Source organism: Candidatus Limnocylindrales bacterium (genome assembly GCA_035571835.1).
GTDB lineage: Bacteria > Desulfobacterota > Binatia > UBA1149 > CAITLU01 > DATNBU01.
The window spans coordinates 1-416,107 of sequence record DATNBU010000029.1; the positions used below are offsets into that span (position 1 = coordinate 1).

A 416,107-nucleotide genomic window follows, 5' to 3' on the forward strand; every position below is an offset into this window, starting at 1 on the left:
GACACGAGGCTGCCGGCCGCCGAGCCGCGTCCCGGCCCGACAGGGATCCCCTGCTCCTTCGCCCAGTTGATGAAGTCGGCCACGATCAGGAAGTAGCCGGCGAACTTCATCTGCTGGATCATCGCGATCTCGGATTCGAGCCGCTCGCGGTAGCGTTCGACGTCGATCTCGCGGCCGGCGGCCTTCGCCGCGGCGAGGCGGTCGTCGAGACCGCGCCGCGCGTCCTCGGCCAGCACCTCGTCGAGACTGCGGCCGGCCGGCACCTGGTAGACCGGGAACTTGTTGTCGCCGAAGCGCATGTCGAGGTTGCAGCGTTCGGCCAGCCGCACCGTCTCGTCCACGGCTTCGGGCGCGTGCGGGAAGGCCGCCAGCATCTCGTCGTGGCCTTTGACGTAGAGCTGGTCGGTGCCGAACTTCCAGCGGTCCTCGTCGATCAGGCGTTTGCCGGTCTGCACGCACAGCAGCACCTCGTGCGCGACGTGATCGTCGTGCTCGAGGTAGTGGCAGTCGTTGGTCGCGACGAGAGGGATGCCCATCTCCTTCGACCACGGAATCAGCACCTCGTTGACCTTGCGCTGCTCGGCGAGATGGTTGTCCTGGATCTCGAGGTAGTAGCGGTCGCCGAACAGCGTCGAATACTCTTCGATGGCCGCGCGCGCCTTGTCGAGGCGGTCGGCCGTGATCGCGGTGGCGACCTCTCCCGCAAGGCAGCCCGAAAGGCAGATCAGCCCTTCGTTCCACTCGCGCAGGATCTCCTTGTCGATGCGCGGCTTGTAGTAGAAACCGTCCTTGTAGCTCTGCGAGACCAGCCGAGACAGGTTCGCGTATCCCTTCGCGTTCATCGCGAGCAGGATGAGGTGGTTGTTGCCGGCGCGCTCGTAGTCGGCGGCAGCCACCGCCGCGCGCTCGAGCCGGCTTCGGGGCGCCACGTAGACCTCGCAGCCGATGATCGGCTTCAGGTCTTCCTTGCGAGCGGCCTTGTAGAAGTCGACCGCGCCGAACATGTTGCCGTGGTCGGTCATCGCGACCGACTTGAGGCCCATCTTCTTGAGCTTCGGCATCAGCCGGCTGATCTTGTTCGCGCCGTCGAGAAGGCTGTACTGGGTGTGAAGGTGGAGGTGGGCGAAGCCCTTCTGCACCGTAATCCCGTCCTCACAGTCCGCGCCGTGCACGTGTCCCGCTGCCGGCTTGCCCACCGTCACTCCCATTCGACCGTCGCGGGAGGCTTGGTCGAGATGTCGTAGACCACGCGGTTCACGCCGCGAACCTCGTTCGCTATCCGCGACGCCGTACGCGCGAGCACATCTGGCGGAAAGCGGAACCAGTCGGCCGTCATGCCGTCTTCGCTGACGATGGCGCGTAGCGCGATGACCTTGTCGTAGGTGCGATAGTCGCCCTGCACGCCGACCGTCCGCACCGGAAGCAGCACGGCAAACGCCTGCCAGATCTCGGAGTAAAGATCCGCACTGCGGATCTCCTCGATGAAGATCGTGTCGGCGCCGCGAAGGATCGTCAGGAACTCGCGCGTGATGGGACCGAGGACGCGTACGGCAAGCCCGGGTCCGGGGAACGGATGACGCCACAGCCAGTCGTGCGGCAGGCCGAGCACCGCGCCGAGCGCACGCACTTCGTCCTTGAACAATTCGCGCAGCGGTTCGACCAGCTGCATGTGAAGCCGCTCCGGAAGCCCGCCGACGTTGTGGTGACTCTTGATGACCGCCGACGGCCCCTTGACCGACTCCGACTCGATGACGTCCGGATAGAGCGTCCCCTGTCCGAGAAACGTCGCGCGCGCGCGGCCGGGCCGCGGCTTGAGCGCCGCGTCCTGGAACACGTCGACGAACACGCCGCCGATCGTCTTGCGCTTCTTCTCCGGATCTTCGATTCCGGCGAGCGCATCGAGGAAGCGGTCGGCCGCATCGACGAACACGAAGTCGTCTCCGAAGCGTGGACCCAGCATCGCGCAGACCTGCTCGGCTTCGCCTTCGCGAAGCAGTCCGTTGTCGACGAACACGCAGGTCAGCTGCCCCGGCACTGCGCGCTCGATCAGCGCCGCAGTCACGGTGGAATCGACGCCGCCGCTGATGCCGCAGACGACCTGCTGGTCGCCGACGAGCTTGCGGATCCGCGCCACGGCCGCATCGATGTAGTTCTCCATCGTCCAGTCGGCGGCAAGTCCGCAGATGCGGAACAGGAAGTTCTCGAGGATCTCGCGGCCGCGCCGGCTATGGACGACTTCGGGATGGAACTGCACGGCCCAGCGCCGCTTCGAAGGGCAGCGAATCGCAGCGAACGGAGAGTTCCGGGTGTGCGCGATCGACTCCCAGCCGTTCGGCAGCTTCTCCAGCCGATCGCCGTGGCTCATCCACACCGACGTGCTTCCACCCTTGTCGAAGCCGGCCAGCAGGTCGTCGTCGTTGTCGATGACGACGTCGGCCTGCCCGTACTCACGATGCGCGGAGCGAAGCGTGACGCCGCCGTCGGCAAGGCCGAGGATGCCCATGCCGTAGCAGATGCCGAGCATCGGCACGCCGAGCTCGAAAATCTCCGGCGACGGCGACGGTGCGCCTTCGTCGTAGACGCTCGCCGGTCCGCCCGACAGGATCACCGCCGCCGGCGCCATCGCGCGGATGCTCTCGGCAGGAAAGTTGAATGGATGGATTTCGCAGTACACCTTCGCCTCACGCACGCGGCGCGCGATGAGCTGGGTGTACTGGCTGCCGAAGTCGAGGATCAGGACGGTCTGCAAGACACTATTCCTCGGGTTTGCCGGAGGCAGGAGACGTTTCGAACAATTCGAGAATGAATGCGACGAGGGCGATCGAAGCCGAAAGTACCAGCACGACGAACATCAGCGCAAAGGGCCCGAGATATGGCGCGAGGTGCTGCGCGGTGTCGGGGTCCGGAACGCTGGATGCCACTTTCGCAAATGAGATGAGCGCCAGAAGCGCGATCAGTACGCTGGCGCACTGCACAGCAAAGTACGGGACGCGCCCCACCCATTCCTTCCAGATCGCGGTCATCAGGTAGACCGCGAGTCGCAAGGGCGCCATCGCAAGCAGCCCGGCGACCAAGGCGGCCGGAAGCGGCGCATCATGGGCAGTCGCCATGCCCAACGGGAAACAGACGTACGACACGGCGTTTAACAGATCGATTCCTTTCGGCTTTGGCCGCTCGAAAGTCGTTGTCGTCGATAATTCCAATAAGGACTATTCTCTCTGATAATTCGGCGGTTCCTTGGTCATCACTACATCGTGCACGTGGCTCTCGCTGAGGCCCGCGGGCGACACGCGCATGAAGCGCGCCTTGTTGCGAAGATCGTCGAGGCTCTCGGCGCCGATGTAACCCATTCCGGCCTTCAGGCCGCCGACGAGCTGGTGGATCGTCGCGCCAGATGCGCCTTTGAACGGCGTGCGGCCTTCGATGCCTTCGGGCACCAGCTTGATGTCTTCGGTTTCCTGCTGCGCGTAGCGGTCCTTGCTCTGGCCGCCGCGCATCGCTTCGAGCGAGCCCATGCCGCGGTACACCTTGTACGTGCGGCCCTGGTAGAGAACCGTCTCACCGGGGCTTTCCTCGGTGCCGGCGAGAAGACTGCCGATCATGCATGCCGATGCACCGGCCGCGAGCGCCTTGGTAATGTCGCCGCTGAAGCGGATGCCGCCGTCGGCGATCACCGGTACGCCGGCCTTGCTGGCCGCGGCACACGCGTCGACGACCGCGGTCAGCTGCGGGATGCCGACACCGGAGATGATCCGCGTCGTGCAGATCGATCCGACGCCCATGCCGACCTTGACGCCGTCGGCGCCCGCATCGATCAGCGCCTGCGAGCCTTCGGTGGTTGCGACGTTGCCGCCGATCACCTGGAGGTCGGGAAACGTCCTTTTGATCTCCGCGACGGTCTCGAGAACGTTCTTCGAATGTCCGTGCGCGGTGTCGACCGCGACCACATCGACTCCGGCATCGACGAGCGCCTGCACGCGCGCAACGCGATCGATGCCGACACCGACCGCGGCGCCGCAGAGCAGGCGTCCGTGGACGTCCTTGCTCGCGCTCGGGAACTCGATGGACTTCTGGATGTCCTTGACCGTAATCAGGCCGACGAGCTTGCCGCTGTCGTCGACCACGAGCAGCTTCTCGATGCGGTTGCGGTGAAGCTTGGCGGTCGCGTCTTCGAGTGTGATGTCGGCGCGCGTGGTCACGAGCTTCTCGCTCGTCATCAGCTCGGAGACCTTGCGCTGGAGGTTCTTCTCGAAACGCACGTCGCGATTCGTGAGGATGCCGACGAGCCGCCCGCTGGTCGTGACCGGCAGGCCCGAGATCGAGTGCCGCGACATCAGCTCGAGCGCGAGCGACAGCGGCACGTCGGGCTCGACCGTCAGCGGATCGCGGACCATCCAGCTCTCGCTCTTCTTTACGCGGGCGACTTCGGCGGCCTGGTCGTCCGGGGAAAGATTGCGGTGGATGAATCCAATCCCGCCGACGCGCGCCATCGAGATCGCCATGCGCGACTCGGTTACCGTGTCCATTGCGGCGCTGATCAGTGGGATGCGAAGAGAAATCTGCCGGGTCAGCCTGGTGCTGACGTCGGCGTTGGCCGGCAGGATCGAGGATTCACCCGGTACGAGCAGGACGTCGTCGAAGGTGAGAGCCTCGCGAAGGTTGTCCAAGGCTTCCATCTTTGCCTTGTATCGACCGACCTTTTACGTTGCAAGAATTCCCCGCGGGATGTGCACATCCCATACGGACTCCGTCGCATGATCCGCAGCTATCTCCAGACGACCCCCCGCATCGATCCGACCGCATGGATCGCGCCGTCGGCCGACGTCGTCGGCGACGTCGAGATCGGCCCCGGCTCGTCGGTCTGGTACGGCACGGTCGTGCGCGGCGACGTGTTCCCGATCCGCATCGGCGCGCGCACCAACATCCAGGATCATTCGGTGCTGCACGTGACCCACGAGCGCTATGCGACCGTGCTCCACGACGACATCACGATCGGTCATCGCGTGGTGCTCCACGGCTGCACCATCGAAAGCGGCGCGCTCGTCGGCATCGGCGCGATCGTTCTCGACCAGGCCGTAATTGGCGCCGGTTCGCTCGTCGGTGCGGGTGCGCTCGTCACTCCGGGTACGAAGGTTCCGCCGGGGATGGTCGTGATGGGATCGCCGGCGAAAGTCATCCGCGAGGTGACCGACAAGGAGCGCGCGTGGATGGAAGAGGCGGCGCGCAACTATGTCGGGTACGCGCGCAATCATTCGGCGAGCGATTGACCGATGCCGCTCGCCGCCGCCGTCGATTTCCAGCTGCCTCCTGCCTTCCATTTCGCGGCAACCTTCGTTTTCGCACTGACCGGTGCGCTGGCCGCGTGTCGCCGGCACTACGACGTCGTCGGAGTCTTCGTTCTCGCGTTCGTTGCCGGAGTCGGCGGCTCGCTGCTTCGCGACGGGCTGTTCCTCGGGGTGGAGCCGCCGCTCGTGCTGCGCGACTGGCAGTACATACCCGTCATTCTGCTGGCGAGCATCGCCGGAGCGACGCTGTACGAGCGCATCGACCGCTTCCAGTTCGTATTCGGCCTTCTCGATGCGGCCGGGCTCGCGGCCTATTCGGTGATCGGCACGCAGATGGCGCTTTCGCTTTCGCTGCCGGTGCCGGCTGCCGTCCTCGTCGGAACGGTCAACGCCGTCGGTGGAGGCCTTCTGCGCGACCTGCTCGCACAGGAAGAGCCGATTCTGTTTCAGCCGAGCCAGTTCTACGCACTGGTTGCGGCATCTGGTGCGATGGCTTTCGCTGCGCTGCGCTCTTTTACGTCGCTGCCCGGTGGTGTTGCAGGGATACTGGCGGCGCTATGGATCTTCGCGCTGCGCGTCGCGGCGATCCGCTACGACTGGAGAACGGTGCCGGTGCGCCGGCCGGATGAGCTCCGGTAGTAACGCCAGCAGTGCAGCAGGCTTTCAGTGCGGGCTTTGCTCCACGGAGTCGACGGTCACTTCAATCTCACCCGTTGCGCTCTCCGGCGGGCCGGCGCAACGGAACGACCAGCTCGCGCGCCGCGCGCCATTGACGAGCTGTTTCGGATAACGATCGAACAGCTGCTGCCAGTGCTCGCAGTCCGCTTTTGTCACGTGGATCGAGCTCGACGAACGAAGCGTCGTCGTGCGTGGGGAGCCATCGCCCGACGCGGGCAGATGGAAGAAAAGGTTACTCCGCAACGCAGGCTCGTCCTGGTTTCGTGAGCAGAAAATACCGCCGGACCCCGGATTTATCTTGTCGCTATCGTAGAAGCTCGAACCTCCGGTGTGGGAAAGGAACCGGCACGTCTCTTCCGATTCCGCCCTTTCGGGATCGAAAAAGGAGAGCTGCTCGAGCTTTCCCGGATCGAACGAGGCTTCGTGCATGCGAGCGATGTGCTCTCCGTCCGGACGATCGCCCTCGACCTGAAGGCGAAACGACTGGCTCGGAATGGTAACCTTTACCCGAGCCGACTCGAGCGGGAACGTGTCATTTCCCGCTCGCGTGATGTTGAGCACGTGACCGTCGAGCGACACCACATTCACGCTGATTCGGAACAGCGAATCACCGGTGAGCGCGAACTCGAACATTTCCTGCTTGCCCGTCTCGAGCGGTCCCGTGTACTCGGTCTCGGCCGACGGTCGCACCGGCCAGAGGTGGTGGAACCCAAGCTCCGTATCTCCCTTGACGACGAGTTGAACGTTCTCGCCGGCTGGGCATTGCAGATGAATCGTCCACCGACCGGGAGCGCCTCTCTTGAAAAGAAGACGGTCCGAACGCGCGGTGGTCAGTGCTTCGACGGGAGCGACCACCGCACCTCGCCCGTCGCGGACGACGACGCGTGGCCGCTCGTGCGAGCCCGACACGTTTACCGAAAGCGGAGAAACCGTCGAGTCGACCGCGAATTCGAAGTCGGCGCTGCCGTCGGTGGCGAGCCCTTCGGCCGAAAACAACAGCTCGTACTTTTGGTCCTCTACGGCAGCTTGCGTCAGCCTTGCGGCCAGAGCCGGGTCGGTACTCGGGTCCAGGTGTACGACGGTCGCATTCGTTGCCCGAGCGAAGGCTTCAAGGCCATTGTGTCCGGAAAGCCCCTCGTCGCTGAGCCCGTGCTTCTCAACGCTAGCCGGTGCGCCGGACTCGCCGGCCAAAGCCGAGCTCGCACGCGAATCGACGATCACGAGCGCTGCAAATAGAGCAACACGACAGATGCGAGTTTTCACTTGTCCGTCCGCCGGGAGGCGGCCTCTTCCTTCAGGCCAGCATGTGTGAATAAGCTCCGATGAAGCAACCTTCCGGAAAATGCCGATGCGCAGCGCTGCACATGATCTTGCGACACACAGGACAGCTTTCGCTGCGCCGTGCATCCGCCTGGTTAGGGCCTGCGCGGCGATTGCCGCCCTGGCCTCGACCTCGAGTTGCGGAAGATTCGCGTTGTCCGGTCCGGACAGGCCTCTGGATGTCGAGTGTTCGGTTCCCGGCGTCTCGATCATGAGCGCACGCTCCGGGGTCGACCTGGCTCTCGAGCGCGTGGGAAAAGTGCTGGTGGAACGAAGCCAGCCTTTCGGTCTCGCACTCATATCGATGCCGGGATGCAAGCTGGAAACCATCCTTGCGCCAGGGGTGGCGCAGCGGCCCTCGTCGATCCTGTCGGTCAATGCGCGCGGAGACCTGCTTTACGACAACGGCACGCACACCAATTCGCTGGTCGTCAAGCAGGCGGGAAAAGATCCGGTCAACCTGCAGAAGCCCACGGACATCGGGAAAGACTGGTGGCAGCCGGTACTCTCGGACGACGGCGCGCTGGTGTGGAAAGCGCGGCAGCCGACGGTCCGCCTGGTCATTCGCGATCTCGAAAACGGGTCGGAGCGTACAGTCCCTCTTGATGCGGTGCCGTCGGATTACGAGCCGATCGCCGCGAACGTCGAGCAGGACGAGTTCGTGCTTGGCAAATACCCGCCTTTTCATGTCCTGGTGATCGATGGTCACGGTGCGACGCGATGGGCTCCGAAGACAAGGATGGGCGTACAGGCTACTGCCGACGCCATGTTCTTCCGCCGCGTGGGAGACGGCTGGGCAGCGTGGGACTTGAACGGCGATTCACGGCTCGAATGGTCCACGCCAAAAGGCAGCGGACAGCGCGAGTTCTCCAGGTCGAGCATCGAATCGCTTTCGATCGATCCCGCGCAGGAACACATCGCCGTCAGCCTGTCCGCGAACACGCGCCTGAACATCGACGAGGCGATCATCATCCTGCGAATCCGTGACGGGAAAGAGCTGTTCCATCGCAAGCTGCCGAAGTTCAGCCGCGTGGAGCTTGCCTACCTCGACAATTCGCACCTCGCGATGAATGCCAACGGCGCGGTCGACGTCGTGCGCCTTCCGCCGCCGTTTGCCGCGCTCGACCCGTCTGATCCGTACGGCGCGAACGCGCCGTAGCGGCGACTTTACGTGTCCCGCCGTGATTTCACGCCGCGCCGGTCCCTGCCGGTCTTTTCCTTCGGCGCCTCGCCGCGGTCGCGATTGCTGTGCGAGTCGCGCCGCACGTAGCGGAAGCGCAAAGGTGTTCCACCGAAGTCGTGCATCTCGCGGAAGCAGCGCTCGATGAAGCGCTGATATTCCTCCGGCAGCTCCATGCGGTTCGTGAAGATGCTGATGGTCGGCGGCCGTGTGCCGGTCTGCGTTCCGTAGAACAGCTTCGCACGGCCACGCCCCATGATCGGAGGCTCGCGGCGCCGCGCAGCCTCTTCGAGCGCGCGGTTCACGTCGGAGGTCGACAGCTTGCGATTGTGCGACGCGAACGCGTGGTCGACGAGGTCGAACGCCGCGTCGATGCCGAGCTTGTTGCGCACGGAAATGCGTCCGACCGGCACCGGCGACAAGGTCGGATAGATGTCGTGGATGTTGGCTTCGAGCCGCCCGAGCTGCGACGCGTTCGCGAGGTCGATCTTGTTGATCAGCAACACGAGCGCGCGGCCTTCGTCCCACGCGCGACGCGCGATGCGCGCATCCTGGTCGGTGACGCCTTCTTCCGGCTCGATGAGCAGCACGACGACATCGGCGCGATCGATCGCGTCGAGCGCACGGCGCACGCTGATCCGCTCGACGCCTTCGTCGACGCGCGACGGGCGGCGCATGCCGGCGGTGTCGAGAAGCACGTAGCGGCGGCCGCCGCGCTCGATCTCGGTATCGATCACGTCGCGCGTCGTGCCCGGACGGTTGTCGACTAGCGAGATCATCTCTCCGGCCAGCAGGTTGAGCAGCGAGGACTTGCCGACGTTCGGCCGTCCAACGAGCGCGACGCGGCACGGACGGTCAGCAGCGTCGTCGACGTCTTCGACTTCCTCAGGCTCGGCCTCGGCGTCGTCGTCCTCACGCACTTCCGCCGGCCCGCGGCTTTCGAGCACGCGGTCTGCGCACTCTTCGATCGCCGCGCGAAGGTCTCCCATGCCGGAGCCGTGCTCGGCGGAAATCGTCATCGGCGCATCGATTCCGAGCGCGCAGAACTCGAGCGCGGCCTCTTCGGTCGCCCTGCCCTCGCATTTGTTGGCGACGTAGATCGCTTCGAGGCCGCTCTGGTTGACGAGCTCGACGGTGTCGCGGTCGAGCGGGCTCAGGCCGGTGCGCGCATCGAACAGCACGATCAGCACGTCGCTTGCGGCAATCGCGCGCACCGTGTGCTCGTGCACGCGGTCCGCGAGCGCAATCTCGGCCTCGCCGCCGAGTCCGCCGGTATCGACGAGATCGATCGGCGCGCCGTCCCAGTCGAGCTGCTCGATGATCGGATCACGCGTGATGCCGGGCTGGTCGAGCGTGATCGCGCGGCGGCGGCCGAGCAGGCGGTTGAACAGCGTCGACTTGCCGACGTTCGGCCGGCCGACGATCGCAACGCGCACGCGTCCGCGCCCGTCTCCGAGGTTGGGATGAATGACCCGGCGATTCTTCACAGGCCGATCTCCGCAAGGAAGCGCGGATCGTCCTGCCAGCCCGGTTTCACCTTGACGAACAGCTCGAGGAAGACCTTGCGGTCGAGCAGCTCCTCGATGTTCTGGCGTGCGGCGATGCCGACGCTCTTGATGCGAGCGCCGCCCTTGCCGATGATCATGCGCTTGGTCGAATCGCTGTCGGTAAAGATCGTCGCCGAGATCGACGTATGCTTGGGGCCGTCGCGGAACACGTCGACGACGACCGCGATCCGGTACGGCAGCTCGGCATCGAGCTGCAGGAACAGCTGCTCGCGCACGAGCTCGCCGACGAGGTAGCGCTCGCTCTGATCGGTAAACAGCTCGGGGTCGTACATCCACGGCCCGGCCGGCATGCGCGCGGCCAGATGCTCGACCAGCACGTCGACGCCCTCGCCGGTTCGCGCGCTGACCGGATAGATCTCGCACCCGCTCACGATCTTTGAAATCTCGGCAATCAACGGAAGCACCGAACCTTTGGCGACCGCGTCGCATTTGTTGATCGCAATGAGAGTTTTTCCTTCCACCAGACCGGGCGTCTCGTTGCGGTCGATCGAGCGCACGCCGCGCGCGGCGTCGACGATCCAGCAGACGACGTCGGCCTCGCGCACGCCCTGGCGCGCTTCGGCGTTCATCCGGTCGTGCATCAGCCCGCGCGTCGGATGGATGCCGGGTGTATCGCAGAAAACGATCTGCACGTCGCCGCGCGTCTCGACGCCGAGAAGCCGGCGCCGCGTCGTCTGCGGCTTGGGCGTCGCGATGCTGAGCGGCCGGCCGAGAATGCGGTTGAGCAGCGTCGACTTGCCGACGTTGGGCGCGCCGGCGATCGCGACGTAGCCGCAGCGCTGGTTCGGCTGCGGAGGCATCTGCGGAGCGTCTGTCACCAGGGCGCTCCGCCGAAAGTGGCGCGAAGCGTCTCTTCAAGCATCGGTCTTGTCCTCGAGCGGCTCGTCCGCCACGTTCTTTTTCGCTCTCTTCGTCGAGCGTGTACGTTTTCGCGGGTGCGGCGATGGCGGCACCGCCGGGTTCTCCGGTTCATCCGGTGACACCAGCACGCCGGCTTCGATTCTGGCCAGCAGCACGCGCACCGCCTCTTCTGCCGCCATCTGCTCGGCGCTCTTGCGGTTGGCTCCTTCGCCGTGCGCGATGGTCTCGCCGCCGATGCGGATCGCGACCTCGAAATGCTTGGCGTGATCCGGGCCGCTCGTCGAAACCAGCGCGTAGCTCGGCGTGCAGTGGAAGCGTTCCTGCGTGAGCTCCTGGAGCTCGGTCTTCCAGTCGCCGCCGATCGGGTTCGCGGCAGCGATCTCTTCGGAGAACGTCGACTCGATCAGCGCGCGCGCGGCATCGTAGCCACCGTCGAGGAACACGGCCGCCACTACCGCTTCGTACGTGTCCGCGAGGATGTTGGCTTTCTTGCCGCCGCCGCTTCGCGCTTCGCCGCGGCCGAGCCGGATCCAGCGCCCGAGATCGAGCCTTGCCGCAGCGGTCGACAGGCCCTTGGCGCTGACGATGCTCGCGCGCATGCGCGTAAGGTCACCTTCGGCGCGCGCCGGATAGCGGCGCAGCAGGAACTCCGAAACCGCAAGGTCGAGGACCGCGTCGCCGAGGAACTCGAGCGTCTGGTTGCTCTCGAGAGCGCCTTCGGTCGCCGCCGAGCTGTGGACCAGAGCCTTTTCGAGCAGCGTCCGGTCGCGGAACGGATAGCGGATCAGAGTCTCGAGCGCATCGAGATCAGCGGGTTCGATGTCGTTGTTTTTCTGCGCTTTCACAGAATCCTGCCATGCATCGCGGCGCCGGCATCGCCGCCGATGGCTGCCGGCGCTTCGGATTCGACGCGGACCCTGCGAATGCTGCCGCGCAGATCGGCCGCGTCCGACGCACATGCGACCGGAACGTAGTGCTCGCTGTATCCCGTCCAGCGTCCGGTTGCGGGATCACGCGCGCCTTCGAACAGAACGTCGACTTCACGCCCGACGAAGCGCCGGCGGAAGCGCGCGCGCAGCTCGGCGTCGAGCTCGCGCATCCTCGTCGCGCGTCCGTGGACGAGCGCATCCGGCAGCGCATGCCACCGTTTGGCGGCCGACGTCGACGTGCGCTGCGAATACGGAAACACGTGCAGGTACGACAGCGCGAGATCGTCGGCTCTCCTCCAGGTCTCGTCGAACTCCGCTTCGCTTTCTTCCGGAAAGCCGGTCAGCAGATCCGTCCCGATCGCGAGATCGTCGCCGAGGCGCGCACGCGCGCGGTCGATCGCCGAGACGGCATCCGCCGCCGAATAGCGGCGCCGCATGCGCGTGAGCACACCGTCGTCGAGCGACTGCAGCGGCACGTGCACGTGCGGACAGAACTGTGTCCGGTCCGAGAGCACATCGAGAAGCCTCGGAGTGAGCTCGGGAGGATCGATCGAGCTTACGCGCACGCGCACCGCCGGCCGGCGCTCGGCGATGCACTCGAGCAGCCACGCAAGATCGCAAGGCGGATCGAGATCGGCGCCATATCCGCCGAGATGCACGCCGGTCAGAACGACTTCGCGAAAACCGCGCGCCGCCAGCCGCTCGATCTCGTCGAGAACGTCGCGCGCCGGAACGCTGCGGCTCCTGCCGCGGGCCACCGGCACGACGCAGAACGTGCAGAACAGGTCGCAGCCTTCCTGCACCTTGACGAATGCGCGGCTGCGGCCCGGAAAGCTCGCGATGCCGAGCGTCGCGACGGTATCCGCGCGCCGCAGATCGGAGACCGCGGAGCGCGAGGCAAGCTCGCCGGCGACCGCCTTCAGCAGATCGTCGACGCGTCCGAGGCCGACCACGTAGTCGACGCTGTCCAGCTTCGAGACGGCCTCGGGGCTGACCTGGGCATAACAGCCGGTCATGATCACGCGTGCCGCCGGATTGTTGCGCCGCGCGCGGCGGCACAGCGCGCGCGAGTCGCGGTCGGCGCGATCGGTCACCGTGCAGGAGTTGACCACGTAGGCATCGGCAACGTCGTCAAAATCGACGCGCTGCCAGCCCATCGCAGCGATGCGCTGCTCGATCACGGCGGTATCGTAGCGATTGACCTTGCAGCCGAGAGTGGTGATCGCAACGCGCATGCTGCCGGCCGTCATCCGATCGGTCCGGCGCAGCCGGGCGCTATCGGCGCCTCGTCTGCTTCGGCGCGCGCTGGCTCGCGACAGACACCGTCCGTGAGCGCAATCGATTCGCGGATCCAGCCGCCGCCGATCACTTCGTCGCCGCGATAGAAGACCGCGGCCTGGCCGGGCGTGACGGCTTCCTGCGCTTCGTCGAAGCGCAGCTCGATCGAAGCCGTCGCAGTTGCCGGAGCCGTTGTGGAAGCGATTGCCGCGGCGATCGACGAAGCATCCGAGCGCACGAGCGTCGACTCGACGCCGCGATGCCGGTAGCGGATCCGCACCGTCATCTTCGCGCCGACCGGTTCGGCTTCGCCCGACGTCCACACGACTCCGTCGGCGACGAGCCCCTGCCGCAGCAGATTCGGGCGCGTCGTGACGCGCACCGTAGCCGACGCGGCGTCCACCGATTCCACGTACAGCGGCTCGTCGTGCGCAATGCCGAGCCCGCGGCGCTGGCCGACGGTGTAACGATGAATGCCGTCGTGCGCGCCCACCACAGCGCCGCTCGCATCGACGATGCTGCCTGCACGGATGCGGCCCGGTGCAGCCTTCTCGACGAACTCGGCATAGCGGCCGTCGGGCACGAAGCAGATCTCCTGGCTGTCGGGCTTGCCGGCCGTCGCGATGCCGCTGCGCGCCGCGAATTCGCGCACTTCGTTCTTGGTCATTTCGCCGACCGGAAACAGCGTGTGCGCGAGCTCCTGCTGGCCGAGCTCGAACAGGAAGTACGACTGGTCCTTTGCGCCGTCGCGGCCGGTGCGCAGCCGGTAGCGTGCGCCGTCGAAGTCGCGCCGCGCGTAATGCCCCGTCGCGACCCACGACGCGCCGAGCTCGGCGGCGCGCCGGCGCAGCGCCGAGAACTTGATCGAGCGGTTGCACAGGATGCACGGGCTCGGCGTGCGGCCCGCGAGGTACTCCTCGACGAACGGCCGGATTACGTCGCGCGCGAACGCTTCGCGCATGTCGAAGACGAAATGCGGCACGCCGAGCGCATCGGCAACGCGCGCCGCGTCCTGGAAATCCTCGAGGCTGCAGCAGCCTTTGGAAACTCCGTCCTTGCGCTCTTCGGCGAGGCGGAGCGAGATTCCGACGACCTCGTAGCCGTCGAGCGCGAGCATGGCTGCCGCGACCGAGCTGTCGACGCCGCCGCTCATCGCGACCACGATGCGGGCGCCGCGCGGCGGCATCGCGCCGGACGCGAGTGTCGAAGCGGCGCCGCTCATGCAGCTTCTCTCGCGCGTGCGACCACGGCAACGATTGCGTCCGTCAGCGCGTCGGCGTCCTCACTGCGCGTCTTCCATCCCGAAGACAGCCGCAGCACGCCGCCGTGCCAGCGCGAATCGAGGCCGAGCGCACGCATCACGTGCGACGGCTCGGTCGAGCCGGCAGCGCAGGCCGAACCGGCTGACACGCAGAAACCGGCAAGGTCGAGCGCCGCGATCAGCGTGTCGGCGGCAAGATCGCCGACAGCGATCGTCAGCGTATTGGGGAGCCCGCTCTCCGGCGTGATGCGAAGGATGTCCGGCATCGCCGACGCGAGCCGGCTCCAGATCCGTTCGCGCAGCGTGCGAAGCCGGTCGCCATCGGATGCGCGAGTCTCGAGGGCGGCGCGCGCGGCGGCGCCCATCGCGGCAATCCCCGGAACGTTCGGCGTGCCGGCGCGCAGCGACCATTCCTGCGGACCGCCGGTCAGCAGCGGACGCAGCACGCGCCGCAGCCGTTCCGAAATAAACAGCGCGCCGATTCCCGGCGGCGCGCCGAACTTGTGACCCGACATCGACAGCGCATCGATGCGGTCGTCGAATCGGATCGGCAGGCGGCCGGCGGCCTGCGCCGCGTCGAGGTGCACGAACGCGTGCGGCGGACATGCGCGCACGAGCGCATCCACGTCGAGGATCGCACCGGTCTCGCCGTTGGCAAGGCCGAGGCAGACGAGAAATGCGCCGCCGGATTCCGTAAGTGCGGCAAGCGGCGAGAAATCGATCGACGAGTCCGGCCGCACGTCGAGCCGCACCACCGGCTGGCCCTGGCGCTCGAGGTCCTCGGCGGTCGCGATCACCGAATGATGCTCCACGCGCGAGATCACGATCGGCGCGAGCGGATTGGCGGCGGCGAACGCACGCAGCACGGTGTTGTTGGACTCGGTGGCACCGGACGTAAATACGACGTCGCGCGAGACCGCGCCGTCGGCCAGCGCCGCAACGTCGCGGCGGGCGTCCTCGAGCGCAATTCGCGCGCGGCGCCCGAGCACGTGCATGCTCGACGGATTGCCGCCGCCGCCGTCGATCCACGCGCGCAGCGCTTCGGCCGCCTCCGGCCGGAGGAGGCTGCTCGCGTTGTAGTCGAAGTATCCGTGCATGAGCCGACCCGGGCGCCGTCAGTCCTTGCGCCGAATCGAGCTCGACGCGGCCGCCGACTTGCGGCGCGAAGCCGCGCGCTCTTCCTGACTCAGCAGGAAGTAGACGAAGCTGTCGACGAGCGCCTGCCAGCTGGCCTCGACGACGTTGTGGGAAACGCCGACGGTCCCCCAGCGACGCGTACCGTCGCCGGATTCGATCAGCACGCGCACGCGGCTTTCGGTGCCGTTGGTGCCGTCGAGCACGCGCACCTTGTAGTCGTGCAGATGGATCTTCTCGATGCCGGGATAGAACTTGGTGAGCGCCTTTCGCAGCGCGAGGTCGAGGGCATTGACGGGCCCGTTGCCCTCCGCCGCCGTGTGCTCGACGGCCCCGTCCGGCCCTTCGAGCATCACCGTTGCCTCGCAGCGCGTATGGCCGTCTTCCGAGCGCTTCTCGTCGGTGACGCGAAAGCCGAGCAGCCGGAAGAAGCGCTGGAACGGGTCGAGGTTGCGGCGCATCAGCAGCTCGAACGACGCGTCGGCGCCTTCGAACTGGAAACCGCTGTATTCGAGCTCCTTCAGATGCGACAGCAGCGAGGCGAGCTCGTCGTGACGGCCGGCGACGTCGATGCCGAACTGCTCGGCTTTGTGCATGACGTTGCTGCGTCCAGACAGGTCCGACACCAGCACGCGCTGCTCGTTGCCGACGACGGTCGGGTCGATGTGCTCGTACGTGACCGCGTTCTTGCGCACGGCCGCCACGTGAAGGCCGCCCTTGTGCGCGAACGCCGAGCGGCCGACGTACGGCAGGCGCCGTTCGAGCTCCACGTTGGCGAGCTCGGCGCAGAACCGCGAAACCTCGGTCACCCTGGCCAGTTGCTGCGGCGAGACGCAGCGGTAGCCCATCTTGATCTGCAGGTTCGGAACGACCGTGCACAGGTTCGCGTTGCCGCAGCGCTCGCCGAATCCGTTGATCGTTCCCTGCACCTGCGACGCTCCGGCCTCGATCGATGCCAGCGAGTTCGCAACCGCGAGCCCCGAATCATTGTGGCAGTGGATTCCGATCGGGACGCCGAGCGCGCCCACTTCGCGCGTTGCGGCAGCGACGTCGCGCGGCAGCGAGCCGCCGCGCGTGTCGCACAGGCACAGCAGGTCGACGCCGGCGTCGACGGCAGCCTCGAGGCACTGCATCGCGTAGTCGTGGTTGGCGGCGTAGCCGTCGAAGAAATGCTCGGCGTCGAGGATGACGCGGTCGGTCCGTTCTTTCAGGTAGGCGATCGACTTCGAGATCAGCTCTAGGTTCTCGTCGAGCTCGATGCGAAGGTCCTCGTGGACGTGCAGATCCCAGGTCTTGGCGACGATCGTGACGACCGGCGTTTCGGCGGCGAGCAGCGCCTTCATGTTCGCGTCGTCGGCCGGATCGGTGCCCGGACGGATCGTCGAGCCGAACGCCGCGATCTTCGCTCGCGAAAGCTTGACGCCGCGGATCAGCTCGAAGAACGCGGCGTCGCGCGGGTTGGAGCCCGGCCACCCGCCTTCGATCACGGAGACGCCGAACTCATCGAGCTTGCGGGCAACGGCGACCTTGTCGTCGACGGTGTAGCTGACGCCCTCGCCCTGGGTGCCGTCGCGAAGCGTGGTGTCGTAGATCTCGATGATGCGGTCGCCGGTCGGCTCCTGACCGACGGACGACGGCATCGGCGCACCGGCGGGCGCATGCCTCGCACCAAGGCGATCTCCGGCCACCGCCCGAGGACGGCTCGTTGGACGCTTACCGCTCAAGTCACGCGATCTCCTGAAGGGCCTTGGCGTCGGGGCCGAGGAAGGCGGCGTGGAGGGCGCGGACGGCGGCGTCGATCTGGGCGTTGTCGACGACCACCGAGATCTTGATCTCCGACGTCGAGATCATGCGGATGTTGATCTTCTCGCGTGCGAGCACTTCGAACATGCGCGCGGCGACGCCGGCATGATTGCGCATGCCGAGCCCGACCACCGAAACCTTGCCGAGGCCCGAATGCGTGTTCACTCCGCGCGCGCCGATCTTCGCGGCGACTTTTTCGGCAACGGCGCGCGTGGCCGATGCGTCGGCTTCGGCAACCGTGAACGTCACGTCCGTATGCCCGTCGGTGCCGACGTTCTGCACGATCATGTCGATGACGACCGACGCCTCCGCCAGCGGCACGAAGATCGACGCCGCGAGCCCCGGCGAATCCGGCACGCCTTCGACCGTGACCTGCGCCTGGTCGCGTTCGAATGCGACACCGGAGACGAGAATCTCTTCCATGCTTCCTTCCTCAGGGACCACCCAGGTTCCCTCCACATCGTTGAAGCTCGAGCGCACGTGCACCGGAACCTGGTAACGCTTGGCAAACTCGACCGAACGGATCTGCAGAACTTTGGCGCCGAGGCTCGCCAGCTCGAGCATCTCGTCGTACGAAATCCGCTCGAGCTTGCGCGCGTCGTTGCAGACGCGCGGGTCGGTCGTGTAGACGCCGTCCACGTCGGTCAGAATCTCGCAGACATCGGCGTGAATGGCAGCCGCAATTGCGACGCCCGTCGTGTCGGAGCCCCCGCGGCCGAGGGTCGTGATGTTGGCGTCGTCGTCGACGCCCTGGAACCCGGCGACGACCGCGACGCAGTTCTCGGCAAATGCCCGTTCGATGCGCGACACGTCGATCGAGCGGATGCGCGCGCGTCCGAACGACGAATCGGTCTGGATGCGCACCTGGTGGCCGAGCAGCGAGATCGCCGGCACGCCGAGGTCGTTCAGCGCCATCGCGAGCATCGCGCACGAGACCTGCTCGCCGGTCGACACCATCGAATCGAGCTCGCGCGCATTGGGTGCAGGCGATACGGCCCGGCCCAGGGCCAGCAGCCGGTTGGTCTCGCCGGACATGGCCGAGGCCACAACGGCGATCTCGTGGCCCTCGTCGTAGCTGCGCTTGATGCGCCGGGCGACCGAACGGATGCGGTCGGCGTCGGCAACCGACGTGCCGCCGTATTTCTGGACGATGCGGATCCTTTTCGACATTCCGTTCGACATTCCGGGCCTTCGGCGAGGCGCCTGGGCTACTTGATCAGTTGGTGAGGGAATCAGCCGGAGAAGCGGCGCCACGCCGCATCCAGTCCGGGACCCCTGAAATCCAGGTGAATCGACCTAACATCGCCGGATTCGACGACGAGTTCAACGCTGACCAGACGCTCCGGCTCGGCCCCGTGCGCCCTTGCGTAGTACGGCCACCATTCGACGAGCGTGACTGCGTCGCTCGCGAGCGCTGCATCGAGGCCGATACTCTCGAATGCGAGCTCGGCCATCTCAGGGGGAACATCCGCAAAGCGGTAGAGGTCTGCGTGAATGAACGGAATACGGCCTTCGCTGTAGTCGACCAGATAGACGAACGTGGGGCTCGCAACATCGACCGGGTTGACGCCGAGCCCCGAGGCGACCCCGCGCGCAAAGACCGTCTTGCCGGCTCCGAGAGGTCCCGTGAGCGCGATCGCAGTGCCCGGCGGAAGCTCGGCGGCGAGGCGCCGGCCGACGCCTTCGGTCTGGCCCTCGCTTGCCGAAGAGACGGTGGCCCGGCGGGCGGTCATGGGCTTGGCGTGTTCGCTCATCGCGGTTCTACCGCCGGCACTAGCGCGGCATCCGGGAGGCGAGCTCGAACGGCACGCGGTCGGCGAGCTCGCTCGCCAGAAAACCCGGGCCTGTCGTGCTCTCCAGATGATCGCCGGCGGCGCCGTGCACATGGACCGCAAGGCACGCGCGCTCGAACGGATCGAGCCAGTCGCGGGCCGCTGCGCCCGCCGTCGGTGAGGCCGCTTCGGCTTCGGTGCGGCGCGCGGCCAGCGCTCCGCACACGCCCGACAGCACGTCACCCATCCCTGCGCATGCCATGCCCGGGTTGCCGGACAGGTTGAACGCGATGCGCGCATTGTCGCAGACGATCGTAGCCGCGCCTTTGAGAACGACGATGACTCCCAGCTCTTTCGCAAGGCTGCGCGCCGTGACGTCGCGCGCTTGTTGAACGTCGGCCGACGACATTCCGGTGAGCCGGCCCATCTCGCCGGGATGCGGCGTGAGCACAGCCGCCGGCGCGCCGGCTGCAATGCGTGCGGCGAACACTCCGTCGCGACGCGCCTTGCTCCAGCCGGCAACGATCGTGAGCGCATCCGCATCGAGAATCAGCGGAACTGGAAGACTCGCGAGCCTTTCGACGGCCGCACTGGCGCCGGCCCCGGTGCCGAGGCCCGGACCGATGACGATCGCATCGGCGGCGGCCGCCGCAGCCGTCAGCACGTCGATGCCGGCGCAGTCGATCTGCCCGGCGTCATCGGCCGCGACCATGGTTGTCATTGCCTCCGGCAGCACTTGCGAGACAGCAGCCTGCACCTCGGCCACGGACGCGACCGTGACGAGACCCGCACCGGCGCGGAGCGCGCCGCGCGCGGCCAGCACTGCGGCTCCGGTCTTGCCGAGGCTGCCGGCGACGATCAGCACGTGGCCGCGCGTGCCCTTGTGCGACCGGCGCGCGAGCCTCGGCCAGCAGCCCGCGGTCGTCGCATCGTCGATCACAGTTGCCGACATTTCGAGCCCCGCCGCGGAAGGCGGAAGCAACCCGATCTCGGCGACGCTGACCCGACCGGCATAGTCGGGGCCTTCGGCGAGGAAGAGCCCCAGCTTCGCGGCGCCGAGCGCGAGCGTTGCGCGGGCCCGCACGGCAATCCCGAGCGGACGTCCCTTGTTGCTGCATAGTCCCGATGGAATGTCTGCAGAAATCACAGGGATCGAGCTTTCGTTGATGCAGTGGATGAGATCTGCGTCGGCGCCTTCGACAGGGCGCGTGAGGCCCGTTCCGTAGAGCGCATCCAGGATCAGCTCGAAGCCGGACGCACTGCCCGCTCGCATCAGATCGACGGCGTCCTGGCGGCCTATGCACTGGCCGCCGGCCCGGTTCCATGCGGCCAGATTCGTCACGGCGTCCGGGCTGCTCGGCCCCGCGCCGAGCGCAACGCGGCAGTTCCACCCGGCTGCCTGCAGGAGGCGCGCGACCACGAACCCGTCCCCTCCGTTGTTGCCGGGGCCGGCAAGGATCAGCAGACCGCGCTGCCTGCCGCGTGACGAAGCCGAAGACGACAGGCCGCAGTCGCGAGCCTCGGCGACGAACTTCGCGAGCGCCGCGCCCGCAGCCTCCATCAGATTCAGCGACGGCGTGCCCGCAGCGATGGTGCGCGCGTCGAGCTCGCGCACCGCCTCGCGTCCGAGCACCCACGCCGACGCCGCGTCGAGATTCACCGTCGCTCCCCGGTGCGCGCCTGCCGGCAGGCCTCGAGCATTTCGCGCGTCGCCTCCTCGATGCCGACGAAGATCGAGCGCGCGACGATCGAGTGGCCGATGTTTAGCTCCTCGATTTCGGGAAGAGCCGCGATCGGTGCGACGTTCTCCAGCGTGAGGCCGTGTCCGGCGTTCACGCGGAGCCCGCGCGCCGCGGCGAGCGTCGCTCCGTCGCGAATGGTCGCAAGCTCGCGTGCAAGGTCCGACCCTGCCGCATTCGCATACGAGCCGGTGTGCAGCTCGACGAACTTTGCGCCGACGCTGGCCGCGGCCGCGATCTCGTTCGTATGCGGCTCGATGAACAGGCTGACGACGATTCCCGCGTCGGTGAGACGGCCGACGATCGGCTCGAGCAGCCGCTCGCGTCCGGCAACCGCAAGGCCGCCTTCGGTCGTCAGCTCCTCGCGCTTCTCGGGCACCAGGCAGACATCCGCGGGCCGGACCGCGCATGCGAAGTCGACCATCGCGTCCGACGCGGCCATCTCGAGGTTGACCTTGCTCGCGACGATGCCGACGAGCCGCCGCACGTCGTGCTCCTGGATGTGCCGCCGGTCTTCGCGAAGATGCACAGTGATGCCGGTCGCACCGCCGCGCTCGGCGGCCAGCGCGGCTTCGACGGGATCAGGATAATCGACGCCGCGCACCTGGCGGATGGTCGCGACGTGATCGATGTTCACGCCGAGGCGCAGCGGGTGCATCAGCCGAGCGCCGCCTCGATCGCAGCAGCGATGCGCTGCGCGTGGCGTTCGACCGCGCCTTCCTCTTCACCCTCGACCATGACGCGCGCGAGCGGCTCGGTGCCCGAGAATCGCACGACGACGCGGCCTCGCCCGCCGAGCGCCTCTTCGGCCTCGGCGATCGCACCGACGACCGCGGGGATCGATTCGAGCGATCGGCGCTCGCGAACCTTGAGGCTGACGAGCCGCTGCGGGAACGAACGCAGCAGGCTGCGACCTTCGGAAAGCGTTTTTCCGGTGAGCTTCATGCACGTCAGCACCGACAGCGCAGTGACCATGCCGTCGCCGGTCGTCGCGTGGTCGAGGCAGATGATGTGGCCCGATTTCTCGCCGCCGAGCCGGAAACCTCCGGCAATCATGCGCTCGACGACGTAGCGGTCGCCGACCGGAGTGCGCTCGAGCGTGATCCCGCGCTCGCGCAGCGCCACTTCGAGGCCGAAGTTCGACATGACGGTCGCGACCACCGTCCCGCCGGCAAGCTCGCCGCGCGCCTGCATCGCAAGCCCGAGGATCGCGAGCACGTGATCGCCGTCGACCTCGTCTCCGCGCTCGTCGACCATGATGCAGCGGTCGGCGTCGCCGTCGAGCGCGATGCCGACGTCGGCCTTCTCGGCACGCACGCGGTCGCAAAGCCCGCCCACGTGAAGCGCGCCGACACCGTCGTTGATGTTGTGGCCGTCGGGCGACACGCCCATCGCGATCACGTCGGCGCCGAGCTCGGACAGGACCGTCGGTGCGATCTTGTAGGCCGCGCCGTGCGCGCAATCGACGACCACGCGAAGCCCCTCGAGCGTCAGCTCGCGCGGCAGCACGTTTTTCAGGAATACGTTGTAGCGGCCGTCGGCGTCGTCGATGCGGAACGCTTTTCCGATACCACGTCCCGTCGGACGGATGCGGTCGAGGCTGTCGCCGAATACGAGCTTTTCGATGGCGCATTCGGCCGCGTCGGCGAGCTTGAAGCCGTCGGGTCCGAAGAACTTGATGCCGTTGTCGTGGAACGGGTTGTGCGACGCGGAGATCGCAACCCCGGCGTCGGCGCGAAAGCTGCGCGTCAGGAACGCGATGCCCGGAGTCGGCATCGGACCGACCAGAAGCACGTCCACGCCCATCGACGTGATGCCGGCCGCGAGCGCGGTCTCGAGCATGTAGCCCGAAAGCCGGGTGTCCTTGCCGATGACGATCTTGTGACGGCGCTGGCCGGACGTCAGGAAATGCTGGCCGACCGCACGGCCGAGACGGAGCACGGTCTCCGGCGTCATCGGCTCTTCGTTGGCGACGCCGCGGATGCCGTCGGTGCCGAACAGGCGGCGAGATTCGGGATCGCGACGCGAGCCGCCGTTCTCGGGATCGCGGTGCGTATCGCCGCTATGGGCGTCGCGACGCGCGCTGCCGCTCTGGGCGTCGCGGCGCACCGGCGCCTGCGGGCCGGCGTCGTCCGCTGCGATCGTTCTTGTCATTCGATTGTCGTCGCCGCTCGGCGCGTCAGACGCCCGCGGGCAGCGCCGCTCCACAGCCGTTCAGGATTTCGTCGAGCTCCGGTCCGTCGAGGGTTTCGCGTTCGAGAAGGGCCGCCGCCATGCGGTGGAGCGACTCGATGTTGGCCGTCAGGATCGCTTCCGCACGCCGGTACGCGTTGGTCAGGAGGCTCTTCACCTCGATGTCGACGAGCCGCGCCGTGTCTTCGGAGTACTCGCGCTGATGATGCAGATCGAGGCCGAGGAACGGCTCGTCGCCGGAGCGCTTGAGCATCACCGGACCGAGCGATTCGCTCATGCCCCACTCGCAGATCATCTTGTGCGCGAGCTGGGTGGCGCGCTCGATGTCGTTGCCGGCGCCCGTGGTGATTTCCTTCAGCACGAGCTGCTCGGCGACGCGTCCTCCATAGAGGATCGCGAGCGTGTTCAGCAGGTACGTGCGGTTGAACGAATGGCGGTCTTCCTCGGGCAGCTGCTGGGTAAGGCCGAGCGCCATGCCGCGCGGAATGATCGTGACCTTGTGGACCGGATCGGTGCCCGGAAGCATGCGCGCGACGAGCGCATGGCCCGACTCGTGGTACGCGGTATTGCGCTTCTCGTCGTCCGACAGCACGAGGCTGCGGCGCTCGCTGCCCATCAGAACCTTGTCCTTGGCGGCTTCGAAGTTGTGCTGCGAGACCGTGTCGCGGCCTTCGCGCGCAGCGGTCAGCGCCGCTTCGTTGACGAGGTTTTCGAGATCGGCGCCGGCAAAACCCGGCGTGCCGCGCGCGACGGCCTCGAGATCCACGTCGGTCGCGAGCGGAACCTTGCGGGTATGCACTTTGAGGATGCCGGTGCGGCCGCGAACATCGGGACGCGGCACCACCACGCGGCGGTCGAAGCGGCCCGGACGCAGCAGCGCGGGATCGAGAACGTCCGGCCGGTTGGACGCGGCCATCAGGATCACGCCTTCGTTCGACTCGAAGCCGTCCATCTCGACCAGCAGCTGATTGAGCGTCTGCTCGCGCTCGTCGTGACCGCCGCCGAGGCCGGCGCCGCGATGACGGCCGACCGCGTCGATCTCGTCGATGAACACGATGCACGGGGCGTTCTTCTTTCCCTGCACGAACAGGTCGCGCACGCGCGACGCACCGACGCCGACGAACATCTCGACGAAGTCCGAGCCGGAGATCGAGAAGAACGGAACGCCGGCTTCGCCGGCCACGGCGCGTGCGAGCAGCGTCTTTCCGGTTCCCGGCGCGCCGACGAGCAGCACACCCTTCGGAATGCGCCCGCCGAGACGCGTGAACTTTTTCGGATCGCGAAGGAACGCGATGATCTCTTCGAGCTCGTCCTTGGCTTCGTCGATGCCCGCGACGTCACTGAACGTAACCTTGTTGGCGTGTTCGCTGAGCAGCTTGGCCTTGCTCTTGCCGAAGCTCATCGCCTTGCCGCCGCCGACCTGCATCTGGCGCATGAAGAAGATCCACACGCCGACCAGCAGCAGCATCGGGAACCACTGCACCATCATCTCGATGTACCACGGGTCCTGCGCTTCGGGACGGACGGTGAACGGGATCTGCTTGTCGAGGATGTGCTGGGCAGCGTCGTGACCCGGAGGCGCGTACGTGCGGAAATCCTTCTCGCCCTCGAGCTTTCCGCGCAGCGTGTCGCCCTGCATCGTGACGGCCTCGACGGCGCCTTCGTCGACCTTCTTGATGAAATCGCTGTAGCTGAGCTCCTGGTCCCTCACCTGCTGGGCCTGGAACATATTGAAGAGGAGCACGACCATCAGGCCGAGCACGAGCCAGAGTGCGAGGTTTCTGGAGAACTGATTCATTGGTGACGGCTTGCCAGCATCCCTTGTCGCCGCTTCGGCCGGTACTTACCGGAACAGGGGCAACGCTGCGGATTATCTTGCGAAAATTATATTTGGCGCGAAACCTAACACGGCCATGGAAAGGCGGCAACACAGCATCAGCCTGCCTCTTCCGCTTCTTCGTCCCGACGTTGCTCGTGCGATTCGCCGGACCGTAACGCATCGTCACTCAACACGGGGCTGTCAATGAAGGATTCCACGCGCGGAAGCCTGCCGCCGGCACCGCGGAGCGCGAGCCTTCCGCGAGCGCGCGTGAGGCGCGCGCCGGCAACGTCGATTCCTCCCTCCGTGCTCCGGCTCTCGTCGAGCCAGCTCTCGATGACCGCGATCTCGCGGCTGGTCGGCGCCCGTTCCCCCTGCTCGGCGAGCCACCTGCGCAGCACGCGCGCGCGAAGCGCCGGATGCGCGCCGGCAAGCGCGGCCGCATCGAGCTCGACACCGGCCGGCCCGCGGCGCGATGCGAACGCGATGAGCCGCCCGGCTTCGATCTCGAGGTAGTCCTCGTCGGCGCGCCAGCGCGGCGCAACGTCGAGAAGATGCTCGAGCGCTCCCTGACCGAACGCGCGCAGCATCGCCGGAAACACCTGCGAGCGCAGCCGGCCGCGTGCATAGCGGTCCGACGTGTTCGACGGATCCTCGAACCACGCGAGGCCGCGCGCGCGCAGGACGTCTCGCAGGTCCTCGCGGCCTAGAGCGAGAAGCGGCCGCACGAATGGCGGACGGATCTCCCGCATGCCCGACAGTCCGCCGAGGCCCGCGCCGCGCAGAAAGCGGAACACGATCGTCTCGATCTGATCCTCCCTGGTGTGACCGAGGAGAATGAACCGGCATCCGCTCGCTCGCGCGATTTCCTCCAGCGCCAGATGACGCCGGCGGCGCAGCGTGTCTTCGTCGCCGTTTCCGGGATCGATCGCTGCCGGATGAAAGATCGCGCCGCAGAGCGCAGCGGCCGCACGGACGGCCTCGATCTCGCCCCCCGCTTCGGCGCGCATGCCGTGATCGATCGATGCCACATGGAGCGCAAGATCGAGCTTCGGCGCCAACAGTGCGACGATTTCGAGCAGTGCCATCGAATCGCTGCCGCCGGAGACCGCGACGACCACCGGCTCGTTGCGGATGCCGGCGCGTACGAGGGTTTCCCCGGCGCGGCGAACGCAGCGATGGACATTCATAGGCAGCCTGGTCGAGTCGGTCGTCATCGGTTTGCGAAAGAGTCGATGGCAAGCGGGACTGTCTTTTGACAGCATCCGGCCTGCCATGACTGCTATGCACCGCTTTGCCCGGTCTTTCGAGTCGCGCGTCGCTGCCACGGCCGTGTCCGTCGCAGTCGCGGCGGCGCTGCTGGTCGGACCCGCGGCTGTGACGGCCTTCGCGACCGATGACGCGCCCGTCCCTGCGAAGGGCGAAACCGTTCCCCGGCATGCCGCCGGCGGCTGGCCGACTTCGGTAACCGGCGACGACAAGAAGCCCGGGCGCACCCCCGAGCAGCAGGCGGCGCTCGACGAGGTCGCCGGCGAGCTCAAGCGCCTCGCCAACCAGTACGGCCCGGACAGCGTCATCCTGCAGTCCAAGCTGCTCATCCGTTCGATGTCGGCGGGCGCCATCGGACCGACCGAAGTGCGCGTTGCCGGTCCGTCGAGCGGCGAAGCGGGCCCCGGACACCTCGAAATCGATGTCGAAACCGGCCTGGTCTTCGATGAGAAAACCACGACGGCCGAATCGCGCCTCGATACCGTATGGAAGGACGTGGCGTTGCCGGTCCTCGACGAGATGCGCTCGTTCAACATTGCCCCGGGCTCGCTCGAGCTCGTGTTCCTGTTCGACGTACAGAACGTCGCTGCGGGCGAAGTGCCGACCGTGTCGGAAGAATCGCGCCACGAGGCGTTCCGCGTGCGGCTCGCTCGCGAGCTCCTCGAGGACCTCATCGCCGACAGGATTGTTGGTGACGCGACGCGTGAGAAGGCCGTGTTCACACCGGCCATCCCGGTGGCACGCACAGCGTCCTCCGGGCGCAGGTGAACCAGCAACTATTTGTCTTGACTCGTCACCCGCCCCGTAGGTAGCTAGCGGACGTATCCACTTAGACCGTTCAGTCCACGAGGGAGGACCCACATGAAGAATTTTCTAGCGGGCACCGCGGCCGCCGCGGCAGCCCTGGCTTTTGCCACCGGCGCGATGGCGACGACCGTCGGACCGCCGTACATCGAGGCGCACACGGCGCCGATCATTACTGCACCAGCGCCGGGAGCTGCCGAATGCCAGACGGCAATCGCGAAGAACTCCCAGAAGTACATCAAGTCGCTGACCAAAATCCGCACCAAGTGCCTCGCGGCGAGCGTGGAGGATGGGGCGATCAATGCGTGTCCCAACGCCGACGACGACGAGAAAGCACAGAAGGCCGCGATCAAGGCTTCCGAAAAGATCGCGGAGGCGTGCGCGACCTCGACCGGGCTCGGCAACTCGTACAGCGGCGCTAGCGGAGCGAACATCGCGAGTTGCACGCTCGGACAGAACCACGCGACAACCGAGATCTACATCGCCGAAACGAACGGCGAGAACGCCGGCCCGAGTGCCGTCGACTGCCAGGTTTCGATCGACAAGGCAGCAGGCAAGCTGCTCGCAAATCTCGTCAAAAACTCCGACAAGTGCATCGAGGATCATCTGAAGGCCGGCGACAGCACGGATCTCGGTACCAAGTGCGTCGGTTCGAGCACGACGCTCGTGATCACGCGGCCCACCGACGAGAAAACCGACGGCCAGTTCAACAAAAACATCCTCAAGGCGTGGGACTCGATCGTATCCACGTGCGAGACGCTGTCGGCCGACGAGATCAGCGGCCTGTTCGGCTGCCCCGGCGCGACGACGTTCGACAACCTCCACGAGTGCGTCGAGGCAACGGCAATCAACGCACTGCACGAGGTCGTCAACCAGCAGTACTCGGAGACCGGCGAGATCATCACCGGAACGATCCAGGCTGCCGTCACCGCGGCGAGCTCGGGCGACAAGCTGCTCGTTCCGGGTGGCGTCAACTATGCCGAAGGCGTCGTGATTCCGGGCGGAACGTGCTCGGTCTCTCTCGGCTCATGCCCCGGCGACAAGAAGTGCAGCGCGGTTTCCCAGCATCCCGGAACGGCGTGCGCAGAAGACGAAGACTGTTACGGCACGTGCGACGTCGCATCCGACAATCCGGGCGCCGATTGCACGGTCAACGCCGACTGCCCGAATGGCGCGTGCCAGGTCGGCACCTGCGTCGATTCATGCACGGGCGGCGGCGGCGACGTCTGCCAGTCCCCCGCCGACAACGTGTCGATCGTCGGCTGCGGCGCGGCCACCGATGACCGTCCGCGCGTCATTCCTCCGGCGGTCGCTCCGCCGAATCGCGGCTTCCTCGCGGCCGGCGTCGACGGCCTGCACTTCGAGGGACTCGAGGTCACCGGCTGGGCCAACGACGGCATCTTCGTCAGCGGCGCCAACGGCGTCAGCTTCCGCGACATCTACGGAGACGGCGACAACCTCTCCACGGCAAACGTCGATGCGGTCAGCACGTATGCGATCTTCCCGGTGCAGAGCACGAACGTAGTCGTCGAAGGCTCCGAGGTCGTCAACGTTCGCGACGCCGGCATCTACGTCGGCCAGTCGCAGGGCGTCATCATGCGCCACAACCTCGTCCACGACTGCGTGTCGGGCATGGAGCTCGAAAACAGCAAGGACGGAATCGTGTACGGCAACGTCACGCACGACAACACCGGCGGACTGCTCGTGTTCAAGCTGCCTGGACCCGAACATCAGGTCAGCGGCGGGCACAACGTGTTCGACAACCTCATCTACGAGAACAACGTGCGCAACTTCGCGATTCCGGGCACCACGGTTTCGGCCGTTCCGACCGGAACCGGGATGATGGTCATCTCGGAGGACGACTCCGTCTTCGCGAACAACTACGTCACGCTCAACGACTCGTACGGGATACTGATCATCGACCAGGTGACGATCAACGCACTGGCCGGAAACCAGTTCGATCCGCCGAGCTATGATCAGGACACTTCGAACCTGCAGTTCCTGAACAACCTCACGCCCGGAGGAGCCAACAAGAAAAATGGCAGCCATCCGTGGGGAAACTGCGCCGGCGGCGCGGATGACGGCGACGTCTGCGATACCGATTCGGAGTGCGACACGAACACCTGCACCGATACTCCGTTCTCCGGTAACTGGACGTATGCGATCAGCACCGGCGCCAATGGAACGTGCTGGGATCCGTATCCGACGGCTCCCGCGAGCGTTCTCGGCCCGCCGGACTTCCCGGTCTGTCCGTAACACCGGAGCGACGGAGGACTCGTGAACATGTCAGGCTTTTCGAGTCCTGTGCTTTGCGCGCTGCGGAGAGGGCTTCTCGCCCTCTCCGCAGCGGCCCTCGTGTCGGCAGGACTGCTCGCAGTGCCGGCCGTCGTGACGGCAGCAACTCCGCTGCCGAGCACGCGCGAGGATTTCCGGCTGCCCGGCACGCAGCCGATGACGATCACCGATAATCTCGAAGTGCCTTCGAACTGCACCGGCTGTCACGCAAGCTACGGTGCGCCGGAGGTTGAACCTTATGCGAACTGGCAGGGCTCGATGATGGCCCAGTCCGGTCGCGATCCGATCACGTATGCCGCGATGGCGATCGCGAACCAGGATGCGCCGCACGCCGGCGAGATGTGCATCCGCTGCCACATGCCCAAAGGCTGGCTCGAAGGCCGGTCGGTACCCGAGGACGCGACCGCAACCACGGCCGACGACCGCCAGGGCGTGCAGTGCAACCTCTGTCATCGCCTGGTCGATCCGTCCGGCGCGCCCGGCGCGCCCGCGGAAGACGCGGCGATCCTTGCGGCTCTTGCGACGCCGGTGACCACACACGGCGGCGCGCAGATGGTCGTCGACCCGGAAAATCGCCTGCGCGGTCCGTTCGACATCATCGCCGACCTCGGCAGCAACCCGCACGCGCCTACGCGCGAGACGCTGGTGTCTCCGTTCCACGAGACATCCGACATCTGCGGCACGTGCCACAACGTGCTCAACCCGGTGTTCCAGCGGAATCTCTCGGGTGACTATGAAGTCAGCGCGTTCGACGCCCCGGGCGACCCTGCCCTCGCGTTCCCGGAGCAGCAGACCTACTCCGAATGGGAGAACAGCGCGTATGCGAACGGCGGCGTCGAAGCGCCCCAGTTCGCGGGCAACGGAAACGGCGTCGGCGGCGACAACACCGTGTCCACGTGCCAGAGCTGCCACATGCCGGCCGTCTACGGCAAGGATGCGAGCAGCGGCATCATCCGCACCGATCTGCCGCTTCACGAGATGGCCGGTGCGAATACCTTCACTCCGACCATCATTCCGATGCATCCGGTCTTCGGCGCGGAAGTGAACGCGGATCTGCTTGCCAATGGCATCGTCAAGGCCGAGCGCATGCTGCGCCGCGCGGCGACGGTCACCGCTTCGATCAGCGCGGGGATGCTGCACGTGCGCGTCACCAACGAGAGCGGCCACAAGCTTCCGACCGGCTATCCGGACGGACGCCGCATGTGGCTTCACGTGCGCGCGCTCGATGCCGATCGCAACGTGCTGTTCGAGTCGGGCCGTTACGTGTTCTCCGATGCGACGCTTTCCGGTTACGGCGCGGCGCCGCTCGACGACGACTTCGATCCGTACCTGCAGGTCTGGGAGACGCGCCAGGGCATCAGCTCCGACGTCGCGCTGCTGACCGGCCAGCCCGCCGGAGAAAGCTTCCACCTCGCGCTCAACAACGTGCGCGAGTTCGACAACCGCATTCCGCCGCGCGGGTTCACGAATGCGGCGTTCGAAACGATCGACGCCGAGCCGGTCGGCCAGGCATACGCCGACGGCGAGTACTGGGACGACGTGGATTATCCGGTCGGAGCGTCGGCCGTGCGCGCGGAGGTCACCCTGTACTACCAGACGACGTCGAAGGAGTACGTCGAGTTCCTGCGCGACGAAAACTTCACGACCGCCGCCGGACCTCTATTGTTCGACCTGTGGACGGCGGCCGACATGGGGCCGCCGGTCGAAATGGCGGTCGTCAACGTCGAGCCTGACGAGAAGGTCCTCGCAGGCTGCCGCAAGAACATCGACAAGCTGCAGGCGAAGTACTTCAAGACGTATCTGTCCGAATGGAGCGACTGCTACGCCGCCGAAGCCGCGAGCCTCGCTTGCCACGACGAGGACCTCAATGCGGCGATCGAAAGTGCCGCAGGCAACGTGCACGACCGTCTCGGCGGCTCGCTCGACAAGCGCTGCGCGGCCGCCAACCTGACGCCGGGAAGCCTCGGCCTCGGCAACTACTGCCCCGCGCCGTGCGCGAGCATCCTGCTGTTCGACATGAACGACGTCGGCGACTGCGCGATCTGCCTTTCGGAGAAAGTCGCGGCGGCGACGCTCGAAGCGGCGTACGGCACCACGCCGCCCACGCTGCCCGGCTCGGTCCCGCTCGGTCCGCCCAAGGATTGCCAGCTCGCCATCGGCAGCGCGGCCACGAAGCTGGCCTCGTCGTGGGCGCAGACCCTGCTCAAGTGCGAGGGAGCCAACGTCAGCGGCAAGAACGATCCGCCGCTCGACTGCTCGCTCAGCAGCAAGATCGCCAAGTCGCAGGAATCCGCCGCGTCGCGCATCGACGCATGCACGGCGTACACCGGCATCGAGGGCTGCGCCGAGGGAGCCCCGGACAACGCAGCCGTCTACCAGTGCGTCGAAGACGCGATCGGCGCGGTGGTGACCTCGTATCCGGAGCTCGCGTACCCATGAGCACGATCGTGGAAAGCCAGGGAGTGAGGACACGCATGAGGAATTCGCAGCCTCTGGCAGCGGCACTCCGCGTCGTCGTGGCGGGACTGATCGTGGCGCTGACCGCGTCCGCCGGTCACGCGCGGCCCGCGTATTTCGAACAGTTCAAGGAATTCTACTCGATTCCCGACGGCAGCAATCTCGATGCATGCGGTGTGTGCCATTTCCGCTGGTACGGCACCGGCGCGCGCAACCCGTTCGGATCGACCGTCGAGCAGCAGCTCTATCTCGGCAAGACCGTCATGCAGTCGCTGATGGACGTCGAGGGGATGGACCCGGACGGCGACGGCTACACGAGCGGCGACGAAATCATCACCTTCATGACGCTGCCCGGCTACAACTGCGCGAACTATACGGACGCGATCGACCCGCCCCTCGGCTACGACACGTACATCACGCCGGGCGTTGCGACCTGTCACGAGCCGCTCGACATCCGCGTGAGCCCGACGAGTGTCGGCATGATCCTCTACAACGGCCAGACGCGGACCTCGTCGGTGACGGTGTTCAACAACGGCAGCGATGATCCGCTGAACATCACTTCGTATGCTCTGCTGCCCGGAGCGCCGGCTTCGCTCTCGGTCAGCGGTCCGGCCACTCCGCTTTCGATTCCTGTCGGCCAGAGCATCACACTCGACATCACGTTCTCGCCAGCAACGGACACGTTCTCCTCGACCGCGCTGCGCATCTCTTCGAACGATCCGGACGAGGCTCAGTACGACCTTCCGGTCACGGTGTTTGCCGGAGACAATCCTACGGCCAGCAATGAAGAACGTGCCCCGTGCTTCGCCGCCATCACCAAGGCCATGTCGAAGTATGCCAAGTCGCACCTTCGCATCTGGAATCAGTGTTACCTCGAGGAGCTTGCGGGCCGCGCGTGCGATGGCGGAGACCGCGACCTCAAGCTCGCCCGCGCCGTCGAGAAGTTCGAAACCGCGGTCGGCGGGAGCAAGGACGAAGCGTGCGCCGGCGCAGGCCTGACCGGAACGACGCTCGGATTCCCGTCGTCGTGCGGCGAAGGATGCGAAAGCATCTCGACGACCACGATCAGCGGCGTCGCCCAGTGCCTCGAATGTGAGCAGGATCTTGCGATGAAGGGCATGCTCGCCGACGGGATCGGAACCACTCCGCCGGATCTTCCCTCCAACGTGATCTCTGACGCGGAAGCCTACTCGTGCCAGCAGCGCATCGTGCGCTCGATGCAGAAGACGATGCTCAAGATGTATTCGGCGCTCACCGAGTGCGAGCTCGACGAGGTCGTCATGGGCAGCGAAGGCGGCACCTGCCAGACCGACATCGCAGCGGAGCTCGCCGAGCTGCGCGAGCCGCTCGATGCGACGCTCGACAAATGCACGAGCACGACCGGCCTGCTCGGCTGCCGCTTCGACGACATGCCCGATGCGCAATGCCTCGGCCTGTCCGCCGAAGACCTCGCCGCCGCCCTGACCAACACGACCTTCGGGCTGTACGAATAAAAATAAATGGGGACAGGTACAATTTCGTAACTCTGCGAAATTGCACGGTCCCCGTTTTTTCGGCTCCGGTCGGCCCTGTTCTCGCGAAATCCGCGGAGCTCCTCAGCTCAGGCCGACTCCCAGCATCCTTCCGATTCCCCACGTCGCCGCTCCGGCGCACATCCCGATGGCGAGCATGCGAATCCCGCCGGTGATCGCGCCCCGGCCCGAAAACAGGCTCAGCGTCGCGCCGATCCCGAACAGCGCAACGGCCGATGCGGCGATCGAAATGCGTAGCGCGCTCGCGACGTGACCCGCCACGAATGGCAGAAACGGCAGCAGCGGCAGCAGCGCGCCGCACGAGAACGCAACGAACGACGCCATCGCCGCTCCGATCGGTGAGCCGAGATCGTCCGGATTCAGGCCGAGCTCCTCGCGCGCGAGCGCGTCGAGCGCCGTCTGCGGATCCTTGATCAGCACGTGTGCGAGCTCGCGCGCCTTGTCGACCGGCACGCCGCGCGCACCGTAGATCAGCGCGAGCTCTTCGGCTTCCTCTTCCGGATACATCTCGAGCTCGTCGCGCTCCTGGCCGATCTGGTACTCGAACAGCTCGCGCTGCGACCGGACCGAGACGTACTCGCCGGCCGCCATCGAAAACGCCCCGGCAAGAAGCCCCGCGGTGCCCGCGAGCACGACCGCGCTCGAATCGGGCGCCGCTCCGGACACGCCGAGGATCAGGCACGCGTTGGAAACGAGCCCGTCGTTGACGCCAAAGACGGCCGCTCGAAGATTTCCGCCGGCGAGGCTCTGGTGACGCCCGCCGACCTCCGAGACGTTCTTCGGCATCACGTGCCCGTTGATCAGCAGGTGACGATCGTAGACGGAAAGGCCGCGCACCTTGACGGCCGCGAGCAGCGGCCGGCAGCGCTTCGGCCCGAGCAGACGAACGAGAATCGCAACGAGCTTGAGCCGGGGTGTCGGACGAAACGACGGCGGCCCGTCCGACGCCGGAATGTCGCGCGCGATGATCTCCGCCTGGTCGTCGGAGGCCTTGGCGAGCGCGCGAAACAGCGTCGCGTGGTTCAGGTCGGGCTCGGCGTCGGCGACGATGCGATAGACCCAGCTCGACGCCTTCTCTTCGCGCCACCGTTCGAGAGCAGTCTCGTTCACGCTGTCCTTCTCAGCCTACGGGCCACTCGCGGGCCGTGGCGATTTCCGAGGACGATCTCCACGGCCCATTCCGGCCCGGGGCGTGAGAAAGATCAATTCGTATTGCGCTCGAGGAACGACAGCAGCGGCGCGTAGACCTGGTTGTGCACCGGATCGTCCGCGGCAGCGACGATGTCGATGTGCGCGTAGCCCTCCGAGATGTACGCCTCGAAGCCTCCGTCGATGTCGCCGTAGGTCGGCGTGATGGGGTCGCTCAGCGCCACGCGCGCCGCTCCGGTGCAGCTCGGCGCCGTGCAGGTGCCGATGCTCTCGGCAAAACCGAGGAACGCGCCGGGCGTGTTCGAGATGCCGTTGCTGCCGCCGAAGCAGATCACCGGGATGTCGATGTCGGCGCCTTCGGTCAGGTTCTCGATGTCGGGCCGCCCGCGCCCGATCGACAGTGCGCTCGAGTCGAGCCCGCCGGTAAAGCCGTCCTCGACGAACACGCGCAGCTCGCTCGTCACGCCGAGACCGGCCGACGGGAAATACCAGTCGCCGATGTTGCGATCGCCCGTGCGGACCATCGTCAGCACGTTCTCCATCGGCGTGATCTCTTTTTCCTGTCCGTTCAGCTCGAACGTACCGGTCGCCGCGCCGTGATCGGGAACGGCAGCCGCAGGCATGGACAGCTCGATGCCCTTCCAGTAACGATACGGATCATCGAACGGTGCACCGGCCAGGTAGTAGGCGCCGAGATCGTTGTTCACGCCGTTATCCGAAAAGCCCATCGACGCCATGAACGAAACCTCCGGCGAGTAGTCGTCGTCGAGGAAGAATCCGACGGCCGCCTCCGCGCTGCCTTTGGGCAGCAGCGCAAGAAGCGAAAGGCCCGGAACGGCCTGGATCGGCGTCTGCGTGCCGTACTTTTTCTGCGCAACCGAAAGCGAATCGGGATGACGCCGTGCCTGCACGACGACCGAATCGCCGACCGCATGGATCTGCGGCGAGATGACTCCGCCGGCGAATGCATCGACCGGCACGATGCACTTGTTGGTGGCCGCGCCGGCGGCGAGCGTCACGCTGTTGCAGTCCGAGTTGGTGGCGCACGGCGTGCCTTCCCAGCAGCGCGGCGCGCCGTCCTTGATCGCGTGGTAGAGCCCGCCGTCGGCCTTGGCGATGACCATGTCGAGCGAGTCGGACGACGGTGTTCCGGTCGGCAGCGAATCGCCGCCGCCTTCGAACAGCACCAGGCCGGCGACTTTGCTGTAGCCCGGAACCACCGCCACGCCGGGATCGAGGTCGGTCGCCGCGTAGCGCGCACTGAACAGCGTGCCGAGCGAATGGCCGCCGAGGAAGACCGTCGGCGAGCCGGATACGGCGTGCGCTGCATCGACGACCGCGTCGATGTCGTGGATGAACATGTTGTACGTGAAGTTCGCGATGAACGGGATGTCGCTGCCCTCGTGGAATACCGCGCGACGCGTGATGCGAGGGTCGAGCGCGAGTCCGAGCTCACCGCCGAAATACCAGTTGATGCCGAGATCCGGGTCGTCCTCGCTGTCGGCGAGCGCGCCGCCGAGATCGTCCTCGAGCTGGTCGGTGCGCCGGTCGAACGCCCACACTTCGAGCACGATGTTACCCGCCGCCGCCGCTTTGGCCACCATCGTCTCGGCCACGATCTTCAGCGAATGCGTGCCGCCTGCGAAGCCCGGAACGAGCACGAGAATCGCGTCGGGATCGCCGGCGCCCGGCGCGTGGTAGCGAACGTACGATGCGTGATTGAGGTCCGGCGTCGTCGTGCCGAACTGGATCGCAACCGAGCTGCCCGGATCGACGGCGTTCGGAAGCGTCCCGTCCGGCGTGTGCGCGGGGTGCGCAGCGCTCGGGATCAGCACGCTCTCGTGTACGGTCGGGCCGACCTGGCACGTGTTGGTGCACGTGTCGTTGGTATCACCGTTGCCGTCGTCGCAGACCTCGCCGTCCTCGACGACGTTGTTGCCGCAGACCGGCGTACAGAAATTGCCGCGCGTGAAGACGTCGTAACCGCTGTCCTCGCCGAGCTCACACGTGCGCGGTACGGCCTCGTCGATCGACAGGAACAGCGGCGGCAACGCCGCGTCGCGCGCGCAATCGACGACGTCGGCGACCGTGGTCGCCGACGAGCACCCGAGCTCGAAGTTCAGGTCGGCCTTCATATCGGCGGCCGTAACCGATGCGCACGCCGCTGCAGCCTTGCTGGCGAGGTCGGTCGCGGCGAGGGCCGTCACCTTCTTGTCGGCTTTCGCACACGAGGTCGAGGCATCTTCGAAACAGGCCGGCGGCTGGCTCTCGTTGGTGCGCAGCCTGTCTTCGTGAAGCTGGCACTGGAGCAGGTCTGCGACGCAGGCGGAGAGATCTTTCGGCGTCTTCGAGACCGTCTTCTCCAGTATCTTTGCAAGGCCCGCCTGGCAGTCGGCAAGCAGCGCCGGGTCGCCCGCGGACGGTGCGACCGGGGCGCGGACATCGAGGCACTCGACGTCGTGCGCGCGCGTCGCAAGCAGCCCCGCCGCATTCAACAGCTCGTAGGTGCGCGGTCGCAGCATTTCGGTGATGTCGTTGGAGCGGCAGCGCGTGCGTGCGAGCAGGCAGTCATACGCGCCCGCCTCCGTCTCGACGACGCCGCATTCGGCGAGCAGGCGCCGCTGTCCGAGACCGACCGATGTGCGGTAGTCCGTCTCGGCAAGACCCGAGCAGCTCTTGCCCAGCTTTTCGACCGCGATCGTTTCGGCGTCGTCGGCCTTATCGAGCAGCTTGTTGCAGGTCGCGATCGCATCGACCGAGCAGGTCGCAAAGTTCCCGCTCCCAAGCTCGTCGTCAAGCTTGCACGCGAGCAGTGCATCCGAGCATTTTCCAAGAGCGGACGTACGCTTCTTCAACAGTACGCTCGAGTTTTTCAGGAACGCCTGGGCACAATCGTGGAACACCACCGGGGCGATCAACGCACCGGCGTTGCGAACGTCCGCGGCGAGCAGCGCCACAGCGGCCAGGAAAACCAATGCGGAAGTGGTCGCGCGCGTGCGCGACGAAAGGCAGGCAGATGCAAACATGGGGCCCCTCCTCCGGAGTCCGTAACCGCCGTTGGAACGGCGGACGACTTAGAGTGCGACTTTCCCGTGACCGCCGGCTGTAGTCAACGCAGATCGATCGCCATGGCCGTTGCTTCGCCTCCGCCGATGCACAGTGACGCAACGCCCCGTGAAAGACCCCGCGATCGCAGGGCCGCAATCAGCGTGACGAGGATGCGCGCGCCCGAGGCTCCGATCGGATGGCCGAGCGCGCACGCTCCGCCGTGGACGTTGACGCGCTCCGGATCGAGACCGTGCTCGCGCACGGACGCCATGGCGACTACGGCGAAGGCTTCGTTGATCTCGTAGAGATCGACGTCGGAGGCTTTCCAGCCGGACGCGGACAGGACTTTCGTGATCGCATGGACCGGCGCGGTCGTGAACCAGCCGGGCTCCTGCGCGTGCGTCGCGTGCGAGACGATGCGGGCGAGCGGCTCGATACCGCGGCGCGCGGCCTCGCTTTCGCGCATCAGCACGAGTGCGGCGGCGCCGTCGGAGATCGATGACGAGTTGGCCGCAGTGACCGTTCCGTCTTTTCGGAACGCAGGGCGCAGAGTCGGGATCCGCGACGGATCGGCCGAAAACGGCTGCTCGTCGCGGTCGATGCGGCGCTCGCCGCTGCGGTCGCGGACGGTGACCGGCGCGATCTCCCATGCGAACGATCCGTCTTCGTTCGCGCGCTTTGCGCGCTCGAGCGAACGGATCGCCCACGCGTCCTGCTCGTCGCGCGAGAACGCGAACTTCGTCGCGCAGTCTTCGGCGAACGTTCCCATCAATCGGCCCTTGTCGTATGCGTCTTCGAGACCGTCGAAGAACATGTGATCGACGAGCACGCCGTTTCCCATGCGCTGTCCGCTGCGGACCTTCGGCAGAAGGTACGGAGCGCTGCTCATCGACTCCATTCCGCCGGCGACGGCGACGCGGGCGCTGCCGGCGAGCAGCAGGTCGTGCGCGAGCATCGCGGCTTTCATGCCGGAGCCGCACATCTTGTTGACGGTGGTGGCGCCGGTGCCGAGCGGCAGACCTGCGCCAAGCGACGCCTGCCGGGCCGGGGCCTGCCCCTGGCCTGCGGGGAGCACACATCCCATCAGGACTTCGTCGATTTCCGCGGCCGGAACGCGCGATCGCTCGACCGCCGCAGCAATCGCAGTCGCGCCGAGCTCCGTCGCCGCCACGCCCTGAAACACGCCCTGAAAAGACCCGAGCGCAGTCCGCGCCCCCGACACAATGACAACCGGATCGTCAACCATGCCGGATCATTAATAGGGACAGGTACATTTAAAAAACACGTGACAAATCAAGGCGGCGAAATCGGGGACAGACACCGATTTCGGGAAATCGGTGTCTGTCCTCGATTTCCGAGCCGGCGTGCAAATTCGCGATCACAACGAAGACGCACAGTTACGAAATTGTACCTGTCCCCATTTTTTGCGGCAGCAGGCGCCACGAGATGGCGTACAGGACGCCGACGAGCACGAGCAGGCTTCGCAGGCCGATCAGGAAGCTGACCGACTGCAGCAGCGCGCCGGCGAGCGAGCCGAGCAGGTTCGCGCCGAGCGCTTTGTCTTTGCCGTCGGCCGCGGTGAACGAGCGCGCGAAGATGAGCCCGCTGAACAGCATCGGCAGCGTCGTCAGCACGCCGACCAGCACGGCCTTGGTGAGGTACGGAAGGAACGCGAACACCGCAAGGTCGACGAACCAGAGCCCGCCGATCGTCGCGAGCAGTACGACATAGATTGCAGCCGTCGGTATGCGCAGCAGGCGCGGCGCGAGCGCGTTGGCGAGCAGTACCATGACGAGCACCGCCGAGATGATCACGGCGTTGACGTCCCACGTGTTCCCGAGCACCACCGACGCCTTGCTGATGTTCTGCACTTCGAGCAGCAGGAACGCGGCGCCCATGGCCGCAAAATGCCCGTCCGCCCTGCTCCACCGCATCGGATTGAGACCTTCCTCGATGCCGAACGCGACGCGGAGATAGACGACGAGCAGAGCGGCCAGCCCCGCAAGCAGCAGATGCAGCGGCGGAAGCGTCGGCGCCGCAAGGTACAGATACGGCCAGTCGTCGGTCGCCGGACGCACCGTTCCGGTCAGTCCGAGCGGAGCGTCGGCCTTCCACTTCGCAATTGCCGCCGACAGGCGCGGATTGGCGGCGAGCTGATGCGCTACGGATGCCCGATCGCCGGCAACGAACAGCACGCCGCCCCAGCCGTACGGCCCGTACGGGATGCGGAATGCTTCGGGCGCGGCTCCGAACGTATGCGTCAGCGTATTCGCGATGCGGTCGCGCAGGAACGGCTTGAACGCCTCGAACGACAGCACCACGATTCCGCCCGGCGCGAGCAGCGAGCGCACGCGGTCGATGCTCTCCTGCGTGTAGACGTAGTGGTCGAGCCGCGCGTTGGTCATCGATGTGGTCGTGTGCGAGTCGAGCAGGCCGAAGACGATCACGTCGAAGCGTTCGTCGGTCGTCGCGAAGTACGCACGCGCGTCGTCGTTGACCACGGTAACGCGCGGATCGTCGTACGGCTTCTCCGGATGCAGCCGCCGTCCGAAGTCGAGGATTGCCGGATCGATCTCGACGGCGGTCACCGAACGCGCTCCGCCTCGAAGCGCACCCGCCACGTCGTTGCCCGAGCCGGCGCCGACCACCAGCACGCGATCGGGCTTCGGATGCAGCAGCGTCGGGATGTCGTACTGCGACAGCCCGGCGTCCGCGGGCGGAAACAGCTCCGGGTGCGCGGCGACATAATCGGGCGCCAGGTTGTACATGCCCTGGTAGCCGACGTTGTTGACGCGGATCTCCCACGTCTGCATCCCGCGGTGCTCGGGAGGCGGCTCCTCGAGGACGAGCTTCTGGTACGGCGACCACAGCGTCTCGGCCGCGGTATCGAAGTGCGACGCAACGGCGGGAGCGATGGCGATGACGGCAAGCAGGCCGACGTCGGCAAGCCGCACATGCCGCAGCAGCGGAAGCATCAGCACCGCGAGGATCACGAACCAGACCCACGGCGGCTGCGACGCGACCGACACCGCGACGAACAGCAGCGTTCCGACGAGGCTACCGGCGACGTTGACCGAGTACGCGACGAGCGGTCGTCCGGCCTCGTCCATCTCGCGACCGAGCCAGCGGCCCATCGGGACGAAGACTTCGATCAGCACCGCCAGCATCACGAGCGTCAGCAGGAGCGCGGCGCCGACGACCAACGGGATCAGGGCCTTGTGCTCGGTCTCGATCGGGCTCCAGATGTTGACGTCGGCCACCAGCGAGAACGAGTCACTGATGTGGGCAAACGCCTCGCGGGTCCACGGGATGAGCAGGGCCAGGACGAGCATTGCCAGCGCGCCGAGCATCCGCGTTACGCTGGCGCCCTTACGCGAGGAGAAAAGGCCGGCGCCGAGGCCGAGGAAGCAGACGACGAGAACCGTGTTCTGGAGGTAGGCGAAGATCCGCACCTCGGTGCCGATCCAGCGGATCAGCAGGAGCTCGAGGTACAGGCCGAGCACGCTCAGCCAGAAGATCGTCGGAAGCGAGCCTCCGAGCCCGACTGGCCGGTCCTGCATCGGCGGATCCTATCAAGCCGGCGACACTCGCGCACGAAATAGGGACAGGTACATTTAATTTTCCGCTGCAGAATCAGGCGCCGCAGGGAGCGCCCATTGAAGCCGAGTGTGCGGAGCTGCATGACCATGCCCACGGCTTCTCTGTTCTCGCGGACAAAGACAGCGTTCGCGGATACCGATCGTTGACGACCCACCGTCAGGCCAGCTGTTTTTGCAGCGAAATTTTAAATGTACCTGTCCCCTTTTTATTTCACGCGGATCGACGCGGTGTTGGAGTAGGCGGAGACTTTGCCTGTCGCCGTGCTGAATGCCTGTACGCGATAGACATAACCGCCCTTGGGCGCGCTCTGCGAGAACGTCTGCGCGCCCGCGGCCGTGGTCGCGACGCGTGTGTACGGATCGCGGGTGGATGCGGCGCGCTCGACGTAAAAGCCCGACTCGTTCGTCGAGTTGTCCTTCCATTTGAGCGTGACGACGCTGCCGGCGACGCTCGCGGTCAGGCCCGACGGCGCCGCCAGCACGCTCGGATCCGGGCTGACCGTGATCGCAACGCCCGCGGAGCCCGTGGCGCCGAGGTTGTCGGTCACCGTGAGGGTCGCCGTGTAGCTGCCCGCCGCGGTGTACGTGTGCGACGGAGTCGCTCCGCTGCCGGTCTGGCCGTCGCCGAAGGTCCACGCATACGACGCGATCGTGCCGTCGCTGTCGCTCGAAGCCGCGCCGCTCAGCGCCACCGTCAGCGGCGCGGTTCCCGACGTCGGAGTTGCCGACGCGACCGCCGCCGGCGCCGCGTTCGCCGTTCCGGACTTCGCGAGCACGAACAAGGTCACGCTCTGCGCCGGCACGGACGTCGAAAGCGCGCCCGATGTCAGGCTGACGCTCGCCGGTCCGCTGATCGATCCCGCGGCGAGGCGCCAGTACTGCGCCGTCGGCTGCGCGGTGAAGTTCGCCAGACTGATCGTGACCGGCGTCGAGCCGGACAGATACTTGGAGACGACCATGACGGTCAGCGCGCCGTCGCTCGCACGCTCGGCGGCGAACACCGAAAGATTGTCGGCGTTGGCGCTCGACGTCGCCGCCACGCTGGTGTCGCCGAAGCTGCCGCGGCTGCCGTCGTAGTTGCGATACATCTTGATCGCCTTGAACGCCGGCGTGGTCGCGGCCGGAGTCGTCCAGCGTGCGGCCGCATCGAGGCCTTCGCGCCCGAAGATGCCGAGAATGTCGGCCTGCGCGGTCGCGCCGTTCATGTGGCCTTCGGCGCCCCAGTTGTACTCGGTGATCGCGGTCTCGGTTCCGGGGTAATACGCGGCGACCCAGTTCTTGATGCGCGGGATCAGCATGACCTTGTCGGCGATCCACGATTCGTCGGTGTAGCTCGGATCCCACAGCGAGCGCGTCGAGCGGTTGCGGCGAAGCTGCATCGTCGTCGAGGTATCGGTGCCGAACTCGCCGCTCTGCGGGTAATAGTGCACGCTGAAGACGTCGAGCAGGCGCTTTCCGGCTGCCGCCTGCGCCTGCCGCATCTGGTCGAGGTACCACGGAAGGTAGTCCATGTTCCCGTGCGACGACCGGTCGGGATACGGCTGCTGCCAGTTGTGCGTCGCGCCGTAGAGCTGATCGAGGCCGCTGTAGAAGTATCCTCCCCAGCCCCACTCTTCCGGACCGACGATCTTCGCGGCAGCGTCGTTGTTCTTGATCATCGTCGCGTATGCGACCGTCTTGCTCCTCAGTGCATCCATCGACTCGCCGGCCGGATGCACATCGCGATGGGTCGAGTGCCAGATGCTCGGCTCGTTATCGAGGATGTAGTAGCGAAGTCCGCTCGCCTGCGCGCTGCCCCACGTCGAGACGAGGTGCTGCACCCAGCCCTGCTCCAGCGTCGTGCTGTTGGGAGTGTTCGCGTCGAGAGGATCGTTGCCGGTGACGTTGGTGCCGTCGGTGCGCACGCCGTTGCCGGCGTCGGGGAACCATTGCCAGTCGCTGTCCTGCTGCGCACCGTACTTCGCGATCGAGAAGCTCGACCTGCGCGCGCGCGAGGCACCGAGCGTGGCGACGTACTCGATGATCGGGATCGTCAGCATCGGCTCGGCGGCGGCCGAGCGGCTGGCGGCGATGAACGTGTCGCCGACTTCACCCGGCGTCGCGCTCGAGTACGCGAGACTCTCGAAATACCAGTCGGCCCCGCGGTTGTCGGCGTTGAGCTGCCAGTTGTAGCGGCTCGTGTTGTTGCCGCCGCTGCGGTTGAGCGGACAGTTGAGCTCGGTCAGCTGCGCGGCCGTCGCGTGGGCGACGCCGTAGACCCGGGGATCGATCGGATGGCGGCCGGACGCGGGATTGACCTGGACCGTTACGGCAGCGTTCTGGGCGCCGGCGGCCGACGGAGCCAGCACGGCGACGGCCAGCAGCAGGCCCGCGATCCGCGAGCGACTACGAAAGTGCATCTTGAGTTCCCCCTTCTTCCGATGGCCGGCGAGTACCCACGCGCCTGCCGAAAGCCGGATTGTAGTCGGGCTCGCGGCAGGCGAACAACGGGGTTCGGAAAACAACCGAACCTCACCAAGGGCTTGAACAGGATCGCCCAAGCCCCGGTTTCACTGAGGATATTGGCTCAGTACGTGGGCGGCGGCTGGTCCTCGCCGCCGCGCTCGTCTTCGCGGTGCTCCGGCCTCGCAATCGGCCGCGGCGGCGGAGGCGGCATCCGCGTCGCGCGGGCATCCTCGTGCAGCACGCGGAACGCAATGTCGCGATCGGTCGCCCGCAGCACCTCGAGCTGCGTCTTGCGGAACGTGATGGTCTTGGTGGAACGCAGGTCGTACGTGAGCTGCTGCTGGTAGACCGGCGCGGCGTTGTCGTCGAACGCTCCATTGCGGAACTCGCGGTACTCGAGCGTCACCGTGTTGCCGGTGCGGCCGCCGTACAAAAGCTGCCAGCGCACGGCATCCTGCGAGAATCCTGCAATGTACGGAACCGGCGAGAACGGCTGGATGGGAAGCGCGTCCTCGAGCCTCCAGGTCCGCCCGCGGTTCCCGCCGACCAGCTGGATGACCGGCGGATCGCACACGATGGTGCCGTCGCGGGTCGTGATGATGCCGATGCGTTCCTCGTAGAAGAACGGATTGGTCAGGATGTAGTGGCCGTCCGGGCAATCTCCACGGTATTCGAACCGCGCTGCCCATAGCCCGGCTTCTTCCGTCGGCTGCTTGTCGGTGCCGAGAACCCGGATCGGTTGTTTCAGGATGAACCCGGGCAGGATCTGCGAACCATCGGTGCGATCGATCATGACCGTGCCGGGAGTTGCCGTAAGAGTTTCACCAGGAGCGTAGTTGGAGACCGGCTCACCGACGGGCACGACCGGCGCGACTCGAGGAATCGGATAGCACGCTGCGACCAGGCCGCAGCCGGCCGCGACGAGCACTGCAAGGCGGTGTCTTCTCATTCCCGCTCGGACGTTCGCGTCGCGGCGCACCTTCATTTTTCGAAACGGCGAACGCCCTGTGTGAGCGGGACGCGCCAAGTCTGAGCCAAGGGGGTCCTGATTGAGGTGACGCGAAGCTTCGGCGATCGAAATCTCGTCTTCCATCATTTGATCCTCCGACGGCGTTTCTTCCGGACACGGACCACAATAGACGATGCTGCCGCGCGCGGACCGGGGGGACCACATGCATCAGAAAACATTCCGCAGTCGGGGCGCGCTCCGCTCGCCCTTCTCTCCCTTCGCAGCCGCAGCCGCCGCGCTGGCCGTCGGTCTCACCAGTTGGGGCGCTCCTCTCGCTTACGCATCCCAGATCATCGCCCCGAGCATTGGAGTGCCTGACACCGCGATGAGCGGTGCGACGGTCGCAACTCCGCTGACGCCGACCGCCGCCGCGTTCTCGAACCCGGCGGGGATCATGAACCTCGAGCCGGGATCGATGTCGGCCGCGTTCGGCCTCCCGGTCGGTCATTCGCGCGTGGACGCGACGATTCCGACGGGCAACTACAACACGACGTCGGATTTCGTCGCGTACGCTCCCGAGGGCGGCTCGGTGTTCGCTGCGGACTACGGCGTGCGCTGGGGCTTCGCGATCTACGGCAGCCTCGGCTCGGTTTTCGATTCGGACGCCGAGCCATCGGTGCGGGTCGAGCACGATTTCCTGTCGACACAATCGATTTCCAACGTTGCGCTGATGGCTGCCGTTCCTGCCGGCGAGCGGCTCAGCATCGGCGTCGCGCTCGCGGGAATCTACGGGCAGGCCAAGCTCCGCTACTTTCAGAACGACCAGTTCGCCTACACCGTGCGCGGCCCCGGCGTGCAGGCGATCTTCGGACTGCGCTACCGCGTCACGGACAACATTGCCCTCGGTGCGAGCTATCGCACGCCGGGAATGGTGTGGGCCGACGGCGACGATGCGCTGCCGGACGGCAACAAACAGGACGTCGATCTCGACCTCGAGCTGCCGGCCCAGGTCTTCCTCGGCATCAACGCCGATGTGACCGAAAGACTGTCGGCAGGTCTTTACGGCCGCTGGACCGACGCGAGCCGCTTCTCGCATTCGACGTTCCGCTTCGAGGATACGCCGCAGGCGAACGTCAACTTCATTCGAGCGGCCAGCGACGAGTGGAGGATCGGGGCCGGCGCCGCCTACCGCGCAACCGATACGCTCACATTGCGCGGCGGCGTCGGCCATGCCGACTCGATCGTGCCCGACACGTGGGTCTCGCCGCTGCTGATCGATTCGAACGAATGGAAGATCAGCGCAGGGTTTTCGTGGGAGATCAGCGGATGGACGGTCGACTGCACCGTCGGCCACTCGCCGACCGGCGACCGCGAAGTCTCTGCATCGGAAGCCGTGATCTTTCCCGGGCGCTATACGATCGGCGGACAGATCTACATGATCGGGCTTCGCACGACGCTGTGAGCGCCGGACTTCCGGAGCGAATTTAAACCAGGCGCGCCTCATCGCCGCGGCTTACGGTGCCGGGAGTCTCGACGCGCGCGTAGACGCCCACGTTCTGTGCGGCCTTCTGTACGACTGTCCTCAGCAACCCCGAGTCGCGCGGCAATTCGTCGACCGGATGCGTGATCATCACGCAGCGAGGACATGCCACCGTCACCTCCAGCACGGCGCTGCCGATCGCGATGCGCCGGCCCTGCCACGCCATCTCGGGGAACTCACCATCGCTGCCGTTCGTATGGATCAGCAGGTTCGGCCGGAAGCGCCGCACGTCCACGCTCGACGACGGGGCGAGCTCCTGCAGCCGGCGCAGCGAGGCATCGGTCAACAGCAGAAGCGGAAACGCATCGAAGTAGGTCCCCGGCGGCGATTCGTATTCGAAAAGCTCGGGAGGAAAGACGCTGAGGTCCGGCAGCGGCTCGCCGGCTTCGCGACCGAACACGGAGCGCAGCTCGACCTCCATGTCTTCATGATCGGGCGCGCCGCGTCGATAGTGTTCGAGGTCTTCGATCGGCCTGCGCGGCCACAGCGTCACGCTGGTTCCAACTGCCGCGCTTACTGCAGCGGCAGCACCGGCGGCGTCTGCGCGGATCGTCGTGCCGTCCGGCAGCGTGATCTCGGGCGCAGACAGCTGCGCATCGAGATATCGCGCCTTGCACAGCATCAGCGGCGCGATTTTCTTGGCGCCGCGGATGCCGCCTCGCACCTCGTCGCGAACCGCCCAGCCGCGATCTCCCGGCACGCCGAGCGCACCAAGCTCCGCGCTTTCGATGCGCTCGCCGGCCATCGATTTTACCGGATAGCGCCAGATTTCTGCGATGGTCCCGATGCTCATGCGTGCTCTCCCGGCGTGGTCGTTTCACTCGTGTTGCGGTAACTGCATCGGTTCCTGCCACGGGCGATTTGTGGCGACAAGGCGCGACACGAACATACCATCAAAGCGATTGGTCGTTGACGGTCGCTGATCAATGAAATTCTCGAGAAGGCGATGCGGCGGGCAATGAAGAGTCAGCGCATCTCGTCCAGGACCTCGCCGAGCCGGGCCGCTACGGAATCGCTGTCGAGTATGCTCGCATGGTTCTCTCCGAAGCCGCGCAGCGACCTCGCCTCCTCCTGCGCCTCCGGCCTGAGCTGACTCGCAATCGTCACGACGCCGTCACTCGATGTGCTGGCGCCGAAACCGAACAGCATGTGCCAGGCAACGTGCTCGGGAAGGCGTCGCCTTTCCTTCTTCGTCGCAGGGTCGCGGTAGAACAGGCCGTCGAGATAGGCACTCCCGGGCGCAAGGCCCCTCCAGCATTCCAGCACCACCGGGGAACGTTCCACGCCTTTGCCGGCGGACGCCATGCCGCCGAATGGTGATGAGATCGTCACCCAGGTACGCACGGCGCGCGTCGCATTGTTCTCGTAGTCCTGAAGCACGAACTCACGGCTGATGAGGCCGCCCATGCTGTGGGCAACGATCGCGGCTTTGTCGAACCGGTACTGCTCGCGCACACGCACGAAAAGCTGCGCGAGCAGGCTCGCACTGGTCTCCAGCTTCGCACCCGACGGATAGTAGTAGACCCACGCCTGGTACTTGCGGCGATCGAGACTGTCGATCAGATGCGTGAAGTCGCGCGGCGTCCCGCCGACGCCATGAACGAACAGAACGGGAATCCTGCGAGGATCGTACGGCTCGAGAAAGTAGATCCCGGGCTCGGCGTGAAGGATGAAGTCGTAGTACTTCCACATTCCTTCCTGGCCGACGGCCGGGTCGAAGCGCGGATCAGCCAGAGCCGCAACGCGGCCCGCGACGCTTCTTGCGAACAGGCTGATGCGTTTCTGATCTTCGGGGCTGCGCGGCGCGAGCTCGGCAAGGGAGAACTGCTCGCGGACGAAACGGCCGGCTTTGGGGATCACCAGATTGACGCCGCCGACCCGCTGACCTGCCGCCAGCTCGATGGCCGGTTGCTGATCCATGCGAAGCGCAGGCTCGTCGTCGTACCTGCCGTCATGGTTGGCGTCCTCGAAGGCGGCGACGCGATAGGTGCCGGCGCCGACGGCGAAGATCCACGGTCCGGGCTTCTCCGTGACGAAATGGTCGAGCAGGAAGTCGCCGTCATTGCCATGGGCGATCAGACCGATGATCAGCGGGCCCGAAGGCTTGTGGTCGGCCGAGACGGTGCCGCTCAATACCGCGGTCTCTGCGGCGAGCTTCTGCTGACCGCTTACCGCGAGCAGCGTGGAGCAGCCTGAAGCAATGACGAGCATCGCGGCCAGTCCGAGACTTCCAGCAACGCCGGAAACGGTAGTCTGCGTCACGATTGGCTGGCTCCTTGTTGAAAACGTGTGAGCGGTTCGGTCGCTCGCCTTGTTTCGCTGCAGGCAGGTGTCAGCATACGGCATGCGCCTGTTCTCTGTCCTGGTTCGCTGCATCGCAGTGATCCTGCTTCTTCCGCTCGTTCTGTGGGCTGTCGGCGTGTTTGTGTACGCGGGCCCATCCATGCCCGCCGTGGCAGATGCGTGCGCGCTCGTCGTCGCGCTGGTCGGAATCGCAGCAACCCTCGGACTGTTCATCCGGCGGCTGAGGCCCGCACTCTATGTTCTGGCAGCCTGCCTGATCGCAACCGGCCTGTGGTGGAGCAGCATCCACGCGTCGAACGATCGCCAGTGGCAGACGGATGTGTCGGTCCTGCCGTGGGCCGAAATCGACGGTGATCGCGTGGTCTTTCACAATGTACGCAACTTCGACTACCGCACGGAAACGGACTACACGCCGGCGTGGTACGACCACACCTACGACCTCGGCAAGCTCGACGAGGTCGACATCGTTGCAGTGTACTGGATGGGCGACGACATTGCCCACATCATGCTCAGCTTCGGGTTCGGCGGCGAAGATTACCTGGCGGTCTCGATCGAAACACGCAAGGAAGTCGGGGAATCGTACTCCACGCTGGCAGGATTCTTCCGCCGCTATGAGCTCTACTACGTCGTGGCCGACGAGCGCGACTCGATCCGGCTTCGGACCAACTACCGCAAGGATCCTCCGGAAGACGTCTACCTGTATCGGACCAGCACCCCGCGCGAGAACGTCCGGCGGCTGTTCCTCGACTATGTCCGCGAGATCAACGAGCTGCGCGACCACCCGAAGTTCTACAACACGCTGACGACCAACTGCACGACGAGCATCTGGATGCACACGCAGGTCAATCCCAATGCGACCCCGCTCAACTGGAAAATCCTCGCCAGCGGCCACGTGCCGTCGTACGTCTACGATATCGGACGGCTCGATTCGTCCCTGCCCTTCGAAGAGCTCCGGCGGCGTTCCCGCATCAACGACGTTGCGCATGCCGCCGACAAGGCCGCGGATTTCTCACAGCGGATCCGCGCGGGGCTTCCGCGCCCGCCAGTGACGCCATGATCCGTGCCGCCGCATCGGCTCTCTGGCTGCTGGTCGCTGTTCCGGTCGCAGCCTTCGGTCAGGAGATTCCCCCGGCAAGCAGCGCGAGCGTCGCGACGCCTTCGGCAACGGCCGCGAGCGCGTCCGCAGCCGGCTCCGCATCACCTGCACCGGCAGCCGCAGAGGATTGGATCCGTCCGGAAAACATCGCCGAGCGCGCAGACTCGCTGGCACGACGCCTCGTAACGCAGGTCATCGATCCATCGACGGTCGCGGCGATCGAGAAGATCGAAGCCGAGCTGTCCGCACTCGATCCCGAGATACGCGCAAGTCTCGACCAGGCCCATCACGTCGTGGAAGGACGTAACTCGCTGATCGCCATCCAGGACGCGCGCCGCAGCCTGCAGCAGACGTCCGCGTCGTTTCCGGCCTGGAGAAAACAGATCGACGCCGAAGCCCGTCGCGTGTCCGACGAGCTTGCCGAGCTGGACCAGGCCGCGCGCCGCTGGTCGGCCACCCGCGAGCGTCCGGAAACAGCCCAGGCCGGTGAGGCCGTGGTACGACGGGTCGCGAGCTCCCTCGATCTGCTCAAGCGCAACTCCGAGAAGTTGAAGTCCTGGCGCATTCGCATTCTCGCGCTTGCCGACCGGCTCGTCGACGACAGCGCTGCGATCAGCGATGCAAACGCTCAAGTGGAAGCCGCGAGCGTGGCCGAGGGAACGAGCCTTTTCGTTCCGGACCATCCGCCGCTGTGGCAGCGCGGACTCGGCGCGTCGCTTTCGGACGAGTTCCGCCAGATGCCCGGGCAGCTCGCCGAGTTCCGCCGCAGCACGCAGGAGTACCTCGCGCTCGATGTGCGGCCGTTCGGACTGCTGACTCTGCTCGCTGCGGTGCTGATGTTCCTGTTTCGCAGGCTTCCCGAGCACGCGGTTCAGCGAGGACGCCTGTCGGAGGTTTCGCCGGGGACCATACGTCTTCTCGAACGGCCATACGCGATGGCGCTGCTGCTCGCCCTGGCGGCCGCGCCGGTGATCCTTTCGACGGCCCCCCAGCGCGTGATGCAGGTGATCACCCTGATCGCGCTGTTCCCGGTCGCGCGCATCCTGAACGTCGTCAGTCAGAGCTCGAATCTGCCGTTGTACGGCGGGCTTTGCGCCGTTCTGGTTCTCGATCGCGTGATCGCCGCGGTAACTGCACTCCCGGCGCTGTCCCTTGCAACGTTCCTTCTGGAGCTCGCAATGGCCCTGGTTCTCGGGGCGGGCTACCGCCGCCATGTCGCCGCATCGGGCGGAAGGCCTGCTGTCACGCGCTTGCTCGACGCCGGAATGTTCGCCGTCGCATTCGCTGCGGTGGCAGAGATCGGCGGCTGGTCATCGCTGGCGGAGCTGCTCGGCCGCGGCACGCTCGTAACCACGATCATCGGCATCTACATCTACGCGGTAACTCTTTCGCTCGAAGCGCTGGCGGCGTGCGCGCTGGCCTCGCCGGCACTGCGCCGCAGCCGCTTCGTCGATCGAAACCAGGACCTGGTTCAGCACTGGACGGCGTTCGCCATCCGGTTCCTCGGGGTCGCGCTCTGGCTGCACCTGGCCCTCAGCGCGCTCGGGCTTCGAGTCCTCGTTTCCAATGCGATCACACGCGTCCTGTCGTCGGGGGTGTCCGTCGGCGCACTGTCGCTGACCATCGGCGGGATCCTGGCCTTCGCGGCAACTCTGTTGATCGCGATGCTGCTGAGCCGCATTGTCCACGAACTGCTCGAGGACGAAGTCTTTCCGCGCGCGAATCTCCCCCGGGGGATCCCGAATGCGCTGTCGACGATGGCCGGATACGCAATCTATTCGCTCGGCTTCGTCATCGCGCTCGCTGCCGCCGGAGTACAGCTCAGCCAGCTTACCATTCTGCTCGGTGGTTTCGGCGTGGGAATCGGGCTTGGCCTTCAGGACGTCGTCAAGAATTTCGCAGCCGGCCTGACGCTGCTGCTCGAGCGCCGCGTCCACGTCGGCGACACCGTGCAGATCCATGACAAGCAGGTGTTCGGACGGGTGCTTTCGATCGGAATGCGCGCGAGCGTCGTGCGCAACTGGAACGGTACCGAGGCGGTCCTTCCCAACGACAACCTGGTGTCCAATACGATCACCAACTGGACGCTGTCGGACGGCCTTCAGCGCCTCGAAATCCCGCTGCAGGTGACAACCGACAGCGCTCCCGGGTCCGTGATCGACCTGCTGCTCGGCGTCGCGCGCGCCGACAACAGGATCCTGCGGTCGCCGCCGCCTTCCGCGCTTCTCGTGCGATTCGAAGCTCGTGCGCTGCACCTCGTGCTGCACGTCTGGACAGATGAACCGTACGAAACGACTGGCCTGCTGACCAGCGAGATCGCGCTGGCAATCCACCGGGCGCTGCGGGACGGAGGGATTGCGCTTCCGGCAGCCGGGGCCTGAAGCACGCCGCCGGATCGTTGATCAGAATCTCGCGTTCGACATCGCGTTGTCGCTACAATCCCGCTAGACGACAATTGCGAGGTGGCCATGCGTTCGAAGCTGTTCTCTGTTTTCCTGTCGGCGACGTTTCTCAGTACTGCGATGCTGTCGGGCTGCTCGATCAGCCCGGTCGGCGTCCGGCGCATGGATCCGGAGGCCGTACACCGCTCTGTCACCGCGAACGCGCTGACCGAGAACAAGCCGAGCATCGACACCGTCAACGTCCTGCATCGTTACGGGCTTTTCGCAGACTTCAAGAAGACGCCAGCGCACGCGCTCGCCGAGCTTCACCGGATCGTTCTCGAAACCGACGACAACGACACGTGGTTCGCGCTGGCGGAGCTGTCGTTCCTCCACGCGGACCGCACGCACGACCGCAACTACGCGATGATGGCGGCGATCTACGCATGGTCGTATCTGTTCGGCGGCACGTCGCCGCAGCCGTTCGACCCGCGCTTCCGGCTTGCCAGCGACATCTACAATCTTGGCCTTACGCAGGGACTAGAGCCCAGCCGGAAAATCGGAGTGATCGTCCAGGCGGCGGACGTCAATCTGCCGATAGGCCACCTGGTCGTGGCGTTCGATCCGGAGTGCCTCGACTGGAACGGGCGCAAGCTGCGCGACTTCGTGCCCGTGGCCGAGCTCGAGGTGCGCGGGCTCAACAATCGCTTTCGGACGCCTGGCGTCGGTGCGCCGCTCGCCGCCAGTGCCGCCGCGCTTCACGCCGATCATGGCGACGACTTCCTTGCTCCGAAATTGAAGATTCCCGTCACCGCGCTCGTGCGCATCGAGAACGTACGCAAGCAGATCCGAAGCGGGACGATCCATGCCCGGCTCGAGCTGCACACCGATCCGAACGAGGAACACGTGCAGATCGGCGATCGCGACGTGCCGCTCGAGAAGGAGCCGAGCGCCGTACTGGCGTCGATGGTGGCCGAACAGCCCGTAATCAAACAGGAGATCCTCGCGTTCATCGGAACCGTCGTGCAGCATCAGGACAAGGGCCTGCTGGCCGCGCTGCGACCGCACGTTCGCGGACGCATTCCTGTCGTGTACGTGCACGGCACCGCGTCGAGCCCCGCGCGCTGGGCCGAGATGATCAACGTGCTCGACAACGATCCTCGACTGAACGAGGTCTACGAGCCGTGGCTTTTCACCTACAACTCCGGAAGCCCGATCATCTACTCATCCTACCTGCTGCGTCAGGCACTGACCCAGGCAGTCCAGTCGCTCGATCCGGCCGGAACAGACGACAAGCTTCGCGACATGGTCGTGATCGGCCACAGCCAGGGCGGCTTGCTCACGAAAATGACCGCCGTCGATAGCGGCGACCGTTTCTGGAAGAACGTCTCTTCCAAACGCTTCGAAGACGTAAAGCTGAGCGACGAGAACCGCGAGCTGCTGCGTTCGGTCGGATTCATCAAGCCGCTGCCGTTCGTTCGGCGCGTGGTCTTCATCTGCACCCCGCATCGCGGCAGCTACCTAGCCGCCAGCGGATGGGTGCGCTCGATCATCACGCGTCTGGTGAGCTTGCCGGCGCGCGTCACGAAGATCACCGCCAGCCTTGTGACGCTCAATCTGGACCGCGTCGACGTCACGTCGCTGCAGCGGGTGAACGCCGTCGACAACATGGCGCCGGGCAACGGGTTCATCAAAACACTGGCCGAGATCCCTGTTGCGCCCGGGATTGCGTCGAACTCGATCGTCGCAGTGCAAGGCACCGGTCCGATCGAGACGGGTGACGACGGCGTGGTCAAGTATACGAGCGCTCACATCGAAGGCGTCGAGTCGGAAAAAATCGTGCGCTCGACCCATTCGACGCAGGCCGTGCCGGAGACGATCGAGGAAGTGCGCCGCATCCTGCTCCAGCACGAGGCGTGGGTGACTGCCGGGCCGGTGAAGGTCGCGTCCCCGGCTTCGCAGGCTGCCTCGAAGCCGGGGACTGCATCTGCGGCCGCAGCGGCAGGCGGAGCTACTTCGAAATCCTTGTGACCTTCGTGCCCTGGATGCCGACGCCTGCCATCAGCCCTTTCTGGTCGAAGATGATGCCGTAGACGTCTTTCTGCAGCGTCGTGCTCGAAATATTCTTTGCGACTCCCTCGTCGACGATCACGATGCTCGGGCCGACGCCGATCTCCCAGCCTTCGCTCTTGTTGAGGTACTTGACCGCATTGTCCGTCATCAGGAAGAGCGCGTATCCGAAAGACTGCGCGCCAGCCTGCAGCCCGTACGATGCGGCAACCGAGCTGTAGTATCCCGACGGCTTCCCGCCCCTGTAAAGAACGCCCTCGCCATACTGCCCGCCGACGATGAAGCCGGCCTTGACGATGTTCGGGAAGACGAGAATCGCCTTGGCGTGCTCACCAAGCACTTTCGCAGACGGTGTCTGCTTGTAGAGGGCGGCGAGCGCGGCGGACGCATCTTCGCGAAGTCCGGGGCCGGATTCGGCGAAAGCGGCGCGCGTCGGCGCGGCGGCGGCCGCAGCCAGGACGATGGTGAATGCAATGGTGCAATGGCGAAGAGATTGAAGCATCTGGGAAATCCTCCGGTAACCGCGTCTTTCTGACTACGGTCACGCAACGACAGTCCCAAAACCGGCGGGAGGATCAAGCGGGAACGCCGTGGCGAAGGATGACTGCCGCAGAGCCCGCTGCCCTGTTTCACGCGCCGAGCAGGGAACGCAGACTCTCATAGTCCTCATGACACGCCGGGCAGTTCTCCAGATGCGCGCGAAAGCCAGGCAGCGCTGCATCGGCGTCGGTTCCGGCAAGCTGCAGATCGACGTAGCGATCGAGATGCTCGAAGCACTCTTCGCACGTCACCTCGGGCTTGTCCGAACCGAGAAGACGCGCGAGAAGCTCGCGTTCGCGGCGAGATGGTGTCTCGAAGCTCATCGCAGCTCTCCTTCGCCGGCCGCAACGTCGCCGGCCGCAACGTCGCCGGCCGCAACCAGCAGCCCTTTTTGCAGCAGAGCCTTGCGGAGTTTCCTTCGCGCATCGTGAAGGGTCTTGTAAATGGCGCCGCGGGACGTCTGAAGGCGGTCAGCCAGCACGTCGATCGGAACATCCTGCAGGGTCAGCGCGACGAGGACTCTTCGCTGGTGCGACGTTAGCTCCCCGGCGATCGCGGCGCTGACCGCGCGCATCAGCTCGGTGCTTCGCGCCTGCTGATCCGGGGTCGCGCTCGAGTCGGCAATGAGTGCCCAGTGGTCGTCGTCGGCAGGAATCTCACGGCCCTGCCATGCACGGCGGCGAAGCTTCACGGCAGCTTCCAGAAGCGCGAACTTGTAGGCCCACGTCGTAAAGCGGCTGTCGCCGCGATACCCGTCGAGTTTGCCGAGGACGGCCAGCAGAGCGTCGTTGGCGCTCTGCTCGGCGAGGTCGTCGTAGTCCTCGCCGCGAAGATGAGGGAGCGAGGCTCGACGGCGGTTCACCTCGAAACGCGCGGCGCGAAGCAGGAGGTCGCGCAACTCGCGGATCGCGTCGTCGCGCTCGGGCGCCTGCGCGCGCAGGCGCCGCAGCCATGCCGTCGACTCGACATCGATGCCGGCTTCGGTGACGGCACGACGAGCCTCATCAGAATTTGCAGGAATGCTCGGCACGACGGGAAGCACGACGCTATCTGACCCTGGCCATGGGTCAATTCTGCGCGCCGCGCGTCGCGCATGCGTGGACCACGCCAGTGAGCTCGAAGCCAGCCCGTGCATGTCCTTTAGCGTCGGGAGCCGATCATTTCTTACCTGCAGGTAAGAACCTCGTCGCAGACGTCGCTAAGCAAGCATCAGGACCTCAGGAAACTCCGCACTCAAAACAACAAGGAGAAGACTTCTCATGTCTACCACAGCCAATGCCCTGCCTGTCCGCGACGCACTGACCAGCTCGTACGAGCGCAGCTGGAGCGATCCAGCCTGGCAGGGTTACCTGCTGCTTCGGGTCGGCTTCACGGTCGCGCCCATCGTTTTCGGTCTCGACAAGTTCTTCAACGTCCTCGTCAGCTGGCCGCAGTATCTGGCTCCATGGATCGCCGGTCTGGTTCCCGGAGGAGCGACCGCAGCGATGAGCGTGGTCGGCATCGTCGAGATCGTTGCGGGCATCGTCGTCGCTCTGAAGCCTCGCTACGGCGGGTATCTCGTGGCGGCGTGGCTCGGCGGGATCATCTTCAATCTTCTGACCTATCCTGGATTCTACGACGTCGCGCTGCGCGACTTCGGCTTGCTGCTCGCAGCGTTGTGCCTCGCCCGGCTCGCGAGCGTGTACGACCCTACGGTTGCTGCCTCGAGGCGCGAGCTGCGATGATGCGGCCGCTGGCCGGTACTGTGGTGTCGGGTCTTGCCGCGCTCGCGACGTCATTGATCGCTTTTGGCTGCGGCGACGGCGATTCGCGAGGCGGCGACAATACTGCGGAAGTCGCCGCCGGCCGCGAGATTTTCCGGCATGAAACCTTCGGCGATGAAAAACTCTGGACGGATACGTTGCGCATGCACGAGGTGATCGCGTCATCGATCGACCCCGTCACTGCGTTGTCGGTCGGAATCAAGGTGGATGCCGACGCGCTGCCCGACGGCATTCTAGCCGCGGTCGACCTGAAGGATCCTGCGACTACAGTGGCACTGCTCGAGCTTGGAGCCATCGTCGGCCTCGAGGGCACGGTCGAGAACGGGCCGGGCGGGAAAGTGCTTACGAAGGTCGGCGTGACCTGTGCCCTTTGCCATTCGACCGTCGACGATTCGGTTGCGCCCGGCATCGGGCGGCGTCTCGACGGATACCCGAACCGTGATCTCGACCCGGGACTGATCCTGTCGTTGTCGCCGGCCATGGACTCGGCCGACGTGAGGACAGTGCTGCGTTCCTGGGGGCCCGGGAAATACGATGCGTATTACAATCTGGATGGCCTCAGCGATCCGGCGGTCATCCCGCCGGCATTCGGCCTTCGAGACGTGCCGCTCGAAACGTTTACCGGCGAAGGCGTGATTTCCTACTGGAACGCTTATGTCGCCGTCACGCAGATGGGCGCGCAGGGATCGTTCTCCGATCCTCGTCTCGGCATCGACATCAAGGCCGATCCCGATCTGGTCACACCGAGGCTTGATGCTCTGCGCACCTATCAGTTGAGCCTCGCCGCGCCTGCACCACCGGAAGGAAGTTTCGACGCCGAGGCGGCGGCGCGGGGAGAAGAGTTGTTTCGCGGCGATGCCCGGTGTTCCAGTTGCCACAGCGGGGCGTCATTTACCGACGCGGATCGCCGCCTTCATGCTCCGGACGAAGTCGGCACCGACCCGTTGCTGGCGTCGCGCGGGACGACCGGAAAGTACCGCACGACACCTCTCGCCGGCATCTGGCAGCACCCGCCCTACTTCCACGACGGCAGCGCGGCAACGCTTCGAGACGTCGTCGAGCACTACGACGGCCAGCTTGGTCTTGACCTCAGCGAAACCGATAAACGAGACCTCGTGGAGTATCTGAAGTCGCTGTAGGACCGTCGACCTTCGTGCTTCGGCTCGCGGGATGCGACGCGGACGAAAGCGCGCGAAATTGGAATAAGGACCCCGTGCGCGTTACGAAACGCCCCGAGGATCACGCAGCCATGATGAGCCACATGCCGGTACGCATGGCCTGGCGCTGAATGTCGCCGGTGCGAATCGTTTCGCTGCTTCCGTCGGCAACGGAGATCGTCTGCGCGCTCGGATCCGGCGCCGAGCTCGTCGGCGTTTCCCACGAATGTGACTTTCCGGCCGCAATTGTCGGCCGACCGGTGCTGACCAGTGCGCGCATCGACAGCAGCCAGTCGAGCAGCGCCATCGATCGAGCGGTGCGAAGCGTGATCCGCGATGCGCTGAGCATTTATGCGATCGATGAAGCTGCGCTGGCTGCCGCCGCTCCGGATGTGATCATCACGCAGGATCTCTGCGAGGTCTGCGCGGTCTCCATCGACGACGTGCGTCGAGCCGTCGGCCGCATCGCGGGAGAACGGCCGGTCAAGATCGTAAGCCTTCGCCCGACGCGGCTTGCGGACGTGTTCGAGGAGATCGAGTCCGTAGCACGGGCCATCGGCCGGGAAAGCCAGGGTCGAGCGCTGCGCGCATCGCTCGATCAAAGGGTAGCAGACATCGCCTCGAGGGCGCGCGCGGCTACGTCACGCCCGCGCGTGGTATCGATCGAATGGATCGAGCCGGTGATGCTCGGCGGCACCTGGATGCCCGAGATCATCGAGCTTGCCGGCGGCGATGCCGTCGGGGTAACGGCCGGTGCGCCCGCACCGACCATTGCGCCCGAAGACCTGGCGGGTCTGCGTCCGGACGTCGTCGTGATCAAGCCTTGCGGGTTCGGTCTCGAGCGCTGCCTGAGCGAGATGGAGACGATCGAGCGCACGATCTGCGAGCGGGTCGCGGCGTCGTGCAGGATCTATGCGACCGATGGCAATGCGTTCTTCAACCGGCCCGGGCCGAGGCTGGTCGAGTCGCTCGAGATCATGGCGGCCTGCGTGCACCCCGCGATGTTTCTCGATCATGCGGCGAAGCACGAAGCGGTGATCCGGCGCCTTCGTTAGTCCGCGTTCGACTGCGTTCCTACTTGCAGCAGCCAACCCACTTGCTGTCGGCGCAGTTTCGCGTCGAGCCGCCGCCGACGACCAGCGTTCCGAGCGCTCCGGTGCCGTTGTTCAGAGGGATGAAGTCGCCGCCTACGCCGAGGTGACCGGTGTTGTAGGTCCACAGCGGCGCGCCCTCGCTCAGGCTCTGACCGCACTGGCGTGTCACGCCCTGGCTCGAATCGATCGCCCAGAACGACGTCACCGTCGTGCCGTTGATGTCCTTGAGGCCCTGGAGCTTGGCGCCCTCGGATGCGAGCAACTCGCTCAGCACGCAGAAATGGCTGCCCGGGAAGTTGTCTTCGCACGCGGCGGTCGCGGCCGGCAGGCCGAGTTTCTGTTCCGCGTTCATGCGGCCCTGAAACGCGATCGCGCCGACAACGCCGGATCCGAGGGTCGTCGTCGTGGTGGTTGTCGTAGTGGTGGTGGTCGTCGGCTCGTCGCACGGACAATTCAGCGCGACCGGCTGGCCGACGGCATGCTTGAGGCAGATCAGCGCATCGCTCGCACTGATGGGCAGCGTGCCTTTGGGCGCGCAGATGCACTCGACTTCGCACGATTGCGATCCGACTGCAGCCTTGAGGATGAACAGGCAGTCGGAAGCCGCCGGCTCTCCGCCCGCGCTGAGAGGCTGGCTGCAGTCGCCTTTGTCGGCATGTGCCGAGGTCGCGGGAATCGCAGCGGCAACGAAGAGCGCAGCGAGGCACGTTGCGGCGCCAAGTCCGGCCGCGAATCGCACAGCGCTGATTCGGTCAGACAACGATACGCGAAGCGATTTTGTCTCGATCATGATGGAGCTCCGTACGGTCGGCTGTATCCGCAGCGTACGCCGGAGCGGTGCTGGTGCAACGGCGATTGTTCGCCGCACCCGTGTCGGGGTGAGCCGCAAATGATCGTCCGCGGCGCGCCGGAGAGGCGATCATGACGGCACCCGGTGTGTCATCACCAGATCCGGCGGCCGGCCCATTTTCCCACCGACTGGAAAAATGTACCTGTCCCCATTTTTTTTCTTTAGCATTTTTAACCCGGATCGGCGGGCGGCGGCGTTTCCACGATCGAAATACCGATACGGAGGAATTCCATGCGCCGCACCCTGCCCGTCGCCTTCTTCATCCTTGGTCTCGTCCGGCTCGCCGCCGCCGAGCAGCCCGACTTCTCGCTGACCATCTACAGCTCCGCCCAGCCAGGCCAGATCGGCGTCGAGGCGCTTCCCGGCTACGGCATGGCCATCCCCGGCTACGCTCTGGTTCGTGATCGCCGGCAGATGACGCTGCAGAAAGGCATCGGAGACCTGCGCTTCAGCGATGTCGCGAAGAGAATCGATCCGACGACGGTGAGCTTCTCTTCGCTGACGGACCCCGAAGGCACACGCGTGCTCGAGCAGAACTACCAGTTCGACCTGGTCAGTCAGCAGAAGCTTCTCGAGCGCTACATCGGCGCCGGCATCACCGTCGACCAGCCGCGCGGCGAGCAGGTCGACACCGTGACCGGAAAGCTCCTCTCGGCAAGCGGAGGCCTGATTCTCGAAAAAGATTCGGGCGAGATCGTGACGCTGTCGAGCTACTCGAACGTGCGCTTCCCGAGCCTGCCTGGCGGACTGATCACCAAGCCTACTCTTGCCTGGCAACTCGACGCGAAGCGCGGCGGCGTGCACGACGCGCGCGTCAGCTATCAGACGCAGGGAATGACGTGGTGGTCCGACTACAATGTGACGCTCCGCGAGTCGGGCGATACCTGCGATATGGACCTGGCGGCGTGGGTGAGCATCGTCAATCAATCCGGCGCGAGCTTTGCGCAGACTCAGCTCAAGCTGGTGGCCGGCGAGGTGCACCGCGCGCCGGCTGCCGCACCGATGTTGTCCCAGGTACGCATGCGAGCCGAGGACGCGATGGCGAGTGCAGCCGCAGGCTTCGAGAGCTCCGAGCTGTTCGAGTATCACCTCTATACGCTCGGGCGGCGCAGCGACCTGCCCGACAATTCCACCAAGCAGCTCGAGCTCTTCCCCGCCGCGACCGGCGTCCGGTGCACGAAGCAGCTCGTCTTCAGCGCCGCGCCGGCGCCATACCATTACTGGAACCAGCCGATCTACGATCAGGGCTACGCGGCGACGACCCAGGGCACCACCGGTGCGTACCTCGAGTTTGAAAACAGCGAATCCAACCGGATGGGAATGCCGCTGCCTGCCGGACGTATTCGCGTGAACCAGGCGGCCGCAGACGGAACGCTCGAGTTCATCGGCGAAGACATCGTCAAGCACACGCCTCGCAACGAGAGCGTGCGCATCAAGCTCGGTAACGCGTTCGACATCGTCGGCGAGCGCAAGCAGACGAGCTTCACGTACAACGACAAAGGCCACTACATCGACGAATCGTTCGAGGTCAGCGTACGCAACCGGAAAAAGACCGCCGCAACCGTTGTGGCGCGCGAATACCTGTCGCGCTGGAGCAGCTGGAAGATCACGGCCAGCAGCCATGACTTCGTGAAGCGCGATGCGGATACGATCGACTTCGTGCTCGATATCCCCGCCGATGGCGAGGCGAAGGTCAGCTATTCCGTACGCTACAGTTGGTAGCCGGCACAAGCTTCGGATTCGCGATTCTCCGCCGACGGAAGGTATGATGGGCCCGCTCGCCCAATCGTCCTCGAGGAGATTCCGTTGAAGACAGCATCCGCCGCCCACACCATCCACCGTGCCCTTGCCGCCTTGTTCATGCTCGTCGTACTCGGCGCGGCCGCGCGCCCTGCATCGGCCGGCCCGGCTCCGCTTCGCGCGTCGGAACCGGCCGAAAAGGCGGTGACCGGTCAGCCTGCGTCCGCCGCAACCATGACCGGCAAGGTTCTCGAGACGATGAACGCGAGCAACTACACGTATGCCCGCGTCGAAACCCCTGCCGGCCAGCAATGGATCGCCGGCCCGCAGACGCCGCTAAAGGTCGGTGACGTCGTCGAGTGGAAAGGCGGAATGAAAATGGAGAAGTTCACGAGCAAGACACTCGACCGAACGTTCGATTCCCTTCTGCTCGTCGATCAGATCGTGGGCAGCGCGGCCGGCGGCTCGCCGCACGGCGCGCTCGCGAGCAAGGCTGCCGATGATGCAGAGATCAGCGGCGTCGCAAAGGCGCCCGGCGGAATGAGCGTGGCCGAGATCTACGACCAGAGCGCAAGTCTCGAAGGCAAGGAAGTCACGGTGCGCGGCAAGGTCGTCAAGTTCAACGGCGGCGTGATGGGCCGCAACTGGCTGCACGTGCGAGACGGAAGCCGCAGCGCCGCGGGAGACAACGACCTGACCGTCACCAGCGACATGAACGCGACCGTGGGCGACACCGTGCTGGTGCGCGGCACGCTCGTCCTGAACAAGGATTTCGGCTTCAACTACAAATATGCCGTGATGCTCGAGCGCGCGACGGTGACCGTCGAATAGTCTTTCCGTCCGTTGACAGTGAACTTTGTCCGGATCCGCATCTTAGAGGAGCCGATATGGATTCCCGCAACACGATGAATACGTTCCTGATGATCCTCGGCATCGTGTTCCTACCGTATGGTCTCTACTGTTTTGCAGTCCCCGGGTATCTTGCGGACGCCGCCGGCGTATCGGCAACGACCGCGACCGGCGTCGTCGAATTGCGCGCCATGTACGGCGGCCTGCAGGCCGCGTTCGGAGTTCTGCTGATCGCTGCGGCGCGTGATTCGCGCTTCCTGCTCGCCGGACTCGCGGCTGTTGCGTTCATCCTGCCGGGGCTGGCATCTGCGCGTCTGCTTGGCGTGGCGCTCGGCGGCGACCTCAGCGCGTATACGATTGGTGCGCTGATCTTCGAGATCGGCTCGAGCGTGATTTCACTTTCGTTGCTCCGACATCAACTTTCGATGACCGCGCACGGAGCTCATTGAGGAGATCTGCGCGCCCTCACTGGACGGTCGCGTCATTCGCGGTCTCCCCCGATATCCCCTCGGTCCCGGATCCAGTTCGACGGGCGCTGCGAGGAATGCAGGGGGCTTCCCGTGGGTGCGATCCGCCTCCTGAGGCGGTCCGGCGGCATGGGGGCGTTGCTGCAGTGCCCATGTCCCGCCATTGCTTCATTTCAGGATGATCCGCGACATTCGCTCAGCGCGCGAGAGGCTGTTCACTCCGGTCGATATCGCGCCGCTCGTCTTCCTGCGCATCGTCTTCGGCAGCGTAATGCTCTGGGAGGTGGTTCGCTACTTCCAGCACGGCTGGATCGAACGGTACTACTCGCCTGCCGATTTCCATCTCAGGTACTACGGGTTCGAGTGGGTAACGCCCTGGCCGGGGCACGGGATGCAGTGGCACTTCGTCGCGCTCGGAATCGCGGCCGCATGCATTGCGGCGGGGTTCCTGTACCGCATCGCCGCTGCCGTCTTCTTCGCAGGATTCACGTACGTGTTCCTTCTCGACGAGGCGCACTACCTCAACCACTTCTATCTGGTCTGCCTTCTCAGTTTCCTGCTGATCTTCGTGCCGGCCGAGCGAAGCTGCTCGGTCGACGCGTGGCTAGGGCGTGTACGGCGATCCGACTTCGCGCCGGCGTGGGCGCTGTGGGTGATTCGAGCCCAGATCGGCCTGCCTTACTTATTCGGCGGCATCGCCAAGCTCAACGGCGACTGGATACGTGGCGAACCGATCCGGATGTGGTTGGCCGAGCGCTCGGACTATTTCCTGATCGGTCCGTACGTCCACGAAGAATGGTTCGTTTACTTCTTCGTGATCGGTGGCCTGCTGCTCGACCTGCTGCTGGTTCCCTCTCTGCTCTGGAGACGCACGCGCGTGCCGGCGTTCCTCGCCGCCATGTCGTTTCATCTGATGAACGCCTGGCTGTTCCGCATCGGGATTTTCCCGTGGCTGATGCTGGCGGCGTCGCTGGTCTTCTTTCCGCCGGAGGTCTCGCGGCGCATCCTGAATTTCCTGCGATTCCCGATTGACGGACGCGCGAGCGAAGGCGACGTGTTCACGCCGCCGCGAAAGCAGGTTCTGGTTGCAGCTCTTCTCGCGGTCTATCTCGGCATACAGGTGCTGATGCCGCTGCGGCATTTCCTGTATCCGGGCAACGTGAACTGGACGGAAGAAGGTCACCGGTTTTCCTGGCACATGAAGCTTCGCGACAAGGAAGGCAACGCTGTCTTTCACGTTGTTGATCGCGCGACGGGTAAGAAATGGACCGTGAACCCGTCGTCGCACCTCGATCCGTGGCAGGCGAGCATGGTGCCCAAGCATCCCGACATGATCCTGCAGTACGCTCACGAGCTGGCGGAGAAGAGTCGCCGCAAGGGAATTGCCGATGTCGAGGTGCACGCGGACGTTCTCGTGTCGCTCAACGGACGCAAGCGGCAGCGGCTCATCGATCCCGCGGCGGACCTCGCCAAGGTAGAGCGCAGCCTGCACCACGCGGACTGGATCCTGCCGCTGACGGAGCCGTTACCGCCGCCCGGCCGGAAGAGGAAGATCATGGACAACCAGGCCCACGGACCGGCTCGAGACGCGAGAACCGGGGCCGACACCTCAGGGCAAGAGATTTCTTCGGCCGAGTCATCGAGATGACCGTCACAACCGCAAAGCTTTCCTAGGACTTTCGATCCAGCAGAATGGCCCTTGCAGCGCCGGCCCGGCGCGAAATACAAGGTGTGATGATTTCCGCGCCGACCATCGCCGCCAGACTCCGCTCCTCGGTTCCAGTCCTCGTCTTCTGCGCGTTGCTGCCGCTTTCCGGCTGCGGCGACGGAGGCGGCGGATCCGGGAACGCTCCGTCGGTCGAGCTGGACACGCCGATCACATCCGACCGGTGCGTCGTCACGATCTCCTACCCGGCGGAAGCGGACGTGGATCTCGCCGACATAAACTTCGACTACTCAGGCGTCACGGGAAATTTCGGCGAGCGCGGCAGTGCGCGATGCCGAGGCCTGGCTCAAGGCGCTACCCGAACCGCTGCGATCAATGGTTGCGACGACGTCTGCGCTCAAGGGGAGCACCGCGAGCTTTACCTCAGCTTCGCCATGGGCCAGTCACTCGACGATCTTTCCCTGCATACCCCTGCCGATCTGTTTGAATGCCTTTTCGAGGGCGACGGTTCGACGCTCACCAGCCTGCCGGGTTCGATCCATCTCACTGGCCCAGCTTTCGCCGATATCAACGCCGTATCCGCGGACGTACACGTCGCGTGCAACGGGTGGCCGAGCACGACCACGACGACCGTCACGACCACCACGACGCTGCCGTGCGAGGGATCAGAATGCAGTGCGGGCGACGTGGCTCCCGTGCAGATCTGGCTGGACGACGCCGTCCAGCTCGGCGCGCTTCAGTTCGACATCGTGTTTTCCGGCGCCGTGGGCAGGTTCGATGAGTTCCACGCGGGCAGCGTGAAGTGTTCGCTCGGTACCGGCGTAAACGCATTGTTCGCGACCAACCAGATTCCGCCCATCGACGACGCGACCTGTATCGATTGCGAACGTCGGCTCTCGGCCGCGTTCGCGTTCGGAGCCGGGTACACGGGGCCCGGCAGGCTGATGACCTGCGACTTCATCGTCGGCGAGCATTCTCCCGTCGCCGGCGACTTTTCGATCAATGTGGTGGACGCGTCGACGCCAGACGGACAGCAGACGGCGTTTCCCGCAGTATCCGTGCGAGGTCTTCCCCCAGACTAGAGGCGTCATGCGCCGACGAGCTTGAGGCCACGTCGCCGGTCGTACAAATTTGTCCGCAGAAAAGTCTCTTCTGTCCTCCGCGAAACGCGCACGCCGCTCCGCGGTCGAGTATCCTGCCTGATACGAAACCGGCCGGTCATCTCAGTACGGCAATGTACCGAGATGACTGCGTCGCATCCGGGAGCAGGAACATGACCGACAGCTACGCGCTTTTCGACTGCGGACGTACAGCGGGAAACGGCAGGTTCTCTGCCCTTCGGCCCCGCGCGTGTCCGCCGGGAGCTTTTCCTCTCGCAAAGATCGAGCTCGACATCCGCGACGTGGCCAAGCTCGGCGGCTTCGGGCTATGGCGCGAGCGGTGGCAGTGCGGACACGTCGAAGAGCAGACGGGCGCGGCGATCGCCGACGATCCGCTGGAGGCGATCCTCGATCGATGGATTCACGAGCATGCGGGCACCGAGGGAGTGGCGCTCGACGAGACGCAGGCTCTCGGACAGGAGGCGGAAAAGCTCCTCGGCGTTCTCGTGGAGGACAGCAGCGCGCAGATCTCGGCAGCAGTCTCCCGCAAGCTCGCGCAGATCGTCGACTATCTCGAGCAGCTGAACACGTTCTGGGCCGCCACGCTTTCGGCGCTCGTCGATGCGTCGAAATCCGATGATGCGTGGCGCGTCGTGCAGCGGCCTCCGAGAGAAATTGCGCGTGAGATCGTCGCCAAGGGAATGGACGACGCCTCGTACGACAAGTCCGGCTGGTGGTTCGGCGCGATCGCCGAGAACTCGCTGCTGCTGCCGGTCGTCGGGCCGATTCTGCGGCGAGCTTCGGCCGGCTGGCTGATCACGCATCTGCAGGATCGCCGCCAGCACCGGCAACTGATGAAGCGCCTCACGGACCATACCGAGCTGGTTTCGCTCTATGTCGCGAAGAACCAGCTGCTGGTGATCTCGACGATGCTCACCCGATTTCTCACCGAGCAGCGGCTCGGCTCGCAAGCATCGCTGTACGCCACGAGGGTCTGCGACGGCCAGTCCGAAGTTCTGCTCGGCCCTACGCGCGCGCCGCGATGGTACGCGCGGCCATTCGCTCGGCGGTGGGAGATGCGGCTGCGGCCACTGGCGGCTTCGACCGGAGCGTGAGCGCTAGGGCGCTTCTAAGCCGCTACGGTCCTGCTGCCGAAGATCCATTCGAAAGAACGCGTACGCCGACCACACGATGAGAGAGGCTGCGGCGAAAGCCTGAGCCGATTGATCGACGCCCGGCATTGCTCCGCTCGGAGCAGGTTCGGCAACGAACAGATAGATCAGAATTCCCGCTCCAACCGCGAAGACGGCGAATGGCACCATTTCGCGATGTCCAAGCCAGGACAGCGCATAGTACGTCGGCACGATCACGAGCAGGCTTCCCGACAGCGCGGGCAGTCCGAAGAATGCGAGCGTCATCGGCGTCGCAAGCACGGCGAATAATCCGTCCGTCTTTCCTTTCACCGCTACGTCGGTCAGACCGAGGAGGCCCAGTGTAATGGGATGAGCGCAGAGAGACGCGACGAGAATTGATCGCAGCAATGCCCACAAAGTCATGTCACTTCGGAATGCCCACGATGAGCGGAACGTGGTTAATGAAATGCAAGCGCCACGACTGAAAATGAGGCCTGCTCAGAGCATCTCGAAGTGGCAACCGGACGGTGTTCCAATCAGCTGCCACCTCGCACGCTCGAGACTGCAGGCGACATGCCCGACGAATGTTCATGTGAGCGCAGATTGAGACCGAATGCGAGAGTATCCGTTCGCCACACATAGAACGGCACGTGGTTGACCTGTCCCGGCAACCAATGGGAGTCGCGCTGCGCGACGTCCAGCAATCTCGTGATCTCCGCATCGATGCTAATGCTCGTCGTTGAAGGTGTGACCTGGTAAGGAACGTCGAAGCTCGCAAGCCGCACGCGGTTGCTTATGTCCCCGTAGACGCTCGCATTGAAAGTGCTGTCATTGGGGACGCCGACCGAAACTCGCAGCGTGATGTCGCGGTTGGAGCCGATGCTGTTGATCGGCATCGTCAGGTGGGACACCAGAGTCTTGCCATACGCCCCGCCAGCGGTCCGCAGGCGAAAGGCCGCAATCGAACGCGGATGGTCGGGGTCGACCGCCGCGCTGAGCTGGAGGGTTGTCGCATCCACCTTCGGTTTGGACGGGCTCGTGTTGGAGTTGTCCTCCCATGCGTCATCGGCGTTGGTCGTAACGTTCATCGGCAGACTCTGGGCGCCACTGGCATCACGGATGCGGCCGACACGTTTCCTGCAGTACTCGCCAAACCACATATCGCCGAGCACCGGATCGGCAGCCATGCCCGTCGCCATTACGCCGACGTTCTCTCCGGCCGCCTCATCACAGGGAATCGGACCGTTCCCATCCGACTCGAGCTCGAACGCGGACAGAGCCGGCAGCATCACGAATGTGCTCCAATCCGGCTTGAGGAATCCAACCGTGGCACGCAGGTCTTTGTGCGCGTACGACATCGTGAACCAAAGGTTATTGCCCTTGTCGTAGGCTATCGAATGAATGTAGTGCGTCGTCGGATCGGCGGCCGGAATCTCGACTTCGTTGATGCACGGGTTGACGCCTCCGACTATGCTCTGGCAGGCCGAATCCGCAGCACGCGTGATGTCGAAACGACCCAGCCTCTCCGCGAAGTGTTCCGTGAACACGATATCGCCTGACGGCGCCTTTGCGATCTCCCAGGGTGATGCACCTAGGAAAAGCGCCGTGCACCGAACGTCGGAAGGCGGCGGAGAACCGAGACAGTACTCGGTTGTCACCGTCTGCGGAACCGGCTTGAGAGGATATTCCGTCGGAGGCAAAGCCTGGCTCGGATCGAGACGACCAATTCTCGCCGAATGCGGCCACGAGTCGTACACCGTGTACCAGAGCGCACGACTGGTGCCGGTTCCGTCGAGCAGCATGTGTCCAATGGTCCGCGGATAAGATGCCGGCGGATCGGATGGTGGCGGCTCCGCCATCACCCGGTACTCGTGGAAGACATTCGCATCGTAACTGAATCCCGTCGATGGATTGGTCGCTTCGGAATTGCATGCCGATCCGATCGCACAGACCTGCGTTGCAAGAATACAATCGGCGTTGTTCAGACATTGCTTGTGGGCGGCCGTCGAGCACGTGCCGACGATCGAGAACGGCGGATATGTGCAGTAAGCGCCGTCGATAGGAAAATCGTAATTGTACATCGATGCGATGCCGCTCGACTCGGCGGTTGTCTCCTTCGGATCGAAGCTGCCGATTCGCGCATACATCGCGGGAGAATAGTAAGGGCTGGGCTGACGTGCTCCGCTCGCATACCAGATTCGTCCTCGAGACGGATCGAGCGCAAGGCCGCAGAGTCGGTTGTCATCGCCAGGAATGTTGTACTCCAGCGGCAGTGCGTTGGGCGCTGCTGGGTCGTATCGAACAATTCGACTGTGGTTCTGGATGGGCGATGGCGGATAGAGTGGCCCCGCCCCGCTCTCGCTGAACCAGGCCTTTCCAGCCGCATCAACGACTACGCTCTCTCCTGACCCGCTGATCGGAGACGAACTGCCATTGAGTTCGAAGACCGCACGACCACCCGGCGAAGGCAGTGGGATGAGCTTGCCGCTCACCAGATCGATTTTAAGGAAGTTGGTATGAAATTCCTGATTGATCCAAAGCGTCGGTTGCGTACCCATCGCAAGCGCCAGCGGTGAAGCGTTGGAAGAGTTCGTGCCGGCGTCAAACGTACTGATCCAGTCGTACAGATAGGAGACAGTCGTTTGTGTACTCTCACCTGCGAAGTGCTTGACCTTGATCTGAGCAGTGAGTGCCGCCTCGGGGATATTGTCGACGAGGATCTGGTCGTCGGTCCATTTCTTGATCCGGTAGTCGGGATTGTTGATATCCACCAATGTGATCGTAAGGCTGAGAGAGCCGGAAAAGACGATCTGCGGGAAGTAGCCGCCCAAAAATCCACTGCCGGCAACGGTGACCGAAAGGCCGTTCCCGGGCGAGAACGATGCGACGACGGGTCCCGAGATCACGGGTGTGGCCGCCGACGCAGGGTCCGCCATCCACGTCAACGAAACGCAGGTCAGTGCAGCCAATCCAGCAAGCGTAGGGCAAGGCCATGTCGATCGCTTCATTAGAGAACCCCAGGGTGTACGAGCGCTGCTGTCGTCAATGTCGAGAACGTTGTGGAAGTGGTCACGTATAGTCCCGTCCGCGGTATGTCCAGAATGACCTGGGTGCCATCCTGGCCGGTCTTCTGGCGGTCGTACGGACCGATCTCGCGAAATTTACATGCGGCTGTGGCTCGGGGTTCTCGCAGCGCGAAGTACAGGGAGCGATGCACGGCCGTTCGCGATGCGTCGGCGAACCCGTTGTAGCCTGGGTGCTACCCATGTCTTCGGCCGCCAGACGTTACGGATGTGACCGGGAAAGACCGGCGTTAGTTGGTGGCGTTGGGTGCCACCGCGAAACGGCGCTAAGCGCGCGTAGTACCGACGGACGCAGACTGGCTGCCGCGCCGCGTGCCCCCAAGAATTCCCCTACTCTGCACGCTTTGAGACATTGCGATCGTACCCGACCCGGCCGCCGCCCGCCGGCGCATGAGTTGTCCTTAGTCCCACCGAAACGATGAAGCCCCGACCGCTTCGGCCACCCGCAATCTACCGTCGCTCATCCTGTCGACGAAGAACACGCGGACACTGTCCGCTGTAACCACCGTCATCGAGGTGGAACTCAGGAGCAGAAGTCCATCGCCAACCTGGACGAACTGCTTGCCGACGTCGTCGAGCGGCAAAACTCGGATCTCTTTCGTGACGCGATCGTAGCGTGCCACGCCGCCGCTGGTGTCGCCCCACTCGCCTTGATGAGCCAACGCCATCCAGACGGCGTCCTTGTCTGCGTGCAAAGCGGTAATGGACCAGTCGCGGACCTCGGGAGGAGACAGGATTCGAAAGGAACGCGTGGCCTCATCGAACCAGCCGAAACCACCCACTCCGGTCCCGCCCTCAGCGTCATAGAACGTCTTGCCGATCCAGAGCTGATCCGCTTCGACGTCCCACGCACCGATGTCCTCAACGATGCCGGCTTCGTTCTGCCCGGGTCGAGCAGCGCGCAGCTCTTCCGGCGTCGATTGCGGCAGCGGGTATCGCTTGGGGTTGTCGCCCCCGATCTCCTCCACTCCGTGGATCTCAGTTCCGTAGATCTCCGTGACACCTTCGACAATGCGCAGCGAGGCCTGCGTGCCGAACGTCGTCGAGCCGGTAGCATCCGTACCGAAAGACACTACTCGGCCGTTCTCCGGTCCTTCCTGGCTTATCCGAACAGGACCGTGCTGCGCATCCTCGCCCGCCAGCACCTTGCGACGGTGTTCCAGTTCCTCTTGTTCCTCTTCCTTCTGGCTATCTCGAATGGGAACCTCTTTTATCCACGGCTCTGCTTCCACGCCTGTCAGCACCTTGAACATGGCGTCGCGCGCGGGATCAAAATCGACGACCAGGACCCGGTCATGATCCGTCACCGGGATGAATGCGCGTGTGCCGCGGCTGAATGCGGTGCCGGTGAACCACGGCGTGTAGGTGAAATGGCCGACGAGGGCCTTGGCGCGCACGTCGAAGAGAAACTTTTCGCGCCGACTGACCTCCGTCGGCTTCTCTTCGATGTAGGAAAGGACGAAATCGCTCGCCGTGGCACGCTCGACTCGCATGTCCTCCCCGGACGTCTCGTCCTCGGTCATCAGCTTGTAGACGCGCGAAGGACGGTCGCGATCTTGGAGAAACAGCCCGAGCCTCCTCGGCTCCGGGTAGGGAATCTCCTGTTCCCAGGTCTTGCCGCCGAGCGCAAAGACGAGGTCGAGATCCGACGTTATCTGCGCGCGCCGCGAGAAGATCAAACCCGTTGTCGCAGCGTCGTCGACCTTGAATACGCCCAGGATTGCCAGGTCGGCCAGCGGCCCTACGGCCTTCGCTGGAACGTCCGGAGCACGCACCTCAGCACCACAGGCGACCGCCAAGACGGAGACCAATGCGGGGTACAGACCGATCTTGACGAGTTTCTCGAATGCAACGAGCACGTCCGCAGGCTGCACGGAAGCCGCGGCCCAAACCAGCGCTCAGCGACGACGCCAGGCCCGGAGGGCAGCGCGTCGGACGCGGACTATCGCAGCCCGAACTGCGCCTTGTTAGCTAGTCGGCCGTTCTGAAACATCGCGTTCATGTTTGAGCCGTTGGAGTTGCTCCATGAGTACATCACGGTCGAGTAGCCGGCGATGTCCGAGCGACTGAGTTCCTGGCCGCTCGCGCCAATGATCCCGACTGCATCGGAATAGGTCATCCCGTCTCGAAGCCGGTCGTACTCTGCTAGGGAAACTATCGGCGGGTCACTCGCCACAAGCGGATTCGGGGCGAACGGATCTTTCATGATCTGGCCAATCTGGTTGGAAACATACGCGACGCCAATCAGCCCCAATCCTGAAAGCACCATTCCGGCCGTACCGAGCCTCCTGCTTCCCCGATAGAAAGCCAGCAGCGCGAATACGAATGCTACTGGAACGAGAAAGACCGCCGCAAAGTACGGCATCACGATTGAACCGAGCCCGAGTCCGATACCCGCCAGGCCGAAGGCGTCGTAGGAGTCCGACGTCGTAGCGGCCGGTTCGGTCGTCGCAGTTGGCGATGTGGTAGTCGTCACGGCGGCGCCGCAAGCCCGGCAGAACCGGTCGTCGCCTTCGAGCCTTGTGCCGCACTCACCGCAGTACATTTCTCGGTTCCTAACGGCTCTGACGAGCCAAGAAAAGCCATCCGCTAGGACGGTGCCGACGCCTCGGCCTCGCGGATTGTTGCTGCCAAACGGAGTAAATCGGGCGAGTTGCCGAGAGCCTGACCGATGGATAGCAACTCGAAGTGCAAGCCGTCCATCGTGATCCGAGGCGACGTCATGAAACAATTGCCTTCCAGCTCGGCGATCAGCTCGTTTCGTTCCTTCGCGTCTTCGCGCCCGCCCTTGCTAACACGGCCTAGGTGCACGCCGCCGGCGAAGTTGGCGAAATACTGAACCACCTCGCCACGTGATGCGGTCTTGCCTCGACGCACGACCGAAACGGACCGTAGATACTCATTCAGCTTCCACGTTCGACGGACGAACTGGTGGAGCGGTCCGATCTCGTACTCGCCGCGAGCGTCGCGCACGGTATACGTCGTCATCACCGCGAAGCCCGACTCTGCGTCGGGTCCCTGACCGGTCTTTGGATTGTAGGTCGCAACCATACCCAACATCGCTGTTTCGATACCATCGACGCAGCCTCCGCCTGCGACCAATGCTGCCGCATGGCGAAGCTCGAAGCCCTGTTCCTTGGCGAGCGCCTCGACGTCCGGAGCAAAGACTTCGGGCTGCCGGCTGTTGAGTCCATGGTGGCGCCAGGCCTTTTGAATACCGTTGTCGGTCAGTAGTAGTCGCAAAGCCGCGCTACCGCGCCGCAATGCAGCATCGGACGGTGGAGCGAACGTCACGCACCACTCATCGTGAAGCCATTCGATTTCGTCAGCGACTGTCGAGTACAGGTCACGTTGTCGCCGTCCATCCTCGCGCTCGGGCTTGCGGACTCGTCTCGAACGAAGCTCTTCGAGCATCTTCCGGTCGAGGAGAAACGCGAACTGCGCCCCACCGGTCAGCCGAACCGACAGCAACGGTCGCTTCCCGCCGACCTCCTCGGCAACCTGGATCTGCTCTACTTCGAGAACGGCAGAGTATTCGCGGGGTGTGCCGGGGATGTCTGGGTTGTGGTCGTCGTGCCACTTGGCAGCGGCGCTGACCGCGCGATTGACGACTTCCAGCAGCGTGCCGCTTTGCGGATACGGCACTTCCAGTCGGAGCTCCGCACCGGAGACGGTATTGAGCGCCAAGCTAAGGTTGCCGTTCTCAGAATTGATGCCGCCATTCGACGGGCTGCGCACCACCACGGGCCGAACAACGGCGTCGGCGCCCAACCGCCGCGCGTCGTCCAGTGCGCGGGTCAAATTGTCGATTAGCCGCGGAACGTCGAGGCGTTCCGTTCTCAGCCACACAGCGGCTCGTAGGTCGCCCTGTCCCGCTACTCTACCTCGGATCGCTACACGAAACGGCGCCGCTTTCTCGGTCAGCACCTCAATCGGTGCGGTTGCGTCGATCCAGATTTCGCCTTCGGTATCCACGTCAAGAAGCACAGCCTTGGACATTGAGACCCCTCATTGGACGTCGCTACCGATCTCGCTTCCGGCTGTTGTGCGTTCGACAAAGGAACCGGAGATTTGAGAGGTCGTCAGTTCCACCCCGTGACAGCGCCACTACGTGATCGACGGTCAGCGTTTCCATGGCGCCGCAGCCCGGCTCGGCGCAGACGTGCGGGATTCCCGCCTCGATGAGCGCAAGCACCAGGCGAGAGCGGCGACCGTCGTATTCTGCGCGGCGTCGCTTCGTGTGGACGCGCTTCGCGCATCGCCCTGCCTCGTCGATACGGATTCGATCGAGCAGGCCGAGGTACTGCTCGTACGTGACTATACCTACATCGCGAAGCGGCCCGGAAGCACCGCAGCAGGCGTCCTGTAGGGGCTTGTCGTCGATATGCGCGTACGCGGTCCGGATCGCTGCGAGCACCTCCTGGCCCGAGACTTCGAGCGCCGCTCGGTGTACCTGAACCCCGATATTCGGAGCGAACGAAACGATGTCCCCGATCCGTACCAGAACCACTTTGACACCTCCGGCGACGCGCTGAGTAACGTGCCTCGGGCGGCCCGTTGCGAAAGGCCGACTCCGGCCGGCCATGCTTGTTGCCGGAGGGGTAGCAAGCAACTGGCTCTGTGCCCGACGCCCTAACGCCGCGGGTGTCACGCGGGCGACCGGCCACCGCGTCCAGCAATGCGGCAATGAGTGTCGGGAGACGGGACCGGAATAAACCCGGCGTTAGTGGTGGCGGTGCCACCGGGAAACGTCGCCAAATACCCGTAGTCTCAACGAACGCGGGCGCGACACAATGAAGCGTGCCCCCGCATCAGCCCGGTGAAAATCCAGTTACCTGCGCCGTCGCCGGCGAGGTCCGAAGCAATGCAGTAGCCTTCGGTGAGCGGGACCGATGGCGACCAGTTGGCACCCGCATCTGTCGAGCGCGCAAGTCGGCAGTCCAGACGACTTACGATCCACGTTCCTCCGCTATATGTGATTGCAGCGGGGGGACCCTACTCGTTGGTTGCGTTCAGGTCGAGAACCGTCACGGGTGACCAAGTTTTTCCGTCATTCGTTGAACGAGTGAGCACGAGGTTCTCGCCGTTCAGCGGCGTCCCGCCGAGCGCAGGATCGCTCGACGCCCAGACGGCAATCCAAGTCCCGCTTCCATCGGTCGCAATGCGGGCTTCACGATCGAGCCCAACGAACACTGCCTCACCAACCGAATCGGTCGACGCATTACTTCCTATCGCCTTGACGTCGTCGAAACCGAGTAGAGCTGCGGCTGGCCGAACCCCGAGCGGAGAAAGAACCAGAGACAGTCCGAGTAGCGCGCGAAGTCGCATATATAGCTCCCTGTCGACGATCACCCGGCCAGAGGCCCGCAGCCAAGATCCGCCCGCATCTATATCTTCACTACCGGCTCGAGGCCATGGGTCTTGTGAACTCGAAGCTTGGATCCGCCAAGCCGACGCAACTACTTCGGGAAATCAATTCTGACGGCCTGGGGGCGGGAAGAACAAACGGCAGCTGTATCTCCTCGCTTGTCCACCATTCGTCTCCGAGGTCCGCCTGCAAAACAATGTTCTCGCATCCATCGTCGTGGTTGGGCTCGAAGAAGAGCCGAGATGTAGTCATTGTCGGAGCCGCGATAGGCGCCACCAGCTCATAGTAGTGATCGGCCCTCGGCGGCGAGAGGTGTTTTTGTAGATCTAATCGTACCAGCTTCCCGATGACGGGCAGGATTACCACGTACTCATCCTCCTCCGAGCTTACCAGCGTCCCGAGTTCGGTCCCGTTGGCTTCCGCACTACTGGAGTCCGATGCTCGACTTCGCTGAGTCGTGGTTCCAGGGCCAGGCAGTCGCCCGTAACGCATTGGAGATCTATGTCTCCGCCCACTGCCTCCGCAGCACTGCCAAGGCGTCAGAAGCGTGCACCCTATCACCCCCACCGCTTATATCGCCGCATTCCAATGCGAGATCAGATGTTCCAGTGAGAAGGACGACAATTGTAGCGAGCGCCGCGCCGCCGAGTTGGAATTCTCGCATTTCATTTCTCCTTGCCGGACACAGCCGTCCGTAGGCGAACCGCAACGTGCGGAGTGGTCCGGTCCAAAGCTAGGCCTCGGCTACGCCCGAAGGGTTGAGAGTGCGCGATTCGCGAAGGGTCCTCGATCGAACGGTCGTTCTCAGCCCAACCGCTGCGCCGAATAGCAACGTATGAAATGACACCTATGTGACCGGAATAGACCCGGCGTTAGTTGGTGGCGTTGGGTGGACTCGAACCACCGACCTAGGGATTATGAGGCCCTCGCTCTAACCACCTGAGCTACAACGCCATTTCTAACAAGGAAGGACCGCGTTTTTCACTGCCCCTGACGGGGATGTCAAATGCGCGGGAACCGGCTCAGTCGCCGCCTTTCGCCGAGAGGATCTCGAGCAGTCGATTGCGATCTCCGAGGATCTCGAGCGCAGCGTTGTACGGATCTTCGCTTCCGTTGGAGACGCGCTCGAGAATCGAATTCTTGGAGGACGATGCGACCAGGCGCCGCATCACCTCTTCCTCGCAGATCTCCATCACTTCGGCGCGAAGGCGCCTGGCGTTGCGGTCTTTCTGCGGATGCTCGCGGCGGAAATCGCGGTGGCGAAGCGCGGCATCGAGCACTTCTTCGATGCCCTCGCCCAGCGACGCCTTGGTCATCAACACCGGCGTCTTCCATCCGGGCGCGGAAGAATCCTCGACGGACTTGAGCGACAACATCATCTCGAGCTCGGTGCGCATGCGGATCGCGCCCTCACGATCGGCCTTGTTCACGACGAACACGTCGGCGATCTCGAGAAGGCCTGCCTTCATCACCTGCACCGTGTCGCCGGCTTCCGGCACGAGCACGACGACCACGGTGTCGGCAACTTCCATGATGTCGAGCTCGGTCTGACCGACGCCGACGGTCTCGATGATGATGATGTCTTTGCCGGCGGCATCCATGAGCCGCACGATGTCGCGCCCGGCACGCGTAAGGCCGCCGTGGCTGCCCCTCGTCGAAAGGCTGCGGATGAAGACGCCTTCGTCGAGGAAGTGCTTCTGCATGCGGATGCGGTCGCCGAGCACCGAGCCTCCGGAGAACGGGCTCGACGGATCGATCGCGACGATGCCGACCGTAAGCCCTCGCGCACGGCAGTGCGTGATCAGGCCGCTCGTGATCGTGGACTTGCCGGCGCCCGGCGGTCCGGTGATGCCGATCGTGAATGCGTGACCGCAGTTCTTGTACACGCGCGACATGACCGACGCGGTGTCGGCCATTCGGTTCTCGACGACGGTGATCAGGCGGGCAAGCGCCACGCGATCATCGCCGGCCAGCATGTCATCGGCTAACGCTTGAGGGTCACGACGGGTGCGCGTGGTCATCGATCTTCCGGTCTCACTGTTGAAGTCAGAGTTGGCGTTACGTTCGGTCGGTCGCGCATGCGCCGGATCGGCGGCTGCGAGACTCCCGGATGCGGCGCTCGACATGTCCCGCAAGCCTTCGTGCGACGTCGTCGTCGTCCGGCCGCCTGCCGGTCACTTCGGCAATCGTCGTCACGCGTTCCCCGCGAACGCCGCAGGTGACGATACCGTCGAAAAACGACGCATCCAAACCGGTGTTCAGCGCAACGCCGTGGTAGCTGACGCCGCGCGCGATGCGCAGCCCGAGCGACGCGATCTTGCCCGCGGCGTCGCCCTCGCCCGTCCAGATTCCGGCTGTCGCGGCGCGCCGGTGTCCGCCAATCCCGTATTCGGCCAGCGTATCGATCAGAGCGCTTTCGAGCAGGCAAACCCAGTCTTTTACGCCGATTCCGAGCTCCTCGATCGATACGATCGGATAGAGCACGACCTGACCGGGCCCGTGATACGTGGCTCGCCCTCCCCTGTCGGTGCGTGCGATCGCGATTCCGCGGGCGGCCAGCTCGGCCTCGCCCGCCACGATGTCGCCGGCCGGCGCGTGGCGCCCGAGCGTAAACGTTGGCGGATGAAACACGACGACGAGCGTATCGGGAACCTCGCCCGCCACGCGGCGCGCGTGAAGCTCGAGCTGACGGCGAAACGCTTCGTCATACGCAACGACGCCCCAGTGCTCGATGCGAAGCGCTCCCGGCTCGACGGCGGCCGGCTCGTACGAAGATGCGTCGATCGCGCTCACACCGCGGACCATAGGCAGCACACCGGGGAGCGACAACCGCGCGGTCGCCGACTGCCATTTGCCGCCTCAGGCTGCTAGACCGACGTCGATGAGTCGCGGCCGCTCCACGATGCTCGTCGCCATCGGACTGGCGTTCGTTGCACTTGGCATTGCCAACGCCGCAGCCGGCTGGACCAAGATGATCGAGTGGCGCGATCGCAAGCACGAAGCGATCGCCGCCGGCGGCGAATCGGTACGCCTCCCGTTCTCCGGAACCCCGTCGATCCTCGACCCCTCCACCGACGCCCAGCTCCTCTACGAGTCGGCGACCACCAAGTACGAATACTACCGCATCGTCCGCCGCGGCGGCTTCTACTTCATCGCCATCGGCACCACCCTCCTCACCGCCGCCGCCATCCGCAACCGTCGCCGAAGAAAACGAAAGACGAATTACGAAACCCACACGCCCTTGGCGTAAAAGACATCACGACCCGCGCCGAGAGCCAACGGCTTACGAGCCGGGCGTCGAGAAGGGCCCAGATGCAAGGCGGAGCCCGCGAGAGCGAGCGAGGCGTACTTCCCGTACGTTGAGCGAGCGAAGCGGCGACAACGCAGCAGATGGGCCCTTATCGACGTCCGGCCCACCGCGTACGAATCTGCGCCGCGAAAGTTGACCCTCAGACGCAGGGCACTGTATTCTCGCGGGACTCACGTAGTCGGACGGATGTTGTATCCGGCCCGGACTTCGTCGTGGTGGTGGAGGTTGGGGATGTTGTGGATGGCCAGGGCGGAGCTCGGCGCGTCGTGAGGATATCGCAGTCCGTGCGCGGGCGTCATGCCGAATGCGCGTATCTGTTGGACCGCGCGATCAAGAATCCTGCGTCCACCGAGGAATTTGCTCGCGCCACTCTCGACGCGATCCGCCTTGCCCTGCGGCCCGCCTACGCAGCCCTGATCTGCCGCAGTGGCCATACGATCTTTCACAGCGGCGACAACGCGTTAGCCGCCGATCTTGATGCGGCGGCCGAAGCCCTTGGCCGCGCACCGCGCTCGCTTCTGGTGCGGTCGTCGACAATCCGCCGCAGCGACGCCGCGGCGTCCGGCGTCGCGTCCCTCGAGCGTGTGATGACAGCCGCAGCGCTCGAGCTTGTGCTGCCGATCACCGACGGCGGCGAAGTCCTCGGCGTGGTCGCGATCGGCCCTCGCCCGGATCGTTCTCCTTATACCGCCGACGACCTCGAGTTTTGCGATCGCGTCGGCGCACGCCTCGCGCTGGTCGCGGCGCGCGAAGCGCTGGCGTGCGAGGTCGCAACGCTGAGAGCGGCCGCAGCCGGCACCGAGCGCCTCGCATCCGTCGGACGCATGGCGGCCGGTCTTGCGCACGAGATCCGCAACCCGCTGGTCTCCATCCGCACGTTCACGCAGCTCCTTCCGGAACGTCATGCAGACGAAGAATTTCGCAACGGTTTTCTCGACCTCACGCTGGCCGAGATCGACCGCATCTGCACACTCGTCGGCGAGATCCTGAGCTACGCTCGGCCGGCCGACTCTTCGAGCCAGGAATCGGACGCGTCGGCGACGGACATCGCCGAGACCGTCAATCGCACGTGCCAGCTTCTGCGCAGCCATGCGCGCAGCGCCGGCGTCGCGCTCGACTTCGCAAGCGAGGAGCTTCCGGAGCGCGCGGCGATCGACGAGGACAAGCTTCGGCAGGTGGTCATCAACCTTGTCGTCAACGGCATCCAGGCGTGCGGCGGCCGCGGACGCGTACGCGTGTCGGCGTCGAACCGGCTCGGGGCCACGTGCGCGCTCGACCGCATCGTCGTCGAAGTGCACGACGACGGCGCCGGCATGCCGGCCGAGGTCGCGTCGAAAATCTTCGAGCCTTTCTTTACGACTCGCCGCGAAGGTACCGGTCTCGGGCTCGCCCTCGTCAAGACGATTCTCGACGAAGCCGGCGCAACGATCGCGGTGGAAACGGCTCCCGCGCGCGGAACGACGTTCCGCGTGGAGCTGCTGCCGGAGCGCCTTGCAGCGCTCAACACGCGACGCCAGGTCGAGACGCAGATGCCAAGCCAGGATGTTCGCGAAGACGCGCGAGAGATCGCCCGGCTCGAGGACGAGACGCCGTACGAGGCGCGCATGGAGACGGTTGCGTAGATGGCGAGGATCGCCCTCGTCGATGCGTCTCCGGCAACCGCCGCGCTGGTCGAAGCAGCTGCGACGGGGAACGCGATCCTCCGCTGCAGTAGCGCGGACATCCCGGCCGATGCCGAGCTGATCATTGCAGACGTCCCGCGCGCCGCTGAGGTCCGCCGCGTTGTGGCCGGCCTCCGGTCCGCCGCCGCCCGCGTTCTGCTGCTCGTCGCTTCGGACGCCCGGATCGAACGGTCCGACCTCGAATCCGATCGATGCAGTGTGCTGCGAAACCCCTGCGATCTCCTCGTCCTGCGGCGAAAGATTCGCGAGCTGCTCGAGCTGGACGCCGGCGACGAAAATCGGGGTCAGACCCCGATTTCGGCAAATCAGTGTCTGTCCCCGATTTCCGGAAATCAGTGTCTGTCCCGGATTTCCGATTCGGCGGCGACGATGCTTGGGGCGGCGGCACGGCTCGCCGGACCGGTCTGGATCCCGGGAGAGCCCGGCACCGGAGCCGAAGCGGTCGCTGATGCGTTCGCGCGGTCTTGGGACGGAGGGCGCGAGCCGGCGGTCTGGCAGGAAGACGATCCGCTCTCCTCTGCCGTCGGCCGACTCGATGACGCCGGGCGCGTCCTGTGGGCTCCGGCGGTTGACCGGCGGCCGATGGGCGAGCAGCGCGCGTTCGAGCGCTACCTCGCGGTGAACCCGCAGCGCCGCGTCGTCGTCACGACCGGCGATGATCCTGATGCGCAGGTTGCCGATGGATCGCTCGCACCGGGTCTGGTCGCCCTGCTGTCGCGCATTACCGTCCGTCTTGCACCGCTTCGCGAGCGGTCCGGCGACATCCTTGCGCTCGCGTCGGCAGTGGCCGGGCCGGTCGCATCCGCTCTTGGCCGTGACGGCTGCGTGTTCACGGACAATGCGCAACGCCTTCTCGCAACGTACCCGTGGCCCGGCAACGTCACCGAGCTCGAGGCCGTCGTGACCCGTAGCGTGCTTGGCCGCGTCGTCGAAGCGCCGGACGCCGGCGCTTCGGTCGAGATCGACGCCGCACATCTTCTTTTCGCACCGGCGATCGGGCCCCGGGCGGCCGCGCAGCCCGATGCGTCTGCCGACGCTCCGGCGGAGCCAGCTGCATCGACTCGCCGCGCAGTCGTCGTCCCGATCGCTTCGGCGCCGCCGCCGCGCGCAGCGAAACCCTCCGACGCTGCTTCCGAACACGTAGCGCAAGCTTCCGAAGCCGCTACGCAATCTGCAGGACCTCGATCAACGGTCGAATCCGTGCTCGCAGCCTTCGCGCACGACATCCGCAATCCGATGTCGACGATCAAGACGTTCGCCGGGCTTCAGGCCGACGGCGGCGGCGAGCTCGCGCAGCTGGCAACGATGGCGTGCGAGGCGATCGACGGCCATCTCGATCTTCTTCAGCGCTACGCCGAGCTCGGGACTCGGCTGCCCGATCCGGCATCCGTCCAGCAGATCGATCTCGTCGACGTGCTCGGCGAAGCCGTCGAGACCGCCGGCGCAGAGTCTGCGCTCGAGGTTGCGGCACGCGGCGCGCTCCGGGTGCGCTGCGACGTCGCGCACGCCCGCTTCATCGCCGACTCGATCGTCGCCGAATGCCGGTCACGGGCGAGCGAACCCGCCATACCGGCAACGGCCGACCTTGCGACCGGCCGCCCGGCGATCACGATCCGCATTCCTGTCGGAGGCTCGGCCATCGACCGGCTCGGCAAGTGGCTCGGCGACAGCGAGATGCCGTGGCGCCTCGCGATCGCCCGCGACGCCGCGCGCCGCGCCGGCTTTGACCTCGACGTGCGTGCCACCGACGGCGACATCGAGATCGAGTGGCACGCCAGTTCCGCCGCTGAAGTCTCCGAACCTGCTCCACTTCAACGCACCGCCTCGTCGTCTGCTCGAGGTTCCGCCGCCGCAGCGCGGCCAAAGGCAAAAGAGCAATGAGCGCCAAACCTGTCGTCCTGATCGTCGATGATGAAGCCGGAGTGCGCGAATCGCTGCGCATGGTTCTCAAAGACAGCGCCGAGCCGGTGACCGTGTCCTCCGGCGAAGCCGCGCTCGAATGGCTCGCGACCAACCACTGCGACCTGATCTTCCTCGACGTGCTGATGCAGGGGATCGACGGGCTCGAGACGCTCGAGCGAATCCGCGCGAAGAACACACGCGTCGCCGTCGTGATGCTGACGGCCACCAAGACCATCAAGACTGCAGTCACGGCCATGAAGCTCGGCGCGTTCGACTACCTGACCAAGCCGTTCGACATCGACGAGCTGCGCCTGGTCGCGCAGCGTGCGTGCGAGCACTCGCAGCTCAAGCACGAGGTGGAGGAGCTGCGCGAAGCGGTCGGCCAGCGCTACCGAATCGAGAACATCGTCGGCGAGTCGCCGGAGATGCAGGCGGTGTTCCGCACGATCAAGGCCGTTGCCGCCACCAAGTCGACCGTGCTCGTGATCGGCGAGTCCGGGACCGGAAAGGAGCTGATCGCACGCTCGATCCACTACCAGAGCCCGCGCGCCGGCAAGCCGCTCATTACGCTCAACTGCGCGGCGATCCCGGACAACCTGCTCGAGAGCGAGCTGTTCGGCCATGAGCGCGGCTCGTTCACCGACGCCGTCGACAAGAAGATCGGTCGCTTCGAAGCGGCCGACGGCGGCACGATTTTCCTCGACGAGATCGGCGAGATGAGCCCGGGCCTTCAGGCCAAGCTCCTGCGCGTGCTCGAGGAAGGCGAGATCCAGCGCGTCGGCGCGGCCAAGCCGCAGCACGTGGACGTGCGCGTGGTCGCAGCGACCAACCGCAACCTCGTCGATGCGATCGGCGAAGGCCGCTTCCGCAAGGACCTCTACTACCGGCTGAACGTCGTCTCGGTGGAGCTTCCGCCTCTGCGGGCACGCCGCGGCGATCTTCCGCACCTGATCCGGCACATGATCGAGCGCAAGAGCCAGGAGCTCGGCACCAGGACGCGCGAGCTGGCGCCGGCGCTCGTCGACCGCCTGCTCGCACACCACTGGCCCGGCAATGTGCGCGAGCTCGAGAACGTGATCGAGCGGTTGCTCGTGCTGAGCGGCGGCGCACCGGTGATCGGTCTCGACCAGCTTCCGGGTGATCTCGACAGCGGCGTTGGCGAGAGCGGCGAAGACGCGCGCCAGGCCGTTCTGCGCGGCACCAAGTCCCTCGCGGACGCCGTCGACGAGTTCGAGCGCGACATCATCGGCGAGGCGCTCCAGCAGACGTATTTCAACCAGACGCGGGCGGCGGAGCTGCTCGGAACGACCCGTCGGATCCTCAAGTATCGCATGGACAAACTCGGTCTCGACTGTCCGGACATGGCTCGTTGACAACCCGCAGGGGGCTGCGTAAACCCGCTTCCTGACCGCACTTTCGCGGTCACAGGCTTCGCGGCGCAGCCGCGAAGCAAGGGTCGAAACCTCGATGGCCAATCCGGCGGACATTGCACTCGAAAAAGCAGCCCGTCTCGAGCCGCTCGACGATGACGACGCCTATGCGCTGCTGCAGATTCCCGCCTCCGATCTTCCGAGCCTTTGCGAAATCGCCGGTGCATCGCGCGACTCGATGCACGGCCGCACGCTGACCTACTCTCCCAAGGTTTTTCTCCCGGTCACCAACCTCTGCCGCGACCGCTGCTCGTACTGCACGTTCCGCCGCGACCCCGAGGGCGCCGGCGAATGGACGATGACGCCCGACGAGATCCGCGACTGGTCGCGGCGCGGGCACGAGCTCGGATGCATCGAGGCGCTGATGTGTCTCGGCGACAAGCCGGAGATCGCGTTTCGCGGCTTTCGCGACTTCCTCGAAACTCACGGAGTCGGCTCGACGGCCGAGTACGTCGAGCTCGCGTGCTCGGTCTCGCTTGCCGAAGGCCTTCTTCCGCACACCAACGCCGGGCTGCTTTCCAAAGCGGAGATGGAGCGGCTGCGTCCGCTCAACGTGAGCATGGGGCTGATGCTCGAAAACATCAGCCCGCGCCTTCGTGACCGCGGCATGCCGCATCACCATGCGCCCGACAAGGAGCCCGTGCGGCGTCTTCGCATGATCCGCGAAGCCGGACAGCTCGCGATTCCGTTCACGTCCGGCATCCTCGTCGGCATCGGCGAAACGGAAGCCGAGCGCGTGGCGAGCCTGCTCGCGCTGCGGCGCGTGCACGGCGAGCTCGGCCACATCCAGGAGATCATCGTGCAGAATTTCCGTGCAAAGGAATGCACGGGCATGGCCGGCGCTCCGGAGCTGACCGAAGACGAAATGGTTCGCACCGTCGCGCTGGCGCGCATCATTCTCGGTCCGCAGATGAACCTTCAGGCGCCGCCGAACCTGAGCCCCGACAACCTCGTGCACCTGATCCGCGCGGGCATCAACGACTGGGGCGGGATCTCGCCGCTGACCAAGGACTACGTCAATCCCGAGGCCGCATGGCCCGCGGTCACAGCGCTTCGCGCGCTGTGCAACGAGAACGGATTTACGCTCGAGCCGCGCCTTCCGGTCTACGACGAGTACCTGACCGAAGACTGGATGGCGCCCGAGATGCTCGCAGCTGCCGAAGGCGTGCGCTCGCGCCGCGGGTTCGCGCGCATCGAAGGAGCCGCTTCATGAGCTACCAGACCGAAGCGCATCCGGACCGCGTCGAGTTCCTCATCGACGACGAGCGATCGCTCGACGCGCGCCTTTCCAGCATCGACCCGTACACAGCCGGCATCCTTTCACGGGCCGTTGCCGGCACGCGGCCGAGCGTCGACGAAGGCGCGCATCTTTTCGGCCTGCGCGGCAACGACCTTGCGGCGCTGGTTGCGGCAGCCGATCACGTGCGCCGCGAGGATGTCGGCGACGTCGTCACGTACGTCGTCAACCGCAACGTCAACTGGACCAACATCTGCTTTGTCGGATGCAAGTTCTGCGCGTTCGCCCATCTGAAGACGAGCCCCCTCGCCTACGACGATTCGATCGAGAGCGTGATTGCGCGCATCCGCGACGGCGTCGAGCGCGGCGCCACCGAAGTCTGCATGCAGGGTGGCATCAATCCCGAGATGCCGAGCGACGGCTACTTCAAGATCCTGCGCGCGGTGCGCGAGGCGTTTCCTTCGCTTCACATCCACGCGTACTCGCCGATGGAAATCTTCTACGGCGCACGCCGGTCGCAGATGGATTACCGCTCGTACATCAGCGAGCTCATGGCTTCGGGCCTGAACACGATCCCCGGCACGGCCGCGGAGATCCTCGACGACGAGGTGCGCGAGATCCTCAGCCACAAGAAGCTCGACACCGCGACGTGGGTGGAGATCATCCGCACCGCGCACTCGCTCGGCGTGCCGACGACGTCGACGATCATGTACGGGCATCTCGAGACGCCGATGCATCTGGCACGCCACGTCGACCTTCTCCGCCACATCCAGGCCGACACCGGCGGCTTCACCGAGTTCGTGCCGCTGCGTTTCATCTGGCAGGAGACGCGCCTTTACGAAGAGGGCCTGGTCTCGCCGATCCCGCAGGGCCAGCTCGATCTGGCCGTTTATGCGACGAGCCGACTCATGCTGCGCGGCCTCATCGACAACCTGCAGACGTCGTGGGTCAAGCTCGGGCACGAGCTGTCGACGCTGTCGCTTGCGGCCGGGTGCAACGATCTCGGCGGCACACTGATGGAGGAAAGCATCTCGCGCGAGGCCGGCGCCGATGCCGGAGAGTTCACGTCCGTCGAAGAGCTCGAAGCCATGATCCGGCGCATGGGACGCACGCCGCGCCAGCGCAACACGACGTACGGAGACGCGGTCCCTCTCGTCGGCGGCGATTCTCACGCTCCAGGCACGGCTTCGGATGCCGGCGCGCATATTACGGCGCCCCGCGCCGCAGCAGCTGTTGCCGCGGCCCACTGAGCGCACCCGGACCTCGAGCACTTCCCGCCTGACACCTCTGCGTTACAGGTTTCATTCGTGATCACGCTGATTGCCGGAGGTGTCGGTGCGGCCAGGCTTCTTCGCGGGCTGGTTCGCGTGGTGCCGGCCAAAGACCTGACCGTCATCGTCAACACCGCGGACGACGATGTGTTCTACGGGCTGCACGTCTCGCCCGACATCGACACGATCCTGTACACGCTTGCCGGCATCGCTCCGATCGAACGCGGCTGGGGAATCGAGGACGATTCGTTCTCGGTTCGCGCCGAGCTCGACACGCTTTGCGGAGCCGGCTGGTTCGCGCTCGGCGACCGCGACCTTGCAACCCACATCCAGCGAACGCGCCGCCTGAGCGAAGGCGCGACGCTGAGCGACGTGACGCGCGAGCTGTCGGCCGCACGCGGAATCCGCGTACGCGTGCTGCCGATGAGCGACGATCCGGTGCGGACCATCGTTACGACCACGACTGGCGATCTTGCGTTCCAGGAGTATCTGGTGCGCCGCCGCGCGCGGCCACGCGTCGTCCGGGTGCGTTATCGCGGTGCGCGAACAGCAAGGCCTGCGCGCGGCGTGCTCGACGCAATTTCGCGCTCGCGCATCGTGATCCTCGCGCCGAGCAATCCGTTCGTGAGCCTCGGGCCGATCCTCGCGGTTCCCGGCGTGCGCAAAGCTCTGGCCCGAGTACGCGATCGCGTCGTTGCCGTGAGCCCGCTGATCGGCGGCCGCGCAGTCAAAGGGCCGCTTGCCGCAATGTTGCGGTCAATGGGACGACGCACGGACAATTCGGCCATCGCGTCGATCTACAAGGATGTCGCCTCGCGGCTCATCGTGGCGCCGGGCGACGCGCCCGCTCGCGGGCTTCCGCAAGGTGTAGCCGTGGCCGAGCATGATATTCTGCTCGTCGATCCCGAACGGGCCGAAACGCTTGCGCGCTTCCTCCTCTCGGGCTTTTTCGGTTCGGGCAGGAAACGGAGCAACACGAAGTGAGCGCTGTATCGATTTTTCCGCTGACCGGCATTCCGGCGATCGGGCCCGGCGACGATCTCGCCCGTCTCGTCGGCGACGCGATCATGCGCAGCGTTCAGCTTCGTGCCGGCGACATCGTCGTCGTCTGCCAGAAAGTCGTCTCCAAGGCCGAGGGGCGCATCGTGCGGCTCGAAGACGTGGTGCCCGGCGAGAAAGCGCGCGGCTTCGCGAAGAAGTACGAGAAAGATCCGGCCATGATCGAGCTCGCGCTGCAGGAAGCCAGAGAAGTGCTGCGCATGAACGACGGGCATCTGATCACCGCCACTGCCAAGGGATTCATCGCCGCCAACTCCGGAATCGACCGGTCGAACCAGGCGACCGGAAGCGAGGCCACGCTCCTCCCGGTCGACTCGGATGCTTCGGCCGCGCGACTGCGGCAGCAGCTCGGCGAGCGTTTCGGCGTCGAAGTCGCGGTCGTCGTCACCGATACGTTCGGACGGCCGTGGCGGCTCGGTCAACTCGACTTCGCGATCGGCGCAGCCGGCATGAAGGTGCTCGACGACTACATCGGACGCCCCGACTGGACGGGCCGGACACTGGAGCACACGGTGATTGCGGTTGCCGATCAGGTGGCGGCCGCCGCCGGGATGGTTATGAGCAAGGCCGGCGGCATTCCGGCAGCGCTCGTCCGGGGATTTTCCTGGGAGAGCGGCAACGAGAATGCCGGAAACCTCGTGCGGCCGCGGGCCCAGGATCTGTTTCGCTGACGGAATGAACAAAAACCCCTTCAGGAAACTCCAGCGCCTTTTCTGGCGGTACTTCTTTCGACTCGTCGTCTTCACCGGCGCGATTGCAGAATGGGTCTGCATGGCGTGGGTGCTCATCATGATTCTGCGGCTGCACGTTCCGTGGCCGATTCATGTGCTCGGCCCGGTCGGGCTGCACATGCTCAACCGCCGGATACTCGGATCGCGGCCGGGGCCGGCCGGTGCGCGCAGCAGTCCGTTCGTGCGCGCGTACGTCGGTGTCGTGTTCACGTCGCTATTCGGGCTCGTGGTGCTGCTTGCCAACGGCGCGGTGTGGGCACTGATCGCGGCGGCGCTGGGCATTGCTTCGAGCCTCGGCTCGCCCGTTGCCGCCGCCGACGTCGCCGGCGCGGCGGGAATGACGGGATCGGTCGCGCTCGTGGTCGTCTCTTCGCTGATCGCGTGGGGGTACGGGCCGGGTCAGCGCCGCGTCCACGTGCTCGAGCTCGACGTCGTCATGCCGGGCCTCGCTCCGGAGTTCGACGGCTATCAGATCGCACAGCTGAGCGACATCCATCTCGGCGGCTACATGACGGTCGATGCGCTCGCGAGCCACGTCGAGCGCACCAATTCGCTGTCTCCGGATCTTACCGTCGTAACCGGTGACATCACCGACGGCCTCGACCACGTGATGGAGACATTCCCGGTGCTCGGCGGCCTGCGCGCGCGCGACGGCGTGGTTGCGATCCTCGGCAATCACGACGTCTACACGGGCGCCGACGACGTAACGGCCGCGCTTCGGCGCCTGACGCCGTTCCGTGTGCTGCGAGACGAAAGCATCGTCATCGAGCGCGGCGGCCATCGGCTGAACGTACTCGGTCTCAACGATGCCGGGCTCGACTGGACGCGCGGAGTTCGCGAGCACCCGGCTCTGCCGCGGCTCGCCGAGCGTGTTCCTGCCGGCGAGCCGGTTGTGCTGCTCTCTCATCGGCCCGACCTGTTCGGACAGGCCGCCGCATTGGGAATCGGCCTCGTCCTGTCCGGTCACACCCATGGAGGGCAGCTTGCGCTGCCGTGGCCTTCGTCACGCCCGTCCTCGCTCGCGCATTTCATCAGCGACTTTCCGCGCGGCACTTACCAGCTCGGAAACTCGACGCTGCATGTGAACCTCGGCCTCGGGGTGACCGGCCAGCCGGTTCGGGTATTCTCTCCTCGCGAGATCACGCTGATCACGCTGCGCAGTCCGGCTGCGGCCGCAGAAGCCTGATCTCGTCGCATCCCGGTATTTGCAACACAAGACGGACCGTATCCCCGGTCCCTCAAGGAGAATGCAGATGGCGAAATTCCGTCACCCCTTTGGCCGCACGGCACTCGTGCTCGCGCTCGTCGCTCCGCTCGCCCTCTCCGCTTCGGCGTTCGCAGCCGAAACCACTTACGAGATCGATCGCGCGCACTCGAGCATCGTATTCAAGGTCCGCCATCTGCTTTCGAAGGTTCCCGGTCGCTTCAAGAAGTTCAGCGGCACGATCGTCGTCGATCCGGACAAGCGCGACACCGTCAACGCGACCGCGTCGATCGAAGTCGCGAGCATCGATACCGACGAAACCAAGCGCGACGATCATCTGAAGAGCCCGGACTTCTTCGACGTCGCCAAGTTCCCGACGATCACGTTCAAAGGCAGCAAGCTGACCGACGTGAACAGCGATCACACCAAGGGCAAGCTTACCGGTGACCTTACGATCCGCGACGTCACCAAGCCGGTGGTGCTCGACGTCGAGTGGTTCGGCAAGGGAAAAGATCCGTGGGGCAACGAGAAGATTGCCGTCGCGGGCACCACGACGCTCAACCGCAAGGACTTCGGCATCATCTGGAACAAGACGCTCGACTCGGGCGGCTACCTCGTCGGCGACGAGGTCGAGATCGAGATCAACGTCGAAGCCCAGGTGCCGAAAGAAGAGAAGAAGTAGCGGGGCCGCCCGGGTCGTATGACCGGGTTCTCGTCTCCTGACTACGAAGGCTCGGGGTCGGAGCCTTCTTCTATTCCGGCGAAGAGCGCGGTGGTGAGGTAACGCTCGGCGGTGTCCGGGATCATTGCGAGCAGCACGCTGCCGCTCGGAGCTTTGGCTGCGACCTCCATGGCAGCGGCAACGGTGGCTCCGCCGGAGATTCCACAGAAGATCCCTTCCTGCATGGCGAGTGCCCTTGCCCACTGCACGGCGTCCGCGTCGGCGACGGGCACGATCTCGTCGGGCACCGAACGGTTGAGCACGGCCGGGACGAAGTCTGGCGTCCATCCCTGGATCGCGTGAGGTTTGAACTCTCCGCCCGACAGCAGAGGCGCATTGGCCGGCTCGGCAGCGATGATCCGCACCGAGGGCCGCGCGAGCCGGATCATTTCGCCTGCACCGGTCATCGTGCCGCCGGTGCCCCACCCCGTCACCCAGTAGTCGAGTCGGCGCCCGACGAAGTCGCTCAGGATTTCCGGACCGGTGGTGTTGCGGTGGTAGGCGGGGTTGGCCGGATTTTCGAACTGGCGCGCGAGGAACCATCCGTGCTTGGTCGCCAGTTCCGCGGCCTTGCGGACCATTCCCTGTCCGCGCTCGGCGGCCGGTGTCAGGATCACCTTGGCGCCCAGGCCGCGCATGATCTTGCGGCGCTCGATCGAAAAACTCTCGACCATCACGGCAACGAACGGGTAACCCTTGGCGGCGCACACCATCGCGAGCGCGATGCCGGTATTGCCGGACGTCGCTTCGACCACCGTCTGGCCGGGCCTGAGCGCGCCGCTCTGCTCGGCGTCCTCGATGATCGCAATTGCCAGACGATCCTTGACCGAAGAGAGCGGATTGAAGAACTCGCATTTGACGAACATCGTCACGTGCGCGGGCGCGATTCGATTGAGGCGGACGACCGGCGTACGGCCGATCGTTTCGAGAATGCTGTCGTAGATCACGGGGGCTCCTGTGCTGCGGATGGCGCGCGAAAACAGACGCCCGGGCTCTATAGCGTCGCCTCGATCACGACGCGAGACGGGTCCGAGGCAGACGCGAGGACGCTACGGCGCTCCCCTTGCCTCCCGATCCGAGCCCGGCTACAGGAACGGGATGCCGACCAGCAGCATCCGACATGACTGGAGCCTCCCCGAGGTCCGGTCGATCCACGACCTTCCACTGAACGATCTTCTGTTCCGGGCGCAAGGCGCGCATCGCGAGCACCACGCACCGAGCGAGGTACAGCTCTGCACGCTGCTGTCGATCAAGACCGGCGGCTGTCCGGAAGACTGCTCGTACTGCCCGCAGAGCGCGCATTACTCGACCGGCGTCGGCAAGGAAGCGCTGATGAACGTCGGCGAGGTTCTCGGCGCGGCAAAGACGGCCCGCGACGCCGGGGCGACGCGCTTCTGCATGGGTGCCGCGTGGCGCGAGGTGCGCGACGGCGAGCAGTTCGACCGCGTCTGCGAAATGGTCCGCGGAGTGACCGATCTCGGAATGGAAGCCTGCGTGACGCTCGGCATGCTGACCGGACCGCAGGCTCGCCGGCTCAAGGATGCCGGCCTCGTCGCGTACAATCACAACCTCGATACCTCGCGCGAATACTACGACCAGATCATCCGCACGCGCACGTACGATGACCGCCTGACGACGCTCGCGAACGTGCGCGACGCCGGCATCACCGTCTGCAGCGGCGGCATCATCGGCATGGGCGAGTCGATCGACGACCGCTGCGCGATGCTGGTCGAGCTGGCCAATCTGCCGGTGCATCCCGAGAGCGTACCGGTCAACGCGCTGGTTGCAGTCGAAGGCACACCGCTTGCCGACCGCCTGCCGGTTCGTGCGTTCGAGCTGGTGCGCATGATCGCGACCGCGCGCATCCTGATGCCCGCCTCGATCGTGCGTCTCTCGGCGGGTCGCAGCTCTCTCAGCGACGAAGCGCAGGCGCTCTGCTTCCTGGCGGGCGCCAACTCGATCTTCTTCGGCGAGAAGCTGCTGACGACCGGCAACCCCGAGCGCGATCACGACCTCGAGCTGCTCGACGAGCTCGGCGTACGTCCGCTCATTCCCGAGCATCTGGCCAATCCGGAAAAGGCCGCGTGAGGCGCCGATGAGCGACCTCGATCAGCACGCCGCCGCGATCGCAGAAAAGGGATTCACGATCGTCGAAGATGCGATCGAGGAAGACCTGATCGCCGAGATCGACGAAACGCTCCTGCGGCTCGAGAAAGACCTCGGCATCGTTCCGGCTGCCAATCCTTTCGAAGGCACGCAGACGGTGCGCATCTACAACCTTCTCGTGCACGGGCAGGTCTTCGAGAAGATTCCGGTGCATGCGGCGATCCTTCCGATCGTCGAGCGCGTGCTCGATCCCGGATGTCTCGTCTCTTCGCTATCGTCAATCTCGATCGATCCGGGAGAAATCCCGCAACCGATTCATGCGGACGACCAGCTCATCCCTCTGTCCAAGCCGCACAGCCCGATCGTCTGCAACACCATGTGGGCGATCACGGATTTCACCGAGCAGAACGGCGCGACGCGCCTGATGCCCGGAACCCATCTGGCCGATTCGTCCCCGATCTTCGGTACGCATTACGACTCGATCCCCGCCGAAATGCGACGCGGCTCGGTGCTCGTCTGGAACGGGAGCCTGTGGCACGGCGGCGGGGCCAACTCGACCGACAAACGGCGCATCGGCATCGCGATGAACTACTGCGCCGGCTTCATGCGCCAGCAGGAGAACCAGCAGCTCGGGATCCCGCTCGAGATCGCCGAGAAGTTTTCTCCGCGCCTCCAGGAGCTGTGCGGTTTCGGAATCTACAACGGACTGATCGGCCACATCGACAAGAAGCCGCCGACGGACGTGCTGTTCGGAAGTAACCGGCCAAAAGGCGTGATCTGGGATCGCAGGAAGTAGGCGCGACGTTCTGCAGCTGCTGGCGGATTTCTCCGTCAGGTCCGGGAGCTCTGGCGCCGCATGCGCTGCACGAGAACGCGCATCACGTGGAGCGCGAAGAACGGCGTATCGACCACCATCGAAAGGAACTCGTTCTCGTCGACTCGCGCAAGGCGCGCTTCGGTGCGGGCGATGGCGGTGGCGCTGCGGTTCTGGGAATCGATCAGCGCCATCTCGCCGAGAAGGTCGCCCGTACTCGAGATATCGATCAGCTTTTCGCCGACGAAGATGTCGATGGTGCCTTCGACCACCACGTACATGAAGTTGCCGGCACTGCCTTCGGCGAACACCGTATCGCCGGCCTCGAAATGGTCGATGACCTTCGCTTCGGAAAACAGTTTGTCGAGCCTTAGCAATACCGATGGCATCCGCCGACCCCTTCCGGTTTCAAACCGCAGTGCAGCACGTCGAAGCCGGTCATCTTGTGTGCGCGCAGCACCAATGACAAATCGCGGGGCGACCATTTTATCGGGTCGCAACTGCTTTCCCGCCGGCATTCGACGTGCACACTGACGAAAGACGAAACGCGGCCGGCCACGGCTCGAACAGACGAGCCGCCGTTGCCGCGAGTCTTCTCGGAATCGCCGTGGTCGCCGCGTTCGCTGCGTCACGGCTGGTGACCGTGGCGGTGCCGTCCGAGCGTGAATACGACGAGGGCGTGTATCTGCTGTCGGCGCGCGCCGTCAATCATGGGCACGAGCTTTTCTCGGATGTGTTTTCGTCCCAGCCCCCGGCTTTCCTCGAATCGCTCGCGCTCAGCATGCGTGTCGCCGGCGACAGTCTGGAAACCGGCCGGGTCTTCATCCTGTGCTTTGGCCTGCTGGCGCTCGGCTCGATCGCATCGATCGCGCGCCGGCTTTACGGGATATGGGCGGCACCGGTGGCCGCGGCCGGCCTTGCGATCGGCGCCACATTTCTCGACCTGTCCCACCTCGTGCAGGCCGAGCTGCCGTCTCTCGCGATCGCACTCGCAAGCCTCGCAGCCTGCCTGGAGGCGCGCGCGCATTCGTGGAGTCGCGGCTGGCTGATTGCCACGGGGGCGCTGTTCGCGCTCGCCGCGCTCTTCAAGCTGTTCATCGTGCCGTTCGCTGTGCCGCTTGCCTTTCTGCTGCTGCTTGCTCCCGAGCGCGATGATGACCCGGCCTGGAGCCTGGACGGGCGCGGCCTTCTGCTCTTGCAGCGCGCGGCTGGACGGATGCTGCTCGTAGCGGGCGGCGCGGTCGCGATCGGATGCATCCCTCTGTTCTGTTACGACATCGGGGCGCTCTTCGAACAGACCGTCTCGTTTCAGCTCGTCAAGCACGAGGTCTACGAGCTCAACCGGCAGGCCAACCTCATGCGCTGCTGGAAGCACATCGCATCGGAGCCGACTCTGGCGATCAGCGCTGCGGTTGGCGGGCTGTGGCTGATCCGCCACAACCGGCTGATCTTCGCGTGGCTGCTCGGCTGGCTCGTTGCGAGCCTCTTCGTGCTGATGGAGCAGACGCCGCTTTTCTGGCGGCACTTCGTCCTGCTGGCACCGATCGTGGTGCTGGCAGCAACGTCACTTCTCTCGCCGCTGACGGACCAGCGAGGCCTCTCGAGCGCACTTCTCGTCACCATGTCGCTGCTCGGCGTGTGGTCTTATCCGTCGATCGCAACCCCGGCCGGCGTCTTTCCGCTGATTCCGCAGCGGCAATCGGAAGAGACCCAGGCAACGTCGATTCGCGCCGTCGCCGCATGGATCGGCGAGCACTCCGATGCTGGCGATCTCGTCGCCGGGGACGATCCGATGGCAATCTATCTCGCGGGTCGACAGTCGCCGCCCGGGCTGTGCGACAGCTCGCGGGCCAGGATCAACTCCCAATCGCTAACGCTCGCAATCGCACGCGAGCAGAGCGCAACCGCTCGCATCATCGTTCTGCGAGATGACGGGCGGCTGTCACGCCTGCCCGGATATCCCGCGTGGCTCGCGAAGAACTATTCCAGGGAGAATGCACCGCCAGGAACTTTAAGGAGCTTCTGGGTCCGGACCGCGGCACCCGGCCACACGAACGAGTAAGTCAGCCCGCGTTCCAGCGAAGCACGACGAAAGCGGTCATGGCGACGAAGCACACGAGATGCGCGCGGCAGATTTCGCGCGCCAGCCGGGATTGTTCGGAAGGCGGATCTTTGCGGGTTCCGAGCCGGATCGCACTCGGAAAGATCCGCACGAGCGCAAGCGTGATGGGAACTCCGCAGAGTGCAAGAGAGATCCCGTCGACTACTCGAGTTCCGCCGGACGCGGCGAGCTTCGAAACCAGAATCACGACCATCGCGGCCATCACGGCGCCCACCAGATGGTTCATCGGCGACGCCGTGGTCGTGACGCGCCTGTAGTACGAAGCGATCCCCGCCAGCACGTCGTCCGCGAGCACATCGGATGCGGCGCTGCGCCGCTCACCTGCGCGGCTGAAGACGAGCACGTCGAACATCAGATCCATCCAAAGTACGGCGAGAAGAAATCCGCCGCCTACTCCCAGAAAGAAGTTCATCGGTCGAGTTCGATCCTGCAAGTCCGTTGTTCGCAACGCCCAAAACGAAAACGGGGGGCGTCCGTGTGGACGCCCCCCGCTTCTTACGATCCTTCAGCCAACGCTCAGTTCTGCGTTGATCCGAAGACGTTCATCGAACCCTTGGTCAGCGTGCGGGTGTCTCCGCCCGTCGCACAACCGAGGATGATATCGACTTCGGCAGCGTTCCCGCCCACCGGCGTGTACTGGCTGTTCAGTGCGATGACACCCTTGGCCGTCGTCGTCGAGTTGCCCAGGAGCAGCGTCTCCGACGAATCGAGCGGGGTCTGGACATCGTTCTCGACCGCGATCAGCGTGCAGCTTACCTGCTTCGCCCCATTCGCAAACGGTGAGTTCACCTTCGCGCTGATGAGGTAGTTCGAGGCACCCGTCACGTGCTGCGAGAGCACGTCCGTGGTCGTTGCGCTGATGCCGGCCGAGTTGAACTTCTGCGTCCAGCCCGGTGACATTCCGTCCTTGCCGGCTGCTCCGGTGGGACCGGTTGCGCCGATCTGACCCGGAGGTCCTTGCGCGCCCGGAGGTCCGGCGATGCCGTCCTTACCCTGTGCGCCGGCCGGGCCGGTTGCGCCGGTCTGTCCCGGAGGACCCTGCGATCCCGGAGGACCTGCGACGCCGTCTGCGCCCTTGGCACCGGTCGGGCCGGTTGCGCCGGTCTGTCCCGGAGGACCTTGGGCTCCCGGAGGTCCGGCAACGCCGTCCTTTCCGTTCGCGCCTGGTGCACCCTGAGCGCCGGTCTGCCCCGGAGGTCCGGTGGATCCCGGAGGACCAGCAACGCCGTCCTTGCCATTCAGTCCCGGAGGTCCGGTGGATCCCGGAGGACCGGCAACGCCGTCCTTGCCCTGCTGTCCCGGAGGACCAGTGGCTCCCGGAGGTCCAGGAATTCCGTCCTGTCCCGGAGGACCGGTCGATCCCGGAGGACCGGCAACGCCGTCATGTCCGTTCTGTCCCGGAGCGCCAGTCTGTCCCGGAGGACCAGTGGCTCCCGGAGGTCCCGGTACGCCATCGTGTCCCGGAGCGCCGTCCTTGCCGTCGAGGCCAGGATTACCGTTGAGTCCCGGAGGGCCGAACGGACCAACCGGGCCAGTCGGACCGGTGGCTCCCGTAAGACCGATGGTGCCCTGCGGTCCGGTAGGACCGGTCGGGCCAGTCGCACCGACTGCGCCAGTCGCGCCGGCCGGGCCGGTCGCGCCAGCGGGGCCGGCTACACCCTGGGGTCCGGCTGAACCTTGCGGTCCGGTGGGGCCAGCTGCACCCGTGGCGCCAGCTGCGCCTGTCGCGCCAGCAGGTCCGGTCGGTCCCGGAGGACCGCCAAACTCACCTTGCGGGCCAGTCGGTCCGGTCGGACCGGTTGCACCCACAGCACCTGCCGCGCCGCTCGTGCCCGCCGGACCGGTAGGCCCAGCGGGACCTTCCGGTCCACGACAATCGCCAACGGTGCAGAAGGTGTCACCATCGGTGTCCTCTTCTGCATCACAGGCCGAATTGCTGTTCGTATCCCAGCACAGCGTGCCGGCGATAATCGGACAGCCTATTTCCACGTTTTGACCGACTGCGAAACGCAGCAGCCTCAAAGCGTCAGTTGCAACAACGGTCCCGCTGCCGTCGACATCGCCGCAGACTTCCGTCGCGGCGAGTGCACCTGTCGCACCAAGCAGCACCGCTGACAGCGCTGCTGCAGAAAATCCCATTCTTTTCATATACGAACTCCCCAGACCTCCCGGCGAACGAGTGTTGCCTACTAGATGAAAGAGCGAGGAGTTTCGCCCTTTCGCTTTCAATTTCCTACCTTCTAAGCGCCCGTATGTAAAGCACGATGAGCCCGTAACGCTACGTCACGGCACAAGTTCTGCCCGGGGAGTGAATCTCCCCACAGAAAACGACGGGTGCAGCCGCGAGCGGTTTTGACAGGAATAGGCGACTGCGTACGTGCGGGAAAATTGCCGCGCCGAGGCACGCCGAGAGGTTCCTTGAACGATTGTGAAGGAGCCCGCATCCCTGGACACGTGGAAACGGACGCCGGCATGCCCGGGGACGAAGACAGATCCCGGGGTTTTGCGGCCTGAGAGTCTGAGCGCGGAATGGGATGCGGCCGGCCGGATCCTCGACGCCACGCGGCATTACGCCATCAAGAATCCGGGCGGGCGCTGTCGGCGGGCGTAGTCAGGCGAACCGACGGACGGGAGCCGACGCCTGTTCCGGTTCGAGTGCCAGGTCGAGCGTACGCACCTTTGCAAAGCGTCGCGCGACGTCCTGCCAGTTGACGATCTTCCAGAACGAGCTGACCCAGCTCGCCTTCACGTTCTGGTATTGCAGGTAGTACGCGTGTTCCCACATATCGAGCACGAGGAGGGGCACGGTCCCGTTGCCGATGTTTCCCTGGTGATCGTAGATCTGTTCGACGACGAGGCTGTGGCTTACCGGTTCCCAGGCAAGCGCGCCCCAGCCCGAGCCCTGCACGTTCAGTGCGGCTTCCGTCATCTGACTGCGAAACGCATCGACGGAGCGGAACGATTCGCGAATCGCGGCCTCGAGCTCACCGTCCGGCTCGCCGCCGCCTTTCGGACACATGTTGTTCCACAACAGCGAGTGCAGCACATGGCCGGAAAGATGGAAGGCGAGATTCTTCTGCAGCTGATTGATCGCGCTGAAGTCCTTCTTCTCGCGCGCTCCTTCGAGCTTCTCGAGAACCGTGTTGGCTCCGTCCACGTAGGCCGCGTGATGCTTGCTGTGATGAAGCTCGAGCACTTTCGCCGAGTAGTGCGGCTCCAACGCCGAGTAGTCGTACGGCAGCTCCGGAAGTGAGTATGGTTTCATCTTGAACCCCTTTGTCCTGTGTCGACGTCCCGCGACTCACGAGTCCCATATGCGGGCAGATCGCCGACCTCGGCATGCTGTGCAGCAATGTCCGTCTCGGTACGAGGCGGTTCGACGGGTTTCAGATCGCTGTTAGCGGGTCCGGTGACGACGCGTCCCAGCGCGTCGAATCGTGACCCGTGAGCCGGGCAGTCCCACGTGTGCTCCGCCGAGTTCCACTGCACGACGCCTCCGAGGTGGGGACACATGGCCGAGAATTCGTGGACCGTGCTGTCCTCGTCCCGATAGCACGCGACTTTCGTCAAACCGCGTCGCAGGATCGCACCACAGCCCGGCATGAGCTCGCCGGCGCTCGCGACTTCGCCTGGAGTCAGCCAGTCGGTGTACTGCCACGCCGTATTCGAATTCTCCCGTGCATATTCGATCGCGGCCTTGAGCGTTTTGCGTGACGGATCGTAGAGCCTGGCCCATGGATTTTCTCTCTGCAGGATCAGATCGCTGAGCAACATCCCTGCGATCGTTCCGTGTGTCATGCCCATCCCGCAGTCGCCGGTCGCGATGTAGACGTTCTCGGCGTCGAGCGGGTTGCGGCCGATGAATGCAAGGCCGTCGATTGTCTCGAAGACCTGGCCCGACCAGCGATGCGTGACGCCGCCAACGATCGGAAAGCGGCTGCGCGTCCATTCCTCGAGGTTACGATAGCGTTGCGGAGCGTCGTCGCTCTGTCCGGTCTTGTGGTCTTCGCCGCCGACGATGAGCGTGTCGTATCCGTCGGCGCCGTGCCTTCCGTCGCCGGCCGGAGACAGCCGCACGTAATGATAGGGATCCTGCGTATCCCAGAAGAGCGCCCGCGGCGCCGCACCGGCGGGTACCCGTGCCGAAATCACGTACGAGCGATAGGCCGCCTGCTTGGTATGGATCGCGACACGATCGTTGATCGGTGTGTTGGTCGCGACGACGACCGCCGCAGCAGCAATGCTGGGGCCCTTTTCGGTTCGAACGCGCGCCTGGCGTCCGCCGGAAACCTCGGTCGCGTGCGTATCGCAGTAGATGCGGCCGCCGCAACGAACCAGCGCTGCCGCCAGGCCCGACAGGTACTGGAGCGGATGAAACTGCGCCTGGCGAGGAAACCTCAGGCAGGCGCCGATCTTCGGATGCTCGAATGGAGCCTGGGCAAGCAGCTCGAGTCCTTCGATACCGATGCGACGGGCGACTTCGAGCTCGCGCTCGAGCATCTCGAGCGGATCCCCGGGCGCGAGGAACAGATATCCATCGAGGCGCTCGAACGCGCAGCTGATCTTCTCCTGTAAACTGAGGTTTTCGATGCAATCGATCGCGGCGCTGTGGCTGTGCGCGGTAAGTCGCGCGCCCTCTTCGCCATGAAGCCGTTCGATTTCGTAGTACCTGGCATCGATCGCGTTCGACAGGTGCGCGGTGGTCCTTTCGGTTTGGCCTCCGCCGATGCGGCCGTTCTCGATCAGCACGACAGACTTACCGGCCTTCGCGAGAAGATAAGCGGTGGTAACACCTGCAATCCCTGCGCCGACGACACAGACATCGCACGAGGCATCTTTCGTCAGAGGCGGAAAGTGCGGCGTCGTCGCCGTCGACATCCAGAGTGAAGTGCTTTGGGCGTCAAGGATGGACATGGCGAGGTCTCCGAACCGGCCGACCGTGCGCCTGGTGCGCGCGGCCGGCCGGTGGCTTTCGGACGGGACAGAACCGGGCGGATCAGCGAATCAGATGTTGCGCCCGCCCGTAGTCCCCGAGTACGGGGTGCGGTGGCTCGTCTCCGAGGTCTGGCCGCTCTGCGACGACGACTGGCCGGCCAGTTTGCGCGCTTCTCCCGCGTAGTCCTCCGCCATGTCTTTTGCCTGCTCGCCCCACTCCTGGGCCTTTTCGCTCAGGTCACGGCGCAGCTCGGAACCGGACTTCGGCGAGAACAACAACGCGAGGCCTGCGCCGAACAGCATGCCGGTGCCGAACACGCCAAGCATCGGCAGGATGTCGGTGTTTCCACCGAGATAGGAACTGCTGCGGCTCTGCAGGCCGACGGCGCTGGCAATGTCTTCTCGTGACGGAAGCGATTGAAGTAGCTCTTCGATGTTCATGATGTCTCCTTGTGCCTTCGCGGTTCGTACGATTCGGATGGACCGTGTTCGTTGAATGAATCAGTGACGGGTTGGAGTGGGAGCTTCGCCCATCTTCCCGGCTGCGGCCCACGTACCCATTTCGCGGGCCGCGACGGCCAGCCCGAAACGAGTCGCGAATCCGAGCATCAGCACAGTTAGACGCGAGCTGAGCCCGCCTCCGAGGACGTAGCCAATGCCGGCAGCAGCAGCCAGGGTTGCAACCGGGCGCTCGCGAACGGTGTCGGTCAGAAAGGTCTGCAACTCACTTCTGGCTTCCTGCACGTGTCCCACGAGCTTCTGCGCATCGCCCTGAAGCTGGCGTCCACGGTTGGCCAGCGATTCGCGCGACGCGTTTCCGGAGCGACGACGCTCATTCTGTTCATCGGATCCGTTGGTGACCTGGTTTCTGGTTTCAGACATTTCCACTACCTCCTCGAAAACATGCGCGCCACGACGAAGCCGAGACCCAGCGCGGACAGCACCGCGGTGACCGGGCGCTCCTCGACGAATTTCTGCAGCTGTTGCTCGATGTCCGTCGCCGTGGACTTGAAGATCTCGATATCGGTCTGAAGGGTCTGCGAGAGTTGCCGTAGAGGCCGACTTTCCGAGTTGCGTTCCGTATTCATCCTGTTCTCCTTGATGGCATGGGTATGGGCAGGTAAACGGACTCTTTGTCTCTCCTCATCCCGAGCCAGAGGCCGACGCAGAATGCGCCGGCGACCCAGGCGAACGGGCGGGAACGAATGTACTGCGCGATGTCGAGCTTCTGCTCGGTTGCTTCTGCGAGCTCGTGCATCGCCTCCAGAAGTTCTTCTTCGTCTTCCTCGATGCTGTGGAGCAGCTCTTCTTTCCGCTCCGATACGTCTCCGCCGTTCTCATTCGCCATGTTCCTGGTCTCCTGAGCTCCGCCGGATGTTCTGGACCCGATCGGTGTGTTCGTCTGCCACCTCGCCGCCGAGGGTCGGCAGGTTCTTTCTCAACGCCACAAAGACGACGACCGCAGCGATGCTCGCGTTGACTGCGGCGTACACCGCGAGGTGCATCGGCATGCCTCTGTGCGGCAGCAGATAGAGAACGGTGCCGGCCAGCCCTGCGAACCACGCCGCCAAGCCCACAATCACGCCGAACGTGATCAGCCCGGCTTTGGTGATCAGCGCGGAAATGAGCTCGTGGCTTTCGAGCGTAACGAGGTCGATTCGTTTGCTGATCACCCGCTGGGTTGCAGAAGCGAGCTTCTCGAGTGCGGCGGGGACTGACGGGGCCGGAACCGGCGACGGTTCGGGGATCGGGCGACGTTCCGGAACCTCGGCGATACGCGGGCCCCTCCTCTGTTCAGCGTGATTGGCCATCGTCATTCACCTCAGGGACGGACGTGCCGTCTCTCTTGCGTGTCAACCCGACATTGGTCGATGGCGCCGGTGCGATGCATTCGCTGCGAACGATCGCACCGGCGCCGGTTCGTCAGACAGTAATGTTCCTGCCGCCACGGCCACTCAGCAGAGCCACGGCCAGGAAGACCACCGCGAGCACGGCGAACAGCCAGCCGATCTGCGCCGACAGGCCGGCCACGCCGTTGAAACCGAGAACCGCGGCAATCAGAGCCACGACGAAGAAAACGATCGCGTAATGTAACATGGTGAACTCCTTGGACGGACCCTTCTGCGTCCGCCGCGTGGGCTAGTGCTTGAACGACCCGCGGTCGTCGAGCTCGCTCTCGAACTTGGCGATCTCGTCCTCGACCGCATCCTTGGCCATGCCGTACTTCTTCTGGAGCATGCCCGCGAGCCTGTCGCGTTTGCCGCCGATTGTGGTCAGCTCATCGTCGGTGAGCTTGCCCCAACGCTCCTTGACGCCGCCCATGAATTCCTTCCAGTTGCCTTCGACTTGATCCCAGTTCATTCCGTTTCTCCTTGTGGCTCCGTGAGCTTCGGGTAGCCACGGATCCGGTCTTCTCGTCGACATGACCTGACCACTTCCGCGCGCTGATCCCGTCACGAGTCACGCGCGGCTTTCTCTTCACTGCTGCAATCTCCGTCCGTGCAACGCACGACGTCGATCTATCTGAAATTACGATAAACGAGCCATCTGGTGCCGTGAAGACGTGTTCGCAATTCTCGGCGCCATCAGGGTCATCACCTGATAGAGGGAAACCTCCACGCGCGAAGAATTCGCGGCCGCTCACGCGCGCGCGTCAGACTCGAACGCGCCTTCTCCGAACCGCGTACGCTCATCGCACCACGCGAGCGCGCGGCACGATGAGCGCAGGAATGAGATCAGTGTCGCCCGTGGGCAGGGCCGAATTGACCGGACTGCGGCGAGCGCGGCCCGAAGTCTTGTGATGCAGACCCTCGTTCCGAATGTTGCATCGCCGGCTGCGACTGATGCTGCATTCGCGGTTCGACCTGCATCGATCGCGGCTCGCTCTGACGCATCATGCGCGGCTCGTTCTGATAACCACGCGGTTCGCTTTGACGCATCATGTGCGGCTCGCTCTGCGGCATCCGCGGTTGCTGCATGCGTTGCTGCGGTATCCGCTGCTGCTGCATGCGTTCCTGCTGGAAGCGCTGCTGCTGCATGCGCTCCTGCTGGAAGCGCTGAGGCTGCATGCGTTCCTGCTGTTGCATCCGTTCCTGCTGGAAGTGCTGCTGCATGCGCTGCTGCTGGGGCGCAGACTCCCGCTCCGGACGGCGCGCCGGAATTTCCCTCTGCGCGGGCTGCCGTTCCGAGCGTTCGATGCGAGCCGGGCTTGACCGATCCGACTCTACGCTGCGTCCTCGCGATGCCGGCTCGCGACGATTGAGATTGTCGTCACGCCGCATCGGCGCGGCACCGTGCGTGCGTTCGGACGGCTGCATGACTTCTTCCTCACGGTCGACTCCGCGCCCGCGCGGAGCTCGATCGTCACCGCCGGCAGCTCGGCCGCCGCGCGGAGTTACCTCGAGGCCAGTCGTTGCGTCACCGCGTCCGCGCGGTGCCACGCGCTCCTGGCCCGGCGCAGTGTCGCCGCGTCCGCGCGTCTCTTCCTGCTCGCCGGTCGGCCACAGCCGCTGCTCGTTTCGGTCACGGCCCGTTGCCTGGCCGCGCGACGTTCCAACGGTCGGCGTGCCGGCGTTCCCGAAGCCGCGGCGGTTGTCTTCCCGCTCGATCAGCTCGGGCGCGCCGCCGCGCTCGTTGTCCTTTTCTCGCGGACCACGCTGCGCAGTGACCGCCGCCTTCTCGCGCGCGGGTACGCGATCGAGACGCGCCTTTTCCTGTCTGATCGTGTCTGCCTGCCGCACCTCACGAGGAGCCTTCGCAATTCCCAGTCTGTCGGGTGTCTTGTCGCTGCGTTCTTCGATGCGGGGTCGGAAAACCTCGAAACGGTCGCCCTTGAGCGCGCCGCGCGTCGGACGATCGGCATTCTCGAGTCGCACCTGTCTGACTGGATGCGCAGCGACACGCTCGATGGTGCTGCGGTCGATGCTGTGTCCGATACGATCCGGACTGTCGCCGTCCCATCGCGTGACGTCGCGTGACCTCTCGTAGACGCGGTCACGCTCCGCGCGATCTCTCAGCATCACACGCGAGATGCGCGGCGAGGTGAAGTCGCGATCGCGACAGAACACCCAGCGGTCCCAGTCACGTCCACGATGGCGATGGCCCCAGTCGTCATCGTATCCCCAGTGATCCCACCGGTACTCTGGATAGATATCGAAATAGACCGGCCAAAGTGGTGCCCATCCGACGTATCCACTCTCTATGCGCCAGTCGACCCACGCCGGCGCCCATATGCGTCCCGGCACCCAGGTCCAGCCGTAGATCGGATCGAAATACCATCTTCCATAATGATAGGTCGCCCAGCCCCACGGCTCGTACGAAGCCCACGTCCAACCGACATCGTCCGCCCATACCCATTGCCCTTCGGTATACGGCCGCCAGTCGACGGCAACTCTCAGCGGACGCCACACCCAGCCGAAGTCGGCCTGGAAGTACCATTCTCCGTAGGGCGCGAGCTCCTCATAGAAGTACGAATCGTCGACGATCTGAGCGACAGCGTCGCGCGGCATCGCGAGATCGACGATCAGTGCTCCAGAGCTGCAACCAAGAAAGATCGCCAGCAGCACGCTGCGGGTGATCGCGGGGCTTTGAAACGAAATCCCGATGGCATTCATCACATGACTCCAGCGGGGCCAATAGCCCACGTTAAATCCGGTCCGCCGCTATCCCGGACGAGTACACGTCATCGTGCGATTCACGTGTCGAGTTTAAGCACGAAGTCCATGCGCGAAAAGATCTCCTCACTCAGACGTCACGCACATGGAAAAACATTCGATGCGCATTCACCCGAACGCGTTCACCCGTAAGCGGACTTTAACGCGCCGCTTACCTTGCAGGCTTGGATGCTCAATGTATCGTTGACGTTGTCCCGATTGTTTGTCCGGGGCCCAGCTCAGAAGGAGATACTCAAATGAAAATGCAACGCATCGTTACCACCATGACACTCGGCCTGGCGCTCGGCTTGTTGGCGAACGCCTCGGTCAGCTATGCAGACATGGAAAGCACGACGACCACGAAGAGCACGACGTATTCCGGCGTCGTCTCGCAGGTAGACCCGTCGTCTTCCACGATCATTCTCAAGTCGGAGAGCTCGCCTTCTCCGGTGACATACACGTACTCGAAAGAGACGACGTTCGTGGATTCCACCGGACGCCCGGTCTCTGCGGACGTGATCATGAATTCGCCGGTGACGGTGGAGTACTCCACGGAAGGCGGCCGCACGATCGTTCGCCGCGTCGTTCAGACCGGCCCTGCGCGCACGACCACGAAGACCACGCACACCGAGACGGAAACCCGCTGATCCGTCTGGCGGAGTTCCACTGGGCTCGGGGCAGTGCCTGACGGGCACTGCCCCGAGCCCATGAAGGAGAGCATCATGAAAAAGCTTATCAGCGTTTTTGGACTGCTCGCGCTGGTCGTCGCTGTCGCCGGTTGTGGTGAGCATCGCCGTGTGACGACAACGAGCAAGGAAACGATCGAAACGGCACCGATGGACCCGGTTGTCACCGAAAGCCGCACCACGCACACCGAGACTCACACCAGCCACTGACCAACTGGCGATCGGTCGCGACCCGCGCGCGACCGATCCGGCGACAGCCATCCCTTTCAGAACGCAGGTCGATCCGATCGAATGACGCAGCGACGGCAGCGGGCCAATGCCCCGCTGGCCGTCGCGACTTCGGTCGCATTCGCCGGAATCACGCCCGGCGCGTGGAGAACACGAAAGCCATCGCGTAGAGAACCAGCGCGAATACGTAAAGGCTGCGGAAGCCGAAATACATCGAGTTGTATTCGAGAAACCCGCCGACCATCGCGCCGAAGAGGTTCGACGACAGCGCGCTCGATACATCCCCTTCCCTCGCGACTTCGCTCGAGAACGCAAAGCCCGAAAAGAACATCGGCAGCGTCAGCACGGCGACCATGACGATGCGTGACAGGACGGGCGGCATGCCTGAGAGAACCTCGCCGGATATCGCCAGCCCGAGAAGCAGAGACGCCGCCAGAAGGCCGTACGCAATCGGATCCGGCATCCGGCCACGCCGAAGGATGATGCGGTTGGCCAGGTACGCCATGGTGAGGATGCCGGCGATCACCACGCTGATGACCTGCCACGTATTGCCGAGCGTCAGGCCAAGCTCGGTGATGCTCTTGGTCTCGACCAGCATGAACCCGGCTCCGAGAAAGAACGCCACCGGCTCGAATCGCGAGGTTCCCGCGGGCAGAAGCTCGCGAATCATGACCACCGAGACAAGCAGCAGCAGCGCGATCACGACGACGTACGTCAGAGGGTAAGTTCGCCTCGCCATGTAAAGGAAAGGCCAGTCGTCGGTGGAGACGGCAACGGGGGCGGATATGGCCTTGACCGTCGCGGTGATGTTCTTGAGCGGAATGCCTGTCGGCAGCATCATCCCTTCGCCGATCACGAAGCTGGTTCCGAAATCGTAGCCGGTCTCGAAGACGACCGGCTCCAGGCCGTCGAACGCCTGCGTGAGCATGTCGTACATTTTGCGACCCTGCTCCCAGTTCACGAGGCAGAACGTCATGACCAGCAGCCCGCCGGGTTTGAGCCGTGCACGGGCCTCGCGGAACGCCTCGACGGTATAGACGAAGCTGTCCAGCCGCACGCTCGTCATTCCCGAAAGCTGTGCGTGCGAATCGAGCAGCCCGTAAACGACGAGGTCGTAGCGGTGGTCCGTCCGCCTGACGAACGAGCGCGCGTCCTCGACAACCGGGCTTACGCGTGGATCGTTGTACGGATCTTCCGGATGAAGCCGGCGCCCGACATCGAGAATCACCGGATCGATCTCGACCGCATCGACGTGACGTGCGTTTCGCCGCAGCGCCGCAGCCACGTCGTTGCCCGTGCCGCTACCGACGACCAGGACGTCGGCAGGATCCGGGCGCACGACATACGGAAGCTCGTAGTACGCGGCAGCAATTTTCTTCTTCGGATCGGACGTCTGGGCAGCGGCGCTCAGATCGACGATGTGCTGGAAGTACGAGTGATTGGCGAGAATCTGCACCGGCTGGTCGCGCCGGGTCTCGATCGCCAGCACCTGATACGGCGAGTACACGTACGAGAGGTCGACCGACAGCGGCATCGCGAGCATCCACGCCACGGCTGCGACGGAGGCGATCGTCGGAGCCACCGTCCATGCGCTGGCGCCGCGCGCCAGCACGACGCCGAGCCCAAGCGCCGCGACCAGGATCCACACGGCCGGAGGGCTCCACAGATAGCCGAGAAGCGTAAACGCGAGAATGCCGGCGAGGCTGCCGAGAAGGTTCGCGCTGTAGGCCACGAGTGGCAATTCGCGCCGCATCAGCCGCGCAGCGAGCTGGCCGAGTGGAAGACACGTGACGACGGTCAGCGTGAAGACGAGGAGAAGAAATCCGTATGCGATCAGGACGGCGCCGAACGAATGGACGCGCGCGAAACCCATCGCGCTCTGCTCGAGGACGGGGTTGCGCAGGTGGTCGTGCAGGGTCGTCTGGCTCAGCCCGTATAGCACGAGGAACTGCAGCGCGATCGCCGGCATCACGAGCGGAGTCATCAGCGGCCGCATCGATCCGCGAGCGTAACCGAGGCCCAGCCCGAGGAATGCAGCCAGCAGGCTTACATTCTTGTACAGGGCGAACAGCTGGAACATCGACGAGTGCCAGCGGATCAGCATCAGCTCGATGAACAGCCCGAGCGCACTGGCGAGCATGATCCAGGCGCCGAGCCGGGCCGGCTCGATTGTTTCCACGGCCTCGTCATGACGGTCGAGCGCAGCCGCCAGGCGCGGCCACCACCGCGAAGCGTTGCGGCTGGCAATCGTCCAGGCTGCCAGCAGCGAAAGCGGTACCGCCGAGAGGATGAGCGCGGTCGACAGATCGTCCAGGCCGTGGGTGAGCTCGCCGCCGACAAACAGCGCGATGCCGACGAGGAAGACGGGAGCGGCCGGCCACCGCGGCGCCGAAACGGAACTCGATAACGACATGGAAGAAGAACTTTTTACGCGAGATGGGCGAAGCCAGCCAGCCTATCGGCGCAAAGACTTGAAGAAGATCGTCGTCGGGCATGGCCTGCCGTCCGGCCACAGCGCGTAGTCCGGGATCTCGCCGCACCGCTGCCAGCCGCTGCGCGAGTAGAGCCGGTACGCGTCGCTGCCAGTCACGGTGTCGAGCACGAGGACCGTCCTGCCCGCCTCGAGAGCCTCGCGTTCGACTGCTGCAAGCAGCGCCGCGCCGATGCCGCAGCGACGCGCCCGTCGATGCACCTGCATCTTGGCGACGTCCGCGCGGTGAGGCTGGTTCTCGAAGGTCGCGGGAATCAACGTAACGGTGCCCACGATCCCGGCGGTGTCCTCGGCGACAAGCAGGATCTTCTCGCCGCGCGACACGCCCGCGGCGAGGCCGTGCCAGAAAGCGTGCGCGTTCTCGCGGGAGACGGGCTGCAGAAAACCGATCGAGGCGCCGCCTTCGACGCAGTCGATCGTGACATCGGCAAGACCACAGATGTCGTCCTCGCCGAGGATGTCGACGCGGCGGATTCGGAAGGCGGCGTTCTTTTTGTCATCGACGATCAAGAATGGCTCCTGTCGTGTGATCGCGCACACGTGCGAACCTTGCGTAAGCTCGGTGCGGGCTCAATGATCGCGCGCTCCATGAATGTCGAGTTCTTCGTGGTCGGCGTCGCGCTGATTCTTGTTTCCGCGGCGCTGTTCGTCTGGCGATCGCTGCCGCCGTGGATTCTCGCGGTCGCAGGGTTTGCTCTTGCGATGGCCGGCCGGCCGGGGATCCTTGGCATTCATCTCCGGCAGCCGCAGAGCGAGCGCGAGGCGTGCGAGTGGCGATGCGATGCCCTCTATGGACATCGCAATGAGCTGGGCTCGAAGTTCGCGCTCTGTGTCGGGACCTGTCCGTAAGACATCCTGCCTGGCAACCGACGTCGGCTACTGTCGCATCCTCGCGCACACCACCGCTGTCCTCATTTACACTTTACGCGTCGCGGAAGTAGGACTCGAGGATGGGGAGCGGGCGAAAAGCTCGTGCCTGGGTGCACGGCCTTGCGAGTTTCGGGCTGGCCCGCTTGGCGGTGCCTGCTGCGCTCGGGTCGCTGCTGGCGCGCGACGTCAATGCAGCAGACGCAACTCCACCTGCATCACCGGCACCGATCGCCGCGAACGCCGGCTACGTCGGCAGCGCGTCGTGCCGTCCATGCCATGAAGCCCAGTACGTGGCGTGGAAAGGCTCGGATCACGACCTCGCCATGCAGGACGCAACCGAGGCGACCGTTCTCGGCGACTTCGACGGCGCAGCCATAGACGTCCACGGCGTGACGTCCACGTTCAGCCGGCGCGACGGCGGATTCCATGTCCGAACCGATGGACCCGACGGTGCTCTGGCCGACTACACGGTGAAGTACACGTTCGGCGTGCGCCCGCTGCAGCAGTATCTCGTCGAATTTCCGGGCGGGCGGCTGCAGGCTTTGCCACTCGCCTGGGACTCGCGCTCGAAGCAGGACGGCGGGCAGCGCTGGTTTCACCTGTACCCGAACGAAAAGATCGACCATACCGACCAGCTCCACTGGACCGGCCTGTACCAGAACTGGAATCTCCAGTGCGCGTCGTGCCATTCGACCAACCTGCGCAAGAGCTACGATTCGAAGTCTGGCGGCTATGCGACCACGTGGGCCGAGATGAATGTCGCGTGCGAAAGCTGCCACGGGGCGGGCGCCGACCACGTGGCATGGGCGACAGACGCGCACCCTCCGTACGCGGCCGAGGACGCGAAAGGACTACGGGTGCTGCTGCGACGCCCGAAAGACGCGTGGCGATTCGAATCGGCCGATGCGCGCTATGCGACGCAGGATCCCGCTGCAGCGGCCGATCGCGCGGCGGCGAGCAAACGCATGAACGTCTGCGCGGCGTGCCATGCGCGGCGATCGGCGATCACGGAAGATTCAGTCCCCGGCGCGCCGCTCGAAGACTCGCAGCGCCTGCATCTGCTGACCGAGCCGCTCTACTTCGCCGACGGCCAGCAGCACGACGAAGTCTATACCTGGGGATCTTTCCTGCAGAGCAAGATGTTCGTGCGCGGAGTCACCTGCACCGATTGCCACGATGCACATACGCTCAAAACACGGGGGCAAGGCAATGCGCTGTGCGCGCAGTGCCACAACCCGGCCGTGTTCGACACCACGGCGCATCATTTTCACCAGAGCGGCAGCAAGGGTGCCGAGTGCGTCGCGTGCCACATGCCTTCGCGCAACTACATGGTGATCGATGCACGGCGCGATCACTCGCTGCGCGTGCCGCGCCCCGATCTGGCCGGGACGCTCGGTACGCCCGACGCGTGCAGCGGATGCCATACGGATCGAACGCCGAAGTGGGCCGCCGATACGATGGACACCTGGTACGGCGCCAAGTGGAGAAGCCGACCGGAAAGCGGCTCGACGCTGCACAAATCCGTGACCGACGGCGCGCGGGCGCTGCCGTCCCTGCTCGCTCTCGCCGGCGACGCCTCGCGGCCGGCGATCATTCGCGCCACGGCGGCTGACCTGGCCGCGGCCGTGGTCCGCCCCGACGCCTTGTCGCCGGCGCGCGCGCTGCTGGCAGATCCCGATGCGATGATCCGTAGCTCCGCGCTGGAGCTGCTCGAGCCGTTTGACGCTGACATACGGACGACTGCGGTTGCTCCGCTGCTCACGGATCCGATCCGGGCCGTTCGCACCGAAGCGGCGCGCATCCTGGCCGATGTCCCGGATGAAAAGCTTTTGCCGGAGCAGCGTCCGGCGCGCGAATCCGCACGCAACGAATATCTTGCGTCCCTGCAGATGGATGCCGATTGGCCGGCGGCTCTCGCCAACCTCGGTAACTTCCGGCTTCGCGAGGGGCACACGGACGAAGCGATCACCGCGTATCGGCGTGCGTTGACCCTCGATCCGCATTTCGCAGGCGCCTACGTCAATCTTGCCGATGCGTTGCGCGCGCAGGGCAACGACGTCGATGGCGAGAAGACGCTGCGGCTCGGGCTCGCCGCCCTGCCCGACTCAGCGGCCCTGCATCACGCGCTCGGTCTGCTTCTGGTGCGAGACGGCGACAAGGCGACCGGCAGTGAAGAGCTCGCCAAGGCGGCCAATCTCGAGCCCGCGAGCGCGCGCTACGCTTACGTCAATGCGGTGGCGCTGCAGTCGGCGGGAAAAACGGCAGAAGCACTCGCTGCGCTCGTCGACGCCGACCGGCGTCACCCCTACGACCTCGACATCCTCGGCGCCCTGGTTTCGATCCATCTCGACGCCGGCCATCCGGAGGCGGTGCTCCCGTACGCACGAAAGATCGCGGAAGTGCTTCCCGACGATCCCGCCGTCCGCCAGTTGCTTGGGCGGCTCGAAAACGCGACTTCACCGCAGCCGCATCTGTAAAAAAACGGAATGACCGCATGAAAATCGATACCTTCGCGCGAGCGGTGACGCTCGGCGTGCTTGCCGCGGCAACCGCGATTGCAACGACGAGTGCGCACGCCGACGACGCTCTGCCATCGTGGAAAGACGGCAAGGCGAAGTCCGCCATCGTCGAATTCGTCAAACGTGTGACCACGCCCGGGCCCGACTTTGTTCCAGTGGCCGAACGGATCGCGACGTTCGACAACGACGGCACGCTGTGGGCGGAGCAGCCCCTGTATTTCCAGCTCGAGTTTGCGTTCGATCGCGTCAAGGCAATGGCGCCGCAGCATCCGGAGTGGAGGCAGACCGAGCCGTTTGCTTCGCTTCTTCGCGGAGACGCCAAGGCAGTGCTGGCCGGCGGCGAGAAGTCGATTCTCACGATCCTGATGGCGACGACCACAGGAATGACCGCGGCCGAGTTCGACCGGATCGTGCGCGACTGGATCTCGACCGCGAAGCATCCGGGCACGGGCCGGCTCTATACCGAGATGGTTTACCAGCCGATGCTCGAGCTGCTCGCCTGGCTGCGCTCGAACGGCTTCAAGACGTTCATCGTTTCGGGCGGCGGCACCGACTTCATGCGGCCGTGGACCGAGCGCATCTACGGGATTCCGCCGGAACAGGTGGTGGGCTCGACGGTCAAGACGGTGTTCGCCATTCGCGACGGCAAACCGGTGCTGCAGCGGCTCCCGGAGATCGGGTTCATCGACGACAAGGAAGGCAAGCCCGTGGGAATCGCCACCCACATCGGACGGCCTCCGATTCTCGCGTTCGGCAATTCGGACGGAGATCTGCAGATGCTGCAGTACACGTGCAGCGGCAGCGCGCTGCGCCTGTGCGTCTATGTTCATCACGACGACGCGAAGCGGGAATGGGCGTACGACCGCAAGGCTTCGATCGGTCGCCTCGACAAAGGCCTCGACGAAGCAGGCGCCCGGCACTGGACCGTGATCAGCATGAAGGATGACTGGAAGCGCATTTTTGCGTTCGACGGCCAGAACGGAACTCCGGCGTCCACGCCAAAAGGACAACGATGAAAGCACGCAACCTGATGCTCGCCGTCGCCGTTTTCTGCTTCGCGGGTCCGGCACACGCGCAGCCGAGCGCCGACCAGGTTCTGACGGATATGGGGCTGTCGGCCGCCGACAAACAGCGCGTGCTCGGCGGAGAGTTCGTCACGGGCGACGTGGCGCCCGTTTCGGAACGCGATCTGTCGATCTCGATCGCGTTCCTCGTCAAGACCGGCCCGGACGCACTGGCCGCCGAGATATCGTCGGGCGATCTGCTGCGCGTCGATCCGCAACGGAAAGCGCACGGCGAATTCAAAGGCGACGGCACGATGGCGGACCTTGCCGGGCTGCAGATCGATGCCGGCGCTGCTTCGAGACTATGCGACGCGAAAGCCGGGGAGGCGCTCAATCTTTCGACGGCGGAAATCGGATTCTTCCATGCGTTGCAGGGCGGCCCGCCTGCGGCCGTACAGACACAGCTTCAGAAGATGCTGCTCGCCCGCTATCAGGCCTATCACAGCACCGGCCTCGCGGGGATTACTCCGTATGACCGCGGCGGACGGACGACCGACCCTGCCGACGATCTGAAGAAGGCCAGCTCCGCAGCGGCCGAGCTCGAGAAATACCTGCCGTCGCTCCGAAACGTGCTGCTCGGCTACCCGGATGCGACGATGCCGGGGATGAGCGAGACCTGTCGCTGGATCAAATACAACATCGACGGCGCCGACACGTACGTGCTGTCGCATACGATGCTGGCTCGCGACGGCCAGGCGCGCCTCGTCGTCCAGCGTCAGTTCTACGTAAGCACCGGTTACAACGGCGAACAGGAGATCGCAGGTCTGCTGCCGGTGCCGAACGGAACAGTGGTCGCCTACTCGAACCACACGTTCACCGATCAGGTCGCGGGATGGGGCGGATCGGCCAGGCGCAGCATCGGACGGCGAATGATGGAAACGAAGCTGCAGCAGATCTTCGACCGCGAGCGCAAGCAGGTAGCGCACTGAGCTCCAGCACCGCGCGATCGTAGAATTCTTCCGTCGATGGGTCCGGTCGCTGCTTGCGAGCTATTGGTACGTCTTCGAGAGAATCGAGTCGCGATACGGAATCACGACGACCCGGTAACGCGGGAAATGCTTCGCGACGAGCGGCTCGAGCTCTTTGGCATCGCCGACGACGGCCCCGACCACTGCGCTTTGCGCCCACGTCTTCTCGAGCGTGCTCTTCACCTGGTCGCGGTCGGTCTTCCAGTCGGTGATCTTGCGCTGGTAGAGCTCGGGGCTCAGCTCGCCGACCGCCACCTCCATGCGCTCCTCGATGCGGCCCTCGGGCGTGCTGCGGTCGAGCAGCTTTCCGTAGATGTAGCTTTTCCACTGCCGGTCCCACGTCTCGGCGGGAAGGTCGTGAATGAGCGACGGCTTGTCGTAACCGGTCTCCACCAGCTTCGCGATCACCTCGAGAGCCTCGTCGGATTTTGGCCGGACGGGGTTGGTCGCCAGTCCGAGCGAAGGGTGGCCGAGAAAGAACGGCTGCACCGGCGAAACGGCGTACGCCAGGCCGCGCTTGGTGCGGATCTCTTCGCCGAAGATCGAACCGAGTCCGCCGCCCACCAGGACATACGTGCCGAATTCGGCCGCGAGCTCGTCGGAAGAGCCGTAGCGATCGCGCGCGACCGAGATGATCGACGTCATCGTCTGCGTGCGATCGGGTTTGTCGAGGATCAGGAAAATCTGATCCGCGCCGCTGACGCGGGCAGGCACTTCACGCAGCGCGAGCGGAGCCGGTTTGCTTCGCTCGCTGATCTCGCCCTGAGCCGCAAACACCCTGGAGAGCACCGTGCGGATAAGCGGAAGACTTTCCGGAGGCGCCACCACGCCGGCCCAGATATCCGTGGCCCCGACGAAATCTCGGTTCCACACCGCTGCGGTCGTCTCCTTGTGCAGCGCGGCGACGCGATCGAGGGTGATCGGCACGCCACCGAAAAATTTCCGGTCGGCCCATCGCCGCGACGTCGACACGCCGAGGCTCATGTCCGAATCGAGACTTGCCGTGAGCGTGGCTGCGAGCTTGCGCACGGCGATCCCGAATGTTTCGTCCGTCAGCCGCGGCGATTTCCAGTTCTCGGCGAGGTGGTCGGCCAGTGCGCCGTAGTCCTTCCCTTCCACGATCGGAAACTGGAGCGTCCAGACCGAATAGAGATTCGACAGCGTGAAATCATTGGACGCGCCGAACGATGCCAGCCGGTCCTGGTACGTCTCGCGGTTGAGCGTAGCCGTTCCGCCGTCGAGGATGTCACTCATCACCGACGCGGCCCCTGCTTCCTCGGGGCGCGCGGACTCGAAGCCGGCCGGAATGACCACCGTGATCTCGACGAGCGGAAGCGGATCCGACTCGAGGCTGAGCTGGATTCCCGCATCGGCCGTCGATGCTGCAACCAGGAAGACGAACGCCGCTGCGATGACTGCTCTCACTTGCTTCGCTCCAAGGGTGCGTTGCGGGCTGCCGGCGTCAGAATGACCCGCGTACGCGCCGACGTGTCCCAGTATTTCAGGCGCTCGCGGATCTCTTCCAGCGTCACTTTCTGCACCCGCGCGAGGAACTGAAAATCCCACGCCGCGTTGCCGGTTGCCGCGTGCGCGGCCGCCATGCCTTCGGCGAGATGCATGGGATCGCGCATCGATTCCCACTGCTCGGCCAGATAGTAGAGCTTGAAGTTGTCGAGCCGTTCGGCCGTGAGCCACGACGGAAACTTCTTTCGTGCGGAGTCGTACGCCTGCTCGAGACGGGCGACGGGAACTCCGGGATTTCCCGTCACGAGCACGATCGAAAGCCCGGGATCGATGTTGGCACCTGCATCACTGCCGACGCCGCGTGCGAGCCCTCTCTCGACGAGCTGGTCGGAGAGATAGCCCAGCTTGTCGTCGGCCAGCAGGCTTGCAATCAGGCTGTCGGTCGCCGCATTCGGATCGTTGTACGTGGCACCGAATATTGCATCGGCGAGAATCACGCTTTCGGTCTTCATCGGAACGACTTTGCGCCGGATGCCCTGGCGCGCCGGTTCGACGGCGATCGCCGGTTCCTCGAAGCTGCTTCTGGTCATGCTCCCGTAGTAGCGATCCATCTGCTCGAGGGCCTCGCTGACCGTGAGATCCCCGACCAGCGAAACCACCGCGCGATTGGGCGCATAGAAACGGTTGTAGAAGTCGAGCGCGTCCTGAAACTTCGTTGCGTCGAGATCCTTCTGCCAGCCGATGGGCGCGGTCTTGTACGGATGGCGGTCGTACGCGAACTGGTAAAGCTCCCAGAACAGTCGTCCGCTCGGACTGTCCTCGGTGCGCATCTTGCGCTCGGAGACGACCGCGCCGCGCTCCGTGTCGAAGACTTCCGGCGTGAGCCGCAGCTTGCGCATGCGCTCGGATTCGAAGTCGAGCGCGTCGTTGAAGCGCTCTTTCGGTACCAGCTCGTGGTAGACCGTCAGGTCCGGCGTCGTGTACGCATTGAAGCGGCCGCCCCAGTCCGAAAGCGTCTCGAACGGCTTCGGGAAGTGCTCGGTCCCGCGGAACATCATGTGCTCGAAAAGATGGGCGAGCCCGGTCCGGCCGTTGAGCTCGAAGCGTGCGCCGACTTCGTAGGCGGTCACGATCGCAACTGTGCCCGTGCCCGGCTTTGGCGAGACGAGCAGCTCGAGGCCGGAGGCGTCGTTGCGGTAGTGGTAGATCGAAAGGCCGGCGACAGGTTCCAGCACTTCGATACGGTGGAAGCCTTTGTACTCGGACGGCGCGGCGGCGGGGCCTGCCGTCCTGTGGGCCGAGCACGCGCTGATCGCCAGCAGCGCGACGAGAAGAAGCAGTGGGGTTCGCATCGCCGGAGTCTAGGCGAGGCGGCAAAAATTCGCACCGTTCGCCCGGCCGTGCGTGCGCCGGTTCACTTGATCGTCGCCAGCAGCCCCTCGAGAGTCTTGAGCTCGACCGGTTTGACCAGATGCATGTTGAATCCGGCTTCGAGCGACGCCTGTTTGTCCTCGTCCTGTCCCCATCCGCTCGCAGCGATCAGCAGGAGGTTCTTTCCCCATTCCTCGGCGCGAACGCGCCGCGCGAGATCGTGACCGTCGAGTCCGGGCATTCCAATGTCAATGATCATCGCGTCGGGCTGGAACTCGTGCGCGATGCCGAGCGCCTGAATGCCGTTGTGTGCGATCCTGGCCTCGTGACCGAGCGCTTCGAGCAGCAGCGACAGGCTGTGAGCAGTATCGACATTGTCGTCGGCGACGACAATTCGCAGCGGGATGCTCACGTCAGGTCTCCTTTGCGATCGTTGGTCTTCATGTTCCGTCTTCCAGCTTCGGTCCGATTTGAGTGGTCAAGACCCGAGCCCGCCAGCGCCGACGCGCCACCCCGGCGACGGGGCCTGACAACACGCAAGCGGGATACCGCGGCCCCGTTGACCGTACAAGGCAGCCGGATTGCAGCAAAGTCGGCTCGCGTTCGCGCAGCCTGACGGATACTCACGCCCTTTCCGACCTGTCTGTCGGCTGCCTGAATTGCATGGGGTGCGCCGGGTGCATTGGGTTCTCCAACTGCCGATCTCCATGCAACGAGGCTCCGATGCGAAAGACCATCACGACGGCGACTCTCGCCGCAATCATCCTCAGTGCAACTGCGGCGCTGGCCGCTCCGGTCTGCGGGGACGTCAACGACAGCAGCTCGGTCACGTCCACCGACGCATTGCTGGTGCTCAAGAGGAGCGTCGAGCAACCCGTCACGCTCGACTGCTCGGCCTACGCCGATCAGTTCTCTGCGTGCGAGACATCGCTCTCGACCTGCGACGCGGACCTGACGTCGTGCCGAAACGCTCCAGGTTGCGGAAATGGCAACGTCGACCCCGGCGAGGAGTGTGAGGCCGGAGATTTTGATGGCAGGACATGTGCGAGCGAAGGCTTCGCCGGTGGAGGAACGCTGCTCTGCGCTGCCGGATGCACGGTCGACGCGAGTGGTTGCTACGCGGCGCGCTTCGAGGCTACCGACGATACCATCGTCGACCACCAGACCGGCCTCGAGTGGGAGAAGAAAACCGGTGCGGACGGCGCGGCGAACCTCGCGGACCCTCACGACGTCGACAATCTCTACACGTGGTCGATCTCGACGCCGACTGCGAACGGATCGCTGTTTACGAATTTTCTTCCATCGCTCAACAACGCGACCTCCAGCGACGGGATTGCCATCGCCGGGTGTTTTGCCGGCCTCTGCGACTGGCGTCTGCCGACCGCTCCGGAACTGCACGGAATCATCGACCTGACGAGGCCCGGATGCAGCAACGGCACTGCTCCATGCATTGACGAGTTGTTCGGGTCTACGAGCTTCGGCGGCCTCGGATACTGGACGGCCACGACCAACTCTTACTTCGAGGGATACGCATACGTCGTGGACTTCACAAACGGCTCCGTTCTGACCAACGGCAAGACGGGAAACAGTCACGTTCGCGCCGTGCGGTCTGCAGCGGAGGCCTTGTAGGACCTGCTTCGCTGTTCTCCGCTTGCAGCTCGCAACGTTGCTGGGCTTCGTACGAGCGAAGGATATGCACGGAAGCGTTACAGGCTGCGTTGTGAGACCGTGTACCTTCGACTAAATTGACCGAATTCATACTCTGCTCAAGGCCCCGATCAGGAGGAACCCCGTGAGATCTCTACCGCTTCGCGTCGGTGCGTGTGTTTTTGCATTGCTCTCAGGATTGGCCGCCGGGCCATCGCATGCTGCGTGCGGTGATCTCAATGCCGACGGCAAGATCCTGGTCGGTGATGCGCTGCTCCTGCTCAAGGTCGCAGTAGGACAGCAGATCGACATTCAGTGTGATGCTGCAGGCGGTGCGTGCTGGGATCTCGACGCCGACTCGGTCTGTGATCCGATCGAAGACGTCAACAACGACGACTTCTGTGACGTCGAAGATTGTCAGGGCTTGCCAGGACCTGCCGGGCCTACAGGACCGACGGGACCCGCGGGCGTTGCCGGACCCACCGGCCCGACAGGCGCCGTGGGCGCGACGGGACCGACCGGACACACGGGCCCGACGGGACCGACCGGACCGAACGGCACCACCGGCCCGACAGGAACGACCGGACCGACGGGTGCGACTGGTCCAACGGGAGCCACCGGTCCAACGGGAGCCACGGGTCCCACAGGCGCCACCGGACCGACCGGCGCGACCGGACCGACAGGAACTACCGGACCGACGGGTGCAACCGGACCAACGGGTGCAGACGCTTCGTCGCAACATCTGCGGACGATCAGTGCGAACTTCGCAGGCACGCCCGCACCCTTCAACGTTCAGAGCAACGTCGACGATCAGTTGAATGAGATCTCGCTTCCGTTCGATTTCGTGATCGACGGAGTGCCGTACACGATCATCGACGCGTCAAGTAACGGGTGGCTCAACTTCGGCGGCGCCGCGACGAGCTCGATTCAAAACAACGGCACACTGCCGAGCGTATTCTTCCCCGGACCGTTCGTCGCTGCGTACTGGGACGATCTCCTCTTCGTGAACCTGTACGCCGGCGTTCGCGGGGAGGCGCCGAACCGCGTGTATTCCATCGAATGGTTTGCGCAACGATTTCAATCCCCCGGCGTTGCCGTGCCCAACAGTCACATCTCTTTCGCGGTCAAACTTCACGAGACGTCGAACATCATCGACGTAACGTACGGCGTGGTCGAGGTAGGCTCGATGGGCAATTCGGCTACAATCGGATTCCAGACTGCGGGCGGTGCGTCCGCGAAGGCGTACCCGTTGAGCACGAACGTCGACGTCCTGAAGACGGAGTCCCCGAGCAGCCAGGGCTGGAGCATCTCTCCGGTTCGCTAGGCCGACCTGTTCAGGAAAGCGCGTCACGCCGGCGGTGATTTCCGATACCGCCGGCGCGCGCGTGGTCATGCGGAATTACGACATACGCTCGGACCTTGCGTGCGGTGGGTAACGCTCGACAACGTTCCGAACGCTTCGCAACTAATGCGTAAGATTGCCTACGATGTGATCGCTGAGCGTTCGTCCGGCGGCTGACGCCTGAAGCACCATGGCGCGACCTTGCGGTGTCTGCAGAAGAAAGTACGCACCGGCGACCAGCACGAGTCCCAAAACGACTAGTCTCATATTCCCCTCATTGCAGCCCGGCGCGGAGTCTACACCATGCACCGGGCCTTCCGTCATTCTGCCATGGATGATCTCGACTCGTCGCACGACGTAAGCCACTCCGTCCGTCGGAAGCACAGCGCGCCTTGCCCCGGGACGATGCGGTCGACTGCAAGCTTGCGTTCCGCTGCGGACACCGATGGTCTGCCGCCGGGTCGGGCGGCGACGTGAAGCAAGCGGCTGTCCAGGCGGCCGCGCGCCCGGAAATCGATGGCGACGTTTTTCATTGCATTGCTCGGTGCTGCCATCGGACTCGCCGGCGGATTCTTCGCCGGCGCGCTGGTCGGCGCGCTCATCGCGGCCGCCACTCACATGTCGACGTTCGAGGGAGCCGCAGGATACTTCGCGGTGTTTCTGTGCGGGCCGGTCGGTGCGCTGCTCGGGCTCGTCCTCGGCGTGTGGCTCGCCCTGCTCTTACGTGGCGAACAACGCGGCGGCGGCGCCATAGCGAAATACAGCCTGTCGAGCGTCGGCACGATTGCGGGAGCTTCGGCAGTTGCCATCTTTCTGGTCCTGCATTTCGACTCGAATCTCAATCGCGGCGGATCCGAGCCGCAGCTGCTGTTCGAGATCCGCATGCCGCCGGGCAGCAAAGTCGCAGGCGACCGGCACGACGTCGACATCGAGCTTAACACCGATGCGAATTCCGCGTCGGCGTTTCTGCGCCAGGCGCAACACAATGACGGCGATCGTCCGGTTGTCTCGGGCGGCGTCGAGCTGGCATTCCGCACCGCGAACCGGATCCTCGTGCTCAAGCGCAAGGACGAACCCGACCGGCTGTTCAAACTGACCCTCGCCGCTCGTCCGCGACACTCCGACGATTACGGAGAGTGGCGGCCGGTCGACGGGGTCGCCGATCCGGGCGCAGAGCGGCCGCGCCCTGCTACGGCGGCCGACCAGTATGAAATCCGCTACCGCGTGCGCGATCCCGAAGTCGAGTACATGCGACCGATCGTCGCCTTCGAGCTGAGCCTGCCGCCGGCGTCGCACGTGCCCGAGGATGTCGAGGCCATCTCGGTCAAGGCGCTCGAAGGACAGAACGACATTGACGGCGCAATCAGCGCCGGGTCGATCAAACGCGGGAATGACCGAGTGATACTCGAGGGAACGGTGCAGATGGCCGGCGACGTGCATTCGCTCGTCGCCATCTCCATCCCGGACCAGCCTACGCGACTGTTCGAGATCCACCGCCCACCGCTCGACTGGATCACCGAGCTGCTGCGACGTGCGTCGACGACTCCCGACGATACCGCGCAGACCTACGGGCCCTGGGAAGGCGCCCGGTTCATCCGCGAAGCCGTCGACTCCGAGCCGCGCGCGGCAGCGTCGTCCGACGATGCGAAGCTGCGCTACATGCTGCAGTAAATTCCGCGCGATGCGGCACTGGCGGCGCCGGGACAAGCTTTGTCGGCATCTCTTGTCTGGACGGCCGACGTCGTGCACTGTGCTGCAAATTTCCGCGAGGACATACTGATGACGCAAACGATCGCGACGGCGGTACTGGCGATATTCGTACTGAACGCAAGCACAGCGCTGGCCGCCGATCCGGTCTGCGGCGACGTCAACGACAGCAGCTCCATCACCGCGTCGGATGCCCTGTTTGTTCTCAAAAAGAGCGTCCAGCAGCCGATCGCACTACAATGTACGGCATACGAGAACCGTTTCACCGAGTGCAATACGGAGCTGTCCGACGTTACGGCCGATCTCGCAGCATGCAGCGCCGACCTGTCCGCGACCAACTCCGATCTCTCGACGTGCAATTCGAACCTCACGACGTGCAGCGGCGATCTGTCCGCGACCAACAGCGACCTCTCGAGCTGTCACGCGGATCTGTCGGCGACCAACGCCGACCTGACCAATTGCCAGAACGCGCCGGAGTGCGGCAACGGTTCCCTCGAGGTTGGTGAAGACTGCGAAAGCGGCAATCTCGATGGAAAGGACTGTACGACCGAGGCTTTTCTCGGCGGCACGCTGCGCTGCGCGGCTGGATGCGTCTTCGATACGAGCGAGTGCTACGCCACCCGTTTCGATGCCTCCGGCGCCACGATCATCGATCGCCAGACCGGTCTGGAATGGGAAAAGAAGGACGCTGCCGGCGGCGGTTCTTCGAGCTGTCCCGGCGGACCGACCTGTCAGAATCCGCACGACGTGGACAACATCTACAAGCTCAGCAGTAGCGGAACGGTTGCCGACGGCGGAGCGTTCACGGATTTTCTCGCGAGGCTCAACGCCGGCTCTTCGCTCGACGGCGAGGCGACGACGGCCTGCTATGCGGGGCATTGCGACTGGCGACTGCCGACCATCGAGGAGCTGAAATCGGTTCCGTGGCCGGGCATCCCCGAGTTCGAACCCGACGCAGCCGCGAACTACTGGTCGGCGACGACGTACGCGAACGACGCCGGAATCGCGTTCTATCTGACGACGACTGACGGGCTTCAGGGCTACTATTTCAAGTCGACGCCCTACTACGCGCGCGCGGTCCGCTCCGCGTCCTGAGAGCTCTTTTCTCGCACCCGCCGCAGGACGACGACAATCGCCAGCAGTGTTACCATCGCTCGACGACTGAGTTCTAGTCGCGGGGACACGTCCGGTTGGCTGCGCCGTCGTCGAATGTATCGCAGTCGACGAACGGCGCGTCCGTAGCGACGACGATACGACAGACGCGGCATTTCGCCAGCCTCGCTGCGCAGCTGTCGAACGTCGAGTCGTTCGCGAGCGCGGCGCAGTCGCCCGGGAACGTCGTGGCCATGGACAGAGAGGGGCAGGACTTGCCGCGCGAGGCACCGAGTTTGGCCACGCTCTTGCCGAGCGACGATTCCGGATCCGCAGCCGCCGTGCCGACGGTGAGCAGGCACGCATCGAGTCCGAGGCGGGAGACAATGGATTCCTTGATCCCCGCCTTCTTGCACTTGACGAAACTCTTGAGCTCGGCGTTGACCAGCTTCTCGAGCGCGCCGTGCACGGCCGTCTGGCACTTGGCGACATTTGGATCGCTGCCGGTGACGACATCGTCGAGGCTCGCGCCGAAAAGATCGGCAACGAGGTCCACTCTCTCGTTGTCGGCATGCGCGAGGATCGGTGCGGTCGCCTGCGCGCCGAAGTCCGGCAGAGTCCCGCAGCTCTTCGTGTAAATGTCCGTGACCTTGGTTGCCGCCGCGCCGACTTTCCCGCCGGCGTCGAGCGTGAGGCACGACTGCGGCGCGGGCTCGGTTCCCTTGGCAGCGTTCTTCACACAGGCCGCGTTCGCCTTGCCCTGCGCGGCCGACAGTTTGACCCCCGCACCGTTGAGGCCGGTCAGGCATTTGGCCTGGTTCGACGTCTGGGGAGGCGTCGTGCATCCGGGAACAGCGCTGTGCTGGCACGTGAGGATTCCGTTGCAGGCGTCGACTGTGCAGTCGTCACTATCGTCGTTGCACGAGGCGCCCCCCGGGATGGAGTTATGCAGGCAGGTACCCGTTCCGTCGCAGTACTCGATCGTGCAGTCGAGACCATCGTCATAGCACGGTGCGCCGCCCGCGATGTTCATGTGCGCGCAGGTGCCGAAACCGTTGCAGTTGTCGAAAGTGCAATCGTTTGCATCATCCTCGCAGACACCGCCCGCGCCGACACTCTGGTGCGCGCAGGTGCCGAAGCCGTTGCAGTTGTCGAAGGTGCAGAGATTCGAATCGTCAGTGCACTGCGCACCGGCCCCCACGTTCAAATGGCTCGTCGAGCCGGCGCCGCTGCACTGGTCGAAAGTACAATCGTTTTCGTCGTCGTCGCCCCGAGCGCCGGCGGCAACTGCAGCGTGCTGGCATGCACCGAAACCGTCGCAGTTGTCGAAAGTGCAGAGGTTGCCGTCGTCCGTGCACTCCCCGCCCGCGCCCCGGTTCGGATGAGAGCAGACGCCGACGGCGCAAAGGTCGGCCGTACAGGGGTTGCCGTCGTCGGGGCACGCGGTGGTGTCCTCGTCGACAGCGCAGTTGTTCGTACAGGTCGGGTCGCCGGAGTGCTTGCATACACCGGCAACGCAGAAGTCGCTCGTACACGCGTTGCCGTCGCTCTCGCAGATGGCGAGGTCCGGTACCACCATGTGCGCGCAGGTGCCACTTCCGTTGCAGAAATCACGGGTGCATGCGTTGCCGTCGTCGCTGCAGAACGACTGGTTGGGCGCGACGGGATGCGTGCAGACGCCGGCGCCGTTGCAGAAGTCGTGCGTGCACTCGTTGCCGTCGTCGTTGCAGCTGGCGAGGTTCGGAGCCGCTGGATGCGTACAGGTTCCCGAACCGTTGCAGAAGTCGCGCGTGCACTCGTTCCCCTCGTCCGCGCACTCGGAATAGTTCGGCGCATTCGGATGGCTGCAGACCGCTCCGGCCGCGCAGAAATCGCGCGTGCAATCGTTGCCGTCGTCGGAACAGGCCGACTGGCCCGGCATTTCGGGATGCGTGCACACCCCCGCGCCATTGCAGAAGTCGTGCGTGCACTCGTTGCCGTCGTCATTGCACGGTGTGTTGCTGGGCTCGTTCGGATGAATGCAGATCCCGGCGCCGTTGCAGAAGTCCCGGGTGCACTCGATGCCGTCGTCCGTGCAAGGGAAGCCGGCCGGTTGCCCGTCGCAATCGACGGCGCTTGCGCGAACGACGCTGCCGGCGAGCAGCGCGAGGCAGGCCATCAGAACGAACGACAAAGACGGACGAGCCGTCCTGCTCGGTACAAAATTCATCGAGATCCCCCAGTGACAAAACGGATGGTCGCGCGTCCCCGACGCGGGCCGGCCCTGGCGCCGACGGCGTAAGCTGAAGCGGTGGCGGGGTTAACGCAAGGGCTCGATGTGCCCTGGTCTTCCGATCAGCTCGGTACGAACGTCGTGATGACCTCTTTGTATTTCTTGATCATCGGCCATTTGCCGGAACCGGGCTGGACGTGGCACTTCACGTAAAAGCCGCCATCGGAGAACGACTGGCACGCGTACGGATCGGGAACCGAAGGCTCGAAGTCCGCGCACGCGCCGGTAAAGACGAAGCCGCAAAGCGTGTAACCCGCATTGTCCGGATCCGGCTCGGTGCAGTCGCGAGGACCGTCTCTTCCTCACCGCGAGTGCTCAGCGACTGGTTTTATCCTGTCACGCTCACGAAACTTCGGAATCGTCGTACTATTGGCCGTTGTCACGCTGTCACGTTCGACGGCCGAGGGGTCGCGGTGTAGGGGCGTTCCTTGGCTATCTGCATCGTCTCTCGGAACGTAGGCAGCCCACGCGGCTTCAAGGTCTATTCGTCGGTAACCTTTGCCACGTTCATTCCTAGAGCGAACTGTCGTGCTCGCTCTGTCCGATGATGGACCGACTCGAACGGCTACAACGGATGCGCGCGGGCGAATTCGTGCAGTGACGAGGACAGAGTAACCGCTGGCCTGCGATCGGCTGCTAGACGTTCGCGATACCGGCATCACCGCCTATCTCGCGAACTACGGCTCGCTCAAGACCGTCACCCGTTCGCACCCGGCGAAAGCCCGCCGATCATCAGATCCTAGGGCGGCACGATTCACGCGCTCTCTCTAGAATCTCGACGGGAACTCTACGCCTCGATACAACCGTTCCCGCGATCCGAGCAAGAGGAGTTATACCGTCCCCACAACTCTTTCGACTACGTGGCTGGCGGATGGAAGACCATCCTGAGTGCCTATCCGGTCAAGATGACCGGCAGCCGCAACTCACATCGACTACGAATCTGCGGGGAAAAGAAAAGGGCGGGCCGTTGCCGACCCACCCTTTTCTGACTCGCTTCGTAAGTGCTTTCGCACCGGGAGCGCGTCGGACACGGATGACTTCTGGATCGCGCGCACAACGTCGCGAAATCTCTAAAGTCGTACAGGGACACTATCGACGAGGCCGCCGGCAGTCAAATTTTTTCGTGCATTACGGTACGCACTTGCGTACCGTAAGTCCGTATAAAGTTACTGGATAGCACTACTTACCGCGTTTCTTCTCCGCCGTTTCGTTGACCGAATGCCGATTGGAGTGTACCTCTTCATTAAGGCTTCTCGACGGGCAGTGGAAGCCTCGTTTTCTTAGCTTTGGGAGCGCGTCGGACAACTCCTCCCGATTAAGCTGGCAAACCTTTTAAGCCGCCCAATCGCTCGGGGCCCGCGGAGTCACTACCGCGAGCGCCGGAATGGAGGACGTTATGAGGCTACCTCGTCACGTGGCAGCGTTGTGGGCAGACCTATGCAAGGTATTCGTTCCCGAGCGCCTGGCCACAGCATCGCACGTGTTCCAGATCATCGGTGCCGTTGCCGGACTTGGCATGTTTCTTTTCGCACTGCTTGATCGCCTTCCACACCGGTAGTGAGGAATTCGTTCTCAATCCGGCTGATGAACGCCTGCGGAGAGTTGCCGTGGACCTACATGGTTAGGTCCGGCCGAGTGGAAAAAAATCGCCGCCAATAGCGGAGACGGTTCGCGCACCGGCTCACGCAATCGGGCCAGCTTTCTCGCCGGCTTGCCGTGGATGTCCTGCGGCGTCTGCGACAGCTTCCTCGGCGGTGGCGACTTCGGCAGGTTCCTCTCCTGGTAGCACCGTCCCAAGTGGTCGTACCTTGATTCAGGGAAAGATACGCCGCCGATCCGTTTTCTGAGAAAAGGTAGACGAGATACCAGCCTCTTCGCGCGTCAGGCGAGTGAGCTTTTGAATAGAGCCTTACCCAGGGAACTTTATTCCTTTTGTCCGGTACCGTCTCGACCTTCCGCCGCTAAATCCTGCGCGCTCTCCGGCATCAACGGAAGAAGCATGGGAATTTTGTCACGAAGCCAGCGAGCCCCATCACCTCGAATAGCAATTCCACGACGTCGCATGCCGTCTGTATTCGTCGAGAAGAAGTCCGGTTGCAGTTCCAATACCGCTTGTATGACGCTCTTCATACTCTCTCTCGAGGCGCACGTGCGCCCTTCAATCCTCCAACGTTCGAAAGCGCCATGGCATTCCGTCTACTTTCGCGCGCCACTTCGTCGTTGGAATTTTATCGGGTGCTGAAGAAAGCTTTCCATGGTCATATAAAAGAGATGCCGGGACCGGGATTCGAACCCGGACGACGTTTCCGTCAGGGGATTTTAAGTCCCCAGTGTCTACCAGTTCCACCATCCCGGCGTGAGATGGGCGCCGCGTCTAGTCAGCTGATCGCGCGAGTCCGGCATACCCCGAAGCCGACGAAACTGGACCGTCGACGACAGGCCTGCGGCAAGTCTGGCAATACCTGACAGACGTTGACCATACGAGATGCCCGGCCGTACATCGTGGCAACACGTCACGTCCGGCAACTCTGATCGCGGACCACAGTACTGAAAGAGCAAAGGCATAAGCGGCCATCCAGCAGCCCGAGAACCACTGAAGCTCGGTATCCGGTGTGGCAGTGTGGCCAGGCCGAGTGCTGATCAATAGCACGGCAAGACAGATGAACACATACGCCCCGAAAAACGTTGTCGTCCGTCTCATCCACGCCGGGCAACCGCGGAGAAGAAGTTGCCCCCGTAGATTGAAGGGGATCTCGAAAATGTAACTCGCGTCGACCCAGGACTTGGCATTGAACAGCAGCGGTTGAGCGATCAATACCGTCGGAACCACTACCACGATCGCCCCGAGGTGGAGCAGCCCCGTCATCTCGCCGAATGGGGACGGCAGGCGAAGAAGCGTCAGGACGTGCACGAGCATGCTTGCGCTGAGGCCAAAAGCTGCCAGCGGGACGAACGGCTTGAGCATCTTCCTTCCACGTCGACGATTCCTGGGAGACACGTGGAACTCCTTTCAACCAATGCCCGTCTTAAACGGCCTGCCCCAATGTTGCCCACATTCTCGTGCCAAGCATTCCGGTGATGTCCAACGATGTGGACGGCGAACACCGGCAACTCTACGCTGCCATTGCAGATCGCCGTAAAGCACCATCACTTCGCAGCCTTTTAAGTCCCCAGTGTCTACCAGTTCCACCATCCCGGCGTGAGATGGTCGCGTCAGTTTAATCAGCTACTTGCGATGCTTCGCAACTCGCGCAGCCGGAGTGATCGGAGTGACTTGCCCGTGATTTGCCCCGTCCTGCAGGCGACTGATGAGATCGTCTACGCGGCGAGCCGCCGGTCAAGCAGTTCCGAGAGTCGCTGCCGGGTCAGTTCCAAGCGGATGCCCCAGAGCTCTCCTACCCGTTCATCCGTAAGGCGGCCGTGCTTGCGCAGCATCGTCGCATCGGCCTTCGCTACGAGCCGCAAGCTGTCACCGTTTACGGTCGTCGGTCGCTCGATTCTTTCGAGCCCGCACAGCGCCTTCTGGATCGCGGGCCGCACCCTGTCGGGATGGCGCTCGAGGAGCCAGTCCAGCAGTGCCCACGAGAAATCGGCGTGGGAACGCTCCTCCCGCGCGATCTGCTCAAGCACGGCACCGGTGATCGGTTCCTCGCAAGCGAGCGAGCACTCGCAGGCGACATCCGCATTAAAATCCTCCAGCTGGCAGCCGTCGGTCAAACTCTCGCTTGCGAGCGTGACGATCGGATCGGCCTTCGAATCGAGGCCGCCGAGAAGCAGGTCCGGCATCGCCTCGACGCTGTGGGACCGTCCGCCGTATCCGGCCGCCAGCGCGAAGCAGAGCCGCGTGTGCTCGATCTCTTGTAGCGCGGCGCGATGAGCCCACTCCATAAGCTCGGACGGCGCGCCGACTGCTGCGAGCATCCACGAGATGCGTGAGAATGCCGGAACCGACGCGTGCTCTTTCTGCGCGTCGTGGAGCCAGAGCGCTTCGAGAGCCGTTCGCGTCGCTTGGTCCAGTCCGGATGCGTCGGGCCGTGCGCCGCGCGTCCAATCACTCCCTTTGCGAAGCTCAGGGAAAAGCTGGCGGCCGCGCACTCGAAGCGGTCGGCCCCAGGCCAGGCCGGGGATGACTCCCGCGCCGAAAAACAGGGGCGCCGTCAGCATCGCCACCATGCCCGACGCACGAGGCAGCGAGAATGCGCCCACCGCGAACTGAATCAGACACAGAACAATCAGGCTGAGGAACATCGCCGGGACCAGCCGGTCCGCCCCAGGTATGTCGAAAAAGATCACTGACCACAGTCCGCACACGACTGTGGCGTTCAGCAGTACCATCCGCATCGCAAAATCCAGTCCCGCTGATCTCGGTGCGTCATCGCCAGACGAAGCCGGTGTCGCGTGTTCGTTCATGCTCATGATCTCACTGCCTCCGAACCGCGATTGGAACAGAGAGCGACAAGACCAATGACAAAAAGCACATCCTGAATCGCATGACCCACCTCCTGTTCGACTGTTGTGTAGCATTGCCGGTACTTACTAGACTAGTTGCCGGTGTCATCGTTTCTTCGCGAGAATCAGTTGGAGCTGATCCCGGTGCCGAGACGTCCGCGATGGTCCCGGATTTCGACCCTTTCCCGTCTATGCGAGCGATGAGAGCATGAGCGAACCGGAGCATCCGATCGACCCGGCGCACGTCGAGCTTTCGAGGCAGGCCTCGGTCCCACCTTCCGGTCTGCTGGTGACCTGCTTACTTGTGTTCTGCACCGTGCCAGTCGCCTTCGGGCTCATGCTAATGTTCGAGATGAGCAGCTTCGATCGGCACGGAAGCTTCCGCGCACCGATCTTCATGCTCTGCGCGCTGCTGAGCTTCGGAGCGCAACTTACGATTGTCCCGTTCGCGCTCTGGAGGCTCATACGGAATCCGTCGTCGCGGCTGCCCGGCAACGTTCTCGCGCTGGCCGCCTGCGAGGCGGTGTATCTGTTCTTCATCGTCAATGCGCTGCGCGTCTCGGGGCCGCTCGTGACGCAGTGGCTCAATCACTAGCCGCTCGTTCGCTGCGCCCCGGTCAACCGCACGTGACCGATGCGCCGAGCCAGCGATCGTAGTCACGCCGATGTCCGAACACAGGGTTGGTCGCGCGCACCCGCCGCACGGTCGCCGCACGGACGCTGATCTGCGAAGATGACCGGCCGATCGGCCGGTCTCAATCCAGGAAGTAAGGTGAGAGACGCGTCAGTGCGACGCGTTGATCATCGCCTGGTGCTCCGACTCCTCCATGCAGTTCTCGTTCGCATAGATGGAGAAGTCTCCGCCGGACGCCAGCATCACGGCCTGGATCGGAGCGGTGATGATGTCGCCGACAACCGCAGGCGGCGCGGCCAGCACGAACGCCCAGGTCCGGTTGGCGTGCCGGGGCGGACATTCCGGCGTTCCGAGGAAGGCGTGGTCCGTCCACTGGGTGAACGCACAGCCGGACAGCCCGGAGAGCGTGGCAAGCACACTCAGAATACGCAGCGATTTAACGACCATGGATCCCTCCCTTTTATGCGACGGACTATGAGCCCGAGCCCCACCGGACCCTTCCATCGCCCGCGAAGATATTTCGCAAGTCGGCTCCGTGTCAACGACGGGGGGGCAATTGACTGCGAATTGCCTCTCCGACGGCTGTCCCGGTCGGATCGACACCCTCGCCTCAGGGTCTTCGCCCGGGACCCCATCGTGACACTAAAAACGCCCCCTGACCGCAGCGTGGTGGGCGTAGTCGGTTAATCCGGCCGGCCGCATTGACGCGAGCCATCGATGGCCGCAGCGTTTTCCAAAGACGAGCGACAACCAGACCTCGCGCGCCAGCGGTGTAACACACCAGAGGAGATGATCATGGCTTCCAAGTCGCCTTCGAAATCAAAATCCACAGAGAAATCCAGCAGCATCATGCAGTCGATCGACGTCGACGTGCCGGTCCGCACCGCCTACAACCAGTGGACGCAGTTCGAGGAGTTCCCGCAGTTCATGCAGGGTGTCGAGAGCGTCGTGCAGATCGACGACGACACTCTGCGCTGGAAGGCCGAGATCGGCGGCAAGACCAAGGAATGGACCGCGCAGATCACCGAGCAGACCCCGGACAAACGCATTGCGTGGACGAGCACGAGCGGTGCGCTCAACGCCGGGGTCGTAACGTTCCATCGCATCTCGGACGACCAGTGCCGCGTGGCGCTGCAGATGGACTATGAGCCGGAAGGCGTCGTCGAAAACGTCGGCGACGCGATCGGCGTGGTCGAGTGGAACGTGCGGCAGAACCTCGAGCGCTTCAAGGAATTCATCGAATCGCGGGGCCACGAAACCGGCGCGTTCCGCGGCAAGATCGATTCGCCGGATGACGCGGCTTCCAAGTCGAGCCACCGACACTGACCATCGCTTCGCGGGCTCGATATCGGGCTTTGTCCGCATTTGTGGGCAGGCTCGATATCGAGCCGGATCGCGCCTCGCAGCAGCCATGCGCACGGTCCCCGGGGACACCTCCTCGGGCCTGTTGTGCCCCCTCGTTCCAAAGGCTAAAGGCCGCAGTACGGCACTGGCGCCGCGCACCGGCGCCGGCGGCAAGGAGGCATCATGGCTGCGACCGCTGCTAACCTCGTATTCGACACTTCGGCGCGCGACCGCATCGCGGCAATTCCTGGCAGACTGCGCAAAACGTTCCGCAGCGGCCGTACGCGGCCGATCGCATGGAGGCTCGAGCAGCTCCGCGCGGTCGAGAAGCTCCTGCGCGAAAACTCCGAAGCGCTGCAGAAGGCGCTCGCGTCCGACCTCGGCAAGCCCGCGCTCGAAGCGATGGCCGCCGACATCGGAATGCCGCTCGGCGAAGCATCGCTCGCGATCAAGAACCTCTCGAGCTGGATGCGGCCGAAGCACGTCGCGCAGCCGCTCGTGCAGCGTCCCGGCAAATCCTGGATCCAGTACGATCCGCTCGGCGTCATCCTGATCATCGCGCCGTGGAACTACCCGGTGCAGCTCACGTTCAATCCGCTCGTCGCGGCGATCGCTGCCGGCAACTGCGCGGTAATCAAGCCATCCGAAATGACGCCGGCAACCTCGAAGCTGATCGCGGAGCTGGTGCCGAAGTACCTCGACAACGACTGCATTGCGGTCGTCGAAGGCGCGGTAGACGAGACGGGCGTGCTCCTCGAGCAGCAGTTCGACCACATCCTCTACACCGGCAACGGCCGCGTGGCGCGCATCGTCATGGAAGCGGCCGCGAAGCACCTTACGCCGGTAACCCTCGAGCTCGGCGGCAAGAGCCCGTGCATCGTCATGGAGGACGCCAACCTCGATGTCGCGGCACACCGCATCGCGTGGGGGAAATGGACAAACGCCGGACAGACCTGCACGGCGCCCGACTACGTGCTCGTACACGAGAGCGTCGAGAAGCCGCTCGTCGACAAGCTCAAAGCCGTGCTAAAAGAGTTCTACGGCGAGAACCCGCGACAATCGAAGGACTATCCGCGCATCGTCAGCGACCGCCATGTCGATCGGCTCGCAGCGCTGATCGAAGACGGCACCGAGGTCGCGGCCGGCGGCGAGCACGACCGCGCCGAGCGCTACTTCGCACCGACGATTCTCACCGGCGTAAAGCCCGACTCCAAAGCGATGGCCGACGAGATCTTCGGACCGGTGCTTCCGATGCTGACGATCGGCGGCATCGACCAGGCGATCGACTTCATCAACGATCGCGACAAGCCGCTCGCGCTCTACGTCTTCACAGCCGACAGCAAGGTCTCCGATCGCGTGCTCACCGAGACCAGCTCGGGCGGTGCGTGCGTCAACGCGACGCTGTGGCACGTGGCCAATCCGAATCTTCCGTTCGGCGGCGTCGGTCCGAGCGGCATGGGCGCGTACCACGGGCGCTGGGGATTCGAGGCGCTGAGTCACCGCAAGGCTGTTACCGACAAACCCACGTCGATGGATGCCAAGGTCGCCTACCCTCCGTACACGAAGATCAAGGAGTGGCTCGTCCGCAAGTTCATGTAGACGACGACCGAGCGTGAAGCGTCTTTTCCTTGCTCCTGCCGGCGCCTCCGGAGCCGTGCTTGCGGTGCTCGTCGGCCTCGCGCTCGCGCACGTGAGCGTCGCGTACGCCGCATCGGAAACCGATTTCATCCCGGGAGCCGTGGCCGACGTGATCGCTGCATCGGCGGCGCGCGCCGCCACCGTTGCGCGCGTCAACGATGCGCGGCTTCGCGCAGCCGATAGCGAGCCCGGCCAGTGGATGACGCACGGCCGCACGTGGGCCGAAGAGCGCTACAGCCCGCTCACTTCGATCAACTCTTCTACCGTCGCGAGGCTCGGCCTTGCGTGGGCTTACGAGCCCGGCACGCATCGCGGCATGGAAGCCACGCCGCTCGTGATCGACGGCGTGATGTACGCAACCGGCGAGTGGAGCCGGGTCTACGCGGTCGACGCGCGCACCGGAAAGCCGCTGTGGACGTACGATCCGTACGTGCCCGGAGCCAAGGGCCGCGACGCGTGCTGCGACGTCGTCAATCGCGGCGTCGCCGCGTGGGAGGGAAAGCTCTACCTCGGCGCGCTCGACGGGCGACTGATCTGCCTCGACGCTGCTACCGGAAAACCGCTCTGGGAAAAGCAGACGACCGACACGAGCCGGCCCTACACGATCACCGGCGCGCCGCGCATCGTAAAAGGCAAGGTCATCATCGGCAACGGCGGCGCCGAGTTCGGCGTGCGCGGATACTTCAGCGCGTACAACGCAGCCACCGGCGAGATGCTGTGGCGCTTCTACACGGTGCCGGCGAGCACGCAGGGTCCGTTCGATACTCCCGAGCTGGCTGCGGCTGCACCGACGTGGTCGAAAGATTCGGCGTGGGACTCCGGCCTCGGCGGCACGGTGTGGGATTCGATGGCGTATGATCCCGAGCTCGATCTCCTCTACGTCGGCGTCGGCAACGCGTCCGTCTACAACCGCGAGCAGAGGAGTCCGGGCGGCGGAGACAATCTCTATCTCTCGTCGATTCTCGCAGTGCGGCCCGACGACGGGCACCTTGTCTGGCATTACCAGACGACGCCCGGAGACCAGTGGGACTACACGGCCACGCAGCACATCATCCTTGCCGACATTCCGTTCGCGAAGCGCGCGCCCGACGGCAAACCGGAGCTCCGGCACGTGCTGATGCAGGCTCCGAAGAACGGCTTCTTCTACGTGCTCGACCGTGCGACCGGGGAGCTGCTGGCCGCCGATCCGTACATCGACGAGACGTGGGCAACCGGCGTCGATCTCAAGACCGGGCGGCCGATCGAGCGGCCGGAAGCAACCTGGTCGAAGACCGAAGCGCGCGTCACTCCCGGCATCTCGGGCGGACACAACTGGCATCCGATGGCGTACAGCCCGAAGAGCGGGCTCGTCTACATACCGACGTTCGAATCGGTCTACTCGTACAAGCCCGACGCCGAGTTCCACTGGGCGCCGGGCTACATCAACACGAGCGAAAGCTGGCGCGGCGTCGCCGCCGAGCTCGAAGGCTTCGAGCCGTTCGTCTCGCAGAACGTCTCGACGCATCTGACGGCGTGGGATCCCGTGCGCCGCGAGCAGGCGTGGCGCGTCGAGCTCGGCCAGGGAATTCCGGCGGGCGTGCTTGCGACCGCCGGCGATCTCGTCTTCCAGGGAACGACGTGGGGCAAGCTTCGCGCGTACGACGCAGCAAGCGGTGCGCTCGTCTGGGAAGCCGACACCGGCACCGGCATCATCGCGCCGCCGATCAGCTATGAAGTCGGCGGCGAGCAGTACATCGCGGTCGTCGCGGGGCTCGGCGGCTCGGCCGGCGGGCACTTCATCAAGTTTCCCAATTCGAATCCGGGCCGGATCCTTGCGTTCAAGCTCGACGCGCACGAAGCACTGCCGCCGATGCCGGACACTCCGATCAAGCCGGGAATGGGCGACAAGCCCGTCGAAGCTCCGGTCATCGACGCGTCAGCCGAGATGCTCACTCGCGGACGCGCGCTCTATGCGTACAACTGCTCGCGCTGCCACGGGCTCGGAGTTCAGGCGAGCGGGCTTTATCCGGACCTTCGCCACGCGTCGAAAGACGTCTACGCGTCGTGGAATGCGATCGTGCTCGGCGGTGCGTTCTCGTCGCGCGGCATGGCGTCGTTCGCCGACGTGCTGAGCCCCGACGACGCCGAAGCGATCCGCGCCTACGTAGCCGACCGCGCACACCATCAGCCCGGATGGATCGAATGGTTCGCCGGCCTCGCCGGCGGCCGCCTGAGAATCCCCGCCCGCTGGCTCGCGAACTGAAAAAGGGGACAGGTACATTTAATTTTCGCGAGTGAAATCGCGGGCGGACGTTCTACGCCCCGGTCGAATAGATCGACACGGCCACGACATGCTCGTTCGGTGATTCGTCGATTCGGGACAGGTACGTTTGCGCTTACGGCAATCGTACCTGTCCCTGCTTCTTCAAGACTGGAGGCGGCGGGCGGATTCGAACCGCCGCATCACGGTTTTGCAGACCGTTCCCTTAACCACTTGGGTACGCCGCCTTGAAAGAAGCGCGGAGTATGCCAGCGCGAGGGTCTTACTCAAATCCTGTGCGCGGCGTAGTGCTGCGGGCACAGGCAGTTGCGGGCGCTGGCGTGACCTCTTCCATCAAGCTCCCGCTTGAGGATCGCCAGCGTTCGGCTACACTCCGCGCGATTTTTCGGCCGGGAAGCCAACGGCGCAAAACCCGGTCCCCGAGGAGATTCCATTGCACAAGATTGCGGTTCTAGGCGGCGACGGCACCGGTCCCGAGGTCGTCGACGAAGCCCTGAAGGTCCTCAACGCGGCCTCCAAAGTCTGCGGCTTCAAGTACGAAACGACTCCCTTCGACTTCGGCGGTGACCGCTACATGCGCACCGGCGAGGTCCTTCCCGACACCGCCACGAGCGACCTGCGCGGCTTCGATGCGATCCTGCTCGGCGCCATCGGCCATCCAGACGTCAAGCCCGGCATCCTGGAGAAAGGCATCCTGCTGCGCCTTCGCTTCGAGCTCGACCTCTACATCAACCTGAGGCCGGTCAAGCTCTACCCCGGCGTCGAGACGCCGCTGGCCAACAAGGGTCCGAAAGACATCGACTTCGTCGTCGTGCGCGAGAACACCGAAGGCCTCTACGCGGGCGCGGGCGGAAATCTTCGTCGCGGGACGCCGCACGAAGTGGCCGTGCAGGAATCGATCAACACGCGCATGGGCGTCGAGCGCTGCCTGCGCTACGCGTTCGATTACACGCGCAAGAGGAACGCCCGCAAGACGCTGACCCTTTGCGGGAAGACCAACGTGCTGACCTACGCGTTCGACCTGTGGGAACGCGCGTTCCACGAGATCGGCGACGCCGACTACACCGACATCAAGCGCGACTACGCGCACGTCGACGCGACGTGCATGTGGATGGTCAAGAACCCGGAGTGGTTCGACGTGATCGTCACCGACAACATGTTCGGCGACATCATCACCGATCTCGGCGCGATGATTCAGGGCGGCATGGGGATCGCGGCGGGCGGCAACATCCATCCGGGCAAGGTTTCGATGTTCGAGCCGATCGGCGGGTCGGCGCCGAAGTACACCGGGCTCGGCGTGATCAATCCGATGGCGGCGATTGCCGCTGCGCAGATGATGCTGTCGGAGCTCGGCGAGGATGATGCAGCGAACCGCATCGAGCGCGCGATCGCTTACGTTGCGGCCGAGAAGCTGCAGTCGATGAACGCCGGCAAGATGGGCTACTCGACCTCGCAGGTCGGCGACCTCGTCGCCGACGCCGTCGCCACCAACACCGGCCGCTGATCGTAAAATCGGGGACAGACACTGATTTCGGGAAATCAGTGTCTGTCCCCGATTTCGCAGAATCGGTGTCTGTCCCTGATTTTCTAAAGCGTCGCTCGCGGCGGGCCCGCCGCGATTTTGCTCAGCTTTTAAAAATGTACCTGTCCCTATTTTTCGCGGACGCGGAAGACGGCGTTGGTTTTGCCGCGGACGAAGAGGCCGATGATGCGGCTGAGGACGGGATACTTGGACGCGATCGCTTCGCGGTAGCGGGCCTTGTCGTGCGCGCCGTCGCAGAACTCGGTCACGACGTCCTGCGGGCCGGAGCCGAAGTCGATGCGCGCGCGGCCGGTGGCGCGCAGGTTCTTCACCCAGTTCCGGCTCTCGTCGAGGCTGCCGATCCAAAGCTCGCCGCCGATTACGACGAACCAGATCGTCACGTCGAACGGCTTGCCGCTCTTGCGGCCGAAATGCGTGAGCTTGAGCGTGCTCTTCTTCGCGGGGATGTTCATCGTGCGTCCTTTCCATGTTCGCGGGCCACGGCGGCCATTGCCGCTTCGGCTGCGTCGAGCGCGAAGTCGATGTCGGCGTCCTGGTGCGCGGCCGAAACGAACCAGTTGTGGGCGGGGTGAAAAAACGCTCCGTGTGATGCGGCCACGGCCGCAAACGTGCGGCTGCGCTCGAGCCGTCCCTCGTCGGCAACGAAACTGAGAAACGGGATCGACGGCGGGCCGCTGATCGTAACGGCGAGGCCCGCCGCCCGCGCGCGCGCCGTGAGCCCGCCGCAAAGACGCCGCCCGACGCGATCCATGTGCTCGATCGCCGAGCGCTTCTCGATCTCGCCGATGGTCGCGATCGCAGCCGCGATCGGAACCGCCTGCGTAAAGAACGTTCCGGTCACGAACACGTCCTCGGCGGCTTTGCGAAGCGCATCCGACCCGAGCATCACCGACAGCGGATAGCCGTTGGCGATTGCCTTGGAGTAAACCGTCATGTCCGGCGTCACGCCGAAGTGATGCATCGAGCCGGCAAGGCTCAGGCGAAACCCGGCGCGCACGTCGTCGGAGATCATCACTGCGCTGTGACGCGTCGAAAGCTCGCGAATCGCCTGCAGGAAGCCTTCGCCCGGCATCACGCTGTCATGGCGCGCTTCGTGGCGGAACGGCGTCGCGATTACGCCGGCGATGCGGCCGTCGTATTTGCGGAACAGCTCTTCGAGCGCACCCGCATCGTTCCACGGGAACGTGACGATGCCGCTGCGCTCGCCGTCGGGAAACCCGCGCCGCGCCGGATTGCACCATCCGTGAACACCGTGGTACGTGCCTTCGACCATCGCCACGAGGTCGCGCCGCGTCGCGCGGCGTGCAACCGCAAGCGCCCACGTGCAGACGTCCGAGCCGTTCTTGGCGAACATCGCCCAGTCTGCGCCGGCCGTGATCGACACCAGCTTCTCGGCAAGCTCGACCATGTTCGGCGCCGGAAGATTGCCGCTGTCGCACAGGCGGCGCTGACGCTCGGCCGCAGCTTCGACGACCGCATCGCGGTAGCCGAGCACCATCGGTCCGTACGAGCACAGGAAGTCGACGTACTCGTGGCCATCGGCGTCGCGGACGCGGCAGCCTTCGGCCTCGCAGAGGAATCGCGGGAACGCTCCGTCGACCAGATAGACCGGACTTTGATGGCCGTAGATCCCGCCCGGGATCACGCGCTTCGCGCGCTCGTAGAGCTCGTCGCCGATCGGATGCTGCCAGTCGCTTCTGGTCATCGGAAAGTCTGTGCGACGAGTCAGATGCCGGTGACGAGCCGGCTCTCGGCTTCGTTGGCTGCGTCTTTTGCCTGCTGCGCAGCATCTTCCTCGGGCGTCAGCGTCTGCAGCGCGAGCGCGTGCACGAGGCCGGTCATCTCGTCGGCGACCGCGTCGTAGACGAGCCGATGGCGCGCAACCAGCCCCTTGCCTTCGAACGCAGCCGACACGACGAACACTCGGAAGTGACCTCCGCCGCTCGCACCCTTGTGCCCGCGGTGGCTCTCGCTCTCGTCTTCGATCTCGAGCCGGACCGGTGCGAGCGCCCGGGTGAGCTTTTGGATCAGTACGTCCATGACGTTGCCGGTGTGCATCGGACCTACCATGTGGCACGCTCAAGGCATGAGCAAGGCCAGGGTCGTCGTGCGGGATCACCTGTCGGCCGAAGGGGCCCGGCGCGCCGTGCTCGCTCTCGTCGCCGTCGGTCTTGATGCCGAAGCGCATCGGAACGGAGCTTCGATCGCTGCGCCAACCGGGCTCGCAGCCACGACGACGACGCCACCTTTTTCCTGGCAGGTATCCGTTGCAGAGGACGAGGTCGCGGCCGCCCTGCCCGTCCTCGCAGACGACTACGTCTCGAACACCGCGCCGCCGGCCGCGCCTCCGCAGGGCCTGCTCGATGCGCGCGAAGGAATCTGGACGTGGCAGAACGCGTCGGGAAGCCTCGTGATCGCCGTCGCGTGCGTGTTCATCCATCTCGTGGTCCACGGCGGCGCCGGGCCGTCACCGCATTCGCGCATGCTCAGCTCCGGCGCGATCGCACCGTGGCTCGTCAGCCAGCGCGAGTGGTGGCGCCTCGTCACAGCCGTATTCCTGCATTTCGACATCAAGCATCTGGTCGGCAACATGGCAGCGCTGTTCTTCCTCGGCCCGCCGCTGGCGGCGACGATCGGCCAGGGACGGCTGGTGTCGCTGTTCGTCGTCACCGGAGTGCTCGGCAACGTGGCGAGCCAGATCTTCGGCGAGGAGGCTGCGATCAAAGCAGGAGCCTCGGGCGGAATCTGCGGCCTGCTCGGCGCGCTGGCCGGAGTTGCGCTCGCGACGATGGCGGCGTCGTCCGATGCGCGCGAGCGTCGGCCGGCGTGGCAGACGCTCGGCGCGCTGGTTGCGCTGTTCGGCATGATCGTCGGCTTCGAGCCGGGGCGCGACCACTACGCGCACGTCGGCGGACTGGTCGCGGGCATTGCGCTCGGGCGCGTGTTCGGCGTGCGCTCGCAGGACCGTAGCGTGAGCTCGCAGGAGACTTCCGCATGAAGCTGTGCGCGCTCGTTGCGGTCGTTCTGTTCGCGTTGGCGCGCACTGCCTGTGCCGAAGACGCGCCGGCGACCAATCCCGGCGCCACCGGTTTTTCCGCTGCGGCGCGCGCCGGCGAGCCGCCCCCAGGCACAATCGTCGCGAGCGACAATCTCGAGAAGTGGAAGGAGTTCCTGCCGCCGTCGATCCAGTGGGCCGTCGACCGCGGGATGCGAATCGAAGTCGTCGAAGGCCGCGACATCCCGCTCGAGCCGAAGCGGCTCGAAGCAACCCAGAAGTACCATTCGCAAGCGAAGCTCTCGCCGGACAAGAACCAGGTCCTCAACTACGTGGCCGGGCTTCCGTTCCCGCTGTCGGACGAGCGCGATCCGGACGCGGCGATCAAGCTCATCTTCAACTACGAGAACCGCATCGTCGTCGACGACCTCGATGTCCGCAACTTCGAGTGCGACACCGGCAGCATCGACGACAAGCGCGGAATCTCGATCGAACGTCACTTCCTGATCGGTCATTTCCGCCGGCTGTACTACGTGAGCCGCCTCTACCACGAGCCGATGCCGACGTGGCCGACCAACGACGGCATCCGCTACCGCGAAGTCCTGCATCCGATCATCGAGCCGTTCGACCTGAAGGGCGTCGGCCTCACTTATACCCGTCATCTCGATCCGTCGCGTCAGGACGACAGCTGGCTCTACTATCCGCTGCTCAAGCGCGTGCGCCGGCTTTCGTCGGCGCAGCGGTCCGATGCTCTGTTCGGCCAGGACGCCGACATCGACAGCTACGGCGGCTACGCCGGAAATCCTGCGTGGATGGACTGGAAGCTCGTCGGCACCAAGCGCGTGCTGGCGCCGATGCACACCCGCAACTTCCCGGCCGTGTGGTCCAAGGGCGGCGCCAACTTCCTGTTCGACGACACGTGGGAGATGCGCGACGTGTATATCATCGAAGGCGTCTCGCGCATTCCCGACTACGCGTACTCGAAGCGCGTGATCTATCTCGACCGCCATAGCTTCGTGATCCCGTACACCGAGATGTACGACCAGAAAGGCGCGCTGTGGAAGGCCTGGGTCAACCAGTGGAAGATCGGCCACAAGCCCTTCCCCGGGGCCACCGTCGCGGTCTACGACTACGATCAGCAGTTCATCCCGGCGCTCAGCATCTTCGACATGCAGCTGCACCATGCCACGCGATGCCTGCTGCCATCGCCGAGCGTCGCCGGCGAGGAAGGCTGGTATTTCAACTTCGGACCCGACGGAGGAACCGTTGAGGAGGTCTTCACCGTTTCGAGCATCATCGCTTCGGGGCGCTGAGGAGAAACCGCCGCGTGCCGAACTGCCCGGCTGGGCCCCGGGTCGCTGGCATCCTTGTTCACTGGCCGCTATAGACGAAGGTGTCTATTTTCCCGCCCGCGGCAGCGTGCCGCGCGCCGGAAGCACTGCGAACGCGGGTTCGCAAGAAGCACCGCGAACGACCCGTTCGCAAGAAGGAGGAAACTCACAGATGGATTTTGCCCTGTTCACACTCGATCCGGCGTTCCGGTGGCTGCACATCCTGGCCGGCATCGTCTGGATCGGACATCTCTATTTCTTCAATTTCGTCAACGGCCCGTTCGCCGCGACGATGAACGCCGACACCAAGAAGCTCGTCGTTCCGGAGCTGATGCCGCGGGCGCTCTACTGGTTCCGCTGGGGCGCCGCATGGACGTGGGTCACCGGCGTGCTGCTGCTCCTGATCGTCTTCTACCACGGCCACCTCGTCCAGATGTCGATGATATCGCTGGTCTGCCTTGCCCTCACGTTCGGCGGTTTCGCGATCTATGAGGCCATCATGACGACGTCGATCATCAGCGACGTCAAGATGAAGTACGCCGTGTGCTACGTGCTGATCGCGATCGCCACGTTCATCATGAGCATCAATGCGGGCTTCGGCGAGCGCGCGTACAACATCCATATCGGCGCGATGCTCGGCACCACGATGGCGTTCAACGTCTGGTTCCGGATCTGGCCCGCGCAGCAGCAGATCATCACCGCCGTCAAGAACGGCCAGGCTCCCGACGCGGCGCTCGTCGCCATGGCGGGGCTGCGCTCACGTCACAACACGTACATGTCGGCGGCGCTCGTCTGGACGATGATCGGCAGCCACACGGCCGGGTTCCTCGCCAACGTCCCGCCGTTCAGCATGCGCCGCGAGCTCGTGCTGCTGATGATGATCCTCGTTGCATGGCACGTCGTCTTCCAACTCTACAAGCGTGCCGCCAAGGTCAAAGGCTTCTAGGCCGCGACCGTTCACCGGATAAAAAGGGCCGCCTTCGTCGGAAGGCGGCCCTTTTTTGTCCGTGTGATCTATGGGGACAGACACCGGTTTCGCATCATTGCGAAATCAGTGTCTGTCCCCGATTCTTTTTCCATGCGTCGTGCGCGCGTTCAGGCCGATGCCGACGGTCTCGCCTTGGTCTTTTCGTGCCAGGCCGCAAGGTTCTTGAGCGACGGATCGTAGCTCTCTCCCACCATTGCGCCGAAATCGATCGTGCAGAATAGCGTGATGTCCGCGATCGAGAACTTGTCGCCGGCCACGAACGGTCGCGTCGCCAGGATCTCGTCGAGCCAGGCCAGCCGCTTGGCCGCCGCGCCACGGCTCGGCTCGATCATTTCGGCAACCTGCGTGATGCGCCCCTTGAAGAACGGGCTGCTGTGCCGGAACGCTCCGAGCATCGGCATCATCACTTCGAGCTCCATGCGGCGTTCCCACATGCGCGAGTTCGCGCGCTCTTCCGGCGTGCGGCCGATCAGCGGCGGATCCGGCTTCTTGTCTTCGAAGTACTCGCAGATGACGAGGCTTTCGGCGATGCATGTGCCGTCGTCGAGCTCGAGGACGGGCAGCCCGCCCATCGGATTCTTCGCGAGAAACGGAGGCTGGCGATTGACCGCTGCGCGCAGGTCGACCTGCTCGAGCGGAACCTCGATACCTTTTTCCGCGAGGAACATCCTCACGCGTCGCGGATTGGGTGCGATCGTAGCGTCGTAAAGTTTCATGGGTTCTCCTTTTGTCGAACGTGTTCGCGGTCAGGAACGCGGCTCCGGAAGACGCGACGAAACGACGCCGTCGGCTTCGAGCTGCGCAATCTCTTCGGATGATTTGCCGAGCAGGCTCGCGAGCACGTCACGGTTGTCTTCACCGCGAAATGCCGCACGCCCGCGCACCCCGGCGCTGGCATCGGAAAAACGATAAGGGCTGTTGAGCACCGCGGCCGTACCGCCGCTGCGATCGTCGCACTCGACCGTCATCGATCGTGCGCGCGTCTGCTCGGACGCGAGAGCTTCGCTGAGCGTCTGTACGCGGGCCGCCGCAAGGCCGTTCGCATGGCAGGCCGCGACGACTTCGTCGGCTCCCGGCTGCGAAGCGACCCACGTGCCGACGATCGCCTCGAGCTCCGCCAACGCGGCCTCGCGCCTGGCATACGTATCGAAGCGCGGATCGGTCGCCAGCTCCGGCATTCCCATCAGCGACGTCATCGTCTCCCAGTGCGCGCGCGGATCCATCGGGATGACGACGTTGCGCCCGCGGCACGGATACACCCACGCGCACAGGAAATCGGTTTCGCTGCCGCCGAAAAGAACGAAGTTCGCGCACTCCTGCAGCGCAAGCAGCGCGTCGTGCATCGCCATGTCGATGAACTGGCCGGTGCCGGTGCGTTCGCGAAGATGAATCGCCGCAACGATCGCGAGCGCCGCCTGAAGCCCGGTCACCGTGTCGCCGACCGCAAACACCGAATCGACGGGCTGCTGCCCGAACGCGCGCGCCTGCCGGTCGATGATCCCCGTGGCCGCATGGACCACGCCTGCAAACGCACGCTCGTTGCGCTGCGGGCTCGCGTGCCCGAATCCGCTGATCGAGCAGTAGATGAGCCTTTCGTTGCGCGCGCGGAGTGTCTGCTGCCCGAGCCCGAGCCCATCCATCACGCCCGGCCGGAAGTTTTCGACGACGACGTCGCACGCACACGCCAGCTCCGCCGCAAGCTCGCGCCCCCGCTCCATGCGAAGGTCGAGGGAGACGTTCCCCTTGCCGCAGTTGTGCTGCATGAAGTACCCGCTCATCCCGCCGCGCCGCTGCCCCAGCCGCCGCGCGAGATCCCCGTCGGGCGTCTCGACCTTGAAAACCTCCGCCCCGAGATCCGAAAGTATCCGCGTACAGAACGGCCCCGCCAGCACATGACTGAAGTCCGCCACCCGAATCCCCTCGAGCGGATACGGCTTCCCTGACGACACCCGTCGAGACATCGCCGGTTTCTTTAGCACTCCACCAGCAAGAGGCCAGAAGCGAAGCCAGTGAGCTGATCAGCAGTTTTGAAATGAAAGACGAAAGAAGCGCTGATCAGTCGATCCTACGCTCGTGCCGCATGAGCGACCAAATCACGACCCGATGAACGGGCCGAGAAGCCGACGCGGAACGTGCTGTGTAGCGAGCCGTGGGAGCCACGCTCAACGAGCCGGGCGCGTAGAAGGGTCCAGATGCAAGGCGGGATCCGCGAAGAGAGGGAGTCGTACTTCCCGGACGTCGACCGAACGAAGCGGATCCCAACGCAGCAGATGGGCCCTTATACGCGTCCGGCCCACCGCAGATGCAGAAGTAGAACTACCGCCGAACCCAGCGATCAGTCCCCGCGATATCCCCAGCCCCGCCCTCGCCGCCAGGCAGCGGATCAAAGTTCGCAAAGTGCTTCACCGGATTACCGTTGGATTCGTAAGCGCGAACTTCCTGATGCCCCTCCGGTCCCGGCAGCATCACCAGAATCTCCTGCTGATCGTCCAGATCCACGTCGGCCGCACCGACGCGTGCACCATGCACCCAGTCTTCGGCCGGACGCACGACGATGTTGATCTGCTTGAACTCGGGACCGTACGTGACGCGGTCGCCGTTGCCGTTGAACACCTTGACGATCGCCTGACCCTCGCGCGGAGCGGTCACGATCTGCTGATCGCCGCTGCCGTCGAGGTCGACGAGCGCGACATCGACGCCCGAGAAATCGACCGGATCGTACGCGAGGAACGTGCGGATCAGCACGCCGTCGCGAGTGAAGATGCGTACCACCGGAACGCCGCGCGTGGTTCCGACGATGATCTCGTCCTGCTTGTCGCCGGTGACGTTGCCGACCGTGACGGTCGCGCCCTCGGCATTGATCGGGATCGTGTTCCACATGTCGGCCGCGGAGAACGCCTGGAACTCGCTCGAGAAGAAATACGACGAGCCCTCGTCGAGACGCTCGAACGTGCGGACGAACACGTCGCCGCCGCCGCCGTCGGCCTGCGAACAGACCAGATCCTCGTTGACGCGACCGTTGACTTCGCCGGCGCCGCATTCGACCGACACGTTGCCGTCGAACGCATCGAACGAGTCCTGCAGCTCGCCGCCGTGCGCCATGCGATAGACCTCGACCTTCGAATCGTCCGAGCCGAATCCGCCGGTGACGGCGACCTGCACCGACCTCGGCTTGGGAACGTGCGGGTCGCCCTGCGCATCGAACGGTTTGTCGTTGAGGATCGACAGACTGAGCTCGCCGGTCATGCCCTCGAGCACGAACTCGCTCATCTCCGTGCGGCGGCCGGTGCGACTGAAGGTTCGCAGCTTGGGATTCTCGGAGTGGTCGTACGAGACGGTCGCGATGCGAGTCTCGAGCCCGCGCCGTCCGTTGACCGTGAGCAGCGTCGAGCCGTCGATGCCGGACAGGATCTTGACGGTTCCGGCGCCGCGGCGTCCGGTCGGATCGTCGCCCGGAGTGCCGATGACCATGTCGGGAACTTCGTCGAGGTTGAAGTCGATGTCGCCGTCGAGCGCGTAACCGAATTCCTCGTAGCGGCGCACGCCGTCGAGCGACCAGATCTCGGTTCCGTCAACGCCCGAGAGCGTCACGAGGCGACCGGCGTCGGGCGTGAAGCGCTTCTCGATCAGGAAGTCCTGGCGCGGAGCCGTTGCAGCGAAATCGGTGACGCCGTCGCCGTTGATGTCACCGATGCGCGCAACGGCAGAGCCGAATCGCGCACCGTCCTGCATCTTCGTGTCGTGCCGGACCCACAGGCGCGTACCGTCGAGGGAAAACAGTGAGACGAGGCCGGAGAGCTTGACGCCCGTATCGTCGGACGCGTCCGAGCCGGTGATCAGGTCCGGAACGTCGTCGTCGTTGACGTCGCCGGCAAAATCGACCGACTTGCCGATGCGGTCGTGCGCCGCGCCGCTGACTTCGAAGATCGGCTCGGACGCCGGATCCGCCGAAGACAGCGCGTGCACGACACCCGAGCGCAGCACGCCGGGCACGTTGGCTTCGTCGCTGCCGGCGAGGAAATCGAACAGGCCGTCGCCGTCGAGGTCGGTTGCCGACGCAAGGCTGCGCCCGTAGCTGTTGCCGCCTTTCGGGCCGATGCGATACGCGAGCAGATCGCCGTTCCTGCCGGAGACCGTGTAGACGCGGCCGGGCTGCGCGAGGTCGTTCTCGTTGCGGTCGCCGGAGGCACTGACCACGAAGTCCGCGCGACCGTCGCCGTTGATGTCGTTGAGCGGGGCGATCTTCTCTCCGAAGCCCGCACGGATGTGCGTGCCGAAGATCCGCATGCGCCGATGGCGCTTCTGGTAGACGTCGACGCGGCCCGCGCGGTCGAGAAGATTGGCGTGCGGATCGTGCTGGTCGGCGATCGTCACGTCGTATCCCGGGGAACCGATCGCGATCTCGTCGCGCCCGTCGCCGTTGAGATCGGGAAGAAACGAGACCGCGGCGCCGAACCACTGGTTCTCGTATCCGCCCTTCTTCCTGAACAGCGGCCGGCCGTTGCGGCCGTCGATGATGATCACGGCGCCGGCATGGATGTGGCCGCGCACGAACATGCACGGCGAGCCGATGGCGATGTCGGCCACGCCGTCACCGTTGAAGTCGCCGTTGGTGGCGATCGACGATCCGAGCTGGTCGCCGCCCTTGTCGCAGACCTGCTGGTAGGCATCCGCGAGGGCGAGCGTGGGACTGGCGCAAAGCACGGCAACGGCCGCGACCCGGGAAGCCCAGAGGGCGTGCGCCCGACGTCGAAAGGAGAAAAGCGTGCGAGATCTCATACGTTGTGGATTTCCCATTCGAACCGTTCGCCCTGAGGATTGACCACCCGACTCCGTCGAGGCGGCCCGACTACCACACCCCGGGGGTACGACCAACATTGTTCTGGCCGGGAGCCGCCGTGCAGCGAAGTTGCCGAGTCATGCCGGGCCAAAGAACGATCCGCCCGCGCGGACCGTCGGCATGGATGTCATTCTAACAGCCGACCCCTTCGATTCCACGGCCGAGGCGCCGATTCTGCCGTCGAAATCCTCGCTAAGGAAGCGAGAAAATCTCGACGCGACGTTCGGTTGCGCCCGCCTGCCCCATCCGGGCTGCCTTCGGCACGTCCGACACTGCGCGGCATCCGGAATTGCGCTCCAGGCGCCTTCGGCCGTAACCGCTAGAAATCCACCTGATGCAGTTTCCAGCCGGTCGACGTCGCCTCCCACTCTTCGGTGAGGTAGCCGACTTCGCTGCCTACGGAGAACTGCGTCGTCATCAGCCACTGATCGGCGGCGCTCATGTCGCCGTACGCGCGAATCGTAAAGACGAGATATGGCCGGCCGCCGTGCAGGCGGATCTTCAGACGGACGCGCGCGAGACCTCCGGCCGGACTGGCCTGGCCGAAGATCGACGCATAGTTGTCCTGGAACTGGTACTTCCTGCCGCCGAGCTTGCCGTTCAGCTCGCCCCAACCGAGCTCGGCCCGGTAGATCTGCGTCGACTCGTTCGACAGCTCGAACTGCATTCCGTCGACCAGCGGTTCGGGATTGCCGCTGATCGCGATGCGCCCGTGGATGTAGATCATGTCGGGGCCGCCGTCGCGGTTGAACGTGATCGTGGCCGGGTCGCGGATGAACTTGGTGCAGACCTGGTCGAAGTCGCAGGTCTCGTCGCAGATCGGCGCGCGCGCGCCAGGCTTGCAACTCTTGTCGCGGCAGTCGACCTTCCCGTCGCCGTCGTCGTCGACCATGTTGTTGCAGTCTTCGAACGTGCCGGCGGTAGCAGGCGGATCGCACTTTTCGGTGCCGGTCACCTCGCTGTCGCCGCAGACGCACGTGCTGAAATCGAACGCGCAGCTGTCCGTGTCCTCGTTGCAGTTGTCGGTCGAGCAGTTGAACGCATCGTGGCAGACGACGGGCGACCCGGGCCCGCATCCGGTCTGCGCGTTGCAGACCTCGTCACCGTTGCAGAACTGGCCGTCGCTGCAGGCCGAGTCGTCGGTGATGTGATCGCAGCGGTCGAGCGTTTCGTTGCACGAGTCGGTCGTGCACGCGAAGTCGTCGGTGCAGTCCGGTGCCGTGGCGCTCTGGCAGCCGAGTACGAGGTCGCACGTTTCAGCGCCGTCGCAGAACTGGTTGTTGCTGCACGCGGCGTCGTTCGGGGTATGCGTGCACTGGTCGTTGGTCTCGTCGCAATCGTCCGTCGTGCAGGTGACGTCATCGGCGCAGGCCGGAGCGGTTCCCGGCGAGCAGCCGTTCACCAGATCGCAGACTTCGGCGCCGTTACAGAACTGGCCGTCGCTGCAGATCCCGTTGTTCGGCGTGTGCGTGCACTGGTCGCTGCCTTCGTCGCACTGGTCGGTGGTGCAGTTGACGGTGTCGGTGCAGTCCGGAGGGGTGCCCGGCACGCACGTGCCGGAGACGTTGCAGGTTTCGACGCCGTTGCAGAACGCGCTGTCGTTGCAGTCGGCGTTGGTCAGGCACTGGACGCACTGGTCAGTCTGTTCGTTGCATCGCTCGGGACACGGGTCGTCGCCGGGCTTGCAGCCCTGGGTCGGATCGCAGACTTCGATACCCGTACAGAACTGGCCGTCGTCGCACCCGTTGTTCTGCGGCAGGTTGTCGCAGCGGTCGAGGGCCTCGTTGCAGGAGTCGGCCGTGCAGTCGATGCCGTCGTTGCAGGTCCTGGTGGTTCCGGAGTGACAGCCGTCCACCGGGCTGCAGGTCTCGTCGCCGGTGCAGAACTGGCCATCGCTGCACGCGGCGTTGCTCGGAGCGTGGACGCACTGGTCGTTGGCTTCGTTGCACGAGTCCTGCGTGCAGGTGATGTCGTCGTTGCAGTTCGGGGCGGTTCCAGGCTGGCAGCCGAGAATCGCGCTGCACGTCTCGGTGCCGTCGCAGAATTGCCCGTTGTTGCAGCTGGCATCGTTGGTCACGTGGTTGCACGAGTCGGTGTCTTCGTTGCAGGAGTCTGCCGTGCAGCTCACGTTGTCGTTGCAGTTGGGCGGAGTGCCGGGCTGACAATCGTCGACCGCGCTGCAGATTTCGACGCCGTTGCAGAACGTGTTGTCGGTGCAGAGCGTGTTCCTGGGCTCGTGCAGGCAGGTGTCGTGCAGCTCGTCGCAGGAGTCCACGGTGCAGCCAACGTCGTCGGTGCAGTCGCGACCGTCGGTATTCGGCTGGCACAGACCGTTGTTGTTGCACTCGTCGTCGCCGTCGCAGAAGAACCCGTCGCTGCACGACGTCTTGCCCTTCTTCGGCTTGTGCAGGCAGTTTCCCTGGTTGTTGCACGAATCGGTCGTGCAGACGTTGCCGTCGTTGCAATCGTCGTCGGTGACACACTGTGCTGCGGCAACGCAGTCGGAGGGATCCGAGTTCGGTTCCGTCGACGGGAACGAGCATGCGTCGATCAGGACGGCCTGCGTTCCGGGAAGGCCGAATTCGTTCAGGTCGAGCGCGCACGTGATCTGCGTGTCGTTCGGATACTCGTCGCCCGGGCCGTTCAGGGCGGCCGGGCTGAACGGATCGGTCTTCTCTTCGCTGACTTCGCAGGTGGTCGTGTAGGGGCCGGGAAGGAACGTCGAGTTGGTGCAGCGATCGGGCTTGTCGTCACCGCAGCGGAACAGGCGAAGCTCCCCGAGTGTGACGATGCCGTCGGGGTTCGGTCCGGCGACCAGCGTCGTACAGACGGCGAGATCGGCGAGACCGTCGTCGTCCGAGTCGAACAGCGTGCAGATGTCCTGCGTATTGTTTCCACTGAGCGCAATGTCGTCCCAGTCGACGATCGTGTGGATCTCGAAGGGCGTGCCCGTGCCCTCCTCCGCGCAGAAACGCGTGATGTCTTTCTGGCCCGGTTCGTCGTTGGCGCCCTGAAGGTCGTTGAAGCAGGCCGTAGGCTCGGGAAGTGCAGCGACCGCCGGGGATACCGTGCCAATCGACATCGTGAGAATGCCCAGGACAGAAAATACCCGGCCAAGGCCTGAGCGGCCCGAGACCTTCCGGAAGATCGATACGACCTGAGACATGACGCCCCCTTCGCGCAAGCCACGGGTCTTGCTCGACCCCCCCGACTGATGCTTTCGCGTGTGCAACTAGTGTTCTACCGTCCGCCTTGTCAAGTGAAACATCAGATAGCGAAGCCGCCCCGCAGCGGGCCGCATGACACCGAATTCACCGGACTTTTTACGAGACCGCTCCTGCGTGCCCCCGTTGGCGCGCAACCTGTTGGGCATTTTGACAACTGGGGGGCCTGATGCAACCGGCGCCGACGCGGTTTTTATCGTTTCTTTCAGGTCATTCGCGCCTGCAGCGGGCCGCGTCGAGGCGCGATCAGGCTGGCGCAGTCAGCGGTCTCGTCTGAACACCGAAGCGGTTACCGGACAGGCTTCTGAACCGCGGTTCAGACTCGGTCGCCAGCGATGCGGCCTGATTCTCACGAGGCGCGAACGAACCGCCCCGCCTCACGATTGTTGCGGCACCGGGGCGAGATGAGCAGCGCTTCCACATCGGCTTCTGTTCGCGGCTCTGTCGACACGCCACGCAGAGCGCGACGATGCACGCGCCGCATCATCGCTGCGGCTGCGCACGATCTGTCGCTCGCACAGTGCGGATTTCATGCATCTGCGAAAGCATTTCGCCGCAGCGAGCGCATCGGTATGGGCGGCAACCAAGCATTCTTGGAGTTGACTTTAGGAGGGGCCGGATAGCAGACTCCCTCGCTCATGGAGGCCACAGAAATGAAGGTTCGTCATCGCTCGTCGCTCGCGTGGGGGCTGCTTGCGGCAAGCCTGACGGTGTTCGCTTTTGCAGGTACCGGCAGCGCGCAGACCGCGCAGAACTGCCTGGAAGCCCAGTCCCGCTTTGCCGGCACGATCTGCCGTGGAATGGCCAAGTGTCACGTCAAGGCGATGAAGCACTCGACGTCGATCGATCCCGACTGCGTTCCGGGTCGCAAGACTGCGCTGATCAATCGTTACAACTCGATCGAAGCCGGCGACAACTGCCTCACCGAACCCGCGGGAAACACCATCGCAAACTCGCTGGAAACCGGTGTCGGCAACATCGCCAGTCCGATCGGAACCGGCCAGTGCGCGTCGAAAAAAATGGGAGCGCTCGGCCGCGAGTGCAAGCAGATGATGATGTGCTACGCCGACAGCGCGGCGTCTTCCGCACCCGGCGTCGATTCCGACTGCCTGAGCACAGCCATCAACACCCTGATGGAGCAGTTCGACAAGATCGAAGATCGCAACATCTGCAATACCACGGGTGATGCATCGAACCGTTCCGATGACGTGGACATGCTGACCGACCAGACCTGGACGTATCTGCGCGGAGTCGGCACCACGACGACATCGACGACGACGACAACATCGAGCTCGACGACGACGACCATTCCTCCGACGTGTCTCGAAAACGGAGCTTACGATCCGTGCGTCGCGTATCGCGACAACGCCGCGTGCAAGACCTGCGTGGATTCCGACACGGGACCCGACGCAGGAATCGCAACCTCGCTTTGCACGGCGGCCGGTCCGACCTGCAGCGATGCCGACAAGAACTCGGCGTGCGGTTACGCGATCAATTCGTCGACGGACTGCTCGCTGATCTGCTGTCCGTAAACACGGCGCAGAGACAGAGCCGATGCATTCACGCGCGGGCCGCGAGCGCGCGTGACTTGCATCCCGACCCGGTTCGGTTACAAGCGGGTCGTCCTCACGGGCGGGTGTAGCTCAGCTGGCTAGAGCGTCTGCTTGCCATGCAGAAGGTCGCCGGTTCGATCCCGGTCACCCGCTCCAACTTCTCCTTCCAGACATAGTGTTTTCCGGCTCCCGGATGTCCATTCCGGCATCCGTAGCCGTTGGCGGGCGCGCCGCCGGTGGACCCTATTCGGTCCCCCGCAGCCGGTAGAACACCTCGAAGTGGTACTCGACCGCTGACCAGACGCCTACGACCGCCGCAAGCATCAGCAGGATCATGCCGATCTCGTGGAAGCTGACGCCGAAGTAGACGTAGTGGACGATGAGGAAGTGCACGCCGATGGTCTGGAGCAGCATTTTGGCCTTGCCGGTCACGTCGGCGCCAAGAACGATGCCTTCGGTCGCGGCGATGCTTCTCAAACCCGTCACGGCGAACTCACGGCCGACGATCAGCACCAGGATCCATCCCGGAATGCCGGGTTGCCGGGGCATGACCGCCAGCATCAGCAGCGTCGAGATCACGAGCAGCTTGTCGGCCAGAGGGTCGAGAAGTTTTCCGACCGCGGTCACGAACCCGTAGCGACGGGCGATCCAGCCGTCGAGGAAGTCGGTCAGCGACGCGCCGAGGTAAACGAACATCGCCGTCCAGGCTTCGCGCCGGCCGGGATGGGTCAGCAGCCAGGCGACCACGGGGATGGCGAGGATTCGCAGAAACGTCAGCAGATTCGGCAGGCTTCGAGCCCACGATTGCGGTTGTCGCGGCCCAGAGTTGATCCCCATTGCGTTTCCTGGCCGCAAGTCCTCCCGGGATTGGCGACCGGGCAACGTTATCCGGTTCGCCATAACCCTGCTACCGCTAGCCGCGGCTGGCGCTTCACGCTGGCGGCTGCTCACAGCGGCGGCTACCGCTTTACGCTGGCGGCTGCTCGCGGCGGTTACCGCTTCACGCTTCCGGCGTGCAGGCCAACGGCTACTGCGGTGCAGTGGGCCGTCTTGTTGAGCACGCCTCCCCCGCCGGTACACTCCGCGAACTCCCATGCGAAACTACGACTTCCTCGTCATCGGCGGCGGCATCGCCGGTATGACCTTCGCGCTCGAAGCCGCCCGGCACGGAAAGGTCGCGCTTCTGGCGAAGCGTTCGCTGGAGGATTCCAACACGAACTGGGCCCAGGGCGGCGTGGCCGCCGTCTGGGATGCCGGCGACACGCCGGAGTCGCATGCGGCCGACACCGTCGAAGCCGGCGCCGGTCTGTGCAACCGGCGCGTCGTCGACCTCGTCGTCACCGAAGGCCCGGCCCGCATCCGCGAGCTGATTGCGCTCGGCGTCCAGTTCTCGCTCAAGCAGGACAACGGCCGCTTCGGTACGGACTACGATCTTGGCCTCGAGGGCGGCCACTCGCACCGGCGCATTCTACACGCCGCCGACCACACCGGCCGCGAGATCGTGCGCGGCATGTCGGCCGCCGTGCTCGCCAATCCGAACATCGAGGTGCTCGAAAACCGCTTCGCGATCGACCTGCTGATCGACGAAAAGTTCGGCTACACCGGCGGCCGACCGCACTGCTGGGGCGCATACGTTCTCGACACCGACAGCGGCGAAGTGGAGACGTTCACCGCGCGGGCCACACTGCTTGCGACGGGAGGAACCGGGAAAGTCTACCTGTACACGTCGAACCCCGACGTCGCGTCGGGTGATGGAATCGCGATGGCCTGGCGCGCCGGCTGCCGCGTGGCCGACATGGAATTCATCCAGTTCCATCCGACGTGCCTTTACCATCCGCTCGCCAAATCGTTCCTGGTCACCGAAGCGATGCGCGGCGAAGGGGCCGTGCTGCGAACGCCGGACGGCAATGCCTTCATGTCGAGCTACGATCCGCGTGCCGAGCTTGCGCCGCGCGACATCGTCGCACGCGCGATCGACAGCGAGATGAAGCGGCGCGGGTTCGACAACGTGCTTCTCGACGTCACCGCGCTCGGAGCCGATTTCCTGAAGAAGCGCTTCCCGGCGATCTACGAGCGCTGCCTCAGCTACGGCATCGACATCACGACGACGCCGATCCCGGTCGTCCCTGCCGCGCACTACATGTGCGGCGGCGTGCTGACCGGCATCGACGGCGAAACCTCCATCGATCGCCTCTATGCAGCCGGCGAAGTTGCCATGACCGGCCTGCACGGCGCCAACCGACTCGCGTCGAACTCGCTGCTCGAAGGCGTCGTATTCGGACACCGCGCCGCCGTGCACGCCGCACGGCGCCTCGGCGAAGACCTGTCGCCGCCGCCCGCGCTACCGCCGTGGACCGCCGGCGCCGCCGTCGACATCGAAGAGTCGGTCGTCATCACGCACAACTGGGACGAAATCCGCCGCCTGATGTGGAACTACGTCGGCATCGTCCGCAGCGACCGCCGCCTCGCCCGCGCCGCCGCCCGCATCACGATGCTCCGCGACGAAATCCAGCAGTACTACCGCGACTTCAAAGTGACCCGCGACCTGCTCGAGCTGCGCAACATCGCGCTGGTTGCAGAGCTCATCATCCGAGCCGCGCGCACGAGAAGAGAAAGCCGCGGCCTCCATTTCAACCTGGACTGCCCCGAGCGCGACGACGCGCATTGGTTGCGGCACACGGTAGTCTGAAGCGCGAGACGACAGACGCGATACGCCGAAGCCAAAAAACCAGACCGGACAACGTGGGACATCCGGCGTGCTTTCCGCGATGAGAGCTTCGCATCTACGAAGCCGGCCGTCGAGAAGGGTCCAGATGCGAGGCGGAGCCCGCGAGAGCGAGCGAGGCGTACTTCCCGTACGTTGAGCGAGCGAAGCGGCGACAACGAAGCAGATGGGCCCTTATCGGCGGTCGGCCCATCTACGAGAGTCAGAGTGACGACGGCCGAAGTCGAGCGTCAACGTGAAACGCTTATCGCCCCGCGACCGGCGACATTTCCATCGCGTGGAACAGCCGCATCTGGCGCGCTTCCTGGTCGTGGTTCACCTGGACCGGATAGCTTCTCGTGAAGCACGCATCGCAGAAGCCCTTCGAGCTGCGCTCCTCGGGATCGAGAAACGAATACAACCCCTCGTGCGAAAGGTAGGCAAGGCTGTCCGCCTGGATGTACTGGCGGATCGCCTCGATATCGAGGTTGTTCGCGATCAGCTCACCGTGCGTTGGTGTGTCCACTCCGAAATAGCATGGGCTGATCGTCGGCGGCGCGCTGATGCGCATGTGGACTTCCTTGGCGCCGGCGCCGCGGATCATGCGCACGATCTTGCGGCTCGTGGTCCCGCGCACGATCGAATCGTCGATCACGATCACGCGCTTGCCCTCGAGCACGTCGCGCTGCGCGTTGAGCTTCACCTTGACGCCGAAGTTGCGGATCGAATCTTTCGGCTCGATGAACGTGCGCCCGACGTAGTGGTTGCGGATGAGCCCCATCTCGAACGGAAGACCCGACTGGTCGGCGAATCCGAGCGCGGCCGGCACGCCCGAGTCCGGCACCGGGATCACGATGTCGGCCTCCACCATCGATTCGCGCGCGAGCTGGCGGCCCATCTCCTTGCGGATCGCATAGACGTTGCGACCGAAAATCCGCGAATCGGGCCGCGCGAAATACACGTACTCGAAGATGCATGCATTGGTCGAGACGTGGTGGAACGGCTTGATCGACTTCATCTCGTCGCCGCGAAGATGGACGACTTCGCCGGGCTCGATCTCGCGAACGTACTCGGCCTCGACGAGGTCCAGCGCACAGGTCTCGGACGCGACGACCCATGCGCCGTTCGGAAATTTTCCGAGCACGAGCGGCCGGAAGCCGTGCGGATCGCGCGCGGCGATCAGCTCGTCCTCGGTCAGGAACAGTACGCAGTACGCGCCTTCGACCTGCCCGAGCGCGTCGATCACGCGATCGACGAGCGCGCCGCGCTTGGAGCCGGCGACAAGGTGCACGAGCACCTCGGTGTCGGACGTCGACTGGAAGATCGAGCCGTTTTCTTCGAGACGACGGCGGGTTTCCAGCGCGTTGACGAAGTTGCCGTTGTGGCACACCGCGAGGCTTCCGAGCGAGAACTCGGCGACGAGTGGCTGCGTGTTGCGAAGCAGCGTCTCGCCAGCGGTCGAATAGCGGTTGTGTCCGATGGCCGAGCTGCCGACGAGGCGGCGGATGACGTTTTCGTGAAAGACGTCGGCCACCAGGCCGAGCCCGCGGTGGCTGATCAGCGCTTTACCGTTGCTCGAGACGATGCCGGAGCCTTCCTGTCCCCGGTGCTGCATCGCGTAGAGGCCGAGATAGGCAAGGTTGGCCGCCTCCTCGTGCCCGTAGATGCCGACGACCGCGCATTCTTCGCGGAAGCGGTCGTCACGCGGCTCACCGCCCGACTCGGCATATGCGCGCGCCTCGGAGTCGTCCTGCTCGGCGGCTCGCAACGACGGTTCTGTGTAGCGGCCACCGGACATGTCAGCCTCCCGCCGACGCTCGCGCCGGCTCCGGCGCATCGGCGTGCGAGATTGCGGGAAGGGTTTCTTCCCAGCGTGAGCGAAGTGTCTCGAGTCGTGCTTCCACCAGCATCCTGTCGGCCTTGAGATCCCGGATCCGGATCGTGTCGCCGCCCGTCGTACCGAGGCGAACGGTGCTGACGCGGTTCGCGCGTGCCCGGCTCTCGACTTCGGTCACCCTCCCGGCAGGGACTGCAACGAGAATGCGGGTTCCGCTCTCACCAAACAGGGCGACGTCGGCGCGTCCGGAAAACTCCAAAGATATAAGGCTTCCGACCCCGGATGCGAGGCACATTTCGGAAATTGCGATTGCGAGACCGCCGTCAGCGACGTCGTGGGCGCTCGTGACCACGCCGGCGGCGATCAGGCCGGCACACAGCTCGCCGAGCCGTCGCTCGGCGGCAAGATCGACCGCAGGCGGCCGGTCGCCGGTCTTTCCATGGCGAAACGCCAAGTATTCCGAGCCTTCGAGCACCGGTTCGCCGGAGCCGAGCAGCAGGATCTCCGCTTCGCCGTCGGGAAACGCGATCGACGCGGTGCGCCTGGCATCGGCAATGAGGCCGACCATCGCGACGGTCGGCGTCGGAGGAATCGAGGCCCCCTGCGTGTCGTTGTAGAAGCTGACGTTGCCCGAGATCACCGGGATCTCGTACGCGTGGCACGCGTCGGCCATCCCGTCGATCGCGCGCGAGAACTGCCACATGACGTGGGGTTTTTCGGGACTCCCGAAGTTGAGGCAGTCGCTGAGCGCAAGCGGACGCGCACCGGTCACGTACAGGTTGCGCGCCGCTTCGGCGACGGCGTGCTGCGTGCCGACGTACGGATCGAGCGACACATAGCGCGAGTTGCAGTCGCACGTGAGCGCCAGCGCGCCGCCGGTTTCGCGAACGCGCACCACGCCGGCGTCGCCGCCCGGATGGACGATCGTGTTCGCGCCGACGTACGAATCGTACTGCTCGTAGACCCAGCGCCGGCTCGACAGATTCGGCGATGCCAGCATCTCGGCAAGCTCGGCACCGAGATCGGAAGGCTCGGGAATCTCTTCGAGCTTCAGCGCCGGCAGCTTCGCCGACGGCGCCGCCATCGGACGATCGTACTTCGGCGCAGCGTCGGTCAGGGCCGCCGCCGGAATCGAGACCAGCATCTTTCCGTGAAACGCCGCTTCGAAGCGTCCGGTCTCGGTGATCGTACCGGCGACGACGCAATCGAGTCCCCACTTCGTGAAGATCTTCGTGACGCGTTCTTCCGCGCCTTTGTGGACGACGAGCAGCATGCGCTCCTGCGACTCGGAGAGCAGCATCTCGTACGGCGTCAGGTCGGCCTCGCGAAGCGGAATGCGGTCGAGGTCGAGACGGATCCCGACCTCGCCGCGCGAGGCCATTTCCACTGACGAGCTCGTCAGGCCGGCCGCACCCATGTCCTGAATCGCGACGACGTCGTCGCCTTCGAGCACTTCGAGGCACGCTTCGATCAAAAGGCTTTCGGTGAACGGATCGCCGACCTGCACGGTCGGCCGCATCTGTTCGGACTCTTCCTTGAACTCGCTCGATGCGAGCAGGCTCGCGCCGTGGATCCCGTCGCGTCCGGTCTTGGAGCCCACATAGAGCACGGGATTTCCGGTGCCGCTCGCCACCGCACGGAAGATCCGGTCCGCGCGCACGATGCCGAGCGTGAACGCATTGACGAGGATGTTGCCGTTGTAGCCGGCATCGAAGCTCACCTCGCCGCCGACGGTGGCGACGCCGACCGAGTTTCCATAGCCGCCGATGCCGGCAACGACTCCGCGCAAAAGAAACGGCGTCTTCTCGTGATCGGGAGAGCCGAAGCGAAGCGAGTTCATGTTCGCGACCGGCCGCGCGCCCATCGTGAACACGTCGCGCAGGATGCCGCCGACGCCGGTTGCCGCGCCCTGGTACGGCTCGATGTATGACGGATGATTGTGGCTCTCGATCTTGAACACCGCGGCCATGCCGCCGCCGATGTCTACCGCACCCGCGTTCTCGCCGGGTCCCTGCAGCACGGCTTTTCCCGACTGCGGAAGCCGGCGGAGATGCATGCGCGAGCTCTTGTAGCTGCAGTGCTCGGACCACATGACCGAGAACACGCCGAGCTCCTCGAACGTCGGCACGCGGCCGAGATGGCCGAGAATGTCGCGGTACTCGTCGGGCGAAAGGCCATGCTCGATGGCCAGCGACTCGTCCACCTGGCGCATCGCCGGCGCTGCCGTCACGCTTGCCTCCGCAGTTTCGTCTTGGTCAGCCATGCGTGCACCGATCGGAACAGCACGACGGCATCGTCCGAGCCGAGAAGTGGATCGACGGCATGCTCCGGATGCGGCATCAGGCCGACGACATTACCGGCTTCGTTGGAAACGCCGGCGATGTCGCAGAGCGAACCGTTGGGCGCGCCATCGGCGTAGCGGAACACGATGCGGCCTTCGCGTTCGAGGCGCTCGAGCTCGCCTTCACTGGCCACGAAACAGCCTTCGCCGTGCTTGACCGGGATCGACAGGACCTCGCCCTTCTCACACGCCGCGGTAAATGCCGTGTCCGTCGACTCGACGCGGACGCCGACGTTCTGGCAGATGAAGCGCAGCGACCGGTTGCGCACGAGCGCACCCGGCAGGAGTCCGGCCTCGCAGAGGATCTGAAAGCCGTTGCAGATGCCGAACACCGGACCGCCGCTCTTCGCATGCTCGGCTACGGCGCGCATGACCGGCGAGAATCGCGCCATCGCGCCGCAGCGCAGATAATCTCCGTACGAGAATCCTCCGGGAAGGATGATCGCGTCGACGCCTTTGGTGTCGGCGTCGCCATGCCACAGCATCGCAACGTCGTCGCCGATGACCGAGCCGACGGCATAAGCGGCGTCGCGCTCGTCACAGGAGCCTGGAAAAGCGACGACGCCCCACTTCACGATGCAGCCTTCTCCACTTCGAACCGGTAGTCCTCGATGATGTCGTTGGCGAGAAGCCGCCGGCACATCTCATCGACGCGCGCCGAAACTGCCGCCTTGCTTTTGCCGTCGAGGCGAAGCTCGATCAGTTTTCCGAGCCGCGCATCGGCAACCTCGGCGTAACCGAGCGAATGCAGTGACGATGCGACGGCTTTCCCCTGCGGATCGAGGATCGCCTTCTTCGGCATCACGAAGGCGCGGGCGACAAACGTCATACGGCGGTCCGCCGGTCGATTTCCAGATAGGCTTCGGACACTTCGCCGAGATCCTGGCGGAAGCGATCCTTGTCGAGCTTCTTGCGCGTGGCCGCGTCCCAGAAACGGCACGTGTCCGGACAGATCTCGTCGCCGAGCAGCACGCGTCCGTCAGCCGTGCGGCCGAACTCGAGCTTGAAGTCGACGAGCAGGATTCCGCGCTCGGCGAAGAACGGCCGGAGCAGCGCATTGACGGCCAGCGTCTGCCGCCGGATCTCGGCGAGCTCGGCTTCGGTTGCCCAGCCGAACGCGATCGCGTGGTCGTCGTTGATCAGCGGGTCGCCGAGCTCATCGGACTTGTAGCAGAACTCGATGATCGGCTTCTTGAGCTCCTCGCCTTCCGGACGGTCGAGCCGCTTCTTGCAGCTTCCGGTGATGATGTTTCGCAGGATCGTCTCGACCGGAATGATCTGCAGCCGCTCGACGAGCATCTCGCGGTCGGAAAGAGTCGCGACGTAGTGGTTGTCGATGCCGAGGCCTTTGAGCAGCGTGAACAGTCGCGCGGAGATGCGCTGGTTCAGCATGCCCTTCGACTCGATCGTGCCTTTCTTCTGCGCGTTGAACGCGGTCGCGTCGTCCTTGAAGTAGAAGATCAGCTTGGTCGGGTCGGTCGTCGCGTAGATCTTCTTGGCCTTGCCTTCGGCAATCATCTCGGTCTTTTCGGGTGCACTCATGACGGATCCTCCTGCAGTCCTCTGTCGATAATGCCCGCCACGTGGGCGAGCGCATGACGCACGTCGAACGAATCTTCGATCTCGCCGCGGCTGAGGTGCGCGGAGATGTCGGGATCTTCCGCAACCATCGCCCGGAAGTCACCTTCGGCCAGTGCGCAACGCTGCACCCAGCCGTACGCAACCTCGCGCGCGAGCCCCTTGTCGACCAGCGACAGCAACAGCCGTTCGGATGCAAGGCGCCCGCCGGTCAGGTCGAGATTCCGCTTCATGTTCGCGGGCCGCACTTCGAGGCCGCTTACGATCCCGGTCATGCGCGCCAGCATGAAGTCGAGCGCGATCGTCGAGTCGGGCGCGATCACGCGCTCGGCTGACGAGTGGCTGATGTCGCGCTCGTGCCACAGCGCGATGTTCTCGAGCGCCACCATCGCATTCGCACGCACCACGCGCGCCAGGCCGCAAAGGTTCTCGGACAGGATCGGATTGCGCTTGTGCGGCATCGCCGACGAGCCTTTCTGTCCCTTGCCGAACGGCTCGAGCGCTTCGAGCAGCTCGGTGCGCTGGAGGTGACGGATCTCGGTTGCAAACCGTTCGATGCCGCCGGCGACGACCGCGAGCGTCGCGAAGAACGCGGCGTGGCGGTCGCGCGGCACGACCTGGGTTGCGACCGGTTCCGGCGCGAGGCCGAGTTCGGACAGCACCTCCGCCTCGATGTCGGGGCCGTTGACGCCGTAGCTGCCGACCGCGCCCGAGAGCTTCCCGAACGCAATCTCGCGTGCGGCCTGCTCGAGCCGTGCCTGCGACCTCGTGAGCTCGGCGAACCAGCCGGCGAGCTTGAGGCCGAAAGTAATCGGCTGGGCATGGATCCCGTGGCTGCGCCCGACCATCACTGTCTCGCGATGAGCGTCGACCTGCTTGCGGACGGCAGCCTTGAGGCCCTCCAGCGTTTTCAGAAGAATTTTCGAGGCTTCGACGAGCTGGAGCGCGAACGCGGTATCGACGACGTCCGACGACGTCATGCCGAAATGCAGGAAGCGCCCCGCATCGCCGACCGTCTCGGCAACGGCGGTCACGAATGCGATGACGTCGTGATGAACGACCGCTTCGATCTCGGCGATGCGGTCGGCATTCACCTTTGCTTTGGCGCGGATCTCGGCGACGGCCTCGGATGGAATGGCCCCACGGCGTGCGAGCGCCGCGCACACGGCAACCTCGATCTCGAGCATGAGCTCGTAGCGGCGCTGGTCGCTCCAGAGCGCTCCCATCTCGGCACGCGTGTATCTCGGTATCATTCAGGCCTGCCTGTCATTTCCGCGCCCACCCGACAGGCCAGCGGGCCTGTGGACAGAAAAAAGGAGAGCTCAGACCGGTCGATCAGCGGGGCGGAAACCCGCGATTTATCAGAATTGGGGATTCGGGAAAGCGGCGGCGGCGAATGTGTGCCCAAAACCGGCCGGATCGTGCGTTCCGCGACCCGCAGCCGGTTAAAGTTTCGCTCAGGATGTATGACCGAACCCACCGTGTCCGCGTGCGGTATCGTCGAGCATCTCCACTTCCTCGATCTCGCAATCGGCAACCGGACAGATGACGAGCTGCGCGATGCGCTGTCCCGGCTCGATGCGAACAGGATCGGTCGAAAGGTTGATCAGGATGACCGAAACCTCGCCGCGGTAGTCGGGATCGATGGTCCCCGGAGCGTTCGGAATGCTGAGGCCCTGGCGCAGCGCAAGCCCGCTGCGCGGGCGCACCTGGCCTTCGTAACCACGCGGAATCGCGATCGCGAATCCGCAAGGTACGGCAAGGCGCGCGCCCGGAGCGATGACGATGGCCGACCCGATCGCAGCCGGCAGATCCATGCCGACGGCGCCGTCGGTCATGCGGCGCGGAAGCTCGACGGCAATGTTGCCGACGCGCCGCACTTGCACTCGAAGTGGTTCGCCGGCGCCGGGCACCACGAGCTCAGGAAGCCGGAAGCGCCATCGCGTCGGCTTCGAGGTCGCCGAGCAGCACGGCGGCGGCGCGCTCGAAGTCGAACATCTCGCGCGCGAGCGAGATCATGTCGTCGTTGGTCACGGCTTCGATCGCCGAGGTGATCTCTTCGAGCTCGATCGGACGATCGTAGTACAGAATGTTGCGGCCGATGCGCGACATGCGGCTGTCGGTGGTTTCGAGCGAAAGCGGAATGCTTCCGATGAGCTGCGTCTTGACGCGCTCGAGCTCGCCGGCTCCGAGCCCCTCGCGCACCATCGAGCGCATCTCCTCGAAAATGAGCTCGTTGACCTCGGCCACGGCGTCGCGGCCGCACGCGGCATAAACGCCGGTGTAGCCGATGTCGCGGTACGGGGCCTGGAACGCGTAGACGGTGTACGCTTTGCCGCGCTCCTCGCGAACGCGCTGGAACAGGCGCGAGCTCATGCCGCCGCCGAGCGCGGCAATCAGCACTTCGCCGGCTTCGCGGCGCGGGTCGAGCATCGAAAGACCGGGCATCCCGATCGTAAGGTGCGCCTGCTCGATCTCGCGGCGAACCAGATAAAGGCCCGGACGGATGTCGGGCCGATCCTGGCTGCGCTCGAGCTCTGCGGCGGGCTCGAGCGCCCCGTAGATCTGCCGGCATCGCGCTACCAGCTCGTCGTGGTCCACCGGGCCGGCGGCCGAGATGATCAGCCGGTTCGGCTTCCGGAAATCACGAAGGAACCCGAGGATGTCGTCGCGATTGATCCGCTCGACGCTCGCGATCGAGCCGGCAACCGGCCATCCGAGCCGGTGTCCCGGCCAGTAGCATTCGAGAAGATGATCGTGCGAGTACTCTTCCGGATCGTCCTCGACGTCGAGGATCTCCTGGATGATGACTTCGCGCTCGAGCTCGAGGTCTTCGTTGCGCGGCTCGGCGTGCAGCACGAGGTCGGACAGCACGTCGAGCGCGGTCATCGCCTCGCCGGCAAGGACGCGTGCGTGGTAGCACGTACATTCCTTGTCGGTGAAGGCATCGATGGAGCCGCCCCGACGCTCGATCTCCTCGGCGATCTGCCGCGCCGAGCGGCGCGGCGTGCCCTTGAAGAGCAGGTGCTCGACGAAGTGCGCGACGCCGACGATCCGTTCGTCCTCGAAGCTCGCGCTCGTGTCGGCCCAGACCCCGATCGAAACCGATGGAACGTCTCGCACCGTCTCGGTAACGACGCGCACGCCGTTCTCGAGACGTGTCGAGCGCAGCAGTGGGTTCAAGCGCTCTCTCCCATTGTTCGCTCGCTCAAGCGCTGTCCCTTTCGACGTTCGCTCAAGCGCTCTCGGCCCATCTCACGTTCGCTCAAGCGCTCTCTCTTTCGGCAGCGCCGCCCTGTTCGCGGCGGGCTTCCTTGAGGCTCAGGCGGATCTTGCCCTGGCGATCGACCTCGAGAACCTTGACCGGGATCTTGTCGCCTTCCTTCAGGAACTCGCGCACGCTCTCGACGCGCTTGTCGTCGATCTGCGAGATGTGCAGGAGGCCGTCGGTGCCCGGGAGGATCTCGACGAACGCTCCGAAGTCCGCAATGCGGCGCACGGTTCCGTTGTAGATGCGGCCAACCTCGGGGCTCGCGCAGATGCCCTGGATGATGTCGAGCGCCTGGCGCATCGCGACGCCGTCGGACGAAGCCACCAGCACGGTGCCGTCGTCGGACACGTCGATCTTGCAGCCGGTCTGCTCGACGATCCCGCGGATGACCTTTCCACCCGGTCCGATGAGGTCGCGGATCTTGTCGGGGTGAATGCGGACGGTCTCGATGCGCGGCGCGTGCTGCGACATCTCGCCGCGCGGCGCGGCCAGGCCCTTCTCCATCTCCGACAGCACGTGCAGGCGGGCGGTGCGCGCCTTGTAGAGCGCGTCGCGCATGACCTCGCGCGGAATGCCGGCGATCTTGATGTCCATCTGGACGGCGGTCACGCCGGTCTTGGTCCCGGCAACCTTGAAGTCCATGTCGCCGAGGTGATCCTCGTCGCCGAGGATGTCGGTCAGCACGCTGAACTTGCCGTCTTCGGCGATCAGGCCCATCGCGACGCCCGCGACCGCAGCCTTGATCGGAACTCCGGCGTCCATCAGCGACAGCGACGCGCCGCAGACGGTCGCCATCGACGATGAACCGTTCGACTCGGTGATCTCCGAGACGACGCGCATCGTGTACGGGAAGTCTTCGAGCGCCGGCAGCACCGGCAGAATCGCCCGTTCGGCGAGCGCGCCGTGGCCGATTTCGCGGCGGCCGGCCGAGCGCAGCATCTTCACCTCGCCGACGCTGTACGGCGGGAAGTTGTAGTGCAGCATGAAGCGCTTCTTGACGTCGCCGAGCAGCGCATCGATGCGCTGCGCATCGGCGGAGGTGCCGAGCGTCGCGACGACGATCGCCTGCGTCTCGCCGCGCGTGAACAGCGCGCTGCCGTGCGTGCGCGGCAGAATGCCGGTCTCGACCGCGATCGGCCGGACCACGTCGAGCGTACGGCCGTCGACGCGCTTGCCCTTGGCCACGATGTCGCCGCGGACGATGTCTTCCTTGACCCGTGAGTAGGCGCGCGAGACTTCGCTGCCGAAGGCCGCGAGGTCGTCTGGCACCGCAGCCTTGAACTCCGCCTTGGCGACGTTCAGGTTCGCGTAGCGCTCGAGCTTGTCGGTAAACGAGTACGCCTTGCGCAGCGGCGCTTCGGCGAGCTCGCGGACGCGCCGCAGCACGTCGTCCGAGATCGTCGGTGCGACGAACTCGCGCTTGGTCTTTCCGGCCAGGCTGCGCAGCTCGTCCTGCATCTTGCAGATCGGGATGATCGCGTCGGCTCCGAAGTAGAGCGCTTCGAGCAGCTCGTCTTCCGGAATCTGCACGCCGCCGCCTTCGACCATGACGATGCTGTCGCTCTTGGCGGCGATCAGGATGTTGATGTCGCTCGTCTCGAGATCGTCGAGCGACGGATTGACGATCAGCTTGCCGCCGACGCGCCCGACGCGCACGGCGCCGACCGGTCCGTCGAACGGGACGTCCGAGATGTGAAACGCCGCCGATGCGCCGATCAGGCTGATGGCGTCCGGCGCACCGGCGCGGTCGGCCGACAGCACCGTCGCGATCAGCTGCGTCTCATACATGTATCCTTCGGGGAACAGCGGACGGATCGGCCGATCGATGCAGCGGCAGATCAGGATCTCGTCCGCGCCCTGGCGACCTTCACGCTTGAAAAATCCGCCCGGGATCTTGCCGGCCGCGAACGCCTTTTCCTGGTACTCGACCGTGAGCGGGAAAAAATCCTGGCCTTCGCGCATCGAATGCGCGGAGACCGCGGTGACGAGAACGACCGTGTCGTTGTAAGTGACGACGACGGCGCCGTCGGCTTGCTTGGCGATTCGGCCGGTTTCGAGCGAAAGCCTGCGGCCTCCGACTTCGAGGGCTACTTCATGCCTCATGGGTAATCTTCTCCTAACCTTCCAGATTGTGGTTGGAGAAGAGGTGTATGGACGGGGCGATTCGGCCTATTTGCGGATACCCAGACGTTCGAGCAGCGACGCGTAGACCGCGTGATCCGTTCTCTTGATGTAATCAAGAAGCCGGCGGCGCTGGCTCACCATCTTGAGCAACCCACGGCGCGAGTGATGATCCTTGGTGTGGATCTTGAAATGCTCAGTGAGGTGCGCGATGCGCTTGCTCAAAAGAGCGATCTGCACTTCGGGCGAGCCAGAGTCACTGTCATGCCTTTGGTAGGCAGACACGATCTCTTTCTTCGCTTGGTTTTCTTCGGGACTTGCTGTCACGACGATTCGCTTCGTTCCTTTTCCTCTTCTTCCGTTTGCGAGACAGCGGGAGGTAACATGGACGTCTCGTGAGGGCAAGGCGCGCCACCCTCCGGCGCACGGGCGAAAACCCGCTCGAGAATCCACAGCGGTCCCTGACTGGCCGCGACCGCGACCAGCTCGCTTCCCGCAAGAATCCGCAGTTTTTCCCCGTCCTGCCCCGGTGCGATCCGCAGGAGCGGGCCCTGGCGCCCGAGACGAAGCTCCTCGGCCCCTGCCCGGCCGACCTCGACCGCTCGCATGTGCGGCAGCGCGTCGGACATCGATATGACGGCCCCGGCGCCCCGCACGCTGCCGCCGGCCTGCTCGAGCTCGGCAAGCGGCACCGCCTCTTCGATACGCAAGTGCGCGACGCGTGTGCGGCGCAGCGATTCCAGGATGGCGCCGCAGCCGAGCATCTCGCCGAGGTCGCGCGCAAGGCTGCGAACGTAGAAGCCCTTCGAACAGTCGATGACGACCGATACCCGGTTCGCGCTTTCGCGGCGCAGCTCGCAGCGATCGACGCGCACCGGCCTCGGCTCGAGCACCGGAGCTTCACCGCGGCGCGCGAGCTCGTACATCGGCCGTCCGCCGAGCTTGATCGCAGAGAACGCGGGCGGCGTCTGCAGCTTCGCTTCGCGCAGCTGCTGCGCGAGGCCGGACAGCAATGCATCGTCGATCGGCGGGACGGGATCGGTGCCGATGACCATTCCCGTGCGATCGAACGTGTCGGTGCGAAGGCCGAGCCGGATCACGCCTTCGTAAGTCTTGTCGGCGTCGGTCAGGTACGCGGCGAGCTTGGTGCCTTCTCCGAGGCCGAGCGGAAGAAGCCCGGTCGCAAACGGATCGAGCGTTCCGGTGTGGCCGGCCTTGACGCCGTCGAAGACGCGGCGCACGCGCGCGACCACGGCCGCCGAGCTGATGCCGGCCGGCTTGTCGACGAGCAGGAGTCCGTTCGGACCTGCGACGTTGCGGCTTCGTTTCGACATCAGGAGTCTTCCTCCGTGTCGAGTTCGGATTCGCGCGGATCGTCCGAAGGCTCGCCGGCGGCCGCGTGCCCTTCGCCTTCGCGCAGCAGCTTGTCGATTCGCTCGGCCGTGCGCAGCGATTCATCGAATTCGAAGTGCAGCGACGGCGCGTAGCGAAGCGCGAGGCGATGCGAGACTTCGCGGCGCAGGTAGCCCGACGCCGCCTTGAGTCCTTCGCGAGCGGCAGCAATCGCCGCGTCGTCACCGAACACCGAATAGAACACTCGCACGTTGCGGAGGTCGTCGCTCGCGGTGGCCGACGTGAACGTGATGCCGGCCAGCCGCGGATCGCCGACCCCGGAGCTCGCCGCCGCAGCCAGTGCCTGAACGACCTGGCGACCGACGCGCTCTGCTCTTCTTCCTGCGGCCATGATGAATTGGTCAGTAGTTGCTGAACTCGTACGTTTCGCGGCCCGGCTCGGCGAGACCGAGCGATTCGATGAACTCGGAGACCTCCCGCAGGCAGCGGTCCACGTGGTCGCGCTCGTTGCCGATCTGAGCGACGCCGAGCACGATCGTCTGCCACGTGTCCTGCTCGTCGACCTCGGCCACCGACACGTTGAACTTCGCCTGCACGCGCGCCTTGATCGACCGCAGCACGGCGCGCTTGCCCTTGAGCGAATGGTTCTCGGGCAGATACAGCGTCAGCCGCAGGATTCCGACGACCACGTGCGTCCAGGAAGGGTTACGAGAAACCGCCTGCGGCGGCGGCTCAGGCCCTGGCCGTTTCGAGCTTCGGTGACGCGAGCGTGCGCTTGATCTCGTCGACGCGGTAACACTCGATCAGGTCGCCGACCTTGACGTCGTTGAACCGCTCGAGCCCGATGCCGCACTCGTAGCCGGCCTGCACTTCGCGCGCATCGTCCTTGAACCGGCGCAGGCTTCCGAGCCGGCCCGTGTAGACGACGCGACCGTCGCGCACGATGCGGCACTGGTGCGCACGCGTGATCGTACCGTCGATGACGTAGCAGCCCGCGATCGTTCCACCGGGAACCGTGAACGTGTTGCGCACTTCCGCGCGGCCTTCGTAGACTTCCTTCTGCTCGGGAGCGAGCAGGCCTTCGAGCGCAGACTTCACCTCATCGATGAGCTCGTAGATGACCGTGTGCGTACGCAGATCGACGCCTTCGCGCTCGGCCAGCTGGCGCGCCTTTCCTTCGGGGCGCACGTGGAAGCCGACGATGATCGCGTTCGACGCCATTGCGAGCTGCACGTCGGACTCGTTGATGGCTCCGACGCCGCCGTGGATCACACGCAGGGTCACTTCGTCGTTGGAGAGCTTTTCGAGCGCATTGCGGATCGCTTCGACCGAGCCGTCCACATCGGCCTTGATCACGATGCTGAGCTCGAGATTTTCCACCGTACCGGCCAGACGCTTCTGGAGGTCTTCGAGAGACATGCGCGTGGTCGTCGACATCGACGACTTGCGCGTGGTCTCGCGGCGGAATTCGGCGACCTGAGCCGCCTTGGACGGATCCTCGACGACCACGAATGGATCGCCGGCCGAAGGCACGCCGTCCAGACCGATGATCTCGACCGGCGTCGAAGGGCCCGCGATCTTGACCGGATGTCCCGCGTGGTCGTTCATCGCGCGTACGCGACCGACGATCTCACCGCAGACGAAATGGTCGCCGTGCTTGAGCTCGCCCTTCTGCACGAGAACGGTCGCAACCGGTCCGCGGCCGCGATCGAGCCGCGACTCGACGACGGTGCCGACCGCGCGCGCATCGATCGGCGCCCGCAGGTCGAGGATTTCGGCCTGAAGCGAAATCGCCTCGAGCAGCTCGTCGATGCCGGTGCGCTTGAGCGCCGAAACCTCGAGGAACTGCGTCTGGCCGCCCCACTCTTCGGGCTGGACGCCGTACTCGGTCAGCTGCTGCTTGATGCGGTCGCTGTTGGCGTCGGGCTTGTCGATCTTGTTGACGGCCACGATGATCGGCACGTCGGCAGCCTTCGCATGATTTACCGCTTCGATCGTCTGCGGCATCACGCCGTCGTCGGCCGCAACCACCAGCACCACGAGATCGGTAATTCCCGCTCCGCGCGAACGCATCGCGGTGAATGCGGCGTGACCCGGCGTATCGAGGAAACAGATCGGTCCGATCTTGGACTGGACCATGTACGCGCCGATGTGCTGCGTAATGCCGCCGGACTCGCCGGCGACGACGTTGGTCTGGCGGATCGCGTCGAGCAGCGACGTCTTGCCGTGGTCGACGTGTCCCATGACGGTGACCACGGGAGGCCGCGGCTCGCCCTCGTTCTCTTCTTCCCCGGTCGTGCCGAGGTCGAGAAGCTCGTCGACGTTCATCGCGGTGTTCTCGAGCGTATAGCCGAACTCTTCGGCCACCAGCGTCGCGGTGTCGATGTCGAGCACGTCGTTGACGGTCTTCATTGCGCCGAGGCGCATCAGCGTGCCGAGCACTTCGCCGACCTTGACGCCCATCGTGCGGGCGAGCTCGGCGGCCGTCGTGCTCTCGTTGACGCGCACCACGCGCTTGCTCGCCTTGGGAACCGTAAGCTCGGTCTTTCGAAGCTTCTGGCCCGGCGAAGCCTTCTTCTTGCGCGGGCGAACCTGGTGCGCGCGCTCGAGTGCGTCGAAGAGGTCTTCCTTGCGGACGACCTTGCGCTTTTTCTTGCGGCTACGGTCGGCGTCGGCGGCTTCGCCTTCCTTTGCGGGCTTGTCGGCTGTTCCCGGCGCTGCGGGTGCAGCGGCGGTCTTGGCCGGCACCGGCTTGCGCGTAAGGTCGATGCGTCCGAGCACGCGCGGTCCGGTGCGCTTTGCCGCGACTTCCGGTGTGCCGTCGGCGACGGCAGGAGCAGGTACGACTTCTTCGCGCTTGAGCAGCACGTCGCTGTACGCGTCGGTGATCCGCTGGGCCTCGTCCGCCGAGACCTTGTCGGAGAATTCCTCCTCGTCCTCGCTTGCCGGAGCCGGCTCGACCACTTCCTGCGCAGGGCGCGCGGTCGCCGGCTTGGCGGCAGCCTTTCGTGCTTCGATGGCCGCGGATTCGCTCTCGATGGCTTCGGGCGGCGGTGTCGCCGTAACCGCCTCGACCGGCGGCGGAAGCGGAGCTTCGGGTTCCGGCAGATCGGCGGCGAGATCCGCGCCGTCGGTGAACGCTGCCGACGAGATCGTGCCGAGCGGCCCGGTGACCGCGGCGTAACCGAACGGGCTCGGGTCGAAGAGCGCGAGGGTTTCCGGATCCACGTCGACCATCGTCGATACGCGCCGGTCGCCGATCGACAGCGACGATGCTGCAGGAGCGGCCGGAGGCGGTCCGTCCTCGACGCGCTTGCGAACGCGGCGAATCACCACCGACGGTGCGGCGACGGTCTTTGCTGCTGCAGCGCCTTTGGCTGCCGGTGCCGCCGCGCGTGCGGTGGCCTTTCCTGTCCCGATTCGAGTCTCTGCCATACGTTCGTCTATTCCGTGCCTTCGTTCGTTGTTCGTCAGAGAACGGTTCTCGTATCTTTGAGCGCGTCCGGTGCATGTTGCGGCGTCATTCGGCTGCGCGCCGCCAGCGACTCGACAAGTTCGAGCCGCATCTGTTTCGAAACGGCCAGGCGAAGCGACTTGCCGAGGCCTTTGCTGCGGACCAGCCCGGAGACGCAGCCTTCGCGATCGTGGACGTATGCGCTGCGTCCGGTCGGCACTTCGGCCGCCGGTACGATGGACGCACCATCGCGAAGCCGCAGCCGGATCATCGACGCCTGCGCGTCGCGTGATCCGCAGCCGACGCAGGTTCGCGTCGGGCCGTGTAGCGCTCGTCCCTTCATTCCGGTTACGCCTCGGCGACCTCGGTCGGCTCGGCAGGCGCCGCAGCGACATCCGCCGCGCCCGCTTCGCTTTCTGCGCTCGCGGCTTCGGCTGCGGCTGCCGCCGCTCGGCTGAGCACGGCTTCGGCGGCCTCGGAAACCGCGCTCGTGATCCGGTGCACGATCTTTTCGCGGCGCTCGAGGCGGTCGGCGATGCGCGCGGCTTCGATCAGCGGCATCGCCTCTTCGGCCGAGCACTCGAGAACCTCGGCGATCTCCTCGGGCTTGCTGCCGGCGAGCTCGCCAGCTGACTTGTACCCGTCGGCGAGCAGCAGCTCGGCGCGCAGGTCGCTCAGGCCTTCGACCCGCCGCAGCGACAGGCGCGACTCGCGCTGCCAGCGCTCGTACTCGCTGTCGCTGTGCACGTCGAGCTTCCAGCGCGTGAGCTTGCCGGCCAGGCGCACGTTCTGGCCCTTGCGACCGATCGCGAGCGAGAGCTGGTCGTCGGGAACGATCACTTCCATCGAGTGATCCGCCTCGTCGATGACGATGCGCGAGACCTTCGCGGGCGACAGCGCACGGCAGACGAACTCGGTTTCGTCCGGCGTCCACGGAACGATGTCGATGCGTTCGCCGCGAAGCTCCTGCACGACGGCCTGAACGCGGCTGCCGCGCATGCCGACGCATGCGCCGACCGGATCGACGTCGCTGTCGTTGGAGACCACCGCGATCTTCGCGCGGCCGCCGGGCTCGCGCACGACGTCCTTGATCTCGACGATGCCTTCGTAGACTTCGGGAACTTCCTGCTCGAACAGCTTGCTGACGAGCGCCGGATTGGTGCGCGACAGCACGATCTGCGGCCCGCGTGCGTTCTCGTCGACGCGCAGCACGAGCGCCCGGATGCGGTCGCCCTGGCGGTAGCGCTCGCGCGGAATCTGTTCGCGCTCCGGCAGGATCGCGTCCACGTTCGGACGAAGCTGCACGATGAGGTTGCGCTTCTCGAAACGCATCACGACACCCGACTGGATCGTGCCTTCGTGCTGCTTGTATTCGCTGTAGATCATCGCGCGCTCGTGCTCGCGGACCTTCTGGACGATGTTCTGCTTGGCCGCCTGCGCCGCGATGCGCGAGTCGGGCGGATCGAGCTTGGTCAGGAGCTCGTCGCCGATCTGGCATTCGGGATCGAACTGGGCGCGCGCCGCAGCGAGGTCGATCTCGGTTGCGGGATTTTCGATTTCACCGACGACCGTCTGGATCTTGAACAGCTCGATCTCGCCGGTGATCGTGTCGAACTTCGCTTCGACGTTGATGTCGGCGCCGTGGGTCTTCTTGGCGGCCGACTTCATGGCCTCTTCGATCGTCTCGATGACAAGGGCACGGTCGATGCCCTTTTCCTTGCTGACCTGATCGATGACCCGGAGAAACTCTGATTGCATCTTCTTCTTCCTGCCTCAGCGCCGCTTCTTGTTTGCGGGGCTGCGTCCGGTTTTCGCCGACGGCCCCTTGCTTGCGGGACGCCCGGCGCGCGCGGGCTTCTGTTCGAACTCGAACTCGAGGTTCGCTTTTTCGATCTCGCTCCAGCCGACCCGGACTTCCTCGCCGCCATCCACGGCGACGCGAATCCCGTCGTCGCCGACTTCTTCCAGCCGGCCGAGCCACGTGCGCCTATCGGCGCCGCCTGGCCGTGCCCGAACCCTGACCTTGCGTCCGAGCACCCGGCGAAAGTGCTCGATCTTCTTGAGCAGCCGGTTCACGCCCGGCGAGGAAACCTCGAGCATGTAACGGCCGCCCAGGACTTCGTGGGCTTCCAGTCCATCACCGAGGCGGTGGCTGACGGCCTGACAGTCCTCGACACTGACCTTGCGATCCTCGTCTGGGCTATCGAGAAGCACCCGGACGAGCGAACCAGCAACCTCGACGTCGAGAACCTCGAGACCCCGCTCGGCAGCGATCGGCTCCGCGATCGCCAGGATCCTGGAGACGTCTCTGTCCATAGGTCTCCGGAGCACAAACAAAAAGAGGCGGGCGATGGGCCCACCTCCGCTCCTGCCCCTGACTCCGCGGCGGTGTACCACGGCCTTTGCTTGATCGCAAGGTTGCGGTCCTTCGGCTTCGTCGGGACGGTGGCGTTGGTCGCCTGGTTGGTGGGCCGGCCGCCGATAAGGGCCGATCTGCTTCGTCTGTCGCCGCGACGCTCGGTCAGAGTACGGGAGCGAGCCGCGAAACATTGAGCGGCGAGCGCTTCCCTCGCTTACGCGGACTCCGCCTCGCATCTCGACCCTTCTCGGCGGTCGGCTCCGTTTTGAATCGCTCCCGGTCCTTCGATCAAGGCCAGGCGGTCACCTCGTACTTCGTGTCTCACAGTGACCTGTAGGCGCTCGCGCTTCGCGCATTGCTTGCGTAGGCGTTGGTGCGGCTCACTCCTCAAAATTTCGCGCGGACGGTGATTATCTCGGCTTGGCGGGTTCAGACGTCGCCGGTCGCCGTCGAGGTGATCCCCGGGTCCGGAGCCGCCGGAGCACGGACTCATCGGATTGACTATGTGCTGACCGGGCCAGTATGAATCACGCTCACACGCCGGATCGCCGAAGATCTGCGCCGGGGGTCGCTTATGAGCTGCGGCAATTGCATCAAAGGACGCCGCGCTTCGCGGCGACGCGCGCTCCAGATCCGTACGATCGCAATCGCGTTAGCCGCAATTGCATCGGCGTTGTGCGCGATGCCCGCCGGCGCGCAGACAGCCACGCGTCTGGCAGACATCGAGCCGGGCAGTGGCGGCTCCTATCCGTTCAACCTGACGAGATCCGGAAGCTTCGTTTATTTCAGCGCCAGCGATTCTGTCGAGGGCCGGCGCCTGTGGAAGACCGACGGGACGCCAGCAGGGACGGTGCCGCTTTACGACCCGCGGCCGATTCCGAACGACAATCACAACGCACAGGTGAACGCCCTCGTCGACGTGGACGGGACCCTGTTCTTCTCACCGTACGATGGCAGCACGCCGTCTACGTTGTGGAAGACGGACGGCACCGTGGCCGGCACCGTGCACGTCTCCGATGTTGCCCCGGGAATATTGGCCGACAGCACGGCAACCGCCGGCATCTCGTGGAACGGGGAACTGTACTTCATCCACTATGATCCGGCTTACGGCCACCAGTTGTGGAGGAGCGACGGTACCGAGGCCGGAACGGTCAAAATCAAGGACCTGTCTTCCGCCAGGCCGACGAACCTTAGTGTTCTGGCCGGCCGGCTGTATTTCATCATGAGTTCCAGCGAGCTCTGGACGAGCGACGGCACCGAGGCGGGGACCTACAAGGTGATGAATCTGGTGACGGTCAACCCGGGCGCCACATGTCCGCCGCCACCGTTCGTTTTTTATCCGGAGTACTGGTGCCTGCAGTACCCGACGGTCTACCACTTGCTCGCGGAGGCCGGAGGCCTCGTCTATGTGGCCGCCCTCGAAAACGTAGGGACCACGTTCCGGGTTGCGCTCTGGACGACCGATGGCACCGTCGCCGGTTCGCACCGCGTTCGCGAAGCTTCCACGCACGTTTTCGACATGGTCGCCTATGACGACACGCTGTACCTGACCGTCGAAGATCCGGCGACGGGCGCGGAGCTGTGGACGAGCGACGGAACAGCGGCCGGCACCGTGCTGGTCGATGACATCGTGCCCGGCAGCGGCTCGAGCTGGCCTCACCACTTCTTCGTCGTCAACGGAACGCTATGGTTCGTCACGTCGACGAGTGCGCCGTTCGAGCTGTGGACGAGCGACGGAACTCAAGGCGGTAGCGAGCCCGTCGGTGCGATGTTCTCGGACGTCTCCGGGCAGACGGCGGTCGGCAGCAAGCTCAGCTTCGACGCGAACGACGCCTGCGGCGATTACGAGCTGTGGATCAGCGACGGCGCGTCGAGCGGGATCCGGCGGCCGCGACAATTCGTGAGTTATAATTTCACGGCCGTCACTCCGGATGGAAAACTGCTCTACGTCGGTGACAACGGGGGCGGCGTCGAAATCTGGAGCTACGACGGCGGGACGCCGCCGCCCGATTCGTGCGGCGACGGGATCGTCGATTCCGGCGAAGGCTGCGACCTTGGCGACGGCAACGGCCAGTCCAGCAGTTGCTGCCAATGCACCTGCACGCTGTCGGACGCAGGTACCGAATGCGCCGCGTCGACGGGCGGCTGTGACCTGCCCGAAGTCTGCGACGGCACGAGCGCCGTTTGTCCCGCGCCCGTCGCAAGCGCCTGCGGCAACGGCATTCTTGAATCGGGGGAACAGTGCGACGAAGGGACGGCGAATGGCGAAGAGGCCAGCTGCTGCGGCTGCGACTGCACTGCGTTCGACAGCGCCACACTGTGCCGCGCGTCGAGTCACGCTTCGAGCCCGACCTGCGATCCGCCGGAGTATTGCACGGGCACGACGGGCGGCTGCCCCGCGGATGTTTACGAGGATGACGGCGACTTCGATGGCGTGTGCGATTCGACCGATCCGTGCGTTCGCTTCGACAGCGGTTGGCGTCGCGCCAAGCTCAGCCTCGACAACGTGCAATCGCGCGGAAAGCTGACCGTGGAGATGAGCGTTCCCGAGCCTCCTGCAATTGACCCGCCCGCAAACGGCGTGCGCCTTTTGATCGAGAACGAGGACCACAGCGAGTCGATCGTCGACGTTACGATCCCGCCAGGTGGATATGATCCCGCAAGCAACACGGGCTGGAAGCCCTCGCCTACCGGCACCTCATGGACCTACGTCAACCACGAGGGCTACGACGGCATCACACGCTTTACCGTCAAGATGCGCGACAAGGCCTGGAACATGGTCGTAAAGATTTCCATGAGCGGCCGCAGCTTCGAGGATTCCGGCATGACGGTGCCACACCCGCTGAACGTGACGCTCGTGATCGATTCACCCAGCTCCACGTCCGGACAGTGCGCGTGGATCCACTACCTTGACTACCAGTGCGAGGCCGACCAGACGGAACAGATCGTACGTTGCGAATGACGGAACGCACTCGCTGCCAACCGCCGGCAATCTGTTCAAGGCTCGATCGGGCTGAACATCATTCCGTAAGCCCGCGATCGTGGATCGTCTTCACCGCGAGGATTTCGTAGCTCTTGCGTGCATTGGGGAGCTGGATCTTGACCTCGTCTCCGACCGTGCGCTTCAGCAGCGCCTGCCCGACCGGCGACGTCAGCGAGATCTTGCCGGCGGCCATGTCGACCTCTTCCGGAAAAACCATTTCGTACGTGATGGTCTCCCCGGTCTCGAGGTCTTCGAGCTCGACGAGGCTGCCGTAGCCGATCGCGTCGCGCGAGATCGACGAGATCGTGTACATCGACAGCTCCTTGATGCGCGCCTCGAGGTTGCCGACGCGGGCGCTGACCATGCCCTGCTTTTCCTTGGCAGCGTGGTACTCGGCGTTCTCCTTGAGATCGCCGTGCGCGCGCGCCTCCTCGATGATTTTCGGGAGCTCGATGTTGAGCTCGCGGCGAAGCACGGCGAGCTCGTTCTGAAGTCGTTCGACGATCTTGAGTTTCTGCATGGTGTCTGGGTTCCTGACGTATGGATCGAAAGATCAGCCGGCGAGGATCGACTTGGCAAGCTCGCTTGCGGCCTTGCCATCGTAGCGGCCGGCGTATTTTTCGCCGAGTGATTTCATGATCGGGCCGAGGTTTGTCGCACCCGTTTCGGCGACGATGGCGCGGATGGCGTCGCGCAGCTCCTGTTCGCTGAGCGACTGCGGAAGCAGGCCTTCGAGAACACGGAGAAGCTCCTCGTGCTCGGTCACCTGTTCGGCGCGGCCGGCCTGGCGCGCAAAGTCGAGCGTCTCTTTGCACTGCTTGACCTCGCGCTGGATGAGCGTCGCGATGTCGCGCTCCGACAGCTCGGTGCGAACCTCGATCATGCGGTTCTTGACCAGCGACAGAACGGCCCGAAGCGCGCGCATGCGCACGGCGTCCTTGGCTCGCATCGCGGTGGTCAACTGATCGCGTAGATCCTTTTCGGTCATTGCCTGTTCCTTTTTTTCGGTGTCCGGTCGCCATTGCTCGCTGGCGTCCCGGAGGCGGCTCGGTCAGAAGCGCGACCCGGCCGCATGAATGCGCAAACTTTCTTCGAGCGCGATCACGAAAGGCTCGAGCGCCGGCCACTCGGCGCCGCGGACGATCCATTTTTCGCGGCCCCCGCGGCCGCGTCCTTCCGAGCGCACGAAGCCCATCTCGATGAATCGGCTGAGCGCATTGCGCAGCGTCACGTCGCCGGCGCCTTCGGACTTGGTGACCTCACCGAGAAGAAGACAGGTCTTGTAGTACTTGCGCACCTCTTCGAGAAGCGCCTTCTCCGAAAGGCCGTCGGTACCGAGGCGGTGCAGGCACGTCAGCGCCTGCACGTAATAGGCCTCGCGGAAGTTCTGCAGCACGTTCATCAGCGCGGCCGACAGCGGATGCGCGGCATCGAGCACTCCGTCCCGGTATGCGCCGACCTCCTCGAGGTACGTAAGGAATCGATCCACCTGGGCGGCAAACGTGCTTCGCGACGGCAGCGGAAACTCGTATCGGAAAAGGTCGAGCCACGACCAGATGCGCTCGACGAGCTGCGACAGCGGTACGCCTTCGCGCAGGCACGTCACGGCGAGTGACGGGACCAGGAACGCGTGGATCAGATTGTTCTTGTAGAAGTCGAGCGCCATGCGCCGGCCCTGCTGCACGACCAGGACTTCTTCGCGGCCGCGCGGAAGCACTTCGATCAGCCGGTTGGCGCTCAGGAAGCCCATGCTCTCGCGGAACGTGCCGGCATTGCGCGACAGCGACGACGTCGGCCGGATACCGAGGAAAACGATCAGCCGGTAGAGCTCGTCGGCGCGCTCGCGAAAATCGCGATAGCGGAAGCCCCAGTGCGTCGCGCCGAGCAGCACGGTCGCCGACACCGACGTCGCGCCCGCAACGGCGACGCCGTTGACCTCGCGCAGGATGCGGAAGCCCAGCCGCTGGATGAAGCGGCGTTTCTCTTCCTCGACTTCCGGATCTCCGGCCTTTTCGCCGAAACGCTGCTTGCGGTCGCCGAGCTCGTCGCTGAGCGAGATCGGCTCGGCGAACGATACGTAGACCGAGCCGTACTTCTGCTTGAGGAAACGTCTCGCCCGCATCAGGCCCGACATGCTCTCGGGCTCTTTCTCGGCGCCGGCGAGCTCGGCCTGGTACGCCTCTTCCTCGACGATGCGTCCGTAGTGGATCGAGACCGGCACCAGGTAGAGGTCGCGCCGCATGCCGGTCGAGTACGCATTGACGATCGCGGCCAGCATGCCGAGCTTCGGCGTCATGATCTTGCCGGTGCGGCTGCGCCCGCCTTCGATGAAGAACTCCTGCGTGTAGCCTTCGCGGATCAGGAACTGCAGGTAGACGCTGAAGACGTGTTTGTAGACTTCGTCGTCGCCGAAGCTGCGGCGAATGAAGTACGCGCCGCTCGCCCGCAGGATCGGGCCCATCAGGCCGAAGCCCATGTTCACGCCGGCGGCGATGTGCGGAGGGCTGACGAAGTTCAGGTGAAACAGATACGAAAGGATCAGGTAGTCGAGATGGCTGCGGTGGCACGGCACCATCACGATCGGATGGTGCTTGGCCTTCTCGATGACAGTTTCGAACCCGATCGTCTCGAGGCCCTGGAACATCCGGTGCCAGATCTTGATGAACGTCCACGAGACCACCGAGAAGATCGCGCTGTTATACTCGGCCGCCATCTCGTCGAAGATCGACTCGGCGCGTTTTCGAACCTTCGCTTCGGCGACGCCGTGCTCGGCGGCGTAGCTCGCGATGAACGTGCGCGTCGCTTCGGCGCCGAACAGGATCGATTTGATCTTGCGCCGCGACATGATGGCCGGCCCCATGACCACCCTCTCCTCCCTGTACAGGAAGATCTGGATGGCGCGGGTCAGGCGCTTGACGAGGCGGTCCTCGCTGTCTCTCGGATAACGCTCCGCGAACTCGCGAAGGCCAACTTCGGTGCCGACGGTCAGGAACAAATCGCGGCGGAAAACCCAGTACGTGATGAGCTTGCGGAACTCGCTCATCACTTCGTGCGCGTTGTAGACGACGGCGGCAAGTCCCGTGTCGCGGCGACGGAAACTGTGGCCGCGAAACGGTGCGAGCGGCACGATGAAGATCTCGCGGCTGTCGCGCAGCGGCAGGATGTGGCGCAGATACTCTCCGCCGGCGCGCGCGGCCGCTTCATGCTCGGCAGCGGTTGCCCCGCCCTCGCGCGGTCCGCGCATGAAGACCATCACCGGACGTCCGGACGCGACCGCGGCGGCGCAGCTCTCCTGGTCGAGCACTGCTTCGGCTTCTTCCTTGCCGCCGCGTGACGAGCGCATGTTGCGGAACATCTCGCGCAGCGGAGCCAGCGCCCACGGCATCACGCCGTTCGCGAAGACCGGCAGCGGGAGATCCTCGCGCCGCAGGATGAAGTTGATCATGAAGTAATCGACGAACGAGTGATGGCGCAGCACGTAGACGATGGTGCCGAGCTCGGACAGCGCGCGGATCTTCTCGACCAGCCGTTCGTTGACGACGGCGCGGCCGAACAGCCGGCGGCCGACGAACTCGGCGATGCGGTTCATGCGCCGGCGCATCGCCGACGGATGCGGTTCGAAGGGAGGCGGAGTATCGAGCGGCGTCAGGACCGCCGCAGTGGAAGCACTGGTGCTCATCGCAGATTTCCGAGTCCTGCCTTTTCCAGAAGACCGGAGACCATTTTCACGTCCTGGCATCGCTTGCGGTCGCAGACCAGCAGCGCGTCGCCGGCGTCGACCACCACGATCCCATCCACACCAAGAAGCACGACCGGCTTGCCACGGGTAGCGACGAGGTTGCCGCTGGCCTCGATGGCGAGCATCGGATCGCGCGAGCTGTTGCCGTTCCGGTCGGCCGGCCAGAGCGCGGAGACCGCATCCCAGCTGCCGATGTCCGACCAGGGGAACGACGCCGGCAGCATCGCGACGCGGTCACTCTTTTCGAGCACGCCGTAGTCGATCGAGATTGCCGGAAGTCCGCCATACGCCCGCTCGACGGCGGCGGCAGGAACGACGCCGCGCCGCCGGTGCTTGTTCATCCTGTCGAGACCGGCCGCGAGCGCCGGCAAGTGCCGGGCGATCTCCTCGGCGATGACATCGGCCCGCCAGACGAAGATGCCGGCATTCCAGAAGTACTTTCCACTGGCAACGTAACGCCGCGCGGTTGCAGGGTTCGGCTTCTCGACAAAGGCAGCGACCTCGCATGCCGTCGAGCCCCGCTCGAGCGCGCGGCCGGCCTTGATGTAGCCGTATCCGGTCTCGGGCGTTCCCGGCGCGACCCCGAACGTGACGAGGCATCGACGCCGGTCGGCAAGAGCATAAGCGGCCTCGAGATCACGCAGGAACGCCTTCCGGTCGCCGACCAGGTGATCGGCCGAAAACACGGCCGTGACGGCGTCGGCGCATCTCGAAAGGATTTCGGACGTGGCCCATCCGATGCAGGCCGCCGTATTGCGTCCCACCGGCTCCGCAAGAACCTGTCCCGCATCGATGCCGGAGAGCTCGGCGAGCACCTGCCTCCGATGCTTGAGGCCGACGACGATGAGGATGTTGCGCTTCGGGACGAACCCTTCGAGGCGCCCGACGGTTTCCGCGAGCATCGAGCGATCGGTCGTCAGCTGGAGAAGCTGCTTCGGGCGGGCTTCACGGCTCCACGGCCAGAAGCGGGTTCCGCTTCCGCCCGCCATGATGACGGCGAAGCGCCGTGACTGCTCCACCACACGTTCACGCTTCGCGCTCGCCAGCACGCGTCCGCGCTGCGCGGCCTTGGTGGCCGCCGCCGATCCTTCGCTGCGAATGGTCACGGAGCCTCGATCCTCGACGTCCACCGGCCGAAAAGCAAGCCTGCCGGCGCTTTGCCTCGCTCCTCGCCAATGCGTAGCGTCCGCGTGATGCGGCCCACCGTTTTTCGTCTCATCGCTGCGCGCGATGCGGAGCGCGTCGATCGCCTCATCTGTGACGAAACCGGCCATGGCCGGCGCGCGGTACGGACGTGGCTGAGAGAAGGACGCGTCCGCATCAATGGTCATGTTGCGACGGCAGCGCAGCCGGTCGGCGCGGGCAGCGAGATCGTGATCGACCCGACAGGCGAAGCTCAGGGGAAGGTTGTTTCAGAGAACGACGACCGCGCGGCGAGCGACGGCCTCGTAGCCGGCCTCAACGCCGACAACCTGCACGTCGTCTTTGAATCGGAAGACATCGTCGTGGTCGCGAAACCCGCAGGTGTGCATTCGGAGCGCGGCAAGTCCGAGCCGAGCCTTGCCGGTCTTCTCGAGCAGCGCTACGGCGACCTGTCGGGCATCGGCGATCGTGCCGCCGAGGCGGGGCTCGTCCATCGTCTCGATCGCGATACGTCGGGCGTCGTCGTTGCGGCCCGCACGCGCCCCGTCTACCGCGCGCTGAGGCGCGAGTTCTCACGGGGCGCGACAGCCAAGCAGTACCTCGCGCTGGTCCGCGGCCGGCTCGCCGCGCAGGACATCGATCTGCCGCTCGTGCAGCGCGGCGCGCATGCTGCGATTGCCGGCCCACGCGATCAGGGAATGGATGCATTTACATCGGCACGGCCGCTCGAGACGGGAGGCGACTGGACGCTCGTGCTCGCGGAGTTGATTACCGGTGCGATGCACCAGGTGCGCTGCCATCTCGCAGCAATCGGTCATCCGCTTTTCGGTGATCCGCTCTATGGCGGCGACCGGCTCGCAGACAGTCCGCGCGAAGGACAGCTCCTTCACGCGCTGCGTGTCCGGATCGGGACGGGGATCGACGTGACGGTGGGACCGCCGCAGGATTTCCTCGCGGCGTACGCGGCGCTTCGCCGGCGCGGGCGCTGAAGCTATTTCTTCTTCTTTGCGGGCGGGACTTTGGCTGCGGCCTTGACCGGGGCTGCTTTTGCCGGAGCAGCCTTCGCCGGCGCAGATTTCGCCGGAACGGCGGGTTTGGCTGCACCCGGCTTCTTCCTGGTTTCTGCAGACCCGGACGGTGACGCCGTTTCGGGCTTGGCCGCCGGTTTCTTCAGGGCCGCCTTCGCCGCGTCTGCGGCAGCCTTCGAGCACGGCACGCACGTGTTGGCCTTGTTGTCGGAATCCTCGACCAGACCTTCGTCGAGGTTGTGGCAGACCTTGCGGCAGCGCAGGCAGACGAAATAGATCCCCTCGAGCGTCTTGTTGATGCGCTCGCGGTTGAGGATGCGTCCGGCGAGCTTCTGGACGCGGATTCCGAGCAGGTCGATGTATTGATGCTTGATCTTCGCGCGACCGGCTTCGTCACGTGGAAGATCGTCTTCGGCGTCGGCGTCCGACGAATCCGCATCATCGAAGAGACTGAATTCGCCGTTGCTCGTCGCGCCTTTTTTCTTGGCGCGTCCCATAAGAATTCTCAGCGGGTTCGCTGCTTGTAGCCGCAGGCTTTCTCACAGACCCAGAAGAGCCCGCGATCCCCAAAGCCGGCATACATCACGATGCGGGCATCGGAGCCACAATCGGGGCAGACGTGTTTTTGCTGGGTGGAAGTTTTCTGTGCGGTCTTGGCTTTCTTGGCGCCCATTGCTCTCTCGCGTGACCGACCCGTGTCGGAAGGAGTCCCCCCGGCGACCGGGCGACCTCAGTGGGCACCCGGGCGAGCGGCTGAACGCGCGATCCTACCCGGACCGGGCAGGCAGTCAACCGAGGAATGTTCGCGATGCTCGCATGGAATGCCTGCGACGCTCGCCTGGAATGCTTGCCAGGTGCTCGCAACGAAGGTCCATCGGCGGCTCCGCGAATGCCGCGACATTGCAACACCGACCCGCATGGGCGAAGCAGCGCGCGATGCAGGCCAACCTCCGCGACGGCGATTCCGTCGTACTGATCGACCGCCGGGGGCGCCGGTACCTGAAACGGCTCAAGTCCGGGCACCGTATGACCATTCGCTCGACGGTCCTGGCCTGCGATCGTCTCATCGGGCTGCCCGACGGCTCGCGCGTCGGGGGCGACCGCGACGAGGAGTTCCACGTCTTCCTGCCCGGCTACGCCGAGCTCGTTCCGCTGTTCGAACGCTCGGCCGAGCCGATTTTCGCGAAGGACGCCGGCCTGATCATCACCCGCGGCGACATCCGACCGGGACAGACCGTCCTCGAGATCGGGGCCGGCTGCGGTGCGCTGTCGATGGCGCTGCTGCGGGCGGTCGGTCCGACCGGCCAGCTCGTGACGTACGAAATCCGTGAAAACTTCGCGGCCGAGGCCCGCCGCAACGTAGAGCGCTACGAAGGCCCCGCGCCGGCCTGGACGATCCGCATCCGCGACGCATCCACGGGCCTCGACGAGCGCGACGTCGACCGCATCGTCATCGACATTCCGGATGCGATCTCGGTGCTTGCTGCGGCGGCTGACGCGCTACGCGACGGCGGAATCCTGGTCGCATTCTCGCCGACGGTCCTGCAGGTGCGCGACATCCACGATGCCGTATTCACGTCCGGCGCGCTCGGCTATGCCGAAACCTACGAAGTGCTCGAGCGGAGCTGGCACGTCGACGCGCAGAGCGTGCGTCCGGATCATCGCATGATCGCGCATACCGGGTTCATCACGATCGCCAGACGGCTCGCACGCTGAGAACGTCAATTACGCCGGCCTTTCAAAGGGAGGGACATTCGATGATCGGACATCGCGGAATCGCAGCAGCTTTCGTGGGGCTGCTTCTCGTGGCGCCACCCGCGCACGCAGACCGTCTGGTCGCCGGCGGTACGACTCTCAACGGGAAGGTGACTTCCGTGACCACGGCCGGAGTCGAGTTCCAGCTCGAGTTTGCGAAGGACCCGTTCCTCGTGCCGTGGAAAAACATCGAGGACCTTTCGACCGAATCCACCTACCACGTGCTCTACGGCGACGAAGGCGCGGCCGACTCGCAGATCCGCAGCTATCACGACGGCCAGCTGCTCGTCGGGGACATTGCGGTCGATCCGAAGGTGCTGGTCTCGGCAACCGTTCAGACCGGCGAGACGCCGGGGCTTCGCGAGAGCGTGCGAAGCGCGATGCGCTACTGGCACGGCAGCTTCGACTTCGGCCTCAACGTGCAGCAGGCGACCAACGATACGTTCGGAGTGTTCTTCGCCATCCATACCCTGCGTGCGAAGGGTCCGACTCGCCTCATCATGGGCGCGGACTACCGGTATGCGAACGAGAACCCGCCGGACGAGGACAAGCGTTCGACCAAGGATTCGGCCGCGGCGATCGTGCGCGGCGAGTACGACATCACCAAGAACATCTTCGCGTATGCGTCGACCGATGCACTTTACGACTCGATCCAGAACCTCAGCCTGCGGGCGGTCCCCAAGCTCGGCGCCGGCTATGTCATCTGGCAGCGCGAGCCGAAAGAGAACGTTCGCGACTTCTTCCAGGTCGAGGCGGGCGCAGGCTGGGTCTACGAGAAGTACATCGAGAACGACCCCAAGCCCGACGACGACTATTTCACGATCGCGCTCGGTGCGGCGGCGGCCGCGCTGCTGCCTCGCGCCATCACCGTCGACTGGCGCTTCGACTACCTGCCGAACGTGACCGACTTCAGCGACTACGTGATCCGAACCGGCGCCGGCCTTTCCGCGCTGGTGATCGAGCCGCTGAGTCTTCGCATCGGCATCACCGACGTCTACGACAGCACGCCGTCGGGCGACTCGGACAAGAACAGTCTCAACCTGGACACCACGCTGTCAGTCGGCTGGTAGGAAATCGGGGACAGACACCGATTTCGCGAAATCAGTGTCTGTCCCCGATTTTTTCTCTCGAAAGCCAGCCGGGAAGCGCATCGACATCGGCGAGAACAGCAACGGCAGGTGACGCGGCCTGCGCTTCGTCAGTTTCGGGCCGGACCCACAAGGCCGAAAGCCCGGCGCCATGCGCACCCTCGATGTCTTCGACGAGCGTGTCGCCGATGTAGAGACAGTCGCCGGGCGCGGCGCCCATGCGGCTGCACGCGCGCTCGAAGATCTCGCGCACCGGTTTTCGAAGCCCCTCCTCTTCCGAGATCACGATCACTTCGAAATACGGCGCAAGGCCTGCCTCCGCGAGCACGCGCCTCGCGGTCGCTCCGTCGTCGAAGTTCGACAGCAGCGCCAGGCGATGCGACTTCGCCAGCCGCGAGAGCAGCTCCGGCCGCCCGGGCGGACAGACGACGGAACGCGCGAGCGTATCCATGTGCAGCTCGGCCATCTGCCGCGCAGCGACCGTGGCGATCGGCTCGCCCAGCCCGAAGCGCGCAAGCGTCCGTTCGAAGCGTACGCGCGTCGGAATCTCGATCCCGGCGCGCCGCTTTTCTTCGATCACGGCCAGCGAGGCCGTGCGCAGCTCGCGCAGGAATTCCTCGATCGGAACGGCAGGCAGAAGCTCCGTGAGAATCTGCGGCAGCCCGCGAATCGTCATCGGGATGCGTCGCCCGGAGATCTCCATCGTCGGGACGCGCGAGTCGTCGAAGAACACCAGCGTGCCGAACAGGTCGAAGATGAGGACGTCAGGCGCCGTCACGGCGTCTCGCGAGCATGAGGCCGCTGGCGGCGAGCAGGAGGATGCCGCCGCACAGCACGACGCCGTTCAGCCGCACCGAAAGATGGTGGAGATCCTGGAAGCGCGCGACTTCGGAATCGACGCCGCGAAGGCGCGCGATCTCCGGAAAGACCACCAGCGCCGACCACGCCTGCGCAACCGTCATGACGACCAGCACGCCGAACGCGATCTTCCACCGGCGCTCACCGCGTGCTGCGATTCCTGCCGCGGCAGCCGTCGTGATCACGCCCGCAACGAGACCGGCGTCGAAATAGATCGGAAAGATCAGCGCAGCGATTTCGCCGGCGTGATGCGGCTCCAGATTCATGAACAGCGCAGGCAGAACCGCGCCGGAGAAGAACGCTGCCGCGCCGACCCACAGCGCGAGCGAGGAGAGATAGATCGAGATCAGCCACGGAGATGACGCCGGAGATGACGCGGCAGCTGTCCGGGCAGACGACGCAGGGCGCGACCCTGCTCGGACCGATTCCGTCTCGACGACAGACGACATGGTCCCGCTTAAACCGCCCGCTGCTCGCTGTCGACCGCGAGCATTCGCGCGAGGATTCCGGCCGCGCGCTGAGCTCCGTCCGCCGCCTTCGCGGCAGGCCGCTCGAGCCGTTCCATTTCGACGAGAATGTCTTCCCACGTGCCGTCCGAGAGCGCGGCAGCCGTTACCACAGCGGTCCCCGGACGCGCGGAAAGATGCTCGACGAGAACCGAGTTCTCCGGAAAGCCCGGCCTCGCAGCGTAGAGAAACCGCGCGCCGGCCTTCTCGACGTCGCCGATCAAGCCGTAGCCCGGCTTTCCGAGAACGACGTCGGCCGCCGCGAGCGCATCCTCGAATGCCCGTCCGGCGGCAAGCGCCACGACGTCGCTGCGATCCGGTACGGGCCAGCCGGGCGGAACGAAATAGCGCCGGTGCGGCCGCGGCGGCGGCAGCACGAGCGACGCCGAATACGCGGGCTGGAACGCGATGAGAACGGCGCTCAGATCGTCGCCCAGGCCAAACACGGTTCGCGCCTCGGGACGCGTCATCGACGGCTTCCGCGCGACCAGCCCGATGCTGGTGCGACGCGGGAATGCCGGCATCGGAGCCGACGGCGTCGCCTCGAGAAGCAGCGTAGCTTTCGAGTACGAGGTCGCGGCGCGGCCGGCGGCCTCCGAAAACCCGAGCTCGGAGTAGATCCAGTCCCACGTGAAGTTGGCGACGGCAACGCCCGGAATTCCGACAGAATCCGCCGCTTCCAGTGGAAGCGACGAAGCGTCGGAAACGACCAGATCGAACCTGCCAGCCAGACGCTGCTGTTCGCGCGCCAGGAGGTCGGCATGCGCTTGGAGCCATCCGTCGAGCCGCTGCCGCGTGGCAGGCAGGTCGACCGTGACGTCGTCGGTCTGCGTGACTCCGACGTCGCACGGCTCGGCGATCCATCGGTCAGTGCATGCGTCGAGAGATTGCGGCCAGACCCGCGGGCGCTCGCCGGGTGCAAGTACGGTGATGCGCGTCGCGATGCGCTCGGACAGCGCCTCGACGACGGCTGCGGCGCGCACGGCGTGCCCGAAGCCATGGGCGGACAGATAGAGAGCGATCCGCCGCGGAGCCTGTTCGAAGAGCTTCAGCCGCGAGCCGCTGAGCCCGAGGAGCCCGGCGCATCGGCCGTCCCGGCCGCGAACGAAGATCCGCAGCCGCATTCGTGGGCCGCGTTCGGATTGACGAAGCGAAGCCCGGCCCCGGACAGGCCGTCGACGTAGTCGAGCACCGTTCCGCGCAGCAGCTCCTCGCTGTCGGCGGCGACAAAGACGCGAATGCCACCGGTCTCAAAAACCCTGTCGCCTTCAACGGGTTGAGCCGCGAACTTCACGGAATACTCATAACCAGAGCAGCCGCCCTTGGTGACGCTGAGGCGCAGGCCATGGTCGCTGCCGTGGCCTTCCTCGGCGCGCGCGGCAAGGACCTTCTCGACGGCCAGCGGTGTGAGTTCGACGATGCGTTCTGTCATCCAGTGCTCCTGTGGCGAGCAGCGACTCTAACACCGCGATCCGGGGGCGCAATGCACCCATTGGGCGGAGCCTGGCGCCAAGCCTCGAAGACGAGGTGCGGAGCGCAGCGAGAAGGCTCGGATTTGCCGCCTGCGGCCTGACCGGTACGGAAGACCTCGACTGCGGACCCATCCTCGCCGACTGGCTCGAAGCCGGCCGCCACGGCGACATGGACTACCTGGCGACGATGCACGAGCGGCGGCTCAGGCCGCGATTGGCTCTCGAGGGCGCGCGCTCCGCGATCGTCGTCGCGTGGTCGTATTCGGCTCCCCTGCCCCAGGATCCGGACTGGCGGGAGCTGCTTCGCGGGCGCGTGGCCGCGTATGCGATCGGGCCGGATTACCACGCGCACGTCGCTGACAAGCTTCGCACGCTGGCCAGATGGATCGCCGAGCGCACCGGCTGCGAATCGGTCGTCCACGTCGACGGCGGCCCGCTCGTCGAGAAAGATCTCGCGCGCCGCGCCGGCCTCGGCTGGTACGGTCGCAACACCAACCTGGTCCGGCCCGGCATCGGCTCGACGTTCGTGCTCGGAGTGATCGTCACGCGCGCCGAGCTCGCCGCGGATCCTTCGTTCGCGGCCGATCACTGCGGAACGTGCCGCGCGTGCGTTCCGGCGTGCCCGACCGGCGCGCTCGACAGTGGACCGACGATCGATGCACGCCTGTGCATCTCGTACCTGACCATCGAGCATCGCGGCCCCGTCCCGACCGCGCTGCGCAGCCGGATGGGCAACTGGGTTTTCGGCTGCGACGCGTGCCAGGACGTCTGTCCGTGGAACGAAGAGAGTACGGCGCCGAACGCGCTCGCGAGACCGTGGCTTCCCGGCTGGCTCGCGATGACGGAAGAAGAGTTCCGCGCAAACTTCTCGGGCACCGCGCTGATTCGACCGAAGCGCCGCGGCCTCGCCCGCAATGCCGCCATTGTGCTCGGCAACACGGGCAACCCCGCCGCCGTGCCGTTCCTCGCACGTGCCCTCGAGTCCCACGACGAGCCGATCGTCAGAGCCCACGCGGCGTGGTCGCTGGGAGCAATCGCTACTGCCGATGCGCACGCGGCACTGAGAGGTTCGTACTCGCGCGAGCGAGTCCCGCCCGTGCGTCGCGAGATCGAAGCCGCCATCGGCGTCACAACGTCGTCGCCGGCGAACGCGATTTGACCCGGCGTCCATCGCCGCTCAGGGTGCGGGAATGACGACTGGCCAAGCACCCGGCGCTCAGCGCACGGCGGAATCACTCCTCGAGCAGTTCCGTCCGCTCGGCCAGGAAACGACTTACGACGAAGAAGGCTGCCGCCGGATCGAGGAGCTCGTCCGCGAGATCACCGAACTCAAGCGCGAGAAGAACGCCGTCATCCTCGCCCACAATTACCAGCGGCCGGAGATCTTCGAGGTCGCCGATTTCGTCGGCGACTCGCTCGAGCTGGCCCGCAAGGGTCGCGACGTCGGCGAGAGCACGATCGTGCTTTGCGGCGTGCACTTCATGGCCGAGACCGCCAAGATCCTCGCGCCGCACAAGCGCGTGCTCATTCCGGATGCGCGCGCCGGCTGCTCGCTCGCCGACAGCGTCGACGCCGACGCGCTCGTCGAAAGGCGCGACGAGCTTCGCAAGGCGTTTCCCGATCTGCTGGTGATCTCGTACGTGAACACGACGGCGGCCGTGAAGGCCGTCACCGACATCTGCTGCACGTCGTCGAACGCGGTCAAAATCGTCAACGCCGCGCCAACCCAGAACGTGCTGTTCGTTCCCGACCGGAACCTGGCCGCGTACGTTGCCGCGAATACGACCAAGAACGTCATCGCGTGGGACGGCGACTGCTACGTCCACCACCAGATCCGTCCCGACGTGATCCGCAAGGTGCGCGAAGCACGCCCGGGGATCCGCGTCGTCGCGCACCCGGAATGCCGCGCCGACGTTCTCGCCGAAGCCGATGCCGTGCTCAGCACGAGCGGGATGATCCAGTATGCGAAGGAAAACGACGCGCCGGAGTTCCTGATCGTCACCGAATGCGGCCTGTCCGATCGGCTGCTTCTCGAGGTGCCGGAGAAGAAGTTCTACAAGGCGTGCCAGCTTTGCCGGTACATGAAGATGATCACGCTCGAAGGTACGCGGGACTCACTCCGCGACGGCAAGGACGAGATTCATCTGTCGGAAGAGATCTGTAGACGCGCGAAGGCTTCACTCGACCGGATGCTCGAGCTGAGCTGATTGACAGTCAATGACCTCAGCGCGTCCTTAGCACTGCCGCAAACTCCGAGAACACGCCACCCGCCGATTCAACGATTCCCACGGCTGTCCTCGGCGGACTCCCGCGTCTGTACCGACCGCAATCGGCGACGCCTGTCTGCTAGACGCGCGCCCACCCATAAGATGGCGAGGGCGCACAAAGACACAGCCCTAGGTTCGACATTCTCAATATCGACAGCCACCACTACCAACTCGAGCCCGATTAGCACAACAAAGAAACTAACAACGAAGATCGTCGCGGCTTTGAAATTTTCATACACAGCGCCATCACTGAATCCACGAAGGGAAGCATCGCTAGTTTGACCAACGGAGACGCCCAATTCCGTACCAGCATCGCGCCTAGTAGCCTCAGAATGCTCTGAGGAAGCGATGTCGGTAGACAACGATGCAACCGGCGTCCCAGCCTGCAACGGCATGCCACTGCGGATGCGTTGCAGGTCAGCGTGCAGTGCGACTACTAGCGAGTCAGTTGAGTCCCCTTCATGGATAACTGCATATTCCCCAAGATTGAACGCACCATAGACGGCTGCGCGCTCAGCGGTAAGTTTGAGAGTAGCGAGGTATCCAAGCTCAGATACTTTCCGCTCATCTTCCCGTAACCTCCTCCGCCAGTGATTGTAGTTTTGCCGCGTGAGCGCTTGACGTCGAACTATGCGCTCAAGCTGCGCCGCATCCGCAAACTGCATCACCAGCGGAGGAAATACGACGCTCGTCCTTAGCAAAACGGCATAAGGGCGGATTAGAAGAGCAAAAATTGCGAAAGCGGCAAGAGAAAAAACAAACACCCCGACACGCCCAAGTTCAGCGAACGCGTAAACCGCGAAATAGAAAGTCATCCAGGAGAGAGCGAGGGTTATCACCACTGAATATGCGCCAAAGTATAGCATCGCCAAACAGTATCGCTGCCAGTTCAACGCCTGATACGTCGCACGAGAAGTGACTGTCGCGAAGATTTCCGGACGCCAGTACTTCTGCCGCATAAGTACACTCAGCGGAAGTAGCAGAAGCGGGGTCTCTTTTGACAGCCCATTTGCCAGAGCAGCCAAGACGACGATCCAGACCGGCGAAGTGGCCACCACGAGCAGGACATAGAGCGACGTTGCCCCTTGTTCTCCCAGCAGGACAAGCAGACTGTGCGGACCTACGGACCCATTGACGTACTGCAATCTTATAGCCAAATAGGCCGCTGCAACGACGACGAATTTCCACAGAAAATTTACTGGTGAGGCGTAGTAAGCTCGATTGCCGTCCGATATCGACTTCATCTGTCGGAAGAAGTGTTCGGGTGCGAGACCGATTGCGATAATTGGCAACAGGAATGGGAACGTGTTCAAGAAAGCGAGCTTGCCGAAGATATCAGATGCCCACCGCGGCAGCCGCTTTCCAAATATACGACGACGAGTCCGCGCGACGCGTTGAATACTTCGAAGTACCATCCAGTAGATCACGGTACTAGCGCTTCCGCGGTGGTCCTAACTAGGAGAGCATCGCCCATCGGCAGCAAATGCCGAGACTGTCGTTGTCAGACGAGCTTCGCCCGGCCACTCAGCGCGTCCGGCGAATCGGCCGCGAGTCCCCGAGCTTGCGCGCCTCGACGATCGTGAACAGCGACCACGGCTTGGTCTTGTAGCGCTTGTCGAGAACGAGCACGCCGGGATCGAGCACCTCGCGCAGCCGCAGCTTCGTGCTCCAGCCGAGATGCCGCGTGATCGGATCGACGCGGTCGACCACGAAGCGGATGAGCGCGCGTTCGCTCGAGAAGTGGTTGATGATCACGATCTTGCCGCCGGGGCGGCAGACGCGGACCATCTCGTCGAGCATGCGCTTCGGGTCGGGAACGACGGTGATCACGTGGAACGCGGTCACGAAGTCGAACGACTCGTCGGGGAACGCCAGGTTCAGCGCATCGCCCTGCTGGAGCTTGATGTGCTTGTGGCGCTTGCGGTCCATCTTCTGCGCGGCCTGGTCGAGCATGTCCTGCGACAGGTCGATGCCGATCACGTCGGCATGCGGCGGGTACGCATCGACGGAAAGGCCGGTCCCGATGCCGACCTCGAGCACCTTGGCGTTGGGTGGAATCCTCAGGCCCTTGACGACCTGGTCGATGCGGCGCCGGAACACGCGCGTGAAGACGTGATCGTAGATGCCGGCGAGGTCCGAGTAGATGCGGCTGTGGTGCGGCAGCTCGGTGGGCGGCTTTCGCGCCTTGAGCCGTTCCCGTTTGCCGGCGACCGGCCGTCCGTCCGAAGGCCACGACCCGTGGCCCTCCCCACGATCGTGTTTCCTTCCTCCGAGCGGTGTATGGCCTTTGGTTCGCATCGAGACGCTGGACCGCTCAGGTCGCCTTTCCGAGCGTCGTCCCGCCGTCCTTCCACATCTCCACGATAGGACTGGCGATGAAGATCGACGAGTACGTGCCAGTGACGATTCCGACCAGGAGCGAGAAGGCGAATGCGTGGATGACCGCTCCGCCGAAAATGAACAGCGCGGTGCAGACGAGCAGTGTCGTGGTCGACGTCAGCAGGGTACGCGACAGCGTCTCGTTGATGCTGCGGTTGATCAGGCTTCGAAGATTTTCTTTTGTCGACCGGTGCATGTTCTCGCGGATTCGGTCGGCGACGACCACCGTATCCGTAACGGAATATCCAACGATCGTCAGCAGCGCGGCTACCACAGTCAGGTCGACCTCCATGTTCGCGATGGCCAGCGCGCCGACCGTTACCATGACGTCGTGCAGCAGCGCAATGGCTGCGCCCGCGCCGAAGCGCCGATCGAATCGAAACGCGATGTAGATTCCCATCATCACGGTCGACAGGAGAACTGCGAGGATGGCCCGCTGTCGCAGCTCGGCACCCACGCGTGGACCCACCACCTCGGTTCGCAGCGCGGTGAAATTCTTGTCCTTGAGCTCGGTCGTGAGGACGTTTCGTACCCTCTCCGCCTCTGCGTTCGCTTTACCCGGCTCGCTGGTCGCGAGTCGAAGCAGGTACTCGCCCGGCGCTCCGCCGTATTCCTGCACCGACGCCCCGCCTTCTTCGAGATGAAGACGATCGACTGCGGATCGCATGTCGGAGATGGTCACCGACGGGTCGACTTTGACGTGCAGCATGATGCCGCCCGTGAAGTCGATCCCGTAGTTCGGACCACCACGCCAGATCAGCGCGGCGATGCCGAGCACGGTCAGCAGGCCCGACAGCCCGAAGGCCCACGGGCGAAGCTTGAAGAAATCGATGTTCCGGTCGTTTCGAATGAGTTCGAGCATGTCCGTCTCAGATGCTGATGGTCGGGTTCGCGCGGTTTCCGACGACGACTTCGTGCATCGCCCGCGTGCAGAACACCGCCGTGAAGATGGTGGTGAGAATTCCGATACACAGCGTCAGCGCGAAGCCCTTGACCGGCCCCGAACCGAACTGGAACAGGATCAGGCCCGACAGGAACGTCGTGATGTTGGAGTCGAGAATGGCGGGCATCGCCTTCGAGTAGCCGGCCTCGAGCGCGGCGTGCGCCGTCTGCCCTTTGCGAAGCTCCTCGCGAATGCGTTCGTTGATCAGGACGTTGGCGTCGAGGGCCATACCGAGCGTGAGCACGATGCCGGCGATGCCGGGCATCGTCAGCACTCCACGGAAGCCCGCCATGATCGCAAGCATCATCAGGATGTGAATCGCCAGTGCGACGTCGGCGACCAGCCCGGCGACCTTGTAGTAGATGACCATGAACGAAACCACGAGCGCCGCCCCGATCAGGAACGAACGCGTTCCCGCGGCAATCGAGTCGCGTCCGAGCGACGGCCCGACAGTTCTCTCTTCTTCGATCACGACCGGAGCCGGAAGCGCTCCGGCGCGCAGGACGATCGCGAGATCGCGCGCCTCGTCGAGCGTGAAACTGCCGGTGATAACCGCCCGACCGCCGCCGATGCGGTCCTTGATGACCGGAGCGCTCTGGACCTTTCCGTCGAGAACGATGGCGAGACGTCTCCCGACGTTGTCGCCCGTGATGCGTTCGAACGTGTTCCCGCCCTGGGGCGTCAGCGTGATCGCAACGTACGGTCCCTCGCCCATCTGCCCGGGACGATGACGCGCGTCGCTGATTGCCGCGCCGGTCATCAGGATGGTCTGCTCGACGTTGTAAGGAATTTCATGAGAGCTGTGGGTAACCGGGTCGACCTCGGTTCCGGTCAGCCGTTTGACGCCGGGAGCGTTGGGGTCCTGCGCGAGCAGGTGAAACTCGAGCTGGGCGGTCTTGCCGATCAGGGCTTTTGCGCGCGCCGGATCCTGGATTCCCGGCAGCTGGATGAGGATGCCGTCCTTGCCGGTGCGCTGGATCGTCGGCTCGGCGACGCCGAACTCGTCGACACGATTGCGAATGGTCTCGAGCGCGATCTCGACGGCAGACTGCTTGGTCTGGTCGACTTCGGCCTGCGACATCTTGTAGCGCAGGATTCCACCCTCGCCGCCCGGCACGGGCACGAGGTTTCCGAAAGTGTCGGAAATCAGCTTCTGCATCTCGGCGCCTTTGTTCTCGCCGACGACCGTGAAGCTGAGCGTGTCGCTGCCCTCGCGTTTCCAGTCGCGCGTGGCGATTTCCTTCTCTCGCGCGGATCGGCGCAGCTGGTCCATCGTCGTGTCGATCTGGTTCTCGACGGCCTTGTCGGTCTGTACCTGCAGGACCAGATGGATGCCGCCGCGCAGGTCGAGCCCGAGCGGGATCGGCTTCGGCAGGATGGTCGTCCACCAGTCTGGAATATTCGTCGTGAAGTTCGGCACGAGCGCGAGCGCACTGAACACCATGCTGGCCGCCACCACGGCGAGCCGCCCCATCAACCCACGTTCCACTCTGACTCCTCCTTATGACCCAGCCTGATCGGCTTTTCTGCTTTCCAATCCCGCCTGATCGGCGGTGTTACGATCCAGCCTGATCGGCTTTGCTGCCGGTTCCGCCCGCTTTGACGACGCCGGCAATCTTGGTCCGGTCGTAACGAACGCGAACGTTCGGGGCGATCTCGAGCATCACTTCCTGGTCCTTCACTTCCGTAATCCGTCCGAACAGGCCGCTCGACGTAACAACCATCTCGCCGCGCTTGAGCCCTTTGACGAGATCGTCGTGCTCCTTCGCCTTCTGCTGCTGGGGCCGAATGAGCAGAAAATAGAAAACGCCCATGATCAGCACCAGCGGAGCGAGTTGCTGAGCCATCGCGTCCCAGGTGCTATCCATCAAGTTCTCCTTCGTAACGGGCGCGGAACCTCGTCCGGAAGCCCTCGTACGCGTCCGACGCGAGCGCCGTGCGAATGTCCCTCATCAATCGTTGGTAGAAACTTACGTTGTGCACGCTCGCTAGAATGGCTGCGAGCATCTCGCCGCGTTTCGCGAGATGATGAAGATAACCGCGCGAAAAGTCTATACAAGCTTCACACTCGCAGCCCTCCTCCAGCGGCAGGTCGCTGGCCCTGTGGCAGGCGTTGCGAATGGAGATGGTTCCGTCGGCCGTGAATATGCTCCCATTGCGCCCGTTGCGCGTCGGAAGAACGCAGTCGAACAGGTCGTAGCCCCATCCGCACAGGTCCACGAGATCGAGGGGGGTGCCCATACCCATCATGTAGCGGGGCTTGGCATCCGGCAGCATCCGGACCGAGAACTCGGCCGTGCGCATCGTCTCCGCCCTTTCCTCGCCCACGGACAGGCCGCCGACCGCATAGCCCGGAAAGTCGAGGGCGACCAGGCCTTCGGAATTCTCGCGCCGGAGGTCCTCGAAAAGCCCTCCCTGCTGGATGGCGAAAATCGCAGTCGGCGAGTCGTCGCGAGTGACCGCGCGGGCCCGTTCGGCCCAGCGCAGCGTCCGCCCCGCCGCCGCAGCCGCCGCTGACCGGTCGCCGGGATTCGCGATGCACAGGTCGAACACCATGCCGATGTCGACGCCGAGCGTTTCTTCCAGCGCGACGACGCTCTCCGGCGTAAGGCGCAGCTTTGCTCCGTCGATCGGTGAGCGGAACACCGCGCCCTGCTCGTCCACCTTGCAGGTGTCGGCAAGGCTGAAGACCTGGAATCCTCCGCTGTCGGTCAGCACCGGCCCGTTCCATCCCATGAAGCGCTGGATGCCGCCGAGCGCTGCGACCGTTGCGGCACCCGGCCGGAGCGCGAGATGGTACGCGTTCGCCAGCACCATCTGCGTGCCGGCGGTGCGGAGCTGGCGAGGCGTCACGCCGCGCACGCTGCCGTAGGTGCCGACCGGCATGAACGCCGGCGTCTCGACGATGCCGTGTGCGAGCGTGAGGCGGCCGGTGCGGCCGCCGCCGCGAGCACGCGACAGGATGTCGAAGCGAAGCGCGCTCATCGGATCAGCATCGCGTCGCCGTAGCTGTAGAAGCGGTAACCTTCGGCCACGGCAGTTTCGTATGCGCGTCGAATCCGGTCGCGTCCGGCGAGCGCCATGACGAGCGCGAGCAGCGTCGATCCCGGAAGATGGAAGTTGGTGACGAGCGCGTCGACGATGCGGAAGCGATAGCCGGGCTGGATGAACAGGCTGCTGGTGCCTTCGCCCGCTGTTACGTCTCCATTCGGACTGGCCGCGCTCTCGAGCGCGCGTACCGTGGTCGTTCCGATGGCGACAACGGGCCGTCCGGCGGCGCGCGCCGACGCGATGCGAGCCGCAACATCCTCGCTGATCTCGAAGCGCTCCTCTTCCATCGTGTGCGTGGAAAGGCTGCCGCGAACCGGCGTGAACGTGCCGGGACCGACGTGAAGCGTGATCGTCGCGAACTCGAATCCGCTTCGCTCGAGGCCGGCCAGCAGCTCCGGCGTAAAGTGCAGCCCGGCGGTCGGCGCGGCGACCGAGCCCGGACGGCGCGCATACACGGTCTGATAGCGCTCGATGTCGCCCGGTGTCGGGCCGGCGGATCGCTCGATGTACGGCGGCAGCGGAATCTCGCCGCAGCGTTCGAGCACCTCCGCGACGGAACGCGGTGAGAAATCGAGCAGCGCGCGGCCGTGCTCGGGGGCCGAAACCACGCGCGCGGTGACGCCTTCTTCGAGCTCGATGGTCTGCCCTTCGCGAAGCGGTTTGGCGACGCGGATCATCGCCGACGCAACGTTGTCCGAAGCCGTCGCAAGCACGAGGGCTTCGACCACGCCGCCGGTCTCGAGTTTGCGGCCGCGAAGACGCGCCGGAACCACTTTCGAATCGTTGGCAACGAGAAGCGCGCCATCCGGAATGAAGCGCGCAATGTCCGAGAAGCGCGAATGCAGGGCGCCTTCCCTCGTGCGGTCGAGCACCATCAGGCGCGAGTCCTCGCGCCGCTCGGCGGGAACCTGCGCAATGCTCTGTTCAGGAAGACGATAGTCGAGCTCGCCGGTCCAGAACGGACCATCGTGCTCGGCCGGAACGGGTCGGTTCACGCGCTGCGGTCGCCTCCGGTCGTGTTGACGGGCGCCGCGGTGACACTGCCACCAGCCACGTGCTTGCGCGCAAGGTCGATGAACGGCGTGAGCAGGTCGACCGGAATAGGCAGAACGAGCGTCGAGTGCTGCTCGGACGCGATCTCGACGAGTGCCTGAAGGAACCGCAGCTGGATCGCGATCGGATGCTCTCCCATGATCGCGGCCGCCTCGGCCAGTCTCCCCGACGCCTGGAACTCGCCTTCGGCGTTGATGATCTTCGCACGCCGGTCGCGTTCGGCTTCCGCCTGCCGGGCCATCGCACGCTGCATCTCCTGCGGAAGATCGATCTGCTTGACCTCGATCGCAACGACCTTGATGCCCCACGGCTCGGTCTGTTCGTCGAGGATCGCCTGGATCTGGGTGTTGATCTTGTCGCGATCCGACAACAGGTGGTCGAGCTCGCCCTGTCCGCAGACGCTCCGCAGTGTGGTCTGCGCGAGCAAGGACGTCGCGTACAGGTAGTTTTCCACTTCGATCACGGCGCGGCTCGGCTCGACAACGCGGAAGTACAGGACCGCATCGACCTTGACCGACACGTTGTCGCGCGTGATCACGTCCTGGGCCGGCACGTCGATGGTGGTCGTGCGCATGTCGATCCGCACCATCTTCTCGATGGCGGGGATCACGAAGATGATGCCCGGCCCGCGATACGGAACGAGCCGGCCGAGGCGCAGCACGACGGCTCTCTCGTACTCGCGGATGACCTTGACGCCCGACGCGAGAACAAGCAGCAGCAGGACGACGACGACCAGTCGGTTCATTTCGATCATGTTGTCCGTTCCTTCCGCTCCGGCTCTGCCGGCTCTTCGGTCACGACCTGGGCCTGGAGTCCGCGCAGCTTTACGATGCGCACTTTCTGTCCGGCTGTGATCGGCGCACTGCTCGCCGCGTTCCAGATCTCGCCGCGCACCTTGATCGTGCCGGTCGGTGCGAGATCGCTCAGCGCGGTGCCGATCTCGCCGATCATGCCTTCCATGCCGGCCGCCGGCTGCCGCCTGCGATCGGTCATCAGCACCAGCACGATGAGCGCGACGAATGCCGCCAGGGAACCGACGGCTGCGAAAATCAGCCGGCGGTCCACTTCGAGGCCGGACTCCGGCGTGTACAGGAACAGCGACCCGAGCGCGAGGGCGATGATGCCGCCGACACCGAGAGAGCCGAAGCTCGGATAGAACAGCTCGGCGACCAGGAACGCCATTCCCACGAGCATCAGCAGCCCACCCGTCGCGCGGATCGGCAGGATCTGCGCCGCCAGCAGCACGAGCAGCAGGCAGATCGCACCGGCGACGCCGGGAAGAATGAGACCCGGGTGCGACATCTCGACGTAGATCGACAGCATCGCGACGATCATCAGCAGGTACGCGACGTTCGGATCGCTCACGAACGCGACGACGCGCTGGCGCAGCGTCATTGCGATGTCGACGACACGCGGCTCGCCGGCGGCATCGAACGCGCCTTCGAAGTCGAGGGTCTGCCTCTTGCCCAGAACCTCGACTTCGCGCCCTTTCGCCTTGTGCAGGAGCTCGGCAAGGTCGGCGGCGACGAAATCGACGATGCGGTTGGCGACCGCATCTTTCTCGGTTGCCGTGACGCTTTCGCGAACGGCCTTTTCGGCCCACTCGACGTTGCGCCCGCGACGATCGGCGATGGCCGATCCGAAAGCGGCCGTGAAGTTCTCGACCTTCTTCGCCATCGTGCCCTTGATGTCTTCGCCTCCGGCGCCGACCGGATGCGCGGCACCGATCGATGTGCCCGGCGCCATCGCAGCGATGTGCGCAGCCATCGTCACGAACACGCCGGCCGACGTCGCGCTCGCTCCGCCCGGAGAGACGTACACGAGGACCGGGATCGGCGCCGCGAGCAGGTCCTGCACGACGAGCTTCGTCGAGTCGAGAAGACCGCCGGGCGTATCGAGGACGATGACCAGCGCTGCGGCGCCTTCGGCGCGCGCGCTTTCGATCGCACCTTCGAGATAGTCGACCGTGGCCGGCGTGATTGCTCCGCGCACCGTAGCGCGGCGGATGCTCTGCGGCGCAGCGTTGACCGGCTGAGGAACGTTCGCACCGGGCGGCTGAGAAGCAGTCGCTGCGCCTGGCTGAGAAGTATTCGCGTCAGCCGCCGCGTGCGCGGCCGGAATCGCTCCGGCCGGCTTCTGGTCCGCAGCGTGACAATCGACCGGTACGCTTGCCGCAGTGAGCACCGCGCCGGCCAGCACTGCACGCAGCAGCGGCCGGGCGGACTTCACGGCTGTCCTCGCTGCGGCAGCGCGAGCCCGAGACGGGCCATCACCAGCTTGATGTCATCCCAGACAAGGCGCTTGTCGGACGGATTGCGCAGCAGGTAGGCGGGATGAAACGTCGGCATCAGCGCAACGCCGCCCACTTCATGCCAGCGTCCGCGCCGGCGCGAGATCGGCGTGCGGTCTCCGAGCAGCGCCTGCGTCGCGAAGTTGCCGAGCGAGACGATGACCTCGGGCCGCACGAGCTCGATCTGCCGGCGCAGGAACGGCTCGCACGCGACGATCTCGTCGGGCTCGGGATTACGGTTGTTCGGCGGGCGGCATTTGACGACGTTCGCGATGTAGACGTCGTCGCGGCGAAGCCCCATGCCCTTGGTGATGATGTCGTCGAGCAGTCCGCCGGCTTTACCGACGAACGGCTTGCCTGCGCGATCCTCGTCTTCGCCCGGGCCTTCGCCGACGAACATCAGGCGCGCCGCCGGATCGCCGACGCCGAAAACGATGTTCGTGCGGCCGCGGCAGAGTTTGCAGCGCTCGCATTCTCCGAGCGCCGCGCGCAGCTCGTCGAGCGTCGTCGCGCTGCGCACGGCAGGCTCGACGAGAAGCTCGGAAAGCTTCGATCCGGACGCAGCGGGCGCGTCGCCGGCAGTGGAGATGCCCGCTGAAACGGCTGGCTGCACCGCGGGCGCCTGCGGCTCGCCCGTCGGCGGCGTGTATGCCGACGGACGCTGCGGCGTGCCTGTCCATGGCCGCTCGAGCGTCCCTGCGGATGAACGCTGCGGGTTCGGCGCCGGAGACTGCGATGACGGCACGACCTCGAGACCGAGGGCGACTTCCCTCTCGAGCCACGCACGGATCTTTCTCGAAGTCTCAGGGTCCATCAGGCAAGACTACCACGCCGGAGCGGGCCGGCGCACGATCGATCAGGCGAGCGGAAGCGTCGCGACGCGGTCGAGGATCATGTCGGCGAGCCGGTCCTTGCTGACGAGCCCGGTGTCGATCTGTCCCCCCGCATCGACGAGCACGGCCGCATTGGTTTCGGTCTCGAAACCCGCGCCCGTCCGGGTCACGTCGTTTCCGACGATCAGGTGTACGCGCTTGCGCTCGAGCTTGGCGCGCGCGTTCTCGACCATGTTCTGGGTTTCGGCGGCAAAACCGACGACGATGCGTTTGCCGGGAAGGCGGCCGAGCGCCGCAAGGATGTCGTCGTTCTCGGCAAGCTCGAGCGTTGCCGGCCTGCCGTTCTGTTTCTTGATCTTCTCGGGCGCAGCTTCCCTCGGCCGGTAGTCGGCGACCGCCGCAACCATGACGACGGCATTGCTGTCCGGTGCATGGGCGAGCATCGCGTCGTACATTTCCTTCGCGCTCGTCACGTCGACGCGCGTGACTCCGCGCGGAGTCGCAAGCGAAGTCGGACCGGAAACCAGCGTAACATCGGCGCCGCGGCGCCACGCCGCGGCCGCAACCGCGTAGCCCATGCGGCCGCTCGAGCGATTGGTGAGGTAGCGCACCGGATCGAGCGCTTCGCGCGTGGGTCCCGCGGAGACCAGGATCCGCTTGCCGGAAAAATCCTTCGGCGACAGCGCGGCGCGAACCTCGGCGACCAGTGCCTCGGCATCCGGAAGCCGCCCGGCGCCTTCGTAGCCGCACGCGAGCTCGCCGCTGTCGCTCTCGACGATCCGGTAGCCGAACGACGCGAGCATCGCGAGATTCCTCGCCACCGCAGGATGACCGAGCATGTTGGTGTTCATCGACGGCGCGACGACGACGGGACAACGCGCAACCAGCAGCGCGGCGGCGACGATGTCGTCGGCCATTCCGCTCGCGAGGCGCGAGATGAGGTTTGCGGTCGCCGGCGCGACCAGCACGACGTCGGCCTCGTCGGCGATGCGGATGTGACCGATCGCCGCGTCTTCGCGCGCATCGAGCAGCTCGAGCGCCACGGGATGGTGCGACAGCGTCTGCAGCACCAGCGGAGAGACGAACTCGCGGGCCGCGCGCGTCATTGCAACCTGCACGTCGGCGCCTTCGGCCGCGAGGCGCCGGACGAGCTCGGGACACTTGTAGGCGGCGATCCCGCCCCCGATGCACAGAAGCACTCTTTTGCCGTCGAGCGCGCGCATCATGCTCGTCTGCTCATCCTGCTCACCATGCTCACCATGCTCGTCATGGTCCCGGGATCGGATCGGCTTCGGCTGCTTCGGCGGATTCCTCGTTGAGACTGGCGAGGTCGCGCAGGCTCAGGCCTTCGCGCGCGAGGAAGACGACGCCGAGCAGCACCTGCGTGAAGAACTGCGTCGTGTGCACGAGAATCGAATAGCCGATCGCCGTCGAGCCGTCGACGCCGTGGATCTGCTCGAGCGCGACCTTGCAGCCCCACTCGAACTGGCCGACGAACGCCGGCGCCGACGGGAATGCGACTGCGAGCGCAACGATCGTCGATACGGTGATCCCGCCGCCGATGAACGGGATGTCGATGCCGGTCGCGCGAAACCCGATCGCGAATGAGATCGCGATCGAAAACCAGATCCACATCGACCATGCGAACAGGCGCACGAGAAGCACCGGCTCGGCGATCGGTGCCATTCCGTCGACGAATTCGTGCTCGAGGCGCAGCAGCACCGGACCGACCTTCGGAATGCGCCTCCAGAGATGATCGAGCTTCGGAAGAACGGTCTTGCGGCGAACGACGACGCCAATGGCGCCCGCAAACGTGACGATCGCAAGGACGGCGGCAGCCTGCGCGGATCTGCGGATCTCCGGCGGCACGTCGGCCGCCATCACGATGCCGAGCCCGAAGATCGCCAGCGCAAGCAGATCGAGCACGCGCTCGACCACCGACGTGGCGAACGTCGAAGCCACCGGCAATCCCGCACCGCGCGCGGCCAGCAGCGGTCGTGCGATGTCGCCGACGCGAAACGGAAGAACCATGTTGGCCATGAAGCCGATCGCCGACGCCGAATAGATCGGCATCATCGGCACGCTGCGCCGGTTGGTTCGTTCGATGAGAATCTTCCAGCGCTGGCAGCGCGCGTACAGGTTGTACGCGCCGAACGGGACCATCAGTGCGACGTATCGGTAGTCGGCGTCTGCCAGGCGCTCGCGAATCGCGCCCCAGTCCTCGCCGCGAAACGCGAGCCAGAGGAACAGGCCGGAAAGTCCAAGGCCTGCGCCGAACTGCAGCGCTCTACGGCCATTGGCTGGCATCGGCCGTGGATCCGGGGCTCCGCCTCAGCGGCGGAAGCGTGACGGAGGAGGTTCCGGGATCTGGACGTCGGCGTGGAGCGCCTTGGCCCGCTCGAGCAGCACGTCCTCGGTTTCCGGGATCTGCGGGTTCGGCACGCAGCAGTCGACCGGACAGACCGCCGCGCACTGCTCCTGATCGAAGAAGCCCACGCACTCGGTGCATTTCTGGGGGACGATGTAGTAAATGTCCTCCGTGATCGCGTCGTGCATCGAGCCATCGGCCGCCTCCCACTGAACGCCGCCCTCGTAGATGGCGGTGTTCGGGCATTCGGGCTCGCAGGCTCCGCAGTTGATGCATTCTTCTGTGATCATCGTGGCCATACCACGTCTCTCCTGAAACGACGCAGCGGGCAGCTGGCGTCGGCGAACAAAGTGCGCGGATCGTTACACGGGCTCCGAACGTAGTAAAGCTTCGTGAGGGCCGACATGGGCGTTCTCGTTTCGCTTTCCGACGGGCATATGGTCCAAGCCCCGGCGCCGTGACCTCGCCTTCGATTGCCTCTGCTGCCGGCTCCATCAGCGGTTCCCTCTCCAGTTCTTCGGGCCCGCTGCGCCTGATCGATCAGGACCTGGTCCGAGTCGAGCAGCGTGTGGCCGAAATGATCGCGGCGCGCGAATCCCGCCTCACCGAAATCGCCGATTACCTGATCAATGCCGGAGGCAAGCGAGTGCGCCCGGCCGTGGCGCTGCTGCTCTTCCGGGCGTGCGGCGGCACCGATCCGACCGACATGATCGACCTTTCGGTCTCGCTCGAGCTCATCCATACCGCCACGCTTCTGCACGACGACATCATCGACTCGAATGACGTTCGCCGCGGGAAGGATGCGGCGCCGAAGCGCTTCGGGATCGCCGATACGCTGGTGACCGGCGACTTCCTTTTCTCGCGCGCATTCCAGGTGTGCGGGCGCTTCGAAGAGAGCGTCGTCAACTGGGCCGCGGACGCGTGCGTCGAGCTGACCGAAGGCGAGATCATGCAGGGTCGCTTCCGGCGAAACCCGTCGGTCACGTTCGAGGACTATCTCGAGATCATCGCGCGCAAGACCGCTTCGCTGTTTGCGGTGGGCACGCGCATCGCCGGACACCTCGCCGGGTTCTCGCCGGCGCGCGTCGAAGAGATGTACGGATGCGGGCGCGAGATCGGCATTGCGTTCCAGATGATCGACGACGTGCTCGACATCGAGGGAGACGAGAGCCGCATCGGCAAGCGCATCGGCACCGATCTCGTCGACGGAAACCCGTCGCTTCCGATCGTCTGGGGCCTCGGCATGCCGTCGGTCCGAAAAGCATTCCTGGAAGAGAACGTCGACGCCGGCGTGATCGCTGCTGCGATCGGCGAGATCCGGGGCTCGGGAATCCTCGAGCGCGTTCGCGAGCTCGCCGTCGAGCACGCGAAGTCGGCGGTCAAGGTCGTCGATTCACTCCCCGCTTCCGAGTGCCGCGACGGGATCCGAACGCTGATCGAGAACCTCGTCTCGCGCGACCTCTGATCTCTGTCTTCGAAGAGGATGGACCCGCCCCGGCGGAGCCGGCTTCGCAGCGATGTGCGCGCCGGCGCGAGCTCAGTTCAGTCGTGCCGGAGACGGACGGTTGGCGTCCCAGATGGCACGGATCAGGCGCTCGGCGCCGGTGAATTCGCGGTTCATCGAAACCAGCGCGTCGAGCGTGGAGACCAGCTCCCTGCGATCGTCGCCGACTGCGCAGCTCGGATCACAAAGCTTCGACAGGCGCTGCGCTGCGGTCAGCAGATCGTCCGATGCGTGGCGAAGGTGGACGGCCAGGTCGAGAAGGCTCTTTTCGTCGATGATCATTCCGTTGCCCCTTTGCGCCTTGCGGCGACGGGGCAATACGGAGCAAGGCTCAGGCCACCAGCGGCCGGCCGGCATCAACGGCACGTTCAGCCGTCGAATGCCTTGAATCCAAAGGAGTTCCTGCGCGTGAAGTCGTCCGCATCGGACGGCAGCATGGGATACGCGAACCCTGAACCGCACGCAGCCGTGCACGTTCGTTCAAAAACGCGCAGGCGCGGTTCCTCGGACGCTTTCAGAACGACGCCGTCCGAATGAACGTCGTGTACCCCGCGCGCTTGAGGGCCGCCTCGTGGGCCGTCGCCTCGTGCCGGTTCGCAAACGAGCCGCTCATCACGCGATAGAGGCCTCCTTCTTGAAGGATCCGGGTGGGCTTGCCGCGAAGCTTGGTCACCATCTCCTCGGCATTGCTGCGCGTCTTGAACGCTCCGAGCTGGACCGTAAAGACCGCGGGCGTCGCTTTCGCGGTTGCGGTCTTCGCACTGGCTACTGCAGGAAGCTGCTTCGGCGCGGAAGCAGTGGCGACGGTCTTGCCCGCGTCTTTCGCGGACGCGCCTGCCGACTTTTCCTTCGCATCAACGGCGCGACTCGCTGCGCGCGCCGGATCGAGCTGAGGTCCTGTCGCAGCCTGCGCAGTCGCGTCGCGCCCGTAGTCAGCAACGGTCGCATGCGACTCGGCCACGGGTGCCGCGGCGCTCGCGGCCTTCGCTGTGACTGCGGCCGGTGCCGGCGGCGGCTGCTGGCGCCATGCGACGACCTGGGCATCGGCGTCGGCTTCCTCGATCGTCGACGCGAGACGCAGGATCTGTTCGGGTTTCGTAGACAGCGGCTCGGCGAACAGCTTGGCGTCACGGCCATGACGCGATTCGGATGCCGGCGAAGGAAGATGGTTGGCGGCCCAGACAAGCCCGAGACACGCCGCAAGGCTCAGCACGGCCCTGCCCGCCATCTGTTTTCGTGCGGCCGGCTTCTGCTTCGCAGCCCGCGCGCCTGCAGCGGCACGCCCGGCGAAGATCGCTTCGTAGCTCGCATCGTCGTCCAGCGCGCGGTCTTGCCCGAGACGATGCGGAGCCGTATCCCACGACAGCGCGGACGCTTCGGGCAACTCGTCGTCCTCTGCTTCGGCCTCGGTCTGCCACAGCTCGTCGGCGTCTTCGTCCTGATCGCCGACTTCGCCCCACTCGACGGTCTCTTCGTCTTCGTCGTCGGTCCATTCGTCGACGGCTTCGGAAGCATCGGCACGAACATCGTCGGAAATCCGGAAATTGATCGGCTGCTGACGGTTGGCCATGGATCGATCCTCCTCGGCGATTGCTCTCGGCATCACCGCCATCACATCTTCCGCAACGATGCGCTTCGAGCCTCTTTTTGCGGCGCGGCGCAGCGCTCCGCCGGCAACTTCCTCGAGGGCCATCAGGCGACCTTCGGACCTGCGCACGATCTCATCGATCGCGTCGTCGGTGAAAAGAGCTGCGAGCTCGCCGCCACAGATCGCGATGCGGCGTTCCAGATAACGCACGCTCTCGCGCACGGTCAGCGTCTCGAGGCGGCAGATCTGCAGCAGGTGTGCGCCGAGCGCATCGTCGCCGCCGGCTTCGATGTGTTCGAGAAGTCGCGGGCGGCCGAACAGGAAAATGTGAAGTCGAAGCGGATCCTCCTCGCCAAACAGCTTGACGAGATCCGAAAGAGTCTGCGGCGACAGGCGATGCGCATCGTCGATGACGATCGCCGTGGTGCTGCCGGCGCGGCCACGACGCTCGGCATTCGCGTGCAGCGCGCGCACCCAGTCTTCGTCGATCGCGAAGTCGAAGTCCGACGGATCGATCTGCATGAGCGCATCGCGAGCGATCGCCGACACCGACGAAGTCGGCTGAACGAGAAGCGCGACACGCGCGACCGCGCCGAGCCTTCGCGCGAACGAAGCCGCAGCCAGCGATTTGCCGGCGCCGCGCTCGCCGACGAGCACGCCGACGCCGCGCGGTGCACTCAGTCCCGATTGAAGCTCGGACAGCACCGCAGCCATCGCATTCGGCAGGCAGCCGTCATCGAGCTCGGCAGAACGCTGAAAAGGATTTCGAAGCAGACCGAAAGGACCCGTCTCCACCACCACACCTCCACCACTTCTGCGACCCTCGTGGGCCGAGTCACGCGGCCCGGTCACGAGCGCGCGAAAGACAAAGGTAGCATACGAAGCCCGGCGTGCAACGAAATCGCCGCCGATTGGTCTCCGGCCTCGTTTTTCGAGAGCGCGGCCGCGTCAGCCCGCCGGATTCCGGATACAGGCGCTCTGGAGAAGTCGGGAGAACAGCAACACAGGCGAGACCGGCGAGCTTTTGAGCGCGGCATCGAGGCGCCGGACTTCCCCGTGCAGGCGTCGCAGCGCATCCTCGCCGAAGTCGGCGGCCGCACGCAGCCGGAAGTATCCTGGCCAACCGCGCATCGAGTCCGGAAGACCCGCACCAGGTCCGGCAAGGAACTCGGCTCCCGACATGCGCAGCCATCCGCGCGGAAGAGTGTCGACGAGAGGCCATGCGTCGACCAGTTTTGCGACGTGCGACGCGAGCAACGCGCTTAGCCGCAGCGGCGGCTCGCCGTCGGCAAGCAGGCGCGCGATCAGATTTTCAGCGGAGGCGAGGTCACGCTTTTCGAGCGAGCTCGTGAAGTCGAAAACCCAGCCGAGCGCAAGATCGCGCATTCCCGACTGGACGTCTCTCGCCTCGAGACGCGCAGGATCCGATTGCGAGAGCACGAGGCGATCCACTTCCTGCAGCGTCTCGCCGAGAACGTTTCCGCTTCGCTTGACGATCTCTTCGACCACGCCGGCGCCGACCTTGCGCACACCGAGATCTTCGAGCCGCGCGGCAATCGCACGCCGCAGGCCTTCTTCCTTGAGCTTGCCGCGCTGCTCGATCTGGATGCGGCGATCGACGACGTCGGCGTTCTTTGCGAACCATTTGTATAGCCGGCCGCGAGCGTCGAGCGCGCCGGCGGAGACGACCAGCAGCGTTCCGCCCGGGATTCCGGCTTCGAGGAGCGCCAGCAGCGCTGCTGCGCCGCCTGCACCTTCCCCTGCTTCCTCGAGGTCTTCGTCGTCGCCGTCTTCGGAATCCGTCGCCGCCTTTCGCTTTGCTTCGGCGAAGCCACGCAGCCAGATCGCACGTTGCGGCGAGAACATCCCGACCTGGCGAAGCGCCGCTTCGATTTCGGCGATGGGTCGTTCACCAAAACGAAAGATCTCGAAGTCGAGCGATTGCGAGGACGCGCCCATGCGCTCGCCGACGAGCGCATGCACCAGAGGATCGACGACGGTGCTCTCGCCGAGGAACAGCGCGACGTCGCGTCCCTGTGAGCTCCTGCCCAAGCTCCTACCTGCTTGCCGGCTTGCCCGGGCGCACGCGGCTCGCGCGAACAGGCACCCAGATTCCGATCGCGCTTGCGAGCAATCGTCCGCGCGCGTCGGTGACCCCGGCTTCGACGCGGAGCGCACCATCGCTCTCTTCGCCGGCAATCCGCGCCTGGATCCTGAGCGGCTTGTCGACGAAGACCGGACGGCGAAAATCGACCGTCAGCGATCGCGTGACGGCGAAGCGACCGGCGAGCTCGAGGATGGCCCAGCCCATCGCCTCGTCGAGAAGCGTCGAGACGATGCCGCCGTGCACGAGCCCGTCATAGCCCGCGAACGCATGCCCGAGCGACGTCTGCGCTTCGACCATCCCTTCGCCGCGCTCGAAGACCAGGCCGAGGCCGCGCTCGTTGTCGAGGCTGCAGCCGAAACAGCCGTTTCCGTTTCCGTTGGTGGTCCCGCGATCGTCTCCCACGACCGCGCTTCTCGGCCCGTCGCGTCGGGCAGTCAAACTTTGATTTCTGCAGATCCCGGAGCCCGCTGCGGCGGAGCGCCCGGACCGCACGGCCGACGAGCTGGATACCGGCCGAAATCTCAACGTCTGCAGGCGGCGCCGCCGGGTCCGCGGGCGGCTGGCTTGGGGTGGTGGAACCTGTTCTAATTTGGCCATGAACCCGCGTGCACGCCGCATTGTCGACACCGCCATCGAGCTCGCCGAGAAGGGCGGCTTCGAGGCCGTGCGGCTGCGCGACGTCGCGGCCGAAGCCGACGTCGCGCTCGGCACGCTCTATCGCTACTTCCGCAGCAAGGAAGACATGCTGATCGCGGCGCTGAGCTCGGAGGTCGAGTCGCTCGAAGCGCGCATCCATGCCCGGCCGATGCCCGGCGGCTCACCGCTCGAGCGCGTCGATGCATTCTTTCGCGCAGCAACCAGAGGCCTGATGCGGCGGCCGCGCCTGGCGCGCGCGATCCTGCGCGCCGCCGCCTCGGGCGACCACGAGCTTGCCGAGAAAGTCGCCGCGTTCCATTCGCGCATGAGCGCGATGATTCTTTCCGCGATGCACGGCGCGCCTCTTGCCGCTGCGCCGGTAACGAACGGCGGTGGCCAGCCGGTCATCGCGCCGTCGGCAACGCAGGACGAGCTCGATATCGCGGCGGTGCTGCAGCACGTCTGGTTCTCGTGCCTGATCGGTTGGGCCGGGGGCCTCATGGGACAGAACGAAGTGATCGAGCGCATGAGCACCGCAACGGCGCTGCTCCTGCGTGCGACGAAAAACAGTCACAACGGAAAATGATCCGTTTCATGGAGACCGAATCGATGTCGACGACGACTGACCGCTACCCGATGACACCCTTCCCGAACGGCTGGTTCCAGGTCGCCTACAGCGACGAGCTCGCGCCCGGAGTCGCCGAACCGCTGCATTACTTCGGACAGGATTACGTGCTGCTGCGCGGAACCGACGGGGTTGCGCGCGTGTTCGACGCGTTCTGTCCGCATCTCGGCGCGCACCTCGGTTACGGCGGCAAGGTCGAAGGCGACACGATCCGCTGCCCGTTCCACGGATGGAAATACGACGGCAGCGGCAAATGCGTGGAAATCCCGTACGGCAAGCGCATTCCGCCTTCCGCAAGGCTGCGCGCGCACCCGGTGGTCGAGCGCAACGGCATGGTCATGCTGTGGCACCACGCCGGCGGCAAAGCGCCGGAATGGGAAGTTCCCGAAGTTCCGCAGTACGGGCTCGAAGGCTGGACGCCGTTCGTCAAACGCCGCTGGAAGATCCGCACGCACAACCAGGACATGGCCGAGAACTCGGTCGACCAGGCGCACTTCCGCTATGTGCACGGCACGCTCTCGGTGCCGCAGAGCGAAGCGAAGACCGACGGCCCGTGCCTGCACGTGTTCTCGCAGATGAAGATGGGAACGCCGGCCGGTGAAATCGACGGCATCATCGAATCGAAGTCGTGGGGTTTCGGATTCGGCCAGGTCAGCTTTCGCGGCATCGTCGAGACGTCGCTGCTGACTTCGGTGACGCCGATCGACGGCGAGTACGTCGACGTGCGTTTCTCGTTCAGCGTCAAGAGTCTCGGCGACGAGCGGGTCACACGCGGCGTCGGCAAGGCGCTGATCGCCGACATCGAAAAGCAGATGCGCGAAGACATCCCGATCTGGGAGAACAAGGCATTCCTCGATCGTCCGGTTCTGTGCGACGGAGACGGCCCGATCGGCGTGTTCCGTTCCTGGTGCAAGCAGTTCTACGGCGAAACCGCCGCAGCCGCATAGAAATCGGGGACAGACACCGATTTCCCGAAATCGGTGTCTGTCCCCGATTTCGTAACGCGATTACACCGGCCGTGCGGTTTCGCCGGACGCCACGTCGGTGCGCATCAGGCTGGCCGCCGCACGCAGCTCGCCAAACGATCGCTCGAGGTCGGCGACGAAGACATCGAGGTCCGGCACAAGGTCCCAGTCCGCCAGGATTCCCCAGTGCAGGATTCCGGCGTAGCTGAACAGCGCGACGCCGAGGCCCTGGTTCGGCAGCAGGTTGACCATCGGATAGATCTCGCGCAGGCGCGCATCGAGCAGGAACAGGTCGACCTGCGGACCCGGCACGTTCGTGACCACGAGGTTGAACGGACGCGAGCGCATCGACAGGCGAATGGCGATCGCGAGCAGCCGCCACGTCGTCATGTCGCTGACGCTCGCGAGCACCTGGGCGCCGAGCGCCTGCTTGGATTCCTTCAGCCGATGCGTCGTGATGCGCACGCGCTCGAGACGCGCGACGGCGTCGTCTTCATCGACCGGCAGATCGGTCATCCACAGCGCGATGCGGTTGCCGAGACTGCCCTTCTCGTCGGCGCTGCGCACGCTGACCGGTACGTTCGCGCGAATGCGCAGCTCGTCGGGATCGATTCCGCGCTGGAGTAGGAAGCGGCGCACCGCTCCGGCAACGGTCGCGAGCACGACGTCGTTGACGGTCCCACCGAGCACGTTCTTGACCGACTTGATCTCGGCAAGGTCGAGGCGCAGCCAGTCGAAGCGCCGGTGCGGTCCGATTTCCGCGTTCCATGGCGTGTTCGACGCGGGGCGCGCAGTCGATGACAGCGTCTCGGCAATCCCTTCGACGCCGTCGAACACGTCGCGGATGACGCCGACCGGATCTCCGATGCGCGACGACAGCGACACCAGCGCGTCGACCGGCTGACGAACGCCGCGCCACGCTTCGGCAAGCGCCAGAGCCGGCGCCGTCGGCGGCGGCCTCGGCACGAACCTCGGCCCTTCGTCGAACGTCGGCGAGGCAAACGGACTGAGCAGCACGGCCATCAGGTCGACGCCCGACATCCCGTCGATCATGCAGTGATGGGTCTTCTGGATGACCGCGAACTGGTTGCCGTCCTCGAGGCCTTCGACGACCCAGAATTCCCATAGCGGCTTGGCGCGATCGATGCGCTGCGACTGGATGCGGCCGGCCAGCAGCTTGAGCTGCTCGATCGATCCCGGCCGCGGAAGGCTCGTGTGGCGAACATGGTACGCGAGATTGAAGTGATCGTCGTCGACCCAGACCGGAAGCCGCCCGAACGGTACGTATGCGAGGCGCTGGCGATAACGCGGGATCAGATGCAGGCGCGATTCGACGTAGGCGCGGATCTTCTCGATGTCGATGCCGCCGCTGTCGGTCCCGAGCGAGCCGGCGTCGAACACCGACGTCGCGGCGATGTGCATGTGCGCGCCGCCGTTTTCGAGCTCGAGAAACGTATTGTCCGATGCCGACAGCGGCTCGTATGCGAAGCTGCTCATGGAAGCATCCTGTTGCCTGAGGGCGTGCTCATCGTGACTTTGCAGCGGCCGAAGCCGTCGCGGAGTCTGCGGCGTCCTGCTGCGCGCGTCCGAGAAGTCCTGTGCGCCGCCCGGCCGCGAGCACTCCGATCGCTTCCACGCGCCGGAGCGCGCGCTGGATCTCCTGCGAGAATTCCTGCCGGCGCGCCGCGAGCTCCTCTCCTTCTGCACCGGCCCCACCGGCTCCGCCCGCGAGCAGGCGGCGGTTGGCCGCAAGCCGCAGCGTATTCTGGAACAGCACCTTGGAGACCGATTCGGCGCGCGTGACTCGCCGCTGCAGCTGGTACTGCTTGCCGAGCGCGAGGCACTGCGTGACGAGCTTTGCTTCGTCGACGACCTCGCCGACGGGAAGCCGCGCAAGCTGGTCGCCGACGACCCGATAGGCCTCGAGGAACGGCCGCAGCACGCGATGCGAGTTGAACGGTTTGATCGACAGCAGCAGCTTTTCGATCTCGCTGCCCCCGGCGCGAAGCTTGTCGTCCCAGCCCGGGTCGTGCAGCTCCATCTCGCGGCGCAGCTCTTCGCGGAAGTCCGCCCGGTCAGCGAAGAAGAATTCGAACTTGAGCAGGTCGCGCAGCGCGATCGCCTCCGACCAGAAAACTTCGAGGCGGTCGGCGGAGTCGGATTCCATCGCGGCGACGACGGCGACCTCGGCGATCGATCCGGTCACGAAGAAATGGATCACGGTATTGCGATAATAGGCCGCCGTAAGGAACTCCTCGGAGCGGATCGCGTAGACCGCTTCGGGTCCTTCGGTGAAGACCGAGACCACGCCGTTTTCGACGAGGTGGTCGAGCACCCGCTCGACCTCTTCCGGCCGGCGAAGGTCGACGTCCTCGGTGGTCGGAAGCCTGCGCTGCTCGACGTATGCGACGAGGTTGGTCAGCGCCGCAGCAGTCTCCTCGACCGTCAGCGAACGATCGCCGACGCCGAGCAGCGCCAGCGTGACGAGCGACGTCGGCGTGATCGGCGTCGCCCGGTTGATGCGTACCGACAGCTCGAACGCGAGCTTCTGGAGCCCGAGGCTCTTCTCGTCCGGATCGCCGGCCGAATGCTGCGGCGCGATGTTGTCGCTGTAGAACTCGCGCAGCGATACCGGATCTCCGAAGCGGATGTGAATGTCGCCGTAGCGGCGGCGAAGGCGGCGCACGACCTTCAGAAACCAGCTGAAGCTCTCGCTTTCCTTGCGCGCGCCCCGCTGCTCGGCGACGTATTCGCCGACATCCTGGATCTGGTCGTACGCGATCGAAACCGGAAGCAGCACCACATCCTCGCTCTTGCCGCGCTGCCACGCATCGACCACGTACGCGAGCATTCCGAAGCGCGGAGGCAGGAGCTTGCCCGAACGCGAGCGGCCGCCTTCGAGATACCATTCGAGCGTGAAGCGCTTCTCGACCAGGTAGTCGACGTAGTGATGCAGCACGAACTTGTAGGTCGGATTGTCCTTGAACGTGCGGCGGATGAAGAACACTCCCGCGCGCCGCATCAGCGGACCGATCGGAAAGAAGTTCATGTTGATGCCGCCGGCCGTGTGGTTGGGCGGATGACCGTTTTCGTGCAGCACGTACTGGAGCACGAGATGGTCGAGATTCGACTTGTGCGTCGGAAGGAACACCACGGGGTAGCGCTGCGCGGTCGCGTAGATCGATTCGAGCCGCTCGCGGTCGTAGTGGATGTTCTCGCCGTAGCCGCGCCGGTAAAGCATGCGGATCAGCCACGCGACCACGTCGATGACGAACGGATCGTGCGTCGCCGCAATTTCGCCCAGATACTGCGCGGCCTCCTCGGCGACTTTCTGCTCGGGTTGTCCGAGCTCACGCGCGAGCCTAGCAATCCCGCCGCGGAACGACGGCCGCATCAGGATGTCTTCGCGCACGAGGCGCGGCACCTTGTAGCGCGCGCCGCGTAGACGCCGCTCGGTGCGCTCGAGAGCGAGCGCCGCGCGATGCGCAACGAATTCGGCAAGACCGGTGGTTTCGGTTTCGTCCTGGCCGCCGCGCTCCCGCCATGCCTGGCGAAGCTCGGATAGCCGCGCAGGCTCGCCGGCCACGACTCGCGCGCGCGTCGGATGGCGGCGTGCCGTCCATCTCTGGCGAAGCGGCCCCGGATCGCGCGGGTCGGTCATCGTCAGGATGTCGAGCGTGCTCAGGTGCCGCATGCCGTCGGGATTGGCCGAGAACCACGCCACGCGAAGCGGAGCCATTACCGGATCGCCTCCGGCCGCGATTGCCGACTCGAGCCGCGCGAGACCGCTGCCGGTCTTTCGCGCTGACCGCCGGCGCGACGGCGGAATCGGCACCACTTCTGTCGAGCTCGCCGGAGCGGACGGCGGCCTGTTCCTGTCGATCCATCGCTCGAGCATCGTTCGCTCGAGCTCGGTGCACGCATCGAGCAGAAAAACGATTCGGCCGTCGCCTTTCGGCCACGGCGCGTCGGTCTCCGGTTCGATCGCGGACTGGCCCGCGGTGGAAATCGCCTGATCGCTTACCGATACGGCCGGTCCGGCTGTGGATGCGGCCTGCTGGCCTGCGGCCTCAGTTGCGCGGCCGGAGTCAGGGCCGGTTCCGGCGCTGGACGATGGAAGGCTCACCGCGGTCCTTGTAGAGCAGCGGCCGGGGACAACGCAACGCGACGGCCCGTATGCTATGGTCCGCGGCCGCCGCGATGCGGTGGCCACTTGGAATGACCAGTCACGGAATTCTGACCCGCGAGATTGACGAGGGACCCTCCGGCCCGCACGTCGGCGCATTCTTCGATCTCGACCGCACGCTGATCGCGGGCTTCTCGGCAAGCGCCTTCGTGCGCGAGTGGCTTACGAGCGGCCGCGCCGCCGTGGCCGACGTCGCGGCAGCCGCTACGGCCGCGACGGCCTTCCAGCTCGGCCAGAAAAACTTCTCGGCGTTCGTCTCCGAAAGCCTCGCGATGGTCCGCGACCTTACCGAAGAAGAGTTTGCCGAGATCGGCGAGCGGATCTTCGGCAGCACCATCGCCGGCAACATCTTTCCGGAGTCGCGCGCGCTCGTCGATGCACACCGCGCCAAGGGCCACACGCTCGCGGTCATCTCGTCGGCGACCCGGTCGCAGGTCGTGCCGGTCGCGCGCGAGCTCGGCATCGAGCACATCTTCTGTACCGAGCTCGAGGTGAAGAACGCACGCCTGACCGGCAACATCATCCGTCCCGCGTGTTACGGACAGGGCAAGGCCGATGCGGCGATCCAGTTCGCGTCCGAGCGCAACATCGATCTCGACGAAAGCTGGTTCTACACCGACAGCGACGAAGACCTGCCGCTGCTGCTGATCGTCGGCAGGCCACGGCCGATCAATCCGAGCCGCCGGCTGCAGTCGATCGCGGCAAAACGCATCTGGCCGGTGCGAAACTTCACCAGCCGCGGCATGCCGAGCGCGCTCGATCTTCTGCGCACGTCGCTGTCGATCGGCAGCCTCGTGCCGTCATTCCTGCTCGGCCTGCCGGCGGCGCTGCTCGACGGGGATTTTCGCGAAGGGATCAACCTGGCCGCGACGATGTGGGGCGAGCTCGGCACCGCCCTTGCCGGCGTTCACGTGACCGTCAACGGCGAAGAGCACCTCTGGTCGAACAGGCCCGCGGTGTTCATCTTCAATCACCAGAGCGGGATCGATCCGCTGCTGGTCTGCAAGCTCCTGCGCCGCGATTTCGTTGCGATCAGCAAACAGGAGCTGCGCGGGGTTCCCATTCTCGGCCAGCTCTTCGAGATGGCCGGGACGATCTTCGTCGACCGCTTCAACCATGCGCAGGCGGTCAAGGCGCTCGAGCCGGCCGTCGATGCGCTGCGCCGCGGGCTGTCGATCGCGATTGCGCCCGAAGGAACGCGCAGTCTCGGCCCGCGTCCGGGCGTCTTCAAGAAAGGAGCGTTCCGCATGGCGATGGCCGGCGGCGTTCCGGTCGTACCCATCGTCATTCACAACGCGGTCGATGCGCTGCCGAAGCACGCCGTCGTGATCCGCCCCGCCACCGTCGAGATCACCGTGCTGCCGCCGGTTGCGACGGCGGACTGGCTGGAAACCGATCTCGACAGGAACGTGGCGGCAATCCGCGAAGACTTCATCCGCGTGCTGGGAGTTTGAAGACATGAGCCTCAAGCCTGCCCGTCATTTCAATCACATCGCATTTCCGACTGCGGATACCGCAGCGACCTGCCGCTTCTACACGGAAGTGCTCGGCATGAAGCTGGTCGGCGCCGTGCGCCCGGACCTGGCCGAGACCACCGGCGAAGCGCATCCGCACATCCATACGTTCTTCGCGACCGACAGCGGCGAATGCATCGCGTTCTTCGAGATTCCGGGATTCCGCCCGGACCCGAACAAGGACCGTGCACCGGCGTTCACGCGCCACATCGCATTCGGCGTGGACGCCGAAGACGAGATGCTCGGCTGGCAGAAGCGCCTTCGCGAGAGCGGCGTCGACGTCAGCAAGGTCATCGACCACGGCGGCATCTGGAAGTCGATCTATTTTCCGGATCCGAACGGGCTGCTGCTCGAGATCACGTTCCAGACGCGGCCTCTCGGCGCCGGCGACGCCAGCCAGGCGGCTTCGATGGTCGAAGAGTGGAACCGCACGCACGGCGGCTGGGCAAAGCCTTAGGGGTTTCGCCCAGCCGCTCTGTCTGCGCGTCTACGCCGGCTCGTCCGCCGGCAGCGCGAACCCGGTCGTGCGCGCGAGCACGACGAACGCAGCAGTCGCCGACACCGCTCCGATCGCGAACACCGCCGAAAATCCCGCCGCTTCGGCAACCGGTCCGAGCGCGGCCGCCCCGCCCCATGCGCCGAGATTGAACGTGCCGGCGAAGACGGTCATCAGCCGCCCGCGTTCGGCGGTGACCGTGTGCTCGATCGCCAGCGCATTGAGAGCCGGGAACAGCACCCCGTGCGCGAAGCCGAAGACCGCGCCGATCGCGACCAGCGATGTCGGCCCGAAACACGCCACGTACGCGACGATCAGCACGTACGGAACGAGCGCGGCCACGGCAACGCGCCGCCTTCCGTAGCGATCCGGAACCCAGCCGGCGAACAGGCGCACCGTACACGCCGCTGCCGCGTACGCGACGAAGAACGATCCGACGTCGCGGTAGCCCGCGGCGAGCGCGGCCGGCTGCAGAAACGTGAACATCGATGCGAACGCGATCGCGGTCAGGAACGTGACGCTCGCGTAAGCCTTCGTCGTGCTGCGCCTCACGACGGCGAGCAACGAGCCGCCGGCCGAGCGCACCACGCGCCGCTTCGACGTGGTCTCGAGCACGAGCGCGGCCGAGATCAGAGCAGCCAGCGCCGCCAGCGTGAACGCCGCAGACCAGCCGGCGGCGCGCGCGAGCGGTTCGTCGATCGCCGGTGCGATCGCATTCATGATCAGCATGCTGCTGCCGGCCAGCCCCACGGCCTCGCCGAGCCTCTCCGCGGGCGCGAGCTCGCAGACCAGCGTCGAGAACGACGCCATCTGCATCGTGAATGCGACGCCCTGGAGGATGCGCAGCACATAGACCATCGGCCCGAGCGAATTCGCGAGCGCGAATCCGATCGACGTTGCGGCCAGCAGGAACGCCGACGCCGCGAACATGCGCCGCCGCGAGACGCGGTCGATGCACGCGCCGACGGCAACACTGGTGATCACCGAGGAAATCCCGAACACGCCGGCTGCCCAGCCGATCTGCGAAGGCGTCGCGCCGAACTCGACGGCGAGATATTTCGGCATCAGGTGAAAGCTCGAGAACGAGAAGCCGTACGCGGAGCCGGCGACGAGCAGGCGCACGAAAGCGGGCGTCCACAGCAGCGTGCGCGGAGCCAGCTCTGCGGCGATACCGGGGGAAATTGTCGTCAGAACCGTACTCTCTCGCATCGTCTCTCTCCGGACGAAACGCAGCTATGCGCTTCGGCATCGCCGAGGCCGGACCGGAAAGAGAAAGCGGAAAGGAGGAGGAGAAGACCGCTTCAACCTTCGGCCGGCTTCGGCGAAGGGTTGCGGTCGGTGATGCTCAGCGCGTCAGACCAACCGCGACGCTTCAGCGCCATGCCAACGCATGTGCTGCGACGTTACTGGAAGGTTTTTGGCGGCGGCGAACATGACGATCGTGTTTGTACGCGGTCATGCGTTCGAGGTCAAGGCTCGTGCGAGTGTTTTCATGCGGATTCCGGCTCGGATCTGCGCTTCTTGTCGAGCTCTTCGACCACCCACGAGTACGCCGCAACCGCGGGTGGAAGTCCGATCGTGCTGGCGGCTAGTGCGACGACGTGGCGGATTTCTGCGTCGCTGCACCCTGCCCCTTTGGCTTTTCGCACACTCGAATGCACCGAACCCTGCTTGCCCGCACCGATGGCGACGGCAAGCTTGAGCAGGCGAAGCTCGCGAGGGCCGAACGGTCCAGCCTCCTCTGCAACACGCATCGCTTCCCAGGCCTCGCCGAGTTTTGGAAATTCCTCGACGAAGCTCGCGTAGGTTTTCGGCGCCGGTCGATCCATTGCGATCTCTCCTTCGTGGCAGCACGTCGCTGTCCATTGCTCGTTGCCGGCACGGCGTCGGCAGTTCAGCGGACGACGTTCTGCGGGCGGCCCTCCGCAAATGCGCGGATGTTGCGGACGGTAACTTCCATCAGACGCTTTCTCGCCGCCAGCGCTGCCCATGCAATGTGCGGCGTCACGAACGCCTTCGGATGCGATGCCAGCGGATGCGCAGCGGGCGGCGGTTCGGTCGATAGCACGTCGAGCGCCGCGTACGAAGGACGACCGGCGTCGAGGGCGGCCGCGAGCGCGACCTCATCGATGAGCGCACCCCGGGCCGTATTCACGAGGATGCTGCCGTCCTTCATCGTCGCGAGCAGCGCCGCGTCGACGAACCGCTCGTTGTCTGGCGTCAGCGGGCAATGCAGCGTGACGATGTCCGAGCGCGCAAACAGGTCCGCGACCGTTGTCCAGGCAAAATCAGAATACGACGGCGCGTTGCTGCGCGTCGGGCTGTACGCGAGCACATGCATCCCGAATGCATGGGCGAGCTCGCCCACCCGCTTTCCGATCGCTCCATGCCCGACGATGCCGATGGTTTTTCCGGCGAGCTCGACGAGCGGCCGTTTCCAGAACGAAAAATCCTTCGCGGCAGCCCATTCGCCATCGCGGACCGCGGCGACATGCTCACCGACGGCATTGGTGACTTCGAGGATGAGCGCGAAGACGTGCTGGGGCACAGACTCCGCCGCGTAACCCGGAACGTTGCAGACCGTCACGCCATGGCTGGTCGCAGCCGCGACATCGACCACGTTGACGCCGGTGGCAAGGATACAGACCAGCCGGAGGCCGGGAAGGCCGTCGAACGCATCCGCACCGAGGACGGTCTTGTTGGTCAGTATGACATCGGCGCCACGGGCCCGGACGGCGACGAGGTCGAACGGCGTGCGATCGTAGACTTCGACCGGACCGAGCTCGGCGACCGGTTCGAATGAGTTGTCGCCGGGATCGAGCGTCGCGCCGTCGAGCACGACGATTTTTGAGAACCGCGGCGAGGCGGAGCCGTCATCCTTCGCCGGAATCACGAAACACGCTGCCATCGCGAGGATGACGCGTGGACACTGACAGAAAAGTCAACAAAGTCGCGAGTCTGGTGATGAAAGTAACAGCCGGACATTCCCTGTTGCCGTAGCGTCGACCCCCGATGTAAGACGCGGTCCACCGGTCGTGATCTCGCGGGGGATCAGGACCGATTTTCGGTTCGTCAGCAAAAAGGAGCTTCTCATGGCGCACTACTCGCGGCTCATCCTTACCTCGACCGCTTTTGGTACAATTCTCGTGTTCACTTCCGGAGTGGCCAGCGCCGCCTTCGACAGCGACACGCTCCGCTGCCGCGCGGCTGTCGCAAAGTCCGGCGTCAAACTGACCAAATCCGTCCTCAAGGGGCTCGCGAGCTGCCACAAGACCGAAAACGGCGGCACCGACGTTTCGAGCGACTGCAACGACTCCATAACCGCCGATATCGGCGGGAAAATCGAGGTGGCAAGAAACAAGTTCACTGCCTCAGTCGAAAAGAAATGCGAGAACGTCGCTCCGGCGGACGCACTCTATGCGAGCTGCCCGATTCCTTGCGACACGGACGCTCCAAGCGTTTCGACGTTTGATGACGTCGCGACCTGCCTCCTTTGCATGGACCATGCGAGGCTCAAGGCATTCGCGGAGGAGGCCTACGGTTCCCCGGCGAACGCGTCGCTTACCGACGGCGAAATCCGCTGCCACCAGTCGATCATCAAGGCCAGCGCCAAACTGCTCACCTCCGCGCTGAAGTCCGTCGCAACGTGTCAGACCACCGATGAGGAGAGCGGGATCACGACCATCGATCACTGCACGGACACACAGTATGTCTCGCTCATCAGCACGGCCCACAGCCGCGCGTATGACATGATCGCGACCGGTGCGTGCGCCGATGCGACCCTGACTCCTGCGCTCGATCCCTGCGGCGGATCCTTGAGCGCCGCCAGCCTTGCATCCTGCGTGACACTCCAGGCGGACAACTCAGCCCAGCTTCTGGTTTCGCGATACCTCGAGCTTCCCACGACGACCACCACAACGACGACGACCACCACGACCACGACGCTTCCTTCGTCCATCGCGGCATGCCCTGGCAGCGCCGAAATCGTCACCGATGCCGGATACGGTTCGACCTGCAGCTCCAACGTCGATTGCGACGCTCCGCGCACCTGCGATTCGCTGGCCGGGCGCTGCACGACTGCGACACGGTTGGCGCTCGGAACGTCCGGCATCGGTCACGGGAAAGACACGAATGACGGCGACAAGCTCGACGTCCTGCTGTCGTGCCCGGGACCGGCGGGCCCCGGTTGCGGCGAGTGCGCAGTGGCGGGTATCGACCCCGCCGCCGACAACTGTCGTTGCAGCAATTCGAACGGCGTCTGCACCGGCATGTCCGATTCCTCCGCCGATTGCCCGATGTGCGGCCCGGGCCCGAAACGCGGTCTTCCATGTACGCTCGACGCGGAGTGCTCGGTGTCCGGAGGCTGTGCCCGCCACTGCCTGTCTCCGTCCTCGCAGACATGCACGTCGAATGCCGACTGTCCGGGCAGCGCGTGCTCGTCGCTTACCAAGTGCAGCAACAATGCGATGTGCAGCACCAACGCGGATTGCACGGGAACGTGCTCTGGCCAGGCGGCATGCGATTGCTTCGTCGACACGCCGACTCCGCTGGTCTTCGGCGGAACGCCGGCATGCCTGCTCACCAAGCTCTCGCAGGACATCGCCGGCACCCTCAACGTGGATTCCGGAAGCAGTGCGCTGGCGATGCACACGCGGCTCGTCACCTACCTCGGGGACCTCGTCGTTCGGCCGTGTCCGGTATGCGGCGGCGTCTGCAGCAACAACTCCGCGCTCGCATGCACGATCGACAGCGACTGCGACGTCGGGAACTCGTGCATTCAGGATACACCGGGGGACGAGATCCGCGGGGGGCTCTGCATCGGCGGCAGAAACGCGGGAGCGAGTTGCGACGTGGACGCGACCAACTCGAGCCTGCCGGCGCATGCCGACGCCGCGGGAGGAGGCGGTTACAGCTACGACTGCCTGCCACACATCGGGAAAAACGTATCGGGTACCGGGCTGCCGCAAGACTACGTGCTCACGACCGGATCGAGCTCCATGACGGCAACCGTGCCGTGCGGGATCGATCCGGACGAGAATTGCCTGTGCCGCGTCTGCGTGGGGTCGGAGCAAGGATGCAACAGCGACTCCGACTGTTCGGGCGTCGCCAGCACGTGTGCCGGATCGAGCAGCCTGACGTGCAGCTCGGACCTCGACTGCCAGAACGTCGCGGCCGGCACCTGCTCGCCGAGCGTCCACCGATGCACGCAGGCATTGTCCGTCACGTGCACGTCCAACAGCGACTGCAGGCAAATTCCTGACCTCGGCCCTTGCACTGCATCCACGTGCTCTACCGATTCTTTCGGTCAGGATTCCGAGCCCAACTCCTGCGACGGTTTCGCATGCACGGATCTTGGAGGTGGCGAGGGCCAGTGCACGACCGGCCCGGACGACTTCTACTGCGACGCGATCGTGCATGCCGACGGCAGCGGCATGCTCGCGTGCGGCTCGAACACGGACTGTGATCCGCTCAATGTCGGTGTCGATGCCGGGGATTGCACGATCACGGAGCGGCGAGAGTGTTTCGCCGGCACGATCAGTGCGACGGGATCGCCGGATCCGCAGCACCCTGTGGCCGTCGAAACGCACTGCCTGCCGTCGACCGCGAACGCCGGAGTGAACAACGTTCTCGGACTTCCCGGAGCGGTCCGAAAGGTCGCGCAGCAGGAGCTCACTAGCTTCTGCTCCACGTCCCCGACGACTCCATACACGCCGGGAGGCGGAAGCTGCCCGTAACGACGTAACAGTTACGAAGATCCGCGGCGGGCAAACCCTCCACGCCGAGGATCGAGTCGACGCCCCGGTGCTCGCGCGCCCGGGGCGTCGTCGTTTGCGTCGGACTTACTTCGGCATCGCGACGGCGTCCGTGCACGTCAGATCCGTGAGCAGCGCGGCGTAAAGACCTTTCTTGAGCGCCTTGCACGCGTCGCGGCTCTTGCCGGCGAGCGGTCGCACCCGTTCCACAGCGCTCGAAATGACCTCGGCGTCGGCCGCTGCCTGGTCGACGATTCCCATCCGCACGCAATCGTCGGCGCCGAAGCGTCCGCCCGTCAGCACCGTTTCGCGGAACGCGCGCGGGCCGATCTTCTCCTTGATGAGCGACGTCATGCCGAGCACCAGCGGCATTCCGAGATCGAGCTCGGGCAGACAGAAGAAGCCGCGATCGCTTCGCATCACGCGCCAGTCGTGCGCGAGCGCGAGCATGCCGCCGCCGGCAAATGCGTGGCCGCCGATCGCCGCGCAGGTCGGGAATGGAAAGGCAACGATGCGCGCAAACAGCGCGAGCACGGTCGCGAGGAACCTCATCGCATCGGCGTGCTCCTGTTGCGAGAGCCAGTCGAGGTCGAGGCCGTTCGAGTAGAACTTTCCTTCCCCGGTCGTCACCAGCGCCGCGGCGCCGCGACAGGCTTCGACCTCGTCGAGCGCCGCGTTCATTGCGCCGATGAAATCCGGATTGAAACGATTCTCGCCGGTCTTCATGCGCAGCACGAAGACGTCGCCGTCACGGCTCAGGTCGAGCTCGGCCATGCTGTCCCCTCCTTCTCGCGAGTCGGCGGTTCCCACGCCCGCGACATCGTGTGGATGCCGCAGGCGCTGGAACGTTTCGCCCGATGTGTCCGTGCCGACAAATGGCAATCGACGCGGACGAAGAATCGAAGAGCCTTCAGTCGCGGCGATACATCGTCACGACGGCCGCGCCGCCGAGACCGAGGTTGTGCTGGAGCGCAACTTTCGCACCGGCGACCTGGCGCTTGTCGGCCTCGCCGCGAAGCTGCCAGTTGAGCTCCGCGCACTGCGCGAGGCCGGTGGCGCCGAGAGGATGTCCCTTCGAGATCAGCCCGCCCGACGGATTGACGACCCACTTGCCGCCGTACGTGACGGCGCCCGAGTCGATCAGCTCGCCGCCTTTTCCTTCCTCGCAAAGGCCGAGCGCCTCGTAGGTGATGAGCTCGTTGCACGAGAAGCAGTCGTGCAGCTCGATCACCTGGACGTCCTTCGCGCCGAGGCCGGCCTGCTTGTAGACCTTCTCGGCGGCCGTGCGCGTCATATCGGAACCGACCAGCTTGATGCACGAATGCTCTTCGAACGTCGACGGGAAGTCGGTGGCCATCGCCATGCCGGCGATCTCGACCGCGTTCTTCTCGAGGCCGTGTTTCTTGACGAAGTCTTCGCTGGCGAGAATCGCGGCGCCCGCGCCGTCGGACGTGGGGCAGCATTGCAGCTTGGTGAGCGGGCCGTAGACGGTCGGCGCGTTGAGGATGTCCTGAAGCGAATACTCGTCGCGGAACTGCGAGTACGGGTTGTTGACCGAGTGTTTGTGGTTCTTCTGGCCGATGCGCGCGAACGATTCGGCGGTCGTTCCGTACTTCTCCATGTGCTCGATTCCGGCGTTGCCGAAGAACTGCGGCGCGCCGGGAGCGCTCGCAAAACCGCGCAGCGACACCATCTCGCCGAAGTGCTTGTCCATCGGGTTGGTGCGGTCCTGGAACTTCATCCCGAGCGAGCCCTTCTCCATCTTCTCGAAGCCGAGCGCCATCGTGCAGTCGGCGAGGCCGCCTTCGATGAACTGCTTGGCCATGAAGAGAGCGGTCGAACCGGTCGAGCAGTTGTTGTTGACGTTGTAGATCGGCACGCCGGTGATCCCGAGCTCGTAGACGGCGCGCTGGCCGGCGGTCGAGTCGCCGTAGCAGTAGCCGACCGCGACCTGGTCGATCTTGTCGAACGAAACTCCTGCATCGGCGAGCGCCTTGGTTCCCGCTTCCCTGGCCATGTCGGGATAGTCCCAGGCTTTCGATCCGGGCTTTTCGAACTTGGTCATGCCGACGCCGACGACGAATACTTTCCTGCCCATGGAGATCTCCGTTTCTCGGTCCCGCTTCGCGAGGCCTTTGTTAGAGGCCGTGCTTCTCACGGCCGATGGTCCCTGGCCGTGCGATGGCATCGGCCGGTGATGTGGTCCGGGCCGTCGGGGCCCGTGGTGCACGATCTTGCAGTTATCCGAACACCCCGTCGAAAGCGAGCACGCGGACAGGCTGCGTGCAGATGCCCGAATCACCGGGCTTCGGGCGTCCCTGCTCCCTGCCTCCGGCCGCATGCCGGCCGACCCGTCCGTTGCGCTGCCCGGGGCGCGCTGGTTGAATCCGCCGCCTTCCGGATCCCGACCGGCGAGAGGAGAAGCCGTGGCCGAAAAAATCGAGCTGACCGACGAAATGAAGTCCCAGATCGGAAAGGAATCCCCGCCGTGGGATTTCGAGGTGACGACGACGAGCGTGCGCATGTTCGCGCGCGGCGTCGGCTACACCGATCCGGTCTACTACGACGTCGAGGCGGCGCGGAAGGCCGGCTATCCGAACCTGCCGGCGCCGCCGACCTATCTCGGCTCGGCGGTGTTTCTGCCCGGCCGCTCGAGCGATACGTTCAGCGGACCGACGGAAGGAATCCCGTCGGTCAACCATGGCCTGAAGGGCCTTCTCGACGGCGGCACCGAGACCGAATACCTCGAACCGATCTGCGCCGGTGACACGCTGGTGGCCGTGCAGAAGCTCGAGGACATGAAGGTCGCGAACAGCACGGCGCTCGGCGGAAAAATGCTCGTCGTCACTGTCGGAACCACCTACACGAACAAGGCGAGCGGCAAGCTCGCCGCCAGACAGACTTCGCAGGTCATCTACTACTGACGATCGGACGACGGACGCGGAAACGCGGCCGCACCGCGAGCGACGGAGACCACGCATGCCCCGTTTCGAAGACATCAAGGAAGGCGACGAGCTGCCCGAGCTTCGCAAGAAGCCCACCCTTCAGACTCTCGTCAAATATTCTGCCGGCAGCGGCGACTTCAATCCGTTGCATCACGACTACAACTTCCCGCAGGCCAGGCAGATCGGCTCGATCATCGTGCACGGGCGCTTCAAATACGCGTCGCTCGGCGAGCTGGTCTCGAACTGGGTCGGTCACGCCGGACGCATTCGAAAGCTCTCGTGCCAGTACCGCGGCATGGATCTTCCCGACAAGGAATTCGTCTGCCGCGGAGTCGTGAAGAAGAAGTCCGAAGACGGCGGGGAAAAAGTCGTCGATCTCGAGATTTGGGCGGAAAACGCCGAGGGAAAGAAGACGACGCCGGGCGCGGCGACCGTAGTGTTCGCGTAGCGAAAGGCGGCCGCGCGCTCAGATCTCGCGGAGCCGCGCGCGATCGGCGTCGCGTTCGATTTCGGCGAGCAGCGTTTTCTTCCACTCCTCGAACTCGGGGCCGTCCCACGCGCGCTCGTCGCCGCTCGCATAGGCCAGGGAATTTCGATGATACAGCCAGGCGTTCATCCGGTTTGCACGCGCACAGTCGCGGCTGCGAATGACCTTGCCCGGAATGCCGGCGACGATCGAGCCCTGAGGAAACTGCGAGCCTTCGCTCAGCACCGACCCGCCTGCCACAATCGAACCCGCACCGAGCACCACGCCGTCCATCAGGACCGCTCCGATGCCGATCAGGCAGTCGTCGCCTACGGTCGCGCCGTGCACGGTCGCATGATGCGTGATCGAGCAGAAGTCGCCGATCACCGTCGGATGGTCGTACCCGATGTGAAGCATCACGAAGTCCTGGATGTTGGTCAGACGTCCGATGCGGATCTCCTGGCTCTCGGCGCGCAGGACCGCGTTCGGCCACAGCGACGATCCGCGGCCGATCGCAACCTTGCCGTAGATCTGCGCCGACGCGGCGATGCGAACGCCCGGGAAGCGATCGTCGATCTTCGAGTTCATGCGCACTGCGATGCCGCAGCCGCGCCGTGTTCGCAATGGCCCGCCGGTGCGAAACGAGCGCGACCGTTGCGTGGGGCCTGCTGACGATGGCCGACTCCTCGTTCCGGCCGCCCGCGTGGCTGCCTCACGTCGCGTCGGTCGCCGTCGCGACGGTGATCTTCACGCTGATCTACGATCCGTTCCATGCCAGCGCACTGTCGTTCCTTGCGCTTACGCCGGTCGTACTGGTGTTCGCCGATCCGCGCATTCCCTGCACGCTTCGCCGCGCGGCGCTGTGCGGCTTCGCGTTCGGGCTTTGCGCGTCGATGGCGATCGTCGGTCCGTGGATGTTCGCCGCAGCCGTCGACTACTTCGACCGCAGCGGCGTGTGGTCGTTCTCGTTCACGCTCGCGATCAACGCGCTTTACGTCGCGCTGTTCTACGTTCCCGCATTCACCGCCATACGGCTGCTTTCGATCACGCCGCCTCTGGTGCGGATCTTCGGTGCGGGGTCGGTCTGGATCGCGCTCGAAGCGTTGCGCGCGGCCGATCCGGTCGGGAACGCATGGGCTCTGCTCGGGCAGGGCCTGATGGGGATTCCGCTGATTCGCGAAGCGGCGGCGTTCGGCGGCGTGTGGCTGCTCGGCTGGATTGCGGCGATCTGCGGCTCGGCCATCGGCGTGGCGCTTCAGCCCGACCTCGGAACGCGCGATGTGCTGCGCAGCACGCGCATCGTGGTCGCGGCTCCGCTGTTGCTCGCGCTGCTCGGAATCATCGCCCGCTACGGAGATCGCTCGTTTGCGCCGCTGCAGCCGCTGCGGGTTGCGATCGTGCAGGCCGAAATCCCGAGCCGCGACGTATGGGATCCCGCCAAGCGCATGGAGCACTGGGACAGCTACGTGTCGGCAACCGAATCGCTGGTTCCTGGAACCGTCGACGTGGTCGTATGGCCGGAAAGCGCCGCACCGTTTCTGCTCGACGCCGACGCTTCGGCGCGCGCGCGTCTCGTCGAGCTTTCGACGAAGCTCAACGCGGCCATCCTGCTCGGCGCCCCGCGGACGCAGCCGACATCGACCGGCCGCGCGGCGCTGCTGAACAGCGTGTACTTCTTCTCGCCGGGAATTCCCGACCCGAAGACGTACGACAAGCGGCGCCTGCTCCCGTTCGTCGAACGTGCGCCGGTCGCGGCCGCGGGCGAGCGCGAGACGGTCGAATACACGGCCGGCGCACTGCCGGTCCTGTTCGATGTGCACGGCTGGCAGCTCGCGCCGCTGCTCTGCTTCGAAGCGATCTATCCGGAGTATTCGCGCGCCGCCGTCCTTGCCGGCGCACATCTGCTCGTCAACCTGTCCAACGATGCATGGTTCGCCGGCGGCGCCGGCCCCGAGCAGCACTTTGCGATGAGCTCGCTCGCGACGGTCGAGTTCCGGCGCTCGATGGTGCGTGCCGCAAACGGCGGAGTCTCCGGCGCGATCGGCCCGGACGGAGCCGAAATCGGCTACACGATTCACCGGCAGAAAGCGGTTCGGATCTTCCAGATTCCGACTCCGCCACGAACGATCACGATGACCGCCGAGCGTGGCGACATCATCGCGTGGATTGCCGGAGCGGTCGCGCTGCTGTGCCTCGCGCTGTCACTGCGCCCGGCTCGCTCCGGATAGCCGCCGCCGCTTCAGCCTTCGCGCGGTGGGATCAGCAGGTGCGAGACCTTGTGCAGGAAAGCCATCTGCCGTGAGAGCCCTTCTTCGGAAACCGGATCGACGCCGAAGACCTGATGGACGAGCGGTGCCATCGCGAAGTACCCGACAATGAGATTCTGAAACCCGAGCAGCAGCAGCGGCAGCTCGTGCTCCGGCCACAGCTCGGCTGCACGGCTTGCGCGAAGCACATCGATGCCGCGCTGGTAGACGGGTTCGAACCACCGGCCGGCGATGCGCGCGATGCGCTCGCCGCCCGCCAGTGTTTCGTAGTGGATCAGCTTGGCGAGGTTGGGGCTCTGCGCGAAGTGCCGCACGACCTGGTCGATGGCCTGATCGTCATCGTCGCGCGTGCGCTCGCCGACCAGCAGGTCGGACAGCATCTTCAGGACCGGCGTCAGGCCTCGATCGAGAACCGCTTCGTAGAGCTCTTCCTTGCCGGCGAAGTGGTTGTAGAGGCTGGCGGGATTCAGGCCCACGCGCGCGGCGATGTCCCGCACCGGGGCGGCCCCGAGGCCCTTCTCGGCGAACACCTGCTCAGCCGCATCGAGGATGCGCTCCCGGGTCGTACGGGCATCGGCCGTGTCCAAAGCTTCGTTAATCATCCGTCGGGTGCCCTTTTCGGCCGATTGAGCCCATCGAGGCCTTGCCGCGCCGTGTAAAACCTGTTAGCCAACAAACGTTCGTTCATGGCGCGTCATTCATCCAGACCCGGTAATCCGGCTGCCGTTCCATCCAAGGCCCGAGGCGGGCGCGAGTCTAGGACGTGACGCGAACCAAGACCAAACAGGGGGACCTTCGATCATGAGTTTTGTCGATCTCGACCTTTCGAATCCGGATTGTTTCGACGGCGGCTTCCCCCACGAGTTCTTCCGCGCGCTGCGCCGCGAAGATCCGGTGCACTGGAACGACACCCGCCACGAGGTCGAACGTAACGGCCGCGGCTTCTGGAACATCACCAAGTACGAAGACGTCAAAATGATGTCGCGCAATCCCCTGCTGTTCTCGTCATGGGAGGGCGGCACCAACATCTTCGAGCTCTCCGGCGATGATCTGCACGGGTCGCGCTCGATGATGCTCAACATGGACCCGCCCCAGCACGTCAAGTACCGCCGGCTGGTGGCCCACAACTTCACGCCGCGCATGATCGACCGGCTCGAGTCCCACATCCGCGACCTCGCGCGCGAGATCATCGACAACATCGCCGAGCGCGGAAGCTGCGACTTCATCATGGACGTTGCTGCCCAGCTGCCGATGAAGACGATCATGGAAATCGTCGGCGTACCCGAAGAAGACCAGCAGCGCCTGTTCGACGTGACCAACAAGCTCGTCGGGTTCGACGATCCGGAGTACCAGGGATCCTTCGACGAAGGCCGCATGGCGGCCGCCGAAGTCGCAATGTACGGGCAGAAGCTGGCCGACCTGGTGTCGGAATGCCCGATGGACAACCTCGCGAGCGCGCTCTACCACGGCAAGGTCGACGGCCAGTCGCTCGACCCGCTGCAGTACAACTACTTCTTCCTGATGCTGATGGTTGCGGGCAACGAAACCACCCGGACGATGACCGCGCACGGCATGCGCCTGCTGATGGAGCATCCCGATCAGCGCCGCAAGCTCATCGAAGACCCGTCGCTCATCCCGAATGCCGTCGAGGAGTTCCTCCGCTACAACCCGCCGGTCATGTACTTCCGGCGCACGCTGACCGATGACTTCCAGCTGCGTGGCAAGCTGCTGCGCAAAGGCGACAAGGTCGTCATGTGGTACCCGTCGGCCAATCGCGACGAGGATATCTACGCCGATCCGGATCGCTTCGACGTGACCAGGAACATCCCGGAGCACCTCGGCCTCGGCATCGGCGAGCACTACTGCCTGGGTGCAAGCTTCGCGCGCGCCCAGCTCCGCTCGATCTTCACCGAGATCCTGACGAGGCTGCCCGACATGCAGCCGGCCGGCCCCATGCGGTTCCTGCGCTCGAACTTCGTGCAGGGGATCAAGGAAATGCCGGTCCGGTACACGCCGGCCCGTCGTACTCCGGCGCCGCACGCCAGCGGTACGGTCACCTCGGAGCTCTTTGCAATGCCCGAGACCAACGGCGCGGCAGCTGCCGACGTAGCTGCCCCGTCGGGATGCCCCTTTCACACCGGTCCTTCCGGACAGGTCCCGGCTTAACCACGCAGCGCGAAGCCGATACAGTCACGTCCCATGAAAGTCGTCGTCGACTACGACCTGTGCGAAGCCAATGCCGTGTGCATGCGCATCCTGCCCGAAGTCTTCCAGGTGGATGACAAGGACAACCTGAACATCCTGATCGAGCATCCGCCCGAGGAGATGCGCGCCAAGCTCAAGGAGTGCGTGCGGCTGTGTCCCCGGCAGGCGATTTCGATCGCCGAAGACTGATTCTTCGGCGCGCTGCCTCGACCGCTCCCTTTCTCGCAAGTCGCATCGCCAACCTGGCGATATCCCCGTTACAGTGGGAGTGGATCATCGCGCGCAGCGCGGAGAGCTCGCGATCGAGCTGCGTGGAGAGAAGACGGATGTCGAGACGGCAGAGATGGGGCAGTCCGCGGATCCGGCCTGGCCGGCACGGGCGGGTCGCCAGCGCGTTGCTGCATTGCCTTGCGGCAATTGCTGTCCTGTCGGCGGCCGCAAAGCCGGCTTCCGCTTACTCCGTGCTTACCCACGAAGCTGTCATCGACAGCGTGTGGGACGATTCGCTCCGGCCTGCCCTCCTCGCCCGCTTCCCGAAAGCCAGCCCCGACGAGCTCCGCAAGGCGCACGCGTTCGCCTACGGCGGCGTGATCGTGATCGACATCGGATACTACCCGTTCGAAGTGCCGTTTTACTCCGACCTGACCCACTACGCGCGCTCGGGCGAATTCATCGAGAATCTGATTGCCGATGCCCGTACGCTCGACGAGTACGCGTTCGCGCTCGGCGCGATCGCCCACTTCCCCGGCGATTCCAACGGGCACTCGCTCGCGACCAATCGCAGCGTTGCCCTTCTGTATCCGAAGCTGCGGAGGAAATACGGGGAAACCGTCACCTACGCCGACGACGACAAGTCCCACACGCAGACCGAGTTCGCGTTCGACGTGCTTCAGGCTGCGCGCGGCCGCTATGCTCCCCAGGCTTACCACGACTTCATCGGCTTCGAAGTGTGCGAGGATCTTCTCGAGCGCACGTTCGTCAAGACCTACGGACTGTCGCTGGATGACATCTTCGATCATCGGGATTTCGCGATCGGTTCGTTCCGCTTTGCGGTCCGCACGCTGGTGCCGAACGCGACGAAGATGGCCTGGCAGATCAAGAAGGACGAAATCGTAAAGTCGAACCCCGGAGTCGTCCGGGAAAAATTCGTCTACGAGATGTCCGTCAAGGACTACGAGAAGGAATGGGGCACGAGCTATACGCACGCCGGCGTAGGCACGAAGATCCTGAGCGCGATCATCCGCGTGCTTCCCAAGATCGGCCCGCTCAAAGCCTATGGCTTCGAGGCGCCCACGCCCGAAGCGGAACGTCTCTACGTCGAGAGCTTCGACCGCACGGTTTCCGACTATCGCCGCCTTCTTGCGGATGCCCGCCGCGGAAAGCTCGAGCTGGAAAACCGCAATTTCGACACCGGAAAGCCGCTTCGTCTCGGAGAGTACGTGCTTGCCGACCAGACCTACGAGAAATGGCTGCGAAAACTCGAGCGCGCCAACTTCCGCAACGCGACGCCAGAGATACGCCGCGACATCGAGGCGTTCTATTCGACCGAGCCTCCCGCAGTGGCTTCGACCGCGACCCGCGCGCGACGCGCCGAAGCCGAGGCCTCGCAGAAGAGCATCCGCGAAGCACGCAAACTGGTGAGCAGGCTCGAGGCCGCAACCGATCCGCCCGACCGGCTCGCGAAGCGTTAGCCGTCAGCGGCCGAGAAAATTGGGCTTGCGCTTTTCCTTGAAGGCCCTCGGACCTTCCTTGGCGTCTTCGGTCGAGAACACTTCCATTCCGAGCCGCATCTCGAGCTCACGGGCCGCTTCTTCGGTCAGCCCCTCGGCTTCGAGCACCGCGCGCTTGATGTTGCGGACCGCAACCGGGCCGTTCTCGGCAATGCGGTCCGCGATCGTGCGCGCAACCTCGAGCGCAGTACCGTCCGGAACCACGCGGCCGATGAGGCCCATGTCGAGCGCTTCGCGCGCGCTGTAGTGGTCGCCGGTCAGCAGCACTTCCATTGCGCGCGTGAACGGAATCTGGCGCGGCAGCCGCGTCGTCGAGCCGCCCTGCGGGAACAGTCCCCATCGCACTTCCGAGACGCCGAGCTTCGAGCTTTCAGCGGCCACGCGGATGTCGGTGGCCTGCAGGATCTCGACGCCTCCGGCGATGCACGAGCCTTCGATGGCGGCGATCAGCGGCTTGATTGTCCGACGGCTGCGCAGCAGGCCGCGGAAGATCACCTGGTAGTCGTCGCGGATGCGCTGCTCGAAATCGTTCTCCGGCGGCAGGCCCTTGAGCGAGCGCGAGACCAGCTTGTCCAGATCCGCACCGGCGCAGAAATGACCGTGCGATCCGGTCAGGATCGCCACCCGCACGCCGTCGTCGGAATCGATCATGTCCCACGCATCCGACAACCGGCAGATCATCTCCGGGTTGAGCGCGTTGCGGGCTTCGGGACGGTTCATCGTGACGGTCACGATGTGGCCGTCGCGTTCGACGAGAAGAGCGGGTTGTTCGGACACGTGCACAGACTCCTTGAGATTCGAAGATGGAGACGCGGACGTCACGACGCCGCGCCGGACGCCTGTGCGGCCGCGTAGCTCGCCGCCCAGCGATAATCCGGCTTGCCGCTCGGCTGGCGCTCGACGCGCTCGACGAAACGCACGACGCGCGGAACCTTGTAGCCGGCGACTTTGGTGCGGCAGTGACGTTCGAGATCCTCGGCGCTCGCGCCGGCTCCGGGACGCAGCTGCACGAGCGCGGCGACTCTCTGTCCCCAGCGCTCGTCGGGAATGCCGACGACGACCGCATCGAGAACGGCATCGTGCGCCTTGAGCGCGGCTTCGACCTCTTCGGGGAAGATCTTCTCGCCGCCGCTGTTGATGCACACCGAACCGCGACCGAAGACGCGGATCGAGCCGTCGGCTTCCACGGTCGCGAGGTCGCCCGGCATCACCCAGCGCACACCGTCGATCTCGAAGAACGTCGCCGCCGTCTTCACCGGATCGTTGTAGTAACCGACCGGGATGTGCCCGCGGCGCGCGAGCTTGCCGACGACGCCCGAGCCCGGCGCGACGGGCTTTCTGTCGTCGTCGAGCACGCAGTTGGTCTCGTTCATGTAGAATAGCGGCCCCTGCCCCGCCCCGTGGCCAGTGCCGGGCGCCATCGAGCCTTGGTGACCGGTTTCGGTCGCACCGAAGCTGTCGACGATCATCGTCGACGGGATTGCCGCGCGGAGCTGTTCCTTGACGGCCTCCGACAGCACCGCGCCGGCCGAGCCGATCACGAATACCGACGACATGTCGGCCTCGTCGCCGAGCGCCGTGATGGCCTCCGCAAGCGGCCGCGCCATCGCATCGCCGACGAGCGTGACGGTATTGACCTTTTCGTCGCGGATCAGGCGCGCGACGATCTTCGGATCGAAGCTCTTGCCGCGCTGCAGGATGCATTTGCCGCCGCCGAAGAACGCGATGATCGAAGCCCATTCCGCGGCTCCGTGAATCAGCGGCGCGGCCGGCAGGAACGTAAGGCACATCCCGCTGTGCACGATCTCGGCGAGCTGCTCGCCGCGCTCGATCGGCGGTCCGCCGGGATTGCCGCCCTGCAGGCCCGCATAGAGCACGTCTTCGTGGCGCCACATCACGCCCTTCGGCATGCCCGTCGTGCCGCCGGTGTAGATGATGTAGATGTCCTTGCCCGAACGCGGCTCGAAGCCGCGCTCCGGCCTCGACGATGCCACGGCGTCGTCGTAGCGCGTGGCGCCGGCGAGAAGCTCGCGCGGCGCGCTCGTGTCGTCGACTTCGACGAGCACGCGCATCTTCGGCGCGTTCGCCCGCACGGCGGCGAGGCGGTCGGCGAGCTCCCTCTGGTAGAACAACGCGACGAGGTCGCTGTCGTTCAGCAGATACTGCAGCTCGTCCTCGACGTAACGGTAATTCACGTTGACGGGCACTGCGCGGATCTTGAACGCCGCGAGCATCGCCACGAGGTACTCGTGCCCGTTGTAGAGATACATGCCGACGTGCTCGCCGGCCTTGACGCCGCGATCGGCGAGAAAGTGCGCGAGACGATTCGCCTCGCGGTCGAGCTCCGCGTACGTGAAGCGCCTGGTCCCGCAGATCAGCGCCTCGCGGTCGGGCACGGTGTCGGCGACCAGCTCGAAAAGGTCGGCGATGTTCAGCTCCATCGGCTGTTTCTGTTCCTCGCTCAAGGCTTTTCCGCTCCGACCATCCACATCGAGAAGAACTGCGAGCCGCCGCCGTATGCGTGGCCGAGCGCGATCCTCGCGCCGTCGACCTGGTGCTCGCCGGCCGAGCCGCGCACCTGCATCGCCGCTTCGGCAAAGCGCAGCATGCCGGACGCACCGATCGGATTGGACGACAGCACGCCGCCGGACGGATTGATCGGAAGGTCACCGTCGAACGCGGTCACGCCGTCGAGCGACATCTTCCAGCCTTCGTTCAGCTCGGCGAAGCCGAGGTTCTCCATCCACATCGGCTCGTACCAGCTGAACGGCACGTAGACCTCGGCGGTGTCGATTTCCTTTCGCGGATTGGTGATGCCGGCCTGGCGATAGACGTTCTGCGCGCACTCGCGGCCCGCGCGCGGATTGATCTGGTTGCGGCCGGGAAACATCGTCGGCTCGCTTCGCATCGACGTGCCGAGCACCCAGGCCGGCGCGGCCGGCGCTTTTCGGGCTGCACTTTCGTCGGCAAGCACCATCGCGCATGCGCCGTCGGACGACGGACAGCACTCGAGGTAATGCAGCGGATCCCAGAGCAGCGGCGAGTTCGCGACGGTTTCGATGTCGATGTCGGGCAGGTGCAGATGCGCGAACGGATTGCGGATCGCGTTCTTGCGGTCCTTGACGGCGACGCGAAGCCCGACATCCGCCGGCGCTTTCGAGCGGTCGATGTACGCGCGGATGATCGGCGCGAAGTAACCGCCGGCGCCGGCGACGAGCGGCGGCTGGAAAGGGATCTTCGGAGTGATTGCCCAGGTGGCTTCGCTTTCGGACTGCTTCTCGAATGCGACGGTCAGCACACGAGAGAACTGCCCGGACTGCACGAGGTGCGCCGCGACGATCGCCGTCGAGCCGCCGACGCTGCCTGCGGTGTGCACGCGGATCATCGGTTTGCCGGCGGCTCCGAGCGCGTCTGCAAGAAACAGCTCGGGCTGCATGACGCCTTCGAACATGTCGGGCGCCTTGCCGATCACGAGCGCTTCGACGTCCTTCCAGTCGAGGCCCGAATCGGCGAGCGCCGCGAGCGCCGCTTCGCGCACGAGCCCGACCATCGACAGGTCGCCGCGTTTGGCCGCGTGGCGGGTCTGGCCGACTCCGATGACTGCGCACTGACGTGCCATTACTCTCCCTCCAGGACGCAGACGAGATTCTGCTGAAGGCACGGGCCGGACGTCGCGTGCGCGAGCGTGCGGCGCGCTTCGCCGCGATGAATCGCGGACGCGGCCTCGCCGATGCGGATCAGGCCGGCTGCCATCATCGGATTGGCGGCAAGGGCGCCGCCCGACGGGTTGATGCGTGTGTTTTCGCCGATGCCCATTTCCTTGCGAAGCAGCACCTCCTGGTGCGTGAACGGCGCGTACATTTCGGCAATGTCGATCGGACCCTTGTCGGCGCCGGCCTTCTTCGCGGCGATGCGCGCGGACGGGCATGTCGTCAGGTCGCGGAGGCCGAGCGACTGCGGGTCGACGCGATGGTCGAGACCGCGGATCCATGCCGGCGTGCGCCGAGTCTTCTCGCAGAGTGCGCGCGCGACGTCGCCGCAGGCGAGAACGACGGCCGATGCTCCGTCGGAGATCGGCGCGCAGTCGTGCCTGCGCAGCGGCGACGAGATCCACGGCTGCGCGAGCAGCTCGTCGGCCGCGAAATCGCCCTTGAGCTGTGCGTAGCGGTTCGACTTCGCGTCCTTGCGGCTGCGGATCGCGACGTCGGCCATTTCACGCTCGCTGGTCAGCCCCGCGTCGATCATCGCACGCGCCTGCAGCGCCGCGACGCTGATCGCGTCGGGCCCGAGCGGAGCGACGAGGTACGGATCGAGCTGGAACGTCATCACGTCCGGGAGCTCGCCGACCGACGACTTGCCGAAGCCGAAGACCAGCGCGGTGTCGATGTCGCCGTGCTGCAGGCGCGTCCATGCTTCGGCAAGCGCCCACGCGCCGTCCATTTCGACGTGCGATTCCTCGATCGGCGGCCATGCGCCGACGCCGTCGAGCGCCATCACGAACGAGAACGGCACGCCGGCCAGATAGTCGCAGCTTCCGGAGACGGTAAAGCCGATGCGATCTCGCGTCAGGCCCGACGAAGCGACGGCCTCGGCGACGACCGGCATCAGGATCTCGACTTCGTTGTGCACGATGTCGCGGCGCACGGACGGCGCCTGGGCAAAGGAAATCACGGCGACGTCACGCATCAGAGATGACTCCAGTTCAACCGCATCAGAGATGATGCTTGTTCCATACGCATCAGAGATGCTCCTTGAACGACTCGTAGGATGCGTCCGGTTCGCCGGTCGGGCGCATGTACTTGATGTTTTCGAGCGACGGCTTGCGCTCGGACGGCTCGCACCAGACCGCTTCGACGCGCATGCCCATGCGCACGTCTTCGACCGGACATTCGGCAAGCAGGCAGAAGAACGGAAGATCCGCGCCGTCGAGCACCACCGATGCGCAGACGTACGGAATCTCGACTGCCTGTCCGTAGAACGGCAGGTTCACAACACAGAACGTCGTCACGGTGCCCTTGCTCGACAGCTCGACCTGTTCCCTGGTCGGGATCGCGCACGTCGCGCACGATCCGCGCGGCGGCATGTAGACCTTGCCGCATTGCGGACAGCGCTCCGCAAGGATGCGCCCTTCCATCATGCCCTTGAGGAAACGCGCCGGCGCTTCGCCCGGAGTGATCGTGAAATCCAGGCGGCTCGGGATCGTCACCATCTTGATCGGAGCCGGAAGCTCGCGTTTTTCGGTCGTCGAAGCTTGTCCGCTCACGATGCGGCTCCTTCGGGCTCGAAGCATTCGATGTCGGAAATCATTCCGACGCGCTCGGGTTTCCAGCGCGCCTTGACGCGCATGCCGGTCTTCATGCGGTCTTCGCTGCCCGCGTCCACGGCGTGCAGCAGTGCGCTCGCGCACCCGTCGAGGCGCACGAGCGCCCATGCGAACGGTTTCTTCATCGGATGTTTCTCGCGCGGCTCGCGAACCCAGGACCACGTCGTCACGGTTCCGGTGTCGGCGACGTCGCAGAGATCGGTGAGCGTGGCGCAGGTGTCCGGGTCGAACTCGGGCGGCGGCACCAGGATCCCGGCGCTGCTTCGTATGCCGAGGATCCGGCCCTCCTTGAGCCCCGCGAGGAAGGTGCCGACCACGGTGCCGGTCGAACGCGTGTACGGGTACTCCAGCGTGTGCGTCGCCGAGAGCACCCCTTCGTAATGTTTGAGCTTGTCCTGACTCATCGGGATGTGGGGACCTCCAAAAGTGGAACACGTTCTACACGGACCATGATTCTCTGCCAACGCCTGTTGGTACGGCGCGCCGACCCTGCACGTGCGCGGGCCGGCCACGTCCGCGCAACGCACCGCGGGCCGGATTGCTTTGAGGAACGCCAGTCGTTAGACCCCGGGCGCCGTCGGCCCCGGGCGATTCGGCCCCCTTCTGCCGACTCAAAGGATTGGAGTGTGACCTCTCACCTGGAAGAGAAGCTCCAGAACGACATCCATCACATCCGGGATCGTGTTCGCGAAATGGCGGATCTGGCCCTGCGCGGACTCGAAGACTCGGTGCGGGCGCTGAACACGGGCGATACCAAGCTCGCGTACGCCGCGATCCTGCGGGACTCGCGCGTCGACGACCTCGAGAGCCTCATTGACGGCATGTGCGTCGAGTTCATCGTGCGGCACATTCCCGTCGCCACGCACCTTCGCTTCGTGCACTCGGTCGCCAAGATCGTCTCCGAGCTCGAGCGCGTCGGCGACTACGCCGAGAGCATCAATCGCCAGGCCATCGTCCTGAGCCGTACGGAAAAACCGAAGCAATTCGACAAATTCGAGCGTATTGCTGGAGTGGCTGTTGACATGATGCGCCAGGCCGTTCGCTCGTTTCTCGACGAGGATCTGGACCTGGCCAAGCGCACCATTGCGCTCGAATCGGAAGCCAACGTCCTGCACCACGAAATCTACCAGGGCCTGGTTTCGGAGATCCCGGTCGGATCGGACGAGCTCTCGCACCTGTTCTCGCTGCTGTCGGTCGCCAACCGCTACGAGCGCGTTGCCGACCAGGCCGTGAACATCTGCGAAGAGGTCTACTACATGCTGACCGGCGACAGCGTGAAGCATCAGTCCAAAGGCGCCGCGAGCATCCTGTTCCTGTCGTCGGGGACGTCGTCGCTGGCGTCGATCGCCGAAGCGATCGCCAGCACGGTGGCCGGCAACCAGTTCGCGTTCGCGGCCGCGACCACCGGCCCCGGAACCCCCGATGCGCCGCTGCTCGATTTCCTCGCCAAGCGCGGCATCAACCTCGGCGATCGCGAGCCCGCCAAAAGCCTGGCCGAGATCGGCTCGCTCAGCGGGTTCCGCATCATCGTGGCGGTCGATCAGGAGGCCGCCCGCGAAATCGCCTCGCATACGCTCGGATTCCGCACCGTGGTCGTCGACTGGGACATGCCCGACGCACTGGCCGATGCCGGCCCCGAAGCGCTCTCGACCCTGTTCGACGAGCTGCTCGAACGGATCACGGGGCTCGTACAGAGCCTTCACGGGACCGTTGGCAATCTCGGCACTTCCAACTAGCCCCAAATCTGGAGACATCCATGACAACCAAACTTCCTGCGGTCGCATTGGCGCTCTCCGTACTCATCGGCCTCTCCATGACAGCCGCATGCTCGCGCGGCGGGTCCGATCGAAAGCTCCTTCAGAACAAGGGCTCCGATACGATGGTGAACATCGCCCAGGCCTGGGCGGAGACCTACCGATCGGTAAAGCCGGACGTCGCAATCGCGGTGAGCGGGGGCGGCAGCGGTACCGGCATCGCGGCACTCGTCAACGGGACCGTCGACATCGCGAACTCGAGCCGAGACATGCACCCGGATGAAAAGGAACAGGTCAAAAGCCACAACAACGGCAAGGAAGCCGTCGAGCACAAGGTCGCGCGCGACGGCATCGTCGTGTTTGTGCACTCGGCCAATCCGGTCAAGCAGCTGACGATGGAAAACCTCGCGTGCATCTACGGTGAGAAAGGCACGTGTGACACGTGGACCTCTGTCGGCGTCGAAGTTCCGGGATGCGCGGACCAGAAGATCATCCGCGTGAGCCGCCAGTCCAACTCCGGAACGTACGAATATTTCCGCGAAGTCGTGCTCGGCAAGACCGGCGACTTCAAGCTCGGATCGCGCGACATGCAGGGAAGCAAGGACGTCGTCGATCTTGTTTCGAAGACTCCGTGCGCAATCGGCTACAGCGGGATCGGCTACGCGAGCCACGAGCTCAAATCGGTGTGCCTTGCGAAAGATGCGTCCACGCCATGCGTCACGCCGACTCCCGAAACGGCAAAGAGCGGCGAGTATCCGCTGTCGCGCTGGCTCTACATGTACACGCTCGGCGATGCGCAAGGCGACATCAAGGCTTACATCGACTGGATCCTGTCTCCGGCAGGACAGAAGATCGTGACCGACAACGGGTTCGTGGCGATCAACTGACAGGCACCGGCAATGACACCACCGCCCGTTCCAGGGCGTCCGCCGGTCGCGAGGGGTCGCAGTGTCGTTTCCCGCGCCGTCGAGCGCCTGATCGAAGTCCTGATCCGCGCGTGCGGTTTCAGCGCGATCTTCTTCGTGTTCGCGATCCTGGTGTTCGTCGTCGGCTCGGGCGCGGAGTTCATCGTCCACCGCCTGTCGATCCCGCAGTTCCTGTTCAGCACCGAATGGGTCCCGACGTCACTCGGTGAGAAGCGCTACGGCACGCTCGCACTGATCATCGGAACCGTAAGCGTCACGTCGCTCGCGATGGCCATTGCCGTGCCGTTCGGACTCGGCGCGGCCGTGTTCGTCTCGGAGTTCACGACCGGCCGTCGCAAGGAGATCCTGAAGGTCGTCATCGAGCTTCTCGCGGCCATTCCTTCCGTCGTCTGGGGATTCATCGGGCTGGTGCTGATCAATCCGCTGATCATTGCGGTCTTCCACGCACCGATCGGCCTCAATGTGCTCAACGGCGGAATCATCCTGGGGCTGATGAGCGTTCCGATCATCGTCTCGATCGGCGAAGATGCGCTCAAGGCTGTTCCCGACTCGTACCGCGAAGCATCCCTGGCCATGGGAGCGTCGCGCTGGCAGACGGTCACGAAGGTTCTCATCCCGGCCGCCCGCAACGGGCTCCTGGCCGCCGTGCTGCTCGGCGTCGCGCGCGCGATCGGCGAAACCATCGCCGTCCTGATGGCCACCGGCCACGCCGTGCAGATCCCGCACAGCCCGCTCGATTCGGTGCGCACGCTGACGGCCACGATCGCCGCCGAGCTCGGCGAAAGCGCGCGCGGCAGCGACCACTACCAGGCGCTGTTCGCGATCGGCGTGCTGCTGTTCCTGCTGACGTTCGCGGTCAACCTGACGGCCGACCTCATGGTTCGCGGCCGCAAAGGCAACCAGTGACGGCGCCCGACCAGACCCCGTCGCCGTTCGCGTCGACGCCCACCACGCTTGCGGGTCGGCGCCGCGAAAACGTCGCGCGCGCAGTGCTGGCAATCCTGACGGCACTGCTGGTGATCCCGCTCGTCGCGATCCTCGGGCTGCTGGTCATCAACGGCGCGCCGGCGCTGACGCTCGACTTCCTGTTCCAGTCGCCGTCGGCCGGCATGACGGCCGGCGGAATCTTTCCGGCGATCGTCGGCACGCTGTGGCTGGTCGGCGTCTCGCTGCTGATCGCCGCTCCGATCGGCATCCTCGCGGCGATCTATCTGAATGAATACGCGCGCGAGAGCTGGATGACCCGCATCATCCATCTCGCGATCGTCAACCTCGCCGGCGTGCCGAGCATCGTGCACGCGCTGTTCGGCGTAGGCGCGTTCGTGCTGTTCCTCGGCTTCGGAACGAGCATTCTCTCGGCGTCGCTCACGCTCGCGGTGATGACGCTGCCGGTGATCATCGCCAGCACCAAGGAAGCACTGGCGTCGGTACCGATGTCGTTTCGCGAAGCTTGCTGGGTGCTCGGGGCGTCGCGCTGGCAGACGATCCGCTATGTGGTGCTGCCGAACTCGATCCAGGGAATCCTGACCGGCGTGATCCTGCAGGTCTCGCGCGCCGCCGGCGAGACTGCGCCGATCATGTTCACCGGCGCGGCCTTCTATCTGCCGTTCCTGCCGCGCTCGGTCTACGACCAGTGCATGGCGCTTTCGATGCATCTGTTCACGCTGTCGACGCAGGTTCCGAACGTGCCGAAGGCCATGCCTTATGCGACCGCGCTCGTGCTGCTCGGCCTCGTGATGGCCGTCAACCTTTCGTCGATCGTGCTGCGCAGCTACCTGCGGTCGCGGAGAAAGTGGTGACCGCTCGCGCCAAGATCGAGATCCGCGACCTGCGCGTGCGCCGGGGCAACAAAGTCGTCCTCGACGGCGTTTCGCTCGATGTGCTCGAGGGCGAAATCCTGGCCGTCATCGGTCCGGCCGGCGCCGGCAAGACGACGCTGCTCCAGTGCATCAACCGCATGACCGACATGATGCCGGGCGTCCAGATCGACGGCACGATCCGCATCGACGGCCAGGATATCACCGGCATCCGCGACGTCTCGTCGCTGCGCCGGCGGATCGGCGTGGTCTTTCCACTGCCGGTCGGCCTTCCGATGTCGATCTACGACAACGTCGCGTTCGCGCCGCGCATGGCCGGCATACGAAAGAAGGCCGTGCTCGACGAGCTCGTCGAGCGGTGCCTGCGCCAGGCCGCGCTGTTCGACGAGGTCAAGGACCGGCTGAGCGACCTCGGCACGCGCCTTTCGGGCGGCCAGCAGCAGCGACTCACGATCGCGCGCGCGCTGTCGCTCGAGCCCGAGATCCTTTGCCTCGACGAGTTCTCGATCGCCGTCGATCCGGTCACGACGATGCGCATCGAGGAGGTCATCAAGGAGCTCCGTAAATCGATGACGGTGATCCTGGTGACGAACCTCGTGCTGCAGGCGCGGCGCCTCGGCGATCGCACGGCGCTGTTCCTCGGGGGCCGCCTGGTCGAGGTCGGAGCCACCGAGACGATCTTCTCGAGGAACACCAAGGATGCACGCACGTTCCAGTACGTGCAGGGGTTGTTCGGCTGATGACGACGATCGACCCGACCCGTCACGCTTCGATCGTCACGCGCGGCCTGCGGCTCTCCTACGGAAAGTTCGAGGCGCTGCGCGGGATCGACATGGAGGTCACCAATTGCCGGATCACCGCACTCATCGGTCCGTCCGGGTGCGGTAAATCCACACTGCTGCGCTGCTTCAACCGCATCAACGAGCGCTTCGACTACGTGACGACGTCCGGCGAAGTCCTGATCCACGGGCACAACATCTACGACCCGGAGGTCGATCTGGTCGAGCTGCGCAAGCAGGTCGGCATGGTCTTCCAGCGGCCCAATCCGCTGCCGATCTCGGTGCGCGACAACGTGCTGTACGGTTACCGGCTCCACACGCCGGGCCGCCAGCGCCGCCGTGATGTCGAAGACGCCGAGGTCGAATCGGCACTGAAGGCCGTCCGCCTGTGGGATGCGATGAAAGACCAGCTCGATCGCAAAGCGACGACTCTCCAGCTCGAAGCGCAGCAGAAACTCTGCATCGCGCGTCTGATGCCGCTCAAGCCTTCGGTGCTGCTGATGGACGAACCGTGCTCGACGCTCGACCCCGATGCGACCAGCGCCGTCGAAGATCTGATGCGCGCGCTGGCCGAGCAGTTCACGATCGTGGTCGTGACGCACAACATGGCCCAGGCCCGACGCGTCAGCGACGAATGCGTCTACATGCTGCTCGGAGAGATCGTCGAGCACCGCCGCACCGAGCAGCTGTTCATTGCGCCGCGCGACAAGCGCACCGCCGACTACATCGAAGGGCGCTTCGGCTGAAGCACTGAACCGCGCGGCCGATTCGGTTTACGCCGGGAACCGCCGGGTCGCGGCCTGTCGCGCTCTATTCGAGTGACAGCCACAGGCGCAGCAGATGGCGGCGCCGCTCGGGCTGCGGCCAGTCTTCGTACTCCGTGCGCGCGTGCAGCACCGTGTGGTTCGAGATCAGCTGCACGTCGCCGGGCTCGAACTTCATGTCGAGGTAGAACTCGGGAGACGACGCGATCTCCTCGTAGAGATCCATCAGCTCGCGCTCGGCATTCGTGAAGCGCGGGGCCGCTTCGTGGCGCACCACCGAGCGGAAGTAGTCGCTGTGGTAGAACGTGCGCAGCCGTCCTTCCGAATAGCAGCAGGGCTGCACGGGGACCCACGGCATTCGTCCCTCGCGCGCCTCGTCGCGCGTATCGAGCAGGAACGGCTCGTAGAGTCGCGCAACCAGATCCGGCCGACGACGCGCAAGCTCGTCGTAGACGGCCACCGAGCTTACGATGCGGCTCGCACCACCGGCTTTCGCGGGCGTGAGGCACAGCAGCCCGACGACGTCCGCAAGATCACAGTGGTATGCGATCGTCGATGCCGTCCGGTACTTGCGCACGAACGGGTTGGCCGCATCCTCGCCGTAATCCTTGACGTGCCCGAGCAGCTCTTCGTCGGGATTCTGCCCGCCCGGCACGCCGAGATGATGGCCGAGGCCCCAGAACGCAATCGACGAGAGCTTCTCGCCCCAGCGCTCGACCGGAAGACCGCGCACGAGCAGAAATCCCCTGCCCTCGCCGAGCTCGCGGGCCCACTCGCGAATGCGCAGCGCGAGCGTCGGCAATGGAAATCCGGCGCGATCGATGCGGTCGAGCGGAAGCGACTCGCACTGGCGCGCTGCGCCTTCGAGCTCCGCAACTTCGCGATCGCCCAGGCGCACCACCCAATCGTCGCGCCCTGCGACGTCCGGTCCGCGCCACGCGGCGGGGCCGCCGACCGGAGCGGCAGCCATCTGTTCGTGCGGACGGTTGAAGTAATGCAGCGCCTGGGCGCCGAAGCTGCGCGCGGTCGTCATGGCAGCAAGCTCGCTATCATTCGTCCGACGTCTTCGCGAGCAGAGCGGTTTGCGCAGTCACCCGAGCAGATCGGCGAGGCGCAGCACTTCGTCCGGGTCGGCGGTCGTCGGCGTCAGCAGCACTTCGTCTGCGCCCGCGTCGCGGCAGCGCGCGATCGCTTCGCGAGCTCCCGAGGCAGATCGCGCAATGCAGAACGGCGCGAGGTCACGCCCGGCCGTCGGACCCATGAACGCGAGATAACGCTCGAGATACGAGTCGAGCTGCGCGCCGCCGTTCGGACCGAGTGCGAACCAGAAACCGGTGACGAGCCGCGGCGACTTCTCGCGACCCGCCTGACTCCATGCGTTTCGAGCAAGCTCGAACTTTTCGGCGACGTCTTCGGCGGTCGGTCCGAAGCTGAACGACGTGATCCCGTCCGCCCAGCGCGCCGCACGCCGGATCGATTGCGCAAAGAGTGCGCCGATCATCAGCTCCGGCCCGCCCTTCTGCAGCGGAAACGGCTCGACCGGCCGCTCGATCCCCTCCGCCATGATCTCTCCTCTCCACACCCGGCGCATCGTGGCCACGCTGTCTTCGAGACGCCCGAGCAGGCGGTGATCCCAGACTGCGCCGACGGCGCGATAGTCCTCGTCCCGTCCGCCGACTCCGACGCCGACCGAAAGCCGCCCGCGTGACAGCACGTCGAGCGTCGCAAGCTGCTTGGCAAGCAGAACGGGACGGTGCATCGGCAGCACCAGCACGGCGAACGCGAGCTTTACGCGTTCGGTTGCCACTGCGGCGGCAGTCAGCGTGACCATCGCCTCGGGATTCGGAAAGTTGATGCGCTCGCCGACCGCGAGCGTCGAGAACGGCCCTGCATCGATGCGCCGCGACCATTCGAGGATTCCATCTCGATCGAGACCGGGCGCCATGACCGGCAGGTGAAGACCAACCTGCATCGACGTCAGAGCAGGCTGCACGGCCCGCCGCGCGAGGCGATTGCGACGGCACTGTGGTCGGAGGAGAAATTCATCGAGGCCGATCCGTCTGCGGCTGGCGTCGAGTACGAGAAGACGCGTTTTCGCGCAAGGAGCGCTCACGATGTCCGCACCCAACTCCCTGCGATACCGGCTCTATGCCTTCCTGCTGCTGCTCGGCTGGGTTCCGGTAAGCGTCGCGGAGGAAGCGCCGGCGCGTGCGGTTCACGAGATCGTCGCGCACCGCGGGTCGAGGGCGGACCGACCGGAGAACACACTCGCCAGCGCACGCCGGGCAATCGAAGCCGGCGCAACGGCCGTCGAGATCGACGTCCGCATGACCAAGGACGGCGCGCTGGTCCTGTCGCACGATCCGACCGTCGACCGCGTGACCAACGGCACGGGCCGGATCAAGGACAAGACGCTCGATGAGGTCGAGAAGCTCGATGCAGGTGAAAAATTCGATCCGAAATTCAAGGGCGAGCGCATCCCGACACTCGAGCAGGAGCTGACGGTCTGCCGCGGAAAAGTCGATGCGCTGCTCGACCTCAAGGAGAACGGCGACGAATACGACCGCAAGGTGATCGAGACGGTCAAGACCTCCGGTGATCCTCATCGGACAATCATCGGCGTCCGTACGGTCGAGCAGGCGAAGAAGTTTCGCAGCCAGCTGCCCGAGGCCCGCCAGCTCGGCCTGATCGAAGACCAGAAGGACGTCGATGCGTTCCGGGCGGCGGGCGTCGAGATGATTCGGCTGTGGCCGAAATGGTTGCCGGACGAAAAGCTGGTCGCGCGCGTACGGCAGGACGGCGGCAAGCTTCACCTCAACGGAAAGACCGGTGCAGCCGATGAAGTCCTCAAGCTGCTCGAGTACCGGCCGGATTCGATCTCGAGCGACGACCCGGCGCGATTGAAGGCAACGCTCGCGACGCTCGGACGCTGATGTCCATCTGACACGGAATCTCCGCATTTCGCGCCGGCAGCGACTGAAAAAGTGAGACTTCGTGGATTCGTGCTGGTCCCTGTTTCGGGGTTTTTGATCAAGCGGGCTCCGTCAGATTGGCGGCAGCGTCACGACTTCAGCCTGAGTTATTCTTCGTCGCGCATACCGCAGGTCACGGTACCGGACGATCGTGTGGCCTGGTTCGCGTCGAGCGTTGAATCATGCGGCTCGACACCAGCTCGTATCGATGCCGCCGCGGGCGATGGACTTGTTGCGATGCGCAGCACGGACTGCGCGGTAGTCCCTGATGCACGAACATTCCGCGGGGAATGTGATCCAGGTCTCGTCTGATGCGTAAGCACTCAGCGTGATCGGTGTCTTGAGCACGTGCCCGAGATGGGCGATGGCGACGGGTTCGAGGGTTTGTCGGATAGTACGCGCGCAGCGTCGTACTCGGATACGTGCGGCGTCGGGCTCGGATACGCCGCCGGCTATCGGGTCTGAAAAGTTCGTTGAAAAACACGCGCCGCGTCGGACGCGGATCACGGCCGGCTATGACACTTTTGTTATGGAAGCGTCGACGCGATGTCGGTGCGAACTGGAACATGGGTAACGAATCAGACCGAGTACATGGGTAACAGTCACTCATCGTTTTCGACGCTTTCTTCGGCGCCGGCCAGTCAGTTCTCCGTCGGATCGAATCAGCTCCCCGAAGCTGCGGCACTTGCGCCTTCGCTCCTTGCGTGGATCGACCACACCAAGAAGCTTGGGGCCGAAGTAGACTCTCCAAGTATCGGTCGAAGTCGGCTCCAAGCCGATCATCTCATTCGCCAGGCATCCACTGATGTACCACTGCGTGCCCTCGTGCGAGATGACGCCGTTGGGATATGTCTTGGTCACGACCATGTGCTCCGGGTATTCGACATCTGGGACGCGCGAGGGATACGAACGCTGCGAGGTTCGGTAGTGCTGATCCGGGACGTCCATGCCCAGTCCTTCATGCGGACGTAGCTGGTTGAAGTCCCGTACGAAGTGATCGAATGCGACTTGTTGCGCCCGAAAGCTCGAGCGAGGTGGCGACGCTGTTTCCCGCTTGAGTGTACGGTGCATCCGCTCGTGACGACCATTTTGATCAGGACGGCCCGGTAAGATCCGCTCCGGTGTGATGTTCAGTTTGATCCACCATACGGCCAGCTGCGACAGTCCCGCTGGAGCCAGCGAGGAGAACGGCGCCCCGTTGTCGGTGCGGATCACTTCAGGCAGGCCGAACTCTCGAAACGCACGTTCGAAAACCTTCATCACCGGCGCAGTGACTGAGCTCGTCATCGCTTTGCACGTCAGGATCTTGCGTGAATAGCCATCGGTGATGGTAAGCGGCAGGCACCGGTTCCCGGCGATCGGAAAGTGCCCCTTGAAGTCAGCGCACCATACCGCGTTGGGATGAGAGTACTCGACGAGCGGCACTCCGTGCGGTGCGCTGCGCCGTCGTCGTCGTGCCTTTGGCTTGATCAGGCCTTCGGACTTGAGAACGCGCCCGATTGTACTAGCGGCCGGGATATCTGCGCCAGGGTGCCGGCGCTCCAGAACCACCTTAAGCTTGCGGGGTCCCCAGTTCGGACGTCGAGCCCTAGCCTCCAGGATCAACCGTTTGATCGCCGGGCTAAGGGCGTTCGGGTGGCTGTGTGGCGTACGACTGCGCTCGACGAGTCCTGAAACACCACCCGCCTGATAACGCTCGATCCACTTGTAGCCGCTCTTCCGGCTGATACCGAAAGCACGGCACAATTCGGTCATCGTGCATTCATCACCGAGATAACGGGCAACAAACTTGATCCGTTCGTCCATCGAATTCACTTCCTTCCAAGGCATGGTCTTCCTCCATGCCCAAGATAAAGTGTTACCCATGTAATGGGTCCGATCTGTTACCCAAGTACCAGGTCCGTACCGTCGATTTCGCTTGACGCGGATTTTCGTCGCTTCACGTCGCCTGTAACGAGGCGAAACAGAGCGCACGGCTTTTTTCGCGACTTCGCGCGTTGCGCCGCTCAGATCTCGCGCTGTGTCGCGAAACCGCATGTCTGTGGGCGGTCGCGTCCTTGCGGCGAACGACGCCTGGAAAACCCGTGTTACAAGCGTCGTCATGACGACATCCTTCGACAGCATTGCAAAGCTCTCCGAACAGGAACTGCTCGATCACTTCGAGTGCCTGGTCGCACGCGACCGTCGTACGACAGCGGCGCTACTCGTCGCGATCGCCGAGATCGATGAGCGCAAGCTCTGGGCCAGGCATGCCTGCTCCTCCATGTTCAGCTTCTGCATGGAGCGCTTCCACATGTCGGAGCAGGTAACTGCCAAGCGGATCTGGGCTGCGCGCACGGCGCGCCGCTTTCCGGTCGTCCTCGACCTGGTCGCACGCGGTGAGCTGCATCTCAGCGCGATTCATCTGCTGGCCAGGCATCTGACGACCGAGAACCACCTGCGGGTGCTCGAGCGCGCCACGCACAAGAGCTCGCGCGAGGTCGAGCGGCTGGTTGCCGAGCTGGCGCCGCGACCCGATGTAGCGTCGCGTGTTCGGGCGATGCCCGGGCGTCGCGGTGCGGACGCGGCGAACGATCGGCCGTCGGTGTCGGCTGGCGGGACTTCGATGGATTGCGAACAGGCCGGCGGTGCGAGCGATCGGTGCGCTTCGACAGACCGCGAGTCCGGCGGCGGTGCGAGCGATTGGTGCGCGTCGACAGACCACGAGTCCGCCGGTTGCTCGAGTAATCGGCCGGACTCCACGGTCGTCGGCGCTGCGATCTCTCCACCGTCAGCGCAGCCGGCAAAAGTGACGAAGCCGATCGTTCCGCTCAGCCCACGCCGTTACAAGATCGAGATCACAGTAGACGAAAAAACGCACGACAAACTCCGCTCGCTGCAGGATCTGCTCGGCCGGTCGGCGACCGGTCGCGATGCGGCCGCGATCATCAGTCGTGCGATCGACGTGCTGCTCGTCCAGACGCTCACGCGCAAGGCAGGCTGCACCGATCGACCGGGGTCGACCACGTCGACGAACGCGGAATGCACCGATCGACCCGGCACAATGCCCGCGGCCGATACTGCCGCTTCGCAACGAGCACAGCGATCCCGGACCATCCCGGCGGCCGTACGACGCGAGGTATGGCAGCGCGACTCGGGACGCTGCTGCTACGTAGACGGCCGAGGACGTCGCTGCCGCGAGACCAGCAACATCGAGTTCCACCACAAAGCTCCCTTCGCGATGGGCGGACCTGCTACGCCCGAGAACATCGAGCTGCGCTGCGCGGCACACAACCAGTATCAGGCGGACCTCGATTTCGGCCGCGCCTTTATGGATGCGAGGCGCGGCAATCTCGCCGACGCGCGAACATTCCCCGGGGAATGTCGGGCGATGGCGGCCGCGCCGTGAGACGTCGTCGGAGTTCGGATCCTGTCGATGTGGATGAACTTGGTCCGGGCCTGAAGTCAGGCTGATTGCGCGCGGCTCAGGACCTCAAAGCCCATACCAACCCGCGAAGAGCCCGCGCCGGCACTCGCGAACGTGGCGGCCTGAAATGCGAGAGCCCGCCGCGAGTGACTCGCGGCAGGCTCTCGTCGACTCGCGTTGAAGCGAGCCGTTCTCTAGCCTGGGCGCTAGCCCAGGCGTTCCATAGGCTCGCCGTCAGGCGAGCCGTTCCCTAGCTTGAGCGCTAGCCCAGGCGTTCCATAGGCTCGCCGTCAGGCGAGCCGTTCAATAATCGTCGCGTTCGCCATCCCGCCGCCCTCGCACATCGTCTGCAGGCCGTAGCGGCCGCCGCTGCGCTCGAGCTGGTTGAGCAGCGTCGTCATCAGGCGCGCGCCGCTCGCTCCGAGAGGATGACCGAGCGCGATCGCACCGCCGTTCGGATTGACCTTCGACATGTCGGCTTCGAGATCGCGCGCCCACGCGAGCACGACCGGCGCGAACGCCTCGTTGATCTCGACCGCATCGATGTCCGAGAGCTTCATGCCCGCGCGCTTGAGAACGTTGTGCGTGGCCGGAATCGGCGCGGTCAGCATGATGACCGGATCGCACGAGCCGAGCGCGAACGCATGGAAGCGTGCGCGCGGCTTGAGGCCGAGCTCTTCGGCGCGCTTGCGCTCCATCACGAGCACGGCGGCGGCGCCATCGGTGATCTGGCTCGAGTTGGCGGCGGTGATCATGCCGGTCTCCTCGAAGGCGGGCTTGAGCACGCCGAGCTTTTCGGCGGTCGAATCCGGACGGATGCCTTCATCGATCGTGATCATCTCTTTCTTGCCGTCGTCGTGCGTGCGCTCGATCGGAATGATCTCGTGCGCGAACCAGCCGTTGTCGGTCGCGCGCGCGGCGAGCTGGTGCGAGCGTGCGGAGAACTCGTCGAGCTGCTCGCGCTTGAGTCCCCACTTCTTGCAGATCTCCTCGGCCGACAGACCCTGGTTCACGAGGCCGCCGCGACCGTAGAGATTGGCCTTCACGTATCGGTCGATCATCTTCGGGCCGAACGGTGCGCCGCCGACCATCGCGGTCGTGCCCATCGGCACGCGGCTCATCGACTCGACGCCGGCGGCGATCACGCAGTCGTACGCGCCGGCCATCACGCCCTGCGCCGCAAAGTGAAGCGCCTGCTGGCTCGAGCCGCACTGCCGATCGACGGTAGTGCCGCAGACGGTTTCCGGAAGGCCCGCGGCAAGCGCCGCGTTGCGTGCAATGTTGAGACCCTGCTCGCCGACCTGCCCGACGCATCCCATGATGACGTCTTCGATCAGCGACGGGTCGATGCCGGTGCGGTCGGCGAGCGCGCGGATCGGCTCGGCGGCCAGATCGACGGCATGCCATCCGGCCAGCGCTCCGTTCTTCTTGCCACGACCGAGAGGAGTACGAATGGCGTCTACGATGACGGCTTCACGCATGATGAAAATCCTCCAGCAGTTGTCCGGCCGGGCCGCCCGGCGCGTGTTGGATGGCCGCAACGCGGCCATCGGGGTTGGCGGCCGCGACGCGGCCATGAGGTTCAGCCGCTCAAGACGGCAGAAATAAGGATGGCCGGAAGAATGGCAAGATCTTGCAATACTTCAAACGGGCCACTGCGGGCTCAGCAGGCGGCCACCAGCCCATCCTTGCGGGACTCGGTGGCTGCAATGTATCCGCCGTCGATGCGCAGCGCGGCCTGCGCACCGCCGAACATCAGCGGCGGAGCGACCGAGACTTCGTGGCCCTTGTCCGCGAGCGCTTCGCGCACGGCTGGAGCAACGCCCTCTTCGACCATGACTCCGCGGCCTTCGGTGACCTGCCAGCGCGGACCGTCGACGGCCGCCTGCGGATTCTGATTCCAGCCGAACATCCTCAGCACCATCTGCACGTGGCCCTGCGGCTGCATCGGTCCGCCCATCACGCCGAACGCGAGCAGCGGCTCGCCGCCGCGCGTGACGAAGCCGGGAATGATGGTGTGGAACGGACGCTTGCCGGGCCCGACGGCATTCGGATGTCCGGCGACGAGCGAGAAACCGCTCCCGCGATTCTGCAGGCTCATGCCGGTGCCGGGAACGACGATCCCCGATCCGAACGCGAAGTAGTTCGACTGGATGTACGAGACCATCATGCCGCCTGCGTCGGCGGCACACAGATAGACCGTGTCTCCGGTGGCCGGTTTGCCGGCGGCAAAATCCAGCGCGCGGCGCGGATCGATCTCGCGCGCGCGAGACGCAAGATAATCGTCGTCGACGAGATCGGCGGGACGCACCTTCATCGATGCCGGATCGGCGACGGCACGATGCGTATCGGCGAACGCGAGCTTCATCGCCTCGATCTGAAGGTGCAGGCTCTCGGCCGAATCCGGCGCATGCTCGAGAACGCCCGTGTGCGACAGGATCCCGAGCGCAGCGAGCGCGGCAATGCCTTGCCCGTTCGGCGGGATCTCGTGCACGCGCACGCCGCCGTAGTCCTTTTCGAGGAGCTCGACCCAGTCGGCGCGGTGATCGGCGAGATCCTGTGCGGTGAACAAGCCGCCGCCAGCGGCGGACGCCGCAGCGAACGCTTCGGCGAGGCGGCCGCGGTAGACGCTTTCGCCGCGCGTTTCGGCGACCTCGCGAAGGCTCGCGGCAAGATCAGGCAGCCGGACTCTCTCGCCCATGCGCGGCGCACGTCCGTTCGGAAGGAAAACGCGCGCGAATTCGTCGAGCCCGCCGTACAGACCGGCGACGGCAGACCACTGGCCTGCAATGACCGGCGAGACCAGGTATCCGCGCTCGGCGTAATCGATCGCCGGTTCGAAGAGTGTCTCGAACGGAAGGCTGCCGAACTTCTCCGACAGCTCGACCCATGCCGAAACGGCGCCGGGCACCGTGACGGCGCCCCACCCGAGCATCGGCATGCGCTCGGCACCGGCGAAGCGCTCGATCGTCATTGCGCGCGGCGAACGTCCGGATGCGTTGAGCCCATGGAGAGCTCCATCCTTCGCGACGATCGCGAACGCATCGCTGCCGAGTCCGTTGTTGACCGGCTCGACGACCACCAGTGCGATGGCTGCAGCGAGCGCGGCATCGACGGCATTGCCGCCGCGCCGGATCATAGAAAGACCTGCCTGCGATGCGAGCGGCTGCGACGTCGCGACGACGTTCTCTGCGAGCACCGGCATCCGCCGCGACAGATACGGAAAGTCGCTGCTCACGGCGTCGGCCGCCGCCCGCGCATCGGGCCCGCGTCGCGCCCGCCGATGGAACGCGCATCGCGCTTCATGCGATAGACCACCGGCCCATCCTTCGGCATGGCAAGCGGCGCGACCACTTCGAATCCGAAGCGCTCGTAGTACGGAACGTTCTCGATGCGCGACGCTTCGAGATAGGCGGCGTAGCCGCCGGCGTCGCAGCGCTCGAGGACCGGGCGCAGCAGCGACGTGCCGACGCCGTTCTTCTGCCGCGACGGATCGGTGCCGAGCACCGACAGATACCAGTGCGGCTCGTCCGGATGCAGTGTCGCCATCGGTGCCATTCCGCGGGCGATCAATCCCGCGCGCGTGCCGAATACCGGCAGCACCCGAAATACGAACGCGAGCAGCTCCACCAGGCTCGGGCCCCCCTCACGCGGAGGGTCCCACATTGCGACGCCGGAGAAGTCCGGGGTCGTGTAGACGACGCCGTGCTTGCCGTAGATCGCGAGGACCCGTTCGAACAGTCGCCGCTGGCGCTCGTAGCGACCGGCCGCGTCGGGAAACAGCCACAGATGAAAGGGATCGGAAGCGAACGCGCGAACCAGTGTCTCGGCGAGTCGGGGGAAGTCGGCCGAGGTTGCCGGCCTCAGGCCAGGTCCAGCGGCGGGTAGATCGGGACGCAGCACGGCGCGACCGATCTAGCGGCCGCGCCGTGCAAGTGGTAGCGGACCGGCTCCGCAACTTTTTGCCTGGCGTCCTGCCGACGCTCGATCCGGAGGAAATCAATGTCCACTTCCGCTCTCGCCATGGTCACCGGTGCTTCATCGGGTATCGGCAAATCGTTTGCGCAGGCGCTCGCGGCGCGCGGCACCGACCTGATTCTCGTCGCTCGCAACAAGAGCCGCCTCGACGAGCTCGCCGCCGAGCTGCGAAGCCGGCACGGCCGCGACATCAGCGTGCTGATCGCCGACCTCGAAAAACCTGAAGAGCTCGCACAGGTCGAGAAACGGCTTCACGACGATGCCCGCATCGATCTGCTGGTCAATAACGCCGGCTACGGCGTGACCGGGAACTTCGCGGACCTGCCGGTCGATCACAGCCAGGGACAGATCGAGTGCAACGTCATCGCGCTCACGCGCCTGTCCCATGCAGCGCTCACGACCATGCGGACGTCGCGGCGCGGCGGCATCATCAACATTGCGTCGGGCGCCGCTTTCGTGCCGACGCCGCAGATCTCGGTCTACTGCGCAACCAAGGCCTACGTCGTCAATTTCTCGCTCGCGCTCAACGAAGAGACCAAGCCGTACGGCGTACGCTGCATGGTCGTCTGCCCCGGGTTTACCCGCACCGAGTTCCAGTCGCGCGCCAACTACGACACCAGCTCGATGCCGTCGTTCGTCTGGCAGACGGCCGACGACGTCGTGCGCGAATCGCTGGCGGCCTACGACAAGGGCGAAGCCATGCTGGTGCCGGGCTTCCAGAACAAGGTGTCGATGATGCTGACCAGCGTCATCCCGAAGACGCTGCTGGTCTCGCTCGCAGGCCGGTTCGGAAAGCAGCCGGTGAACTGAACAGGTCCTAAATCAATCCAACGTCAGAACTCTCCGCGCGTGTCGATTCGCGGAAAGAATCGACAGGCTCTGGTTAACGAGCCCGGAACTGTAGTTCTATTGCAGCGTGATCCGGGGGCCACGCACCAACGACGCCGCGGTCCGCAGCGACGCAGGGAGCTCGCTCTTCCTGCGCCTGGTTCTTCCATTCCTGCTGACGCTTTCCTGCCTGTTCGGCATCTCGGTCGCGGGCATGACCGTGCTGTCGGCGGTGCGCGCGTACGTCGGCGGAGAAGCGCTGTGGTCGAAGGCACAAAAGGAAGCCGTCTACCATTTGATCCGCTACGCGTCGTCACACGACCGCGACGAGTTCGACAAATATCGCGTCGCCCTCTCCGTACCGGAGGGTGACCGGAAGGCGCGCGTCGAGCTCGACAAGCCGGAGCCGGATTACGCGCTCGCACGCCAGGGTTTCCTCGAAGGCCGCAACGATCCGGCCGACGTTGACGGCATGATCGGTCTGTTCCGCCGCCTTCGTCACGTCGCGCTCGTCGACCGGTCGATCGCGATCTGGGAGGAAGCCGACGTTCATATCGCCGAGCTTTCAAGACTGGCCGATCGCCTGCAGGCCGAAGTCGAGAGGACTCCGCCGGATCGTGTCCGCATCGACGCCGCGCTTGCGGCGATCGATCGCGAGGCCGGCATCCTGACGCCGCTCGAAGATGCGTTCTCGTATTCTTTCGGACAGGCGGCGCGCGAGGTCGGCCGATGGCTGCTCGCGCTGCTCGCGCTCGCGACGGTGCTGCTCACGACCTGCGTAGTCTGGTTCTGCCGCGTCGTGCTTCGCGAACGCGAGCGGCACCAGCAGGCGCTGCGCGAGAGCGAGGAGCGCTACCGCACGTTCTTCGAAACCAGCATCGATGCGGTGATTCTCGGACGGCCGGACGGCGTCGTCGAAGCCGTCAATGCGGCGGCCTGCCGCATGTTCGGATTCGACGCGAGCGAGCCGGGCGGCGGCGCAGCGGATGCGTTTCGGGACTCGCTGTTCGACTCGATCCGGTCTGCGATGGCGGAAACCGTGCAGAGCGGCCGTTTCGGCGGGCAGTCGTCGTTTTCGCGCAGGGACGGCACGACGTTCGACGGAGAGGTCGCTGCCTGCCTGTTCACGGACTCGAGCGGGCATCAGAAGACGAGCGTCGTCGTACGCGACATCAGCGCCCGTCTTCGCGCCGAGCAGGAGATCCGCCGGCTCAATGCAACGCTCGAAGGGCGGGTCGCCGCGCGGACCGCAGAGCTCGAAGCCGCCAATCGCGAGCTCCTGGTGTTCAACCGCGAGCTCGAATCGTTCTGCTACTCGGTTTCCCACGATCTGCGGCTGCCGCTGCGTTCGATGAACGGGTTCAGCCAGCTGCTGCTGTCGGACTACGGCGCGGTGCTCGACATGCGTGGACAGAACTACCTGCAGAGCGTCCAGCGCGCATGCCGCAGAATGGGAAGGCTCATCGACGATCTTCTGAATCTCAGCCGCTACACGCGCCAGAAGCTGGTGCCGCAGGTCCTCGACCTCCGCGCCATTGCCGAGGAAGTCATCGACGAGCTGCGCGCCGAGCACCCCGGCGGCAACGTCGAGGTCGACATCTCGATGAACGGGCACAGCACGACATGCGGCGACGGCACGCTGGTGCGCGTGCTTCTTCGCCATCTGCTGGCCAATGCGTGGAAATTCTCTGCGGGAACCGAGCGCCCCCGAATCGAGTTCGCAGCGGAAGCGGACGGTGGCGAGGCGGTTTATTTCGTGCGCGACAACGGCTGCGGATTCGACATGGCCTACGCGGACAAGCTGTTCCGCATCTTCAATCGCCTCCATGCCGTCGACGAGTTCGAGGGGACCGGAATCGGGCTGTCGATCGTGCAGCGCATCGTGATGCGTCATGGAGGAAGGGTCTGGGCGCAGAGCGTTCCCCAACAGGGAGCGACATTCTACTTTACGCTGGGCGCGTCAGGTGAGGCCGAGATGGCGGCGAGCGCCTAGCGAATTTTCCGCATGGACTGGGCACCGCCCTCAAGGCATACAGTGGACGCGCGCTGACCTCGCGCGACGCCCGGAGCTCGAGCCGTTCCGGGCATCATCAGTCTCGATCCGGGAGGAACCAATGAACCGTACGCCCACCGCATTCCTGCGGCTTACTCTTGCCGCCTTCGTCGCCATGTTCGCCGCCGGGCTCGCCCGCGCGGACGTCCAGACGCCGGATCAGCAGAAATGCATCACGTCGCTCAACAAATCCGGAGCCAAGGTCGCTGCGGCGCAGGGAAAAGCCGACATCGCGTGCGTGAAGAACGCCGCCAAGGGCGACGAGCTCAATGCGACGGCGTGCCTGACCGCCGATAACGGCGGCAAAGTCGCCACCGCCGCCGGCAAGGTCGGCGATGCATTCGGCAAGTCGTGCGGCACGCTGCCGGATTTCGGACCGACCAGCGCAACGACAGTCTCCGACGCCGCCAAAGACAACACGGTCGATCTCGCGACCAGCCTGTTCGGCGCCGACGTGACCTCCGCCGTAGTGCTGTCGAGCGCCGATTCGGCCGGCGCCAAGTGCCAGGCGGCAATCGTCGCCAGCGCGCAGAAGATGGCCAACACGATCGTCAAGGAATTCAATGCCTGCAAAGCGGCGGGGCTCAAGGCCGCCACGATCGATTCCGCCAGTGCGCTGCGTGACTGCCTCGATACGGCGAGCGCCGATCTCAAGGGCAAGATCGAAGGCGCCGCATCGAAGGTGGACGACAGCGTGAGCGACAAGTGCGCAGGGCTCGATCTCGATGCGCTGCTCCCCGGATTCTGTCAGGGATTCACGCAGCCCGAGCTTTGCATTGCCGCACGCGCGCGCTGCAGCGCATGTACGATCGTCGACGGCATGGACTCGCTCGGCGCGGTCTGCGACCGCTTCGATGATGGAGTGGTTTCCAACGGCACGTGCTCGGAGACGCTGCTGGCAACCGAGCGCGTCTCGATTCCGGACGGCGTCGAGCCGGCCAACACGCCGGGCTCGCCGGGAGTCGTCGTGACCAACCCGAAACTGCTCACGCAGTTTCCGCCGAGCGGACCGAACCTGAACAGCGCCGAATACGTGCGCTGGCGGCTGAACGGGCCCGACGTCGCTCCGGACGCGATCCTGATCCTGGTGCCGGGCTTCGGATCGGGCGTCAATCCGCTGCGTACGCTGGCGGAAAACGTGATCCCGAAGATTCTCGCGGACAAGGGAATTCGCCTCGAAGTGTGGGCGTTCTCGCGGCGCGACGATCTGCTCGAGGATCGCGAAGGCATCCAGATCGCGGTCGCAGAAAAGGACGTCGCGATCGCGCAGGACTGGTACTACGGCGCGGAGCTCGGCCTGACGCTGCATCCGTCGCTCGTGGCCGGTCCCAACCGCCGCGCGGTGTTCTACGACTCGCACGCCGACATTCCGTTCCTTGCCAACTTCACGCCGCAGGTGTTCTCGCGCGACATCGACGCCGTCGTCGATGCGGCGCTGGCCGTCACACCCAACGTGTATCTCGGCGGCCATTCGGCCGGCACCGGGTTTGCCGCGCGCTACGCGTCGACCAACTTCAACCTGAGCGGAGTCGGTCCGGCCGATCCGGGCTATGCGAAGCTTCGAGGCATCGTGCTGTTCGAAGGCGGCGGCGGCTCGACCGCGGCGTCGGCGCCTCTGAGCGCAGATTCGATCGACCGTATCATCGCGAAAGCCGACGGCGGCCTGTTCGGTGCGGTTCGCGACAACGCGCCCCGCTGCGTCGACGGCACCACGCCTTGCACGATCGACACCGAAGCAGCCGACTGCATCGGGCAGGTTCCGCCCAAGTGCACGCTGCCGACGACGTCGTACACGAGCATCGGCGGTCTGCAGCCGCAGATCTACGCCGCCGGCGAAGTCGGCGCCGTTCAGGCCATCAAGGATCCCGAGCATGGCCAGGTCATCATCCAGGTCGACCAGGGATCGCCCGGCAACAACGCGGTCAGCGTCGTGCCGGGGCTTTCGCTGCTGCAGCCGCCGCTGGTTCCGGCCGCAACCGTCGAAGGCCTGTTCGGAATCTTCCTCGACGACGACGGGCCGAATGCGAATGTTCTGTCACCGGCGCTCGCGACGTCGATGGGTGAGCCCGGCGGAACCGTCGGTGGTCTGGCCGTATGGAAGGACATCGATGGAGACGGATTCATCACGAGCGCGGTCCGGCCCGACAATGGACCGGCGCCGACGACCCTGCCCGGCGGACACTGGGGAAAGGAAGTCGAGGTCACGCGCATCGACCGCCACATCCTGACGTTCATCGCAGGCGGAGAGAATGCGAGCGACTGGTACTACGCAGGCTCCGGCCTTTCGACGACCAGTGTCAGCGGAATCTGCACGGCGGGAAACTGCACGGTTGGAAAGGCCGGAACATGCGCGACCAACGGCGACTGCTCGCAGTCGATCAACCTCGATTCGTCGGCGCTGTCGGCCACGCGTCCGGACATTGCGAACCTGACGCAGGCGCCGAACATCAACGTTCCCGTCATCAACTTCGGCGGCAGCAACGGCCTCACGCCGGTCCCCGGTCTGTACACCGCGTTCGGCCAGAGCATTGCGACCTGCACGGCGCCGAGCTGCAACGGTTCGACGCCGCGCGTGGTCGATGCGGCAGTGCCGAACCCTGCGTTTCCGACGTTCGGCGGCATCGCCGGCGGCTTCGAGGTGTACATCAGCGAAGGCTATGCACACGTCGACGTGATCACGGCCGAAGACACCGAGGACAATCTGATTCCGGAGCGGCTCGACGACTTCCTCGAGAGGAACCTCGTCCCGTAACATCGAGCCTTCGCTACGGCGGGCTGCGAACAAGCGCAGCCCGCCGGTCAGCGAAGGCGACCGTCACGAAGGCGGCTGTCCGCGGCCCCGACCATCAGCGTAGCCGCCACAAGTCGAAGCGATCGACCGGCGTGCTTCCCCACGCCCACGGCAGATAGCCCCAGCCGTTCGAGTAAAAGCCCGCGCCGAGCTGCGAGCTGACGATGCGTCCGCCCGGCGACTGGTCGGTGACCGTCGCAACCAGCTCGCGACTGCGAAACGACTGGATCGGAATGCCGGTGATGGTCTCGACGCTCGAGACGACGAGATCGCCATGCACAGGATGCGGCGGCGTCGACGTCAGGCATCGTCCGCCGGCTTTCTCCGCATACCACTGGAATCCCCAGTGTCCGTTGAACCACACGTTCTGACCGGACGTCACATAGGGCGCGACGAGCTCTTCGGCTGCGCGACGACCGAGTCCGGCGAACGTCGAGTCGGCGCGCAGGATCATCACGCCGAGAATCGCGCCGGCCGCGATGAGGCCGCCGGCGATCGCATGCGCGCGAGGTCGCGGAAGCGAGAGCACTGCTCGCGCGGAGACGATCGCCGCCGCCGGCGCGCACGCGACGAGATATTTCGACGGAAAGTGAAGATAGATGACGATCGGAAGCGCGACGAGCAGCCACAGCGCGAGCATGCCGCTCGTCGGGTCGCGCCGCCGCACACTGTCGGCGACGACATCGGCGACGACCGCGGCGCCGAAACCGGCGACCGGCGCAATCCAGAGCCAGCCGGTTTCGTGCCCGTACCAGATCGCGGCCAGCGCCGCGGCCAGCCCGAGCCATGGAAACACGCTCATCCAGAACGTCCGGCCGCGCGAAAGCATCCAGGCCAGTCCGAGCGGCAGCAGCAGCACCCAGTGCACTCCGAACGCGATCGCATTCGAGCGCACGTTACCGAGGCTGCTGAACATCCCCGCAGCGCTGACCATGTCGGACGATCCGCCGAGCGGGTCCTGCACGATGCGAAGAACAAGAAGCATGAGAACAGGCGCAGCGACGACCGGCAGCCACTTCACCCACGCGCCCGCGCGCACGCGATGCGGCAGAAGCCGCGTGAACGGCGCAATCGGCGGCAGCGGAAGGAACAGCACGCCGAGCCCCGCCAGAAGCAGCACATGACTGCGGGCAAGCGGTGCGATGCCGAGCGCGAGCGCAGCGGCAACGCCTTGCATCGCCCTGCCCTCACGACCCCACGCATGCAGTCGTTCGACACCGACGAGCGCGAGCGTCATCGCGGCAATGTCCGGCATCACCGTGCCGGACATTCCAAGCACGGCCGGCGTCGCCGCGAGAAACAGCGCCGCGACGCGCGCAACCTCGTCGTCGTATCCGAGCCGGAGCGCAAGCACGGCGACCTCGAAGACCGCGAGCAGCACCAGCAGGAGCTGCTCGAGGTGCGCAACGATCTCCGAGCCGGATGCGAGCGCGACCGGCATCAGCAGCCATGCCATCAGCGGTCCGGTCGGCATGACCTGCGAGAGCCGCATCGGCTTCGAAACTTCCGACCACACCATCGTCAGCGCCGACGGATGCAGCGGATCAGTCAGGGCATACTCGGCCTGCCGCAGGAACACGGTATCGTCGATCGTGAACGCCTTGCCGGCGAACGGCAGCAGCAGGATTGCAGCGAGCGCAAGCGCCGGAAGCGCGGCAACCTGCGCGCGCTCGTAGAGCGAAGCGGGCGCAGCGGGCGGCTGCGCGCTTTCCGCGGTGGAAGGAATCGGGGCGGCCTCGCGAACAGGCCGGATCGCCGTGGCCGCGTCGCCTGTGCGCGCGAGAGCGGCGGGAGAAGGCCGGCGGCCCTCCGGCCCACGGCCTTTCTTACTCTGCGCCACCTTGCCCGCGCCACCGCTCAGAAGCCGGTCAGCGACCGGCCGCGATGATCTGACTCAGGTCGAAGTACTCTTCGCGCGTCCCTTCGGCATCGCCGAGATTGATGTACCAGCCCTGCTCGCCGGGAAAGCGCGCGCTCGGCAGCGCGCAGTACGTGGCGTGCTCGAGCTGGATGTCGACCATCGTGATCGACGGGTTGTAGCTGACTTCGTAGTCGAAGCCGTACTTGGCGCCCTTGAACGGATGGGTCGCGTACATGAAGTTGTTGATCCAGACCTTCCACAGCTCGCCCGCCTGGTCGTAGATGTCGGTGTACGGAATGCGGTAGCTGTCCTGGTCGAGATAGATGACGCGCTTGGAGTACGCGTACTGCGGAAACTTCGCCTTGCCTTCGACGATCCACACCTTGCGCGGCTCCCACGCGCTCGCGTGCATGAAGTCACCCGACGGCTTCTGCCACGTGACGGGAATGGCGTCGGCATGGAACGAGCCGAGGATCGTCTTCTCGCCGAGGTAGCTCCAGTCGAACCAGCCGGGGTTTCCTGCATATCCCGCATAGCTGTCCTGGTCGGTATCCTGGCCGAACAGCGCGTCCGATCGCTGCGCCGAAGACAGGCGGCGCACGCGGCGAAGCTGCGGCAGGTACAGCCACGTGTCGTCCTGGCGCGTGTAGTCGGCGTAGCGATTGAGCGTGAAGCCGGTGCCCTTCAGGTCGAACGGCTCGATCAGCGGATAGAGCGCTTCCTTGTAGCGCGACCCGTCGCGGCTCGGCATGACCGGTTTCGGATCGACCATCGTGCGCTCCTGGAAGTAGAGCCGCCGGATGTGATCGATGAGGAAGTGGCGCTCGACGCGAACCGGCTCGCCGTTCTTGCCGAGCCCGCCGGTGTCGCAGTCGAAGTTGCGAAGATCGAGGTCATCGACCGCGATTGCCGCATTGAAGTTGAACATGTGCTTGGCACCGGCCTGCTTGTCGCTTCCATCCACTTTCGGAAACGGCAGCCCCGCCACGTGGTTCTCGAGATGCGTCGAGTCCGGTGCGAGCTTGACCTGGCCCGAGTACTTCTCGGTGGCTTCGGCGAACTTCGGCGGGAACGCGACCTTCCTGTACGGCCCGACCTTGATCTCGGCGCCGCGGTCGACCGTCCATTTGATCGCCGGGCCGAGCAGGTCGATGTACTGGTCGACGTTCGCGCGCGTGATGACGGTTCCGGGCGCGGCGTCGACGGCGAGCGAACCGGTCGGCAGCGCGAGCACGCCCGCGAGGGCGGCGAACGATGAGACAGTGGCGAAAGAGACGAACGGAAGCCGTGCAGATCGGTGCTGTCCGAACGGCAGGGACTGGGTCAGGGTCCGACGAAATTTCACCGGGTAATTTCCTCCGGGGACGCGCCTTTTCGGTCGCTGTCGCCGCCGGTCCGTCTATCCGAAAAAGAAAATGGAAGGAACAGACGAAATTGCCCGGATGCTCCGCCGCTGCCTCGCGACAATCGGCGGCGTCCGGTTCCACAGGTCAGGCCGGTGATCTCGGGTATCCGGCTGTCCCAGGCTTTTAAGGCTATCCGGCTATCCGTGGATCAGAAGGGTGCCGAACAAGGTCAACCACATCACGGCCAGCACGAAACCGCTCGCGAAGTAGAGCCGGAAGCGCAGCAGCACATCGTTCGAGCCGAGATGGACGAAGGTGTGCGCGTAGCGAATGGCCACGTAGGCCCACGCGCACCCGATCATCCACCAGCTCACGTGATGCGTCACGTAGGTCAGGATGACGATCACGTGGAAGAGAGTCGGCACTTCGAACAGGTTGATGAAGTGCCGCGTGACGACGCGGATGTGCTCGGGCTCCTCGCCTTCCTGGTAGGTCTTGTAGAAGCGCACGTCGACCTCGCCGCGGCCGACGCCGCCGACGCGCAGCCGCGCGAGCTTGGCGAGCACGAACGCGACCAGCACGAACATCGCGAACGACGGGTAGAGGATCTGGTTGTCGAACGGAACGGTCATCGTAGTCGATTCACGCGATGAAGTTTTGGTGCGGCCGGCAGGATTCGAACCTGCGACCTACGGGTTCGAAGCCCGGTGCTCTATCCAGCTGAGCTACGACCGCACGCGCCGCTTGATACGAAGGTAACGAGGCCGAAGCAACGCTGCTCGCCGCTGCGCTCTTTGCGCAACGAACGACGTTACAGCGCGAGATCGGCTTCGGGCGTCGTTCCGGAACGTCTCGTTTTTCCGAGCGCGCCGGAGACAGCAGGCCACGACGGAACGCTTGCGCGAGCCTTCTCGAGGTCCTGCGGATAGTCGATCTCGATCCACTGAAGACCAGTGATCGCAACGCTCTCGACGTTGCCGATGCCCGCAAGGACGTTGACCGCCGACAGATACCAGCGCGCATGGCCGTCCGGCTGCGACGCGATCTGTTCGAGCGAGTCGACGAACAGCCGCGGGCCGTCGCCGCGCATCACGCTGAGACCGATCGCTTCACCGTCGGTGGCATCGGGCGGAAGGTCCTTGCCGACGCGGCGCACGCGCCCGTCACGGATCTGCACTTTCATGTCGTCGGCGTCGTAGGCGGGCTTGTTCGCGATCGCCATCGAGATCGGTGCCGGCCGGCTGCCGAGCAGCCGGCGCACGATGTCGGGCTGGAACAGCGTGTCGCCGTTGATCAGCAGGAAATCCTGCTGCATCGCGCTGCGAGCCGTCAGGCAGCTGATCAGGTTGTCGGTGGAGTCGTAAAGCGTGTTGTGAATCGTGAAGGTCTCGAAGCCCGCCGGCCGGCAGGTTTCGAGCTCGGCCTCCACCTGCGCGGCGCCGAAGCCCACCACAACAGTCGCGCGCTTGACGCCGGCAGCCTCGAGCGCGAGCAGCTGGCGCTCCAGAACCGTTCGCCCCGCAATTTTCAGAAGGCACTTCGGCAGCTCGGCCGTGTGCGGCAACAGCCGGCGTCCCTGTCCGGCGCTGAGTATGACTGCCTGCAAGAGAACTCCTTATTCCCGCAACCTCGACGGCACGGAGGCCGTCCGCCCACGATTACCCGCTCGGCGTCGATTCGCAGAGCGCCCTGACTGCGTCAAGAACGCGCCTGTTCACGACCCGCTCAGGATTCCTGAGCCGCAAGTCGCGCCGCCGGGTCCGCCAGAAACGCGCGAGCATAGCGCGGGACGCTGGAAATTGCATCGGGCTCGACCTTCTCGAGCCACGGCCGCATGGTCTCCCCGCGGCCTTTGGCTGCGAACCCCTGGGCCAGGCGCGTCAGCAGCACCCCGGAGGAAACCACCGTCCAGGCGGCCACCATTTCGAGCCCCCAGTCCGGCCGCCCGCACAGCGTAAGTAGTGAGAGTAGCAGCATATTCGGATTACGCCGCCCGGTGATCAGGCGAAAGAACGAGTCGAACGGCTGCCACGCGAACATCGAGAACGAAGCGACCCTGTGCGAGAAAAAGCGCTCGGCCATGCGCCCGCCGATGTAACCGGCAAAAATGGCGATGAGCGTTCCGCTGTACTGCGACAGATGCCCGCCGGACAGGCCCCACGCCCATGCGACGTACCAGAGCGGCGGATGCACCAGGTCGATGCCGTGATCGAAGATATGGCCCGCAGGGGTCGACGTGATCGTCACGCGCGCGAGCTTTCCGTCGACTGTATCCAGGAACGTCATGACCCAGCCGGCGGCAAGGCCTTCGAGGAACCGCCCCTGCGTAAACAGCCAGCCCGCGAGAATGACCAGCATCAGGCTCGCTGCCGTCACCGCGTTCGGACGGATGCCGAGCTTCGTGCAGATGCCGACCGCCCGCCGCGCCGGCGCCGGCCAGACGAACTTCGTCACGAGGTCGGTCACGCCCTTGTAGGATTCGTCGAACAGATAGCGCTCGAGCACCTCGCGATTGTCCTCGCGCACGTGCAGCACGCGCGGCCGGTTGGCCTTGAGGACCTTGCGCACGTAGCTCGCGCCGAACGTCGCCGCATCGCGGACCGTGACGCCGGGGATCGTGGAGGCGTCGAGCGTTCCCTCGATGGCGGCACACGCGGCGTCGGCCTCGGCCGCATCGACGTTCGCGGCGACGGCACGCGGCGGCCCACCGTGGGCCGACACCTGGAGGATCGTCGCCGGGCTCTTGAGCATGCCCTGCAGCATGCGATCGTCGAACAGCCAGTCGGAGCTTACGATCACGACCGGTCCGCGGCCGCTTGCGGCGGCGGACCCATGCACGATCTCGGTCACCCCGTGCGTGCGCAGCTGACGCTCGAGTCGCTCGCTTCCGGTCAGGCCCCACAGCCGCAGCTGCGAGCGCCCCAGAATGCAGGCGACGCGACGCCGTTCGGCGTCGGTGGCGTCGGTGCTCGTCATCGATCCCTCTCCTTCTCTTCCTGAATTGCCGGTCGTGGGCTTCCTGCCGATGCCTTGCGCTTGAGCCGGATGCTCTCGAGGACCCGCATATTCGTATCGAACCGGTAGATCCACGGAACGCAGGTCGGCATCTTGATGTCGCGGACGTCGTCGTCGGCAATGTTCTCGAGCAGCTTTCGCATTCCGCGAAGTACGTTCTTGTGCGAGACAACCAGCACGCTTCGTCCTGCCGCCAGCTCGGGCACGATCGTCTGCTCCCAGTACGGCAGCATCCTGCGGAACGTGTCCTCGAGGCTCTCCGTCCGCGGCAGCTCCTCGGGCGAGAGGTCCGAGTAAAGAGGATCAAGGCCCGGAAAGCGAGGATCGCCCTCCCGGAGAGGTGGCGGTTGGCACCGGTAGTCGGATTGCGTGCGGCGGATCCTCAACCCGTAGCGAAGCGTCGCCGAAAGCGGTCCCAGCCCCTGAAGTGCGCCGTAGTGGCGCTCGTTCAGTCGCCAGCTGCGTTCGATGCCTACGTTCTCGCAGCCGAGCTCCTTCAGGATGATCTCCGCTGTGACGAGCGATCGCCGCAGTACCGAGGAGTGACAGCGATCGAACGCATATCCGCCCTGCCTCAGAAGCTGTGCGGCCTGACGCGATTCCTCCATGCCGCCCGCGCTCAGGTCGATATCGGTCCACCCGGTGAAGCGTCCGACCCGGTTCCACTCGCTCTGGCCGTGCCGGAGGAGGATCAGCGTCGCGTGGCTCAACGCGACTCCGTTCGCAGCGTTTCTGCGCGCGTGCGCTCGCGACCCCGATTGGCCGGCTTCTGCTGTTTCATGATGCGGCGAACCTCGGCAGCAACCGCAGGCACCTCATCGAGCGGCGCGCGCGGCTTGACGTCGAGCACCGCGCCGTACGGCCGCGCAAAACCGCCGTCGATCAAGCGGCGATGAAGCTCGTCGAGCTCGCGCGGAGGACGCACGACGCCGAGGATGTGAACGATCCTCGCCAACCGGTGCAACAGCGGCGTCGTCGCTGCTGCCTCGGCCTTTGCGTAGGCTCCGACCACTGCTCGCAACCGCCGTCGGCGGGTGCCGGCGGCGAGCACCGGCAGTGGATAGATGTACAGCGGCTTCGTAGTCGCTGCCGCTTCGGCAAGCATCGACTCGCTGTCGCCGGTCACGATCAGGATGTCGCCGACGGCAAGGCATCCGAGATACGGATTGTCCGGATCGCCGCGTGTCCATTCGTAGAGACGAGCGCCCGCCGCGAGGTTCGCGCGCAACGCTCCGATTACATCGTTCCCGGTTCGCGGGCTCGTCACGATCATGAGCGAGCCGCCGGCGGCCTCGACCGACGCGCTGACGTCGGATGCCATGCGGACGGCAACGCCGGTGTCGAGAAGGTTCACTTTGGTCGAGCCGCCAACCAGCAGTGCAACGTGCGGGCGAGGCCGGCCGGCGAAAAGATCACGCCAGCGCTCGCCGGCCTGCCGAAGATCTTCCGGTGGAATCGCTGCGATCGGGGCCAGGGTTTCGACGCGCCGCGGATGCGGCGGAAGACCGAAGAAGCCGCACGACACGCTGAGGTCGAATGCGCCCGCGCGCTGGTCGGTGCCGCGGCGACCGAGCTGCACGATCCTCGTGCGGCCGCCGCTGCGCGCCTTGATCCAGCGCGAGATCGGCGCCGCCGCGCGCCCGGTCGCAATCACGAGGTCAGGCCAGGGCGGCGACAGCTCGGCCGACTTTGTGCGATCCAGACTGAGTGTCGTGGCCCCGAGCCACAGGTTGCTCCAGCGTCGCCGGTGATTGAATGCGAGCTGTTTGACCTCGTACGGCCAGCCGAGCTCATCGACGAGCGCAATCGACTGCCGGGTATGGCCGAGCTTGTGATCGGCGAGCACCCAGACGACGGGCGCGTGCGATCCGGGAAGGTCCTTGTTCGACACGTTGCTGGCGGCCGATACGGCGGGCGGGTCCGAAGCCATCGTTTTCGTAAGCACTGCCGGCATGCCGCTGAGCCCTTGCCGGTATCCATTCGCCGGCGCGGCGTCCGGCATACTAAACTGCACCCAAGGAGCTAGCGAGCGACGGTCCAGTAGGAGCTAGCGAGCGACGGTCCAGTGGGAGCTAGCGAGCGACGGTCCAGCGGGAGCTGCGGCGCCGCAGGAAGCTGGCCAGCGACGGTGCAGCGGGTGCGCTAGCGAGCGGCGCCTGAAGCGGACATAGTCGCCCGTTCGACCGGCTCGAATTACTACCATGCGCCTTCTTCTCGTCTTAGGCCGCCGATACCCGGGTCGCAGCCTTGTCATGCTCGTCTGCCTGTCGCTGGCGGCCGTCGCCGAAGGCATCGGCGTCTCGAGCATGTTCCCTCTTCTCGGGGTCGTCAGCGGCTCCGGAAGCGGCGGATCCCGCCCGGAGATTGCGCTGCGCCATGCGCTGGCCAACGTCGGCCTCGAGCCGACCATCGAGGTCCTGCTCGGGGTCATCGTTGCGGGCACGCTGACCAAGGCTGCGCTGACCCTGGTCGCCCAGCGCCAGATCGGATTCACCGTTGCGCACGTCGCAACCGATCTTCGCCTCGCGCTGCTGCGCGGGGTGCTTTCGGCGCGCTGGCTCTACTACGTGCGGCAGCCGATCGGCGCGCTCGCCAACTCCTTCGCAACCGAAGCCATGCGCGCTGCCGAAGCCTATCTTTTCGGCGCGACGATGATCTCGCAGATCATCGAAACGGCCATCTACGTGACGATTGCCGCAATGGTCTCGTGGCGTACGGCGCTTGCGGCTGCGGTCGTCGGGGCGTTTTCGATCGGTGCGCTCAGCGGGCTCGTGCGCCGATCCAAGCGGTTCGGCCAGAAGCAGACGCGCATCATGCGCGGCGTGCTCGGGCAGATGACCGACGTGCTCTACTCGGTCAAGCCGCTCAAGGCGATGGGGCGCGAGCCGCTGATCGCACCGCTGCTCGAGAACGAAACCGAAAGGCTCAACAGGATCCAGCGCCGCCAGGTGATCAGCAAGGAGGCCGTGCGCGCGCTTCAGGAGCCGGTCGTCATCCTGTCGCTCGTCGTCGGACTCTATCTCGCGATGAAATCGTGGAAGCTCGCTTTCGACGAGCTCCTCGTGCTGGCCATGCTGTTCTCGCGCGCGCTGTACGCGCTCAACAAAGTCCAGAAGTCGTACCAGCAGATGGTCGCGAGCGAGAGTGCGTTCTGGGCGCTGCAGGCGACGATCGACGAATCCACGCACCAGGCCGAGATCACCACCGGGCGCCTCGCCCCGACCTTCGACCGCACGATCTCGCTTCGCGGCGTCGACTTCTCGTACGGCGATCGTCCGATCCTCAATAACGTGTCGCTGACGATCCCGGCCGGCGAAGTGGTCGCCGTGGTCGGCCCTTCCGGCGCCGGCAAGACGACGATCGCCGATCTCATGCTCGGGCTCGTGCGCCCGCAGCGCGGCGAGGTGTACCTCGACGAAACCCCGCTCGCCGAGGTCGATCTGGCGGCGTGGCGGCACATGGTCGGATACGTGCCGCAGGAAATGCTGCTGCTGCACGAAGACGTGATGCTCAACGTCACGCTCGGCGATCCGAAGCTGAGCCGCGAGGATGCCGAAGAAGCGCTGCGCGCCGCCGGCGCGTGGGATTTCGTCTGCGAGCTGCCGCAGGGCATGGAAACTCCGCTTGGCGAGCGCGGCGCCCGGCTTTCGGGAGGCCAGCGCCAGCGCATCGCGATCGCCCGCGCGCTCGTCAATCGCCCGCGACTGCTGGTTCTCGACGAAGCCACCGCGTCGCTCGACCCGCAGAGCGAAGCCGGCATCTACGCAACCGTGCGTTCGCTGCGCGGCAAGACCGCGATCCTCGCGATCTCGCATCAACCGGGACTGCTCGAGGTTGCCGACCACGTGCATCGCCTGACCGACGGCGAGCTGGTGCGGATGACGTCGGACCCCGCGGCCGGCGACCAGGCGCACGCGCGCGCGATCTGACATTCGGTGCAAAACACGCCGCGAGCGGTGCCCTGAGGCGCCGCTCGCGGCAATTGCATCTTCACTCGCCCGACTGGAGCTCTTCGAGAATCCGTCCGAGCAGCGGGGCGCCATCTGCAACGGCGGATCCGTCGCTATCGACCGACCCGATCAGTGCGGGTCCCGTTGAGACGAACGCATACGTGAACACGTCCCCCTGAAGCTCGAGCCGAAGCGTCCTTCCGGAGTTCTGTATGCTGCCGTCGTCATCGACCGGCGCGCAACCGAGACCGTCGACGCACGCCGTGTCGTAGTGGAACGTGGTCGCCGATGTCACCGAGCCGGACAGCGACGCTTCCGGCAGCTCACCCGATTTGTCGTTGATATAGATGTCGATGCTGGCCCCGTTGGTCACGAGCTCCACGCTCTCGAACTCGCTTCCGTAGAAGTAGCCGCGGCTGGAGCAGTTCGTCTGCAGGTTGAGCAGCGGGCCGCTGGTCGGGCAGTTGCTCACGGGGTCGAAGCGCGCACCGACCGATTTGTCGATGTTGAGCATGACGGAGCACGAGGAAATACCCGAGCACGCGCCGCTCCAACCGGCAAACTTCGAGCCGGCGGCAGGCGATGCGGTGAGCGCCACGGTCGTATTGGTCGCGTAGCTCGCGTTGCACTGCGTGCCGCAGTTGATGCCGGAAGGACTGCTGGCAACCGAGCCCGAACCTGTTCCGCTTCGCGTCACCGTCAGCTCGTGCGTACCGTTCTGCACCGGCGGCGATTGGGCGACATTCGACCAGCGCGAGTTCGCGATGCAGATCTTCGGCCTTCCATTTGCCCGGACGCGGTAGTCGTACGTCGACGTACTGTCCGCGGTATCGTCTTCATAGACGGTTGCGTCGGCCGCGAGATTGGCGACCGTCACGAAGCTCGTCACGCCGCTGATGCGACGCTGCAGGCGGAAACCTTTCTCGTTGGAGCTGTTGTCGTGCCACGAAAGCTCGATGCCGCCGTCGCGGTGCACGATCGCGAGCTGAGTCGGCTTGGGCGGATTGGCGTTGAGCCAGCACAGGTTCGAAAAGGCCGAATTTCCCTCCGGGTTGTTCGCACGGATCCGGTATACGCGCGTCGCACCGGCGCCGACGGTATCGCCCGTGCTCGTCGCGTTAGCTGGAGGAAACGAAATCGTCGCCAGCGTCTGCTGGCTCGATCCTCGTTGAAGCTCGAACCTGCTTTCATTGTTGCTCCGGTCGAGCCACGTCAGCGAGACGACCCCGGCGCTTATCTCCTTCGCGCGCAACGTGGCCGGCGACGCCGGTAACGCCGCATGTGCCGCTGTCGCAGCGATGAGCGTCGCCGCGAGTGCTAAGGTGAGCTCAGAAAACCGGACCTGTTGGATAGTCATGCCGTGCTCCTTCTGCGCGCCGACGCGACCGTGCGGCAGCAGGGGGCGAAGAATAGTCGCAGCCCATCGCGGCGTCTGTGACTCCAACTACATCGGAAATGGACACGCGAGCCGTGCAGTGGCGATTGTCACTACCGACGACGGCCGATCAGTCGTCGCGAGCGCCGCCGCGGCGCACCGATCCGGGCCCGAAGCGCGCGATCAGATCATCCATCGCCTCGTTGAGCCGGTCGCGGCGCTCTTCGTCGTCGGAGCGGAACAGGCCGAGCTGGGCGGGACGTGCACCGTCGAGGTTGGAGAGCTGCACACCGATCAGCCGGATCGGCTGGCGCACAGCGGCCGCACGCCACAGGCCGATGGCCGCAGCCGTGATCGTCGGTCCGTCGTCGGTCGCGGCGTCGAGCGTCTTCGATCGCGTGAACAGCTTCCAGTCGACGCCGGGACCGGAGCATCGCCATTTGACCGAGATCGTGCGGCCCGCCCTGCCCTCGCGGCGAAGATGGCGCGCAACGCTTTCGCTGTGCGACAGCAGCACGGCCTCGATCAGCTCCTCGTCCGAGACGTCTTCGGGAAACGTATTCTCTTCGCCGCACGAGACGCGGCTGCGATCGGCTTCGACGGTGCGAAGGTCGTCTCCGCGCGCAAGCGCCTGCAGCGTCGGCCCCCACGAGCCGAGCTCGCGCTCGATGCGTGCGGAGTCGTAGTCGGCAAGCTGGCCGATCGTGGCGATGCCGAGAGAATGCAGGCGACGTTCGGTTGCCGGACCGACGCCCCAGATTTCGCCGATCCCGAGCGGACGCAGGAAATCGTTGGCGGCCGCCGATTCGACGATCAGCGCGCCGTCCGGCTTGGCACGCGCCGATGCAATCTTCGCGACGAGCTTGCCGGGCCCGCCGCCGACCGAGACGGCAAGCCCGAGCTCGTTTCGCATCTCGGCGCGAAGGCGATCGACGATCGCGTGCACGCCGCCGAACAGCCGCAACGATCCGGTCACGTCGAGATAGGCCTCGTCGAGCGACAGCGGCTCGACCAGCGGCGTGAAGCGATAGAACACGTCGCGTACGTCGGCGGCGATCGATGCGTAGTGCGACATGCGCGGGGTGAGAAACTCGGCGTGCGGGCAGAGCCGTCGCGCCTGGACCATCGGCATCGCGGAACGTACGCCGAACGGACGCGCTTCGTAGGATGCCGCGCAGACCACGCCGCGCTTGCCGAGCCCGCCGACGATGACGGGCTTTCCGCAAAGCCTCGCGTCATCGCGCTGCTCGACCGACGCGTAGAACGCATCCATGTCGGCATGAAGGATGACGGCCACCGCGCGAGGCTAACGCCGGCCGCGGGCGTCGCCAACCATCCGCAGTGCGCGATGCCGGAAAAAGGGACAGCTACAATTTCCCAGGCAGGCGCGAGAACGTTGAGGAAATAAAAATGTACCTGTCCCCTTTTTCAGGAGAGCAGGCGATGCGCGCGCGTCATCTGTTTCTTGATCGGGATCTCGAACGGGCATGCCGCCTGGCATGGCGCCGCGCAGCCGGCACAGACGGACGCCTGGCGATCGGCGCCGAGCCGGGCGTATTTGGCCATCGCGACGCGCTCGCTGCCATAGCCCTCGAAGTACATCGAGTAGCGCAGCACGTCGTCGATCGGCAGGCCGGCGGGACACGAATCGAGGCACTCGCCGCATCCCGGCCGGCAGTACTGGCGCGTGACGAGCTGGTCGTAGCGCTCGAGCACGGCCAGGTCTTTCGGCGCGACCGGCTGGCCGGATGCGAACAGGTACTCGTCCAGATGCGAGACCTTCGAAATCGACACGACCAGACCCGAGACGTCGGGGTTCGACTGGACCCACTTGAACGCGGCCTGCGTAAAGCTGTTGCGTTCGTCGGGCGTGAAGTCGGAGAGCACCGTGTGGTAGGCGCCCTTGAGCGTCTTCATGGCCACGAAACCGACACCCTTCGCGCGGGCTTTCCCAATGATATTGGACAGGTCAGGCCAGTTGTTGAAGTTGTAGGCGACCATGATCACGTGGAAGCGCCCGCTGTCCACGGCCTGGTTCATCACGGTCTCGAGCTCGGGCGTGTGGCTGGAGACGCCGAGGAAGCGGACCTTGCCCTGCTCCTTCAGCTTGTCGAATGCCTCGTGGAACGTCGGCGCCATCAGGCGCTCGAGCTCGTTGCACGCGTGGATGTGGCACAGGTCCAGATAGTCGGTGCCGAGCCGGCCGAGGCTCGCTTCGACCGCCGCGATGATGTCTTCGACCCTGGAGTTGGCCGGCAGGTGGCCGGCCGGCGTACAGAATTTCGAGACGAGGAACACCTTGTCGCGGCGCCCGCGAATCCCCTCGCCGACGACCCGCTCCGAGTCGTTATCCGAATAGTCCGGCGACGTGTCGAAGTAGTTGACGCCGCGGTCGATCGCGATGCGCACGACGTCCGGATCGCGCACGTGCGCGGTACCGAACGAGATATCCGACATTTGCCAGCCGGTCGTGCCGAGCGGCCGGTACGACTTTACGGTCGAGCCTGTCCACTCCGGTCGCGGCGATGTTGCCTCGGTCGGAGCGGAGGGAATCAGGAAATACTGGGTGCGGTACTTGAGAAGAGAATCGAGCCCGAGCAGGCCCGAGAAAAGACCGGCCTGCTTCAGAAAGTCGCGGCGGCCGGTCTTCTCGGAACCCATCGGAAATGGTCCTCGACGAAACCGATCAGGTCTCGTCGTTGTCGGACTCGGGCTTGGGCGGTGCGGGCTTGGCCGCGTCGCCGGGCTTCGGAGCGGGCTCGGCGGGCTTGCCTGCAGCGGGCGGCGGCGTTGCCGGCTTGACGGCCTCGGCCGGCGGCATCGCGGGCTTGGCGGCCGGTGGTGTCGCGGCCGGCGCGGCATTCGTCGCCGGCTTCGCCGGCGCCGGAGCCGCGGGCTTCGACTCTTCCGATTTCGTGCAGGCGGCTGCGCCCGTGATGACGAACGCGGCAACCATTCCGATCAAAATCCTGCTGAACATTGGTGTATCCCTGCCTCCTTGATGCGGCTTCTTCGGCCACCGAGGGTGCGAATCTTCTAGCATCGCACGCCGGTCAGCCCAACTCGCAGAGCGGCGCAACGTGAGAAAGGTCGCGTGGCGCAGATGGATCCGTGCGCGGGCTTGCGGTCAAGCTCGCCGCCAGGTCGTGCCCCCGGCCCCGTCCTCGAGCACGATTCCCTGATCGAGAAGCTCCTTTCGAACTGCATCGGCGCGCGCGAAGTCGCGGGATTTTCGTGCGGCGTTGCGTTCGGCGATCAGCACCTCGATCGCGTCCGCATCGAGGCCCGCCCTGGACGCCCCGCGCGCATTGTAGCGCTCCAGAAATTCGGCCGGCCGCGATGCAAACAGACCCATCGCGCTGCCGACGGCCCGGACCACTCCGGCTGATCGCGCGGCCGATGCGGCATCACCGGCGTCGAGCGCGCGATTGGCATCGCGGACCGAATCGAACAGCAGCGCGACCGCGCGCGCGCTGTTGAGGTCGGCGTCCATGGCCTCGACGAGCGGCGCAACCTCCGGGCTTTCGTGACCGTACGCCGGTATCGCGATCCCGGCGTCCTCGACGCGCGCGAGCGTCTCGTACGCACGGACGAGCGCCTTGGTCGATTCGGCGATTCCCGCCGGGCTGAAGTCGAGCGGACTGCGGTAGTGCACCGACAGCAGATGAAGGCGAAGACCTTCGGCTTCGACTTCCTTCAGCACGTCTTCGATCGCGAAGACGTTGCCGAGCGACTTCGACATCTTCTCCTGGTCGATGCGCACGAACGCGTGGTGCACCCAGTAACGGACGAAGTCGGATTCGTAGCCTCCGCACGACTGCGCAAGCTCGTTCTCGTGATGCGGGAAGATCAGGTCCTCGCCGCCGCCGTGGATGTCGAACGTGGGTCCGAGATAGCGCACGCTCATTGCCGAGCATTCCAGGTGCCAGCCCGGCCGGCCGGGTCCCCACGGGCTCGGCCACGACGGTTCGCCGGGTTTCGCCGATTTCCACAGCGCGAAATCCATCGGGCTCTTTTTGCGCTCGTCGATGTCGACGCGCGCCCCCGACAGCAGGTCATCGAGGTTGCGGCCCGACAGCGCGCCGTATTTTTTGAAATTTTCCACGGCGAAATACATGTCGCCGCCGCCGGCATCGTATGCGAGACCGCGGCTTTCGAGCGCTTTCGTCAGCTCGAGCATCTCGGCGATGTGATCGGTCGCGCGCGGCTCGAGGTCCGGCTGCGCGCATCCGAGCGCCGCCACGTCGCGATGCATCTCGCCGATGAAACGGTCGGCCAGCGCCTTCCAGTCCTCGCCGCGCTCGTTCGCCCGGTTGATGATCTTGTCGTCGATGTCGGTGATGTTGCGCACGAAGTGCACGTCGTAGCCGCGCCACCGCAGGTAGCGCACCATCGCATCGAAGAACACGAGCGAACGCGCGTGGCCGACATGGCAGCGGTCATAGACCGTGATGCCGCAGACGTACATCGAGATCTTTCCGGCCACGAGGGGCACGAAAGGCTCCTCGCGCCGCGTGCGCGTGTTGTAGAGGACGAGTGCCACGATGGATGGTTCCTATTCTTCGTTTTCGCGCAGCGCGGCGAGGACGCCGTAGTCTTCGAGGGTCGTCGTGTCGCCGGTGCTCTCGCGGCCGGATGCGATGTCGCGCAGCAGGCGCCGCATGATCTTTCCGCTGCGCGTTTTCGGAAGGCTGTCGGTAAAGCGCAGGTCGTCGGGCTTGGCGAACGCGCCGATCTCCTTGCCGACCCAGGCCTTGAGCTCGCTCTCGAGCTCCTTCGTGCGCGGGTATTCCCTGTGCAGCGTCACGAACGCGGCGATCGCCTCGCCTTTGAGCTCGTCCGGACGGCCGACGACGGCGGCCTCGGTAACCGCGGGATGGCCGACGAGCGCGCTTTCGACCTCCATCGTACCGATGCGGTGGCCCGAAACGTTCATCACGTCGTCGATGCGGCCCATGACCCACAGGTATCCGTCCGCGTCCACGCGCGCGCCGTCACCGGCGAAGTACTTGTCGCCGAAGCGGCTCCAGTAGTTCTGCACATAGCGGTCCGGATCGCCGTAGACGGTCCGCAGCATGCCGGGCCACGGCTTGCGTATGATCAGGAAGCCGCCCTGGTTCGGGCCGCACTCGTTGCCGTCCGCGTCGACGACCGCGATGTCGATGCCGGGAAGCGGAATCGTGCACGACCCAGGCTTGGTCGCGACGGCGCCCGGCACCGGCGAGACCATGATTCCGCCGGTTTCGGTCTGCCACCACGTGTCGACGATCGGGCAGCGCCCGCCGCCGATGGTGTCGCGGTACCACATCCACGCTTCCGGATTGATCGGCTCGCCGACGCTTCCGAGCAGGCGCAGGCTCGACATGTCGTGCTTGGCCGGATGCTCGTCGCCGGCGCGCATGAACGAACGGATCGCGGTCGGCGCCGTGTACAGAATCGTGACCTTGTACTTCTCGATGATCGACCAGATGCGATCGGGCGCGGGATGGTTCGGAACGCCTTCGTACATGACAGCGGTCGCGCCGCACAGAAGCGGCCCGTACGCGAGGTACGTGTGTCCGGTTACCCAGCCGCAATCGGCCGTGCACCAGTAGATGTCGTCCTCGCGCAGGTCGAAGACCAGACGCGTGGTCTGAAAGGCCTGGACCATATAGCCGCCGGTCGTGTGCACGACGCCTTTCGGCTTACCCGTGGTTCCCGACGTGTACAGGATGAAGAGCGGATGCTCGGAGTCGACCGGCACTGCATCGACAGGCTCGGCCTTCGCCATCAGGTCGTGCCACCACAGGTCGCGGCCGGCGGTCCAGCCGATTTCGTTGTTTGCACGCCTCAGCACGACCACGTGCTCGACGGTCGGGCACTGCGGCGCAGCCTCATCCACGATCGCCTTGAGCGACAGCACGCTGCCGCGACGGTAGCCGCCGTCGGCCGTCACGATCAGCCTGGTCCTGGCATCGTTGCAGCGGTCGCGCAGCGCGTCCGCAGAAAATCCGCCGAAGACGACCGAATGCGTCGCGCCGATGCGCGCGCACGCGAGCATCGCGATCGGCAGCTCCGGCACCATCGGCATGTAGATGCCGACGCGATCGCCGCTCTCGACGCCGAGCGAACGCAGCACGCCGGCAAAACGGCTGACCTCCGCATGCAGCTCTTCGTACGTCAGCGAACGCGAGTCGCCGGGCTCGCCTTCCCACAGGATCGCAGTCTTGGTGCGCCCGGGCCCCGCGAGGTGGCGGTCGAGGCAGTTGTAGCTGAGGTTGGTGGTCGCGCCGACGAACCATTTTGCGTGCGGCGGCTTCCACTCGAGGACGCTTTGCCACGGCGCGAACCAGTGCAGCTCCTTTGCAGCCTGCGCCCAGTACGCCTCCGGATCGGACGACGCGGATCGCCGGATCGCCTCGTATTCCTGTGCGCTGCGGACTCGCGCCTTGGCGGCAAACCCGGCCGGCGGATCGAACAGGCGCGATTCCTGGAGCTGGGACTCGATGTTCTGCGGCATGGCAACGTTTCTCCGATGACTTCGTCGCGAATCTCGATCGATGCGCCCGATTCGATGCGCAATGGATGTCCGGGGCGACCGTAGAGTGTCTGCTTGCCATGCAGAAGGTCGCCGGCTGCCTGCCGGTGGCCTGTAGTCGCCTGCGGAGTGGAGCTTCTAGCGGCCGCGTGAACCAATGTAAACGCACCGCCACGAAGCGATCACTCGACTCGAAAGTTGAGAAACGTTAAGCACTTCAGCAATGGCTGCTCCAGTAAGTGACGAAGCCCGCGCGCACCTCGAACAGACCGGGCGCACGGCGGGCGCGGCATTGGAGCCGCCGGCCGCCAGGCACGCGTCCGTACAGGCGGGTACGTCCGGCGCCGACGTCGCACTCCGCAACGTCTCCATGTCGTATGGCCGCCGGCGTGTGCTGCGTGATCTCTCGTGCGCATTTCCCGCCGGCGCCATCAGCGTCGTGCTCGGCGGCAGCGGCAGCGGCAAGAGCACCATCCTCAAGCTCATCGGCGGACTGATTGCCGCCAGCTCCGGACAGATCGACGTCGGGGGCCGCAACGTGGTCGGCCTGCGCGAATCCGACCTCTACGGCGTCCGCCGCGACCTCGGCATGATGTTCCAGAACGGCGCGCTGCTCGACTCCAAGTCGGTCTTCGACAACCTCGCGTTTCCGCTGCGCGAGCACTCGACCCTGTCCGAGCAGGAGATTGCCGATCGCGTGCACCACAGCCTCGCGTCGGTCGGCCTGTCCGACGTCGACGACCTGCTTCCGCGCGAGCTGTCGGGCGGCATGGTCAAGCGCGTCGCTCTCGCGCGTGCCCTCGTCGGACAGCCGAAGATCCTGCTCGTCGACGAGCCGTTCTCCGGACTCGATCCGCTGTCGACCAAGCTCATCGAGGCGCTGCTCGTGCGCATCAACCGCCAGCACGCAATGACGATGATCGTGGTCTCGCATCACATTCCGTCGACCATGCGCATGGCCGACCAGGTCGTGCTGCTGCTTCCCGACGGCGTGATCGCCGGATCCCCTGCCGAGCTATCCGGCGCGGCCGATCCGCGCGTGCGCCGTTTCCTTACCGAGGAAACCGACGATTCGGACGCAGTCTTCGCGAGCGTCGCCGAGTTCGAGCAGGGCGAGAGAAGGCCCGAGCGCCACGGTACGCAGCCGTGATCGCGCGCATTTCGCGCATCGGCCGCAGCGCCAACGGCGTCACCGGCGAGCTCGGCAGCATCGCCGCGTTCGCCGCGCACATCCTGCGTGTCACGCTTCGCCCGCCGCTCAGGCTGCGCGAGTTCTTCGACGAGCTGTTCAAGATCGGCGTGCTGTCGATCCTGATCATCTGCATCTCGGGCGTCGCCGTCGGCATGGTGCTGAGCCTGCAGGGCTACACGACGCTGGTGCGCTTCGGCGCGGAAAACTCGCTCGGCGCGGTCGTCGGCCTGAGCCTGATCCGCGAGCTTGGTCCCGTGCTGACGGCGCTTCTCACGACCGGACGCGCCGGCTCGTCGGTCACCGCCGAGATCGGCACGATGAAGGCCACCGAGCAGCTCGACGGCCTGCGCATGATGGCCATCGATCCGGTCGACTACGTGGTGCGGCCGAAGGCGTGGGCGATGGCCGTCTCGATGCCGCTTCTGACCGGGCTGTTCATCGTATCTGCGATCGGCGGCGGCTACTTCGTCGGCGTTCACCTGATGGGCATCGACGGCGGCACGTACATGTCGAGCATGGAAAACTCGGTCGACTTCGAAAACGACGTCGCCGGCAGCCTGCTCAAGGCCGGAGTGTTCGGCGTGCTCGTCGCGCTCATCTCGACGTATCGCGGCCACACGGCCGAACCGACGTCTTCCGGTGTGAGCTCGGCTACTACATCCACGGTCGTCATCGGATCGGTGTCGGTGCTGATTTTCGACTACATTCTGACCGCGTTATGGGGGGTCTGAGCAGCATGAACGGTAGCAGCACCCGCGATTTCGTCACCGGCCTCTTCGTACTCGGCGGGTTCGTCGCACTGGCCTGGCTGTCGTTCTCCGTCGGAGGGCTCCAGTACAAAGGCGACGGCGGCTTTCCGGTCTACGCATTGTTCGATCAGGTGGCCGGCCTCAAGCCGAAGTCGCCGGTGGAGATCGCAGGCGTGCGCGTCGGCCAGGTGAAAAGCATCGGTCTCGACGACACGTTCCGCGCGCGCGTCGATCTCGATCTCGATTCGAGTCTGAAGCTGCCCGTCGACAGCTCCGCCGCGATCGTCACCGCGGGAATTCTCGGCGACCGCTACATCCAGCTCACGCCGGGAGCCGAGGACGAGACGCTCAAGCCCGGAGAACAGATTCCGTACACGGAAAATGCCCTGGTGCTGGAACGGCTGATCGGAAAGTTCCTCGTCAACGTCGGCGACAAATCGAAAGACGGCGCAGCCAAAGACGCCGGCAGCGGGAGCACGCCATGACACATTCCGGATCGGAACGGCGGATCCGCTGCACGGCTGCGGCCGCGCTCTTTCTGCTCAGCGCGGCGCACGGGGCCATCGCCGCCGAGCATCCCGCCGCGAGCGGACCGAGTGCGAAACAGGCTGCACCGGCGACGTCGCACGAGTCTGCGCCGGCAACCGCAAATGATCCGTGGATGCGGATGAACCGCAGCATCTTCCGATTCAACGATGCGCTCGACCGCTACGCGCTCGAGCCGGTCGCCAGAGGCTACGACTTCGTGACGCCCGATCTCGTGCAGGGCTGGGTCACGAACTTCTTTCACAACCTCTGGTTTCCGGTCACGTTCACCAACTGCGTGCTGCAGGCCAAGCCGCACGAAGCGACGCAGACGCTCGCGCGATTCATCATCAATACGACCGCGGGCATCGGCGGCTTCGGTGATCCGGCGACGAAACTTCACGTGCCCGCACCGGTCGAAGATTTCGGCCAGACGCTCGGCTACTGGGGAGTAAAGCCGGGACCGTTCGTGATGCTGCCGTTGTTCGGACCGTCGACTGTGCGCGACACATTCGGCCGCGCGGCCGACTCGGCCACGAGGGTGTGGCCGTTCTTCGTGAGCTGGTGGGTGTCCACCCCGGCCGGCGTCACCGAGGTCATCAACACGCGCGCGCGCTATGCCGACGACATCGAAGATCTGCGCGAGTCGTCCGTCGACTTCTACGCTTCGGTCCGCAATGCGTACCTGCAGCGGCGTGCGGCGCTGGTCGCCGATCGCGTCGGCAAGGAGAACGACCAGGCCACCGAGCAGGATCTCTATTTTCCGGAGGAGGAGTAAGCCCTCGATGAGAACATTCGCCCTTTCCCTCGCGTTGGTCGTCGTATGCGCCGTGTTCGGACCGGCGGCGGCCGCAACCGAGGCCCCGGAGAAATTCGTCGCGCGCACGTCCGACGAGGTCCTCGCGATCCTTCGCGACAAGGCCCTCAACCACGATGCGAAGATCTCCCGCCTCGAGGCGATGCTCGACGAGCGCAGTGACTTCGACACCATTTCGAAGCTGGTGCTCGCGTCGCACTACCGGCAGTTCAGCGACGACCAGAAAAAGGAGTTCATCACGCTCCTGCATCGCTACCTGACGACGACCTACGGGCGCCAGATCGACAACTACGCCAACGAGACCGTCAGTGTCACCGGAGGCCGGCCCGAAGCGCGCGGCGACTACACGGTGCAGACGAAGATCAAGCGCACTACCGGCGCCGATCTTTCGGTTGAATACCGGCTGCGCAAGGTCGGTGAAGACTGGCGGCTGATCGACGTGATCGGAGAAGGCATCAGCCTGGTCTCCAACCTGCGCTCGCAGTTCGGCGAGATCCTGAATGACGGCGGTCCCGACAGGCTGATCAAGGTCCTGCGCGAGAAGAACGCCAGCGGCACGCCGGCCGACCTTCCACTGTCGAAAAAGAGCTGATCCGCCGACCGGAAATCGGGGACAGACACCGATTTCCGGAAATCGGTGTCTGTCCCCGATTTTGTCCCGATCCCGGCCTTGTTCCTGCCTGTCGGCAGGCTGTCCGCAGGCAGTAGGCAGGCTGTTAGAAGGAACAGCCGCGGCCTTGCACCAAATCGCGGCGCGGAACAAAAGGGCCCCCTTTCCAGCCGGATAGGCGGACAGGAGACTTCGATCATGGCTCACGTCTCGAATCCCACGGCGCCTGCGGCGCCGCGACCACTGGCGCCGCGCCGTTTCGGCCAGACGATGCGGACCGACAAATGGTGGGTCCAGCCGGGCAGCGTCTTCCTTCTGCTCAGTGCGTTCGTCGCGTACTCGACGTGGGCGGCTTTCCAGGGCGACCATTACCATTACGGCGGCTATCTCTCGCCGTTCTACTCGCCGGAGCTTTTCGGCGACTCGCCGCACGCGTGGTTCGGACCGAAGCCCGGGTGGTGGCCGAATGCCCTTCCGTTCTCGCCGGCGCTCCTCATCCTGTGGATGCCCGGCGGTTTCCGTTTCACGTGCTACTACTACCGCGGCGCGTACTACAAGGCGTTCTGGGCCGATCCGGTGAGCTGCGCCGTCGGTGAGCCGCGGCATTCCTATCTCGGCGAGAACTCGTTCCCGCTGATCCTGCAGAACCTTCACCGCTACTTTCTGTTCCTCGCCGTGCCGTTCCTGTTCATCCTGCTTTCGGATGTCTGGAAGGCGCTCTGGTTCACCGATGCATCGGGCCACACGACGTTCGGGATCGGCCTCGGGACGCTGCTGCTCGCGGCCAACGTGACCCTGCTGTCCGGCTACACGCTCGGCTGTCATGCCATGCGCCACGCGGTCGGAGGGCTGTTCGACCAGCTCTCGAAGCATCCCGTCCGCAAGGTCGCGTACGACTGCTCGAGCTGCCTCAACCGCGGACACATGCGCTGGGCATGGGCGTCACTCGTGATGGTCGCGTTCTGCGACCTGTACGTGCGCATGCTCTCGATGGGCATCTGGCACGACTGGCGGATCCTCTGATGGCCGATTACGAGTCAGTAGAGCACGACGTGCTCGTGATCGGCGCCGGCGGCGCCGGCCTGCGCGCCGCCATCGGCGCGGCCGAAGCCGGCGTTCGCGTCGGCATCGTCTGCAAGTCGCTGCTCGGCAAGGCGCACACCGTCATGGCCGAAGGCGGAGTCGCTGCCGCGCTCGGTCATGTCGACGACCGCGACAACTGGCGCGTGCATTTCGCCGACACGATGCGCGGCGGACAGTACCTGAACAACTGGCGGATGGCCGAGCTGCACGCCAAGGAAGCTCCGGACCGCGTCCGCGAGCTCGAAGCCTACGGCGCGGTGTTCGACCGCACGCCCGACGGCCGCATCCTGCAGCGCAACTTCGGCGGGCACCGCTACCCGCGCCTCGCGCACGTCGGCGACCGCACCGGTCTCGAGATGATCCGCACGCTGCAGGATCACGCCATCCATCTTGCCGTCGACGTCCACATGGAAGTCACCGTGATCTCGCTGCTGAAGGATGCGGGAAGGATCGTCGGAGCGTTCGCCTACGATCGCGAACGCGGCAGGTTCCGGCTCTTCAAAGCGAAGGCGATCGTGCTCGCGACCGGCGGCGTCGGACGCGCGTACAGCATCACCAGCAACAGCTGGGAATACACGGCCGACGGACACGCCCTCGCCTACAACGCCGGCGCCGAGCTTCAGGACATGGAGTTCGTGCAGTTCCATCCGACCGGAATGGTCTGGCCTCCGAGCGTGCGCGGAATCCTCGTGACCGAAGGCGTGCGCGGCGAAGGCGGCGTGCTTCGCAACAGCGAAGGCCGCCGCTTCATGTTCGACGACATTCCGGAAAACTATCGCAGCCAGACGGCGGACACGCCCGAAGAGGGCTGGCGCTACACGCAGGGCGACAAGAACGCCCGCCGTCCTCCCGAGCTGCTCACGCGCGATCACGTCGCCCGCTGCATCATGCGCGAGGTTCGCGCGGGGCGCGGCTCGCCGCACGGCGGCGTGTACCTCGACATCGCGTGGATCAAGGAGAAGCTTCCCAACGCGAGCGAGGTGATCAAGAAGAAGCTCCCGAGCATGTACCACCAGTTCAAGCAGCTCGCGGACATCGACATCACCAAGGAGCCGATGGAGGTCGGGCCGACGACGCACTACATGATGGGCGGCATCCGCGTCGACGGCGACACGCAGATGACGAGCATCCCCGGACTGTTCGCAGCCGGCGAATGCGCCGCGGGCCTGCACGGCGCCAACCGGCTCGGCGGCAACTCGCTGTCGGACCTGCTGGTGTTCGGCAAGCGCGCCGGCGACCATGCGGCGTCGTTCGCACGGGCCGAGCGTGCCGGTGCCGTCGATGCTGCGGCCGTCGACCAGGTCGCGCGCGAGTCGCTGATGGCCTTCGAACGCGGCGCCGGCGGCGAAGGGCCGTACCACGTCCAGCACGACCTGCAGTCCATGATGCAGGACCTCGTCGGCATCGTCCGGCGCGAAGACGAAATGCAGCGCGCCCTCGAAGCGCTCGGCGGGCTCAGCCAGCGTGCCGAAAAAGTCGGCGTCGGCGGCAACCGGGAGTACAATCCGGGCTGGCATACGGCGATGGACCTCGGCAACCTCATTGCGATCTCCGAAGCGATCACGCGCTCGGCGCTCGAGCGCAAGGAGAGCCGCGGCGGACACTTCCGCGACGACTTCCCCGACAAGGATCCGGCGTTCGCAAAGTTCAACCTCGTCGTGCGCAAGCGCGACGACGGCGGCATGGCGATCGTGCGGCAACCGATCGCTGCGCTTCCTGCCGAGCTTGCGCAGGTCATCGAGGAGCAGAAGTAATGGCAACGGCGACGTTCCGGATCTGGCGCGGCGAGAACAACGAAGGCCGCTTCGAGGATTACACCGCCGAAGTTTCCGAAGGCATGGTCGTGCTCGACGCCGTCCACGAGATCCAGGCGGACAAGGCCAACGACCTCGCGTGCCGGTGGAACTGCAAGGCCGGCAAATGCGGCTCGTGCTCGGCGGAGATCAACGGCAAGCCGCGGCTGATGTGCATGACGCGCCTGTCGGACCTCGACCTGGAAAAGCCGGTCACGGTCGAGCCGATGCGGGCTTTCCCGCACATCCGCGATCTCGTCACCGACGTGTCGTGGAACTACCGGGTCAAGAAGCGCATCGCGAGGTTCACGCCGCGTCCGCCGGACGCGCCCGACGGAACCTGGCGCATGCAGCAGAGCGACATCGACCGCGTGCAGGAATTCCGCAAGTGCATCGAGTGCTTCCTGTGCCAGGACGTCTGCCACGTGCTGCGCGATCACCAGAAGCACGACGAGTTCATCGGCCCGCGTTTCCTCGTCTACGTGGCCGCGCTCGAGATGCATCCGCTCGACACCGCCAACCGCACCAACGAGCTGCGCGAAGCCTACGGCATCGGCTACTGCAACATCACCAAATGCTGCACCACGGTGTGCCCGGAGAACATCACGATCACCGACAACGCGATCATCCCGCTCAAGGAACGCGTGATCGACCGCTACTACGATCCGATCCGCTACCTGATCCGGAGGCTGCGCGGAGACACCAGTGCCTGAGCTCAAGAGGCTGACGGCTGCGGGGATTCCCGCCGCGCTCGAGAAGGCCGAGCAGTACCGGCTTCTCAATCAGCCGTGGGCTGCGCAAAGCATCTGCCTCGACATCCTTGCCGTGGAGCCCGCGCACCAGCACGCGCTTCGCACCCTGCTGCTTGCCTGCACCGACCGCTTCGTGACCGACAACGGTGCGCTGACGCGCGCGCGCGACACCGTCGCGAAACTCACGTCGGCGTACGAGCGCGCGTACTACAGCGGCATCATCTTCGAGCGGCTCGCCAAGGCGCAGCTCGACCTTCGCGTGCCCGGCGCCGGTCACATGGCGTGGGACGAGCTGCACGAAGCGATGGCGTGCTACGAAAAAGCCGAGTCGATGCGCCCCGTCGGCGACGACGACGCGATCCTGCGCTGGAACACCTGCGCGCGGCTCCTCAACGAAACCCCGAACATCGGCCCCCGCCCCGAGCGCGACCACGAACCCGTCACCGGAGAATAAAATGGGGACAGGTACATTTTTAAAAAGCCTGTGAAAACAGGCCTCCTTCTCAGCCGACCATCGTCAGCCCGCCCGAAACCGACAGCACCTGCCCCGTCACGTAGCGGGAATCCTCCGACAGAAAGAACGCGATCGCGCCCGAGATGTCTTCCGGATGCGCGATGCGGCCGAGCGGAATCGAGCGCGTCATCGCTTCGATGATGCGGTCGCCGCTCGGACGGTTGCGCACCGAATCGAGAAGATTCGTGTCGGTCGGACCCGGGCACACCGCGTTGACGAGGATGCCGTTGCGCGCCGACTCGCGCGCGAGCGTCTTGACGAAGCCGAGCAGGCCGGCCTTCGCGGCGGCGTAGACGGCCTCGCCGGTCGACCCGACTCGCGCCGCATCCGAGCTGATGCACACCACGCGGCCCGAGCCGAGCGACACCATCGCCGGCAGCAGCGCGTGCGTGACGTTGAGCGTACCGACGAGGTTCACGTCGAGGATGACCCGCCAGTCGGCCGGATCGCTGTCCTTGAACAGCGACAGCCGATCGATGCCGGCGTTATTGACGAGGCCCCACGGAGCGCCGATCTCGCCGGCGGTGCGGTCGCGGGCCGCGTCGACCGATTCGCGGCTGCTCACGTCGCAGCCGACGGCGATCGCACGTCCACCGCCATCGCGAATCTCGGCCGCCGCCGATTCGGCGCCGCCGAGATCGAGATCCCAGACCGCGACCGCAAATCCGTCGTGCGCAAGACGAAGGGCCGTGGCGCGGCCGATGCCCGCGCCGCCTCCGGTGACGACCACACTTCGGTTCGTAGCGTTCACTGTGCTTTCTCCAGAGCCGTCACGTCGTTCCTCCAGTTCGTCGCTCGAAAACGTTGAGGAAAATTAAATGTACCTGTCCCCATTTTTGTCCAGATACTGTGCGACGAGCTCGCGGTTGACGGTGGCGTCGCCGTAGGTCTGCTCGTCGGCCTTTAGCCTCTTGAAGAAGATGTGCAGGTCGTGCTCCCACGTAAAACCGATGCCGCCGTGAAGCTGGACCGCGTCGGCCGCGACGCGCGGGCACTGGTCGCTCGCGAATGCCTTGGCCATCGCGGCCGCCAGCCGGCGATCGGGCGCGTCCGTGTCGCACGCCCACGCGGCATAGTAGACGAGCGAGCGTGCATGCTCGACGGCAACCTTCATGTCGGCGCAGCGATGCTGGATCGCCTGGAACGTCGCGATCGGCCGGCCGAACTGTTCGCGAAGGCCGACGTAGTCGACGGTCATCGCGAGCGTCCGGTCGGCGGCGCCGACCATCTCCGCGGCAAGCGCAACCTTGGCGCCATCGATCACGTGGTCGAGGACCGAGCTGTCGTGTGCGCGGCCTCCGAGCAGGCACGGCGACTCGAGCCGGACCTGCTCGAACGACGCGGTGAAAAGCCGGCGGGTCTGGTCGACGGTGCGCATCGGCTTGATCACGAGGCCGGGAACGTCGGTCGGCAGCAGGAAGAATCCGATGCCGTCGTCGAGCAGCGCAGCCACGATCATGCTGTCGGCATCTCCGGCGTCGGGAACGAACAGCTTGGTGCCGCCGAGCACGTACGAAGACCCGTCGCGCTGCGCGCGCATGTCGATCGCATCCATTGTCCAGCGCGCGCGCCGTTCGGCAATCGCACACGCGAGCACGCGGCGGCCCGCGGCAACCTCCGGCACGAAAGCCTTCTTCTGCGATTCGTCGGCCGCGCGCGCCAGCAGCGGCAGCGCGAGCGAAACCGTCGAGACGTACGGACCCGGAAGCGCGACCGCACCGGCCTCTTCGAGCACGAGCGCAAGATCGAGAAGCCCGAGGCCGCTGCCACCGAGGCTCTCGGGAACTGCAAGCCCGACCCAGCCGAGATCGGCGAGCGCTTGCCACGACTCGCGCGGAAAGATGCGGCTCTCGTCGAGCATTGCACGCGCGAACGTGATCGGAAGCTCGCTCGCGAAATACTCGCGAACTGCGCGCCGGAGCTGTTCCTGATCTTCGCTGAAGCCGAAATCCATGATTCGCCCGCGACGCCCGAAGCCCGTCGGCTACTTTGCGGCCGCGCCGGGCGCGGCGACCGGCGGCGGCACGGGCGCATCGACAGCGCCGTTGCGGCGTTGATCTTCAACAGCGCGGCTTCCAGCGGGCGATGCGGCGCGACTTGGGGCCGGCACATCGGCGCCGGTTGCCGCGGGCACATCGCCGGCCTGCGGAGTCAGCGCCCCGCCCGATCCGCGCTGCCGCTCGACGTTCTCGAAGACCAGGTCGATGTAGTACTTCGCGTTGAGCCCGATCAGCGCAACTTCGTCCTTGCCGGAGCGTTTCGCATAGACCGAGGTCCGCGTCGGATTGAGCTCTCCGAGAATGATCGTCGAGACCAGCGCGCCCTGCTGCTCGATGCGGATGCGCGCACGCGGCGGCACGAATCCGAACTGGCCTTCGTGCTCGACTCCCTCGGAGACGATCTCGATCGGCGGCAGCGACGTGAAGCTTTCGAGCACGGCATCGATGACGTCGCCCGGCGGCGCCAGGCCTTCGGGCTCGGTGACGATCCACTTCCCGTCCTTGCGCTCGAACTGGACCGCAAGGCCGTCCTTCTCGATTCGCACGCGGTCGATCCGCTCAGGAACGGCCTCGAGGAACGGCGTGGTCTGCTTGACGGTCGCAGCCGTGGCCGCTTCACGCTCGGCCGCGACGCCGTTCAGGTGCAGCGTCAGCGCGGCCGCCAGCGCGAAATAGACGACGATGCGCAGCCAGCTCATTCGGAGTACCTGCGGCGCAGCAGCACGAAGATCGCGGCCGCGAGGAACAGCCCAGGCTGCCACAGCACGGAGAAACGAAAGATGTTCTGCAGGTCGCCTTCGCTGATAAACAGCTGGTTCTTGCCCGGCGTCTTCTGCTGCGGACGGCTGCCGATGAGCTCGTCCTCGCGCGCGAGCCAGCTTACGCCGTTGACGAGCAGGTCCTTGTTTCCGAGATAGTCGATGAAGCGGTTGGTCGCGAAATCCGAATCGCCGAAGACGAGCAGGCGCGTCTGGACGCCCGGCTCGGTTGCCTTCGTCGCGGGCTCGGTCACGAGCACTGCTACCGGAATCGGTCCGTTCACGTCACGGCCGGCGACGAAGCGCGCTTCGCTGCCCGCGATGATTCCCGGATCGTAGCTGGCCCAGCTCCGAACGCCGGTCTTCAGCAGCGTCGTCGCCGAGCGCCCGCTCGCTTCGTCGTCGTGCGCGACGACGGCTGCGGCCAGAGAGAACAGCGGCGGCGCCTTGAGCGTCGAGGAGATCAGCTGCTGGCGATTGACGTCGGAGAGCACCGTCGACCACGGCTCTCCGCCGGCCATGCGGTTTTCCGTATCGACGACGATGTTGGCGCCGACCGCAATCCCATACGATCCGAGCAGCGCGACCAGCTTTGGCGCGCGGAACGGATCGATCAGCACGAACAGCTTGCCGCCGCGGTCGAGCCAGCCGGAAAGCACGCGGGTTTCGGCTTCGAGAAAGTCGCTCTGCGGGCCGGGGATCAGGATCACGTCGGCGTCCGCCGGGATTTCGGCGCCGCCGATGAGGCTCAGCTTCTCGACGATGAACGATTCGAGCGAAAGCGCGTCGCGCACCAGCGAGCAGCCGTCGTGCCGGTCGGTGTTTTCGATCGAGCATTCGCCGTGCCCGGTCAGCGCGTAGACCTTCTTCGGCTCCTGCAGCACCTTGAGGATCGCCGACATCAGCAGCTGCTCGCTCGGATTGCTGAAGTCGGCCCGCTTGCCGTCCGACTCGACGACCGTCGATCCGTACGAGCTGACGCCGTACTGCGCCGCCATCGCCGGATTGCGGTTGACGTCGACGATGTCGTACTCGATGTGCGGGTTCTCGTGCGAGACCTGCCACAGCAGGTCTTTCAGCGGAGTGTTGCGCGGGTCCTCGGTGCGGATGAACCCGCGGATCTTGATCGGCTTGTCGACCTTGGCGAGCACCTGCTTTGCGTGAGCCGAAAGCGTGAAGCGGTTGCCGGACGAGAGGTCCCAGCGGACGTTGTACACGTAGGTCTCGCCGACGATGGCCATCAGCAGCCAGATGAGGCCGACCGTTGCCGCCGCAAGCTGGACCCAGCGCAGCCACGCGTGCGAGAGGTTCACCGGCGTCCCCTCCACTGCCGCGATTCCATCGATCGCATCGTCAGCCAGCCGGTCAGCACGACGATCGCGAGGTAGTACGCGATGTCCTTGAGGTCGACGACGCCGCGCGAGAACGGCTCGAAATGGTCGTACGCGCAAAGCTGCGACAGGAAGAACAGCCAGTCGCCGGGTACCGAGGCCTCGTTCCAGGTCAGGTTCCACAGAAGCAGGATCACGCCGTACGTGAACATCGCGGCGATCAGCTGCGTTTCGGTCATCGATGACAGCCAGATACCGATCGAAACCATAGCCGCGATCAGCAGCATCAACCCGAGATAGATCGCGACGAGCTGGCTGATCTCGAACGGCTGCACGCGCCAGATCAGGTACGGATAGAGCGCCGTCGAGCCGACGATGACGACGAACACCGAAAAGCATGCGAGGAATTTGGCGGCAAGGATCTGGAAGTCGCGAAGCGGCGCCGTATACAGAAGCTCGATCGTGCCGAGATGCTTCTCTTCGGCATAGACGCGCATCGTCACCAGCGGAATCACCGTGATGACGACCTTGACGATGTCCGCGTACAGGCGCTGCCAGAGATGCTCGAGAATGCTCTCGCCGAAGCTGAACGTGATCATCGCGTTCAGGTTCGTGTAGAAGTAGTACCCCGACAGCGCGAGGAATACGGCGCCGACGAAGTAGACGAGCGGCAGGCTGAAGAAGCCCCGGAGCTCCTTGCCGAGCAGCGCGGCGAACTGTCTCACGCGTCGGTGCTCCCGGACCGCGCGAGGATGTCGACGAACAGGTCCTCGAGGCTCATCAGCCGCGGGCTGATCTCCTGCACCGCGCAGCCGCGTTCGACGAGCTTTTTCGCAAGCTCGGGGCGGATCGCCCCGCCGCTTCGCGACGTGACGGTGAGCGTCAGCGTGCCGTCGGCGGCGCGCTCGGTGACTTCGACGTTGTCGATCGCGCCGACGTCGCGCACGGCAGCGAGGATCGACTGCTCTCCGCCGCTTGCCCGCACCAGCGTTTCGCCGCGGCCGGCGGTCTTCTCGGTCAGCGCTTCGATCGAGTCGGTGGCGATGACCTTGCCGTGGTCGAGGATCAGCACCCGCCGGCACGTGACGCTGACTTCGGGAAGGATGTGGGTCGACAGCAGCACGGTCGCAAGGCCCGACAGCGTGCGGATCAGCGCGCGGATCTCGACGATCTGGCGCGGATCGAGGCCGACGGTCGGCTCGTCGAGGATCAGCACCTGCGGCTGGTGAATGATCGCCTGCGCGATGCCGACGCGCTGGCGGTAGCCCTTCGAGAGCTTTCCGATGTGCCGCCGCGCCATGCTCGTAAGGCCGCAGACGTCCATCGCGTCGGTGACCGCGCTCGCGACGCGCCCGTCGATGCCCCGCACCTTCGCGGTGAACGCGAGAAACCCCTCGACGGTCATGTCCGGGTAGAGCGCGACCCGCTCCGGCAGATAGCCGATGCGGCGGCGGGCTTCGCGCGGGTCGACCGTCATGTCGACGCCGGCAAGGCTGCAGGTGCCGGAGGTCGGCGCGAAGAAGCCCGTCAGCATGCGCATGATCGTCGTCTTGCCCGATCCGTTGGGACCGAGCAGCCCGACGATCTCGCCCCGCTCGATGCGGAACGAGACGTCGTCGACTGCGCGAAAACGCCCGTAATCCTTTGTGAGATGGGAAGCTTCGATCACCCGGAAATCGCCGTTGCCAGCCGTCGCAGATACCGCCGTCCCGGTCGGCGTTCAACCGGCAGGTCGCGCTTTCGAGCGGCGTCGCACCGGCAGCGGCCAGGCGGGGTCAATTCATGAGGCGAGCGAGCATCGAGATGAACGCGCCGAGACTGAGTCCCCACAGAAGATCCCGCTGCGCGACGGAGATGTTCGTGGCGGCGTATTCGGTCGACGCCGCGCGGACCAGGAACAGCACGGTGACGACGGCGAGCGCGACCCAGTAGCCGGCCGGCTGCTCCTCGCCGCGCGCCAGGCTGAACTGGCGCGACAACTGGAACAGCGAGGCGAGCACGAGCGCGATGCCGACGATGCGAATGGTGCGGAGCATGGTGCCGGAAAAGAGAAGCGGACGGCGCCTGCGGCGCCGCCCGCTTCATGGGTGGAACGATGTCAGCCGAGGGTCACTCTTCGACCACTTTCGCGGCCTTGGCCATGCGCAGCAGCTCGATCTTCTCCACGTCTCCCGACGCGGCGAGCTTCTCCCAGTGCTTGAGCCGCCACTCCTTGATCACGTACTCGTCGAGCCCGACGACCAGGAAGCTGAAGCCGAGCACGATCGCGGTCGAGCTCCACATGTTGAGACTGTGCTGCAGGTAGTGGATCACGTCGTTGATCATCTGGATCCTCCTCAGGCGGTCTTGATGCGCACGAGCTTGCGGTTCTCGGCGTGTCCGGCTTCCTTCATGATGAATTTCGGCTTGAACACGAGGATCAGCACCGGAGTCAGCGTCTGCGATCCGACGTAGCTGATGAACATCCAGATCGCGAGCAGCAGTCCCATCTCGGCATTGAACCGGATGTTGGACGTTACCCAGAACAGCGTGCTGATGATCATCGTGACGGCCGTGAATGTGACGGCCTTTCCGGACGTCACCAGCGCCTCGCGCACCGACTTCTCGAGGTCACTGTTGACCTGGATCTCCTCGATGATGCGGCTGACGATGTAGAGACCGTAGTCGATGCCGAATCCGACGCCGACCGTGACCAGCGGCAGCGTATGGATGTTCACGCCGATGTCGTTCATGGCCATGTACGCGTTCACCATCATGTTCGACAGCACCAGCGGGCCGAGCAGATAGAAGCCCGACATCGCCGAACGATACGTGAACAGCAGGATGATCCAGATCGTGAAGAACCCGAGGAAGTTCATCAGCAGGTCGTTGCGGACGAGCTCGGCGTTAGCTGCCGCGAGCACTCCGATCAGGCCGCCGGCGAGACGGAACCTCGCTTTCCACGGCGGGGAGATGTCGGCGTCGACCATCTGGCCGCCGCGGTCGATCTTGACGGAAATCGACCGCGAATCCTCGGCCGCCTTGTGGAGCCCGGAACGATAGTCGACCGCCGACCACAGGCCGATGGTATGCAGAACCTTCTGGAAGCCGCCCTGATGCTCGGCGCGCGCGTTGTCGTCGAGGTACTCGACGTCCTGGCCGTTGATTGCCGCGATCCGGTCGCCGACCTTGAACGGGCTGTCGACCGTGCCGCCGACGTGCTTGCCGATCCACGACTTCTCGTGGTTCGACCACTTCGGCGTCGGCAGGATGCTCTTGACGATGACGTCCTTGCCGTTGTCGCTGCCGACGTCGATGCCGAGCGTCGTGTTCTCGCTGCGCGCGATGTACTCGTTCGAGCGCTCGATCACGCGATTGATGTTCGAGCCCTTGTGGTCGCGGGCGAAGAACGTCACGTGCGCGGTCGAATAGTCGGTCGAGACGTACTTGGCCGTCTCGGTCGGCGGCGATCCCGAGAAGAAGATGAAGAACAGGCCGCCGACGTCGACCCAGTTGTTCGGGATGACGCCCCACTTCGGCTCGAGCTCGTGGAACACGCTGTTGACGGCGCGAAGGATGTCGGCCAGCGAGAAGCTGTAGCCGATCGACGGGTCACGCTCGAGGAAGCGCTGGAAGCCCTCCATGTCCTTGAGCTGGTGCGGGTCTTTCATCGCGTTCTTGTCGTAGCCCTCGGCCACGATGATCAGCGGCTCGACGCCGCCGAACTTGCCCTGAACCGCGTTGTGCGACTGGTTGTACGGCGAATCGAGCCACAGCAGCGGCGAGGCCGAATGCGGATCGCCGATCGTCAGGCCGCGCGCAAAGTAGAACGCGACTGCGGCCGCGGTCAGCCATGATCCGATGGTCACCCAGCGGCCGAGCGGGCTCATCAGCACGTCGACGAAGCGCTCGATCATGCGGCGGAACCCGCCGCGCTCGCGCAGCATGACGAGCTCAGGCTCGGGCGCTTTCAGGTAGTAGTACACGATCGGGTTCAGCATCATCTCGGAGATCGTGATGGCCAGAATCCACCACGATGCAGTCACGGCGAGCTTCTGCAGCATCAGCACCGGGACGAGAAGAATGACGAGAACGCCGAACGCGTCCGTCGCGATACCCGAGAACGTCGGCACGAACAGCTCGGCGAACGACGCGACGATGGCTCGCCGTTTGTTCCAGCCGCAGCGCTCGAATTCCTCGTAATATCGATCGTGCATCTGGATCGCGTGACTTACCGCTCGAGCGGTAATCAGGAACGGCATCACGAGCATCAGCGGATCGAGCGCGAGGCCGATCAGGTGAATGAAGCCCATGCCCCAGAACGCGGCGATCAGGCCGGTGATGGTCGGACGCAGCGCGCCGCGCCAGTCGTGGAAGTAGAACCAGCGCAGCACCCATTCGATGCAGTACGTGATGACGAGGATGAAGAAGACGTCGCCGGCGTAGTTGTAGACCCATCCGTACAGGCGCGGCTCGCCGGCGGCCCATACCCTGACGTTCGATCCACCCGACGCGATCGTCGCCTCGCCCGGCTTGCCGTCGCGCAGGTAGGAAACCTTGACGGGGCCGGTGTTCTCCTTCTTGGCCTTGATGATCGCCGAGCTGATTTCCCACCGGCGCATGGCGGTCTTGCCGTTGATCGCGGTGATGACGTCGCCTTCCTCGAGTCCGCCCTGGGAAGCCGAGGAGGTCTTCTTGTCGAAGATGCGCTTGACGATGATGCCGGTGCCCTTCTCGACCTTGAGGGCCTCGGCACGATCCGGCTCGACGTCGACCAGCTGCGCGCCCGTCCAGCCTTCGGTGAACGGCGCGATCACGCGCTCGTTCATCTCTTCGAAGATGCGGTTGTACTCGAGTCGGCCTTCGATGAAGTTCGCACGGACCAGCGCGGCCTTGTCGTCGAGAGAGACGAGAATGCCGAAGACGTTCTCCGAGTTGTGAACGATGCGCCGGATGTCGGCGGCATCGTCGGCCGTGCGCGGCATGTCGATCATGATCGGCTCGGAGCGCAGCGTTCCGGCGGCGGCGACGCGCAGATGGCGCGTCGTGCGGTGTCCGATCGAATCGATCTGGCTGTGGTTCACGCCGTAGACGCGGTCCATCTCCTGCGTCATCAGGTAGATCTGGCCGAGGTTCTCGACGTTGAAGATGTTGCCTTCTTCGACCTCGGCCATCATCACGATGTTGTTCGCGCCGCCGAAATCCTTCGAGTACGTGTTGTGAATCTGCACGTACGGATGGGTCTGCGGAAGCAGCTCGCCGAAGCTCGTCACCAGGTTGAGCTGGAAGCTCCAGTAGGCGAACAGGCCGGTAACGAACAGCACGATGATGGAGACGGGGTGCCTCAGGTCGATGAGCCGGTCACCGATCCAGTAGAGAAGGCGCTTGTCCGCCGGGACTTCGTAATTGATCGCCATGGATGTTTCCTTTGTTTCGAGGGCAGTCGGCGATTAGCCGAGGCGGCGGAACCAGGTTTTGCCACCGTCGGTGGTATTCATGATGAAGCCGAAGCCTCCGACCATCCAGCCAACGTTGTCATCGTAGAATTCAACGTTGCGAATCCAGTTGTTGACCTGCGTGCCGAGGTTGCCCTTGGCGAGAGTTCCGCCCGGCGGTGCGTAGACCGCCTGCCCCGATCCTCCCACGGCCCAGACCGCGCCGCTCGGAAGCAGATCCACCGAGTAAAATGGTGCGTCGTATTCCTTGATGCCGTGCGGAGCCCAGCTCCAGGTTTCTCCGCCGTCGGAGGTCTTCGCGATGCGGCCCTCGAGACCGACGGCATAGCCGTCGTTGGCGTTGCGGAACTCGACGTCGAAGAACGTCGGCAGCTCCATGATGTCGAAATACTCTTCGCCGACGAGGCTCGCCTGCTTGTCGTGCCACGTCGCGCCGCCGTCGGTCGTTTTCAGGATCTTGCCGAACTCTCCGACGACGTATCCGACCTGCGGGCTCAGGAACTGGACGTCGTAGAGGACGGGATCCTCGAACGCGATACCCGCGTTTTCATCCATCGCGCCGGTGACGACCGGACGAAGAGTCGACGTCGTCCAGGTCTTTCCGCCGTCCTTGGTGATCGTGATCGTCGAGCGGTCGCCGATGGCCACCGCGTTGTTCGCGTCGATCGCGCTGATCGCGAACAGCGGAGCGAGCGGACACTTGTCCGACTCGTCGGTCGCGTCGATGTCGCCGCCGGAAGCGCGACAGTCGTCGGTCATGTAGATCTTGCCGCCCTGCGCGGTCCAGGTCTTGCCGCCGTCGGTGGTCTTCTGGATCGTTGCGCCCTGTCCGACGATCCAGCCCGACTTCTTGTCGGCAGCGAAGCTGATGCTGTAGAGGCCGTTCTTGCTTCCGCTGTCGATGATGTTCCAGGTGGTTCCGAAATCGGAAGTCTGAAGCAGCTTGCCGTTGTATCCGACGATCAGGGCTTCTTTCGGACTCAAAATTTCAAGGTCGTAGAAACGGTCGGATACGTAGACCTTCTGGGTCAGCATATCCTCCATGGCTTCATGCCGGTGGCAGCCCGTGGTGACCGCGGTTGCGGCAAGGACCGCCAGTGGCAGACCTCGCCACCGACCTGAAAGGGCATTGGATCCCATGATGCTCTCCTCAAGCGGACGAAACTTTCGAAATCGACGTTTTTGCAGGCGAATCCGCCTGCACACGAGGGCCCGGGGTTTAACGGCCGTCCCCACACAAGTCAAGGAAATCGCGCACGTTCACGCCCATCCTCGACCTGTGCTTGGCGTGGAACCTGTGACCGGCGGCACTGGCGTTGTGATTATTTCTTCTGGGCGTCGTCTGGGAAGTATTCGTTGCGGTCTGCGCCTTCGGCCAGCGTCTGCTGGTCGATTCTCCAGGCCCCGTTCTCCTTGATCAGCTCGTAGATCTCGTGCTCGTCCAGACCGAGTTGGTTTAAGAACTTGTCCTGCGATTTCAGGATATTGGGAACGCGCGCGACACCGTCGGCACCGATGATGGCAGGGTACACCTTGAAGTCGATGATCTTCACCTCGCCCATCTGCATGACGTACTGCTGCTCCTTGGCCCATTCGTCGACGCTCTTGCCGGCGCGAAGCGTGGTCGAGACGTACTGGTAGGCGTCCTTGAACCGCTGTTCCTGCATCGCCTTGAGATAACTCGCGACGACCTTGTCCGGCGTGAGTGCGGCGGAGTCGGCCGGAGCTGCGGCTGCCGGAGCCGCTGGTGCAGCAGGCGCAGCCGCCGCCGGTGCAGCGGGAGCCGGTGGCGTCTTGGCCGGCTCTGCAGCGCGCGCGGCAAAGGCGGAAAGGCAGAGAATCGACGAGAGAGCGACAGATAGAGGGCGGATTGGCGAAGGCATGCCGCATCGTACCCAACGGCTGGCAACAGGCAACCTCGCTGACGCGCCCGCCGACGTTCGGGCAGGTCTTCCGGCGCAGGAGAGTCCTGCTGCGACGGCCCGGGAGTGTCTTCCGCCAGCGTCGTGGATGTATCGATCGTGCGAATCTCCTCGGTTGCCCGGGCGCGACGCGAGGACTAAAAGCGCCGGATGACCGCTACAGAAACCGCACCCACTCCGCCCACGCTCCAGGACCGCGTTCGAGAGATCTTCAGCGCGTTCGAGATGCAGGGTGCGCCAGGTGCGACCACGACGACCCGCTACCTTCTGAAGCTTGCCGGAACCGCGACGGGGACGTTCCTGCTCGAGGTCGGCCCGGACGGCGTGCACTGGAAGAACGGCGAAGGCGAGTCCGCCGACGTCACGATCAAGATCGACACCAGCGATTTCATTGCCATCGCCGACGGCAGCCTCGACGGCCGCCTCGCCCTCGCCAGCGAGAAAATCGAGCTCGACGGCGACCTGGCCTCGGCCGCCCAGCTTCTGCGCCTGTTCTTTCCTGAGGATCCCGACGCCTGACTTCTCTCGGCTAGTGCGTTGCGCCGGACGACGCCCGGCTCGTGTTGCGTGGCTCCCGTCGCTCCTCGTTGCCCTCGCTCGGTCGCAAGCCGGGCGATGAGACCGGTTTCAGGATACCGGGATGCCGGCGAAGACTTCGCCGATTACTTTGAGGACGACTTCGTCGTCGAAAGGTTTGGACATGTAGAGGTCGGCGCCGGTTTCGAAGGCGCGCTGTTCGTCGGAGCGCTGGCCCTTGGCGGTCAGGATGATCACGTACATGCCCATCAGGTTCGCGTCCTGGCGGATGGCCCTGCAGACTTCGTAGCCGTCCATTTTCGGCATCATCACATCCAGCAGCACGACTTTCGGCCGCAGTCGGCGCACGGCGGCGAGGCCTTCGATGCCGTCGGACGCGGTCGCTACTTCGACGCCTTCGGCGTCGAGGATGAACGCGACGGTCTCGCGGATGTTCGCCTCGTCATCGACGAGCACGACGCAGTCGCGAAGGTGCGAGTTGCGGAAGCGCGCGGTCATTTTTGCGGTACCCACGCGGCCGGACGCTTTTCGAGAAACGCGGTCATGCCTTCGACGGCTTCGTCGGATACGCGAAGCCGCGCAATCAGGTCGGCGGTGTAACGCAGCGCCGCGTCGCCATCGAGCCCGCACACCGTATCGACGAGTGCCTTGGCCGCGATGAGCGCATTCGGACCGGCCTTGGCAAGATCCCCGGTAATGCGGGTGACGGCTTCGTCGAGCGCCGCGTCCGGCGCGACGACGTCGACCAGTCCATGCTCGCGCGCGGTCTTTGCATCGATCGGCTCGCCGGTCAGGAACAGGCGCTTGGCGGTCACGCGGCCGAGCCTTCGGATGCAGAACGGCGAGATCACCGCCGGCACGATGCCGAGACGGACTTCGGAGAATTGAAAGCGCGTGCTCTCGGCAGCGACGACGATGTCGCAGGCCGCCATCAGCCCTACCCCACCGCCGATCGCCGGCCCGTGCACGCGCGCGAGCACCGGCTTCGCACACGATGCGATGCGATGGAACAGGCCGCCCATGCGATGCGCATCGCTGCGGTTCGCGTCGTCGGACGAGTCGCGCGAGCTCCGCATGCTGCGAAGGTCGGCGCCCGCGCAGAATGCCGGACCCTCGCCTGCAATGACGAGAGCGCGCACCGACGGGTCCGATTCGAACGCCGCGATCGCATCGCCGACTTCTTCCATGAGCTCGCTGCTCAGCGCGTTTCGCACTTCGGGCCGGTTGAGCGTGATCCAGCCGAGGCTGTCCTTGATCGAGGTGAGGATCGTCGTGCTCATACGCTCATTCCACACCGTCCAGCAGATCCTCGGCCACTTCGATCTCCATCGTCAGCAGCCCCTGCGACGCGGTCTTGCCCTGGTTGTCGAGCTGCAGCGACAGCGTGCCTCCGCCTCCGAGCGCCTGCTGCATCGTAAAGTTCATCGCGCCCAGGTTGTCGAGCCGGTAACGCGAGACCTTGCCCCGGGCGAGCGATTTGTAGAACTGCGCGACGCGCTCGGCGGTAAGCTCGCGCACCAGCTCGGGATAGAATTCTCTCTTGAGCGCAATCACGCCGATGTTGCAGACGTCGCCTTTGTCGCCGGAGCGCGCATGCGCGACTTTTCCGAGCGGCACGCGAACGCGACGGCCAGGAGCAGCTTCGGGCACGGGTCCTTCCTCCGGACGTTCGATCGGCCCGCCCGGCCCACTGTCGCACGGAAAGTCTTCGGACGCGCCATCGAAAAACAGCCGCTGCGTAACCAGCCGCCGCGGGATGAGCGCCGGCCAGTATCCGTATGCCGGCTGCGGCGACGGTCGCCCTCCCGCTCCGCAGATCCCGGGCGGACCGGACAGCGCAATGCCCGCGAGCTCGCGTGCGAAAGATTCCATCGACTTCTTGTCGAACGAGCGGCAGCCGAAGCGCAGCGCGACCTCGTTCGGCACCACCGCCGGCGCCGCCGACTCTCCCCAGCACGCGTTGTAGCCGATGTATTCGGTGCGCGTTTCCTCGAAGCTGCCCTTCACGCGGCTCCAGAAGATGTCGGCAAAGCGGCGCGCCTTGCGCACCGATTCGGGGCCGCTGACGACGACGATCGCCTGGGCTTTCATCCCGGCTTCGTACGTCATCGAAACCTTGAGCGTATCGGTCGGCATTCGCCCGCGCACGCCGGAAATCCGAACGCGGTCATTTCCTTCGTCTTCCATTGCGAACGACGTGAAATCGGCGACGACATCGGTCGACGCGTAAAATCGCGGATCGCCGATCTCATACAGGACCTGCTCGGATGCGGTGCGACGGCTGACGAGACCACCGGTGTCCGGATGCTTGGTCAGTACGAAGCTTCCGTCCGGCGAGCATTCGACGAGCGGATAGCCGAAATTCTCGAACGAGCGCACTTCTTCCCAGCGCGTGTAGTTGCCGCCTGTCACCTGCGCGCCGCACTCGATCAGATGACCGGCAAGAAGACCGGACGCGAGCTTGTCGTAATCTTCCCAGCTCCAGCCGAACTCGTGCACCATCGGCGCGAGAACCGACGCGGCATCATACGTGCGGCCGGTGACGACGATGCGCGCGCCTTTCGCGAGCGCCGCGGCTATCGGTCTTGCCCCGATGTACGCGTTCGCCGAGTTGACCTTTGCGAGGCGCTCTCCGATCGGCTCGCCGGTATCGAGGTGCGGAAACTTGCAGCCCGCCGCTGCGAGGTCGCCGAGACGCAGCTGCAGGTCGTCGCCGTCGACGATCGCGACCGGAAGCTTGACGCCGGCGTCGTTCGCGGCGGCGTCGAGAGCGCGCGCACAGGCACCCGGATTGATGCCGCCGGCGTTCGCGATGACGGTGATTCCCTTCTCGGCAATCTCGCGCATCAGCGGCCGCAGGTACGCCACGAAGTCGCGCGCGTAGCCGGCCTGCTCGCTCTCGGCTTTCTGCCTGGCGAGGATGATCATCGTGATCTCGGCCAGGTAGTCCATCGTCAGGTAGTCGATCGGACCACCGCGCACCTGGCGCGCGATCGCAGCACCTTCGTCGCCCCAGTAGCCGCTCGCGTTCGCGATGATGATCTTGTCTTTCATGCTTCCGTCATCTCCACTCTCGTCCTCTTGTCGGCGTCAGTGCGTGGCGTTTTTATCGGCCCGGCAAGGGGCCATGCCCTGTCGGCGGGTTCTCGCCTTCGCACCGCTCCACCGCCGCGCGCCCCGCCACGCTTCGGCTCGATAGGCTCGCCGCGCTCCTCTCCACCGCCGCTCCCCGCCCCTCGCTTGGCTGCGCCAGCCGCCGCCATGGCACAGCCCCTCGCCGGCCCTCCAGGAGAACGTTTGCCGTGCGATCTTCCGGAAAAGCGGACATGCGAAGACGCAGAGACGCGCCCAGTGTGCCCAATCGACCACCACAGCCCATAGTTGGAGCCGGCAGGTTGCGAGAATGCGATTCGATCATGCTGCTTCGACGCGCTCACGTTCCGTAGTCACCTGGCACGGCGATGATGAAGAAAATCGCCGAACCGACCCTCGCCCTCCGACGCAGACTCTCCCTACGATGATCGCCGGGACCCGGTGCATCTCGCGAAACTTCCAGTGTGGACAATTCTGGCGCTTCTACAACGAAGAGAATTGCGAAGCACAATCGCCGGCGCACTTCGATACTGGAGCCCCACGGACGTTCGGTTGGCGTAGACGCAAGCATTGGAGCATTGCAGGATCGGCACAGTTCCATCGCCAGCGTCGCAAGATCGGCACGGTCTCACCGTCGGCGTCGCAGGAACGGCATGGTCCTGTTGCCGGCGTGTTCCTGGAGGGCCGGCGGGGGCGGTGCCGCAGAGGCGGCTGGCGCAGACAAGCGAGGGGCGCGGTGCGGTGGCGGAGCGGAGCGCGGCGAGCCTATCGAGCCGTAGCGTGGCGGGGCGGACGTGGTGGAGAGGTGCGAAGGCGAGAACCCGCCGACGCGGCACTGCCCCCGTCGGCCCGATACCAACGCAACGCACACACCGATCGCATGAGCGAGAAAGGTCACATGCGAAACACGCCGTTGCGAGTAGCCTGCACGGGCGCCTGAAGCGCCGCTTCGAGCGCAAGCCCGAGCGCCGCGCGCGTGTCGAGCGGATCGATGACGCCGTCGTCCCAGAGGCGCGCCGTGCTGTACCACGGGCTGCCTTCGGCCTCGTACGTCGAGACCACCTGGTCGTGCATCGCCTTCTCGAATGCCGGGTCGAGCTCCTGACCTTCGGTCGCAAGCTGCGCCTTCTTGACCTGCACCAGCGTGCTCGCCGCCTGCTCTCCGCCCATGACCGAGATGCGCGAGTTCGGCCACATGAACAGGAACCGCGGACTGTAGGCGCGGCCGCACATCGCGTAGTTCCCGGCGCCATGCGATGCGCCGATGATCACCGTCAGCTTCGGCACCTCGGCATTGGCGACCGCGTGGACCATCTTCGCGCCGTCCTTGGTGATGCCGCCGTGCTCGTAGCGCCGTCCGACCATGAAGCCGGTGATGTTCTGCAGGAACAGGATCGGCGTGCGCCGCTGGCAGCACAGCTCGATGAAGTGCGTCGCCTTGAGCGCCGCCTCCGAGAAGATCACGCCGTTGTTCGCGATGATCCCGATCGTCCTGCCGTAGAGCCGCGCGAAGCCGGTGACGATCGTCGTGCCGTAGCGCTGCTTGAATTCGTGGAAGCGGCTGCCGTCGACGAGGCGCGCGATGACCTCGCGGCAGTCGTACGGCGTGCGCGTGTCCTTCGGGATGATTCCGTAGAGCTCGGCCGGATCGTAGTGCGGCTCCTCGGACGCTTCGCGCTCGAGCGGGCCGCCTGCGCCCATGACGAGGTTCTCGAACACGTCGCGCGCGATCGCGAGACCGTCGCGGTCGTTGGCGGCGAGATGATCGGCGACGCCGGAAATCCGCGTATGGACGTCGCCGCCGCCGAGCTCTTCGGCAGTGACCTCTTCACCGGTTGCCGCTTTGACGAGCGGCGGCCCGCCGAGAAAGATCGTGCCCTGATTGCCGACGATGATGTTCTCGTCGCACATCGCCGGCGTGTACGCGCCTCCCGCGGTGCACGAGCCCATCACGACCGCGACCTGCGGAATTCCCGCCGCCGACATGCGCGACTGCAGGTAAAAGCCGCGCCCGCCGTTGTGCGCGTCGGGAAAGATCTCGGCCTGAAGCGGCAGGAACGCACCGCCGGAATCGACGAGGTAGACGGTGGCGATGCGGTTCTCGAGCGCGATCGTCTGCGCGCGGATCTGCTTCTTGACGGTCATCGGATAGACCGTGCCGCCTTTGACGGTCGCGTCGCTGCAGATGACCATGGCCAGACGTCCGCGGATGCGACCGATGCCGGTGATGCAGCCGGCCGCCGGGGCTTCGCTTCCGTACATCTCCCACGCAGCGAGCGGCGACAACTCGAGAAACGGCGATCCGGGATCGAGCAGGCCCTCGACGCGGTCGCGCGGCAGCAGCTTTCCGCGCGACAGATGGCGCTGGCGCGCCTTCTCGGTGCCGCCGATTCGAACCTGTGCGAGCTTTGCACGAAGCTCCGCCGCGAGCGCCTCGTTCACGCGCAGGTTTTCGGCGAACTCCGGCGCGGAAGTGCGCACCTGCGAAATCAGTCGCTGCATCGACTGCGGTTCAGTGCGCGGCCGGCGGCGTTGCCGGAGCAGGTGCCGTTGCCGGCGCGGGCGGCGTTGCCGCAGCAGGCGGCGGTGATGCAGGAGCCGCCGATGGTGCGACAGCGGGCGGTGATGCAGGCGCCGGTGCAGGGACATCGGCGCCGATGGACCGATCGTACTTGAGCGACGTCAACGACCCGTAGAACTGATTGTAGTAGAGCTCGTCCTGGTACTTCTGCGACTTGGTGATGCCCTGGATCACGAGGTACTGCTTGCGGTCCGGCGACGTCAGCACGAAGTAGACCTCGTATCCGTCCGGATCGCCTTTGATCGGAGAGTGGACGAGCAGCCGGTACGTGTACATGTCCGGCACCGAGCTGACCGCCTGCACGGGATCGGCCGAGACCACGTCGTCCTTGCGCTGGTCGGAGATCTGCTTGCGGCTGAGCTCGCCCAGCGACTGCGCGCTCTCGATCTTGACACCGTCCGGGATGTCGTGCGCTTCGAATGCGGCTCCGAACAGCGTGTTGATCGCGGCATCGTCCTCCGCGGACTTCTTCTCGGCGTAGACGAGCGACAGCGTGTCCGGGCTGACCGACATCTGCCGCCAGCCGTCCGCTTGCGGCGGCTGGTACTTGAAGTGCCCGAGTGTGTACTCCTTGGACGGCACGACGAGCTGCAGCATCTCCTGCGCGCTCGACGGTCGAGGCAGCAGGGCCATGCCCGAAAGCACGCCGAGCGCGAGCATCCATGCACGAGTTCCGATAAGGGATTTCTTTTCGATTGCGAGCATACGTCGTTGTCCTTTGAGCTCTGCGGCGTTCACGAACCGGATTCGCCCGTCTGCCGCATGAGCGTTTTCAATTGCGCAGCCATCGCCGCCGCGCCGTGTTCCTGCTTGACGGACATCCATCCGCGCGTCGAGACGCGGTCGCCGCGCGTCGAGACGCCGTCGCCCTGCGTCGAGACCCCGTCGCCCTGCGTCGAGACGCTTTCGCCCGTCCGGTATTCGTCTCCGGCATCAAGAATCGCGGCCGCCGGCAGTCTGCCGCTGTCTTCGCAGTCCTTCCACTCTTCGAGCAGAAACGCCGAGGATTCGCGGGGACCGTCGAGCACGACGAGCGCGCCGTCGGGTTTGCGGCGCGCAGCGACGTCGAGCGCGACCTTCAGATTGGTCGCCGCGAGCGTCCGCAGCCCCTGTTTCTCGAGCGCGATGCAGAGCTCGGCTCGGCGGCGACTGTGCTCGGCGACGACGAGGACGGTCGGCATGCGATCGCCGCGCTGCGCCGCCGATGCGCCGCCATCGATGCAGCCGCTCGCGCGCGGAGTTTCATCGCGCTGATCCGTGCCCTCCCCGGCGCCCGCAAGGCGGACCTCCGCACCGACGCGATGCTCGATGCCCATCAGCACGCGCTCGCATCGCTCGATGCTGTCGCGCAGCGTCTGTTCGACGGACAGATCCGCATCGCCGAGCTGGGCCTCAATGGTTTCCAGGCGCTCGACGGTGGCTTCGAGCACATCGGCGACCTCGCCGACGCACGCACGAAGCTCGAGGATGCGTCGCGGGAGATCTTCGCTGCGCCCGGCCATTGCGGCGTCCGCGTCAGGGGCTGCTGCGTCCGGGCGGGACGGCTGCGCCGCGCGCTGGGCGGGCCGCATGGTATCGACGCCGCGCCGCGCGCTCTTTGCAAGGTCGGCGACGATGCCGCGTGCCCGATCGCCGAGCTCCGAGAGCGCGTCCGAACCGCCGAGATCGGTCGCCGCATGCCGCAGCGCTTCGAGCAGGCGCTCGGTGCTTCCGGCCAGATCGGTGTCGTGTTTGGTTTCGGTCATTCCGGCGGTCCGCAGTCCGGCCGGCCTGCCGACTTCAGGCGCCTTCGCGCTGTCGCGCGTAGTTTGCCCGTGGCGCAGGCGGGAGATTGATCACACTCTTCGGGAAGAATCCGACGAGGTAACCGACAATGTCCTTTACGGACACCGTCCCGACCGGTGTGCCCGATTTGTCTACCAAGGGAATGTGCCTGTAGCCACCGAGGCTCATCAGGTTGAGCGCGAATGCGATCGAGTCGGTCGGTCGCAGCGTTTCAGGATCTGCAGTCATCACGCGGCGCACGGCGATCTTCGAAGGATCGAGACCGGCGGCAACCACACGCGCGACCACGTCACGGTCCGTGAAGATTCCCTTGAGCTTGCCGGCACGGACGATGAGCACGCATCCGGCGTGGCGGTCACGCATCAGATGCACGGCTTCGAGAACCGACGCGGGCGATTCGATCAGCACGGGCTCGCTCGGAGGCAGCACGGCCAGCGGGCGCGTCAGGACCTTCTCGTTGAACGAAGACTTGTCGGTGCCGGTCTCTTCGTATTCGGCGATCGTCTTCTGGATGAAACCCGCAACGCTCTCGTCGACTTCGTCGGCGACGGGATCGGGCGGATCTCCGGGCATCATCGGCGCATTCGGTGGATTCGGAGTGTTCGTGCTCATGCGACCGTCCACGTTTCGCCGCTGCGATAGAGCTTGTCGAAATCCCCTCCGCCCTTGCTCTTGCGGGCATCGTCGATCTGGGCGTGCACGGACTCTTCGTAGATCGGATGCGACGGCCCATCGACGCAGCGCAGGACGCCGAGTGGCAGCGGCGTGCCGTCTTTGCCCATGCGCGCGAGCAGCTGCGTAAGGACCGGATTGGTCTCGTCGTGCACCGCAATCTCGGAGATGTCGACGTTGTCGAGCGAGACCACCTCGAACGAAAAATCCGCGCGCAGCCGGATGCCGCGGCGCCGGTCGGCGCCGAACAGCAGCGGCTTTCCGTGCTCGACGAGAACCCGGTTGTCTTCCTTCATCGTCTTGTCGGTGACGGCGTCGAACGCGCCGTCGTTGAAGACCGGACAGTTCTGGATGATCTCGATGAACGACGTTCCCTTGTGGCTGGCGGCCCGGTGCAGCATCGTCTGAAGGTGCTTGGCCTCGACGTCGACCGTGCGCGCGATGAACGTGGCCCCGGCGCCGAGCGCGAGCGCCGCCGGATCGAACGGCGGATCGACGACGCCGAGCGGACTCGACTTGGTCACCTGCCCGACGCGCGAAGTCGGCGAGAACTGACCCTTGGTCAATCCGTAGATCTCGTTGTTGAACAACAGGATGTTCAGGTCGACGTTGCGGCGAAGAATGTGGATCAGGTGATTGCCGCCGATCGAAAGACCGTCGCCGTCACCGGTAACCATCCACACCGACAGATCCGGACGCGCGAGCTTGAGGCCGGTCGCGATCGCCGGCGCGCGTCCGTGGATGCTGTGGAAGCCGTACGTGTTCATGTAGTACGGAAAGCGGCTCGAGCAGCCGATTCCCGAGACGAACACGATGTTCTCGCGCGGGATGCCGAGCTCGGGCATCACTTTCTGCACCTGCGAGAGAATGGCGTAGTCCCCGCAACCCGGGCACCAGCGTACATCCTGGTCGGTCGCGAAGTCTTTGCGGGAAGGCGGTGTTGCGCTCGGGGCTTCGGCAGTGCTCATGGTATGTATTCCCTGACCTTCGTTACGCGCGGTCCTGTTCGGCGCCGTGACGCTCGACGATGATGGTGCGAATCCAGTCGGTCAGCTCTGCAGCAGTAAACGGCTGCCCTTTGATCTTGTTGACCGGAATGGCGTCGATGAGCGTGTAGTCGCGGATCATCCGTACGAGCTGGCCCATGTTCATCTCCGGCACGATCACCGTGCGGAATCGCTTGAGCACACGCCCGAGATCTTTCGGCAGCGGATTGATCCAGCGCAGATGCACGTGACCGACCGCCATTCCTTCGGCGTTCAGGCGCCCGACGGCTTCTTCGATCGCGCCGAAGGTCGAGCCCCAGCCGACCACGACGGCCTCTCCAAGCTCGCTTCCTGAGACTTTGATCGGCGGCAGCGTATCGGCGATGCGGGCGACCTTCTCGGCGCGCACGCGCACCATGCGCTCATGGTTGGCCGGCGAGTAGCTGATGTCGCCGCTCTCGTAGTCTTTCTCGATGCCGCCAATGCGGTGCTCGAGCGCCGGCGTTCCGGGTCGCACCCACGGACGCGCCAGCGTGTCCTCGTCACGCAGGTACGGCTGGAACCCGATCGTGTTCGTCCAGAACTTGGCCGGCTCTTCTTCGATGTCGGAATAGTTCGGCAGGCGCCACGGTTGCGAGCCGTTGGCGAGATATCCGTCCGTCAACAGGATCACCGGCGTCATGTGGCGAATGGCGGTGCGAACGGCTTCGATCGCCGCATAGAAACAGTCGGTCGGCGTCGACGCCGCAATCACCGGAACCGGGCATTCGCCGTTACGGCCGTAGACGGCCTGCAGGAGATCGGCCTGTTCGGTCTTGGTCGGCAGCCCCGTGCTCGGACCGCCACGCTGCACATTGACGATGACAAGCGGAAGCTCGGTCATGACGGCCAGCCCGATGGCCTCGGTCTTGAGCGCGATGCCCGGGCCGCTCGACGCGGTGATGCCGATCGATCCGCCGAACGATGCACCGATTGCCGCGGTCACCGCCGCGATCTCGTCTTCGGCCTGGAACGTGACGACGCCGAAATGCTTCTGCGCAGCAAGCTCGTGCAGGATGTCGCTCGCCGGCGTGATCGGGTACGAGCCGTAGAACAGCTGGACTCCGGCACGCGAAGCGGCCGTCATCAGACCCCACGCCGTCGCCTGGTTGCCGGTGATGCTGGTGTAGAGTCCGGGCGCGATCTTCGCGGGACCGACTTCATAGCGCGTAACGAAGAGCTCGGTCGTTTCGCCGAAGTTCCAGCCCGCCTTGAACACGCGCGTGTTGGCTTCGACGAGTGCGGGATTCTTGCGGAAGCGCGCGGCGATCCAGCGCAGCGTCTCCTCGGTCGGCCGGTTGTAGAGCCAGCTGCACAGGCCGAGCGCGAAGAAGTTGCGGCAACGCACCACCGAACGCGTCGGCAGGTCCATGTCGGCAACCGCCTGCGTCGTCAGCTTGGTCATCGGGATATCGACGACATGCCAGCGCGTAAGCTCCGCGGTCTTGCCGGGATGCTCTGCGTAGCCGGCCTTGACGAGGTTGGACTTGGTGAATGCGTCTCCGTCGATGATCAGCGTGCCGCCGTCGCGAAGATCGGCGACGTTCACCTTGAGGGCGGCCGGATTCATCGCGACCAGCACGTCGGGCTGGTCGCCGGGCGTGTAGACGGTCTTGCTCGAGAAATTCAGCTGGAAGCCGCTGACGCCGGCGAGAGTTCCCGCAGGTGCTCGGATCTCGGCGGGAAAGTCCGGTAGCGTCGCGATGTCGTTGCCTGCCAGGGCCGATTCGGTGCTGAACTTTGTGCCGGTCACCTGCATGCCGTCGCCGGAATCTCCGGCGAATCGGATGACGACGGTGCTGACGGTCTCGACGGCCTTCGGCGGGACGCTCGAGGCTTGGGACATGAAAAACTCCTTGTTGTCCGCAGCGGTACCGGCTGGCCCTGCCGGCAGACAAGCGCCCGGATTCTACGCAGAGAAATGAGCGGGAACAATGATTCTCTGCAGGGTCGAGCAGCCGCCCTTATTTCACCCCGCGAGCGCGGGGGCCGTCAGGCCGTGGACGGGCGCGGGCGCGTTTTCCACCGCCGGTGTGCCCAGTTCCACTGGTGCGGAAAGCGGCGGACGACGCGGTCGACCTCGCGGCCATATCGCTCCGTCAGGTCCCGGAGCGCCGACTCGCGCTCACCGCCGCCAAGGCGGCCTTCCGGCGGCGAAATGAGCTCGCAGAGCACGGGCGACGTGCGGTCGCCCTGCCACACCGAGAATACCGGCAGCACCGGCGCGCCCGTGGCCAGGCTGAGCCGCGCGAGCATGGTCGACGTGCACGCCGGATGGCCGAGGACGTCGATGAAAATGCCCCGTCCGTCGCGCTGGTTCTGGTCGAGCGGCACGGCGACGCAGCCGCCGCCGGCCAGGATCCTGAGCGCATCGCGGACGCTGCCGCCGCGCCCGAGGGTCGTGACCCCGCAGCGCTCGCGCTCGCTCAGCACGAACCGGTCGATCTCGGCGACGCCGAGCGAGCGATGAAACACCGCCACCGGCGCAACCAGGCTGCCGAAGATCCGCGCCAGCAGCTCGAAATTGCCGATGTGCGCCGTCAGCAGCAGAAGCCCGCGCCCGGATGCGCGTCCTTCGGCGACCGCGGCGCGCAGCGACGTCCAGTCCGGATCGAGCCTGGCGGCGTCGAGCACGTCGTCGCAGTGGGCGATTTCGGCGATGATGCGTCCCCAGTTCTGGAACGTCGCACGCACCACCGAGTCGCGCACGACAGTGTCCATCGATGGAAACGCGATCTCGAGATTTTCCTCGACGACCCGGCGGTGATTGCGGTCGGCGCGCGCGAACAGATCCGCGAGGCGTTCGAGGCCGCCGCGTGCGCGGGCCAGCGATGCCGACTCCAGAACCGACCACACGCCGCGCAATGCCTGATAGGCCGCGCGATCCGTGACCTTGCGCAGGGTCGTCCGCGGGTCGGGGCTACCGGGGCCGCAAAGGGCCTTGTCCTGCCATTGAGCCACTTCCACTCTACTGCTACTTGTCACCCGCCATGGAAAAGCGCGACCAGCCCTGGATCATCCGCACATACTCCGGTTACAGCTCGGCCAAGGTATCCAATGCGCTTTATCGCGCGAACCTCGCCAAGGGCCAGACCGGGCTGAGCGTGGCCTTCGATCTGCCGACCCAGACCGGTTACGACAGCGATCACCCGCTGGCGAGGGGCGAAGTCGGCAAGGTCGGCGTTCCGATCGGCAACATCAGCGACATGCAGACGCTGTTCGACGGGATCCCTCTCGATCGCATGAACACGTCGATGACGATCAATGCGACCGGAGCATGGCTGCTCGCTCTCTATGTGGCGGTCGCCGACCGCCAGGGCGTAAAGCCCGCGGTGCTGCAGGGCACCATCCAGAACGACATCATCAAGGAATATCTGTCGCGCGGGACCTACGTATTTCCGCCGGCGCCGTCGATGCGCCTTGCCGCCGACATCATCTCGTACACGGTGAGCGAGATTCCCAAGTGGAACCCCATCAACATCTGCAGCTACCATCTGCAGGAAGCCGGCGCGACGCCGGTCGAAGAGCTGGCGTTCACGCTCGCCAACGCGCAGGCGGTTCTCGACGAGGTGCATTCGCGCGGGCTCGACGTGGATGCGATGGGCCAGGTGTTCACGCGCATCTCGTTCTTCGTCAACGCGAGCATCCGGTTCATCGAAGAGATCTGCAAGATGCGCGCGTTCACGACCGCGTGGGACGAGATCGGGGCGAAGCGCTACGGCATCAAGGATCCGAAGCTGCGGCGTTTCCGTTACGGCGTGCAGGTCAACTCGCTCGGTCTTACCGAACAGCAGCCCGAGAACAACGCGATCCGTATCGCGCTCGAAATGCTCGGCGTCGTGCTTTCGCGCGATGCACGCGCCCGCGCGGTGCAGCTTCCCGCGTGGAACGAAGCGCTCGGCCTGCCGCGGCCGTGGGACCAGCAGTGGTCGCTGCGCACACAGCAGATCATGGCGTACGAAACCGACATCCTCGAGTACGAGGACATCTTCAACGGATCAGCCGTCATCCAGCGCAAGGTCGACGAGCTTCTCGCCGAAGCCCGTGAGGAGCTCGCGCGCATCGAGGAGCTCGGCGGCGCCGTCAAGGCCGTCGAGTCGAGCTACTTCAAGCAGCGCCTGGTCGAATCGAATGCGCGTCGCGTGCGCCGTATCGAGTCGGGCGAGCAGAAAGTGGTCGGCGTCAACTGCTTCGAACAGACCGAGGAATCTCCGCTGACCGCCGACCTCGAGGGAGCGATCTTCCGCAGCGACCCGCGCGCCGAGCAGGAGCAGATCGAGCGCCTGCATGCGTTTCGCGTGTCACGCAATGCCAAGGATGCCGACGATGCACTGCGCGCGCTCGGCGATGCCGTGCGCGCCGGCAGCAACGTGATGGAAGCGTCGATCCGCTGCGCGCATGCCGGCGTCACGACCGGCGAATGGTCGGACCGGCTGCGCGAAATCTTCGGGGAGTACCGCGCGCCGACGGGCGTCTCGGGTCAGGCGAGCGCCGCGGGCGAGGATCTTTCCGAGCTGCGCTCGCGGCTCGCGCTGCTGTCCTCGCGGATCGGACACACGCCGCGATTCCTGGTCGGCAAGCCGGGGCTGGACGGCCACAGCAACGGCGCCGAGCAGATTGCCGTGCGGGCCCGGGACGTCGGCATGGACGTCATCTACCAGGGCATTCGCCTGACCGTCGAAGAGATCGTCGCCACTGCGCAGGAAGAAGACGTCGATGCGATCGGCCTCAGCATCCTTTCGGGATCGCATATGGCCTTGGTGCCGGCGATGCTCGAGCAGCTGTCGAAGGCCGGCATGTCCGACGTCCCGCTGATCATTGGCGGAATCATCCCCGAAGATGACGCGAGGGCGCTCAGGAATCTCGGGGTGGCGGGAGTCTATACGCCGAAGAACTTCGAGCTGACGCGGATCATGAGCGACATCGTGGCCATGATCGAGCAGCGCCAGGCGGCCTGACCCCCGCATTCGGACCATCAATGGTGGCGGGCAGTTGCGCGCCCATGGGCGGCCTCGGCCACATCCGGGACCCGCCGCTCGCCCGCCGCACCCCCCTGCCGAACCGACCGCCGGTCGCGTTGAACGATGGGTAAGCCGCAAATCTGCGCGACTCCATCCTTGCGAAAACGCCATCTTTTCCACGGCGGGAGCCGCCTCCCAACATTTGTTTAGTAGAAAAAAGAAGAACACACCTTGCAGATCCTGCGATTGGCCGCTTACACGGACGTCAATAGGCTCAAGGCGGTGTACCGGCAGGCAGATCGGGCCTGGCCGACTCCGGCACAGGGGCGCAGAAAAAGGGGTGGCCGACCATACCCGTCGGCGGCCGGAGGTAGGGACCCATGATCCATCATCGTTTTTCGCTTCCCGCTGGTGTGGGCGCTGTCGTGCTCGCATCGATGGTATTCGCCGCTCCGGCGTTTGCTTTGACGTCGGCCGAAATCGGCTGTCGCGACACCATCGCGAAGAGCACGGCCAAGTACGCCAAGCTCGTCTTCTCGACGATCGCGCGATGCCACGATGAGCGTGACTCAGGAGACCGGTCGTTCTCGGTCGACTGCAACGCGGCCTCCCAGGCCGACAACCTGGGCAAGCTGGTGCGCGCTCGCAGCAAGGCGATCTCCAAGATCGTGGGCGCCTGCAGCGGAGCCAGCGGCATTCTCGACCAGTATCCGGCGTGCCCGTCGCCCGCTTCGAGCGTCGACGACGGCGGGTCTACCCAGAACATCGACGACTTCGAGGAAGTGGCGCGCTGCGAGCTGGCGCTCGTCGACGATGGGGTCGGCGACACCACATTCGACGCGATGGGCAACCCGCAGGAACGGCTGCTCGATGCCGTGATCCGCTGCCAGCTCGGTCTCGGACGCGGAACGAGCTCGCTGATGCGCGCGTACTACGGACAGCGGCGCAAATGTCAGCGCACCAGCGACTCCGACGGCGGCGCAGCCGCCTATTCGTGCGATGGCGCAGACCCCGACGGAAAAATCCTCGCCGCACAGGCCAAACTCGGCGATACGGTCTTCGAGCTCTGCAACGACATCCCGGAAGAGGAGCTCTTCAAGCTTCACGCCTGCAGCAACTCGGCTGACGGGCTTGCCACCTGTGCTCAGGACGCAACCGACCTTCACGGCTCCGAGCTCATCAAGGACGCCTACGAGCTTCCCGAGCCCGCGAGCACGACGACGACAACCACTACGACTACCACGACCGCTCCGGGATGCGGCTCGACGTTCCCGACATGCGGAGGCGACTGTGCCGCCGGATCGTTCTGCACGAACACCGGAACGCAGTGCGAATGCGTCGTCGGCAGCGGAGCATGCGCGCCGGCCACCGTCCTTCGTCATCTGAATGCACGCTACGGCGACCCGTACCCGTCGTCGGTAACGCAGCTCAGCACCGGCTGGACCGGCAAGACGCACGTCGTCGACGTCCCCGACGAATCGTTCGACGCCGTCGACATCAACTGCGACAGTAACTGCGACAACTGCCAGATCTCCCTGAACCGCAGGGCGGGAGATCCGACCACCAACTGCCGGTGCGCATCCAATCCGCGCACGCCGTGCAACGCCGTCAACGCGCCGGATCCGGTCTGCGGCGGCGTCAATCCGATCTGCAACTGCTACTTCGGACCGGGACTCGCGATCTCCTCGGGCGGCACGCCGGTCTGCGTGCTCAACCAGATTCGCGAGGACTACAGCGGTACCGTCCAGTTCCGCGAAGGCGCCTACAGCGACGTGATCAAGCTGTCGTCGCTCGTGCACCTCGGCATCAGCCAGACGGCGCCGTGCCCGACGTGTGACGGCGACACGACGTCCAACGACGGAGTGCGCGACGGTACGTGCAACGGCGGCCTGCAGAACGGCCAGACCTGCGACGTCAACGGCGAGCACGCGTCATTCGGGCCGACGAGCTTCGACTGCCCGCCGGCGGCCTCGACAAACATCAGCGGAACGGGCCTGCAGATCGCTCTCAACCTGAGCAGCGAGCCGCAGAGCCTGACCGCGGCGCTGCCGTGCGACGCGCCGGCCGGCGAGCTCTGCCCGTGCCGAGTCTGCACCGGCAACTCGCAGCTCGGCTGCACGTCCAACGCGGACTGCGCAGCCGAAGGCGCCGGAAACTGCACTGCGGGCGGCGACGTCGGCATCCAGCCGAACGCCTGCACCGACGGAGTCTGCAGCTCCGAGGGCCTGTGCGAAGCGGGACCGGTCGATCACTACTGCGACGGCGTCGTCCACAGGGATGGCCGCGGCTACATCGCATGCACGACCCAGGCCGACTGCTCGGCACTGAACGCGGGCAGCTGCTCGGTACTCGACCTGCGGCGCTGCTTCACCGATCCGATCACGGTCGAAGGTAACGCCGACATCTACAATCCGGTCACCGGTGGAATCTTCTGCATCCCGGCGACCACGAACATCGCGGTCAACCAGACAGCCGGCCTGCCCGGACCGGGTACGGTCAACCTCGACTTCGATGCGGATGTGCGCTGCCAGAGCGACGTCGACCAGGTCTACGACTTCCCGAACGGCGATGCCTGTCCGAGTGTCGTTACCACGACGACCACGACCACGACGACCGTGACGCTGCCGCTGCCTCCGTGCACTTCGAACACTGCCCCGGCGGTGTTCCCGGTCTGCGGCGGAACGTGCCCGGGACTTCTGGTCTGCGCTCCGACGCTGGTTCAGACATGCGCCTGCCAGAGTGCGGGACTGTGAGGGCTGTCATGAGCAACTCGACAAGAAACTCAGAGACTCGTTCTTTGGCTGGTCGCTCGTCGCGGATCACCCTGGCCCTTGCGGCAGCCATCGTCGTCGCAACCACCGGCGTGGCGAATGCCGCTCTTCCCGCGAACGTGGTCGCGTGCCGCGCTGCGATCGGGAAAAACGCCACCAAGCTCGGAAAGGCTGCGATTCGTGCGGTGAGCAGTTGCCACAGCGCGCGCGATTCGAACGCCGGCATGGCCGGCGTCGACTGCAACGACCTGACGGCGGCCGACACCAAGTTGCTCGTCTCCAAGGCACAGACCAAGTTCAAAAGCGCCGTGGTCGCCAAGTGTGCGGGCGTCACGCCGGCCGATGCGCTGTATTCCTCGTGCCCGGGCGACTGCGCGTCGGACGTCCCTTCGCTCGACGGCATGGGCGACGTGGCCGACTGCATCATCTGCATCACGCGTGATCAGGTGGAAGGGCTGAGCGAGACGATTCACGGTACGCCTTCCACGCCGCTCGCCGGCGCCACTCGCGCGTGCGAGACGACGGTCGGAAAGGCCAGCTCGAAGCTGTTCAATGCGGTCCTTCGCGACGTGGCCGCGTGCGAAGCGCTCGAGGAAGCGGCCGGCGGAGAGTCGGCCGACTACTGCACGCTGCAGGCGTTCCCCAGCAACAGAGCCGAAGATGCGCTGTTCGATGCGGAAAACGCGATCGTCGAAGCCTGCGATCTCGCGTCGTTTGCCGGCCTCGACGGCTGCGCCGATTCGCAGTTCGGCATCGCCGAATGCACCGGCGAAGAGACCCTCACATCGACGCAGGAGCTCGCGCTCGGAGTCTTCGCGCTGGAGACCCTGGCGACGACCACGACCACCACGTCGACGACCACCACCACGACGCTCCCGCCGCCTGATCCGCAGTGTCCGGACGTCGGCGAGCTCGTGCTGTATGCGCGGGACTCGAACACCCCGTGCTCGACCAACGCCGAATGCGCCGCACCGCGTACCTGCGATCCGGTGGCCGCGATCTGCAAGAGCCCGTCGGATCTCGACAGCGGCTGGACGGGACACGCTCACGATTCCGACCTCGACAGCGCCGTGATCACGCGCTCGCGGCTGGTCTGTCCGGGACCGGCACCGGTGTGCGGCATGTGTTACATCGCCGGCGTCGACCCGTCGTTCAACGTGTGCCGATGCTCGAACAATACCCGGACCGTCTGTGACGAACCGTTCGCGGCCGACGCGGACGATTGCGGCGGCGCGACCTGCGATTGTTACTTCGGCGCGCCGATCCCGCTCTCGTCGGCCGGTACCCCGGCATGCATCGTGAACCGCTACGCCGAGGACATCACCGGAACGGTCAACCTCGACGCGGGATCCTCGGACATCGGGGCCCGCCTGCGCACGCAGGTGTTCCTCGGAATCACGACGACCCAGCCGTGTCCGATCTGCGGCGGCCGCTGCAGCAACGACACGACGAAGGTCTGCATCATCGACAGCGACTGCGGCGCAGGAAACACGTGTACGGCCGACGTTCCCAATGACGGAGTGCGCAACGGCATCTGCTTCAAGGGAACCAACACCGGACTGTCGTGCGACGTGATGGGTCTCAACCCGTCGTTCCCGGCCATTCCGGGTGGAGCGATCGGCGGCGGTGGATACAGTCTCGACTGCATGCCGAGCCCCGGCATCAACATCTCGGGACAGGGCCTTGCACTGCACGTTACGCAGACCACCGGCACCTCCGTGTTGAATGCGACCCTGCCGTGCGAAGGCGGCCAGTGCCCATGCCTGGTCTGCTCGGCGAAAGAGGAAGAAGCGTGCAACTCGAACGCCGATTGCACGGGCGCTTCCTGCTCGAACGCGGCGGACTTCGCGTGCACGCAGGACAGCCAGTGCCAGAACCTGAACATCGGCCCGTGCACGCCGATTCACCGCTGCTCGCTCGAGACCAACAAGACCTGCACGACGAACTCCGATTGCCTGCACTTCGATGGTGGCAGCTGCGCTCCGTCGACGTGCTCGACATTCGGCAGCACCGGCGTGCCGCCGCAGCCGAACGGCTGCAACAGCGGGCTTTGCGAGGCCCTTCCGGGCGGCGACGAAGCCCAGTGCGCAACGGGCCCGGACGACAAGACGTGTGACGGCCTGGTGCGCGCCGACGGCACCGGCATCCTCAGTTGTCTCAGCAACTCGGACTGCCAGGCGAACAATCCGCTCAACGGGAACTGCACGCTGACGCACAGGCGCAAGTGCTTCCTCGACTCGATCGTCGCGCACGGCGTGGCGAGCACCGAGTTCCCGGTCGGAGCCGCGACGTTCTGCGTGCCGCCGACCGCGAACGGATCGATCAACCAGGTTGCCGGACTGCCAGGACCGACGCGCGTCGTGAACCAGGGCGCGTCCAGGGCGTTCTGCGCCGGCAATCACGCGATAGAGTACGACCCGGGAACGGGCGGCTGTCCGTAAACAGAACCGGGTTCAGGCAACCCTTCGCGAGCGCACCGCGAGCGGCGCGAAGGGTACGACCCGGGGGCAGGCGAGTGTCGCGAAAGCGCACTTGCTTTGCCCCCGGGTTATTTTTTGAGCGGGCCGACGTTCGACGTCGTTCAGCGTTTGTCGAGGTGCGCGGACGGCGCAACCGATACCTGGCGGCCGCGATTTCCTTCGATACGGCAATCGACGAGGCGCGCGGATGATTGGTCGAGGACGACAACGCCGGCGTCCCCGTTTCCCGCGATGAGCGATCCGCGCAGATCGACATCGCCGTCGAGCCCGGCGCGCACTCCGTCGCCGTTCGGTGCGGGCTCGCCCGGATCGCGCCCGTTGGCCAGCACGAAAACGTCGGTGGCTTCGACGCTCGCTGCCGACGCACCGATCCCCTTGTCGTAGTTGCCGGCGACGACGACGTCCTCGAGGATCGCATGCGAACGGCGGCTGGCTGTCACGCCGTCGCGATTGCCGATGGCGACACTCCGCACGATCGTCGCCCGCGAATCCGAAAAGACCAGGACCCCTTTCCCTTTGGTGCGGAAACCGTTGCCCATCAGGATCGACCGCTCGATCGTGACGGGGCCTGCTCCGTCGGAGATTCCGATGCCGTCGTCGAGGTTGTCGACCGAGTGGATGTCCTCGATACGGACTCCGGACGTTCGCGGACCGCGGACGGCGATGCCGTCGAGCAGGAATCCCGTGATGCGCAGGTTGCGCACCGTGATGCGCGGGCCGGCGATGACCAGCCCGTCACAGCCCTTCTTGCGCCCGCCGCGCTCGCAGCGCTCGCCTTCGCGCAGCGTCGCGCCTCCGCCGTCGACGACGGTTCCGGTCGCACGGAGAGCCGGGAGCTCGCGTTCGAGCATGATCATCACGCCGGACCCGCCGCGGATCTCGATCGTCGATCCCGGCTCGTCGTTGGCGCGCTCGATGGCGTCGCGCAGCGTGCCGGCACCCTCGTCGGCGTCCGACGTGACGTCGATCGTCGCAGCAACCGCTGGACGCGCGGCCAGCAGGACGACGAGCGCAGTCGCGAGGACCCCCGGATTCACTGCGACATGTAGATGCCGCCGTTCGGCGAAAGCACCTGGCCGGTGACGAACGTCGAATCCGGTCCGGCCAGGAACAGCGCTGCGGCGGCAATCTCGTCGGCCGTGCCGAGCCGCCCGAGCGGGGTCTGCATGGCGATCAGCCGTTTCTGCTCCTCTTCGAGCGGCGACAAGAGCGGCGTGTCGATGTAGCCCGGTGCAATTGCATTGATCAGCACGCCGTAGCTTGCCGCCTCCCGCGCGGTCGAACGTGTGAAGGCGAGGATCGCACCTTTGGCTGCGCAGTAGTCCGGGGCGCCCTGAAGTGACGCGGTGCCCATGATCGAGCCCATGTTGATGATGCGTCCGCCCTGCCCTCGCCCGCGCATTCTCGGAAGCGCTTCACGCGTGCAGTAGAACGTGCCGTAGACATGGATGCGCATCATGCGATCGAACATCTCGTCGCTGATGCGATCGATAAGGTCGAGGTGCGTGGAAACCTTGCCGTCGGTCATCAGCTCGGCCAGCTGGGCCTGGCCCTTCGACTGCACTGCGTCCAGATAGTCGGGATTGGTGTGAATGATGCCGGCGTTGTTGACCAGCACGTCGACCTCGCCGAGCTTGTCTTCGAACGTCGCGAACGCATCTTTGACCGACGCCGAGCTGGCGACGTCGCAGCGGATCGCGATCGAGCCCGGCGTCGACGTCGCGCATTCGGCAGCGACCCGCGTGGCGCTTGCGAGATCGATATCGGTGACCGCAATGCGCGCGCCTTCGGCGGCGAACAGGCGACAGATGGCAGCGCCGAGCCCCGAGCCCGCGCCGGTCACGAAGATATTCTTGCCGGTGAGCTTCATCAGAATCCTTTCCCGTAGTCCCACGTGTAACGGCTCGTGACCGTGAGCTCGAGTAGCACGGACTCTTCGGCAGTGTCCTCGGTTGCTGCGAGATAGGCCGCGCCCGTTTCCTCGCCAAGATAGTGCACGGCCGTGCGGCGGCGGATGCCGTCGTCGGCAGGCAGCTCACGCGCGGTGCCGTGAAGGATGGCGCCGCGATACGGCGCAACGCGCGTATCGACCGTGAGCGACACGTTGGGGTTGCCGCGGATGTTACGGACTTTCTTCGAATCGCGGCCGACGTGTACATGGATCCTGTCGCCGTCGGCTTCGAACCAGATCGGCGAGCCCTCCGGCTTTCCGGCCGCGTCCACCGTGCAGAGCACGCCGACTTCCGGCGCGGCGAGCAGCTCGCCGAGCTCCTTTTTCGTCAATGTTCCGGGCATTGCGTCGGTCCTCCTGTTTCGGGCCGGCGAGGACCCTAACCCGCGGCGGCCGTCAGGTCACGTAACGCACGATTGCAGTCGCGTTGTCGCTTCCGCCCAGTGCGGCTGCGGTCCGAACCATCTCGACTGCGGCCGTCGCCGCGTCGGACGATTCGCCGAGAATCCTGCTGATCTCGGCGGCAGGCACGGTTTCGGAAACTCCATCGGTGAACGCGAGCACGACATCGCCCGGCTCGAGCGACCACGTGTGGCATTCGGCCTGGTAACCGCCCGGCAGCCCGACCACTTCGCGAACGAGGTTGCGCGACGGATGTCGTCGCGCCTCGTCGGCCGTCAGTACGCCTTCGCGAACCATATCGCCTGCAAAATTCTGATCGATCGTCTCCTGCACCATGCGGCCGAGGCGCCACAGTGCAGCGCGGCTGTCGCCGATCTGCAGCACCGTCGCCCGAAGTCCGTCGATGAGCACGATGACGAGCGTCGTCGCCATTCCGCGCAGCTGCGGGTATCGCTCGGACGCTTCGATGAGCACCTGCTGGGCTTCGGCCGCGGCTTCGTGCGCCGTACGGCGGAGCCCGGCTTCGATGCTCTCGGGTGTATTCGCGACCGGCGGATCGGCGGCAGTCGACGCGAGAAACTGCGATGCTGCGGCGACGGCGAGCGTCGATGCGATGTCGCCGGCCGGCAGGCCGCCGAGACCGTCGGCGACGATCAGCGCCGACGCGTCCTCGGAAATCCAGAACGCGTCCTCATTGCGCTCCCGGACCGGCCCGATGTCGGTTGCACCTCCGCAACCCGGCCCGCGCTCCAGACGCGCGGCGCGGTGGCTCGCGACTCCGCGGTCATCGTCCATGTGTCCGGAAGCTAGCCTCTTCCTGCGGGTTCGGATAGCGTCGCCGGCCTTCGCACGAAGTGCGCCCCAGGCGAGATCGAGGTCATCCCGAGTGAAGCGAAAACCCATCAAGCCGCTGCTGCGCACAGCAGCCGGCGTCGTGCAGCAACTCCACCTGCGCAGCTATGAAGTCTACCAGCCCGTCGTCACGCCTTCCGGATATTCGGGCGGCGTCCGCGAATGCGAGGTGCGCTGGGACGCGATCGCCCCGGTGCTTGCCGCGACCGGCGCCAAAAGCCTCGTCGATCTCGGCTGCTCGGAAGGATACTACGTGCTGCGCGCGGCCCGCGGCGGCCTGCCGTTCTGCGTGGGCGTCGATTTCGACCAGCGGCGCATGTTCACGTGCACGAGCCAGATGGTGCTGCAGGACCTGCAGCATGCCGGCTTCCTGATGGCGCCGGTCGACGAAACCCTTCTCGACGGTCTGCCGAAATTCGACGCGGTGATCTTCCTGTCGGTGATCCATCACATGATGTACCAGGAAGGCGTCGAGTACGCGCGCAAGATCCTGCGGCTGGTCGCATCGCGAACCGGCAAGGTCTGCTTCTTCGAGATGGGTCAGTCCGACGAGCACAAGGAGTCGTGGGCAAAGAAGATGCCCGACATGGGCAGCGATCCCCACGACTGGATCCGCCGCTTTGCGCTCGAGAACGGCTTCTCGCGCGCCGACAAGCTCTCGCAGCAGAGCTCGTTCGCCGGCGAAACTTCGCGCGCGCTGTTCGCGCTGTATCCGTAAACTCTGTTAGCGCTCTGTCCGTAAGAACCATTCCGCCGCGCGCTTCGAATGACGGGCCACTCCGGCGGGCGCTCGGCCGTGCCCGTGTGCGTCGTGCGAAGCGGGAGTGCAATGCACCGCCCGGGCTTGCATGAAGCACCCGCGACCGTGAATAACGTTCCACGAGGTGACCGGAAGATGAGTGCGAAAAGGGCGTCCGGCATCGTTGCCGCAATCTGGGTTGCGACGATCCTGGCCGGTTGTCAGCAGGGACCAACGGTCCCTACCGTCCACGTGGGGATGATCGCAGAGCTCTCGGGCGATCTGCCGGCGGTCGGTGCATCGTCGCGAAACGCCGCCGAGCTGGCCGTCCGGGAGGTCAACGACGCCGGCGGGCTCCAGATCGGCGACGGAAAGTACCGCATCGAGCTGGCCGTCGAGGACAACGCGTCCAAAGCGGATCAGTCGGCCGCTGCCGCCCAGAAACTGGCCAGCGACTCCGCGATCGTCGCGATCGTGGGACCCAACGCAAGCCTTGGAGCCATCCCGGCAGCGGAGATCGCCGAAAGCTCCAGACTCGTGCTGATCACGCCGTGGTCGACGAATCCGAAGACCACGCTCGATGCCCGAACCGGTGCGCCCAAGAAATACGTGTTTCGAGCGTGTTTTACCGATCCCTTCGAGGGGCGCGTGCTGGCGAAATTCGCGCTCGACACCCTCAAGGCCCACAAGGCCGCCATTCTCTACGACCAGTCCTCGGAAGCCCCGAAGAGCCAGTCCGAGCTGTTCCGGAGCATCTTTACCGAAGCCGGCGGAACCGTCGTCGCAATGGAAACATACTCGACCGGCGACAAGGATTTTTCGGCGCAGCTGACGAAGATCAACCAGAGCGCGCCGGACGTGGTGTTCCTTCCGGCGTACTACAACGACGTTCCGCTGGTCGTGCAGCAGGCCAAGCGCGTCGGCGTGACGGCACCGTTTCTCGGCAGCGACGCGTGGAGCAGTCCGGACCTCATCAAGCTTTCGGACAACGCCGTCGAAGGCTTCTACTTCTGCAACCACTACGCTCCGGACGTTGCGACGCCGGAGGCAACCCGGTTCATCCAGGCGTATACGGCAGCGTACAATCGGGCGCCGGACGATGTCGCCGCGCTTACCTACGACGCATTCGGACTGCTCTTCGAAGCGCTCAAAGGCGCCGGACGCGTCGAACGGCAGGCAACGCGCGATGCCCTCGCCAAAATCCCGTCGTACACGGGCGTAACTGGCACGATGAAATTCGCCGAGGGCTCCGGCGATCCCGTCAAGAGCGCCGTGATGCTGCAGATCCGCGGCGGCAAGTTCGTCTGGGTCATGAACGCCAACCCGTGACCGCACCGGAAGACCTTCAGGCGGGGATCTACGGCAGACAGGCGAATTCCGAAAAATCCCGCTGATGCTCTACGCCCTGCAACAGTCCCTGAACGCGCTGCAGCTCGGCAGCATCTACGCTCTGATCGCGCTCGGCTACACGCTCGTCTACAGCATCCTGCGCATGATCAACTTCGCGCACGGCGACTTGTTCATGGTCGGCGCGTTTGCGTGCTTCGCCGCAGCGACGTTCTTCAAGCTGCCGTTCGCCGCGACGCTGGTCCTGAGCATGCTCGTGACGGCCATTCTCGGCGCGGGGCTCGAGCGGCTGGCCTACAGACCGCTGCGCGATGCGCCGCGCGTCTCCGCGGTGATCACGGCGCTCGGCTGCGGAATCTTCCTCGAGCATTTCGTGCTGTGGCTGAGTCCCTACCCCCAGCACGTTCCGACCCTGCTCCAGAACCAGACGTGGACCGTCGCCGGCCTGTCGGTCTCGTCGATCCAGATGGCGATCGTCGCGGTCGCCGTCACGCTCATGTTCGCGCTCGATTTCATCGTGCAGCACACGATGCTCGGGCTGGCGATGCGCGGGATCTCGATGGACCTGAGAACCGTCGCATTGATGGGGGTTCCGGTCGATCGCGTGATTGCGAGCACCTTCGCGCTCGGCGCTGCGCTCGGCGGCGCGGCCGGCGTTCTCTACAGCCTCGCGTATCCGGTCGTCGATCCGTACATGGGCGTGCTCATGGGCTGGAAGGCGTTCATCGCCGCGGTGATCGGCGGTATCGGCCATGTGCGCGGAGCCGTGCTCGGCGGATTCCTGCTGGGCGCGGTCGAGATCTTCGTCATGACCGTCCTGCCTTCTACGTACCGGGATCTGACCGTCTTTACGCTCATGCTTGCCTTGCTGGTTCTGCGTCCTCACGGCTTCCTCGGCAGGCCGGCCCTGCAGAAGGTCTGAGCCGGTGGCGACGGGGCAGAGCGACCATATCGCCATTCGGCGCAGCAACTGGCGCATGCCGCTCGTGCTCGCCGTCCTCTTCGCGCTTTCCTGGGTGCTGCCGCGATTCGAGATCATCAGCCCGTATCTCCAGCTGCTGCTGGTCAGCGTCGGCGTCAACATCATCCTGACAACCAGCCTGAATCTCGTGAACGGATACATGGGCGAGTTCTCCGTCGGCCACGCAGGCTTCATGGCCGTCGGCGCGTACGGCGCCGCAATCATGACGGTCAGCGTGCTGCCCTACGGAGACGCCGCACAGTGGCTGTTCCCGCTTGCCATCATCGCCGGCGGGCTCGCAGCAGCTCTGCTCGGCTGCGCAATCGCCTTCCTGTCGTTCAAGACGCGAGGTGACTACCTGGCGATCGTAACGCTCGCGTTCCTGATGATCGTCAAATCCACGCTCGAGAACGTGGACGCCGTCGGCGGTGCGCGCGGATTTCTCGGAATCGAGCGATTGACGACGCTGCCCTGGGTCGTCGCATGGTCCGCGGTGACCGTCTGGGCGATCCGCAACCTCGTGCATTCGCGCTACGGCCGCGACATCCAGGCCGTCCGCGACGACGAGATCGCAGCCAATCAGACCGGCGTCGACACGCAGCGCGCCAAGGTGCTCGCGTTCAGCATATCGTCGTTCTTCGCCGGCGTCGCCGGAGGCCTGTACGCCCACCACCTGCAGTTCATCAACCCGCGCATGTTCGACATCGTCAAGTCGACCGACATGCTGGTCATGGTCTACCTCGGAGGAATCGGCTCGCTCGGCGGATCGATCCTCGGAGCCACGATCTACACGCTGCTCCTCGAGCTGCTGCGACCCTTCGGGGCATTCCGGATGATGCTGATGCCGCTGATGCTGGTGCTGCTCATGCTGTTCCGCCCGCGCGGCATCATGGGAATGCGGGAGTTCTCGTGGCTCGTGCCTTCGCTCGACCGGCCGAGGACTCGTGGGCGGGCCGCAACGGTCGACGTGGCATGAGCGCGCTGCTCGAGATCAGCGATCTCACGCATCGATTCGGCGGACTGTGCGCGGTGTCGGACTTCCACCTTACGGTCCAGCCGGGAGAGCTTCTGGGCGTGATCGGTCCGAACGGCGCCGGCAAGACCACGCTGTTCAACCTGATCAGCGGCGTCTACCGGGCGAGCGAAGGCGTCGTACGCTTTCGCGGCGTCGATCTGGTGGGAATGCCGCCGCACGAGATCGTCCGGCTCGGCGTAGCGCGCACGTTTCAGACCATCCGCCTGTTCAAGGAGCTGAGCGTGCTCGACAACGTGCGCGTCGCCGATGGCGCGCACGCAGGCTACGGTGCCGTTGCCGCGCTGCTGCAGACACCCGCATACCGCCGCGAGGAACGCCTCGCGCGCGAACGCTCCATGGATCTGCTCGAACGTTTTCAGCTCGACGAGTACGCCGACACGACGGCACGAAACCTCCCGTACGGCTTGCAGCGACGACTCGAGCTCGCGCGCGCACTCGCGACCAACCCGCAGCTTCTACTGCTCGACGAGCCGGCGGCCGGCCTCAACATCGGCGAAGTGGATCACCTGATGGACCTGCTTCGCTGGGTGCGCGAGGAGTTTCGCCCAACGATCATCCTGATCGAACATTCGATGCGCCTCGTCATGCAGCTCTGCGAGCGGCTCAAGGTGCTCGATTTCGGAACGACCATCGCCGAAGGCGATCCGGCCGCCATTCGCCGCGACCCGAACGTGCTCGAGGCCTACCTCGGCGACGAGGCGACCGCATGACGGCCGGCACGCCGCTTCTGTCCGTCGAGAACCTGAGCGTGGAATACAGCGGGATACCGGCTGTACACGGGATCTCGTTCGATGCGCTTCCCGGAGAGATCGTCGCAATCGTCGGCGCCAACGGAGCCGGCAAGACGTCTACGCTGCGCGCGATCTCGGGTCTCGTCTCGTGGGGCGGAAACATGCTCTACCAAGGTGAGCCGCTGCGCGGGCTCGACGTTCACGAGATCGTACAGCGCGGCATTGCACACGTTCCCGAAGGCCGGGCAGTCTTCGGGGGCCTGACGGTCCTCGAGAACCTTCGACTGGCCTCGTGGGTCTGCACGAACCGCAACGCGTTCGAGCAGGCCATGGAGCGGGCATTCACGCTTTTTCCACGACTGAAGGATCGGCGACAGCAGCTTGCCGGCACGATGTCGGGCGGTGAGCAGCAGATGCTCGCGTTGTCGCGCGCACTGATCGCATCGCCGAAAGTCCTGCTGCTCGACGAGCCGTCGATGGGCCTCGCGCCGCTCGTCGTGCGCGACATCTTCGAGGTGCTGGTCGAGATCAACCGCGCCGGCACGACGATCGTACTGATCGAGCAGAACGCGATCCAGGGATTGAAGATCGCCAGCCGTGCGCATGTGCTGGAGAACGGTGCGATCGTGCTGTCGGGAAACGGACCGGAGCTGATGCGGGACGCGCGGGTGAAGGCGGCGTACCTCGGCGGGTAGATTCGAGCCACCGACGATGGGCCTCTACTGCAGCGGCACGTCCGCCCGGATCGGCCACGCGATCGGCTCGCGCGTCCACGGCGCGCTGTCGTCGCCGCTTGCCACGCGCCACTCGACCGTCACGCGGTAGAGCCCCGGTTCGGGGAACGCGAGTCCGCTGATCCGCACGCGGTGGCGTTCGCCGGCCGGCTTGAACGAAACCGGATCGGATTCGAACGTGCTGCGAGATCCGTGCAGCACGACGAGCCGCACCTGGTGCTCGACGCCGCCTTCGTCACCGTCGATCTCGAAGAACGCGTGGCTGAACACGGCAAGGCGCGCCGGATAGCCGGACGGCCGGAACTGTTCGAGCAGGAGGAAAAGGCTGAAATTGTTCGAGTAGCGGTCGAGCGTCGAAGACTGTGCGACCGCGATCATGAAACATCGCACGGGCACACCTTAGGCAGACACCGGAACGAGAACAACGCGCGGACGGGCCGATCGTCGACCCGTCCTGCGCCCTTTCATGAGCGCCGCAGACCTTTCATCTGCCGGCCAGAGGATCGTCGAGGGCGCCGCCCCATTCGCGGATCAGCGCACGCTCGTCGGCCGCGCTCGAAGTCTTGCGGAATTTCGCTCCGGAGCGGCCTTTTACGCGGCGCTCGCACTCGGCCCATGTCGCGTGCGTTGCGACGACGCCGTCGACGACGCTCACGTACGAATGCGCAGCGCCCTTTCCGCCGGAGGATTTGCCCGACGACTTCGAGCGAGCCCGCTGCTGGCCCGGCGCAGGAAGATGCTCGAGATCGAAGCCGTAACCTTCGTACGGACCCGAATAGAGCTTCGGCGCATGGAGCAGCGCGAACTCGGACGCGATCTCGTCGGCGCGGACGTTTCCGGGAAAGCCCGAATGGCCGGGAACGTGCCGCCACCGGACGTGCAGGCAGCCGTCAATGGCCCGCTCGAGTCGCTCCCACAGGTCCCGGTTCGCGACGTCCTCGCCCTGCAGCGTCTTCCAGCCTCGCCTCTTCCAGTTCGCGACCCATTCGGTCACGCCGCGCAGCACGTACGTGGAGTCGGTGACGACGAGGACTTCCATCGGCTGCTTCGCGTCGCTCGCTGCGAGCCATTCGAGCGCACAGGTGACCGCCATCATCTCCATGCGGTTGTTGGTGGTGTGGCCGCCGCTTGCGCCGAGCTCGCGCACCGAAGCCCGGGCGATCAGCATCACGGCACCCCAGCCGCCGGGACCGGGGTTGCCCTTGGCCGCGCCGTCGGTGAATGCGACGACCTGCAGTGAATCGGTCATTCGTCGGTCGCGCAGACCGGTTCGTCGCCGAGAAGCACGAAGATCGTCTCGAAGCTCATTCCCTGGTAGCGCCCGAGACGGACGATTTCGGCGACACGATCGAGAACCCGCACGCTGAGCACGATCGTTCCCGAGTAAACGCGGCCGCCGCCGAGCAGCCCGAACTCGTAGGCCTCACGAAGCCACGTGACTTCGCATTCGTAGCATTCCGAGATCGCCTCGAGCGACAGCCAGGTCTCGTTGTCGATGCGGATCGTCACGTTCGTCGTCATCGGCCGGCCTCCTCGCGCGCACCGCCGCGAGGCAATGCCGTTCCGCTCGTCGCGAGCTCCGCCATCAGCTCGGCCTGCTTCGGCGTCAGCTCGGGAAGCGCGAAGCGAAGCACCGCGTAGAAGTCGCCGCGTTTTGCGTCCGCGTTCTCGAAGCCTTTGCCGCGCAGGCGAAGGCGCGTGCCGGCTTTGCTGCCGGCGGGCACGCCGAGCGTGACCGCTCCATCCGGAGTCCGCACCTGGACCTTCGCGCCGAGCACGGCCTCCCACGGCGCCACAGGAACGTCCGCCTCGACGTCGCCGTCGTCCACGCGGTAGACGTCGTCGGATGCGATGCGGATCGTCAGGTAGAGATCGCCCTTTTCGCCGCCTTCTTCTCCGGCTTCTCCCATGCCGGCGAGCCGCATCGTCATGCCGTCGCGAACCCGCGACGGGATCGTGAGGTCGATCGTGCGGCGTCCGTGCACCTGGCCGACGCCGACGCAGCGGGGACAGACGTGTTCGGCTACGAAGCCGACACCGCCGCAGCGGTCGCACGGCTCGGTCGTCGGTACGTCGAAGCGCGACTTTCCTCCGGCGATCGCAACGCCGGCCGGAAGCGAAAGATCGGCCCGTACGTCGGCGCCGCGGTGCCGGTAGCGCCGGTGCCGCGTCGAACCGCCGGCCTGTCGCCGCATGTCGTCTCCGAAAGCCGACTTGAAGAAGTCCGAGAAACCGCCGCTGCCGAACATCTGCTCGAACTCTTCGGGCGACATCCGCGAGCCCTGGTTCGGAGGCGGACGGAAATCATCGCCCTGCTGCCAGTTCTGGCCGAAGCGGTCGTAGCGGCTCCGCTTGTCGGCGTCCGAAAGGACCTCGTAGGCTTCGGCGATGCGTTTGAACTGCGCCTCGGCGTCGGCGCGCTTGTCTTCGGGATGCCGGTCCGGATGCCACTTGAGAGCGAGCTTGCGATAGGCCTTCTTGATGTCGTCGGGCTTGGCATCGCGCGCGACGCCGAGAACGGCGTAGTAGTCCTGGAACTCCACGCGGCAATCCTAGCGCGGACGGGTTTTTAACGCCCGCGGATGCGTCCCCGTCTGGTGCGCTCAATCCTCATCCGGCGCGATCTCCTCGAGCACCCTTCCCGCCGTTTCCGGGACGAACGCGAGCAGGATCACAGGGCTCGCCAGCGCAGCCCACGCCATCGCGGTGATGGCTGCGGCATGGCTGCCGAGGGCAACGAAAAGCGTGCCTTCGACGGTCAGGCCGGTGGCGATCGCGAGCGTCGAGACGATGCTGCGCACTCCGGACGCGCTCGAGCGATGCGCGGTCGCGAACAGCTCGCTGCCGAGCGCGCCGAACAGTACGTCGATGCCGAACTGCGTAAAGATCGTCAGCACCCAGACCAGCGGCACGATGCGACCCGGCGAATTGTAGAAAGCGATCGTCGCGGCGACGTTGACCAGAATGGCAGCCGACAGAACCCGTCGCCGTCCGAACCGGTCGCTCGCGCGTCCGAACAAGAGGCCGCCCGTCATCGCAAGCGGCCCGCCCATCAGGAACAGCAGGCTGACGTCGCCCGGCGCATATCCGTGAACGGACTGGAGAAACTTCGACTGGAACTGGATCGCCGTGCCGCCGGCGAATGCGACCGGCACGAGCGCGGCGGAAATCGCGGCGACCCGCCCGGGATAGCGCGCGATCAGCTTTGCGATCGGCGCCGCGTAACTCTGGGCGAGCGGATCATGCCGTGCCGCCGACGCACGGAAGCGTCCGGTTTCCTCGAGCGAGCGTCGCATCCACGCGATCAGCAGCAGCGGCGCCGCACCGAGAAAATAAAGCGCACGCCACTCGAACGGCAGGTGGTTGACGGCCGAAAACATCAGCGCCGACAGGCCGTGCCCGAGCGCGCCGAACGCGATCATCAGCCCGATGCCCCATCCCCGTGCATGCGGCTCGAGCTCTTCGGTGACCACGACGATGGCGAGGATGTCTTCCGCGTACACGAACGTGCGCGCGAAGAACTGCAGCACCGCAAACTCGGTTGCCGTGCGCGTAAAGCTCGTCAGGAACGTGCAGAGCGTAAAGCCGACGATCGTCAGCAGCAGCAGCCGGCGGCGTCCGAGGCGATCGGCGAGAACGCCGAGCGCGAACGCCGGCAGGATCCCGAGCCGCACGAACGCGGCGAGCTTGCCGATGTCCTGCTCGGACAGGGCGAACGACTTCTGGATCTGCGCGAGCGCGAGATTGAGGATCCCGAGGTCATACGCGTTGACGAGGAAGGTCGCGCCGAGCACGCCGAGCATCGTCCACTGGCGCCGCGTGATGCCGGCGGGGACCGGTACCCAGAAGAAGATCCGCGCCCACCAGGGCCTGGGCTCGGGACCGGTCACACCGCTTCCGATCTACTCCAGCCGCGCGTCAGTCCGTAACCGCGCCGAGCGATGCGCTCGAGACCTGCTTCGCATACTTCGCGAGCACGCCGGTGCGGTAGCGCGGCGCCGGAGCTTTCCATGCTTTTCGCCGCTCGGCGATCTCGGACTCCGCCACGTTGAGCTCGAGCTTCGCATGCTCGCCGTCGATCGTGATGCTGTCGCCTTCGTGGACGAGCGCGATTGTGCCTCCGACCGCAGCTTCGGGAGCCACGTGGCCGACGACGAGCCCGAACGTTCCGCCCGAAAAGCGTCCGTCGGTGATCAGGCCGACCGAGTCGCCGAGACCCTTGCCGATGATCGCCGACGTCGGCGACAGCATCTCGCGCATGCCCGGACCGCCGCGTGGTCCTTCGTAGCGGATCACGAGCACGTCGCCGGGCTTGATGCGGTCGTTAAGGATCGCGCGCATCGCGTCCTCTTCGGAATCGAACACGCGGGCGGGACCGGTGATCCTCGAGCTCTTGAGCCCGCTGATCTTCGCGACTGCACCTTCCGGCGCGAGGTTTCCGCGCAGCACCGCGAGATGACCCTGCGCGTAGATCGGCTCGTCGAACGGCATGACGACGTCCTGGCCAGCAGGCGGCGACGATGGTGCGTTTCGCAGATTCTCGGCAATCGTCTTGCCGGTCACCGTCATGCAGTCGCCGTGGATCAGCCCGCGGTCGAAGAGCATCCGCATGACGAGCGGAATGCCGCCGACGCGGTGAAGGTCGGTCGCGACGTAGGCACCCGACGGCTTCAGGTTCGCGAGCACCGGGACCTTCAGCCGCATCCGCTCGAAATCGTCGAGCGTCAGATCGACGCCGGCCGCGTGCGCGATCGCAAGCAGATGAAGAACCGCGTTGGTCGAGCCGCCGACCGCAAACACGACGGCGATGCCGTTCTCGAACGCTTCCTTCGTAAGGATCTTGCGGGCCGTCAGCTGGCGGCGCACGCATTCGACGAGCGCAAGGCCGCTTGCGTGCGCGCTGTCGGCCTTTTCCTGGTCTTCGGCAGCCATCGTCGACGACGCCGGAAGGCTCATGCCCATCGCCTCGAACGCGCTGCTCATCGTGTTGGCCGTGTACATGCCGCCGCACGAGCCTTTGCCGGGAATGGCGGCGCGCTCGACCGAGCAGAACTGGTCGCGCGAGATGCGGTTGGCGCCGAGCTCGCCGACGGCTTCGAACACGCTGACGACGGTCAGGTCTTTTCCGGAAAGATGTCCGGGCTTGATCGTGCCGCCGTAGACGAACACGGCAGGGATATCGAGGCGCGCCATGGCGATCATCGCGCCCGGCATGTTCTTGTCGCAGCCGCCGACGGCAACGACCCCGTCCATCATCTGCCCGCGGCAGACTGTTTCGATCGAGTCGGCGATCACCTCGCGGCTGACGAGCGAGCACTTCATGCCTTCGGTGCCCATCGAAATGCCGTCGCTGATGGTGATGGTCCCGAACGTCTGCGGCATGCCGCCGGCCTCGCGGATGCCGCGGGCGGCTTCGACGGCGAGCTCGCCGAGACCGGCGTTGCACGGCGTGATGTCGCTCTGCGCGCTGGCGACGCCGACGATCGGTTTGCCGAAGTCCTCGTCGCGAAATCCGACCGCGCGCAGCATCGAGCGGTTCGGTGCGCGCTCGTCGCCGTCGGTGATCGTGCGGCTGTTCCTGTTCAATCCGATCGTCGTCTCGCTCATGTTCGTGTCCACCGTCAACGCCGCTGCGGGCCGGGTTGCGCTCGAAATCGCGCGTGTGCCGCGGTTCCGGATTGTGATGCTCAGGCTGCGAAGCGTCGCACTATAGCCGAGCATGGAAAGAGGGGAATCGAGGCCGGCTTCTCAGCGGCCCGGATTCGGTTCGGTTGTCTGGATGACCTCGTGGATCTCGAGTACGTTCGGCCCGGCGAACATCTCGGCCGGCGGGCGGTTCGAATGCGCGATGCGAAAGCTTTCGCTGCGCGTCCAGTCCCAGAACGCCTCCTCGCTCTGCCAGTACGTCTGCACCAGATAGTAGCCTCGCTCGGTCGACTCGACCCAGCCTCCGGTCGCATGATCGAAGCGGCGCCGCACCGGTTTGAGGATGAGGTTCTTTATGAAGCCCGGCGACTGGTCGATCAGGTGCGCGCGCTTGCGGAAGCGCTCCTCGAAGTCGGCTTCGAACGCTTCGGCGACGGGAATCCTGTTGGTGACGACGAACATCGGTTTTCTCCTTCGGTGCGGCCGGACAGTAGCAAGAAGGCCCGGCGCTACAACGTCATGCGCACGCACGTCTCGACGGCGCGCCCCCGTGCGCAATTTCTTCGAGCAATGCGGCCGTTTCGTCCCAGCCGATGCACGCATCGGTGATGGATACACCATAGGCGAGCGCATCCGCGGTCCAGTCCTGCCGCCCCTCGGCGATGTTGCTTTCGATCAGCAATCCCATGAGCCGCCGCTCGCCGAGCTGCAGAGCTCTTGCCACCTCGCGCGCGACGCCGGATTGCCGCCGATAGTCTTTCGACGAGTTTCCGTGCGAGCAGTCGACCATGACCGGTCTCGCGATGCCCTCTCCGGCGACCATGTCGGCCGCCCGCGCGATGTCGCCGATCGCGTAGTTCGTGGCGTTTCCTCCACCGCGCAAGACAACGTGCCGGTCCGGGTTGCCGCGCGTGCGGATGATCGCCGTCGCGCCGTCCTCGTCGATGCCGAGAAACGCATGCGGATGCCCGGCCGAGATCATCGCATTCTTTGCCACGTCGAGGCTTCCGTCGGTTCCGTTCTTGAAGCCGACGGGCATCGAAAGGCCGCTCGCCATCTCGCGATGCGTCTGGCTTTCGGTCGTGCGCGCACCGATGGCCGCCCAGCTCACGGCGTCGCCGATGTACTGGGGCGTCACCGGATCGAGGAATTCGGTTCCGCACGCGACGCCGAGCGTGTTGATCTCGACCAGCAGGCGGCGTGCAAGCTCGAGGCCGCGATCGATGTCGCAGCTGCCGTCGAGGTCCGGATCGTTGATGAGCCCTTTCCACCCGATCGTTGTGCGCGCTTTCTCGAAGTACGTCCGCATCACGATCACGAGGCGATCCTCGAGAGGTCTTGCGATGCGGCTGAGCCGCCCGGCGTAGTCGAGCGCCGCATCCGGCTCGTGGATCGAGCACGGACCCACGACCACGGCGATGCGTTCGCGGTCGCGCCCGCCGAGGATCTCGCGAAGAGCGTGGCGCGTGCGGCGGACAGTCTCGAGCGCGCGGCCTTCGAGCGGATGGGCCTGCTTGATCACCCGCGGCGGACGCAGCGGCGATACCCGGGTTACGTGGATGTCTTCGATGTCACTGGTTTTCACGTTGCTTCCCTCACGGACTGTTCTCGATTTCGTCAATCTCGTCGATGCGCTGGCGCTCCGGCTCGCGCGACGCGGAAGGCCAAAAAAAAGCCCCGGGAACTTCTTCCCGGGGCTTCCTTCCGCATCGCGCGGCAATTTTGTTCAGCTCGCTACGCGCACGTCGTCGGCCCCGGTTCCTGCGGGATAAAATAGGACCATACGACGAAGATCGCGCTCGGCTTCATGACGGGGCGACCATACTCGGGCGTCGGCCGCGTGGCAAGCCCCATGTCGAGGTTGACGGTGAGCGTCAGGAGATGCCGAGCTTGGTGCGGCCTTCCTCGGAGATCATGTGGGGAGTCCACGGCGGATCCCACACGACGCGCACGCTCGCGTCTTTTACGCCGGGAATCGAGCGGATCTTGTCCTCGGCATCGGCCGCGATCGAGGCGCCCATCCCGCAGCCCTGCGCGGTCAGCGTCATCTTGATGTCGACGCGCCAGCCGCCTTCGGGAAGGTCGCTGATGCGGGTGTCGTAGACGAGGCCGAGGTCGACGATATTGACCGGGATCTCCGGGTCGTAGCACGTGCGAAGCGCCCCATCGACGAGCGCGTCGATGTCGCCCTCCGCCGACTCGAGCGCTTTTGCCTCGGGCGGAATCTCCAGACCGAGAGCGTCCGCATCGCGGCCGGCGATGCGGAACAGACCACCGTATTGCGGCGCCTGCACTGTGAACGAGCCTCCCAGCGACTGGCTGAGGTAGATTTCCGTTCCGGCCGCGAGGCGAACCTTGTCGCCCTGCGGGATCTTGACGGCTTCGCATTCGCGGACGAGATCGAGGCGTTCCATGAAGCGATCGTAGTCCGGGACCCCGCGGGTACAAGCGGCGCCGCCCGGGCCTCGTGTGGACTCCTTCGGCCCGCGTCAGCATGATCGCCCCGTGGGCGCCACCGACATCGGCAACGTCAGCGACACCACCGTCAAGCCGGCTCCGGATGCGCCGCGCGACCTGTTCGCGCGTCCGCTGCGGGACCTGCGCATTTCGGTGACCGACCGCTGCAATTTCCGCTGCCCATACTGCATGCCGGCCGAAATCTACGGCGAGCGCTACGAATTCCTGCCGCGTCCGGAGATCCTCACGTTCGAGGAGATCGAGCGTCTCGCGCGGCTGTTCGTCGAGCTCGGCGTAACCAAGATCCGCCTGACCGGTGGCGAGCCGCTGTTGCGCTCGCAGCTTCCGCACCTGGTTCGCGCGCTTTCGTCGATCGACGGCCTCACGGATGTCACGCTGACGACCAACGGCGTGCTGCTGGCCGAGCACGCGGCCGCGCTTCGCGAAGCCGGCCTGCGCCGGGTCACCGTCAGCCTCGACAGTCTCGACGAGGAAGTGTTCTCGCGCATGAGCGGGCGCCGCGCCGGCCCGGCCGTCGTGCTCGCCGCAATCGATGCCGCACGCGCAGCCGGCTTGTCGCCGATCAAGATCAACTGCGTCGTGCAGCGCGGCGTCAACGACCATACGGTCGTCGATCTCGCCGCACATTTTCGCGGAACCGGCGCGATCGTGCGCTACATCGAATACATGGACGTCGGGACGCTCAACAAGTGGGATCCCGCCGATGTGGTCAGCGCGCGGGAAATCGTCGAGCGCATCGGCGCGACATTTCCGCTCGAGCCGGTCGGCGCCAACTATCGCGGCGAGGTTGCGAGGCGTTACCGCTACGTCGACGGTTCGGGCGAGATCGGCGTGATCTCGTCGGTAACGCAGCCGTTCTGCGGCGAATGCTCGCGCGCGCGCCTCACCACGGATGGCCACTTCGTCACGTGCCTGTTCGCTTCCGGCGGCGTCGACCTGAAGACACCGATGCGGCACGGCGCCACCGACGACGACCTGCGCGGGCTCATGCGCTCGGTGTGGACGAACCGCGGCGACCGGTACTCCGAGGAACGGGCGACGCGGCGCGAAGGCGGCCGCAAGATCCAGATGTTTCAGATCGGCGGGTGACGTGTGGCGTGTTGCCATAAGTGCGCTCCAGCTTCAGGGTCGCCGCTCGAGGTGAAACGCCCATGCCAGATCCCGTCTCGATCCTGTCCGGCCTGAAGGTCATCGACTGCGGCACTTTCGTGTTCGGTCCCGCAGCTACGACTGTCCTCGCGGACTTCGGAGCCGACGTCATCAAAATCGAGCCGCCGGGCATCGGGGACCCGTATCGCTATCTGCAGAAGATGCCGCCTCTGCCCGATGCCGACTGCGCGTACGGCTGGCAGCTGACCAACCGCAACAAGCGCGGCATCGTCGTCAACCTGAAGTGCGCCGAAGGTCAGGAGGTATTGCACCGGCTCGCCCGCTCGGCGGACGTATTCGTCACCAACTATCATCCTTCGGTGCTGCGGGCGGTTGGTGCGACGTACGAAGAGCTCGAGCCGCTCAACGCGCGTCTCGTCTATGCGCAGGCAAGCGGTTACGGCGAACACGGCGAGGAAATCGAAAAGCCCGGTTACGATGCGACCGCATGGTGGGCGCGAAGCGGCCTCATGGACGTCGTTCGCGAAGCCGACTCCGTGCCTGCGCTGTCGGTCGCCGCGATGGGCGACCATCCGTCGGCGATGACGCTGGTAGCCGGGATCCTGCTCGCGCTGCTGCATCGCGAACGCTCGGGCAAAGGCACGAAGGTTTCCTCATCACTGCTCGCCAACGGCGCGTGGGCCAACGCCTACATGCTGCAGGGCGTGTTTGCCGGCGCGCCGCTGTTCCAGCCGATCACGCGCAACGATACGCCGAATGCGCTCGTCAATCGCTACCAGACGAGCGACGGCCGCTGGATCCTGCTCGCGATGGTACAGGAGCAGAAGGACTGGCCGCGCCTTCCGGTCGCGCTTTCGCGGCCCGACCTGCTGACGGATTCGCGCTTCGAAACGCTTGCGGCCAGGCGTGCGAACGCCGCGGCACTGGTCGGCGAGCTCGACGCGATCTTTGCGTCGAAAGACCTCGCCCACTGGCGCGAGGCTCTCGATCGAAACGACATCACGTTCGGCGTGGTCGGTCGGTTGCAGGATGCGGATACGGACCGGCAGATGATCGCCAACGGCATTCTGCCGATGGCCACGCTGGCGGACGGGAAACAGATGCGGACGGTCGACAGTCCGCTTACGGTTGCTTGCGCGCGAAAAGCGTCGCCAGGGCCGGCCCCGAACGCCGGCCAGCATAGCGACGAGGTATTGGCCGAGCTCGGCTTCGACGTGAAGGACATCGCCGGAATGCGCGAGCGCGGCGCAATCTGCTGAAATCACAGGCTTGGACGCAGGCGGACCGCCGGGCTCGACCTCGGGCGTTTCTGTGGCGCCCTACCCGATTGCCCTTTCCCTCGAGTCTCACTCACGTGGTAGTGATGGGAATGCGCAGCAACCCGTGGACACTCCTCATCGCGGCGACCATCTCGATTCTTGCATCTCTGACAACGCCTGCATTGGCAGACTATGACATGTCGGGCCGATGGCTCGCATATATTACAGGTGGCGCGGCTCCGGGCCCGCAGCCTATGCAGTACGATGTCCAGCAGATCGCCGGCGAGATCCTGCTCACGAGCTGGGACGCGAGCCGCAGCTTCACTCAGGCCGGGATGATCGACGAAAACACGGGAGAGTTCAGCCTGTACTTGCCGCAGACTTCCTCGTACCCGTGGTGCGGAACGAGCTGGTCTACCGGATCGGTCGCCGCCGACGGCAAGACATTCACCTCCGAATATTACGTTCATGCGGTTGTGTTCGTACCCGGTTACGAACCCCATGGCGGTCACTTCGAATGCTCGTCGACTGCGGGGCTGCTCTACTCGTTGTTCGGCACCCGTTGCGGCAACGAGCAGATCGACGACGGCGAGCTCTGCGACGACGGCAATGCAAACGACGGCGACTGCTGTACGGCGTCGTGCACGCTCGGCGCCGACGGCTCGGGGTGTTCGGACCTATACGGTTGCGCGACGGGAACCTGCGCGGGTGGTGCGTGCGTAACGTCCACTCCGGCGGCGCAGGGAAAGGCATGCACTTCCGAAACCAATCTGTGCATCGCGGACGTCTGTGACGGAGCGGGGTCGTGCGGAGGCTCGACACCGGCAACGGCAGGGACGCATTGCGAGGCCGACACCGACCCCTGCACCAGTGACACCTGCGATGGCAGCGGCACCTGCCTGCATCCGTTCAATACAGCGCCCTGTCACAGCGACGACGACCCGTGCACGACGGATGTCTGTGACGGCGCAGGCAACTGCTCTCACCCGTTCAACACCGCTCCGTGCACCGATGACGGCGATCCATGCACGACCGACATCTGCGACGGCGCCGGCGCCTGCGGACACGTGTTCAACTCCGCTCCCTGCGCCAGTGACGGCGACCAGTGCACGACGGACGTCTGCAACGCAGGTTCGTGCACCCACGTCGACAACAGCTTCCCGTGCGTAGTCGAATGTGGTGCGGGAACCTGCTCGGGCGGCTCCTGCGAAGTCACGCAGCCTCTGGCCCTGGGAACGCCCTGCGATTCGGAAGCGGCCGCGTGCACGCCCGCATTCTGCGATGGCGCGGGTCACTGCAATGCGAGCGACACGGTCGGCTGCGGCCCGTGTGCGACCTGCAACGGCGTAAGCTGCGTCGCCGACGGCGGCGATTGCGATGACGCTGCCGACGAGATTTCCGTGGCGCTCAGCTCGGACCCAGCCGACGGCAGCAGCGCGAAGCTCAAGATTTCGATCAAGCAGGCGCTCGATGCAGCCGACATCGGCGATCCGACTCTCGGCACGAGCTACACGCTGTGCCTCAATCGACCCGACGTGGACGGCGTCCTGAGAAACGTCGCCGCCATGACCGTGACAGCAGGCGGCACGTGTGAAAGCGCCGAATGCTGGACACAGACTACTCGAGGCTTCGATTACAAGGATCGTGCGTTCGCCTCCGACGGCATCTCTTCGATTCGCCTCGACCAGGCCAAGGGCATCAAGATCAGCGGAAAAGGTCCTGGTCTTCCGATGTCGCAGGGGTCGCTGGTCGACCTGGAATCGATTACTCCGCGCGTTGTCGCGAGCGACGGTGTGACGACCCGGTGCTGGTCGCACGAAGTTCCGGCCGATGTCTTCTCGGTGAAAAAATTCCGGGGCAAGTACTCCGCAGACTGAGGTCTGCCGGGGGAACGTTCCGACCTCAGGCCGGCATCCGGCCGGCCGCCAGCTGCGCGCCGATCCTCGCAAGATGCTCGTGCGCACCGCCGAGCGTGAGCTCGATCTGCTTGGACAGCAGATAGTAGCGGTGCAGCGGATAATCCTTGTCGACGCCGATGCCGCCGTGAAGGTGCTGGGCGGCGTAGCACGCGCGGTGCCCGCCCTCGCTTGCCCAGAACTTCGCGATCGACAGCTCGCGCGTCGCGGGCAGGCCTTCGGCCAGCCGCCAGATCGCCTGCCACGTGGTGAGCCGGACCGCTTCGACGTCGATGTACGCGTCGGCTGCCCTCTGTGCGACGGCCTGGAACGTCGCGATGACCTTTCCGAACTGTTTTCGCTCGGCGGTGTACTTGGCCGTCATCCGCAGCGCACGCTCGGCAATGCCGAGCTCCATCGCGCACAGTCCGGCGATACTGCGCTCGAGCAGCCACGCAAGCACCGCCGCGCCGCGATCGGGCCCGGCGAGGAGATCGTCCGTCGCGACCTTCACGCCCGCCAGCGTCACGCGGTAGAAAAGATCGCCGCTCGTCGTCTCCTGCGCATCGAGCGTGACGCCGTCGGCTTCCGGCGAAACCAGCGCCATGATGATCGAGCCGTCCGCCGTCGTCGCGGGCACGACGATGCGCGACGCAAGGTGTGCAGCCGGAACGCAGATCTTCACGCCGTCGAGCGTCCACGCTGTGCCGTCGGCGTTCGCCGTGGTCGTCGGTCGCGACGCATCGCGCGTGTCGGATTCGACGAGCGCAGCGGTAAGGATCGTCTTTCCGGTGACGACCTCCCCGAGCCAGCGCTTTTTCTGTGCATCCGATCCGAACTCGGCAATCGGCGCGGCGCCGAGGACGAGCGTCGGAAACAGAGGAATCGGCGCGACGAAGCGCCCGGCCTGCTCGAGCAGGATCGCGAGCTCGGCAATACCGAAGCCCATGCCGCCGAATTCTTCCGGCAGAGCGACGCCGAGAAGGCCCGCATCGGCAAGCGCCTTCCACAGCTCGCGGTCGAGCCGCTCGCTCGCCTTCTCGAAGTCGGGCAGCCGTTCGGTCTTGCAGAAGTCGCCGAAGAGCTTCTCGGCAAGGCTGCGGATGTCTTCCTGTTCGCTCGTGAATCCGAAATCCATTGTCGTCTCCTCAGCGCAGCGAGCGCGGCATCTCGAGGCCGGCCATCGCGATGATGTCGCGCTGGATCTCGTTGGTTCCGCCGCCGAACGTCAGGATCAGCATCGAGCGGTACATGCGCTCGATGCGTCCGCCGATCAGGGCCTCGGGCGAATCGCGCCGGATCATGCCGGCCGCGCCGAGCACCTCGAGCAGCAGCCCGTAGGCTTCGATGTAGAACTCGCTTCCGAAAACCTTGACGGCGGACGCTTCGGCAAAGTGAAACGTCCCGTGTTCCATGTTCCACGCCTGGCGCCAGTTGATCAGCCGCAGCACTTCGAGCTTGGCTTCGACGCGTGCGAGGTTGAGCTGCACCCACGGGATGTCGATCACGCGCGAACCGTCGGCGAGATGTTTGTCGCGTGCCCAGGCCGCGGTTTCCTCGAACAGGCGCCCGACGATGCCCGCCGACATCAGCGAAACACGCTCGTAGTTGAGCTGATTGACGATCAGGCTCCAGCCGTTGCCTTCGCCGCCGACCAGCGACGATGCCGGCACGCGCACGTTGTCGTAATACGTTGCGTTGGTCCTGATGCTTCCGATCGTCCCGATCGGCGTGTGGCTGAAGCCGGGACTCTTCGCGTCGACGATGAACATCGAGATGCCGGCATGTTTCGGAGCATCCGGATTGGTGCGGGCGGCAAGCCACACGAAGTCGGCGAAATCGGCCAGGCTCGTCCAGAGCTTCTGGCCCTGGATCACCCAGTCGTCACCGTCGCGTGTCGCACGCGTCTTGAGCGACGCGAGATCGGTGCCGGCATCGGCCTCCGAGTATCCGATGCAGAACAGCGCCTCCCCGGCGAGGATGCGCGGCAGGTAGGTCTTGCGCTGCTCTTCGGTGCCGTACTGCTGGATCGTCGGGCCGACGGTGCTGATCGTCAGGAACGGAAACGGAAAGAACGCGCGCTGCGATTCGTCGGCGAACAGGAACTGTTCGATCGGTCCCATGCCGCGTCCGCCGTACTCGGTCGGCCAGCCGATACCGAGCCATTTGTCGCGGCCCATCTTGCGCATCGCCTGGCGGAACAGCGGTCCGCCGCCTTCGCTGCGCGCGACTTCGGCGGTCAGCTCGGGTGTCATCAGTTCGGCAAAGTAGCCGCGAAGCTCATCGCGCAGGGCGCGTTGCTCGCGAGTCAGGTCGAAATACATGGATTGGCCTCCGCGCAGCGGGTTATGCGCGAAACTAGAACCTGTTTCAATACGGCCGGGATTCCCGGGCCTGGCGGGGATTTTCGGGGACCCGACGTCGGGCCGATGCTCAGCGGTCGCGGCAGCAGCGGACCCCGACGGTTCCGGACTTGAGACCCTTATCGTTGCCGGAGCACACGTCGCCGCAGCCGGCAAAATGCTCGATCGGCTCATTGCCGACGTAGGCTGCGCCGCGGAACTTGCAGTAGTCGCCTTTGCAGTCGGACACCCACTCGCTGACGTTGCCGCTCATGTCGAAAAGACCGGCGAGCCCGCCCTGGCATTCCGGGATGCTGGCAGTCGGAATCGTCGTCCGGCCGCCGGGGCCGGGAAGGTCGTAGGAACCGACGTGACAGCGTGACGGCTGGAACTCCGGGCCGTACGGGAAGGCCCGCTGGTCGGTCCCGCGACATGCCGCCAGCCATTCCTTGCTGTTGCACAGACGGCCGCCGAGGTAACCGCACAGCGCGATCGCGCCGTCGTGATCGATGCAGTTGATCGGATACTCGAGGCGTGTGGCGTCGCCGAAATTGCACGTCTTGTCGACGCTGTCGGCCTTGCACTTGCCGGCCGCGACGCATGCCTTGAATTCCTTGACCGTGGCTTCGGTCGCCAGGATGTCGAACGGCTCGACAGGATGGGCGATCCACCTGCCGGACGCTGCCGATTTGCTGGACGCCACCGGTTTTGTGGACGCCGACGATTTACTGACGGCTGGTGCTCGCGAAGCCGATGGACGAGGTCCGGCAGGCTCCGCGCCGCCGGACGGGGCTGAAACCAGGACCGCCGATGCGGCCATCAGGCACGCAACGACAAACGAACGACAGGCCGGCATCGTTCTTCACCTTTGAACGAATCGCTGTGGCGGTACAATCGCGCCATGGGTCTGTTCGACTGGCTGCGCCGAGGCACAAAAGAAGCACCGGCGGCCAGTGCTGCAGCTGCGACCGGCGAGTCCGACAGTCCGCATGCCGGCAGCGTCCAGACCGGGTCGCAGCTCGCGCAGCCATCCGCTCACGCCGACTCGCCCTCTCCACTGACTCCGTCACGCCCATCGGATGAAGAAGCCGCACCGCGACCGGATCACGACGATGCGGAGAAAGCGTCATCGCCAGCCGACGCGATCCATCCGGTCGATCGCCTGATCGCGGCGCGGTCGGTCGGCGCCGTGCGCGGCATGCTGTCGGCAATTCGTGACGAAGAGGTTCTCGCCGACGTCGCGGCCCGCGCGGCTTCGCACGAAGTGGCGAAGCTCGCGCTTCGCAGCGTCGAGTCGCCCGCGCTTCTGGCGGCAATTGCGTCGAACGCGCACGACCGCAGCGTCGCGCAGGCTGCGCTGCAGCGGACGCATGAGGCTTCGATGCTTGCGCTCGTCGCCGACACGGCCCGCGATTCGGTCGTCGCTCGCACGGCGGTCAAGCAGCTGCACGACGACGAAGCGCTTGCTCGTCTTGCGCTCGAGTGTCGCGACGACGTCGTCGCGCGGCTCGCGGCGCGTGGCATCGAGGCGCCGGCCGTGCTCGCCAGAGTTGCCGCGACCGCACGGCGCGTCGACGTGCGGCGAGCTGCGGCCGACCGCATCGGCGACCTCGAGGCACTCCGCAACCTTGCCGTCCACGAAGAAGATGCCGGCATCCGCGCGTCGTCGCTCGAACGCCTCGACGACGAAGCGGCTCTTGTCGAAGCGGCAAGCTTCGATCCCGAGCCGGACATCCGGTCGCGTACGCTTGCGCGACTTCACGGCGAGAGCGCGCTCGCGGCAGTCGCGCTGCAGAGTCCTCACGCCGACGTAAGGCGCAAGGCCGCCGCGCGCATCGAAGATCCCGAAACTCTCGTCGCAATCGCGTGCCGCGACGACGACCACGACGCGCGCAGCCTCGCCTTCCGCAAAGTTGCGGGGAACGAAGCGTTCCTGCGCGTGCTGCGCGAAGGCGAGCACGCCGACGTTCGTGCACAGGCCGTGCGCCGGATCCACGACCAGGACCTGCTCGAGGCGCATCTCCTCGGAGATCGCGACTGGCAGGTGCGGGCGTCTGCCGCACGCAAGGTGAAAGACGCGGAGCTGCTGGCAAAGGCCGCACGCGGCGACGCCGCATGGCAGGTGCGCGAAGCCGCAACGACGCACGTGCGCGACGAAACGGTGCTCGCCGCGATCGCACATGACGACGACGCGTGGCAGGTTCGCCGCGCCGCTACGGTGTCGTCGCGCGATGCCGCGCTGTTCGCCAACCGTGCGCGATGGGACAAATCGTGGCAGGTCCGGAAGGTTGCGATTACGCGCGTCGAGGATCAGCCGGTGCTCGAGAACCGCGCAAAGAATGACGACGACTGGGGCGTGCGGCGAGTCGCCGTGCAGCGCCTCGCCGACCTCGACCTGGTCGTCAACCGCGCCCGCTGTGACGAGTCGCCGCGCGTACGCGAAGCTGCCGTCCTGCGTGTCGAGTCGCCGATGCTGCTGCGCGAAATCGAAGCAGCCGATCCGGACGAGGCCGTTCGCGCTGCCGCTGCGCAGCGCCTCGCGGAGATCGATGCGGCCGGCGATTCCTCCGTGAATGCCGGGCGCGGCCACCGGCCCGGCGAAGATGCGTCCGCGCGCGACGAAGCCGCGCCTCCGGCGGGCAGCGACGAATCAGGTCGTCTCGGGAATTCCCAGGATTCTTGAGATCGCCAGTACCGTCTGCGCTTCGAATCGCTGTCGTGAAGGTCGGTCTCCGTCCGCGTCCAGGCCCGTGAAACATGCGCGCAGCGATGCCTCCATGAGACCGAACAGGATCTCGGCCACTACCGGCGCATCAACGTCGTCGAGGATGTGCCTGGACGACCAGACCTCCAGCATGCGCTCGACGGCCTGCGTGATCGCTACGCGATTGGCTTTCTGGGCCAGCGGCGCAGCCGACGGATCGTCGCTCAGCAGGAACAGTCCGAACCCCGGCCAGCTCTCCGAGACGAAATCGAACGCGCGCCGGACCATCTGCTCGACGGTCTTTCGCGATGCGACCGGTTCGATCACGCCGAACATCGCCGTCGCAAATCCCGCGCCGTAGCGTTCGCCGACGGCCTTCAGCAGCTCCGGCTTGGATCCGAAATAGTGAAAAACGTTTCCTTCGGCGACGCCCGCCGCGCGCGCGATGTCGCCGGTGGAAACCGCGGCGTATCCTCGCTCGGAAAACAGCCGCGTCGCTTCGACGAGCACGCGCTCGCGACGGCCATGCGGATCTTTTTTCCACGTTACGGGCTTGCGCCCGGGCCGGCTTGCGCGCCGCGTGGCCTTCTCCGTCGCGTTCGCGCGGACGGCTCGGTCGTTTTCTTTGATACCGGTCATGTACCCGAGGGGCCTCGCGCGTCCGCCGCTGCCCTGCCCTTTCGCAGCCATCGCCGCGCATGCCACATGGCCCGCGCAAGCGGCCCCTCGGCGGGATCGAGCGCGAACACGGCGGGAAATTTCAGAAACAGCCGGCGGTCTCCGGAAAGACGCACCTTGCCGGTCAGAAGCGCCCACGGCGCGCTGCGCGTCCCCTGCTGGATTTCGAGGAAGATGCGGCCTTCGCACGCGACTTCGAGATCCGGCGCATCGGCCGTTCCCGTGCGCACCTCCGCCCGTCCGCGCTGAATGCGAAGAATCCAGTCTCCTCGTCCGCTTCCATGAAAACGAAACTGGGTGGTGAAATCGAGATCGCCGGCCTCTTCGGCGCGGAAAAAATGCGGCATGTTGCGCATCATCGCATCGACGTCGAGCGACGAAATGCGCGAAAGCGGGATGAGGCGCGTCGTACGTGATGCGGGTTTGCCGGCGTCGCCCGCCGTCCGCCATTCGCCTGGCGCGATTCCTAGACGCTCGCGCGCCGACGGCGTGTCGATCACGAACTGCTCGTCTTCGACGGATCGTGTATGCGACAGGGGCTTCAGTGTTTCGTCGAGATAGCGCCGCCGCACGTTCCGGTCGGCATGAAACGCTTCGTGCATCTCGGCCGGGCATGTCGCCACGCAGTTGAAGCAGCGATACTCGACCTTGTACGCGAGCGCCTGCCACAGCGCGGCGATTTCGGCGTTGTTCCAGCGTTTGCGAAAGCGCTTCGCGTTACCACGCGACAGGTCGTGGACGATGTCGAGAAAACCCGGGATCGAATCGCGATACGTGTGATTGTAGCAGGCGAAAAAGTCGAAATCGCCGTCCGGCTTGATCGCTTCGGTCGGACACGACGCCACGCACAGGTTGCACGAAAGACACGGATTCCACTCGACCGGCGAATCGAGGGCATCGAATTCGAGATTCGTGACGACGGTATCGATCAGGCAGTACGCGCCGAACTTCCTGTGCAGGAAGTTGCGGCTGGTGCCGATGACGCCGAGACCCGCGGCCTGGGCGACCAGCTTGTGGCTGAGCGGCCAGATCTTGTCGGCCCAGCGCTGGCTGACTTCCTGCGGCCAGCCGATCGTGGTCGTGAGCGACTCGCCGCCAAGCGAGCGAATGTACGCAATCGTGCGATGACCCATCGCGAAGATGCGCTCCTCGCACGAGTACAGCTCGTGGTTGGCTGCAGGAAGATAGCGCGACTGCATCGACGGCTTGTTCTCTTCGCCGATGAGGCAGACGAGCGAACGGGCATGCGGATAGACGTAGCGGATCTCGTCGATTTCGTGCGCGATGGCCGGATCGTCGATCGAGATCACGCCGACGTCGTCCGCCCACGTCGCGACGGCGTTCTTGAACTCGGCGAGCGGCACCGGGCTTTTCACGCCACGGCCCGGAAGGCGCTCGGCATCGATCGGCCGGAACGGCCACGCGTATGCGGTTCTCGGCGCGATTCGCGCGTCATCGTCGCGACGCGGCCGGCCGGGGGCCGGGAACGGAAACTTCCATTCAGCGTGCGTGGTGGGGGCCTCAATGCGCCGTGGCGGAATTTCGCTCGCGACGGGATCGATGTCGGGTGGTCGCATGCTGGCCTCGGCGGGGCTTCGGACGCCCGGGGTCAGAATTGAGTACGACTCAATTCGTACCGTCCCGGCCGCCGCCCGTCAAGGGCTTCGGCGCCTGCACAAAAAAAGGGGCCGGGAGAAAACTCCCGGCCCCTTTCAGGTCCCGATTGGCCGCGCCTTGGCGGCCCCTGGCTCAGGCCGCTTTAGCGACCCGCTGCCACAGGGTCGCGTCTAGCGACCCGCGGCCACAGGGTCGCGTCTAGCGACCCGCGGCAATGATCGCCGACAGCTCGAACTGAGCCTCGACCGTTCCTTCCTTGTCGCCGACGTTGATGTACCAGCCCTGCTCGCCGGGGAACCGGCTGCTGGGCAGCGAACAGTATGTCGCGTGCTCGAGCTGCATGTCGATCATCGTGATCGACGGGAAGAAGCGCCGCTCGTACTTGCTCTCGTACGCAGCCTCGTCACGCGGCTTCTTCGAAATCTTGAACTCGTTGACCCACATCTTCCAGAGCTCGCCGGCGGTATCGTAGATGTCGGAGTATGCGATGAAGTAGCTCTCCTGGTCCAGATACATCACGCGCTTCGAGTACGCGTACTGCGGCAGCTTGGAGATACCTTCGATGATCCAGACCTTGCGCGGCTCCCACACGTCGGCGTGCATGAAGTCGCCCGACGGCTCGCCCCACTGGACCGGCATCTTCTTGCCGTGCATCGACGACAGCACCGTCTTCTCGCCGAGATACTTCCAGTCCATCCACGCGATGTTGCCCGCGTAGCCGCCGTAGCTGTCCTGGTCCGTGTCCTGTCCGAACAGCGCGTCCGAGCGCTGCGCGGAAGACAGACGACGCACGCGACGGAGCTGAGGCAGATAGAGCCAGCTGTCGTCCTGCTTCGAGTTGTCGAGGTAGCGGTTGTACGTAAAACCCGTGCCCTTCAGATCGAACGGCTCGATCAGAGGATAGAGCGATTCCTTGTAACGCACGCCATCGCGGTTCGGCTCCATCGCCGGCTTCGGGTCGACTTCGAGACGACCGGTAAAATACAGGCGCCGGAAGTGATCGATCAGGAAGTGGCGCTCGACCTTGACCGGGTCGCCGTTCTTGCCGACGGCACCGGTGTCGCAGTCGAAGTTTCTGAGGTCGAGGTCGTCGATCTCGATCGCGGCCTCGTAGTTGAACATGTGCTTGACGGCTTTGTCGGGGTCGCCGTCGGCGATGGCCGGGAACGGAAGGCCGGCCACGTAATTCTCGACATGGATCTTGTCGGCGCCGAGCTTGACCTGACCCGAATACTTTTCGGTCGCTTCCTTGACGGGAGCCGGCTGCTCGATCTTCTGGTACGGGCCGACGTTGATCTTCACGCCGCGTTCGATCGACCAGATCATGGCCGGACCGAAGAGCTCCTTGTACTTGTCCAGGTTGGAGCGGTCGATGACCGTTCCTGGCGCGGGGGTGTCTGCCAACACGGTCATCGGCAAAGCCGACGCGGCAAAGGCCACTGCACCGAGCGCCAACCATGTCGCGCGGGTCGCTTTCATGCGGAATCCTCCTCGGTCCTTCGAATCGATGATTGCGCCCGCGGCTCTCGTGCCGTCCGGAAGCATCGCCCTAACGGGCAGAACGGGATTATGCCTGATTGTCAGTTTGCGTCCAGCCGGTTGAGGCGCTGCCAGCACTCTGTAAACCCGGGCGAGTGAAGGGAAAGTGGGTGCGGGGGGAGGATTTGAACCTCCGACCTGCGGGTTATGAGCCCGCCGAGCTACCAGACTGCTCCACCCCGCGGGCGCGGTGTATGGAGCACAACGCGGGATGTCAACATTTTGCCGGAAATTCAGGCGCTGCGACGGTTCGTTCGAGGCCGCGGCGTTCGGCTCGACGGCCGCTCTTTTTCCGTCGCGGTCGCGGCCTCCTTGAGCAATTTCACTTCTGCGGAAGAGAGCGTTCGCACGTCTCCGACTTCGAGCTTGCCAAGCTCGAGAGGTCCGATCGCCTCGCGCCTGAGCTTCTCGACCCTCGCTCCAACGGCTTCGAACATGCGGCGGATCTGCTGGTTGCGACCCTCCCGGATGCGCACGTCGATCCAGCTCTTGCCGCCGGCATGCCGCATTTCGCGAACATACGCCGGCGCCGTGGTCACACCGCGCAGCCGCACGCCCGCGCGAAGCGCTTCGATCGCTTCGCGTGACGGCCTCGGACTGACTTTTACGGCGTAACGTTTCTCGACGTGAAACTTCGGGTGCGTCAGAAGCTGCGCGAGCTCTCCGTCGTTGGTCAGCAGCAGCAATCCCGAGGTGTGGAAATCGAGCCGTCCGACCGGATAGAGCCCGGGAACGGCAAGTGCGCGAACGACGTCCCCGATGCAGAAGCGCCCTTCCGGATCGCGCAGAGTCGACACGCATCCGTCGGGCTTGTGGTACGCGTAGTAACGATGCTTCGCCGCTCCGTGCAGCAGGCGACCGGAGACGCGCACGTGATCGACGCCTTCGCGCGCACGCGCACCCGCTTCGGTGACGACTTTTCCGTTGACCTGGACTTCGCCGGCGGCGATCAGCCGCTCCGCATCGCGACGCGAGCATTCACCCGCGCGCGCGATCAGCACATGAAGCCGGGTCCCTTCAGCCTTTGTCGTCTCCGTCTTCGTCTTCGTTTTCGTCGGCTTTTTCATGATGGTCGTCTTGCCCGGCCTGATCGGCGTCTTCCTGGCTTCGCTCTTCGATTTCGGCGCTACCGCTATCGGCGCTGTCGAGCGGCAGGATCTCGCCCGGTTCGTTCTCGGTGAACCCGCCCTGCTCGGACATGCGCTCGAAGTCGCTGCCGAGCTCGGGCAAGGTCGGCAGCTCGCGGATGTTGCGCAGGCCGAACAGCTCGAGAAATTCCTGGGTGGTCGCGTAAACCAGCGGCCGGCCCGGAACGTCCTTGCGGCCGATCACCTTGGCGAGCCTCTTTTCGACCAGCGATTCGAGCACGCCGCCGCTGTCGACACCACGCACGGTTTCGATTTCCTGGCGCGTCACCGGCTGCTTGTACGCGACGATCGCTATCGTTTCGGTAGCAGCACGCGTCAGTCGCTGCGGCCGCTCGCGGAACAGCTTGCGCACGTAGCGCTGGTGCTCGGGCGCAGTCCGAAGCTGCCAGCCGCCGGCGACTTCGATGAGCCGGATCCCGCGCGTGAGATATTCGGTGGCCAGCTCGGCAAGCGTGGCCTTGACCTCTTCGATGGTCGCGCCTTCGACGAATTCGACCATCTTCTTTGCCGGCAGCGGATCTCCGGCTGCGAACACGAGTGCCTCGATGACCGGCCGCAACCGATCGACGGGCCACGTGCCGGATGCCGTGCCGGCGGTCTCGTCCGCCGGAAGATCTTCGCGTGGTTCGTCATTGCTCACGATGAAACCCCATCCTCGTCGTCCGCTTCGTTCTGCGCGCCAGGCGATTCGCCGGATTCACCAGGCGTTTCGCCGGATTCACCAAACGTTTCGCCCTCGGCCCGTTCCAGCGCTTCGGCCGCGCTCGTCTGCGGCCCGTACATCTCGGTCAGGTTCGCGATGGTCTCGTCGACGTTCTGGTCGACGAGCCTGAGCCAGATCGGACCGAAGCGTCCTTCCTGCTCGGCGCGGATTACCTGGTTCTTGACCATCTCGAGCAGCGCAAGAAATGTCGCAATGACGAGCCCGCGCGGGACGTCGTCGGCGAACAGCTCCTGAAACTCGATCCGCTCTTCGGCCTTGAGGCGGTTCACCATGGACCGCGCAGCATCCGAAACGCTGAACTCCTCGCGCGAAACCGTATGCGGCCTGCGGGCAGCCGACTTGGCGAGCACGCGCCGGAGCGCTTCGAACAGATCCGCCATGTCGAGCTGGCGCAGCGGCACTTCTTCGGCCTCGCCGTCCGGCACCGTCGGCGAGCGGCGGAACACGTCGCGATCGAGCAGCAGGCGATCGCGAAGCACTTCGCTCGCCTCGCGAAAGCGCTGATACTCGGCGAGCTGGCGGACGAGATCGGCGACTTCTTCGTCTTCCTCTTCGTCGTCCTCGTCGTCGCGCGGCAGCAGCAGGCGCGATTTCATGTACATCAGCGACGCGGCCATCAGCAGGTATTCGCCGGCAACGTCGAGGCTGAGCTCCTCGAACATGTTGATGTACGCAACGTACTGGTCGGTGATCTGCGCGATCGGCAGATGATAGATGTCGAGCTCGTTCGAACGCACCAGGTGCAGCAGCAGGTCGAGCGGCCCTTCGAACGCATCGAGGCGCACGGTGTAAGCCGGAGTCGCCATTACAGGCCCATCCTGGAGCGAACCTCGGTCATCGTCGTCTCGGCAGTTTCGGTCGCGCGCCTTTCGCCTTCCGCAAGGGCGTCGGCGACCACGTTGCGCGTGCCTTCGAGCGTGCGCCGCCGCTCCTGGATCGGCGCGAGCTCCTGCTGCACGGCGCGGATCATCACCTTCTTGCAGTCGACGCATCCGATCGACGCAGTCCGGCAGCCGATCGTCAGCTCGGCACGCTCGTCGTCGGTGCAATAGATCTCGTGCAGGCGGAACGCGGGGCAGTCCTTCGGATCGCCGGGGTCGGTGCGGCGCTGGCGCCGCGGGTCGGTGACCATGCGCACGAGCTTGTTATAGATCGTGTCGGCGTCATCCGTGAGCGCCACGGCATTGCCGTAGCTCTTGCTCATCTTGCGGCCGTCAGTGCCCGGCACCCGCGCGGCGGCGACGACCAGCCCTTTCGGCTCCGGAAAAACATCGCCGAACAGGCGGTTGAAGCGGCGCGCGACCTCGCGCGTGAGCTCGACGTGCGGAAGCTGGTCCTCTCCGACCGGGACCGAAGTCGCCTTGTACAGAAGGATGTCGGCGGCCTGCAGCAGCGGGTAACCGAGAAATCCGTACGTCGAAAGGTCGCGGCCCGACAGCTGCTCCTGCTGCTCTTTGTAGGTGGGCACGCGCTCGAGCCACGGCACGGGAATGATCATCGAGAACAGCAGATGCAGCTCGGCGTGCTCGCGGACGCGCGACTGCCGGAAGATCACCGACCTCGCCGGATCGAGCCCGACCGCAAGCCAGTCGAGGATCATCGCGTTGGTGCTTTCGCGTATGCCCGACGGATCGGCGTAGTCGGTGGTCAGAGCGTGCCAGTCGGCAACGAAGAAGTAACAGTTGCCGGCTTCCTGCAGACGCACCCAGTTCTTGAGCGCGCCGTTGAGATGCCCGAGATGCAGCGCACCGGTCGGACGCGTTCCCGACACGACGACCTCACGGGAAGGCGTTGCTGGTTTCGCCGCGCCCACGACCGGCTACCCGAACAGCGCCTGCAGCACGCCGAGGATGGCACCGGCGACGGGCCTGAGAATCGAATCGAGCATGTGCGTGGCCAGAAGCACCATGACGATCAGAAAACCGTACGGCTCCAGGCGCGCGACGTTGTACGCGAGCTCGCGCGGAAGCAGCCCGACGGCAACGCGCCCGCCGTCGAGCGGCGGGATCGGGATCATGTTGAACACCGCCAGCACGACATTCAGCATCACGCTGTTCTGGCACATCCTGGCCAGAGGCTCGGCAATGCGGAATCCGCCGTCGGGCCCGGCCGCCATCGGCACCATGGAAATGATCAGCGACAGCAAGGCGGCGCTGGCGAATGCGAGCGCGAGGTTCATCAGCGGCCCGGCCAGCGCGACCAGCACCATGTCGCGGCGAGGGTTGCGCAGCTGGTGGAACGAGATCGGCACCGGTTTCGCCCAGCCGAACAGGAACGGTGCGCCGGTCATCATCAGGAAGGCCGGAAGCGCGAGCGTGCCGACAGGGTCGATGTGTGCCAGCGGATTGAGCGTCAGGCGCCCGGCGATCGATGCGGTGTTGTCTCCGAGCTGTTTGGCCACGTAGCCGTGCGCCCACTCGTGGAACACGACCGCCATCAGGAACGGTACGACGAACAGTGCGAATTCTGCCGGATTCAGGTGCATACAGGGCTACGAAGGCCCCAGCGCAGGGCGGCCAACCGGCCACGCATACCAGCGCCCCCACCGGCGGGCAACCGGGTGATGTTCGCGAGCTTGCGTATCAATCAGCGTGGCGGGCCTTTGCCTCCGACACCTTCACGCGAAACTTTCATCCGCGAACGCGGATGGTGCTTGCGATGAACCTCCGAGAGACGCCCGGCGGCAACATGCGTGTAGATCTGCGTCGTCGTGATGTCGGCGTGCCCGAGCATCAGCTGCACCGAGCGCAGGTCGGCACCGCCTTCGACGAGATGCGTGGCAAACGAGTGCCGCAGTACGTGCGGCGACAGGTCGGGAAGCCCGGCTTTGGCGGCCAGGGTCCGCAGCCGCTTCCAGAAGCCCTGTCTCGTCAGCTTCTTGCCGCGGCGGCCGAGAAACAGCGCGCGCGAGCGGCCCGACGGGTCGAGCAGGCCGCGATCGCTCGCCATGTATTCGCGCAGCGCCGCCATCGCCTTGCTGCCGATCGGCACCGCCCGCTCCTTGGATCCCTTGCCGATCACGGTCAGGTAGCCCTGGTCCAGATGAAGGCCGGAAGCCGCGAGCTCGACGGCCTCGGTCACGCGCAGACCGCACCCGTAGATCAGCTCGAGCATCGCCCGGTCGCGCGACGCGAGGATGTCGCCGGCGGCAGCCGCGCCGAGCAGCGCGACGATTTCATCGATCGAAAGCACCTTCGGCATCGGCCGGCTGCGGCGCCCGGGGCGCAGGTCGAGCACCGGCGATGCCTCGAGCTCTCCCTCGCGAACGAGATGCTTGAAGAATCCGCGCACCGCCGACAGCGTGCGCGCGCGCGAGGAAGGTGCGAGCCCTTCGGTTTCGAGCTGTTCCAGGAAACACACGAGGTCGGCGCGCTCGACGCTCGCCGCCGTCGCGCGATGCCTTGCACGCATCGCCGTCAGAAAACGCCGCAGGTCGATCGCGTACGCGTCGACCGAATTTCCGGAGAGGCCTTTTTCGGTCGAGAGGTGGTCGAGGTAGTCGTCCACGAGCCTGGCCAGGACAGATTCCGCCATCGGCGTGCTCAGAAGACGCGAACCGCGACGGCGGAAGCCGCCGGCACCGGCGCGGGCACGTCGTCGCGATCGAGCGCATCGGCGATCGCGGCACGGATTTCGTCGAGCCGAACCGAATCTTCGATCTTCGAACGATTGGAGTCGGTCACGTAGAAGACATCGAGCACGGCGGTAAGGTGCGTCGAGATCTTCGCCAGATGGATGTCGAGGCCGAGGCGGAAAATCGCGTCGGCGACCAGGAACAAAAGCCCCGGCCGGTCGCTCGCGTACACGTCGATCACGGTGAATTCGCGCGAGAGCCGGTTGTCGATCTCGACGCGGGTCGCCGAACGGCGCGCGGCACTGCGATCGCCGATGCGCCGGGTACGGCTGAGCAACACCTCGCGCACGATGCTCGACGCGTCGACCTCGCCGGCGAAGATGCGCTCGAGGGTCGCGGCAACGCCCGCCCAGACGTCGACCGAGGCGACATCGACCTCGGCTTCGTTGTGCTCGATGCGGAACACGTCGAGCGCCCAGCCGGTCGACGTCGTCACGAGCCGCACCGACAGGATGTTGAGCCCGTGCGAGGAAAGTGCGCCGACCATGTCGCGGAACAGCCCGATGCGGTCGCGCGCGCAGATCGTGAACTCGGTGAATCCGCGCTCGGGGAAATGTTCGACGCCGTGGCGGAAGATCGACTTTCCGACCGACTCGTAAAGCCGCCAGTGATCGATGATCTTCTCGTCCGGATTGCCGAGGAAGTACGAAGTGGGCAGTGCGGCGAGGAAGTCCTGCAGCCGCGCGTGCTCGGACGTGCCGGCGGTGCGCGCGAGCAGACGAAGCCGGGTCCGTTCGGCGCGGCTTTCCATGTCCGCTTCGCTTACGACACCGGTTTCGAACACTTCGACCGCGCGCCGGTATAGCTCCGCCAGCAGGTGATCCTTCCAGCTGGTCCAGATCACGGGCCCGACGGCACGCATGTCCGCAAACGTCAGCAGGTAGAGCAGCGTGAGGTTTTCGGCCGTGCCGACGTCGCGGACGAAATCGAGGACGAGGTTCGGATCGTCGATGTCGCGGGTCTGCGCGAGCATCGACATCAGCAGGTGGTTGCGCACGAGGAATTCGAGGGTGTCGCGATCGTCCTCGTGCATGTACAGGCGCTCGGCGATCTCGCGCACCATCTGGGCGCCGCGCTCGTCGTGGTCGCCGCCGTAGCCCTTGCCGACGTCGTGAAACATCATCGCGAGAAACAGGAGCTCCGGGCGATCGCAGTCGCGCATGGTCTGCGTGAGGAACGGGCTCTTCTGCTGGAGCTCGCCCTGGCGCAGCGATTCGAGCTCGCGAATGCCGATCAGCGAATGCTCGTCGACCGTGTACACGTGGTAGTAATCGTGCTGCACCATGCAGAACAGGCGGCCGAACTCGGGAATGAGCTTGCCGAGCACTCCGAGCCGATTCATCTGCGCGAGCGTCCGGTAGACGCCGTCTTTCGCGCGCAGGATGTCGAAGAACAGGTCGACCGCAGCCTTGCTCGCGGCGACCTCCGGCGTGATCAGGTCGACCTTCTGGCGCAGGAGCTCGCGCGATCTCGACGACAGCCGCAGGTCGAATCTCTGGCAATCGGCGAATACCGCGATCAGGTTGAGCGGATCACCGTCGATCGCTTTTTCCTCGATCTGCAACCGGTCGCCGACGACCGTGACGCCGGGCCGGAGCGCGCGCTGCTTGACGAGCCGCTCGAGAAGGCCCGTCCGCTCCGGCGGCGACAGCAGCCGGTCGATGATGTCGTCGGTCGTTCGCCACATCACCGCAGCGTGGTGGTAGTAGTCGCGCATGTACATGTCGCCGACCGAGTTGTTGCCTTCGGCCGGATAACCGAAGCGCGCGCCGATCGCGTCCTGGCGCTCGAACGTGAGCTGCTCGGTCTTGCTCTTGGTATGGAAATGCAGCGCCGCGCGCGTGCGGAACAGGAACTCGCGTGCAGCTACCAGCTCTTCGTATTCGCGGGCAGTGACGATCTCGCGGTCGAACAGGGCTTCGAGATCGGAAGCGTCAGCCTTGACGCGCGCGATCCACAGCGCGTGGTTGAGATCGCGAAGCCCGCCCTGCCCTTCCTTGACGTTCGGCTCGAGGATGAACACCGAACCGCCGTGCCTGGCGTGCCTGCCCCGCGTCTCGGCGATCTTGGCGGCGACGAAGACCTCGACGTCGCTGGTCGCGAGCTTCTTTCGCACGATGCTTTCGTATTCGCCCGCCAGCTCCGGGCTTCCGCACAGGAAGCGTCCGTCGAGCAGCGCGGTCTTGATCGTAAGGTCGCCGGCCGCAAGGCTCACGCATTCCTGCGCGTTGCGTACGGCGTGCCCGACCTGCAGGCGCGCATCCCACAGGCTGTACAGAAGCGACTCGGTCACGGTTTCGACGAACGGCGTGACCGATCCCGAATGCAGGACCAGCAGGTCGACGTCCGATTGAGGGCACTGCTCGCGGCGCCCGTAGCCGCCGAGCGCGAACACCGCGCAATGCTGGCGGGTGCGCGCATAGCGCCGGCCGTAGCGCTCGATCGCGGCGTCGAAAAGGAACCGGATCAGGTTGTCGAGGCACGCCGCGAAGCGCAACGCAGTGTCGGTGCCGCTCGCGCCCGCCCAGTGGGCGGTTTCGAGCTCGTCGCGCACGGCTTCGAAGTAATCGCGCGCGATGTCGGAGAGTTTGCCCGAGACGCTTCCGGGCGCGGGAAGGATGATCGACCTCGACGGGCCCGGAGGCGCACCGGTGGTCATCCACGACTCCGTAGCGGCCACGGCCGCCAGACCGGGAATCGATCGAAGCCGTCAGAGCACGCCGGGTTTTCCCGCCGCTCCGTTGTCGCTGCTCGCTGCGCCGCTTCGCTGCTCTTCGAGAAACAGGCGGATGCCGCGAGCGACGCCGTCGGCGATCTGTTCGCGGTAGACCTCGGATCGCATGCGTAAACCTTCTTCACGATGGGTGAGAAACGCGGCCTCGACGAGCACACTCGGGGCCGCATTGTTGCCAATGACGAAAAAAGGCCCTTCTCTTGCGCCGAGATCGCGAACGGCCTCATACCGCAGATCCAGCTGGCGCACCAATTCGCTTTGCACCAGCGTCGCAAGCCGCGCCGACTCCTCGCCATGATCCGCGACCGGCAACGCCGAACCGCGCAGCGACGCACGCGAGACCTTGGCTGCCGAACGCCCACGCACCGATTGACCGTCGTTCTCGAGCCGCGCAAGCCGCCGGACCAGTCGGTCAGCCGGCGCGTTGGCCGCCGGGCTGTCGAGTGACCGGGTGCGATAGTACGTCTCGAAACCGCGCGCCGCGGCGCTTTTGCTGGCGTTCGCGTGGATCGACACGAAAACGTCGGCGTTCCAGCGTCGCGACGTGTCGCGCCGGTCAGCGAGCTCGACGAACTCGTCGCCGCTGCGTGTCATGACGACATCGATGTCGCCGCGGCTGCGAAGCCTTCGCGCAACGCGCTCGGCGACGTCGAGCACGATGTCTTTCTCGTACTCGCCCGTCCATGCGCTCGCACCCGGATCCTTGCCGCCATGGCCCGGATCGAGGACCACGACGGGCTTTTCCATCACCGAGGGCACCGAGGGCGCCGAGTGGACCGAGCGCGCGAGCAGCGGCGCAGCCGGCTCTGTCGCGAGTCTGGTCGCGTCCGAAGCTGCTGCAGCCCTGCTCGCGCGCGATGCTGGAGGATTTCCGTTCGACGTGCCGGCGCGCGGCCTCGAGGACGTCGAACCAGACATGCTTGCGTCCGATGCACCCGACATTGCGCGCGAAGCGCCCGCGGCGCGCGCCGTCGCCGGGTTCGGCGGCTGCGAAGCATCGACGAAGCTCAGGATCAGATGCGACGCGTCGGCGCTGGCCTCGAGCCTCGGCGGGATGCGGCCGGCCACGTCGACCGAGATGCGAACCATGTGCGAGGATTCGTCGACCAGCACGATCACGCCGTCGACGCGTGCGTCCGCAACCGGAAGCATGCGCGGGACGCCGTCTTCGGCCGTCGATTCTTCGATGTCGGCGAGCACCGACCTGCCGTCGTCGCTCGCGTGAATCCGATAACGCAGCTCGCCGCCGGTCTCGACGATGATGCGGGTTTCGCCGTCGGCATGGATCGCGCGAACGCCGCGCACGACGGCGGCCTCGCTGCCGCCGGCGACCAGCAGCAGTGCAGCGCCGCAAAGCGACGCGAACGAAATCGGACGGAAAAGGAGCGCCAGCCGCACCACACAACCTCCACAGCGAACCGGCGGCGGCGCATCGCCGTCCGGTCCACCGCGAATTATTGCGCTGCCTTGGCTTCCTCCACAAGGCGAGCAAGGAGGTTCAGGGCTTCGAGCGGCGTCATCGACTCCGGCGCGAGCGCCGCGACGCGGGCCGCGAAGCCCTCGGCGGCGCTCTCCTCGGGCCCGCGCCCATCTCCAGACCTCGCCGAGAACAGGCTGAGTTGTCCGGCACTTGCGGCTCCGATCCCCTCGCCGCTCTCGAACTTTGCAAGGATGCCGCGAGCCTTGTCGATGACGGCATCCGGCACGCCGGCCAGCCGCGCGACCTCGATCCCGTAGCTCCCGCTCGTCGGTCCCTCGGCGATCCGGTACAGGAAGATGACCGAGCCCTTGTAGCGCCGGATGGCGACCGAGAAGTTCTCGGCAAGCTCGTGCTCGGACTCGAGCGCGGCCAGCTCGTGGTAGTGCGTCGCGAACAGCGTCTTCACGTGCCGCTCGAGCATCGCTTCGGCGACGGCCCACGCGATCGAAATGCCGTCGAACGTCGACGTGCCGCGCCCGATCTCGTCGAGAACGACGAGGCTGCGCTCGGTCATCGCCGCCAGGATGGCCGCGGTCTCCGACATCTCGACCATGAACGTCGACTGTCCGGCAGCAAGGTTGTCGCTCGCGCCGATGCGCGTGAAGATCCGGTCCACCAGCGGAATGCGTGCGCTCGTCGCCGGCACGAAGCAGCCGCAGTGGGCGAGCAGCACGATCAGCGCAGTCTGGCGCAGGTACGTCGACTTGCCGGCCATGTTCGGTCCGGTGATGACCATCAGCAGCCGGCTGTCCTCGCCGAGGCGGCAGTCGTTGGCGACGAACGACGATCCGAGTCGCGCTTCGACAACAGGATGGCGGCCTCCGATGATGTCGAGCTCGCATCCGTCGTGCATCTCCGGCCGCACGTAGCCGCGCTGATGGGCTGTTTCGGCGAGCCCGGATAACGCATCGAGCGTTGCCAGCGCCGCCGCGGTTCGTCCGAGGCTTGGCTGTGAAGGAGCGAGAGACGCAACCAGCGCATCGAAAAGCTGCCGCTCCTTGGCGAGAAGTCGCTCTTCGGCGCCGAGCACTTCGTTCTCGCGCGACTTGAGCTCGGGCGTGATGTAGCGCTCGGCGTTGGCGACGGTCTGCTTGCGCGTGTAGCTGGCCGGAACCAGCGCCTGATGCGTGTGCGTGACCTCGATGTAGTAGCCGAACACGCGATTGAACCCGACCTTGAGCGACGGGATTGCCGTCCGTGTCTTCTCCTCGGCTTCGAACGACAGGATCCAGCCTTTTCCGTCGCGCGAGATCGCACGCAGCCGGTCGACGTCGGCATCGAAACCGTCGCGGATCACCGCGCCTTTTCCGATCGCGGCGGCGACTTCGTCCGTCAGCGTCGCCGTGATCCGGCTGCGCACGCCGGCGAGCCCGTCGAGGCTGGCGGCATGGCGTGCGAGCGCTGCGCCGGAGCGCGAGATCCGCTCGCCGAGCTCTTCGATGCTCGCGAGCGCGTCGGCAAGCCGCCGCACGTCGCGGGGCGATCCGCTTCCGGCACCGATGCGACCGATCAGGCGCTCGAAATCGCCGATGCGGCGAAGGCTCTCGCGGATGTCGGCGCGCAGCGAGTAGTCGTCGATCAATGTCTCGACCGCGTCGAGACGCTCGCCGATCGCCGCCGGATCGGCGAGCGGGCGAACGAGCCACGTCCGCAGCAGCCGCTTGCCCATTCCGGTCGTCGAGCGGTCGAGGACCGACACCAGCGAGCCGCGCGAGCTGCCGTCGTACGATTCGAGCAGCTCGAGGTTGCGGCGCGTCGATGCGTCGAGATGAAGATAGGCTGCCGTCTCGTAGCGAACCGGCGCGCGCAGGTGCTCTACGTGCCCGCCCTGCGTCGCGGTCGCGTAGCCGCGCAGTACGGCGCACGCAGCATCGGCAGCATCTTTGGCGTCGCTGGCGGCCGGCCGCTCGCTGATCACGCAGCGCGGAAGAAGGCGCGCGATGCGTTCGCGAAGCGCGCCCATCGCCGGCGCGCGGCTATCCGCTTTGTTTCCCGGTCCGGTCCGGATTGACCGCCCCGCTTCGCTTTCCAGCACGATCTCCGCCGGGGCCGCTGCCCGAAGCTCGTCGTCGAGCCGTTCGCCGGAGACGAGCTCGGTCGCGCGCATCTCTCCGGTCGAAAAATCGCAGATCGACAAGCCCCACGATTCACCGCGCTGCACGACGGCCGCAAGGTAGCTCGCACGGTCGGGCGCGAGGCTTTCCTCGTCGACCGTCGTTCCCGGCGAGATCACGCGCGTGACTTCGCGGCGTGCGATGCCTTTTTCGGGAAGCTCGAGCTGCTCGCAGACGGCCACCTTGCGGCCCGCTTCCATCAGCCGCGCCACGTACGGGCGCAGCGCATGGTACGGAATGCCGCACATCGGGATCGGGTGCTCGTCGTTGCGGTTGCGCGACGTCAGCGTCAGGTCGAGAAGCTCGGCGGCGGTTTCCGCATCCTCGAAGAACAGCTCGTAGAAATCTCCCATCCGGAAGAACAGCAGCGCGTCCTCGTGCGCGGATTTGAACTCGAGGTACTGCTGCATCGCCGGCGTCAGCTTCGCGGCGATGCGCGCGCGCGAGCTGCGCGTCGAAGGCGGCAATGTCTCGCCGCCGCCGCTCGCTCCGGCGAGGCCCTCGGTGGACGCGACTCCGCTCACAGGACCTTGCGTTTCTTGCCGACGTGGTCGACGAGCACGAAGTGCCCGAGCTGCTCGGGAGTCGTATAGAACGCCCGGCCGCGGTTGATGGCGGTCATCTTCTGAACGAACGCGCGCAGCAGCGGGCTGTCGTCGAGCATGAACGTATTGATGCGGACTCCGCGGCGCGTGACGCGCTCGACTTCCTTCAGCGTCTCGACGGTTGCGCGCGACGAGATGCCGCCGACGCTCATCGGCCATTCGCAAAACAGGCGCCCTTCGCTGAAGTACGCGGTCGGCTGGCCGTCGGTGATGACGATCATCTGGCGGGTGGTGGCCGGATGGCGGTCGAGAAGCCGCGACGCCACGCGCAGGCCGTCCTGCAGGTTCGTGAACGGGTCGCCCATGTTCCACGTGACTTCGGCAAGATCGGCGGGCCGCAGTTCGACGGCGCGCGTATAGAAACCGACCATGCCGAAGTAGTCGCGCGGGAAACGCGTGCGCATCAGCGTTTCCATTGCCATCGCGACTTTCTTGGCCGCGGCGAAGCGGCCTTCCCAGCTCATCGACCAGCTCATGTCGAGCAGCAGCACGGTCGACGTGCGCGTCGTGCGCAGGCTTTCCTTGACCTGCAGGTCATCCGGCTCGAGCTCGACTTTTCCGGGACGGCCGCGGGTTTCGGTGGAGCGAGCGCCATGGGTATCGCTTGTGCCGGCGCGCGCGTGCCGTTCTATCGCGACTTTGACGGTGGCGGCGACGTCGATCGACATCGTGTCGCCGAATTCGTACTGGCGGACCTGCTCGGTGGTCTGCTCGCTCGGGCCTCTTCGCGACGTATCGTGGCGTCCGGCCGCATCCGGAAGCAGCTCGGACAGCATTTCTTTCAGCGCGAGCCGTCCGAGCCGCCGCGCGGCTTTCGGCGTCAGCGACGCACGCCCGCCGCGCGACACCACGTAGCCGGCGTCGACGAGAAGCCGCATCATCTGCCGCAGCCGGTCGATCGCATCGGCGAATTCCTGCCCGAGCAGCTCGGCCAGCGCTTCGCCGTCGAGCGAGTCGATGGCCTTTTCGCGAAGCGCTTTCTCCAGGTCGCGAAGCTTCTCGAACTTCTCGATCAGCGACAGCGTGCCTTCGAAATCGAGGCTCTCCGGCCCCTGGAACTGGTCGCGGAAACGCCGCTGGAAGCGCTCGACGCGTGCGATATCGCCGCCGCGCTCCTTCAGGCGGTCGAACGATTCCTTCGCGTCGAGGTCATCGAACGGCCGGTTCTCGAGCTGCGAAAGGCGCTCCTCGAGAATGCGCGACAGGGATTCGAGCTCCTGGCGGCGGCGCGCACGCTCCTCGGCGGACGGATGCGAATCGGCGGCTTCTTCTTCGGCCGCGACGATGTCGTCGGCGTTCTCCCACGGCTCTTCGAGCGAACGCGACAGATTGAACTTGTCGAACAGCTCGCGGATGGCTTCGCGGACGCGGTCGGCGAGCTCGTCGAGGCCGATGGCTTCGAACTCCTCGCCCTGCATGCCTTCGCGAAGCAGGCGCGCGAGCGCCTCGGACAGATCGTCGGTCGCGGCGAAATGCTCGGCTAGCCGGTCGAAGATTTTCTCGGCATCGAGTGCGAGCTTCTGACGGCCGTCCCAGATCGTGTAGCGACTTTTCATCGGCAGCGCTGGCCCCCGGCACCTCTATACCTGGCCCGCTCAGGCCGCGTAAGAAAGGCGTCCCCCGTCGCGCTCCCGGTTGAGCTTCTTCAGCAGATGAAGCCCTTCGAACACGAACTCGACCGCGGCGGCTGCAAGCCCGGGACTCTCGAACGGACCGAGCCGCTCGACCACGTCGCGCAGTCCGGGAATGGACGAGAGCGCCTCGGCGTAGTCCGCCGACGGCATCGTATCGGAGACCGCCACGCCCCAGCCGCGGCCGAGATACTCGACCACCGGAGCGAGCTCGGCGGCCGAGATGCGCGCGTCGAATGCACCCTTGACGGCAAGCGACAGCAGGCGGTCGATGACGGCGGCTTCGCGCGCGCCTTCGAGCCCGTATTCGAGCTCGATCTTGCCGTTGCTCGACGCGAACAGCGCGTGCAGGTCGCTGATGCGCGGTGCGATCTCGGCCTCGCGGCAGCGCATCGCGCGTTTCTCGGCGTTCGCGAGCAGCGTCTCGTAGTTGTTGATGCTGACGCGCACGCTGACGCCGGAGCTCTGGTTGACCTCGGGCGCCTTGCGCGCTTCCATCGTAAAGCGCGCGACGATCTCCTTGAGAAAGTCGGCAACGCGCAGCGGCCTGCCGGAGCGTGACGTCGTGCCTGCCTCCTGCTCCATGATGGCGACTTCTTCGGCGACCGTGCGCGGATAGTGCGTGCGGATCTGCACGTCGAAGCGGTCCTTGAGCGGCGTCACGATGCGGCCGCGGCTCGTGTAGTCTTCCGGGTTGGCCGTGGCCACCACCAGCACGTCGAGCGGCAGGCGGATCTTGAAACCCTTGATCTGCAGATCGCGCTCTTCCATCAGGTTGAACAGGCCGACCTGCACTTTCTCGGCAAGGTCCGGGAGCTCGTTGATCGCGAAGATGCCGCGGTGGCTGCGCGCGGCCAGACCGAAGTGAATCGTCTCTTCGTCGGAAAGATAGCGGCCCTCGGCGACACGCACCGGGTCCACTTCGCCGATCAGGTCGGCGATGGTCACGTCGGGCGTCGCGAGTTTTTCGGAATAGCGCAGTGCGCGCTCGATCCAGACGATGGGCAGCGCATCGCCTTCGTCGGCCGCGCGGCGCCGGCATGCCGCACAGATCGGACGCAGCGGATCGTCGTGGATTTCGCAGCCGGCGATGGCGGGGACGACCTCGTCGAGCAGGGCCGACAGTGCGCGGATCAGCCGCGTCTTGGCCTGTCCGCGTTCGCCGAGAAGCACGATGTGATGTCCGGCGAGAAGCGCGTTTTCGAGCTCGGGGATGACCGTCTCGTCGTAGCCGACGACGCCCTGGAAGATGCGGCTCGTGTCTCCGTCGCTCTCGAGCACACGGATCAGGTTTTCGCGAAGCTCGTCGCGCACGCCGCGCGGGCGATAACCGCCGGCGCGAAGCTCGCCAACGTTCGAGGCGTCGCCTGGTGTCATTCGGCCGCGCTCATGCTGCCCGATCACCTTTTCGGCCTGCCCGCAGCCTTTGCCGGTTCGCCTGCATCACGCCTCGCACTATAGGAGCCGGAACTGCTCGCGGCAATTGGGCAATCGGGCCTCGTGTGCGCGAACGGCGCCGCTGCGCGCCGGCCCGTCGGCGTACCTCATGCCGAGGCTCATGCCGGCGGCGGTGCAAGCTGCAGCGCGGCCTCTTCGGCGCGGCTTCTTTCCTGCTCGGCAAGTGCGAGGGCCCGGGATGCGGATTCCTCGGCCCGCTTGGTGCGATCCTGCTCGACAGCGAGGTCGGCGCCGCGCTGCTCGAGCTCGGCCTGTGCCTCTTCCAGAGCCGCACGTGTCTTTTCCAGATCGGTTCGCAGCCCTTTGACGACTTTTGCGTTGCGACGCACGAGGAACCGCAGGCGCACGTGCTCGACGAACGTACCGGTGCCGGCAACGAACGCCCCGGCAAGAAGGAATGCCAGCAGCAAGAGCGCGAGCGGCACTTCGATCTCGGCGGGCTCGCCGGTCCGCAGCAATGGAACACCCGGCAGATAGACGAAGTGCACCGGGGTCATGTTTGCACTGGCCAGCACGATGCCGGCGACGATCACAAGGATGTAGATGAGGTTTCGAAGAATTCTCACGTTTCCTCCGCGAAGAGCCGCTGCGGCGGCTCTCGCTTCTTACTGCTCTTCTTCCGCGAACAGCGGCAGCAGGCGGTCATACGTCGCGAGCAGGTGTTCCGGCATCACGCGGGTTTCGGAGAGCATGGGCATGAAGTTCGTATCTCCGACCCAGCGCGGAACCACGTGCCAGTGCAGGTGATCGGCAATGCCTGCGCCCGCCGCCCGCCCGAGGTTCATGCCGATGTTGAAGCCCGCCGGCGAGAACGCTCGCGCGAGCACCCGCATCGAAAGCTGCAGCTCGCGTTGCAACTCGGCCGACAGACGCGGATCGAGCACCGAAAATTCGGCGGTATGTTTTCGCGGCGCGACGAGCAGATGCCCGTTCGAATACGGGTACAGGTTCATGATCACGGAAGTGTGCTCGGTCACGCGCAGCACGAGGTTTGTTCGCCGCTCGTCGGCCGATTCGAGATTCGGTTTGTCGCAGAAGATGCAGCCGGAGGCTGTGTCGACGTTTTCGACGTAGGCAAGGCGCCACGGAGCCCAGAGAACACGCATCTGGAGGCCCCGCGCGGGAGACGGTTACTCGCCGTTCGCGCCCGGCGCACTCATGGATTTCGACGCGCCGTCGCTGGCCGGCGCGCCGCCCTTGAGCGAAGCCTCGTAGCCGGCATCGACACGCTGCTTGAGCTCTTTGCCGACTTTGAAAAATGGCACAGTCTTGGAAGCCACCGCGACGAGCTCGCCGGTCTTCGGGTTGCGTCCTTCGCGGGCCTGGCGGTTCTTGACGACGAAGCTGCCGAAGCCGCGGATCTCGATGCGATCCCCATGGCACAGCGCTTCGGTCATGCTTTCGAAAACAGAATTGACGATTACCTCGGCATCCCGGCGCGAATAGACGGGATAGAGGCGCACGATCTCGTCGATCAGGTCTCGCTTGGTCATCGGACGACTGCCTCCCAGTGACGACGGCCCGGACGGCGACTCAGCTTTCGTCGCCGCCACTGTCACGGCGACCCCGCCGTGCAAGCTTTTCTTGGATCATGTCGCCAAGGGTAACGCCACCGGTTCGGCCGGGCGTTTTTTCGGCATCGGCCATGTAGGCACGCATCTCTTCTTTCTCGGCCGACTGCAGCATCGACCGGATCGACAGCGAGATGCGGCGCTCGCGAATGTCGACCTGCGTCACTTCGGCCTCGAGCTCCTGGCCGACCTGGAACAGATCGCGCGGATTGTCGACGCGGTCGCGGCCGAGCTGGGAGACGTGGACGAGGCCCTCGACCCCGTCCTCGATGGCCACGAACAGGCCGAAATCGGCAATGTTGGTGATCTTGCCGTGCACCCGCGATCCGACCGGATAGCGGTCGGCCATGCGGCGCCACGGATCTTCCTCGAGCTGTTTGACGCCCAGCGACAGGCGCTCGTTCGGAATGTCGATGCCGAGGACCACGCAGTGGACCTCGTCACCTTTCTTCAGGAGCTCGGACGGATGATGGACCTTCTTGGTCCAGTGCAGGTCCGAGATGTGAACGAGGCCATCGATGCCTTCCTTGACGTTCACGAAGACACCGAAGTCGGTCACGCTGGTGACCTTGCCGGTGACCTGGGTGCCGACCGGGTGCTCGATCGGCAGCATTTCCCACGGATTCGGCGTGACCTGCTTCAGCCCGAGCGAGATCCGGCGATTTTCCGGATCGAGCGACAGGACCATGACGTCGACCTCGTCGCCGACCGTGACGATCTGCGACGGGTGCGTGACCCGGCGGGTCCACGACATCTCCGAAACGTGCACGAGGCCTTCGATGCCTTCCTCGATTTCGACGAACGCACCGTAGTCGGTCAGGCTGACCACCTTGCCGCGAACGCGGCTGCCCGGGAACAGGCGGTCGGCCACCGTCACCCACGGGTCGTCGTGAAGCTGCTTGAGACCGAGCGAGATGCGATGCGAGTTGGCGTCGTACTTGAGCACGACGACTTTCACGGTGTCGCCGGGACGGACGACCTTCGACGGATGACTGACGCGCCCCCACGACATGTCCGTCACGTGAAGAAGCCCGTCGATGCCGCCGAGATCGACGAACGCGCCGTAGTCGGTCACGTTCTTGACGGTGCCTTCGAGGATGACGCCTTCTTCGAGAATCTTGAGCGTCTCGCCGCGCACGGCTTCCTGCTCTTTTTCGAGCAGCGCCTTGCGCGAGACGACGACGTTGCCGCGAGCGCGGTTGAACTTGAGGATCGTGAACTGTCCGACTTCGCCGATGTAGCGATCGAGGCTTCGCGTCGGACGCGTGTCGACGTGCGAGCCCGGAAGGAACGCGGCCACTCCGACGTCGACCTTGAGACCGCCCTTGACGCGGCCGACGATCGTACCGGTGATCGGGGTGCCTGCGTTGAATGCGTCTTCGATGACTTTCCAGACGATGTTCTGGCGTGCGCGCTGATACGAGAGGCGCAGCTCTCCGTTGTCCCCACCGGTCGACTCGACGAATACGTCGACGTCCTGGCCTTCCTCGACGAGCATGTTGCCGTCGCGGTCGCGGAACTCCCAGGCGGGAATGATTCCTTCGGACTTGTAGCCGATGTCGACGGTGACCACTTCCTGGTCGATGGAAACGATGCGGCCTTTGACGACCTCACCCGACTGGACCGAGCGTAGGGACGCTTCGAACAGATCCGAGAAGCTCTCGGACGTACTTCCTGGCTGGCTCAGCTCATTGGCGGCCTTCTCCTGTTGCATCAAAAAACGAATCCTCCGTGGTATGACGCCCGAACGGGCATCGGCGTTAGTAACGCGGCGCCGTTGCGAGTTCAAGGCAAACCGGGAAAGTCGGAGGATTCTCGCCTACTTCGGGTGCCGGCGTTTCTCGACCTCGAAGACGATGCGCGCGACGACTTCGCGAAACGGAACATTTGTCGTGTCCATCACGATTGCGTCTTTCGCACTGGCGAGAGGAGCCACTGCACGAGTGCGATCGCGGAGATCGCGCTCGGCCATTTCCTCGGCCACACGCGCGATCGTCTCCGGCGACGCAGCCTTGGCCGCAAGCTCGAGCGATCTGCGGCTTGCTCGTTCTTTGGGCTCGGCATCGAGGAAAATTTTGAGGTCTGCATCAGGAAAGATCACCGTGCCGATGTCGCGTCCCTCGGCGACAGTGCCCGGAGGCAGGACCGCTCCCCGCTGGATCGAAATGAGCGCTTTTCGAACCGACGGACACGCCGAGCTCCGGGACGCGGCCTGACTGACTTCGGGAGTGCGGATGCGGGCCGTCACATCGGTTCCGTCGAGCTCGAAGCGTCCGTCGTGGGTCTGCCGAATCGCGAGCGATCCCGCGAGGTCGCCGAGCGCGGCGTCATCGTCCGTCGCGATGCCCTTCTCCAGCGCCGCAAGCGCAATGCAGCGGTATAGGGCGCCCGAATCGAGGTACGCGAAGCCGAGCGCCGCGGCCACGGCGCGCGCCGTAGTCGATTTGCCCGCACCGGCCGGGCCGTCGATCGCCAGAATGAACGGGCGCTCGCTGGCGGCAGCAGCGGTCATGCGCCGAGCCTCTCAAGCGTCGGAAAGAACTCGGGAAACGAAACGCCGACCGGCTCGGCGTCGTCGAGCGCGACTCCGCCGCCGGCAGCGGCCAGGGCTGCGACCACGGCCGACATCGCGATGCGGTGATCGGCGTGCGTGGCTACGGACGCGCCGCCCGACGGCCGCCCGCCGCACACGACAAGACCGTCTTCTTTTTCTTCAACTTCAATACCGAAAGCCCTGAGCAACGCAGCAGAAGTTGCGATACGATCGCTTTCCTTGACCCGCAGCTCCGCAGCGCCGGAAATCACCGATTCGCCGTCGGCGAACGCGGCGGCAACCGCCAGCAGCGGCAGCTCGTCGATGGTCGCGGGGATCTCGTCGGCTCCGATCCGGAATGCACGCAGGCCGGACGCGCGGCAGCGGATGGTCCCGACGGGCTCTCCGCCCTCGTGCCGTTCGATCCGGCAGTCGACATCAGCGCCCATGCGACGCAGCACTTCGAGAAATCCGAGACGGGTCGGATTCAGGCAGACGCCCTCCACCGTAACATCCGAGCCGGCAACCAGAGCCGCCGCCACAAGCAGGAACGACGCTGAGGACGGGTCTCCCGGAATCGCGACATCGACGCAGCGGGGAAGCGCCGGACCAAGGATCGAAGTGCGCAAACCCTCCGAAAAAACTTCGACTCCCATCGCAGCCAGCAGCTTCTCCGAATGGTCCCGGGTGGGGGCTGGCTCATTTATCTCGGTGCGGCCGTCGGCCTGCAGGCCGGCGAGCAGAGCCGCGCTCTTGAGCTGTGCACTCGCGACCGGAAGCGTCACTGCGGCGCCCCTAAGCCTGGCGCCGGTGATCTCGAGCGGTGCGTGGCCGTCGGACGTCCGGATGCGCGCGCCGAGCAGCTCGAGCGGAGCGGCCACCCGCTTCATCGGCCGGCGCGACAGCGAGTCGTCGCCGACCAGCGTCGCAACGAGGCCGTCCTGCCCCGCGAGGAGGCCGCTCAGCAGTCGCATCGTCGTGCCCGAATTTTCACAGTCGATCGTTCCCGGCCGACGCTCGAGCTTCATTGCGCGCCCGCGGATTCGGACCGTTGCCGGTCCGGCGCTTTCGATCGTCGCGCCGAGGCTCCTCATCGCGGCCATCGTCGATGCAACGTCGCGTCCGCTCGGCAGCCCGCGCACCACGGCTTCACCGTCGGCGGCCGCATTGAACATCACCGCGCGATGCGCAATCGACTTGTCGCCCGGCACGCTGACGCGACCGATCAGCGGACCGCGCGCCTTGTCGACGAAACGCGGGCTCGTCATCCGGCGATCTCCCGGCGCAGTTTCTGCGACGCCATGATGATCGTACGCATCGCGGCGTCGTCGCGATCGGCGACAGCATCGCGCAGATCGTCCCAGACCATGCTGAATTCATCCATCGCATCGACGATCGCTTCGCGGTTGAGCCGCGCGATGTCGATCCACATTGCCGCATCGCTCGACGACAACCTCGTCGTGTCGCGAAACCCGCCGGCAATCAGCTTCACGACTTCGTCGCGCATCACGGCCGCATCGGCGGTCGCGGCGAGCGCAAATGCAATCATCTGCGGAAGATGGCTCGACGTTGCCAGCACGGCGTCGTGATCGGCCGCTTCCATCACGGAAACTTCGGCTTCGACCGACGTCCAGAGATGCTGCATCTCGGCGACGAGCTCGGCCGGAGTATCCGCCTCGGGCGTCAGCACCACGCGGCGTCCGCGAAACAGATCGGCGTCGGCAGCGGCCGCGCCGGTCTCGGCTTTTCCGGCGAGCGGATGCGCACCGATGAACCTGGAAACCAGCCCGCGGCGGCGCGCCTCGGTCAGGATCGGCTGCTTGACGCTTCCGACGTCGGTGAAAACCGCAGTCTCGGGCGCGTGCTCGGCAAGCTCGTGCAGCTGTGACACCGCCGTGAAGACCGGCGTCGCGACGACCACCAGATCCGCTCCTTCCAGCGCCTTGAACGTGTCGGTGCGCGCCTCGTCGATCAGGCCTCGCTGTTCGGCAAGCTTGAGGTTCTCGATCGATCGCCCGCAGCCGACCACGTGCGAGAAGAGCCCGCGCTTCTTGCCGGCACCGCCGAGCGACGCACCGATCAGGCCGGTGCCGACGATCACGCATCGCTCGAAGCGCTCTCTCATCGCCTTGCGCCTTCGATGCCGCGGGCATCGGCCATACCGTCGTGAACCGCTTCGAGTTGTCCGCCGGCACCGTCGAGCACCGTCGCAAGCGCAGCAATCGCGCGCTCGTCTTCGGCCGGCGTGCCGAACGTGATGCGGATGTGATCCGCAAAACCGTACGCGTCCATGGGTCGTACGATCACGCCGAGACGCAGCAGCCGGTCGGTCACGTCCGCGCCGCGCCCGACCTTGACGAGCACGAAGTTCGCATGCGTCGGTACCGCTTCGAGCCCGAGACGCCCGAAGGCCGCAGCCCACCTCGCCTTGCTCTCGCGCACGAGACGCCTGGAGGCCTCGACGTGCTCGACGTCGTCGAGCGCCGCTGCGGCCGCGACCTGCGCGAGCAGATTGACGTTGAAGGGCTGGCGAAGCCTCGCCATGCCATCGATCATTTCGAACGAGCCGGCGCCGTACCCGATGCGCAGCCCGGCGAGCCCGTGAATCTTCGAGAACGTGCGCGTGACCACCAGCCCCGGATGACGCTCGAGATACGTCATGCCGTCCGGGTAGAGCTCGTCGTCAACGAACTCGAAGTACGCTTCGTCGAGCACGACGGCCACGTGGTCCGGAACGCGGGCGAGAAAACGCTCCCATTCCTGGCGTCGCACGATGGTGCCGGTCGGATTGTTCGGATTGGCAACGAAGATGACTCGCGTGCGCGGCGAGATCCGCTCGGCCATGGCGTCCAGGTCGTGCTCGAAGCCCCTTGGTGGGACGCGAACGGCGGTGGCACCGACCGCGATGGTCACGAGCGGATAGACGAGGAACGCATCCGCGGAGAACAGCACTTCGTCACCGGGCCCGGCGAGCATCCGGCAGACGAGCTCGAGGATCTCGTTCGATCCGTTGCCGAACACGAGCCGGCGGGGGTCCAGGCCAAGCTGGCCGCCCAGCTTCTCGGCGAGCACGACCGCACCGCCGTCCGGATAACGGTGGATGCCGGGAAGCGCCTGCGCGAGCGCCGCGAGCGCGAGCGGCGACGGGCCGAGCGGATTCTCGTTGGACGCGATCTTGATCGAACCGCTGATCCCCAGCTCGCGTTCGACCTCTTCGATCGGCCTCCCCGGCTTGTACGGCGTCAGCGAACGGATCCTGTCGGGAATCGGAGGTCCGGACATCCCGCGGCAATACCGCGAATTTCCCTCTGACTCGAACGGGAGCTACCCACAGGTCGACCTGTGACGTACGGAACAGCCGATAGAAACGTACGGAACAGCCGCTCGTGACGTACGGAACAGCCGCTCGTGACGTACGGAACGGCCGCTCGTGACGTGACGTACGGAACGGCCGACAGACACGTACGGAACAGCCGATGGATACGAACGCAGCGGCTGCCAGGAACATGCTGGGAACAGCCTGCGGTTGCGCTTGCAGCGTTGTTTCTTGAAACAGTGCGGACGATCGCACAAGAGATTGCACGCGGGCACGGCAACGACTTACGCGCGTGACCGGCAAACGACCAGATTGCAGCAGAAGGAGGATCGAGCGTCATGGCCAAAGGTGTCGAGAAGAAAGCGACGAACAACAAGACCAAGCTGAGCATCAAGGAGAAGCAGGCCAAGAAGAAAGAGAAGCAGGCAGCCAAGGGCAAATAGCCTCTCCGCAAGTTCCCTCCAGCGAGTGAATGCCCAGTTGCGCGCCGCGTGCTGCCGCGCAATCGCGCACTCTTGCGTTCCAGCGACTTGGATGTCTACGACGGTTGCGGAAAACGCCGTGACCGCACCACCTGCCAAGACGTCCGCGCAAAAACTCGCTGCGCTTCGCGAGGCTTTCGTCGAAGAGCCCGAGGCCACCGGCCAGCCCGCGGTCGACGAGCGTACTCGCTCCAACATGGAGGTCTTCTTCCTCGGCGGCCTCTTCGTGCTGGCGCTGCTGGCCGCACTCGATGCGGCCAGCGCGGTCGTATTGCCGACCGTGCTTGCGTTCATGCTCAAGCTGCTGCTGCAGCCGACGGTCCGCGTGCTCGAGCGGGTACGTATTCCGCGCCGCATCGGTGCGCTCTTCGTAATGTTCGCGGCAGCAGGCGTTCTTGGAGGACTGGTCACCGCGCTGTCGGTCCCGGCGGCTGCATGGACGGCACGCCTGCCGCAGGTCGTTCCGCGCGTCGAAGCCCAGATGGTGGCGCTCACGCGGCCGATCGGCGCGCTGCAGAAATTCATCCAGCGCGCCGAGCAGGCCGGCGGTGCGGCCCCCAAAGCACAGCCCGTCGCCGTCGTGAACGATTCCAGCCTGGGCAGTACGCTGTTCGAAGGCACCAGGGTCGTGCTCGACGGCATCGTTACGACGATTGTGGTCCTTTATTTCCTGCTGGTCGCCGGAGACACGTTCCTCCGGCGTCTGGTCGAGCTGCTGCCGAAGTTCAGCGACAAGAAGCACGCGGTCGAGATCTCCCAGCAGATCGAAGCCGACATCTCGGCCTATCTGGTCACGATCACGGTCATGAATGCGGGCGTCGGAGTCGCTACGGCCGTGACGATGTGGGCGTGCGGACTGGGCGATCCCGTGCTGTGGGGAGCAGTGGCGTTCCTGCTCAACTACATTCCGATCGTCGGTCCGCTCGTGGCGACCGTCATGTTCTTCGTCGCCGGCCTCGTGATCTTCGACGATGCGTACTCGGCGTTCCTGCCGCCCGCCGTCTACTTCGTCATCCATCTGATCGAAGGCGAAACGCTGACGCCGATGCTGGTCGCGCGCCGCTTCACGCTGAACCCCGTGCTGGTGATCCTGTCGATCGTGTTCTGGTTCTGGATGTGGGGAGTTCCCGGCGTCGTGCTCGCGGTGCCGATGCTCGCGATCGCCAAGATCATCTGCGACGGCGTGCGCCCGCTGATGCCGCTCGGGCATTTCCTGGGCGGATAGCGACCGATACTCCGGGCGCCACGGGACGTTCTAGTCCCAGTGGATTCCGTCGGCCGAGTTCAGGATGCGTCCTCCGATTCCGACGACGACGAAGATCCCCTCGCCATATGTCACGCTCTGGAGATGCCGGTCGGTGGTCGAATCGGTGGGGTAAAAGCTCAGCTCCGCGGTCGACGTCAGGATCGTGCCGGTATCACCGACGGCCACGTAGCGACCGCCTCCGTACTCGACGTCGCGCAGGGTTTCGCCGAGCGGCGGCTCGACCAGCGACCAGTCCACACCGTTCGGCGACGAGACGATGACGCCGTCGCGGCCGACCGCAAGAAAGCGGCCGCCGCCGTATCCCACGCCGAACAGGTCCTCACCGGTTGCGGAATTGCGCACTGCCCAGTGGCTGCCGTCCTGCGACGTCAGGATCGTCCCGCCATCGCCTACCGCGACGAAGCGATCCTCTCCGAATGCGACGTCCTGGAGGTTGCGCGAAACCGGGCTGTCTTCGGAATCCCACGCTCCGGCATTCGGCGAAGTGAAAATGTTTCCCTCGTCGCCGACCACGACGAACGTCCCGTTCCCATACGTAACGCCGCGCAGGATGTGGCTGGTGGTGAGAAAGTCGATGAACCAGTGCGACGAATCGTCCGACGTGGCGACTACGCCGCCGCTGCCGACCGTGACCCATTCGCCTTCGCCGAACACGACGGACTGGAACGTTCCCTCGCCGTCGGAAGCCTGCTCGCGGAAGTCGTGGCCGTCGGTCGAATTGGCGATCGAGTAATGCTGCCCGGACGCAACGAAGACTCCGTCCGCGAACGAGACGGCGAACAGGTCGGGCGGCCAGTCGTCGCTGAACGGGTCATCGTCTCCGCCGCAGGCGAAGAGCTGGAAAGCCAGTACTGCAAGGAATGCGGAGCGTGCGAGCTTCATTGGCTACCCCCGGATGCGGGGCGGACTATCGTCTATTTCGTGGCGTACTCCAAATTTTTTCCGGTACGCGGCGAACAAAGGTTCGACACCGTCGGCATCGAGACCGAAGTCCGCGAGCCGGTAGCGATGCTGCCCGTGTTTGTGTTGTGGATTACGTTTCTTCGTCGCGATCATGCTTCGCTCGGCGTCCGGGGTCAGCCGAAGCCCCAGGCCCGCGTACAGCTCCCCGACCGTGCGGACCGGGTCGTCGATCAAGTCGTAATACGACACGTCGAGAAATCCTTCGTCGCGGGCCTGTTCGCGAACAGCCATGCTGCGCGCCAGCAGCCGGCCGATCTTGCGCGACCAGTGGTCGCCGACTTCCGCCCGTGGAACGTCGTCGCTGAACACTCCACGCCCGTGCCAGACCATGCTGCAGAACGACGCGAGCGTGCGGGCCGGGTCGCGGTGCGTCTGCACGATCTGCACACCGGGAAACACCCTGCGCAGCACGTCGAAGTATTCGAGATGGTGCGGGGTCTTCAGCACGAACCGCGACGGACCGTGGTGGTGCGCAAGTATCGCGAGCAGCGTGCGGAAATCCTCGTATGCCGCCGTGTGGTCCTGGGTTTCGAGCCAGCTCGCATAAGTCGGCACGTGAAGCGTGGCTTCGGGGGTCGTGCTCATGAACGTGCAGTCGAGCAGCAGGACGTCCTCTTCGGGAGCCGACGCTTCGACCGGATGGATCGCGAAGAACGCAGGCGCCATGTAGGCGAGCGCACGCTCACTCGCCCTGGCCTTGGCATATCGCGTGTCGACCTTCAGGCGGCCGCCGGAAGGAATGGGCGCCATTCCCTCCCACGACAACACGGCTCGAAGACGCGGATCGCTCGCGAGCAGCCGATGCAGCATCGTCGTGCCGGTGCGCTGGAGCCCGGCGATGACGACGGGCGGCGGCAGCTGCGACTGCAGAATCTGCGGGTGGCGAACGACGTAGTCGCGCATGCGCAGCCGCGTCGCGAGCGCCGCGACCAGGCGCGCCTTCGTGATCAGACGTCCGACGGTGTGCAGCCGCGCCTCGCTCTCGAGCGAATCGAGCAGCACGGCCAGCGGCACGCGAAAGCGTTCGTCCCCGAAATCGCTGAGCCCGGTGCTGCGCCGCGCCGCACGGATGAGCTCGTCCTCCGACCAGCGGCCGGCGCCTACGCCAAGCCCGCGCAGCCGCTCTCCGATCGAATTGACGAGCCGGATCGCACGCGGTCGATACGGCCGTGCACGATCGAAGTCTGCCGTGGTCATCGCTGCGGCAGTCGCTCGAGGTCCGCGAGCTTGACGACGCGCGTCTCGGGAACGGGATTGACCTCGGCGCGCACCCATCGAAAGCACATCGTGCCGAACGTGTGGCCGGCGGTCTCGAGCCAGTTGTCGACGTGAGCTCCCGGATTGCGAGCCGTAACCACGATGCGAAGGCTGCCGTCGGCCTCGAGCTTTGCGCTCGCCTTGTTCAGCGTGATCCTGTGGTAGCGGTAGTCGAGTGATTCCATCCAGTAGTTGTTGAGCTGGAAGTTCCAGTACTCGCAGTCGGGCGGCGTGGTCTCGATGACGAGCGCTTCATCATCGGCCAGCTCCCAGTAGCTGTGGTAGTACGCGATGTTCGGATCGCCGCCGAACATCCGCGACAGATCCGGATCGAAACGCGGCAGCGCGTTGGCGTGAGCACGAAACCCGTCGGCCCAGCCCGGGAAGATCATCGCACACGCTCCGACCAGGCTCGCGGCGCTCGCGAGGCCGCTGTCGATCGCATCCGCCGTAAGCGCGGGAGGTGCGGCCGGTCCCTCGATGCGTTCGAGCGTGAGCTCGGCGCGCGTCTCCTTCGAACGATCGAGAAAAGTCTGGCGGATGATCAGCGTTCCATAGCCGTCGCCGAGCGGCAGCCAGTTTCCGGGCCGCCTGTCGCGGCTCAGGATGAGCTCGAGCGATCCGTCGCCGGCGATGACGAGATCCTTCGCTTCGAGAAAACCGGCCGGCGGCATGCCGCCGCCCTGGCCGTAGTGTCCGACCTGCGTCGCGATGCTCAGGTACGGAACCGTGCCGCGCGTGCCGTGCAGCCGGTAGACGCAGTCGCCGTGAACAGGCGCGTTCTCGTACCAGTTGTCGGGATTGTCGGCGCCCATCTTGACGGTCTCATGGACGGCCCGCCGCAGTACCGGCGCCATCGGATCGGCAAACTCGACGAATGTCTCGAGCGCCGCGCGCACCAGGCGCGTCAGATAACGCGTACCCTCCGCGCGGCTGAACGGATCGCTTGCCGCGTCCGCCGCGAAGATCGGATCGCCGGCGCTCTTCAGCCGGTCGCAGAACTCACGCCAGCTTTCACCGGAGACGATTCGTCTCTCGGGTTCGGAGACTGCGGGCCCGGACGATGCGCTTCCGGAGGTTGTGGATTCGGTCATCGCGTTTTCCCTTCGCGGTTTCGGCACGATGCAAGGAGCGTTCGGCTCTTCTCGTAGAGTGCGTCACCCTTGGCGACGTCGAGGCATTCGTCGTCCGGCGGTTTCTCTTCGAGCACGTGAAGGTAGCTGCCGGTTTCGCCGTCGAGCCGGCGCGCCCCGGCCAGATACACGACCGGCGCCGCCGCGTCCTCCGGCGAACGGAAGAACGCCCGCATCACCGGACGCAGCAGCGGCTTCATCCAGGCCGGCGCTTCGCGCGCAATGTCGCTGTTGATCGGACCCGGGCAGCACGCGTGCACCGACGCGAGAGGTCCGAGGCGTCGCGCGAGATGCGCGGCGTACGTGCTCAGCAGCAGCTTCGAATAACCGTAGACCCGCATCCCCGTCATCGCTCCGAACGGACGGAATGCTCCGAGACCGGCAAGATCGATCGGACCCGCGCCGCGATGCGATTCGCTCGTGACGAACACGATTCGCGGCGGCGCGTCGGCCGACGGCACGACGACGCCCGCGTCGAGCAGCCCCTCGACGAGCGCAACGTTGGCGAGATAGTTGACGCCGAACATCAGCTCGAAGCCCTGCGCGGTCGGCCTGGCCGCCCGCGGAACCACGCCGGCATTGAGCACCACGATGTCGAGCTTCCTGCCTTCGCTCACGAGCCCGGCGATCAGGCGGTCGACGCTCGCCAGATCGGCAAGGTCGACGTGGCGCGTCTCGACCTGATCCGAGCCGCTCTCGCGCGCAATCCGGGCCGCGGCTTCGGTGATCCCGGAACGGCACGCGAGCACCACGCGCGCGCCTCGCTCGGCGAGACGTGTCGCGACGGCGCGTCCGAGCCCGCGATTGGCGCCGGTGATCAGTGCGACGCGGCCGTCGAGACGCTCGCCTTCGGCGAGCGGTACGATCGAGCTGGATGGCGCGCGCATCTGCCACAGGCCCTGCAGCGTCGCCGAGACCGGGTTCTTCATGCTCCTGTCAATCGTTGCCGCGCAGCGTGAAGTAAAACGTCGCTCCGTGGCCGGGGCTGCCCTCGGCCCAGATGCGGCCGCCATGCCGGCGTACGATCCGCTCGCAAATGGCGAGCCCCATCCCCTCGCCTTCGAATTCGGCGGTATGGTGAAGCCGCTCGAACGCGTGGAACAGCCGCCGGGTATGGTCCATGTCGAAGCCGGCTCCGTTGTCGCGAACGAAGATCGCGCCTTCCCGGCGGCCCATTTCGATCCGGGCCGCTTCGGTCTGACGCGTGAACTTCCATGCGTTGGCGACGAGCTCGCGCAGCAGATTGCGCACGAGCTCGGCGTCGCAGTCCTCGGACAATCCCGGAGCGATCGCGAACTCGACCTGGCGTCCGGGCTCGCTGCGCACGAGGTCGTCACAGATGGCGGCGGCGCAGCCCGACAAGTCGACCACGCGGCGCTCGAGCGGACGCACCGCGATGCGCGACAGTGCGAGCAGCGAGTCGACCATGCGCCACATGCGCGAGGTCGCCGTTCGCACCTTGTCCAGGCGATCGTGATGGTCGCCGCCGGCCAGATTGCCGAGGTCCTCCTCGAGAAGCCTCGTATAGCCTTCGATGTGGCGAAGCGGCTGACGCAGATCGTGGGAGATCGCGCGAGTGACGGCGCGCTGATCGGCGAGCGCATCCTCGAGCTCGGCCGTGCGCGCCAGCACCTTGGCCTCGAGCTGTTCGTTGAGGGAACGATTGCGCTCTTCGGCGGCGCGAAGCGCCAGGTTCTCGCGAACGGCCCGGTCGTATGCGGAGCGGGCCTGATACGCGACGAACAGCGACAGCAGCGCACCGGCGCCATCGTTGATCAGCACGAGCAGCACCGGATCGGCTCTGCCCGGCGTTCCGACGATTGCCACGACGGCCACGAGCAGCACCGCACAGACCGCACAGACTGTCGCCTGCCACGTCACGCCCCACGGCAGCACAGCCGCCGTCATCAGCATGAGGATGATATGCAGCGAAACGGTGACCGAAATGTCGTGGCGAAGCACGCCGCCGACCGCTGCAAGCGCGGCGATTCCCGACGCGAGCAGCAGCGCGGCGGGCAGCTGGTACGCCGCAAACCTAGGCTGGTAGGTCGCCACGAGGAACGCCGTCAGAACCCCGAGCGCGGTCATGCGCAGCGCGACGAAAGGAACGATCGAGCCGCTGCGGACAGTCGGATTTCCGAGGATGAACATCACGACGATGCCGATCGTCGCGAGCGCCAGCAGACGCAGCCGGATGGTCAGAGTGCGGCTGCGTTCCGCAGCCACGGCCTCTTCCAGCCGGCCTGCATGGCCACCGGATTCCATGATCGTAGTCGTAGCCAGACCCCCCGATGCAGTTTCCCGTTTCGCCGGGGCTCCGGCAACCGGGCACTTCTTCGTGAGATGGAAGTTGAAATTCCGGGGAGCCGGCGCTCGTAATTCCCGGCTCCGGGGCGGAAACCGTCGCTGTGGCCGAAGACACTGCCTTGTTCTCAAAGAATGCCCCCGGCTCTTCGTCGAGCAATCCCAGGTCTGCCGGGAGCCTGCCGCGCTGGCTCGGGTTCGACGAAAAGCCGGCACCGGCTTCTTCGAGCTATCACCTCGCGCGATTTCTCATCCTTCGCCTGCTCGGCCTGATCTACCTGACAGCGTTCGCGATCGTCCTGCTGCAGGGTCTTCCGCTGCTCGGCGAGCACGGGCTCCTTCCGATTTCGGATTTCACGGCACGAGTCGCTGCCCGGCTCGGTTCACGGCTCGATGCGTTCGAGCGACTGCCGAGTCTGTTCTGGTTTGCTTCGAGCGACTCGGTGCTGCTGGCCGGCGCGTGGTACGGGATGCTGCTCTCCCTGTTCGTGCTGTGCGGAGGCACCAACGCCGTCGTGATGGCCCTCTTGTGGGCACTGTACATGTCCTACGTGCACGTCGGCCAGGACTGGTACGGATACGGCTGGGAAATCCAGCTTCTGGAGACGGGGTTCCTCGCGATTTTCCTGTGCCCTGTCCTGTCGTGGAGACCGTTTCCCGCGCATCGTCCGCCGCCGATCGTGATCGGTCTGCTGCGATGGCTGATCTTCCGCATCATGGTCGGCGCCGGGCTCATCAAGCTGCGCGGGGACTCCTGCTGGAGAGACCTGACGTGCCTTCGCTACCACTACGAAACCCAGCCCGTGCCCAATCCGTTTTCGCGCGTGCTGCACTTTGCACCGGCGTGGGTCGCGACGCTCGGAGCGTTGTTCAATCACATCACCGAGATCGGCGCTCCGTGGCTGATGCTGATGGGCCGCGCCGCCACACGCGCCGCGGGCATGCTGTTCATCACGTTCCAGGTCGTCCTCATCGCAAGCGGCAACCTCTCGTTCCTGAACTGGCTGACCATCGTCCCTGCGCTCGCGTGCTTCGACGATGCGTTCCTCGCGTGGTGGCTGCCGCGTCCGATGCTTCGCGTCGCGCGCGAAGCCGAAGAGGCCGCGGCGCTCGATATCTCGTACCGATCGCATGAGCGGCGGATCGCGCGCGCAGTGCCGGTCGCGATCGTCGCGGCGACGGTCGCTCTGCTGTCGGTGCCGGTCGTGCGCAACCTCGTCTCCGGGCATCAGGTCATGAACACGTCGTTCAATCCGCTCGACCTCGTCAATACGTACGGTGCGTTCGGCAGCGTCGGCCGTGAGCGCCGCGAGATCGTCTTCGAGGGCACGACCGGCAATCCGTCCGACGAACACACGACCTGGAGGGAGTATCACTTCCACTGCGCGCCGACCGATCCGGCGCGGCGGCCGTGCGTCATCTCGCCCTACCATTATCGTCTCGACTGGCAGATCTGGTTCGCCGCAATGGCGGCACCGGGTGACTATCCGTGGACGATGCGTTTCGTCTGGAAGCTGCTGCACAACGATCCGCTCGCTCTGTCGCTGCTTCCCGACAATCCTTTTCCGACCGGCCCGCCGCGCTACATTCGCGCGCGCCTTTACACGTACCGTTTCGCTCCTGCCGATTCGGGCCGCTGGTGGGATCGCGAGCTGATCGGCGACTGGATTCCACCGGTGTCGATTGAGGACCAGCGCCTCCGGTCGTTTCTCAGAGCCTACGGCTGGCTGCCCACAGCCGCACAGTAGAGGAGCCTCGCCGACTCGACGGGCGCGTCATGAGATCGCGCGGACACTCGAAAGGTCGCGACACGTTCGAGGATCCCCACGTCGCTCTGTGGACCGCCGCTTCCGCGCGCGCGCAGGCGGCGACCTTTCATCGCGTGCTGCGCCTGCGCATGCCCGCCCGGTGAATGCCGTCAAGTCGGTTTCGTTCGTTTTCGGCCCGGCTGCGCGCCGTCAGATCCGTGATCCGGCTCGAACAGTGCGCTAACTGCCGGTGCTGCCAAAAAAAGATGACGACCTCACCTTGATTCTCGTCCAAAGGGTCACACTGTAGGTGGTGCCATGGACGAAAACGGACAGGACAAGTCTATCGAACGCACCGACTATCCGAAGGTGCCCGAGGATGCGCTCATTCTCGTGCCCCTGCGTAACGCGGTGCTCTTCCCCGGGCTGATCTCGCCGATCGCAATCGGCCGCGCGACGTCGGTCGCGGCTGCGCGCGAGGCCGCGCGCACGGACCGCAAGATCGGATTCGTGCTGCAGCGCGATCCGGAAAAGAACGACGTCGGGCCGTCGGACCTCCATACCGTCGGCACGGCCGGCCAGATCGCGCGCATGGCGTCCGCCGGCGAGAACACGCACCACCTCGTCGTGCAGGGTCAGGAGCGCTTCCACGTCCTTCAGTTCCTCGAAGGCTGGCCGTTCCTCGTCGCGCGCGTTGCGACCATCGACACGGTCGAAGCGATCGCCGGCGAGCGAAGCCCCGAAATCGAAGCCCGTTTCGTGCGCCTCAAGGACCAGGCCGTCGAAGCCGTGCATCTGCTGCCGAACGCTCCGGCCGAGCTTGTCGGCGTCGTGCAGGCAATCGATTCACCCGGGCAGCTCTGCGATATGGTCGCGAGCCTGCTCGACGTCAGCAACGAGGAAAAGCAGCAGGTTCTCGAGTGCTTCGATCTGCGCCAGCGTCTCGACAAAGTTCTCGAAATGCTCGGCGGACGCGTCGAGGTTCTGCGCCTCTCCAAGGAGATCGGCGAGAAGACCAAGAAGGAATTCGACGAGCGCCAGAAAGAGCACGTGCTGCGCGAACAGATCCGCCAGATCCAGAAAGAGCTCGGCGAAGGCGAAGACACTGCCGAGATCGAGGAGCTCAAGCGCGCGATCGACGAGTCCGGCATGCCCGAAGACACGCTCAAGCACGCGCGCAAGGAGTTCAACCGGCTCGCGCGCATGGGCGAGAACTCGGCGGAATCGTCGATGGTGCGCACGTATCTCGAATGGCTGACCGAGCTTCCGTGGAAACCGGAGCCGCAGCAGCCGATCGACATCGCGATCGCGCGCCGCGTGCTCGACGACGACCACTTCGGACTCGAGAAGGTCAAGCGCCGGATCCTCGAGTATCTGGCCGTCCGCAAGCTCGCGCCCGACGGCAAGAGCCCGATCCTTTGCTTCGTCGGCCCGCCCGGCGTGGGCAAGACTTCGCTTGGCCAGTCGATCGCGCGCGCGACCGGACGCAAGTTCCAGCGCGTCTCGCTCGGCGGCACGCACGACGAAGCCGAGATCCGCGGACACCGGCGCACGTACATCGGCGCGCTGCCCGGCAACATCATCCAGGCGATCCGCCGCGCGGGCAGCCGCGCGGGCGTCATCATGCTCGATGAGGTCGACAAGCTCGGCGCCGGCGGGTTCCACGGCGATCCGGCCTCGGCACTTCTCGAAGTGCTCGATCCGGAGCAGAACGCGCGTTTCCGCGACAACTATCTGGGCGTCGACTTCGACCTGTCACGGGTGATGTTCATCCTGACGGCGAACGTGCTCGACACGATTCCCGGGCCGCTTCGCGACCGCATGGAGATCATTCAGCTCCCCGGTTACACCGAGGAAGAAAAGCTCGAGATCGCCCAGCGCTACCTCGTGCGGCGCCAGCTCGAGGCCAACGGACTTCTCGCGTCGCAGGCGTCGATCAGCGATGCCGCGCTGCGCGGGATCATCGGCGGCTACACGCGCGAGGCCGGCGTCCGGAACCTCGAGCGCGAGATCGGCTCGGTGCTGCGCTCGGCGGCGATGAAGATCGCCGAAGACAAGGCCGAGCGCGTCGACATCGACGCGTCCGACCTTCACGCGATTCTCGGACCTCGACGGTTCGAGAGCGAGGTGATCTCTCGCGCGCCGATGCCGGGCGTTGCGACGGGTCTGGCGTGGACACCCGTCGGCGGCGACATCCTGTTCATCGAAGCCAGCAAGATCCCCGGCTCGGGCAAGCTCATCCTGACCGGCCAGCTTGGCGACGTCATGAAGGAGTCGGCGCAAGCCGCGCTGACACTGGCGAAACAGCACATCGGAGACTCGCTCGAGAAGTTCGACGTCCATGTGCATGTGCCGGCGGGCGCGACGCCGAAGGATGGACCGAGCGCAGGCGTGGCCATGTACCTCGCCCTCGTTTCGATCCTGACGGGCAAACCGGTGCGTCCGGATGTCGCAATGACAGGCGAGATCTCGCTGCGTGGCCTCGTGCATCCGATCGGCGGCATCAAGGAGAAGCTTCTTGCCGCGATGCGCGCCGGCATCACCACCGTGATGCTGCCGCGACGCAACGAGAAGGACCTCGAAGACGTGCCGGCGGAAGCGCGCGAGAAGCTGCAGCTTGTCTTCCTCGACCGGGTCGAGGACGCGGTTGCGTGTGCGATCAACACCACGTGGCTCGCACGCCGTGAGCCCGTGGCAGCGGTCGCTAACGCGCGCGTGATCTGACGCAAGGCGACAGCCGGCTCGTCCCCCGATCAAGGGGCGGCTGCGAGCGATGTGGGAAATATCACTCGCTCGCAGCCGTCTTCTTCGTTACGCTTTGCTGCGGTTCCCCTCACGAGCTGGAGCGGAAGAAGCGGTCGCAGGAATGAGAGAACGTGAGCGGGACCACGAGGTGATCCTCATGGGTACGCGCAGCCCGTCCGCCTCCGAGCTCACTTCCCGCGAAACCTCCGAGCTCACTTCCAGCGAGCCTGGCATCGATAAACTGACTGCGATCGATCGCGCCCTGGCCGGTGTGCTCGCCCGCGGCCTCGGCACTGCTCCCGTTCGCCTCGCGCTGTGGGACGGCTCCGAGCTCGCCACGGCCAACGTTCGCGCCAGAGCCAGGGTGCGCATTGCGTCGCGCAATGCGCTCATTCGTCTGCTCGTGCACCCCCAGCTCTACTTCGGCGAATGCTACGCGGACGGCTCGGTCGAGATCGACGGCGACCTTCCCGACCTGATGACGTCGCTCTACGAGGCACTCGGCGCTCCGCACGGAATTCACGTTGCGGCAGCCGACCTTTACGCGCGCTTTCACCGCATTCATCCCGCGCGTTCGCGCGACAACGTCTACCATCACTACGACATCGGCAACGATTTCTACCGTCTGTGGCTCGACGAGCGCATGGTCTACACATGCGCGTATTTCCCGAGCCCGGACGCGACGCTCGAGGAAGCGCAGGTCGCCAAGCTCGATCACGTGTGCCGCAAGCTCCGGCTCAAAGCCGGGGAAAAGGTCATTGAAGCCGGCTGCGGATGGGGCGCGCTCGCGCTGCACATGGCGGACCGCTACGGCGCGCGCGTGCGCGCGTTCAACGTTTCGCACGAGCAGATCGAGTATGCGCGCGAAATGGCAGCGCGCACCGGCCTCGATGACCGCGTCGAGTTCATCGAGGACGATTACCGCTCGGTCACCGGCAGCTGCGACGCGTTCGTTTCGGTAGGAATGCTCGAGCACGTGGGGCCGCCGAGCTACCATGCGCTCGGACGCCTGATGCGGCATGTGCTCGTGCCCGACGGGCGCGGGTTCATTCACACCATCGGCCGGCCTCACCCCCAGCCGACCAATCCGTGGATCCGCCGCCGCATCTTTCCCGACGGGTACACCCCTGCCCTCAGCGAGATGATGGAGATCTTCGAGCCCAACGGATTCGCCGTGCTCGACGTCGAGAATCTGCGGGGGCACTACGCGCGCACGCTCGAACACTGGTTCAGCCGTTTCGAAGCCGCGATCCCGCGCGTCCGGGCGATGTTCGACGAGCGCTTCGTGCGCATGTGGCGGCTGTATCTTGCCGGATCGATCGCGGCCTTCCGGGTCGGCTCCATGCAGCTCTATCAGGTGCTGTTCGCGCGTCACGCGGGCGCGCGGCTGCCGCTGACACGTGACGACATCTACGCGGCGGGCTGAGCGATGCAGCACTGCGATGTCCTGATCGTCGGTGGCGGTCCTGCCGGATCGACGTGCGCGCGCGCGCTGGTCGCCGCCGGGCTCGATGTCATCGTAGCCGACAAGGCGACGTTTCCCCGCGACAAGATCTGCGCCGGGTGGATCACGCCTGCCGTCGTAACCGAGCTCGGCCTCGACGTCGCCGAGTACTCCCGCGATCGCACCATCGACCCGATCCATGGCTTCCGGGTCGGCCGCATGGGCGACAGGATTCACGACGTGCGCTACGACCATCCGGTGAGCTACGGCATTCGGCGCTGCGAGCTCGATCATTACCTGCTCGCCGCGAGCGGCGCGCGAGTCGCCGAAGGACAGCGCCTCGAGCGATTCGAACGCAACGACGGCCGCCGAAACGGCGGCTGGATCGTCGACGGCAAGTTCGCAGCTGCAGTGCTGGTCGGAGCCGGCGGTCATTTCTGTCCGGTCGCACGCGCGCTCGGCGGCGCACCGGCGAGCCCCGTGATCACTGCAGAGGAGGTCGAGTTCTCGCTCGAGGAAGACGAGCTCGACGGCTGCGACGTCGAGGCCGGCATTCCCGAGCTCTACTACACGCGCGACCTGACCGGATACGGCTGGGTGTTCCGCAAAGCGGGCTACGTCAACATCGGTCTCGGCGTTCGCTCCGACCGGACGGCGTCGTCAGACGGCCGGCGGCTCTCGCATCGCATCGACGATTTCCTCTCGTACCTGAAAACCTCCACACGGATCGGTCGCGCCCCAAGGAGAAAGATGTCGGGCCATGCGTATCTGCTGCAGCCCGACAGTCGCCGCGCGGTCTGCGGCGACGGTTTCGTGCTGATCGGCGATGCCGCCGGCCTTGCCTACGATCGCAGCGGCGAAGGCATCCGGCCTGCCGTCGAGTCGGGGCTGCTCGCGGCCCGCAGCATTCGCCGTGCGTTCGAACATCAGGCGGTCGACCGGGCGAGGTTTGGCGACTACGCCGCTGCGCTCGAGACCAGATTCGGGTCATCGGGCTTCGATCCACGTTCGATCCTGCCGGGGTCGCTGCTTCGCGGCGTGGCGTCGGCGCTGATGACGTCGCAGTGGTTCTCCCGCCATGTGCTGCTCGAGCGGTGGTTTCTGCACACGCACGAGCAGCCGCTTGCGGCCTGAAGCCCGCCGCTTCGTACAGGCCGACCGACGATCGCGAAAGATTACGCCGGCACCAACCTCTGCGTTCTGCGGATACAGCGCGCTGCGGTCCGTCGATTGCCTCCCGCGCTTTCCGTGCCGCCGCTTCGCGTATAGGTTCGCCGACATCCGTTTCGCGAGAGGCCAATGAACGAGCTCTTCACGCAATCTCCGCCGCAACTCGGCAACCAGTATCGCGACGACCAGTTCCTTCGCGACTATCTCCGGCGCGTTCTTCCGGAAGATGTGCTGCGCGACGTCGAGCCCGACCTCGACGAGATGGGCAGCATCGGCGGCGGCGAGCTCTACCAGCTCCAGCTCGCCGATCGTTTGAACGAGCCGCGGCTCGTCCAGTGGGATGCATGGGGCAACCGCATCGACCGCATCGAGCTGACGCCGCTGTGGCAGAAGGCCGCGCCGATTGCAGCGAGCCGCGGCCTGATCGCGATTCCGTACGAACAGAGGCATGCGCGCTTCTCGCGCATCCACCAGTTTGCGTCCGTCTACCTGTTCCATCCGTCGTCGGACGTCTACACGTGCCCGCTCGCGATGACCGACGGCGCCGCGCGTACGCTCCTCTCGACCGGCAACAAGGCGATCGCCGACCGCGCCGTCCCGCGCCTGACGAGCCGCGATCCCGCGAGCGCATGGACGAGCGGCCAGTGGATGACCGAAACCACCGGCGGATCCGACGTCGGCCTGTCCGAAACGCGCGCAACCCCGAGCTCCGACGGCAAATGGACGCTGCACGGCAAGAAATGGTTCACGTCGGCGGCAACGTCCGAGATGACGCTGACGCTGGCAAGGCCCGACGGCAATGGTCCGGGTGGAAGCGGCCTCGCGCTGTTTTATCTCGAGACCCGCGACGCCGCCGGCAAGCTCAACGGGATCCGCATCGAGCGACTCAAGGACAAGCTCGGTACGCGAAAGGTTCCGACGGCCGAGCTGATGCTCGACGGCACGGTCGCCGAAGCCGTGATCGGCACGACCAACGGCACGCGCAACATCGCCCCGATGCTGCAGATCACGCGCGCGTGGAACAGCGTGACGGCGACCGCGTTCATGCGCCGTGCGTGCGCGCTCGCGCAGTCGTATTCGAAGGAGCGCAAGGCCTTCGGAGCGCTGCTCGCCGACCTGCCGCTCCATCGCGAGACGCTCGCCGACATCGAGATGGAAACGCGCGCCGCGACGCTGCTCGCATTCGAGCTGGTCGAGCTGATCGGGCGCGACGAGTCCGGCGACATCGACGAAGAGCAGCGCGCGCTGCTGCGCCTCGTGACGCCGATCGCAAAGCTCGTGACGGCCAAACAGACCGTTGCCGCCGTCAGCGAGGCCATCGAGGCGTTCGGCGGCGCCGGCTACGTGGAAGACACCGGGCTTCCGGTGCTGCTGCGCGATTCGCAGGTGCTTCCGATCTGGGAAGGCACGACCAACGTGCTTTCGCTCGATGCAATGCTGCGTGCGGATCTGGCCGGCGGCCTGCATGCGCTTCGCGGCCGCGTGCTTGCGGCAATCCAGGATGCTCCCGGCGAGCTCGGCGATGCCGGAGCCGTTGCCGTTGCGGCGATCGAACATGCGACCTCGTGGGCGACGGCCGGACCCGACCCGCGCCAGCTTCAGGGCGGCGCGCGGAGATTCGCTCTGACGCTCGGACGCGCGCTCGAGCTCGCGCTGATGATCGAGCACGCCGCGTGGGCGAAGACGCACGACGGACAGGCCGACGGCGTCGCCCTCGCGCAGCGCTTCGCGCAGACGCGCATCGATCAGATCCTCTGATCCGCATGATGCTGCCGGCCAGCAGTTCCGGTGGTCTCGACGACCGCTGCGCGCCGACGCTCGAAGAGCGTTTCGAACAACAGGTCGAAAGAGACCGGGCGCTGCTGCGCATTTTCAACCTGGGAACGCTCGCATGGTCCTTGCTGACGGTCGTCACGTTGATGACGCTCGTCATACCGATGAGACGGACGAGCCCGTGGCTGATCCTGATGTCAGCTTATGCGATCGCGACGAGGCTCGGGGTGCTGCTGGCCCGCAGCGCGCTCTCCGTCCCCGAGTTCGTGGCGCGCCTGGATGATGAAGACGAAAGCGTACGATCGGCGGCACGCACCGTGTTCGACCGGCACCGCGCGCAGATCACCAGGTCGCTCTCGGTCAATCGTCCGGGAGCATCCCGATCGTCGGCGGGGCTGTCTTATGAGGATGCGGCCGATGCCGGCCGTCGTCGTGATATCGGCACGCGTCGCCGATGGGGAATGATCTGTCTCGCGCTCTGGTGCGTCGTCACGATGATCGTCGTCGTGATCCTCGTTTCGACCGGCGCGGGTCCGACCGGCTGAGCCCCGGGGCGACGCGATGAGCGTGCCCCGGGGCTTGCGGCATCAATCGCAGACGAAGATCGGATTCGTGTTGCATGCTGTGCCGAAGTCGGCGCAGCCGTCGCCGTTGTAGTACCCGCAGGCACCCTCGTCACAGTAGCAGTCCGGACCCGTGCCGGGGGGAACGACTCTGTCCTGCAGTGGCGGAAAGCCATAAACGCAGTTCCCCACGCAGCTTCTCGGCAGTCCGGCGAGCGTCGTCGAAGTCGAGCTCGTGGTGGTTGTCGTCGATGGCGGAATGCAGGGAGTGACACACAGTCCAGCCGTTCCACAGCAATTGTTGGTGACGCAGATCTGACCTTGCGCACAGTCGTCGGCACCGGCGCACGGCGAAAGGTTGCCGCACTGGTCATTGTGAACACATGTCGTCTCGCAGGCGGTCTGCTCGGTTCCGTGCAGCAGAAAGCAATCCTGCTGGACATCGCACACGACCGGCCCGTCCGGGAGAGGACAGTTGTCGCACGGTGCAGGTCCCGCCGTGGTCGTCGTTGTGGAAGTGGTGGTCGTGGTCGTACCGGCCACACACTGGTTGCTGGTGCACGTGCTTCCCGGATCGCACGTTCCGCAGTTCAGCGGGGTGCCGCAGCCGTCGCTGATCTCGCCGCACTGCGCGCTCTCGGCGGCACAACTCGTCGGTGCGCAGCATACACCGAACTTGTCCTCAGGCTGGAGCCGGACACAGAGCTTGCTCTGGCAGCTCTTGTGCACGTGACAGCTCGCTCCGTTGGCCTTGCCGCCGGCGCTGCTGGGGCCGGCGAATGCAAACACTACGACTGCGGCCAGGACGACTGGCAGAATTCTCTTCATGGATCTTTTACTCCCCGACGCTCCCGCGCGTCTCAGAACCCAGATTTCGTGAACAGTTTCATGGCGCACCCCGATCGGCAAGAGGGCCGGACCGACCGAACCCGAAAAACTCACCGCATCGGAAGAGCAAAGGCAGCGATTTCGCGAAATCGGTGTGCATCCCCGGGGTTCGAATGGCCGCCGCGCAGCAATCCCGGTCACATCCCGATGAACGCGATTTCAACCCGGATAACCGTGCATCGTCGTTCACAGCGGCTTCGCTACGGTCTGGACAGGCATTCTTGAAACCGTCCACTTTTCCCGTGCACAGCGCGGATACTGCGATGCTTCGAGCGCCGTCGGCGTGTAGTTGTGACCATGCCGGTACGGCCACTCGATCGACGCAGAGAGAAGCGATAGCGACGTTTTCCCCGGCCTCCGTCGCCTCTCGATTGCGCACCAGGCCGTGCCGGCTTCTTTCCTCGCCTCACGGGGCGGGACAGCGGGGGCGCTCGCGGCATTCCGGGGACCGGTGCCGCGAGCGCCCTGACGCTGCAGCCCACAGCCTCAAACTACGCGCGTAACTCCACGCAGGTACTTCTCCGGCATATCGCCCCGGGCCTTTCGGTCTTAAGAACTCACAGGTGAGCTTCCGCCCGAGTGGCGGACCTTCGCCGAGGAGTTGACGTTATGAAGTCGAATCGTTTCCGGAAGTGCATTCTCGTCGGGGTCGCATCTGCGCTTCCGGCTATCCTGCCCGTGGTTCTGCCGCAGGCAGCCGATGCGCAGATCAGCGTCAGCATCGGGATCCCGCTTCCACCTCCGATCGTGTTCGCTGCGCCGCCCGAACTCGTGGTGCTGCCCGGCTCGTACGTCTACGTCGCAGCCGATCTCGCCGAGGACGTCTACTTCGTCGATGGATGGTGGTGGAGACCGTGGCAGGGGCACTGGTACCGCTCGCATTCGTATGACCGCGGCTGGGACCGTTATTCCAGCGTGCCGTCGTTTTACGGGGGCGTGAACCACGGCTGGAGGAACGATTACCGCGAGCGCCGCTGGCAGGGTCACGACTGGAACTACCAACGCATGCCCCAGCAGCGCGTCGCATCGAACTGGAGCTCGTGGAAGTCGAACAACTACTGGGACTCGCAGCAGCACTGGGGAGTTCCCGACATGCAGCAGCAGTCGCGCAGTGAGGCATCTCATCCATCCTCGCACTCCGCTTCGCGCGGCGCGCAGCACTCGCCGGGCACCCACTATCGAGCCGACACGGCTCCGTCACAGCGAGCGGGACACGATGCCAGCCGCCAGATTCCCGCACAGCGAACCGAGCACCGCGCTGGCGGCTCGCACGCGTCGCAGAATGCAGCGGGCAACGCGGATCATTCGCAGGGTCACGGCGCGAAGGCGCAGGGGCACGGCGGCCAGTCGCAGGGACATAGCGGACACTCGCAGGGCCACTCACCCGGGCACGGCAACGGACACGAGTAGCGACAGCCTCATCGAGTGAATTCCCGCCCGGCGAGGCAGCGCTGCACAATCGCCCGCCGGGCGTGATCGGGATAACGTACGAGCCCGCACCATCCGTAGAACGGTGAATCGCCGGCAAGGATCCGGAGGTGCAATCCCGCGAACTGGAGAGCAGCATCCAATGACCAGCACGTACCAGCTCTACTATTGGCCGTTCATCCAGGGACGCGGTGAGTTTCCGCGTCTCGTGCTCGAAGCCGCAGGCGTCTCCTACGTGGACGTTGCGCGCCTGTCCGAGGACGAAGGCGGTGGTGCCTCCGCCATTCTTCCGTTCCTGCGCGGAGAGAACTCCGGATTTCCTCCTTTTGCGCCGCCGTTCCTGGTGGCGGGAGACGAGGTCATCTCGCAGAGCGCGAACATCTGCCGTTTCGTCGGCGAACGGCACGGGCTTGCGCCCGACGGCGACGTCGCCCGCGCGCAGGCCGCTTCGATCGCGCTGACCGCGGCAGACGTCGCGAGCGAAGCCCACAACACCCACCATCCGATCTCAGGCTCGCTCTACTACAAGGACCAGAGCGAAGCGGCGGCGGCCGCCGCCGCAGCCTTTCGCACCGAGCGCATCCCGAAGTTCCTCGACTACTTCGAGAACGTGCTGCGTAAATCCGGCAGCCGGTGGATGTTCGCAGGCCGCATGACGTACGCCGACGTGTGCGTCTACCAGGTCATCGAAGGCCTCGAGTATGCATTCCCGCATTCGACCAAGAAGGCCGAGCAGCAGACGCCGGCGCTCGTCGCGATGTGCGGTGCGGTCGCCGAATCACCGAACGTGGCCGCATATCTGCGCTCCGAACGGCGCATTGCCTTCAACGAGATGGGGATCTTCCGGCACTATCCGGAGCTCGACGAGCCCACTTGATACGGCGGCCGACCGGCCGATCCGGCAGCGGAGCCGGCGTGCCCTTCGCGCGTGCCGGCCTGCCCTAATGCTTGTCCGCGTCGGGCGCCTTGCCGAGCGCAAGGCTGGCAAACGTCTTCACCTTTTCGTTCGGATGCGAATGCGCCAGCAGCACGAGCTCGGCGGCTCCGTCGTGACCCGCGCGCGTGAGGCCGACCACCGCAGCAAGCGCTGCGCGCTCACTGCCCCTGTCGACGACGTTACGCAGCGGCTCGACCGCTGCGCTGCCGACCTCACCGATCCGGCGAGCCATGCCCATGCGAACCGCTGCATCGGGATCGTCGAGCAGCGGCATGACGTCGGACAACGCGGCCGAACCGTCGCGCGCGACGAGCGCCACGCCGGCCGCCAGTCGCACCTGCGGCGACGAATCCTTCTTCATCATCTCGACGATGCGGGCACGCGATGCCGCGCTGCCGGCGACCTCGATTGCGATCACGCGCACGGCGGCGTCCGGGTCGTCGAGCAGCTCGAGCTTCTGTGCAGGCGTCAGCCCGGACGGAAGTGCGGTGAGCGCACGCACCGCTTCGACGCGCATCGCCGATCCCGGCTGCGAAAGCGCGAGCGCCGTCTCCTTGGTACCGGGCAGGGATCGCGCGGCCGCAAGCCGCAGCGCCGCCGTACGGACACCCGCTTCGTTTCGCGGGGATTCGGCGATGTGAAGCAGGATCCGCGTTCCCGGATCGCCAAGATCGTTCGCGAGATTTTTGCGCTGTCCGAGAAGCGTGATCGCTTCGGCCGCGAGGACCGCGTTGCCGGCTTCGGCGAGCTCGACGAGGCGCACGGCGCCCGGAGCACCGCCCTGCGCCTGAGGCGCAAGCATCAGGTAGTGCAGCAGCGCATCGAGCGAGCCCGGATCGGGGCTGCGAACGAATGCATCGCCGTGCTCGGCCACGATGTAGTCCGCATGATTCTCAGGGCGCGACATGCGCCGCGTCCACAGGGTCTGGTCGGGAACCGGATCGAGCACGACGAGCACACGCTCGCCGTCGTCGAAGCGCACCTGGCGCGAAGCCGACAGCTCTTCCCACGTGATCGTTGTGGTCTTTCCGACGGCGACCGGCCCCGTGACCGACTCGTCGACGACGAGCGCGGCGGTCCACGCCTTGTCGTCGATCGGTCTGCGGCTGGAGATCGTGCCCGCAACCACTGCAGAAGCGCGCATGCTCGCAGCCAGGATCGACTGTCCGCCGGCTGCACGCATGCGCGGCTTCGCGGCATTGTCCGCACCGGAAGCCGCGCCGGCAACGGCGACGGCGATCACGAAAAGCAGCGCTGAGGCCGCCGCTGCGGCTCGTGTCACGGCGCCAGCGGTGCGTCGAAGCCGGGATTTCCGTCGACGTCGGCGTACAGCGCGTTGGTCACGCCGAGCGCCTCGACGCCGCTCTGTCCGAGGTTGCCGTCGACGAGCTGCGCGAGCGTCGTGTTTCCGGCGGCCGACAGGTCGGCCGGGAAGACCGGGAACATCGGCCGCGAAACGCCGTCGGTACCCTTGACGACGACCACGTACCACGCATCCGCGGTCAGGTTCGTGAACGGAACGACGACGTGCGCTTCCTTGCGCTGTCCGCCCGGGACCAGCGGGAAGACATTGTTGGTCGTGATCGTGAAATCGGTACCGGCCACGAGCGTCATCGTCGGCGTCGCGGTGTACTGGTACGGCTTGCCGACGACCGACGACGTTGCCGCATTCGAATAGATGCGGATGGTGTCGAAGTCGGCCCACAGCGGCGCCTGCACCATGATGTCGAGGTCGAGGCCGATGGCCGGATTGGTCGGCGTGAGCAGCGTGCTGCCGCCGAGCGTGAGGTCGGCCGTGTTCGAGCCATCCACCGCATCGATGAGCTGCGTCTGCACATAGATGCCCTGGCCGCCCGTACAGCGTCCGTCCTTCACGGCCTGCGCGACCTCGGCGGTATCGAGCGTCAGCAGATCTTCGGTCGAGACTGCCGACCATGTGCGTCCGCCGGCCGTCTCGAGGTTCGTGAACGCGTGCGTGTCGGTGTCGGTGATCATCGTCGTGATCAGGCCCTGGTTCAGCTGGTTGAACCAGATGCCGATGCGCTCGTTCAGGAACTCACCCTGGTGCTTGCGGTTGTAACCGTTCCAGAGCTCGAGCGCCTTGAACTGGTGATACAGGTTCCCGCCCGCGGGATTCATGCGGAAGTTCAGTCGATCGGCGGCCGTCATGCCCGTCGTCGGCGGCACCGTGCCGGTGTCGATCTTCATCGGCGAGTAGTGCGAGCCGATGTGGTTGATCTGCACGACCGTGTCGGGCGTCGCCGTCGGCTGCGTCAGTGCCAGGTTCTCGATCGCCGCGGGCTCGAGGATGTAGCTGCCGGCCGACGGGAAATCTTCTCCGGCCGGCGCTGCGCCGCCCCAGTCGGTCGATCCGCCCGAAGGTTTGGTGGGATCGATCGTGAACGGATACGCGTTGTAGTGCCCGGTGTCCCACGTCGTGATCTCTTCGCCGATCGTCGACGTGAGAAGCCCCGTGTAGCCGAGGTCCGCAATGTGCGAGGTGAGATCGGTGTGTGCGTGGTGGTCGGTCATGATCACGTTGTCGACGCCTTCGCCGGCGAACTGGCGCACGCGATCGTCGTTGCTCACGCGCGAATCGGCGCTCGCGATCGCATGGACGTGGTGATCGGACGAGACGAATCCCGTCGTATCGATCACGCGCGCGATCTGCGCGACGACGGGTGCGGTCGCACCGGCCGTAACCGTGACGGCCGCGTCATACTCGGAATACTCGGCGCCGCGCGTCACGTAGACGCGGTAGCTGCCGGGCTCCATGTCGAACTGCACGACGCCGGCGGCATCGGTGTAAATCATGCGCGCGAAGCCGTAAGGCAGCGGGTCGCTCTGGTCGCGATGCAGGCCGGTGCTGTCGGACAGGATGAGATCCGGCGACGGATCGAACCCGATGACGCTTACGCGCGCCGGCACGGGATCACCGTTCTCGTCGGTGGCCGTCACCGAAATCGCTCCGGTCTGCGGAAGGTTGAAATCCTGCGTGACCGGCGTTTCCGGGTCGGTCGTGATCATGTGAACCGTCGGCGTCGCAGTGCCGCCTTCGTACGGAGTGCCTTCGCGCCATGCGGCCATGCCGTAGGTGCCAACGGGCATCGTGCCGGAGTAACAGCCCGACGCGTCGGTGACCCACGTCGACGTGACAGCCTTGATGACGCCCGACTGCACCGGCCCGGCCGACACGCGCGCACCGGGCGCGGGGACACCGTTGACATCCACGCAGCCGGCGACCGTTCCCGACAGGCGGCCCTTGACGAGGTTCTCGAGTGAAACCGCATTGGCGCCGCTGCCGTTGCCGACGCCGAAGTAGCGCGTGAATGTCTTGCTGCCGCCGCTCAGCACTTTGAAGTTCGGTGGCTCGCCGCCGACGATCGGCCCGAGCACGCTCTGGCTGTGCAGAAGATACGTCACGCCGCTGGTCGAGAAGTATCCGGTCGGATCGGCGTCCGAAGTCGGCGGCATCGTCACGATGCCGTAGTCGACGCCTTGAGCCTCGCCATAGCCGATGAAGTCGAGCACTCCGGCGTCGGCCGTCAGGCGCACGCCGAGACCCGCATCGGTCGAGCTCGCCCACTGCTCGAGCTCGCCGGCGGCGTTGACGTAGTCGCCGACGAAGAAGCCCGTCTGGACCGGCTCGTTGTTGAAGATCGTCGTGTCGAGCCGGAGGTACGTGGCGCCCGCTTCCAGTGTGTAGTCGGTGCAGCCCTCCACGTCCTGATCCACGTCGTCGGCCGACGGAGGGAAGTCGAGGCCGGCATCGGCGATGATCGTCGACGGATTGACGAAGTCGAGCAGATCGTCCGGGCCGCACGCGCGCACGACGGCCGGTCCGCCGTTGCTGCCGTCGTTGACGATCTCGACGCTGGTCGCGTTGATGACGGTTTCGATGTTGATCGCCGGCTGCATCTCCAGGAAGTTGTCGACGCCCGGATTCGAGACGAGCTCGGCATCGATGATGTTGCCGCCGAAGCCGCCGACGCTGTACATGTCGCGCACGCCGCCCTTCTGGATGATGAAGCGCGCCTCGGCGTTCTCCATCATGATGTCGCCGGGCTGGCCGTCGGCGAGAGGTCCCGTCAGCAGCTCTGCGGCGTTGGTGATGATGTGCGCGTTGGCCAGGCCGACACACGAATTGTCGGCGGACGAATTGTCGAACACGTCGCAGTCGACCGTCGTGCCGGAAGCGCCGTTGAGCGCACGGCACGCCTCGCAGCGGATGGCCAGGAGGGCACAGCCGCCGAGCGCGAGCGCAGTCGTGGCGCCGCAGCGGCCACGGGCAAGCTCGAGGAGCGGCTGCGTCGTGACGTTGCAGGATGCGGTCAGTTTACCGCCAAACGTCCCGATCGCTTTCACGATCTTCTCGTTGCCGGTGAGCTGGGCCGCAAGGGCCGAGGTCAGCTCCGCAGCCGAGGTGGCTTGCGGCACGTCGTCACCGGCCAGCGACGCCTTGATCGCGTTGAGGCCTTCTTTCCAGATCGCGTTGTACAGCTTGCCGCCGGCGCCGACGAGCGCGCTCTGGCATTCGGAGGCGGCCTCGTCGTCGTACGGAAGAAGCCGCCACAGCTCGTCGACGTTGAGACCGAAGATGTCACGAATGGTCGCATGCGCGCCGGCATCGCCGGCGCCGGCCGACACGCCGAGCGTCGATCCGAAGTCGGGCGCCGCGCTGCAGTCCGCCAGAATATCGGCGGCCTTGTCCTTCGCCTTGGCGAGCTTGGCCTTGGGGTCGTTGGTCAGGCACGCGTCGGCAGTGCGAGTCTGCGTGAACAGGCCGAGCTTTTCCTCGTCGCTCGACTGCGCGGCCTTGATGCACGCGGCGTTGGCCTTGGTCTGCGTCTTGCCGATCTTTGCCGCCTGCTTGAGAAGGTTGTTCGCGCATTCCTGCTGCGCGGCCGACTGCGCCGCTGCCCACGCGCCCGACGGCTGCAGAGCGTTCGCGGCCAGAACGGCAACCAGCAGGACCAATGAACGCGAGAGACCACGATTGGCGGTCGACATGGGCAACCCTCCTTACCCGGCTGTCTTGGCTGTCTTGATGATACGGCTCGTCTATGGACTGTCCCCGGGGCACGGCCGAGGGGAAGTCGCAGGGAACGCGCTATTAGCCGGTTTGCCGAAGCTTCGTCAATGCACGGCAGAAAGGGCGGACGACGGCGCGCACGCTCAGCGCGCCGCCGTCGCTGCAGTCTCGCCGCGCTGACGCGCCGCGTATCGTAATCGGCAAGCCTACTCGACGCGGCCTGTCACCGGGGGCTCGACGTGGCGTCCTTCGAGCACGCTCCGGTAAACGAAGCCCGCGATCGCTGCACCGGCGATCGGTGCCACCCAGAAAAGCCAGAGCTGCTGGAGCGCCCATCCTCCGACGAACAGCGCCGGTCCCGTGCTGCGTGCGGGATTCACCGACGTGTTGGTGACCGGGATGCTGATCAGATGGATCAGCGTCAGCGCGAGCCCGATTGCCATGCCGGCAAATCCGACGGGTGCCCGTTGATGCGTCGAGCCGAGAATCACCATCAGGAACATGAACGTCATGACGACTTCGGTCACGAGCGCCGACAGCAGCGAGTACGACCCAGGCGAATGCGCTGCGTATCCGTTCGACGCGAACCCGCCCGCGAGACTGAAGCCGGCGTTGCCGCTGGCGATCACCAGCAGAACGGCTGCACCGACAATCGCTCCCGTCACCTGCGCCACAATGTACGGGATCACATCCGACGACGGGAAGCGCCCGCCAGCCCACAATCCGACCGAAACGGCGGGATTGAAATGTCCGCCCGAAACGGGACCGAACGCGTACGCGCCGCTGAGCACGGTCAGTCCGAAAGCGAGAGACACACCGAGAAGGCCAATTCCGACTTGCGGAAAAGCGGCCGCGAGCACCGCGCTGCCGCAGCCGCCGAGAACCAGCCAGAATGTTCCGAGGAATTCTGCCGCGAGCTTCGAACCCATATGTCGTCTCCTTGCTGTTTCGGCCGGGTTCAGGGAACCGCGCAGGTCTGCGTGTTTCCCATCCCCGAGCATTCCGACGCGATTCGGTCGTAACAGACGCCGCTGCCGGAGGTCTCGATCTCGACGAGCAGATGCCCGTGATCGACGCCCGGCACAAGCGGTGCGCCGACGATGCTCACGTCAACTTCGCGCAGGTATGTCCAAGGGTGAAGACCGACCGACGTGCTCGACGGACGGCGCCTTCCTGATTCCGAAAGGAGCTGCAGGTGGCCAGCGGTGGGGGCTTCGCCTGACTGCCGATTCAGCGCGGACGCTGGCGAATCAAGCCCGCCATCTCGGTGCGTAGCCGGTGGCGTTCGTCCTCGCGCAGCTTGCGCGCGTCCTCGAGCACGCTTTCCACGCGCGTGCGCTGGGCCGCCAGGGACCTGGATCGAGCGATCTCTTCGCGCTGCGCTTCGAGAGCAGCCGTGTCGCGCCGCAGCTTCTCGCGCAGCCCGTCGAGGAAGCGGCGCTGGTCCTCCAGCACCTTGAGGTCCTCTTCGAAAACGGCGCGGTCCGCTTCCAGCTGTTGTCGCTGCTGCTCGAGCTCGCGTTGCTGCTGCTCCAGGTGCTGCCGGAGACGTGCAGGCGCCAGGCCGTCCGGGTCGCTTTCGAGTAGCTCGTCGCGGTCGTTGCGGCCGCCGGCGGCGTCGGATTTTCGTTCGACGCGACGAGGGCCGAAGTTGAGGACTCCGCGTCTGTCCTTCAGAAACGACGACATGGAAGCTCCTTTGCCTGGTTGGAACCGCAGGCGGATGGCGGATCAGTCTTCGACCAGGTGACCACGATAGTACCGTGCAACCTTGCGCTCCGGTGCGGCGACCGGCGCCGGCCTCGCGGCGCTTTCGACCTTCGCAGCCGGCGCCGCGAACCCGGGCGACGAGATCGACGAGCCGGCAAACGATCCGCCCGTGCCGTTGGTACCGACCGCTGTTCCGTTGATTGCGCCGGTCAGCCTTCGATCGGCGAGATTCATCGCCATCTTGAGCGCAGGAAGATTGACCGAATGCGCCGCGAGCACGCACAGCGCTCCACCTTTGACGAACCGCTTCACGCAAAGCACGTGATCGGAAAACCGCACCATGCAGCTTTCGAGATCGTCGCCGAGCGATGCGAAGCTTTCGGACAACCGCTCGATGCGCGGTCCGAGCTCGGAAAACATCGCCGCATCGAAGAGCGACGGCATCTCCATCGCCAGCAGCGTCCCGTTTGCGCCCAGCACGAATCCGCCCTCGACGCCCTGAACGTCCTTGAGTGCCAGAAGTGTCGCACGAATGATGTCGCTCATCGGAAATCCCTCACGCAGGCGCCTATCGGAATCCGAGAATTTCCCTGATGCTGGTCATCGTGATTTCCGGCCGTGGCCTGACGCCCACGGTGTTGCCGTTCTCGTCGAAATAGATCAGGCAGCGGCCGCGCCGGAACTCGCAGTCGAGCTCCTGAAATCCGTCGAGGCCGAGGCCGTCTCCGACCAGTTTTGCGAGTTGCGTTGCGTAGGCGGCCGCGGTGGCGAACTGCTCGGCATCTGCGCCCTTGGAGCTGAGCAGCGAGCCTTCCGGCGAAAGCAGCACCATCATCTTCAGCATCTCGCTGTTGTCGGCGTTCATCGTATCCATCTCAGGCCACCGCGACTTCGGGGCGAGTTACCGGAGAGCCGCCTCCGAGCACCAGCGACGCGGCACCCTCGGTGACGGTGCGGTCGGGAAGCAGCACCATCTCCGGATAGCCGGGGATTCCCATTTCGGTCGTGTCCAGACCCGCGAGCTCGTCCTCCACCGACGATCGCATCGGGGTGATCACGTTGCTGATCCGGAACCACATGTAGGCCATCGGTACGGCAAACGCGGCGAGCGTCGCGCAGCTGACCATCTGCATCCACAGCTGCGACGCGTCGCCGTAGAGCAGGCCGCGCACACCGTCGGCGCCGTATGCGGCCACCATCGAATCGCGCACCACGCCGTTCCAGCCCGCGCCGTAGTCGCCGTTGGCAAAGATGCCGACCGAGAGCACGCCCCAGCATCCGCAGACTCCGTGTACCGAGATTGCGCCGCATGGATCGTCGACGCCGCGCGACTCGATGAAGAATACCGCCGTCACGACGAGCCATCCTGCAATGCCGCCGATCATGACGGCGGCCCACGGGGCAACGAACGCGCACCCGGCGGTAATCGCCACGAGGCCGGCGAGCATGCCGTTGCAGAGCATCGTCGGATCGGGCTTCAGCTCGCGCGTAAGCAGAGTGATGTATGCGGTTGCTGCGGCAGCAACGCTCGCGAGCATCGTGTTCACGACCACGAACGAGATGCGCAGATCCGTGCCGGCCAGCGTCGATCCGGGGTTGAAGCCGAACCATCCGAACGCGAGGATGAAAGTTCCGAGCGCGACCATCGGCACGCTGTGGCCCGGCATTGCGCGCGGCCTTCCCTGCGCGTCGAATTTGCCGATGCGCGGTCCGAGGATGGATGCACCGACAAGCGCGATCACACCTCCCATCATGTGCACGACGCCTGAACCGGCGAAGTCGACCGCGCCGTGACCAAGACCCCAGTTCCGGCCGCCCTGCGCGAGGAACCCACCGCCCCAGACCCAGTTCGCATAGAGGCAGTACGGCAGTGCGATCCACAGCCCGAACAGCACGAAGTTCTTGAACGACCACCGCTCTGCCATCGCGCCGGTCGGGATGGTCGCCGTCGTATCCATGAACACCATCATGAAGAAGAACAGCGCCATCACGCTCACGTCGGACATCCCGTTCAGGAAGAACCCCTTGGTTCCCATGAATCCGTACTGGAACGCCGACGTGACCGCGCCCGAAGCATCGAGGACAGGGTTCAGTCCGACGCCTTCGTTGAGCGTCGACAAGCCGGGTCCGAGCGACGGATACCAGCCAGGTGGAACCGCGCCGTTCCACCAGTTCCCCCAGCCGATGGCGAAGCCGTAAGCCCAGAAGCCGAGGCAGCCGAGCGGATAGATCATGAAGTTCATCGCCGTCGTGTGCGACGAGTTCTTCGAGCGGCACAGACCGGTCTCGACCGACATGAAGCCGGCCTGCATGAACATCACCAGGAAGCCGCAGATGAGAACCCACACGAAATTGATCGAGTAAAGATTGTGCGCCATGCGGTCGTAGAGATCCGAGATGGCGAGCGCGGCAGGGATGTCGCCCTTGCCGTCACCGGCCGGTGTTGCCCAGACTCCCGACGACGCTCCGGTCGGATCGGGCCACTTCGCTTTCTTCTCGGCGCTCGTCGCCGTGAAGTACGATGGCAACGCGGGACTACTCGCTTCGGCCGCCGGTTCCGGCGCCGCCACGGCAGCGACTTCTTCCTGCACCGGGGCTGCCTTCAGATCGCTTCGGGCCGATCCTTTCCGATCGGCTGCTCCCGCGGCGTCCCCCATGACCACCGCAAAAGCTGTGAGCAGAATCGCTCCCCTCCAGATCGATCGTTTCGATACTCGCGAGCTTGATCGCTTCATGGCGAATCCTTGTGGTCGGCGGCGATACGCCCCGACATCGCGCAACAGGTGCCTGCTCGTGTTCCCCTCATGTCTCGCGCACGCCACCCGCAGACGGTTGGTGGCGCTGGAGACAGCACGCGATTCGCTCGGCGTGCTCGATGCGGAGCTATGCAAGGACGTTGCCATCTTCGACGCGATGCGGCGCGCGGTGAGATGTTTCACTGCGGGTGCTGAATCGTTGAGCGCTGCACGTTTTTCTGTCGATCTGCAGCGATCGCTCCATGCGGCGCGGATTTTGAAAAATTTAGGCCATTTTCAGGCCGGATCGTGCGCGCTGCGGCACGCAGACGATGCCATCGGAAGACGTAGTGCGTGTTGCACGACAGCTGCGCGCGTCGCAAACACGTCGCGCAACCTGCAACTTCGCTTCGCATCGCAGGATGTGCCGACGATTGCACGGCAGCGAACTGCCATGAACACAGGCAGCGTGCTGCCCAATTGACGAGCGCCGGCCGCGACGTGGTCCGAATCCGCAACGGCTGGTAACCAGCCCGATCCTGTGAGAAGCGCTCGGAGCCGGCACGCTCGTTCGTTGTTTCGATCGAGTGCGCGGATAGCGAGTTGCGATGAAGCTTGTCCCGACGACCGTACAGGAAATCGAAAAGGACCCGGCGCTGCGCATCTATGGTGCAATCCTCGCCGCGACCAATTGCCTCGCGTTCGTGCACTGGACGTGGTTCCACCCGATCGCCGCGATCCTCCGGCCGAACAGTCTCGCCGTTTGCTGGCCGTTCCTGCAGGACTGCGAATGGATGCGCGTGCTCGATCCACCGGCGCTCACCGGCGTTCTCGCGGGATGGCTGGCCCTGTCGGTGGTGGCGGCCGCCCTGTTTCTCCGGCGCTCGACGTGCCGCTGGGCGTGGCTGCTGCTCGTCGTCGCGCTCGTCGTCAAGCAGTGGCTGATCTTCGGCGACTACCGCCTGCGGCTCAACCAGCACTACATGGCGCTATGGGTCACGGCCGCGTTCCTCTTCATCCCGCACCGGCGCCGGGTGCTGCCGTATCTCGTCACGTTCTTCTATGGATGGGCCGCGCTGCTCAAGTTCAGTCCGGAGTGGCTCTCCGGCCAGTGGACGTACGGCCGCACGCCGCTCGGGATGCCGGACGCGCTCGTGCCCGCCGCAAGTGTCTACGTGCTGGTGCTCGAGCTGGTGCTGGTCTGGGGATTGACGTCGCGCCGCGCATGGCTGTTCTGGCTCACGTTCGGCCAGCTGCTGCTGTTTCACCTCGCCTCGTGGAACGTGGTCGGATTTTTCTATCCGATGCTGATGTTCGGGATCCTCGCGCTTTTCCCTCTGCTCCGGCTGATCCCGCCCGAGCGCGATGCGGCTGCCGGGCAAACTCCTGAGGAGCACCCGGTCGGACTGCCATCGCTGCTGTCCGGCGGCGAGCCCCGTGCCGTCGTGCTTACTCTGGCGGCGTTCAGCCTGCTGCAGTTGCTGCCGCTGCTTCTTCCCGGCGATACCGCGGTCACCGGCGAAGGCCGCTGGATCTCCCTGCACATGTTCGACGCCCCGGTGCACTGCAGCGGAGCGCTCCATTTCCATGACGCCTCCGGGAGTACCCGCGATCAGGCAATCAATGTGAATATGCTGATTCTCACCGAACGGATGCGCTGCGACCCGATCGTTTACTTCAGCGTCGCTCGAATGATGTGCCGGATGAATCGCGAGCGCCCGAAATTTGCCGATATCGGGCTGACGCTGAGCTCAGGTCGCAAAGGCCACGACGAGCGACCCGTCGTTTCGATCGACAGGTTCTGCGAAACGGCGCCGCGCTACGAGTGGTGGCACCACAATGACTGGATCGCAGCCGGGAGCTGACGGTCCGGCTTTCCTCTGGCCTGCTCGCGACTAACGATTTCGGTGCACGGACCGGCCGGCGATGGCCTCGGAGGTTGCCGCGGGGCTCACGCCATTCGTGAACCCCGCGGCTCGCAGTCTCAGTCGCAGAGGAAGGGCGGCTGGACGACACACGCCGAGAAGAAGTCGGCGCATCCGTCGGCGCCGCAGGCAAGCTGGTCGCAGTAGCAGTCGGGACCGTCGCCCGGAGGAACCACCCTGTCCGCCGGCTGCGGGAAGGCGTCGACGCAGTTGCCTACGCAACTCCTCGCGATGAGCGTCGTGCTGGTTGTGCTCGTGGTCGTCGTCGTAGACGAAGTCGTCGTAGACGAGGTGGTGGTAGACGAAGTCGTCGTGGACGAGGTCGTCGTCGTGGTGACTACGACGCACTGGTTGTTCACGCAGGTGCTTCCCGGGTCACATGAGCCGCATTGAATCGGCACGCCGCAGGCGTTCCCGATCTCGCCGCACTGGGCATTCTGCTCCGGGCAGCCCTGCGGCGTGCAACAGACGCCGAACTTGTCACTCGGGTTGAGCGTGATGCAGTAGTGACTCGCACAGCTTTTGGACACGTGGCACGACTGGCCGTCGCGCTTGCCGCCGGCGCTGCTCGAACCTGCGAAGGCGAGAACAGCGATCAACGAGAATGTGAGAATCGTGGACCTATTCATGATTTGTTTCCCCTTTCGTGTCCCGCCCGTCGCGATCTCTCCCGAGCTCGACCGATTCAGGGAATCTCCCACGAGTTCGCGAGGCGGACAAGGGGCCCGTCAAATATTGCACGTCCCGGGCCTGCCCGGGGTTTCCCCGTGCGGTGTCAGCACTGCAGCGCGCCCAGGCCGACGGCAGCGCGAAGCACGAGCAGCGCATCGCTGGCGTGGATCTCGAGGTCGCCGGTGACATCGCAGACGGCCGTCGCACACGGAACGGATCCGATCGACGCTTTCAGCACGTAAAGGGCATCGGTAGCGGTAGGAAGTCCCGGCTCCGTGGTGATCGGATGTCCGCAGCGCGTAAGCTGGCAATCGGCGGCGCAGGCGCTTCCGCGCTCTCCCGTCGCTTCGCCTTCGTCGCAGCCTTCGCCAAAGTCGACGACCGAATTGCCGCAGTCGCCGCACGCGACGTCGCGACGGCCCATGCAGACGTCGGCGTTGCACCGGTCCTCGAGCGTGCAGGCATCCTGGTCATCACACGGGGTGCCGCTGGTGACGAGTTGCGCGGTGCAGCTGTCGCTTTGCTCGCTGCAGACGCCGACGGCGCATGCGGCGTCCAGGCTCGAGCAGTCGACGGGCTCTCCGGCGACGCAGCCCGCGCCGGCGACGCAGGCCTCGATGCCGTCGCAATACTTGCCGTCGTTGCATGCGCTGTCGTCGGGGATGCCGACGCACGCCTCGCCTTCGCAGTGATCGGCCGTGCAGTCGAAGCCGTCGTCGCAGGCGGTCTGGCCCGCGGCGCAGTGCGCGCAAACCGCGAGGCCGGGGACCAGCTCGAGCTGTGCCACGGGATCGAACGGAGAGCCATGGATCACCACGCTTGCCGCATCGCGGACCCGAATGACATTCGCGCCGCCGTCGCTGGAAACGCGCGCGCCGCCGGTCACGTCGATGGCGTGATGCGCGATGAAGCGGTTGGATCCACTCTGAATGTGATTTTCGATGGTCGCGGCGGTGCCAACATCGATCTGGCACCCTTCGAGCTGGACGCTGTCGCTACCCTGGCCGGAGACGGAAATGAATCCGTCCAGCTCGAGGTCCCCGAACGCGCTTATGACGAGATCGGCCGCGGTTGCCGGCAGCTCCATCGCGGCTTCGATGCGGCCGGTGGTACCGAGATGGATCTCGCCGTCGCTGAAGAGTCCGATGTCGGGCCCCTGAATGTCGCCGCTGCCGGTCGCGACGATGGAACCGAGAAGGTCGATGCGAGTGGCGGCGGACAGGTCGGCCGTCCCGAAGTCACCGGACACCGCCAGCGATGCGAACTGCAGGATATCGAGCTCTCGCCCGGCATTGAGATCCATCTCCCCTGCTTCTCCGCGCGCGGTCAGCGCGCTGACGTCGATCTTCGTCGGGCTCTCCGCGCTGCCTTCGATCCGCAGGTCGCGTCCCGCCGTCATGTCGATCGTGCCGGAGATCGAGGTGCGGTTGACGGTGCGGACATTGAGGTCGGACGAGACCGTGATGTCGCGACCCGCCTTCAGAATCACCCAGCCCGCTTCCTCCTTGCCGTCCATCACGACGTTGCCCGCAACGTGCACGTCGACGTCTGCGTCAAGCTCCAGTACGCCACCGCGACTGCTGGTCGTGAAGCTGCCGAGAAGCTCGATGCTGCCGGGGGAGCGCACGACCAGCTCGCCCATGTACGTGTCGTTGCTGGAGATCGTGATCGGGCGGCGCAGCACGACATCGCCCGATGCCTCGAGGATGAGCTGTTCGTCGAAGGCGAGACCGAGCGCGATTCCGCCGCCGATATCCATCGACCCTTCCCCACCGGGGGCGGTCGTCTCTATCCTCGGTGTTCTATCGATGTCGTCCGATACGCTGACGACGATCGAAGAGTGACCGGCATCGGCCTCGACGATGAGCTTCCCGCTGCGGACGCGTGGCGACCCGGTCCCGAAGCGGATCTGGCCCGGACCGGTGATTTTGAGCGTGCGAGGTCCGAAGTCGAGGAGCGTGTTGTCGTTCACGTCGACGACCTGGTCGATCACGCACGGATCGGCCGCGGGCGGGCAGACGTCGTTGGCACTCGAAGCGACGAACGCGGCCGATTCGCCAGTCATGCCGAGCACCACGATCCAGCCGGCAATGCCGGCCACGAGATTCATGCGGATCAGGTTCTTCATATGGCCGGGAGCTTAGCCGCACTGCGCGAGTCCAGACAAGACGGCAGCGCAACACGCGGCCCGTTTCTCGCACCGGCCGCCCGCATCGCTAGAATCCCGCGCCCATGACGCCTTCCGATCCGTCTCGCCGAAACCCGCTCGCCATCGCTGCGTGGATCGTGGTCAGCCTTCTCGGCGCGACGGCGCTCGGAACCATTGCGCTGCACAGGGGCGAGACGATCTCGAGCACCTGGTTCCTCGTGGCGGGGCTGTGCATCTACGCGATCGGATACCGCTTCTATTCGGCGTTTCTCGCCGCCAGAGCGCTCGTCCTCGATGATTCGCGGCTTACCCCTGCGCATACCCGCAACGACGGCCGCGACTTCGTGCCGACCAATCGCTGGGTGGTGTTCGGACATCATTTCGCGGCGATCGCCGGACCCGGCCCGCTGGTCGGACCGATCCTGGCCGCGCAGTTCGGGTACCTCCCCGCGTCGCTCTACATCGTCATCGGCGTCGTCATCGGCGGCGCAGTGCAGGACTTCACCGTGCTGGTCGGCTCGATGCGGCGCGGCGGCAAGAGCCTCGGCCAGATCGTCCGCGAGGAGATCGGCCCGGTCGGCGGCGCGGCCGCGCTCGTCGGCGTGATGGCGATCATGCTGATCCTGATCGGCGTGCTCGGGCTCGTCGTCACCAATGCGATGTTCGGCAGCCCGTGGGGTACGTTCACGATCGCGGCCACCATTCCGATCGCGCTCGCGATGGGCGTCTACATGACGCAGATCCGCCCCGGCCACGTGCTCGAAGCGTCGATCGGCGGGCTCGCGCTGGTGCTGCTCGCAGTCTGGGGCGGCCGCTTCGTGCACGATCACGAGACGCTTCGCGTATGGTTCGACCTCGGCAAGCCGGCCATCGCGATCTGCCTGATCGTCTACGGCTTCACCGCGAGCGTGCTCCCGGTCTGGCTGCTGCTCGCACCGCGCGACTACCTGTCGGCGTTCATCAAGATCGGCACCATCGGCCTGCTCGCCGCCGGGCTGCTGTGGGTGCGCCCGGAAGTCCACATGCCGGCGCTCACGCAGTTCATCGACGGCACCGGCCCCGTGTTCGCCGGCAAGCTGTTCCCGTTCTGCTTCATCACGATCGCGTGCGGCGCGATCTCCGGCTTTCACGCGCTGATCTCGAGCGGCACGACGCCGAAGCTTCTCGACCGCGAGTCAGACGCCCGCATGATCGGATACGGCGCGATGCTGATGGAAAGTTTCGTCGCGCTGATGGCGCTGATGGCGGCGACCGTCATGGAGCCGGGAACGTACTTCGCGATGAACGCGCCGGCAGCGCTTCTCGGCACCACCGTCGCCGATGCGGCAACCAAAATCGGCCAGTGGGGATTCACGCTCGATCCCGCGGCGTTCGAGGCGCTCACGCGGCATGTGGGCGAGAATACGCTGCTGTCGCGAACCGGCGGCGCGCCGACGCTGGCCGTCGGCATGGCCGAGATCTTCTCGCGCGCGCTCGGCGGCGACGAGATGAAGGCGCTCTGGTACCACTTCGCGATCATGTTCGAGGCGCTGTTCATCCTGACCACGCTCGACGCCGGCACGCGCGTCGGGCGCTTCATGATGCAGGACCTGCTCGGCAACCTGTGGGAACCGCTCGGCCGCACGCATTCGCTGCCGGCCAACATCCTTGCGTCGGGCCTGATCGTCTCGGGCTGGGGATATTTCCTGTATCAGGGCGTCATCGACCCGCTCGGCGGCATCAACTCGCTGTGGCCGCTGTTCGGCATCGCCAACCAGCTTCTGGCGGCGACCGCGCTCACGGCCGTGACGACGCTGTTCATCAAGTCGAGCCGTCCGCGCTACGCATGGCTGACGCTTGCGCCGCTCGTGTGGCTTCTCGTCGTGACGATGACGGCCGGGTGCCAGAAGATTTTTTCGGCCGATCTCCGCATCGGCTTCCTTGCGTACGCATCGCACCTGTCGACGGAGCTGGCGGCCGGCCGGATTGCGGCTGAGAAGATCGCGTCGACGGAGCACGTCATTTTCAACAACCGGCTCGATGCCGTCGTGACGGCGGTCTTCATGGGACTGGTTGCGATCGTCGTTCTCGACGCCATGCGGGTGTGGTGGAAGACGCTGGCCGGGCGCACGGGCCCTGAGCCGATCGCGGCTGCCGAGGCGAGCCTGTGAGCGACGGCTGGACCCGCACCGGTCATTCGCCTAGTTTTCCGGCACGGAGCATCAAATGGAAAAACGAGTGATCAATCCGTGGACGTGGCAGGACGCGATGGGTTTCGTCCAGGCCAACGAAGTCAAAGGCGCGACGCGAACCCTCGTCGTCTCGGGCCAGACGTCGGTCGATGGCGACGGTGCGCCGCTGCACAAGGGCGACATGAGCGCGCAGATCGTGCAGGCGCTCGACAATCTGGAAACCGTGCTGTCGGCAGCCGGGTTCTCGCTGTCGGACGTCGTGCGCGTGACGTACTACACGACCGATGTCGACGCGTTCATCGAAGGCGCCGGAGCCGGCGTCGGTCGACTCGTCGGCGCCGGATGCCGGACCGCGTCGACGCTTCTCGGTGTCGCGCGGCTGTTTCATCCGGACATCCTGGTCGAGATCGAAGCGACGGCGATGGCGTGAGGCAACGCGTCGAGATGACATCGCACACCGGAACGCGGCGTGCGTGGAGCGCGGTGCGGAATTTCCTGCGCGGCTTCGTAGGCATCGAGGCTGCGAGGCCCGGTGATGCGGCGAGACCCTGCAGCTCCCCGCACGACGCCCGTGCGGCGCTCGCCGCGCGCGCAGCGACGCGCAAGTCGTGCTGCTGACGATTCTTACTTGTCGATCCGGTAGTACACGTCGAGCCACGCAGCCCGCGCTGCTATGCTCGACGGATCGGCTCGACTCGCGAGAGCCCACAGCGCCTTGAGAATCCGCTCTTCCCAGGCCGCCCAGGTTTTCGTCTGCTCGTCGGCAAGCCGCGTCAGGACGTCGCCTTCGACCTGGACGCGAACGAACCCGTATTCCGCCATCAACCGGTCGAGCGTATCGACCGAGTAGCCGTGAAGATACGGGAACGTCACGAGGTTGTTCCACGCCATTGCGGCGAGCAGAACGCCGCGTAACGGAGCCCCGAGGCGTCCGAGCAGCGACATGCAGCCTTCGAAGCAGCGTCCGTTCGGAACCCGCACCACGAGCAGGCCGCCGGCACGCAGGCAGCGGCGCGCCGAACGCAGCGTCGGGTGCGGGTCGACGAGCTGATCGAACGTATTCCAGATCGCGACGCAGTCGGCGGCGGCTTCCGGAAAGCTCAGGTCGTCGACGCTCTCACGCAATACGGAGAGGCCCCTCGCCTCGCAGAATGCGGCGACCTCGCTGCCGGGATCGATCCCGTGGGCATCCCAGCCGAGCTCACGGCTGGCCGCGAGGAACCCGCCGACGAAGCTTCCGATCTCGACGAGCACCGGATCCGGCCGTGACAGCCACCGGCGAAGGTTTCGCGCCTTCGGCCGGAACAGCTCGAGCTGCGAGTCGAACAGCGCGCGCAGACGTTCTTCGCCGTAGGTGTCGGATGCGTACGCTCGTGCAATCTGCTCGGCCGGCGGCCTCGGATCGCGGAAAACCAGGCCGCAGGTCCGGCAGGCCACGACGTCGGTTGCATAGTTCTGCGTGAAGTCGGCGCGATCTTCGAGCGCCTGATCCGAACGCGTGCGCAGGCGCCGGCGATGAAACTCGACGAGGTAACGGCGCTGGGCGTCGAGGTCCGCGGCCGGCGCGATGGTGCGATGCTCGCCGGCGCCGCAGACCGTGCACGGTGTCTCGACAAGCGGCTCGAGCTTCGACTCGCCGATCGGCTGTTGTAACGGCGTGCTCACCGCCGCCGAGTATAGCCCTCGCTTTGGCGAGCATGTACAAAGCGCCATGCCGTCGCAGAGTCATTATGATCCAGACGAGCTTCGCGCCCGCCTCGAGCGGTGGTTCGCAACCAGGCTCACCGGTGCCGACAACCTCGTTCTCGGTGAGATCACGGCGCCGGGCCTTACCGGGTTCTCGAGTGAGACCATGCTCGTCGATGCGTCGTGGACCGAGCGCGGGAAGGCTGCGGCGGCGCGATGGGTCATCCGCTCGAAGCCGACCGAGCATCCGGTGTTTCCGGAGTATGATCTGTACGCGCAGTTCCGCTGCATGCAGATCGTCGCCGAAGTGAGCGACGTACCGGTTCCGCGCGTACGCTGGTGGGAGCCGGATGCGTCGATCATCGGCGAGCCGTTCTACGTGATGGACCGCGTCGACGGAGAAGCGCCGAGCGACAACCCACCGTACACCGTGATGGGCTTTCTTGCCGAGGCCTCTCCCGCCGAGCAACGCGCGCTTTACGATGCCGAGATCGCAATCCTGGCCAGGCTGCACGCGATCGACTGGAAGAAAGCAGGCCTCGATTTTCTCGACCGCAATCGTTTCGGCCCGCCGGGCTTTGCGCAGCAGCTCGCGTATTACCGCGACTTCCTTGCGTGGGCGTCGTGCGGGCGGCCGCAGCCGACCGTCGAGGCGGCCTTCGAGTATCTCGAGAACAACGCTCCGGCCGGCCGTGACGCCGTCGTGCTGAACTGGGGCGACGCACGGCCTTCGAACATCATGGTGCGGGGCATGAAGCCGGTGGCCGTGCTCGACTGGGAGATGGCCACGCTCGGCCCGCCGGAATGCGACGTCGCATGGTTCGTCTACCTCAATCGGTTTCTGAGCGACGGCGTCGGCGCACCGCCGCTGCCCGGCTTTCCCGATGAGGACGAGACGCGGCGCATCTACGAGGCGTTCGGCGGCCGCGCGCTCGGCGACCTGCACTACTACCAGGTGTGGGCGGGCCTTCGCTTCAGCGTGATCTTCATCCGCATCATCCAGCGCATGGAGAAGCAGGGCGTCCTCGTTCCCGGTTGGAGCGAGCAGAACAACATCTGCACGCAGTTCCTTGCCAAGGTCGGGAGATTCGCTCCGCCGGCGTGAAGACAAGCTCCCTCCACCGGCGTAAGACGCCTCCTCTTGCCTGCGCCGCGCGAGCGGAGCACGGGTATCCGACCGATTTCATGCTGCGCGGGTCTTGCACGCCGGAAATCGGCATGCTGGATTCTGCTCATTGTGAGCAATCCGCCGGCACGACGATCAGGGAACGCGACACCGCTCGCCGCATTGGTTTTCGCGGCGATCGCCCTCACCGCGCGGGCCGCGTCCGGCGCACCGGACGACTTCCACGCCGCGGTCTCCGACTCCGGGCCTCTGCTCTACTACCAGTTCAACGAGAGCACCGGGGCAGCTGTCAATCACGGCAGCCTCGGTGCGCTGTACGATGCGACGTACTTCGGCACGCCGTTTCGAGCCGTCGGCACAGCGGCGGGTGATACCGGCGTCCGTTTCGACAGCGCCGACGATTATCTCGAATCGCTGTCGATCGCGCCGCTCACGCTCGCCGGAAACCCCACGTTTTCCACCGAAGCGCTCGTGTTCGTTCTCGAAGACGGCGGAGCCGCGCAGTGGGCGCCGCTGCTCCACTGGGGCATCTCGTCGCCCGGCGATCCGACGATGAAGTCGGTCTACTTCAGCTTCAGCAACGGCGACGCGGAAGAGATCTTTGCGGGTTTCTACAACGGAGGCCTGCAGACGGTCGACCCGGTGCCGAAAGGCCGCTGGCACCATGTCGTCTGGACGCGAACCGGCGGCGGTGCGGCCAACGTCGGCACCGTCGTATACATCGACGGCGCAGCAGTGAGTCTCGAGAACGATCCCGACCTGCCGGCCGACTCCGGCACGCCGCTCGTCGTCAACACGGAGTTCCGCATCGATCGTGCGCGCGACCTCACGCGTTTCTTCACCGGCAATCTCGACGAGCTGGCGCTGTACGACCGCATCCTGACGGCCGACGAAGTGGAAATGCATTACTCGAAGATCGGAAATTGCGCGGATCCGCAGTGTCTCGACTTCGACGGCTCGTGCCGGAGCTGCGCGCAGCCGCTGAGCGGCGGCGATGCGCCGCTCGCATCCGATGCGCTCGCGGTGCTTCGCCGCGCCGTCGGCTCCCGAAAATGCAACGCGTGCGTCTGCGACGTGGATTCGAGCGGCAGCGTCGTTGCGAGCGATGCTCTGCTGACGCTCAAGCGTGCGGTCGGGCAGCCGATCGCACTCGACTGCCCGGCCGCGTCCTGACTTATTCGCAGACCGGCGGCCTGTTACCACAGGTCGATGCGGCCGCGTCTTCCTTGATCTGGTCGGCTTCGTCGCTGTTGATGATCTTGAGCAGACGGAAGCGGAAGACCTCGTCGGCGACGCAGCGCCGGTACTTCATGTGGCCGGCCCACGGGTTGCCGTCTTCGTCGAAGTCGCACGGGCATGCCTGCGCAATGCTGCAGCCGTCGCGATCGACGACGTCGCCCGAAGCCGTTCCCGAGCATGCATCGCAGGCATCTCCGGCGCCGTCGGAGTCTGCGTCGGCGCCCTGTCCGTCGGCGTTCGCGACGATCGGACAGTTGTCATCGGCATTCAGCACCGTATCGTCATCGCGGTCGGTATCGCACGCGTCGCCGAACGCGTCGCCGTCGGTATTTCGCTGGCCCGGGTTCGAATCCGACGGGCAGTTGTCGCTTGCATCGGGCACGCCATCGCCATCGTTGTCGCCAGTCACCGGAGCAGGAACGCCGCAGGTGCTCGCCTTGGCATCGATGACCGTCTGCTGGCGCTCTTCACTCGTGATCAGCTCGTGGATCGCGAACCTTCTCGCGGCCTTCTTCACGCATTTGACGTACCCGCCGTGATCCTTCCACGCACGGTCGTCTTCGGGTCCGGCGCAGGGACACAGCTGTGCGATGCTGCAGCCGTGGCGATTGACGACATTGTCGGGCTCGGCCGCACACTGATCGCACGCATCGCCGACACTGTCACCATCCGAATCGGTCTGGTCGGCGTTGGCATCCTTCGGGCAGTTGTCGGCGTCGTTCGCAAGGGCATCGCCATCCTTGTCCGAATCGCAGCGGTCTCCGACGAGGTCGCCGTCGAGATCCCCCTGGTCGGGATTGAACTTGGCCGGACAGTTGTCGACGGCATCGTCAACGCTGTCGCAGTCCGCATCGGCCGCGAACGCAGGCGACGTAACGCAAAGGATCGAAAGAGAAGCCCCGAGAAGAACGGAACGGAAAAACGCGGCGACAGAGATTTGCATGATCGCCTCCTACACGCAGATGAGTCCGAAGGAAGAGTCCTTCTGATTGATCCATCTATGCGCGCCACGGCGACGGCCGGCAACGGCATCATCGGCGACGATGCGTTTCGACGAACGCGTTCCCCCTCGATTGCGGTACGAACGTCACGGCGCGCAATGTTGAAGATATAGTCAGGTCGCGATTGGCATCAGCGACGCGTCACGACGCGATTCGACAACAGCAACCGTCAGGTCGCGATTGGATAGCTCCCGAGCACCCGCACCGACAGCGCAATCCGCTCGAGCGATTCGAGTGCCTTCGCGACCGGCTCCGAGCTCGCATGCCCGGTCACGTCGACGAAGAAGCGGTATTCCCACGACCGGCCGACGAGCGGCCGCGATTCGATCATCGACAGGTTGACCTTGTTCTTCGCGAACTGACGGATGATGCGCTCGAGGATGCCGACCTGGTCTTTGACGGTGACGACGAGCGACGTGCGGTCGTGCCCGCTCGGCCGCGTCTTCTGATCGGGACCGATCACGAGAAAGCGCGTCACGTTGGCCGCATTGTCCTGGATCGAGCGCGCCACCACTTCGAGCTTGTACAGATGCAGCGACACGCGGCTTCCGATCGCGGCGGTGCCCTTCTCGCTCGCGGCAAGCTTCGCCGCCGTGACCGTGCTCGCGGTCGGAAGCAGCTCGATGCCGGGAAAATTCTCGGCAAGGTAGCGCTTGCACTGCGCGAGCGGCTGCGGATGCGATGCGATGCGCCGGATCTTCTTCGGATCCGCGTCCGTCGCCATCAGGAAGTGATCGATCTTGAGGACGCGCTCGGCGAGGATCACCGCGGTAGTTTCCGCGAGCGAGTCGAGCGTCGGCGTCACCGCGCCTTCCGTCGTATTCTCGACCGGCACGATCCCGAATGTCGCACGTTCGGTTTCGACGGCGCTGAACACCTCCGGGATCGAATCGCACGCTTCAAGGATGGTGCTGCTTCCGAACTGCGCGATGGCTGCCTCGTGCGTGTACGTTCCCTGCGGTCCGAAGAACGCGACCGTGGTCGGCCGCTGCACGGCGCGGCACGCCGAGATGATCTCGCGGAAGATCGCTTCTACCGAGTCGTCGCGCAGCGGCCCGCGGTTGGCCTTGCGGATCGCGCCCAGAACCTGCTTCTCGCGCCCGGCATCGAGCACGCCGCGCGAGCCGACCGCCTTCGCCTCGCCAACGGCCTTGGCAAGCTCGGCGCGCTCGGTCACGAGCGCGAGCAGCCGCCGGTCGACGTCGTCGATTGCCGCTCGCAGCTCAGGCAGACCTTTTTTCTTCGAAGCCAAGTAGCGTTCCTTTCCGGCGACGGCCGCAACAGCGGCGGTCTAGCGTCTCACGACGGCGGCGTAGCGGCCGTCAATTCCGGCGACGACCGCAACGCGGCCGTCCAACCTGACGACGACCGCACAGCGGTCGTCGATGTGCGAGCCTGTTCTCATCAGGAAAAGAAGGCCCTCGCAAGGTCGACGGCCTTTCCGGTTCGCTGCGAAGCGATCGAAGCCGGAACCTTGACGGTCTTCATCTGTCCCCGCAGCCACGTGCGCTGGCGCTTAGCATACTGGACGGTTGCAAGGGCGATCGCGTCCGCGAGATCCGAACGCGCGAGTTTTCCCTCGAGGCACAGCGCGGCCTGGCGGTAACCGATCGCATCGAAAGCCCGCGTCGCCGGTCCGTAGCCGCGCGCATAAAGCGACGCGAGCTCGTCGACGATTCCGTCGTCGACCATGCGCCGGCTGCGCTCGCCGATGCGTTCGCGAAGCTCGTCGCGCTCGATGTCGACCTCGAGCGTCAGCGTCTGGAACGGCCGGTCGGCAAGACCGTGCTCGGCAAGCCACGCCGAAAGCGGCCTGCCGGTGGTTTCGAAAACCTCGAGCGCACGGATCGTGCGGACGAGGTCGTTGGAATGAACGCGGCGCGCGGTCGCCGGATCGACGTCGCCGAGCCGCGCGTGCGCGCTTCCGGGATTTGCCAGCTCGTCGGCCTCGAGCCGCGTGCGCACCGCCGGATCCGCAGGCGGTCCGGGGAACAGCCCCTGCGCGAGACTGCGAAGGTAAAGCCCGGTGCCGCCACAGACGACGGCAACACGGCCGCGCGCATGAATGCCGGCCAGCGACGCCAGCGCTGCGTTGCGCCACGCAGCCACGTCCCATGCCGCATCCGGATCAACGACGTCGATGAGGTGATGCGCCGCGCGACGGCGCTGATCGGCCGTCGGCTTGGCCGTGCCGACGTCCATGTACCGGAAAACCTGGCGCGAATCGGCGCCGACGATTTCGCCGCCGAGCGCTTCGGCGAGCACGATGGCAAGCTCGCTCTTTCCGGATGCCGTCGGCCCTGCAACGACGAGCACGCGCGATGGCAGACGCAGCAGGCCGCTGCCGGCCTCACCGCTCGCCGGCGCCGTGCGGCTCACTCGAACGCCTCGGGAATGCCTTTCGAGTCGCTGCGGAACTCGCGATGACAATCGCGGCATGCCGACGCGACGTCGGTGCGCGCGCTCGCGACGCCGTCGGCGTCGTTTCGTGCGGCGGCCTCCTTGAGCTGCGTGGCGGCATCCTCGAGCGCCCGGCCGCGTACCGAGAAGCGTCCGCGCGCCGGCAACTCGAGCCCCTTCGGCGGATGTCCGGCGAGGTCGCGCGCTGCGACCTCGAGCTTCTCGGCCGCATCGGCGATGCGCGGATAGACGCCTTCCCACCGGTCGTGCTCGTCGATCTGGCCCGGAACGTCTTTTCGCACTGCCGCATCGAACGACTTCATCACGGTGCGAAGCTCGCCGGCACGGCTCATGTGATCTTCGCTCGTCATCTGGCGTCCGTTCGCCTGCGCGGCCTGGCGCGATGCGGAAGACGCCTGCTCGCGTGACGTCGTCGCGCATCCGGCCGCGAGCGCTCCGCTCGCGATCACGCAGGCAAAGAGATGCATCCAGTCGGGCAAGAGAGTTCTCATCGATGTCCTTGTCAGCGTCCGAACATGCGCTCGACCTGTCCGCGCGAAAGCGGCCTGGCCACCGGCCGGCCGTGCGGACACGTCGAATGGTAGGAGACCGTTGCCATCTCGGCGAGCAGCGCGCGAGCCGCCGCCGGATCGAGCCGCTTGCCGACGCGTACCGCAGCATGGCAGGCAACCGTTGCCATGATGCGCTCGGCAAGTCGCTCGGCCGCGCGCGCGCGGCCCGCTTCGACCAGATCGGAGGCAACTGCCTCGACGAGCGAATGCGGATCGGCCGATCCGGCCATTGCGGGAACCGCGCGCACCACCACGTCTTCGTCGCCGAACGGCTCGATCTCCCAGCCGAGCGATTCGAGCGCGTCGCGACCTCCAGCGCAGGCCTCCACGCCTGCGGCTCCGACGTGCACGCGCTCGGGCAGCAGCAGCGCCTGGCGCGCGACCTCGCGCCCGGAGAACGCCTCCATCAGCCGTTCGAAAAGAATTCGTTCGTGCGCGGCGTGCTGATCGACCAGCAGCACTTCACCGTCGCCTTCGCAGACGAAGTAACCGTCGAAGATCTGACCGATTACGTGAAAGCGACCGAGCGCATCGGCTTCGCGCTCGCGGCCGAGATCGATCGCGAGCTGCTCGCGCGGCTCTTCCCGGGTTTGCGCTGCCGCCGGCTCGTAGCCCGGGATGTGCGAGTCCGCGGCAATCGGAGCGGCGTCCTGTCTGCGCGCCTGCGCCTCGGTCGCCGGCTCGTACGGCGCAGCCTTTCGGCGCGGCATGGACGACTGGGCGGGCGGCGTGTGCGAGACGACCCTTCGCCGCAGCGATTCGGTCGCATCGAGTCCCCATCGGCCGAGCGGGCTCGCCGACTGCCGAAGCGCATCGCGCACCGCTTCGGTCACGAAGCGCCGAGCATCGTCCGGGCGCGAAAAGCGCACTTCGAGCTTGGACGGATGCACGTTGACGTCGACTTCGCCCGGGTCGCAGTCGAAGAACAGCGAGACCGCCGGGTAGCGGCCTTTGAGCAGATAAGTCTGGTAGCCCTCGAGCACCGCCTGGAACAGCAGCCGTTCGCGCACCGCGCGCCCGCCGACGAAGATCGCCATGCGCCGCGCCGTGCCCCACGCGGCGCCCGGGCGGCTGATGAATCCTGTGAGCCGAAGGCCCGCGAAATGCGCATCCACTTCCACCAGCGATTCGGCAACTTCGCGGCCGAACACCTGCCGCACGCGTTCCTGTGCCGACGCAACCGGAGCGACGTCGAGAGCGATGCGGCCCGAGCTCTCGAGCACGAAATGCACGTCGGGCCGAGCCAGCGCGAAACGGCGCACGACGTCGGAGACATACGCGGCTTCGGTCGCTGCGCTCTTCAGGAATTTGCGGCGCGCCGGAACGCTGGCGAAGAGGTCTTCGACATGGATTCGGGTGCCGCGCCGCGAGGCCGCCGGCGCACGCTCGACGATGCGGCCGCCGCGTACGATGACCCGCGTTCCGCCGGGCGCTCCTTCGACGGCCGTGACGAAATCGAGGTCGCTCGCCGATGCAATGGCTGCGAGCGCTTCGCCGCGAAACCCGAAGGTCGTCGCCGAGTCGAGGTCGCCGAGCGAGCGGATCTTGCTCGTCGCGTGGCGCGTCAGCGCGAGCTCGATCTCGTGATCGGCAATACCTGAACCGTCGTCGACGACAGCGATGCGGATCGGCCCGCGGTCGTCGTATTCGACGCGAACGTGCGTAGCGCCGGCGTCGAGTGCGTTTTCGACGAGCTCTTTGACTGCTGCGGAGGGGCGCTCGACGACTTCGCCGGCGGCGATGCCGGCAATCGTCGCTTCGTCGAGGAGCGCGATCGGTGCGCGCTCAGCCAAACACGAGATCCTCGCGCTTGCGCGCCAGCATCTCGGCGACGCGCCGGGCGTCGGCCTCGTAGCCCTTGCGACCCGCCATCGCGAAAGTCAGCCTTTTGCCCGCTTCGACGCCGGGCTGATCGAGCGGATCGACGCCGAGAAGGCCGCCGGTGATCACCGTCTGCACCTCGAAGAAATGAAAGAGCTGCCCGAGCGCCGCTTCGTCGCATCGCTCGAGCGTTAGCAGGCTGGTGATGCGGCCGGCATCGGCCAGCGCGAGCTCGGTCGCCTGCTGCTCCATGTTGAGCAGCTCGCCCATCGAATGACCGGACAGGAACGCGAGCTCCTCGGCGTCGCCCTCCTTGCGGGGAATCGCGATGTCGTGCTCGTGCGCCGCAACGCGGATGAACGTGATGACCTTGTCGCGCGAGCCTTCGACGTAAAGCTGCACCTGCGAATGCTGGTCGGTCGCGCCGAGCGCACGCACCGGCGTCTGCCCGGTTTCGACGATGCTGCCATCGATGCCGCGGGCCTTGCCCAGGCTCTCGGCCCACAGCTGGCCGTACCATTCGGCGAAGCGCAGCAGGCCGTCGCTGTACGGCATCAGCACGTGGATGTTGCAGCGCTTCTCCTGCATCGCCAGATACAGCAGCGCCGCGTGCATGGCCGCGGGATTGGTGCGCGGATCTTCCTGCGCGCACAGCGTGTCGGCATGGCGGGCCCCGGCCAGCAGCGCCGCGATATCGATCCCCGCGGCCGCAAGCGGAAAAAGACCGACCGCCGACAGCACCGAGAAGCGCCCGCCTACGCCGGGAGGAACCGGCAGCGAGCGAAGCCCCAGGCTGTTTGCGAGCGCGCGCAGCGGACCTTTTTCCGGATCGGTCGTCACGACGATGTGGCGCGTCCACTTGGCGCCTACCGCCGCGGTGAGCCGCTCGCGCACGACGAGATACTGCGCGAGCGTCTCGGAGGTGCCGCCCGACTTCGAGATGACGTTGAAGCACGTGCTCGCAAGATCGACGGAGTCGAGCAGCGCCTGGAAAGAAGTCGGGTCGACGTTGTCGGCCACGTGGACGTCCATGCGCCGCGCGCGCACCGCGGTCGGAAGTGCGTCGAGCACGGCCTTGGTGCCGAGCGCCGAGCCGCCGATGCCGAGCACGATCAGCGTGTCGAACTCGCCCGCAATCTCATCGGCCAGCCGCGCGCATTCTTTGGCGCCGGCGACGTCGTAAGGAAGCTCGTGGAACGCGAGCTCACCGGCCTCGCGCCGCTCGCGGATCGACTCGAGCACGCCACGAAGGCGCGGAAAGATGGCCTCCAGCGTCTCGGGCTCGAGGCCGTACGACCCGATCATGTGCGAAAAGAAGCCGTTGACGTCCAAGTGCACCGGAGCGACGCCCGATTGCCGTGATCGGGCGCCGGACGCCGGGGTGCTGGATGGCGCAGGCATGCCGGGCCGATAACAAAGCGTTACCGCCGGTGCCAACGGGATGGTGCCGACGATGCCGGCAGAGCGCTTGGAAAAGCGGGCCCCACCGATGAGGGGCCGCCCGTTTTCCGGGTCAGATCGCCGGGAGCTCGTCGTCCCGATGCTCGGTGACGACCAGCGTTCCGTCGGTGCAGATGTTCTCGCGGCGGACGACCTTCTCGCCGTCGGAAAAGACCATCATCAGGTCGTACACGCACGCGTCCTGGTCGCTTTTCAGGTTGACGGTCACGTCGCCGCCGATGGCGATGCGCATGTTACCGAGCTGGTCGGCGCCCCAGGCTTTTGCCTCGGCCGGGCTCGTATAGAGCTCCATCAGAAACGACCGGGTTTTATTGACGATCTTGATGGCCCGCGGCGAGTCGCCGGCGCTGGCAAGACCGGGCAAAACGAGGACGAGGCCGAGAACGGCCGAAGCAAATGGACGCATCGCTGATTTTCCCCCTGTGTGATTGACGCCGAGGCGGCTCTCCGCACACCCCCCGGCGAAAATT

Annotated in this window: 353 protein-coding genes, 6 tRNA genes and 1 pseudogene; 125 read left to right on the plus strand and 235 right to left on the minus strand. The window is 65.4% G+C overall.

The window, feature by feature from the left end; genetic code table 11:
• The 4 genes from dnaE to guaB all read right to left on the minus strand — a co-directional run.
• The coding region (gene dnaE, locus VN634_12450; protein ID HXC51692.1) for a DNA polymerase III subunit alpha at window positions 1-1,196 on the minus strand (1,196 nt) is incomplete at its 3' end.
• 2 nt (window positions 1,197-1,198) lie between these two features.
• Window positions 1,199-2,749 (minus strand): glutamine-hydrolyzing GMP synthase, encoded by a 1,551-nt coding sequence (gene guaA / locus VN634_12455; GenBank protein ID HXC51693.1) that lies wholly within the window; start codon window positions 2,747-2,749, stop codon window positions 1,199-1,201.
• A gap of 4 nt (window positions 2,750-2,753) precedes the next feature.
• Complete coding sequence (locus tag VN634_12460; protein HXC51694.1) at window positions 2,754-3,110, minus strand: hypothetical protein; 357 nt, start codon at window positions 3,108-3,110, stop codon at window positions 2,754-2,756.
• A 99-nt stretch (window positions 3,111-3,209) separates the two neighbouring features.
• Entirely contained in the window at window positions 3,210-4,676 is a 1,467-nt protein-coding gene (guaB, locus tag VN634_12465; GenBank protein ID HXC51695.1) for an IMP dehydrogenase, read from the minus strand.
• Between the two features lie 78 nt (window positions 4,677-4,754).
• Here guaB and VN634_12470 point away from each other — a divergent pair, with 78 nt between their 5' ends.
• Complete coding sequence (locus VN634_12470) at window positions 4,755-5,267, plus strand: gamma carbonic anhydrase family protein (GenBank protein HXC51696.1); 513 nt, start codon at window positions 4,755-4,757, stop codon at window positions 5,265-5,267.
• 3 nt (window positions 5,268-5,270) lie between these two features.
• Window positions 5,271-5,924 (plus strand): TRIC cation channel family protein, encoded by a 654-nt coding sequence (locus VN634_12475; protein HXC51697.1) that lies wholly within the window; start codon window positions 5,271-5,273, stop codon window positions 5,922-5,924.
• A 24-nt stretch (window positions 5,925-5,948) separates the two neighbouring features.
• Here the strand turns inward: VN634_12475 and VN634_12480 are convergent, their stop codons facing one another.
• Window positions 5,949-7,226 carry a hypothetical protein gene (locus VN634_12480; protein HXC51698.1) on the minus strand — a complete coding sequence of 426 codons (1,278 nt, stop codon included), beginning with the start codon at window positions 7,224-7,226 and terminating at the stop codon, window positions 5,949-5,951.
• A gap of 268 nt (window positions 7,227-7,494) precedes the next feature.
• Between VN634_12480 and VN634_12485 the strand changes: the two genes are divergently transcribed.
• A complete protein-coding gene (locus VN634_12485; protein HXC51699.1) occupies window positions 7,495-8,442 on the plus strand; it encodes a hypothetical protein in 948 nt (315 codons plus the stop codon).
• A gap of 8 nt (window positions 8,443-8,450) precedes the next feature.
• Here VN634_12485 and der read toward each other — a convergent pair whose 3' ends face one another.
• From der to tilS, 14 genes are all read right to left on the minus strand, one after another.
• Window positions 8,451-9,950: a ribosome biogenesis GTPase Der gene (gene der / locus VN634_12490; protein ID HXC51700.1), complete on the minus strand. Its 1,500-nt coding sequence runs from the start codon at window positions 9,948-9,950 to the stop codon at window positions 8,451-8,453.
• Window positions 9,947-10,849 (minus strand): GTPase Era, encoded by a 903-nt coding sequence (era, locus tag VN634_12495; GenBank protein ID HXC51701.1) that lies wholly within the window; start codon window positions 10,847-10,849, stop codon window positions 9,947-9,949. The genes der and era overlap by 4 nt, the downstream gene beginning before the upstream one ends.
• A 36-nt stretch (window positions 10,850-10,885) precedes the next feature.
• Window positions 10,886-11,737: a ribonuclease III gene (gene rnc, locus VN634_12500; protein ID HXC51702.1), complete on the minus strand. Its 852-nt coding sequence runs from the start codon at window positions 11,735-11,737 to the stop codon at window positions 10,886-10,888.
• Entirely contained in the window at window positions 11,734-13,071 is a 1,338-nt protein-coding gene (gene mtaB, locus VN634_12505) for a tRNA (N(6)-L-threonylcarbamoyladenosine(37)-C(2))-methylthiotransferase MtaB (protein ID HXC51703.1), read from the minus strand. The genes rnc and mtaB overlap by 4 nt, the downstream gene beginning before the upstream one ends.
• Window positions 13,068-14,321, minus strand: a complete 1,254-nt coding sequence (mnmA, locus tag VN634_12510; protein HXC51704.1) for a tRNA 2-thiouridine(34) synthase MnmA — start codon at window positions 14,319-14,321, stop codon at window positions 13,068-13,070. The genes mtaB and mnmA overlap by 4 nt, the downstream gene beginning before the upstream one ends.
• Window positions 14,318-15,457, minus strand: coding sequence for a cysteine desulfurase family protein (locus tag VN634_12515; GenBank protein HXC51705.1), 1,140 nt, complete (start codon window positions 15,455-15,457; stop codon window positions 14,318-14,320). Before VN634_12515 ends, mnmA begins: the two co-directional genes overlap by 4 nt.
• 18 nt (window positions 15,458-15,475) lie before the next feature.
• Window positions 15,476-17,134: a citramalate synthase gene (gene cimA, locus VN634_12520; protein HXC51706.1), complete on the minus strand. Its 1,659-nt coding sequence runs from the start codon at window positions 17,132-17,134 to the stop codon at window positions 15,476-15,478.
• Window positions 17,135-17,219: 85 nt separating this feature from the next.
• Complete coding sequence (locus VN634_12525; protein ID HXC51707.1) at window positions 17,220-18,467, minus strand: aspartate kinase; 1,248 nt, start codon at window positions 18,465-18,467, stop codon at window positions 17,220-17,222.
• Window positions 18,468-18,529: 62 nt separating this feature from the next.
• Window positions 18,530-19,051 carry a tRNA (adenosine(37)-N6)-threonylcarbamoyltransferase complex ATPase subunit type 1 TsaE gene (gene tsaE, locus VN634_12530; GenBank protein ID HXC51708.1) on the minus strand — a complete coding sequence of 174 codons (522 nt, stop codon included), beginning with the start codon at window positions 19,049-19,051 and terminating at the stop codon, window positions 18,530-18,532.
• A gap of 19 nt (window positions 19,052-19,070) precedes the next feature.
• Window positions 19,071-20,729, minus strand: coding sequence for an NAD(P)H-hydrate dehydratase (locus tag VN634_12535; GenBank protein ID HXC51709.1), 1,659 nt, complete (start codon window positions 20,727-20,729; stop codon window positions 19,071-19,073).
• Window positions 20,726-21,466, minus strand: a complete 741-nt coding sequence (locus tag VN634_12540) for a pyridoxine 5'-phosphate synthase (protein ID HXC51710.1) — start codon at window positions 21,464-21,466, stop codon at window positions 20,726-20,728. Before VN634_12540 ends, VN634_12535 begins: the two co-directional genes overlap by 4 nt.
• A complete protein-coding gene (gene glmM, locus VN634_12545; protein HXC51711.1) occupies window positions 21,466-22,962 on the minus strand; it encodes a phosphoglucosamine mutase in 1,497 nt (498 codons plus the stop codon). Before glmM ends, VN634_12540 begins: the two co-directional genes overlap by 1 nt.
• A gap of 25 nt (window positions 22,963-22,987) precedes the next feature.
• Window positions 22,988-24,799, minus strand: a complete 1,812-nt coding sequence (gene ftsH / locus VN634_12550; GenBank protein HXC51712.1) for an ATP-dependent zinc metalloprotease FtsH — start codon at window positions 24,797-24,799, stop codon at window positions 22,988-22,990.
• Between the two features lie 137 nt (window positions 24,800-24,936).
• On the minus strand, window positions 24,937-26,010 hold the full coding sequence (tilS, locus tag VN634_12555; protein HXC51713.1) for a tRNA lysidine(34) synthetase TilS: 1,074 nt from the start codon (window positions 26,008-26,010) through the stop codon (window positions 24,937-24,939).
• 142 nt (window positions 26,011-26,152) lie between these two features.
• Here tilS and VN634_12560 point away from each other — a divergent pair, with 142 nt between their 5' ends.
• From VN634_12560 to VN634_12575, 4 genes are all read left to right on the plus strand, one after another.
• On the plus strand, window positions 26,153-26,857 hold the full coding sequence (locus VN634_12560; protein HXC51714.1) for a hypothetical protein: 705 nt from the start codon (window positions 26,153-26,155) through the stop codon (window positions 26,855-26,857).
• 93 nt (window positions 26,858-26,950) lie between these two features.
• The gene (locus VN634_12565) at window positions 26,951-29,149 is read left to right on the plus strand and encodes a parallel beta-helix domain-containing protein (GenBank protein ID HXC51715.1); all 2,199 of its coding nucleotides are present in this window, start codon (window positions 26,951-26,953) and stop codon (window positions 29,147-29,149) included.
• A 99-nt stretch (window positions 29,150-29,248) separates the two neighbouring features.
• Complete coding sequence (locus VN634_12570) at window positions 29,249-31,627, plus strand: multiheme c-type cytochrome (GenBank protein ID HXC51716.1); 2,379 nt, start codon at window positions 29,249-29,251, stop codon at window positions 31,625-31,627.
• A gap of 35 nt (window positions 31,628-31,662) precedes the next feature.
• A complete protein-coding gene (locus VN634_12575; protein HXC51717.1) occupies window positions 31,663-33,138 on the plus strand; it encodes a hypothetical protein in 1,476 nt (491 codons plus the stop codon).
• Window positions 33,139-33,240: 102 nt separating this feature from the next.
• Here VN634_12575 and VN634_12580 read toward each other — a convergent pair whose 3' ends face one another.
• From VN634_12580 to VN634_12605, 6 genes are all read right to left on the minus strand, one after another.
• Complete coding sequence (locus tag VN634_12580) at window positions 33,241-34,287, minus strand: VIT1/CCC1 transporter family protein (GenBank protein ID HXC51718.1); 1,047 nt, start codon at window positions 34,285-34,287, stop codon at window positions 33,241-33,243.
• A gap of 92 nt (window positions 34,288-34,379) precedes the next feature.
• Window positions 34,380-37,352, minus strand: coding sequence for a hypothetical protein (locus VN634_12585; GenBank protein HXC51719.1), 2,973 nt, complete (start codon window positions 37,350-37,352; stop codon window positions 34,380-34,382).
• A gap of 83 nt (window positions 37,353-37,435) precedes the next feature.
• Window positions 37,436-38,620, minus strand: coding sequence for an acetyl-CoA C-acyltransferase (locus tag VN634_12590; GenBank protein HXC51720.1), 1,185 nt, complete (start codon window positions 38,618-38,620; stop codon window positions 37,436-37,438).
• 151 nt (window positions 38,621-38,771) lie between these two features.
• On the minus strand, window positions 38,772-40,934 hold the full coding sequence (locus tag VN634_12595; GenBank protein ID HXC51721.1) for a methyltransferase domain-containing protein: 2,163 nt from the start codon (window positions 40,932-40,934) through the stop codon (window positions 38,772-38,774).
• A gap of 245 nt (window positions 40,935-41,179) precedes the next feature.
• Window positions 41,180-43,372 (minus strand): glycoside hydrolase family 44 protein, encoded by a 2,193-nt coding sequence (locus VN634_12600; protein HXC51722.1) that lies wholly within the window; start codon window positions 43,370-43,372, stop codon window positions 41,180-41,182.
• Between the two features lie 167 nt (window positions 43,373-43,539).
• A complete protein-coding gene (locus VN634_12605) occupies window positions 43,540-44,367 on the minus strand; it encodes a hypothetical protein (protein ID HXC51723.1) in 828 nt (275 codons plus the stop codon).
• Between the two features lie 370 nt (window positions 44,368-44,737).
• Between VN634_12605 and VN634_12610 the strand changes: the two genes are divergently transcribed.
• Window positions 44,738-45,829: an outer membrane protein transport protein gene (locus tag VN634_12610; GenBank protein HXC51724.1), complete on the plus strand. Its 1,092-nt coding sequence runs from the start codon at window positions 44,738-44,740 to the stop codon at window positions 45,827-45,829.
• 22 nt (window positions 45,830-45,851) lie between these two features.
• Here the strand turns inward: VN634_12610 and VN634_12615 are convergent, their stop codons facing one another.
• Window positions 45,852-46,700, minus strand: a complete 849-nt coding sequence (locus tag VN634_12615; GenBank protein HXC51725.1) for an MOSC domain-containing protein — start codon at window positions 46,698-46,700, stop codon at window positions 45,852-45,854.
• A 173-nt stretch (window positions 46,701-46,873) separates the two neighbouring features.
• Complete coding sequence (locus VN634_12620; GenBank protein ID HXC51726.1) at window positions 46,874-48,169, minus strand: alpha/beta fold hydrolase; 1,296 nt, start codon at window positions 48,167-48,169, stop codon at window positions 46,874-46,876.
• Between the two features lie 82 nt (window positions 48,170-48,251).
• Here VN634_12620 and VN634_12625 point away from each other — a divergent pair, with 82 nt between their 5' ends.
• The 3 genes from VN634_12625 (at window position 48,252) to VN634_12635 (ending at window position 53,719) form a co-directional block, all read left to right on the plus strand.
• Window positions 48,252-49,268 (plus strand): DUF4105 domain-containing protein, encoded by a 1,017-nt coding sequence (locus tag VN634_12625; protein HXC51727.1) that lies wholly within the window; start codon window positions 48,252-48,254, stop codon window positions 49,266-49,268.
• The gene (locus VN634_12630) at window positions 49,265-51,688 is read left to right on the plus strand and encodes a mechanosensitive ion channel domain-containing protein (GenBank protein HXC51728.1); all 2,424 of its coding nucleotides are present in this window, start codon (window positions 49,265-49,267) and stop codon (window positions 51,686-51,688) included. Before VN634_12625 ends, VN634_12630 begins: the two co-directional genes overlap by 4 nt.
• Window positions 51,689-51,775: 87 nt before the next feature.
• Window positions 51,776-53,719 carry an alpha/beta hydrolase gene (locus VN634_12635; GenBank protein HXC51729.1) on the plus strand — a complete coding sequence of 648 codons (1,944 nt, stop codon included), beginning with the start codon at window positions 51,776-51,778 and terminating at the stop codon, window positions 53,717-53,719.
• Here the strand turns inward: VN634_12635 and VN634_12640 are convergent.
• From VN634_12640 to VN634_12650, 3 genes are all read right to left on the minus strand, one after another.
• Complete coding sequence (locus VN634_12640) at window positions 53,700-54,260, minus strand: lipid-binding SYLF domain-containing protein (GenBank protein HXC51730.1); 561 nt, start codon at window positions 54,258-54,260, stop codon at window positions 53,700-53,702. The two genes, VN634_12635 and VN634_12640, sit on opposite strands and share 20 nt — an antisense overlap.
• A 127-nt stretch (window positions 54,261-54,387) precedes the next feature.
• Window positions 54,388-54,621 (minus strand): hypothetical protein, encoded by a 234-nt coding sequence (locus VN634_12645; GenBank protein ID HXC51731.1) that lies wholly within the window; start codon window positions 54,619-54,621, stop codon window positions 54,388-54,390.
• Window positions 54,618-55,340: a sigma-70 family RNA polymerase sigma factor gene (locus VN634_12650; GenBank protein ID HXC51732.1), complete on the minus strand. Its 723-nt coding sequence runs from the start codon at window positions 55,338-55,340 to the stop codon at window positions 54,618-54,620. Before VN634_12650 ends, VN634_12645 begins: the two co-directional genes overlap by 4 nt.
• A gap of 217 nt (window positions 55,341-55,557) precedes the next feature.
• Between VN634_12650 and VN634_12655 the strand changes: the two genes are divergently transcribed.
• From VN634_12655 to VN634_12665, 3 genes are all read left to right on the plus strand, one after another.
• Window positions 55,558-56,022 (plus strand): hypothetical protein, encoded by a 465-nt coding sequence (locus tag VN634_12655; GenBank protein ID HXC51733.1) that lies wholly within the window; start codon window positions 55,558-55,560, stop codon window positions 56,020-56,022.
• Window positions 56,019-57,200, plus strand: a complete 1,182-nt coding sequence (locus tag VN634_12660; protein ID HXC51734.1) for a hypothetical protein — start codon at window positions 56,019-56,021, stop codon at window positions 57,198-57,200. The genes VN634_12655 and VN634_12660 overlap by 4 nt, the downstream gene beginning before the upstream one ends.
• A gap of 158 nt (window positions 57,201-57,358) precedes the next feature.
• On the plus strand, window positions 57,359-58,273 hold the full coding sequence (locus VN634_12665; protein HXC51735.1) for an ABC transporter substrate-binding protein: 915 nt from the start codon (window positions 57,359-57,361) through the stop codon (window positions 58,271-58,273).
• Window positions 58,274-58,292: 19 nt separating this feature from the next.
• Here VN634_12665 and VN634_12670 read toward each other — a convergent pair whose 3' ends face one another.
• On the minus strand, window positions 58,293-59,102 hold the full coding sequence (locus VN634_12670; GenBank protein HXC51736.1) for a hypothetical protein: 810 nt from the start codon (window positions 59,100-59,102) through the stop codon (window positions 58,293-58,295).
• Window positions 59,103-59,393: 291 nt separating this feature from the next.
• Between VN634_12670 and VN634_12675 the strand changes: the two genes are divergently transcribed.
• From VN634_12675 to VN634_12700, 6 genes are all read left to right on the plus strand, one after another.
• A complete protein-coding gene (locus VN634_12675) occupies window positions 59,394-60,884 on the plus strand; it encodes a hypothetical protein (GenBank protein HXC51737.1) in 1,491 nt (496 codons plus the stop codon).
• An 84-nt stretch (window positions 60,885-60,968) separates the two neighbouring features.
• Window positions 60,969-61,733 carry a hypothetical protein gene (locus VN634_12680; protein HXC51738.1) on the plus strand — a complete coding sequence of 255 codons (765 nt, stop codon included), beginning with the start codon at window positions 60,969-60,971 and terminating at the stop codon, window positions 61,731-61,733.
• 56 nt (window positions 61,734-61,789) lie between these two features.
• Window positions 61,790-62,200: a DUF4345 family protein gene (locus VN634_12685; protein ID HXC51739.1), complete on the plus strand. Its 411-nt coding sequence runs from the start codon at window positions 61,790-61,792 to the stop codon at window positions 62,198-62,200.
• A gap of 196 nt (window positions 62,201-62,396) precedes the next feature.
• Window positions 62,397-63,866, plus strand: a complete 1,470-nt coding sequence (locus VN634_12690; protein ID HXC51740.1) for an HTTM domain-containing protein — start codon at window positions 62,397-62,399, stop codon at window positions 63,864-63,866.
• Window positions 63,867-63,952: 86 nt separating this feature from the next.
• Entirely contained in the window at window positions 63,953-64,966 is a 1,014-nt protein-coding gene (locus tag VN634_12695) for a hypothetical protein (protein HXC51741.1), read from the plus strand.
• Between the two features lie 191 nt (window positions 64,967-65,157).
• Complete coding sequence (locus VN634_12700) at window positions 65,158-66,099, plus strand: hypothetical protein (GenBank protein ID HXC51742.1); 942 nt, start codon at window positions 65,158-65,160, stop codon at window positions 66,097-66,099.
• 3 nt (window positions 66,100-66,102) lie between these two features.
• Here the strand turns inward: VN634_12700 and VN634_12705 are convergent, their stop codons facing one another.
• From VN634_12705 to VN634_12725, 5 genes are all read right to left on the minus strand, one after another.
• Window positions 66,103-66,447 carry a hypothetical protein gene (locus tag VN634_12705; GenBank protein HXC51743.1) on the minus strand — a complete coding sequence of 115 codons (345 nt, stop codon included), beginning with the start codon at window positions 66,445-66,447 and terminating at the stop codon, window positions 66,103-66,105.
• A 206-nt stretch (window positions 66,448-66,653) separates the two neighbouring features.
• Window positions 66,654-69,086: a hypothetical protein gene (locus VN634_12710; GenBank protein ID HXC51744.1), complete on the minus strand. Its 2,433-nt coding sequence runs from the start codon at window positions 69,084-69,086 to the stop codon at window positions 66,654-66,656.
• Window positions 69,087-69,601: 515 nt separating this feature from the next.
• On the minus strand, window positions 69,602-71,059 hold the full coding sequence (locus VN634_12715; protein HXC51745.1) for a hypothetical protein: 1,458 nt from the start codon (window positions 71,057-71,059) through the stop codon (window positions 69,602-69,604).
• An 83-nt stretch (window positions 71,060-71,142) separates the two neighbouring features.
• Window positions 71,143-71,745, minus strand: a complete 603-nt coding sequence (locus VN634_12720) for a zinc-ribbon domain-containing protein (GenBank protein HXC51746.1) — start codon at window positions 71,743-71,745, stop codon at window positions 71,143-71,145.
• 44 nt (window positions 71,746-71,789) lie between these two features.
• Entirely contained in the window at window positions 71,790-73,199 is a 1,410-nt protein-coding gene (locus tag VN634_12725) for a hypothetical protein (protein HXC51747.1), read from the minus strand.
• A 112-nt stretch (window positions 73,200-73,311) separates the two neighbouring features.
• On the opposite strand from VN634_12725, the gene VN634_12730 reads away from it, so the two are divergent.
• Window positions 73,312-73,569: a hypothetical protein gene (locus tag VN634_12730; GenBank protein HXC51748.1), complete on the plus strand. Its 258-nt coding sequence runs from the start codon at window positions 73,312-73,314 to the stop codon at window positions 73,567-73,569.
• Window positions 73,570-74,195: 626 nt separating this feature from the next.
• Here the strand turns inward: VN634_12730 and VN634_12735 are convergent.
• From VN634_12735 to lipB, 4 genes are all read right to left on the minus strand, one after another.
• Entirely contained in the window at window positions 74,196-74,528 is a 333-nt protein-coding gene (locus tag VN634_12735; protein ID HXC51749.1) for a hypothetical protein, read from the minus strand.
• 917 nt (window positions 74,529-75,445) lie between these two features.
• Window positions 75,446-75,522, minus strand: a tRNA-Met gene (locus tag VN634_12740).
• A 68-nt stretch (window positions 75,523-75,590) separates the two neighbouring features.
• Window positions 75,591-76,589 (minus strand): methylmalonyl Co-A mutase-associated GTPase MeaB, encoded by a 999-nt coding sequence (gene meaB, locus VN634_12745; protein ID HXC51750.1) that lies wholly within the window; start codon window positions 76,587-76,589, stop codon window positions 75,591-75,593.
• Between the two features lie 37 nt (window positions 76,590-76,626).
• Entirely contained in the window at window positions 76,627-77,361 is a 735-nt protein-coding gene (gene lipB / locus VN634_12750) for a lipoyl(octanoyl) transferase LipB (GenBank protein HXC51751.1), read from the minus strand.
• 109 nt (window positions 77,362-77,470) lie between these two features.
• Here lipB and VN634_12755 point away from each other — a divergent pair, with 109 nt between their 5' ends.
• From VN634_12755 to VN634_12800, 10 genes are all read left to right on the plus strand, one after another.
• Window positions 77,471-77,818, plus strand: coding sequence for a hypothetical protein (locus tag VN634_12755; protein ID HXC51752.1), 348 nt, complete (start codon window positions 77,471-77,473; stop codon window positions 77,816-77,818).
• A gap of 344 nt (window positions 77,819-78,162) precedes the next feature.
• Window positions 78,163-79,500 (plus strand): ATP-binding protein, encoded by a 1,338-nt coding sequence (locus VN634_12760; protein HXC51753.1) that lies wholly within the window; start codon window positions 78,163-78,165, stop codon window positions 79,498-79,500.
• A complete protein-coding gene (locus VN634_12765; protein ID HXC51754.1) occupies window positions 79,501-81,441 on the plus strand; it encodes a hypothetical protein in 1,941 nt (646 codons plus the stop codon). It abuts the gene before it with no gap.
• Entirely contained in the window at window positions 81,438-82,835 is a 1,398-nt protein-coding gene (locus VN634_12770; protein HXC51755.1) for a sigma-54 dependent transcriptional regulator, read from the plus strand. The genes VN634_12765 and VN634_12770 overlap by 4 nt, the downstream gene beginning before the upstream one ends.
• Before the next feature lie 94 nt (window positions 82,836-82,929).
• Window positions 82,930-84,105, plus strand: a complete 1,176-nt coding sequence (cofG, locus tag VN634_12775; GenBank protein HXC51756.1) for a 7,8-didemethyl-8-hydroxy-5-deazariboflavin synthase CofG — start codon at window positions 82,930-82,932, stop codon at window positions 84,103-84,105.
• The gene (gene cofH, locus VN634_12780) at window positions 84,102-85,379 is read left to right on the plus strand and encodes a 5-amino-6-(D-ribitylamino)uracil--L-tyrosine 4-hydroxyphenyl transferase CofH (GenBank protein HXC51757.1); all 1,278 of its coding nucleotides are present in this window, start codon (window positions 84,102-84,104) and stop codon (window positions 85,377-85,379) included. The genes cofG and cofH overlap by 4 nt, the downstream gene beginning before the upstream one ends.
• A 57-nt stretch (window positions 85,380-85,436) precedes the next feature.
• Entirely contained in the window at window positions 85,437-86,384 is a 948-nt protein-coding gene (cofD, locus tag VN634_12785) for a 2-phospho-L-lactate transferase (protein HXC51758.1), read from the plus strand.
• Window positions 86,381-87,130 carry a coenzyme F420-0:L-glutamate ligase gene (cofE, locus tag VN634_12790; protein ID HXC51759.1) on the plus strand — a complete coding sequence of 250 codons (750 nt, stop codon included), beginning with the start codon at window positions 86,381-86,383 and terminating at the stop codon, window positions 87,128-87,130. The genes cofD and cofE overlap by 4 nt, the downstream gene beginning before the upstream one ends.
• A 4-nt stretch (window positions 87,131-87,134) precedes the next feature.
• On the plus strand, window positions 87,135-88,376 hold the full coding sequence (locus tag VN634_12795) for a metallophosphoesterase (protein ID HXC51760.1): 1,242 nt from the start codon (window positions 87,135-87,137) through the stop codon (window positions 88,374-88,376).
• Between the two features lie 67 nt (window positions 88,377-88,443).
• On the plus strand, window positions 88,444-89,076 hold the full coding sequence (locus VN634_12800; GenBank protein HXC51761.1) for a YceI family protein: 633 nt from the start codon (window positions 88,444-88,446) through the stop codon (window positions 89,074-89,076).
• A gap of 41 nt (window positions 89,077-89,117) precedes the next feature.
• Here VN634_12800 and cysK read toward each other — a convergent pair whose 3' ends face one another.
• Window positions 89,118-90,062, minus strand: coding sequence for a cysteine synthase A (cysK, locus tag VN634_12805; protein HXC51762.1), 945 nt, complete (start codon window positions 90,060-90,062; stop codon window positions 89,118-89,120).
• 151 nt (window positions 90,063-90,213) lie between these two features.
• Between cysK and bioB the strand changes: the two genes are divergently transcribed.
• Both bioB and VN634_12815 read left to right on the plus strand, forming a co-directional pair.
• Window positions 90,214-91,203, plus strand: coding sequence for a biotin synthase BioB (gene bioB / locus VN634_12810; GenBank protein HXC51763.1), 990 nt, complete (start codon window positions 90,214-90,216; stop codon window positions 91,201-91,203).
• 7 nt (window positions 91,204-91,210) lie between these two features.
• Entirely contained in the window at window positions 91,211-92,017 is an 807-nt protein-coding gene (locus tag VN634_12815; protein ID HXC51764.1) for a phytanoyl-CoA dioxygenase family protein, read from the plus strand.
• 35 nt (window positions 92,018-92,052) lie between these two features.
• On the opposite strand, the gene VN634_12820 is transcribed toward VN634_12815, so the two are convergent.
• Entirely contained in the window at window positions 92,053-92,424 is a 372-nt protein-coding gene (locus tag VN634_12820; protein HXC51765.1) for a cyclic nucleotide-binding domain-containing protein, read from the minus strand.
• Window positions 92,425-92,642: 218 nt separating this feature from the next.
• Here VN634_12820 and VN634_12825 point away from each other — a divergent pair, with 218 nt between their 5' ends.
• Entirely contained in the window at window positions 92,643-94,097 is a 1,455-nt protein-coding gene (locus VN634_12825) for a glycosyltransferase family 39 protein (protein ID HXC51766.1), read from the plus strand.
• Between the two features lies 1 nt (window position 94,098).
• On the opposite strand, the gene VN634_12830 is transcribed toward VN634_12825, so the two are convergent.
• From VN634_12830 to VN634_12885, 12 genes are all read right to left on the minus strand, one after another.
• Complete coding sequence (locus VN634_12830) at window positions 94,099-94,569, minus strand: hypothetical protein (GenBank protein HXC51767.1); 471 nt, start codon at window positions 94,567-94,569, stop codon at window positions 94,099-94,101.
• Between the two features lie 104 nt (window positions 94,570-94,673).
• Window positions 94,674-95,057, minus strand: a complete 384-nt coding sequence (locus tag VN634_12835) for a hypothetical protein (protein HXC51768.1) — start codon at window positions 95,055-95,057, stop codon at window positions 94,674-94,676.
• Window positions 95,058-96,768: 1,711 nt separating this feature from the next.
• Window positions 96,769-97,422: a superoxide dismutase gene (locus VN634_12840; GenBank protein HXC51769.1), complete on the minus strand. Its 654-nt coding sequence runs from the start codon at window positions 97,420-97,422 to the stop codon at window positions 96,769-96,771.
• Window positions 97,419-99,071 (minus strand): FAD-dependent oxidoreductase, encoded by a 1,653-nt coding sequence (locus tag VN634_12845; protein ID HXC51770.1) that lies wholly within the window; start codon window positions 99,069-99,071, stop codon window positions 97,419-97,421. The genes VN634_12840 and VN634_12845 overlap by 4 nt, the downstream gene beginning before the upstream one ends.
• Window positions 99,072-99,161: 90 nt before the next feature.
• Window positions 99,162-99,533: a YtxH domain-containing protein gene (locus VN634_12850; protein ID HXC51771.1), complete on the minus strand. Its 372-nt coding sequence runs from the start codon at window positions 99,531-99,533 to the stop codon at window positions 99,162-99,164.
• 60 nt (window positions 99,534-99,593) lie between these two features.
• Window positions 99,594-99,974 (minus strand): hypothetical protein, encoded by a 381-nt coding sequence (locus VN634_12855; GenBank protein ID HXC51772.1) that lies wholly within the window; start codon window positions 99,972-99,974, stop codon window positions 99,594-99,596.
• 5 nt (window positions 99,975-99,979) lie between these two features.
• Window positions 99,980-100,180 (minus strand): hypothetical protein, encoded by a 201-nt coding sequence (locus tag VN634_12860; GenBank protein HXC51773.1) that lies wholly within the window; start codon window positions 100,178-100,180, stop codon window positions 99,980-99,982.
• Window positions 100,177-100,440, minus strand: a complete 264-nt coding sequence (locus VN634_12865) for a hypothetical protein (protein ID HXC51774.1) — start codon at window positions 100,438-100,440, stop codon at window positions 100,177-100,179. The genes VN634_12860 and VN634_12865 overlap by 4 nt, the downstream gene beginning before the upstream one ends.
• Window positions 100,430-100,903, minus strand: a complete 474-nt coding sequence (locus VN634_12870; GenBank protein ID HXC51775.1) for a hypothetical protein — start codon at window positions 100,901-100,903, stop codon at window positions 100,430-100,432. Before VN634_12870 ends, VN634_12865 begins: the two co-directional genes overlap by 11 nt.
• 112 nt (window positions 100,904-101,015) lie before the next feature.
• Window positions 101,016-101,189, minus strand: coding sequence for a DUF1328 domain-containing protein (locus tag VN634_12875; GenBank protein HXC51776.1), 174 nt, complete (start codon window positions 101,187-101,189; stop codon window positions 101,016-101,018).
• A gap of 42 nt (window positions 101,190-101,231) precedes the next feature.
• Window positions 101,232-101,453, minus strand: coding sequence for a CsbD family protein (locus VN634_12880; protein HXC51777.1), 222 nt, complete (start codon window positions 101,451-101,453; stop codon window positions 101,232-101,234).
• A gap of 374 nt (window positions 101,454-101,827) precedes the next feature.
• Window positions 101,828-103,735 (minus strand): DUF6600 domain-containing protein, encoded by a 1,908-nt coding sequence (locus VN634_12885; GenBank protein HXC51778.1) that lies wholly within the window; start codon window positions 103,733-103,735, stop codon window positions 101,828-101,830.
• A 266-nt stretch (window positions 103,736-104,001) separates the two neighbouring features.
• On the opposite strand from VN634_12885, the gene VN634_12890 reads away from it, so the two are divergent.
• Both VN634_12890 and VN634_12895 read left to right on the plus strand, forming a co-directional pair.
• Window positions 104,002-104,391, plus strand: coding sequence for a hypothetical protein (locus VN634_12890; GenBank protein HXC51779.1), 390 nt, complete (start codon window positions 104,002-104,004; stop codon window positions 104,389-104,391).
• A 75-nt stretch (window positions 104,392-104,466) separates the two neighbouring features.
• Complete coding sequence (locus tag VN634_12895) at window positions 104,467-104,640, plus strand: hypothetical protein (protein ID HXC51780.1); 174 nt, start codon at window positions 104,467-104,469, stop codon at window positions 104,638-104,640.
• A gap of 148 nt (window positions 104,641-104,788) precedes the next feature.
• Here VN634_12895 and VN634_12900 read toward each other — a convergent pair whose 3' ends face one another.
• On the minus strand, window positions 104,789-107,071 hold the full coding sequence (locus VN634_12900) for a hypothetical protein (protein ID HXC51781.1): 2,283 nt from the start codon (window positions 107,069-107,071) through the stop codon (window positions 104,789-104,791).
• A 42-nt stretch (window positions 107,072-107,113) separates the two neighbouring features.
• A complete protein-coding gene (locus VN634_12905) occupies window positions 107,114-107,659 on the minus strand; it encodes a GNAT family N-acetyltransferase (GenBank protein HXC51782.1) in 546 nt (181 codons plus the stop codon).
• A 63-nt stretch (window positions 107,660-107,722) separates the two neighbouring features.
• On the opposite strand from VN634_12905, the gene VN634_12910 reads away from it, so the two are divergent.
• The 4 genes from VN634_12910 (at window position 107,723) to VN634_12925 (ending at window position 112,531) form a co-directional block, all read left to right on the plus strand.
• A complete protein-coding gene (locus VN634_12910; GenBank protein HXC51783.1) occupies window positions 107,723-107,998 on the plus strand; it encodes a hypothetical protein in 276 nt (91 codons plus the stop codon).
• A gap of 170 nt (window positions 107,999-108,168) precedes the next feature.
• The gene (locus VN634_12915; protein ID HXC51784.1) at window positions 108,169-110,496 is read left to right on the plus strand and encodes a tetratricopeptide repeat protein; all 2,328 of its coding nucleotides are present in this window, start codon (window positions 108,169-108,171) and stop codon (window positions 110,494-110,496) included.
• A 17-nt stretch (window positions 110,497-110,513) separates the two neighbouring features.
• Window positions 110,514-111,554, plus strand: coding sequence for an HAD family hydrolase (locus VN634_12920; GenBank protein ID HXC51785.1), 1,041 nt, complete (start codon window positions 110,514-110,516; stop codon window positions 111,552-111,554).
• The gene (locus tag VN634_12925) at window positions 111,551-112,531 is read left to right on the plus strand and encodes a hypothetical protein (GenBank protein HXC51786.1); all 981 of its coding nucleotides are present in this window, start codon (window positions 111,551-111,553) and stop codon (window positions 112,529-112,531) included. The genes VN634_12920 and VN634_12925 overlap by 4 nt, the downstream gene beginning before the upstream one ends.
• Before the next feature lie 60 nt (window positions 112,532-112,591).
• Here the strand turns inward: VN634_12925 and VN634_12930 are convergent, their stop codons facing one another.
• The 3 genes from VN634_12930 to VN634_12940 form a co-directional block, all read right to left on the minus strand.
• Entirely contained in the window at window positions 112,592-113,995 is a 1,404-nt protein-coding gene (locus VN634_12930; protein ID HXC51787.1) for a hypothetical protein, read from the minus strand.
• Window positions 113,992-115,386, minus strand: a complete 1,395-nt coding sequence (locus VN634_12935) for a pitrilysin family protein (protein HXC51788.1) — start codon at window positions 115,384-115,386, stop codon at window positions 113,992-113,994. The genes VN634_12930 and VN634_12935 overlap by 4 nt, the downstream gene beginning before the upstream one ends.
• A 62-nt stretch (window positions 115,387-115,448) precedes the next feature.
• The gene (locus VN634_12940) at window positions 115,449-115,817 is read right to left on the minus strand and encodes a response regulator (GenBank protein ID HXC51789.1); all 369 of its coding nucleotides are present in this window, start codon (window positions 115,815-115,817) and stop codon (window positions 115,449-115,451) included.
• Window positions 115,818-116,128: 311 nt separating this feature from the next.
• Here VN634_12940 and VN634_12945 point away from each other — a divergent pair, with 311 nt between their 5' ends.
• Together VN634_12945 and VN634_12950 are read left to right on the plus strand one after the other, a co-directional pair.
• Window positions 116,129-117,034, plus strand: a complete 906-nt coding sequence (locus VN634_12945; GenBank protein ID HXC51790.1) for a DUF1566 domain-containing protein — start codon at window positions 116,129-116,131, stop codon at window positions 117,032-117,034.
• 163 nt (window positions 117,035-117,197) lie between these two features.
• A complete protein-coding gene (locus tag VN634_12950; GenBank protein HXC51791.1) occupies window positions 117,198-118,376 on the plus strand; it encodes a hypothetical protein in 1,179 nt (392 codons plus the stop codon).
• Between the two features lie 141 nt (window positions 118,377-118,517).
• On the opposite strand, the gene VN634_12955 is transcribed toward VN634_12950, so the two are convergent.
• Window positions 118,518-118,661 carry a hypothetical protein gene (locus tag VN634_12955; GenBank protein HXC51792.1) on the minus strand — a complete coding sequence of 48 codons (144 nt, stop codon included), beginning with the start codon at window positions 118,659-118,661 and terminating at the stop codon, window positions 118,518-118,520.
• A 249-nt stretch (window positions 118,662-118,910) separates the two neighbouring features.
• Here VN634_12955 and VN634_12960 point away from each other — a divergent pair, with 249 nt between their 5' ends.
• Together VN634_12960 and VN634_12965 are read left to right on the plus strand one after the other, a co-directional pair.
• A complete protein-coding gene (locus tag VN634_12960; GenBank protein ID HXC51793.1) occupies window positions 118,911-120,065 on the plus strand; it encodes a hypothetical protein in 1,155 nt (384 codons plus the stop codon).
• Window positions 120,066-120,173: 108 nt separating this feature from the next.
• A complete protein-coding gene (locus VN634_12965) occupies window positions 120,174-121,196 on the plus strand; it encodes a DUF1566 domain-containing protein (protein ID HXC51794.1) in 1,023 nt (340 codons plus the stop codon).
• A gap of 73 nt (window positions 121,197-121,269) precedes the next feature.
• Here VN634_12965 and VN634_12970 read toward each other — a convergent pair whose 3' ends face one another.
• From VN634_12970 to VN634_12980, 3 genes are all read right to left on the minus strand, one after another.
• Window positions 121,270-123,402, minus strand: coding sequence for a hypothetical protein (locus VN634_12970; GenBank protein HXC51795.1), 2,133 nt, complete (start codon window positions 123,400-123,402; stop codon window positions 121,270-121,272).
• A 2,335-nt stretch (window positions 123,403-125,737) separates the two neighbouring features.
• Window positions 125,738-125,821 (minus strand) — tRNA-Leu (locus VN634_12975).
• A gap of 962 nt (window positions 125,822-126,783) precedes the next feature.
• Entirely contained in the window at window positions 126,784-127,881 is a 1,098-nt protein-coding gene (locus VN634_12980; protein HXC51796.1) for a hypothetical protein, read from the minus strand.
• Between the two features lie 241 nt (window positions 127,882-128,122).
• Here VN634_12980 and VN634_12985 point away from each other — a divergent pair, with 241 nt between their 5' ends.
• Entirely contained in the window at window positions 128,123-128,509 is a 387-nt protein-coding gene (locus tag VN634_12985) for a hypothetical protein (GenBank protein ID HXC51797.1), read from the plus strand.
• Between the two features lie 189 nt (window positions 128,510-128,698).
• On the opposite strand, the gene VN634_12990 is transcribed toward VN634_12985, so the two are convergent.
• Window positions 128,699-128,995: a hypothetical protein gene (locus tag VN634_12990; protein ID HXC51798.1), complete on the minus strand. Its 297-nt coding sequence runs from the start codon at window positions 128,993-128,995 to the stop codon at window positions 128,699-128,701.
• Between the two features lie 348 nt (window positions 128,996-129,343).
• Here VN634_12990 and VN634_12995 point away from each other — a divergent pair, with 348 nt between their 5' ends.
• The 3 genes from VN634_12995 to VN634_13005 all read left to right on the plus strand — a co-directional run bounded on the left by VN634_12995 (window position 129,344) and on the right by VN634_13005 (window position 133,772).
• The gene (locus VN634_12995) at window positions 129,344-129,874 is read left to right on the plus strand and encodes an SRPBCC family protein (GenBank protein ID HXC51799.1); all 531 of its coding nucleotides are present in this window, start codon (window positions 129,344-129,346) and stop codon (window positions 129,872-129,874) included.
• A gap of 201 nt (window positions 129,875-130,075) precedes the next feature.
• On the plus strand, window positions 130,076-131,491 hold the full coding sequence (locus VN634_13000) for an aldehyde dehydrogenase family protein (protein ID HXC51800.1): 1,416 nt from the start codon (window positions 130,076-130,078) through the stop codon (window positions 131,489-131,491).
• A 13-nt stretch (window positions 131,492-131,504) separates the two neighbouring features.
• Entirely contained in the window at window positions 131,505-133,772 is a 2,268-nt protein-coding gene (locus VN634_13005; protein ID HXC51801.1) for a PQQ-dependent dehydrogenase, methanol/ethanol family, read from the plus strand.
• Window positions 133,773-133,941: 169 nt separating this feature from the next.
• Here VN634_13005 and VN634_13010 read toward each other — a convergent pair.
• A tRNA-Cys gene (locus tag VN634_13010) sits at window positions 133,942-134,017 on the minus strand.
• A gap of 206 nt (window positions 134,018-134,223) precedes the next feature.
• Between VN634_13010 and VN634_13015 the strand changes: the two genes are divergently transcribed.
• A complete protein-coding gene (locus VN634_13015) occupies window positions 134,224-135,294 on the plus strand; it encodes a 3-isopropylmalate dehydrogenase (protein HXC51802.1) in 1,071 nt (356 codons plus the stop codon).
• Between the two features lie 146 nt (window positions 135,295-135,440).
• On the opposite strand, the gene VN634_13020 is transcribed toward VN634_13015, so the two are convergent.
• From VN634_13020 to VN634_13030, 3 genes are read right to left on the minus strand one after another with little or no spacing between them, the layout of a single operon-like run.
• Entirely contained in the window at window positions 135,441-135,785 is a 345-nt protein-coding gene (locus VN634_13020; GenBank protein HXC51803.1) for a nitroreductase/quinone reductase family protein, read from the minus strand.
• Complete coding sequence (locus VN634_13025) at window positions 135,782-137,038, minus strand: aminotransferase class III-fold pyridoxal phosphate-dependent enzyme (protein ID HXC51804.1); 1,257 nt, start codon at window positions 137,036-137,038, stop codon at window positions 135,782-135,784. Before VN634_13025 ends, VN634_13020 begins: the two co-directional genes overlap by 4 nt.
• Window positions 137,039-137,058: 20 nt before the next feature.
• Window positions 137,059-137,391: a BolA family protein gene (locus tag VN634_13030; GenBank protein HXC51805.1), complete on the minus strand. Its 333-nt coding sequence runs from the start codon at window positions 137,389-137,391 to the stop codon at window positions 137,059-137,061.
• Between the two features lie 28 nt (window positions 137,392-137,419).
• Between VN634_13030 and VN634_13035 the strand changes: the two genes are divergently transcribed.
• The 3 genes from VN634_13035 to VN634_13045 all read left to right on the plus strand — a co-directional run bounded on the left by VN634_13035 (window position 137,420) and on the right by VN634_13045 (window position 140,605).
• Window positions 137,420-138,331 (plus strand): rhomboid family intramembrane serine protease, encoded by a 912-nt coding sequence (locus VN634_13035; GenBank protein ID HXC51806.1) that lies wholly within the window; start codon window positions 137,420-137,422, stop codon window positions 138,329-138,331.
• Entirely contained in the window at window positions 138,328-139,641 is a 1,314-nt protein-coding gene (locus VN634_13040) for a DUF1329 domain-containing protein (protein HXC51807.1), read from the plus strand. Before VN634_13035 ends, VN634_13040 begins: the two co-directional genes overlap by 4 nt.
• Before the next feature lie 190 nt (window positions 139,642-139,831).
• Window positions 139,832-140,605 (plus strand): urate hydroxylase PuuD, encoded by a 774-nt coding sequence (locus VN634_13045; protein ID HXC51808.1) that lies wholly within the window; start codon window positions 139,832-139,834, stop codon window positions 140,603-140,605.
• Between the two features lie 149 nt (window positions 140,606-140,754).
• Here VN634_13045 and VN634_13050 read toward each other — a convergent pair whose 3' ends face one another.
• The 4 genes from VN634_13050 to VN634_13065 all read right to left on the minus strand — a co-directional run bounded on the left by VN634_13050 (window position 140,755) and on the right by VN634_13065 (window position 148,569).
• Window positions 140,755-141,363 (minus strand): glutathione S-transferase family protein, encoded by a 609-nt coding sequence (locus VN634_13050; GenBank protein ID HXC51809.1) that lies wholly within the window; start codon window positions 141,361-141,363, stop codon window positions 140,755-140,757.
• Window positions 141,364-141,393: 30 nt separating this feature from the next.
• Complete coding sequence (locus tag VN634_13055) at window positions 141,394-142,608, minus strand: CoA transferase (GenBank protein ID HXC51810.1); 1,215 nt, start codon at window positions 142,606-142,608, stop codon at window positions 141,394-141,396.
• Window positions 142,609-142,963: 355 nt separating this feature from the next.
• A complete protein-coding gene (locus VN634_13060; protein ID HXC51811.1) occupies window positions 142,964-145,351 on the minus strand; it encodes an integrin alpha in 2,388 nt (795 codons plus the stop codon).
• Window positions 145,352-145,806: 455 nt separating this feature from the next.
• Window positions 145,807-148,569 (minus strand): hypothetical protein, encoded by a 2,763-nt coding sequence (locus VN634_13065; protein HXC51812.1) that lies wholly within the window; start codon window positions 148,567-148,569, stop codon window positions 145,807-145,809.
• A gap of 795 nt (window positions 148,570-149,364) precedes the next feature.
• Between VN634_13065 and VN634_13070 the strand changes: the two genes are divergently transcribed.
• Both VN634_13070 and VN634_13075 read left to right on the plus strand, forming a co-directional pair.
• Window positions 149,365-150,243, plus strand: coding sequence for a hypothetical protein (locus tag VN634_13070; protein ID HXC51813.1), 879 nt, complete (start codon window positions 149,365-149,367; stop codon window positions 150,241-150,243).
• A 100-nt stretch (window positions 150,244-150,343) separates the two neighbouring features.
• A tRNA-Gly gene (locus VN634_13075) sits at window positions 150,344-150,420 on the plus strand.
• An 87-nt stretch (window positions 150,421-150,507) separates the two neighbouring features.
• Here the strand turns inward: VN634_13075 and pgsA are convergent.
• Window positions 150,508-151,101: a CDP-diacylglycerol--glycerol-3-phosphate 3-phosphatidyltransferase gene (gene pgsA / locus VN634_13080; protein ID HXC51814.1), complete on the minus strand. Its 594-nt coding sequence runs from the start codon at window positions 151,099-151,101 to the stop codon at window positions 150,508-150,510.
• A 256-nt stretch (window positions 151,102-151,357) separates the two neighbouring features.
• On the opposite strand from pgsA, the gene nadB reads away from it, so the two are divergent.
• Complete coding sequence (nadB, locus tag VN634_13085) at window positions 151,358-152,953, plus strand: L-aspartate oxidase (protein HXC51815.1); 1,596 nt, start codon at window positions 151,358-151,360, stop codon at window positions 152,951-152,953.
• Between the two features lie 280 nt (window positions 152,954-153,233).
• Here the strand turns inward: nadB and purF are convergent, their stop codons facing one another.
• From purF to rimP, 17 genes are all read right to left on the minus strand, one after another.
• Window positions 153,234-154,766, minus strand: coding sequence for an amidophosphoribosyltransferase (purF, locus tag VN634_13090; protein ID HXC51816.1), 1,533 nt, complete (start codon window positions 154,764-154,766; stop codon window positions 153,234-153,236).
• Window position 154,767: 1 nt separating this feature from the next.
• Entirely contained in the window at window positions 154,768-157,068 is a 2,301-nt protein-coding gene (gene purL / locus VN634_13095) for a phosphoribosylformylglycinamidine synthase subunit PurL (GenBank protein HXC51817.1), read from the minus strand.
• The gene (purQ, locus tag VN634_13100) at window positions 157,032-157,721 is read right to left on the minus strand and encodes a phosphoribosylformylglycinamidine synthase subunit PurQ (GenBank protein HXC51818.1); all 690 of its coding nucleotides are present in this window, start codon (window positions 157,719-157,721) and stop codon (window positions 157,032-157,034) included. The genes purL and purQ overlap by 37 nt, the downstream gene beginning before the upstream one ends.
• Entirely contained in the window at window positions 157,718-157,975 is a 258-nt protein-coding gene (purS, locus tag VN634_13105) for a phosphoribosylformylglycinamidine synthase subunit PurS (GenBank protein HXC51819.1), read from the minus strand. The genes purQ and purS overlap by 4 nt, the downstream gene beginning before the upstream one ends.
• Complete coding sequence (gene purC, locus VN634_13110) at window positions 157,972-158,688, minus strand: phosphoribosylaminoimidazolesuccinocarboxamide synthase (protein ID HXC51820.1); 717 nt, start codon at window positions 158,686-158,688, stop codon at window positions 157,972-157,974. Before purC ends, purS begins: the two co-directional genes overlap by 4 nt.
• Window positions 158,685-159,977 (minus strand): adenylosuccinate lyase, encoded by a 1,293-nt coding sequence (gene purB / locus VN634_13115; GenBank protein ID HXC51821.1) that lies wholly within the window; start codon window positions 159,975-159,977, stop codon window positions 158,685-158,687. The genes purC and purB overlap by 4 nt, the downstream gene beginning before the upstream one ends.
• A gap of 204 nt (window positions 159,978-160,181) precedes the next feature.
• Window positions 160,182-160,610 carry a dUTP diphosphatase gene (gene dut / locus VN634_13120; GenBank protein HXC51822.1) on the minus strand — a complete coding sequence of 143 codons (429 nt, stop codon included), beginning with the start codon at window positions 160,608-160,610 and terminating at the stop codon, window positions 160,182-160,184.
• 34 nt (window positions 160,611-160,644) lie between these two features.
• Window positions 160,645-161,907, minus strand: coding sequence for a pitrilysin family protein (locus VN634_13125; GenBank protein HXC51823.1), 1,263 nt, complete (start codon window positions 161,905-161,907; stop codon window positions 160,645-160,647).
• Between the two features lie 82 nt (window positions 161,908-161,989).
• Window positions 161,990-164,098, minus strand: a complete 2,109-nt coding sequence (gene pnp, locus VN634_13130; protein HXC51824.1) for a polyribonucleotide nucleotidyltransferase — start codon at window positions 164,096-164,098, stop codon at window positions 161,990-161,992.
• Window positions 164,099-164,164: 66 nt separating this feature from the next.
• On the minus strand, window positions 164,165-164,443 hold the full coding sequence (rpsO, locus tag VN634_13135) for a 30S ribosomal protein S15 (protein ID HXC51825.1): 279 nt from the start codon (window positions 164,441-164,443) through the stop codon (window positions 164,165-164,167).
• Entirely contained in the window at window positions 164,440-165,450 is a 1,011-nt protein-coding gene (gene truB, locus VN634_13140; protein HXC51826.1) for a tRNA pseudouridine(55) synthase TruB, read from the minus strand. Before truB ends, rpsO begins: the two co-directional genes overlap by 4 nt.
• On the minus strand, window positions 165,450-165,860 hold the full coding sequence (gene rbfA, locus VN634_13145; GenBank protein HXC51827.1) for a 30S ribosome-binding factor RbfA: 411 nt from the start codon (window positions 165,858-165,860) through the stop codon (window positions 165,450-165,452). Before rbfA ends, truB begins: the two co-directional genes overlap by 1 nt.
• 10 nt (window positions 165,861-165,870) lie before the next feature.
• Entirely contained in the window at window positions 165,871-166,158 is a 288-nt protein-coding gene (locus tag VN634_13150; protein HXC51828.1) for a DUF503 domain-containing protein, read from the minus strand.
• A 43-nt stretch (window positions 166,159-166,201) separates the two neighbouring features.
• Complete coding sequence (gene infB / locus VN634_13155) at window positions 166,202-168,904, minus strand: translation initiation factor IF-2 (GenBank protein ID HXC51829.1); 2,703 nt, start codon at window positions 168,902-168,904, stop codon at window positions 166,202-166,204.
• Window positions 168,905-168,939: 35 nt separating this feature from the next.
• Window positions 168,940-169,266, minus strand: a complete 327-nt coding sequence (locus VN634_13160) for a YlxR family protein (GenBank protein HXC51830.1) — start codon at window positions 169,264-169,266, stop codon at window positions 168,940-168,942.
• A 5-nt stretch (window positions 169,267-169,271) separates the two neighbouring features.
• Window positions 169,272-170,681, minus strand: a complete 1,410-nt coding sequence (nusA, locus tag VN634_13165) for a transcription termination factor NusA (GenBank protein HXC51831.1) — start codon at window positions 170,679-170,681, stop codon at window positions 169,272-169,274.
• A 15-nt stretch (window positions 170,682-170,696) separates the two neighbouring features.
• Window positions 170,697-171,239: a ribosome maturation factor RimP gene (rimP, locus tag VN634_13170; GenBank protein HXC51832.1), complete on the minus strand. Its 543-nt coding sequence runs from the start codon at window positions 171,237-171,239 to the stop codon at window positions 170,697-170,699.
• A 725-nt stretch (window positions 171,240-171,964) separates the two neighbouring features.
• Here rimP and VN634_13175 point away from each other — a divergent pair.
• Window positions 171,965-174,244 carry an ELWxxDGT repeat protein gene (locus tag VN634_13175; GenBank protein ID HXC51833.1) on the plus strand — a complete coding sequence of 760 codons (2,280 nt, stop codon included), beginning with the start codon at window positions 171,965-171,967 and terminating at the stop codon, window positions 174,242-174,244.
• A gap of 58 nt (window positions 174,245-174,302) precedes the next feature.
• Here VN634_13175 and greA read toward each other — a convergent pair whose 3' ends face one another.
• From greA to VN634_13195, 4 genes are all read right to left on the minus strand, one after another.
• Complete coding sequence (gene greA / locus VN634_13180) at window positions 174,303-174,785, minus strand: transcription elongation factor GreA (GenBank protein HXC51834.1); 483 nt, start codon at window positions 174,783-174,785, stop codon at window positions 174,303-174,305.
• Between the two features lie 33 nt (window positions 174,786-174,818).
• Entirely contained in the window at window positions 174,819-175,253 is a 435-nt protein-coding gene (locus VN634_13185; protein HXC51835.1) for a GatB/YqeY domain-containing protein, read from the minus strand.
• Window positions 175,254-175,316: 63 nt separating this feature from the next.
• A complete protein-coding gene (locus tag VN634_13190; GenBank protein ID HXC51836.1) occupies window positions 175,317-177,944 on the minus strand; it encodes a 1-acyl-sn-glycerol-3-phosphate acyltransferase in 2,628 nt (875 codons plus the stop codon).
• Window positions 177,941-179,110, minus strand: coding sequence for a sugar phosphate nucleotidyltransferase (locus VN634_13195; GenBank protein HXC51837.1), 1,170 nt, complete (start codon window positions 179,108-179,110; stop codon window positions 177,941-177,943). The genes VN634_13190 and VN634_13195 overlap by 4 nt, the downstream gene beginning before the upstream one ends.
• An 87-nt stretch (window positions 179,111-179,197) precedes the next feature.
• On the opposite strand from VN634_13195, the gene VN634_13200 reads away from it, so the two are divergent.
• Window positions 179,198-180,136 carry an RluA family pseudouridine synthase gene (locus VN634_13200; GenBank protein HXC51838.1) on the plus strand — a complete coding sequence of 313 codons (939 nt, stop codon included), beginning with the start codon at window positions 179,198-179,200 and terminating at the stop codon, window positions 180,134-180,136.
• A 2-nt stretch (window positions 180,137-180,138) separates the two neighbouring features.
• Here VN634_13200 and VN634_13205 read toward each other — a convergent pair whose 3' ends face one another.
• Both VN634_13205 and VN634_13210 read right to left on the minus strand, forming a co-directional pair.
• The gene (locus tag VN634_13205; GenBank protein HXC51839.1) at window positions 180,139-180,672 is read right to left on the minus strand and encodes a hypothetical protein; all 534 of its coding nucleotides are present in this window, start codon (window positions 180,670-180,672) and stop codon (window positions 180,139-180,141) included.
• A gap of 8 nt (window positions 180,673-180,680) precedes the next feature.
• A complete protein-coding gene (locus VN634_13210; protein ID HXC51840.1) occupies window positions 180,681-180,848 on the minus strand; it encodes a hypothetical protein in 168 nt (55 codons plus the stop codon).
• A gap of 263 nt (window positions 180,849-181,111) precedes the next feature.
• Here VN634_13210 and VN634_13215 point away from each other — a divergent pair, with 263 nt between their 5' ends.
• Together VN634_13215 and VN634_13220 are read left to right on the plus strand one after the other, a co-directional pair.
• Window positions 181,112-181,891 carry an rRNA adenine N-6-methyltransferase family protein gene (locus tag VN634_13215; GenBank protein ID HXC51841.1) on the plus strand — a complete coding sequence of 260 codons (780 nt, stop codon included), beginning with the start codon at window positions 181,112-181,114 and terminating at the stop codon, window positions 181,889-181,891.
• Between the two features lie 41 nt (window positions 181,892-181,932).
• Window positions 181,933-183,000 (plus strand): DUF481 domain-containing protein, encoded by a 1,068-nt coding sequence (locus VN634_13220; GenBank protein ID HXC51842.1) that lies wholly within the window; start codon window positions 181,933-181,935, stop codon window positions 182,998-183,000.
• A gap of 31 nt (window positions 183,001-183,031) precedes the next feature.
• Here the strand turns inward: VN634_13220 and VN634_13225 are convergent, their stop codons facing one another.
• From VN634_13225 to VN634_13240, 4 genes are read right to left on the minus strand one after another with little or no spacing between them, the layout of a single operon-like run.
• The gene (locus VN634_13225) at window positions 183,032-183,796 is read right to left on the minus strand and encodes an HAD family hydrolase (GenBank protein ID HXC51843.1); all 765 of its coding nucleotides are present in this window, start codon (window positions 183,794-183,796) and stop codon (window positions 183,032-183,034) included.
• Entirely contained in the window at window positions 183,783-184,325 is a 543-nt protein-coding gene (locus VN634_13230; GenBank protein ID HXC51844.1) for a DUF4149 domain-containing protein, read from the minus strand. The genes VN634_13225 and VN634_13230 overlap by 14 nt, the downstream gene beginning before the upstream one ends.
• Before the next feature lie 8 nt (window positions 184,326-184,333).
• Complete coding sequence (locus VN634_13235; protein HXC51845.1) at window positions 184,334-185,506, minus strand: hypothetical protein; 1,173 nt, start codon at window positions 185,504-185,506, stop codon at window positions 184,334-184,336.
• Window positions 185,431-185,814 (minus strand): iron-sulfur cluster assembly accessory protein, encoded by a 384-nt coding sequence (locus VN634_13240; GenBank protein ID HXC51846.1) that lies wholly within the window; start codon window positions 185,812-185,814, stop codon window positions 185,431-185,433. Before VN634_13240 ends, VN634_13235 begins: the two co-directional genes overlap by 76 nt.
• A gap of 95 nt (window positions 185,815-185,909) precedes the next feature.
• Here VN634_13240 and queG point away from each other — a divergent pair, with 95 nt between their 5' ends.
• Both queG and nadA read left to right on the plus strand, forming a co-directional pair.
• On the plus strand, window positions 185,910-187,013 hold the full coding sequence (gene queG / locus VN634_13245; protein HXC51847.1) for a tRNA epoxyqueuosine(34) reductase QueG: 1,104 nt from the start codon (window positions 185,910-185,912) through the stop codon (window positions 187,011-187,013).
• 31 nt (window positions 187,014-187,044) lie between these two features.
• On the plus strand, window positions 187,045-188,061 hold the full coding sequence (gene nadA / locus VN634_13250) for a quinolinate synthase NadA (GenBank protein HXC51848.1): 1,017 nt from the start codon (window positions 187,045-187,047) through the stop codon (window positions 188,059-188,061).
• Window positions 188,062-188,129: 68 nt separating this feature from the next.
• On the opposite strand, the gene VN634_13255 is transcribed toward nadA, so the two are convergent.
• The 13 genes from VN634_13255 to VN634_13315 form a co-directional block, all read right to left on the minus strand.
• Window positions 188,130-189,548, minus strand: a complete 1,419-nt coding sequence (locus VN634_13255; GenBank protein HXC51849.1) for a hypothetical protein — start codon at window positions 189,546-189,548, stop codon at window positions 188,130-188,132.
• A gap of 97 nt (window positions 189,549-189,645) precedes the next feature.
• Complete coding sequence (locus tag VN634_13260; GenBank protein HXC51850.1) at window positions 189,646-190,419, minus strand: methyltransferase domain-containing protein; 774 nt, start codon at window positions 190,417-190,419, stop codon at window positions 189,646-189,648.
• Window positions 190,420-190,435: 16 nt separating this feature from the next.
• Entirely contained in the window at window positions 190,436-191,362 is a 927-nt protein-coding gene (gene secF / locus VN634_13265; GenBank protein ID HXC51851.1) for a protein translocase subunit SecF, read from the minus strand.
• A gap of 7 nt (window positions 191,363-191,369) precedes the next feature.
• Window positions 191,370-192,932: a protein translocase subunit SecD gene (secD, locus tag VN634_13270; GenBank protein HXC51852.1), complete on the minus strand. Its 1,563-nt coding sequence runs from the start codon at window positions 192,930-192,932 to the stop codon at window positions 191,370-191,372.
• 67 nt (window positions 192,933-192,999) lie between these two features.
• Window positions 193,000-193,311 carry a preprotein translocase subunit YajC gene (gene yajC, locus VN634_13275; GenBank protein HXC51853.1) on the minus strand — a complete coding sequence of 104 codons (312 nt, stop codon included), beginning with the start codon at window positions 193,309-193,311 and terminating at the stop codon, window positions 193,000-193,002.
• Entirely contained in the window at window positions 193,304-194,428 is a 1,125-nt protein-coding gene (tgt, locus tag VN634_13280; protein ID HXC51854.1) for a tRNA guanosine(34) transglycosylase Tgt, read from the minus strand. The genes yajC and tgt overlap by 8 nt, the downstream gene beginning before the upstream one ends.
• Window positions 194,425-195,489 (minus strand): tRNA preQ1(34) S-adenosylmethionine ribosyltransferase-isomerase QueA, encoded by a 1,065-nt coding sequence (queA, locus tag VN634_13285; protein ID HXC51855.1) that lies wholly within the window; start codon window positions 195,487-195,489, stop codon window positions 194,425-194,427. The genes tgt and queA overlap by 4 nt, the downstream gene beginning before the upstream one ends.
• Window positions 195,486-196,301 (minus strand): slipin family protein, encoded by an 816-nt coding sequence (locus tag VN634_13290; protein ID HXC51856.1) that lies wholly within the window; start codon window positions 196,299-196,301, stop codon window positions 195,486-195,488. The genes queA and VN634_13290 overlap by 4 nt, the downstream gene beginning before the upstream one ends.
• The gene (locus tag VN634_13295; GenBank protein ID HXC51857.1) at window positions 196,298-197,776 is read right to left on the minus strand and encodes a nodulation protein NfeD; all 1,479 of its coding nucleotides are present in this window, start codon (window positions 197,774-197,776) and stop codon (window positions 196,298-196,300) included. The genes VN634_13290 and VN634_13295 overlap by 4 nt, the downstream gene beginning before the upstream one ends.
• Window positions 197,773-198,651 carry a uracil-DNA glycosylase gene (locus VN634_13300; protein ID HXC51858.1) on the minus strand — a complete coding sequence of 293 codons (879 nt, stop codon included), beginning with the start codon at window positions 198,649-198,651 and terminating at the stop codon, window positions 197,773-197,775. The genes VN634_13295 and VN634_13300 overlap by 4 nt, the downstream gene beginning before the upstream one ends.
• Before the next feature lie 42 nt (window positions 198,652-198,693).
• The gene (coaBC, locus tag VN634_13305; protein HXC51859.1) at window positions 198,694-199,896 is read right to left on the minus strand and encodes a bifunctional phosphopantothenoylcysteine decarboxylase/phosphopantothenate--cysteine ligase CoaBC; all 1,203 of its coding nucleotides are present in this window, start codon (window positions 199,894-199,896) and stop codon (window positions 198,694-198,696) included.
• 40 nt (window positions 199,897-199,936) lie between these two features.
• Window positions 199,937-200,977 (minus strand): lysylphosphatidylglycerol synthase transmembrane domain-containing protein, encoded by a 1,041-nt coding sequence (locus VN634_13310; GenBank protein HXC51860.1) that lies wholly within the window; start codon window positions 200,975-200,977, stop codon window positions 199,937-199,939.
• Between the two features lie 24 nt (window positions 200,978-201,001).
• Complete coding sequence (locus VN634_13315; protein ID HXC51861.1) at window positions 201,002-201,337, minus strand: YfhL family 4Fe-4S dicluster ferredoxin; 336 nt, start codon at window positions 201,335-201,337, stop codon at window positions 201,002-201,004.
• A 278-nt stretch (window positions 201,338-201,615) separates the two neighbouring features.
• Between VN634_13315 and VN634_13320 the strand changes: the two genes are divergently transcribed.
• The gene (locus tag VN634_13320) at window positions 201,616-202,503 is read left to right on the plus strand and encodes a polyprenyl synthetase family protein (protein HXC51862.1); all 888 of its coding nucleotides are present in this window, start codon (window positions 201,616-201,618) and stop codon (window positions 202,501-202,503) included.
• A 72-nt stretch (window positions 202,504-202,575) separates the two neighbouring features.
• Here the strand turns inward: VN634_13320 and VN634_13325 are convergent, their stop codons facing one another.
• From VN634_13325 to VN634_13340, 4 genes are all read right to left on the minus strand, one after another.
• Window positions 202,576-202,824, minus strand: a complete 249-nt coding sequence (locus VN634_13325; protein ID HXC51863.1) for a hypothetical protein — start codon at window positions 202,822-202,824, stop codon at window positions 202,576-202,578.
• 232 nt (window positions 202,825-203,056) lie between these two features.
• Entirely contained in the window at window positions 203,057-204,925 is a 1,869-nt protein-coding gene (locus VN634_13330; GenBank protein HXC51864.1) for an SPOR domain-containing protein, read from the minus strand.
• 153 nt (window positions 204,926-205,078) lie between these two features.
• Window positions 205,079-206,182, minus strand: coding sequence for a hypothetical protein (locus tag VN634_13335; protein ID HXC51865.1), 1,104 nt, complete (start codon window positions 206,180-206,182; stop codon window positions 205,079-205,081).
• Between the two features lie 4 nt (window positions 206,183-206,186).
• On the minus strand, window positions 206,187-206,639 hold the full coding sequence (locus VN634_13340) for a PaaI family thioesterase (GenBank protein HXC51866.1): 453 nt from the start codon (window positions 206,637-206,639) through the stop codon (window positions 206,187-206,189).
• 193 nt (window positions 206,640-206,832) lie between these two features.
• On the opposite strand from VN634_13340, the gene VN634_13345 reads away from it, so the two are divergent.
• Together VN634_13345 and VN634_13350 are read left to right on the plus strand one after the other, a co-directional pair.
• Window positions 206,833-207,459 (plus strand): TetR family transcriptional regulator, encoded by a 627-nt coding sequence (locus tag VN634_13345; GenBank protein ID HXC51867.1) that lies wholly within the window; start codon window positions 206,833-206,835, stop codon window positions 207,457-207,459.
• An 8-nt stretch (window positions 207,460-207,467) separates the two neighbouring features.
• Window positions 207,468-208,445 (plus strand): Rieske 2Fe-2S domain-containing protein, encoded by a 978-nt coding sequence (locus VN634_13350; protein ID HXC51868.1) that lies wholly within the window; start codon window positions 207,468-207,470, stop codon window positions 208,443-208,445.
• A 60-nt stretch (window positions 208,446-208,505) separates the two neighbouring features.
• Here the strand turns inward: VN634_13350 and VN634_13355 are convergent, their stop codons facing one another.
• Both VN634_13355 and VN634_13360 read right to left on the minus strand, forming a co-directional pair.
• Entirely contained in the window at window positions 208,506-209,960 is a 1,455-nt protein-coding gene (locus tag VN634_13355; GenBank protein ID HXC51869.1) for a wax ester/triacylglycerol synthase family O-acyltransferase, read from the minus strand.
• A gap of 28 nt (window positions 209,961-209,988) precedes the next feature.
• Entirely contained in the window at window positions 209,989-212,589 is a 2,601-nt protein-coding gene (locus VN634_13360; GenBank protein ID HXC51870.1) for a glycerol-3-phosphate 1-O-acyltransferase, read from the minus strand.
• Window positions 212,590-212,681: 92 nt separating this feature from the next.
• Between VN634_13360 and VN634_13365 the strand changes: the two genes are divergently transcribed.
• Together VN634_13365 and VN634_13370 are read left to right on the plus strand one after the other, a co-directional pair.
• On the plus strand, window positions 212,682-214,103 hold the full coding sequence (locus VN634_13365) for an HAD-IB family hydrolase (protein ID HXC51871.1): 1,422 nt from the start codon (window positions 212,682-212,684) through the stop codon (window positions 214,101-214,103).
• A gap of 4 nt (window positions 214,104-214,107) precedes the next feature.
• The gene (locus tag VN634_13370; GenBank protein HXC51872.1) at window positions 214,108-214,620 is read left to right on the plus strand and encodes a VOC family protein; all 513 of its coding nucleotides are present in this window, start codon (window positions 214,108-214,110) and stop codon (window positions 214,618-214,620) included.
• Window positions 214,621-214,650: 30 nt separating this feature from the next.
• On the opposite strand, the gene VN634_13375 is transcribed toward VN634_13370, so the two are convergent.
• The 3 genes from VN634_13375 to VN634_13385 all read right to left on the minus strand — a co-directional run bounded on the left by VN634_13375 (window position 214,651) and on the right by VN634_13385 (window position 217,552).
• Window positions 214,651-215,868: an MFS transporter gene (locus VN634_13375; GenBank protein HXC51873.1), complete on the minus strand. Its 1,218-nt coding sequence runs from the start codon at window positions 215,866-215,868 to the stop codon at window positions 214,651-214,653.
• A 281-nt stretch (window positions 215,869-216,149) separates the two neighbouring features.
• The gene (locus tag VN634_13380) at window positions 216,150-216,488 is read right to left on the minus strand and encodes a carboxymuconolactone decarboxylase family protein (protein HXC51874.1); all 339 of its coding nucleotides are present in this window, start codon (window positions 216,486-216,488) and stop codon (window positions 216,150-216,152) included.
• Between the two features lie 65 nt (window positions 216,489-216,553).
• The gene (locus VN634_13385; GenBank protein ID HXC51875.1) at window positions 216,554-217,552 is read right to left on the minus strand and encodes a D-2-hydroxyacid dehydrogenase; all 999 of its coding nucleotides are present in this window, start codon (window positions 217,550-217,552) and stop codon (window positions 216,554-216,556) included.
• Window positions 217,553-217,751: 199 nt separating this feature from the next.
• Here VN634_13385 and VN634_13390 point away from each other — a divergent pair, with 199 nt between their 5' ends.
• Window positions 217,752-220,394 (plus strand): hypothetical protein, encoded by a 2,643-nt coding sequence (locus VN634_13390; GenBank protein ID HXC51876.1) that lies wholly within the window; start codon window positions 217,752-217,754, stop codon window positions 220,392-220,394.
• A 105-nt stretch (window positions 220,395-220,499) separates the two neighbouring features.
• On the opposite strand, the gene VN634_13395 is transcribed toward VN634_13390, so the two are convergent.
• Both VN634_13395 and VN634_13400 read right to left on the minus strand, forming a co-directional pair.
• Entirely contained in the window at window positions 220,500-221,186 is a 687-nt protein-coding gene (locus VN634_13395; GenBank protein ID HXC51877.1) for an enoyl-CoA hydratase-related protein, read from the minus strand.
• Between the two features lie 136 nt (window positions 221,187-221,322).
• Complete coding sequence (locus VN634_13400; protein HXC51878.1) at window positions 221,323-222,510, minus strand: lipid-transfer protein; 1,188 nt, start codon at window positions 222,508-222,510, stop codon at window positions 221,323-221,325.
• A 328-nt stretch (window positions 222,511-222,838) separates the two neighbouring features.
• Here VN634_13400 and VN634_13405 point away from each other — a divergent pair, with 328 nt between their 5' ends.
• Together VN634_13405 and VN634_13410 are read left to right on the plus strand one after the other, a co-directional pair.
• Window positions 222,839-223,336: a MaoC family dehydratase N-terminal domain-containing protein gene (locus VN634_13405; protein HXC51879.1), complete on the plus strand. Its 498-nt coding sequence runs from the start codon at window positions 222,839-222,841 to the stop codon at window positions 223,334-223,336.
• Window positions 223,337-223,391: 55 nt separating this feature from the next.
• A complete protein-coding gene (locus VN634_13410; protein ID HXC51880.1) occupies window positions 223,392-223,805 on the plus strand; it encodes a MaoC/PaaZ C-terminal domain-containing protein in 414 nt (137 codons plus the stop codon).
• Window positions 223,806-223,823: 18 nt separating this feature from the next.
• Here VN634_13410 and VN634_13415 read toward each other — a convergent pair whose 3' ends face one another.
• Entirely contained in the window at window positions 223,824-224,411 is a 588-nt protein-coding gene (locus VN634_13415) for a gamma carbonic anhydrase family protein (GenBank protein HXC51881.1), read from the minus strand.
• A 35-nt stretch (window positions 224,412-224,446) separates the two neighbouring features.
• On the opposite strand from VN634_13415, the gene lnt reads away from it, so the two are divergent.
• On the plus strand, window positions 224,447-226,051 hold the full coding sequence (gene lnt, locus VN634_13420) for an apolipoprotein N-acyltransferase (GenBank protein ID HXC51882.1): 1,605 nt from the start codon (window positions 224,447-224,449) through the stop codon (window positions 226,049-226,051).
• A gap of 11 nt (window positions 226,052-226,062) precedes the next feature.
• Here the strand turns inward: lnt and VN634_13425 are convergent, their stop codons facing one another.
• The gene (locus VN634_13425; protein HXC51883.1) at window positions 226,063-226,692 is read right to left on the minus strand and encodes a TetR/AcrR family transcriptional regulator; all 630 of its coding nucleotides are present in this window, start codon (window positions 226,690-226,692) and stop codon (window positions 226,063-226,065) included.
• Window positions 226,693-226,891: 199 nt separating this feature from the next.
• Between VN634_13425 and VN634_13430 the strand changes: the two genes are divergently transcribed.
• The 3 genes from VN634_13430 (at window position 226,892) to VN634_13440 (ending at window position 229,986) form a co-directional block, all read left to right on the plus strand.
• Window positions 226,892-228,256: a cytochrome P450 gene (locus tag VN634_13430; protein ID HXC51884.1), complete on the plus strand. Its 1,365-nt coding sequence runs from the start codon at window positions 226,892-226,894 to the stop codon at window positions 228,254-228,256.
• Window positions 228,257-228,289: 33 nt separating this feature from the next.
• Window positions 228,290-228,484 carry a ferredoxin gene (locus tag VN634_13435; GenBank protein ID HXC51885.1) on the plus strand — a complete coding sequence of 65 codons (195 nt, stop codon included), beginning with the start codon at window positions 228,290-228,292 and terminating at the stop codon, window positions 228,482-228,484.
• Between the two features lie 272 nt (window positions 228,485-228,756).
• Window positions 228,757-229,986: a zinc dependent phospholipase C family protein gene (locus VN634_13440; protein ID HXC51886.1), complete on the plus strand. Its 1,230-nt coding sequence runs from the start codon at window positions 228,757-228,759 to the stop codon at window positions 229,984-229,986.
• Window positions 229,987-229,989: 3 nt separating this feature from the next.
• On the opposite strand, the gene VN634_13445 is transcribed toward VN634_13440, so the two are convergent.
• From VN634_13445 to VN634_13470, 6 genes are read right to left on the minus strand one after another with little or no spacing between them, the layout of a single operon-like run.
• Window positions 229,990-230,802 carry a crotonase/enoyl-CoA hydratase family protein gene (locus VN634_13445; GenBank protein HXC51887.1) on the minus strand — a complete coding sequence of 271 codons (813 nt, stop codon included), beginning with the start codon at window positions 230,800-230,802 and terminating at the stop codon, window positions 229,990-229,992.
• Window positions 230,803-230,843: 41 nt separating this feature from the next.
• A complete protein-coding gene (locus VN634_13450) occupies window positions 230,844-232,490 on the minus strand; it encodes an acyl-CoA synthetase (GenBank protein HXC51888.1) in 1,647 nt (548 codons plus the stop codon).
• The gene (locus VN634_13455) at window positions 232,487-233,644 is read right to left on the minus strand and encodes a thiolase domain-containing protein (protein HXC51889.1); all 1,158 of its coding nucleotides are present in this window, start codon (window positions 233,642-233,644) and stop codon (window positions 232,487-232,489) included. The genes VN634_13450 and VN634_13455 overlap by 4 nt, the downstream gene beginning before the upstream one ends.
• Window positions 233,644-234,711 carry a thiolase domain-containing protein gene (locus tag VN634_13460; GenBank protein ID HXC51890.1) on the minus strand — a complete coding sequence of 356 codons (1,068 nt, stop codon included), beginning with the start codon at window positions 234,709-234,711 and terminating at the stop codon, window positions 233,644-233,646. Before VN634_13460 ends, VN634_13455 begins: the two co-directional genes overlap by 1 nt.
• A 52-nt stretch (window positions 234,712-234,763) precedes the next feature.
• A complete protein-coding gene (locus VN634_13465; GenBank protein ID HXC51891.1) occupies window positions 234,764-235,288 on the minus strand; it encodes a Zn-ribbon domain-containing OB-fold protein in 525 nt (174 codons plus the stop codon).
• Window positions 235,285-235,752, minus strand: coding sequence for an OB-fold domain-containing protein (locus VN634_13470; protein HXC51892.1), 468 nt, complete (start codon window positions 235,750-235,752; stop codon window positions 235,285-235,287). The genes VN634_13465 and VN634_13470 overlap by 4 nt, the downstream gene beginning before the upstream one ends.
• Before the next feature lie 222 nt (window positions 235,753-235,974).
• Between VN634_13470 and phoU the strand changes: the two genes are divergently transcribed.
• Genes phoU through VN634_13500 form a run of 6 tightly spaced genes read left to right on the plus strand, consistent with a single transcriptional unit; the run spans window position 235,975 to window position 241,370 of the window.
• Window positions 235,975-237,084: a phosphate signaling complex protein PhoU gene (gene phoU / locus VN634_13475; protein HXC51893.1), complete on the plus strand. Its 1,110-nt coding sequence runs from the start codon at window positions 235,975-235,977 to the stop codon at window positions 237,082-237,084.
• A 20-nt stretch (window positions 237,085-237,104) separates the two neighbouring features.
• Window positions 237,105-237,989, plus strand: a complete 885-nt coding sequence (locus VN634_13480; GenBank protein HXC51894.1) for a phosphate ABC transporter substrate-binding protein — start codon at window positions 237,105-237,107, stop codon at window positions 237,987-237,989.
• A gap of 12 nt (window positions 237,990-238,001) precedes the next feature.
• Window positions 238,002-238,934, plus strand: coding sequence for a phosphate ABC transporter permease subunit PstC (pstC, locus tag VN634_13485; protein ID HXC51895.1), 933 nt, complete (start codon window positions 238,002-238,004; stop codon window positions 238,932-238,934).
• On the plus strand, window positions 238,931-239,827 hold the full coding sequence (pstA, locus tag VN634_13490) for a phosphate ABC transporter permease PstA (protein ID HXC51896.1): 897 nt from the start codon (window positions 238,931-238,933) through the stop codon (window positions 239,825-239,827). Before pstC ends, pstA begins: the two co-directional genes overlap by 4 nt.
• Window positions 239,824-240,585, plus strand: a complete 762-nt coding sequence (locus tag VN634_13495) for a phosphate ABC transporter ATP-binding protein (protein ID HXC51897.1) — start codon at window positions 239,824-239,826, stop codon at window positions 240,583-240,585. Before pstA ends, VN634_13495 begins: the two co-directional genes overlap by 4 nt.
• Window positions 240,585-241,370 (plus strand): phosphate ABC transporter ATP-binding protein, encoded by a 786-nt coding sequence (locus VN634_13500; GenBank protein HXC51898.1) that lies wholly within the window; start codon window positions 240,585-240,587, stop codon window positions 241,368-241,370. The genes VN634_13495 and VN634_13500 overlap by 1 nt, the downstream gene beginning before the upstream one ends.
• Window positions 241,371-241,434: 64 nt before the next feature.
• On the opposite strand, the gene VN634_13505 is transcribed toward VN634_13500, so the two are convergent.
• Entirely contained in the window at window positions 241,435-242,421 is a 987-nt protein-coding gene (locus tag VN634_13505) for a TauD/TfdA family dioxygenase (GenBank protein ID HXC51899.1), read from the minus strand.
• 57 nt (window positions 242,422-242,478) lie between these two features.
• Window positions 242,479-243,381: an LLM class flavin-dependent oxidoreductase gene (locus VN634_13510; GenBank protein HXC51900.1), complete on the minus strand. Its 903-nt coding sequence runs from the start codon at window positions 243,379-243,381 to the stop codon at window positions 242,479-242,481.
• Window positions 243,382-243,502: 121 nt separating this feature from the next.
• On the opposite strand from VN634_13510, the gene VN634_13515 reads away from it, so the two are divergent.
• Window positions 243,503-244,321, plus strand: a complete 819-nt coding sequence (locus VN634_13515) for a glycerophosphodiester phosphodiesterase family protein (protein ID HXC51901.1) — start codon at window positions 243,503-243,505, stop codon at window positions 244,319-244,321.
• A gap of 645 nt (window positions 244,322-244,966) precedes the next feature.
• On the opposite strand, the gene VN634_13520 is transcribed toward VN634_13515, so the two are convergent.
• On the minus strand, window positions 244,967-246,166 hold the full coding sequence (locus VN634_13520) for an IS481 family transposase (GenBank protein ID HXC51902.1): 1,200 nt from the start codon (window positions 246,164-246,166) through the stop codon (window positions 244,967-244,969).
• Between the two features lie 295 nt (window positions 246,167-246,461).
• On the opposite strand from VN634_13520, the gene VN634_13525 reads away from it, so the two are divergent.
• On the plus strand, window positions 246,462-247,748 hold the full coding sequence (locus VN634_13525) for a hypothetical protein (GenBank protein ID HXC51903.1): 1,287 nt from the start codon (window positions 246,462-246,464) through the stop codon (window positions 247,746-247,748).
• A gap of 308 nt (window positions 247,749-248,056) precedes the next feature.
• Here the strand turns inward: VN634_13525 and VN634_13530 are convergent, their stop codons facing one another.
• The 3 genes from VN634_13530 to VN634_13540 form a co-directional block, all read right to left on the minus strand.
• The gene (locus VN634_13530) at window positions 248,057-249,247 is read right to left on the minus strand and encodes a thiolase family protein (protein HXC51904.1); all 1,191 of its coding nucleotides are present in this window, start codon (window positions 249,245-249,247) and stop codon (window positions 248,057-248,059) included.
• 182 nt (window positions 249,248-249,429) lie between these two features.
• Window positions 249,430-251,004 (minus strand): gamma-glutamyltransferase family protein, encoded by a 1,575-nt coding sequence (locus tag VN634_13535; GenBank protein ID HXC51905.1) that lies wholly within the window; start codon window positions 251,002-251,004, stop codon window positions 249,430-249,432.
• A complete protein-coding gene (locus VN634_13540) occupies window positions 251,001-251,669 on the minus strand; it encodes a GNAT family N-acetyltransferase (protein ID HXC51906.1) in 669 nt (222 codons plus the stop codon). Before VN634_13540 ends, VN634_13535 begins: the two co-directional genes overlap by 4 nt.
• A gap of 99 nt (window positions 251,670-251,768) precedes the next feature.
• Between VN634_13540 and VN634_13545 the strand changes: the two genes are divergently transcribed.
• The 3 genes from VN634_13545 to VN634_13555 all read left to right on the plus strand — a co-directional run bounded on the left by VN634_13545 (window position 251,769) and on the right by VN634_13555 (window position 257,377).
• Entirely contained in the window at window positions 251,769-252,554 is a 786-nt protein-coding gene (locus tag VN634_13545) for an SDR family oxidoreductase (protein HXC51907.1), read from the plus strand.
• Window positions 252,555-252,660: 106 nt separating this feature from the next.
• Entirely contained in the window at window positions 252,661-254,565 is a 1,905-nt protein-coding gene (locus VN634_13550) for an ATP-binding protein (GenBank protein ID HXC51908.1), read from the plus strand.
• 121 nt (window positions 254,566-254,686) lie between these two features.
• Window positions 254,687-257,377 (plus strand): hypothetical protein, encoded by a 2,691-nt coding sequence (locus VN634_13555; protein HXC51909.1) that lies wholly within the window; start codon window positions 254,687-254,689, stop codon window positions 257,375-257,377.
• 94 nt (window positions 257,378-257,471) lie between these two features.
• On the opposite strand, the gene VN634_13560 is transcribed toward VN634_13555, so the two are convergent.
• The 8 genes from VN634_13560 to VN634_13595 form a co-directional block, all read right to left on the minus strand.
• Entirely contained in the window at window positions 257,472-259,256 is a 1,785-nt protein-coding gene (locus VN634_13560) for a hypothetical protein (protein ID HXC51910.1), read from the minus strand.
• A 28-nt stretch (window positions 259,257-259,284) separates the two neighbouring features.
• A complete protein-coding gene (locus VN634_13565) occupies window positions 259,285-260,622 on the minus strand; it encodes a DUF1329 domain-containing protein (protein HXC51911.1) in 1,338 nt (445 codons plus the stop codon).
• 198 nt (window positions 260,623-260,820) lie between these two features.
• Window positions 260,821-261,255: an MAPEG family protein gene (locus tag VN634_13570; GenBank protein ID HXC51912.1), complete on the minus strand. Its 435-nt coding sequence runs from the start codon at window positions 261,253-261,255 to the stop codon at window positions 260,821-260,823.
• A 26-nt stretch (window positions 261,256-261,281) separates the two neighbouring features.
• Window positions 261,282-261,358, minus strand: a tRNA-Arg gene (locus VN634_13575).
• 76 nt (window positions 261,359-261,434) lie between these two features.
• Window positions 261,435-262,229, minus strand: a complete 795-nt coding sequence (locus VN634_13580) for a phosphocholine cytidylyltransferase family protein (GenBank protein HXC51913.1) — start codon at window positions 262,227-262,229, stop codon at window positions 261,435-261,437.
• Window positions 262,230-262,348: 119 nt separating this feature from the next.
• Entirely contained in the window at window positions 262,349-263,599 is a 1,251-nt protein-coding gene (locus VN634_13585; GenBank protein ID HXC51914.1) for a CDP-alcohol phosphatidyltransferase family protein, read from the minus strand.
• Window positions 263,596-264,348 (minus strand): 2,3-bisphosphoglycerate-dependent phosphoglycerate mutase, encoded by a 753-nt coding sequence (locus VN634_13590; GenBank protein HXC51915.1) that lies wholly within the window; start codon window positions 264,346-264,348, stop codon window positions 263,596-263,598. Before VN634_13590 ends, VN634_13585 begins: the two co-directional genes overlap by 4 nt.
• Window positions 264,345-265,568 carry an ELM1/GtrOC1 family putative glycosyltransferase gene (locus VN634_13595; protein ID HXC51916.1) on the minus strand — a complete coding sequence of 408 codons (1,224 nt, stop codon included), beginning with the start codon at window positions 265,566-265,568 and terminating at the stop codon, window positions 264,345-264,347. The genes VN634_13590 and VN634_13595 overlap by 4 nt, the downstream gene beginning before the upstream one ends.
• Window positions 265,569-265,890: 322 nt before the next feature.
• Here VN634_13595 and VN634_13600 point away from each other — a divergent pair, with 322 nt between their 5' ends.
• The gene (locus VN634_13600; GenBank protein ID HXC51917.1) at window positions 265,891-267,567 is read left to right on the plus strand and encodes an ABC transporter ATP-binding protein; all 1,677 of its coding nucleotides are present in this window, start codon (window positions 265,891-265,893) and stop codon (window positions 267,565-267,567) included.
• Between the two features lie 61 nt (window positions 267,568-267,628).
• Here the strand turns inward: VN634_13600 and VN634_13605 are convergent, their stop codons facing one another.
• The 3 genes from VN634_13605 to VN634_13615 form a co-directional block, all read right to left on the minus strand.
• On the minus strand, window positions 267,629-268,945 hold the full coding sequence (locus VN634_13605) for a hypothetical protein (protein ID HXC51918.1): 1,317 nt from the start codon (window positions 268,943-268,945) through the stop codon (window positions 267,629-267,631).
• Window positions 268,946-269,093: 148 nt separating this feature from the next.
• Window positions 269,094-270,260, minus strand: coding sequence for a DNA polymerase IV (gene dinB, locus VN634_13610; GenBank protein ID HXC51919.1), 1,167 nt, complete (start codon window positions 270,258-270,260; stop codon window positions 269,094-269,096).
• 131 nt (window positions 270,261-270,391) lie between these two features.
• Complete coding sequence (locus VN634_13615) at window positions 270,392-271,624, minus strand: aldo/keto reductase (GenBank protein HXC51920.1); 1,233 nt, start codon at window positions 271,622-271,624, stop codon at window positions 270,392-270,394.
• 5 nt (window positions 271,625-271,629) lie between these two features.
• On the opposite strand from VN634_13615, the gene VN634_13620 reads away from it, so the two are divergent.
• Window positions 271,630-271,965, plus strand: a complete 336-nt coding sequence (locus VN634_13620; GenBank protein HXC51921.1) for a hypothetical protein — start codon at window positions 271,630-271,632, stop codon at window positions 271,963-271,965.
• A gap of 125 nt (window positions 271,966-272,090) precedes the next feature.
• Here VN634_13620 and cysS read toward each other — a convergent pair whose 3' ends face one another.
• Window positions 272,091-273,506 carry a cysteine--tRNA ligase gene (gene cysS / locus VN634_13625; GenBank protein ID HXC51922.1) on the minus strand — a complete coding sequence of 472 codons (1,416 nt, stop codon included), beginning with the start codon at window positions 273,504-273,506 and terminating at the stop codon, window positions 272,091-272,093.
• Between the two features lie 12 nt (window positions 273,507-273,518).
• On the minus strand, window positions 273,519-275,462 hold the full coding sequence (gene acs, locus VN634_13630; GenBank protein ID HXC51923.1) for an acetate--CoA ligase: 1,944 nt from the start codon (window positions 275,460-275,462) through the stop codon (window positions 273,519-273,521).
• Window positions 275,463-275,703: 241 nt separating this feature from the next.
• On the opposite strand from acs, the gene VN634_13635 reads away from it, so the two are divergent.
• From VN634_13635 to VN634_13675, 9 genes are all read left to right on the plus strand, one after another.
• A complete protein-coding gene (locus tag VN634_13635; GenBank protein HXC51924.1) occupies window positions 275,704-276,630 on the plus strand; it encodes an ATP-binding cassette domain-containing protein in 927 nt (308 codons plus the stop codon).
• Entirely contained in the window at window positions 276,627-277,403 is a 777-nt protein-coding gene (locus VN634_13640) for an MlaE family lipid ABC transporter permease subunit (protein HXC51925.1), read from the plus strand. Before VN634_13635 ends, VN634_13640 begins: the two co-directional genes overlap by 4 nt.
• A 5-nt stretch (window positions 277,404-277,408) precedes the next feature.
• Window positions 277,409-277,906, plus strand: coding sequence for an outer membrane lipid asymmetry maintenance protein MlaD (gene mlaD, locus VN634_13645; protein HXC51926.1), 498 nt, complete (start codon window positions 277,409-277,411; stop codon window positions 277,904-277,906).
• On the plus strand, window positions 277,903-278,724 hold the full coding sequence (locus VN634_13650; protein ID HXC51927.1) for a VacJ family lipoprotein: 822 nt from the start codon (window positions 277,903-277,905) through the stop codon (window positions 278,722-278,724). The genes mlaD and VN634_13650 overlap by 4 nt, the downstream gene beginning before the upstream one ends.
• A gap of 7 nt (window positions 278,725-278,731) precedes the next feature.
• Complete coding sequence (locus tag VN634_13655; protein ID HXC51928.1) at window positions 278,732-279,355, plus strand: ABC transporter substrate-binding protein; 624 nt, start codon at window positions 278,732-278,734, stop codon at window positions 279,353-279,355.
• Between the two features lie 216 nt (window positions 279,356-279,571).
• A complete protein-coding gene (locus VN634_13660) occupies window positions 279,572-280,396 on the plus strand; it encodes a hypothetical protein (protein ID HXC51929.1) in 825 nt (274 codons plus the stop codon).
• The gene (locus VN634_13665; GenBank protein HXC51930.1) at window positions 280,396-282,210 is read left to right on the plus strand and encodes a fumarate reductase/succinate dehydrogenase flavoprotein subunit; all 1,815 of its coding nucleotides are present in this window, start codon (window positions 280,396-280,398) and stop codon (window positions 282,208-282,210) included. Before VN634_13660 ends, VN634_13665 begins: the two co-directional genes overlap by 1 nt.
• Window positions 282,210-282,962, plus strand: a complete 753-nt coding sequence (locus VN634_13670; protein ID HXC51931.1) for a succinate dehydrogenase/fumarate reductase iron-sulfur subunit — start codon at window positions 282,210-282,212, stop codon at window positions 282,960-282,962. Before VN634_13665 ends, VN634_13670 begins: the two co-directional genes overlap by 1 nt.
• On the plus strand, window positions 282,955-283,455 hold the full coding sequence (locus tag VN634_13675) for a hypothetical protein (protein HXC51932.1): 501 nt from the start codon (window positions 282,955-282,957) through the stop codon (window positions 283,453-283,455). The genes VN634_13670 and VN634_13675 overlap by 8 nt, the downstream gene beginning before the upstream one ends.
• A 49-nt stretch (window positions 283,456-283,504) precedes the next feature.
• Here VN634_13675 and VN634_13680 read toward each other — a convergent pair whose 3' ends face one another.
• From VN634_13680 to VN634_13730, 11 genes are all read right to left on the minus strand, one after another.
• Window positions 283,505-284,266, minus strand: coding sequence for an SDR family oxidoreductase (locus tag VN634_13680; protein HXC51933.1), 762 nt, complete (start codon window positions 284,264-284,266; stop codon window positions 283,505-283,507).
• 63 nt (window positions 284,267-284,329) lie between these two features.
• Window positions 284,330-285,469, minus strand: a complete 1,140-nt coding sequence (locus VN634_13685; GenBank protein ID HXC51934.1) for an acyl-CoA dehydrogenase — start codon at window positions 285,467-285,469, stop codon at window positions 284,330-284,332.
• A gap of 30 nt (window positions 285,470-285,499) precedes the next feature.
• Window positions 285,500-286,213: a DUF4340 domain-containing protein gene (locus VN634_13690; GenBank protein ID HXC51935.1), complete on the minus strand. Its 714-nt coding sequence runs from the start codon at window positions 286,211-286,213 to the stop codon at window positions 285,500-285,502.
• Window positions 286,210-287,586 (minus strand): GldG family protein, encoded by a 1,377-nt coding sequence (locus VN634_13695; GenBank protein HXC51936.1) that lies wholly within the window; start codon window positions 287,584-287,586, stop codon window positions 286,210-286,212. The genes VN634_13690 and VN634_13695 overlap by 4 nt, the downstream gene beginning before the upstream one ends.
• Entirely contained in the window at window positions 287,583-288,329 is a 747-nt protein-coding gene (locus tag VN634_13700; GenBank protein ID HXC51937.1) for an ABC transporter permease, read from the minus strand. Before VN634_13700 ends, VN634_13695 begins: the two co-directional genes overlap by 4 nt.
• Complete coding sequence (locus VN634_13705) at window positions 288,326-289,273, minus strand: ABC transporter ATP-binding protein (protein HXC51938.1); 948 nt, start codon at window positions 289,271-289,273, stop codon at window positions 288,326-288,328. The genes VN634_13700 and VN634_13705 overlap by 4 nt, the downstream gene beginning before the upstream one ends.
• Before the next feature lie 106 nt (window positions 289,274-289,379).
• Window positions 289,380-289,640, minus strand: a complete 261-nt coding sequence (locus VN634_13710) for a hypothetical protein (protein HXC51939.1) — start codon at window positions 289,638-289,640, stop codon at window positions 289,380-289,382.
• A 73-nt stretch (window positions 289,641-289,713) separates the two neighbouring features.
• On the minus strand, window positions 289,714-289,929 hold the full coding sequence (locus tag VN634_13715; GenBank protein ID HXC51940.1) for a hypothetical protein: 216 nt from the start codon (window positions 289,927-289,929) through the stop codon (window positions 289,714-289,716).
• Between the two features lie 11 nt (window positions 289,930-289,940).
• A complete protein-coding gene (locus tag VN634_13720; GenBank protein HXC51941.1) occupies window positions 289,941-293,000 on the minus strand; it encodes an MMPL family transporter in 3,060 nt (1,019 codons plus the stop codon).
• Window positions 293,001-293,033: 33 nt separating this feature from the next.
• Complete coding sequence (locus tag VN634_13725) at window positions 293,034-294,179, minus strand: YCF48-related protein (protein HXC51942.1); 1,146 nt, start codon at window positions 294,177-294,179, stop codon at window positions 293,034-293,036.
• A 182-nt stretch (window positions 294,180-294,361) separates the two neighbouring features.
• Window positions 294,362-294,922: a hypothetical protein gene (locus tag VN634_13730; protein HXC51943.1), complete on the minus strand. Its 561-nt coding sequence runs from the start codon at window positions 294,920-294,922 to the stop codon at window positions 294,362-294,364.
• 189 nt (window positions 294,923-295,111) lie between these two features.
• On the opposite strand from VN634_13730, the gene VN634_13735 reads away from it, so the two are divergent.
• Window positions 295,112-295,480 carry an SCP2 sterol-binding domain-containing protein gene (locus VN634_13735; GenBank protein ID HXC51944.1) on the plus strand — a complete coding sequence of 123 codons (369 nt, stop codon included), beginning with the start codon at window positions 295,112-295,114 and terminating at the stop codon, window positions 295,478-295,480.
• A gap of 108 nt (window positions 295,481-295,588) precedes the next feature.
• Here VN634_13735 and VN634_13740 read toward each other — a convergent pair whose 3' ends face one another.
• The 10 genes from VN634_13740 to VN634_13785 all read right to left on the minus strand — a co-directional run bounded on the left by VN634_13740 (window position 295,589) and on the right by VN634_13785 (window position 307,621).
• Window positions 295,589-296,011, minus strand: coding sequence for a response regulator (locus tag VN634_13740; GenBank protein ID HXC51945.1), 423 nt, complete (start codon window positions 296,009-296,011; stop codon window positions 295,589-295,591).
• Entirely contained in the window at window positions 295,993-296,778 is a 786-nt protein-coding gene (locus VN634_13745; protein HXC51946.1) for an enoyl-CoA hydratase-related protein, read from the minus strand. Before VN634_13745 ends, VN634_13740 begins: the two co-directional genes overlap by 19 nt.
• A 4-nt stretch (window positions 296,779-296,782) precedes the next feature.
• The gene (locus tag VN634_13750; protein ID HXC51947.1) at window positions 296,783-298,552 is read right to left on the minus strand and encodes an acyclic terpene utilization AtuA family protein; all 1,770 of its coding nucleotides are present in this window, start codon (window positions 298,550-298,552) and stop codon (window positions 296,783-296,785) included.
• Between the two features lie 933 nt (window positions 298,553-299,485).
• The gene (locus tag VN634_13755; protein ID HXC51948.1) at window positions 299,486-301,093 is read right to left on the minus strand and encodes a carboxyl transferase domain-containing protein; all 1,608 of its coding nucleotides are present in this window, start codon (window positions 301,091-301,093) and stop codon (window positions 299,486-299,488) included.
• Between the two features lie 10 nt (window positions 301,094-301,103).
• Window positions 301,104-301,877, minus strand: a complete 774-nt coding sequence (locus VN634_13760; GenBank protein ID HXC51949.1) for a hypothetical protein — start codon at window positions 301,875-301,877, stop codon at window positions 301,104-301,106.
• Between the two features lie 29 nt (window positions 301,878-301,906).
• Window positions 301,907-302,917, minus strand: a complete 1,011-nt coding sequence (locus VN634_13765) for a hypothetical protein (GenBank protein ID HXC51950.1) — start codon at window positions 302,915-302,917, stop codon at window positions 301,907-301,909.
• Window positions 302,918-302,951: 34 nt separating this feature from the next.
• Window positions 302,952-303,569, minus strand: a complete 618-nt coding sequence (locus VN634_13770) for a CBS domain-containing protein (GenBank protein HXC51951.1) — start codon at window positions 303,567-303,569, stop codon at window positions 302,952-302,954.
• Window positions 303,566-304,597, minus strand: a complete 1,032-nt coding sequence (locus VN634_13775; GenBank protein HXC51952.1) for a 2-oxoacid:ferredoxin oxidoreductase subunit beta — start codon at window positions 304,595-304,597, stop codon at window positions 303,566-303,568. Before VN634_13775 ends, VN634_13770 begins: the two co-directional genes overlap by 4 nt.
• Before the next feature lie 22 nt (window positions 304,598-304,619).
• Complete coding sequence (locus VN634_13780; protein HXC51953.1) at window positions 304,620-306,500, minus strand: 2-oxoacid:acceptor oxidoreductase subunit alpha; 1,881 nt, start codon at window positions 306,498-306,500, stop codon at window positions 304,620-304,622.
• A 146-nt stretch (window positions 306,501-306,646) separates the two neighbouring features.
• Entirely contained in the window at window positions 306,647-307,621 is a 975-nt protein-coding gene (locus VN634_13785; GenBank protein ID HXC51954.1) for a lysophospholipid acyltransferase family protein, read from the minus strand.
• Between the two features lie 23 nt (window positions 307,622-307,644).
• Here VN634_13785 and VN634_13790 point away from each other — a divergent pair, with 23 nt between their 5' ends.
• The 3 genes from VN634_13790 (at window position 307,645) to VN634_13800 (ending at window position 314,827) form a co-directional block, all read left to right on the plus strand.
• Window positions 307,645-309,612: a protein meaA gene (locus VN634_13790; GenBank protein ID HXC51955.1), complete on the plus strand. Its 1,968-nt coding sequence runs from the start codon at window positions 307,645-307,647 to the stop codon at window positions 309,610-309,612.
• 383 nt (window positions 309,613-309,995) lie between these two features.
• Entirely contained in the window at window positions 309,996-312,368 is a 2,373-nt protein-coding gene (locus tag VN634_13795; protein HXC51956.1) for a hypothetical protein, read from the plus strand.
• Between the two features lie 44 nt (window positions 312,369-312,412).
• Window positions 312,413-314,827, plus strand: coding sequence for a hypothetical protein (locus VN634_13800; protein ID HXC51957.1), 2,415 nt, complete (start codon window positions 312,413-312,415; stop codon window positions 314,825-314,827).
• Window positions 314,828-314,967: 140 nt separating this feature from the next.
• Here the strand turns inward: VN634_13800 and VN634_13805 are convergent, their stop codons facing one another.
• From VN634_13805 to VN634_13820, 4 genes are read right to left on the minus strand one after another with little or no spacing between them, the layout of a single operon-like run.
• Complete coding sequence (locus tag VN634_13805) at window positions 314,968-315,903, minus strand: right-handed parallel beta-helix repeat-containing protein (GenBank protein ID HXC51958.1); 936 nt, start codon at window positions 315,901-315,903, stop codon at window positions 314,968-314,970.
• Window positions 315,900-316,736 (minus strand): SDR family oxidoreductase, encoded by an 837-nt coding sequence (locus VN634_13810; protein ID HXC51959.1) that lies wholly within the window; start codon window positions 316,734-316,736, stop codon window positions 315,900-315,902. Before VN634_13810 ends, VN634_13805 begins: the two co-directional genes overlap by 4 nt.
• A complete protein-coding gene (locus VN634_13815) occupies window positions 316,736-317,161 on the minus strand; it encodes a pyridoxamine 5'-phosphate oxidase family protein (protein ID HXC51960.1) in 426 nt (141 codons plus the stop codon). Before VN634_13815 ends, VN634_13810 begins: the two co-directional genes overlap by 1 nt.
• 52 nt (window positions 317,162-317,213) lie before the next feature.
• Window positions 317,214-318,014 carry a PP2C family serine/threonine-protein phosphatase gene (locus VN634_13820; protein HXC51961.1) on the minus strand — a complete coding sequence of 267 codons (801 nt, stop codon included), beginning with the start codon at window positions 318,012-318,014 and terminating at the stop codon, window positions 317,214-317,216.
• 91 nt (window positions 318,015-318,105) lie between these two features.
• On the opposite strand from VN634_13820, the gene VN634_13825 reads away from it, so the two are divergent.
• From VN634_13825 to VN634_13850, 6 genes are all read left to right on the plus strand, one after another.
• On the plus strand, window positions 318,106-318,789 hold the full coding sequence (locus VN634_13825) for a class I SAM-dependent methyltransferase (GenBank protein ID HXC51962.1): 684 nt from the start codon (window positions 318,106-318,108) through the stop codon (window positions 318,787-318,789).
• Between the two features lie 177 nt (window positions 318,790-318,966).
• Window positions 318,967-320,139: an ABC transporter substrate-binding protein gene (locus VN634_13830; GenBank protein HXC51963.1), complete on the plus strand. Its 1,173-nt coding sequence runs from the start codon at window positions 318,967-318,969 to the stop codon at window positions 320,137-320,139.
• 64 nt (window positions 320,140-320,203) lie between these two features.
• Window positions 320,204-321,079 (plus strand): branched-chain amino acid ABC transporter permease, encoded by an 876-nt coding sequence (locus tag VN634_13835; GenBank protein HXC51964.1) that lies wholly within the window; start codon window positions 320,204-320,206, stop codon window positions 321,077-321,079.
• 4 nt (window positions 321,080-321,083) lie between these two features.
• Window positions 321,084-322,094 (plus strand): branched-chain amino acid ABC transporter permease, encoded by a 1,011-nt coding sequence (locus VN634_13840; protein ID HXC51965.1) that lies wholly within the window; start codon window positions 321,084-321,086, stop codon window positions 322,092-322,094.
• The gene (locus VN634_13845; GenBank protein HXC51966.1) at window positions 322,091-322,864 is read left to right on the plus strand and encodes an ABC transporter ATP-binding protein; all 774 of its coding nucleotides are present in this window, start codon (window positions 322,091-322,093) and stop codon (window positions 322,862-322,864) included. Before VN634_13840 ends, VN634_13845 begins: the two co-directional genes overlap by 4 nt.
• Complete coding sequence (locus VN634_13850; GenBank protein HXC51967.1) at window positions 322,861-323,580, plus strand: ABC transporter ATP-binding protein; 720 nt, start codon at window positions 322,861-322,863, stop codon at window positions 323,578-323,580. Before VN634_13845 ends, VN634_13850 begins: the two co-directional genes overlap by 4 nt.
• Before the next feature lie 24 nt (window positions 323,581-323,604).
• Here the strand turns inward: VN634_13850 and VN634_13855 are convergent, their stop codons facing one another.
• From VN634_13855 to VN634_13895, 9 genes are all read right to left on the minus strand, one after another.
• Window positions 323,605-323,997 carry a hypothetical protein gene (locus tag VN634_13855; GenBank protein ID HXC51968.1) on the minus strand — a complete coding sequence of 131 codons (393 nt, stop codon included), beginning with the start codon at window positions 323,995-323,997 and terminating at the stop codon, window positions 323,605-323,607.
• 106 nt (window positions 323,998-324,103) lie between these two features.
• Window positions 324,104-324,868, minus strand: a complete 765-nt coding sequence (locus VN634_13860) for an RNase H family protein (protein HXC51969.1) — start codon at window positions 324,866-324,868, stop codon at window positions 324,104-324,106.
• A complete protein-coding gene (locus VN634_13865) occupies window positions 324,865-325,140 on the minus strand; it encodes a hypothetical protein (protein HXC51970.1) in 276 nt (91 codons plus the stop codon). The genes VN634_13860 and VN634_13865 overlap by 4 nt, the downstream gene beginning before the upstream one ends.
• Window positions 325,137-326,162 carry a DnaJ C-terminal domain-containing protein gene (locus VN634_13870; GenBank protein HXC51971.1) on the minus strand — a complete coding sequence of 342 codons (1,026 nt, stop codon included), beginning with the start codon at window positions 326,160-326,162 and terminating at the stop codon, window positions 325,137-325,139. Before VN634_13870 ends, VN634_13865 begins: the two co-directional genes overlap by 4 nt.
• 60 nt (window positions 326,163-326,222) lie before the next feature.
• Window positions 326,223-327,509 (minus strand): MFS transporter, encoded by a 1,287-nt coding sequence (locus VN634_13875; protein HXC51972.1) that lies wholly within the window; start codon window positions 327,507-327,509, stop codon window positions 326,223-326,225.
• A 28-nt stretch (window positions 327,510-327,537) separates the two neighbouring features.
• Window positions 327,538-329,226: a dihydroxy-acid dehydratase gene (gene ilvD, locus VN634_13880; protein HXC51973.1), complete on the minus strand. Its 1,689-nt coding sequence runs from the start codon at window positions 329,224-329,226 to the stop codon at window positions 327,538-327,540.
• Window positions 329,227-329,367: 141 nt separating this feature from the next.
• The gene (locus VN634_13885; protein HXC51974.1) at window positions 329,368-329,727 is read right to left on the minus strand and encodes an antibiotic biosynthesis monooxygenase; all 360 of its coding nucleotides are present in this window, start codon (window positions 329,725-329,727) and stop codon (window positions 329,368-329,370) included.
• Window positions 329,728-329,782: 55 nt separating this feature from the next.
• Window positions 329,783-330,850 (minus strand): 3-deoxy-7-phosphoheptulonate synthase, encoded by a 1,068-nt coding sequence (locus tag VN634_13890; protein ID HXC51975.1) that lies wholly within the window; start codon window positions 330,848-330,850, stop codon window positions 329,783-329,785.
• A 289-nt stretch (window positions 330,851-331,139) separates the two neighbouring features.
• Window positions 331,140-331,679: an iron-sulfur cluster assembly protein gene (locus VN634_13895; GenBank protein HXC51976.1), complete on the minus strand. Its 540-nt coding sequence runs from the start codon at window positions 331,677-331,679 to the stop codon at window positions 331,140-331,142.
• Window positions 331,680-331,770: 91 nt separating this feature from the next.
• Between VN634_13895 and moaA the strand changes: the two genes are divergently transcribed.
• From moaA to VN634_13910, 3 genes are all read left to right on the plus strand, one after another.
• Window positions 331,771-332,832 (plus strand): GTP 3',8-cyclase MoaA, encoded by a 1,062-nt coding sequence (gene moaA / locus VN634_13900; GenBank protein ID HXC51977.1) that lies wholly within the window; start codon window positions 331,771-331,773, stop codon window positions 332,830-332,832.
• Between the two features lie 62 nt (window positions 332,833-332,894).
• Window positions 332,895-334,112 carry a CaiB/BaiF CoA-transferase family protein gene (locus VN634_13905; protein HXC51978.1) on the plus strand — a complete coding sequence of 406 codons (1,218 nt, stop codon included), beginning with the start codon at window positions 332,895-332,897 and terminating at the stop codon, window positions 334,110-334,112.
• Window positions 334,113-334,366: 254 nt separating this feature from the next.
• Window positions 334,367-335,989 (plus strand): hypothetical protein, encoded by a 1,623-nt coding sequence (locus tag VN634_13910; protein ID HXC51979.1) that lies wholly within the window; start codon window positions 334,367-334,369, stop codon window positions 335,987-335,989.
• A gap of 25 nt (window positions 335,990-336,014) precedes the next feature.
• Here the strand turns inward: VN634_13910 and VN634_13915 are convergent, their stop codons facing one another.
• From VN634_13915 to VN634_13925, 3 genes are all read right to left on the minus strand, one after another.
• On the minus strand, window positions 336,015-337,145 hold the full coding sequence (locus VN634_13915; protein HXC51980.1) for an acyl-CoA dehydrogenase family protein: 1,131 nt from the start codon (window positions 337,143-337,145) through the stop codon (window positions 336,015-336,017).
• 10 nt (window positions 337,146-337,155) lie between these two features.
• Window positions 337,156-338,331: an acyl-CoA dehydrogenase family protein gene (locus tag VN634_13920; protein HXC51981.1), complete on the minus strand. Its 1,176-nt coding sequence runs from the start codon at window positions 338,329-338,331 to the stop codon at window positions 337,156-337,158.
• A gap of 109 nt (window positions 338,332-338,440) precedes the next feature.
• Window positions 338,441-339,052: a formylglycine-generating enzyme family protein gene (locus tag VN634_13925; GenBank protein HXC51982.1), complete on the minus strand. Its 612-nt coding sequence runs from the start codon at window positions 339,050-339,052 to the stop codon at window positions 338,441-338,443.
• 198 nt (window positions 339,053-339,250) lie between these two features.
• Between VN634_13925 and VN634_13930 the strand changes: the two genes are divergently transcribed.
• A complete protein-coding gene (locus tag VN634_13930; GenBank protein ID HXC51983.1) occupies window positions 339,251-341,032 on the plus strand; it encodes a hypothetical protein in 1,782 nt (593 codons plus the stop codon).
• On the opposite strand, the gene VN634_13935 is transcribed toward VN634_13930, so the two are convergent.
• From VN634_13935 to hisC, 23 genes are all read right to left on the minus strand, one after another.
• Complete coding sequence (locus VN634_13935) at window positions 341,000-341,692, minus strand: TetR/AcrR family transcriptional regulator (protein ID HXC51984.1); 693 nt, start codon at window positions 341,690-341,692, stop codon at window positions 341,000-341,002. The genes VN634_13930 and VN634_13935 overlap by 33 nt on opposite strands.
• Complete coding sequence (locus VN634_13940) at window positions 341,689-343,308, minus strand: SCP2 sterol-binding domain-containing protein (protein HXC51985.1); 1,620 nt, start codon at window positions 343,306-343,308, stop codon at window positions 341,689-341,691. Before VN634_13940 ends, VN634_13935 begins: the two co-directional genes overlap by 4 nt.
• Before the next feature lie 238 nt (window positions 343,309-343,546).
• Window positions 343,547-344,827: a DUF1329 domain-containing protein gene (locus VN634_13945; GenBank protein HXC51986.1), complete on the minus strand. Its 1,281-nt coding sequence runs from the start codon at window positions 344,825-344,827 to the stop codon at window positions 343,547-343,549.
• Window positions 344,828-344,994: 167 nt separating this feature from the next.
• Window positions 344,995-345,071, minus strand: a tRNA-Met gene (locus tag VN634_13950).
• Between the two features lie 49 nt (window positions 345,072-345,120).
• Entirely contained in the window at window positions 345,121-345,954 is an 834-nt protein-coding gene (locus tag VN634_13955; GenBank protein ID HXC51987.1) for a pseudouridine synthase, read from the minus strand.
• On the minus strand, window positions 345,905-346,675 hold the full coding sequence (gene scpB / locus VN634_13960; GenBank protein ID HXC51988.1) for an SMC-Scp complex subunit ScpB: 771 nt from the start codon (window positions 346,673-346,675) through the stop codon (window positions 345,905-345,907). The genes VN634_13955 and scpB overlap by 50 nt, the downstream gene beginning before the upstream one ends.
• The gene (locus VN634_13965) at window positions 346,672-347,565 is read right to left on the minus strand and encodes a segregation/condensation protein A (protein ID HXC51989.1); all 894 of its coding nucleotides are present in this window, start codon (window positions 347,563-347,565) and stop codon (window positions 346,672-346,674) included. Before VN634_13965 ends, scpB begins: the two co-directional genes overlap by 4 nt.
• Entirely contained in the window at window positions 347,565-348,530 is a 966-nt protein-coding gene (gene trpS / locus VN634_13970; protein HXC51990.1) for a tryptophan--tRNA ligase, read from the minus strand. The genes VN634_13965 and trpS overlap by 1 nt, the downstream gene beginning before the upstream one ends.
• Window positions 348,531-348,578: 48 nt before the next feature.
• The gene (locus tag VN634_13975) at window positions 348,579-349,244 is read right to left on the minus strand and encodes a site-2 protease family protein (GenBank protein HXC51991.1); all 666 of its coding nucleotides are present in this window, start codon (window positions 349,242-349,244) and stop codon (window positions 348,579-348,581) included.
• 101 nt (window positions 349,245-349,345) lie between these two features.
• Window positions 349,346-350,293, minus strand: coding sequence for a site-specific tyrosine recombinase XerD (gene xerD / locus VN634_13980; protein HXC51992.1), 948 nt, complete (start codon window positions 350,291-350,293; stop codon window positions 349,346-349,348).
• Between the two features lie 8 nt (window positions 350,294-350,301).
• Window positions 350,302-353,052, minus strand: coding sequence for a [protein-PII] uridylyltransferase (glnD, locus tag VN634_13985; protein ID HXC51993.1), 2,751 nt, complete (start codon window positions 353,050-353,052; stop codon window positions 350,302-350,304).
• Between the two features lie 51 nt (window positions 353,053-353,103).
• On the minus strand, window positions 353,104-354,525 hold the full coding sequence (locus tag VN634_13990; GenBank protein ID HXC51994.1) for an N-acetylmuramoyl-L-alanine amidase: 1,422 nt from the start codon (window positions 354,523-354,525) through the stop codon (window positions 353,104-353,106).
• Window positions 354,526-354,581: 56 nt separating this feature from the next.
• Window positions 354,582-357,245 (minus strand): DNA mismatch repair protein MutS, encoded by a 2,664-nt coding sequence (gene mutS, locus VN634_13995; GenBank protein ID HXC51995.1) that lies wholly within the window; start codon window positions 357,243-357,245, stop codon window positions 354,582-354,584.
• Window positions 357,242-358,882: a VWA domain-containing protein gene (locus tag VN634_14000; protein ID HXC51996.1), complete on the minus strand. Its 1,641-nt coding sequence runs from the start codon at window positions 358,880-358,882 to the stop codon at window positions 357,242-357,244. Before VN634_14000 ends, mutS begins: the two co-directional genes overlap by 4 nt.
• Window positions 358,883-358,921: 39 nt before the next feature.
• Window positions 358,922-360,334 (minus strand): AAA family ATPase, encoded by a 1,413-nt coding sequence (locus VN634_14005; protein HXC51997.1) that lies wholly within the window; start codon window positions 360,332-360,334, stop codon window positions 358,922-358,924.
• Window positions 360,335-360,513: 179 nt separating this feature from the next.
• Window positions 360,514-360,981, minus strand: coding sequence for a hypothetical protein (locus VN634_14010; GenBank protein HXC51998.1), 468 nt, complete (start codon window positions 360,979-360,981; stop codon window positions 360,514-360,516).
• A gap of 39 nt (window positions 360,982-361,020) precedes the next feature.
• Entirely contained in the window at window positions 361,021-361,521 is a 501-nt protein-coding gene (locus VN634_14015) for an HIT domain-containing protein (protein ID HXC51999.1), read from the minus strand.
• A 24-nt stretch (window positions 361,522-361,545) separates the two neighbouring features.
• Window positions 361,546-361,908: an integration host factor subunit beta gene (locus VN634_14020; protein HXC52000.1), complete on the minus strand. Its 363-nt coding sequence runs from the start codon at window positions 361,906-361,908 to the stop codon at window positions 361,546-361,548.
• Window positions 361,909-361,948: 40 nt separating this feature from the next.
• The gene (locus VN634_14025; GenBank protein ID HXC52001.1) at window positions 361,949-363,700 is read right to left on the minus strand and encodes a 30S ribosomal protein S1; all 1,752 of its coding nucleotides are present in this window, start codon (window positions 363,698-363,700) and stop codon (window positions 361,949-361,951) included.
• 105 nt (window positions 363,701-363,805) lie between these two features.
• Window positions 363,806-364,498: a (d)CMP kinase gene (gene cmk / locus VN634_14030; GenBank protein HXC52002.1), complete on the minus strand. Its 693-nt coding sequence runs from the start codon at window positions 364,496-364,498 to the stop codon at window positions 363,806-363,808.
• A complete protein-coding gene (gene aroA / locus VN634_14035) occupies window positions 364,495-365,787 on the minus strand; it encodes a 3-phosphoshikimate 1-carboxyvinyltransferase (GenBank protein ID HXC52003.1) in 1,293 nt (430 codons plus the stop codon). Before aroA ends, cmk begins: the two co-directional genes overlap by 4 nt.
• Entirely contained in the window at window positions 365,784-366,644 is an 861-nt protein-coding gene (locus VN634_14040) for a prephenate dehydrogenase/arogenate dehydrogenase family protein (GenBank protein HXC52004.1), read from the minus strand. The genes aroA and VN634_14040 overlap by 4 nt, the downstream gene beginning before the upstream one ends.
• A complete protein-coding gene (gene hisC / locus VN634_14045; GenBank protein HXC52005.1) occupies window positions 366,641-367,801 on the minus strand; it encodes a histidinol-phosphate transaminase in 1,161 nt (386 codons plus the stop codon). The genes VN634_14040 and hisC overlap by 4 nt, the downstream gene beginning before the upstream one ends.
• A gap of 595 nt (window positions 367,802-368,396) precedes the next feature.
• Here hisC and VN634_14050 point away from each other — a divergent pair.
• A complete protein-coding gene (locus VN634_14050; GenBank protein HXC52006.1) occupies window positions 368,397-369,542 on the plus strand; it encodes an AI-2E family transporter in 1,146 nt (381 codons plus the stop codon).
• A gap of 30 nt (window positions 369,543-369,572) precedes the next feature.
• Here the strand turns inward: VN634_14050 and VN634_14055 are convergent, their stop codons facing one another.
• The 5 genes from VN634_14055 to VN634_14075 are packed head-to-tail and all read right to left on the minus strand — an operon-like array spanning window position 369,573 to window position 375,163.
• Window positions 369,573-370,466, minus strand: coding sequence for a hypothetical protein (locus VN634_14055; GenBank protein HXC52007.1), 894 nt, complete (start codon window positions 370,464-370,466; stop codon window positions 369,573-369,575).
• 3 nt (window positions 370,467-370,469) lie between these two features.
• The gene (locus tag VN634_14060; GenBank protein ID HXC52008.1) at window positions 370,470-371,744 is read right to left on the minus strand and encodes a sulfotransferase; all 1,275 of its coding nucleotides are present in this window, start codon (window positions 371,742-371,744) and stop codon (window positions 370,470-370,472) included.
• Window positions 371,741-372,898, minus strand: a complete 1,158-nt coding sequence (locus VN634_14065; protein ID HXC52009.1) for a DUF1214 domain-containing protein — start codon at window positions 372,896-372,898, stop codon at window positions 371,741-371,743. Before VN634_14065 ends, VN634_14060 begins: the two co-directional genes overlap by 4 nt.
• Window positions 372,895-373,866: an SDR family NAD(P)-dependent oxidoreductase gene (locus VN634_14070; protein HXC52010.1), complete on the minus strand. Its 972-nt coding sequence runs from the start codon at window positions 373,864-373,866 to the stop codon at window positions 372,895-372,897. The genes VN634_14065 and VN634_14070 overlap by 4 nt, the downstream gene beginning before the upstream one ends.
• A gap of 7 nt (window positions 373,867-373,873) precedes the next feature.
• On the minus strand, window positions 373,874-375,163 hold the full coding sequence (locus VN634_14075; protein HXC52011.1) for an ATP-binding protein: 1,290 nt from the start codon (window positions 375,161-375,163) through the stop codon (window positions 373,874-373,876).
• Between the two features lie 182 nt (window positions 375,164-375,345).
• Between VN634_14075 and VN634_14080 the strand changes: the two genes are divergently transcribed.
• From VN634_14080 to VN634_14110, 7 genes are all read left to right on the plus strand, one after another.
• Window positions 375,346-376,989, plus strand: a complete 1,644-nt coding sequence (locus VN634_14080; GenBank protein HXC52012.1) for a lipase maturation factor family protein — start codon at window positions 375,346-375,348, stop codon at window positions 376,987-376,989.
• Between the two features lie 29 nt (window positions 376,990-377,018).
• Entirely contained in the window at window positions 377,019-377,153 is a 135-nt protein-coding gene (locus tag VN634_14085) for a hypothetical protein (GenBank protein ID HXC52013.1), read from the plus strand.
• Between the two features lie 154 nt (window positions 377,154-377,307).
• A complete protein-coding gene (lon, locus tag VN634_14090) occupies window positions 377,308-379,713 on the plus strand; it encodes an endopeptidase La (protein HXC52014.1) in 2,406 nt (801 codons plus the stop codon).
• Window positions 379,714-379,855: 142 nt separating this feature from the next.
• Window positions 379,856-381,160 (plus strand): cyclopropane-fatty-acyl-phospholipid synthase family protein, encoded by a 1,305-nt coding sequence (locus tag VN634_14095; GenBank protein ID HXC52015.1) that lies wholly within the window; start codon window positions 379,856-379,858, stop codon window positions 381,158-381,160.
• Between the two features lie 3 nt (window positions 381,161-381,163).
• On the plus strand, window positions 381,164-382,312 hold the full coding sequence (locus VN634_14100) for an NAD(P)/FAD-dependent oxidoreductase (protein ID HXC52016.1): 1,149 nt from the start codon (window positions 381,164-381,166) through the stop codon (window positions 382,310-382,312).
• Window positions 382,313-382,477: 165 nt separating this feature from the next.
• Window positions 382,478-384,106 carry an acyl-CoA dehydrogenase family protein gene (locus tag VN634_14105; GenBank protein HXC52017.1) on the plus strand — a complete coding sequence of 543 codons (1,629 nt, stop codon included), beginning with the start codon at window positions 382,478-382,480 and terminating at the stop codon, window positions 384,104-384,106.
• Between the two features lie 5 nt (window positions 384,107-384,111).
• On the plus strand, window positions 384,112-384,666 hold the full coding sequence (locus VN634_14110) for a hypothetical protein (protein ID HXC52018.1): 555 nt from the start codon (window positions 384,112-384,114) through the stop codon (window positions 384,664-384,666).
• Between the two features lie 42 nt (window positions 384,667-384,708).
• Here the strand turns inward: VN634_14110 and VN634_14115 are convergent, their stop codons facing one another.
• A complete protein-coding gene (locus tag VN634_14115; protein ID HXC52019.1) occupies window positions 384,709-385,512 on the minus strand; it encodes a hypothetical protein in 804 nt (267 codons plus the stop codon).
• A 669-nt stretch (window positions 385,513-386,181) separates the two neighbouring features.
• Between VN634_14115 and VN634_14120 the strand changes: the two genes are divergently transcribed.
• Both VN634_14120 and VN634_14125 read left to right on the plus strand, forming a co-directional pair.
• A complete protein-coding gene (locus VN634_14120) occupies window positions 386,182-386,982 on the plus strand; it encodes a hypothetical protein (protein ID HXC52020.1) in 801 nt (266 codons plus the stop codon).
• A 160-nt stretch (window positions 386,983-387,142) separates the two neighbouring features.
• Window positions 387,143-387,877, plus strand: coding sequence for a glutathione S-transferase (locus VN634_14125; GenBank protein HXC52021.1), 735 nt, complete (start codon window positions 387,143-387,145; stop codon window positions 387,875-387,877).
• 64 nt (window positions 387,878-387,941) lie between these two features.
• On the opposite strand, the gene VN634_14130 is transcribed toward VN634_14125, so the two are convergent.
• From VN634_14130 to VN634_14165, 8 genes are all read right to left on the minus strand, one after another.
• Window positions 387,942-389,219: a HEAT repeat domain-containing protein gene (locus tag VN634_14130; GenBank protein HXC52022.1), complete on the minus strand. Its 1,278-nt coding sequence runs from the start codon at window positions 389,217-389,219 to the stop codon at window positions 387,942-387,944.
• A complete protein-coding gene (locus tag VN634_14135) occupies window positions 389,216-392,947 on the minus strand; it encodes a hypothetical protein (GenBank protein ID HXC52023.1) in 3,732 nt (1,243 codons plus the stop codon). The genes VN634_14130 and VN634_14135 overlap by 4 nt, the downstream gene beginning before the upstream one ends.
• Window positions 392,948-393,175: 228 nt before the next feature.
• On the minus strand, window positions 393,176-393,898 hold the full coding sequence (gene aqpZ / locus VN634_14140; GenBank protein ID HXC52024.1) for an aquaporin Z: 723 nt from the start codon (window positions 393,896-393,898) through the stop codon (window positions 393,176-393,178).
• 29 nt (window positions 393,899-393,927) lie between these two features.
• Complete coding sequence (locus VN634_14145; protein ID HXC52025.1) at window positions 393,928-394,077, minus strand: hypothetical protein; 150 nt, start codon at window positions 394,075-394,077, stop codon at window positions 393,928-393,930.
• Between the two features lie 122 nt (window positions 394,078-394,199).
• On the minus strand, window positions 394,200-394,658 hold the full coding sequence (locus VN634_14150; protein ID HXC52026.1) for a hypothetical protein: 459 nt from the start codon (window positions 394,656-394,658) through the stop codon (window positions 394,200-394,202).
• A 42-nt stretch (window positions 394,659-394,700) separates the two neighbouring features.
• On the minus strand, window positions 394,701-395,225 hold the full coding sequence (locus tag VN634_14155; GenBank protein ID HXC52027.1) for a hypothetical protein: 525 nt from the start codon (window positions 395,223-395,225) through the stop codon (window positions 394,701-394,703).
• 22 nt (window positions 395,226-395,247) lie between these two features.
• Window positions 395,248-395,553 carry a roadblock/LC7 domain-containing protein gene (locus VN634_14160; GenBank protein HXC52028.1) on the minus strand — a complete coding sequence of 102 codons (306 nt, stop codon included), beginning with the start codon at window positions 395,551-395,553 and terminating at the stop codon, window positions 395,248-395,250.
• Window position 395,554: 1 nt separating this feature from the next.
• Window positions 395,555-397,270, minus strand: a complete 1,716-nt coding sequence (locus VN634_14165; protein HXC52029.1) for an ammonium transporter — start codon at window positions 397,268-397,270, stop codon at window positions 395,555-395,557.
• Window positions 397,271-397,334: 64 nt separating this feature from the next.
• On the opposite strand from VN634_14165, the gene VN634_14170 reads away from it, so the two are divergent.
• On the plus strand, window positions 397,335-397,898 hold the full coding sequence (locus VN634_14170) for a hypothetical protein (GenBank protein HXC52030.1): 564 nt from the start codon (window positions 397,335-397,337) through the stop codon (window positions 397,896-397,898).
• Window positions 397,899-398,022: 124 nt separating this feature from the next.
• Window positions 398,023-399,279 carry a hypothetical protein gene (locus tag VN634_14175; GenBank protein ID HXC52031.1) on the plus strand — a complete coding sequence of 419 codons (1,257 nt, stop codon included), beginning with the start codon at window positions 398,023-398,025 and terminating at the stop codon, window positions 399,277-399,279.
• Window positions 399,280-399,398: 119 nt separating this feature from the next.
• Here the strand turns inward: VN634_14175 and VN634_14180 are convergent, their stop codons facing one another.
• Window positions 399,399-399,968 carry a hypothetical protein gene (locus VN634_14180; protein ID HXC52032.1) on the minus strand — a complete coding sequence of 190 codons (570 nt, stop codon included), beginning with the start codon at window positions 399,966-399,968 and terminating at the stop codon, window positions 399,399-399,401.
• 146 nt (window positions 399,969-400,114) lie between these two features.
• Window positions 400,115-402,139, minus strand: coding sequence for a hypothetical protein (locus tag VN634_14185; GenBank protein ID HXC52033.1), 2,025 nt, complete (start codon window positions 402,137-402,139; stop codon window positions 400,115-400,117).
• Window positions 402,140-402,243: 104 nt separating this feature from the next.
• Between VN634_14185 and VN634_14190 the strand changes: the two genes are divergently transcribed.
• Window positions 402,244-404,310, plus strand: a complete 2,067-nt coding sequence (locus VN634_14190) for a carbon starvation CstA family protein (protein ID HXC52034.1) — start codon at window positions 402,244-402,246, stop codon at window positions 404,308-404,310.
• 55 nt (window positions 404,311-404,365) lie between these two features.
• Window positions 404,366-404,761: a RidA family protein gene (locus tag VN634_14195; protein ID HXC52035.1), complete on the plus strand. Its 396-nt coding sequence runs from the start codon at window positions 404,366-404,368 to the stop codon at window positions 404,759-404,761.
• Between the two features lie 194 nt (window positions 404,762-404,955).
• On the opposite strand, the gene VN634_14200 is transcribed toward VN634_14195, so the two are convergent.
• Window positions 404,956-405,996: a methyltransferase domain-containing protein gene (locus VN634_14200; GenBank protein ID HXC52036.1), complete on the minus strand. Its 1,041-nt coding sequence runs from the start codon at window positions 405,994-405,996 to the stop codon at window positions 404,956-404,958.
• A gap of 46 nt (window positions 405,997-406,042) precedes the next feature.
• On the opposite strand from VN634_14200, the gene VN634_14205 reads away from it, so the two are divergent.
• Window positions 406,043-407,122, plus strand: coding sequence for a phosphotransferase family protein (locus tag VN634_14205; protein ID HXC52037.1), 1,080 nt, complete (start codon window positions 406,043-406,045; stop codon window positions 407,120-407,122).
• Window positions 407,123-407,254: 132 nt separating this feature from the next.
• Window positions 407,255-408,316, plus strand: coding sequence for a LamG domain-containing protein (locus VN634_14210; protein ID HXC52038.1), 1,062 nt, complete (start codon window positions 407,255-407,257; stop codon window positions 408,314-408,316).
• A gap of 1 nt (window position 408,317) precedes the next feature.
• On the opposite strand, the pseudogene VN634_14215 reads toward VN634_14210, so the two are convergent.
• The 7 genes and pseudogenes from VN634_14215 to VN634_14245 form a co-directional block, all read right to left on the minus strand.
• Window positions 408,318-409,097 (minus strand): annotated as a pseudogene (locus VN634_14215) (thrombospondin type 3 repeat-containing protein).
• 455 nt (window positions 409,098-409,552) lie between these two features.
• Entirely contained in the window at window positions 409,553-410,635 is a 1,083-nt protein-coding gene (pheA, locus tag VN634_14220; protein ID HXC52039.1) for a prephenate dehydratase, read from the minus strand.
• A gap of 152 nt (window positions 410,636-410,787) precedes the next feature.
• A complete protein-coding gene (miaA, locus tag VN634_14225; protein ID HXC52040.1) occupies window positions 410,788-411,762 on the minus strand; it encodes a tRNA (adenosine(37)-N6)-dimethylallyltransferase MiaA in 975 nt (324 codons plus the stop codon).
• Window positions 411,759-412,295 carry a cytochrome c gene (locus tag VN634_14230; protein ID HXC52041.1) on the minus strand — a complete coding sequence of 179 codons (537 nt, stop codon included), beginning with the start codon at window positions 412,293-412,295 and terminating at the stop codon, window positions 411,759-411,761. Before VN634_14230 ends, miaA begins: the two co-directional genes overlap by 4 nt.
• Before the next feature lie 11 nt (window positions 412,296-412,306).
• Complete coding sequence (mutL, locus tag VN634_14235; protein ID HXC52042.1) at window positions 412,307-414,148, minus strand: DNA mismatch repair endonuclease MutL; 1,842 nt, start codon at window positions 414,146-414,148, stop codon at window positions 412,307-412,309.
• Complete coding sequence (locus VN634_14240; protein ID HXC52043.1) at window positions 414,141-415,514, minus strand: glucose-6-phosphate isomerase; 1,374 nt, start codon at window positions 415,512-415,514, stop codon at window positions 414,141-414,143. Before VN634_14240 ends, mutL begins: the two co-directional genes overlap by 8 nt.
• A 175-nt stretch (window positions 415,515-415,689) precedes the next feature.
• A partial coding sequence (locus VN634_14245; protein HXC52044.1) for a hypothetical protein occupies window positions 415,690-416,107 on the minus strand: 418 nt, incomplete at its 5' end.

Coding starts and splice junctions, on each gene's coding strand:
- VN634_13200 (HXC51838.1), top strand. CDS start 179,198: ATGCGGCCCACCGTTTTTCGTCTCATCGCTGCGCGCGATGCGGAGCGC.
- VN634_12925 (HXC51786.1), top strand. CDS start 111,551: ATGAAAGCACGCAACCTGATGCTCGCCGTCGCCGTTTTCTGCTTCGCG.
- VN634_12860 (HXC51773.1), bottom strand. CDS start 100,180: ATGAATACGGAACGCAACTCGGAAAGTCGGCCTCTACGGCAACTCTCG.
- guaB (HXC51695.1), bottom strand. CDS start 4,676: ATGGAAGCCTTGGACAACCTTCGCGAGGCTCTCACCTTCGACGACGTC.
- VN634_14025 (HXC52001.1), bottom strand. CDS start 363,700: ATGCAACAGGAGAAGGCCGCCAATGAGCTGAGCCAGCCAGGAAGTACG.
- VN634_13380 (HXC51874.1), bottom strand. CDS start 216,488: ATGGATCGACCGGCGCCGAAAACCTACGCGAGCTTCGTCGAGGAATTT.
- coaBC (HXC51859.1), bottom strand. CDS start 199,896: ATGATGCGCGCGCTCGACGGCAAAAGAGTGCTTCTGTGCATCGGGGGC.
- VN634_13160 (HXC51830.1), bottom strand. CDS start 169,266: ATGAAGGGACGAGCGCTACACGGCCCGACGCGAACCTGCGTCGGCTGC.
- VN634_13460 (HXC51890.1), bottom strand. CDS start 234,711: ATGCGTGACGTCGCCGTGATTTCCTTTGCCCAGGCGCCGTCCGTGCGC.
- VN634_13555 (HXC51909.1), top strand. CDS start 254,687: ATGAACCGTACGCCCACCGCATTCCTGCGGCTTACTCTTGCCGCCTTC.
- VN634_12525 (HXC51707.1), bottom strand. CDS start 18,467: ATGTCGAAAAGGATCCGCATCGTCCAGAAATACGGCGGCACGTCGGTT.
- VN634_13690 (HXC51935.1), bottom strand. CDS start 286,213: ATGAGCTGGCTGCGCATCGTCGTCTATTTCGCGCTGGCGGCCGCGCTG.
- VN634_13290 (HXC51856.1), bottom strand. CDS start 196,301: ATGATCGAAATGAACCGACTGGTCGTCGTCGTCCTGCTGCTGCTTGTT.
- VN634_14230 (HXC52041.1), bottom strand. CDS start 412,295: ATGAGAACTCTCTTGCCCGACTGGATGCATCTCTTTGCCTGCGTGATC.
- purL (HXC51817.1), bottom strand. CDS start 157,068: ATGGCTGACCAAGACGAAACTGCGGAGGCAAGCGTGACGGCAGCGCCG.
- VN634_13390 (HXC51876.1), top strand. CDS start 217,752: ATGGCGCACTACTCGCGGCTCATCCTTACCTCGACCGCTTTTGGTACA.
- purC (HXC51820.1), bottom strand. CDS start 158,688: ATGAGTGCACCCGAAAAGACCGAGATGATTGCCGAAGGCAAGGCCAAG.
- VN634_12820 (HXC51765.1), bottom strand. CDS start 92,424: ATGCCATCGGTATTGCTAAGGCTCGACAAACTGTTTTCCGAAGCGAAG.
- VN634_13835 (HXC51964.1), top strand. CDS start 320,204: ATGCTCTACGCCCTGCAACAGTCCCTGAACGCGCTGCAGCTCGGCAGC.
- VN634_13965 (HXC51989.1), bottom strand. CDS start 347,565: ATGGCGACTCCGGCTTACACCGTGCGCCTCGATGCGTTCGAAGGGCCG.
- VN634_12690 (HXC51740.1), top strand. CDS start 62,397: ATGATCCGCGACATTCGCTCAGCGCGCGAGAGGCTGTTCACTCCGGTC.
- VN634_13325 (HXC51863.1), bottom strand. CDS start 202,824: ATGATCATCGACGAAAAGAGCCTTCTCGACCTGGCCGTCCACCTTCGC.
- VN634_12895 (HXC51780.1), top strand. CDS start 104,467: ATGAAAAAGCTTATCAGCGTTTTTGGACTGCTCGCGCTGGTCGTCGCT.
- VN634_13365 (HXC51871.1), top strand. CDS start 212,682: ATGACCAGTCACGGAATTCTGACCCGCGAGATTGACGAGGGACCCTCC.
- VN634_13710 (HXC51939.1), bottom strand. CDS start 289,640: ATGCTCCGCACCATTCGCATCGTCGGCATCGCGCTCGTGCTCGCCTCG.
- VN634_12765 (HXC51754.1), top strand. CDS start 79,501: ATGGCGAGGATCGCCCTCGTCGATGCGTCTCCGGCAACCGCCGCGCTG.
- VN634_13920 (HXC51981.1), bottom strand. CDS start 338,331: ATGTATTTCGACCTGACTCGCGAGCAACGCGCCCTGCGCGATGAGCTT.
- VN634_12625 (HXC51727.1), top strand. CDS start 48,252: ATGCGCCTGTTCTCTGTCCTGGTTCGCTGCATCGCAGTGATCCTGCTT.
- VN634_12800 (HXC51761.1), top strand. CDS start 88,444: ATGGCGAAATTCCGTCACCCCTTTGGCCGCACGGCACTCGTGCTCGCG.
- VN634_13815 (HXC51960.1), bottom strand. CDS start 317,161: ATGCCCGGAACATTGACGAAAAAGGAGCTCGGCGAGCTGCTCGCCGCG.
- VN634_12835 (HXC51768.1), bottom strand. CDS start 95,057: ATGTCACCGGGCTGGACGCAGAAGTTCAACTCGGCCGGCATCAGCGCA.
- pgsA (HXC51814.1), bottom strand. CDS start 151,101: ATGGGGATCAACTCTGGGCCGCGACAACCGCAATCGTGGGCTCGAAGC.
- VN634_13930 (HXC51983.1), top strand. CDS start 339,251: ATGGGTCTGTTCGACTGGCTGCGCCGAGGCACAAAAGAAGCACCGGCG.
- VN634_12515 (HXC51705.1), bottom strand. CDS start 15,457: ATGCACGGATACTTCGACTACAACGCGAGCAGCCTCCTCCGGCCGGAG.
- lon (HXC52014.1), top strand. CDS start 377,308: ATGGACGAAAACGGACAGGACAAGTCTATCGAACGCACCGACTATCCG.
- VN634_14040 (HXC52004.1), bottom strand. CDS start 366,644: ATGAGAGAGCGCTTCGAGCGATGCGTGATCGTCGGCACCGGCCTGATC.
- glnD (HXC51993.1), bottom strand. CDS start 353,052: ATGACCACCGGTGCGCCTCCGGGCCCGTCGAGGTCGATCATCCTTCCC.
- VN634_12655 (HXC51733.1), top strand. CDS start 55,558: ATGTCTACCACAGCCAATGCCCTGCCTGTCCGCGACGCACTGACCAGC.
- VN634_13775 (HXC51952.1), bottom strand. CDS start 304,597: ATGAGCACTGCCGAAGCCCCGAGCGCAACACCGCCTTCCCGCAAAGAC.
- VN634_12990 (HXC51798.1), bottom strand. CDS start 128,995: ATGGTCGTTAAATCGCTGCGTATTCTGAGTGTGCTTGCCACGCTCTCC.
- tgt (HXC51854.1), bottom strand. CDS start 194,428: ATGAGCGCGCTTCGCTTCGACATCCTGTCGCGTGCTCGCGGCGGCGGC.
- VN634_13955 (HXC51987.1), bottom strand. CDS start 345,954: ATGAAAAAGCCGACGAAAACGAAGACGAAGACGGAGACGACAAAGGCT.
- VN634_13885 (HXC51974.1), bottom strand. CDS start 329,727: ATGTTCGTCGTCACCAACAGGATTCCCGTCGCCGAAGCGTTCGAAGCC.
- VN634_13910 (HXC51979.1), top strand. CDS start 334,367: ATGCAGTACGATGTCCAGCAGATCGCCGGCGAGATCCTGCTCACGAGC.
- VN634_13260 (HXC51850.1), bottom strand. CDS start 190,419: ATGCGAACCAAAGGCCATACACCGCTCGGAGGAAGGAAACACGATCGT.
- VN634_12460 (HXC51694.1), bottom strand. CDS start 3,110: ATGGCGACTGCCCATGATGCGCCGCTTCCGGCCGCCTTGGTCGCCGGG.
- VN634_13500 (HXC51898.1), top strand. CDS start 240,585: ATGACGACGATCGACCCGACCCGTCACGCTTCGATCGTCACGCGCGGC.
- VN634_12870 (HXC51775.1), bottom strand. CDS start 100,903: ATGGCCAATCACGCTGAACAGAGGAGGGGCCCGCGTATCGCCGAGGTT.
- VN634_13810 (HXC51959.1), bottom strand. CDS start 316,736: ATGAAGCTCACCGGCAAGAATATCTTCGTGACCGGCGCGGGCTCGGGG.
- VN634_13915 (HXC51980.1), bottom strand. CDS start 337,145: ATGGATTTCGGATTCACGAGCGAACAGGAAGACATCCGCAGCCTTGCC.
- VN634_12470 (HXC51696.1), top strand. CDS start 4,755: ATGATCCGCAGCTATCTCCAGACGACCCCCCGCATCGATCCGACCGCA.
- VN634_12565 (HXC51715.1), top strand. CDS start 26,951: ATGAAGAATTTTCTAGCGGGCACCGCGGCCGCCGCGGCAGCCCTGGCT.
- VN634_14100 (HXC52016.1), top strand. CDS start 381,164: ATGCAGCACTGCGATGTCCTGATCGTCGGTGGCGGTCCTGCCGGATCG.
- VN634_12615 (HXC51725.1), bottom strand. CDS start 46,700: ATGAGCATCGGGACCATCGCAGAAATCTGGCGCTATCCGGTAAAATCG.
- VN634_14005 (HXC51997.1), bottom strand. CDS start 360,334: ATGACACCAGGCGACGCCTCGAACGTTGGCGAGCTTCGCGCCGGCGGT.
- nadB (HXC51815.1), top strand. CDS start 151,358: ATGCGAAACTACGACTTCCTCGTCATCGGCGGCGGCATCGCCGGTATG.
- VN634_14085 (HXC52013.1), top strand. CDS start 377,019: ATGAGATCGCGCGGACACTCGAAAGGTCGCGACACGTTCGAGGATCCC.
- truB (HXC51826.1), bottom strand. CDS start 165,450: ATGTCGAAACGAAGCCGCAACGTCGCAGGTCCGAACGGACTCCTGCTC.
- VN634_12995 (HXC51799.1), top strand. CDS start 129,344: ATGGCTTCCAAGTCGCCTTCGAAATCAAAATCCACAGAGAAATCCAGC.
- VN634_13795 (HXC51956.1), top strand. CDS start 309,996: ATGATCCATCATCGTTTTTCGCTTCCCGCTGGTGTGGGCGCTGTCGTG.
- VN634_13030 (HXC51805.1), bottom strand. CDS start 137,391: ATGCACACCGGCAACGTCATGGACGTACTGATCCAAAAGCTCACCCGG.
- VN634_13505 (HXC51899.1), bottom strand. CDS start 242,421: ATGACGACCGCGCGCAGCTTCGGCGCCCAGGCGCTGCATTACTTCAAC.
- mnmA (HXC51704.1), bottom strand. CDS start 14,321: ATGAGCGGCGCCGCTTCGACACTCGCGTCCGGCGCGATGCCGCCGCGC.
- VN634_13670 (HXC51931.1), top strand. CDS start 282,210: ATGGCAACGGCGACGTTCCGGATCTGGCGCGGCGAGAACAACGAAGGC.
- VN634_14190 (HXC52034.1), top strand. CDS start 402,244: ATGACGCCTTCCGATCCGTCTCGCCGAAACCCGCTCGCCATCGCTGCG.
- VN634_13410 (HXC51880.1), top strand. CDS start 223,392: ATGCCCCGTTTCGAAGACATCAAGGAAGGCGACGAGCTGCCCGAGCTT.
- VN634_12725 (HXC51747.1), bottom strand. CDS start 73,199: ATGTCCAAGGCTGTGCTTCTTGACGTGGATACCGAAGGCGAAATCTGG.
- VN634_13945 (HXC51986.1), bottom strand. CDS start 344,827: ATGAAAGCGACCCGCGCGACATGGTTGGCGCTCGGTGCAGTGGCCTTT.
- VN634_14155 (HXC52027.1), bottom strand. CDS start 395,225: ATGAGCGACATCATTCGTGCGACACTTCTGGCACTCAAGGACGTTCAG.
- VN634_13050 (HXC51809.1), bottom strand. CDS start 141,363: ATGAAACTTTACGACGCTACGATCGCACCCAATCCGCGACGCGTGAGG.
- VN634_13655 (HXC51928.1), top strand. CDS start 278,732: ATGAGAACATTCGCCCTTTCCCTCGCGTTGGTCGTCGTATGCGCCGTG.
- VN634_12695 (HXC51741.1), top strand. CDS start 63,953: ATGATTTCCGCGCCGACCATCGCCGCCAGACTCCGCTCCTCGGTTCCA.
- VN634_13315 (HXC51861.1), bottom strand. CDS start 201,337: ATGGCCACGATGATCACAGAAGAATGCATCAACTGCGGAGCCTGCGAG.
- VN634_13400 (HXC51878.1), bottom strand. CDS start 222,510: ATGGGCAGGAAAGTATTCGTCGTCGGCGTCGGCATGACCAAGTTCGAA.
- VN634_12865 (HXC51774.1), bottom strand. CDS start 100,440: ATGGCGAATGAGAACGGCGGAGACGTATCGGAGCGGAAAGAAGAGCTG.
- VN634_13600 (HXC51917.1), top strand. CDS start 265,891: ATGCTCGTCTGCCTGTCGCTGGCGGCCGTCGCCGAAGGCATCGGCGTC.
- VN634_12700 (HXC51742.1), top strand. CDS start 65,158: ATGACCGACAGCTACGCGCTTTTCGACTGCGGACGTACAGCGGGAAAC.
- VN634_12980 (HXC51796.1), bottom strand. CDS start 127,881: ATGAGCATGAACGAACACGCGACACCGGCTTCGTCTGGCGATGACGCA.
- bioB (HXC51763.1), top strand. CDS start 90,214: ATGCCGACCAGCAGCATCCGACATGACTGGAGCCTCCCCGAGGTCCGG.
- VN634_12485 (HXC51699.1), top strand. CDS start 7,495: ATGAGCGCACGCTCCGGGGTCGACCTGGCTCTCGAGCGCGTGGGAAAA.
- VN634_13660 (HXC51929.1), top strand. CDS start 279,572: ATGGCTCACGTCTCGAATCCCACGGCGCCTGCGGCGCCGCGACCACTG.
- mlaD (HXC51926.1), top strand. CDS start 277,409: ATGAACGGTAGCAGCACCCGCGATTTCGTCACCGGCCTCTTCGTACTC.
- VN634_14205 (HXC52037.1), top strand. CDS start 406,043: ATGCCGTCGCAGAGTCATTATGATCCAGACGAGCTTCGCGCCCGCCTC.
- VN634_13975 (HXC51991.1), bottom strand. CDS start 349,244: ATGCACCTGAATCCGGCAGAATTCGCACTGTTCGTCGTACCGTTCCTG.
- cimA (HXC51706.1), bottom strand. CDS start 17,134: ATGCCGTCGTCCGTCGGTCAGGAGCCGACCGGCGACCGCATCATCGAG.
- VN634_13065 (HXC51812.1), bottom strand. CDS start 148,569: ATGTCGATTGGCACGGTATCCCCGGCGGTCGCTGCACTTCCCGAGCCT.
- VN634_12640 (HXC51730.1), bottom strand. CDS start 54,260: ATGCTTCAATCTCTTCGCCATTGCACCATTGCATTCACCATCGTCCTG.
- pstC (HXC51895.1), top strand. CDS start 238,002: ATGACACCACCGCCCGTTCCAGGGCGTCCGCCGGTCGCGAGGGGTCGC.
- VN634_13210 (HXC51840.1), bottom strand. CDS start 180,848: ATGGGCGCCAAGAAAGCCAAGACCGCACAGAAAACTTCCACCCAGCAA.
- VN634_14160 (HXC52028.1), bottom strand. CDS start 395,553: ATGGATACGATGAACGCCGACAACAGCGAGATGCTGAAGATGATGGTG.
- lnt (HXC51882.1), top strand. CDS start 224,447: ATGGCCCGCCGGTGCGAAACGAGCGCGACCGTTGCGTGGGGCCTGCTG.
- VN634_12475 (HXC51697.1), top strand. CDS start 5,271: ATGCCGCTCGCCGCCGCCGTCGATTTCCAGCTGCCTCCTGCCTTCCAT.
- nadA (HXC51848.1), top strand. CDS start 187,045: ATGACGACTGGCCAAGCACCCGGCGCTCAGCGCACGGCGGAATCACTC.
- VN634_13070 (HXC51813.1), top strand. CDS start 149,365: ATGAAGGTTCGTCATCGCTCGTCGCTCGCGTGGGGGCTGCTTGCGGCA.
- VN634_14120 (HXC52020.1), top strand. CDS start 386,182: ATGAAGTCGAATCGTTTCCGGAAGTGCATTCTCGTCGGGGTCGCATCT.
- VN634_13820 (HXC51961.1), bottom strand. CDS start 318,014: ATGGACGATGACCGCGGAGTCGCGAGCCACCGCGCCGCGCGTCTGGAG.
- ftsH (HXC51712.1), bottom strand. CDS start 24,799: ATGAATCAGTTCTCCAGAAACCTCGCACTCTGGCTCGTGCTCGGCCTG.
- aqpZ (HXC52024.1), bottom strand. CDS start 393,898: ATGGGTTCGAAGCTCGCGGCAGAATTCCTCGGAACATTCTGGCTGGTT.
- VN634_13035 (HXC51806.1), top strand. CDS start 137,420: ATGAGCAAGGCCAGGGTCGTCGTGCGGGATCACCTGTCGGCCGAAGGG.
- VN634_13665 (HXC51930.1), top strand. CDS start 280,396: ATGGCCGATTACGAGTCAGTAGAGCACGACGTGCTCGTGATCGGCGCC.
- VN634_12720 (HXC51746.1), bottom strand. CDS start 71,745: ATGTACTGCGGTGAGTGCGGCACAAGGCTCGAAGGCGACGACCGGTTC.
- VN634_13935 (HXC51984.1), bottom strand. CDS start 341,692: ATGACCGGTATCAAAGAAAACGACCGAGCCGTCCGCGCGAACGCGACG.
- VN634_14000 (HXC51996.1), bottom strand. CDS start 358,882: ATGAAAAGTCGCTACACGATCTGGGACGGCCGTCAGAAGCTCGCACTC.
- VN634_13635 (HXC51924.1), top strand. CDS start 275,704: ATGGCTGCTCCAGTAAGTGACGAAGCCCGCGCGCACCTCGAACAGACC.
- VN634_13415 (HXC51881.1), bottom strand. CDS start 224,411: ATGAACTCGAAGATCGACGATCGCTTCCCGGGCGTTCGCATCGCCGCG.
- VN634_12945 (HXC51790.1), top strand. CDS start 116,129: ATGCGAAAGACCATCACGACGGCGACTCTCGCCGCAATCATCCTCAGT.
- VN634_14095 (HXC52015.1), top strand. CDS start 379,856: ATGAGAGAACGTGAGCGGGACCACGAGGTGATCCTCATGGGTACGCGC.
- VN634_12815 (HXC51764.1), top strand. CDS start 91,211: ATGAGCGACCTCGATCAGCACGCCGCCGCGATCGCAGAAAAGGGATTC.
- VN634_12960 (HXC51793.1), top strand. CDS start 118,911: ATGGCGACGTTTTTCATTGCATTGCTCGGTGCTGCCATCGGACTCGCC.
- VN634_13850 (HXC51967.1), top strand. CDS start 322,861: ATGACGGCCGGCACGCCGCTTCTGTCCGTCGAGAACCTGAGCGTGGAA.
- VN634_13205 (HXC51839.1), bottom strand. CDS start 180,672: ATGGGACGCGCCAAGAAAAAAGGCGCGACGAGCAACGGCGAATTCAGT.
- VN634_13585 (HXC51914.1), bottom strand. CDS start 263,599: ATGACGAGCACCGACGCCACCGACGCCGAACGGCGTCGCGTCGCCTGC.
- VN634_12685 (HXC51739.1), top strand. CDS start 61,790: ATGGATTCCCGCAACACGATGAATACGTTCCTGATGATCCTCGGCATC.
- VN634_13235 (HXC51845.1), bottom strand. CDS start 185,506: ATGCGGCTGCGGATCTTCGTTCGCGGCCGGGACGGCCGATGCGCCGGG.
- VN634_12575 (HXC51717.1), top strand. CDS start 31,663: ATGAGGAATTCGCAGCCTCTGGCAGCGGCACTCCGCGTCGTCGTGGCG.
- VN634_13730 (HXC51943.1), bottom strand. CDS start 294,922: ATGCCTTCGCCAATCCGCCCTCTATCTGTCGCTCTCTCGTCGATTCTC.
- VN634_13055 (HXC51810.1), bottom strand. CDS start 142,608: ATGTCTCGACGGGTGTCGTCAGGGAAGCCGTATCCGCTCGAGGGGATT.
- VN634_13370 (HXC51872.1), top strand. CDS start 214,108: ATGAGCCTCAAGCCTGCCCGTCATTTCAATCACATCGCATTTCCGACT.
- VN634_12880 (HXC51777.1), bottom strand. CDS start 101,453: ATGAACTGGGATCAAGTCGAAGGCAACTGGAAGGAATTCATGGGCGGC.
- VN634_13220 (HXC51842.1), top strand. CDS start 181,933: ATGATCGGACATCGCGGAATCGCAGCAGCTTTCGTGGGGCTGCTTCTC.
- VN634_13240 (HXC51846.1), bottom strand. CDS start 185,814: ATGACAGAACGCATCGTCGAACTCACACCGCTGGCCGTCGAGAAGGTC.
- VN634_13230 (HXC51844.1), bottom strand. CDS start 184,325: ATGTCGTCTGTCGTCGAGACGGAATCGGTCCGAGCAGGGTCGCGCCCT.
- VN634_14150 (HXC52026.1), bottom strand. CDS start 394,658: ATGTCGTCGTTTCTGAAGGACAGACGCGGAGTCCTCAACTTCGGCCCT.
- VN634_12830 (HXC51767.1), bottom strand. CDS start 94,569: ATGAACTTCTTTCTGGGAGTAGGCGGCGGATTTCTTCTCGCCGTACTT.
- VN634_13215 (HXC51841.1), top strand. CDS start 181,112: ATGCAGGCCAACCTCCGCGACGGCGATTCCGTCGTACTGATCGACCGC.
- VN634_12600 (HXC51722.1), bottom strand. CDS start 43,372: ATGCACTTTCGTAGTCGCTCGCGGATCGCGGGCCTGCTGCTGGCCGTC.
- rimP (HXC51832.1), bottom strand. CDS start 171,239: ATGGACAGAGACGTCTCCAGGATCCTGGCGATCGCGGAGCCGATCGCT.
- VN634_13725 (HXC51942.1), bottom strand. CDS start 294,179: ATGGGATCCAATGCCCTTTCAGGTCGGTGGCGAGGTCTGCCACTGGCG.
- VN634_14020 (HXC52000.1), bottom strand. CDS start 361,908: ATGACCAAGCGAGACCTGATCGACGAGATCGTGCGCCTCTATCCCGTC.
- VN634_13425 (HXC51883.1), bottom strand. CDS start 226,692: ATGATTAACGAAGCTTTGGACACGGCCGATGCCCGTACGACCCGGGAG.
- VN634_12875 (HXC51776.1), bottom strand. CDS start 101,189: ATGTTACATTACGCGATCGTTTTCTTCGTCGTGGCTCTGATTGCCGCG.
- VN634_14195 (HXC52035.1), top strand. CDS start 404,366: ATGGAAAAACGAGTGATCAATCCGTGGACGTGGCAGGACGCGATGGGT.
- VN634_13770 (HXC51951.1), bottom strand. CDS start 303,569: ATGAGCACGAACACTCCGAATCCACCGAATGCGCCGATGATGCCCGGA.
- VN634_12920 (HXC51785.1), top strand. CDS start 110,514: ATGAAAATCGATACCTTCGCGCGAGCGGTGACGCTCGGCGTGCTTGCC.
- VN634_13045 (HXC51808.1), top strand. CDS start 139,832: ATGGATTTTGCCCTGTTCACACTCGATCCGGCGTTCCGGTGGCTGCAC.
- VN634_13435 (HXC51885.1), top strand. CDS start 228,290: ATGAAAGTCGTCGTCGACTACGACCTGTGCGAAGCCAATGCCGTGTGC.
- VN634_13650 (HXC51927.1), top strand. CDS start 277,903: ATGACACATTCCGGATCGGAACGGCGGATCCGCTGCACGGCTGCGGCC.
- VN634_14065 (HXC52009.1), bottom strand. CDS start 372,898: ATGACCGAATCCACAACCTCCGGAAGCGCATCGTCCGGGCCCGCAGTC.
- VN634_12890 (HXC51779.1), top strand. CDS start 104,002: ATGAAAATGCAACGCATCGTTACCACCATGACACTCGGCCTGGCGCTC.
- VN634_12660 (HXC51734.1), top strand. CDS start 56,019: ATGATGCGGCCGCTGGCCGGTACTGTGGTGTCGGGTCTTGCCGCGCTC.
- VN634_14115 (HXC52019.1), bottom strand. CDS start 385,512: ATGAAGAGAATTCTGCCAGTCGTCCTGGCCGCAGTCGTAGTGTTTGCA.
- VN634_13020 (HXC51803.1), bottom strand. CDS start 135,785: ATGAACATCCCCGCGAAGAAGAGCACGCTCAAGCTCACGCATTTCGGC.
- VN634_12735 (HXC51749.1), bottom strand. CDS start 74,528: ATGCGACTTCGCGCGCTACTCGGACTGTCTCTGGTTCTTTCTCCGCTC.
- VN634_14185 (HXC52033.1), bottom strand. CDS start 402,139: ATGAAGAACCTGATCCGCATGAATCTCGTGGCCGGCATTGCCGGCTGG.
- VN634_13605 (HXC51918.1), bottom strand. CDS start 268,945: ATGACTATCCAACAGGTCCGGTTTTCTGAGCTCACCTTAGCACTCGCG.
- VN634_13530 (HXC51904.1), bottom strand. CDS start 249,247: ATGCGTGAAGCCGTCATCGTAGACGCCATTCGTACTCCTCTCGGTCGT.
- VN634_14055 (HXC52007.1), bottom strand. CDS start 370,466: ATGAAGCTCGCACGCTCCGCATTCCTTGCAGTACTGGCTTTCCAGCTC.
- VN634_14125 (HXC52021.1), top strand. CDS start 387,143: ATGACCAGCACGTACCAGCTCTACTATTGGCCGTTCATCCAGGGACGC.
- VN634_13545 (HXC51907.1), top strand. CDS start 251,769: ATGTCCACTTCCGCTCTCGCCATGGTCACCGGTGCTTCATCGGGTATC.
- purB (HXC51821.1), bottom strand. CDS start 159,977: ATGATACCGAGATACACGCGTGCCGAGATGGGAGCGCTCTGGAGCGAC.
- ilvD (HXC51973.1), bottom strand. CDS start 329,226: ATGAGCGAGACGACGATCGGATTGAACAGGAACAGCCGCACGATCACC.
- VN634_13895 (HXC51976.1), bottom strand. CDS start 331,679: ATGGAACGCCTCGATCTCGTCCGCGAATGCGAAGCCGTCAAGATCCCG.
- VN634_13735 (HXC51944.1), top strand. CDS start 295,112: ATGACCGCTACAGAAACCGCACCCACTCCGCCCACGCTCCAGGACCGC.
- VN634_13480 (HXC51894.1), top strand. CDS start 237,105: ATGACAACCAAACTTCCTGCGGTCGCATTGGCGCTCTCCGTACTCATC.
- VN634_12645 (HXC51731.1), bottom strand. CDS start 54,621: ATGAGCTTCGAGACACCATCTCGCCGCGAACGCGAGCTTCTCGCGCGT.
- VN634_13515 (HXC51901.1), top strand. CDS start 243,503: ATGTCCGCACCCAACTCCCTGCGATACCGGCTCTATGCCTTCCTGCTG.
- VN634_12675 (HXC51737.1), top strand. CDS start 59,394: ATGCGCCGCACCCTGCCCGTCGCCTTCTTCATCCTTGGTCTCGTCCGG.
- VN634_14135 (HXC52023.1), bottom strand. CDS start 392,947: ATGTCGACCGCCAATCGTGGTCTCTCGCGTTCATTGGTCCTGCTGGTT.
- VN634_13355 (HXC51869.1), bottom strand. CDS start 209,960: ATGAGCAGCTTCGCATACGAGCCGCTGTCGGCATCGGACAATACGTTT.
- VN634_13175 (HXC51833.1), top strand. CDS start 171,965: ATGCCCGCCGGCGCGCAGACAGCCACGCGTCTGGCAGACATCGAGCCG.
- VN634_14175 (HXC52031.1), top strand. CDS start 398,023: ATGAAGCTTGTCCCGACGACCGTACAGGAAATCGAAAAGGACCCGGCG.
- VN634_13760 (HXC51949.1), bottom strand. CDS start 301,877: ATGCTCGCAATCGAAAAGAAATCCCTTATCGGAACTCGTGCATGGATG.
- VN634_12845 (HXC51770.1), bottom strand. CDS start 99,071: ATGTCCATCCTTGACGCCCAAAGCACTTCACTCTGGATGTCGACGGCG.
- VN634_14070 (HXC52010.1), bottom strand. CDS start 373,866: ATGAAGAACCCGGTCTCGGCGACGCTGCAGGGCCTGTGGCAGATGCGC.
- VN634_13845 (HXC51966.1), top strand. CDS start 322,091: ATGAGCGCGCTGCTCGAGATCAGCGATCTCACGCATCGATTCGGCGGA.
- glmM (HXC51711.1), bottom strand. CDS start 22,962: ATGACAAGAACGATCGCAGCGGACGACGCCGGCCCGCAGGCGCCGGTG.
- VN634_13860 (HXC51969.1), bottom strand. CDS start 324,868: ATGACCGATTCACTGCAGGTCGTCGCATTCACCGACGGCGCGGCCAAG.
- VN634_13375 (HXC51873.1), bottom strand. CDS start 215,868: ATGCGAGAGAGTACGGTTCTGACGACAATTTCCCCCGGTATCGCCGCA.
- xerD (HXC51992.1), bottom strand. CDS start 350,293: ATGGCGGAATCTGTCCTGGCCAGGCTCGTGGACGACTACCTCGACCAC.
- VN634_14170 (HXC52030.1), top strand. CDS start 397,335: ATGACCACCGCAAAAGCTGTGAGCAGAATCGCTCCCCTCCAGATCGAT.
- aroA (HXC52003.1), bottom strand. CDS start 365,787: ATGACGAGCCCGCGTTTCGTCGACAAGGCGCGCGGTCCGCTGATCGGT.
- secF (HXC51851.1), bottom strand. CDS start 191,362: ATGCTCGAACTCATTCGAAACGACCGGAACATCGATTTCTTCAAGCTT.
- yajC (HXC51853.1), bottom strand. CDS start 193,311: ATGGATAGCACCTGGGACGCGATGGCTCAGCAACTCGCTCCGCTGGTG.
- VN634_13715 (HXC51940.1), bottom strand. CDS start 289,929: ATGATCAACGACGTGATCCACTACCTGCAGCACAGTCTCAACATGTGG.
- tsaE (HXC51708.1), bottom strand. CDS start 19,051: ATGAGCGAACACGCCAAGCCCATGACCGCCCGCCGGGCCACCGTCTCT.
- VN634_13300 (HXC51858.1), bottom strand. CDS start 198,651: ATGGACCCTGAGACTTCGAGAAAGATCCGTGCGTGGCTCGAGAGGGAA.
- VN634_13620 (HXC51921.1), top strand. CDS start 271,630: ATGGTCCTCGACGAAACCGATCAGGTCTCGTCGTTGTCGGACTCGGGC.
- VN634_13310 (HXC51860.1), bottom strand. CDS start 200,977: ATGCCAGCCAATGGCCGTAGAGCGCTGCAGTTCGGCGCAGGCCTTGGA.
- greA (HXC51834.1), bottom strand. CDS start 174,785: ATGCAGAAACTCAAGATCGTCGAACGACTTCAGAACGAGCTCGCCGTG.
- VN634_12840 (HXC51769.1), bottom strand. CDS start 97,422: ATGAAACCATACTCACTTCCGGAGCTGCCGTACGACTACTCGGCGTTG.
- VN634_13190 (HXC51836.1), bottom strand. CDS start 177,944: ATGAGCACCAGTGCTTCCACTGCGGCGGTCCTGACGCCGCTCGATACT.
- VN634_12585 (HXC51719.1), bottom strand. CDS start 37,352: ATGTTTGCATCTGCCTGCCTTTCGTCGCGCACGCGCGCGACCACTTCC.
- VN634_13430 (HXC51884.1), top strand. CDS start 226,892: ATGAGTTTTGTCGATCTCGACCTTTCGAATCCGGATTGTTTCGACGGC.
- cmk (HXC52002.1), bottom strand. CDS start 364,498: ATGACCGCTGCTGCCGCCAGCGAGCGCCCGTTCATTCTGGCGATCGAC.
- cofG (HXC51756.1), top strand. CDS start 82,930: ATGGCCAATCCGGCGGACATTGCACTCGAAAAAGCAGCCCGTCTCGAG.
- VN634_13025 (HXC51804.1), bottom strand. CDS start 137,038: ATGACCAGAAGCGACTGGCAGCATCCGATCGGCGACGAGCTCTACGAG.
- pnp (HXC51824.1), bottom strand. CDS start 164,098: ATGAGGCATGAAGTAGCCCTCGAAGTCGGAGGCCGCAGGCTTTCGCTC.
- VN634_13525 (HXC51903.1), top strand. CDS start 246,462: ATGACGACATCCTTCGACAGCATTGCAAAGCTCTCCGAACAGGAACTG.
- VN634_13685 (HXC51934.1), bottom strand. CDS start 285,469: ATGGATTTCGGCTTCAGCGAAGATCAGGAACAGCTCCGGCGCGCAGTT.
- VN634_13455 (HXC51889.1), bottom strand. CDS start 233,644: ATGGCACGTCAGTGCGCAGTCATCGGAGTCGGCCAGACCCGCCACGCG.
- VN634_13570 (HXC51912.1), bottom strand. CDS start 261,255: ATGACCGTTCCGTTCGACAACCAGATCCTCTACCCGTCGTTCGCGATG.
- hisC (HXC52005.1), bottom strand. CDS start 367,801: ATGTCCGGACCTCCGATTCCCGACAGGATCCGTTCGCTGACGCCGTAC.
- VN634_13940 (HXC51985.1), bottom strand. CDS start 343,308: ATGCGACCACCCGACATCGATCCCGTCGCGAGCGAAATTCCGCCACGG.
- VN634_13745 (HXC51946.1), bottom strand. CDS start 296,778: ATGAGCACGACGATCCTCACCTCGATCAAGGACAGCCTCGGCTGGATC.
- VN634_14180 (HXC52032.1), bottom strand. CDS start 399,968: ATGAATAGGTCCACGATTCTCACATTCTCGTTGATCGCTGTTCTCGCC.
- VN634_12970 (HXC51795.1), bottom strand. CDS start 123,402: ATGAATTTTGTACCGAGCAGGACGGCTCGTCCGTCTTTGTCGTTCGTT.
- VN634_13320 (HXC51862.1), top strand. CDS start 201,616: ATGATCGCGGCGCGCGAATCCCGCCTCACCGAAATCGCCGATTACCTG.
- VN634_13865 (HXC51970.1), bottom strand. CDS start 325,140: ATGACGACGAACGTGACGATCCGCATCGACAACGAGACCTGGCTGTCG.
- VN634_13720 (HXC51941.1), bottom strand. CDS start 293,000: ATGGCGATCAATTACGAAGTCCCGGCGGACAAGCGCCTTCTCTACTGG.
- VN634_12900 (HXC51781.1), bottom strand. CDS start 107,071: ATGTCGTTATCGAGTTCCGTTTCGGCGCCGCGGTGGCCGGCCGCTCCC.
- VN634_12770 (HXC51755.1), top strand. CDS start 81,438: ATGAGCGCCAAACCTGTCGTCCTGATCGTCGATGATGAAGCCGGAGTG.
- nusA (HXC51831.1), bottom strand. CDS start 170,681: ATGCAATCAGAGTTTCTCCGGGTCATCGATCAGGTCAGCAAGGAAAAG.
- VN634_12590 (HXC51720.1), bottom strand. CDS start 38,620: ATGGTTGACGATCCGGTTGTCATTGTGTCGGGGGCGCGGACTGCGCTC.
- VN634_14105 (HXC52017.1), top strand. CDS start 382,478: ATGAACGAGCTCTTCACGCAATCTCCGCCGCAACTCGGCAACCAGTAT.
- VN634_13780 (HXC51953.1), bottom strand. CDS start 306,500: ATGTCCCAAGCCTCGAGCGTCCCGCCGAAGGCCGTCGAGACCGTCAGC.
- rbfA (HXC51827.1), bottom strand. CDS start 165,860: ATGGCCGCAGGAAGAAGAGCAGAGCGCGTCGGTCGCCAGGTCGTTCAG.
- VN634_12670 (HXC51736.1), bottom strand. CDS start 59,102: ATGATCGAGACAAAATCGCTTCGCGTATCGTTGTCTGACCGAATCAGC.
- VN634_12955 (HXC51792.1), bottom strand. CDS start 118,661: ATGAGACTAGTCGTTTTGGGACTCGTGCTGGTCGCCGGTGCGTACTTT.
- mtaB (HXC51703.1), bottom strand. CDS start 13,071: ATGACGGCCGGCAGCATGCGCGTTGCGATCACCACTCTCGGCTGCAAG.
- VN634_14060 (HXC52008.1), bottom strand. CDS start 371,744: ATGACCACGGCAGACTTCGATCGTGCACGGCCGTATCGACCGCGTGCG.
- VN634_14015 (HXC51999.1), bottom strand. CDS start 361,521: ATGCGTGTTCTCTGGGCTCCGTGGCGCCTTGCCTACGTCGAAAACGTC.
- VN634_12755 (HXC51752.1), top strand. CDS start 77,471: ATGCTCGTCGCCATCGGACTGGCGTTCGTTGCACTTGGCATTGCCAAC.
- VN634_12910 (HXC51783.1), top strand. CDS start 107,723: ATGATCGCGCGCTCCATGAATGTCGAGTTCTTCGTGGTCGGCGTCGCG.
- VN634_12855 (HXC51772.1), bottom strand. CDS start 99,974: ATGTCTGAAACCAGAAACCAGGTCACCAACGGATCCGATGAACAGAAT.
- acs (HXC51923.1), bottom strand. CDS start 275,462: ATGCCGCAGAACATCGAGTCCCAGCTCCAGGAATCGCGCCTGTTCGAT.
- meaB (HXC51750.1), bottom strand. CDS start 76,589: ATGACCACGCGCACCCGTCGTGACCCTCAAGCGTTAGCCGATGACATG.
- VN634_14110 (HXC52018.1), top strand. CDS start 384,112: ATGATGCTGCCGGCCAGCAGTTCCGGTGGTCTCGACGACCGCTGCGCG.
- VN634_13855 (HXC51968.1), bottom strand. CDS start 323,997: ATGATCGCGGTCGCACAGTCTTCGACGCTCGACCGCTACTCGAACAAT.
- VN634_12595 (HXC51721.1), bottom strand. CDS start 40,934: ATGCAGGACCGGCCAGTCGGGCTCGGAGGCTCGCTTCCGACGATCTTC.
- VN634_13615 (HXC51920.1), bottom strand. CDS start 271,624: ATGGGTTCCGAGAAGACCGGCCGCCGCGACTTTCTGAAGCAGGCCGGT.
- VN634_13345 (HXC51867.1), top strand. CDS start 206,833: ATGAACCCGCGTGCACGCCGCATTGTCGACACCGCCATCGAGCTCGCC.
- VN634_13520 (HXC51902.1), bottom strand. CDS start 246,166: ATGGACGAACGGATCAAGTTTGTTGCCCGTTATCTCGGTGATGAATGC.
- tilS (HXC51713.1), bottom strand. CDS start 26,010: ATGAATGTCCATCGCTGCGTTCGCCGCGCCGGGGAAACCCTCGTACGC.
- VN634_12605 (HXC51723.1), bottom strand. CDS start 44,367: ATGAGAAGACACCGCCTTGCAGTGCTCGTCGCGGCCGGCTGCGGCCTG.
- infB (HXC51829.1), bottom strand. CDS start 168,904: ATGGCAGAGACTCGAATCGGGACAGGAAAGGCCACCGCACGCGCGGCG.
- VN634_13905 (HXC51978.1), top strand. CDS start 332,895: ATGCCAGATCCCGTCTCGATCCTGTCCGGCCTGAAGGTCATCGACTGC.
- VN634_13755 (HXC51948.1), bottom strand. CDS start 301,093: ATGCAGCGACTGATTTCGCAGGTGCGCACTTCCGCGCCGGAGTTCGCC.
- VN634_12635 (HXC51729.1), top strand. CDS start 51,776: ATGCGTTCGAAGCTGTTCTCTGTTTTCCTGTCGGCGACGTTTCTCAGT.
- VN634_13790 (HXC51955.1), top strand. CDS start 307,645: ATGGAAAAGCGCGACCAGCCCTGGATCATCCGCACATACTCCGGTTAC.
- VN634_13765 (HXC51950.1), bottom strand. CDS start 302,917: ATGACCGAAACCAAACACGACACCGATCTGGCCGGAAGCACCGAGCGC.
- cofH (HXC51757.1), top strand. CDS start 84,102: ATGAGCTACCAGACCGAAGCGCATCCGGACCGCGTCGAGTTCCTCATC.
- purF (HXC51816.1), bottom strand. CDS start 154,766: ATGTCCGGTGGCCGCTACACAGAACCGTCGTTGCGAGCCGCCGAGCAG.
- VN634_12540 (HXC51710.1), bottom strand. CDS start 21,466: ATGCACCCGCTGCGCCTCGGCGTGAACATCGATCACGTCGCGACCATC.
- VN634_13595 (HXC51916.1), bottom strand. CDS start 265,568: ATGGCTTCGGACCCGCCCGCCGTATCGGCCGCCAGCAACGTGTCGAAC.
- VN634_12630 (HXC51728.1), top strand. CDS start 49,265: ATGATCCGTGCCGCCGCATCGGCTCTCTGGCTGCTGGTCGCTGTTCCG.
- VN634_12795 (HXC51760.1), top strand. CDS start 87,135: ATGAACAAAAACCCCTTCAGGAAACTCCAGCGCCTTTTCTGGCGGTAC.
- VN634_13040 (HXC51807.1), top strand. CDS start 138,328: ATGAAGCTGTGCGCGCTCGTTGCGGTCGTTCTGTTCGCGTTGGCGCGC.
- VN634_12985 (HXC51797.1), top strand. CDS start 128,123: ATGAGCGAACCGGAGCATCCGATCGACCCGGCGCACGTCGAGCTTTCG.
- VN634_13185 (HXC51835.1), bottom strand. CDS start 175,253: ATGACCGAAAAGGATCTACGCGATCAGTTGACCACCGCGATGCGAGCC.
- VN634_12935 (HXC51788.1), bottom strand. CDS start 115,386: ATGCGAACCCCACTGCTTCTTCTCGTCGCGCTGCTGGCGATCAGCGCG.
- VN634_13830 (HXC51963.1), top strand. CDS start 318,967: ATGAGTGCGAAAAGGGCGTCCGGCATCGTTGCCGCAATCTGGGTTGCG.
- VN634_13470 (HXC51892.1), bottom strand. CDS start 235,752: ATGAGTCAGGACAAGCTCAAACATTACGAAGGGGTGCTCTCGGCGACG.
- VN634_13350 (HXC51868.1), top strand. CDS start 207,468: ATGGAGACCGAATCGATGTCGACGACGACTGACCGCTACCCGATGACA.
- purS (HXC51819.1), bottom strand. CDS start 157,975: ATGACGTTTGTCGCCCGCGCCTTCGTGATGCCGAAGAAGGCGATCCTC.
- VN634_13750 (HXC51947.1), bottom strand. CDS start 298,552: ATGAAAGACAAGATCATCATCGCGAACGCGAGCGGCTACTGGGGCGAC.
- VN634_13395 (HXC51877.1), bottom strand. CDS start 221,186: ATGGCCGAGCTCGACCTGAGCCGTGACGGCGACGTCTTCGTGCTGCGC.
- VN634_12965 (HXC51794.1), top strand. CDS start 120,174: ATGACGCAAACGATCGCGACGGCGGTACTGGCGATATTCGTACTGAAC.
- VN634_12850 (HXC51771.1), bottom strand. CDS start 99,533: ATGAACATCGAAGAGCTACTTCAATCGCTTCCGTCACGAGAAGACATT.
- VN634_13000 (HXC51800.1), top strand. CDS start 130,076: ATGGCTGCGACCGCTGCTAACCTCGTATTCGACACTTCGGCGCGCGAC.